The sequence below is a fragment of the Paenibacillus sp. BIHB 4019 genome (assembly GCF_002741035.1).
Taxonomy (GTDB): Bacteria; Bacillota; Bacilli; order Paenibacillales; family Paenibacillaceae; genus Pristimantibacillus.
Genome location: NZ_CP016808.1, coordinates 6059397 through 6520769 on the forward strand (window position 1 = coordinate 6059397; position 461373 = coordinate 6520769).

Sequence of the window (461373 nt, forward strand, 5' to 3'; positions counted from 1 at the left end):
CCTTCCTGCTTCGTTCCCATACATGTGTCGTCACATTGCTCATCGATCACTTTGTCCATTCGGCTACACCACCCTCTAATCGTAATCCTTATGATCTTATTATAGCAGACAAAAGCGCAGTTCCTCTATCATTTGCAGGAACCGCGCTTTTCAAGCGTTTATAAGACCTTAAATGATCGTTTATAAAAAAATACCAATGCTACGCCATACGGGCGCACCACTGCACACAAGCATTTACCAGCTCGCCCAGCACCGGATGCAGCAGGCTTTCGCGATTATGCGCAGGCGTCAAACAACATACGCGGCCTTCCCCATAGGCATGGGACCACCCGCCAATCGACTGCCCATCCTCGGAATACGTCCGCATAAATACCGTTGTTGACGCTTCATCACAGTGGACAAAATAATGCTCATCTACCGTTTCGAATGCTTGGTCTGCCGCTATATTGACATGCTCCTCGCCTGAACGCCCAGCAGGCTCAACCGTTATGGAGCGCACAAGCTTCTGCTCCGGATGGTGCTGAAAATAACCCCGCGTCATCTGTGCATAGCCACCTTCTGCCGGATATGAAGCAAGCCCGGAATGCCAGGCGAACCAGCCTCCGCCCGCCCTTACATACCGCAAAATCGCCTGCTCCGTCTCGTCGCCAAGCCATTGCTGCACTTGTTCATCAGCGGGATTGATATTGTTATCTTTGTACAAAATGACGGCATCCGGCTTCGCCGCCAGTTCCTCGGCCAAATATTTGACCGTCGTATAGCTGAGCTCGATGTCCCCTGACTCCATAAATGGCGCCAAGCTTTGCTGCAAGCCTTCGGCAATCGCCTCCGCAGGATGATAATAATCCCCAATTACGGCTAAAATGGTTCGCATACGTCACTTCCTCCATTGTTTCCGAATCAGGGACTCTCCTTATACGGCAGGCTTCACTCCCGCGGCTGCGAGCCCCTGTTCAATGTCGGCAATCAGCTGCCGTTTTTCTTCCTGCTCCAAAAAGGCGGCATGGGCGCTGTTCAAAATCAGCCTGCCGATTTCCTCCAGCGTCACGCCGCATTTTTCCATCAACAGCTCATATTCCAAACCAATCGTCGTACCTGAAACCGTCAGGTTATCCGTGTTAATGGTCGCCCGAATGCCTGCTGCCAGAAAAGCTTTAATCGGATAAGCCTCCCAGCCGCTAACGGCCTTCGTCTGGATGTTGCTCAGCGGACATAGCTCCAAAGGCGTGCCTGTACGGCGTACCATTTCCATAATAGCAGGATTTTCCGTAATGCGCACGCCATGGCCGATACGTGTGGCGCCCAGGCTTTCAATCGCCTCCTGCACATTTTCCGCACCGCCTGCTTCTCCAGCATGAATCGTAATCGGCAGCCCTTTGCTAGCAGCGAGTTTAAATAAGGAACGATGCAGCTCTGGCGGGAAGGAAGCTTCATCACCAGCCAAATCTACCGCGGCGATTCCATCGCCATGCAGCTTGGCAGCGGCCAGTATGACCTGTTCATTGCGCTCATAGGCGTCATGGCGCAGGCAGATGGCGATGCCCCGCGCTTTCACGCCGAAATCCCGTTCTCCACGCCGCAAGCCATGAAGGGTATGGCGCATCGCCTCCTCCAGCGACAAACCTCCTTTAATATGCAGCAGCGGCGCAAAACGCACCTCGATATAACGGCAGCCTTGTGCCGCCGATTGCTCAACCACTTCATAAGCTACGCGCTCCAGCGCCTCTGGCGTTTGCAAATAGGGCTCCACAAACGCAAATTTGCTCAAATATTCTTTTAAGCTCGTGCAGCTCTCATCTGCAAGCATCCACGGGGTAAGCTCGCTGCCTTCCTCAACGGGCAGCTCCTTGCCTTGCTCCTTTGCCAGCTCGCGAAGCGTATTTGGCAAGACGCTGCCATCCAAATGCAAGTGCAAATCGATTTTGGGAAGCTTTTTCAATTGCTCCCGCACCACTATATCTTTCATCGTAAGCACTCCTTTAAATTTAAAATAAAAGCAAAAGCTATAGCAAACCGCCGAACCAGGTTAAACGGCCGAAAGCCGTCCTATGGCGGCGTGGCGCGTTTCAGTCCGAGAAGTATAGAGAAAGTATGGCGAAATCGTATACTTTCCTATATTTCCAGGAAACCTGGGCGGCGGTATAAAATAGCATAAGTTAAACGGCCTTAGTTCTCATACACAGCCAGTGCCGCCTGCAGGCCTTCTCCAGCTGGCACAATTGCGCCATGCCGAATCAGTACGGCTTCAAGCGCACCGAGCACATGCAGCACATTTTTCTGGCTGCAGCTGTAGCCCATCGTGCCGATGCGCCAAATTTTCCCTTTTAGCTCACCGAACGAACTGGCGATTTCGATGCCAAAGCTGTTTAGCAGCATGCTGCGAACAGCTTCTCCATCCACGCCTTCAGGAATTGTCACGCAGGTGACAACCGGAAGCTTGCAAGCCGGATTGCCATACAAGGTTAATCCCATCGCTGCAAGCCCTGCCATTAGCGCCGCTTCATGTCTGCGATGTCTCGCGAACCGCTCCTCAAGTCCTTCAGCGAGCAAAATACGCAGCCCTTCGCGCAAGCCATACAGCATTGAGGTCATCTCCGTATGATGATTGAGTCTTGCTGGCCCCCAATAATCCTGAAGCTGGCTCAAATCCAAATAGTTGCTCTGGATTGCTGGACGCCGGTTGCTGCTTGCGGCATCGCCGGGAACGAGCAAGCCCCGCTCGACCTTTTTACGGGCGGCAATTTTCCGCTCTGCCCTGTCGTTGTACGTAATGGGGGCCATGCCCGATGGAACGGATAAACATTTTTGCGTGCCGCCAATGACCGCATCGATACACCAGGCATCTGTCTCAAGCGGAACGCCGCCGATGGTCGCAACCGCATCAACGACAAACAGAATGTCTTGCTCCCTGCACGCTTTGCCTATCACGTCCAGCGGCTGAATCCGGCCTGTGGACGTTTCCCCGTGGACCATTAGCACAAGCGCCGGACGCTCATGCGAAATAGCAGCGATGACTTCATCCGGCTCAAAAACTTCGCCCCATTCCTTCTCCAGCGCCACAACCTCTGCGCCGCAGCGCTCGGCAATTTCATAAAGCAGATTGCCGAAACGGCCATAAATCGGAACCAGCACTTTGTCTCCCGGCTCAATTAAGCTGTTAAGTACCGCTTCAATGCCTGAACGCGACGTTCCATCTATCGGATAAGCCCAGCGATTGTCCGTTTGGAACAAGCTGCGCAGCATTTCCATCGTATCATTCATCAGTGCCGTAAACTCGGGGTCAAATTGGCCCAGTATAGGATAAGATAACGCACGAAGCACACGCGGGTCAACCTCAACGGGGCCAGGTGTCATAATCGTGCGGGGGGAAGGCGACAGTTCTCGGTAGCTCTTCATCATCATTTCTCCTCGTAAGCAAGTTCATATAACAAAGCGGACAGCATCTCCGCCCCTGCTGCCAATTGATCCGGCGACGTATATTCCTCTGGGGAATGGCTAATGCCGCCGCGGCTCGGAACGAATAACATCGCTGTAGGACAAATGCCTGACAGCAGCTGGGCGTCATGCCCCGCCCCGCTCGGCATGACCGTATAAGGCAATGTTAATTGCTTCGCAATACGTTCCAGACGGACACGCAATTGTCCGTCCATCGGGGCAGGCGCGGCCTCCATCCATTGCTCAATCGTCACCCGCAGCTCCCGCTCGCCAGCGATTTCTTGAAACTGCTGAAATACCGTTTGGCAAAATTCACGAATCGCGGTCCCATCTATATGGCGTACATCGACCGTAAAGCTAACGGAACCAGCAATAACATTCGGCGTATTTGGCGTTGCCGCCAGTTTACCAACCGTAGCAACGAGCGGCGAGCCCGTTAAAATCGCTTCCGTCTCCAGCTGCACAATCATTGCAGCCGCTCCAGCCAGTGCATCGCGGCGCAGCGGCATCGGCGTCGTCCCGGCATGATTAGCTGTTCCGCCCACCGTTACCGTATAACGATGCTGCCCGACGATGGCCTCGACAATGCCAACGCTGAGCTGCTGCCGTTCCAGAACAGGCCCTTGCTCAATATGCAGCTCCACAAACGCTGCAATATCTGATCGGCGGGCGGCACGCTGCTCCGCTTTGCCGAAGCCGCAATGAAGCATCGCCTCTTGCAGGCTAGTTCCGGCTGCATCATAGCGCTCCGCACATTGCTCTAAATCATATAGCCCGGTCATATTGCCCGAGCCCCAATACGTAAGCGGAAAACGGCTGCCTTCCTCTTCGCAGAGCGAAACTACCTCAAGCGTTTTTACAGGCTGCCCATACGTTTCCTTCAAATGCGCCAAAGCGGCAATTCCGGCAGCGACACCATAAGCCCCGTCATAAATGCCGCCCGATTGCACCGTATCGATATGGGAGCCCGTCATAATAACCGGCCCTTCTTCTGAACTGCCTTGCAGCCTGCCGAATAAATTGCCTACTCGGTCAAAATAAACGTCCATGCCCAGTTCTTGCATTTGCTCGGCTAAATATTGCTGTGCCTCCAGCCACTCTGCCGTATAAAGCAGCCTAGTCACACCACCGCGCGGATCAGCGCCGAACTGGGATAATTCCTCCAGCAGCTTAGGGACGAAGGAGGCGAGCTGCCATTTGCTTGCCATTGTCATATCAAACACACCCCTTCATCATACCCTTTTCCGAACCCGCCTCAAACGGTAGCAGCAACTTGCCCGAAGCTGGCTGTGCAAGGCCTCCGTCAGCTGTATATACAACGGTTCCTCGAACGAGTGTCACCACGACTCGGCAGGCCATTTCTTTCCCCACATAAGGGCTATGCTTGTGCCGATAAAACAAATGTTCCTCCCGCAGCTCATAGGCCGCATTAGCGTCTATAATAGCCAGGTCCGCGTCAGAGCCGATTGCGATAACTCCCTTGCGCGGATACAGCCCGAAGCGCTGCGCAGGTCCTGCCGACAGCAAAGCGGATAACAATGGCAGCGGCAGCCCACGCTTGATCCACCCTTCGCCTAGCACCACCTCCATGCTGCTCTGTGCCCCGGATATGCCTCCCCATGCCTCGAAAAACGTTTTGGAAGCATCCTTCTTCATCGGAGTCGGGCATGGCGAATGATCGGAAGCGATGACGTCCAGCTTGCCTTCGCCAATCATTCGCCACAATCCCTCGCGCTGCTCCTCGCTGCGCAGAGGAGGCGCGCATTTGGCAACTGCTCCAAGCACCGCCATATCCTTCTGTGTCAGCAGCAAATAATGCGGACAGGTTTCCACCGTCACCGGCAAGCCGCGCCGCTTCGCCCGATCAATCAGCTCCACCGCGTCATAGCTGCTTATATGGACAAAATGAACTTTGCAGCCCGTCTGCTCCGCAAACAACAGCGCCTTGTTCACCGCCTCCAGCTCGGCAATAATCGGACGCGAGGCTGCGAATGCCTCAGCATCATGGCGGCCGGCTGTTAGGGCCGCATCTGCCAGTTGGGACGTAATGGCGTCACTCTCGGCATGAAGGGCAACAAATCCGCCAAGCGTGGCGATTTTTTTCATCCCCTCATACAGCGTCCAGTCATCAACCTCGCGAAATCGCCCTTCCCCTTCGCCGCCGGGATTGGACATAAATGCTTTAAAGCCGACGACGCCCGCTTCGAACATAGGGGCAAGCTCATCCAGCTTCCCTGGGACAAGCCCGCCCCAGAACGTATAATCAACTGCTGAATGGCCTTCGGCCTGGCCTGCTTTCAACGCAAGCGCCTCGGTCGTAACAGTCGGCGGATTGCCATTGAGCGGCATATCAGCGTAGCAGGTTGTCCCTCCGGCAGCTAGTGCGGCAGAGCCGCTCGCAAATCCTTCCCAATGCCCCAAATTCGGTTCATTGAAATGCACGTGAATATCGACCATGCCGGGCAGCACATACTGCCCCTCCGCATCGATTCGAGAGCCCGACTCGGCACCTGCGAGAGACGGCTCCAAGGCGGCAATGCGGCCATCGCGAATGCCAATATCCAGCTTTTTCACTTGGTCAGGCAGCACAACAAAACCATTCATCACGATACAATCATAGTAGGAAGCCATGCGCATCCACCCCTTTTTTCCATAACATAAGCCCGCCTGTTCACTCTGCTCTTCTAAGTACCGCGATAAGTGCTGTAGCCCCCTGGCGCAACCAGCAGCGGAATATGATAATGCGCCTGCGCATCCTTAACGCGAAATCGAATCGGTATTTGTTGAAAAATAAATTCAATAGACGACTCCCGCGCAGCGCCATTATCGCGTGACAAAAAGCTACCGGCATTAAACACAAGCTCATAGACGCCTGGTTGCATCCTCTCGCCAGCAAGCATGGGCGCATCGAGCCGTCCATCCGCATTGGTGGAAGCGGCCTGAAGCAGCAGCCGTTCTCCAGTCTCCTCGCTCAACTGCCACAGCTCCAGCCCCATCCCTGCCGCAGCCTTCCCCGTAGAAATATCGAGCACATGCGTCGTTATTTTGCCGCTCATGACGAGGCTTCCTCGTTTTCCAAATCCTCGCGGGTAAGCGTGAAGCCTTGGAAGCCGAATGGCGGACGCGGCTCGGTGTAGACAGCGGCTGCATCCTCCTCCGTATGGTCAACCACCGTTTCCCATGTCCGGTTATTCGATTCAAACCGCACCTCCGCCAATTGCGGGAAACGGGTCAAAATACGCAAGCCGACTTGATAAATTAAATATTGAATCGATGGCGTTTTATATTCGTGGAACACATTATGGGTAATATCCCGGATATGCTCAGCCGCAACGTATTGTCCAAAGACCGTATCTACCGCATGTTCAACGTCTGCATAGCTCCAATAAATGTTTAGAAAAATAAAGAGCGGCCGATCATAGCTTTCCGGCAGTGTCGTATATTCATCACGGACAAATCCATAGAAGGAGCTGCCGCTTACTTTAATCAGCTGCAAATCAGTAATCGCGCACTCATGCTCGACGATAACCGGAGCTCCCTCTTCGCCGTCGCGGACAAGCTTCATCGAAGCGCTCGCATGATCATTATGGGAACGGCGGTACACAAGCGGGCTATCGACCAGCCCCTCACTGCCGTCTGCCACTTCAAGCGTATGGAACGGGATGCGGTCCGCACTCAGCTCGATAGCTTCAATATGCGGATAGCGGCTAAGAAATTGCTTGCTGATGAACGCAAGCAGCCCTTCTGTCGTGCTCCCCTCAAAGTCGGCCGTTTGCCGCAAAATAAAATTTTTCATCGAATCTGTCGCCACAACCTGCGTATTGTCTCCTTTAGTAAAGGAGGTGAGCAATGTCTCGCCGCTTACGGCAAATGTAATATTATGGGCAAAAATAACGTTCGTATCGCCGGTAAAAGCCGATTCTGGGATGCGCTTTACCGCCAGTGGCGCTGCATAGGTCCGATAAGTCAATACATCCCCTTTGCCATAATAAAGTGTACGTCCGCTGCCAAGTTTCAACATATTTACCCTCTCCCTTTGCTCTATATCAATTTTGGTATGATTTTTTAAGTCTCACTCTTCTATTAAATCGTTCAGGCGCAAAAAGGTGATGCGGGCGATTTGCCATTTTGCCTCCTCCAGCTCCTCCTGAAGGCTGTTGCCGATTCGCGCTGCCATCGCTTCCTTGATATCTGCTTTGCTTTTGCCACGAACTGCTAAAATAAATGGAAAACCAAACTTCTCCGTATACTGGCGGTTCATCGCTGCAAACTGCTCAAATTCCTCAGGCGTCAATTGGCTTAGTCCCGCCCCCTGCTGCTCTTTTGTGGAATATTCGCCAATGCTGATTCGAGTTGCCAGATCGGGGTGTTCGCGAATAAGCACAAGCACCCGCTCCTCTCCCGCCGTATAAGCTGCGTTCACCATGCTCTCATGCAGCTGCTCTATTGAGCGGAAGGGTTTATTCTCCCATGCCAGCTCCGCCACCCAGGGCGAATGTTCAAAAATAGCGCCAAGCGCTTCCATAAATGCCTCACGGCTCATCGTATTTAATAAGTCCAATTTCATGGCGCGTTCCTCCTCCACTCTATCGCCCGCTCTACAGCCCGTTTAATGCCTCCGTAGCCGGTGCAGCGGCAAATATTTCCGGATAGTGCTTCTTCAATTTCATCCTCGCTCGGGTCAGCATTTCGATCCAGCAGCGCCTTGACCGATATAATCATGCCAGGCGTGCAATAACCGCACTGAAAGCCTCCCTCTTCTAGAAAAGCGCGCTGCACAGGGTCAATTCCACCATCAGCCGCCCCTATACCTTCAATTGTCGTAATCTGTTTGCCCGCGCATTGGTAGGCCATCGTCAAGCAAGCATTAATTGGCTTGCCATCCACCAGCACCATGCAGGCACCGCAGCGGCCAATTTCACAAGACCGCTTCGTCCCTGTAAGAGCCAAGTCGTCGCGCAGCATACTCAGCAGCCGTTTGGAGCCTGCAACTTCAAGCTTCATTTCTTCGCCATTAATGGTACAGGCCAGCTCCGACTGCCCAGTGCCCCGCGTCACTCCCAGCATTTCATGCTTGCTCATCTTTCGCTCACCGCCTCTCCTGCAAAAGCGAAAGCCATTTGCAGCAGCTCTGGCTCAATTGGCAGCTTCGTCACGCGGATGCCCGCCGCCTGATGAATGGCAGCTGCAATAGCCGGAGCAAGCGTAACCGAGCCTACTTCGCCAATGCCGCGCGGACCATAGCTATCTTCTTGCGGCAAATGCTCAATCGGCTCAACGGTGACCATACCGCGATGCTCCGCAATCGTTGGCACCAGATACGTATCTAAATTTTTCGTCATATATTGTCCCTGCTGCATGACCGCATCTTCCGTTACCGAAAAACCAAGCGCCATGCTGCTGCCGCCTTCGATCTGCCCGAGAAAGCCCTGGGGATTCATGACAGGCCCTGCCGCTACCGCATGGTACTGGTCAAGCACCTTCACTCGTCCTGTCAGTTGATTGATCTCAACCTTCACAACAACGGCCGCATACGTATATAAAAAATGGGCTCCTGTTCGCGGGGTATCTGATGCAGGGAACTGAAAGGCAGTCGAACAGCTGATCGGCTCCCCTTCGGCCTCCGCCAGCTCCTTATACGTCAGCAGCATGGAATCGCCTTCTGCCTCATAAATGCCTCCTGCTCCCATAACGAGCACGCCGGCTGTTTTTCCCAGCAGCTTCGCTGCCCGTTCCAGCATTTGCGATGTAAACGGCGCTTTCAGATTTTGCAGCGTCTTCCACATCATGCTGGTTGCTCTTGAAGCTGTTGTAGAGCCGCTGTCGGGGACAAGATCGGTATCCCCGATAATCATTCGGATATCGGATTCAGCCAAGCCGAACTGCTCAATTAGCATCAGCTCCAGCGTAGCAAGCAAGCCTTGCCCAAATTCCTCATAACCGAATACGGCTTCAATTCGGCCATCGGCCGCCAGCGAGAGCCGGCCGCCTGCCGGATCAGGAATACCTACACCAAGCCCGCCGCCGTGCATGGTAAAGGCTGAACCAATACCCACCTTTATCCACGGCTCGCGCTCCTCAGCCCCATCCGGCATCCCTCTTTCCTGCCACAAGCCGCTCGCTTCAGCTGCATTCCACACCTGCATGGCGCCTTCGGTTACGACGATCGGCTGGCCGAACGGGCCTGGATCTTCCGGCATCCGCATATTGATCCGCCGCAGCTCCCAAGGGTCCATCCCAAGCTTTTCTGCCAGCCGGTCAAGATGCCCTTCCAGTGCAAAAATCGCCTGATTTCCGCCAAAGCCGCGGAACTCACCGGACATTCCGTTGTTCGTATAGACGGAATAACCGTCTACTTCCACATGATCGTAGCGGTATGGCCCAAGTACATGCTCAACGGCAAAGTTAAGCACCTCTGCTCCCAGCGTGGCATATGCGCCAGTGTCGGCGATGATCCGCACTTGATGGGCAAGCAGGCGGCCACTGGCGTCTGTACCGGTTTTCATCGAAATTTTCATCGGATGACGTTTCAGACCGGCGCGGACTGATTCCCATCTGGAATGATGCAGCTTAACGGGGCGGTTTGTTTTTAGCGCCAGCAGCGCGCCATAAGGCTGCACATTCAATTCGTCCTTGCCGCCAAAGGAGCCGCCAATCGGGCTTGAGACGATGCGGATTCGCTCCTGCTTCATCGCGGCAATCCGCGACAATTGCAGACGATCCATAAATCCATGCTGAGTAGGCGAATATACCGTTAACCGCCCATCCTCCTCGGGTACAAACAGGCCGCCTTCGGTTTCCATATAGGTGTGCATCTGTCTCGGCGTGAAATAAGTCTCCTCTACAATATGGGCACAGGCGGCGAACCCGCGTTCCAGCTGCCCTCTATTAAACTGGCTGCGGTGCAGCACATTGCCCTGCGGATGAAGCAGCGGCGCATCCTGCAAAAGCGCCTGCTCGGCATCGTCAACAATCGGCAGCAGCTCATACTCGACCTCAATAAGAGAAAGAGCATATTCGGCTAGTTCAGCCGTCTCTGCAGCTACAGCTGCCACCGCGTCGCCGACATAACGAACTTTATTTTCACAAAAGACAGGCTGATCCTGATGGGCAATGCCATAGCGATTCAAACCGGGCACATCGAGATGCGTCAGCACGGCATGGACACCTTCCAACTGCAACGCCTTCTCGGTACAAATACTGAGGATAAGGGCATGTGGATGGGGGCTGCGCAGAACCCGGCCATAGAGCATGCCCGCTGCCGACATATCCGTCAAATACGCAAGGCGGCCTGTTACTTTCCCCAGCCCATCCGGCCTGATTCGCCACCGCTTTCCACTTGTCTCGCGGTTCAACAGCATCGCTATCACCTCTCCCCTATGAACGCTAAGCTTGCTTGCTTATTTAATTATTATTTGAGCTGCATTACTTTCCACAGCTCTGACACTATTAGATTGGCAGCGGTTTTCTGGCGATAGCTTTCCGAAGCGAACACATCGCCTACCGGATGAAAATGTTCCAAGACTGACGTATAACAAGTCTGGAGCAGCGAATGGTCAAGCTTGCTGCCCTTTAGCAATCGCTCTGCATGCTCAAGCCGCTTTGGCATCGTCTGCCCGCCCCCAACCGCAAGTCGCATATCAACGATATGCCGCTCGGCACTTACAACGGCGCTTATCGCAACAGTTGCTATCGATGGCGTGAATACTTCGCGGCGGCCAACCTTGTGATAGACATCCAGCCTGTATTTCCCCTCCTGTTTCGATAGATCGACTGGCGACAATATAATGGCGAGCAGCAAACGATTTTTCCATGCGTGATTGGCCTGCGCTTCCAACAGCCATTCTGCAAGCGGCTGCTCAAACGCTCCTTGCCCATCGTGCCAGAGGAGCATGGCCTCATAAACGATTAACGCTGGAAGTGCGTCGCCTACGCGGGACAGCACATTGCCGCCAAGCGTAGCCAGGTTCCGAATCGATGGGGCAGCGATATTTTTCATCGCAGTGGTCAGCAGTGAATAATGAGTGCTTATATAAGAGTCATTTCTGACCTCTGACAGCAGCGCCGCCGCTCCGATCTGACAAATTTGCCGATCGTGACTGCTGGAAGCAAGCGTAATCGGCGTTTGCATGCTGGAAATACCGCTAATATCGATCAAATGGCCAGGCATGCGGGCAGTTCCCGCTTCCCACCACGTACGAAGCAGCGTACCTCCAGCAACGAAAACGCCGTCCTCGCCAAGCTGCTGTTTAAGCGTGCAAGCTTCCGCTGCATTACTTGGCTGCCATACGATGGGAGATTCCGGCTTCGTTTGTTTATTCATGGCCATCGCTCTCCCTCCTGTTCCAAAAACCAATAGCAGCCTGCAAGCTGTCCTCTTCATCTATATCATGAAGCGCAAAATCTTGTTCCCCGTTTAAATCCAGTACTGCCCCTTTATACTTGCCTGTGGCAAACAGCTGTCTTGCGCCTTGGTCACCCTCAAGCTCCTCCAGAGCAGAAAACATCGTTGCTCGCAGCAGCGCCGGAGGCATCGTTGCCGATCCATTGCTGTATGCCGCATAATCAAGCGTGGAATTGTGTTCCAGCGCCTCAACCAAGCGCTCTGCCATCCTTGCCGTCACAAAAGGCTGGTCAGCTAACGCAATCAGGACGGCCTCCGTATGTGGATATAGAGCAAGCAGAGCTTCAAGACCAGTGCGCAGCGAGTGGGACATTCCCTGCGCCGAAAGCGGGCATTCCTGCTTGTGCAGCTGTGCTGCGCGGCAAGCCCGCTCCAGTTGAGGAGTGTATAGCCATTCCAGTTCATCGTCGATTCGGTGAACGACGACCCAGCTATTAATAGCACTATTTAATAGAGCATGAAGCGCCTGGCTGCCAAGCATAGCTCCCGGCGATAAAGGGAGCCGCAGCTTCGGCTGCTTCATCCGGCTGCTGAGGCCAGCCGCCAAATAAATGCCTGACACCTTCATCGCGAATCGCCTCCCTACTTTTCGCACGAAACGCTGCCCGTACCTTTATTAGCTCGGAAGCGATGCTTAAGGCAATTTCGTACGGTCCCTCTGCCTCTATCGAAAGCCCGATCGGTGCATAAACATTTTCAGGAAGCGTCCCTTCGCCAAATAACTGCTTAATCCGCTTACGCGAGCCCATAACGCCGATGTATATCGCGCGCGCCTCCAATGCCAGCTGAATCAGTTGATAATCGTAGTGGAGTTGATGGCTGCATACGATGAAAAAGTCATTTTTATTAAATTGCAGCTTGGAGGCAAGCTCCTCAGGCTTTCCAGTTACTCTCGCCACATTAAACCAGCTATTATCCTCATTTTCCGTACTGATATGTGTACGCCAATCCGCCACAGCCACATGAAATCCGCAGCCTGGAAGCATCGTGCAAAGCGCCTCTGCATCCGGTCCTGCCCCAAACACAATCGCCCGTGGTCGCGGCTCCAGCTTCGTCGAAAATGTCCCCGCCTCTTCTACAAGCTCAGCTCCAGCTTTCCAGCTATTGCGGGATTCGCTTGCCGCTGAGGCAGGCCCTAATCTATAAACGATGCCGGTGCAATTGCCATTTCCAGCCTTCGGCCAGCTTCGATCCAATACAACCGCTTCTCCTGCCCGAAGCCTCTCTCTGGCTTGAAGCAGCTGATTTCTGAGTGCTGTCGTTACAGGCTCAAGCAGCACATGGATAATGCCGCCACAGCCGATCGTATCGCCCCACATGATGTCCTCTTCCGGCTGCATATTATAGATGATGATTTCAAAAGCTTCGGCAGAGCACACGCGGCTAACCCGCTCCTGTAGATCTGCCTCCAGGCAGCCTGGGCTAATACTGCCCGTCTTCGTTCTATCCAGCCTCAGCAGCATGGCTGCCCCTTCCTTGCGGTAAGCATGGCCCTCTACTCGTATAATCGTTGCAAGCGCGGCCGGCTGCTCAAGCTTCACAATTGAATCCAGCACTTCGTGCATATCCACAAGCAGCCACCGCCTCTTTTTTTAAAACGTTATGATGAAATCAAGTTCTGGCCTACAGCCAAAATGCTACAGCCTTGCCAGCAGTCCCCGAAGCGAACGGTCGGCTTCCCGCAGCACAAGCGGCTTGTCAATCGTCTTCATTATGCGTTTCTCCATTACGATTTGTCCGTCAATGATGACGGTATCCACATCGCCGCGGGTTGCCGCATATACAACACGCGAGAACCAATCTGCATCATAGGATGGATACACATGAAAGTCTTCCAAATCAAGCATTTGCAAATCCGCTAGCTTGCCTTCCTCTAAGCTGCCAATATCCTCTTCCATGCCAAGCACCTTCGCGCCGCCCATCGTAGCCATCCGCAGCACAGTGCGCGCATCCATGACCGTTGGGCCATGCTTCACCTTCTGAATAAAAGCGGTCAACCGCATTTCCTGGTACATATCCAAATTGTTGTTGCACGCCGCGCCATCTGCTCCGATGCCAATATCGATGCCTTCGCGCAGCAGCTCGGGAATTTCCGCAATGCCCGATGCCAGCTTCATGTTGGAGCTGGGGCAATGGGTAACCTTAACGCCTCGCTCCTTAATAATCCGCTTCTCTTCCTCATCGAGCCAAATGCTGTGGGCCAAAATCAAATTCGGCCTTGCCAGCCCGATGTGATCCAAATAAACGACGTTGCGCTTGCCGCGTTCCGCTTCTACAATCGCGATTTCTCCCGTATTTTCGGAAGCATGGGTATGCACCTTGACCTTATATTGCTCGGATAAATCGCGTACCCCAATGAGCAGCTCCTCTGTACAAGACACAACGAACCTTGGGCAAAAAGCATATTGGATGCGGCCGTCGCCAGCGCCATTCCATTTCTCAAGCAAGTCGACGCTTTGCTGCAACGATTGCTGTGTATTTTCCTGAAGCGCCAGCGGCACTTCCGTGCCATGGTCCATCATCACCTTGCCAGAAATGGCGCGAATGCCGCTCTCTAATATCGCCTGGAACGCCGACTCGGTATGATGCACCGTCTCCATATCCAAAATCGTCGTCGTCCCGCTGCGGATCAGCTCGCCTATGCCCAGCATCGCGGAATAATAAACCGAATCGGGGCTGTGAGCTGCCTCTAGCGGCCAAATCCGCTCACGGAGCCATTCAATTAAAGCCAGATCATCTGCACGCCCACGAAATAACGTCTGGCATAGATGGATATGTGTTTGTACGAAGCCCGGCAGCACAACTTTGCCATCAGCCTCAATGATCCGATCTACTCCATCCGCCGCGATCTCCCCGCCAATCTGAGCAATACGCTTGCCGCGAATGAGCAAATCACCCGTTAAAATATCGCCACGTTCATTCATCGTCATTATCGTTGCGTTGCGAATAAGTATAGTTGTCATTGAATTGCCCTCTTTCAATCTTGAGTCATGTTTTATAACATAATAAAGCACTAAACCCGATTTATCAATAGTATATGTAATTAAACTTAACATGTTGTCTTGGGCGAATGCCTAAAACGCACGAAATACACCGCTTTCAAAGTAAAATGTGACATAGAACAGCTTCTATTGTTCGAAATTCCCCTTACAATTAATCGAAAAGCTTGCGCTATCGTTCGCCTTTTCAAGAATAATCATCAAGCGCCACTCCAGCGCCTTCCATGCGAGCCTATTGAAATAAACAGATTAATCCCCTATTATGTAACGTTCTGCCGCATAGTTCTCCTGATTCTTTAAGTCTGCTCTATTAACTGACATACAACGCTTATGTTAAAATAGGCTGAAAAAGGGGGCGTCACTGCTGGAAAAACAAAAAGTAGTAATTATAGGAGCAGGAATAGTCGGAGCCTGTATGGCTTATCAACTAGCAAAACGAAATCAGGATGTAACCGTTATTGAACGACTCCCTACCGCAGCCCGTGAAGTTACAGAAAAATCATTTGCCTGGATACATACAACACATAGGGTGGCTCCTCAGTACAGACATTTGTATGACAGTGCTTCAGAAGAATATCATGCACTGCAGCAAGAGCTATCCGAATTACAAATTCAATGGCACGGAGCATTAACGTGGGGCGATTCGAACCTAAATGAGTAAATCCGCCTTCCAAAATTAAACCGAGAGCAGATTGAGACATTGGAACCGAATTTGAAGGAGTATCCGAACGATGCGATGTTTGCCATTGATGAAGGAGCAGTTGATCCGATCGGATTAACGGAACTATTGTTAAGGAAAGCACAGGAGTACGGAGCAAAGGTACAGTTTGATACCAACGTTACACAACTGCAGCAAGAAAATTCACGCTTATTAGGCGTTCACACATCCAAGGGATTTATGGAGTCGGATGTTGTGGTATTAGCTGCGGGTACAGGCGTATCCGAGCTTTGCAATGCGTTAGGTTGCCCCATACCAGTAACGCCGTCACCTTCCATTCTGATTCGCATGAAGACCTCGAGTAAACTAATTCACACATTGATCTCAAATGCGCAGTTTGAAGCGCGTCAGCTAACCGATCATTCATTGCTAGCTGCGGAAGATTATATCGATGATTCGGAGGAAAATGGGCCCGAGGCTGTGGGCAAACGTGCCTTCGAGACGCTGCGTCGCAGCCTGAAGGGCGGGGAGCAATTGGAGCTGGAAAGCATCAAAGTAGGTTTGAGACCAATGCCAGAGGATGGCTATCCGATTGTAGGCTTTCATAATCAGATAAAGGGACTTTATGTGACGGTGATGCATTCTGCCAATACTCTGGCTCCTCTAATTTCGCGTCTGGCTGCAACTGAAATAATCAATCGAGAATCAAGATGCGAACTAGAGTTTTGTCGTATTTCCCGATTTAAGCAGTAGGGTTGTAAAAATTCCAATTTAAACTCATTTATGAATTCAACATCCAGACACATTACCCCAAATCGACGAGCTATCATAAATGTTCAGATGCTGCCTAATGTTCGGAAATTCCTTATGGCAATAAAAAAAGCATCTTTGTGTTCACATTTGTGAACACAAAGATGCTTTTGCTTGAATTTGCTTGCTGTATTCGCTAGCTTTTCTTCTCTGGCAATGGCATAAACAGCAAATTGATTGGCAAATTGCTACCGGATGCCGGCGAGAATACAATCGTTACCGCTTCTGTTGAACTTCCCGTCCGGTATAGAACACCCGCTTCACCGTTATTCGCTAGGAAGGAGTTGTTTGTCGTCAGAACAACATTGTTGTTAACGAGGAAGGCACCGCCGTAATGTCCGCCACGCGGGTTCAAGGCAATGAGCGTATTAGGCTGAACATTGAACAGCTTCACGACGTATACGACGCCATAATTTCCTTCATTGTAAATCGTTGCACCTGTAAGCTTATCGATCGTTGTAAGGCGTGTATCCACTACTTTATCGCCAAATACCATACGGCCTGGCTGTGCGCCTACTGGCTGGGTCAGGTTGATCGTACGATCAGCCTTTTCGAATGTGCCGCGAATGTGAATGCCATCCGGATCCAAGTAAGGCAGTAGTGGAAGCTCGGACAGAACATCTTTGCCGTCATCAATGATGACGTAGCTGAACTTGATTGGACCAGAGGTCGAAACATCCGCCATCATCGTCAATACGCGGTCCGGCGAAATTTTCAAATCGCTGAGCTGCTTCAAAATAAGACGGCTCTCGCCTGCTGGAATCGTTGTAATATCATTCATGACCGGATTCATGCGCGAGGTCAAATATTTGCTAATGGAAGATTTGCCTGTTGCCGATACATACAGCGCAGGACCGCCAATACCGACGCGCTGTGTCTGAACGGTCGCTTCCTGATTGGTCTCGTTCGTAGCAACGATGTACATGCGCACATTGTTTAAACGGTTGTTTACGTTATGCGACATCAAGCGAACGTTGCCTGAAGCCGAATCCGTATAATACACGCCTTCATTGACAATTCGCTCTGGACTGTTGCTGCGAAGCAGCGTCTGCTGTCCATACTCTGTCAAGGAATAAGGAATGACATCATAGTTCAGAACGGAAGATCCATTAATCGAGAAGCGCTCTCCCGGCGGCGTAAATAACATGCCAAAATCCTGCTTGGAATACAGCTCCTGATCTTCAATCATAATGGAGAGCGAATATTCATTGCTTGCCCCATGCTTGTCCGTTACTTTCAAGGTAATAGTCTGCGGGCCCGGCTCGAAAAAGCCTTGTTCCTTATTCGTCCAGCTCGTGCTCGTAATCCCATTTTCTTCGTCGCTGCTGAGGTCGGTATATTCAATCGGCTCGCCCATCAAATAGCTCGTTTTGTTAGTGACGAACTTCGCTACTGGAGGCAAATTCGGTTGAAGCACTTCAAGCGTTACCGAATATGGTTCACTCCAGACGCCATCCGAATCTTGCACCCAATGGGTTACCGTATACATGCCCGGCTGGTCAAACATCGACAAATTGCCTTCCCAACGCTCGTCCACAATGGGAGTGCTGCTGCTCGACTGGTTCGTATAAGTTACCTGTGTTTCATTTGCATAAATGACTTTAGGACTTACTGTAAAAGTTGCGACTGGCGCAATTTTAAACGTCCAAGCCAGCGTAATTTTTTTCTCCGCCTTGTTCACTTTCATCGTAATGCCCTGCGGCTGCAGCAGCGTACGAAGCGGAATCATCAGCGTTCCCTTCAAGTTGTATGGCGCTCCAGTAAACGACTGTACCGCTCCATTCACATTGTAGGAGGATTTGCCAATGGCATAACGAAGCACGTTTTTTTCTGTCGTCAGCACATACTCCTTGGCTACCTTGTCGTATACGATTTTGCCGCCGAGCCGCTCTGCGAGCGAGCGAGCCGAAACGTACGTCGTGCCTTTCAGCTCGGTTACCGGCTGCGTAGCTGTATACAGCGTGCCATTGTGATACATTTTATTCGACTTTTGAAGCAGAACGAGCTGCTCTTGACCTAGGACATTTTGCGCTGCTTCCGCCTGTTTCGGCACAGCCAAGGTAAAGACAAAAAGGAATACGAGTGCAAATAAGCTGACTTTTTTAAGCATGTGAATCTCCTTTTCCAAAATAAATTGCGATTTCTCTACATATCCGCCAAAAGTTTGGACGCAATATAATCTGAAAAGTTGCACTCCGCCTATTATTTATGACAAATATTTTAAGAAGCGTGCTTCGTTTCCTGTCGTTCTGCAGAAGAAATACGTGGCAATGCTAGCGATACCGCGCCGATGACGAAGGACAAAACGACCACAATCGTAAAGATCTGGTGCAAGCTTTCCTCCAGCAATAGCGGATCAATAATATTCGTGCTGCCAGTGTGCAGCAGCAGGCCGAATAAAGCGATTCCGATTGTCTGGCCAAGCGTGCGTATAAAGTTATTCGTTGCAACCGAGGCACCGCGCATTTGCCGCTCTACAGCGGATGACACAGATATCGTACAGCTGGTTAGCGCAAGCCCAAAGCTTAAGCCCGTTAAAAACATATACAGCATAAACAAGGCAATCGGCGTCGTGGCATTCAGGAACATAAAACCCAAACTTCCCAATAAGAGGGAAAACGCACTAATTAGCGTTATGTTTCTAAGCCCCATTCGCGAAATCCATGTGCCTGCGAGAATCGAGCCGAGCGGCCAGCTGACCGAAAGCGGAATCATCGCCAAACCGGAATAGGTAGCGCTTTTTCCATATACGCCTTGCAGCCAGAGCGGCAAATAAAAAATAATAACAACATTGACGACACATAGCAAAAAGCTGAGCAAATTCACCATGCTGATGGTGCGGTTTTTGAACAAAACAAGCGGTATCAGCGGCTCCTGCACACGCTTCTCAATGTAGAAGAATAGCGTCATCAGCACTGCAGCCCCTGCAAAAAGCAGCCCGATCTCCGTATAGCTGGCACCCTGCTCGCCCGTCTCTGAACGCAGCAGAGTCAAGGCATAGAGAAAACAGAACATGCCTACCGCAAACGTTCCAATTCCGCCATAATCAATCGAGCGCTTACGCTTCTCGTAGGCTTCCTTCAAAGTAGAGCCCAGCAGATACATCGCGACAATGCCAAATGGCAAATTCATATAAAATATCGCCCGCCACGAGACAAAATCGACTAGCAGCCCGCCGAGCAAAGGACCCGATATACCAGCTATTCCCCAAATGCTCGACATCCAGCCCTGTACCTTCGCTCGCTGCTCATATGCATATAAATCACCGATGATCGTATATGGAATCGTCGTGAGCGCACCAGCCCCCAGACCTTGAATCGCGCGAAAAATAATAAGCTGCGTCATCGTCTGCGCAAGGCCGGACAGCATTGAGCCGCATAGAAAAATCGCAGCCCCAATCATAAACATATTTTTGCGGCCGAATAAGTCTGACAGCTTGCCGTAAATCGGCGTCGTGACGACCGTAGCAAGCAAATAAATCGAAATAACCCAGCTATACTGCTGGGTTCCTTGCAGTTCTCGCGTTATGCTCGGCATAGCCGTACTGACGATCGTCCCTTCGATCGCTGCCAGAAAGGTCGCCACGAACAGTGCGATAGTAATGCTGCGCGTATTGCCTGTTTTGATCATAGTCGCTCTGCTTCCTTCCCTTAACAACAAACACGCCCCTTATGAAGTTTTCATAAAGGAGCGCATCTGTGATTGATTTAAATAAGCATTGCTTGCGATACGAAATATATACCGATCCCTTGCTGAATCGGACGTTTTCCAAAACTGCTCGTCTGTAAACAGGCGCTTGAGCAGCCATTCCGCCGCTTTCGCCGCCTGCTGTTCGTCCTGCAATAGCTTTAGGCATATCGTGTAGCATATAGACTCGCATTGTCTTAAACGATTTATTTTATATTGAAAATCCATCATAGTAATTGGACATCCCCCGGTTATATGTTTAGGTCACTCATTATTACTATGATAGCGGAAACAATACGTTTAAAAGTTACGAAATGTTTAAAATGGCCAAGTGTAAACGGCTGTCGCCTTCCTTTGGCGGCAAAGCTTCCGTTTCGCGTAGAAATATAGAGAATGGATCGGGAAATCATATGCTTTCCTATATTTCAAGTGTAAACGGCTGTCGCCTTCCTTTGGCGGCAAAGCTTCCGTTTCGCGTAGAAATATAGAGAATGGATCGGGAAATCATATGCTTTCCTATATTTCAAGCGTAAACGGCTGTCGCCTTCCTCTGGCGGCTTGGCGCGTTTCATTCAGAGAATTATAGAGAAAGGATGGAACATTCATATCCTTTCCTATATTTTCAAAAAGCGTAAGCGCATCAGCGCAAATTATGCTTTACGGGCAGCATAGGCCATACATGCAGCAATCCAACGCTCTGCCATCACCGGATTTGAGGCAAAATGAAAGTGCGTATAGCCTGCTACCAGCTGCGCGAGCTGAGCCCCTTCCTGCTTTACGCCGCGTCTGCCCTTTGTCTCGTAGGCCGGCTCCAGTTCTTCCCTATCGGCACTGGGCACATAAACCGAATAATGAAATTCATGTCCGCGCGCCTCGTCGCCTTCCGGCAGCAAAAAATTAGCGCCCAGTCCCTTTGCCTCCCGATAGCCTAACGCGGCAAGCTTGCCTTGCATGACTACGCTTCCTGGCAGCACGCCAGCCATCGCATAGCTATTGCCGCTCGTATTAGTAAGCTGCTCCGTTAAATACATATAACCGCCGCATTCGGCAAGCGTTGGCATGCCGCCAGCAATAGCATCCCGCACCGACTGATGAACGTGCTGCTGCTGCGCCAGCTGCTCGGCAAATTCCTCTGGAAAGCCGCCGCCAATATACAAGCCCGATACTTCTTCCGGCACAGCTTCCCCTGCAAGCGGCGAGAAGTATACAAGCTCGGCGCCATACGCCTCCAGCAGCTCAAGATTATCCGGATAATAAAAATGAAACGCCGCGTCCTTGGCAACCGCTATTCGCACGCTGCCCTCGGGATTTCTCCTCTCGAATAAGGAAGTACCCGCTGCTGCTCCACGAATAACCGGCGCTTCCGCTAACGCAAGCACGTGTTCAAGATCAACCGACGCTTCGCACATCGCCGCCAGCTGGTCAAATAATGGCGACAGCTCGCCCCGCTCAATCGAAGGGACTAAGCCCAGATGACGCTCAGGGATATGAAGCTCGCTGCTGCGCTTGAAATAACCGACGACTGGAATGCCGCACTCCTGCTCAATGGCCGCCTTCACAATCTCATAATGGCTGTCGCTGCCGACCTTGTTCACAATGACGCCAACGATGCGCACATGGTCATCCAGCGCCTGAAAGCCCTTCACAATGGCTGCCGCACTGCGAGCCATGCTTTGGCAGTTGACGACCAGCAGCACAGGACAGTCCAGCAGCACGGCAAGCTCAGCGGTGCTGCCTTCGTTCGAAAGCGGATTTTTGCCATCATATAAGCCCATCACACCTTCAATGATTGAAATATCCGCCGTGCTCGCAGCACGCGAATATATTTCCTTCACCGTAGCGGGCGGACACATCCAGCTGTCCAGATTGCGTGACTGCCGTCCTGTCGCCGCCGTATGATAGGTCGGATCAATGTAATCGGGCCCGCTCTTGAAGCCTTGTACCGCTAGTCCTCTGCGCGCTAAAGCAGCCATCAGCCCGACGGTTGTCGTCGTTTTGCCAACTCCGCTGCCCGTTCCGGCAATCACGATTCTTTTTTGCGTTGCTATCGTCATAATGTGTGAATTCCTTTCGTTAAGGGCTTACGGCAAGGTGAAACGGCTCTCGCCGTCCTCAGGCGGCACAGCCCGTTTCATTCGAGAAATATAGAGAAAGGATCGAACAATCATAAACTTTCCTATATTTTCAAAAAAGCAGTGCTGCACGGCTTATACAAATGGAATAAGTCCAATTGAAATCGTGACATTGCCAGATTTTTGCTTGCCCAGCAGCAGCTCATTGTTTTTCGTATAACGCTTTACCGCAGGCTCGCTTACTCCGTAAGCTCCCGTAAATTTAAATACCGTTTCGGAAGGCTCGCTGATTTCCTCTTCGTTCAGCTCCGCAGGCGTATACGTCACGAGCGGCCAGCCATATTTAGCGCATACCGCAAGCAGCCCTTCTTCATCCTTCTTGAGATCAATAGTGCAGATCGCTTTAACGCTGCGAATCGAAGCCCGAATGCCTTCCAAAGCGGAAACGATAACCGCCTCGATTTCCTCTGCCGACGTTCCCCGATTGCAGCCAACGCCAAGCGCCAGCACCTTCGGACGATAAAGCACGCCGTTATCCAGCAGCTTCTGCTCATCTGCCTCCAGCAGGCGGTGTGTGACTATAAGCGCCGCATTAGGCGCTGCCGCCTCTGCTGCGGCAATAGAGTCGTATATGACCAGATTAGGAGGCATTGGGGTATCATGCATCCACCAGTTCCGTTCGCCCGACTCCTGCACAATAGCAACGGGCTCCTCATTAACGACAGCGGCGCTGACAGGCGTCAGCTTTGCATCGCTTTCCCACTCCCAGCCAAAGCGCCGCCCGAACAAATCGACAGGCAGCGTACGCTGTACATCCGATGCCGTCGTCAGCACCGGACGCGCTCCAATAGCCGCTGCCGTCTCCCTCGTCAGCTCATTCGCTCCGCCGAGATGGCCGGACAGCACGCTGATGACATGCTCCCCCTTATCATCAATAACGACGATGCCTGGGTCCTTCTTCTTGTCCTGCAGCAATGGAGCAATCATTCGCACAACTGCGCCAAGCGATATGATACAAATAATTCCTTTATATTTCGGAAACAAGGCAGGAAACAGCATACGCACCGAGCCATTAAACAGCTGAATGCCGCGGCTTTGTTCATCCCCTGCTTCGAATTTGCCCATATAATACAAATCGACTGCGCCCATATTTTCCAGCAGCCGTCTGCCTGTCTGCACGCCATGCTTCGTAATCGCAACTACCGCATATTCGTGCTTCTGGCGAATTTCCGGAATGACGCCTTCTTCCAGCTGAATGATTGCGCTCATTCCGGCTTCACTCCTCTGCGGAAGCGGTGCGTGAACGTTTTGTCATACAGCTTCGAACGGTGCGCGTCCTTGTTGTGCAGCTCTGGATCAAGCGCCCAGCCGGCCAAAATCATCGCATGCGCACGAATGCCATGCTCGCGCATCGCATTGTCAAGCTCCGCAAGCGTTGTGCGGATAATTAATTGATCCGGCCAGCTCGCCCGGCGAACGACGGCGATCGGCGTCTCGTCTTCCCAGCCGGCATCTTTAAATTCCTGCACCACTTTGCGCGTTAGCGTAGCGCTGAGGAAGAGCGCAATCGTACAGCGATGCGCCGCCAAATCCTTCAGCTTCTCCAGCTCAGGCACAGGCGTCCGTCCTTCGGCCCGTGTCAAAATGACCGTTTGCGTCAGGTCAGGTATCGTCAGCTCAGCCCCAACCGCAGCAGCGGCTGCGAATACCGAGCTAACGCCCGGCACGATTTCACAATGGATGCCTTCGCGTTTAAGCAGCACCATTTGCTCCAAAATAGCCCCATACATTGCTGGGTCGCCAGTATGAATGCGGGCTACGCTTTTTCCCTGCTTTACCCGGTCTACGATAATGCCAACCATTTCATCCAAATCCATGCCGGCGCTTTTCAGCACCTCGGCTTCGGGCTTGGCTTTCGCAATCAATTCTTCGTTGACGAGCGAATCGGTATACATGACGACATCTGCCGCTTGCAGCAGCTTGAGCCCTTTTACCGTAATGAGATCCGGATCGCCTGGGCCTGCGCCAATAATATGTACGATCATTTTCTCACCACCATTAATGTCAAGTATTCAAGCTCGCGCCCTTGCAGCTCTTCAACATCCATCCACACCTGCTCCTCGGACGATGTAACCTTCGTCAACACATAAGCGTTCTTAACCAGCTTCAGGTCGCGCAATACAGTCAGCATCAAATCCAGCACCTTGGCAACTTTAATGAATACGACGCAGTCATGGCGCTCAATCGCTGTACGCATCGCTTCATAGCTTGGCGTTGCCGGAACAATCGCCACATGCTCGTCGCCGTCGGCAAGCGGAATGCCCAGGCGGGAAGCCGACGCATTAAACGAAGAAATACCGGGAATCGCCTGCATTTCCACTTCAGGGTGGCGCTCGCGCATAAGCCGCATCAGGTGGATATAGGTGCTGTAGATCATCGGATCGCCTTCCGTAACGAACGCCACATCGCGGCCTTCGCTAATCGGCTGCCATACCTGCTGCACCGTCTTCTCCCACTGGCGCTCCAACGATTCGCGATCCTTCGTCATTGGAAAGGTCAGTCCGAGCATTTCCTTCTCCGCTGCATTTACATACAGTTCAGCTATCGTCAGCGCGTAGCTTTTGGCGCCCATCTTTTTGCGCGGGTACGCGATAACCGGGCATTCCTTCATAAGCCGAAAAGCTTTAACCGTAATCAGCTCCGGGTCCCCTGGCCCAATTCCAATTCCATATAATTTGCCGAGCTTAGTCATTGCTGCTTTCCTCCTCGGTGAGTATCTCTGGCTGCTTCCAAGCCGTAATTAGAAAAATCGGATTAAGCGCATCAAAACGTGTCAAATCGAGTATCGGTTTGCTGCGCGACAGCTGCGCCAGCGTTATATCGGTTTTAAAGCCTTCATCCTCAAAAGCGCTCATCGCTTTGCCCATCGTCTCAATCGTTGCCGCATTAACGACGATGCGTCCGCCTTCCTTGAGCCGCGTGCAGCAAATATGCAGCAGCTCGCGCAGCTCGCCGCCGCTGCCGCCGATAAATACAGCATCGGGATCAGCGAATGCGTCCAGACCATCAGGCGCGCGTCCCAGCCGTGTCGTCAGATCGGTTCTGAATTTTCGGGCATTCTCCACACAGTTGGCAAGATCGCCTTCGTTCTTCTCAATGGCGTATACGTCGCCTTGGCGGGCAATCCGTGCAGCCTCAATCGCCATGGAGCCTGTGCATGTGCCAATATCCCAAACCGTGCTCGTTTCCCTAAGCTGCATAGCTGCTAGGCTAAGGACGCGGATTTCACGTTTGGTAATTAGCCCCTTGTCTGGCTTGCGCTGGGCAAATTCGCTATCAGCAATGCCGAGCGGCCACGACGGGCTCGCCTTCACACGCTTCAAAATCAATACATTCAGCGGGGAAAATTCCGCCTCCGCAAGCTCGCCCAGCTCATACCACCCCGTGCGCTCATCCGCTCCGCCTAAATTTTCAGCCAAAAAAGCTTTATATTCAGTCATGCCGAAGTCGAGCAAGTAACGGGCAATAACGCTGGGATTATTCTTATCGTCGGTCAGCAGCGCAATCTTCGCTTTGCCGTCGATACGCTGCGCCAGCCCCTTGATGCTCTTGCCGTGAACGCTTGTGAGCAGCGCATCATGCCAGCTTTCGCCCATTCGCGCAAATGCAAGCTGCACCGAGCTGTGCGCCGGATAAATGTCCAGCTCCACCTTGCCGGCCAAATAACCGCCTATGCCATAAAACAACGGATCGCCGGAAGCGAGAATGACCGTCCGTCTGCTCTCCGCCTGCAGCTGCTTGGCCAGGTCAGCCAAGCCGCCTTTAATGACTATTTTCTCGCCCGCATATTGCGGAAAAAAAGCTAAATGGCGCTCGCCGCCAACTAGTACTTCACTCTCTTGAATCCAGCCTTCATAAAGCGACGGCAAGCCTGCTGCTCCGTCATCGCCAATGCCGATCATTTTGATTTTGTTCCCCAAGCTCTATCTCCCCCGATCCTTTGCTGCCGCGCAGCTTAAATGCAGCTTTAAAACGCTATTGTTCAGCTCTGCCTAACAGCTGGGCTTTCATTGATATAATGACCGTCTCGACGATAAGCTGCCCGCCAGCTTCCTTCTTGCTGTGATAGCAGCACAGCTCGCTCATTCGTTCGAAAAAAGCATCAATGCCGCGCTCCTGCATCATATCTCCAACCTGCGAGGCCGTGTTCGCGCCGCGAATTTCTTCCACAAGTCCTTCGGGAACAGCAGCATATTCTGCTATTTCGGCGAGAAAGCCAAAGTCGACAGGCGCGCTTTTGGAATGCACCATCATGACGCCCTGCGCCACCTTCGAAAACTTGCCCATCATGCCGACTAGCGTTACTTTGCGAATATGCTTGTTTCGAGCCATTTTCAGCGAAAAGCCGATAAAATCGCCCATCTCGATAAAAGCCTCCTCCGGCAAATCGGGATATAGCTCCATCCCAAACTTTTCCGTTCGGCCACCTGTCGATAAAACAAGATGGTCGCAGCCGCTGACGGCTGCGACATTAATCGCTTGCGCGACGCTCGCTTTATATGCTGCGGTCGAGAACGGCACAACGGTGCCTCTCGTCCCAAGTATCGAAATGCCACCTATAATACCAAGGCGGCCATTTAACGTTTTGAGCGCGATCCGCTCGCCTTCCGGCACGGAAATGACGACGCTTACGCCCCGCCCCTCCAGCTCGAAGGAGCGCAGCACCTCTTCCACCGCTTCATGAATCATGCGGCGCGGCACCGGATTAATGGCAGCTTCGCCAACCGGCACGGGCAGGCCGGGCTTCGTTACCCGTCCAACCCCAATGCCGCCATCCAGCAAAACACCTTCGCCGTCATGCCATTTGACCTCTGAAAAAATGCTTGCGCCATGCGTAGCATCCGGATCATCGCCGCCATCCTTTATAACTTCTGCTATTGCGGAATCTCCGGTCAGCTCACAGCTTACAATGGTGAAAGTGACCCGCTCGCCAATCGGCAGCACAATTTCCGACTCGGTCTGCTGCTCGCGCAAAATCAGCGCAGTCAGCGCCGCCTTCGTCGCGGCAGTCGCACACGAGCCTGTCGTATAGCCATGGCGAAGCGGCTTATCCTCTTTCTTGTCCACGCTTTTTACACTTGGCGCTCTGCCAGCAGGGAAATCGCGTTAACCGCAGCCACGGCAACCGGGCTCCCGCCCTTTCGTCCGAGATTCGTAATGAACGGAATGTCCAGCTTGGCAAGCTCCTCCTTCGATTCTGCTGCCGATACGAAGCCGACAGGCACGCCAACGATAAGGCCGGGCCTCGCTTCGCCATTTTTCACCAGTCTAATTAGCTCCAGCAGCGCCGTAGGTGCGTTTCCAATCGCATAAATACCGCCGTCCGCTTCACGAATCGCCTTGCGAATGGAAATAATCGCCCGGGTCGTATTGAGGCGCTTCGCCTCCTCCATTACATCTGCATCCGATATGTATACGCGCACGTCGCCGCCAAACTTCTCAATGCGCGGCTTGCTGATGCCAACCTGAACCATCTGCACATCAGCAACTACAGGCTTGCCCGCAAGGATCGCCTTAATGCCCGCCTGAACCGCATCCTTATGGAACATCATGCTGCGCCCCAGCTCAAAGTCTGCCGAAGCATGAATAACGCGCTGAACAACGGCATATTGCTCATCCGTGAACGGGTGCTCCCCAAGCTCCTCGGTAATCATTTCAAAGCTGCGTGCTTCAATTTCCTGCGGCTGTACAGTAAGCGGTTTAAAATCCGTCATAAAATCCATGTTTTTCGCTCAGCTCCTTCAATCTTGATCTAACGTTTATTTATTTCAACATTTCCTTTAATGTATCACTTATTTCGTCAAAGCGCGAAAAAACATGCCCATAGGCAAGCTTAGGGCGCCCAATAATAATCGTCTCAATACCCATTTCAAGCGCGGCTTCCAGCTTCTCATCCACAGAACCGACCTTGCCGCTCTCCTTCGTAATCATCAGCGTCACGCCAAATTGCTCATAAAGAGCGCGGTTGAGCGCTTTGGAAAATGGCCCCTGCATCGCAACGATATGCTTTTGCGGCAGTCCCAGCGCTTCGCATTTCTCCATATTATCGAGGCGCGGCAGCATACGGGCGATCAGCGTCACGTTAGGCAAGCCTAGCAGACGCTCGGTAAAAACCTGCAGCGTTTTGCTGCCTGTCGTCAGCATCACGACGCCGCCCTTCGCAGCCGCCATTTCGGCTGCTTCGGCGTAATCATCCGCATATTTAATCAGCGGTTGTCCGTCAAAGGTCAAGCTCTCGCGCTCATAGCGAATATATGGCACCGATGCTTGCTCGGCCGCCGCCATCGCATTGCGATGCGCCTCCTCGGCAAAAGGATGGCTGGCATCCACGACAGCCTGTACCTGATTTTCTTTCAGGTAAGCTGCCATTTCGTCTGCGGTCAGACGTCCCACTCGCACGTCAAGTCCGGCTTCCTTCAAGCTGCTTGCCGCACTGTCGGTCACAACCGAAGTCAGCACGCTATAGCCCTGCGCCTTAATTTGTACGGCGAGCTCCCTCGCATCGCTTGTTCCACATAACATAAAAATCATAACTTAACCCTCCCCGACAAGCGTAGCCGCCTTGGACGGATCTTTTTTCTTCTGTGCATCTTCCTTACCATCATCAGCAGCAAGCTCGCCGATTTCAAGATGCTCGTGCTCGTGGTGATCATGGTCATGGTGGTCATGATTATGCTCGTGCGTATGGCCCTCATGATGCTCGTGATCATGCGCATGGTGTTCATGATCGTGATGATGGTCATGGCCATGGTCGTGTGCATGGTGTTCATGACCGTGGTCGTGATCATGATGATCATGGTGGTGGTCGTGATGGTCGTGGTCGTGATCATGGTGGTGGTGATGGTCATGGTCTTTCATCGCTTGCAGGCGGAACTGGCACATATCGCAGTTCATCTTCACTTCGTCCTGCAGCGCTTCTGCTGCGCGGTCTTTCAAAATCTCTTTAAGCAGCGGGTGGAAGCCGAAATATTCTGCAAGCACAAATTCCGTATCCGGATATGCAGCCGTATATTGCTCCATCGCCGCTTCCATCCGTTTAATTAAGACACCGGTAAACAGGAAATAAGGCAGTATAATGACTTTGCGGGCGCCCAGCTTGAGGCAGCGCTCTACCCCTTCATCCATCAAAGGTGCCGTAACGCCAATAAAGGCGGTTTCGACCCATTTCACTTTTAGACGCTCCCAGAACAAGCGGGAAATTTTGAATAGCTCACTGTTCGCATCCGCATCGCTGCTGCCCCGGCCGACGATCAAAATAGCCGTATCCGCAAGCTCGCTTTCCTCTGCGACAACCGCTTCGCCAAGGCGGGAGGTCAAAATTTCCAGTACCTGATCGTGAACGCCAATCGGCCGTCCATAAATAATATTTACAGCTGGGTAACGCAGCTTTGCTTCATCAATTGCCGCAGGCATATGCAGCTTTGCATGCCCTGCCGAAAATAACGTAATCGGAATGACGGCGATCCTGGTCGCCCCTTTTGCTACGCAAATATCAAAGCCCTGCTTCATCGTCGGCGTGACAAACTCCAGAAAGCACAGCTCTACCATATCTGCTTTCAGTGTTGACGCTACAGAGGCGACAAACTCGCGCACCTCTTCATTGCCTCTCTCATCCCGGCTTCCGTGCCCTACAAACAAAACCGCATCCATCTTCCTTCATCTCCCTTGCTGTCGCTAGTCTCCGCACAATGCGTCTTCGATATGAAAAACAGGCAGCTCCTGATAGCGATAGCCTTCTATTTGACCCATTCGTTTGAAAAATTTATGAAAGCGCTCATTCGGATGTCCTTCCGATTTATAAAGCGCAATAATGCGTTCAATCAGTGGCACGATTTCGTCGACGGCAATGCCTTCGGCAACTGGCTGCGCGGCATGCGCGTTGCGGCCGACGGTTTTTCCGCCGAGGAACAAATCGAATTTGCCACGGCGATACACGATGCCGATATCCTCGTTTACTGCGCCATAACATGCCATGCCGCAGCCATTGAACCCGATGCGCAGCTCCTTCGGCATTGCCATGCCGCCGATCTTGTCTTGCAGCTCATCGGCATAAGGCACCGATTCCGCCTTCTCCAGATTGCAAAAATCGCAAGCCTTCAATTGCAGTACATCACCGATTGGAGCTAGGCTGAGCCCATCCGCACGCAGCTGCGCCGTCACACTGTCCGGGTCCGATGTCGGAATTCGCACCAGCAAATGATGATGCGGCGTATATTCAATCGAACCCTTCTCGCCAACAGCCTGCGCCAATGCTACGAGCTGCTGGGGCGTAAAATTTTTCGTCGCGACACCTGGGCTTACTGCAAACTCAAGCACCGATTGCTGCGCAAACACAGGCATAGGGCTCGATACTGCGCCAAACGCCGCACTAGGCTCGATACCTTTGCTGCGATCATTCAGGAGCACCGCTTCCATCGCCAAATGCAGAGGCGATACTGCCGGTACCGGGGCAGCCTCTGCCCTCATCGAAACGGCTGTATTTATTGGGGCTGGTGCCGGATTCACGGGCACAACCGGGGGTGCTACAGCAACCGCTACTCCGCTGCCCTGTCCATTACCATTTCTCGGTTCGTCTGTCGCAACCGCCTGCGGCTCCTCCCGCTCGAGCAGCTGGTCCGTCGCGTCATATTCATCCGCGCGATAGCCCCCGTCCGCTGGAAGCTCAGGCATTCCTGCCGTATGAAGCGCCCATGGCTCATTCTTCTCTTGCAGACGCTGGTGGGGCTTCAAAGGCTGAGCCCCTTCGCCTAGCGTATATTTGCGCTGATAGCCGCGCGGCGTAATCATTAGCCCGTCATAATTGACAGTAGTAGAGTTGCCGATAACGACTGTTGTCAGCATGCCGATATCATGGTCAAGCATCCGAGAAAGAGTCGTCACGACAATGTCTTCACGGTCGCGGTACGCGCTTTTCACAATGCCTACCGGCGTATCTGGCGAGCGGTATTTGAGCAAAATCCGCTGAGTCTCCACGATTTGCCGCGTTCTTCTGCCACTGCGCGGGTTATAAAGCGCAATGACGAAATCCGCTTGTCCGGCCGCTTCTACCCTGCGCGCAATAAGCTCCCAAGGCGTCAAATGATCGCTCAGGCTGATCGTGCAAGCATCATGCATTATCGGCGCGCCAAGCAGGGATGCTGTCGAGTTAATGGCAGAAATGCCGGGAATCACTTCAACCTCTACCCCGCCATTACGCTTCCAGCCTTTCTCAATCAGCACCTCATACACGAGTCCTGCCATGCCGTATACGCCCGCATCGCCGCTTGATATAACGGCTACCTTCTTGCCGTTCTCCGCTTGGCGCACCGCTTCCTGCGCCCGGCTGACCTCCTCTGTCATCCCCGTACGCACAATCGCCTGATCGCTGATTAGCTCCCGAATCAAGTCGACATACGTATTATAGCCGATGACAATATCGCTCTCCTGAATCGCTTCACGGGCGCGTTTCGTAATATGCTCGAAGCTCCCTGGGCCGAATCCGATAATTAACAGCTTGCCGACGCCTGCTTCACTCATTGATGCCCAACTCCTTCTATGTAGCAATTTACAATTTCTATCCAACAAAAAAAGCACCTCTAACAATATGTGTTAGAAATGCTTGAAAAGACCAATGTCCTTGTTAAACGCAGACAGCGAAGGGCCATCCAATCTCTAACACCTTCCTAATATCCACGTAGGTTTACAGTGTCGTTGAAATAAGCAGGTCTCCTGGCTTTGAAGCGTTAGGGCTTCACACAGTGGCGGGTCCGCGCCGGTCTCTCACCGACTTCCCTATTAAGTCAACTTGGGCGCTTTGGCGCCTGCTGACACTTATTCCCTTCCTATTAAATTGTAATCTTAATGATAACATTAGATTGTATGATCGACAAGTGCGTTTATGCCATCAGCCTTGGCGCAAATAGAGCCGGCGCAAGCACGGACAGCATGTCCAGGCTGACGCCAGCTCTATTTTTTTCCGGGCTATTTATTTCTTCTCCAGCGTGTCCCAAGCCGCTTTCACGAGGGAATCAAACAGCTCATCGTCCTCTTCCAGCTCATCCTCAACCGCCAAAAGATCTTCTTCCTTGCCCGATTCATTCAGAAAAAACAAACCGTAGCCCCACTCTGTCGCCTTGCGGCTGTGAAGGGTAATTTCGTATTGGTTCGTCTGGCCCTCTACTTCAAAATGAACCTTGCCTACGAAACCAGATTCCTTGGAGTTCGTCATGCTAGCATGCAAAATGTTAACTTTCATCTTCCATTCTTCCTCTCTTTACGTTACGACACCAGCTGCTGTAGTTGGTTCACTTGATTTAACAGCTCGTTGATTTTGTTAATCGTATTTGGAATTTCCGTTGCGTCAACCAATGCTTTGCCGTCTTCGATCTGCTTCAGCACCGCATCAATGCTGTCCTGCAGCTTCAAATTATAATCGACCACGGTCTGATGGACGTCCTTGGCAAAATCTGGCGCTTGCAGCTCGCCAAACTGCTTGATCGACTCCTGCACCGCTACCAGCTGTTCCTTATAATCAGCGCGTGCACTCGCATCGTTTACGGCTTGCTCCGCAAGCTGCGTCGCCTGCTCGCTAAAGCTCGTGAGCGTCTGCATGTATGTTGCTGCCCCCGTCACATAATCGGCCGAGCTCGATACGGAATTAACCGCCTGTTTGGCATCCTCAAATAACGAGCATCCTCCTAATAATAACATTCCAATGATTAAAAGTATGCTTTTTCCTGAACGAATGGCCATGTTTAATCTCTTCCTTTCCGCCTGTCTTGCACAGAGCACTACTTATACGGCAGATGCGTCCAAACGGTTGCATTTCGTCTTATTAATAAGCTTGTCCATCATTTATGTGGGCTATAAGATCAAATGAGACTAAAACAGCCCGAAAATTTCGTGGATTTCATTTAGACCATTTTCTTGTCAACCGACATTTCACATATACCTGCCAGTTACTTGTACGACGAAAAGGAGCTGCCACGAGGCAAGCTCCTTCCCTATCGTTATACAGACGATTCTATGAATGAGTATCTCGATTAATTTGGGATGGATTACTTTGCTTGATTTAATCGATAAAATGTACATATTGCAGGAACCTTTTCAGTATAACCGCTGCCTGCGCCCTCGTTACATTCTCCCTCGGGGCAAAGCGTCCGTCTTCCATTCCTTTCATAATGCCGTCTTTCGATGCTCGGGCTACCGCAGCTTGCGCCCATGAAGAAACGGAGTCTCCATCCGTGAAAGCATCCAGATGGCCTCCCTCTTGCCCATCGCTACCCGTTCCATGGCTGGTGAAGGTTAAGGCGCCAGCAATCACAACGGCCATTTGCTCGCGGGTAATTGGATCGTTAGGCGCAAAACGGCCGCCACCGATGCCGCTAACCAGCCCGCTAGCCACTGCCGCATTTACTGCAGATGCATACCATGCGGATGCAGGGACATCCGCAAAACGATCACCGCCCTTGCTCTCCTTCACGGATAGCCCTAGCGCACGAACGAGCAAGGCTGAGAATTCCGCTCGTGTAATGGTTCCCTCTGAGTCAAATCGGCCGGCCGCCACGCCGTTCACCAGCAGCTTGGACGCCAGATGCTCCACATCCGCTTTCGCCCAGTGTCCGGTTAAATCGGCGAACGTTCGGGCTTGAACATTTACGACTGTGTACAAGCTGTTATGTGGCACGTTCAGAATCGCTTCGATAGTGCCGTCTGGACCGGTTTCCATCTTTGCCGGAACAAAAACGACGGTTCCGTTTTCCGGGATATACTGAATGGCAACCAGGTTACGGTTTGTGTTCTCTCGGTCCAACTTAATGGTCCGGATCGAGTACGATCCGCCATAGTCGTGCACCTCCAACATTTGCCCGTTTGCTTCGACCAACACTTTATAGTCGATGACGTTGGCGAAAACAGAAAAACCTTGGGAAACGCCGATCTGATCAATTTCTTGTCGAATATGCTCGCCGGCCAGTACCTGTATGATGTTCACGGTCAAATTCGATATTTCCGCGTCGAGACGCTCCGCCAAGCCGATCAGATCGATCGCACTTAACCGCAATTGGTAGCTAGAATCGTTCAGCCTCACCTCGATAATTGTATTAGGATTAGCTTTGACCATATCCGCGATCCAGTCAGCTTGAAACTGTGCCTGTACCGCTTGCTCCCGATTGCCGATTATAATGCTGACAAACGGTTCCATCGCATTTTTCAGGAGTTCCAGCACTTGCTTTCTTGTCCGTTCGGGGAGGATGACTTGCTCGATCACCGTGCCGTCCGAACGCTTGACTTGTTTGCTGTCGGATGGATCGACAAAAATTGTAATCCCGCCATTCGCATCTAACTTCACAGTCGTCCCCGATGTGACCGGTCGATTGCCGTTTTCCGACGAAGATGGGGTTGAGATTCCAGTAACAGTGATGGTTTTCACTGCTTCATTGCCTGCTTCGTCTAGGGCATAAACGGTATAGTCGCCGTTTGCAGTAATGGTGAATTGAGGTGTGGCCAAAATATCGGTTCCTTTCGTTCCGCCGGCAAAATCAACCCCACTAAGACTTCCAGGCAGCCATCGGAGCTGCGTCAGCGCATTTCCCGCAGCTCCGCCGTACACGCTTGCCATCACACTAATCGCTTTACGTTCCGATCCGTTCGGTGCAACCGTCAGAGCAACTTCGGGCGGTATCGCCACGATACGTATTCCGTTCGTGTCCGGTGCTACGTAAGTTAGCGAAGCCGGGAGTCCGCTGGAGGTACGAACGATGCTTGCACCGTTCGGGAGCTCCAATGATGCAGCAACTTTTATTCCGTCAACATCCGCGAGCCCAGCGGGAACTTCGAATTCGAAAGTAAGTTTTGTCACTGCCTCGCCGCGCGCTCCCATATATGGGGCATATACCGTCTGACTGGAGGAATTGTCTCCAACCATGATAGGAACGACCGGTGTCCCTATCACGGTTACTTCATATCCGTAAAATACCGTAAAGCGAAGCGTGTCGCTCGGTCCGTACAAATCATTGGCCGATGCGGTTAGCACCATCCCCACCCAAGCGGCTTCAAATACCGCCATAGCGTCGTTCAAACTGACAGCAGCTTCATCCAAACGAGTCTGAGATTGATTTTCCGCATCGTCGGAAACAGCCTGCGCTGCATCTATCGCGGTCTGGAAGGCAGCGCGGTCTCCTGCTGATGTCTCCCCTACATCCGTACCTTCTGGATGATCCGTCAACGCCTGCTGCGCCGCTGCGATCGCCGTGTCCAGCGCCGTTGGAATGCCCGCTTGTATAACAGCGGTATTAAAGACTTGAACCGCTGCATTTAACTGGCTAACGGCAGTATCCAGTTGATCCTGCGTGTAATTGCCCGCGTTATCGAGAATCTGCTGCGCCGCATCTATCGCAGTTTCGAGCGCGGTGCGCGTTCCTGCCAAAGTTTGCCCTACATCCGTACCTTGCGGATGATCCGTCAATGCCTGCTGCGCCGCCGTGATCGCCGCCCCCAGCGCCGTTGGAATGCCCGCTTGAATAACAGCAGAATTATAGACTTGAACCGCTGCATTTAACTCGTTAACTGCCGTATCCAGTTGAGCTTGCGTGTAATTGCCCGCGTTATCGAGAATCTGCTGCGCCGCATCGATCGCAGTTTCCAGCGCGGTGCGCGTTCCTGCCGAAGTCTGCCCTACATCCGTACCTTGCGGGTGATCCATCAACGCCTGCTGCGCCGCCGTAATCGCCACGTCCAGCGCCGTTGGAACACCCGCTTGTATAATAGCAGCATTAAAGACTTGAACCGCTGAATCTAACTGGCTAACGGCAGTATCCAGTTGATCCTGCGTGTAATTACCCGCGTTATCAAGAATCTGCTGCGCCGCATCCATCACGGTTTCCAGCACGGTGCGGTCTCCTGCCGAAGTCTGCCCTACATCTGTACCTTGCGGATGATCCGTCAATGCCTGCTGCGCCGCCGTGATCGCCGCGTCCAGCGCCGTTGGAACACCCGCTTGTATAACAGCAGCATTAAAGACTTGAACCGCTGCATTTAACTGGCTAACGGCAGTATCCAGTTGATCCTGTGTATAATTACCCGCGTTATCTAGAATCTGCTGTGCCGCATTGGTTGCGGACTGCAGTGCGGTGCGCGTTCCCGCTGACACCTGCCCCACGTTCACCCCTTGCGGATGATCCGTCAACGCCTGCTGCGCCGCCATGATCGCCGCGTCCAGCGCCGTTGGAACACCCGCTTGTATAACAGCGGCATTGAAGATTTGAACCGCTGCATTTAACTGATTAACAGCAGTATCCAGTTGATCCTGCGTGTAATTGCCCGCGTTATCGAAAATCTGCTGCGCCGCATCCTTCGCAGTTTCCAGCACGGTGCGATTTCCTGCTGAAGTCTGCCCTACATCCGTACCTTGCGGATGATTCGTTAACGCCTGCTGCGCAACCGTGATTGCCACGCCAAGCGCCGTAGGAACACCCGCTTGTATAACAGCGGCATTGAAGACTTGAACCGCTGCATTCAACTGGTTAACTGCCGTATCCAGTTGATCCTGCGTGTAATTGCCTGCATTATCGAGAATCTGCTGTGCCGCATTGGATGCGGACTGCAGTGCGGTGCGCGCCCCCGCTGACGCCTGCCCCACGTTCACCCCTTGTGGATGATCCGTCAACGCCTGCTGCGCCGCCGTGATCGCCGCCCCCAGCGCCGTTGGAATGCCCGTTTGAAGAACAGCGGCATTGAAGACTTGAACCGCTGCATTTAACTGGTTAACTGCCGTATCCAGTTGATCCTGCGTGTAATTGCCCGCGTTATCTAGAATCTGCTGCGCCGCATTGGTTGCGGACTGCAGTGCGGTGCGCGTTCCCGCTGACACCTGCCCCACGTTCTCCCCTTGCGGGTGATCCGTCAACGCCTGCTGCGCAACCTTGATCGCCGCGTCCAGCGCAGTCGGAACACCCGCTTGTATAACAGCGGCATTAAAGACTTGAACCGCTGCATTCAACTGGTTAACGGCAGTATCCAGTTGATCCTGCGTGTAATTGCCCGCGTTATCGAGAATCTGCTGCGCCGCATTGGTTGCGGACTGCAGTGCGGTGCGCGTTCCCGCTGACACCTGCCCCACGTTCACCCCTTGCGGATGATCCGTCAATGCCTGCTGTGTCGCCGCGATCATCGCTGCCAATGCCGCGGGATTGCCAGCCTGGACGATTTGCGCATTGAATGCCGCGATTGAAGAAGTCAGAGGAGTTGCGGCGTTAGCCAAGTCGGAGGCGATGGTGGCATTCCCGATTCTGTCGATAAAAAGCATGGCTGCGTCATAGTCTGCCGATAAGTCGTTGTAGGCATTGGCCGAAACTTGTCCTACGCTGGTGCCTACCAGGTAACTTTTCAACAACGACTTGGCGCTAGAGACCGCTTGAAAAAACGCCGTTCCGTCCACAAACGTATGTCCGTTGCTCGACGCATAAACGGCTACGGGAGAATTCGCAATTCCGAATATTTTCAGATTGCCCGGGTTACCCGCAAATACCCCTGTCCCAAAAGTTGTTGCATTGCCTAACACAGTTATGCTTGTTAAGTTGTTATTATAGAATGAACTACTGGCGACATTCGTTACGCTGGCCGGGATAACAAGTTTCGTAATGTGATTGGTGTCGAAAGCCCCGCCATTAATCGTCTTCAAATTTTCCGATAATTTAATTGATGTCAAATTATTCATATAAAAAGAATAGTTGCCGATCGTCGTCACACTATCTGGAAAAACGACTGTTGTAAGCGGATTGTTCTCGAATGCGCTGGCGCCGATCGTTGTCAAACTGTCTGGAAGGTCTATGGAAGTGAGGCCAGTATAACGGAATCCATACGTTTGAATTACCTTTACGTTGTTTGGAATCACGACGCTCGTAATTTTAGGTTTTCCTGTACCGTACGTATCAAATGCTGATCTCCCAATTTCGGTTACCGTCGTACCCGCGTACTCAGCGGGAATAACCACATTCAGATCGGTACCCCTGTAGTCCGTGACCGTTGCGCCATTGGAACCGATTGTAAAAGTAAAATCGTTCTCATCTGCATAAACAGGTATAATCTGCGAAAATGAAGTCCCGAACGTAAATAATGCAATTAATAGACATATGACTGATTTTTTCATGATTTTTCTCCTTTACTTTAACGCTTGAAATGAGATGACGAAGAGCAGAAAATTGTCGGAAGAGCGGGATAGAGATAGGTTTCTGCAACTGGATGGCAACTACATTTGATTATAACGAAGGCTAATAAAAGAATAATGAAAGAATAATGAAAAAATGAGCCAATTTCGCGCAGTATCAATACTTACGGATTTTTCACGTTTTTGTAAAGCCGCTTTTGAAAAATGCCGTAATATCTAAAAGTGATATATTGGAGGGTCTCTTTGAATATTTTTGGCGAACGAACGAGAGGACATCGGAGTCGGGATAGTCAGGCAAATTAGTGTCTCAACGAGGCGATGTGAAGCATTCGGCAATCGGTTGCATGCTGTCGTCGATGCAGCCAACGCCAAATGACAAGAACTTGAGCATATACTAAAAAAGATCGTGATTTAGTTGGTTATAAAAATATCCCGATGTACCAAGGCTTTAAGCCACATCGGGACTGGCTAAGCTGTGACCAATCTATATTTCTAATCAATGACCAACTAAATCTCAAATCACAACTGTTACAACTGGTTGTTTTCCATGGTTTTGCCCTTTCGAATGATATAATACCCTACTAATTCAAAACGACATTATAATATGTATCAAAAAAAAATCTATTTCATTTTATATTACAATTAGCAATTTAGCAGAAAAATAAAGCATAAGCCGCAGATGGCTGAATCGCACGCTGGCTATTACATTCGTCTGCGGCATGACGATGCAGCCCTGTCAGGTAAGCTGCGCCACTTCTTTTGGCAGCTAGCGCTTTGACTTGAATACTTGCCGGCGCCATATGACAACGATGATTAGAAATAAAGCAATGGCACCTGTAAGCAGCCACCCCACCTGCTCATCATTGAGCTGATCTCCCGCAGCGGTTGCAGCCGGATCAGAAGCACCGTGGCCAGCATGCTCGTTACAGTTGGAGTCGGATGCTGGTGTAGTAGTCGCATTCGTCTGCTGCTCGGTATGTGCAGGTGTACAGACATCAGCGGCGGATACCGATAGCAGTGCAGAACTCCAGAGGCTTATTCCAATAAACAATACCATCAAGAAAGTTAGACTAAGGAACTTCTTTTGCATTTGGCGAACCCCCTTTGCGCTTTCGTTTCCCTATATTTTATTCCTGTGCGCCCAGAACGGAAGCTTGGCCAGTAGAATTTTCACAACTGTTAATGCTTATGCAAAAAAGAGCTAGCGTAAACGGCTGATGCCGTCCTTTGGCGGCAAAGCTATCGTTTCGCGCAACGCTATACTTCCCTATATTTAGAAAAAAGCGCCTCACTGCCTGATCTTTTCGACCAGACGGTAAGGCGCTTTGCTGCTGCAACAGATGCAGCGACTTAAACGATTTGTTTTTGCTTGCCAGGCTTGCTTTTTTCAGCTTCCACTAGCTCAGTCCTAGCCGGCCAGAAAGCTTTTTTGCCAAGCAGCGTTGTAATGGCTGGCACGAGGAATGGTCTTACAATGAACGTATCCATCAGCACGCCAATCGCTGTAATTACGCCGAACTGCACCAATACCTGAATAGGGAGCGTCGCTAGAACCGCGAACGTAGCAGCAAGGATCAACCCTGCGGACGTAATGACGCCGCCAGTCTCTGCTACACCTTCGCGAATGGCTTGCTTGAGCGGCATTTTCGCTTTTTTCTTCCAAATGCTCGAAATCATAAAAATGTTATAGTCCTCGCCAAGAGCAATGAGGAACACGAAGGCATACAGCGGAATCGCTCCTTGAATCGCTTCTGCGCCCATACCATAATGCAAAATAATCCAGCCGAGGCCTAAAGCAGAGCCAAATGACAATAATACGGTGGCAATTAAATAAAGGGCTGCAACGATGGAGCGCAAATATACGATGAGCAGCACTAAAATCATCCCAATGACGAGCGGGATAATGACTTTATTGTCCCGGTCGGTCAACAGCTGCGAATCATGCTGCGTTGCCGTCTGTCCGCCTACCCATACTTTGGCCGCCGCGCTCTCCACGCCTGCTTTATCCAGCGCTTCCTCTGCTGCTCCGCGAAGAAGCGGAACCAGATCCATGGCCTCCTGCGAGTAAGGATTAATGTTTAGCGTTACCTGAACGGATTGCAAATTGGGGTCCTCTTCACTTTGAACCGGCTCCGATACGGAATCAACGAGATCCATATCCGAAAGGCTGGCGACTAGCTCTACCGGCTTGCCCTCGGTTTGAGCCGCCACGGTTATTGGAGCCAATTGGCCTGGTGTGAAAGCTGTTGAAATCGTATCAAAGCCTTCACGCGAAGGCATATCTTTCGGGAAGGACGACAATAAATCATACGTAAACTTAACCTGTGGAGCAAAACCAGCCAGCGCACCGAGAAAAATAACGCTCGCGATAACAACGGTCCAAGGCTTCGCCACGACCAGGCTTCCTACTGCTGTGCCCAGCTTGCTGCCTTGGCGGCGCGGGCGAAACGGCTTGCTGCGCTTCTCTGCCCGCTGCTGCTGCATACCTTCGGTGCGGGGAATGAACGGGAAAAATGAAGCCCTTCCCATAATGGACAATAGCGCAGGCACAAGTGTCAGGCTGGCAATGCCCATAATGAAAATAGACAAGCTGAATGGAATAGCAAAGCGCTGGTAAGCACCATATTTGGCGGCAAGCAGCGCCAGCAAGGACAGAACGACCGTGAAGCCGCTCATTGCAATCGCTCCTGATGCATCACGGAAGGCGATTTTGAGCGCCGTCATCTTATTGTCTTCCCGCTCCAGCTCTTGGCGGAAATGTGAAATAAAGAACAGGCAGTAGTCTGTGCCTGCACCAAACAACAGCACCGTCATGATCGAAATGGCTTGGGCATCTACTGTAATCCAGCCCTCTGATGCAAGCCAGCCGAGAATAGGACTCGTAACCAAATATGCGAACCCTACGCCTACAATCGGAACGACCGCCAAAATCGGCGAACGATAAATAAGCAATAGTAGAATAAGTACAATCAGCACCGTAGCAATAAGCAGCGATACATCCGCTCCTTTAAACAAGGCTGATGCGTCGACCTGAATGCCCACGGGCCCGCTGATTCTCGCACTCAGCGCATCAACACCCGTTGTTGCCGCGTCAAACGGGCTCGTGCCGCCTGCCGCTTCTTTAACAAGCTCTTGCATTTTCTCCAAATTGCTGCGCAAAATTTCCGTATCCGTATTTTCTGCAAAGGTAATCGGTTGAACAAGCGTGCCTCCGTCTTCCGATGCCAGCTTTGAGAGCGCAGGAGCCGGCATTTGATGCAGGGGCAGCAATTCTCCTTGTTCTGGCAGCGGCTGCTCGCTGAGGAGCTGCGACGTTTTCTGAATGAGCGCATAATCCTCTTCCGTAAGCCCGGCATCCCTATGCCATACAAGCAGGGCCGGCACACCAGCCCCATTCGGGAATTTATCCTTTATTAATTGATCTGCAAGCACGGACGGGCTGTCTGTTTCCAGATTGGGCGCATTATTTTTCTCTTGCCCACCAACAGCAGGAAGCCACATGGTTAAAGCCCCTGCAAGCACGATCCATACGATAACGGTAATCCAGCGTGTACGGCGGCCCGCAACCGCACTGCCTAATTTCTCTAGCATTACTCCCATCCTCCGTTTCACATCTTCAGTCATTTGGTTTAAAATAGATTTTGTAGACTAAATTAATTATATATACTCGAAGGTTAATTAATCAACTGCTTTTATTACAATTACATGAACATGGAGGGTCACGACATGGTAGATGAACAAGAAAAGCGCAAACCTGGCCGTCCAAAAGGCAGCAGCACCGCTCAAACGATGGAGAAAATTTTATTTACGGCATCGTATCAATTTATGGAGCTTGGCTTCGAGAAAGTATCGCTCGACGGCGTTGCCAAAGCATCCGGCGTTACCAAGGCGAGCGTCTACTACTATTTCAATAATAAAGCGGTGCTTTTTACCGAGGCGATTTTATTCGTCTTAAATATTGCTTACCAGCAAACGCGTAAAATCATTACCGGTTCCGGAGAGCTTAAGGACCGACTGCTTATTGTGGCTGAACGGCATATGGCGAACGCCCATGTCGACTTTGAAACGATGATGCGCGAAGCGGCTCCAGGCCTCACAGAGGAGCAAACGTTAACCATCCGTGCCGGAGAAGCCCGGCTCCATGAGCTGCTCGCTGGTATTTTTCAAGAGGCTATGGATAAAAAAGAGCTGGTTTCAGGCAACCCGCTGCTGCTTGCCCACGCCTATACCGCTATGCTGAGCATCCGCAACCGTAAAAAAGTTGTCAATGATGAAGCTTCACTCAAGCAAACGGCGCGCGAGCTGGTAGAACTGTTCTGGCATGGCGCCGCCCCCCATTAGTACGTGCGCCAGCTTGGAGGAGCTAGGCGGGCGTTCTAGCGGGCGTTCTAGCGATCCTTCTGCTTTACGCTGACGCTTGCCGCGAAACCATAAAAAAAGACTCCCTTCAGCCTCCAAGGGCGAAGAAAGTCTCCTAATGATTTAAGCTGCTGCTTTGTCCCGGCACCGGCTACAAAATAATAAAAGCAAACACGATGGCAAGCGCAAAGCGGTAGTAGGCGAACCAAGATAAACGCAGCTTTTTGATTAAATTAATAAAAGTAACGACAGCAATAAGTGCTACGATAAACGCGGTAATAAAACCAATCAAAAACAACGGCATATCCGCCATCGTCAGAAATTCACGGCTTTTAATCAGGTCTATTCCGCTTGCTCCCGCCATCATCGGCACCGATACGATAAATGTAAATTCTGCAGCAGCCTTCTGGCTCGCCCCGAAAAACATACCCCCCGATATCGTCGAACCGGAACGCGAGAAGCCCGGCCATAGCGCCAATACCTGGAAGCAGCCAATCGCAAGAGCCTGCTTGTACGACAGGTCATCCAGCTCTTCAGCCGTTACTTTCCGCTTAATCCGGTCAGCGAAGATCATCAGAATACCGCCTGCGACGAGACCAACCAATACCGTAGTTGTACTAAACAAATATTCTTTAATAAATCCATGAAATACGACACCGATTAGACCTGCCGGAAGCATAGCAAGCGCAATATGCAGCGCGTTCATCCCGGATGATTTGGAGAAGTTGAAGTTCAATAGCTTCAAGAACCTTTTGCGATAAAGCACCAGCACGGCCAGCACCGCTCCAAATTGAATGACGACCTCAAAGGTTTTCGCACGGTCTCCTGTAAAGTTAAGCAAATCCGCGAGTAAAATGAGATGCCCTGTCGATGATACAGGTAGAAACTCCGTCAAACCTTCCACGATTCCCATCAGAATCGCATTTAATAAATCCACCATTCTCCTGCCTCCTGCATCCTAATCTCTAATTTCTAATCTCAAATAAACTCTATTATTGTAACACATGACTTCCGCCAAGTCTTGCTCAGCAAGTCCCAGATTTTCGACAACGGAAGCTTGGTTTTTGCAACTAGTTATAAGGGCCTTCCGTATTAGTCGTGTGATATTTTCAACGTATGCCAAGAAGGGAGCCTGCACTATTGAATCAACAAGAAAACATGCCAAATAGCCCACTCCATAAAAGAGAAGGCGACCCGCTCGCGCTCACCAAGAGCGAAGTGATTATGCAGCCGGATATTACCGCTCAATTAAGCGGCACATGGAAAAAGCTCGCGTTTTGGATAAAAATGACGGCCGCTCTCACGATGCTGTTCGGCTTGTTTCAAACGATCGCCAGCCTGCTGCAATTTGGCCTCGGCACGATTGCCGGGCTGCTGGAAATCAGCATCGCCGTCGTCTTGTTCCTGCTAGGGAAACAGGTAGGCAAGCTTGCTGGCCATTCGGATGAAAATGCGATGCTCAAGCTGGCGCAGCGGCTGCTGCTTTATTTTCGGCTGCAAGCCGCCTTTATCGTTACGTTCGCTATCGTCTTCATGATCATTGCCGTGACCGTCATTCATTTTCTCGTGGATTGGGACTGGGCCATTAACCTTATGCAGCACGGGCGAAAAATGAACAAGCTGCTCTCGCGTCTGGAAAGCTTGTATAACATCGTTACGGGCTGGTTCTCATAGCGAACTGGAGACGATAATTTCGATTTTGCGAATGCGATGCGTCTCTTTCTCGCGAATGATGAATGTCAGCTCCGCATACGTCCACGCCTCCCCTACAGGGAGGTCGGGCATTCGGTTAAACAGCCAGCCGCCAATGGAATCCACCTCTTCACTTTCTAAATGGCTTCCCGTCGCTGTATTCACCTCGCTAATGAGCGCATTGCCATTTACCATAAACCTCCCCTCCCCTAGCTGGTCGATTTCCTTCACTTCATCCGCATCAAATTCATCGCGAATTTCGCCTACGATCTCTTCGATAATATCTTCAATCGTTATCAGCCCTGATGTCCCGCCATATTCATCGAGCAAAATCGACATATGCACCCGTTCCGTTTGCATCGTTCGCAGCAGCTTTTTAATCGGCATAACCTCCGGCATAAACATGACGGGCTGCATGAGCGAGCTTACCTCGGTCGTCTTCTGATCTACATAATGCATAAAAAACTGCTTCGTATTAATGACGCCGATAATATTATCCTTGCTCCCTTGCGCCACTGGAAAACGCGTATATTGCTCGCGTTTGATCGTCGCAACATTTTCCTCATGCGGCTTATCGCTATACAAGCACACCATGTCGGTACGCGGCACCATAATTTCTCTCGCCAGCCGCTCGTCGAATTCAAAAATCCGGTTCACATAGCTGAGCTCGCTTTTATTGATTTTGCCGCTTTCGTAGCTTTCGGACATAATATGCCGGATTTCCTCTTCGGAATGCGCTTCATGCTCATTAGCCGGCTTAAAGCCGACTAATCGCACCAGCCCATTTGCCGAACCATTCAACAGCCAGATGAACGGAAAAAACAGCCGGTAAAACCAAATGATGAGCGGCGCTGTGAACTGGCTAATTTGCTCAGACTTAATAATGGCCAGCGTCTTCGGCGCAAGCTCTCCAAGCACGACGTGCAGGTAGGTCACAAGACTAAAGGAAACGACAAAAGACAGCACATCGGCAAAATCGCCCACGACGCCCCAATGATGCAGCAGCGGATGCAGCACCTCATGAATCGTCGGCTCGCCGAGCCAGCCAAGTCCGAGCGCTGTTATCGTAATCCCTAGCTGGCAGGCCGACAAATAGCCATCCAAATTGTTAATGACCTTGTCTACCGCAGCCGCATTTTTCGCGCCTTCCGCGACCATTTGATGCACGCGGCTTGCCCGCAAACGGATGACAGCGAATTCAGTCGCCACAAAAAAAGCGGTAAAAATAAGCAAAATTACGAATACCGTCAGCTTCCAAATCATGCCGAATCTCCTCTGCCATTTTGGACTATGCCCTATTGTTTCCATGAACGGCGAAAATCATTACAAATGGCCCGGCTGAAATGAAAAAAGCCCGCAAGGCGGGCTGTAAAGCTACAGCTGCCTGCGGGCATTTTATAAGAAGCATGGACTAATTTCGGACTAATAGCCTACCTCAACGGATGCATTGACAATGTAAATCAAATCGTTGCGGTCCGCCTTGTCCGGCAGCACAATGCCGCTTGTCGTCAGCATGCCGCCGTCCACAAGCTCCACAGTTACCGTTCCATAAGGAAGCACCGCTTTCACTTGCTCGATATCCAGCAGCTCCTTGTCGCAAGGAACAGCAAGGCGCACTCTGACCTTCATCGCATCCAGCGTTCCGCCAGGCAAAATTTCAAGCAGGCCCGGCATCGAATTGTGATGAATCGCATTTTGCACAGCCCGTACCGCCGCTTTCGTAACGTCTTGACCATGCAGGTCGCAGCCCATGCCGATTTCAATAAACAGCAGCTTTTCCATCGTTGCTCCTCCTTCTTATTCCTTATTGCTAATTCCATATAGCTTGCCAATACAGCTGCAATTGTTATTCGCCTTCATAATTCGGATCATTCGCTAGATCATCCGCATAACGCTGCAAATCCTCAATGGCGCTGCTCTCTTGCTTATGCGTCCCGATCTCCGGCAGCAGCTCGGTCAGATCCGGCGGCTGAAGCAGCTCGATTGGCGACATCCCTTTATCAAACTGGAACGAATCCCCTTCAATGACGACAACATACCGGCCATTATGCTTGGCAAAATGCAGCGCTGTACCGAATTCGGCCAGCAAGCCTTTAACCGTTACGCTGTCCAGCTTGAACGTAAACGGCAAATCCGGCTTTTGCTCCACAAGCGCTGCCGATGCCAATGTCACCTGCTCCTGTGACCAGTATTCATGAATATCGCGTTTCTCGCTGTGGGCCCATACCTCAATCGCATTTTCTTCCTCGTGGCGTTCAGTGCTCTCCGTCACGCCCTCCCACTTGTCATCCATATACTGCTGTACCATGTCCAGAAGCTGGTCGCTCATCACTTCCGGAAGCGGCTTCTCATAGGATACGTACTTGAGAAAATCCTCAAAATAGCGGGCATGCGACGCCTGATGAATTTTCAGCTCCCAATGCTCCAATATTCCCTCCTCGGGCATATGCGGATATTGAATCGACTTGATGCTGCGGGCGCTAATCGCCATTTCCACTTGCGAAATCAAATTGCGCTCATCGGAGATGCGGGCGATTTTCGGCTCAAAGTCACATTTTAGAAGGAATAAAAAGGGCTCATCAAAAAAAGTATTCAGCTTCGCTCTTGCAATTATAAAAGCACCGCCGCGCACCGCGCTCGTATCCATATAAATATGCACCAGCTCGTCAGCAATGCCAATATAACGCTCCTTGTTGTCCGCATCACGCAGCCGCTGGAACAAATTATAGTTCTGATTGCTGCCCAACTCATAGCCAGGCTCGACCATGAAGCGGCCGATTTTTGTCGGCGCATTTTCCGAATTCGGGTTGCGTTCTACTTTGCGCTTAACGATGCGGGCAAACTCCCCATCCAAAAATCGCTTAATCTCGCTATCTTCATAATCCTCTTCCTCCAGCGTCTGATAATGCTTGTACCGTTTGGAGGAGCTGCTGTCCTCTCCCTCAGTAACAATGACGAAAAAGGATAAATACTCCATTATAAAATCCACGTTTATGACCCTCCGCTTGTATAAGCCTTTTCCTGATATAAATAAGCCGGCTTTAATTCCGTATCGTCATAGCTCCGATGCCATACTGCTGTCGTTGCCGGGGACATTGGCGGTATAAGCCATGACCAGCGGCCTGTAACCGCACGTCCCTGTTCCTTCTCCTGCTTCTCAAAGCGCGTAAACTGTTCGGCCGCCGTATGATGGTCCACGATGCTCGCGCCATGCTTCTTGAACGAATGAATGACGGCCGCATTCAGCTCTACCAGTGCACGATCTTTCCAAAGGGACGTATTCGTCGTCATATCTAATCCCATTAATCTCGCGACGGCAGGCAACTGATTGTAACGGTCCGTATCTGCCAAATTGCGCGCCCCGATTTCCGTTCCCATATACCAGCCATTAAATGGCGCTGCTGTGTAAGAGATGCCGCCGATTTCCAGCTGCATATCTGCAATGAAAGGTACCGCATACCAACGCAGGCCCAGCTCCGCAAACGACTCCAGCTCCGGATGCGACAGTGGAATTTCCAGCGCCAGCCCTTCCGGAAGCTCGTACAGCTTCGGTTGTTTTCCCTGCTTCTGAATAACAAGCGGCAGCACATCGAATCTGGTTCCCGCACCTTTCCAGCCCAATGCCTCGCAAGCCTTCGTAAATGACAGAGAGGCAGGATCGCCAATGACACCGCCAGTTCCGTCCTCATAGCCCGCATAACGAACAAGCTGATGGTTCCACAGCCGGATTTGGTTCTTCTCCTGCTTCGCTGCAAAAATCGTAATCGCCGGCCGGACTTTGCCGCCATTCGTCGCATAGCGAATATGCGAAAATATCGCGTCTGCAATATCGTCTTCCTGCTGCAGCGAACGGGCGTCAAACACCTCCATTGTATGCCAAAAAAGACGGCCAATACAGCGATTGCTGTTGCGCCACGCCATTTTCGCCCCATGCTGGAGCTCTTCATATGTATGCTCATAAATACCTGTACGCTCTACTTCGGACCGGATTTCAGCAAGCCGAAGCACAACCTCCGCTTCACTTTTGCCAAGCTCTGCATAACAGGTAAAGATGAACTGCTCTGCTTCTCTATATAGCTGCTGCTCCACTTCGATCATGGTGTTCCCTACTCTCTTTATGCTTTGACATCGCTTCTTTTAAGATACCCCATTTTGCCTTCATTCGCTAGCTGATTGCTAGGAGATTAGACAATCGGTCCGACGTTTGTTCACGGCGTTGTCACTTATGCTGCATCCCGAATATGCAAAAAGCAAAGCTCCGTATGGCGTTGTCCGCCTCGGAGCTTTGCTTGGGAATACAGTTAGTTTTCGTTGGCTTCTTGATCATGGCTTTGGCGAGCCAACAGCAGAAACACGATAATAAGCACAAATGCGATCATGGACATCATCGGAATCGTCAGAAAGCCAAACCAGTTCAAATAATCAAAATTGCACGGGATGCCAGAGCGGCAAGGCACCAGCTCGCCCACCTTCGGAAACCAAATCTCGAAGTTATGGAAAATGGAAATCGCAAGCCCGATTATATTAATCGGCAGTAAGTATTTAATGATACTCCGGTCCCCGCGATATGTCGCAATACCTAAAATAATGACCTGCGGATACATGAATATACGCTGATACCAGCATAAATCGCAAGGCAGAAACCCTTTAATTTCACTAAAATACAAGCTTCCGCCCGTTGCGACTAACGTAATAATCCAGGCGAAATATAAAGCGTAACGTTTCAACCACGATTCATAGGGTGGCGTTGTCATTTTTGACCGGGCTCCTTTTTAATCAAGGCCCCTTATTTTAGAGCTGCCTCGATAGTTGATTTGAGGGTTGCGTAATCGAGACTTGAAACCGCCTTGCCGTTAATAAAGACGGTAGGCGTTCCTCCGATATTCAGCGGACGAACGAGCGAATTATCGCGGTCTACCTGCTTTTGATAGGTTTTGTTCTCGATGTCGCTCTTCAGCAAATCAAAATCGATAGGAAGCTTGGCATCCTTTGCAAGCTGCACCAAATGTTCCGGCGTTGCCCATTCGATAGTTTCATTCTGTTGATTATCATAAATCGCTTGGTTATAAGTCCAGAAGGCGTCATTATTTTGCTGATAGACCGCTTCCGCCGCGAGTGCAGCTGTCACGGAATCTTTGCCGATGAACGAATAGTTTGCAAAATAGAAGGAGGCTTTGCCTGTTTCAATGTAATCCTTCTCCAGCTGAGGTTTGATTTGTTGCGAAAAATCACGGCAAACCGGGCACTTGTAATCGCCAAACTCAACGATTTTGACCGGTGCATCTACACTGCCCTGCACAGGCATTGCCGCATAGTCAAATTCAAACGGCTTGTTCTGGTTGTTAATGCCGAGTACGATGACGACGATAACCGCCAAAATACCGATCGTCAGAAAAATAAGCGAGCTGCTCGAATTTTTCTTCGGCTGCTGCCTTTGCTGCTGATTGCTGCTTGAACCTTTTTTCTTTGTTTTCGTCACTACCGCTCAAATCCTCCTCAAAAAATACAGGTATATACATCTTGTAGCAATTTTAGTTACAAGGCCTGCTAAAGTCAAGAATTTGCGGCAAAATGCCTTAATACTGTCATAATTCTTGCACGCCCTCCGCAGCATCCGCTACTAACGAGGTAAACGAGCCTTGATAAACTAATTTTAGCTTATGAAGCGCTCTCGTACAACCAACATATAGCAGCTTGGCGTCCTGATCGGTATAAGCGAGCGCCCCGGCATCGGCAATGAGAACCGCATCGAATTCCAGCCCTTTGGACAAATAAGCCGGCACGACGGACAAGCCGCCGCTGTATTCGGGCTGTCCTCGTTCTACGAGCGAAGCTTTCACCCCCGCAGCATTCAAAGCCGCATGGATAACGGCACATTCCTCCGTCGTTCTTCCAATTACTGCGATCGTCTGATAGCTGCCGTCTGCTTGCCATTCTCGAACCGTTTGCTCCAGCATGTCCATCCATTCGCTTGGCTGTGCAGGCGCAAGCTCCACGGCATCTCCGCTCCGGAATACAGGTACTGCTGCCTTGACGCCAGCCCCCATTGCACCAAGAATCCGATTGGCGAATGCGATAATTTCCATCGTGGAACGATAGCTGCGGTTCAGTTCAAAAAATCCGGTCTGTTCTTCGTCATACAGCGCCGTAAGCTCCTGCCAGCTATGAATGCCTGCATAGGCGTGGATGCCCTGCTGCAAGTCGCCCAGCACGGTCAAGGACGGCGTTTGCTGGCAAAGACGCAGCGCTTCCAGCTGGAACGGCGAATAATCCTGCGCCTCGTCAATGACGATATGGTCATAAGGCGCTGTTTGCAGCCCAAACAGGCGCAAATGAATATAGGCGAGCGGCGCCAAATCCTCCGGCGCAATCGTTCCCGCTTTCAGGCGGGCAGCCGTTGCTGCCGCTATTGCTTTTGGCACCAGGCTGATCGCCTGCTTGCCTTGGAAGAAAGACGCATATAGCTTCGGCGCGGTGTAGGCCGGAATTTTTTTCGCTAATGCATTTAAGCGGGTTAACGCCTTGGCGCGTACTTTTTTATCATGAATGCCGCGCATTTTCAGCTCGGATTCCAGCCATCTGCGAATACGGCTGACGAATCGCTCGCGCTTGCGCATCAGCGGCTCCTCGCCATAATCGGTGCGATACCATTCAAGCATTTGCTCCGGCATAAGCACCAGCTTGTCTACAGGCTCAAATGGCTGCAAAGGCACGATGCTTTGTTCAAGCTGCTCCAGCCGCTCGTCAATTGCCTGCTTAAAATCAAGCGAGCCTTTCAAGCGCCCCGGCGCCTCCGCAATTTCCTCTGCGCTGCGATAATGCTCAAACCAATATTCTAGTGTATCGGTTTTATCATCCATTCGCACTTCAAGCTCCAATAGATCCAGCGCCCAGTCGGCAAACGTCGTTTGCTGAATATCGCCCACGCCCAGCTCCGGCAGCACGCCGGAAATATATTCGAGAAACATGCGGTTAGGCGCAAAAATAACCATACGCTCCGCCCGCATCCGATCGGCATATTGATAGAGCAAAAAAGCGAGCCGGTGCAGCGCTACCGTCGTCTTGCCGCTTCCCGCCACGCCCTGGATAAACAGCGCCTTGCTCCGTCCTGAACGAATGATCGCATCCTGCTCCTGCTGGATCGTCGAGACGATATCCCTGAGCCGATTGTCTTTATTTTCACCTAGTCGATAGAGCAAAAACTCGTCGGTGACCGATTCTTCTTCCTGCCCACGGGTGAAGCTGTCTACCATTCTTACAAGCTTGCCCTGGCGAACCATTAAATTGCGCTTTAAATAGACGATCCCTTCGATTTCGCCATCAGGAGAATCATAGGTAACCGCCGCGTCACCGCCTGTAAAAGAATAAAACAAGCTGGCAATTGGCGCACGCCAGTCAATAACGATTAGCTCCTTGCCGCCCTCTCTAGCTACGCCTGCCTTGCCAATATAAAGCTCCTGCTTAGCGTCACCCGGCAGCTCCTGAAAATCAATTCGTCCAAAATACGGCTCGCGGAAAGCAATTTCCAGTCCCCGCTTCCGTTCCTCTCGTTGCAAATCGAGCATTTGCTCCGTAAAATCATCGCCTGTGTAGCGCGGGCCTATCGCGCTTAGCTGTGATTGTATTTCTTCAAGCGAGCGCGCTAAACGCTCTTGCTCTTCTTGATAGGCACTTTGAACCGTCATATCAGCCAGTTACCTCCTAAGAATATAGTGGGAAAACGAACTGTCAATATACCATAGGAGAATAGCGGGAATCAACTTCTTATTTCCAATCAAGGTGAAACGGCGCTATTTGAAAATCGAGATGTCGAACACATAGTGGAATACCGCTGCAAATAGAAGCAAATTCAACATGACAAGCAGCGGTATGCCAATAACGAAGGAGCGATGCTTCGTCTTGTGGCGCCATGCCCGCATTCCGGCATAGGCGCCAATAGCGCCTCCAACAGCGCTCAAAGTAAACAGCCGTTTCTCTGGGATGCGCCTTTGCTGGCGGCGTGCGCTCTGCTTGTCGAGATACATGAGCGTAAACGTCCAGCAGTTAATCGCGAGTATAAATAAAATAAAAAGCTGCATCGACATTTCCTAGCCCTCATTTCCTTGTTGCTATCTTTATGTATTCTGCAAGCTACTTGCGCGGCTTGACCCGATTCGTCGGCTGCGCCGCGTAAGGGTCATCCGGCCAATAATGCTTCGGATAGCGTCCTTTTAAATCCTTCTTCACTTCAAAATAAGCGTGGCTCCAAAAGCTGCCCAAATCGCGCGTCACCTGAACCGGACGCTGCGAAGGGGAAAGCAGATGGAGAGTTAGCGGCAGTTTGCCGCCTGCGAGCAGAGGCGTGTCCTTCATGCCGAACAGCTCCTGAAGCCGGACGGCAATGAACGGCGCTTCCGGGTCATTGTAATCGACCGGAATGCGCGAGCCGCTTGGCACCGCTATATGCGTCGGAACCTGCTTGTCCAGCTCCTGCCGCTGCGTCCAGGTGAGCATGCCTTCGAGAAGCTGCTGCATACTCAGGCGCTGCAGGTCAGATTTGCTCTTCATCCCTTGAATATGCGGCAGCAGCCATTCGGCGAGCGATGACGTGGACAGCAGCCCCTCATCGGATACATCCGGCCAGCTGCTGTCATAGTGCCGCATCAGCCGCATACGGGCGAGCAACTGGGCTGCCTGCTTGGACATCGGCAGCAAGGCCAAGCCCTCCTGCTGCACACCCTGTGCCAGCGCCGCAGCGACGAGCTCCGCATCCGGCTTCGGCAGCGGTTTTTCCTGCAAGAGGAGTGCGCCAAGCCGGACGCGCTCACGCGCCCTTACCGCTTGGGCGGACGCATCCCATTCCACGATGCGCTCCTGCCGGATTTGGTCGCGGGCTGCCGATGCCAGCTCGCCCTCCGTCAGTTCAGCCGCTAGCCGAATACGGCTTTCCGTTCCGGCATCGTCAAGCTCCGCCGCCACGAGATAGGCTGCGCGCGACAAGGGCTGGGCTTCCGGCAACGCCGCGCCGCGGCCGTTCGCCAGCAAATATCTCCCGTCGCTGCGCCGCTGCGCAATGCGATCGGGATAAGCAAGCGCCAGCAGCGCGCCGCAGGACATCGCGGCGTCCTGCTGGCCCGCTCCGGCAGCCGCTGCTCCGCGCGCGGAGGCTCCTGCTTCGCGCGCGGAGGCTCCTGCTTCGCCGGCTGCTGCGCTAGCCAGCAGCCGGCTCCATTGCTGCGCCTGCGAGCGAATTCGCTGCACGGCGCCGCGATCCACCTCAGCACCATCGCCGCGGTGCAGAGCATCCAGCCGCAGCTGCACATCCGCGCTGCGCTGCTGTGGCAGCAGGTCGCGCTCGCTTAGCAGCGCGGCCAGCTCGCAAGCCTGCTCCGCCGCGCCATACCGCTGCGCGCGAAGCAGCATATATCCGAGTCTCGGATGAAGCCCGAGCCTCGCCATTCGCCGGCCCGACTCCGTAGGCCAGCCTAACGAATCAACAGCCTGCAGCAGCTCAAGCAGCTGCCGCGCCTGCTGATACGCGCCGATCGGCGGCGGATCCAGCCAGCCGAGCTCCTCCGGCTGCTGGATGCCCCATACCGCAATCTCCAGCGCGAGCGGCGCAAGATCGGCCTCCAGCATTTCCGGCTGGCTGAAGGGCTGCAAATGCATTTGCTCCTGCTCCGTCCACAGCCGGTAGCAGACGCCCGGAGCAAGCCTTCCGGCGCGCCCCCGGCGCTGGTCGGCTGACGCTTGCGACACCAGAGTCGTCTCCAGCCGCGTCATGCCGGTACGCGGCGAAAAACGCGACACCCGCATCAGCCCGGCATCGACGACGATACGCACGCCTTCGACCGTCAAGCTGGATTCGGCAATTGCCGTCGCCAGCACCACTTTGCGCTCGCCAGCAGCGGACGGCTGAATCGCCTGATCCTGCGCTTCGAGCGGCATCGTGCCATAAAGCTCCGCCACCTTAACGCCCTTCATTCGCTCTTCTCTTGCCAGCAAGGAGGCAACGCGCCGAATTTCCCCAACGCCTGGCAGAAAGACGAGCATATTCCCTTCATCAGCAGCAAGCGCCTGAAGGATCGTACTGACAACACTCGGCTCAATGCGCCCTTCCACTTTCGAGGAACGATAGATCGTCCGCACCGGAAATACTTTGCCGGCGCTCTCAATGATAGGCGCTCCGCCGAGCAGCTCCGCAACGGGGCCCGCTGCAAGCGTCGCCGACATGACGAGCAGCCTCAAATCGCTGCGCAGCAGCGCCTGCGACTGAAGGCTCAGCGCCAGCCCCAGATCGCCATGCAAATGGCGCTCATGAAATTCGTCAAATACAATAACGCCAACGTCCAGCACGGCGGGGTCCTCCTGAAGCATGCGGGTCAGCACGCCTTCCGTCACCACTTCAATGCGCGTCCGCGCACTCACCTTCGTGTCCAGACGAACGCGGTAGCCGACCGTGTCGCCTACCTGTTCTCCGAGCATCGCCGCCATATATTTGGCGGCAGAGCGGGCTGCAAGCCTGCGCGGCTCCAGCATCATAATTTTACGGCCGTCCAGCCAGGGCGCATCCAGCAGCGCAAGCGGCACGCGCGTCGTCTTTCCGGCTCCTGGCTCGGCGACCAGCACGGCGCCGCTTCCAGCAGCCAGCGCCTCAAGCAGCTCCGGCAAAACCGCATCAATCGGAAGTTGATTCATCTTTTTCTCCTCAATAAACCGTCTTATTTCATAATGCGCAGCATTTGCACAACGGGACGGCTATCGCCTTGAAGCGTCGCCTCCGCGCTGCGCAGCTGCGAGGAGCCGTCACCATCGAGAAAGATGCCGCCGGCAAGCTTGTTGTCGCCAATCTTTTCGATAACCGCTTCGCGAAAAGCAGCCAAGCTCCCCTTCGTGCTGCTGACTACCAAATAAATGTTGCCCAGCTGATCGTATACCGCAGCCGACCTTAACCGCGCGTCATCGGGAAAAGGAGCATTTTCCTGTTCCGCCTGCGCCAGCCAGCCCGTATCATTGCCGATGCTCATGCTAATGCCGCCCTGCGCCCAGAAGCGTGTATGGTCCTGAACTTTAAGCTCGGATGCCTTGCTCGCAATTTGGACGCTTAGCTGATCTTTCACGCCATCCCATACGAGCGTACCGCGGGCATATTTGGCATTTTCGCTGCCGGAGCCATATTCGCCCTGCTCTTCATTGACTGCAAGGCTGTTGACCACGGCAATGCTGAGCAGCGATTTTTCATAAAAAAATCCGCCATTGATGCCATAATACGGCGTTAACGCCACATTATTTTGCACCAATTGAGGCTTTACGTTGGCTGGCCGGGTTTTCAGAACATGCAGCATAAAGCCATTTGCCGCTTTCACAGCCGCATAGCTGTAATTAACAGGCTGCTGGGTGCCGTCGCTTGCCGCTCCGCCCTTTTGCTGCATCGACTGAATCATTCCGTAAAGCAGCAGCGCGCAAAAGGCAAGAAACGCCAGCATAATGCCTGCGATGATCCAGCTTTTTTTCTTTCCCAAACGCTGCGCAGCTTGCTCCTCCATGACCTCGCCCACTCCCTTTTCCGTTCTTTGTCTAAAGATTCCATCCTACTAGATTTGAAACTTAAGCTAACTACCCAGCTTCCCGCCCGCAGCAAGCACCTTATAAACGAGCGGCATATTCAAATGCTGGCGTGTATGCTCTGCAAGACGATCAAACGCCTCTTCGCGGTTTTCACGAAAACGAAGCGCTGCCGCAAGCGGCTCCCAGCCGCGCGCTATACGAATGTCATTCAGCCACGCCCGGCGCAAATCATCATTATGTAAAATGCCATGTATAAACGTGCCCCAAAGCCTGCCATCCACCGAGCATGCTCCTTCGCCTGCATAATCAAGCCCGCCATCTTGCAGCGGTTCTACACCAGCCAATTGGCTTCGAATGGCAAAGGGCTGGCGCAGCACGCCATGCTGGAAAATTTCTCCCATATGAATTTCATAGCCTTCAACAGGCAGCTGTTCGGTCAGCCAAGCTGCGGCCGCGCGGGCATGCCCCTCTACACGAACCGTTTTCTTCTCCCCAGCAAACTTTACGTCAAAAGGAAAAAAACCAAAGCCCGGTGTTTCCTTATGCTCAGACTCCACACCTGCCGGATCAAGCAGCATCGCGCCAAGCATTTCATAGCCCCCGCAAATGCCAACGAGATATCCACCCTTCTCAGCGAACGCAGTTATTTGCTGGGCAAGGCCCATTTCGCGAAGCCACAGCAAATCCTCAACCGTATTTTTGCTGCCTGGCAAAATAACCGCATCAGGAGTGCCCCATTGCTCTGGCCTGTCCACAAAACGCAGCATGACATCCGCTTCAAAGTAAAGCGGGTCAGCATCGGTAAAATTCGATATGCGCGGCAGGCGTAGCACGATAATATCAAGTGTATCAGGCCGCTGTTTTACTTGTTCTTCCAGCTTGCGATCCAGCGACAGCGAATCTTCATCCTCCAGCGCAAGTCCCGGTAAAAAAGGCAATACGCCCAGCACCGGCTTGCCCGTCCGCTCCTCCAGCCAATCGACTCCGGGCTGCAGCAGTCCTACATCGCCGCGAAATTTATTAATAACGAAGCCGCATACGCGCTCGCGCTCATGCGGCTCAAGCAGCTCAAGCGTACCGACAATCGAAGCAAAAACACCGCCCCGGTCGATATCTGCCACCAGAATGACGGGCGCATCTGCCCAAGCAGCCATGCGCATATTGACAATGTCGCGATCTTTCAAATTAATTTCCGCAGGGCTGCCCGCGCCTTCCAGCACGACAATATCATGGCTGCTGCGCAGACGGGCGAGCGCCTCGCGCACGATGACGCCAGCCTGCGGCAAGTAGCTCTCCCGATATTCACGCGCGCTGAAATCGCGCAGCGGCTTCCCATGAACAACGACCTGTGAAGACATCTCCTTCGTCGGCTTCAGCAAAATCGGGTTCATATCCGTCGTTGCCAGCACGCCGCAAGCATCGGCCTGCATCCCCTGTGCACGTCCAATTTCCTTGCCATCCCAAGTGACGTAGGAATTAAGCGACATATTTTGAGATTTGAAGGGAGCGACGGTATAACCATCCTGTCTGAAAATCCGGCACAAAGCGGCTGTCACCAAGCTTTTTCCCACATCGGAAGCGGTGCCCTGCACCATAATTGTCAGCCCGGCATTGTTTTCTGATTGCTTACTCATGCGTATCCCTACTATCCTCTTTAAAATCATCCAGGCATTGGGCCAGCGCCTCCAGCAGCTTTTCATTATCGCTGCGGAGCTTGATCGCAAAGCGGCAGTACCGGTCATCAAGTCCGACAAAATGGGAAGCATCGCGAATAAGCACGCCGCGGCTGCCCATTTCCTGCTGCAAAGCAGCAGCTGTTAGTTGAGGCAGAGACGGCAGCCTTACGAGCACATAGTTGGTTTCGCTTGGCGTTACGGAAAAGCCAAGCCCCTCCAGCTGCGAAGTGAGCCAAGGCCGCTCCTCATTTAGCCATTTCAGCGTCTCCGCTGCATATTCCGCATCCTCCAATACGCCCTCTCCAATGAGCTGCGCGAGCGAGTTGACGCTCCAAGGAACCTGCAGCAGCCGCAGCTCTGCAATCCGCTCTGGCGTACTGACCACATACCCGAGCCGAATGCCAGGAATGGCATAAAATTTTGTCATAGAACGGATGACATACAGCCTGTCATTGCCGGCCGCTTCCTTCACCAGCGAATAATCCGCTTCTTCAGGCACAAAATCCATGAAGGCTTCATCCACGACCACCGTAGCGCCGCCAGCCAGCAGCTTCTTGATGATTGCCGGTTGAACAAGACGGCCCGTCGGATTATTGGGTGAGCCCAGCATATAAAAGGGCTCTTCCATCTCGGTCGTCATGCTTTGGATCGCCTCTTCCGTCAGCTCAAAGCCATTTTCCGTATTCAGCATGATCGGGGCAATGCCGCTGCTAATTTTATGAACGGCGTCGCCATATTCGCTGAAACATGGGAACGCAAGGCTCGTAATAATAGGATTTACAGCACGAACGGTCAGATCGATCAGCTCTGCCGCACCATTTCCAATTAATATGCACTGCTCGTCAATGCCGTGCAGCTTCGCAAGCTTCGCCCGTAATCCGCGTACCGCAGGGTCAGGATACTTGCCAATTTGCTGGGCATAAGATAGCAGCACCCTATGTACCAAGGGGGGCGGGCCTAACGGATTCATATTGGAGCTGAAATCGACAAACTGATCAGCTGGCCGTCCGAAATTTTCCTCTGCCGTACGCAGGTCACCGCCATGTCCGTATCTTTCAAGCATGGTGCGTATTCCCCTCTTCTAATGAGTTGTCAATAATAGCAGTGCAAGCAACAATATAGCTTCAATCGCTTCATTCATGGCGCCGTAGGTGTCGCCAGTCAAGCCTCCCAGCTTGCGGACGAGCCAGAAAGACATGAATGTCCCTGTCGCCATCGTCACAGCAGCAGCACCTGCCGCTGTGAAAGCTGACGTGCTGAGCGGCAATCCAAAGGCGAGGCCGATCCCGCACGCTAGCAGGAAGGTCAGCACAAAACCCGACCATACATGCCGCAGCGAGGCCGCTTGGAATAAAGCGCCGATCCCTTCTCCCTCACGGGCACTCGGCCAAATGACAATCGCCGCCGCCATCCACCAGCGGCTCCACGCCGGTATTGTGACCAGCAGTGGAAGCGCATAAATAGAGTTTGTATTATAAAGAAGCTCATATAACACGGTGAATTTGAACAGCACCAGCAAAACCGCGGCAAGGACACCCATCGCGCCTACGCGGCTATCCTTCATAATTTCCAGCATCCGCTCCCGCGAGCGATGGCTCAGCACGCCGTCTGCCGTGTCCATCCAGCCGTCCATATGCAGCGCGCCACTAAGTGAGAGCCACAATGCGAGCAGCAATACAGCTCCCGGCCCAGCAGGCAGCCAGCTCTGCACAGCAGCAAAGCCTAGCGTAATCATGCCTCCAATGATGCTTCCCGCAATCGAAAAGTAAGCTGTGCTGCGGGACAGCACCTGCGGCTCAAACGGGACGGTTAACGGTACTGGAATTCTCGTCAAAAATTGAATTGCGGCGACCAGCGCCTGAGCATGCAGCTTTAATGAACGAACAGCCATAATGCCAGCACCCCGACTACAAGTAATAGGCTTACCAAATACAATAATCTAGTTGTGAAAATGATATCCCGAGCAGACAATGGACGCAAGGGCTCTCCCATACGTGCACGTTCGCTAGGCTCTCCAAAATAATAATTGAGTCCGCCCAGTTCAATACCGAGCGCACCAGCAACAGCCGATTCGGGAATGCCGCTGTTTGGGCTCGGATGGCGATGGGCAAATTTGCGAATCGCAGCGACCGAACGGCCGGCAGACATGCCCGGCAGCAGCCACGCCGAGAACGCGAGCAGAGCTCCCGTCAACCGCGCTGGTATATAGTTGAGCACATCATCGGTCCGTGCCGAGCACCAGCCAAAATCAATATACTTATCATTGCGGTAACCGACCATAGAGTCAAGCGTGTTTGTCGCCCGATACAGCATAGCAAGCGGCGCTCCGCCTATTAATGCGAAAAAAATAGGCGATACGAGCGCATCGACTGTATTTTCCGCCACCGTTTCCACAGCAGCACGGGCAGCCTCTGATTCACCCAGCTTGTCCGTGTCCCGTCCGACAATGTAGCCGACGTATTTGCGTGCTTCCTCAAGGTTTCCAGCCGCAAGCGGGGCATAAACGAGCATCGCTGCCTGTTTTAACCCTTTGACCGCGATAGTCGTTGATATAAACCATATGGTCACCGCATAGCCGAGCCAAGAATGAATAAGCGAAGCGGCCGCGACAATTCCCCACATGACGCCATATGAAACAGCCAACGTTATGAGCATCAACAAGACGCCCTTTAGCTTGAGGCGCTTGGAGGATTCTTGCTTATCGCTGCTTCGCAGCCTCTGCTCCAGCCAAGCAATGAGCCTGCCGATCCAAATGACAGGATGCGTAGGCCATTTTGGATCGCCAATGATCCAATCGACGACAATCGCTACGGCGATCAGCCACAGCATGTCCGGCAAGGAATAGAAGATCATAGCTGCTCCCAGCGGAAAGCCGCTGCCTTGAGCTCAATGGGAATGCCCGCCGTTACGAGAAACACTTTATCGCAAACCGCAGCCACCCGCTGATTCAGCCGTCCTGCCTCATCGCGAAATTTCCTGCCCATTGGATAAGCAGGCACAATACCCGCCCCTACCTCATTTGTTACTAATACGAGCGGATATGGATAGGCGGCAATCGCTTCAATGAGCGTTTCCGTCTGGCGATGCAGCTGCTCGTCTGCTTCTTTGCCGGGTTGTCCCGCCTGCTCCTCCGCTGCCATTAAAGCGTTCGTCAACCAAAGGGTTAGACAATCTACGAGCACGACTGGCGGCTGTTCTCCGGCTGACGCCATAGCTGCCGCTGCCTGGGCCTGCTGCGCCAGCAATTCGGCAAGGTCAAGCGGCTCCTCGACCGTATTCCATTCAAAAACGCCTGCGCCGCGACTCTGCTGATGCTTATTTACGCGCTCAGCCATTTCTTCATCCCAAATGCGGCTTGTTGCTATATAAATGCCTTTATTTCCAAGTCTCATCGCGAGCTGCTCGGCGAATAAGCTTTTGCCGCTGCGCGTCCCGCCTGTTACTAACATTGCCATTTCAGCTTCACCTACGCTTTCGATACCCCTGCACTTTCAAAAGTGGCCATTTCCTGCATGAGCTTTATTGCGGCATCAATAAAATGGAAGCATAATACCGCGCCTGTGCCTTCGCCAAGCCGCATATCCATATGAATCATTGGGCTTAAGCCCACGGCCTTCAATAGCTTCGCATGACCCTGCTCATAGGAAAGATGGGACGCGATCATGCTTGGTTTTGTTTTATCAGAAATACGCGAAGCTACTAGTGCTGCAACAGAGGAAATGTAGCCGTCTATAACGACCGGACAGCTGTTTGCTGCTGCTCCAATAATAACGCCTACTAATCCAGCGATTTCAACTCCGCCCAGCTTCATCAGTACGTCGAAGGGATCCAGTTCATCAGGTGCATTAACCGCAATAGCCCGTTTAACAACCTCGACTTTATTTTTCCAAGCCTCATCATTAATGCCTGTTCCTCTGCCAACCGTTTCTTCGGGCGGAAGCCCTGTCAACACCGTCGTGATGGCAGCGCTAGCCGTCGTGTTGCCGATGCCCATTTCTCCTATCGCAAAGACGCGGTAGCCTTTTTCGTAAAGCTCATCCACGACTTCTACCCCCGTCAAAATCGCTCTAATGGACTGCTCTTTCGTCATCGCAGCCCCTTTCGCCATATTGGCAGTTCCGTACATGATCTTTCGGCTTAAAAGCTTTGGATGCGCAAGCTCTGCGTTCACTCCTATATCAACGCAATACACGTCAGCTCCCGCTTGGCGGGCAAGTACGTTGACCGCTGCGCCGCCATTCAAGAAATTCAGCACCATCTGAGGCGTTACCGCTTGTGGAAATGCGCTGACCCCCTCCTCGCACACCCCGTGGTCGCCAGCCATAATAATGACCGCTTTGCGCTCCATATCTGGCCAGCGCTCGCCTGAAATTCCCGCAAGCTGGCAAGCAACATCTTCAAGCTTGCCCAAACTGCCCGGCGGCTTCGTCAATTGGTCGGAATGGCGTCTTGCCGCCTCCGCTTCCTGTTCATTAAATGCCGGGATTCTCCCAATTGCGTTCGCCAGCAGCTTGCAAAATTCTTCTTTCATCTCTTCATTCCAGCTCCCCATTGTTTATTCGTACATTGGGCGCAAGCAAAATTTGCGGCACCCCCGTTAACGGATGATTCATAATGGAAGCTTCAGCGCCGTATACGTCGCGAATAAGCTCCGTCGTATAAATATGCTGCGGCTTGCCCAGAGCTGCAATACTCCCCTTATGCAGTACCAGCACTTCATCGCAATATAAAGCGGCTAGATTTAAATCATGCAGCACGGTTACAACGGTAATACCCTGCTCACGCTGCCAGCTTTTTACCGTATCCAGCAATTGAATTTGGTATCCGATATCCAAATAGGTCGTTGGTTCGTCAAGCAAAATGACTTCCGCTTGCTGCACGATCACTTTTGCCAGCGCCACGCGCTGCCGTTCACCGCCGCTTAGCTCAGCCATTGTTCGCTGCTCCAGCTTCTCAAGCCCCATTGCAGCAATCGCTTCGTTAATAATCGGCGAGCTGTCGCCAGGCTCATTGCCGAACCAATTTTGATACGGAAAGCGCCCCATTTCAATCACTTCACGCACCGTAAAACCTACCGGCGGGAGCACGCCCTGCTGGAGCACCGCAAGCTTGCGCGCTGCCTCCTTGCGTGAATAGGCGGCAATGCTGCGCCCTGCCAGAAAAATATCACCTTGCGAAGGAGGCAATACGCCGGAAAGCAGCCGCAGTAAAGTGGATTTTCCGACGCCATTGGGGCCGATAATGCCGTATGTATACCCTTTTTCAAAGGAAAAGGTTAAGTCATTCAGCACATTTCTGCCGCGAATCGTCGTCCCAAGTTGACGTGCTTCAAGCATGATAGCCATCATCCCCCTCCTTCCAGCCGCTTGCGCCGATGCAGCAAATAAGCGAAAAATGGGGCACCGATCAGCGCCGTTACTACGCCTAGCGGAATTTCCTTCGGACTAAGCGCCATACGAGCAAGCGTATCGGCCCATAGCACAAATATGCCGCCGCCAAATGCAGATAAGGGAATGAGCAAGCGGTAATCCGGCCCAACGATCAAGCGAATCACATGCGGTACGACGAGGCCAACGAAACCAATGACGCCCGCTACCGATACAGCAGCCGCTGTGAGCAGTGTCGAGCAAGCCAGCACGACCAGCTTCGTACGCTCTACCCGAATGCCCAGATGCGCCGCCTGCCCCTCGCCAAGCAGAAAAACATTCAAATGCTGCGCATAAGCGATCAGCACAATGACGCCAATAATAAGGAAGGGAATCAGCATATAGACGTTCGCCCAGCTTTTCATCGCCAGCGAGCCCATAAGCCAAAATAAAATCTGGTTCACTACGCTGTTGGACAGCGAAACCATAAACGATACGAAAGCTCCGAGGAACGCCTGGATAATAACGCCGGATAATATAAGCGTTTCCAACTGCAGCCCCGCCGAGCTGCGCGCCAGCCAGAAAACGACTAATAACGTCGTAATTCCGGTTATGAAAGCGACAATTGGAATGGTCCAAATGCCAACTGCCGCCTGATAGCCGAATAAAATCAATGCCGCAGCGCCAACCGAGCTGCCGGAAGCAACTCCGAGCGTATAAGGATCGGCCAGCGGATTGCGCAGCACGCCTTGAAAACCGCTGCCTGCCAGTGCCAGACATGCGCCTACAAGCACCGCCAGCAGCACACGGGACAGCCTGACCTGGGTTACAATTGCAATTTCTCCTTCGCTCCAGCTAACGGGCTGATCTCTAAGCCATGGCAGCTGGTGCAGCAAAATGCCCCACACATCGGTAAAGGAAATGCCTGCGGAGCCAATCGACAAGCTTGCGATAATAGAAACAGCAAGAAGGAGCACTGCTGCTCCTCCATAGCCTAACCATTGATGTCTCATCCGCTATTTAACGAGGTCTGGATGAACAGCCTTCGCCAGATCAAGCAAACCGTCGGCAAGCCGCGGTCCTACACGTACGAGCGGATCTTCCGCAACCGCGATAACCTGCTTGTTTTTCACCGCGTCAATGACGTTCCAGCCTGCCCGGCTGTCCATCGCTGCAACGATAGGGTTCGGTTTTACCTTCATATCCGGATAAATGATAATTTCCGGATTTTGCTTAACGATCTCTTCGGCGCTGACTTCATACCAGCCTTCTTTCGAGCCTGCCACATTGGTACCGCCCGCCATCGTCAGCAGCTCATCCAAAAACGTGCCCGATCCTGCTGTGTAACCAGGGCTGAACTCCAAATACACCTTTTTCGCAGGCGCATCCTTCACCGCATTCATGACCTGATTCATGACGTCGCGCATATGTCCTGCAACGGTCTCGGCATCCTTCACCCGGTTCAAAATTTGGCCGACCGACTCAATATGGGCAATCGTTTCGCCATACGTTTTCGGATCGGAGGCAAATACCGGAATATTCAATTCACGCAGCTTGGCAATCGCATCGCCATTCATGCTGGAGGATGCCAGCACAAGGTCCGGGTTCAGCTTCACGACAGCTTCTATATTAGTCGTCATATCGCCAATTTTCTCAATATCATTCGCTTCTTCCGGATAGTTGCTGTACTGATCCACGCCAACTACTTGCTTGCCTGCTCCTACAGCAAACACAACTTCCGTTTCGCTTGGCACAAGCGTTACAATTTTTTCAGGTGCCTGCTCGAAGGTCAGCTTGGTATCCATTCCATCGGTTACGGTGAGCGGATATGCGGCGCCTGTCTCGGCGGATGGAGATGCAGAAGGTGCGACAGTTGGTGCAGCAGATTCCTTATTATTGTTTACCGCACCGCCGCAAGCGGCAAGCAGTGTTAGCGTTGCAATCAGCCAAATGGCAAGGCTTGTTTTCAGCATATGGTTCATTTTAACTTTCATTAATCGTATACACTCCTCTAAAATGGTATGTTCTCTCCATGCGGAGGGATGCTTCAGGCTAATCAGGCATAAAAAAAGCATTCGCGGCAGCTGTGCCGAAAATGCGGTATCCCTGCTTGGCGCTGGCCCTCATCATTATGTAGGTTAGACGTAGTAACTATACCATCGTTTTTCCGTATTTGTCCACCTCACGCTAAGCAGCGAGCTGCTTGTGCCGCCGCAAAATATAGCTCAGCCGCATCGCATTTCCAACTACAGACACGGAGCTCAGCGCCATCGCTGCCCCTGCCATCCATGGTTCTAGCAAACCGAAGGCGGCAAACGGCACAATACTGCTGTTATATAGGAAGGCAAGCAGCAAGTTCTGCTTAATATTGCGCACCGTCAGCCGGCTGATGCCCAGCGCATCAACAATCGCGGTCATACGCGGCTGAAGCAGCGTTAAATGTCCGGCGGCGAGCGCCGCTTCCGTGCCATTGCCCATCGCAATGCCCACGTCGGCAGCAGCAAGCGCAGGTGCATCATTCCAGCCGTCGCCAGCCATGCCGACCCGTTTGCCCGAACGTTTAAGCTGCTCTACGAGCTCCAGCTTCTGCTCAGGCAGCAATCCGGCGAACACTTGCGTAATGCCTGCTTGGCGGGCGGCAGTATGAGCAGGAATTTGGTGGTCGCCTGTTGCGAGCATCACTTGCAATCCATAACGTTGAAGCTGCTGAACAGCAGCAAAGGAATGAGGTTTTACCCGATCCGCAAGCGAAATAGCCCCGATGAGCAGGCCATTTGACGCTACATATAACAGTGTTTCTCCTCTTTTTTCCCGTTCTGTGCAAAAAGCAGCTAAAGCTGCGGCGACCTCCGCATTCGCTTTCCACTGTTCGGCTTTGGCAAAGGTTGCATTTCCGACGGTTATTCGCCTGCGCTCCACTACCGCTTGAACGCCTTTGCCGGGAAAATAAACCGTTTCCGACGCGCCTGGCGGTGTCAACCCGACACGCCCCGCTTCACGCCCTATCGCTTGCCCTAGCGGATGCGTGGAACCTGCTTCAGCGGCAGCGGCCAAACGCAGCACGGCTGAACGCGTCTGATTTGGCGCAGCCCATACGGCGCTAACTTGCGGGCTACCCTCGGTGAGCGTTCCGGTTTTGTCCAGCAGCAGCGTATTCAGCCGGGCGAGCCGCTCCAGCGCCCCGGCTTGTTTCAACACAATGCCCTGCTTCGCCAGGCGGCCAGAAGCAATGACCAGTGAAATAGGCGCAGCAAGACCTAGTGCACATGGACAGGCGGCGAGCATAACGGCGACCCCGCAGCGGAAAGCTTGATGCCAATTGCCGGGGTCCAGCAGCACCAGCCAAAGCACAAAGGTAAAGACCGAAAGGGCGAGCATCGCCGGAACGAACCAAGCGGCCACCCGGTCCACCTGCTGCTGAATCGCAGATTTGGAGCGCTGCGCCTGACGAAGCAGCTCGCTAATGCGGCTGAGCAACGTCGCATGTCCCGCAGCGGTTGTACGGATGCGCTGCACCGCTCCCACATTCGTTGTTCCTGCCCAAATTCGGTCCCCCGCCCGTTTAACGACCGGCAAGCTTTCTCCTGTCAGCAGCGATTCATTCATATCGGTTTCCCCGCTCGTTAAAACGCCGTCAACCGGGACCGTCTCACCCGGGGCAATGCGCACGATTTCGCCTTCCCGTACGAAAGCGGTCTGTACATTGACCCACTGGCCTGCCCGTTCTACAGTTGCGGTTTGCACCTCCAATTGGCTGTATCCGCCCGCCTCATCCTGCGCCCGCGATGCAGCTGTCATCTCCAAATATTTGCCGAGCAGCACCGCGCTGATAACGACAGCAGAGGTTTCAAAATAAAGCGGCAGCGTATGTCCAGCGCCAAGCGCTTTTCCAGTCGGTAGACTAGAAAAAACAATATAATGGCTGTATAAATAAGCGGCAGACGTTCCTGCCGCGACCAACACGTCCATATTCGCTGCACGCGAACGCAGCGCATGGTAAGCTCCAATATAAAAAGGCAGCCCAATGACGAATTGAACGATGGTAGCTAACGCGAGCTGGAGCCATGGATGCAGCAGCCAAGCCGGAATGGGGAGACCGCTTAGCAAGGGCAGATGCTGGGTCATTCCAGCAAGCAGCGGCAGCGTAAGCAGCAGCGAGATCATAAGCCGGAGGCCAAGAACTCTGCGTTCCTGCTTCCACTGTTTTTTGCTGTGCTCGGCTGCCGAAGCTTGAAAGCCGATGTGCCCGATTTTCGCCATAATCTCCTCAGACCGCAAGCTTTCAGGCACAAATTGTACCCAAGCCGATCTTGCGGGATAGCTGACCGCGACCGATTGAACTCCCTCCATTTTGCCCACTGCTTTCTCGATTCGCGCAGCGCAAGCTGTACAGCTCATGCCGCCCACTGCATATTGCATCGTCACGCTATTTTCACTCTCATTATGCCGCTGCTCCAATTGCCCACCCGCCCTTTCGCCTTTCCACTACAGCTAATTGCAAAAATTGTATATGTCCTCATAGCGCTCCAAGGTATTTATATCATCATATGTTCGGTGCGGGGCGGACATGTGTACAGGCTGAGAATGATAATATAGATGGTACAAGCAGTTAGAAGGGGAGGCTTTCTTTTGAAAGCAGGAGCGATAAAAACGTATTTATAAGAGTAATACATGTATATTTTCATTATAAAAAAGCTCTATCCTCCTTGGACTTATTTTGGTGCGAATGTGAAGCTCACATGAAAACCTCGGGGGATTCGCACCTCACAATTTGTCGAATAATGACGAAATCAAACTCTTTTCAAAAATGTCAAGTTTTTTCTTATCTTGTTTTGATATTGTTTCGTTGAAAAAAGAGTTAATTAATGCCATGATGGGATTAATAAGCGATATTTTCGCTGTCGCACTCCGTGTGGAGTGCGTGGATTGAAACCTTTGACATTTAGTGACAGTCAGATTAAGCGCGGTTGTCGCACTCCGTGTGGAGTGCGTGGATTGAAACCTTCGAAGCATGGTATGAAAAGTTGTTCTCAATTGTCGCACTCCGTGTGGAGTGCGTGGATTGAAACATCTCTCCCCTTAGGTTTATATCCGCGGCTGCCGGTCGCACTCCGTGTGGAGTGCGTGGATTGAAACATGCTCGGACCAGATTAAACTTGTGATGTGCATGGTCGCACTCCGTATGGAGTGCGTGGATTGAAACCGAATATTTTTTCTGCCATCATAACCATCTCCTTGTCGCACTCCGTATGGAGTGCGTGGATTGAAACTTCCAAGTCAGCAAGCGTGCCGTCGAGCCCCAATGTCGCACTCCGTATGGAGTGCGTGGATTGAAACAATCCTAGGCTGAAGAACTTACGGTCAACCGTTGGTCGCACTCCGTGTGGAGTGCGTGGATTGAAACTCGTTTGCACGTACTTATCCTTTACCAAAGTCGCATTCTATGCGACTAAAGAAAATAAAAAAATTCCCAATAAAATACAACCACCTATTACTGATTTAATATAAGATGAACAGTACCTGCCCAAAACCGTAACAATCATGTAAATAGACCAAACGATGGGAGTGTCCATTATATGGGGATGATAGGAATCTATTTAGCCGTTTACAATGAGCAAATTGAACAAATTGCTCAAGGTGAGCTTTTGATGGAGGAAATGGCACCAGATGCTTTTGGAAAATTGGATATTGATAAAGCATGGCAGGCTATTCACTATGTGTTATGCGAAGAAATCGATAATGGCTCGCCGCCCATAGGCTATGTAGTGCCTATGCTGGACGATCAAGCGCTAGATTTTAGTGAGTTTGGCGCCTTCTATTTGAACCATAAGCAAGTCACGGAAGCTTCTATCGCCATCAGTGCCATTTCGGAGGCTGGTTTCAGAGAACGCTATTCGCTCGCCGCTCTGGTGGAAAATGCGATTTATCCTGTGGGAAGTGATGAGGATGAGCAGGAATTTTTTGATTATATATACGCCAATTTTGTTGAAATTGGACTTTTCTACAGCAAAGCAGCCACGGAGGGCAAGGGTATTATTTTCTATATCTCTTAATCTGACCTTGCTTTCAACAACTGTGAACCTAGCTATCAAAAAAAGCAGCCTTGCAATCCGCCAACTAGCGGTTGCAAGGCTGCTTTTCATTTTAACGCTCTGTGCTACGCTCCAGTCACAATGGCTCCCGGCCAAGCGAGCATGCCGCCCGTCATATTAGTGACAGAGTAGCCCTGTGGCGCGAGGAAGCCGCATACTTTGCCACTGCGTCCGCCGCTGCGGCAGACGAAAATAATATTTTCATCCTTAGGCAGCTCATCCAAACGCTCCTGAATTTCAGACAATGGCAAGTGCGCTGCTTCGGCAATGTGCCCCTCTTCCCACTCGTCAAGCTCACGAACGTCAATTAAATGAAACTTTTCCTTATTATTCAGACGCGCCTCTACTTGCTCCGGCGTGATTTCGTTATACATCGTTACGTCAGCTCCTCCGAAAAAATCGTTTATGTGCATTGTAACTTTCGACGCCGCCATTGTCCATTCCTCTAAACAAAACCAACATTCTAGCCTAGCAGCTTGTCAAAAATGCTATGCTACCGCTTGCCGCGCTTCTTCGCGGCAAGCAAACGATTGACCGTCGCCTGATTGCCAGCTGGCTTCCCCTCTGGATTCGCAGGCGGAGCTGACGATTGACTGCTTGTGCCTACAGATTTAAACTGCTGGACGTCTCGCTGTTGCTTGCCAGCCTGACCTTGTCCCTCCGGCCGCACAGCCTGGACTCGTTCTGTGCCACTGGCAGTGTGCGACGAATGGATCGCAGCTCGCTGCACGCCAGCAAGGTCTGCACCAGTACCCTTCGCCTGACCAGCTGCTGGCGAGGCAGAAGCCGCATCACTTGTGCCCGCATGCTCGCCATAAAAACCTGCGGTGCGGCTTTTCCGCTGCTGCAGCCTACTCATCGCACCTGAAGGTGCAGCGGCGACTGGCTCTTTCCTCTGCAAACGTCCGCCCGCTAATCCGAGCCTCGCCAAAAGCATTCGCCCGATTCGATGCCAAGGCAGCGACAGCCGGCGCAGCAAAATGTCGAGCAGCCACAGCGCCAAAATCAATAGGAGCAGCTCACGGGTCCAATTATAAGGCTGCCTGGATTCTACGGGATTGAAGCGGTAAACCTCCTGCGGCGCATCCAGCGACAGCAGGCGTCCGCCAGTAGCGTTGGCAAGCTGCTGCAGCGCTTCTGTTCCATTTTCACCCGTCAATCGATACTCAGGCGAATAAGGAATGACAAACCCCGTCGTCGTGCCGCCGCCCGTATTTGGCGTTTCCGCTCCGCCCGCAGCAGCGGTCTCTTCATTGACTTGCATTAAATATACGCCCGGCTCAGACACCGGGAGGCTTGCCGCATATTCGCCCGGAGCCGCGGGAAGCGGAGAAAGCGTCGTGCTTTTGCCCGCTTCGTCCGTGACCACAGCAGACAGCTTCGCTGCTGTATCACTGCCCTCGGTACGCAAGCGCAGCATCGCCTCTCGACCATCCAGTTCCGCTGAAGCTGAATAAGGCGTGCTCTCAAATTGGGGAAACGTCCATTTAATCCATTCGGCAAGCACATTTGGCAAGGCGGACCACTGCACCCAGTCTCGAGACCATTTTCCAGTCAAGTCGCTCGTCCAGGCTACCGTTCGTCCTGAGCCATAAGCCCAGCGTGCCAAAATCGGATCGCCTTGTGGGGATAGCAGCGCGACCTCTGCCGTTTCCTTCGATGTCGTTGCGATGTATGCCTGCAAATCCGGCAAGCCATTTTGCCACATCGTCGCCCAGCTTCCAGCTTGCCCGATGAGCGGCGGCGCATTTTGCTCCACAATATACGTTCGTGACATTAACACCGTCTCACGACTGAAAATAGCCGGAAGCGTGCTTTCATCGTTTGTAAAATAAAACCGTCCCTTTGCCTGCTTCGCAAGCTGCTCCAGCATCGCCTGATCCGCACCGTCTCCGACTGCAACTGTAGACATCGTCATTTTATTGTCGACCATGCCTTGTGTCAGCGCAGCATATCCCGGATTAGAAGCCGATTGGCCATCGGTGAGCAAAATAATATGCTTGCGCTGTGCATCCATTTCCAGCAGCTTGTTGTATGCGGTATCCAGAGCCGGGAAAATTTCCGTGCCTCCTTCAGCCTGAATACCTTGGATTTTACCCAAAACATCGTCGCGATCCGTCAGCTTGGTCGGCTCCACGATCCACCACGGCGTCGAGTCGAAGGCGACTACGCCTACCGAATCCTCGGGACGCATCAGCTCAATCGTTCGCATCGCCGCTTCCTTAGCTAGCTCCAGCTTGCCGCCAGACATACTGCCGGAACGGTCAATTACTAATATCAAGCCGAGCGACGGAAGCTGACGCTTGCCCTTCAAATCCATGTAAACCGGCAGCGCCTTCTCGATAGGCGTTTGAAAATAGCCCCCCAAACCAAAGCTGTTGTCGCCGCCTAGCATGACTAGGCCGATGCCATAATCGCTGACCGCTTTGCCGAGCCACTCCATCGGTTTTGCCGCAATGCGGGTTGCCGGAACATTATTTAAAATAATGCTGTCATAAGCAGCATATGAAGCCAGCTGTACAGACAGCCGCTCAGGCGGAATCGTCTCGTAACGAATAAGCGAGGCTTTCAAAGCTGCCTCCACATTGCCCGATGAGCCCGGCACGCCTTCGACAATAAGCACAGCAGGCGGACCGCTAACTCTGCTGAACGCATAAGCAGTATTGTTCTGCTCTCGTTCATCGCCCTCGGCATATAGCTCGGCCCGGAAACGATGAAAGCCCGGTTCAAGCGCAGCGCTTTGCAGGGCAAAACGATTTTCGCCCGGCTCCAGCACGATATCACTTGTCGAAAGCTCACGGTTATCTTCATAGAGCCTCAGCTTGGCCGTACCAGATGATGTGCTGTTAATCGTAAACTCAAACGTAAACTTCTCGCCCTGACGCAGCGTTTGCGGTACGTCCATCGCTTCGAGCGAAGCGTCCACCCGCTGCGGGGCAGCTATCGGAACGACATCCACCTCAATGCCAGCATGCTTTAGCAGTTCCGCTTGGCGCAGCATGCTTCCGGCGTTTTCTGCGCCATCGGAGAGCAGCACGATTTTGCCGCCGCCGGCTTCATGCAGCATGCCAGACGCAAGGCGCAGCGCTTGAGACAGATCCGTGAAGTTTTCATTTACACCTGAACGGAACGTATATCGTTCCGCACTTGGAAGCTCATCAGGCGAGAGTACCTTATCGATGGCCGCATCCAGTCCGATGGACACAATTCCGCTTCGGTCCTCTTCGTCTTTCGCTGCCGAGGCTTTGGCAATCCACTCGCCTAAAGAGGCATCGGCATTGACGGATGCGGAGCGATCCGCTACAAAAATAACGTTTCGCTGCTCGACACGCCAGTATGGCTGCACGCCAGCAGCGACCGCAATGACCAGCAGCAGGATGAGTGCGCGCAGCGCAATGGCTATCTTTTTACGAGTGCCCTGCAGCCGCAGCGTACCTCGATTCATCCACCACACCGCCGCTGCCCACGGAATGAGAAGAAGAAGCGCCCAAGGTGAATCAGCCTGCATTCCCACGTCGGTATACCTCCCATTCCACCAGCATCAGCGCAAGCAGTGCCAGCGCGAGCCATGCGGCAAAAACATTTGCAGCATTTGCCGTCTCCATGCTGCCCGCAGCGCTTCCCGCATCAGCCTGATTTTGACTTGTCTCAGAGGAAGCAGCTGCAATCGGCTTAATATCGGCAGTTGCAGACATCGATGCACTTTCGGCGGAAGCCGCATTTACAGCAAGCATCCTCTGGCCGATCGTTTCTCCTTCTGCGTTTTGTTCCATTAAACGGTACAAGCCCGGAACCGCTGGGGCGATTGCCGGTTCTTGCGCAGCAAGCGCCGCAGACAGATTGCTGTCAGGCAGCGATTTTTCGCTGTAACCGCCTATAGTTTCAATCATTTCCCACTTGGCACTTACTGTCTCATTTAAAAAAGCAAGCTGTAGCGCACTTCCGGCATCCGCCGTTCCTAGCTGAGCCTGACTGCCACCGCTCATCCAGTCCGCAGCCTGTACAATTAGCACGGGAAACTCCGGCCGCAGCGGCAAATCGCTGCTTTGCATATCAAAGGTAAAGCGCAATTGCGGCCTGCCTTGCACCGAGCCTGCATAAATAGCAGGCAAGCCGCCATAGGTGACGATGGCTTCTCCCCAAGTCCCCGCATCGTTCGCCTTCACCATCCGTCCAATATGGGTATCTTCAAATGAGAGGTAGGCGGTAACGGGATGGCCGGCTATCGCCACCCTGCTATTCGCAGGCGAAGCCGTCTCTTCCCCGGTTGCTTCCGGATGATCAATATACCAGACGGGCTTGGAGGCAAACAGCTCCTGCCAGCTTTTGTCCGTACGAAGCTTCGCTATGTCTCCATCCATAATAACCCAGTCGATGTCCTTAACATGCTCCTTGGAAGGAACGTATTGTGCTGGATCGACCTTTATCGTTTTTACCCCGGCGAGCTGGAGCGCTTTTTCCAAAAACAAATTGCCGGATGTAGCCAAAAGCACCTGCTGCGCTTTAGATACAATCGGAAACTGATAGGCGATATTGTCCGCCGCATAATCATCGGTCGCTCCGCTGATTTTGGCTGTATAATAGCTTGCCTCTTCCGGCAGGCCATTCATATCTACGCTCGTCCAGCCTCCAGCCTCAAGCTTGACCGACTTCGTCGCCGCAGGCTCCGATTCCTTGTCCGCATAAACAGCAAGCTGAATCTGTTTGGAAGCAGCACTGTCATTGCGAAGCGTCACTACGCCTGCACGCTTGCCATCCTCTCCAACTGCCGCATGAATGCCAAAATATAAAATAGCACTATTATTACTGCCAGCTTGAGGGGCAGTAGGCTTGAATTGCTCAAGCTTTGCATGAAGCGTGAGCAGGTTAACGGAGTCCGCATCCTGCCACCTGCCATCGGTCAAAAGCAAAATCTTCCCGCCTTGCTCATTCGCAAGCAGCGAGTCCGCTAGTGATAAAGCCGCTACATTGTCCTGAGCACCGAAATCTGGCGTTATAGCTTTCAACTGCTGCAGCACGAGCTCATGATCCGTTTCCTTGGACAAAATAATGCGAGGCTGCTCGCCCGTTACAAGCAAAGTAATGAGCTCCCCTTTCTGCTGCTCGCTCAGCCACAGCTCCGCCTGCTGTACAGCGGCGTGCAGCAAGCTGCCTTGCGAGCTTCCTCCGGGCATAGCCGCTGTCATGCTTGCGGAGCGGTCTAGTACGATGACGGTATGACTGCCGCTGCGGCTATCGGCGGTAAGATACGGCTGCATGAGCGCCAGCACTAATACAGCAGCTGCGAGCAGCTGCAACAGCATTAGCGGGCGGGTGCGAAGCTTTTGCCATGGACGATTCGCTTCCTGCTCGCGCAGCATGCGATTCCACAGCATATGGCTCGCGATTTCAGTATCCATATACGTGCGCTTGAATAAATACATTAAAACGATGGCTGGAAGCGCCAAGCCGAATAAAGCAGATAACGGCGATAGCAGCTGCATTTCTCCTCCTCCTTTCACCCAAGTTGCAAGTTTCTACTCACATCAGTCCCCGTTCAAAATTAACTATGACTGTGCAGCACACCAGCGCGCAGCAGCGTTTGCTGAACCGTTTGCTCCATCGGCTTGCTCGTATCAATAAAAATATAAAGCGCTCCGCGCTCTGCGCAAAGCTTCTTAAGATGGCTGCAATAATCGTTAACCGTAACGCGATATTGTTCGAGCAAACGGCTGCCTAAAGCAACCTCCTTGCCTGTGCCGAGTTCACTGTCAAGCAAATTCAGTTCACCTGTCAAAGCTGGGTTTAGCTCCTCTGGGCTCAATAAATGGAGAAAAACAACCTGCTGCCGGGCAGCAAGCAGGCTGAGCAGCGTCTGTTCAATGCCCGATTCATACATTGCATCGGATACGACCCAAGTGACGCCCGTACGATGCGGGAGCTGACCAGCCTGCTGAATAGCTTCCCTCATAGACAGGGCTGCCGCCTGCTGTTCCATTGCTCTTCCTACGCCCGTCATAGATGGCTGAAGCGCGTCGCCCTGTTGAAAAGACGGCTGCTCCATTTCCCGTTCCAGTGCCGCCGCCAAAAAATGGAATAAACGCGCAGTGGAGCCCCTGCCGCGAAGCGAGGGAAGCTCTGCCTGAGCTGTGCCGCCAAATAGCTTGACCGCAACGCGGTCCTCGCCTGACAGCGCAGCGTATCCCCCGCTGGCCGCCAGCTGCAAGGCGCAGCGCAGCTTGTTAGCCTGTTCGCCGCCAAAGTTCATCGATGGAGATACATCCACGTACACATGCAGCGTAAGCTCCTGCTCATCCCAATATTGCCGCATATACGCTCTGCCTGTTCGGCCATATACGTTCCAATCCAGGCGGCGAATGTCGTCGCCTGGCGCATAAGGACGATAGTCTGCAAATTCCTGCGAGCCGCCAAGCGTGCTGGAGCGGCGCTTGCCAGCCATCGTCCCCTTCACTCGGCTGCCCGCCGCCACTTTCATCCGCTCCAAACGATGCAGCAGCGAGGAATCGGGAAAAAGCTTGGCTAAGGCGCCGCTGAACGCTGAATGCTGGGCTCCGCTTCCAGAACCGCTGCCTTGCCCATTCATCTTGTCAGCTCCAATGCGCTTAAGATGGATTCAGCCATTTGATCCGTCGTTATGCCTGCCGCCTGTGCCTCGTAACCGAGCACGATCCGATGCCGAAGCGCTGGCACAGCTACCTCGCGAATATCGCTCCACGATACATGCAGCTTGCCGCTGCAAAGCGCCCTTACTTTGCTGACTGCCACAATCGCTTGCAGCGCCCGCGGTCCGGCGCCAAATCTGACATATCGCTTCACATCATCAGGAGCATCCGCTTCAGCGGGATGCGTCATCATCACTAGCCTGACCGCCAAGTCCAGCACATCATCAGCGACCAAAATATGCTTGGCATACAGCTGCAGCTCGGTCAGCTCTTCCCCGTTCATCTTCACTTGGGCGCGGGGCTGAACAGCCGCCGTTGTCCGCAGCACAATTTCTTTGAGCTCCTCGCGCGTCGGATAGCTGACGCCGATTTTGAGCAGGAAGCGGTCAAGCTGTGCTTCTGGCAGCGGGTATGTCCCTTCCTGCTCGATAGGATTTTGCGTTGCCAATACAAAAAAAGGACGCGGCAGCTGGCGGGTTTCTCCGCCAGCTGTCACCGTGCCTTCCTGCATCGCTTCGAGCAATGCGCTTTGTGTTTTTGGCGTAGCACGGTTAATTTCATCGGCCAGCACCAAATTGCCGAAGATCGGCCCGGGCTGGAAGCTGCGTCCCGCTGCCCCCTGCTCGGTAAAATCGATCAGCGTCGTTCCCGTAATATCCGCGGGCATTAAATCGGGCGTAAATTGAATCCTTGAATATTGCAAGGAAATGGTATCCGCCACCGTGCGGACAAGCATTGTTTTCCCAAGACCGGGAATGCCTTCCAGCAGCGCATGACCGCCTGCCAGCAAGCACCACAGTAGCTGCTCGACTACCGTTTTTTGCCCTACAATGACGCTCCCAATTTCCGCTTGCAGCGCAGCTATACGCTCAGCCGCTTGTGTAATCTGTTCCTTGGATTCTATCATTTGTCCACCTCGCTCCTTATCGGTTCGGCTGTATGTTGTCGAAATACTGCTTTACTTTATCCTGCATGGCCTGTGGCAGCTGGGAGCGCCCAAGCGCTTTTTTGGCTTCGGTCGCATATTCGCTGTACACTTCCTCGTAAGGGCGTGTCGTGCCGTCAATCATCGGCGACTTGCCGCCCGTTTGCTCTTGGCCGCCAGTGGATGGTCCGCCGTCCTCCTCCACATTGCCCTCACCCGCCATCGTGCGCGGCGTTGTTACAAGCGTTCGTCCGCCCGCTCCCGTACCGCCTTGCAAGCCTCCTTGCCCACTGCCCGAGCCACTTCCAGCACCTTGGCCAGCTCCAGCCCCGGCGCCTGTCCCTGAGCCAGCACCGGCTCCTGCTCCAGCTCCTGCTCCAGCACCGCTGGACGAAGGATCGCCGCCGCTGCCAGAAGCGCCGGAGCTTCCCGGCGCGGCGCCTGATCCGGGCTCGCTCGGCGAGCCCGATGCTCCGCCAGCGCTGCTGCCGCCAGGCGAGCTATTGCCGGAGGCCGCCGCTGCCCAGCTCGGCGGCACGGTACCGCCGCTGGCAGCCAATTGGCCCGCCAGCGGCTGTCCGCTTTGTCCAAGCTGGCTCGCCATAGCGCTAGCCAGCTGCTCCAGCTGTACCTGCAACAATTCGCCGGCCAGTGCTTCTTCCAGGGCAGCGAGGCCATCGCCGCCCTCTGTTTCGCCCGAAGCGTCATCACCCGCTTCGGAATTGCGCGCTTGCTCCGCGGCTTCTGCCAATGCGGATGCGAGCGCCTCCTTGTCTTGCGGCAGCTGCTCGGCAAGCTGCTCCAGCGCCTGCGCCAGCTGCTCCTTCTGCTCAGGCGTCAGCTTCTGCAGCTCCGAGCGCATATCGCTAATCGCTTCGCGCATGCCCGATTCCAGCCGGTCCTGCAGAGCAGCTCCCAGCTGCTTCAGCGCAGGCTCGCGCTGCATCGCTTCCGCAGCCTCATCAAGCTGCGATGCCGTTTGCTTCGCCAGCTCCGCCGTCTGTTCAAGCTCGCGCATCGCCTCGGCAAGCTCCGCAAGCGCCGCTTCCATGTCGCTGTCGTTTTCCTCCAGCTTGCTGCGCAGCTTCTCAAGCGGCTCGGCAAGCTGCCGCTTCGCCTCCTCGGGCACATCTGCCTGCTCCGCTTCCTCCGCGAGCGCAGCCGCTTCTTCCCGCAGCGCTTCGAGCTGCTGCCGCTCAGCAGCCCGCTCCTCCGCCAAATGATCCAGCGGATTAGCCCATACGAGCAAAAGCGCGGAAATGGCCCATACCGCGCCAACCCCCAGCACGGCCCTCTTCCACGCCGGCCATGCGGGCCAAGGCAGCCGCTTGCTCAGCATAGCGGCATAAGCTTTCGCTGCCGCGATGGCTTCCTGCCGCTGCAGCAGCACAATAGCGGATGGCTGCCCAGCCGGGCGCAGCCATCCATCAAGCGCGGTCGACACGGCATCATCCGTGTCATGCCGATCCATCGCTCTCGCCGCATCACGCAGCGAGGCGCGCCGCCAAAGCCCATACAGCAGCCCCGCCAGCAGGCCCGCTGCCGCCAAAATCACAGCCGCTGGCCGCGCATGGAGCAGCGGCCACAGCCTGCTTGCGACGAGAAGTAGCAAGCCTGCCGAGCTGCCTATAAGCAAGCCTTTCAGCCCATACTTGCACATCGTGAACATCGTCAATCTCAGGCGCACCGGCAATAACAGCTCAGGAAGCTGCTGCTGTTCTTCTTTAGCCCGACTGCTTCCGCTTGGCTCCATTCGTGTTCCCTCCTGATTTAATACCGACTTCTCATCCTTTATTTCCGGTTTTGCTTCATGCGAGGGCGCAAGTAGCGGATGCTTAACCAAATGGCTAGAGCAGCCAATACGAGATAAATGAGCATAAACTCCTGCCATAGCTGCAGAATCGGTTCAGTTGCTGTTGCACCAGATCCTGAATAAACGATTTCTCTGGTTATATTAGGGTCCAAAATGCTGTACATCGCCACCGCTGGATTCCATGCAAAAATATGCGCGATCCATTCGTTAGAAGAGCTGTTTCCTGAAACCTGCATCGATACCATTATCGCTACATAACCGATAAGCGCCGTGCCCGCGTACAAAAACAAGGTCACGCCATACGTCAAAATGACAGCAATCATCGTCCGCTTGACGAGGGTGGAAAACAAAACGCCGAATGCACCGATTACGATCATCAAAAATAAATAAAAGCAAAAGACGAGCAGCAGTTGCACCGGCGATATGCCGCCGAACAGAAACATCATGCTGTATATGGGAAGTGTACTTATGACGATTAAAATCATAAAGCTCAAGGAAGACAGCAGCTTGCTTAAAATAATCGTTGTCGAGCTTTGCTGCGTCGTAAGCAGCAGATTAAGCGTCTGCCGCTCGCGCTCGCCACTTATAACGCCAGCCGTCAAGCCCGGAGCCATAAAGGAAATAAGGCCAAGCTGTACGAAGCTGAGAAAATAAAACAATATCCGGCTTTCAGTCGGATTAAAGGAAGCAGTATTGCCCGAGCTCATATTGAGCAAATAGATGGAGCTAAGGGCAAACAGCCCAATGGCGAATAAATAGGCAAGCAGCGTCCACATCGTGCGCGGCGTCCGCATCCGCAAGCGGAATTCCTTATCCAGCACCGGATTGATCAACTTGCTGCGCCAGTCTTTGCTTACTGTATCGTTTCTCATTCGAAGCCGTCCCCTCCTCTCGTAATTTCCAAAAAGACATCTTCCAAATTCGTCTGCCCCTCACTGAACGAAATAATGCGATAGCCCGCCGCAATCAGCTCGCCGACCAGCTCAGCCTGTTCGATATCCTGTCCGCTAAAATGGACATGAATGCCCCGTTCATCGCGCATCAGACGCGTCACATGCGGCTGCTCCTGCAAAAACTGCTCAGCCTCGTCCAGCCGCTCCAGCAGCCGAATATATAAAATCCGCTTCACCCGCAGCCGGTTCTGGATATCCGACACATTGCCCTGCGCAATCATCTGTCCATGCTCGATAACGCCAATTTCGTCAACCATCTCCGCAAGCTCCGGTAAAATATGCGAAGATATAATAATCGTTTTGCCCATCGCCTTCAGCTCGAGCAATATTTCCCGCATTTCGATTCTCGCCCGCGGATCAAGCCCGGAAGCGGGCTCATCGAGTATGAGCAAATCGGGATCATGCACCAGGCACCGTGCCAAGCACAGCCGCTGCTTCATGCCACGCGACAGCGTATCGACATAAGCGTCCCGCTTGTCACTGAGATTGACCAGCTCAAGCAGCTGTGGAATGAGCTCTTCCCGTTCTTTTTTGGGAATCCCATAGCTCGCACCATAAAAATGCAAATATTCGACCGCTTTAAACTGATCGTACACACCGAAGAAATCCGGCATATATCCAATGCGCTTTCTCACTTCTGCCGGATGCTTCGTCACATCAAAACCATCTACTTTGGCATAGCCTGACGTAGGAGACAGCAGTGTAGCCAAAATGGACATCGTCGTTGATTTCCCTGCTCCATTCGGCCCTACAAAACCGAACACCTTGCCTTTGGCAATCGTCAAATCGAGCGATTTTAACGCATGGAACGAGCCGAAAGACTTGCTAAGCCCTTTAATTTCAATCATAGGAACGGCTGCTTGCTCCTGCTCGGGCACAAGCCCTGCTTCCTGCTCCATTTGTATTTCCGCCTGCTCCGCCTTATTCATGCTTTGCCACCTCGCCTTCCACTGCCACTTGCGGCATTCTCGTCTCGAGATCCGTGTTTACGATGAGCTTCATCCGCAATTTGAAGCCGTCAATGAGATAGCTCGAAGGATCGTCCATTTCCGCTGCTACTTTAATCCATTTGCCTTGCGCTTCATCCCAAATGAGCCACTTCAAATTTTGCCCGGATTGGGAAGGGTCAAGATGAATATCCAGTTGATCATAGGTCAAGTGTTCACGTTGAGGGAAGCTGTATTCCATCACTAGCTCGCCTTGCCCAATTGAAAAAGTTGAGTTCCCATAATTTTCTAATCGATTGACACTATTGTCGATAATAACGGGATTTACGAAGCCTGCCGGCACGACAAGGCGGCCGTTTTCATCCGGCTCCATCTCGCCCAAGCTCTGCACCCACATCGTCAAATTAGCAGCTTTTACTTTATTATTATTAACAGTAAACAGTGCGTCTTCATTTTCACTGAATCCGATAATGACCGGACCATAAATCATCGGTATTTTCGAAGAACTGTAGTTCATATTAAAATACGTTTCGACCAGCGTGCGCTGCCTGCTGAACGTATCCTGATTGCCGCTCTGATACGGGAACATCATGCTGCCGTAATTAAAATATCCCATATTCGTGTTGGGATTGTTGGAAATGAGCGCAGAACCTTTTTCCCCTTGCTTTAAATCACCGATTGAATAGCTGCTGCCGTTCATTACCACAACTACATCCTTTAAATCGTTCAAGGTGTCGTTTTTAACGATATACTCTATTTGCCCGTTGCTGTTCTGGTAGGACACCTTGAATTGTCCGACCTGCTCCTGCATGGGAACATTTTCAAACACGGCTTTGCGTGTCGACCAATATTCTACATTTTTCCATTCGGCTGTCGTTTGTCCTTCTATACTCACCACTCTGCTGTCGCTGCGCAAATTCAAGTCGCCCGTGCTGCTGCCTGATGCATAAGGTGTGAGGGGGAGCGTTTCATCGAAGCGGGCAACAACTTCGCCGCCGTTCGGAACGAAGATCGAAAATGCACCGGTTTTCACGCCGCCGCCTTGGCCAGATAATTGCACGGTTTGAACGGTGTGGGTAGACATAAAACGTTTATTTTCAGCACCAAAGAAGAAAATAGCAACAGCGCAAATAATGGAGATAAGCGGAATGAGCCACCACGACCACTCTCGCTTGTCTGCCTTGCGCAGCACCAAATACAGCACTGGAGCTACAATAATCATATAAATGATAAACATGACGAGCAGCAGGCCAAAATTAGGCGGTGTAATCGAAGGAAATTGATCTACAATTTGTTGAAAGCCCCAATACGCATTATTGCCGCTCATATAGCCCTGCTGCATCGGAAATAACGAGCTTTGCAGCCAATTCGCATATAACGTGGCACTTCCCGACCAAGACGCAATGGGCTCCAATGCGGGATCAAAAGCAATGTACAGCACCTTGCCAAGTCCCAGCTTGCGCTCCACCGCAATCGGCGTTTCCCCGCCTAACAGCTTTGTTGCCCCAGCGGCAAGCTTGCCTGTCGACAGTGTCATATCGCCTGCACTTGCGCTTTTTGCTTCGCCCGCGTTCGCCATTTCAGGCGAAATCGGCTGTGACACCGTCCCGCCATCCGGCTCAACCGGCGCAATAGCTGCAAAAGCTTTCGCTGTTTTGCTGTAGCCTGCGCCTCCAGAGAGCAGAAGCGTGCCTCCCTTGCTGATCCAGCCAGTAATAGCCGCCACCTGCTGCTCGCTCCAATCCGAAGTCGCAACATCATTAATGGCAAGGACATCAAAGTAATCAAGCAGCGATGCTTCGTTCGGCAGTTGTTCCCGCGTCAGCGGCATTACGGAAATTTGATAGCCTCGCACATTCAGCGAAGGCATGAAATTTAATGTATCGGGATCGCTTGCAAGAACCCCGAAAGTGTAATCGGAAGTGCCATTGCTATCCAAAAAGGCTTTGCCAATGAAAGCTACTTCCTTCCCTTTGGCTGATGCGCCTTCAAAAAAGCGGATTTTGTTATTGTCTTTGCTCAGCTGCGTGCCTGGCAATGAAACCGTCAGCTCGACGGGCGTTTCTTTCGGCAATTCGACCGGCACGACATAATCGGTCGTCATCCCGCCATAAGGCGAAATAATCGAAATGACTACCTCGCCCTTTAAGTCGGCATTCGTCCGATTCGTCAATGTGAGATGGGCAGGCATTCTTTTATCCACTTTCACACTGCCCTGATAACCTGCTTCCGCTTTCAGCTCAATGCCTGCCGTTTCGGCAAACGCTTTCGAGCCTGTTGTACCAAGGTCCGCACATAAACTGGCGATCATAATCATCATGACAAAAAATTTTAATTTGAACCCTAATCGACTCACAGACAGACCCCTCCCTATTTTTTTATGTACTCATCCTAGTTTCTAACGCAAAAAACGACGAAAATGTTTCATAATTTTACATAATTCATCCAATGCAGGAAAAAGAAAAACCTTGTTCGCATAAAGCGGCCCAAGGCCTAATCACAATCTTATTTATTTACACATGCTGGATAAATCCATAATCGGCAGAAGTTCGCCCCTTCGGGACCACATTACGGCTTCACGATACTAGCGTTATTTATCTTTTGCCAAAAATATAAATCTCGCCATTCCCATTTTTTTGAAGAAACTAACCATATTTATGGGTGACAAAGAGCCGGATCGTAGGCTAAAGTAGTGATGAAAGGGGTTTTATAAAGATGTCTACTGCTTTGTCAGCTTCTGAACCAGCTCATTCTACTGCTTCACAGCGCTTGTTGTTTACGATTGTTACGCTATTATACTGGACTTCAATGTACGTTTATGTACCGACTTTATCGCCTTTTTTGAGCGGCCGCGGCTTGTCGATGCAGCTGATTGGCATTGTGCTTGGCAGCTATGGCTTTGTTCAAATGCTCGTACGTTTCCCAGTTGGTGTCGCTTCTGACCGCTTCGGCAAGCGCAAGCCTTTTATTATACTGGGCATGGTGACTGCCCTGTTGAGCTGCCTGATGTTTCTGGTGCCTGGACACTGGCTATGGCCGCTCGGAGGCCGGGCAATGGCTGGCATATGCGCCTCGACATGGGTTGCTTTTACAGTCATGTATGCCAATTATTTTGCCGCAGAAGATGCTGCGAAGGCGATGGGAAGCATCAGCGTGATGATCGTTAGCGGCCAAATGCTCGGCATGCTGATGAGCGGAACAGTGACCGATATGTGGGGTGATGCAGCACCATTCATTACTGGGGCTGTTATCGCCGGGGTAGGGCTGCTGCTAGCCCTAATTTTAAAAGAACCGCAGAAACAGCTGCATGAGCGCGTCGGCATGACACTCGCGATGGCGCGCAGCATTATCGGCACGAAGCTCTTGCTACAAGTATCGCTGCTCTCCATTCTCGCACATGGCGTGCTGTTCATAACGATGTTTGGCTTCACGCCGCTCAAGGCAGAGACGCTGGGCATTACCGGGTATGGGCTGACTTTCATTGTTTTTGCCTTTATGCTGCCGCATGCGCTCGCTTCAATGTTCACCGCCAAATGGTTCGCGCCGCGTTTTGGCAACTGGGTCACGATTGGAATTGGCTTCGTGTTAAGCGCAATATGTACGGTGGCCATTGCCTATACGGATTCGTTCGCTATGCTGGTTCTGACGCAAGCGATAAACGGCTTCGCTCAAGGCTTGCATTTGCCGCTGCTGCTCGGGCTCTCGATTCGTGACGTCCAGCCTGCTGGGAGAGCTACTGCAATGGGCCTTTATCAGGCCGTGTATTCGATTGGGATGTTTTCCGGCCCTTTTCTAGCCGGTTGGCTCAACGACAGCTGGGGCATGAATAGCGGCTTCTGGTTCGGCGGCCTGCTCGGCGCTGCCGCAGCGCTGCTTAGTGCGTGGTGGTATAGGAAGGAACTCAGAGAAAAAGGGCATTGAGCTGTAAGCGTGCTGACACAACCGTTCGTTCGTGATGAAGTTAGCCTTTGACCAAAACGAAAAATAGCGCCACAGGTGCAAGTGCCTGCGGCGCTATTTTTGTAATTCAGCAGAGGGTCTATTCATCAGCATCACAACAAATTCTGCTTGAGAAACCATTTTACCCGGTTTAAAGGTGCTGTCTGCATACCCATTCACAATGCTGCTGACTGCTTGCTTCATCTTTGTCTCCGCTCAATGCCCAGAGATGTCACTAAAATTAACTTTAATTGGATGACTATCTACAGCCAATACCGCATAATTCGTAAAGTGATTGACATCCACTGTGATTTTTTTGCCGATTATTTTGCTGCCTAGAGTATCTACTGTCGATACTGAAATTCCCCCCAAAGACAGGCACCCAGGCACTGTTATTTCCGGTATCGCTGTTTCAGCATTTACCGCTGCTGTTGCTGCGAACACGAAACTCTGGACCCTCACTCCTTTTTTGGAGGACTGAGGTTCCGCTATTCTTGCTTTTCTCCGATTTCAGGCCGCATGCGGACAGGAGATCCGCTATTGCCCTCCTCATCCTGCCAAAAAGGCAATGGACAGCATATTAGCGGCTTCTGAGTCCGCAGCCTGTCCCAATACCCATGATTCGGTTGAAATAGCGGCTGCTGTGTCCTCCAAAGATACCTTTGTGTAAGGAATAATATAAACACTTGAAAATAAGAGCATAGCGATGCCTTTCAAGATATATGCTCACCTTCATTAGATGGCAGCATTTCGGTAGCAGAGGGATTAAGTACAGGGTTCGAATGTCAGTAAAGCCTGCCTGCTTGCTTCCTCGAAAAATACGAATTAGACAGCTAAACCTTTATCATCCTGAACGTTTAAAATAATGCTGCCACATACAGCAGAGCAGCTCCGAATACCGCCCCGGCAAGCAGCAGCACATCCTGACGGCCAAAGCGCAAGCGGAAGCCTTGTGTCGAACGAATCTCACTGTTGCCAAACCCTCTCGCCTCCAGCGCTTCTGCCATTTGCTCCGCTATTCGCAAAATCGCACGAATGTAAGGGATAATCGCCGATGCCAGCATCGAGAGCGGCAATGAGCCTACTGGCGTAATTGCTTTCCCTCGCGCATGCGCGATTTTCGCAAACCGCTCCCATTCTTTAAGCAGCAGCGGAATAAAGCGAAATATTAAGGTCACAGTCAACGTAATCGCTGAGATCGGCACTTTAAATCGGCTCAGCCAGCCGAATGTTTGCTCCAGCGCCCGCTGAATTCGCAGCGGCGTCATTAGCAGCAGCATCGGCAAGCCCAGCAGCATGGCGCAAAAAAGCGTCGCCAAGCGGAGCATCGTTCGTGCCGATTGCTCCCAATCAAACGATAAGGGCTGGATCTGCGCTCCGGCTACTGCCCCGAAGAGCAGAATGATTAAGGCGTAGGCTCGAATAAAACCGAGCCAAGGCCGCATTTGGGCGCGCAGCGGCAGCCATATGGCGCCTGCAAGCGCTCCTGCAAGCAGCAAGCCGCTCCAGCTATGCTGCATGATGATGGACGCCGCCAGCAGCATGTAGGCGGCGATAAGCGCTCTTGGGTCGAAGCGCGTCGCCAGGCGCTGCGCTTCGGGCTGCGCCGGCGGGAGCTGCCGGCGCTTGGGTTTAGGCAGCGGCGGCGAAGCGTTCGCCGCTGTGGGGTCTGCGCCCGGCGATGGGCGCAGCTCCATCGCCGGAGGCGCCTGCGGCGCGGCGAGCGGCAAAGCCGCCGCGCCAGGCAGCGCCGCTGCGGCGGCATGGATCGCCGCCGCAAGCGCCTGTGGCGCCGGCCATACGGCGGCGCCAGCGCCCGGCGGCGGCGCCGCGAAGCAGCGCAGCTTCGCCAGCGCGCGCAGCGCCTGCGGCGCAGCTGCATCTGCAGCGTGTGCGTTCGCCCACGCCGATGCAGCGACCGCTTCGCGGACTGAGCCGTCCACGACCACGACGACTTCGTCCGCAAGCGGCAGCAGCGCTCCCGGATCGTGCGTTGCCACGACCGCTCCGCGCCCAGCCGCCTTGTGCGCCGCTAATACGGCGCACAAGCGGCTGATGCCCTCGGCGTCCAGCCCCGCCGTCGGCTCATCCAGCAGCAGCCATTGCGGCTCGCAGGCCAGCAGGCAAGCGAGTGCTAGCCGCCGCTGCTGTCCGCCGCTGAGCGACCAAGGATCGCGGGCAAGCAGCTCGGCAGGCAAGCCTGCTGCTTGCAGCGCTTCTTGCAGCCGCCGCTCCTTATCAGGCGGCTCCAGCTTATACGGCTTCAGTGAATAAAGGAGCTCCTCCTTCACGGTCGCCGCAAACCATTGCGACTCCGAATGCTGGAGCGCGATGCCCGTATTCAGCGCAACGCTGCGGCTGAGAAGTCTGCGCCTGCCCTTTTTCACCCAAAGGTTATCAGCGCCAAGCGCAATTTCGCCTTCGTTCAGCTTGCGAAGCCCTGCCATAGTTTCCAGCAGCGTGGATTTGCCCGCACCATTGCTGCCAATGAGCAGTGTAATCGTGCCTTCTTTAAAAACGAGCTTTTCTTTAATAGTCAGAAGCGTCTTGTCTCGTTCTCCCGCCGCACAGACGCGTATCTCTTCCAGTCTCCAGCTAAGGTCGGTCATCTTTGCAGCGCCTCCGCAAGCCTGTCTATGGTCAAAGGCAAAGGTTTTATTACGATGCCCAGCTTCTCCAGCTCCCAAGCTGTCTGCACCGCATAGGGGGCTTCAAAACCGAGCCGCTCGCACCAGCTCCGCCCCTCATCCTCACTCCCCGTACTCGCCGCATCTTTTAAAATAGCATGACGCTCATAAAACGACGCTGTAGTCCCGTCAAAAACGATTTGGCCCTGTTCCATCACAACGACTCGATCACCATGTCGAAGCTCAGCCAGCTTTTGCGTAATCCATATGATCGTTCCTCCTGCGGCATGAAGCTCCCGCACTTGCTCCCCAATAGCCAGGCTTGCTTCAGGATCAAGCATTGCCGTGGCTTCATCGAGCACCAGCACAGGCGAGTTGACCGCCAAACAGCCAGCAATAGCTGTCAGCTGCTTCTGCCCGCCAGACAAGGTGCCGACAGCTTGGTCCTTCCGTTCCAGCAAGCCGGTTAGTCTAAGCGACTGTTCTGCCAATGCAGCTATTTCATCGCTAGCAATTCCATGCTGCTCCAGCATCAGCACAACGTCCTCCCAAGGTGTTGCGCCTAGCATGGAAGCCTCAGGCTGCTGCATCACAATTGGAATCGGCCTTTTGTAGGCAGCAAGCTTGCTCCCCATCAAATAAGTCCCGCTTTTTTCGCCCACAGGAAATCCGGCAATGGCCTTTGCAAGCGTACTTTTCCCACTGCCATTGCTCCCTAGCAGCGTCAGCCAGTCCCCTTCCTTCAGGGCAAGACTGACAGCTCTTATAATTGGAGGCTGCTCACTCGCCGCATCAAAAACGCGTGGCTTTACCGTCAGCCCCTCAACCCGTATCAAATAATCGTTCAAAAAAATTTCACCTGCCCTCTTCCCCAAAGCGCCGCTCTGTGCTACAATCCATTTTGTTAACCATAAGCAAATAATAATTGGTTAACATTATAAAAGCAATCCTCATTTTAAAGGAGACGATTTCATTGATCAAAAGCAGTACGAATATTCGCAGCATGGTGTACATAGCCTTGTTCGCTGCCTTATTTATCGTCATGAGCAGCCTTCAATTCAAGTTTGCCGCTTCACCCGTCCCGATAACCCTGCAAACACTCGCCGTTGCACTCGCAGGAATATTCCTCGGTGCACGAAATGGATTTTTCTCTATTTTGATTGTCGTTGTACTAGCTACGATCGGGCTTCCGCTTATTAACGGAAATGGCGGCTTCGGCATGATAGCTGGACCTACCGGCGGTTTTTTGGTTGCCTTCCCCTTTTGCGCTCTGCTTGTGGGCTTCTTCACCTCCAAGCTGCTTCATAGCTCTTTTGCAGCCAAAAACCGGATCGCAACTGCTATTTTGCTATTTGTCATTTTCGAGCTGTTTAGTTCTTTTTTCGCTTATGTCATCGGTATCCCATGGCTCATGCAAGCAACAGGCCTCTCGTTTCAAAAAGCAATGATTAATGGCTGCTACCCATTTCTCCCCGGCGATGCTGCCAAGTCCGTACTGGCCGTCATTATAACTCTGGCGTTAAAGCCGTATATTTTGCGCATACAAGCTTCAACTGGCAATAAAAACGCCGCTTCTGCTGTTCCATTCACAACAACACCGTAAATTCCTTCCGTTTTATCACACACGTTACCCTCAAGGTTTATAAAAAAAAGGGGCTGAAAGCAATGGTATTCCACCATTGCACAGCCCCTTTCCTGTTTCATTGCGCTTGCCCGAATTCCGCTAGTTCAACCTCAGACAAGTTGTTAGTCGCACTCAGCAGGCGCTTCCTCAGCTCCTGCCTCCACATTGATTTTCTCAGAAACCGTATCCCGTACAATGGAAATAACGAGCTGCAGCAAATAGTTGATGTCGGACTGGCTTTGCTGGAACTCCGTTACAATCGGAATGCCGTCCAGCTCATCTTGCAATACTTCCATTTCCTGCTCGATTTTTTTGACCATCGTTTCGTTTTTGAAAGTTGTCTCAAATGCGACTAATTCCTTCTGCTTTTTCTTTACAGTCGCAATTAATTCCTGAATTTTCGTATTGCCTTGAATTTGGCTTTCCGCACGGCGGTAATGCTGCACTTCCTCAGAAGTATAAATCAGGTCAGCAAGCTCCTTCGCCTTCTTCATAATGTCTTCGCGAATTAGCAAATCACGCGTATCAAACTTTGGAATGCCGCATCCTTCACCATGCTCATGATGGTGATGGCCATGCTCCGTATTGCCTTGGACCGTTTGTTGCTCAGACATATATCATCTCTCCTGTTAATTAGTTTCAAGTGTAAACGGCTGAAGCCGGCCTTTAGCGGCAAAGCTGCCGTTTCACGTAGAAATATAGATTAAGGATGGCGCTAGGTTATCCTTTTCTATATTTCAAGTGTAAACGGCTGAAGCCGGCCTTTGGCGGCAAAGCTGCCGTTTCACGTAGAAATATAGATTAAGGATAGCGTTAGGTTATCATTCCCTATATTTCAAGTGTAAACCTCTATCGCCTTGCTGTTACCTATTTCGTTTAGAGTACAACCGCTTCGCGCAGCTCAGTACCTGTAGGCTCTGCTTTAATATACCAGGTTTTCGCCTCTGTTACTTTCGCTTGAATGAGCTGGCCAATCCATTCCTGCGGGCCTTCCAAATGAACGAGCTTGTTCGTACGTGTACGTCCAGCTAGCACATTTGCGTTATTTTTGCTCTCACCTTCAATCAGCACCTCGATTGTCGTGCCAATCATCCGTTCATGACTCTCCAGGCTCATCTGCTTCAGCAAATCATTAAGACGCTGCAGCCGACGTTTCTTGACATCAAGTGGAACATTATCCTCCATACCGGCAGCTGGCGTGCCCTCACGCGGCGAGTAGATGAAGGTGTAGGCTGAATCAAAGCCCACCTCGCGAACGAGCGAGAGCGTATCCTCGAACTGCTCATCCGTCTCGCCAGGGAACCCGACGATAATATCAGAGGTCAGCATAGCATCCGGGATAGCCGCCTTAATTTTACCCACAAGCTCTAAATACATTTCACGCGAATATTTCCGGCTCATCCGTTTAAGCACTTCCGTGCTGCCCGATTGAACAGGCAGATGAATATGCTCGACCAGATTGCCCCGCTGCGCCAGCACCTCAATGAGATGATCATCAAAATCTCTAGGATGGCTCGTTGTAAAACGAACACGCGGAATGTCGATTTTAGACATATCGTTCATGAGGTCGCCAAAGCGATACGCTATATCTTCAAAATCTTTGCCGTAAGCGTTCACGTTTTGCCCAAGCAGCGTCACTTCCTTGAAGCCCTGTCTTGCCAGCTCCCTTACTTCGGCAATGACGTCCTCCGGACGGCGGCTGCGTTCCTTGCCTCTTGTATAAGGCACAATGCAGTAAGTGCAAAATTTATCACACCCATACATAATGTTAACCCAAGCCCGCATGCCTTCACGTTTCTTCGGCATGTTCTCGATAATGTCGCCTTCTTTGGACCACACCTCGACAACCATCTCTTTGCTGAAATAGGCATTTTGCAGCAGGAACGGCAAACGGTGAATGTTATGGGTACCGAAAATCATATCGACGAAGGAATGTTTTTGCAAAATACGTCCGACAACCGATTCCTCCTGCGACATGCAGCCGCATACACCGAGCAGCAAGCCCGGCTTCTGCTGCTTCAGCACCTTAAGATGCCCGAGCTCCCCGAACACTTTATCCTCGGCATTTTCCCGGATTGCACATGTATTCAGCAGCACCACATCCGCTTCAGTCCGATCCTCCGTCGCCGTATAGCCCATTTCCTCGAACATGCCCTTCATAACTTCCGTGTCATGCTCATTCATTTGGCAGCCGTACGTTTGAATCAAATAAAACTTGCCTTTGCCCAGCGTCCGGAATTCCTCCGGTATGGAAAAATCGTAATGAACCTCTATATCCTCTTTGCCCCGTTTTTTCTCTTCCATGTGGTTCGGAGCAGCATTGATTTGAATATTGCGTCCTTTAATTCGATAGGTGATTTTGCCGTCTTCCTCGCTAAGCACCTTCGCATCAGAGAAATCAAAATATTTCGAGTAATCCCTATCTTTATTAGCGGCTTTCAAATCCGCTGAATTCCCCTTTGTCATGCTTTAGTCACATCCTTATATCCTTGTGCTCACCCGTGTTTAAACATCAATAAGAAATTATAACACATATAAGTCCATCGAATCCATTACTGTTGCTGCTAATGCTCTATTTTTTCCAACAAATCTTGAAAACGCCTTCTTATTTGCTTGAAAAAATCAAAAAAACGGATAGCAGCGAAGGAGCTGCTATCCGTTTCAAAAAAATGAGAAGATCCCAGTACAGCTGCTTCACAAGCTGTATCTTGGAAAAAGGATGATTAGCCGACAATTTCAGCTGTATCACCGTTTTTAATGCCAGCAGCATTCGCTTCATCCGTATCAATATGCATGTCCAATGCGAAATCTGGGGATACACGGGCGATCACTTCCTCAAATACGACGCCACGATCTCCGCCAAAACGCACTTTCAGCTTTTGCTTGTCGGCAATGCCCCATTTTTCAGCATCGCTCGTGTGGAAATGTATGTGGCGCGCTGCAACGATAACGCCTTCCTCAATCGTCACTTCGCCAGCAGGCCCTTTCAGCGTAATGCCAGCCGAACCGCTAATATCACCGGATTCGCGAACAGGCGGGTTTACGCCAATCGAGAAAGCATCCGTGCGGGAAACTTCAAGCTGCGTCGCCTTGCGGACAGGTCCAAGAATTCTTACTTTAGGAAAAGAAGATTTCGGTCCGATTACGGCAACCGTTTCATTTGCTGCATATTGTCCTGGCTGAGAGAGAGCTTTCGCCTCCGTCAGCTCGTAGCCTTCTCCAAATAAAATCGCGACATGCTCTTGAGATAAATGAATATGGCGTGCCGATACCCCTACAGGTACTAGTTTTTGTGTCATTGCTTTTACTTCCCTTCGCTTATTGATCTGCTTTCCTTGCAACAAGGATCATGTGCCTTAACCTGCAACATGCTAGGGCAATCATAACATTTATTTGTTTTATCCCACAACAACATATGTCACTATAAAGCAAAAAACCTGCTTACGCGATTGTAGGCAGGCGTTACATATGAACATTTTTCTACATTTCTCTAACGACTTAAGGCTTCGTTTAAGCGCTTATCTAGGCTCAACAATGAGCTTAATCGCTGTCCGATCCTCGCCATCAATCACGATGTCTGTAAATGCTGGTATACAAATTAAATCCACCCCGCTGGGAGCAACAAATCCTCGCGCAATCGCAACTGCCTTAATTGCTTGATTTAGTGCACCCGCCCCGATAGCTTGTAATTCAGCGGCGCCGCGTTCACGTAAAACTCCGGCCAGCGCACCTGCAACGGAATTTGGATTGGACTTTGCTGAAACTTTTAATACATCCATAAAAATGTACCTCCTCGGGAATGATGGATGGATTCCACTACTAGCAATAGTATTCGAGAGAGGTAGAAAAATTCCTGCTTTTATTGCCGAAATTAACGAACTGTTCTGAATTATCAAAACTTTCAACAAAAAAAAGCTGCTACATGAGCAGCCAATCTTCTTCTACAAGTCTAATTTTTTGGAATTTGGTCGTTTCGCCTGTCGCATCGTCGATTTGGATCGACACGCCATGCAAATGCCATTTGCCTTCATCCACGACAAAACGTGTAGGCATTTGGGTCATAAACCGATGCAGCACCGCATTGCGCTCCATCCCCAGCACACCGTCCTTCGGACCCGTCATGCCAACATCCGTCAAGTAGGCTGTGCCGCCTGGCAAAATCGTATCGTCATTCGTCTGAACATGTGTATGTGTCCCTACAACGACAGAAGCATGACCAGCCAAATGCCAGCCCATTGCAATTTTTTCCGAAGTCGCTTCCGCATGAAAATCGACCAAAATATTTTTCGTCGTTTCATGCGCCTCCTCGATTAGCTCATCCGCTTTGCGAAACGGACAATCAATCGGCGGCAAAAACGTTCTTCCCTGCAAATTTATAATGGCAAGCTGCTTGCCGTTCGCTTTAATAATCGCCATGCCTTGTCCTGGCGTTCCTTCCGCAAAGTTCGCAGGCCTTACGATACGGGGCTCATCATCTATCCAGTCAAAAATATCTTTGTTATCCCAAGTATGATTGCCCATCGTAATCCCATGAACACCACATTCAAACAGCTCATTGACAATGTTCTTTGTAATGCCCCGGCCGGCCGCTGCATTTTCGCCGTTTACGATAATAATATGCGGGTTGTATTTCGATTTAAGCGCTGGAAGCACCTGCTTAACGGCTGCACGCCCTACACTTCCAACAATATCTCCAATAAATAATACGTTCATTGCTGCTCACTTCCTTTTACCTATTCAGACAGGAAAAGTGGCTGCAGGGCAGCCACTTTTCCGCGTTGCTATGCTGTTTACTTCGCGTATTCCACAGCCCGTGTCTCACGAATAACGGTGACTTTGATGTGGCCTGGATAATCAAGCTCACTTTCAATCTTCTTCGTAATGTCGCGAGCGAGTCGGAATGCTTCTGTATCGTCAATCTTCTCAGGCTGTACCATAACGCGTACTTCACGGCCGGCCTGGATGGCATACGATTTCTCAACACCATCGAATGACTCCGAAATATTCTCCAGCTTCTCCAGACGCTTGATGTACGTTTCGAGCGTCTCACGGCGTGCGCCTGGACGTGCTGCCGACAAGGCGTCAGCTGCACCAACCAGCATTGCGATAACCGACGTGGCTTCACAATCGCCATGGTGGGAAGCGATACTGTTAATAACAACAGGATGTTCTTTGTACTTCTTGGCTAATTCAACGCCAATCTCAACGTGCGAGCCTTCAACCTCATGGTCAAGTGCTTTACCGATGTCATGCAGCAAGCCTGCACGCTTCGCGAGAGTAATATCCTCGCCCAGCTCGGCAGCCATAAGTCCAGTCAAGTAAGCAACCTCCATGGAGTGCTTGAGCACGTTCTGACCGTAGCTTGTCCGATACTTGAGTCTTCCCAAAATCTTAATCAAGTCAGGATGCAAGCCATGCACACCCACCTCAAAAGTAGCTTGCTCACCGTATTCACGGATACGCTCGTCCACTTCCTTGCGTGATTTCTCAACCATCTCTTCAATACGAGCAGGATGGATACGTCCGTCAGCGACAAGCTTCTCAAGTGAAGTTCGGGCAATTTCACGCCGGATAGGATCGAAGCCGGACAGGATGACCGCTTCCGGTGTATCGTCGATAATAAGATCGATACCGGTCAATGTTTCCAGAGCGCGGATATTACGACCTTCGCGTCCGATAATGCGGCCTTTCATTTCCTCATTCGGTAAGGAGACGACTGATACAGTCGTTTCTGCTACGTGATCAGCCGCACAACGTTGGATAGCGAGCGATATAATATCACGTGCTTTTTTATCTGCTTCTTCTTTAGCCTGCTGCTCGATTTCCTTGATCATCTGCGCTGTCTCATGTCGTACTTCCTGTTCAACATTAGACAAAATAATCGATTTCGCACCTTCCATCGTCAAGCCGGAAATTCGCTCCAGCTCGCTAAGCTGCTGCTTATAGATGGTATCAATCTGTTCTTGGGTTTCATCGATCCGTTTCTCTTTGTTGGCAACTAATTCTTCTTTGCGTTCCAGCGCTTCTAATTTTTTATCCAACGACTCCTCTTTCTGGAGTAAACGTCTGTCCTGTCGCTGAACCTCATTACGACGTTCACGAATGTCTTTTTCAGCTTCGGTACGAAGTTTGTGGACTTCATCTTTCGCTTCCAGCACCGTTTCCTTTTTCTGCGCTTCTGCTTCTTTTTTCGCATTTTCTACGATTTGGATAGCAGCCTGCTCAGCACTGGAAATTTTGGCTTCGGCAATCGACTTTCGAATAAAATAACCAACTCCAAAGAAAATAACGCCAACAACGAGACTGATCAAGATCGTCCAAATAGGATTCATCCTCTTGTTCACCTCCTCGTTGCATTCACAAAAGCAAACGCTTGGAATGATATTTGATTTTAGTCGGTTTCCATACCGTTTTCATCTTCTAACAACTTGCCGAAAATAATCTTCTCAAATCAATTTTTGGAAGGAAAATAGATTTGATGTGGAAGGAATACAAATTCATTTTATCTTTTGGTAAAATCAATTGTCAAGCAAAAGCCCAACGTGATCTTTTTGCTTTATTGATTATGCATTCTCTTCCGCTGATTTTACTGCGGCTTTAATAATGTCTACAGGAAAGCCCCTTCGTATTAAAAAAGCTGCCAGCTTGCGTCTGCGCTCAAACGGCTCGCCTTTTATCGTTCGCCATTTTTTGGAAGCGGTAGCAATAGCTGTTTCAAGCTCCATTTCACTGTCAATTGCCGAAGTAGCGGCAAGCGCAGCTGTTTTCGACACACCCCGCTGCAGCAATTCCTGCTGAATGTAACGCCTGCCCTTCTGGCTGCTTTTCATTCGCTGAGCGGCAAATTGCATCGCATACTGTTCATCATCCACAATATGTTCCTTTTCTAAACGCTCAATGGTGTAATTTATATGATCCTCAGCAATTAGTTTCCGTTTCAGATACTGCTCTATTTGCTTGCTTGTCCGCGGCTTAAAACCCAAATAATAAACAGCCATCGCATAAGCGCGATAGCGCTCGTCCTCGCTGCCAATTTCCTCTATTTGCGCCTCTGTAAGAAGTTGTCCTTTAAACAGTGTATGGCGGATCAACAGATCCTCATGAACCGATAAAATCGGCTCTTCGCCTTCCGCGAATATAAGATAGCGGCTTCGATGCTTGCTGTCTTTCTCAACCGCTCTGATTTCAATCATAGGCCCTCCATGTTACGTTTTGCAACTAGTTATAAATGCTAAATAAAACAAGTTCGCCGTCCCTAGAAAGGAACGGCGTCATCATCACTCTTTATCCATTTCGCTACTAATTGAGCGTATTAGTCCAATTCAGACTCATCAAAATCGTCTTCGTCCTCTTCTTCTTGACCAAGCCCTGTCGCTTGAGTAGCAGTCGCTACCAAGTTGCTGGCATCACGAATTTGCTTATCAATGACGTCGGCAATATCTTCATGGTCTTTCAAAAACTGCTTAGCATTTTCCCGGCCTTGACCGAGGCGCTCGCCATTGTAAGAGAACCATGCACCGCTTTTTTGTACAATATCGAGTTCCACGCCCAAATCCACGAGCGTACCCTCTTTGGAAATGCCCTCACCGTACATAATGTCAACCTCGGCTTGCTTGAACGGCGGAGCCACTTTGTTTTTGACAACTTTAATACGTGTACGGTTACCAATCATATCATTGCCTTGCTTCAATGTCTCAATCCGGCGGACATCAAGACGTACGCTGGAATAAAATTTCAAAGCGCGTCCACCTGGTGTCGTCTCAGGGTTACCGAACATGACGCCGACTTTCTCACGCAGTTGGTTAATAAAGATCGTAATCGTCTTCGATTTGCTGATGGCTCCGGAAAGCTTGCGAAGTGCCTGTGACATTAGGCGTGCCTGCAAACCAACGTGCGAGTCACCCATATCGCCTTCGATCTCAGCCTTAGGTACAAGTGCTGCAACGGAGTCGATAACAACAATGTCAACCGCGCCACTACGAACGAGCGCTTCTGCGATTTCCAGCCCTTGCTCCCCTGTATCTGGCTGGGAAAGCAGCAATTCATCGATATTAACGCCCAGCTTGCTTGCATATAACGGATCAAGTGCATGCTCCGCATCGATAAAGGCAGCTTGTCCACCTGCACGTTGAACTTCTGCAATCGCATGAAGCGCAACGGTCGTTTTACCAGATGATTCCGGTCCATATACTTCAATAATACGTCCTCTCGGGAAACCCCCGATTCCAAGTGCGATATCTAAAGCAAGCGAGCCGCTCGGCACGACCTCCACTTGCATATGTGTTGATTCCCCTAGTTTCATGATAGAGCCCTTGCCGAATTGTTTCTCAATTTGACGCATAGCCATATCTAACGCAGCACGACGATCAGCCAATCAACTCACATCCTTCGTTATTTATAATATAATGATAACCTTTTTCCGACCCTTTGCCAAGCACTTTTTCGAACATACATTCGTTTTTTTTGTGAAGCCGACGGAAGGCATGCAACTTTTAAATAACTGTAACTAAACAAAAAAAACCGCAGCAAAGTTATCTTCGCCACGGTTCTTCCGTAAGTTGAGTTCAGTATACGCCCGTTTACAGCAAAAAGCAACAGCTTTCGCCAAATTTTGGTCGAAGAACTCTTATATAGTTAGTTTTGAATAGCAAGCCACAAACGGTACAGCAATGTTTTTACAGCGCGAACGCGAATAATCGTCCGGCTGCCGCTTAATTGCAATGGATAAACCATCGTCTCCTTGCCACGCTCGGCAATAGCTATATAAACAAGCCCTACCGGCTTGCCTTCACTCTCCGCAGGGCCAGCAACACCTGTAATAGACACGCCGAAATCGCTGTCTGCAAGCTGCTGCACCCGCTCAGCCATTAGCGCAGCTGTCGATTCGCTTATGGCGCCAGGAGCCCCTTCGCCCTCTAGCTGCGCAAGAGGTATGCCAAGCAGCGCATGCTTCATTTCATTCGTATACGTTACAACACCGCCCGTGTATTCACCACTGCTCCCAGGCACGCTCGTAATCAACTCAGCTAACAGACCGCCGCTGCAGCTCTCAGCACTAGCTAGCTTGCGTCTGCTAGCGCGAAGCAGTCTTATGACCGCCTCCTCCAGCGGAATGTCCTCTTGGGCGTATAGATGCTCTCCAATGCGTTCAATAATCTGCTCCACTGTCGCATCAATCTTGCCGTCGGCCTCTGCCTGCGTGGCCGCCTTCGTCGAAACGCGAATAGCTACCTCGCCTTCCTTCGCATAAGGAGCAATGGTCGGGTCAACCTGAGCCTCGATTAGATCGAGCAGTTTAGCCTCCAAGTTGGATTCCCCAATGCCTGCAAACTTCAGCAACCGCGAATAAAGAGGCTGCTCATGCCCGAGCAGCGTCCGCAGCCATTCCTTGCCTGGCCCGTCGATCATCGGCTTCATTTCCCGCGGAGGTCCCGGCAGCAGCATATAATGCGTGCCATCCTCCGTCAGAGCGTTGCCTACCGCAAGTCCCGCCGCATTGTGCAGCGGCACGCTGCCATCGATAGACAATGCCTGCCTGCGGTTGCTTTCAACCATATGTACGCCTCTTGAGCTGAACAGCTCTTCGATTTTATCCATGGAAGGCTTGTGCAAGGATAAACCGCGGCTCAAATAAGCAGCCAGCACATCCTTCGTCAAATCATCAAGCGTGGGTCCCAAACCGCCCGTAAACACGAGCAGGTCAGCGCGTTCTCTCGCTGTCACGATCGCTTTGCGAATACGCTCAGGGTTATCCCCGACTACGGTTTGAAAATAAACATCAATGCCTAGCGCGGCCAGCTCTTGGGACAAATACTGTGCATTTGTATTTACAATCTGTCCGAGCAGCAATTCTGTACCTACTGCAATAATTTCTGCTTTCATGCTATTCATCCTCCTTTAGGTAATGGCAGCGCCATTTCGCGATAAAATATAAGCCCATTATAAATGCTTATATTTTAAGCAAAAGCATCCTTCCCGAAACAGGAAAGATGCTCTTCAAAAAACGGCAAAGCGCGTTTCATCGTTATTCAACCGGTATTAGATGTTTATTTTTCACAAAATAATCAATTCCGGAATAAAGCGTAATCGCAACTGCGACCCAGCTTGCAATCAAATCAAATGGAAATGAGATGAAGGCAAATGGGAAATTGTTAAGCAAAAGCGAGATAATCATCGTAATTTGTATAGCTGTTTTCCATTTGCCCCAGTTGCTGGCCGCCATAACACTGCCCTCAAGCAGCGCAATTTGACGAAGTCCCGTAACGGCGAATTCACGGCTAATAATCAGGATGGCAATCCAGCCAGCCAGCTTATCCATCTCCACGAGGGAGATCAGAACCGCCGCAACAAGCAACTTGTCAGCGAGAGGATCGAGAAGCTTGCCTAAGTTAGTTACGATTTTGTTCTTACGGGCGATATACCCGTCCAAACCATCCGTACTCGCTGCCACAATAAAAATAATCGCCGCAATAATCTGGTTATATGTAATGGAATAGTCATCAAATACAACTGAGCCCACATTCATATTAACGAGTAGGAAAACCATAATAATCGGCACTAAAATAATTCTAACCAGCGTGATTTTATTGGCGAGATTCATACCTCATCCTCCCCGAATAAAACAAAATCCGTCCTGCCATTGCCCATCATTGCAATCACCTGTTCTGTCATCTGCGTCTCCCCAGATCCCTTCCGCGAAACTATCTTATCAAGTATAATACATTGTTTAATCTGGTGTCAAAATGAAGAAAAACAGGTTTAACAAAGCCCCCTTCTCTCGCCAAAAGCGAAAAAAGAGGACTTCAATACCGCCACATGCGGTTAACGATAATTTGTAAATTGCAGCTCGATCGGCAAGTTAGCACCGCGCAGCAAGTTCATAACAGCTTGCAAGTCGTCACGGCTTTTGCCGCTTACGCGAATTTGATCGCCTTGAATCAAGCTTTTCACCTTAAGCTTCGAATCGCGAATCAAAATATTAATTTTTTTGGAATGCTCCTGATCAATGCCCTGCTTAAGCTTAACATGCTGACGAACGGTATTGGCTGAAGCTGACTGAATTTTCCCGTAATCCATATTTTTGATCGGCACGCCGCGTTTAATCATTTTCGATTGCAAAATATCAATTACACTATTCAATCTGTACTCATCGTCAGAGACGAGAACCAGCTCTTCATTTTCCAGCTTAATGCTGCTTTTGCTGCCTTTAAAATCAAAGCGTGTCTCAATTTCACGCTCCGCCTGCTGAATCGCATTGTTTAACTCCTGCATGTCCACCTTGGACACAATATCAAATGAACTTTCTGAAGACATGTAACTCCACTCCCCTATAAAATAGCTTTTATCCGTATTATGGCGTAGCCGAACCAGTCGCTTCCGGGCTGCCTGCATTCGCCGATGCCGCAGGATTCAACTGGATTTTTTTCGAGCCTGCACGATCCCCATCGGGAACAAGCACGCCATCAACTGAAATCGTGACTAAATCGGCGCGGCCCACATTGATATATAACGGCTGCGTCAATTCAAAGCTCAGCGTCGAGCCGTCATTTGCATTTTCCGATAGCAGCGCACTGCCTTTTGAGCCGCCTTCACGGACTTCCATCCAGCTCTTTCCGCCGGCAACCTTGATTTCCAGCTTGTGCACGGCCGTTCCTGGACCTACATCATAATGGTCGACCTTGCCGATTTTCGATGAAAAAGTAACCGTCACATCCTCCTGAATTGTCGGTGTAGGAGATGGTGTAATCGTAGGTGCAACAGCGCCCGTTGACGCTCCAGCTTCCGGCGTTGGCGTAGGCGGTGCAGATTCATCGGTAATTTTCGTACCTTGATCGACCATATCAGACGGTTTGTCTTTTTGATTAATGACGAAAATCCATACGACTGCCACAATCAAAATCAAAAATGACCACATCATCACATTAAAGCCGAGCTTGCCAATACGGTCAGAACCGACAGACTGTACCCGTCTGGGAGGCCTTGTGGTAACAGGCTCCGTTAATGTTTCTGTAATGGTATTCGGTACTTCCTTCTCGTGCAGGCGCAGCACCTCTTCGGTATCAAGCCCTACAGCTTCGCAATAATTTTTCACAAAGGCCCGCAAGTAGAAGCTTCCCGGCAGCACGCTGTGATCGCCGCTCTCGATAGCTTCGAGGTAGCGTTTGCGAATTTTCGTCGTTTCCTGAATATCGTCAAGCGTCAGCCCGCGTTCTTCACGCGCCTTGCGGAGCAGCGCTCCAAGATTAGACATGCCTGCTTCCTCCTTTCAACTTAAAAATCATCCGAGTAATTTGCAGTAAACGATTCGTACGTAATTTCCTCATCCGGCGTATTGCGCAGCTCTATAATAATATCAAAATGGCTGTGATCATATTGGGACTCTTTAATAAAAATATCGGGATGCTCAATGACCTTCGTCGAAGGCATAGCCATAATTTCCTGCAGCAAGGCATGATGGCGCTCATTGGAACGAATCGTGCTCACAATGCCGTCAATGATAAAAATATTATTTTCGTTCATTTCTTCTTCCGATAGCTGGCTTCTTACCGTTTGGCGGAGAAGCGTTGAAGAAACGAACGCCCACCGTTTATTTGAGCATACGCTGCCAGCGATGATGGATTCCGTTTTTCCTACGCGCGGCATGCCACGTAAACCTATTACCTGATTGCCTTCGCGTTTAAACACTTCGCCAAGAAAGTCAACGAGGATACCCAGTTCATCACGGGTAAAACGGAATGTTTTGCGATCGTCAGAATCCCGTTCGATATATCTTCCATGGCGCACAGCTAAAATATCTACAATAGTTGGCGTCCGCAGCTTGTTCACTGTAATATTATCAACTTTTTTCAGCATTTTGCCGAGCAGCACGATTTTTTCTTCATCATCGGTTTGCAGCAGCATCCCGCGCGTCCGGTCTTCTACACCGTTTATCGTCATTATATTAACTTCCAGCATACCAAGCAAAGAAGCTATGTCGCCGAGCAAGCCTGGCCTGTTCTTATGTATCTTATATTCCATATACCATTGTTTTGATTCCAGCCTAATCACCATCCCAGCACATTGTTGACCGTACATTTCCTGTTGTCCGTCAAAATCTTATTCTACAATTTTCGCCACAATCCTGCAACCTCACATCAAAACTATTGAAAAGATAACGGCCAGTGCTTGCGGTTATGATTCATATTCGCAGAAAAGCCTCCGTGCGGGAGGCTTTTCTGCGAATAACATGTAGCGGATTACGCCTTTTGTACCAGCTTTATCATGAGGCAGGCTAGAACTTTACGCTCGGAATCGTCGCCTGCATCCCACAGTTCCTTCAATACGCGCTGCTCCTCATTTTTCGGATCGACCTTTTCATCGAGAAAAGAACCGATTTCGAAGGCCAGGCTGGTGATGGCCTCATCATTCATTCCGATTTGCTTCGCATGCTGCACCTTGTCAGCCAAAAACTGCTTCCACGTATCGAAGTTTGTAAGAACGGTTGACATTTTTCTTCGCCTCCTTGTTTTGTGAAGAATCATCAACAGTCATTATTTTGCTTCGATACGAGGCAGATTATGCGGATCATTTGCCATCAAAAAACAGCATTTTTCCTTACGTATGCCAGCCGCCATTCGGACTTATGACTTGACCTGTAATGTAGGAAGATTCCGGCAGCGAGAGAAAATAAACGAGCGAAGCAACTTCATCCGGCTGGCCAAGGCGGCCCAGCGGAATTTCCTGCTCCAATGCCGATTTCTCATCCTCATTGAATCCATCCATCATTTCGGTATTTACCGCTCCAGGAGCAACCGCATTGACTGTAACGCCCGACGGCGCCAATTCCTTAGCCAAAGCTTTCGTGAAAGCGTTCATCCCTCCCTTGGAAGTGGAATACAGCACTTCACAGGAGGCGCCAGATATTCCCCAAACGGAGGAAACATTAATAATTCGGCCGAAACGATTTTCAATCATGCGCGGCATAAAAATTTGGCTACACAAAAACATTCCCTTCAAATTGACAGCCATCAGGTCGTCCCATTCTTCCTCCGATACGTCCATGAGCATGCCATAATGCGCAACACCGCCATTGTTGACGAGTATATCCGGCATTCGGTTATGTGCCTCAAGCTTGTCTCGCATGCGCAGCAGCTGCTCCTTGGAGCGCAAATCAGCGGTAATAGTCATGGCATCACCGCCAAGCTGCAAGCATTCTCTTGCTGTTTCATTTGCCGCCTCGTGGGCGTTTAAATAATGGATGACGACATTCATGCCTTCCGCCGCGAAGCGCCGCGCAATTGCGGCGCCGATGCCACGGCTTCCCCCTGTTATAAGCACAGTCATCTCCCCCAGCGTCTTCACGCCTCAGGCTTCTCCACTATCGATACCGCCAGCTGATTAAAATCAAAATGCTCGCGCAGGCGCTCATTTGCCTGCTCAAGCGTACAGCTTTCATATAGCGGCAGTACATCAAACATATCGCTGTCGCGGAAGCGGTAGCGTGTAAATTCGCCAGCGATGGATTCAGGGGAGTTCAGCATCCGCAAGTAACCGCCGATTTTTTTTCGTTTTGAGCGTTCAAAGGCGATTTCATCGAGTCCACTCTCAAGCGCTTGCTCAATAGCAGACTTAACACGAGCCAGAAGCTGCTTTGGATTTGGCGTATCTCCGCCAAGCACCGAAAATGCATAACCGGGATTTGCATTATATTCGGTTCCAAAGGAATCGGAAATAAGCTGGCTTTCATATAGCTCTTCATACAAAGCGGAGCTTGGCCCGAACAATACGTCCAGCATCAGCTTGGAAGTAACTTCCTGACGAAGCAGCTCTTCGCTGGATAGCCCTGTGTTTTTCTCCTTAAAACCAAACATGCATTTAGGCAGCGATACCGGTAGCTTCGTTACTTTGTGCGGCGTTTTGACCGAGGTCGGCTCATCCTCAAATAAACGGCGAATTTCGCCCTGCGGCTTGAAGTTTTTGGCCGCTTGATTGCGCCTTACAAGCTCAAATACTTCCTTCGCATCTACGCCGCCAACGACGAACAGCAGCATATTGGATGGATGGTAGAAGGTTTCATAGCACTGATACAGCGTTTCCTTGTCAATTTGATAAATCGACTCTACAGTGCCGGCAATATCAATATGAACCGGATGGGTGTGGTACAGCGCATCAATAAGCCCAAAATAAACGCGCCAATCCGCATTATCCTTGTACATATTGATTTCCTGTTCAATAATGCCTTTTTCCTTGTCCACATTCGCATCGGTGAAATAAGGATTTTGCACGAAATTAATGAGCGTCTCTAAGTTGGCAGGAATTTGCTCCGTCGCCGAAAACAAATAGACGGTACGGTCGAAGCTCGTAAAAGCGTTCGCTGAAGCGCCTTGGGAAGCAAACGTAGCGAAAATATCGCCAGTTGGCTCCTCGAACATTTTATGCTCCAAAAAATGGGCAATACCGTCGGGAACTTTGACTGCTTCCTCATCGCCGACTGCAAACCAATTATCTACGGAGCCATATTTCGTCGAAAATGTTGCGTAGGTTTTATGAAAGCCCTCTTTAGGCAGCACTATGACTTCAAGCCCATTATCCAGCACTTCACGATAAAGCGTCTCCTGTACGCCCTTATACTCCAATGGTTGCACGGTGGTTACGCCTCCTTCCGATCACGCAAATAATAAATCGTATCGAGCTGCACATTTTGTGCGACTCTGACAATATCAGCAGCAGTAACGGCCTGCACCTGCTCAAGCAGCTTCTCGGCACTTCTTTCCTTGCCGGACAGCACCGCGTTAAAATCGTAAGCAATCATTTCATAAGCGGAATCCTGCAGCTCGCGCAAATGATTCGCTATCATCGCTTTCGTCTGGCTCATTTCAAGCTCGGACAGCTCGCCTTGACGCATGCTCTCAAGCTGCTCGCGAATAATATTGACCGCTTTCTCATAGTTCTCGATTTCAATACCTGACTGCACCGTGCATATGCCTTTATGTCCATCAAGACGGGAAGCGGCATAATAAGCCAAGCTTTCCTTCTCGCGCACATTTAAAAACAGCTTGGAGTGCGGATATCCGCCCAGCACACCATTATACATAAGTGCTGCTGCATAATCGTCATCGCCATAAGCGACGCCCGTACGCAGGCCCAAATTAAGCTTCCCTTGGGTCACATCCATCCGTTCAACAACCGTATGAACGTCGCGCACCTGATGGGTAACGTCTGCCTTTGGATAATTTGCCGCTGCTCCGTCTGTCAGCTTGAATGCATCACGTACGTAAGCTGTCACTTCCTCAAGCGTAGTATCGCCTACTACGTACAAATCGAGCGCGGCTTCATCAAGCCACTTCTTGTATTGCTTGTAGAGAGATTCCGGGGTTATCTCGTCAATTACAGCCAGCTTGCCAAGCGGATGCAGCCTATAAGGCTCATTCGCACACATTTCTTCAACGCAGCGCTCAGCGGCATAGCGAATTTTATCATTGACGATGGACTCCAGCCGCTTCGTGAGCGTCACTTTTTCCGCATCGACGTATTTACGGCTGAATGCGCCATTTTCCAGCAGCGGCTCAGTCAGCACCTCGCCAAGCAGTCCTAATGACGCGGCAAGCAGCGGCGTGTCCGAAGATACGAATTGATCATTAATAACATCCATGCGGAATTGAACGATTTGAGAATCTCCACGCTTATATACATCAAAGCCGAAGCCGGCACCGTACAAATCATCGAGCCGCTCGCGAAATGCTTTCGTCTCAGGCGTCGCCGCCGTCCCTCTGCGCAGCACAAAAGGAATAAGAGCTGTCTCTGTAACTGTGTCTTCTGCAAGCACTCGCCCGGCAAACAAGGAAATCGCGAACGTCTTGAAACGCTTAGTTGGCAGCACATGCAGCCGTATTCGACCAAATTGTCCTCTTTCGAAAAGTGTCACCTTCGCTAGCTCCTTCCAAACTAAATTCTTATGCCTACAAAAAGCATAACGTTCTATGCTTCAAGTAAATGTATTCCAATTTCGAGCTTCCTATACCATTCTAACCGATGCGAAAAGGAAGAAGCAACCAGAGCTGCGTTAAGGCAGAACGGTTGCTTCTTTACAGGCTCTACATGCAAAAAATATGCTTGCCTATCGTTTTCACTTGAGGCCGGGTCCATATCCACTTCGAGGTTGCCGTTTCCGGATTAAAATAATACAAGCAGCCATTTGATGGATCCTGGCCATTGATGGCATCCATCACCGCACGGCTGGCAGTTTCATTTGGCGTCAGCCAAATTTGGCCATCTGCAACCGCGGTAAAGGCACCCGGCTGAAAAATAACGCCCGAAATCGAATTCGGAAAGCTCGTCGATTGCAGCCGATTTAAAATGACGGCTGCAACGGCTATTTGCCCCTCATAAGGCTCGCCTCGGGATTCGCCGTAAACGGCGTTGGCCATCAGCTTCAAATCATTGGCGCTGAGGCCCAGCTTGTTGCCCTTGGAAAGCGAGCTTCCACCTCCGCCGCCTTTGCTAGGCGCAGCTGTATTGCCCGAGCCAGCTTGTCCAGATGAAGATTCTGCTGCTGCCGGCTTCCAGGCTTTAGTCGCTTCCCAAAGCTTCAGCTTTGTCGAAGCTCCAACTACACCGTCGGCCTTCATTCCAAATTTCCATTGGAACCAGGTAACGGCATTTTTCGTGCTTGCTCCAAACTGTCCATCCACTTTGCCGCTGAAATATCCAAGATGCTTCAGCCTGCCTTGCAGCTCGTACACATCATTGCCCGAGGAACCAACCTTGAGCGTAGCATTACTGAACGTCTCCGAAGTCTTGACTTGATGCATATGCCGGAGAGAGTAGGAGCCAAACAAGACGAAAACGAGTACTGCTGTTATGACCATTAGTCGCTTTTTCATAGAAGGATCTGCCTTTCTCTTACAAGATAGTACGCTAATTAGCAGCGTTGCCTAAGTCTAGTATGAGAAATCAGTGCAGCTTCTATGCAAAATTTTTCGCTGCTGACATTTTAAGAACTGATTCGTCCCGCTTCGAGCTGATCTATTGTGAGCAGCACCTCACGCGGCTTGCTGCCTTCGTATGGCCCCACGATATGACGGGCTTCCATCTCGTCAATGAGCCTTGCAGCCCTTGTGTAGCCAATACGCATGCGGCGTTGAAGCAAGGATACCGACGCTTGCTTTGCTTCGACGACGATTTGAACGGCCTGATCATACAGTTCGTCCATGACCTCGTCGGAGCTAGCCGTCTCCTCCTCAATTTCCGGTACAAGATCTTCTTTGTATTCCGCTTCTGCCTGCCCTCGGGCATAACCGACAAGCGCCTCTACTTCCTGATCGGAAAGGAATGCGCCCTGTACCCGCGTCGGCTTGGAGGTACCCATCGGCAAGTAAAGCATATCGCCGCGGCCGAGCAGCTTTTCCGCTCCGACCATGTCGAGTATCGTTCGCGAATCGACCTGTGAGGAAACGCCAAAAGCAATCCGCGATGGAATATTCGCTTTAATAACACCGGTAATGACGTCAACAGACGGACGCTGCGTTGCAATAATAAGGTGAATGCCTGCCGCACGGGCCATTTGCGCGAGTCTGGCAATGGCATCCTCGACATCGTTAGCCGCTACGATCATCAAATCGGCAAGCTCATCGACGATGACGACGATGTAAGGCAGAACCGCTTTCGGATTGTCTGCCATTAAAGTGTTATAGCCTTCAATATTTCGCGTTCCCGATTTGGAAAACAGCTCATAGCGTTTTTCCATCTCGACTACGATTTTCTTAAGCGCAAGCGATGCGCGACGCGGATCAGTTACAACTGGCGCCAGCAAATGCGGGATACCGTTGTATACGTTTAGCTCCACCATTTTCGGATCGACCATGAGAAACTTCACTTCATCCGGCGTTGCTTTGTACAAAATACTAGTAATAATACCGTTTATACAGACTGATTTACCGGACCCTGTCGCTCCCGCTACAAGCAAATGGGGCATTTTCGCCAAATTGCCCACGATTGGCTTGCCCGCGATATCACGGCCGAAGGCAATCGACAGCTTGGAAGGGGAATCATAAAATTCCTTTGTTTCCATTACTTCGCGCATCGTAACAATCGATATTTCCATATTCGGCACTTCAATGCCGATGGCCGATCTGCCTGGAATAGGCGCTTCCATCCGAATATCCTTAGCTGCAAGCGCAAGTGCAATATCATCAGTCAAGCTGACAATTTTGCTAACTTTCACGCCCGATGCCGGCTCAACCTCAAAACGGGTAACGGCCGGACCGATAACGGGATCAAGCACCTTCGCCTTCACGCCAAAGCTTTCAAGTGTGCGCTCCAGCTTAAGCTTCGCCTCCATGGAACTGGAGCCAACGCCGCCTCTAACCATATGGCTAGGCTTGGACAGCAAAGTAAACGGCGGTAAAACGTACGGCTTGACTACCGGGACGTTTGATGCGGCTAGCGCCGGCTTGCTTTCGGCTGCTTGTTGGTTCGCTTCATTGCTTGCAGCGTTTGAGCCAGGGACTGCAGCAGCGTCCAAATGGCCATCTGCCGCTCTCTCGCTATCCAATAAAGGCTCATCATATTCATCATCACCTTGTTGAACAGCTTGCTCCCCAAATGCCTCATTCGCCTGCTCGGCTGCGTCATACTCCGAATCTTCTGCTTCATTTCCTTCTATATGTACCAGCTCTTGCTGCTCCTGCGTTTCTTGCGGCCTCCATGGCTCTGACCATTCCTGCTCATCCGTTATGTCGGAATGAGCGTACGGCTGGGCAGCTTTAGCAGCCAAATCCTCCTGCTCGCTAGGCCATAAGCTAGCGCTTGTCTCTGGCAGTGGAACTGCAGCAGCTGTTGAGGAAGCTGCTGTGCTAGGCGCGGTTTGGGCAGCAAATTCATCCTGCTCACTGTCCCAATCCTGATCCCAATCTTCCGCCCAATGCGGTACTGCCGCGCCCTCTTCGCCACGGCCAGACTCACCGTGAAGCGGATCATCCTCCAGCTCCCATTCGTCATGGCTGGCGGCAGCCTTCGCCTTATCGGATTGTCGCCAGGAGAAAAACAATGACTTTTTGTTTTTGACTGGACGGGGCGCAAAATCCTCTTCATCATCGTCAATTGTATTGTCCGAAGTAAGCACGGTGCTTGCTGACGATACTACGCTTGCATTTCTAGATGATTGTGCTGCAGCCCGCTCGGCGGAATAATCCGACCATTTGGCTGCGAGCAGCTTGAGCATACGGACAAAGCGGGTACGCAGCGTCTTGAACAGCTCCACATACGATTTCCCCGTTATGAGCATAATGGAAATTGCAATCATGACGAGCATGAGCAACTGAGCTCCGATTTTCCCAAACAAGGTGAAAAGTACGGAATATTGCAGCGCTCCAACGTAACCACCACTAATGGCCTTGTCCTTAAGCGGGCGCAAATCCTGCGGGTTGGAAGTAAGCAGCTCTCCCCTTAAGTCGCTGTCCAACTGATTCAAAATCACTTTGCCAGACAGCAGTGTCGTATCCCCAAGCTTGCGGTCGATTTCCGCAATGGAGCTCCACAGCGTAAAGGCAAGCACGAGCACAAGCATGCCTGTTTTCCGATTGGACCAGCCTTTCGGCCACATCCGTTTGACCATCACGACCAGCCCCACATATATGCCAATCAGTGCAATCACAAAGTAAAATTTACCCAGAAAGAGGCCGAACAGTTTGGACAATGAACGTCCTACCGTCGCCTCTCCCGATAAAGCAATAATCGATACCGTAATGAGTAAAATACCGTAAACCTCATATTTCAAATTTGCTGCGAGCGATTTCTTGCCCCTTCTTTTCTTAGCCAACGTTCGTCACCCCCGGTAAAACATTATACCATAGGTGGACAAATGTTCCTATTCGTTCGATAGTCCCTTAAACAGCAAAATCCTTTATCAATATTTGACAACAGCTCCTGGCGAAAGCTGCGGATTTAAATAATCGTCCAGCCCGCAATGAATGAGTCGAATGACTTTGCCCATCCCTGGCGCAATCGGCTCTACCTGCATATATACGCCATCCACCCAAACTTCGCGGCCCTGATTGATTTCCTCCTCCGCCTGCCAGCCCGCCAGCACTTCTTCCAGCGGAACAATCGTATATAGAACAGACATTAGTTAAACACCCCCGGCATTCCCGCCTGCCTGCGCTCCTCTACTAGCCGCTTAAGCTCCCGAAGCGCATCTGCAAGACCGCCTACCGCATCAATCAAGCCATGGCGAACTGCGTCGCCGCCAATGACTGTTGTTCCGATATCGCGTGTCAGCTCTCCTGTTTTGAACATCAATTCCTTGAAAGTCGCTTCCGACACTTTGGAGTGCATCGTAACGAAACGAACGACGCGCTCCTGCATTTTATCCAAATATTCGAACGTTTGGGGAACGCCAATCACGGTGCCATTTAAGCGAATCGGATGTATGGTCATCGTTGCTGTCGCAGCAATGAAGGATAGGTTGCCCGCTACAGCTATCGGAACGCCAATCGAATGTCCGCCACCGAGTACGAGCGTAACTGTCGGCTTTGACAAAGAAGAAATCATTTCTGCAATAGCAAGCCCCGCCTCCACATCACCGCCAACTGTGTTGAGCACGATCAGCACACCTTCAATTTTTTGATTTTGCTCGGCTGCGACCAGCTGTGGAATCAAATGCTCATATTTTGTCGTTTTATTTTGCGGCGGCAGCACCATATGCCCTTCAATCTGTCCAATAATCGTCATGCAAAAAATATTGGACTCGGCCTGAGGAATGTTTACCTGGCCCAACTGCTGCAAAGCGTCAAGGGCTCCAGCCGCCTTTTTCTTCTCTTCGTCATACGGCTCAGGCTGTTCTCCTGTTAAACTCATTGAATACGGCCACATCGGCGAATTCCCCCTCTTGAACAAGGCTAATACCGTTTTGGCTGAACCTACGGCTCGTCATAGTATGGGAATGTCGCGTTTATTTATGCCCCTGCTCCTGCAAAACGTCACTTTACGGCCGAATTATTGTAAAATCGCCAAAATGGCAACCCCTCATTAAGTCAAACTAAGAAATGCGGCCTGCCTTCCTGCCTGAAGGCCTTCACTAGGAATGGCTGCCAATGCATTTGCCCCGGCAAAAGCAGCAATATTTCCCGATTTATCGTTCGGCAGCGGCCTAACCCGCCATTCCCCCTGCTCCATCCACACAAATGCGCGAATATAACGGGGATACGGCGAAGGCTTATCCACATCGTCCATTAATATAGCTTGCTTCCACTCCGCCTCACTTCCATCAAGCCCCATCCCATGTTTTACGATTGGCTTCACCAACAGCACAAGCCCTGTGTAACATGCTCCAGGATTGCCAGACAAGCTGATCAGCAGCTTGCCTTGATTTATAAATGCCGATGAATGCGGCCCAGGGCGCATCATCACTTTCGTGAACAAAGGCTCAAAACCAAGGCAGTCTGCCGCATGAGCAACGCAATCGTAATCACCTACCGAAATGCCGCCAGTTGTAATAACCAAATCCGCCTGCTCAGCAGCTAGCTTAATCGCCATAGCAATTACTTTGGCATCATCCTTAATGGGCAAGGAACGAATAACCGATGCTCCCTGCTCCTGTAGAAACGCTTCCACGGCGAAGCCATTGGCATCATAGATCCGATTAGGCTGCAAGGGCTGGCCTGGAAGCAGCAGCTCGTCTCCAACAGGAATGACTGCAACTACCGGCTGAGCGACTACAGAAGCGTGTTCCTGTCCAAAAGAGGCGAGAATGGCCATTTCCTTCGAACCAAGCATGGTGCCTTTTTTAATGACGAGGCTGTTTTCAGCTATATCCTCGCCTGCTTCGGCAATATTTTTCCCCAGCTGCACGGGCTGATTGATTTGAATTTGCGACATCCCCCACGTAGCGGCATCCGATTGCTGTCCATGCAGGCTCGGCGGCGACTGAATCTCCTCCTGCCTAATTACAGCATCAAAACCATTGGGCACAGGAGCTCCTGTAAAAATACGTACGGCCGTCAGCTGTTCATTAATGAGAGGACGGCTGCCAGAGCCCGTATGCCAAGCTATTTCTCCCGCCCCTGCCTGCACCTCGCCAGTTACAATAAGCCGAATCGGGTTGCCAGGTGAAGCCGTCTGCGTAAAAGCAGCATGGAGCGCATATCCATCCATTGCTGCTCGGCGAAAAGGCGGCATTTGAAATGGGGAGTAAAAATCCTCGGCAAGCACTCGCTGAGCAGCTTTCTGTAAAAGCACTTGCTCCACCTTTCCTGGAAGCGTATGTTCGAGTAAACAGCGAACCGCTTCGTCAACGCTAAAACCTTTTTTTATATGAACACGATCTACACGGGCAACTGCCATGCTCGACTCCTCCTTCTTATAGCTGAAAATAAGCATAAAAGCCCGTTCCCTGTCTGCAGGGAGCGGGCTTCATTGCCGGCGGGCGGCGGCACATCATTGTGCAGCCTTATATTTGGATTATGATGAGCATAAAAGAATTCGACATTCATGTCAATATATATGACGCAAATTAAGCAACTAAAGAAAAATAAAGTTTTATGTAATATTTGTTGACATGACTTGAGTGGTATTCTATAATTCAGCTTGAGTTCACAATGAGGTGAGCAACTATCGTCCGCACAGAGTCGTGCTGGCGTTCGGCAATGAGGCCGCAATCCGTCCGAGCTTTAGCTTGGGGCAGACTGCGGCCTTTTCTTCATATGTACAGCTGGAATTGCGGTGCGCCATGCACCCCGGGAATGCGAGAACCGCCATCATCCATGCTGACTGAGCACGTGAAAATCAATCATAGAGGAGAGAGAGACATGTTAGATAAAAAAGCGTTTTGGAAAAGTGGACATAAACCATCCTTGTTCAGTTCTTTCTTGTATTTCGATATCAGCTTTATGATTTGGATTTTGATGGGGCCGCTCATTGTCGTCATCGCCAGCGATTATCCGATGGATGCTGCACAAAAAGCGAAGCTTGTAGCGCTCCCGATTTTGGGCGGCTCGGTGCTCCGGCTTGTGCTTGGCTTCATGACAGACCATATCGGTCCAAAAAGAACAGGCCAAATCGGCATGCTCGTCACTATGATTCCGCTTATTTGGGGCTGGAAGTTCGTTGACTCGTTAACTGAGCTCCATTTTGTCGCTTTATTGCTCGGTGTAGCTGGAGCATCTTTTGCAGCAGCGCTTCCGCTTGCCAGCAGATGGTATCCGCCACAATATCAAGGACTTGCGATGGGTATTGCTGGAGCCGGAAACAGCGGTACGGTTTTGACAACGCTTTTTGCGAACAGGCTGGCACAGCATTTTGGCGGCTGGGAAGCCGTATTTGGACTCGCCCTCATCCCTATTGCAGTCGTATTTGTAATATTCACGATTTTTGCAAAAGAAAGTCCGAATCAGCCTGCTCCTAAAAAACTTTCCGAATATGCGCAGGTTCTAAAGCAAAAGGACGCTTGGCTATTTTGTCTTTTATACAGTGTAACGTTTGGCGGCTTCGTCGGCATGTCGAACTATTTGACGATTTTCTTCAATACGCAGTATGGACTTTCCGCCATACAGGCGGCAGATTTTACAACGATTTGTGTCATTGCCGGAAGCTTCTTTCGACCAGTAGGCGGCTGGCTCTCTGATAAGCTGGGGGGGATTCGCGTCCTGATGTCGCTGTATGTTGGAGCTGGTGTTATGCTAGCTTCCATCTCCCTGCTGCCTCCACTCTATGCAGTAAGTACCTTGTTGTTCCTTGGCATGATGTGTCTCGGCGCAGGCAATGGCGCTGTATTCCAGCTCGTACCGCAGCGCTTTGGCAAAGAGATTGGCATAATGACCGGTATCGTTGGCGCAGCAGGCGGTGTTGGCGGTTATTTCCTCCCCCTTATTCTCGGCAGCCTATATCAATCAACCGGCTCCTACACGCCAGGCTTCCTCATTCTCAGCAGTATCGCCCTGCTCAGCATGCTCATGCTCGCGTTCATTCAAAAGGAATGGAAGCGTACCTGGATTGGCAGCGGCGGCAAGGCTAAAATCGACAGCAGCGCTACTATAGCAGCAAAATCCTAATCGGCTGCTCTGTTTCAACGAAAAAAAGGAGTGGCGAACGTTCCGGCTATCCGGGCGTCCGTCACTCCTTTTTATTTTTAAACTACACTTCCATAATAATCGGCAAAATCATTGGCCGGCGACGCGTTTTCTCATAGAGAAAACGTCCCAGTGCATCCTTGACATTCGTTTTTAGCGAAGCCCATTCGTTCACTTTATCGTTCATCAGCTTCAGCAGCGTAGCAGACACAATTTTGTTCGCTTCATCGAGCAGACCTTCCGATTCACGTACATAAACGAAGCCGCGCGAAATAATATCCGGTCCGGACACAATGGTGCCCTCCTGCTTCCGCAGCGTCACTACAACGACGAGAATGCCATCCTGAGACAGCAGCTTGCGATCCCGCAGCACAATATTGCCGACATCGCCAACGCCAAGACCATCAATCAGCACATTGCCTGCTGGAACCTTCGAGCCTCTGCGCGCCTTGCCCCCCTGCACCTCTACAGTGTCGCCATTTTCCATAACGAAAATATTGGATTTCTCAATGCCAACCGCCTCGGCCAGCAAAGCATGCTGACGCAGCATCCGGTATTCACCATGAATAGGTATAAAATATTTGGGCTTAATCAGATTAAGCATCAGCTTCAGCTCTTCCTGGCTGCCGTGACCAGAAACGTGGACTCCAGATACCGAGCCTGGACCATAGATGACGTTCGCTCCAAGACGGAACAACTCGTCCACTGTCCGCCCTACATACCGCTCATTGCCCGGAATGGGCGTCGCTGCAATAATGACCGTATCTCCCGGCAAAATATCGACTTTACGATGCGTCGAGCGCGCCATGCGTGTCAAAGCTGACATGGGCTCTCCTTGGCTGCCCGTACATAAAATAACGACGCGATCCGCGGCCAGTTTATTTACTGCTTCCGGTTCAACAATCATGCCGTCTGGAATGTTCAAATAACCTAACTCTCCAGCGATTCCGACCACATTGACCATACTGCGTCCTACTACAGCAATATAGCGATCCGTAGCAATAGCTGCGTTGATGACCTGCTGGATACGGTGAACGTTGGAAGCAAACGTTGCAACTACGACACGCTGCGGCGATTTGCGGAATATATCTTTAAGCTCTTCCCCTACATTTTTCTCTGAAGGCGTATAGCCTGGACGCTCCGCATTCGTACTGTCAGACAGCAGCGCAAGTACGCCCTTCTGCCCGATTTCCGCCATCCGCTTAATGTCAGCATATTGCTCATTGACTGGCGTATGGTCAAACTTGAAGTCTCCTGTGTGTACGACGACACCTTCTGGCGTCTCCAAGCATACGCCTACGGAGTCAGGAATGCTGTGGTTCGTTTTGAAAAAGGATACCTGGATGCTGCCCAGCTCTATCTCCGAATCCGCATTAATCAATATTCGCTTCGTTTCGCCCAGCAGTCCTGCTTCCTTCAGCTTGCCTTCAATCAGTCCCAGCGTCAGCTTCGTGGCATATACCGGAACGTTGAGGCTGCGCAGCATATAGGAAAGCCCGCCGATATGATCTTCATGTCCATGTGTAATGACAATGCCGCGCACCTTCTCGCGATTTTCCTTCAAATACGAAATGTCCGGAATAACTATATCTATGCCGAGCATATCCTCTTCCGGAAACTTAAGCCCCGCATCTACAATTACAATATCATTGTCATATTGAATGACGTACATGTTTTTACCAATTTCACCAATACCGCCTAATGCAAAAATCAACAGTTTATCCTGCACATTCTTTTTGGACAATGACTATCCCTCCTTTTTCCAACCTGATGAGGTCATGTTTTTTTCCTGTTAAACAAGAAGGAAGCTGCTCCATTCTTAGCTTAATTTGCAAATCATTTCCGCACCCGATCACTTGAACTTATTATACATGATGAAAAAGATCGAATACAAGGCTGAGAGGCTTTGTCCAGTGTAAAAGAATGGGATCGGGTTAGGGCGCTGCGTGAAAGGTTTGGGGGTCGATCGCCATTCCCCTGTGATTTCTCCGAACCGTAAAAGCTTCAGCGGTAGAAATCACAAGGCAAAAGCGAACGCTCGCGCTTCTCACTCCCAAACCTTTCCCCTCCGCTTCTTCCTCTTCACCCATTGCTTTTAAAACCGCATATTGCCCCCATCACCGGCTGCATATAAAAAATAGGGAGTGCAGCTGTAATTGGAATAATATGAAAGTGCATGCTAGGAAAAATAAATAAAGTGAATAAAAAAAAGCTGGCGCCTAGGCACCAGCTTAATGATTTATGAAGAGCTTGAATTAAAATGCAGTTGATGAATCGACGAGGTTTTGCAAAAATTCAGCTTCCGATTCGGTAACGCCTACCAAAGGAAGTCTAACTCCGCCAACCGGGAAGCCGCTCAGTCCCATTACATGCTTCAGAGCAACCGGGTTCGGTACCGGGTTCGGACATTCGAACAAACCCTTGAATACTGGGAAGCATTCAGCATTTAGCTTAGCCGCCAAAGCAACGTCTCCGCTCACATAAGCATCGATAAGCTGCTTCATTTTTTTGCCGATAACATGGCTAGCTACACTAATAATGCCATAACCGCCTACTGCTAAAGTCGGGAGCGTTGCCGCATCGTCGCCACTGTAAACTTTAAAGCCCTCTGGAGCGCCTGCTACAAGCTGAATAATCTGTTCCGATGATGCACAATCTTTTGTAGCTACAATGTTGCTAATCGCCGCTAGGCGCAGCGTCGTTTCAACCGAAATATTCACGACTGTACGGCCCGGAACGTTGTACAATACAACCGGAAGCTTCGTCGAATCCGCAATCGCTTTAAAATGCTGATAAAGGCCTTCCTGGCTCGGCTTGTTGTAATAAGGAGCAACAAGCAGCACGCCGTCAACTCCACACGCCTCTGCCACCTTTGTCAAATGGATGGAATGAGCCGTATCATTGCTTCCTGTGCCTGCGATAATTTTAGCCCGTCCAGCAACGCGCTCTACCGAAAAACGAAATAGCGCTTCTTTCTCCCCATCCGTAAGTGTAGGAGATTCCCCCGTCGTACCGGATACAACAAGACTCTCGCTAAGCTGCTCTTCAATTAAGTAATCGATTAATCGCCCAGTCGCATCCCAATCAATTCCGCCAGCGGCATCGAATGGGGTGACCATCGCCGTAACTAACCTTCCATATTCCATTTTGACTCCTCCTAAAAGTTTTGCGGAGCAAAACTTACTTCGTAAGCATAGTCTTAAAGTTTTGCGGAGCAAAACTTACTTCGTAAGCTATCTACATTCAAGTTTCGCAAAGCAAAAGCTTCTTCGCAAGCTCAGGCCCAAAGCTTTGCTTCGCAAAACAAGTCTATTGCCTTTGTTTCCTGCTACAAATGAAGCTCGAACTTGGCATGCAGCGCACGCAGCGCAGATGCCATATCCGCATCTTTAACCAGTACCCAAATGGTCGTATTGGAGTCCGCCGCCTGCATTATAGCAATTCCCTGCAGCGTAAGGGCCTCTACAATACGGGCCATAATGCCTGGAACACCGTTCATGCCGCCGCCAATGACAGATACCTTTGCACAGCCGCTAATCGCGGTTGGCGCATAACCGCAGTCCGTCAGTACGGCTACAGCCTTCGCTGCATCGTAATCAAATACGGTATAGACGACTCCGCTTGGCGTCACATTTATAAAATCTACGCTAATATGATGACGGGCCATCGTTTGAAAAACCTGCAGCTGGACGTCCGCCTTGCCTTCGACCGTCTGCACCGAAATTTGTGTAATGCCCGCTACATGCGCAATGCCTGTTACATGACGGTCACTTACCATTCCGGTAGCATGGAGCGGGCTATCCGTTACTAACGTTCCTTCATCGAGCGAAAAGGTCGAGCGCACACGAATCGGTATTCTGGCTTGCTGGGCAATTTCAACAGCGCGTGGGTGAATGACCTTAGCCCCTTGACGAGCCATATTGCAAATTTCTGCATAGCTGACGACAAGAAGCGGTTTTGCATCATTCACAATTCGCGGATCAGCTGTCAAAATTCCGTTAACATCGGTATAAATATCTACTCGCTCTGCACGCAGCGAAGCGCCAAGTGCAGTCGCCGACGTATCGCTCCCGCCACGGCCGAGCGTAGTCAGCTCTCCGCTTTCGTTACCGCCTTGAAAACCGGTAACGATAACGACTTTATTTTCACCAAGCTTCGTTAGAAGCTGCTCCGGACGCAAGTCGGTAATTCTCGCTTGGCCGAAATGCCCGTCCGTTATAATGCCTGCCTGATATCCGCTTAAGATGGTAGCGGGAATGCCCTTTGAACAAAGCAAGCTGCATAAGACCGCGGCAGAAATCATCTCACCACAGCCCAGCAGCATATCCCGCTCACGCAGCGGAAGCGAGTCACCATTGCTTCGTACTAAATCAAGCAGCGTATCCGTAGCATAAGGGTCGCCTAGGCGACCCATAGCCGAAACGACAACGACGAGCTGAAAACCATTTTCGCGTTCACGCTTAATATGCTCCAAACAATGATTTCTGGCAAAATCGGATGATACCGAGGTTCCTCCAAACTTCATAACGAGAGTTCGCATAAGCCTCTTCCCCCATCACCGAAAGGCAAGATGCCGCCAGCTATCAAGTCCTTGCACCGTTTATTCGTTAAGCCTGTGCGATGTGCTCGGCGATTTGAACCGCATTCCATGCGGCCCCTTTAAGCAGGTTATCCGATACGATCCATAGGTTAAGCCCATTTTCATGGCCAAGATCGCGTCTCAAACGTCCGACAAATACTTCCGGCTTGCCGGCTGCTTCCGTTGCGAGCGGGTAAAGCTGATTCGCCGGATCATCAACCAGCACGACACCCGGGGCGTCAGACAACAGCTGCTTGACATCTTCCAGATCGTAGTTATTTTTCAGCTCAACAAAAACCGATTCCGAATGGCCGTAAACGACTGGAATACGTACGCAAGTAGCAGTAACCTCAATGGTTTGGTCATCCAAAATTTTCTTCGTTTCATTGACCATCTTCATTTCTTCAAGCGTGTAGCCGTTTTCTTGGAACTTGTCGATTTGCGGAATCGCATTAAAGGCGATTTGATGCTTCACAGGCAGCGAGCCTACTGGCAAAATAGCCGGATTGACCGCTTCGCCGTCAAGGGATGCACGCGTCTGGCGCAGCATTTCCTCAATCGCTTTCGCACCTGCTCCAGATACCGCTTGATAAGTCGAAACGATAATGCGATTAATGCCGTATTTGTCTTGAAGCGGCTTAAGCGCAGCTACCATCTGAATTGTCGAACAGTTCGGATTCGCAATAATACCTTTATGCTCGCTTACCTTGTCAATATTCACTTCAGGCACAACAAGCGGCGTATTTGGGTCCATACGGTAAGCGTTCGTATTGTCAATACATACCGTTCCATATTCAACTGCATGCGGCGCGAGCGCCTTCGTAACGTCTCCACCAGCGCTGAATAATGCTATATCAATGCCCTTAAAGCTTTCCGGCTTCGCTTCCTCCACCGTCACTTCCTGGCCTTTGAATGTGATTTTCGTACCAGCAGACCTCGCTGAAGACAGAAGCTTCAGTTCCTTAATAGGGAAGTTTCTCTTATCGAGCAAGTTTAGTATTTGTTCCCCTACTGCGCCTGTTGCGCCAACTACTGCAACGTTAAACAATTTTTGATTTGACATTTGCCGTAATGCTCCCCTCGGTCTTATAAAAACTCAGAATAAAAAACTTAATAATTAAAACGCTCAATAATGAGCGGTTGTAACTGTTTGCCTTGCAGCGCCGCCTCGCATGTTTCCAGTGCCAAATCCATTCTCGCTACGAGCGAATTGGGCTTCTGAACCGGATTATCTTGGCCAAACGGCACAAAATAAATATTTTTCGTTACGATCAGCTTCGCAATATTCGCCAAATTAAGGCCTAAGCCATCATTCGTTGAAATTGCAATGACGATTGGCCTTCCATTTCGCATTTGCGATTTGGCTGCCATAAGCACCGCACTGTCAGTCTGCGCATTAGCCAGCCTGCTTGTTGTATTGCCCGTGCATGGAGCAATGAGCAGCACATCAATAAGCTTGGATGGGCCAAGCGGCTCCGCTTGAACGATCGTCGAAATAATTTCATTGCCAGTTATCGCTTTGAGCTGTGTCTGCCACTGCTCCGACGTTCCGAATCTCGTATCCGTCGTCATAATCGTCTGCGATACTATAGGTACTACGTTCGCGCCTGCGTCTACAAACCGCTGGATTTGCGGCATAACCTCGGCAAACGTGCAGTGAGACCCTGACAATGCATACCCTACCGTAAGTCCGGACCAATTCATTCCCCATTCCCCCGATTTATCAAGTCGTCCATAATCAATTGTGTTAAACAATCGGCTATGATTCGTCCAGCAGTTCTGGGTGCGACGATACCGGGGAGTCCGGGCGCGAGCATTGCCTTAATAGCCCGTTTCTCAGCAAAGCGGAAATCCGTTCCGCCAGGCTTCGAAGCCAGATCAATAATGACGCTTCGCGAAGGAAGATTTGCTATAATTTGCGCTGTGACTATCATAGTCGGAATTGTGTTAAAAAGCAAGTCAATATTGCCCGTATATTGCCGCAAATTGCTGGTGTAGAAAGGCTCGAAGCCCATTTCGAGCGCTCTTGCAAAATGCTCTCCCTTGCGTACTCCGACAAGCACATTCGCCCCTAGGCCCTTTAACGTCCGCGCCAATGTGAACCCCGTTCTTCCGAACCCGAGCACCATGCAGGTAGAGCCATGAATCGTAATATCGGTATGTTGAATCGCCATCATTACCGCACCTTCAGCTGTCGGAATGGAGTTATAAATGGCGACATCGTCGCGCTCAAATAACTCTACCAATTCCAGCTGATGCTGCTTGCAAAGGTCGCTCAAATATGGTTTTGCCATACCGGCGTATACTTTGCAATGCTTAGGCAAGCGTGCCATATGGCGCTCTTCCAGCCTGATCTCGCTATCGCTGAATACAGCGCTGATGACGCCCTGGTCATCGGTTCCGACGGCAGGCAGCACTAATGCGTCTACCCCGTCAAACAGCCGTTCATCAAATTCAGCCTGAACCGCTCCCTCTGGCGTCGACTGCAGGCCGTCAAAGCCCGTTATGACTACGGTCGCATCCAGCTCCGCCAGTTTGCGGATCACCTCAAGCTGCCTGGCGTCGCCGCCGATAAGCAGCACTTGAACGCCTGTTAGCATCGGCTTCACTCCTCTCTTGCGCATGTAGATATAGACTATCTTATGCCTGGGCCTAGAATGGGTGAAAAAAAAGACCGGAGCATCTGCCCCGGTCTTCTAAACCTTAAACGCCAGTATGTCCGAACCCGCCGCTGCCACGCACGGTATCCGGTAATTCGGCTGTCTCTTCAATGGTGACAACCGGTACTTGCTGGAACACCATTTGGGCGATGCGCTCGCCGCGTGCAATCGTGAACGGCTCCTGCCCCAAATTGACGAGCAGCACCTTCACTTCGCCGCGGTAATCAGCGTCGATCGTTCCTGGGGAGTTCAAGCATGTAATGCCATGCTTGTAAGCCAGGCCGCTGCGCGGGCGAATTTGCGCCTCCAGCTCGGCTGGCATAGCCATGGCAAAGCCTGTAGGAATGAGCTTGCGCTCACCCGGTGCCAGCTCAACAGGCTCTGATACAGCGGCCTGCAGGTCGAAACCTGCAGCCCATTCGGACATTTTGCAAGGAAGTTTGATGTCTTCGTTGCCCTCTACTCTTTTAAACAGTACGCGATACAAAACGATCCCTCCCAAGTTTAGATGCCACCTTTTCACTCGAACCTACCATCGCCACCGCAAAAGGTGCTGCAAGCAAACGCTCTGTTACGCTTCTCACATCTTCCATCTTCACGGAATCAATGCGCTCAAGCAGCTCATCAAGCGTGTAATGCCGGCCCAGCATCAGCTCATTTTTCCCAAGTCGGGTCATTCGGCTGCTCGTGCTCTCCAGACTGAGAATCAGGCTGCCCTTCAACTGCTCTTTGCCGCGATGAAGCTCAGCATCCTCAAGCCCCTTGGAAGCAAGCTCCTCGAGCTGCTCCATCGTCAAATCAAGCACTTCCTTCGTTTGCTTAGGCGCCGTACCCGCATACAAGGTGAACAGGCCGCTGTCCGCATAAGAGGAGTGATAGGAATAAACCGAATAAGCAAGGCCGCGTTTTTCGCGAATTTCTTGGAACAGGCGCGAGCTCATGCCCCCGCCAAGCGCATTATTGAGCAGCACCATCGCATAAAGCTTCTCATCTGAAATCGAACAGCCCTGAAAGGACAGGCAAAGATGATTTTGCTCGGTTTTCTTTTTATAGAAAATATAATCGCCGCGGAAATCCGGTGCTTCCACCAGCTGCGATGTCCCTTTGCGGTCAAACTTGCCAAAATATTTCTCCAGCAGCTCCAGCAGCTTGCCCTCTTCCACATTGCCGGCGACACTGACGACGGTGTTGTCAATCGTATAATAATCGTTCATATACGCGCTCAGTGTATCAGGCGTCATTTCGGCAAGACGCTCCTCTAGGCCCAGAATCGAATAAGCGAGAGGGTGATCGCCATAAGCGGCACGCGAAGCTTCATCATGCACCTTGTCATCTGGCGTATCCTCATACATCGAGATTTCTTCTAAAATAACATTCCGCTCTTTCGCCAAATCCGTCTCATCCAGCTTGGAATTGAAAAACATGTCCGAAAGCGCATCAACAGCGAGCGGCAAATGCTCATCCAGCACCTTGGCGTAATAGCAGGTATACTCTTTGGAGGTAAATGCATTTACATTGCCCCCAATACCATCGAACAGATCGGCAATATCTTTAGCCGTGCGCTGATCTGTCCCCTTGAAAAGCATATGTTCGATAAAATGGGAGATCCCGTTATTTTCAGGCGTCTCATTCCGAGAGCCTGTTTTGACCCATATGCCAAATGAAACCGAACGGCAGGTTGGGATATATTCAACTACGACTCTTAAACCGTTGCTAAGCGTATATTTTTTCACGAAGGGTCCTCCTGTAAGCATGAATGTTAACACTATATCAAAATTATGGTTGCGGCTCAACAGCAGCAGGTATCCGCGCCTCCGAAAGCGTCTCGCTAACGGGGCCAAGCGTATAGCCCTGGCGTTTAATTTCACGAATCATTCCGGTTAAAGCATCGCGCGAGGACGCTGTCGGATGCATCAGAATAAGTGCGCCTGGCTCCAGCCGCGACGAAATGCGCCGAATGATCCAGTCGGCTCCCGGCTTGGTCCAATCGACCGTATCAATTGTCCATAACACTGTGCGAAGCCTCTGCTCCGCCGCCACCTGCACCGTCATTTGGTTAAAATCGCCCGAAGGCGGGGCAAACCATTTATTCGTCACGCCAAGCGTCGATTTGAGCAAATCCTCCGTACGGGAAATTTGCAAATAAGCATCATTTCGGCTAAGCTCGCTCATCTTGGGATGCGTATACGCATGATTGGACATTTCATGCCCTTCCGCTTGAATTTGCTTGGCGATTTCCGGATATTTCTTCAGCCACGAGCCATCTAGAAAAAAAGTTGCCTTTACCTCTTCCTTGTTCAAGGTTTTAAGGATTGGCGTTATGTATTCATTGCCCCACGCAACATTAATCATTAGCGATACCATTTTTTTGTTTGGATTGCCTTTGTATACCGGAAGCGGCCCTAAATCAGCAAGCTTAATACGTGGAGACGTCTCCTTGTATACATATAAAATCGGCGAAAGGGCGCCCGATGCAATCGTCTTCTCCACCGTGGCGTCGACATCCACCTCCAGCCCATTGTAGCCGGGAATAGCCTTCCATACGCGGTCAATCCGGGCATCGATAGGCTTAATGGAGCGGCTCTCGGCTTCTGCTACGACAGCAGCGCGCAGCTTTGCTTTATTTTCATCCAAAACCGACTCTTGCAGCTGCGTCATCATGCCTTTTTCCTGTTTAATTGCGCTGATATAGTCCGCCGTACCTCCTCCATTCGCGCGAATGAACACCACCATAATCAGCATACAGCCCATGGCTGCCCCTATTTTTCTCAGCACCTTCATTCACCCCGTCCCTCATTGCTCCATATGTATGAATATTGGGACGAGATTATGTTAGGGAGAAAATGGTTGCCTTTTATAAGCAGGCGATTTTTGACGGCAAAATAAAAAGAGACAGATGGAATCTGGCTCTTTGCTTCGAGTATAAAAAAACAAGTATAAACGGCGTTGCCGTTTTTTTTTGCGGCAACAATCCGTTTGGCGTAGAAATAGACGCGTAAATATAAGAGAAAATCTCTGCATTCTTATATTTTGAGAAAGCACCTTGCGGTGCCCCTACCATGTAACGCTGCAGCCGTTATTGTGCTGGTACAGTTGGCGTCAATACAGCTTTACGGGACAAGTTAATACGGCCCTGCTGATCAATTTCCGTTACTTTAACTGTAATTTGGTCGCCGATTGCAATGACATCTTCCACTTTAGCGACACGCTCGTTCGCCAGCTGGGAAATATGCACAAGACCATCTTTGTTCGGTAAAATTTCAACGAATGCGCCGAACTTCTCGATCCGTTTTACCGTACCTAAATAAATTTCGCCAATTACAACTTCCTTCACGATACCTTCGATAATCGCTTTGGCTTTTTGGTTCATCTCTTCGTTCGAAGAAGCAATGTAAACCATGCCATCCTGCTCGATATCGATTTTCACGCCAGTTTCCTCAATAATCTTGTTGATGATTTTACCGCCAGAGCCGATAACATCACGGATTTTGTCCGGATTAATGCGAAGCGTGAGAATTTTAGGCGCATACTGGGAAAGGTTAGGACGAGCTTCCGAAATAATCGCTGTCATTTTACCTAGAATATGCATGCGTCCTTCGCGTGCTTGCTCAAGCGCCTGCTCCAAAATCGAACGATCGATACCGTCAATTTTGATATCCATTTGAATGGCAGTTACACCTTCTGCTGTACCCGCTACTTTAAAGTCCATATCGCCGAGATGATCTTCCATCCCTTGAATGTCGGACAAAATGGAGAAATGTTCACCATCTTTAATCAGACCCATTGCAATACCTGCAACCGGAGCTTTAATCGGAACGCCTGCATCCAGCATTGCAAGTGTGCTTGCACAAATACTAGCCTGGGAAGTCGATCCATTGGATTCGAGCACCTCGGATACAAGACGAATCGTATACGGGAAGTCAGCCTCAGATGGAATAACTTTCGACAAAGCGCGCTCGCCGAGTGCACCATGTCCAATTTCACGACGGCCTGGAGGACGAAGTGGTCTTGCTTCGCCTACGCTGAATGGCGGGAAATTATAGTGATGCATAAAACGTTTCGTTTCTTCCGGGCTAATGCCGTCAAGAATTTGCACATCGCCAAGCGGTCCAAGCGTACAAATGCTGAGTGCTTGGGTTTGTCCACGTGTGAATAGTCCAGATCCGTGTGTACGCGGCAATATCGCCACATCACATTCGATTGGACGAATTTCTTCAGGCGCACGGCCATCAGGACGGATTTTTTCATGTGTGATCAGGCGGCGAACTTCTTCTTTAACGATATCATAAAGTACTTCTTTGACATCGCCAAGCAGTTCAGGCGTCTCTGCATATACTTCTTCAAAATGCGCAACCGTGTCCGCATTAACCGCATCAATGGCATCCTGACGCTCATGCTTCTCGGGAATGCGAATCGCCTCTACCAGACGAGCAGATGCAAATGCGCGAACAGCTGCATTTACTTCTTCATTGACTGCATGCAGCGTTACTTCCATTTTTTCTTTGCCGGCAATGGCCTGCAGTTGCTCGATTGTAGCAACGATTTTCTTGATTTCATCATGCCCGAACATAATCGCTTCCAGCATCACGTCTTCAGGAACTTCATTTGCTTCTGCTTCCACCATCATAATGGCATCTTTCGTACCAGCAACTACAACGAAAATATCGCTTTTCTGCTCTTGCTCAACCGTTGGAATGATCACGAATTGACCATCAACACGACCTACGCTCACGCCGCCGATCGGCCCGTTGAATGGCACATCAGAAATGGCCAGCGCTGCGGAAGTACCAATCATTGCAGCCATTTCAGGCGAGCAATCTTGATCCACGCTCATGACGATATTCGCGATTTGAATATCATTACGGAACCCTTCAGGGAACAACGGACGAATCGGACGGTCCGTCAGACGGCTGGACAAAATCGCTTTCTCACTTGGGCGTCCTTCACGTTTAATAAATCCACCAGGGATTTTACCAACCGCATAAAGACGTTCTTCATAGTTCACCGTAAGCGGGAAAAAATCTAAATCCTTTGGACCTTTGGAAGCGGTCACTGTACAGAGTACAACGGTGTCGCCATAACGAACAGTTACAGCAGCATTCGCTTGCTTCGCAAGTCTGCCTGTTTCCAATACAAGCTTCCGTCCACCCAAAATCATTTCAACTTGTTGCAAACGTATCCCTCCTGTATTTAAAAATTAATTTAAACGATTGACAAACATAACCTTCGCCAGCAGGACCTCTATATCCTGCTTAACCCTCGCATATTACAAAAAGCAACCCGATTTTGCCAAGTCCGTAATGCCGGACAGCAAAACAACCAGGTTGCTTCTCTTGAAACATGTTTTAGCGGCGAAGGCCGAGTTTTTCGATCAATGCGCTATAACGGCTAACATCTTTGTTTTTAAGGTATCTCAACAGCTTACGACGTTGACCTACCATCTTGAGCAAACCACGACGGGAGTGGTGGTCTTTCTTGTGCTCCCGGAAATGTTGCGTCAAGTTAACGATGTTTTCCGTTAGGATAGCTACTTGAACCTCCGGTGAACCCGTATCGCTCGCATGCGTTTTGTGCGTATCAATCAATTCTTGTTTACGCTCTTGTGTAATTGCCATCCTAAAGTCACCTCCTTGAACTTATATTCAATAATCGCCATTAGCCCAGGCGCCGTCGGTGAGAGCGGACATCCAAGCTAAGGTTCCAATTGCAGCTGCGTATTCTGACAAAAAGTAGAATCGCAACGTGTTTCAGTATATCACAAGCCTATAGCAAAAGTAAATGCCAACCGGCATTTATTCGACGCCAAACTGCCGCTTCGCCTGCTCGGCATCCGCATGGATTTGCCGAATAAGCTCATCTACACCGCTAAAACGCTGCTCAGGACGAATAAAAGAATGAAATTGCAGTTTAATGGGCTCGTCGTAAATAACTTGATGAAAGTCGAATAAATGGGCTTCCAGCACAGGACGAATATCTTCCTTATTAAAAGTAGGTTTCATCCCGTGATTTAATACGCCAAAATACGACTTGCTGAGTACGACCGCTGAAATGCCGAAAACGCCTAGGCGCGGCATAACATATGGCAAGGAAACATCCACATTAGCTGTCGGGAAGCCAATGCTGCTGCCTCTGCCATCGCCATGTACCACTGTCCCTGCTAGCTCATAGGGCCGGCCAAGCAGCTTGGTCGCAAGCTCAATATCACCGTCGTTAAGCGCCAGCCTAATGTAAGTACTGCTCACCTTCAAGCCATTATCATATAATGGTTCAACGATTTCGACCTGAATGTCCGGCTCGCATAACGCCTTCATTGTGGCAGCATTTCCTTGGCCCTTGTAGCCAAAATTGAAATCAAAACCAACTACAATTTGGGCTGCACCTAAAGGGCGAAGCACTTCATCAACAAACTGCTCCGGCATAATCGCTGCAAAATCATGGTCAAATTTGACGACTAGCACCAAATCGACACCTAATTCAGAGAATAGCGATTGTTTGACGGCAAGTGGCGTCAAACAATTGTAATATTGATCGCCACGGCCCAGAACTTCCTTTGGATGCGGGTTAAACGTCATAACCGCAGACAATCCACCGGTTCTCTTGGCAGCGGCAACGACCTGCTCAATGACATTGCGGTGTCCGCGATGTACACCGTCAAAATGTCCAATTGCAATAGAAAGCGATTTGTTTCGCAGCTGTTCCGGCAGCTCAATTGCCGGATATTCCAATGAAATCATTTCCAACGCTGATGCACCTGCAATTCCTATATGACTTTCCGATAACCGAGTATAGGCTCAGTTACGAGAACACCTTGATAGGCTTCAACACTGATAAAGCATGATCGGCCTCGAAAATACCAATAAACAAATCATTTTCATCAAAAAGACGTACCGGCTGCTCCGTTTCAAGCTCTTCGGCAAGCAAGCGAAGCGGAAGCTTTTGTCCTTTCAGGGCAAGCGAGGCCGAATGAGCATCGACCGAAACGCGAGGCAAATGCTGGATACCCAGCTCAGCAGGCAAAATAAATGGTCCGATTCCCTCCGTGCCAAGAGCTTCAATCTGCTCTAGGCTTACGCATTGCTCCTTCGTAAAACCACCGGACATCGTCCGCGTGAGCTCCGCCATCGCTGCTGGAACACCCAGCGCCTGGCCGATATCTACACATAAAGTGCGGATATACGTTCCTTTTGAACAGACAACCGAAAACGAAAAACGCGGAAACTCCAAATCAAGCTCCAGATCGAGCAATTCAATTTGATGAATCGTTACTTCCCGTGATTTGCGCTCTACCGTCTTGCCTTCACGTGCCAGTTCATACAAACGTTTTCCATCTACCTTTACAGCAGAATACATCGGCGGAACTTGTTCGATAACGCCAACGAAGCTGCGCAGCACGCGAATAATATCTTCACGCGTTACCTGCACACCTGTTTGCTCCTGCGTAACCGAGCCAGTCAAATCCTCTGTATCCGTTGCAAGGCCAAGCTGGATAACAGCTTCATATGCCTTGGGACGCTCCTGCACGTATTCAACTACACGAGTAGCTCTGCCCAGACATAGCGGCAGAACACCTGTCACCATCGGGTCCAGCGTCCCCGTGTGGCCGATACGCTTCATCTTCAGCAGTCTCCGCACCTTGGCTACGACATCATGCGAGGTCCAGCCAGCGGGCTTCCATACTGCGATAATACCGTCCATCTGTTAGCTCAACGCCTTTCTGACCGCATCGACCAATTGGGCGATTGCTTCTTGAAGCGGCGCATCAATTCGGCAGCCAGCAGCGCGTACATGTCCACCGCCGCCAAAGGATTGGGCAATCGCGGCAACATCGGCCGTTCCTGCTGATCTTAAGCTGGCTTTCACTCCGCCATCTTCTGTCTCTTTAAACATAATGCCGACTTCAACGCCGTCAATGTTCAGAGCATAATTGACGATGCCTTCCATATCTTCCGAAACAGCGCCTGTCTCAGCAAAATCATCCTTATTGACATAAAGCCAGCCAATTTGCTGATTATCGCTAAAAGTAAGCCTGCTAAGACAACGCTGCAGAAGCTTCAGCTTTGACATCGTCATCTTTTCGAGCAGCAGATCGGCTAATTTGTGACCGGGTACACCAATCGACAGCATGCGGGAAGCAATATTCATCACATGAGGTGTCGTATTTGAGTAGCGGAAACCGCCAGTATCTGTAATCAAACCTGTATATATAGCCGTCGCGCATTCCAAATCAATGGAAATGCCCGCGCGTTCAATTAAATCATATAAAATTTCAACCGTAGCTGCTGCATTCGGACGAATCAATTGAACCGTACCAAAGCCGTCATTAGTCGGATGATGATCGATGTTAAGCAGTTCCACGCCTGCAGCAAACAAGCTTTCCACTTTGCCCATCCGGCGATAATCAGCACAATCGACTGCAATAACGCGAGCAAACGATTCTGATGGCTGTACTTCAGCATAATTAATAATCGTATCGAATGAGCGCAAATGAGCAAGCCTTGAAGGCAGCTCGCTTTCGTTAATCAGCTTGGATTTTTTCCCAAGCTTCTCCAGCAGCCAGCCGACGACGACCGTCGAGCTAATGGCATCGCCATCTGGTTGAACGTGGGAGACGACCAAAAAGTCGTCCCCCTCACGCATAAAAGCAAGTGCATCATCCAACTGCTGCAAATAGGCCGCAGCAGCCGTCATGATCCTTTGTTCTCCCCGTTAATTTCCTCGAGGATTCCTTCAATTCGGCTTCCATACTCAATGCTGCTGTCGAATTTAAAGATCAGTACTGGCGTATGACGCAAACGCATCCGCTTGCCAAGCTCAGAACGGATAAAACCTGTTGCGCGGCCGATTGCTTTGAGCGTTTCTTCCTTTTGCTCTTCGCTGCCCAGCACGCTCAAATATACTTTCGCTTGGGACAAATCATTACTCGTTTCAACGCCGGTCACTGTAATAAAACCGACGCGTGGATCTTTAATTTCCGTCTGGATAATTTGGCTGAGCTCTTTTTTAATCTGCTCGCCTACCCGACCTACACGAATTTTAGCCATGCTTTATTCACCTCTCTACTGACTCCATTACGAAGGCTTCAATAATATCCCCTTCTTTGAAGTCGCTAAACCGCTCAAGCGTAATTCCGCACTCGTAGCCTTGAGCAACTTCCTTGACATCATCCTTGAAGCGTTTGAGCGTATCGATTTTCCCTTCGAAAACAACGATGCCGCCGCGTACGATCCGCGCTTCAGAAGAACGAGTGATTTTACCGGAAGTAATCATGGAACCAGCGATAGCTCCAACTTTGCTTACTTTAAATACGTTACGGACTTCGGCATGGCCGATAATTACTTCTTTGAAGATTGGATCAAGCATCCCTTTCATCGCTTGTTCAATCTCTTCAATTACGTTATAAATAACGCGGTGCATGCGAACATCAACTTTCTCCTGCTGTGCAGCAAGATCAGCCTGCGGCTCAGGACGAACGTTAAAGCCGACAACGATTGCATTCGAAGCAGAAGCCAGGTTGATATCCGTTTCGGTAATCGCGCCTACACCGCTATGAATGATTTTGACACGTACGCCTTCGATGTCAATTTTCGCGAGCGAGCCTTTAAGCGCCTCTGCCGAACCTTGAACGTCGGATTTAATAATAACGTTGAGATCCTTGATCTCTCCATCTTTAATATGGTTATACAAATCGTCAAGCGTTACGCGGGAGTTCGCGCCAAGCTCGGATTGACGGTGCTTAATCGCACGGCGATCAGCAATAGCTCTTGCTTTACGCTCGTCTTCAAATACCATGAACGGATCGCCAGCAAGTGGAACCTCTGTCAAACCAGTAATTTCGACTGGTGTGGAAGGTCCAGCTTCTTTTAAGCGGCGGCCCTTGTCATTAACCATTGCCCGAATACGACCGAAGCAGTTACCTGCAACGAAAGCATCTCCGATTTTGAGCGTACCATGCTGTACAAGTACACGAGCAACCGGACCTTTACCTTTATCCAGCTCAGCCTCGATGACCGTACCGCGTGCACGCTTGTCAGGGTTAGCTTTGTAATCATTTACTTCCGCTACAAGCAAAATCATATCGAGCAACTCTTCCAGACCGATACGCTGTTTCGCTGAAACGTTAACGAAGATTGTATCTCCGCCCCACTCTTCCGGAACCAGCTCATACTCGGTCAAAGCTTGCTTGATTTTATCGGCATCAGCATCTGGCTTATCGATTTTGTTAACCGCAACGATAATAGGAACGCCTGCTGCTTTCGCATGGTTGACTGCCTCTACCGTTTGCGGCATAACGCCGTCATCGGCTGCAACAACGATAATTGTAATATCCGTTACTTGCGCACCACGGGCACGCATCAGCGTAAACGCTTCGTGACCAGGTGTATCGAGGAACGTAATTTTTTTGTGATTTGCTTCGATTTGGTAAGCACCGATATGCTGGGTAATACCGCCAGCTTCTCCGCCTGTTACATTCGTTTTGCGAATTGCATCAAGCAATGTTGTTTTACCGTGGTCAACGTGACCCATGATCGTAACAACAGGAGGGCGAGGCAATAGATCAGCTTCCTCATCCGTCTCTTCTACCGTCTCGAACGTATCCTCTTCAACCGGAATTTTCACTTCTACTTCTACGCCATATTCACCGGCAAGCAGAAGGATCGCATCCATGTCGATTTCTTGGTTAATGGTAGCCATCACGCCAAGAACAATCAGCTTCTTAATGACTTCGGAAGCATCTTTATGAAGCAGTTTTGCCAATTCGCCAACGGTCAACGTACCACGTACGATGATTTTTTTCGGCGTATTGTCGATTTTCTCACGGAATACTTGCGGCTGATTGCGCTGGTTGCGTCCTCTGCCACCGCGATTATTGTTATTGTTGCGGCCAAAACCGCCTGGTCTGCCATCTTCAAACCGTTTTTGCCCTTGGTTTGCGCCTGGTTTTCTTGCACCTGGCTTATTATTCGCATTGCCGTTGGTGCTTCTTGAAGCATCGCCTGCGGGACGGGAAGGACCTGTTCCGGATGGACGATTAGCGCCTTGCGAAGCTGGTGGACGCGATGGACCGCCACTGCTTGGACGGTTGCCTTGGCCTGATCCTTGGTTAGGACGGCTGTTTTGCGATTGGCCACCTTGACTTGGACGGCTATTTTGCGTTTGGCCTCCTTGGCTAGGACGGCTGCTGCTTTGCGATTGGCCAGAACCTTGCGCTGGACGGCTGCCGCTAGGCGCTGCAGATCTGTTGCTGCTTGGGGACGATTGGGACGGACGTTGCTGTTGGTTGTTTTGCGTTGTCGTTTTAATAGAATTCATAGGCTCCTGTCTATCTTGCGTAATTTTTTTATTGTTTAATCCGGAAGCTTCGAGCTCCGGTTTAATGGCTTCTTGCTGTGATACTGGTTGTGGCTTCGGCTGAGCAGGCTTAGATGGCGCTTGCGAAGTAGAAGATACAGTTGCTCCGCTTGACTCTTTCGCCCGCTTTGCTGCTGCGTTAGCTTTAATATCGCGGAAAAAGCCTTCCACTTTATTAACCATTTCGTTCTCCATCACACTCATATGGTTGTTAACGGGCATATCCAGCCGTTTAAGAATCGTTATAATTTCTTTACTGCTCATGCTGAGGGATTTCGCATATTCATATACACGCAGCTTATCTTTATTGTCCTTGCTGTCCTGTGGTTTGTTCAATATGATCCACCTCCGAATTTTGATTCAGATGACCCGCAATCATTTTTCCGAACTTTGCGTCAGTTACCGCCAGTACGACTCGGTCCAGCTTTCCTATAGCTTTTCCAAGTTGATCGCGGTCGAACGCTTCGGCGAGCTCTACCCCATAGGTGCTGCATTTATCTTGAAACTTTTTTTTCGTATTTGGAGATGCGTCACCCGCAATAATGACGAGATGCACCTCTCCCTTACGTACCGCCTTGAGCACGATTTCATCGCCAGTAACCAATTTTCCGGCCCGCATGGCCATGCCGAGCGAGGACAAGCCCTTATTCATCTTCATCGCTTACCCGCTCCTTTTCTGCCAGAAACTCTTCCTCTACCGCAATGAAATCCTGTTCAAGCTGGTCGTAAATAGCTACGCCAACAGGTTGCTTTAAAGCTCGATCCAGTGCTTTTGTTTTTTTGGCCAGCTTAAAGCAGCTGACTTTCCCGCACAAATAGGCGCCCCGACCGGCTTTTTTGCCAGTTAGATCAATTAGAATCTCCTCATCAGGCGTTCTAACGACCCGAATAAGCTCTTTCTTCGGTTTCATTTCCTGGCAGGCTACACATTTGCGCAGCGGCACTTTTCTCGGTCTCATCGCACATCCCCCCTTTACCCGTTGATGAACGCAGCCGATATATTAGTTAAGCCAGATCAATGGAAACCGAATCTTGCGGCATAACTGCCGTCATCGTTTTCGGACGACCGTACTCCTGCTCAGCTTGCGATTCACTCTTAATGTCGATTTTCCAGCCAGTCAGCTTCGCCGCTAGACGAGCGTTTTGCCCTTTAATCCCGATTGCAAGCGACAGCTGATAATCCGGTACAATAACACGGGCCATTTTTTCCTGCTCAAAAACGATAACTTCAAGCACTTTGGATGGGCTCAGCGCGTTCGCAACGTATTCTTCGACATTTTCAGACCAGCACACGATGTCAATTTTCTCGCCTTTCAGCTCGCCAACAATCGTCTGCACACGCATTCCCTTCGGACCTACGCATGATCCTACAGCGTCAACTTCATCATTGCGCGAAAAAACGGCAATTTTCGAACGGAAGCCTGCTTCGCGCGCAACCGAGCGAATTTCAACGACTCCATCGTAAATTTCCGGAACTTCTAGCTCAAATAAACGCTTAAGCAGACCTGGATGCGTACGGGACAAAATAATTTGCGGACCCTTAGTCGTATTTTCCACTTTCGTAATATACGATTTCACGCGGTCTCCGTGCTTGAACTTATCCGTTGGCATAAGCTCTGTTAGCGGCATTACTGCTTCTACTTTACCCAAATCGATAAAAAGGTTGCGAACGTCCTGGCGCTGCACGATACCATTCACAATATCCTCTTCTTTGTCGATAAAAGCATTATAGATCAAGCCGCGTTCAGCCTCGCGAATACGCTGCGTCACGACCTGCTTCGCAGTTTGCGCTGCAATACGGCCAAAATCACGAGGCGTCACTTCAATATCCGCTACATCGTCAAGCTGGTAATGCGGGTTCACTTCACGAGCCGCTTCTACTGTAATTTCCAAACGGGGATCAAGCACTTCGTCCGTCACCGTCTTGCGGGCATATACTTTAATAACACCCGTATAGCGGTTAATATCGACACGCACATTTTGCGCAGCGTTAAAGTTCCGCTTGTAGCTTGAGATCAGCGCTGCTTCGATCGCATCAATCAGCACTTCTTTGGCTATCCCTTTATCCCTCTCTATTTCCGATAATGCTTCAATAAAATCCATGCTCATTGGAACTCTGGTCCCCCCTTCAATAATAACAAACGTTGTTCAAGATGAAACGGCTGTCGCCGTCCCTTGGAGGTGCGGCGCGTTTCATTCCGAGAAATATAGAGAAAGGATAACGAAATGATATACTTTCCTATATTTTAAAAAACGATAGCGAGGCGTGCTCCCGCCACTTTAGCATAAGGAATGGCATGCTCTTTCTTGCCGACTTTGACTACAAGCTCTTCTCCGTCGAACGAAAGGAGGTCGCCTTCAAACTCCTTGGATGCGTTAATCGGCTCATAGGTCGTGATGTATACGTGCTTGCCGACGGCTTTGCGCACATCTTCGGCTTTCTTAAGCGGCCTTTCGGCGCCAGGCGACGACACTTCAAGAAAATAAGCATCCGTTACCGGATCGTTCTTGTCCAGCTGTTCACTTAAAAATTCGCTAATACGGCCGCATTCGTCAATATCAATGCCGCCTTCCTTGTCTACTGAAACCCGGAGGAAGAAGTTGCTTCCTTCCTTGACGTACTCAATATCAACAAGTTCAAATCCATTTTCGCTTAGAAACGGTGTTACCATTTCTTCCACGACGGTTTTGATTTTGGAAATGCTCAAATTGCTGCTACCTCCCGTTCGGTCCAAACGATTGATTTGGCCTTTCAGACCCTTAAAGACCCGAAAACAAAACGTAAAGAGTGGGTTTCCCCACTCTTCTGCATCAAACGCTTATCAACATCATTGCCACGAAAATTATAACATAACCGCATAAGTAGTGACAAGAAAACTTTTCAAGTTGAAATGCTGTACAAATGCCGATATACCACGTTTTAAAACAACGAGAGCTGGTTCGATTCGGGCAATCCTCGGAAACAGCCCATCCCGTTGAGCACCTCGACAATCGTTTTACTTGCCTTCGATCTTTGCTGGAAATCCTCAATCGACAAGTACTCGCCATCATTACGGGAAGCGGCAATATTGCGTGCGGCATTTTCACCAATACCCGGAATCGCCGCAAACGGAGGCACGAGCGAATCGCCATCGACTTGGAATTTTGTCGCATCCGAACGGTACAGATCAATCGGTTTAAAAGAGAAGCCGCGCGCTGTCATTTCAAGCGCCATCTCGAGCAGCGAGATGCTCGCTTTCTCCTTGGGCAGCGCCGCAAAGCCTTTTTCTTCAATTTCGATCAGCTTGCGCTTGATTGCATCGTAGCCTTGGCACAATATTTCCAGGTCGAAATCTTCCGCCCGCACGGTAAAGTAAGTCGCATAATAAGCAATTGGATAATACAGCTTGAAGTAGGCAGTCCGCACCGCCGATATAACATAGGCCGCGGCATGCGCCTTTGGAAACATATACTCAATGCGCAAGCAGGAGTCAATGTACCACTGCGGCACTTTACAGCGCTTCATCTCTTCGATCCATTCGTCGGAAAGCCCCTTGCCCTTACGCACGCTCTCGGTAATTTTGAAGGCGAGGCCAGCATCCATGCCCGCCTTGTAAATTAAATAAAGCATAATATCATCCCGGCAGCCAATAACGGTTTTGATATTACAGGTTCCCTTCTTAATGAGCTCCTGCGCATTGCCGAGCCAAACGCCGGTTCCGTGGGACAAGCCGGAAATTTGCAGCAAATCGGCAAAGGAAGACGGCTGCGTCTCCTGAAGCATTTGCCGAACGAACTTCGTACCCATCTCCGGAACGCCATATGTGGCTACTGGCGTACGAATTTTCTCTGGTGAAACATCAAGCGCTTTGGTCGAATTGAACATGCTCATGACTTTAGGATCGTTCATTGGGATCGTTGTTGGATCAACATCAGTCAAATCCTGAAGCATCCGCATCATTGTCGGATCATCGTGTCCCAGTATATCGAGCTTGAGCAAATTCGTCTCAAAGGCATGATAGTCAAAATGGGTCGTCTTCCATTCAGCATTTACGTCATCGGCCGGATATTGAACAGGTGTTACATCCTCTACTTCGATGTAATCCGGCACAACGACGATACCGCCCGGATGCTGACCCGTGCTGCGCTTAACGCCCGTTACACCGGCAGCCAGCCTGGACAGCTCGGCACCGCGCCATTTTTTACCATTCGCTTCTTCATATTTCTTGGCAAAGCCGAAGCCTGTTTTCTCCGCTACCGTACCAATCGTCCCGGCCCGGAATACCGCTTTTTCCCCGAACAGCACCTTCGTGTAGTTATGGGCGATCGGCTGGTATTCGCCAGAGAAGTTAAGATCGATATCGGGAACTTTATCGCCTTTGAAGCCCAGGAACGTCTCGAATGGAATGTCTTGGCCTTCGCCCTTAAGCGGCTCTCCGCATTTTGGGCAAGTTTTGTTCGGCAGGTCAAAGCCGCTCGGTATGCTGCCGTCGAGAAACCATTCGCTATGCTTGCACGCTGGATTTATGCACATATAATGCGCTGGCAGCGGGTTAACCTCGGATATGCCGAGAAACGTAGCAACAACGGAGGACCCAACCGAACCCCTGGAGCCGACCAAATAGCCGTCCTCATTCGATTTTTTCACTAGACGCTCGGAAATTAAATAGTTCGCGGAAAATCCGAATTTAATGATCGGAACGAGTTCTTTCTCCAACCGGTCAATGACGACTTGCGGCAGATCCTCGCCATAAAATCCTTTAGCTGTATTGTAGCAGGTGGTGCGGATTTCCTCTTCCGCTCCCTCCATAATCGGCGTGAACAGCTCCGGTGGGAACAGGTCAAACGGCTCAAAGCGCTCGGCAAGCTGCACCGTATTGGTCACAACGACTTCATACGCCCGCGCTTCTCCAAGGAATGCAAATTCCTTGAGCATTTCATCGGTCGTACGGAAGTGGGCATCCGGCTTGCGCATGTCTTTCAGCGGACTAAAGCCCGTAATGCCATGGATCGCAATATCGCGGAACAGCTTATCCCGTGGATTCAAATAATGGACATTGCCTGTCGCAATAACCGGCTTGCCCAGCTCATCCGCAATTTGGCACACGCGGCGGTGTGCTTGCTCGATTTCGGCCCGGCTGCCAACGAGCCCTTTGTCCACCAAATGCATGTAAAAATCAATCGGCTGAATTTCCAGTACATCATAGAAACGCGCGACTTCCACAGCTTCCTCATAGGACTTGTTCAGCACCGTTTCGTAAAACTCGCCTTTTTCGCATCCTGATATGACGAGCAGCCCTTCGCGCAGCTCCACAAGCTTCGTCCGCGGAATGCTTGCTACCCGTTTAAAATGCTGGGTATGGGAAAGCGATACGAGCTTATATAAATTTTTCTTGCCGACCGCGTTCAATGCATAAATACAGCAGTGAAACGGGCGGCTGTTCGATAAATCGATGCCGACATAGTCATTTAATTGATGCAGGCCTGTCACATTGCGTTCAGCCGCATCGCCGATCAAGCCGAACAATACACCGCCCAAGGCGATGGAGTCGTCAATCGCACGGTGATGGTTTTCCAGGCTGATTTTGTATTTAGCTGACAGCGTATTAAGACGATGGTTTTTCAAGCTTGGATGCAAAAATCTCGCCAGCTCCAACGTGTCAAGCACCGGGTTTTTAATTTCCGGCAGGCCAAGCGATTTACAGTTTGCTTGCAAAAACCCGATATCAAAACGGGCATTGTGGGCAACGAGTACGGTATCGCCAATAAATTCAATGAATTCACGCAGCTTTGGCTCAAGCTCCGGCGCATCCTGTACCATTTCATCATTAATATTCGTCAATTGCTGAATATGATAAGGAATTTTCTCATGCGGATTAATGAAGGTGGCGAATGTCGCCACTTCTTTGCCATCTTTCATTTTCACGCCGGCAAGCTCGATAATTTTGTTGTTAATGACCGAAAGTCCCGTCGTCTCGATATCGAAAACGATGTATTCGGAGCCGGCAAGCGGCTGCTCCCGCGGATTAAGCACCATCGGAACCGCATCATTTACCACGTTAGCCTCTAGGCCGAATAATAGCTGAATGCCGTTCTTTTTCGCTGCTTTCGCTGCTTCCGGGTAACATTGCACATTGCTATGGTCAGTGACCGCCATTGCTTTATGTCCCCATTTGGCTGCCATCTTTACATAAGCATCAATGGGAGCCACCGCATCCATCGCGCTCATCGTCGTATGCAGATGAAACTCTACCCGTTTCTCCTCCGCATTGTCTTTGCGGTCTGCTGGTGCATGAACCTCATGCAAATCATTCGGCATCATAACAAGCTCCGGCTCCTGCATAAAGCGGTCATATTCGACTCTGCCTCGCGCCTTCACCCATTTGCCGTTGGACAATAGATCCAGCACTTTGACATCATCTTTTGTTTTGGCAAACATTTTTAGGGACAAGGAATCGGAGAAATCGGTCAAGTTGAAGGTAAAGAGCGTGCTTCCGTTGCGCAGCTCCTTCTTATCCAGACCGAATACGGCGCCTTGCACCGTTATTTTCTTCTCTTCCTCGCGAATGTTCATCAATGGAACCGGCTCTTCGCGAATGTCGTATCCGACCGCCAGTCTTGCCGGAGGCTCGCCATCATCGCCCAATTCCTCAGCTGCGGCGCTAGCCATAATTTGCTGAATGACCTCGCGTTCCTCCGCTACCCGCCGCTGCTCAAACTCTTCGTAAACTTCTGCTTTAGCTTCGCCAACAGCAAGCTTTACTTTGTAGCTTCGGCTGAATTGCCGCTCATAAAAGCGGGTAATTTCTTCATCCATCCGCTTTTTGCGTGCCAGTTCCAGCCCCATTTCGTCCAGCATCAGCAGCGTAATTACATCGCCTTCCGTCGTGATTGTCGCTTTGAGAAGCCAACCGTTAACCGAAGCAATTTCCTGCTGCGCCCACTCTTTGAACAGCGGCCAATATTCGCGAGCAAGCTCTTCTGAAGAAAGCTGCTCATCGTATATAAATTGGAAAGAGGTATCGGCAATATGGGCAAACTTTTGCTTGACCGCTTGGCATAATCCACTATAGGCCTTATAAGGAACCAAAGACGTTTTGCGTATGCAAAACGTCCATTTGCGGTTGTTTTTGGCGACTACAACCTGATCTATATAACCATCCTGAAAAAAGGATTGTATCATTTCCTGCGGTAATTCCGACTGCTGCAGCAGCAGCTCAAAGCGCTGCCTTTTGTTGTCGGTTTGGCTCATGATTTTATCCACTCCTAACGCTCGCTGGCTTATTTTGGTATTGTAATAGGGTAGGCTCCATTAAAGGGAATCAGCGCTGCGTGAAAGGTTTGGCTTACGATCGCCATTGCTTTCGGATTTCTTCAACATCAAGCCGCATCAACGGTTGAAATCCGAAAGCAAAAGCTTATGCTTACGAAGCTGCTTTCCTACGGAAAGCTTTAAGCGAACGCTCCGCTTCTCCAGCTCAGACCTTTCACTCCGCTTGCCCCCTTAACCTCGCTCTCCCCACCACAAAAACCGTTGTATAAGCGCTCGCTAAACCAGCACTTCTCATAGAAGCAGGGAAATGGCTGATTCCATTTCCCTGCCTTGAAATTGCTTTGAAATTAGCATAACACATTAAAACACAATACAGAACCATTAAATAAAAATCAAAATGAAAGAAAAAGCAATCGATTCTGTTACGTAAAACGCACTTCAAGCATTTGAACGAAGACGCTCTTGACTACAATAAAGCTTCTTCTAGTAAGCGCGAGCGAAAACGACTGTATGCTCGGCAGCGTCGCCGCAGACGAGGCATGTGCTCTTTTTCTCGGCAGGCTCGAAAGGAATGTTGCGGCTTGTTGCTCCCGTCTCTTCCTTGACCTGCTTCTCGCATGCGTCCGAGCCGCACCAGCCTGCAAGCACAAAGCCGCGCTGCTCCTCTTGCGATGCCTTCATTTCATCCAGCGTATCTACCGAATAGAAATGATCCTCGCGGAACTGCTTTGCTTTCTCAAACATTTCATTATGGATTTGCACAAGCATCGCTTCTACTTCAGCGACAAGATTATCCTGCTCGACTACCTTCTTCTCGCCGCTAATGCGGGATACGAGTACAACTTGTCCATTTTCCATATCACGTGGCCCAAGCTCCAGGCGAAGCGGAATGCCGCGCATTTCATATTCATTGAACTTCCAGCCAGGGCTTACGTCCGAACGGTCATCCACCTTGACGCGAACACCCGCTTTTTTAAGCTCGGCGTACAGCTCATCGACCCGGCCGACAACTTGATCGCGCGTTTTCGCTGGACCAATAGGGATCATAATCACTTGTGTTGGCGCGACTTTAGGCGGCAATGCAAGACCACGATCGTCACCATGCACCATAATCATCGCACCTATGAGACGGGTACTTACCCCCCATGAGGTCGTGTGGGCAAATTGCAGCTGATTTTCACGGTCCAAATATTTAATATCAAATGCTACGGCAAATTTCGTTCCCAAGTAATGAGAAGTTCCCGCCTGTACAGCACGTCCATCCTTCATCATCGCTTCAATCGAATACGTATCTACAGCGCCCGCAAAACGCTCCGAGGGCGTCTTTTGTCCAACAACGACCGGAATCGCCAGAAATTCCTCAACAAAGTCACGGTAAATGCCGAGCATTTGCATCGTTTCTTGACGAGCTTCCTCTTCATTCTCATGCGCCGTATGGCCTTCCTGCCATAGAAACTCGCTTGTGCGCAGGAAAGGCAATGTGCGCTTCTCCCAGCGGACTACATTCGCCCATTGGTTAATGAGCAGCGGCAGGTCGCGGTACGATTGAATCCATTTGGCATACATATGCCCAAACATCGTCTCCGAGGTTGGACGAATAGCCAGGCGCTCCTCAAGCTTCTCGCCTGCTGCTTCTGTTACCCAAGGAAGCTCAGGATTAAAGCCCTCGACATGCTCCTTTTCCTTCTGGAAAAAGCTTTCTGGAATAAAGAGCGGGAAATACGCATTGCGATGTCCGGTTTCTTTAAAGCGGCGGTCCAGGTCACGTTGAATATTTTCCCATAGCTCATAACCTTCCGGGCGAAAAATAATGCATCCGCGCACCGGCGAATAATCCATAAGCTCGGCTTTTTTAATGACATCAATATACCATTTCGAGAAATCCTCGCTTTGCGGCGTAATTTCCGAAACAAATTTTTTATCTTTAGACATAAAAGGTTAAGACTCCCCTCGCACCAATCGCAAAATATCGTTATAGGTTACTACCAGCATCAGCAGCATAATGAGCGCAAAGCCGACGAAATGAACCATGCTTTCCCGGTTCGGGTCAATCGGCCTGCCGCGCAGCGCCTCCAGCCCGAGAAAAATAAGTCTGCTTCCATCCAGTGCTGGAATGGGCAGCAGGTTGAAAATCCCCAAATACAAGCTCAGCATGGCGGTCCATCGCGTCAATTCGGCGATGCCCTGCTTGGCAATTTGGCTGGTTACCTCTGCTGTACGCACAGGCCCGCCCAAATCATCCAGCTTAAAATCACCGGTTACGAGCTTCTTGAAGCCTTCAAAAATGATTACGGTCATCTGCTTCATCAGCTTGCCTGCACCGGTTACCGTTTCTGTAATCGTTGCAGAGCGCGTCTTGTAAGCAGCCGTGATCCCGACTTTACCGACTCCTTGGTCATCCGGAGCTGGCGTCAGCTCGATCTTCTGCGCTACGCCGCCGCGCACAATATCCATTTGAATCGGCACGCCAGGCGAACCGCCAATAATCTCAATCATTTTATCATAATCCGTACCAATTGGCGTGCCATTAATCGCTTGAATCATGTCGCCGCTTTGCAATTGGGCCTTTTCTGCCGGCATCCCCTTGCTAATCGAATCCACGAGCAAATTTTCCGGTGTACCCGCGAGTTGAATATAAGCGCCACACAATACAAACGCCAGCACAAAATTCATAAACGGACCGGCAAAAATAGCCCGTGCCCGCGCAGCTACCGATTTGCTGCCAAACTGTCTGTCCAGCGGGGCAATTTGCGTTTCTTTGCCTTTGCTAATCATCAATGCTTGTGGATGCAGCGCAAAACGTTCCTTCTCGCCTTCAATGTCGAGCGTAACGAACAAATCCCTTTCCAAGTCGATCTGAGTCACTTCGCCACGGATGACGCCGCTGCGCTCATCTAGACGGTCCAGGTACAATCTCGTTACCTTATCCTCTTTAAGCTTGATGGCAATTGTCTGCCCAGAGGCAACGTCCACAATTTCCGGGTCCTCGCCTGCCATACGGACGAAGCCACCTGCCGGAACGAGGCGAATGGTAAATCGCGTCTCGCCGCGCTTAATGGAAATGAGCTTAGGTCCAAAACCAATGGCAAATTCCCTAACCAATATCCCTGCTCGTTTGGCAAAATAATAGTGGCCCCATTCGTGGATAGTCACGATTACAAAAAACACGAGCACGGTTAATAAAACAATCTGAATCGTCTCCATATAGAGCCTCCTGTTCGTAACGGCCTGTACATAGATTATCATTATTCTCCTATCCGTTACAAGAGAACCGCGAGGCAGCGGACAAGTTACACAATAGCAGCCATTCGACGTGCCCAGCTGTCGACTTCAGCGATAGCTTCAAGAGTATCAACTACCGTTACAGAATGGCGAGTGAGCACTTCCTCAATCGTGCGTTCAATATCCAGAAATTCAATTTCGCCAGCAAGAAACCGGGCCACCGCTACCTCATTCGCCGCATTATATACCGTTGGCGCCGATTGTCCCGCTTTGCCGCATTCGAAAGCCAGACGCAGGCACGGATACCGTTCAAAGTCCATCTCTCGAAAATGAAGCTTGCCAATCGCAGCCAAATCAAGCCGGCCGGTAGGCGTTGGATAGCGATGCGGATATGTTAGCGCATATTGAATCGGTACGCGCATATCAGGCAGTCCCAGCTGCGCAATTACGCTATGGTCAGTAAACTCCACATAAGAATGAATGATACTCTCTGGATGAACAAGAACATGGATTTGATCGTATGTAACATCAAACAGCCAATGGGCTTCAATAACTTCCAGCCCTTTATTAGCCATTGTGGCAGAATCGATTGTGATTTTAGCACCCATGGACCAATTAGGATGGTTCAGCGCTTCCGCCACCGTAACACCTTTCAATTGCTCGCGCGTGCGATCGCGGAATGAGCCGCCTGAGGCAGTCAGCGTAAGCTGGTTAAGCGATCTGCGATCTTCTCCATTCAGGCACTGAAAAATAGCCGAATGCTCGCTGTCAATCGGTATAATCGAAACACCCTTCTGCCTTGCCCGTTCCATTACAATATGACCTGCCGTTACGAGCGTCTCTTTATTCGCAAGGCCAATCATTTTGCCCGCTTCAATGGCAGCAAGCGTTGCAGGGAGCCCTCTGCTGCCCATAATCGCCGTAACGACAATATCGGCTTCCGTCTCCCCAGCAAGCTCAATTAAGCCCTGCTCGCCAAAAATGACCCGTGTTCCCGCAGGCAGCGAAGAGGCAACCGCTTCAGCCGCTTCCTTCGTTGACAAGCAAACGATGGATGGCTTGAAGCGGATCGCCTGCTCAATCAGCAGGTCCGTATTGCTGCCCGCCGATAAGCCGACAACCTGAAAACGCTCCGGGTCGTTTGCAATAACATCCAGCGTTTGCGTGCCAATGGAGCCTGTTGAGCCAAGAATCGTTATTTTTTTCATCTCAATCTCCTCTGACACTCGGATTAGACATGTGCTTTTTGCATCTCTTACAAATTACATGGGAAGCAGACCGGAGAGCACGATCAACGGAAATACGATAATCCAGCTGTCGCAACGGTCCAAAACGCCGCCATGCCCAGGCAATATGCGGCCTGTATCTTTAATATCACGCACTCGTTTGTAAGCGGATTGAATTAAATCGCCAAACTGTCCGGCTACAGCAGCAAGAAGCCCAATAAGAAGCGCTTTGCCAAATACGATGACGTCGGGAAAGAAAAAAGCTCCGATAGCTGCTACAACAAGCGACAGCACAACGCCTCCGAGCGCCCCCTCAATCGTTTTGTTCGGACTAATGGATGGCCAGAGCTTGTTTTTGCCAAAAGCCTTCCCGGCAAAATAGGCGCCAATGTCGGAGGACCATATGCAGCCAAGAAGCAAAAATGTCCAAAACAAACCATGATCATCCATCTGTCTTACCGCATTCATCGCTCCAAAGCCCATCCCAACGTACAGCGCACCGAGCAGCATAAGTGCCGCATGATCAATCGTTGTTTTGTTTTTGGTCAAGACCGTTAAAGCAAGCAGCAAAAAGGCCAGCACCCACGTTACAAACATGAAGGATGGCGTTTCTACCCCAATTAGGTTCCATGGTAGCACAAAAAACAGCACACCCGCGTATCCGAGCAATGAAGCCGGATGAGCCCAAGCTTGGCCGTTCATCTTGACATATTCAGTAAAGCCTACCATCGCGAGCAATACGAGCAGACCAGCATATAGCCAGCTTCCCGCTACTGCAAGCGCAATAAAAAATGCGCCTGCTACTACTCCCGTCACTATTCGCTGTTTCAATGTATAGGTCACACTCCGTTATCGAAGCTTATAGTCCGCCATATCGCCGTGCGCGCCGCCCATACTCCTCAATCGCTTCTTCGAAATGGGCCTCTGAAAATTCAGGCCAATAGACGTCCGTAAACCACATTTCGCTATAGGCAAGCTGCCAAAGCATAAAATTGCTTAAACGCAATTCTCCGCTCGTGCGAATCAGCAGATCAGGATCTGGAAGGTCGCGGGTCAATAAATGCGAACTCATCACATGATCATCTATTTGGTCACAGGTGAGCCGTCCTTCTTGCACATCCGCTGCGATCTCCTTGATCGCTTCAAGCATTTCCTTGCGGCTGCCATAGTTTAGCGCAAAAGTAAGTACGAGTCCCGTATTATTTGCCGTCTTGCTCATTGCTTCGTCCAACGCTTTAATCGTAAAGGACGGGAGATCCTCCCTGTGCCCCATGACGCGAACCTGAACATTTTTTTGCATCAAATCGTCTATTTCAATTTCTAGAAATTGCTGAGGGAGCTTCATTAAAAAATCAACTTCGTCTTTAGGCCTTTTCCAGTTTTCCGTCGAAAAAGCATAAAGCGTTAAATATTTAACGCCGAGCCGGTCTGCTGCCATCGTAATACGTCTGACCGCTTTCATCCCGGAATGATGACCCGCTATTCGCGGTAATCCACGGTCTTTGGCCCAACGCCCGTTTCCATCCATAATAACAGCAACATGTTTAGGCACGTCGCCCCATTGTGGCGGCGCTGCCGGACGTGGGGACGATTTGCTAAATTTAGCCCAAAGTCGACTGATCATCTTCGTTCCTCCAACCCGGATTTAACAAGCGTAAACGGCTGCCACCGTACCCAATAGAAGGCAGCTTGCGTTTCGCGATGATATATAAGGCATTTCAATAAAAATAAAAGCCTTATATTTAAACCAAACCCCACCTAACGGAGGGGCTTTAGCGAAATTATACTTCCATAATTTCTTTTTCTTTAGCTACCAATACTTTATCCACTTCTACGATAAAACGGTCTGTCAGCTTTTGAATGTCATCTTGATGACGACGGGACTCATCTTCTGAAATGTCCGTTTTCTCCAGCTTCTTCACATCATCATTCGCATCGCGACGGATGTTGCGGACAGCTACCTTCGCTTCTTCACCGAATCTTTTCGTCATTTTGACAAGATCGGTACGGCGCTCCTCGGTCAGCGGCGGAATCGAAATGCGAATTGTTGAGCCGTCATTAGCTGGCGTCAAACCAAGATCCGATTTCATAATCGCTTTTTCAATAGCTGCTAGGGAGGTTTTATCCCACGGCTGAATCATCAGCGTCCGGGAATCCGGCGTATTAATGTTGGCCAGTTGTGCAACTGGTGTCAATGCGCCGTAATATTCAACTTGCACACGATCAAGCAAAGCTGCTGATGCGCGGCCTGCACGCAGGCTGGCCAAATCGCGGCGCAGTGCACCGATCGCTTTCTCCATGCGTTCTTCGGCATTTTTCTTAATAGCTTGAGGCATTATTTCGCACTTCCTCTCACAATGGTGCCAATTTTCTCGCCCAGCACGACCCGCTTAATATTATCCTGCTCTGTAATTGCAAATACAACGAGCGGAATATTGTTGTCCATGCATAGCGAAGATGCTGTCGCATCCATAACACCAAGATTTTTATTTAATACTTCCATATAAGTAAGCTCTTCGAACTTAACTGCAGTTGGATCTTTGAATGGATCAGCAGAGTATACGCCATCCACTTTGTTTTTAGCCATCAAAATGACTTCTGCTTCAATCTCAGCAGCACGCAAAGCAGCTGTCGTATCTGTTGAGAAGAACGGATTGCCTGTGCCAGCAGCAAAAATAACGACGCGGCCTTTCTCCAGGTGGCGAATAGCACGACGTCTAATGTACGGCTCAGCGATTTGCTGCATAGCAATCGAGGATTGTACGCGGGTTGGCACTTCAATTTGTTCCAATGCATCCTGTAGAGCAAGAGAATTCATAACTGTAGCCAGCATACCCATGTAATCCGCCGTTGCGCGATCAATCCCTTTAGCAGTTCCTGCAATTCCGCGCCAAATATTACCGCCGCCTACAACAATGGCAACTTCAACACCGAATGCTACAACTTCCTTTACTTGCTCAGCAATAGAAGCAATTGTCGAAGCCTCAATACCGTAGCCGTTATTTCCTGCCAACGATTCGCCGCTAACTTTTAATACTATACGTTTAAACACGGGTTTTTCCAACGTTGCTTACCTCCATGAATGAATCTAAAGCTCTTAGATTGCATCCGGTTATCAAAATATAAAGTTTCTCCGCTTACGAAAGCAGGCGAGGCGGACGCCCCGCCCCGCCTTTGCGATCGGTTTACAGTTTAGCTTGCGACATAACTTCTTCTACGAAGTTATCAACTTTTTTCTCAAGACCTTCGCCCAGCTCATAACGAACGAAACGACGGATTGAAATGTTTTCACCAATTTTGTTGATTTTCTCGTTAAGAAGCTCGGAAATCGTTTGGTCTGGGTTTTTGATGAACGTTTGCTCAAGCAAGCAATATTCTTCATAGTATTTGGAAATACGGCCTTCAACCATTTTATCAACGATTTTTTCAGGCTTGCCTTCGTTAAGTGCTTGTGCACGCAAAATTTCGCGTTCTTTTTCAAGCTCATCGCCAGGAACTTCTTCGCGGCGAACGAATTTAGGGTTTGCAGCAGCGATTTGCATCGCGATATCTCTTGCAAACTCACGGAATTGGTCTGTTTTAGCAACGAAGTCTGTTTCACAGTTAACTTCAACTAGAACGCCAATACGGCCGCCAGCGTGAATGTAGGATTCAACAACGCCTTCTGTTGCGATACGACCAGCTTTGTTAGCTGCAGCAGCAAGGCCTTTCTCACGAAGGAATTCAATCGCTTTCGTGATATCGTTGTCTGTATGATCCAAAGCTTTTTTACAATCGAGCATTCCTGCTCCTGTTCTTTCGCGAAGTTCTTTTACTGCGCTCGCACTAACTGCCATTTTGAGCCCTCCTGAAGGTTTCGATTTATTTAATTAGGTATTCGTGAAAAAAGGGCGGTGAGAGGCTTTCACCTTCTGACCGCCCTTCGCCTAATAGCTTACGTTTATTGAATTAAGCAGTTGTTTGCTCACCTTGGTTAGCTTCAACAATTGCATCAGCCATCTTGGACGTAAGCAATTTAACCGCACGAATTGCATCATCATTACCAGGAATGACATAGTCAATTTCGTCTGGATCGCAGTTTGTATCAACGATACCTACGATAGGAATTCCAAGTTTGCGTGCTTCAGCAACAGCGATACGCTCTTTGCGAGGATCGATGATGAACAAAGCGCTAGGCAACGATTTCATGCCTTTGATGCCGCCAAGGAATTTTTCCAAACGGTCTTTTTCTTTGCGAAGAATAATAACTTCTTTCTTAGGAAGAACTTCGAAAGTGCCGTCCTCTTCCCATTTCTCCAAAGTTTTCAAACGGTCGATACGTTTTTGAATCGTTTGGAAGTTAGTCAGCGTACCGCCGAGCCAACGTTGGTTGATGTAGAAGTTGCCGCAACGCTCAGCTTCTTCCTTAACGGAATCTTGAGCTTGCTTCTTCGTGCCGACGAACAGCATAGTGCCGCCCTCTGCAGCGATCGAGCGAACGAAGTTATAAGCCTCGTCAACTTTTTTAACTGTTTTTTGCAAATCGATAATGTAAATTCCGTTTCTTTCAGTGAAGATATAACGATCCATCTTCGGGTTCCAACGACGAGTCTGATGACCGAAGTGTACCCCAGCTTCAAGTAGCTGTTTCATGGAAATAACCGCCATTTCTCCAACACCTCCTGATAATGGTTTTTTTGTAGTGCCCTCCGCCGACGTCATCTTTCGTTAAAACTTCCGCCTAAGCAGAAGCACCGTTAACGAAATTAATCAGCGTGTGTTTTTAACACCGTCAATTAATATACCATAACTGCATGACGTACGCAACAATCTCTGGGCGAAAATTACCGCATTCCGCCATTTTATTACGAATTAAAAGCTTTTACTTCCTCTGGTGTCATCGGCTGTGTCGTTATGGTTGTAATAACTTCCTCAAGCGAAGGGTTACCGGTAAACAAAAAATAACCGGCGCGAACCAGTTTCTTTTCTTGCTTCATTTTGCGGATAAATGCCGCTTTATCACTAATCAGCTTCTCCTTGGCCAGCAGCTCGGACGCCGCAGTCAAATTCGTTCCTGCCTGAATGCGAACCATTTTGCGAATGGTATTCTCATCTGTGTCCGCAGCGGCTGAAGAATTATCCGTTGGCACTGCTGAAGCCTTTGGGGAAGCTGGGGCGGAGGCTTGTGGAGCAGCGCTTTCAGAAGGCGCTTGTTCAGGTGAAGCAGTTGGTGAAGGCACTGCCGTTGCTTCGCTTTCTTCCTTAATGCTGCTCGTTGCCTTCTGCGCTTCAACAATCGCATCGACTTCACTTTGCGAATATAGCTTTTCCTCTTGCCCGGCATCTGCATTGTCGCGGTTACTGAGCTTTTGCTGGCTGGATTCGCCAATCATCATCATTTGGAGCAACAATGCGCCGATAATAATGCCAAGGCCAAGCCCGGTTAAAAAAACGCGGTTTTTAAACACGGGCACCCTCCTCCTGTTTCGCAAGCTGAAGGATAAGCTGAACCTCGCCCTTGTTCATGTTCATTTTTTTAGCAATTGCCTCAATAGACTTGCCTTGCTGATGAAGCGCAAACAAATCGGCATAACGCTCTTGAATCGATTGCTTCACTGGCGGAGCAGGCTCCTCCAGCTCTTCTGGCTCTTCCTGTAGCGCAGCTGGAACGGGTGTAAGGGGAACGTCCACCTTGACCGGCATCACCTGGGCAGCCTGCACCGGCACTGCGGAAGCCTTCTGCTGCTCAAAAAGCTGCTCCATAGCGCTATATTTACGCTCCAGCTCGGCTAAACGCTCCTCGCTGCGCTGTGCCTTGGCACGTGCTTCCTCTTGTGATTGCACGATAAGTGCGGTAAGCTCCCGATTGTCCTGCTCCATGTTTTCCATAAACTGTTCCAGTGAAACTTCCATATTATTGACGGCTTGCGCGGCTGCGGGCTGTTTCCTTCTAGGCAAAAGCAACCCAAAAACAACGACCACTGCGCCAAGCAAAACTATGTATTGCCAGTTAGACATGCTTGCTCCCACCTGCCTTTAAAGCGAAATATCTACATGATGTCCCTTATAGGGATGTACAGGGGGATGGCTTTCTTCATGCTTGTCCTGCCCATCCTGTTTTTTGTGTTTGCCCTTGCGTTCATCAGATTGCTTGCTTGTTTCTTGATCCTGACGAACGTTCAGGCCTACGGAATGCTCAACTTCTGTATTTTTGTGGCGAACAAGCTCGGTCTGCGCAGCTTGCTGCTCGGCAAGCTTCGTCTGGTCCGACATCGGCTTATGATTCATATGGCTTTGAAGTCCGCTGGACTCCGGTGTGCGAGGAACCGATATTTGCAAATCAATAGGTTTGAAAGCCATCTTGATTACCTCCCTATTGGGTCAGCTTGCTCAAGTTTTTACGAACGGTAACTCACCTGTGAAATATCTCCATCTAAATACTGAAAGGAAACACGCTGCAGCGGGTCTTTAATATATTTCGTATATCGGCCAATTACAATTTTGATTCCGCCATAAATAATGTTATTGACGTCAACCCCGGCTTGCTCGCTATCTTCAAGCGTGCGTTCAATATCCAAAATCCGTTCACGGAACTGCTCAACCTCTGTCAGCGACTGCCGTTTGGTCGCGCTTAGCTTAATGCGCATCGCCATTTTATCATCTGTTAGCTGCCCAATTGCAGCCAATTGATCCAAAATCACAAGCGCTTTATCCGCCTTATCCATGCTCTCGTTGTGCTGCTTGAGTTTTGTGCGCAATTCCAGCAGCTCCGAGCGATGCTCCGGTTTTACACCTACTTCAACTACTGTTGCCGTAGACATCGTATTGCCGATTGTACGAGCTTTAACCCGCTCGCCCGCTTGAATAGTCCCGCCAACGATCAGCCCCTTGGCCCCTGAGCAAATGACGTTTTTACCAGCGCGAACATTCGAATGCATAATGCTTTGCGATACGAGCACATCATCGCCGGCAATAACGTTGCCATCCTGGATAAAGGAGCATTTCACATTTTTTCCGGCTTTGACAAAACCTTTATTGCCAGCCATAATGCCGCCTGATATTTCAATAGAGCCTTCTGCGTCCAAATCGGCGCCCTCAACTCCGCCAATGATGCGAATATCCCCGGCAGATTTGACGCGAAAGCCGCTAAGCACATTCCCTCTGATGACTACGGTACCGACAAAATCAATATTTCCTATTTTATAATCTACGTCGCCATTCACTTCGTAAATAGGAAATACATTGATTTTATCCTTATCCGTCATCGTAATGAGTCCATCCAATGCCGCATACATGGCGGTTTGCTCATTGTTCAGCACGACATTTTTTCCTATTTTAAAACGCGCCGCCTTGCCTTCTTTCGAAGCAACCTCATTCCCGGTTACCGTCATGCCCGGTTCGCCAGCAACGGGTTCGACCAGTTCAGCAATCAGCTGGCCGCGCGTCACATTTTTCAACTGCGTCATTTCTTTGAAATCTACAGTGCCATCTTCATTTTCGGCCGGGCGCCGCTCTTTGCTTTTCATATCGTAAATAAATTGAACAAAGCCGTCCTTGCCAACTTCAGCAGGCTTTCCTTCAGCAATTAAAGTTTGCTCTTTATAAAAAGCGAGCGGATTGTTACAAATGCTTTGAAGGACGCCGGGCACAACACCAACGCTCACTCCGCTACTTTGCACAAACTGCTCTAATTGTTCGACAGAGCATTCAAAATCATCCGTCAAACGTTTGAATGTCAAAAAGGCTGACATCTTATCTGCGGATATTTGAACGCTCATAATGGTATCTAATGATTGACCTTCCATTACATGCCTCCACTCTAGTACTGCATTAGTTGATCTTTATGCTTGGATAAAGCTCCTCTAAGACGTAAAATAGCTTTGGAATGGAGCTGGGAAATTCGTGACGGCGAGAGCGACATGACGTCTGCAATCTCACTTAAAGACAGCTCTTCATAATAAAAAAGGGAAACGACGATACGTTCCTTCTCCGTCAGCTTCTCTATTCCATTAACCAATGAATCTTTCAAATATACTTCATGGACTTTATGGTCAGGATTTTTTGCCCGTTCATCCACGAGCAGCGAAAGTCTTGTTTCCGATTCTTCCTCGCGAAGAGGATCCTCAAGCGAACATACAGTCGTTACCGCAATCTCTTGAAGCATCGTTGTAAACTCCTTTTCCGTTATGTTCAGGTAATTGCTAATTTCAGCATCGGAAACCGAGCGTAAATACTGTTGTTCCAGCTTTTGATAAGCCTCTTCCACTTTTTTCGCTTTCTCTCTCACGGACCGCGGAACCCAGTCTCCTTGACGGAGACCATCAATAATTGCGCCGCGAATGCGCCAGGATGCATAGGTCTCAAACTGCAGTCCCCGGCAATAGTCAAACTTCTCTATTGCATCAATTAACCCCATTACGCCATTGCTGGCAAGGTCATCCTTGGATACGTTTTTAGGCAGGCCAATAGCCATACGATTGGTCACATAATCAACAAGCGGCAAATATTGCTCAATAAGCCGCTTCTTCGCTTCAATATCCCCTTCTTCTTTCCAAGCTTGCCACATCGGAATGTTTAAAGAAGCAATCATATTTTTCACCCTCCTGTCAGGTGACGTACTACTTTAGCCAGTTCTTCCGGTTCTTTGTTTTGTGCAGACACGAGCTGTGGCGGCGCTAATGGCCGAAACGGCTCTTGCTCTTGTTCCATTGGCAGCTTGCTATCTGCCTCATCTTGCGCTGGGCGAATATCCAGTCCGTCTTTCAACAGCTGATTTAAATCTTCGCTTTCATCCGGCGTAGTCAAATTAAACTGTGTTCCGATTCCATCTTCTTCTGCAGCGCCGTTATCCAGCAATGCCGGCGGCTTCAAAATAAACGTAAGCACTGCACGCAGTATAAACGCAATGACAACAAAGGCGATGAATGCATATACACTGCGCAGCAGTATGACTGTGACCGCATTTTTACCGAGTGAGAAAAGAATCGTTAATATAACACCCGTTAGTCCTAATCCGACATTCCATCGCCAATTTCCGATCATAATAATTCAAATCTCCTTTATTCCAAGCTGTACGCTGCGAATGAGTAACAGACCGCTTCCGCTGTCGAACTCAATGGTGCGGCCATAGTTGCCGCCCGTATCCTGTGCAAACACAGGAATTTTGAACTTGTTGACGATCTCAAGGCAAGATTCGACATTTCGCGGACCAATGCGCATAGAGTCCGACTGCCCTGAAAAGGCGAACATTTGAGCGCCGCCAGCCATTTTCGCTACAAGGCGATTTTGCTGTGCGCCCACATGCTTCATCCGTTCAACAAGCTCAGGAATGGCCGTATCCGCATATTTCGCCAAGTTAATCGTTGCCTCTCTTGCAATTTCAGAGGAAGGCAGCATAACATGGGCCATTCCGGCTACTTTATTAACCGGATCATAAAGCGTAAGTCCTACACAAGAACCAAGCCCTGTTGTTTTGAGGACGGAACCCTCAGTTGCAATATTTAAATCAGCCATTCCAACCTTAATCAAATTTTGCTGTATCATTCGACATTTACTCCCAGAGCGCGGAAAATTTTTGTGAATGATTCAGGGTCGGGTATTAGGAAAAAATGGCCTTCCAGGTCTTGGCAGTCTTCAAGAAATGTCGTCTCAATCAACAGCGCGGAATCGCCCATCTCGCCATATTGCAGCAAACCATAGCTTAAAATAGCTCCCGCCATGTCCAGTGCAACGGATGGAACCGATGGAGCCATCGCCAAATGGGTAAAATCAGCCAACGAAGACAAATATGAGCCGGTCAAAATATTTCCGATTTCGCATAAAGCCGACAGCTCCATTTCGGAATAGCCGTTCTCATCATCATGAGGCAATGACAGCAGCTGAGTCAGCAAGCGCTTCGCTGCGTCCTCCTGAATGATAAAAAACATATTGCCCGGCGCTTCGCCTTCCACTCTTAAAAACACCGCGATGACGACCTGCTCCATGCCGCCTACGCGATCGGCAATTTCTTCGAAGGGCAGCAGGCTGACCTTCGGAACACCCATATCGACTGGCTTGTTAAGAAGACGAGACAATGCAGTAGCTGCATTGCCCGCGCCTATATTGCCGACTTCCTTTAGTACGTCAAGCTCAAAAGCTTCAAACTTGCTGAACTGTGCCACTTCTATCCCTCCAGTTGCATGAGCTGTTCGATCTCGTTTTTATTCAGCACCTCAACTAGATTTAGCATAATAAGCAGCCTGCTGTCCCCGAGCTTGGCAATACCGTGCAAGTACTTGGCTTTAACGCCGCCTACGATTTCAGGTGGAGAATCGATGTTGTCCGTATCGATATCTATGACATCATTCGCGGAATCGACAATAAATCCTACTTCAAGATCATCTACCGCTACTACTATAATTCGCGAATTATCTGTCGGTTCCTGCTCAGGTAGGCCAAAACGCCCACGAAGATCGACAACCGGCACGACAACACCGCGCAAATTCATAACGCCTTTAATAAAAGCGGCTGTTTTAGGCACGCGGGTAATCGGTGACATCCGCTCTATTGTTCTAACTTTATCTACTTCAATACCGTATTCCTCATCAGCTAGCGCAAAAACAATGACCTTCAATTCTTCTCCCATTGTGAAAACCTCCTATTTGATTAATGCGTTAGGATCAATAATTAATGCGACCTGGCCGTCACCTAAAATCGTAGCTCCAGAAATCGCCTCGATATTGGTCAAATATTTGCCAAGCGTTTTGAGCACGATCTCGTTTTGGCCGATAAACTCATCGACGGTGACTGCCGCCCATTTTTCTCCCTTGCGCACCACTACAATTTCGGTTTCTTCCTCGGCGCTATCATTGAAGTCAGGCGTCTCAAGCACACGGCTCAGCGATACAAGAGGAATAACGGTATTGCGGAATTCAATCATTAAATTGCCATGAACGTTCAAAATTTGCGATCTGCGGATAATGCTGGTCTCGACAATGGAGGACAGTGGAATCGCATATTTTTCCGAGCCCAGCTTGATCAGCATCGCCGAAATAATCGACAGCGTCAGCGGAAGCTGTACCGAGAATTTTGTTCCTCTGCCAAACGCCGAGTCAATGGTCACATTTCCGCCAAGCGACGTAATTTTGGAACGTACAACGTCCAGTCCTACACCGCGTCCAGAAATATCCGAAATTTTCTCAGCTGTACTAAAGCCTGCTGCAAAAATCAGCATATTGATTTCGTCGCTCGACAGCTTTTTCGCCTCATCTTCAGTAACGACGCCGTTTTTGATCGCCGTCTTCAGCACCCGCTCCTGGTTAATGCCGCGTCCATCCTCTTCCACCTCGATGAACACATGGTTGCCGCTGTGATATGCACGCAGGAAAATGGTACCTACTTCTGACTTGCCTGCGGCAATACGTTCTTCCACCGTCTCGATGCCATGATCGACTGAGTTGCGCAGCAAATGAACGAGCGGGTCGCCAATTTCATCAATGACGGTACGGTCAAGCTCTGTATCCGCCCCAGTAATGACCAAATCGATTTTTTTATCAAGCGACTTCGCCAAATCGCGAATCATGCGAGGAAAACGGTTGAATACCGAATCGACGGGAACCATGCGCAGCTTGAGTACGATATTTTGCAAATCTGTGCTGACACGCGTCATATGCTCGACAGTCTCAGTCAAGTCATTGCGTTTAATTTCGCTTGATAGCTGTTCTAGTCGCACGCGATCAATGAGCAGCTCACTGAACAGATTCATCAGCGTATCCAGACGGTCGATATCAACGCGAATCGTCCGATTAACCGCTGCTGGAGCAGCTTGAGCTGGCGAGTCTTTACGAGGCGCAACCGCAGCGGGAGCCTTGGCTGCCTCTTCTTTTTTCTCGACGACTGCTATAGCTGCTGCAACCTCTTCCTTCGCTTTCTTCACTTCAGCCTCAGCTTGCTGATTCGCTGTTGGCGTGCTTAGCAGATGCAGCGATTCCTCATCCAGCAAAGTTATAACTGCCGTCTCCACTTCGGATACATTCATAATTTGCGTATGCAGTTCTTCCAGCTTCGTCTGTGTAATGGTAAATACCGTAAAGGAACGATCGAATTTTTCCTGTTCCAAATCCTGCACAGAAGGCTCCGATTTCACAATCTCTCCGTGTGCTTCCAGCAGATTGAATACCATATAGGCACGAACTGCTTTCAGCAAACAGTCCTCGCGAATCGTAACATGAATATGATAAGCCTGATGTCCGCTATCAATGGATTGCTTAATCACCGAAGTCTGGTACTCATCCAGCAGCAAAATAGGCTTGTCCACATTGGAAGAATCGCCCTCCGCTGCAGCCTTTTGATCCGGCACCGATAGTTTATGCTCTCCGCTAAAAATCGACTGCAAGGCGGCCACAATTGATGTCACATCCGCTTTACCAGTACCACCGTTAACGATATCCTGCACCATCGCCTCCAGCGCATCAAGACCCTTGAAAAGCGTATCAAATATAAAGCTGTCCATCTTGAGCTTGCTATTGCGAACAAGATCAAGCACATTTTCCATTTCATGTGTCAAGGCAGCCAGATCCTCATATCCCATCGTAGCCGACATGCCCTTCAAAGTATGAGCGGAGCGGAATATATTTTGAACAATTGATAGATCTTCCGGCTCGCCTTCCAGTCGCAATAAGTTTTCATTCAAGGTTTGAAGATGGTCGTTAGATTCGTCGATGAACATCGACAGATAGGCATTCATATCCATTGTATCGCACCTCCTGCTAGACTTGTGATTGCTTCAATCGTTATTTAAGTACACAGCTTTCAATACGTGCAGCGATTTGCTGCAGCGGGAGCACGGTCTTGACTGCCCCGCTTTCGTAGGCGCTGCGCGGCATGCCGTAAACGATGCAAGTTTCCTCCGCCTCGCCTATAGAAGTTACTGCACCGCTCTCAACAAGCTGTTTAAGACCTTTCGTACCATCGCTGCCCATTCCGGTCAGGATGACCGCGTGACGCTTCAGCTCCTTGAAAGGAACTAATGATTCATACATCACATCTACCGATGGACGATGCCCATTGCGCTGCGGCTGCTCTGTTAAATGAATATAATAACCGGAACTATCTTTGCCAAGCTCTAGATGATAGCCTCCGGGAGCAACATAGACAACGCCGGGATGAACCCGGTCGCCTTGAGCCGCTTCAACGACATGCAGCGCACTGAAGCTGTCAAGGCGCTGAGCGAGCGATTTCGTAAATTTCGGCGGCATATGCTGGACAACCAGGACAGGTGCGCCAAGATCGCCAGGCAAAGCGCTAATGACCGTATGCAAGGCACGCGGCCCTCCCGTTGAAGCTCCAATTGCAACAATATGCTGAAACGACGTAGACTTCGGCAGCTCTTTTTTTGGCGGAGCGGGAGCTTCCGTTTTTTTGCTCGCTATAATCGGCGGAGCAGTTGGCTTATATGTAGAGGAAGGCGCCACCGCTTTGACTGCCGCTGGTTGTTCCGGCTTTTTGTTCATGCTAGGCGGCTTTATTGGTGGCGTAATTTCCGGTTTCTTCTTCGCCATAGAAGGTGCAGCAAGCCGTGACGCTGCATTTGTTGTTGCTTCGGTTATTAGAGGCTTTTTAATATCTAGCGCCTTCACTTTTACCGGCGGGTCCATCTTCTCCTCAATGAATGAAGGCTTCCTCGCCAGTACAGCTGTTTTTAGCTTCTCTATCAATTGCTCGCCAACTTGGATAATATCATTCGTTGCAATGCCTGACGGCTTGCGTATAAAGTCAAATGCTCCAAACTGCAATGCTTTGATCGTATCCCTCGTGTTATCCTCACTAATGCCAGACAGCATAATGACAGGCGTCGGATTTTGTTTCATAATCTTTTGCAAAGCCTCAAGTCCATTCATTTCAGGCATTTCCAGATCGAGCGTTACAACATCGGGCTTCCATTTCTCCACCGCTTTTACAGCTTCGGCCCCATTGGTTGCAGTCGCTATTATTGAAAACATTGAATCCTTTAAAATTAAGTCACTAAAAATTTTTCTCATAAATGCAGAATCATCTACAATGAGTACACGATAAGGAGCCATCTTTTCCCCTCCCCTGATTAAAAGGACTATCTCGTTAGCTTGAATAATTTATGCAAAAATCCCTTTACACCGTTTTTAGCATCAGATTCCGGCCTCTTTATTTCTAGAAAACGAACTGCAATTTCATGCATAGCTTTCGATGCTTCACTGCTCGGATAAGCAATGGTGAAGGGAATTTGGCGTTTTACCGCCTTGCCTACATGAGCATCATCGGGTACGAGCCCGAGAAATGGCAAGGAGGCTTCTAGGAAGCGCTCGGCAGCCAAATTGATTTTATCTGCTGTCAATCGGCCTTCCCGCTTGCTGTCTGCCCGATTAACGATAAGTCTGAAATTCGGATGAATGCCCATTGCTTTTACCATTTTAATTAAGGCATATGCATCGGTTATAGAGGTCGGCTCAGGCGTCGTTACAACGATCGTTTCCTGCGCTGCGGCGATAAATCTCGCCGTCTCCTTGGAAAGTCCTGCTCCAGTATCAAATACGATGACATCGTACAGCCCTTGAAGCTTTGAAACCTGCTCTGTGAACAAGGTCAGCTCTTTCTCTGACAGCTCCAGCAAATCTTTAATTCCTGATCCGCCTGCAATAAAATGCAATCCTTCAGGCCCTTCCTGAACGACATCCCAGATCGTTTTGTCCTGCTTGAACAAATGGTATAAATGGTAGGAGGAGCGCACGCCCATCAATATATCGATGTTCGCCATGCCAATATCAACATCAAAAACGAGAACCTTCTGACCAAGCTTCTGAAGCATCAGCGCAAAATTGAGACTAAAGTTGGACTTCCCAACGCCGCCCTTGCCGCTGGTGACAGCGATAATGCGCGTTTCGCGCTTGCCGCCTTCGCTGCTGCTTGCCTTTACCATATGTCGCAGCGCTTCGGCTTGATCATTCATCGTCCGCTTCCCCCAGCAAATCATTCATATAAGCAGCAGCGTTAAAGCGATCAATGTCATCCGGCACCGTCTGCCCTCTTGCCACATAAGTCGGCGTTAAACCGAACTTCATCACAAGGTTAAAAATAGAGCCGTACACCGCCGTTTCATCCTGCTTCGTAAACAATACCTTCTCGATGCCGTATTTCACAAAGTTTCCGGCGACTGACGTCATATCTTTCGTTTTGCCGGTAAGGCTCAGCACAAGCACCGTTTCATTGCGGTCATGCGATTGAAGCAGGCTGTTTACTTCTGATACATTTAGCTCATTGCGGAAGTTGCGGCCAGCCGTATCCATGTAGATGAGCTCTCTATCTTCGAGCTGCTTGAATGCTTTCGGCAAATCCATAGGAGAAAAAACAACCTCCAGCGGAATGTTTAAAATATTAGCGTACGTTCTAAGCTGGTCAACCGCCGCAATTCGGTACGTATCTGATGTAATGAAGCCTACTTTTTTGTTATGCTTAATCGTTTGATTAGCCGCAAGCTTAGCGATTGTTGTCGTTTTGCCTACGCCAGTCGGACCAACAAAATGAACGATTCTGGCCTGCTCATCGATCATGCCGGCTGCATAAGGGGCCATCCATTCGAGCAGTTGCCGTTTGGCTAGCTCCCATACTTGCGTACGTGTCAATGGCTCCCTTTGCTGCCCTTCCTGCTCAGAGATGATCGCCATAAGCTGGTCGATCCACTCCGCTTCGAGCTCCTGCTCTTGAAGGCGGTCATGAAGGGCTTGTGCAGCTTCTGATAGTGAATTTCCTGCTTTTTGCGAAGACAGCTGCAGGAGGGATTGCTTAATCCCTTTAATTTCGTCCATCAGCTGATCGTTGACTGGAGAAGCCGCCGCAACTGGCGCAGGCCTTGCCGGCGGCTCAACCGTAGCTGTAGCAGCTGCAGAAGCTGCTGCGGCACGCTGCTGCTTCTGCATCGTCTCCGTAATAGCTGCCATTACGGCGCTGACATCATCCGGCGCCTTGCGCTTCTGCGGCAGATTTTCCGGAGCAGCTGCATTCGACTCAATAGCGGCAATAACTTCCATCTTCTTTTTACGGAACATGCCCATGAAGCCACCGACTTTGACTTCTTTCGTATTCAATATAACGGCATCTTTGCCAAGATCGCTTCGAATCATCGGCAGCGCTTCGGGAAGGGCATTGACTACATAACGTTTCACTCTCATAAATTCACCACCCCTACGCTCTGAACTTCAACGTTAGGTTCAAGCTCACTATAAGAAATGACCGGAACCTCCTGCATCGTCCGTTCCACAATCTGGCGCAAATACATGCGGATTGTAGGGGAAGTGAGTACAACAGGCTGCTGTCCGGACTGAATTTGCCGGGTTACCTGCTCATTCAGCTTGGAATAAATTTGTTGAGTGACGATCGGGTCAAGCGCAATGTAACTTCCCTGATCGGTCTGCTGTACGGACTCAGCGATTTTCTTCTCCATCGCCGGACCGACTGTAATCACTTTAAGCTTGTCTCCCGTTGCCGCAAACTGCTGGGTAATTTGCCTTGACAGCGCTTGTCTGACATATTCCGTCAGCACATCGGGATCTTTCGTGTAATGCCCGTGATCGGCCAACGTTTCAAAAATGGTTACCAGATCGCGGATCGAAACTTTTTCACGAAGCAGCTTGGCAAGCACTTTTTGCAAATCGCCAATGGATAGCACCGAAGGAATGAGATCATCGATAAGCGCTGGATACGATTCCTTGACATTTTCAATGAGTGCCTTCGTCTCTTGACGTCCGAGCAATTCATGCGCATGACGCTTAATAATTTCTGTCAAATGCGTAGCGACAACCGAAGGCGGATCTACGACGGTATATCCCGACATTTCCGCTCTTTCCTTCATCTGCTCGTCAATCCAAATGGCTGGCAGCCCGAATGCCGGCTCTGTCGTTTCAATACCAAGTACCGATTCATCATCGAAGCCCGGGCTCATTGCCAAATAATGATTGAGCAGAAGCTCGCCTTTCGCAACGGTATTCCCTTTAATTTTAACGACATATTCATTCGGTCTCAGTTGAATATTATCGCGGATTCGAATAACGGGAACGACAAGCCCCAGCTCAAGCGCGCATTGCCTTCTGATCATAATGATACGGTCCAGCAAATCGCCGCCCTGCTGCGTGTCTGCCAGTGGAATCAGGCCGTAGCCAAATTCGAACTCGATGGGATCCACCTGCAATAGGCCAATGACACTTTCCGGATTACGAACCTCTTCAATTTGCTGCTCTTCCACAAGCATCTCCTCTTGCTCCACTTGCTTCTCCTGCAGCTTTTTCATTCTCCATGCGCCAAATGCGAGCAGTGCCGCAAAAGGGAGCGTGCGCATAACGCCGATTGGCGAAACGAGACCAAGCAAAGCTATTGTTCCTGCAACTATGTATAAAAGATTAGGGTATTTAAACAGCTGTGCTGTCAAATCCTGTGCCAGGTTGCCGTCTGATGCAGCTCTTGTAACGATTAAGCCTGCTGCTACCGAAATAAGCAATGCTGGAATTTGACTGACTAGACCATCCCCGATGGTTAAGATCGAATACGTTTCGAGTGCCTCGGCAAATGGAAAGCCATGTACCGCCATCCCGATTATAAATCCGCCAACCAGGTTAATAATGAGAATGATAATGGATGCAATTGCATCCCCTTTTACAAACTTACTGGCACCATCCATAGCTCCGTAGAAATCCGCTTCTCTTTCAATCTTGGAACGCCGGTCCCGTGCCTGCTGCTCATTAATGAGTCCCGCATTTAAGTCGGCATCAATACTCATTTGCTTGCCGGGCATCGCATCGAGGGTAAACCTTGCTGCTACCTCGGCGACCCGCTCAGAACCTTTCGTAATAACGATGAACTGAACGACGACGAGAATAAGGAAGACGATAAACCCGATTGCGATTTGCCCGCCGCCCACCCATCTACCGAATGTTGCGACAACTTCCCCCGCTTCTGCATGCTGCAAAATGTTCCGGGTGGTAGAAACGTTGAGTGCTAATCGGAATAAGGTCGTAACAAGCAAAACTGCGGGAAAGATGGAAAACTCCAGCGCTTCCTTCGTATTCATCGCAATAAGCAATATCATTAAAGCGATGGAAATATTCAGAATAAGCAAAATATCCAGCAAAAGAATAGGGATGGGAATAACCATCATGAGCACGATGCCTATGATCCCGATTAACACGATAAGATCTTTTGGTTTCATGACGCTTCCTCCTCCCTTAAATTACGATGATTTGACACGGCCTTTCAGCTTGTAAACGTATGCGAGCACCTCCGCCACAGCCTGGAACAAATCTGCCGGTATGGCATCTCCGATTTCGGCGCGTTCGTATAATGCTCTGGCAAGCGGCTTATTTTCCATCGTAATAACGCCGTGCTCTTTGGCGATTTCCCTAATGCGCAGCGCCACATGATCCATGCCTTTGGCAATAATTACGGGCGCCTCCATATTAGAGGAATCATATTTCAAGGCGATTGCAAAGTGCGTCGGGTTGGTAATGACGACATCTGCATTCGGAATTTGCTGCATCATCCGCTGGATGGCCATTCTCCGCTGCTTTTCTCGGATACGGCCTTTAACGAGCGGATCACCCTCTGATTTCTTATGCTCGTCCTTAATGTCCTGCTTGGACATCTTCATGCTTTTCTCCTGCTCGTACTTCTGATACAAATAATCCGCAAAGGCGAGCACAACGAGCGCAGCACCAATTTTGATTCCCATGCTGACCGTCAGGCCAGCTGCAAAGGCGAAAATTTGCTCAACAGACAGGTCCGAAAGAGAAAGCAGCCGACTCCAATCGCTTGCAATCGTCTGGTATACGAGCACTCCAATAATCAGCAGCTTCAGCAAGCTTTTAAGCATTTCAACAATAGAACGCATGGAGAAGATCTGTTTCAATCCTTGGAGCGGATTAAGCTTGCTGATCTTCATCTTAAGCGGCTCTCCTGTAAGCAAGAAGCCAAATTGCGCAACGTTACCGATAATGCCTACTAAAATAGCTACCGAAAATATAGGCAGTAAAAAAATGAGCATTTCGGTTACGAGCGTACCGAACAAGTTAAAAACATTTTCAGACGTAAGCTCCATAAGCAGCCAATTTTCGAAAATATCATCAAACATATTCATAATTCGCTGCTTGTAAAAGCCGCCAAACATCGCAAAGCCAGCAAACGTAAACAGCAAAATCAAGGAGCTGGGAAAGTCAGCCGATTTGGCTACCTGACCCTTCTTACGCGATTCCGAGCGTTTTTTGGGCGTCGCTTTCTCCGTCTTCTCTTGGCTGAACAGCTGCAGGTCGAGCTTTAAGCGGTACATTTGCACGATTACAGCCTCCTCTACCCGTCCGGCCCTTTGAAAATGGCGAATAGCTGCTCCAAGTTGTCAAACATGATGGCAATGAGCCGCTCATACAGACCACTTAGCCCCGGCATAAGCAGCACGAGCAAAATCGTCCCGATAATAAGCTTAAGCGGTATCCCAATGACGAAAACATTGTATTGAGGCGCTGTTTTGGCTAAAAATGCCAGTCCGACATCCGTCAGAAACATGGCAATTACTAGCGGAGCTGCGACCTGTAAAGCTAGCAAAAACGTATTTCCAACGGCTTTCGTTAAAAACTCGCTAATGCTGCCACTGCTGATTCTCGCAAAAAAATCTCCAGCAAGCGGCATCCATTTGTAACTGTCCATTAGCCCTCGAAGCAAGTAATGATGCCCGTTCAAGGAGAAAAAAATGACAATAAGCATCATGTATTTAAAATTACCTAGCAATGGCACGGAAGTGCCCGTCAATGGGTTGACGACATTCGCCATCGCAAAACCAATTTGCAAATCCATTAATGCCCCTGCCGTCTGCACGACTACGAAAAACAAATACACCACGAAGCCGAATAACAGGCCGATCAATATTTCCTGTACGACATAAAGCACGTAGCTGGCATCTGTCGCTACTGTCTGATTAATGCCATACGTGAGATACACGATAAAAGAAATAAAAAAACTTAAACCGATTTTTGCAATATTCGGCATCATTTTCCCAGAAAACATCGGAGCTACGACGAAAAATGATGTAATTCGACAAAAAATCAACAAAAAAATAGGAAAACCTTGCTCGATAAGCTCCATCGCTGCGATTCACGCCTATCCGATATATTTATGCAGGTTGTTCAGCAGATTATAAGTGAAATCGACGATCGTATTTAGAATCCACGGCCCGAACAAAACAACGGATGCAAAAACCGCTACAATTTTCGGAACAAATGCTAAGGTTTGCTCTTGTATCTGGGTAGTCGCCTGAAAAATACTGACCAAGAGCCCAACAACGAGAGCAATAAGAAGCATTGGAGCACTGCTTTTTAGTACGGTAAATACAGCCTCGCTGGCCAGACCGATAATAAAATCGGCACTCATTGAACATCCCCCCTATACAGTCGTCAGGTATTGAAGCTTAATAACAAGGATTTGACTATCAAATACCAGCCATCTACCATGACGAACAGCAAGAGCTTGAACGGCAATGAAATCATTACTGGCGGAAGCATCATCATCCCCATCGCCATTAACGTACTGGATACAATCATATCAATAACGAGGAACGGTATGAATATAAGGAAGCCCATTTGAAAAGCTGTCTTGATTTCGCTAATTGCATACGCCGGAACCAAAACGGTCAGTGGGATATCCTCATAAGTTTTCGGCTTTTCAGTCTTCGTGTAATCCATAAACAGCTTTAAATCTTTCTCTCTCGTCTGCTTGAACATAAAAGCCTTCATCGGTACAGACGCTTTCTCGAAAGCTGCTGTTTGGGAAATTTCCCCTTTCAAATATGGCTGCAAAGCTACCTCATTTACTTGAGAGAAGGTAGGGGCCATAATAAAAAAGGTTAAAAACATAGCAAGTCCGATTAGTACCTGGTTCGGAGGCATCATCTGCGTACCGAGCGATGTCCGAACGAAGCTAAGCACGATAATAATGCGTGTAAAGCTGGTCATCAATACTAGAATAGCAGGCGCTATGCTTAGCACGGTAATCAGCAGCAAAATTGATAACGCGCTAGGGTCCGGCTGATCGCTGCCCGTGTTGCCAAAGTTAATTTCTACGTTCGGCAGCGGTTCAGCAAAAGCATGCGATTGAAATATTAAACCGGCTAACTGCACCGCAACAAGAGCTATCCACCATTTATTTTTCATGATCATCATTCAACCGTTCATTAGGGTTAGGGTCTTTGAGGAGTGCTTCGAGCTGCTGCTTGCGATCCGCCTGACGATTCATCTTGTCCTTAAGCACATTCTGAAACGAAGAAGCGTCGTTCCACTGTTCATCCTTCGGTTCCTGTTCGCCAGAGCCTTGACGAAAGCGTGATACTAAGCCCGTCAAAGCACTCGGCGACCAGCCACCTTGCACTTGCCTCTCCATTGCCTCAATAATCGCCTCAGCTTGTTTTTCATCATCAATCTTGTCCAGCAGGGTAATGTTTTCTCCAACCCCTACAACATATAGACGGCCTGACAGCTCAACAACTTGAAGCGAATGATTTTGACCTAAGGAAATGCCCCCGAGCGAACGAAGCGAACGATTTGTTCCTCCGAACGCCCGGTTGCGCCGCGAGAGCCATTTAATAACTACAATGATTAGTCCAATAATAAGGAGTAGAGAAAAAATAACCCATACTACACTGCCTGCCATGTTAGACGAACTAGTATATGGCAAATCAGGCTGGCTCGTCTGGACTGCTTCCGCTAAGGCGGCGGCAGGCAGAACGGCCATTCCTGAAAACAATAAAAGCGTTACACGAGCTTTAAGTTTGACCATCGCATACAACCGTTAGCCCAGCGTTTTCTTGATCGCTTCAATAACACGGTCCGCTTGGAAAGGTTTAACGATGAAATCTTTCGCTCCAGCTTGAATGGCATCAATAACCATTGCTTGCTGTCCCATTGCAGAGCACATAATAACTTTTGCATTCGGGTCGATTTTTTTAACTTCTTTCAATGCTGCAATGCCGTCCATCTCAGGCATCGTGATATCCATCGTAATCAGGTCTGGCTTAAGCTCCTTGAATTTCTCCACCGCTTGTGCGCCATCAGGTGCTTCACCAACTACTTCGTAGCCGTTTTTGGATAAAATATCGCGGATCATCATGCGCATAAATGCTGCGTCGTCTACGATTAGAATACGGTTTGCCATCTTTTTTCTTCCTCCTAGGATGCTATTGTAATTTTTGAATTCGGTCCCATTGGCTGACGATATCGGTTACACGTACGCCGAAGTTCTCATCGATAACGACAACCTCGCCTTTTGCGATCAGCTTGTTGTTAACCAGAATGTCTACAGGTTCTCCAGCAAGCTTGTCCAGCTCGATAATAGACCCTTGCGACAATTCCAAAATATCTTTAATCTGCTTCTGGGTCCTTCCTAATTCTACGGTAACCTTAAGTGGTATGTCGAGCAGTAAATTGAGGTTTGTCTCTTCGCCTTGAATATATGGCGCATTATTGAAATTAGCAAACTGCACAGGCTGAACATTCACATTGCGATTGGCTGCATGGCCATATGTATTCGGGCCAGGCGGCTGCATCATCGGCGCTTCATAATATCCCGCTGGCGGTTGTTGTTCTTGCTTCTGCAACGATGGAGCCGTAGGCTGCGCAGGAGCACTTTGTGGCGCTTGCGGAGCAACTGGCGGCGCTTCTACTACTGGTGGCGCTTCTACTGCAGCAGCAGTCTCTTCAACCGTCTCTTCGCCCATAAGAATAGCAACCATTTGTTTTGCAAAAGAAACAGGCAGTAGCTGCATAATTGTCGAATCTATCAAATCTCCAATTTTAAGCCGGAATGAAATTTTGATGAACACATCTACCGGAGGCAAATGTCCCATTCCTCCGCCGTTGTCTACATCGAGAATGTCGATGCCTGGCGGCGAAATATTAACGAAACGATTGAAAATGGTCGACATCGACGTTGCAGATGACCCCATCATTTGATTCATCGCTTCTTGAACGGCGCTAATATGAATTTCATTGAGCTCTTCGTCTGTAGGATTACCTGAACCGCCGAGCATCAAATCGGCAATAATTTGTGCATCTCTCGTCTTAATGACAAGCGAATTTATTCCTTGGAAGCCATCAACATATTGAACACTTACAGCAACATGAGGCTTTGGAAATTCATCTGCCAGCTGGTCTCTGCGAATAAAGGTAACTTCCGGTGTCGTAATATCCACCTTCACACCTAGCAATGTGGACAAGGCAGTTGCTGCGCTTCCAAACGTAATGTTCCCAATTTCACCAAGCGCATCCTGTTCCATAGCTGAGAGGAAATCTGATAACTGAACATCATCGGCAGATGGCTGTTCAGCATCCGTACCGCCAGAAGATTGATTTAGTAACGCATCAATTTCCTCCTGCGACAAATAATCTTTACTCGTCATATTCTTCTCCCGCTCCTTCGTTCACAACTTCATCAAGCTGAATAGCCAACCGATCTTTCACGGAGCCTGGACTGCCGATGAACTTCAATTTATCGCCTACCTTAATATGCAGGCCTTCCCCTACTGGCTTGCTGAGAGAAATGACATCTCCTACATTAAGACCCAGAAACTCCTGAATCGTAATGGAAGATTCACCAAGCTCGGCAACAATCGGCAGCTTCGCTTTGCTTACGCGCTGCTCCAGCATTTCAACTTCCTCTGGAATACGCTCCTTTTTCTGCGAAACGAACCAATGATGCGCCGACAATCGCGGCATAACCGGCTCAATGACAACATGGGGAATACAAAGATTGATCATCCCTGTCGTTTCACCGATTTTCGTGCTTAAGGAAATCAGCGCGATCGTTTCATTCGGTGATACAATTTGCATAAATTGTGGATTCGTCTCGAGCGCTTCCAGTCGTGGCGATATATCAATAATTGTTTTCCACGCCTCTTGCAAACTCTCAAACGTCCGGCTAAAAATCTTTTCCATAATAATCGTTTCGATTTCAGTCAGGTTATTGATTTTGGAAGGCGCAACGCCTTGCCCGCCAAGCATGCGATCCAGCATCGCGTAAGCGATATTCGGATGCACCTCAAGCACCATGCGTCCCTCAAGCGGCTCTGCTTCAAAAATATTCAATATCGTCATCTTCGGAATTGAACGAATAAACTCGTCATAAGGAAGCTGCTCGACTTGAACGACACTGATTTGAACGAAAGTACGAAGCTGCGCTGAGAAATAGGTTGTCAAATATCGCGCGAAGTTCTCGTGTATGCGAGTCAAACTGCGAATATGATCCTTCGAAAATCGAACAGCGCGTTTGAAATCATAAACTCTGACTTTTTTCGTTACTTCTTCCTTTTTTAAATCCTCGGCATCCATCTCGCCAGAATTAAGGGCCGCCAGCAGCGCATCTATCTCATTTTGCGATAAAACATCAACCAAATTTTCTCACCCCCTTCAAGGAATGTCGCCAACCAGCATTAAATGTTGGTCATGATAAAAGCTGTTATTTCTACCTTGACCAGCTTCTGCTTTTTATCCAAAATTGGATTAATTTCATTAAGCAGCTTCGATTCCAGCAGATCCTCGCCTTTAGAGCCATTCAGCTCTTCAGCCGTCATATCTGCAAGCGCCCGGTTAATAATAGGCTTAACTTCAATTTCGATGATTTTATCAAAATCTTCCTTCGTCTTCTTGCTGTCCAGTTGGAAAGCGAAGCTAACGACAACGACTTTGTTCGAATCTTTCAAGTTGCGCTTAAATTCTTTAAGCTCAGACGTTACTTCTACACGCTCATCAGCGGTAAGATGCTTGACTTCAACCTCTTTGTTGGTTGAAGCATCTGTAGCTGTATCTCCTAAAAGTTTGCCTCCAATGAAATAAGCGACAACACCAATCAATACAATCGACAACAGTATAGTTACTAACCATGGCATCATTTTTTTCATCTCTATGGACCCTCCGTCTGTTCACTCTTCTGGGCCGCCGCATATACGCCGATCGTACGAAGATAGTTCTGGATCAGCAGCAAAAGCTCCTCCGAGCTTTCTACCACTATGAATTTTTTACCAGTGGTCAAGGTAATAATGGTATCGGGCACTTCCTCCACCACTTCAATCAACAGAGCATTGATCATGAGCTTAGTACCATTAATACGAGTCACTGTAATCATAAACTGCCCCCTCACATCGCGGGGGAGGCGCTATGGCCCCCCACCTGCGTTATGCCTAACGATTATCGTTTCAGGTTGACAACCTCTTGCAAAATTTCATCAGATGTCGTGATAATACGCGAATTCGCTTGGAAACCGCGCTGAGCCACGATCATTTCTGTAAACTCGCCTGTCAGGTCAACGTTTGACATTTCAAGCTGTCCGGCCACGATTGCGCCCGTTCCAACCTCTTCATCATTCGCTGGTGACGTTGCAAGCTCTCCGTCTGGATTGGCATTAGCTGTCATGCGATACAAGTTTCCACCCATTTTCAGCAAACCGCTTGGATTCACTACTTTAACAACTCCAATTTGTCCTGCTTCAACGATGCCGTCAGCTGTTACACCTAGAATCATACCGTCTTGACCAATGGTGAATGAAGTGATGGCAGGATCAAGCGGAGGAATAATACCGCCATCATCCGCAGCCATTACAAACATCCCGTTTGCATTGACAAGCTGTCTGTTCGCATCAAGCGTAAAGTTTCCGGCTCTAGTCAAAAATGTTTCTCCGCCATCTGCTGCGGTTACCGCAAAAAATCCATCGCCATCAATGCGAAGATCTGTCGGTTGGTTTGTCGTCATCGCGCTGCCTGGCGTGTGAATAGTATCAATAGAAGCAATGCTGACACCAAGCCCGATTTGCTTCGCATTCACACCACCTTGTTCGCCTTCAGCCGAAGCGGTAATGCCCGCTGTTGTTTGGCTCAAAATATCGCTGAACATGACGCGGCCGCCTTTGAAGCCCACCGTATTAACGTTCGCAATATTGTTACCGATGACATCCAGCTTCGTTTGGAAGCCGCGCATACCTGACACACCCGAGTACATTGATCTTAGCATAGTATTTAAGCCCTCCTAATTTAGGTTTATCCTTGTGGTTAGTTGGCTGCCTCTGTCGGTCAGCAGCCTGAAGAGCCTCCATGTTGGTCCGGCTCTAGCTTAAAATAACGGCGCTGTCTATTTGCGTGAATACATTGCTTTGCATTTGCTTGCCATCCATTGCAGTAACTACTGTACGGCTAGGCACATTTACGATCATCGCAATATCTTTAAAAACGATTAAAGAGTCAATGGCGCCTTTCGATGCCGCTTCGTCCACAGCATTCACAATTTTCGTTAATGAATCTGCTTGAAGCTGAATGCCTCGCTGCTTCATCCGAACTTCAGCATGATGGCTGAATTTCAATACTTTCGAATCCAGCAAATCCTGAAATTCGCTAGGCTGCTGGGATTTTGCCCCTACCGTCTTCGCATTGTTTAAGGGCGAAGATTTAAGCGGAAAATAATGCCCAATCTTTACGCTGTCGCTCATGAGGTTTGTTCCTCCCCGCTTTCAGCAGCGGTGTCGCCTTCAGCAGTTCCAGCATCTTCGGCAACATTCGTCTCATTCGAAGCTTCACCATCTGCTTCTGGTTCCTCCGCTACTGCTGGAGCTTCATCCGAGACTGTAAGGATGTCGCTTACTTTAATCATCGTGTTATCTTCAAACTTGGCATACAATACACCATCCGTTGAGACAATCGACTTCACAACATCGGTATACATGACGGTGCTTCCTTTTTTATCAAGCTCCTGCCATGTTACACTTTTACCGATCATCATAGATGCGCTGCTGATGCTTGAGTTCAACTGTGTCAGCTGCGTATTCATATTCATCAGCTGCTCGACTGAGGTGAACTGCGCCATTTGGGCTATAAACTCTGTGTTGCTCTGCGGGCTTAATGGATCCTGATTTTTAAGCTGTGTGACGAGCAATTCGAGAAATGCGTCCTTACTTAGCGATGTTTTATCATCCTCGGTTTTCCCTGCTATTTTAACGTTGGTCTGATCATAATTCGGCCAGATCACTTTATTCGTAACGACTGCCAATTCCATCACCTCCATCCCGCAAATGGTTGTTCATGTCCGTAACATCGCTTTAGACTGTAGCGTTAACCGCCCGTCCGTAGCCCATATCCTGAATGGCAATTTGCTCGATTACATCCGCTTCAAAAGCAGCTTCATCGGCTCTGCTTCCGCCCTTGCCGTTGTTGTTTCGATTCGTAAATTGTTGATTGGAGCCTTGCCCCTGCCCGCCATTAGACAGCTCTGATGCAGCTTGTCCTTGCGTCACTTCAAGCTTGTCAATCGTTAGACCTTGGGATTGCAATGCCAGTCGCAACTGCGACATTTGGTTATCCAGCATATCTTTCGCCATAACCGTATCCGTATGGAACAGTGCCGTCAACTGGCCGTTTTGCATGGTGATCCGAACATCGACTTGGCCCAGCTGTTCAGGGAACAGCATGATTTTAGCTTCGTGCTTGCCATTTAATGAAGAAATATCAAACTTCTGCACGATAAGCCCAGTCATGGATTCTGCAAATTCGTCTGCCAATACGTAAGGCTGGGCGACTGCTCTCGCTGCCACGCTACTCGTTGCCTGCTTGAGCGAATGAGCAAAGTTTGCATTTAAATTGCCTGCCAGAACGGACTCATCATCGGCTGTATCGGCCGTTTCTTCAACCAATGTATCGGCTGACAAAGCTTCCGCTACTGCGCTTTTCAGGGCAATTGTATGCTGGGATTGCTGATTCAAACGCTGAAGCCATGCAGCTGTTTGCTGTGGAGCAGCCTCGTCTGCTGCAGCTGGTTCAAATACCGCTTGAACATTGCTGTTATTGCGCTCGGCTGTGCCTGCTTCCTTCTGCTTTTGCAGCAATTTCTGCAAAGCTTCCAGCTGCTGTCCAATCAGCTGTGATGGCTCCTGCTGCTGAACGCGTTTCGCAGTTCCCTGCTCAAGCACATTAGCCAGCTGAATCAGCGCATTTTCCAAATCATGCTTCACAAGCGCAATTTGCGCTTTCACTGCCTCATGTCCATTGCCTGCATCTGCTGCTTGGACAACTTCCTCTGAGGTTAACTGCTCATCTGGCTGCTTCAAAGTGAGAAGCGGGGAACCTAGCAGGGCTAGTAAAGCCTGCATTTGCTCCAGCATTGCTTGCAAATCTGCCAATTGGGCTTGTGCAGCCTCATCCGTGTCCGCAGTATCCAATTCATCCATTTGCTCTAGCAGTCCATCAATAGCCGCAAGCAAATCCTGATTGTTCGTTTCTCCAAGCAAGCCAGCTGAATTGAGAGTAGTCATCCGAATCGTTCCAAGTGCTGCTGCATCCGTTGTGTTTGCAGTTGCTGCTGTACCTGCCCCCGCTTGGCCATTATTCAATTGACCATTCAGCGTTTGAGCAAAAGCCGCATCTCCCGTTCCCTTCGCTTGGGCATTCCCGCCAGTGGAAGGAGCCGCCAGCTGCGAAGCTGCTGGTGATGATAAAACCTCCATTTATTTTCACCTCCCCTCTATTTACCCGCCATCAGCTTCGAAACGATTTGAGCTGTTACTTTATCATTCAGTGTCGACATCTCGCCTACAATATTGGATCTTGTTGTATCATCTACCGCATTCAAAATACGCAGCACCTTGCTGGCACTTACGTCAGACATTGTCATCAGCAGTTTGGCCGCACTTTTCGCATCCATAGCTGCAAACGTTGCTCCTAGCTGCGTCGAATCCAGTGTCGAAGATGTAGTAGTCGTTGTCGCTGTAGTCGAAGTGGCATTTTTAAGCTGCGATTGCAGTGCCGCAATTTGCAAGTCTTTCGCCGAAACGGTGTCCTTCAGCTTCAGCGTCGCATCAGCCGCTGTTTTCGGCGTCATTTTCTCCAAAATTTTCACACGATCATTTGGAGCCATCGCATCGAGCACGAGCACCATTTCATCAAGCGACATGCTTTCTAAAATAGGGGCAGCCTTATTTGGCGCAATTCGTGCATACATGCTGGCGAGCTCTTTAATTTTGGCTGTGTATGCCTCATCTTCAAGCGCCTGTGTTGCATTTGACTGCTTCAACTGCTCAATTTGGCTTTTCAAGCTTGCAATTTCTTTTTCCTGATCCGTTTTAAGAGTGGACGTTTCCGTCAGTTGGCCCTCTTTCTCCGTCAGTTGAGCTTGCAGCTCGGCAATTTTACGAGTCATATTTTCTGCCTTGAGCGTTTCATCTGTGCTTTCACCGCCAGTTGACTGCGGATTCGGCAGCACATCTTTGAGCAATGGAATCGAATTTCCGACCGTGAGCGCCTGATTTCGCATATCGCTATTCAGAAGGATCAGCAATATGCCAAGCACAACAATCGTAAACAACACCGGGGTCATAAAAAACATGGCCCGCTCAAATCCACTATATCCTTGTTTCTCCACATCTGTATCTGCCACTGATTTCACTCCCTCTAGCCTTGCGCTGCAGCCGGATATTTACGGCACGCTTACCATGAAACGGACAGTTGCCATTTCATCCAACTCGTTTTGCTCCTTAAGCTGCATCGCATACCGGAAACGTTCCTTCTCGTTATCCTTTGCCTTCAACCATACTTTCTCGTCCTGCATTTTATCCGAAAGCTTGATCCGATTTTGCTCGACGACCTTTTGCGCCCGTTTCACTTCAAGCCGTTTTGCTTCAATACATGAGTCCAAATAATCCACATATTGTTGAATGGTCTGAAGCTCAGCCAAAGAAACGCCGGATTGCGAAGACTGATGCTGCTTCTGTTCCCATTCTGCACGGCTTTCACGCAATTGCTCGACGGTCAGCTCGGCAGCCTGCAGCTCTCCAATGGAAGAGGACAGGATCCATTCTGCCTGCGTTTTTTCACTTGTCTTCAGATCAACGATTTTTTGGTAGGAATAACGAAATGCTCCCATTCAACGCTTCATCTCCTGTAAAAATCAATTATTAGCCGCTCCTGAGCTTCTTCCAAGGTGACTTTTTCATTTGTTTTTTGTCTCGTGAACTGATGAATCGAATCAATAAATTGCATCGCCAAATCAATTTCTTCATTAGAACCGCGTTGGTACGCCCCAATATTTATAAGGTCTTCCGAATCTTTATAAATAGATAATAGGCGCTTCAACTGATTAGCCGCATCCTGCTGCTCTTCCGTTATAATTTCTTTCATAACCCTGCTCACGGATTGCAGGACATCAATGGCGGGAAAATGTCCTTTATGCGCAAGATGCCGGCTCAGAACGATATGGCCATCCAAAATCCCCCGGACTGCATCCGCAATCGGTTCGTTCATATCATCCCCGTCTACTAAAACGGTGTAGAAAGCAGTGATTGAGCCTTTTGGACCAGTTCCCGCTCGTTCTAGCAGTTTAGGCAAATTCGCAAATACGGAAGGCGTATATCCTCTCGTTGCAGGCGGCTCGCCGATCGCAAGACCTACTTCGCGAAGTGCCATAGCGTAACGCGTAACGGAGTCCATCATAAGCATGACGTTTAGACCACGATCACGAAAATATTCAGCAATGGAGGTGGCGATTAGTGCCCCCTTCATCCGAATGAGTGCTGGCTGGTCCGAAGTAGCAACAATGACGACCGAACGAGCTAAACCTTCGGGTCCCAAGTCCTTTTCAATAAACTCTAGCACTTCACGGCCGCGCTCGCCGATTAATGCAATGACGTTGACGTCGGCCGAGGTGTTTCGGGCAATCATGCCGAGCAGGGTACTTTTTCCTACCCCAGATCCGGCGAATATGCCTACACGCTGGCCTCTGCCAACCGTCAGCAAACCGTCGATAGCTCTAACGCCTATGCCCAGCGGCTCCAGAACCCGAGGACGCATGAGCGGATTGCTTGGTTCATTATGAGTAGAATAATGCTGCATTCGGCTTGGTAAAAAAGACCCGTCAAGCGGCTGGCCGAGGCCATCGAGCACTTTTCCAAGCAGCTCGGAGCCTACCTGCACACTAAGCGGCTTGCCTGTTCCTACAACATCACAGCCTGAGCTGATGGAATGCAAATCGCCCAGCGGCATTAAAATTACTTTATTGTTCCGAAAGCCTACAACCTCAGCCTTTATCGGCTTTGCCGCTTTATTCGGATAGATGTAGCACACATCACCGATACTTGCATCAGGCCCTTCCGATTCTACGGTAAGCCCGATGACCTGGGTGACCTTTCCATTCACACGTATGGGATCAATCGCCTGCAAATGCTCGACATATTTGCCCGCCTGCAATGAACTATTGCTCATCAGCCTGTCCTCGCTCGTCCCTAGATTGATGAGCGAACTGGACCAACTCGCGTTTTAATTCTGACAGCTGTGTATCGATACGGGCATCAATGCTTCCGTATGCGGAACGAATAACGCAGCCAAAATCTTTAACCGTCGCATCCGGCAAAATTTGCAGCTCGGCTTGCGAGTCGACTGCCAAATTCAGTTCTTCTTGCGCAGCCTGGACGAAAGCCAACTGACCAGGTGCGACACACAGCGTAATAACACCCTGCTCGCGTCTTCTTGCAAGCGACTTTTTAATTAGCTCAATGACCATTTCAGGAGCTTGCTCCAGCTGTTGGCCGATTACCTTTTCTGCTACCGCGCAGCTCAGCTCGACCAGAAACGGCTCCGCTTCCTGAATAATCTGCTCACGCATCGTGTAAGCGGAAGATAAAATCGCATTCGCTTCAAACAGCTTTTGCTCCCATTCCTGCTTGGCCAGCATATTCGCTTGCTCGATGCCTTCCGCAAAACCTCGTTCATAGCCTTCGCTACGAGCGGCTTCTGTCGTCGCTTCATCCTCGAGCCTTTTTTCCAGCCACCAGGCTTCTACATTCGCTTCCGCCTCGGTCAGCATTTGCTCGCATTGGGCTCCGGTTTCCCGCAATCGTTCTTCTGCAAACTGCCTGGCATCAGCAATAATTTGATCCCGCAGCGTAATCGTTTCTTCATCAGGCTGTTCTTCCTCTGGAGCTTCAGCTTCGCCATTCGCATCTGCTGCGAGTGCTGCATGCTTATTCTTCCAGTAAAGCTCTCTTAGTTGATCGATAGAAACAACGCTTGTGGATTTAATCAAATTAGACAATGATATCATCTCCTCCGCCACGGGCGATAATGATTTCACCTGATTCCTCTAATCTGCGAATCGTTGCGACAATACGGGTCTGCGCCTCCTCTACATCACGCAATCGGACTGGACCCATAAACTCCATTTCTTCCTTGAATGTTTCCGCCATGCGCTTCGACATGTTTTGGAAAATGGCATCCCGTACTTCTTCGCTAGCGACTTTAAGTGCAAGCTGCAAATCGGAATTTTCGATATCGCGGATAATCCGCTGAATCGAACGATTGTCGATGTTGACGATATCTTCGAAGACGAACATCCGCTTCTTGATTTCTTCTGCAAGTTCAGGATCTTGAATTTCCAGAGAATCGAGAATAGTACGTTCCGTACCGCGGTCAACACCGTTCAAAATTTGAACGATAGAGTCGATGCCGCCAGCATTTGTGTAATCTTGAGTGACGGTAGCTGAAAGCTTCTGCTCCAGCACACGCTCCACTTGAGAAATAACTTCCGGCGAAGTGCTGTCCATGAGCGCAATTCTTCTAGCAACTTCGGCCTGCTTCTCTTGTGGAAGAGAGGACAAAATGTGCGAAGATTGCTCCGATTGAAGATAGGACAACACGAGCGCAATCGTCTGAGAGTTCTCGTTTTGAATAAAGTTGAGTATTTGCATCGGCTCTGCTTTGCGGGCAAAGTCGAATGGCCGCACTTGCAAAGTAGCAGTCAATCGATTTATGACTTCCGCCGCTTTGCTCTCGCCTAACGCCTTCTCCAAAATATCTCTGGCGTATGTAATGCCGCCTTGCGAAATATATTCCTGAGCTACACAGATTTGATTGAACTCTCCTAAAATCGTTTCTCGCTCTGAGCTGTCCACTTTGCGCACATTGGCAATTTCAAGAGTTAGCTGTTCAATTTCATCTTCTCTTAAATGTTTAAAAATTTGAGCTGACACTTCGGGGCCCAGTGTAATTAGCAGTATTGCCGCTTTCTGCCTTCCGGTTAGCCCATTCATCGATTTACTCATGCAAACGACCTCTATTCATCGACAAGCCAAGTCCGAAGTAAATTAACAAATTCATCCGGCTTGCGTTTGGCGAGTGTCTCAAGATTTTTACGTGCTTGGCTGTCATTGCTTAAGCTATCAAAATCAAGGGTAGGATATTCTACAGCCGTTGATGCTACAACCGCTTCTTGCGCTTCAGCTGCTGCTGCTTCTGCCGCTTGCTGTCTGCGTCTGCGAACGAGCAAAATGATCAAACCGGCAATAATCGCAAGTGCTGCTGCTCCAATTCCGATTGCCCATCCCATTGATAAGCCGCCAATCGTGTTTGTAGCGGTGCTTTCAGCAAATGTTTGCCCAATAAGTGAAACCTTTTTGTTAATTAAATCGTCATTATTAACATCTTGACCTGAATCGGCAAGCTGTGCACGTACCAAACCTGTCAAGAAGGTCGTAATCTCTGTACGAGATTCTGGAGTAAGTCGACTTGCTTCAACACCGATGCTAATGGATAGATCTTTAATTACGAAAGGTCCTGAAATCGTGGTACGATTAATTCTTCCAAAATCGTAATTAATAGTAGAAGAGCTTTCTTCCGAGGTGGAGTTTCCAGCAGCATCCGTTGCAGTATAGCCTGGAACATCCGTTCCTCCCGTTCCTGCTACACCGCCTGCACTGGAGCTGCCACCTGTAGAAGAACTCGTCTGATCGGACTGGCTAACAATAATTCCGTTATTATTATTGTCAGGCAGCGGCACAACCTGCTGTTCTTCCGTCTTCTTGTTATCGAAGTTCAAGCTGCTACCGATGCTGATGACCAGATTTTCGGAACCGACAATCGGTCCGAGAAACTGTTGAATGTTCTTTTTCAACTCCGCTTCATATTTGCGTTGAATTTGGAATTGGCTGTCAACTGCTTCTGTTGTACCTGCAATCGTGCCTCCCGCTTCGGAGGATATCAGTTCGCCCTGCGGACCAGTGATGGTGATGCTGTCCACTGTCGTTCCTGGAACTGCTGTTTTTACTAGATTGTAATAACCGTCAATTTCCTTTTGAGTTGGACGATAGCCAGCCATAAATTCCATGGAGATGGAAGCCGATGCTTTTTCCTTTTCTTCAGGGGTTAGAAACACGCTTTCTTCTGGCAAATTCACAAGCACTTTAGAACTTTTCACGCCTTGCATGCGATTCAGCAATTGTTGGATCTCGCCGTTCAAGGCGCTTAAATATTTGACATTAAATTCATTTTCTGTTGTGCCGAAGGTCGAAGAGCTTTGTGTAAAAGCCTCAAAGCCGATGGATCCGTTCTGTACAAGACCAAGTGAGCCGATCGTTACCTTAGTGCGTTCTGCTACAGCGCTTGGTACAGAAATGCTAGTTCCGCCGCTCCCTAGTTCATAAGGGATACCATTGCTATCCAGGTAGTTCATAATGGCTGCTGAGTCTGTTGTATCCAAATTTTGAAAAGCCAATTCATAATCCGTTCTTGTAAAGATTACAGTAAGAAGAATTATAGATAACAACAGTACGCCTACAGAAGCCCCCAAGCCTATTTTCTGTTTTTTTCCCATTTGACTCCAGAATTGCGAAATTCTCAGTCTAAATTGGGCGATTTTCTCGTTCACCTTGTCACCTCACCCAAATTCTATGCCAGGTTTTTTTATCGTTCATTATACCTGCATCCGCATGATTTCTTGATATGCCTCTACAACCTTGTTGCGGATTTGTGAGGTTAGTTGAAGACTAAGCTGCGCTCTTTCGCCAGCAATCATGACCTGAGAAACATCAACTTCACCAATTAAAAACTTATCGTTAAGCTTATGTACATTTTGTTCCTGGGCGCTAACACCCTCAATTGCGTTATTTAAAAACTGGCTAAATGTTTTTGTAAGTTCTGCCGGAGTAGCTTGCTCTACAGGTGCAGCTGTCATCGTCTTTAAAGGCTGCAACTGGTTCATCGAAATGGCTTGAATCACTATATTCCTCCTCGGCTATTGTTTAATGGTTGTTGCTACTTCCCAATTTCCAATGCTTTTACAAACATCGCTTTAGAAGAATTAATGGCAGTGACATTCGCTTCATAAGAACGCGAAGCTGAAATCATGTCAACCATCTCTTTCGCGACGTCTACATTCGGCATATTTACATAGCCGTTTGAATCGGCATCAGGATGGGTAGGATTATATACAAGCTTTGTTGGGGCTGTGTCATCAATGATTTTGGCAACCTTTACCCCGCCAGTTGTTGTACTTTTTCCCATTTTGGCATTCAGCGCATTGGAAAAGCTTGGTTTCAACGGCTCCAAAACGACCATTTTCCGTTTATAAGGCACGAATTGTCCATTCTCATAACCGGCACGCGTCGTTTCCGCATTCGCAATATTTGAAGAAATAACATCCATTCGCAGGCGCTGTGCGGTTAGAGCAGAGGCGCTCGCATCAAATCCGCTGGAAATTTTCACTCTTTAACCTCTCCCTTCTATTGCTGTTCGCATCATTTTGATTTCATGATTGACTTGCTGCAGATAAGCGTTATAACTCAGCTGATTTTTCGCAAGCAGCGACATTTCTCGATCAATATCCACATTATTCTCATTATTGTTCATGGCGGTTTCTTTATCGCTTATGACTTGAGGCGTAGGATTGACCGGCCCACCTATAGGAATATGCCTTGCATTCGTAAGCTTTCCTTTCAGCTTAGGTGAGCTATTACCCATTTGTTGTTCCAAAAGCTGTTCAAATTCAACCTCTGACCGTTTAAAATGCGGGGTATCCACATTGGCTATATTATTCGAAATGACATTTTGCCGCATTTCTGCTGCATGAACTGCCCCCTCTAGCCTTTGGAATGAAGATCCGCTTAATAAGTTCACTTTATTATCACCACTTTCGATAATTAAAAGATCCTAATATAAGGTATTCAACACACTTCGTAGCATTCCTGCTTTGTTCGACATTAAATTATTAAAAAAATGAGATCATGCTGTCGATATTTGCCGACATGTTTATATTCAACAATTCTCCAAATTATTACAATAAGAAAAAAGCCCTATCTTTAAAATAAGATAGGACTTTTTTAGTCGTTTAGACTCATATTTTATGATTTAATTTTTTCCAGCTCTTGAAGAAGCTGGTGATTTAATATCTTAATGTAAGTTCCCTTCATTCCGAGGGATCTAGTCTCAATGACCCCCGCACTTTCTAATTTTCTTAGGGCATTTACGATTACAGACCTAGTAATACCGACCCTGTCAGCAATTTTTGAGGCTACAAGCAGCCCCTCTTTTCCTTCCAATTGCTCAAAAATATGCTCGACTGCCTCAAGCTCGCTGAACGATAACGAACCGATAGCAACCGATACGACAGCGCGACTGCGTGCCTCATGCTCAATTTCTACCGAACGCTCGCGTAAAATTTCCATGCCGACAATCGTAGACCCATATTCTGCAAGCACTAAATCATCGTCGTCAAAAGCGCCTTGGTGCCTTGTCAAAATTAGCGTGCCTAAGCGATCTCCGCCACCTGTTATCGGGACAACCGTCATAATTTCCTGCTGGCCTAGCGACGGGAAAGTCTCATAAACACCAGCATACGGCGCCACATTCGTGACCGATTCCGTCATTTCAAGAAATTGCTCGTTGCTTTCCTGCGGGAAACGCAGCTCTTCTGCCGACATGGAACGCAGCGAGTCATGATCATGCGGATTCACAGCTGCACAACCGAGCACCTTTCCCCTGCGGCTTACGACAAATACACTCGTTTGAATGGTGCTGGTCAGCACCTCCGCCATTTCTCTGAAAATTAGCGGCTTGCCAGCCGCCCGCTGCAGCAGGCGATTTAGCGTCCTTGTTTTTGTTAATAACGTCATGCCATTGCCTCCTAAAACTCATACCAACTACAATATATATTGACTCAAATCTTTATTTTGCGCAATGCTTCCCAGCTTTTCACGAACATATTCCGGCGTGATCAGCATATGGTCCAGCGTAATATCAGGCGCTTCGAAGGAAAGATCCTCAAGCAGCTTTTCCAAAATCGTGTGCAGCCTTCTCGCTCCGATATTTTCAGTATTCCGATTCACTTCCGCGGCAATGGATGCCAGCTCATGAATGGCCTCATCTGAAAATTCGATTTCAATGCCTTCGGTTTGGAGCAGTGCTGTGTATTGCTTAGTCAGCGCGTTTTTCGGCTCCTTCAAAATGCTCACAAAATCATCAAGCGTAAGCGAAGTAAGCTCCACCCGAATCGGAAAACGGCCTTGCAGCTCGGGAATTAAATCGGACGGTTTCGCGATATGGAAGGCACCTGCGGCAATAAAGAGCACATAATCCGTTTTTACTGGACCATATTTGGTCATAACCGTCGAGCCTTCAACGATTGGCAAAATATCACGCTGCACGCCTTCACGCGAAACGTCTGGGACATTTCCACGCGAGGAGCTCGCAATTTTGTCAATTTCATCGATAAAAATAATGCCTGACTGTTCCGCACGTGTAACCGATTCCGAAATGACATCATCCATATTGATCAGCTTGTTTGCTTCTTCCTGAATAAGCACTTTACGCGCTTCCTTAACCGGCAGCTTGCGGCGCTTCGTTTTTTTCGGCATCAGCTGTCCGAACAGCTCCTGCATATTCATGCCCATGCCTTCGGGTCCTTGGCCGCCTGCGAGCATGTCCAGCATATTCGGAGCAGCATCTTCAACTTCTACCTCTACCATTTCATTTTCCAGCTTGCCAGCAGCAAGATCTGCCTGCACCTGAGCCCGTTTTTGCATAATCGTCTGATCCTGCTCCGGTTCTTCAGCTTGCAGATTGTCATTTTGCTGGTTGCCAAAAAGCATCTCAAACGGATTTTTTTGCGTCTTTTCCTTTATTTTCGAAGGGACAAGCAGCGTCACCAGCAATTCGTTTGCCAGCTTCTCCGCTTTATCTTTAACCTGCTCGGTTTTTTCCGTTTTCACCATGCGGATCGCTGTTTCAACCAAATCGCGAACCATGGATTCAACGTCGCGGCCTACGTAGCCTACCTCGGTGAATTTCGTTGCTTCAAGCTTTACGAAAGGCGCTTTTACCAGCTTCGCCAATCTGCGGGCAATTTCTGTTTTACCAACGCCTGTAGGACCGATCATTAAAATATTTTTCGGCACGACCTCATCACGCAACGATTCATCAAGCTGACTTCTGCGATAACGATTGCGCAAGGCGATTGCGACCGAACGTTTTGCAGGCTTTTGTCCGACAATATACTTATCCAGCTCCGCTACGATCTCTCTTGGTGTTAACGCTGCATTTGCCATATTAATCTCCTCCGTTTAAGAGCCGATTTCTTCCACAATAATATTGTGATTCGTGTAGACGCAAATATCTGCTGCAATTTCTAGCGCCGAACGGGCCATTTCCTTCGCATCCAGATGAGTGGCATGGCGCTTGAGTGCTCTAGCTGCGGACAAAGCAAAGCTGCCGCCCGAGCCAATGGCCAAAAGACCATCATCCGGCTCAATAATTTCGCCATTTCCTGAAATCAATAAAAGTCCCGTCTCATCCATAACCAGCATCATCGCTTCCAATTTGCGCAGCACACGATCCGAGCGCCATTCCTTCGCCAGCTCTACAGCCGAGCGCTGCAAATTGCCATGATGCTCCTCAAGCTTTGCCTCGAACTTCTCAAAAAGCGTAATCGCATCAGCAACCGAGCCAGCAAAACCAGCAACGACTTGCCCGCGATATAAGCGGCGTACCTTTTTCGCTTTATTTTTCATCACCATGCTGTTGCCGAACGTTACTTGACCATCCCCTGCAATCGCGCCTTTTCCCTCGTGACGGACTGCACAAATCGTCGTTGCATGAAATTCCATTTCCATCTCTTCGCCTCCTCTATGCAAATGCGCCTGTACTAATCCAAACCTTCAAAAATAATTGCATGACCGTAATTAGTTGTTTATCAAATGCGTGAAATGCTCTTGTTTAAATTGCTCAATGCCGGCAAGCGCACGGTTCGCAATCGCTTCATTCTTTTCCTTCTTGCTCTTCAATCGTTTCTCAAGCGGCGGGAATAACCCGAAATTCGCATTCATAGGCTGAAAATGCTTGAAATCCGCCGTCGTAATATATTGCGCCATGCTGCCCAGCGTCGTGTCTCCAGGAAGCACAAGCGGCTCAAGATTGCGTGCGAGACGAGCGGCGTTGAAACCGGCGATTAACCCGGAAGCCGCTGATTCCACATAACCTTCAACACCCGTCATCTGGCCGGCAAAAAATAAGGTAGGGCGATTTTTAAGCTGATAGGTCGGCTCAAGCAAGCGCGGCGAATTGATGAACGTATTGCGGTGCATAACACCGAAACGCACAAACTCGGCATTTTCAAGTCCTGGAATAAGCGAGAATACCCGCTTCTGCTCGCCCCATTTCAAATGCGTTTGAAACCCAACCAAGTTATACAGCGTGCCAGCCGCATTGTCCTGGCGCAATTGGATAACAGCATGAGGCAGCTTGCCTGTATGCGGGTTCACAAGTCCAACTGGCTTCATCGGTCCAAAAAGCACCGTTTGCTTGCCGCGGCTTGCAATAACTTCAATTGGCATACAGCCCTCAAAATATACTTCCTTTTCAAAATCTTTTATTTCCGCTTTCTCGGCATTAACGAGCGCATCATGGAAAATTTCGAATTCCTCTTCCGTCATCGGGCAGTTCAAATAAGCGGCTTCGCCTTTATCGTAGCGGGAAGCGAGATAAACTTTGCTCATATCGATAGAATCTTTCTCCACAATCGGTGCAGCAGCATCGTAAAAGTAGAAATATTCCTCGCCCAGCAGCTCGCGTACTTGCGCGGACAAGGCCGGAGCTGTGAGTGGGCCTGTCGCAATAATGACGATTCCGTCTGTTGGAATTTCCGTTACTTCCTCATTGCGGACTTCAACGAGCGGATGCTCGTGCAGAAGGCGCGTTACTTCGCCGGAAAACCCGTCCCGGTCAACAGCAAGCGCACCGCCCGCTGGAACTGCATGACGATCCGCGCAGCCAAGAATGAGCGAATCCAGCTGGCGCATTTCCTCTTTAAGCACGCCTACGGCATTTGCCAGTCCATTTGCACGCAAGCTGTTGCTGCATACGAGCTCGGCAAACTGGTTCGTGTGGTGGGCTGGCGTTTTCGTCTCGGGCCGCATTTCATAGAGTACGACGGGTACGCCTTGGGATGCGATTTGCCAAGCGGCTTCGCTGCCGGCCAGGCCAGCTCCGATAACGGTTACTTTTGGATAGGATGATGATGACAATGAACTTACCTCCAAATCATAATACGCGCTTCGCGCAAATAAATATCATTTTTTTAATGGAATTGCGAAGTAAACCAACAGGACGGATAAAACACAGCTGTCCTCCCTATTCAGGGAGGACTGGGTCCACTCACATGTGGAGCTGTGCACAGCATCGTAGATGCCGCTTTATGCTTCTTCTTGTTCTTCATCCTGCAGCTCTTCGGAATAATCGCATGTAGGACATTGCAGCTTTGCTCCGCTGCGATTGCGTTTTTCTACGAGCATGCTTTCGCATTTCGGACACGGCTTGCCTGAAGGCTTATCCCATGAAACATAATCGCAAGCCGGATACGTATCACAGCCGTAGAAAATCCGGCCTTTTTTACTTCTCCGTTCAATAATTTTGCCTTCCTCACATTTCGGACAAGGCACGCCGATATCCTTAACGATCGGCTTCGTATTGCGGCAATCCGGAAAGCCGGAGCAAGCGAGGAATTTGCCGAAGCGTCCCATTTTATAAACCAAATGACGGCCGCATTTTTCGCAAATTTCATCGGAAACCTCATCTTGAATTTCGATTTCCTTCATTTCCTCTTCCGCTACTTCCAGACGCTTCTCGAACGAGTCATAGAAGGTCGCGAGCACTTTGACCCAGTCCTGCGAGCCTTCCTCCACATGGTCGAGATCCCCTTCCATGTTGGCTGTAAATTCAGCATTCAGAATTTCCGGGAAAAACTCTTCCATTAGCTGGATAACAAGGTCGCCAAGCTCAGTCGGCATAAATTTCTTCTCTTCTATCGCTACGTATCCGCGCTTCTGAATCGTTTCCAGCGTAGGCGCATACGTACTTGGACGTCCTATGCCGAGCTCCTCAAGCGTTTTCACGAGTCTGGCCTCCGTAAAACGCGGCGGCGGCTGTGTGAAATGCTGTTTAGGCTCAATGGCTTCTGCAGGAATCATATCCCCTACTTCAATTGGCGGCAGGAACTTATGCTCCTCTTCTGCCCCATCATCATTGCCTTCCACATATACTTTCATAAATCCGGCAAACTTGACCTTCGATCCATTCGCACGGAACTTGACATCGCCAGATATCATATCGACGGTCATCGTATCGAGAACGGCTGAAGACATTTGGCTGGATACGAAACGTTCCCATACCAGTTTGTACAACCGGAATTGATCACGGCTTAGGAACGGCTTCATCGTATCCGGATCACGCATAATAGCCGTTGGCCTGATCGCCTCATGCGCATCCTGGGCATTGCTGTTCTTTTTCGCATAAATGCGAAGCTGCTCTGGCATATAAGGAGCGCCGTAGCGTTCCGTAATGTATTCCTTTGCTTCTTCCTGCGCAATCGGGGATATACGAGTGGAGTCCGTTCTCATATATGTAATTAGACCGACCGTGCCTTCCTTGCCTAGCTCTACACCTTCATAAAGCTGCTGGGCAACGGACATCGTCTTAGACGCCCTGAAACCAAGCTTACGGGCGGCTTCCTGCTGCAGGGAGCTCGTAATGAATGGAGGTGCAGGATTGCGCAAGCGCTCCTTCTCCTTCACTTCCGCCACTTTAAAATCAGAGCCGCTTTCCATCGCATCCAGCACGGCTTGCATTTCCTGCTCGTTGCCGAGCTCGCGCTTCTCGCCGCCAATGGAGTGGTATTTCGCCTCAAATGGTACGCCGTTTTGCGATACCTTTGCCGTAATCGACCAATATTCTTCCGGCACAAATTCATCGATCTCATTTTCGCGGTCAATAATCAGCTTGACGCATACCGATTGAACGCGGCCAGCAGAAAGGCCCTTCTTAACCTTTTTCCACAGAAGCGGACTGATCTTGTAGCCGACAAGACGATCTAGAATACGTCTCGCCTGCTGCGCATTAACCAAATCCATATTGATTTTGCGCGGCGTCTTAAAAGCATCCTTAACCGCTTGCTTCGTTATTTCATTAAATACAACGCGGCAAGTATCCGAGGCATCCAGCTCCAAATAATGAGCCAAATGCCATGCAATAGCTTCCCCTTCGCGATCCGGGTCAGCCGCCAGATAAACATGCTTCACTTTTTTGCTGGCGCTTTTGAGTTCTTTCAGTACGCTGCCTTTGCCGCGAATCGTAATATATTTTGGATTGAAATCATTTTCAACTTCGACGCCAATCTGACTTTTCGGCAAATCGCGAATATGGCCCATGGAAGCCTTAACAATATATTTGCTGCCTAAATACTTCCCTATTGTTTTCGCTTTGGCTGGTGATTCGACGATAACTAATGAGTCTGCCACGTTAGGCGCCCCCCTCTCTACTGCTTACTACAATGCTATATATAGCGATCCAGACTGCTGCTCGATCCTACGTTTTATACATAAATTTATCAGAAGAGCGCTTAAATGTCCAAAAGGAACAGCTATCAGCTGGTGTAATTCATTAATGGATAATGGACGCTCTCGCAGCAGTGCGATAATTTTCCGTTCATCAGCGGACAATTCCTTGTCCGATTGGAGCTGTGAAAAGGCAGAAGAATTCGACTGTTTCAGCCTTTCATCGCCAAGCCATGTGTATTCTTCAAAAATATGCTCGGCCGCGCTAACCAGCTTTGCTCCTTGGCGAATAAGCGAATTAGGCCCTTCGCTTTTAGGAGAAGAAATCGGGCCCGGCACAGCGAATAAATCACGGTTCATATCCAGCGCTTGCGCTGCTGTAATTAAAGAACCGCTGCCAATGGCTCCCTCTATGACGAGTGTCCCAAGGGAAAGCCCTGCAATAATTCGGTTGCGCAGCGGAAACATGCCGGGATGCAGCGGCGTGCCGATTGGCGTTTCCGAGAGCAATAGCCCTTCTTCCGCTATCTGGCGGTACAAAGTTCTATTCTCTGAAGGATAACAACAATCTACGGCGCATGCAAGCACGGCTATCGTGCTACCAACTCCTCGCAGAGCGGCCTCATGCGCCTTGCTATCGATTCCACGGGCTAAACCGCTCGCAATAGTCATCCTGCCTGCCGAAAGCTGCTCAGAGAGCATAGAAGCAGTATGACGGCCATATGCGGTAGGATTGCGCGTTCCGACGATTGCTATAATTGGACGCTTCAACAACTCCAGACGGCCAATCGCATACAACACCCAAGGCGGCTGCGGAATTTGCAGCAAATAGTTTGGATAGGCTTCATCAAACGGTGTAATGACACTAGCTCCAAGCTGAACTGCCTTTTCATAGGAAGAGCCTGAAGCAATGAGTCCTTGCCCTATTCGCTTAACAGCCGACCGTGCCTGCTGGGTGCTAAAACCGGCCTTAATATAGGCTGCTTCATCCTGACCGCTGCCCTCTCGCCACGCGCCGCTCGCTACTGCCTTCTGAATCGTGCGCCAGCCAATGCCAGGCACTTCGCTAAGCATCATTATGATTTGTCTGCATTCATCATGATCACGTTCCATATCGTTCGGCCTCCATTATAATGAGGCACACCCTTACATTCTTTCCTATTGTGCGTTACATGGCTGAAGAATGCAAGTCGCCCTCTCATCTTCATACAAAAAAAAGCAACCTTTCAGCTCCCGCTAACGGGAATCGAAAGGTTGCTTACCTTTTTCAAAGCTTTATTATTTTGCAACAGTTGTGCATTTTTCCAACAGGCCTTGCTCTTCAAGCACCGATACGAGCGTGGAGCCCATATCCGAAGGAGTAGGCGCTACTTTAATTCCGCATGCTTCAAGCGTAGCGATTTTTTCAGCTGCTGTTCCTTTGCCTCCGGAAATGATCGCGCCAGCATGGCCCATACGTTTGCCTGGAGGCGCTGTTGCGCCGCCGATAAAGCCTACAACCGGCTTTTTCATATTGGCTTTAACCCATTCTGCCGCTTCTTCTTCTGCTGTACCGCCAATTTCACCGATCATAATAACCGCGTAAGTATCAGGGTCATCATTGAAACGGCTCAAAATGTCGATAAACTCGGAGCCTTTCACTGGATCGCCGCCAATACCGACTGCAGAGGATTGCCCAATGCCGCGAGTCGTCAGCTGGTGAACCGCCTCGTAAGTCAATGTTCCCGAGCGGGACACAACGCCTACATGGCCTTTCGTGTGAATGTAGCCTGGCATAATGCCGATTTTACATTCGTCTGGTGTAATAACACCTGGGCAGTTAGGCCCGATCAAAATCGATTTGCTGCCTTCCATATAACGCTTAACTTTGACCATGTCCAGTACCGGAATACCTTCCGTAATACAGATAACAAGTTCAAGTCCAGCGTCAACGGCTTCTAGAATAGAATCAGCTGCAAATGCTGGCGGCACATAAATAACCGAAGCTGTAGCGCCAGTCGCTTTTACTGCCTGCTCAACAGTGTTAAACACTGGAAGCGATACCGTTGAACCGTTTTCAAGAGTGATATCGACGTTAGTTCCGCCTTTACCCGGCGTTACTCCGCCTACCATTTGCGTACCGTAATCGAGTGCGCCTTTCGCGTGAAACAAGCCAGTTGCGCCCGTAATCCCTTGCGTAATCACTTTTGTATCTTTGTTTACCAAAATGCTCATCGAATCTCACATCCCCGTCCATGAATTCATACGCGTATTTATTTCACGAGAGCGACAATTTTTTGTGCGCCGTCTGACATAGAGTCCGCTGCTACGATGTTCAGTCCCGACTCGTTCAGCATTTTTTTACCCAATTCAACGTTTGTGCCTTCCAGTCTTACGACAAGCGGACGATCGAGGCCAATTTCCTTCGCGGCCGCAATAACGCCATCCGCAATAACGTCACAACGCATAATGCCGCCAAAAATATTAACGAAAATCCCTTTAACATTTTCATCGGACAAAATGATTTTGAACGCTTCTGTTACTTTCTCTTTCGTTGCACCGCCGCCTACGTCCAGGAAGTTCGCAGGGTCGCCGCCATAATATTTGATAATGTCCATTGTCGCCATAGCAAGGCCTGCGCCATTAACCATGCAGCCGATGTTGCCATCAAGGGCAATGTAGCTGAGATCGTATTTGGAAGCTTCGATTTCTTTCGCATCTTCCTCTTCCAAATCGCGCAATGCGACAATATCCTTATGACGGTATAGTGCATTGGAGTCAAAATTCAGCTTCGCATCCAGTGCCATCACTTCGCCATCGCCAGTTACGACAAGCGGATTGATCTCGGCAATAGAACAATCCTTCTCAACGAAAGCGTTGTACAACGAAATCATGAATTTAACAGCTTTGTTAACGAGCGGAGTTGGAATGTTGATAGCATAAGCAAGCTTACGCGCTTGGAAAACTTGCAAGCCTACAGCTGGATCAACGATTTCCTTGAAAATTTTCTCAGGGGAATGCTCGGCCACTTCTTCAATTTCCGTGCCGCCTTCCTCTGAAGCCATAATGACGACGCGGCCTGTGCCACGGTCCAGAACAGCACCGATATAATATTCTTTCTTGATGTCGCAGCCCTGCTCAATAAGAAGGCGCTTAACTTCTTTGCCTTCTGGGCCAGTTTGATGCGTAACGAGCACTTTTCCAAGGATTTCTCCTGCATATGCGCGAACTTCATCCAAGCTTTTTGCGACTTTAACACCGCCAGCTTTACCACGGCCGCCCGCATGGATTTGTGCTTTTACAACAACAACTTTCGTACCAAGCTCTTCTGCTGCTGCAACCGCTTCATCAACGGTGAACGCAACTTTGCCCTCAGGCACAACTACACCATACTGTTTCAATAACGCTTTGCCTTGATACTCATGGATATTCATTGTTGAAATCCTCCATTTCATAGACCGAAATCAGTCGTATGTACACAAACATCTATTATCATAGCATTTTTCCTCTGGTGTTACCTTATATTCGTGCAAGAAGACTTCGGCTTTTTTGATATGGATTCAATCTCAATTTGAGATTAAACGCCATAATCCGCTAATTTACTGCCTTTTACTCGCATCCACCACCCTTTCGTTCAATATTTGACAAAAATGGACAGCGCCCATTATGATTAGTTTGTACCAAACATTCGTTTGCTACTCCATAAGAGCAATCCATTATGGCAATTCACTTAAAATCATAACCGCGATATACAGGACGTAAGGAAGCACCTTCATCCCACTAATTGGAGGTGCTTTTTGTTATGTTCAGCTTAATGCAGAGCGCGACCGTTTATGGCGTCGAAGGCAAAGAAATTGCTGTGGAGGTCGATATTGCAAGCGGCCTGCCGCAAATTGCGGTAGTCGGGCTGCCAGACCCCGCTGTACGGGAATCCGTCGAACGAGTACGGGCTGCGATTAAAAATAGCGGCTTCGCCTTTCCGATGGAGCGTATTACCGTCAACCTTGCCCCTGCCGATTTGCGCAAGGAAGGCACGGCGTTTGACCTTGCCATAGCTGCTGGCATTTTGGCGGCTAGCGGACAATTAAATGCGGCCCTCTTTCATAACACGATGATGCTGGGCGAGCTTTCGCTTAACGGATCTATTAGGCCGGTTACTGGCGTGCTTGCGATGATCGAACAGGCCAAAAAATCAGGCATCCGCCGCGTGCTGCTGCCGCTCGCCAATGCTCCAGAGGCTGCCTGGATAGCCGGTATGGAGCTTTTTGCGATCAAGCATTTAATGGATTTGCGTCCACAGGATCGCGAGGGGTTAGAGGCGATTCGCTACACTCCGTCCCAACAGAATGGCGACAAGAGCTATTCTGGGCTATTGGCTGAAAAAAAACCTATGCTTGCGCCCCACTGCGGCGACTACAGCGATGTTATCGGTCAGCAGTTGGCCAAGCGTGCGCTCGTTATTGCTGCGGCAGGTCGGCATAATGTGCTGTTTTCAGGCCCGCCGGGCACAGGAAAAACGATGATGATTCGCAGGCTGCCAACCATTCTCCCGCCTCTGACCGAACAGGAAGCGATTGAAGTGACCAAAATATACAGCGCTGCCGGCAAGCTGTCTACTGGCAATCAAGGACTGATTGCTGCTGCCCCTTTCCGCGCTCCTCATCATACGATTTCTGCAGGCGGGCTCGTAGGTGGCGGCTCTGTGCCAAAACCTGGCGAAGTGACACTCGCCCACCATGGCGTGCTGTATTTGGACGAGCTGCCTGAGTTTTCGCGGCAAACACTTGAAGTGCTGAGGCAGCCGTTGGAAGATGGAATTGTGACGATTGCGCGCACAAGCGCCGTCTTTCATTTTCCCGCGCGAATGATTTTGGCTATGTCATTTAATCCTTGTCCGTGCGGATTTTCGGGGCATGAGACATTAGATAAGCGCTGTACCTGCACAGACGCTGTAATCGCGCGCTATAAATCCAAGCTGTCCGGTCCGCTTCTCGATCGGATCGACATCCAGCTTGAGGTTCCGCAGCCCATTGACCTCGGCAGCCCAATATCGGATATTAGCCGCAACAGCCTGTCCTCTGAAGCGATGCGCCGCCTGGTCGAAGCAGCTCGGGAACGGCAGAAAGCACGTTTTGCAAAGCTGAAAATCGAGGGCGATGCAAGCTTATCCGGCTCATCCCTGCACCGGGTGATGCTGATTCGCCAGGATGCTGCGGAGCTGCTCGGTCACGCGCTGCAGATGCTTCCTATCAGCATGCGTGCCCATGACCGCATTATGCGCCTTTCGCGAACGGTAGCTGATGTTGAAGGCAGCCACTATATCGAGGCCGAGCATGTAGCAGAAGCTATCCAATATCGAAAGCTAAACTTTTAAGCAATTCAAAATAGGGTTAGGCATATAAGGTAGAGCCGATTTAAATAAGTAATTTTAAACAAGTAATCAGTCAAACGATAAAAGGAGCATCACCGCCTATTGCGCAGTGATGCTCCTTTCATTTTTAGCAGGATGGCTTTCGGCTTCTAATCTGCGGGACTCTCACGCCCCTTTAAATGTTCGCAAATCAACCATTTACCGCTAAAATGCCGCTATGATATGCTTCAGCTCACCTATTGCATCATCGTGCTCCAGCGTAATAGCAATGACATCAAAGCGTATGCTCCGTTCCAGCTGTCGAGTCAGCTTCAAGTAAACTTGCGCTGTTTCCGTCACTTGTTTTTGCTTGCGCCAGTCAACCGACTCCGCGGCTGTGCCGAAACGCCCGCCTGACCGGCGTGTGCGCACCTCGACAAATACGAGCTTGTCTTCCCCGCACACAATGAGATCCAGCTCGCCCGATCGGCAGCGCCAGTTGCGCTCCTCAATCGTATAGCCGGCTTCCAGCAAGTAGGCTTCTGCAGCAGCTTCCCCAAGCTTTCCAGTCCATTTGCGCTTGTCAGCACGTTTGCCGCTAGTTAGATCAGGCTGCTCTGGACTTCTATTACTCATTCAAATCCCTCGCCTTACGATCCGAGCGATATACAAAGCTGAGTATTTCTGCTACCAGCGTATAGAGCTCCGGTGGAATCGTCTGATCGATATCAAGCTTGGACAGCACTTCTACAAGCGAAGCATCCTCCTGCATCGGTATGCCGTTTTCCTTCGCCTTTTCTATTAGCTGCTCCGCTAAATAACCTTTGCCTTTCGCAACGACGACAGGCGCCGTTCCGACGCCCGGCTCGTATTTGAGCGCAACTGCCCGCCGTATCGGTTCAGGTTTGTTGTTCTTGTTTTCTTCTGCGCTCATGCCTTCAGGTCCACCCCTTTATAACGGCCGGAAAGAAACGTCCTTGGGGCAGTAATATGTCCTTCTGCAGCTCCATCAGCAGCATGCTCTTCATTTTCTGCGATCGGAGAGGTTCGCAGCGACAGCAGCTGGTAGCCCGCCTGATTCAAGCTGTCTGCAACTTCCGCTCGGGAAGATTTCGCCAGACCATCCATTGCCGGATGATTGTTCCACAGTGTCAAGCTTACAATTTTGTCCACGACATGGACGTCTACTACCGTATCTCCTAGCGTTTTCATCGATAAATCAAAGAGCAGCCGGCAATTATCCGCATCCAGCTCGCCCTTTCGGCCACGCCGCGTTTGAATATGGACCGATGCCGTCTGATTGCCGTCATCACTCTTAAAAGGAACGAACACGGTAAGATGGCTGAAAAGGGCGCCATTGCGCTCAGGCGACATTAGCAGCTGCTGGCCTGTTATATGCTGCACTAGCTGCTGTGCCGCCTCTTTGAGTGCGGGGGGCGCGTCATCGGAGGTTGACAGCGCGAGAAGTACGCTTTTCAGCGATTCCTGCACATTCTGCTTATTATCTTGAGCAAGAGCAGGCAATGGCTCCGCTTTGTGCCCTTGCAGCGTATTCGTTCCAGAATCGGCTTTCAGCAAATCAGCATTAAGCTTGCCTCCATCTGGCAGCTTGTCGCTCGCCGCTGCTGCCTGCTGCTGCGATGAAGCAGCTGTTTGAAGCCTCTCAGCCGCCCCAGAACGCTCTTGCAGCTGCCCAGAGCTTGCTCTTTGCCCAGCAGCATGATCACCGCGCAGCGCCTGTTCTGTGCCGTTACGCGCCTGATTGGCGGTACCCTGCTCTGCTTCTGCTTTTCCTTGCTCCGGCGTCCCTGCCGCTGGCTGTGTCTGAATGCCAAGCAACTGCTTGCCGAGCTGCTGCTCGTGATCGACACCGAGCCACTTCATCATCTGCCCGAGCCAGTTGGTCGGACTGCCTTCCGCCTTGCCCGCCGCTCCTGCTGCCACAGCGGCGGCTCCCGTTCCTGCAGCTGCATCGCCTTTGCTCGCTGCCACAGCCGCTTCAGCCCCGCTCGTCTTTGCGGGCTGTCCACTGCCTGCCGTCTCCGCCGCTCTCGCCGCGGCGGCTCCCGGCTTCTCGCCGCCGCCAAGCCCCCGAAGCAGCTCTGCGCCTTCGCCGAGCAGCGCTTGCAGCTTGCCCAGCTGCTGCGCCAGCTGGGCCTCCTTCCCGCCCGCCTGCGCCTGCCCGCTGGCGGCTTCCTTGCCGCCGGCTGCAGCCGACGCCAGCTGGCTCAACTGGTCCAGCAGCTCATGCGCCGCTGGACCAAACATCACCTGCTGCAGCGCACTAATCGTCGCTGCCGTCACAGGCAAACCGCGCTTGAATGCCGAGGCTGCCGCCTGCATCCATTGCTCCGTATTTGCGCCTGACGGCATAGCTGCCGCCGCTTGCTGAAACACCTGCGCGGCATCCTTGTTCAACGGGATGCCTTCTTGATTTAAGTTCTTTATGATTTGCGCCGCCCATTTCTGGTCGGGCAAAGCGAACTGCTTAAGCAGGTCCTTTATTGACTGTTCCGGCAGCTCGGCGAGCGCAGCGTCTATTTGCTTCAGCATAATAAGGCCGCCTTCCGCCTGCGCCCCAACCTGAAGCATCGCTGCTTGGCCTGCGGCCAACGGCACCTCAAGCGTCGCCCTTACCTGCACGCCGTTGATTTGCACAATTGCCTCATTGTTGTCCGATACCTGCAGCACCAGGGCGCGTACCGTCTGTCCCGGCTTCAGCTCAGCTGAACGTATATCCGTTCCCGACGCCTCGCCCAGCATGCTTCTCATCATTTGTCCAATATTCATTGCCATCGCTCCCGTTTTACGATGAAATTCAGCTTACGCCCGTCAGGCTTCATCCTGCTTCGCTATCAAAACATGCTTTATTACCTTTATCGGCTAGTCGCCTGCGTATGATGAATCAGCTTTTTCGCCGCTGGCTCAATCAACTCTATTTAAACCCCATTATACAAAAAAAAGACGGCGCGCTGCACCAACAGCGCGCCGTCTTTCTTTATTTAAGCAAATCTAGCGATAGCCAAACCGCCCAATGCAATAATCAAAATAAGCTTAAAAACCTACAATCCCGCCGCTCGTTTAAAATAATTGCTGCTGCTCTGCAAATATTTTCCCAAGAAAGGTTTTGCGATGCAGCGGGCTCGCCCCATACTCTAGCAAACGCTCGCGATGCAGCTTCGTCGGGTAGCCCTTATGTACAGCTATGCCGTATTCTGGGTACAGCTGCTCCCATTCATCCGCACATAAACGATCACGCGTTACTTTGGCCAAAATCGATGCCGCAGCAATCGTCTGGCTGTTGGCATCCCCTTTGATGATCGCAAGCTGCGGCTTTGGCACATCCACTTTCTCCGCATCAATGAGCAAATAATCAGGCTCTATTGCCAATGATTCGATTGAAAGCTTCATCGCAAGCCTAGCAGCCTGCTTAATATTAATGCGGTCAATTTCAGCAGCGTCTACACGGGTAACCGACCACGCGATACACTTTTCGATAATGATATCATAAAGCTGATCCCGCTTTTTCTCCGAGAGCTTCTTGGAATCATTTACCCCTTCAATGACCAGATCAGGCGGCAAAATGACAGCAGCAGCGACGACATCGCCGAACAGGCAGCCCCGGCCAACCTCATCCACACCAGCAATTGCCTGGCAGCCTTCACTCCACAGCTTACGTTCATACTCCAGCATATCCGCCTATCCCCCGCTTCAAATCCTCAGGCCTACGAGGACACTCATACAATCAAAAATCTAGCTATTTTGCTTCCACGGTGCTTCAAGCGAAATATGGCCGAACTTGCCCGCACGCAGCTCCCGCAAAATAATGCCCGAAACCTTCTCCAGGTCAACACGCGCTCCGCTCTGCAAACAACCACGCTTGCGTCCGATTTCCTCCATCACCTTGACGATTTCATCAGACTCATTCGTATCCGGCTGCTCGATCGTTAATTCGAAGCGCTCTTTCACACTGCCCCAGTAACGGTCAACCAATTCCTTCAAAGCAAAAAACGCAATATCCTCAATGTTCAAAACCTGCTCGCGAATCGCACCTGTCATCGCAAGGCGATAGCCGACAAGCTCATCCTCAAACTTTGGCCACAAAATGCCCGGCGTATCAAGCAGCTCCATATCCTTGCCAGCTTTTATCCACTGCTGGCCTTTTGTTACGCCTGGACGATCGCCAGTAAGCGCAATATTGCGACCCGCCAGACGGTTGATTAGCGTTGATTTCCCCACATTCGGAATGCCGACTATAAGACCGCGCACCGCTCTTGGATTAATCCCTTTTGCGATCTGACGGTCAATTTTTTCCTGCAGCAGTTCTTTTGCTTTCACCGGAACCTCGTTTACCCGCGTTCCTGTAGAAGAATCGACCGCAATACATTCATGGCCTTCTCCTTTAAAATAAGTAATCCATTGCTCCGTCACCTTAGCATCTGCTAGGTCAGACTTGTTGAGCACGATCAGCCGCGGCTTGCCGCCCAAAATTTCATCGACAATCGGGTTGCGGCTGGACATTGGAATACGCGCATCAAGCAGCTCGATCGTTACATCAATCAGCTTGAGCTTGTCCTGTATTTGTCGTTTCGCCCGCGTCATATGACCGGGGAACCATTGAATCGTCAATTTCTCACCTCATTCAAATGCCAATTAATGCTTAATAAAGCTCAGCTTGTTCAGCGGCCAGAAAATAACTTCCGCCCGTCCTACAAGCTCTTTATCCGAAATATAACCAAGGGCACGGCTGTCCTGGCTGTTGCTGCGATTGTCGCCCATTGCGAAAATCGTATCCTCCGGCACAGTCGCTTCCGTTATTCGCTCATTAGGAAAATCTGATTCTGTATTATAAAGCTGACCATTTGCCTGAGCCAGTTTAATGGCATCCGCAATGTATGGCTCTTCCAATTTCACATCATTAATGAAGACGTCATCGCCTTGAACCCTGATCGTATCTCCTGGCAGTCCAATGACGCGTTTAATAAAATCTCTGCCTTGTTCCGGCACATGGAACACGACAACCTCGCCTCTGTCAGGCTCACGGAATTTGTACAAAATTTTATTCACAATGAGACGCTCGCCTGTTTCAAAGTTTGGATGCATGGATTCACCTTCAACCATAAACGGCGCAAACAGAAAACTGCGGATAATGACGACCAATACGACTGCTATAGCAAGCGCTTTGATCCACTCTACCGTTTCTTTCATCGCTTTTGCTTTTTGGCTAGGCGCTGCTTTGTCAGACTCAGCAGATGGAGTAGCCGTTTCGGCGCTATCTGATGTGATTTCAGTTACATTTTCATCATTACGTGATTGCTGGTCCATAAAAACGCCTTCTTTCCATCCTCGAATTCATACTTTCTGACAAGCTGTAAGAATAACGAAAGGGAGCTTGTTTAACCAAGCCCCCTCTTGTCTATTCGACTTAACGAATTTCTTTAATTCTAGCTGCTTTACCACGAAGGTTACGTAGGTAGTACAGTTTAGCGCGACGTACTTTACCACGACGTGCCACATCGATACGATCGATTTTAGGCGAGTTCAACGGGTAAGTTCTTTCGACGCCAACACCGTAGGAAATTTTACGTACTGTAAAAGTTTCGCTAATACCGCCGCCACGACGTTTGATTACAACGCCTTCAAATAGCTGGATCCGCTCGCGGGATCCCTCGATAACTTTAACGTATACTTTCAACGTGTCACCGGGACGAAAGTTAGGAAGGTCTTTGCGAAGCTGCTCTTGCGTAATCGCTTGTACGAGATTCATCTTGGATTCACTCCTTCCACCATAGACGTTCTTAATAGCTCTCCAACTTCCCATTTGAAATTGGGTCATTACCATTAGCGGACCGCCCGATTAATACGAACAACATTTGAAATCATACCATATTCAAACCCAAATTTCAACATCTTTTTCCGGGCTTGCCAACATTATCGCTTAAGACTGCTGTTTGTCCAAAGAAGCAAGCCATTTACGCTCCTTGGCGGTCAATTCAGCCTTCTCCAGCAGGTCAGGGCGCCTGCTCCGTGTGCGAAGCAGCGATTGCTCGCGGCGCCATGTCTCGATGCGGCTATGGTGGCCGGAAATAAGCACCTCCGGCACCTCCATATCACGAAATACAGCGGGCCTTGTATAGTGCGGATGCTCCAGCAAGCCTGTGCTGTATGAATCGGTTACTGCCGAAGTTTCATTGCCTAGGACGCCAGGAAGCAGGCGTGCTACGCTGTCGATAACAACCATCGCAGGAAGCTCCCCGCCTGTCAGCACATAGTCCCCAATCGAAAGCTCATCCGTTACTAAATGCTCGCGTATACGCTCGTCATAACCCTCGTAATGACCGCAAATCATGATCAGATGCTCTTCCTTCGCCAGCTCCTCTGCCTTCTGCTGGGTGAAGGTTTCCCCTTGTGGACACATTAAAATAACACGCGGACGGGACCCTGTTCCGACCTGCTCCATCAAGTGCTCAACAGCCGAAAATACAGGCTCTGCTTTAAGCACCATGCCTCCTCCTCCGCCATACGGATAGTCGTCTACCGTATTATGCTTATTGCCGGAGTAAGCGCGAAAATTAATGGCATTCAGTGCTACGATGCCTTTTTCCTGTGCCTTGCCAAGAATACTGGCCCCGAACACGCCATCAAACATTTCAGGGAAGAGCGTAAGCACATCTACTCTCACGCTAAATCAACCCTTCCATTAGATGAACGGTTACCGTCTTCGTCGCAATGTCTACGTTCAGCAGTACTTCATCGATAACGGGAATAAGCACTTGGCTTCCTTTTCCTTTAGGACGGTCCACAACCCACACATCATTAGCACCTGGCCGCAAAATTTCAGAAATAGTGCCCAGTTCCTCGCCCTCGTCTGTTACGACGCGACAGCCGATAATTTCATGGAAATAATATTCCCCTTCATCCAGCTTCCCAAGCTGCTCCTCTGCTACCTTCAGCAGCCAGCCCTTGTACTTCTCCACTTCATTAATATCATTATATCCCTTAAGCTTAATAATATAATTGCCCTTATGCTCACGGGAGCCCGCAATCTCTACTTCCTGCTTCGTGCCATGCTCCTCATGAATCATAACGAGCTTATTACCTACTGCAAAACGCAGATCTCCAAAATCGGTCTGGGACAGCACCTTCAACTCGCCGCGCAAACCATGTGTATTAACGATTTTACCAACTGTAAACCATTTGCCGCTCATTATTCATGTATCCTTTCTTTCGTGTTTTCTATTTATTATGATCAGGATTTTGCATAAATCAATGAAGCGCAGAACGCCAATAAGCGGTTGCTCCGCCATTCAAGGCCATTTATGCAAAATCCTCATGATACACGCATAAACGGCTGACGCCGGCCCGAAAAAAGGCGGCAGCAGCCGTTTTGCGTAAAAACAGAACATATCCGCTGTGAATATGACTGTTTTTATATTTTGAAAAAGGGTTAGGATAAACTACCCTAACCCTCTCCGAATACGTTTTACGATATGATGTCCACGATAACCCGCTTCTCTGATTTGACAGCCGCGGAGGTTACAACCGTACGCATCGCTTTCGCGATGCGGCCTTGCTTGCCGATAATTTTACCGACATCCTCCGCATGAACCGACAGCTCATATACGATGCCGCGGTCATCGTCTCTTTCCTTCACGTTTACGTCTTCCGGATGATCCACTAACGCCTTTGCTATGACAAGAATCAATTCTTTCATTATAAAGGCCCTCCGCTGTTCAACAGTTATTTCTGTTGCTTAAGCTCATGGAACTTTTTCATTACGCCTGCTTTGGAAAGCAAGTCGCGAGCTGTATCCGAAGCTTGCGCTCCGTTTTGCAGCCATTTCAAAGCTTTTTCTTCGTTGATGGATACTTGAGCCGGTTGTGCAACCGGGTTATAAGTACCGATCTCCTCGATAAAGCGACCGTCGCGCGGCGAACGGGAGTTAGAAACAACTACGCGATAAAAAGGGGCTTTGTGAGCACCCATACGTTTCAAACGAATACGTACTGCCATGTGAAATTCACCTCCTTCAACTAATAAACCGATTTGCTATTTAAAACGGAAACTTCATGCCTTTGCCCAGCATGCCTTTAAGGCCCTTCTTGCCGCCCTTAAGGCCTTTAGGCCCCATCATGGACGAAAACTGCTTCATCATTTTGCGCATGTCATCGAACTGTTTGATCAGTCGATTGACTTCGGCAACCGACGTTCCGCTGCCAGCAGCAACCCGTTTCCGGCGGCTGTGGTTGAGAATTTCCGGCTTCGTCTTTTCTTCCTTCGTCATCGAGCGCACAATCGCCTCAATACGGCCGATTTGCTTTTCATCGATTTTCATATCTTTAAGGCCTTTGACCTTGCCCATTCCTGGAAGCATATCCATTAGCTGATCAATCGGCCCCAAATTGCGAACCTGCGCCATTTGCTCCAGAAAATCATCAAATGTAAACTCGGCCGTGCGCATCTTGCGCTCCATCTCGGCAGCTTTGTCTGCATCAATGTTCATTTGGGCTTTCTCGATAAGCGAAAGCATGTCGCCCATGCCGAGAATTCGCGACGCCATCCGGTCTGGATAGAACGGTTCAAGCGAATCGATCTTCTCGCCCATAGCAGCAAACTTGATTGGCTGGCCTGTTACAGCTTTAACGGATAATGCCGCACCACCACGGGTGTCGCCGTCAAGCTTCGTCAATACAACACCGGTCAGCTCAAGCTGCTCATGGAAGCTTTGTGCTACGTTGACTGCATCTTGACCTGTCATGGAGTCAACAACGAGAAGCACTTCATCGGGCTTAACCAGCTGATGAATTTGCTTCAGCTCGTCCATCAGCGTTTCGTCGATATGAAGCCGTCCCGCTGTATCAATAATGACGTAGTCATTATGATTTTCTTTCGCATGCTGCAAGCCTTGCTTCGCAATTTCTACCGGAGAAGCTTGATCGCCAAGCGAAAACACCGGAGCATTGATCTGCTCGCCGAGCACTTGCAGCTGTTTGATCGCAGCTGGACGATAAATATCGCAGGCTACAAGCAAAGGCTTATGATTGCTCTTCTGCAGAAGCTTGGCAAGCTTGCCGGATGTCGTTGTTTTACCTGCGCCCTGCAAGCCGACCATCATAATAACTGTTGGCGGTTTATTGGCTTTCGCCAGCTTGCTTTGCGTACCGCCCATCAGCTCGGTCAGTTCTTTATTAACGATGTTAATAATGACCATGCCTGGAGTAAAGCTTTTCTCCACTTCCTGGCCAATAGCCTGTTCCTTTACTTTGGCGATAAAATCTTTGACGACTTTAAAGTTAACGTCTGCCTCCAGCAGCGCAAGACGCACTTCACGCATCGCCTCGTTTACATCAGCATCGGATACTTTGCCTTTGCCCTTCAGCTTGCTAAAAACGTTTTGCAATCGGCTTGACAAGCTTTCAAATGCCGCCATGATCCATCACCTCCGTTATTTCCTTACCTGTTGTTCGTCGTTATTAATTGCTCAATTATATCTAGAATTCCCTGCTTGGCATCCGTACCAAGGGAAAGCTCTGTTACGCTATTTCCCAGATGTTCGGCAAGCTGCTGCAGCGCTTCATGCTTCTCCAGCAAGCGAAGCTTGCCTTCGTAGCTTTCAAGCACCTGCACCGCGCGCTTCACATGCTCATAAACCGCCTGCCTGCTAATGCCGGATTCCGCTGCAATTTCTCCAAGCGAGAAATCATCGTGAAAATAATATTTAAGTGAAGTCCTCTGCTTCTCAGTGAGCAGGGGCTCATAAAAGTCAAACAATAAATTAATTCGGGTCGTCTTCGCAAGGGCGTCTGGTTCACTAGCATTCATGACCTTTGCTCCTTCCCGTCAAGGGTAAATCCTTTACACCTAAGCAACGTCTCTTATCTTACACGATTGAAGCAGGCACTGTCAAGCTTTAAACCTTGTCATCCCTTAATGGATGCATTTTAGGCCAAGCGCAAACGGCCGATAGCCTTCCTCTGACGGTAAAGCTAACGTTTCGCGGTGAAATATAAGCGGAGTATAAGTGGGAAACTTATACTCCGCTTATATTTTCAAAAAGCTTATTTACTGCTGCGTTTCCGCCTCTTCCGATCCCTCTTGATCTTTAATAAGGCCCGCAAACAAGGCATGTACAAACTGCTCCGAATCAAATTGTTGCAAATCCGTCATCTTCTCGCCTAAACCTACCAGCTTCACTGGCAAATTCAGCTCATTGCGGATAGCGATGACGATGCCGCCTTTAGCGGTACCATCAAGCTTCGTCAATACGAGGCCGGTTACGCCGCTTTTCTCGCCGAACAGCTTCGCTTGGCTGAGTGCATTTTGCCCAGTAGTCGCATCGAGCACCAGCAGCACCTCATGAGGCGCATCCGGAATTTCACGCTGAATGACGCGGAAAATTTTATTGAGCTCTTCCATCAGATTGGACTTGTTTTGCAGCCTTCCCGCTGTGTCGCAAAGCAAAATATCTACGCCCCGCTGCTTCGCTGCCTGCACCGCATCAAACATGACGGCTGCCGGATCGGAGCCGGACTGCTGCTTAATAACGTCAACGCCTACGCGCTGGCCCCACACCTCCAGCTGCTCAATGGCACCGGCGCGGAACGTATCCCCCGCTGCCAGCAGGACGCTTTTGCCCTCATTTTTATACTTGTGGGCCAGCTTGCCGATCGTCGTCGTTTTGCCAACGCCATTGACGCCGACGAACAAAATAACAGTGATGCCGCTATCCGACATGCGAAGCGCTGTTTTCTCGTTGTCATCTCCCTTGAGCAGCTCAACAAGCTTCTCCGACAATACCGGCTGCAAATCCGCCGCATCTTCGATTTTGCGTTTTTTCACTTCCGCGCGCAGCTCGTCAATCAGCTTCATCACGGTATTGACGCCTACATCGGCGCCAATCAATATTTCCTCAAGCTCCTCGTAAAACTCCTCGTCAATCTTTTTCCGGCGCGTAATGAGCTCTTCTACCTTTTCAACAAACGCTGTACGGGTTTTGGTTAATCCTTCTTTAAATATCGTCGTGACCGCTTCCGTCTTGGAAGCGATGCTTTCCTTCAATCTTTTGAAAAAACTCATCGCGATTGCTCCCCCGTCTTTGTAACTATCATGTATTCTTTCCTCATGCTTAGAGCCGCATGCTACGCGGTAGCCTGCTCCTCTTCTTCCTCCAGACGCACCGATACGAGCTTCGATACGCCGCCTTCCTCCATCGTTACGCCATACAGCACATCGGCTTCCTCCATCGTGCCTTTGCGGTGGGTAACGACGATAAACTGGGTGAGCTCGGAAAATTCACGCAAATATTGGGCAAACCTGGATACATTCGCCTCATCAAGCGCTGCCTCTACCTCATCTAATACACAGAAAGGCACTGGCTTCACCTGCAAAATGGCAAACAGCAGCGCAATTGCCGTAAGCGCCCGCTCACCGCCGGAGAGAAGCTGCAAGTTTTGCAGCTTCTTGCCTGGCGGCTGCGCTACAATGTCGATACCCGTATCAAGCACGCGATCCGGCTCGACCAGAACAAGATCTGCACGGCCGCCGCCAAACAGCTTCGCAAACACGATGCTGAAGTGGCCTCTAATCGCTTCAAAGGTCGTTTTGAACCGTTTCGACATTTCATCGTCCATCTCGCGAATAACTTGATAAAGCGTCGTCTTGGCTTCCACCAGATCATCCTTCTGCTCTGATAAAAACTCATATCGCTCCTTGACGCGTTCATACTCGTCAATAGCGCCCAGATTCACGTCGCCTAGCATCGTAATTTGGCGCTTCAAATCACGAACCAGATTTTGTGTGCCAATGACATCTTCAGGCACCGGGTATTGCTCCCTCGCCAGCTCAATGCTCAGCTCATATTCCTCGCTGAGCTTGCGCAGCAAATTGTCCAGCTCCACATCAAGGCGATTCGCGGCAATTTCGTTTTGGCGCAGCTGCTCCTCGATTTGCCGGAGCTGCGTACGCTGCTCCTTCGTCTCGCTCTCGCCCTGTTCCAGCTCACGGATTCGATCGGCTCTTGCCGAACGCTGCAAATCCGTCTGCTCCGCACATTCCTGCTTCTTAAGCTTCAGGTGATTAAGCTGCTCCATCTGCTGCACGCTCTCGTCTGCATGGCGAGCAATCTCCTCTTCCTGCTGTGCAAGCAGGGAACGGACATTGCCAAGCTCCTGCTTCGCTCGTACAATATCAGCCCGAACACGGGCGGCTTGGTCTTCAAACGACTGCTTTTCTTGGTCCGTCTTGGCTGAGCTGATTTTCAAATCTGTCAGCTGGCCTTGCAGCGCTTCCTTCGCCGTCTCGCTCGCTTTGCGGCGCTCCTCGGCAAGCTTGATCGCCTCCTGCAGCCTAGCTTCATCTGCTACCAGCTTCTCAAGCTTCGCCTGCGCTTCTTCGGTAGTAGCCTGCATCGTTTGCTGCTCCGCCAAATGGCTGCTGCGATCAGCAGAATACAGCTGTTCCTGCTCGTTAAGCTGCTTTTCCTCAGACAGCATCTGCTGAAGCTCTGCCCGCACCTGCTGCTCGTCAATACGCGATTGCTCCGAACGCGAGCGCAGCTCCTCCATATTTTGCGATCGGATCGACTGCTCCTTGCGTAGGTCGCTGAGCTTGTCGCGGAGCTGCTTCATCGTTGCCTCAGCTGCCGTAATTTCCTCATCCAGCCCTTCAATTTGCCGCTGCCGTCCAAGCAAGCTTGCCCCTTTTTTCTGCAAGCTTCCGCCCGTCATCGAACCCCCGGCATTTACAACATCGCCCTCAAGCGTTACAACCCGGTAGCGATATTGACATTTTGAAGCGATACGGTTCGCCTGCTCCAAATTTTCAGCAAGCAATACATTGCCGAGCAAGTTTTGAATAATAGACTTATATTGCGGGTCGCAAGAGACCAGATCAGCAGCAACGCCTACAAAACCTTCTGCGTTTTCAGCAAGCCGTCTGTCATGCTCAGGCACTTGCCTTCCGCGAATGACATCGAGAGGCAGAAAAGTAGCCCGGCCCAGCTGACGCTGCTTCAAAAATGCAATCGCTGCGCGAGCGGTCTTCTCATCCTCCATGACCACATGCTGAAGCGCACCGCCAAGCGCTGTTTCAACCGCTACCTCGATTCGCTCTGGCACGCGAACCAGTTCAGCAACCGCGCCATGAACGCCGCTAATGCCGCCCGAAGTGCGGCGCGACGCCTTGAGCACCTCCCGAACGCCATGCATAAAACCGTCTAGTGCATCCTGCATTTCTTTCATCGTATCGCGACGGGAAATGCTGGCGTCGATTTTTTGCTCCCATTTGCGAATAGCAACAGCCGCCTCATCTACATACTGCCCGGTCTGCTTCGCTTTTTCAGCCTCATCTATGTATTTGTTGCGAGCGCCATTAATATCTTTCAAAATCGCTTCCAGCTGTGCTTCCAGCTGCGCACGTCTAGCTCCACTTTTCCGCTTCTGCTCTTTCCACTTCAGCTCATCCTCGCCAAGACGCTCCATCCGCCGTCCAACTGCTTCCTTCTGCTGCTGGGCATAACGAATTTCGTTGCGCAGCTCCGCCATCGCACTAAGCACATCAAGCAGCTCGCCCTTCAGCGTCTCCTCGGCATCCGGCGCAGCTCCGCCTACAACACCAATAAGACGGTCTTCCTCTTCAGCCAGCTTGGCTTTCAAATCGGCAAGCTGCAGCTCCAGAGCAGCTGCACGGCTGCGGAATTCCGCCTCTTCCTGCATCAGAGTGCCAATGCGGGCATCCTGAGAAGCAGCGGATTCCTCAAGTTGCAGCTTGTTATGCTCCAAGTTGCGTTTGCGTTCCTTCAAAACCTCGCCGTAGCCCTCGCATTTTTCATAATCCTCGCTGTATTGCAGCATCGCTTCATGAAGGCGGTCGAGCTTCTCCTCAATTTCGCGCAGCGCAAGGCGATCCTTCTCCAAATGCGCATCATGCTTGCTCACAACCGTTGACAGCTCCAGCTCGCTTTGCTTGAGCAGCTCCAGCTTGGCATTTGCCTCCGACCAAGATTTATGGACCGAATCAATGTTATGAACGTACATGGAAATTTCTTTCGTCCGCAGCTGCTCCCGCAGCGCTTTATAATGAATCGCTTTCTCCGATTGTTCCTTAAGCGGCCCAACCTGGTCTTCGAGCTCAGTAACCAAATCGTGAATGCGCAGCAGGTTCTGCTCCGTCTCATCAAGCTTCTTCTGAGCTTCACGCTTGCGCGATTTATATTTAACGATACCGGAAGCTTCTTCAAAAATACCACGGCGATCCTCAGACCTTGTGCTTAGTATTTCCTCAATTCGGCCTTGCCCGATAATCGAATAAGCTTCCTTGCCGATTCCCGTATCCATAAACAGCTCCGTAATATCCTTGAGCCGACATGATTGCTTGTTAATCATATATTCACTGTCACCGCTGCGATGGACACGGCGGGTTACTGTCACCTCATTGTACTCCAGTGGCAGTGCTCCATCCGTATTGTCGAGCGTCAGCGACACTTCGCCATAATTGACTGCTTTGCGCGCGTCGCTTCCGGCGAAAATAATATCTTCCATTTTGCCGCCGCGAAGGCTTTTGGCGCTTTGCTCGCCGAGCACCCAGCGGATGCCGTCGGAAATATTGCTTTTGCCGCTGCCGTTAGGGCCGACCACTGCCGTAATCCCCGTAACGAACTCCATCTCCGTCTTATCGGCAAACGATTTAAAACCTGCTAGTTCAATACGCTTAAGGAACATAAATTGTCTTTCACCTCACCCGCTATTGTACCACAAAATCCAGACGCCGGATAACCTCACTTTATGCCTTCTGGCAACTACTCTTATAATTAAAAAAAGAGGCCACAAGGATTTATACCAATCCCAGTAGCCTCTTCCTATAGCTTCCTCTTTACGGCTGAGCGGAAAGGGAGTGCCACGCTTCTTCCGCTGCGCGCTGCTCCGCTTCCTTCTTCGTCCGACCGCTGCCGCTGCCGCATCTGGCATCACCCAAAATCACTTCCACGACAAACTCCCGATCATGCGCCGGTCCGCGCTCCTCGGTAATCCGGTATTCTACCGTACCGAGCCCATGATGCTGGGCGCGCTCCTGCAGCTTGGATTTGAAATCCTTCACGAGCAGGCCGTAATCGTTCGATTCGATGAATGGAAACACATGCTCTTCAAGAAAAGCACGAGCCCGGTCCATACCCGCATCGAGAAAAATCGCACCGACAAACGCTTCAAACAAATCCGCCAGCAGTGCCGGCCTTTGTCTGCCGCCCAGCTGCTCTTCGCCCCGTCCCAGCAGGACATAAGCGCCAAGAGCGAGCCGTTCCGCAAAAAGGGCAAGTGACGGTTCACATACGACCGAGGCGCGCATACGCGTAAGCTCGCCCTCCGGCCGGCGTGGATATGAGCGAAACAGAAATTCCGAGACGAGCAGCTGCAATACCGCATCGCCCAAAAACTCCAAACGCTCATTATGCTCGATTGTGCCATGTTTATGCTCATTTACATACGACGTATGCGTGAAAGCTTGCTTCAGCAGCCTATGTTGTTTGAAGCGTAGCCCCAGACGCGACTGCAGCTCGCTTAGAGAATCATGCTTCATAAACTTTCATCACGATCGTCGCATTATGACCGCCGAAACCGAAGGAGTTGGACATTGCGATTCGAACATCCGCTTTGCGCGGCTCATTCGGCACATAATCCAAATCACATTCTGGATCCTGGTTGTCTAAGTTAATCGTTGGTGCAATGATACCGTTTTGCAGCGTCAAGCCTAAAATAACCGCTTCCACTCCGCCGGCTGCGCCAAGCAAATGTCCCGTCATCGACTTCGTCGAGCTGACTGCCAGCTTATAGGCATGGTCGCCAAATGCTTTCTTAATCGCTTTCGTCTCCGAACGGTCGCCTACTGGCGTTGAAGTGCCGTGAGCATTAATATAATCGATTTCTTCTGGAGCAAGTCCAGCATCTTTGAGCGCTTTCACCATACAGCGTGCTGCGCCGTCTGGATCCGGCTCTGTCATATGATGCGCATCGCCGCTCATGCCATAGCCAATAATTTCAGCGTAGATCCGAGCTCCACGTTTTTGGGCATGCTCGAGAGATTCCAATACAAGCACGCCTGCACCCTCGCCCATAACGAAACCATCGCGGTCAATATCGAAAGGACGGCTCGCTTTGCTTGGCTCATCATTGCGAACGGACATGGCGCGCATGGAGCAGAAGCCGGCCATTCCCGTTGGACGGATAGTCGCCTCAGCACCGCCGCACAGCATGACATCAGCGTCGCCGCGCATAATCATTTTATAAGAATCACCAATGGAATGCGTGCCTGTCGCACAAGCGGTAACCGCCGTGCTGTTCGGTCCTTTCGCGCCAGTCAGCATGGATACTTGACCAGATGCCATATTGGCGATCATCATTGGAATAAAAAACGGGCTGACGCGCTTCGGGCCTTTTTCCAGCAAAATATTATGCTGATCTTCCCAAGTGCCCAGGCCGCCAATTCCGGAACCAATCATAACGCCTACGCGTTCTTCATCAGCGTTTTCACCGATTTTTAAATCTGCATCCTTAACCGCCAATTGGCTGGCTACCGCAGCGAACTGCACGAAGCGGTCCATACGGCGCGCTTCCTTCTTGTCCAATCCGAAATCCTCCGGATTGAAGTTTTTGATTTCTGCGGCAATGTACGTTGGGTATTCTGAAAAATCGAACGCTTCCACAACGGACACACCAGACTTGCCTGCGAGCAAATTGCCCCAAAACTCCTCAAGCTCATATCCGAGGGAAGTCATAACTCCCATACCTGTAACGACAACTCTTTGCTTCATTTCGATTCACCTCTATGAACTGCAATATAGATAACACGCTGCTGCGCTGTATCTTTTATATATAAATAGCTCTTACGCTCATTTATTCGTCTTTATAATCACATGCCCTAGATGGAGAGAAGTCCCGTTTGTGACAACGGGACCCAGGCTTCCTTAGTTAAGAGATTGTATGTATTTAACAACTTCTCCTACTGTTGTGATTTTCTCTGCATCTTCATCAGAGATCTCCATATCGAACTCGTCTTCAAGCTCCATGACCAATTCCACGACATCGAGCGAGTCAGCGCCGAGGTCATCTTTAAATGAAGCTTCAAGCGTTACTTCCGCTTCGTCTACACCTAGGCGGTCTACAACGATACGTTTTACGCGATCTATTACTTCGGACATCCGGTTCACCTCCTCTTTGGTATTATACGAGAATTAAAACTAAAATGCCATACGTAACCGTTTTAATTCCCGGCAAGGTCTTTGCGGCACTTTTTTTACATGTACATGCCGCCATCTACATGAACGGTTTGACCCGTCATATAGCCTGCTACATCAGACGCCAGGAAACGTACAGCTGCTGCAATATCCTCAGGGCTGCCAAGGCGCGCAAGCGGAATTTGACCGGCAAGCGATTCCTTCATTTCTTCCGGAAGCTTGTCCGTCATTTCCGTCTGAATGAAGCCTGGCGCGACGCAGTTGACCGTAATGCCGCGCGAAGCCAGTTCCTTCGCGCTAGCTTTCGTAAGGCCAATAACGCCAGCCTTAGCGGCAACATAGTTAGCTTGTCCAGGATTGCCAAGCACCCCAACAACGGATGAAATATTAATAATGCGGCCTGAACGCTGCTTCATCATTGGACGAGTAACCGCCTTGATGCCATTGAATACTCCCTTCAAGTTCGTCTCAATAACTTGGTCAAATTCCTCTTCCTTCATACGCATGATCAGGTTGTCCCTTGTAATCCCGGCATTATTTACCAAAATATCAATAGCACCGAACTGCTCAAGCACATCCTTGACCATAGCCTCGAATTCAGCTGCCTTGCCTACATTAGCCTGCAGTACAATTGCACGGCGTCCAAGCGCCTCTACAGCTTGAGCTGTCTCAGCGGCGGCTGCCTCGCTGCCCGAATAGTTAATGGCCACATCGGCCCCGGCTTCTGCCAGCGCGATCGCAATCGCTCTACCTATTCCACGGGAAGCGCCCGTTACAAGCGCCTTCTTGCCTTCCAAATTCGCGAACATGATAAAACCTCCCCTATTCGGCTGCTTGCAGAGCATCCAGAGCTGCGATGCTGTTAAGCGAGATCACCTTGACGGATTTATCGATTTTTTTGATCAAGCCGGCAAGCACCGTGCCTGAACCGATTTCCACGAAAGTATCTACACCTTCCGCGATTAAATAACGAACGCTGTCTTCCCACAATACGGGCGAGTAGACTTGCTCGACCAGCAGTCCGCGAAGTTCCGCCGCATCCATCACTGCGCTAGCAGTAACGTTAGCTACAACAGGCACAGCTGCATCGCTCATGCTTACGTCTGCCAATACGCCAGCAAGCTGCTGGGCAGCAGGCTTCATAAGCGATGAATGGAAGGGGCCGCTAACCTCAAGCGGAATGACCCGCTTGAAACCTGCTTCCTTGCCGCGTTCGACAATCGCCTGAACACCCGCCGCAGATCCAGAAACGACGATCTGCCCTGGGCAGTTCACGTTCGCAAGCTCGACAACATGGCCTTCTGCCGTCACTGTACGGCATAGCTCGGCAAGCGCCTCGCGCTCTGCGCCAAGGACAGCTGCCATTGCGCCATGTCCACCCGGAACCGCCTGCTCCATAAAGAGACCGCGGGAACGCACTGTACGAACGGCGTCCTCAAAGGACAAAACGCCCGAAGCTACTAGCGCGCTGTACTCCCCAAGGCTGTGGCCCGCCACATAGTCCGCTTTCAAACCGCGGCCTTCTAGCGCTTGCAGCAGCGCGACGCTTACCGTAAGCAGCGCAGGCTGCGTATTCGCCGTCTGCTTCAGCGTATCTTCCGGCCCGTCAAAAATAATCTCGCTCAGCTTGAAGCCAAGCGCTTCGTCTGCCTGTTCAAAAACCTCGCGCGAGCGCGCGAACGCTTCATAAACATCTTTGCCCATCCCTACAGCCTGAGCGCCTTGTCCTGGAAATACAAAAGCGGTTTTACCCATCCTGCAATCCCTCCGTTACCAAATCAATACAGAAGCTCCCCAAGTCAGTCCGCCGCCAAAGCCGACGAATACGAGAGCATCTCCTTCTTTCACACGATTTTGCTCAACCGCTTCCGCCAGCGCAACCGGAATCGATGCTGCCGACATATTGCCGTAGTTGTTCAAATTGATCATGCATTTCTCCTCAGACAAATTCAGACGGTTAAGCGCCGATTGAATGATTCGAATATTCGCCTGATGCGGGATAAGCAGATCGATTTGATCCTTCGTCATATCCGCTTTGCGAAGCGCTTCCTCTGCTGCGCTGCCCATAATGCGCACCGCAAATTTAAACACATCATTGCCAGCCATATGGATAAAATGCTGCCGTGATGCGACACTTTCCTCCGAAGCTGGCATGCGGGAGCCGCCGCCGCTTACTTTCAGCAGCTCGCCGCCGCCTCCATCCGCTCCGAGCTGGAAAGACTTGAAACCTCTGCCTTCCGGAACCTCGCCAAGCACAACCGCACCCGCACCGTCGCCAAACAAAATGCATGTATTGCGGTCTGTGTAGTCCGTAATGCGCGAAAGCGTCTCTGCGCCAACAACAAGCACATGCTTATACAAGCCGGAAGAAATCATGCTCGTTGCTGTCGCAAGGCCATAAATAAAGCCCGAGCAAGCTGCGGAAAGATCGAATGCTGCCGCCTGCTTGGCTCCAAGCTTCTCTTGAAGCAGACAGGAGGTCGATGGAAACGCCATATCAGGCGTTATCGTCGCCACGATAATGAGGTCGATATCCTCTACCGTAAGCCCCGCAGCTGCAATCGCCGCTTTGGAGGCTTGATAAGCGAGGTCTGAAGTCGCTTCTTCGGGGGCAGCCATCCGGCGCTCGCTAATCCCGGTGCGAGTAACGATCCACTCATCATTCGTTTCAACCATTTGTTCAAGCTGCTGATTCGTAATAATACGTTCAGGCACATATTTGCCTGTACCAATAATGCCTACAGGATGCAAATTCACCACAACACACTCACTTCCCGCTTATTTCCGCTGCGATCGATTCGGTCAGCTTGCCCTGAATGGCAATTCGCGCCTGGCGAATCGCGCTTTTGACAGCTACCTCGTCAGAGGAGCCGTGGCATTTCATGACGAGCCCGTTCAAGCCGAGCAGCGGTGCGCTACCATGTTCTTTATAATCCATTTTGTTTTTGAGCTTGCGCAGCTTCGGCAGCATAATCGCTCCGGCCAGCTTGGTAAGCAGCGTTTCGCCAAAAGCGTCTTTGATGAAGCCAAACAGGCTGCCTGCCGTGCCTTCCATCGCTTTCAACATAATATTTCCAGCAAATCCGTCGCAAATGAGAACATCACAGCTGCGGCTAAGCACGTCTCTTGCCTCAACATTTCCAATAAAATGAATCGGCGACTGCTCAAGCAAATCGTATGCCGCCTTAGTCAGCTCATTGCCTTTGCGAGCTTCCGTTCCAACGTTGAGCAGCCCGATACGCGGCTTTTCCATTCCATGCACTTTGGAGCGATATATGCTCCCCATAATAGCGTATTGCAATAAATGCTCTGGCTTCGCGTCCATATTGGCGCCCAAATCAAGCGCCAGCATGCCGACATCGTCCATCGTCGGAAGCATAGGCGCAAGCGCCGGGCGCTCGATGCCATCCAGACGGCCGACAACGAGCAGCCCTGTCGTCATCAATGCTCCGGTATTTCCGGCGGACAACATCGCATCTGCCCGTTTTTCACGGACGAGCTGGCCCGCCACGACCATGGAAGCCCCTTTTTTACGCCTAACAGCCTTTACCGGCTCATCATCAGGTCCGATAACCTCATCGGCATGACAGAGGCTAATATTGGCTGGCTTATTGCCACCCATCAGCTGCTCGATGATGGCAGTATCGCCAACCAATACAAGCTCCGTATCCGGCCACTCGTGCGCGGCTTCAAGCACGCCCTTCACAATGAGCCCTGGCGCATTATCTCCGCCCATAGCGTCAATGGCGATCCGCATGTTCGTCCCCTCCTTCATTCTCCGCCTCCCCCGCGGAGCGGAAAATCACAAAATTCCCTTGAAAAACCATTTCTTCACCGACATACGTGAAAATTTCGACCTTTGCTTTGGTGCGTTCGCCGGAAATAGACCTCACATAGGCTTTCGCTATGCATTTTTCATCTAATTTTACCGGGCGAATGAACCGAATGTCCGCCGTTACCGTTAAAGCGATGGGATTGTCGATAATCGCGACGGCCAGCGAATTGGCTTGGGCAAAAACATGATGGCCCCGGGCAATGCCGGTTCGCGAGAACACATGCTCCTCACGTATTTCAAAGATCGAAATTCCGCTCTTGTCCAGCTGAAGATCAACAATATCACCTATCACTTCATGAAGCGGCAATGACCGTACCGTATCGTACGAACGCTCCGCCATCAGCTTCAGCCGCTCGCGCAGTTCGGGAATACCAAGTTCCATCCGATCCAGGCGGATCGTTTGGATGCTTACCTTTAAATGCCTGGTAAGCTCCCGGTCTGTCATGAACGGATTTTCCTCCATAAGTTTGGCAAGCAGCTGATGCCGCTGCCGTTTGGGCATTCGTTCGATCGTCGGCACCACCTTGGACTGGCGTGAGCAGGCACAAAAACGGCCTTTTTCACCAATCATATATTTTATAAAAACGTCAGCCCAACAGACCAACATCTGCTATTATCACCTGGTACTAAACTTCTCTATAAAAAAAGCCTCTGTAAGCAGCGAAGCAAGCCTAGACGGTTACTTCCACCTAATTAAAGGCGGCTTCGTCCCGAGAAGAAACGAAAAACGCTGCTATAAGGAGCTAAACGTGTGCAAAAAAACAGCACCTCACCAAGCGATGAAGTGCCATTGTGAGATCCCGGAAATTATTGAGCAATAATTTCTTTCGTTTTGTAGTATCCGCACACTTTGCATACGTGATGAGCCAATTTCAGCTCTCCGCATTGCTCGCATTTTACCATACCTGGCACAGCCAGCTTAAAGTGAGTGCGACGTTTGTCGCGGCGAGTTTTGGACGTTCTTCTTTGAGGTACTGCCATGTTTAACACCTCCTTCACAATATTCGCGAAGCGATACACTATTGATCCTTGAACAAATCCTTCAATGCTGCAAAACGATGGTCAAGCTTCTCGTTGTTGCAACCACATGTCTGTTCATTTAAGTTCTGTCCGCATGTGTGACAAAGTCCTTTACAGTCGCTCTTGCAAAGCGGGGCAAACGGCATAAACAGTTGAAGCGCCTCTTCCACATAAGGCTGCAAATTCAATCTTTCACCGGATACCGCAATGAAGTCGCTGTCGTCATCCTCTTCCTGCTCATCCTCGTCTTGGCCACGTTTCGGCGCAGGCTCAAACTGCTCGGAGAAAGGAATGACTGTATGCTCCTGAACGGCTTCCAAGCATCTGGAGCAAGCAAGCTCCCAATCGATCGTCATTTGACCATCAACCAAGATCGACCCTGCATTTCCTTCTACCTCAAGCGCTACATGGAGCGGACCTGTGTGAATCACATCAGCCCGTCCTTCAAATAGAGGGGCAACATCAATGGATTCATTGATTGTATGCTTCAACCTCTTGGACATCGTTTCTTCTACATGAAACTGCATATTATCACCTCAAACAAACAAAATTTATTATAGCTATTTTATAAGGGTTTTGTCAACATTTTCACAGAGGATTAGCTATTTTCCACTTTCAACGGTTGAAAATGAGGGCCACGATTCATATGATAATCACAGCTGTGCTATTCTTAAAATATAAGCAATTATAAGCTGTATACTTATTATAGGCTTATATTTCATCGCAAAACGGCTGCTTTGCCGCCAGAAGACGTCTTCAGCCGTTTACGCTTGAAATATAAGCAATGATTAAGTTGCACACTCACTAAAGGCTTATATTTCTCGGACTGAAACGCGCCGCGCCCACTAGAGAACGGCGACAGCCGTTTCACCTTGTACTGCACCCATTTTACAATTAAGGAGCACGGTTATATGCGTACGGTAGGATTAATTGTTGAATATAATCCGTTTCATAACGGCCATCGCTATCATTTGGAGCAGTCGCTGCTGGCAAGCAGATCTGATGCCGTTGTCGCTGTGATGAGCGGGCATTTCCTCCAGCGCGGCGAGCCTGCCGTGATGGACAAATGGAGCCGTACGGAAGCCGCGCTGCGCGGAGGCTGCGATCTCGTCATTGAGCTGCCTGTAGCCTACGCTACACAGGCAGCGGAATGGTTCTCCTACGGCGCCGTTGCGCTGCTGGAGGCAACGGGCGTCGTCGATGGCTTCTGCTTCGGCACGGAAAGCGGCGATTTGGCTCCGCTTATGGATGCCGCCTCCGTCATCGCCCAGGAGCCGCCCGCTTTCGCCTCGCAGCTAAAAGAGCTGCTGGCTACGGGAATGAGCTACCCAAGCGCTTACAGCAGCGCGGTAGCCGCTTATTTGGGCAGCATAGGCAAGGCGGAGGCTGCCGCTTTTCCTTTTGCCATGCCCAACCATACGTTGGGGCTGCATTATTTGATCGCCCTTGCGCGTCTTCGCGGGCGTATGGAGCCTTTTACGATTCGCCGCGAGAAAGCCGCTTACAACCAGGAAGACGTAACGGACAGCGCCATTGCCAGCGCTACAGCCATACGCAAACAGCTTCTGCTGGAACGGCAGCTTGCAGGCATTCAACCATTCGTGCCAGATGCTACCTATGAAATATTGGCACGCGAATGGGATGCAGGGCGAAGTCCCGTAAGCTGGGACAGCTTCGCCTCCCCGCTGCTGCATGCCATCGTCACCCGTTCAGCAGCACAGCTGGCCGAGCTGCATGAAATAACGGAGGGGCTTGAACACCGCATTCGCAAAACGCTGCCTCGCCTAAAGGAGCTTCAGGTGGAGCATTTGCTTGCTGAGCTCAAAACGAAACGTTATACCCGAACGAAGCTGCAGCGGTCTCTGCTTTCGATCTTGCTTGGACATGCCAAGTCGGATTTCACACCGGACAAGCTGCGCAGCGGGCTGCAATATATTCGCGTGCTTGGTTTTAGCGAAAAAGGCAAAGGGCTGCTGCGAAAAATGCGCACGACCGCGACGTTGCCTGTGCTGTTAAGCACGTCGGCTGCCGAGCAGCCCTACCGTTATTTAGAGCTTGATACGCAAGCGACTGCTGCCTATATGCTCGCTAGTACAGGAAGCCAGCAGCCCGGCGCCTTATTTCGCGACTATTATGCCAAGCCGATCATGCTCTAATTCACACGGCCTATTTTTCGCTGACATACTGCTCAATGACCTGCTTAGCCTCGCTAAGGCTATTCACGCTGACGACCTTCATGCTCGTTCCCATGTCCTTCGCCTTGTCCGCAGCCTCCTTGTAGTTCGCGGACGGGGCGAGAAACAGCTCAGCTCCCTCGCGGCTCGCCGCAATGACCTTAAATGCGATTCCGCCAATTTCACCGACCGTCCCATCCGCTGCGATTGTACCTGTTCCGGCAATAATCGCGCCACCCGTCAAATCCTGCTTGCCGAGCAGCAAATCAAGCGACTGCAGAGCAAACATCAACCCCGCCGAGGGGCCGCCAATGGCTCCTGCATCGATTTGCAGCTTAAAGCGGCTGTCATCCGGCTGCAGGCTGCGAAGTTCAGCAAGCTGTACACCGCCAAGCACGCTAGGAAGCTTGTCCAACGTTAAAGGAGCCTCATAGGCGCCCAGCGTAATCGTAACCTCTTGCTCCGCTCCTCTCCGCTTTACGGCAAATACAGCCTCATCGCCAGCCTTATAGGCACCAAGCTCGTTGACCATTTGCTTGGCATCCGCAAATGGCTTGCCGCCTTTTAACGAAACAAGAACATCTCCAGGCTCCCATCCACTTCCCTCACTGCCGTCACTTTCCTGCAACACATCCGACACCGCAATGCTGTCGACCACTGATTGATAGGAAAGATGGGCGAAGCGGTAGGCCGCTTCAATAGCTTGATTTTGCGAGCCTTGCATGACGACCGTCATTCTTTCGGCATATTCCTGCTCCGTATAGCCGCGTAAAATCGATGAGCGGCTGTATGTCGCGATATCCTTATCCCATGCCGAAGAGAGGGTTTCCCACCAATTCGCATCCGAGAGCCTGACAGCCGTCATAAGAAAAGCGCCCTCTTCTGGCGTTGAATTGGACGATGGGCTTGATGAAGGCTTCACCGCTGCATCGCCATTCCGCTCATTTACCAAACGCACCATCGGCTTCGTCGGAGCAGCAAGCCCAGGCTCGTACATGACATAGGGCGTTGGTGCGTACAACAGCAAATACATGAATAAAGCGGTCGCCATCATAGTAAAACCTAGCTGCCTTACTCCAGACGATTTCAAGGACAACTTGCGCCCCTCCGTTCCTCATAAAGCTTCTTTATCACATATAACAACGGTCTAACGGGCCAAGCGAGTGCATACATATCGTACAAGCCGCTATACTAGCTGCCATTTGCAATCTCCCAGCGCTCTCAAGCAACCGCAGTATTGCAAAAGTTCTCTTTGGCGGCCTTGCAGGCGCTGCAAAAAGCCCGCATTTTCCATAAGCGCAGCTGTAAAATGGATATTTTCGCCCTTATCGAATGCATTCCATTCCCTAAGATACGATGACCTGAAATGGAGTTGATCGTCCAGTGGCTAAAACCTTGCTCGCAGCGCTAGCATCCATTCTGCTGGTCGGAGCTGTTATTTACCAGTCCGAGGCAGCCTTTCAAGCTTCCCTTCAAGGGCTGACCTTATGGTGGAATATTGTTTTTCCCGGACTGCTGCCGTTTCTCGTCCTATTTGAGCTCATTACCGCCTTTGGCCTCGTTCACGGAATTGGCGTGCTGCTCCAGCCTCTTATGCGTCGGTTGTTCCGCCTTCCCGGAGAGGCTGCACTCCCCTTGCTGTTCGGCTGGCTATCCGGCTTTCCCGCCGGTGCTGAAACGACGGCCGTGCTTCGCAGGCATGGGCATGTTACGCTCCAAGAAGGCCAGCGGCTGCTCGCCTTTTCACATATGCCAAATCCTATTTTCATGCTTGTTGTTCTCGGCGCAGGCTTTATGCATCAGCCGGAGCTGGGGCTCTTGATCGCAGCAGCCGTCTGGCTGTCTGCGCTGTGGACAGCCTGGCTGCTGCTGCTCACCAGCAGGTCCGAGGCTTTCCCGGCCCGCGCCGCCCAGGTGCAGGAAGGCCGATTGGTCGAGCGGGCGGCCAAGGCGATCACCGCCGCGAGGGAAAGCGACGGCCGCGGCTTCGGGCGAGCGCTCGGCGAAGCCGTTTCCGGCGGCGTGCAGAAGCTGATGCTGATTGGCGGCCTGATCATTTTCACCGCTGTCATCGCCCGGCTTATGCAGCCGCTTTGGCTGTTCATCAGCTCAGGAAGCTGGTGGGAAGCGCTCTTCCTGCCCGCGCTGCTCGAAAGCCATATCGGCACCTACACAGCTGCCGTATTGGAAGCACCGAACCTGGCACCTGTGCTGAGCACAGCAATCACCGCCGCGATACTCGCATGGAGCGGCATCAGCGGACTGCTGCAGGCAGGCTACTCAACGAGCGGCACAGACCTGAAGCTGCTTCCGCTCGCTGGCGCCAAGCTGCTTCATGCCGGGCATGCCGCTTGGTTCGTGGTGCTCTTGTGGAAGCCGGCGCAGCTGCTGCTCGCCAGCGCCCCTTTTGATTTTTTGCGGCAAGCCGCTAGCGCGCTGCCAGCTGTTTCATCAAACGGGGCGTGGATGAACAGCCCTTTTCCGGGCTATTTTCACGCGCAGCATTTCCCTAATATATGGCCCTATACGTTGGCTGCATCAGCGCTGCTCGTACTGCTGCTCGCAGCTCTGTATTTGCTGGCACGAAGAGAGGCTGAAACACCTAAATAAAGCCTGGTTTCAACTATGGATACAGCTTAATTAAGCCAAGCACCTCTACTGTTTCGACTTGTACTTCTCAGTCAGGCGCTTCTCCACCGCAGGCGGAACGAGCTCAGACACCGCACCTTGAAACTGCGCGATCTCTTTCACGATGCTGGAGCTGAGATAGGAGTATTTCGGATCGGTCATCATAAAAATGGTATCAATATCCTCATCAAGCAATCGGTTCGTCGATGCCAGTGTAAGCTCGTATTCAAAATCCGTCACGGAACGAATGCCCCGCACAATCACGTTGGCGTTGCGGGACTTCATAAAACGCACAAGCAGATCGCGGAAGCTTTCCACCGAAACATTCGTCAAGTCCGATGTCAGCTCAGTGATCATTTCCTTGCGCTCTTCCAGGCTGAACAGCGGATTTTTGCTCGTGTTATTAAGTACAGCTACTATTAAATGGTCGAACTGCTTCGCCGAACGGCGGATAATATCCAAATGCCCAAAAGTGACAGGGTCAAAGCTTCCAGGGTATACGGCTACGCGAATCTGGTCATTCGTCTGCATCGTTAAGTCCTCCATTTTGAGCTTCATTCGGCTCGTAGCGATAAATCGTTACCGTCGTGTCGCCGTATTTGTTTTTTTTCAGTTGAAAAAAGCCGTTCCACTGCTCTTCATAGCTATGGGCTGCGTCATGTTCAACGACAATCGTTGCCCCGTCTTCAAGCATGCCATGGTTAGCCATATACGTCATGAGCTTGTCCGCCGTTATGATTCGGTAAGGCGGGTCCAGAAAAACAAGCGAGAAAGCGATTCCACGCTTTTCCAGCAATTTTAGCGCCCGCTCTGCATCATTGCGGTAAATTTCCGCTTCCTGCCCCATGCCGGCCGCCTGCGTATTGTGGCGAATGATGTCGATGCTATTTTTCTCCTGATCGATAAAAATCGTCCGCTCGGCCCCCCTGCTCCAAGCCTCTATGCCAAGCCCTCCGGTTCCAGCAAACAAATCCAGCGCAACGCCCCCATCAAAAAAAGGCCCTATCATGCTGAAAATCGCTTCCTTCACCTTATCGGTCGTAGGTCTTGTATTGTTGCCAGGCACCGCCTTCAGCGGTCGTCCCTTGGCTGCGCCCGCAATGACTCTCACTGCCAAATGCCCCCTTTATTCGCTATCCTCGCCTATCGTACCATAATTGCTGCGGGATGTTAAAGAGGATGAAGCTTTTGTCAAAAAAGCTCGACTATCGCCAATTTACAGTTTCTAAGGAAAAAAAGCACAGCCCGCAATTGTTGCAGACACCACGCGGCTCGGGGTACAGCCTCCTTTTTTTGGAGGACTGAGGTTCCGCTATTCTGGCTTTTGATCCGTTTTTTTGCCGTATGTGGACAGGAAATCCGTTATCTCCCTCACTATACTGTCAAAATGGCTATTTGCAGCGTATTAACGTCCCCTGAGTCCGCGGGCTTGCCTTTACCCATGATTCTGTCGAAATAGCTGCTGCTGTGTCCGCCAACTATCTTTGTGCAGGGAATAAAACCCGGAAGCGAAGTGTGTAGAGCGACCTTTCGGTATATAGGTTCACGTTTATCAGGGCGACTTTCCCGGCAGGAGACGCAAAACGTTTGGTACTCAAATCGATCCAGATCAGCCTTGCATACACAGACTAGCTAGTTGTATTGATAGAAACTACCATACTCTCTACTCCCCCTTCCACATATCGCCAAAACATAACTTTTGTAGTATATTGGTGTCGAAACAATGATAAGGGAGCGGACATATTGCAAACGAGAAAAACATTTTACAAAAAGATTAGTTATGGCCTATTAACAGCGGTCGCTATTAGCGTTCTGAGCGGATGCTCCTCGGATGAAGCGGCTACTGCAGCACCAAGCCCTACAGCGAAGATTGAGACTTCGGCATCTCCTTCACCGGAAACCGAGGCAACTGCCGCACCAACCGCCGAGCCTGGAAAGGACTTGAACGTAAGTGAACAGCTTACGCTTGGTTATCTTAACTCCTACTACAACGAAACCGATGTAGAGGCCAGAAAGAAATTTGCTCAGGAATATATGCATCCTGATGTTCAAAGCATATTTGCATTTGCCGCATCTGCGGTTATTGATGAGAAGGATCATTTTTTAAATCCGAAAGTTGTGAAAACGGTCGACTATGAAAAAGACGGAACGAAAGGCTCCTTGACCTTAGTCAAAGGAGACGGGGATAAGGAGTTTATCGGCCTTATAATAGAAGATAAATTCAGCTTTGGGTTCATTTCAACCGCAACTAGCGATGATATGAAGGCCGCTTTTAATGGGGTTCGCGAGCAATTCAAGTAGATTTAAGAATAGGAGTCGGTATTGTTGAAAAGAAGAAAACTGTTGTTCAATCAGACCCGGTTTATCATTGTCGCTCTCGTGGCAGGCAGTCTGGTTGGGATCATTTATACGGGGAATAAAGATTCGCAAATAGCGGATGAAGTGCCATCTCCCCCTTCAATAACATCGAGTGCGGAGCGGCTGACATCCTTTTCCCCTTCACCAGAAGCGCAGATGCCTGAATACGAAATAACGGAAGAACGTATGGATGACTCTGGTATTTGGCATGTTACGCTCGGTACGCTAACCGTCAATCAACAAGAGCTGAAAAAGCTTGTGCAGCATGCCTGCTCAATCGCACTCACTAAATCGCAGATCGTCAATTCTGTGTTTGTTGATGTCGTCCAGAACGATAATTCTTCCTCTAAGCTCGCTACCGGTAAAATGGCATTAACGAGTACAGGCGAAGCCCAAACCGGATCGAAAAAGCTGGAAGTCTCCTTCCAGCTAAACCGTTAATTTATATGATTTCATAACGAATACACGATAGGAGCAAGCATGAACAATGAAAAGCCAGCCGTTTTATAAAAAATGGTTGTTCTGGGTAATCACCGTCATTTTGATTGCTGGCCTTGTTAATGGCAGGCTGCGTGATGATGATTCCGCAGGCACATCTTCGGCGAAAAGTAATGAAAGCGAGCTCGATAAGGCATCGTCCAAGTCGGAATAGCTGAAAAGAGTATAATGAGATCCTAGGGGGCAATTAAAATGCAGCAAAGAAAACCGATTTATACAAAATGGTGGTTCTGGTTAATCATCGTCCTAATCGTAGGAAGTGTAAGCAATTTGAATAAAGATAGAAGCACTACTCCAACTGCTACAAACGTAGAAAGTTCAAAAAATGAAACCAAAGCGGCATCTGAAACAGCGAGCAATGCAACAGACTCTAAGAAGGATGCAGCTTCGAAGACCGAAAAGGCAAAAGCTGAAGGTGTCGTGGCTCAAGACGTAGAGAGTTTCCGTAAAGCTTTCAATAAAGCATCCGAGGCACTCGGGGCAAAGTTTACCGTTAAGTCTTTGAAAGTAGAAGGTTCAGGCTTTCAGCATCAGCTTACTGACTCCATCTACCTCAATGGGTTTGTAAATAAAGAAACAGGAGCTATTAAAGAGCTTCTTATTATGGGCGCTGGAGACGGTACTCCGCAATCGGGGGCTAATTTGATTTTGTCATTCGGAGCCTTAATTGGAGCAACTAATCCTGATTTGGAAACCAGTGAAAGCGGAGAGATTTTTGAGGAGCTAGGTTTGATGGAAAGCAATGTTGATTTATACAAACTTAATAAATCTGCCGAGCGCAATGGTATTGTATACACCATTAAATCCTCAAAGGAAACAGGTATATGGTTTATGGCTCAGAATGCTTCTGTAAAATAAAATAAACAAAAAAATCGAGCGCCCCTTTCGGGACGCTCTATTCATGGGAGATGTGTTTTTGCATTCCTAAGCTTGGATGACTTTGCCTGAAAATGCTTGCTATATATGGAGTCCTACCGCCCGTTACTTTATGGTTTCGGGCTTTTTTTGATGCTTGATGAAGCGTTTTGTCATCAATTCGTCATCAAGTGGCCGGGACTATTTCTTCCTTTTTCGTACCCACCGCTCGCCTTCTCTCAATGTTCCTGATCTACTACAATCTCTAATTACTATGCATAATATCAATAGAATCAGATTATATATTAATAGAGATCAAGGTTTAGATTTTAAGGAGCTGATTACATTGAATAAATCAAGGGAAGATTATCCCCTTACATTGGAACAACCAGACGTCCAAGAAATATTGAGAATTGGCAGAAGGGCGTCGTACGAACTTCTTAATGATCCTCCGTTCCATGTAATAAGGATGGGAAAGAGCAGAACAATTAAAGTGTCCAGGGATGCACTCTTCGACTGGCTGGAAGGAAAGCAATCTTGAAAATCACCTACTAAATTTATCACCCTATGAAAACTACTAAATTAAAAAGGAGCATACACTTTGAAAAAAGAAGAGGGGTTGCCTGAGTGTATTCACGTCGATGACTCAAGCGTTCCAGAAGGATATCACATGGTTGAAGTACAAGGGAAATGCGGGATAATCGAAATGTATTTCCCTAAAGCTCCAATCACAGAAGAGGAACGCGAATACCTGTACCGAAGATGGGCTGAGAGTGCTCTCCGCTCCTATAAAAAAATGACCACGATTTAGGTGGTCATTTGCTATTTACCCGCCCATCTTAGAAAGCTTTCTCCGTATTTCTTCTCTCAAATAATCAGCCAGCGAAAACTCATTAAGGAACGTCCGTCCTATCAAGTGCGGAACTGGCTTCTCTTTTTTTGCCGGTTTTCCTTGAATTTCTTTGGTCTTATTCATCAGAAACGCCTCCATTGTCAAAGGCTGCAAAACAAATTTCCACAGAACATCGTCCAAATTAAGCTATACTAAACCATCTTCAGCAAGGAATTTTTCAAATTTGCTTTTCATAAGACATGCAACTATTTCGCGCGAAATATCGCCAAAATAAAAAGCCACTCATTTGGGTGGCTCTTTAATTGACTTTAGAATTTCTGCAATTGCATCTAAATTCCCATTATTATTTTTTTCTTCATGGGATATTTTATTAGGAAAAATCCACTTTGCTCCAATCAAGTCATGATCGAATATAACAGTAGCATCAGTTACTGAGATAAATGATTCACGCAATTTAATTAAATCTTGTGTGTACATAAGTCTCTCGTTTTTAAGTGTACTGTATTTTATTGTCACCTTATCTAAATATATTTCTTCTTCCTCTAATACCCCTTCGGGAACGAGCGGAATAAATACCTCTATTCCTTTTTCAACAGCTCCAATATTAATGTCTATTAAGTGATTTTTTTTGTGGTGATCTCTTAATTCTACTCGTATCTCACAATCAAATATTACTTCTGGATTGCCGTGGTGAGACATTTTCAAATAAGAGACATTCACGGTCTTTTGTTTACTCTTTGGGACCAACTTCAAGAGATATTGATACCCCTCTGTATCAATTAATCTACTATTCTCATGCGTAATAATTCCAGTTAGTTTTAATGGTGCATTAAAATCATTCATTACAATATAGGATCTATTATTGACCTGATCTCGCTTTATCTCGTTATTTTTTTGCACCTTCATCTGATGCATTGCAATTAATACTGCTCCTACTAAACCTAGAAAGCTGCCAAAAAAGCTCAGCCATGCTTTCTCTCCACCCACAACTCCTGGCATATGCCAAGATAATAAACCATAGTTAATAATAACTGGTGAAATTAACAACCAAAGATATACGTTTTTAATATACTTTTTCACAAATTTCATTTTCCCCTCCTACTTACGTTAGATCTACTTTTCGACAAAAGGAAGGGATTCCCTCTTTTCGTGTCGAAATTATTTTCTAGGTATATAAGGAGGGATTTTCATTAGTAATGTTGCTTATCGAAAAATATTCGGGACTTATGAAATTGCTGTAATTATCTTGGAAACAGGAAAATTCGATGTGAAATTCATGTTCAGGGATTCTCATTCAGGCATTACAATTGAAGAATGCGACGACAGAGAGCGTGCTGTTGCTGGGGCTGAAAAATTCCCTGCCTTCTATGATTTAGCCTTGAAACACGGATATCGCATTAGACCTCTAGAATTTTATCATCCTGACGGAAGAGAAGTTGATCTTACTTGCGCGATGGACACAGATAGAACATTAAATTCTTTCGAAGCATTGTTAATCACTGGCGGAGTCGCAAACCACGAAGAAATAACATAACCAGCAGTTATGTGCTATAATAAGCGCGAGCCGTATGGGAAAGCATCCCTGCGGCTTTTTCTATTTACTTAAGAAAATAAGAAGCACTACCGAAAGGGAACCCGGCACATGTTCAAACCATATGATTACTACATAACGCCTGATGAGTACGAAGCAGCTGCGACAAACAACATTAAGCGAATAACGTTAATGATCGCATTCGATGTCTTGGTTGGTCAAAAGATAAAGCTATTACAAAACCTTTGCGAATATACACAAACAGATCAGCGTTTAGGGAAATTGCTCGATCAAACGGAATACCCTATGAATTAATGTTAGCTCGAATTTATAAAGGCTGGAGCGAAATTAAAGCAGCTACTCAACCAATTAGAAATAAGGAACAACTAATGGAACACGGAAGGCGTATGGGGGATTCAGGAAAGTATTCTAAAGAACTGATTCTAAGAGCTGAGCAGAACGGAATTCCATACGCTACGTTCATTTATCGAATACGGAAAGGCTGGGAACCTGAACGAGCTTCCACCTTGCCTCCATCGCGCTCGAACGTAACCATGCAGTTAAAAGAAATACACGGAGATAACTACTTTAGAGAACTCAGCAGTCGCTTTTTCAACAAAATGAAAAGTTAGCTCCAATATATAATTTTGAAGTATGAGTATTGAAACATTGGGAAATATCTCACTCCAAAACAGCTACATGATTATTCATAAAAGAATTTAAAGTATCCAAGCAAGCCGGCCATTACCGATATACCAATCACTGGAAGCATTAAGAAGCGTGGTAAAAACCACGAAATAATTCCCCCAACAATACCACAGCAGAACATAACAATCAGCACGATAATCAACTTGTCAAATAAGGCGTCCGCGCCCGGCTGTACTCCTGAAAAATCTATCATTCCATTCACCTCTTGCTGTTTATCGACAGCTGATCAATATTTTTCAATAGCAAGGTCATTCCAGTGCCATTTCTCTATTCCTAATGATATGCAGATAAAACGCCTTGTTTTGTTGCAGAAATTCAGCGCAGAATCGAGGACAGAGCGAGAGACATGATTGCACGCCTGCAGCTTATTCTTTTGTAATGAAAATTAAAAAGCCCTAGATCACCCACGCCATCCCCAGTTTCTCAGCTTATCATTGGAACGGTTGATTATGCCAATTCTTATTCCAAGGCATAATTTTATTCTATGATTCATTTTTATCTGATGCTTGCATTAGCTCAATGCGATTATCTAAAGCGCGTTCTATTTTTCCATACAACTTTTCAAATAAAGCTTTTTCGTTCTCTCTCGTATTGAGCCACAATCCGTGATACTGTTTTACAAATGCTTGAAACAATATATTTTCATCTTCCGTCGAATCAATTTCTAGTGCTTCTGACAATATTTTTTTATCATGTATAGCCGTTCTTATTTCTGAGTAGATTTCGTTTAATCTTTTAGAAGCGAACTTCCCAGTTACATCTTGAATGTAAGGCAAACTAGGCATAATTGACCTAATTTTCATGGGTGATTTTGATTTTCTTTTTGTATCATGTGAATTATGAGTAGTCTCCTGTTTTTCCAGCTGCACTCTAATAATATTTTGCGCTTCCAAAAATTCTCCCCTTATGGACATATAGCTAATGTTAAATCCATGCTGAGAAAGGGAGTTGTCTATGCTGGTTAATTGAAAGCGAAGTAAGTTATTTATCCTGTCTTTCTTTGTTTCATTTTTCTCCCTTTCGCTAATTTTTACATCAATATCGTCCATTCTTGCATCATCAAGAAGCCCCACATGGAAGCTAACTGTCAACTGATATTCAGGCTCTTTTTCTAGTTGATCACCCACTAGTATCATATTCTCTTCAATTTTCCTGCTAATATCTAAGTCAAAAATATCAGTAGCTTCTAATAAAATTTCCAAGATTCCTACCTCCAAAATTGATATTTTAGATTGAATGTGTGAAAACCTTGCAACACACTTCGACAACAGGAAACAAATTCCTCCTTAACCAATTCCGATCCATTATCAATTCCGAATGACTTCCGCGCCCGCACAGCCCCGCGCTTCCGTTTCACGCCGTTTCGATTATCGGACGATAATTTATACCTACATTAGACCGAAAACGCAGCACAAGCCTTTACGGGCTTCAAAAGCGGAAGCGGAAGTAAGTTTTCTGAAATAAATCTAGCCAGAAAATGGGCTCATCAGCACCCACCTTGAAATTAAACTCCAGAAGGACCCGCGATTGCTGCCGGGCAACGCTGTTCGTTTAATGGACAGCAACAGGCTGCATCCAGCCTCGCGAATTGAACCATCCTCAATTTGATGAAGGTCCCGCAGCCGAACAGGACAGCGCAAAATTGCGCCCAGCTCGCTGAAACGGCAATCGGTTGCCGCTATAAGGTGGTACTTTCAAAGCGCCCCCTAACCTTTTGAATCGAGAGGTTAGAATGCTCGCGCCTGGTCCCGCATGCTGAATTTAGAAAACGCAAATCTGCGTTCTCAGGCCTGCCGGGAGTCTCCCGATGGTTGAAGCTTCTCGCCAAATCGGGCGAAAAGTCATTTTACTCAAAAATGAGTAAAACCCACTCCCAACATCAAACCTCAAATCTGAGTTCTGACAGCTCAAAATTGAGCCGTGAGCAGCCACATGAGCAGCAGGCATTCCCTTTCCAGTACGGTAGATTGGTCGTTTCATCTGAATTATGAGCAGCAGAATGAGCAGCCGGTAGCCGTATGCACTCAGTCCAAGTTTGGACCCACCCCATGCATGCTATCCGTTATATGAATAGAAACCTCCCTCCTGCGACTGGAAGCTAACCGACCCACTTTAAGCAGGTCGGTTCATTTAGCGTGCCGAGTCACAACGCAATTCTGCGTTTTGATAGCTGCGAGTGGCGACATCGCCACTGAAACCTTGCGACATCGCAACCTCTCCCCTAGCACTTTCTGAAAATTTAGTATGCGAATGCGACGATGTCGTCGCTTTTGACCTCCAAGCATTGGGACGATGTCGTCCCGTTTCACCGATCTATTCATTTCAGCCCAAATCGTACGACATCGTACGATTTAACTCACTCCGCAATTTTTCGGGACGAACTCCGAATATCACAAGTCGTCATTTTGACGCTCGCCCGTTTTGGCGAGCGTTGAACTTGGAGACGTCGCCAAGTACGCCATGAGTGCCGCATGTGGAACTGATACGGAAGTTCCGTATTGCTTAGAGCTTCACATCAATTTGAGGCCCAGCTCACGCAATAAATCATTTTGAGTTACCACTAGCATACCCGCAGACGTCTGCGCATTCTCGATCTACTCCTCAAATCACGCGACGTCGCGCGTTTCTCACTTACACCCATCTCCTTGAAGGAGAATAGTTCATCATATCGTGGCACGTACCACAATTTGCGATCCATTCATCAAATTGATGAATCGTTGAAGGACTCTGCACAATTGCTGAGTGGCTTCGAAACGCCGCAGCTCATAATCCAATTTTGGATTGTGATAAACAAAGCCGCCGACAATTCAAATTTGAGTTTTCTGAACCGCTACGCCGTCCGTTAATTTAGCGACGTCGCTAAATATGAACCGTCCGCAAATTGAGTATAGCTGAACGGAATTTTCCGTTTAGTAGATGCGAGCAGCCGACCGGCGCAAAATTACGCTGGTTAAATCACTCACCCGAAAAATCGGGGCAACTCCAGCAAATTCCCCGATGTCGGAGAATATTCGGACGACATCGTCCGTTTTAAATTCAACGATGTCGTTGAAAATGCAATCGCCCGAATGTTCAAGTCAGCGCATATAATTGCCGACATCGGCAAATTTGAACACCGAATGAACGGCTGCACACCGCAGCAGGCTTGCGCTCCAGCCTCCCCAGCTCCACGGGCTGAACATCCAGTGAACAACAGACCTTGAAATTCACGACTCGTAAATGGGCAAGCCTGATCGATTTTAATACCTGTCAATTTGACAGATGTAGGATTCTGATTCACAAGCGTCAATCTGACGTTTGTAAGATATTTTCATTTTGGATCCCCGACCATTAGGAATTTCATGACGGTGCAGCAGCCGGCAGAATCGCCGAGTCATTGTTTGATTTTCGGATCACCCGATTCGGGTTGACCGAATTTCGGTTTTGGGATTTTGCCAAATCCGAATCACTGGCGTTGCTCTCGCCGTTGCCTTCGCCCGGTACATCGAGCAGGGAAGCAGCTTGCAGCGTGAGCCCGCAGCATTCCCGTTCGTTGCCCTCGTCGGTGCTTCCAGCAAATAAAAAAGAACGCCGCACAACGTTGATGCTCATTCGTTGTACAGCGTTCCTACTATGTTACCACCCCAATACCTTACGAATTTCAATAGATGTGCTATAGCCGCCGCTGCCGACGGAGTGAGTTGCGCTCTCGATGATGTATTTGCCGTCGTATCGGCCCCAGCCAACGATGTTGATGGTCAGGCCTGCCGCCATGCGAATATCGCCTGGAAGCTGCAGGCTGGCTTTGCCGTAGTTCTTGTTTTCTTCCCGCAGCCGGTTCTTCGCAACCCGCAGCGCCTCCGCTTCGGAGCTGACGCTTTCGTTCAGTTTGAGCACAGGACCGCTTGCCGGAGCTCCCGGAGGAGTGAACACAGCCTTAACCTCAGTCTTTTTCTTGCCCTCGCCCGTTGTGTAAACGAGCTGAGCAGCCCTGTATGCCGCCTCTGTGACGCTCCAGCCGAATGAATAGCCGATGACATTATCCGTCCCCCGCGTCAGTGTGGCGACCGTTGATTTCTGCTCATAAACCGATTCATCGAACAATACGAGTTTCCCCGCAGCGACCTTGACGGCGATGCCCTCTTTGGTGCAAAGGTCCAGCAGAAAAGGCATGTCCGCCTGCTCTGTTTGCTCCAAGCGATCATAGATCGGATTGTCAGGAGCCTCATACAGCAGCGTCAGCTCCGCGCGCTTCGCAATATCTCCCGCGATTGTTTTTAGCCGTACCTTTTCCCATGCCTTGGAGCGTATTTCATGCCGCGCTGTTGTCCCGGCAGGCAAAGACAGGGCTTTAATTTGCACCGTGTCAGGTGGGCCGTTAAGCGTCGCTGAATCGACCCCAAATGTCCCCAACGGGAACGTCTTGACCTCATTTTGCTTGTCCCAGCTGATTGTGCGCAAAGATGCTGTTATGCTGTCGCCTATTGTCGGACTCCAGTCCCCCTGCCATTTGCGATCCTTGTCCTCTAGCGTTATCTGCAAATCATCAAGCTGCCCGCTAGGGTTGTCGGTGTAGGAAAGGTCCATAAGTGATTCCGCAAGGTCGGCGCTGATGTCCTTGCCGTTGTAAATAATTAAAACCTCAGCTCTACGCGCTTGCATGTGTCACCTCTTGTCTTTTGATTATTGCATTCTTAAACGTCTTCGCTGTGCCATCATCGCATCATATTGCCGTTCAAAACTCGCTGTCGCCTTCGCAACGGCTCTTTGAACCTTCTGCTCAATATCTTCCCCGCCATCGCCCTGAATCGTGAAATGAAAGACAGGAGAATAATTGAAATTGTCTCCGCCACCGCCTTGAGGCAGCAGCCCCATGGACGTACCAGCAGACTGCCATAAATCCCGGCTGCGCTGGCTGTTGTTTTCAGGGATAATCCATTCGTTGGACTTACCCTCACCAACCCAAGCGACTTGGGGCTCTGTTACGTAACCACCTGTCGCGTAGCCTGGAAGCTTAGGTATTTCCGGAATAGACATTCCGCCGATCGTTTCCCCGCCTATGCCCGGCACCCATTCAGGAACGGTGAAGCTCATGCCGTTAATGCCTCTGATCGCCGCATTAATAGCGTCAATAGCTACGTTAATCGGGAATGTCAAAATAGCCCCAAGACCCTCGAAAAGCCCCGTGAATATGTCCTTGACGCCCTGCCACGCCTTTTCCCAGTTTCCTGTGAACACGCCAGTGACAAAGTCAATAACGCCGCCGAACACGGTCATAAGGCCGCTAATAATTCCGCCGATTGCATCTATTGCATTTGTGACCACGGCTTTAATGATGGGAAAGGCAATGTTGAACAGATTAACGATGTTGTCTATAGCCGGCTTAATTATCATCATTATGACGCCGAATACATCGCCTATCTTGTCAGCAATCGCCTGTATCTTGGGCAGTATTTTTGCAATCGCCCCAGAAAGTGCAGGCATGACCTCCGTTGCCAGATAGTCAAATATTTGCGATAGGATCGGCCAGAGCCTCGACATGATGTAGGTAACCACTGGCGTTAAGGCCGCGATAACCTTCATGCTCACTTGCTGGAACGTCCTGCTTATCGAAAACACGATCGGCATTAGCTGCTGAACAATCTTACCAATTGAGCCGACCACCTTCATTACGTGGGGGCTGATTGTATCCCACGCTTGCAACAGTCCGTCTTTAAGGTTCATGATTGACCTAAAGGTCGAGCCCACCGAGTCAATGATTTCGTATTGAGCATCTGCCCCGAGTCCCAAGCTGCTCATTAAATTGGTAGCCTTCACTTTGAAATCGAAATTAAAACCATTCTTGAACAGCGAGCCCACAACCCCCGCAACGTCCGTAACCACCTTGCCCAGCCCTTTAAATGAGCTCTGCGCCGCTGGTAAGACGTCCTGCAGCCATCCGCTGAACTGATCCAGTAAAGGCAGCGCCATTTTAGCAAGGGGCAGGAGCAGCCCTGTTTGGAGCTGGCGCCCTATTCCCTCGAAGGCCTTCCCGATGGTCCCATACTTGATCTTGGCGACTTCACCCATAGTATCTTTCGTCATATCGAATTGGCTTCTCGCTGATGTCATAGCCGTTACTACACGGGCCTCCAAGTCTTCCGCCTGCGTCCCGAACAGCTGGACAGAAACGGCGTTTGCGACAACCGGGTCCTTTATTGCAGCAATAGCCTGGCTTGTCTTTAAAAACGCCTCCTGCGCCGTCTTGCCGCCTGCTGCGAACTGAGCTGTCATTTCAGCGCCGTTCAATCCAAGTGACTTGTATGCGTCCAGAGAAGCTTTGCTGCCGTCCTTGGTTCGAATGCCGAACTCTTTGATGCCATCGCCCACTTTATCAAGCGAGAAGGCCCCAGCTTCCAAGCCCGCTGCAAATGTATCGAACATCTGATTAGCTGAGAAGCCCAGCTGCGCGAAGTAGGCGCTGTATTCGTTCGCTGTGTCGAGCAAGTCCATTGTTTTAGAGAGTGGACCTTGCGCACCTTGGGCCAGCAGGCTATAAGCTTCATCGCTCGTAATTCCGAAATTCTTCATCATTGTGTCGGCTGTTCGGATACTTTCCGCGATGTCATCCCCGAATGCGTCCCGGTATGCAATGGCGTTTTTCGTGGTCGCTTCTAATTCAGATCCGCTCAACTTGGTTACCCGCTCGACAGCAGCAATTGAATTTGCAATGTCCATGAAGTTTTCGCCCATGCCCTTGTTGTAAATGTTGACCATGGTATCACCCAAGCCAGCCATTTGCGCTTGCGCTGCGCCCGTGCCGACCTGTATTTGAGCCATGGCGCTTTGATAAGCGTCCGCTGTGTTGAAGATGCCCACACCCGCAGCAGCTCCAGCAGCGCCCGCAGCGAGAGCCACACCGCCGACCATGGCAGCGCCGCCCATAAGCATGCCTGCCCTTCCTCCCATTCCAGCTCCAGCAGCAGCACCGCCACCACCGCCAGAAGGTCCGCCAGCGTTCTGCAAGTCCTGCATGCTTCGCTCAAGCCGCTCAACGTCCCGCAGATAGTTCCGCATGTCGTTACCGAACATGTTGCCGGGCATGCGAATACGGCTGATCTGCATTAGATTATCAAGCAGGCTTTTGGATTCCTTGGAAGCCTCTTTCAACTCCGCATTCATATTGCCGAGCATATTGTTTGGCATCGGATTGCCGCGAATCTCCCGAAAATTCCGCTCTAAATCATGAAGTCCTTCGTTCAAAGGCCTGAGCATGTCGCCAGAAATTCGCATCGCGCCAATGGCATGCATTTGCTTGTCAATATCCCCTAGATTGTTTAACACCTTGCTCATGATTGTATTGTAGGAGCCTTCTAGCTTCGCCGAGAGCTCAAAGGCTATGTCGTAAACCTTACCTGCCATTAAATCGCCTCGCTCTCGCCCGCTTCATCGAGCATGTGAATGATTAGCTCCAGCTTGAACGGCTTATATCCCGCAGCAGCCGCGACCATGTAGCCCATTTCCTTAATCGCTTCTGCCGGAACCAACCTCTCCAAAGGCTTTGCATACAGCGCCGCTACGATGGAATCACCGCTAATTTCAAGCTGCAATTGCTCAAGCATCTGTTCGTACTCCGCAAATACGACAAACCGCTCCTGAATGAGCTTTTTCAAAGCAACATGCCCGCCGTCAAGCCCGATCCCCTCTTGATCGGAAGCAGAAAGCGCCGCCGATGTGTTCGAAAAGAAGCGTTTAAGCTCCCGCATTGAGTGAAGCAGCATTAATTGAGTCGCCAGAACGTCCGCCATTTTGCCTTGCAGCACCTTCCCCTGCTTTTCCGTCCCTTTGAACCTCATAGAGCTTGATATTTTGTTATTTTGCTTCGTTGAGTAGGCCGTCAGTTTCTTGATTCGGTCCGTTAATGTTGTATTCATAGTGCTCCTTTCTGGAAAAGGGACGGCATGCAGCCGCCCCATCAATTTGCTTTCTAGTTTCGTTTATTCCACTTTCCTTACTTTCGCTTTTGAGAGCCTAGAAAGCCGCTTCCTGACGCCCTAGCCGATGGACGCTTTAATGAAGCGATTTTTCAACACAACGGCCTAGAATCGGCTGCTAGAATCTCAAAAAGTGAAAGTGAAAGTGAATTTTTGAAATAAAAACTAGCCAGAAATCGGGCTCATCCGCACCCACCTTTTTTTCCAAAGCCAGAAGGACCCGTAAAACATTTGGAGGGCGTGACGGTCCTCTCAGGCTCCGAGCGGAGGCTGCTGAACACTCAGCACCCTGTCGAGTGGGTATGCTCAAAGTTGAGCACCCCTTCCCCTGTTGCGTTAACCGCTAATTCTGGTTGCATGCATCGCTTGGCCCTTGAGCCTCTGACGGTATTCCTCATTCTCCCGTTCCGCTGTTTCAACCTCATGCTGCTTGGTGTACTTGATTACCAGAACGCCGTTACGATTCACGGTTTTCAATACCGTGCAGCCGGGATGGTCCAGCTTGAAACCTTCGACAACCTCCGTCTTAGTTCTATCCGTGAGTATCTTATACTCGTGTACTGGCGCTTGCTTAAACATGCTTCATCTTCCTTTCACGGGCATTAATGGGGCTGCACCCCAGAGTGAAATGCAGCCCTTGGATAATGGCGAATTATGCTTTGTCAGTGACTTTATAAAGAATGAACAATATTGGCGTTGAGCCATAGATTGAAGATGTTGCAAATACAATCTCCATTTGCTTGTTCTCCGCTTCCAATGCCGCCTGCATTGATGCAAGTTGAGCATCGGCTTCGAAAGCGCCCGGACTCATGACTTTATACATTCCGTTCCACCTCCTTTCGGTGGGGTATACAGGGCAATTCCCTTATCTACCAAGAAGCTTGCCAAGCGTCCAAGATCGTCTATCTTCCGTCTTAACTCCGCGCTCTCTTGCTTCTTCGTCCGTTACAAGCTCACCCGTTTTTTCATAGTGCTGAATCCATTCCGGAAGCTGCCCTAATACATAAGCATTGTTTAGTTCAGTTTCCGTTGGGTTAACGCACCGATCACCATTCATGTACACGGAACCAGAGGCCTGCTTCAATGTAGGGCCACTCGGTACGCCCGGATTTCGCAAGTCCTTTTGCGGCAAGTCCAACTTGTGATAAACGTTGTTTAAATCCATCAGCGATTCATAAGCTTTTTTATAATGCGCGTTCGCCTCTTTAATTTTGATTGTGAGCTGGGCGCGCAGCGCTCGGGCTTCCTCCTCGATTTTTTGAATTGCAGCGTTCTCCTTGGCTACTTCTTGGCTGTACGCTTTCTCGATGTCTGGAAGGAATTTCAGCAGCGTTTCACGTTCACCCGACTCAAGCACTTTCAGACGGTCGGACTCTACTTGAATCTCCAGCTCCAGCGCTTCTGAACGCTGCTTGACCTTGCTCAGCTCCGTTGTCGAATGCGGCTTTGTACCCGATGAGTCTTCAAGCAGCATCTTCCGATACAGAACATCAGATTTCGCTTTTTCATCCCTTTTTTGCTCGATAGAGGCGCGAAGGTCCGAAACCTTTGCTGCAAAATTGGCTTTCCCTTGTTCCAATGCATCAATCTGTTTTTTCAAAATAATTCACTCTCCGTTTTCTGATTATCGTTCGCGCTTTGCCTGAATCTTGTAAGCTTCCAAGATCATAAAATCCGCTGTCTCGTCACCTGTGCTGACAAACGGCTCGTCATTGCGGTAACGCCACATACCTGATCTGATACTGTTGATTTCCGCTACAACATCTGCTGAACTATTTCCGCTTGCGGTCTGATTCGGACGGCCTTGAAGTCGGTTAATCTCCGCCGAAATTCCTTCCGCATGCTCGTCATGCACTGACCTTCTTTGAGGGCCGTGCTTCTTTTCGATCAACTCGTTTGCATATGCAGCCATCCGTGCCACGGAAGCATCTTCTTCCGCCTGGTCATTTTTTTGTGCCCATCCTCTAACAATCTCCATGGAAACATCCCCTGCTGTTCTTCCGTCCATTATCGCTGCGTCAATGATATGACCATTATCCGCGCTGCGAATCCCTTCCAGTGCAGCAATGCGGAACGCTTCCGTCTTGGCGGCTGAATATTCGGGCGAAGGGGCTGGCGAATGCGGCAGGGCTACTGCTGCCGCTGCGGGCGCCTGCTTGTACATTGACAAATCAAAAACTTTGCCGTTAAACGAAGCAGAGCCCTTATCCATGGAAGCGGCAATGCGCTCGCTGGTGACTGCTGTTGCATACCCCTGCTTGAGTGCGTCGTCAGCACCCAACCATGTTTCATCATCCATTTGCTTTCCGATTACCGAACGGGATTTCCCTGTTTTCTCGACATAAATATTAATCAGGGATTCACGTATGTTATCCAGCAGGTTTGCAGTCTGCCTTAAATCTTTTGACTCACCTACCACCGTTGTCCAAGGGTTATGAATCATCATCATGGAGCCGGTTGGCATGAGTATTTCATCCCCGGCCATTGCTATAATGGATGCTGCCGAAGCTGCTAGGCCATCTACTCTGGTTATGACTTTCGCCTTAAATGTCTTTAAAACGGTATAAATGGCTATGCCTGCAAATACATCGCCGCCGCTGCTATTAATCCGAACTGTTAATTTACTGACGTTCCCCAGTGCCTTCAAGTCCGCTACAAGCTTCTTGGGCGTCACCTCATCGCCGTACCAGCTTGTAGTGCTGATCGGGCCGTAAAGCACTAGTTCCGCGCTCTTATTCGCCGCTGCTTGCACCGTCCAAAATTTATTTCCCAATGGCTTTCATCTTCCCTTCGTTTAGATCGTGCTGAACCTGATTTCCCCGCTGCAGCCTGAATGGTAATATCGCCCATACTCACTTTATGAGTACATCGCCCAGCTGCTGGTAGCGGGTGTCGCCAAAGTTGGCGGCTCCCTTATAACAAAATTCAGCGTTCCTGCACCTCCTTTATAGGATTTACCTATCAAATGCGCGCTGCTCATTGCCTGAAAGCGAAAGTGCGCTTTTGGCGGTTAAATTATTCGGAATACCCCCAAAGGGCTGCGAGCTTCTTAAAAGCCCTGTTTCTGATCTTCATAAACGTTGCGCTGCTGATTTCCATTTGATCGAATATGTCCTTGTCACTAATGTAATCCGAATCCTCGCCCATGTAGCGCCCTTGTATGGCCCGCCTTTCCATTTCGGGTAATCTTCCCACCGCTTTATTCACGGACTCCACATAAGCCCTGTACGCTTCCTGCTCGGCTTCCTCGCTGCCATCCATCAAGTGCAGGCAGAAGCGGTAACGGTTGAAATGCTCAAGTAATTTGCGCTTGACTCCAATTTGGGTATTTCCCCATGGCTTCACCGCTCGCGCACTCGCTGCATCATTGCTTCGAAAAAGTCAAAGCCCTGTTCTTCCAGCTCCGGCGAAGGATCATCAGGCTTTAGCTTCGCCTTGGCAAAGCCGTGATGCTTGTTGAGGCGCTCCATAAAGTCATCCAAGGAATCAGGGTTTGACTGGTGCCAATGTTTATACAGAAGCCCTAGCAATGCCTCTAGCGAGTCTTTGCGCATCTGATCTGTTGTTATTGTCAATTTGCTGCCCATATGCGTCATGACATAATTTTTTGTTGCTCCTTTTGCTGGCCTTGTCATTTCTCATTCTCCTTTCTGATTTTGGAGGCGACTTTTTTTATGAACCTCTGAATTCACCCTTTCACAATTCAAATCCCTCTTTATAGGCTCTACTTAATCAGTCCCAAACTATGGCTGTGAGGGGATAATAAATAAAGGGATGACGCCCCCCAAAACGCTGCGCAGGGATGGCTATATATAAAGGTGGGTTAAATTCGCCCGTTGTGAGCCTGTTTTCGAAAAAAGTCGAAAATTAGCCTCAAAGCCTTGATATATAAGGAAAAGCTTGAAATGCTTTCGTGGGTTAAATTCGCCCCACGACAGGAGTGGAAAATGAACCAAAACAGCCTTTACGTGGGTTAAAATCGCCCGTTGTGTTGGGTTAAATTCGCCCTAGCCAAATTATTGTTTAGGTTGACGTTTTATTCGCGGTTTGACCTCGAAATGCTTCGTGCCAAACAGCTGCCACATGGTATGAAAACCGTAAATGTTTGGCTCACGTATACTCCAGCCCTGACGTATAATCTGAATAAATCCGTTTTCGATAAGCTGATCCATAGACTTTGTGAATGTCGCCTTGTTCATCAGCTTTTCACCTTCCGCATAGGTGAAACTTATGTCATTCTCGTTGCTGCCGGTGTATTTCGTCTTCATGGCCAGATACAGTACAACAGCATGAACCGAAAGCTCCTTCCATGCCACTGACTCCATCATGTTCCTAGTAATGCGAATGTGATGGTTATCAATTGAAGACGTTGCTTTTTCAAATGGCCTGAAACTATAATCCTTCTTTTTCTTGCGAGACATACCACCTCACCTACTCTTTTGCAGTCAATCCGACTTGTTCCGTTAAAACATCTATACATGTGATTATCTCAAGTGAGCCGTCAGCGCATTCACAAATGACCATGCACAAGCTACCTGCATCGGTTGAATCAATACCCAGCACATCGAACACGGCCATAACAACCCTATCCCACGCGCTAGTCAAACCATTGATCGTAATTCCTGCAGCTTCGAGCGCTGCGTTTTGCTGGAATAAATCCCGCGCCAGCTCCAGCAGCCTTGTTGCTGCCAAGCGCTGCACATCGGTTACTACACCCATAACCAAACCCTCCTAACTTGCAATGACGTGCTGAGGCGTTTAAAGGCACAGCAGAGGCGTTAAAAATCAATTTTGCTACGAATGTACTCCCCGATGCTTTCAACCTCTGTCAGAAGCTCTCTGAGCGTTGCAGCGGTTGACTCACTGATTTTCAATTGAACAAGACGTTTGATAGCAAACTCCAGCTTTGTATAATAACCAATGGCTGCATAAGCTTCGCTGCCTTTTGAGTCGAGCTTGCCAGTATATTGCTTAATGATGAACTGGCGTCCGTCATGCTCAATGTATAAATTGCCTTCGATCTGAACTTTCACGTTCGTTCACTCCTCTGTATGTGTGTCTCAGGCAAATCTAGGCTTGTACAGGCGTTTGAATGGCTAATGGGCATTATCTATCGTTCAAAAATCAAAACGCCTGTACAGACTTTGCAGAACGCTGAATCAGCATTCACTAGCTTTTCATTGCCAGAAGTCGAAGCGCTATGAGATTGCCGCCATGAGTCCGTATATAAAGCCGACCATTGCGGGCTACACCGTAGCAGCGCATGACGCCTTTTGGAGAGCGGGACCGATGTAGACATGATCGCGGGACGCTCCGTAAAAATGCAGCAGTTTGAAGATGCTGAACGCCTCAGCTCGTCCGCTATGCACGTTCTCCCAATATTTCAGGCAACGAACGGGAATGTCCGTCTTTGCCGATACCTCTTCCATGGTCAAGCTCATATTTTCGCGCAGCTGCTTAAGCGTCAATTTTTGTGTCATGCTCACACCTCCGGCGATTCTTGCGAGAATTTCCAGCCTGCCATAAAGCCCGCGGCATAGGCGTCTTCACCGATCATGAAAGCAGCTTCCCCGAAACTGTCCGACATTTTATCTAAATGGCCTTTCAAAGCTGCCGATCTCGAAATGCTCTTAATTTTCAAGAGCGCGAATATCGCGTCTTCAAAAGCGCCGTGATGGTCGTCAATCAAGCCCTGTTGTGGTCCGCAGCCTACTTCACGGAATTTCATATACGCCTGGTACGCCAATTGTTGCAAAACCAACTCAACGCCCATTTCGTATGCGAGTGAAACCATTTGATCGGTCCGGCTGCGCGCGGAAACTGGAACGATACGGTTAACTTGATGCGTGATTGACGGATTAATGTCGATTTCCTTTTTCATATATGAAGCACTCCCTTTTCGCTTTTTCCAGAAGGCCGCTATTGCTTTATGTTTCGAAAGGTTATAAGATAATGGACAATAAAAGCCATTAAGCTTGATCGTGAGTCGCTACTGCATCCCGGCGAAGGAATGCGCAGTAGCGGTTTTTCTATTTCTAACCTCTTGCAATACCTCGTATGGACCATCCACAGCATAACCTCGTTTTTGATACCATCTGATTAGCTCAGCAAGGTCAATGACAATTTTCTCTCCTGTTCCTGCTGTAATGCCCTTCTCAGCCGCGAACATTTCAAAATCTCCCTGCAATCCCAACAATTCAGCCCTGCGGTGTAGCTTGTCCGCTAATGCCGCGGTTCCAAGATTGCGGTATTCGTTCACTTCGCTAGTAAGCTGCCCGACCTCCGCGTCAATCTCTTCCAGCCTCACACTTTGATTAGGCATTGTACATTTCACCTCTTTCTTTGGACTATGCTCACATCAAATTAGTACCTAGCTTATTTCTCACCACTAAGAAATTTTGTTCAACTCGTAAAGCTCCGAAACAAGCTCCTTGACGTCGTTCTCGTATATCTTGCATGCAATTTCATAAAGCTCAGGAATCTTGCCGAGAACTTTGTCGATGTAATCCAACTTGTTTTTCAGCTTCGGTTTATGCGACTCATTGTAGCTATCAAGCTTCCGCTGCAGGTTAACGTGATATTTCATTTCAAACTGCTTGTACAGCTCATTCCACCTTTGCTGCACCTTATTTAATCCGCCTTTGCGAACGACCCGGTTCAATACCTGGCGCTTTGTAGCAAGGTCGATTTCATCAACCAAACCAATAATGACGTGCTCTTTATGGTCAATCTCTCCAAGCTGCTCTACAATGGTTTCCCTTTGTGCCTTGATAACCTCGTTCTGCTGCCGGACTGTTGCCAGCGTGGTTTTGAACAATATTTGCGTCTGCTCATCTACAAACGGCAGGTATGTTGCAAGGAATAGATCCTCGTTATTAACATGACCGCCTGTTTTACGAATAGACTCGATTGCTTCATATACCCAGTCATAGAAAGCATCCGCTTTTGGCTGCGAGCTGTGCCGGCAGATTTCATAGATGCCTTTGGCGGAATAAATATATGTCTCATATTGCTTCCCATCAGTACCGGACAACTTGTCCGTCACTGAAAACTTATCAAGCCTCTTCTTGTTACGATCATGTATTTTCCTGATTGCATCAGACGGATCGCTGTACTCCAATGCCGCACCAATCTGCTCCCGAGTCATGAATATTTCGCCGTTCTCTCCCTGCCATACATCGACGAACAACTCGCCGAATGGCTTCTTTGCTACAAGTTTCAAATGCTTCGCCTCCTCTTGTTTCCTTATGTTTTAAAATCAACCGTGCCAATAGTTCTTAGACAATGCGGTACAGCTACTCCCAGCCGGAGCAGTTAACTTTCTCTTGCTGGCTCATCCAACGATCCAAGCTTTCAACCCGGAACATGATTTTCGGTTTTCTTGATTTAGATGATCCTGCACGGTAGAAAGGAATGCTTTTTTCACGGCAGAGCATGTAAAGCGTGTCCTCCGAAATGCCTGTATACTGTGACGCTTCTGGTATAGTGAGCCTCCTTTGGTTCAACTCTGTAGCAATTTCTGACAGAATCTGTGCCTTTACTTCTTCAAATAGCTGCTTACGAATCGAAGCGAAAAAATCAACGGTGATTTGTTCTGTTTTCATAATAAGTGCTCCTTTCATTTTCTTATTAGCGGCTGGGGCAGCCTGGAGCTTGTTTTTGCGCATGATGCGGGGAAGGATTATAACGTATGATTACTTCGTGGTAGGATCATGTTTAATGATCTCGAACAGTTCTGTCCATTCGCGCTCGAGTACTTCACAAATACGTTTTGCTGTTTTTGGTGAGGGACTGCGGTCACCATTAGTGATCTGTACAGTCATTGGCTGAGATAAATGAATCTCTTTACTGAAATCCATTTTGCTGAAACCACGCATGATTATTAGTTCGTTAAGATAGTTTGTGTCTTTTACTTTAATTTTCATTTGCTACCCTCCACCTAGAAATTTTGCTATCTGTGCAATTAATATATCTCAAAATTGCACACATTGCAACAATTCGTTCTGAATAATTGCGCAATGTGTTAAATTAGTTCATAATTAAAAAAACAAATCATTGGGGTGTGTTTGAGATTAACAAAGAATTCGGCCAATATTTACGGGCATTGCGAAAGAAACAAAATCTAACCTTAAAGGAGTTAGGAAAACACACAGGTTATTCCTATTCTTACTTATCTCAACTTGAACGCGGAGAACGTGGAGGTGCAAACGGAATTCCTTCACCCGAAACACTGGAGATTCTTTGTGGCCCATTGGGTGTTTCGTATGGCGAATTAATGCATGAAGCTGGTTATCTTAAATCAGATGAATATCATCATGATCACGAAGTGACCTTTTCACGTATTATCGTAAATGGAGAACCTCAGACAAGACACGATCTAATAAAACATTCTCTAGGGATTAAAAAAATTCCATTTGGAAACCCAGACATTGAAGTATTGATAGAAACAAACAGGGTTGATGCTGATCATCCTGATTTGGTAGAACATATTTATAAAGATGCAGAGAAGGATGAGTTGACAATTTTACTGTATGAAAACCGATACCTAACTTATCGTGGAGTAGATTTATCCGTTGAGGACCGCAAGCGTATTTTGGATATGCTCAAAGTTTTGTTTCCTGATCGCCAATAACCAATCTCCCAACAAACACTCCAATGCAAAATGATACTTTCCCCGCAATGCCCGTAATTCAGTATTGATATTTCAAAAATAATTAAAATTAGAGGGATCGATATGAAAATGAAAAAAATCAACTTAGAGCGAAGGAAAGAATATATTGAACTTCTCAGGACGGAAATTGAGGAACAGGAAAAAATCATAAAGCTTATAGAGACATACAAACCCATGTCTTTTGAACAAGAGGTTCTCCTTAATTATGCAATACTAGGAACGGTACAATCTGTGGCTAATAAATTAAATGCAGATGGACATCGATTGGGAGAGCGTAAATACATTCACACAGACATCTCAGCAATTATTATGCAGAAGCCCGCCAATGAATTTCACTCAATGGTGAAAAAGGCATTTGAACATAATAAAAAAGGGATTAGTTATCGAATTTAAAAACCGCTCCCAAGTTTAAATTCATCCTTATCATCTTCATTATGAACATTACTAACTAACAACAAAATGAGTATTGAGCAATACTAGCGGCCAGCACCATTGCCCTTCCATCTCATCACACTGATGATTTGACATATAAGCTCCGAAACGTAAACAACATCAACAGTTCCAGCACCTCCTCCGACTCGCTGGGCAATTACCTATCCAGCCGATAGAAGCGCTAAAAATGCTTTTGTACAAGCTCAAACTCTCATATATCCCAAAGGAGGACTTATACCAATGACCGATAAACCCGTTGATGGAAATGTATCCCCGTTTGAACAGGCTCGTCAGGAAGACGAACACGGCAATGAATTTTGGAGCGCTCGTGACATGGCGAGGTTGCTTGATTATGTAGAGTACCGCAATTTCAAACCTGTTATTGATCGAGCAAAACAAGCATGCGAGAATAGCGGGCAATCCGTTGAAGATCATTTCGTGGATATGCACGATATGATCGCTACTGGTAAAGGAGCTCGCCGAAAAGTAAAATCAGTAGCCCTTAGCCGTTACGCCTGCTACCTTATTATCCAAAACGCTGATCCCGCGAAAGAAATTGTTGCATTAGGACAAACCTACTTTGCCGTTCAAACTAGAAAGCAAGAACTATTTGAGCAAGCAACCGAGGACGAGCGCCGCGTCATGCTGCGTGAGGAACTCCGAAAGCATAACTCTCAATTGGCGGATGCTGCCTATCAAGCTGGAGTAGAAAGTGATATAGATTTCGCTGTATTTCAGAATCATGGCTATAAAGGTTTGTACGGTGGATTAGACGCAAAAGGCATCCATCAATATAAAGGATTAAAGAAGTCGCAAAAGATTCTCGATCATATGGGGAGTACTGAACTGGCCGCTAATCTATTTCGCGCAACACAGACGGAGGAAAAGATTCGTCGAGAAAGTATTCAAGGTAAACGTGAAGCGAATAAGGCACACTTTGACGTAGGTGCAAAGGTTCGGCAAACGATTGAAGAGCTTGGAGGCACAATGCCTGAAGAACTGCCGACACATGAGGATGTGAAGAAAGTCGAGCGCCGTCTGCAAAAACAGCAAGCGGAACAATTGCCGGACGAGCAATAATATTATTTGAACTAAGAGGAGGTATTATTCATGGCAAGCTACCAGAAACGCGGAGAAAGCTCTTGGTACATGTATGTGGAAGCTGGAACCGATGCTGCAGGAAACCGGATACGCAAGACGCAGACTATTCGCATTGACGATCCGGCAATACTGAAATCTGCTAAGAAAACAAAGGCTTATCTGGATGAGGAATTATTGAAATTCAAAATGCTTGTGGAATCAGGCGAATATATCAATCCGGATAAAATGAAATTCTCTGCCTTTGTCGAGCTTTGGAAAACTAGATTCGTAGAGAAGAACCTGGAAGAAACGACGGCCTTTAATTACAAGTACCATAGCAACAAATGGATCATCCCCCATTTTGGCGAAAAATCCATTGATAAAATTAAGACCATGCATATTGTTGATTTCTTGGACGGATTGACTGATGTTACAGGCTCAGCAACGAGGGTTTATATTTTCAGGGTGTTGCGCAGCATATTTACTAAAGCCACGGAATGGAAGGTCATTAAGCAAAATCCTATGCAGGGCGTGACGAAGCCGAAGGACGAGCCGAAAAGCATGGAGGTATACAGCGAGGAAGAGGTCGGCGTTTTGCTGACAGCGCTCCAGAAAGAGCCTATACGGCTTAGAGTAATGATAACTCTAGCTCTTACAACCGGCATGAGGAGAGCAGAACTGTTGGGACTGGAATGGAAGCATATTGATCTGGAAAACAGCATTATTGATGTGAAGCAAACGATTCCCATATTCAAGGATGGTGAGCCCGTCATTAAGGGGCCGAAGAAGAAAAGCTCTATCAGGAAAATTGTTTTCCCCTCTTCCGTCTCTGCAGAGTTGAAACTCTACCAGACTCACATGATGAGAGAACGTTCTAATACAGAGGCTCCATGGGAAGGCGGAGAATATTACTTTTTATTTGCACACGAGAATGGCCGACCCTTCTATCCCAAAACGCTTTACGATCAATGGAGGGATTTTCTCAAGAGAGTTCCGAACTTAAAACAAATCAGGCTTCATGATCTCCGACATACATCTGCAACGCTACTCATTAACCAGGGCGTCCATGCTAAAATTATTTCAAATAGGCTCGGCCATGCTAAAATCTCGACAACCATGAACGTATACGGCCACGTCATTGAATCAGCGGATCGTGCTGCAGCAGAAACATTCAACAATTTATTCGAACCAAAGAAACCACTAAAGAAAAAGAAATCATAATGCGTTTATTGATGACATCATCGTCATCAGCCACTCAACTGCTGCACTGAAAATATTAGTCAGCACACTCGCTTTTGGGATCCACTCTGTTTAATTCCGTCATCAATTCGTCATCAAACGCAATTTCTAGCGCTCAATTAGAAAAATAAAAACCTTGAATTCCCTTGATACATAAGGGAAAACACAAAAAAATCGAGCGCCCCTTTCGGGACGCTCTATTCATGGGAGAGGAGAAACCGGACGAAGAGCTTATGGGGAACGTAAGTCTTCTCCGCGGTTGTCTACGACATCTTGCGACGCCGATAATTTTATTTTGTCCGTTTTGCGGACATTTATACCTTCACGACAAGAAAAAGGTGGAAAGTCGGCCAAAAAGCTGCGGACATCCTGTATAATTCACAGTAAGAATTAAAAAACTTACACCAAATTAAAGGGGATGCACCATGGACTTTGTGGCAATTGACTTTGAAACCGCCAACTCCAATCGCTCCAGCGCCTGCGCGGTCGGCATCGTCGAGGTACAGGGCGGCAAAATCGTTTTCGAGCAGGTTTGGCTCATTAATCCGCAGCAGCATTTTGACCGGATGAACATCGAAATTCACGGCATCACTCCGGCTATGGTGGCGGACAGCCCTACTTTTTCCGAATTATGGCCTGTACTAGAGCCATTATTGAATAATAAGCAGGTAGTCGCGCATAATGCTTCCTTCGATATGAGCGTCCTGCGTTATTGCCTAGATGATGCGGCATTGCCTTATCCGGCATTTCATTATTACTGCACCTATCAGCTTAGCAAAAAACTGCTGCCGGACATGCCTTCCTATCGTTTGAACGTATTAGCTGGCCATTATCAAATTCCGTTAAATCACCATGATGCGCTAGATGATGCAAGAGCGGCAGCGTTAATTTTAGCAAGATTGCTTGAGCAGGAGCAGCAGCTAAGCCCTACCGAGCTTGTGCTCGCCAAAGGCTATAAAATCGGTAAAATGCATGCTCGCGGTTACACGCCATTCTCAACAACAGCTGCTAAAAGCAAGAAGCAAGCAAAGCCAGCTGCCTCTGCCAGCGCTAAGCGTGCTGCAGCTAGCGCAACAGAAACAGCAGCCGAAAAATCTGGGCTGCAGCTCATCAGAGGGCAAAAAGCTGACATTACCCGCCATTTGGGGTTGGATCAGCTGATTGCTCGCGTTTCATGGAAATTGTTAAATCCGGCGCTTGAAATTGACGCCACGGCCTTCCTGCTATCTGCGGCAAGACGGTGTGAGCGGGATGAGGATTGTATTTTTTACGGAAATCCCGTTTCATCTCATCACTCCGTCTCCTACTCCAAGCTAGGTCCCAATGAAGCACAGTTTAAAATCGATTTCAGCAAGCTGCCGCTGCAGATCCAGCGAATGGCCTTCACTCTTTCGATCTACGAAGGCGAGGCACAGCAGCATGATTTCAGCCAAGTGGCCGAAATCAGCATCTATCTGCTGCATCCGCAAACGGAACAAGTGGTAGCTCAGTTCGGATTTGGCGAAGATCTGCTTAAAGAAACAGCTATCGTCATCGGGGATTTATATTTACACAACGGCAATTGGAAATTTGACGCCATCGGCAAAGGTTTTTTTAGCGGCTTGCAAGCTTTATGTGAAAATTTCGGCCTGGAAGTAAGCCATCCTTCAAATGAAGCACATTCCTTATAACAACCTTGATAACGCTCTGGTCTTACTCCCAGCTGTCGTATCTCAAGCCTTCAATGATCTGCGGTCGTTTCGTAATGCCCGCAGCGGCTTGCAGGGCTATTTTGCCTTTGCCGCTCTTCACCAGCTCAAATAGCTGCTCCGTATGGAATACACCGCCTGGCAGGCCGCCTTCATAAACAGCGGCGGCAACAGCGGTCGCCACTTTAGCGGTCGCTGCCGCCTCATGGGAACCATCGACCAAATATTGAACATGCTTCTTCTTGCCCGCCTTCATTCCCCAGCCATCTACTTTAACCGCATAGCCGTCTGAGCCAAAACGCATCATTCCAAAGCTGCTCACAGCGGCAGAGCGAATCCATTTGACTTTCAGCAGCCGGAATAATCCCGTTGCGCGTATCCATGCAACCAAGCGGGTGACCGCACCTGAATCGAAACAAAGCCTTGTTGATACGGTCGGCACTTTCAGCGTTCTTGGCAGCGACTGCTGATCGGAGAACGGGAAGCGGTAAGCCATGCGGCTGCCCAGCTCCTTGCCAAAGTCGGTGCGCTTGCCGCCGCTAAAACTGACCGTCTGCGTGCTGCCGCCATTTTCAACAATGGAAAATGCACTGCCAATGCTGTCGACCGTCCACTCTATCGCCGCCTTGCCATGCTGATCGCCAAGCCCCAGCATAATTGCGATATCTACGCTATCGAGCTGATCCAGCTCCTGCTGCGCCTTGCGTGCGAGCAAATTCGTTACACCTGGCGCTAGCCCAACGCTCAGCACCGCTGTCGCCTGCGCCTGTGCAGCTTCCTCTGTATGCTTTTCTACACTAGTCAGGAAAGGGCCATACGCCGAAATATCCACGTAATGCGTGCCACTCCGCAGGCTAGCCTGTACAAAGGCATCATCCGTCTGATCCATACACATGACAATTAGCTTGACACGTTCGAAATCCATTTCCTGCTTCCAGTTGGTTAAATTAAATGCCATTGGTTTCACTTGGCCGCCCGTCTGGTCCGCGAATTGTTTCGCACGCTCTAAGCTTCTGCCCGCCGCATACACTTTACCTGGAAACTTTGCTCCGAGCTGCTTGCTTATATCTCCGCCCACATGGCCGTAGCCGCCTATAACAACGATGTCTTGTTTCATTTGTCCTGCCTCTTTTCTTCTATGTTGAGCTCCCCGTCTGCTTTGACAGCAAACCATCCTGTAATAAGGTAGGAACCGAAAAATTTTGAAATATGGTTAAAGCCAACTTCCCGAAGCAGCTCTTCCACCTGCTCTGGCGGTACGGGATCTGATTCGGCGCCAATTGAGGCGGCAAACCGCTCCCAATCCTCAAGCGGAATGCCATTATCCAGCATGTGGCTTTGCCAAGCGCTCATCTGGACGGCGAATGCTTCCTCCTGGCGATCACAGCTTATTGCAGCAATAAATAACGGCGCTCCCGGCTTCAAACGCTCGGCTATACTGCGCAGCAGCTCCCTTTTCTGATCCAGCCCCTTTATAAAATGCAGTACCAGCAGGGAAGTCGCTGCATCGTGCAGCTTGTCCTTCGGCAGCTCGTCTGCCGTTCCCTCGTGCAGCGTGACTTCCGCTTCTAATCGCTCCATTCGGATGCGCTGCTCGGCTATCGCCAGCATACGTGCAGACGGGTCAACCCCGGTAAAACGCCACGCTGGATGCGCACCGCCGAGCGTAACAATCTCCTGCCCGCCGCCTGCTCCAACAACTAATATGTCCTGTTCCCTCTCAGGGCCAAGCATCGCGTTCATTAATCGGTCTGTCATATCATACAGCATGAAATAGCCGGGTATTTTTAAAGAAATCGTTCGTCCATAGCCCTCCACTTGGGGATCATTCCAACTCATTGTTTTCTGTTGCTGCGGCTGCTTCTCATTCATCGGTACAGCTCTCCCTTCACCTCTATATATGGTCCGCCCTTTTCAATTTGGCGGGTATTCTGTAAAATGTAATCTGTAATTAATGTTAATTATATCGGGCCGCCACAAAATCACTATCCCATAAATGTGGGTAATCAGGAGAGCTGGAATGAACAAGCAAAGAGAAAGTGTACGGAAACAGCTCGCCAAATTAGAGGAGGCTAACCTCCGCTCCAGCGAATATAGGGAGAGGCTTCTTGCAGAGCTGCGAACGACGATGCCTTTTGCAGCTGCGTGCTGTACGCTGGTCGATCCGCATACGATGCTGTCTACTGGCGCAGTTACAGAGGAAGGCGTAGAGGCCATTCATCATTTATTGTTTGAATATGAATATTTGAGGGAGGATTTTAACTCGTATGAGGAGCTTGCCAAGCTTGCGGAGCCCGTTGCTACATTAAGTGGTGCAACCGAAGGCGACTTAAGCCGCAGCCTCAAGTTTATGAAGGTGCTTCAGCCTGCCGGCTTTGGAGATGAGCTGCGTGCAGCATTGATAGTGGATGGGGCTTGCTGGGGGTATTTGACGTTATTTCGGCTGCTCCATGAGCCGTTTTTTCAAGAAGAGGAACGCTTGTATATCGCTTCCTTAGTGCCAAGCATGGCCCGCACCTTGAAAAAAGCGAGCTTGCTGCTGCCTGACAGCGAGGGCGCCGCCTTTCTAGACGATCCTGGCATTCTGATTCTGTCGGAGCAGCTGCTGCTTCTATCGAGCAATGATGCTGCAAACAGCTGGCTGTCGCTGCTCCGCGATTGGGAGTTCATCGACGAGCAGACACTGCCGAGGCCAATCCGTGCCGTATGCTCGCGTGCTTTGGCTGCAAGCACCAAGGATAGGGAGCCACAGACCGACGCAAAAGTATGCATCCGCATTCCTGATGGTCCCTACTTATCACTGCGAGCAAGCATGCTCCAAGCCGCGGATCACTCGGTTCAGCTTGCGGTATGGTTCGAGCTTGCGAAGCCTGGCGATATTTTGCCAATCATCGCGGAAGCTTATGCGCTGACTTCGCGCGAGAAGCAGCTGGTCGAACGGTTATGGCGCGGCCTTTCTACGAAGGAACTGGCCAGCTCCCTGCATATTTCCTCGTATACGGTGCAGGATCATCTCAAATCTATTTTTGCGAAAACGGAAGTGTCCAGCCGCAGAGAACTGATCTGGAAGCTTTTCTCCCGTTACAATCTCCCTGCGAACGAATAACGAATCGATAATCCATTCATAAAGCAGCTATTTGCCTATGTTTCAGTTGTCTGCCTCTGAATGCCAAGAGGAGTAGGCAGCCGATCGAGGCTGTAGCTGTTTTTTTCATTTTGATAGACTGTTAGTTTTTGATCACCTGCCTTCTCAGCCCAGTTTTTCAGCTGTTCCCGCTCGCCCTGATAATCATAAAAAGGGATGCTGAATCCGCACGCCGTCGTCACCTTATGAATATCTAGCACAATAATTTGCCTAGCACCTGGCAGCAGCTCAAACCTCCCAATCAGCTCATTCCAGCGCTCGGTTCCTGGCAATACAACTTTCCCTGTGCCGAAAAGCCGCATAATAACGGGCTTCCCCTCCATTGCTACAAACATAATCGTCATCCTGCCATTTTCCAGCACATGCGCACTCGTTTCATTGCCGCTCCCCGTTAAATCGAGATAAGCGACCTCCTGGTTCGACAATATGCGAAACGTATCGTAGCCTTTCGGAGATATATTAACATGCCCTTCCGCCGCCAGCGGAGCCGATCCTACAAAAAACATATGCTGCCGCCCGATAAACTCCTCGTGCTCTGTCCATAATTTCTCAAACGCTTTACCCATTAATTTCAGCTCCCCCTTGTGCAGCTTTCTGACCAAATCATAAATGCCGACTGGATATGTAAGCTTATTATCTTATTATATATCGTTTTTTCTTCTTCTATATTCTACTTCTGTATCCCTTTCCTCATCGCCTGTTCCACTGTATAGTATACAGGGAGAGCTTGTCCATTTTGTTGCACCCATACGCTGCAGCACACTATAGAAGGAGAGAAAACAATGACTACCACCACCCTTACCTTGCTTGATGCTTTGAAACAAAGACGCGCAGTACGCAATTATTTGCCGCAGGAAGTTGAGGAAGAAAAAATCGCCGCTTTGCTGGAAGCTGCAACGCTCGCCCCTAACGACCGCCTGCGGGAGCCTTGGCATTTTTATGTCGTTCGCGGCGAAGCGAAGCAACGTTATGAGCAATTGGCGCGGACCTATCTGGAGGAGCGTTTTCCAACCAAGCCGCATTTAGTAAAAGAATCGATTAAAGTGCTGGAAACGACGCCCCTTGCCATTGTTGTAACGGCCGATATTATTGAAGGGGACGAAGCTTCCTCCAAGGACAACGAATATGCCGCAGCCTGCGCCATTCACTCGATGTGGCTGGCTGCCGAAACGCTGGGACTTGGACTTGTATGGCGTACACGCGGCATCGGCCTCGTCCATGACGAGCGGATGTTTGCCTTTATTGGATCGCCGGAGGGCAAAAAAATAATCGGCACCCTATTCATCGGATACCCGCAAGGGGAAGTGCCTGCTACTGCTCGCAAGCCTTATACAGAGAAAACAACCTGGCTGTAACGCTTAATTTTGCGCAGCTTCTATTTTCATGCAACCTGCTAAAGATTGCTTCGTATGATAAGGGATGAGTTCCTTATGGTAGGAGGTGCGCAGATTTTATGAATACTTTCGGAAGAGGCTGTCTGTATATTATTTTCGGCTTCGTACTGTTGTTTATTTTCGCTTTTGTTGCTGGCAGAACCATTCACATTCCGTGGTTTATAACGATTCCGCTGATTGTGCTTGCTTTCTGGGCAGCCTCCCAGCGTAAAAAATAGCTGCCTTGCCCTTATATAATCGTCACGGTGCGTGTGCTCGGCTCCCATTCTATTTTTTTATTCAGGGAAGCAGCCAGCGCACGCATCGTTACATACCCCGTTCCTCCATCCAGCAGCGACTCCAGCTCCTTGCCATTCACCGTTACTTTTGAACCCGTCCAGCCAATTTTTCCGCCGAGGCGGCTGCCGAGCGCTCTCGCTGGCACCCATACGGTGCCATCACGCTCATAACCGATCACCTCCACCATCCCTCCTTGCAAAATCGGAACTGTCTTCGCGCCCTTAAATACCGTTGTTTTTACAGCCGCTGCAGCCTCGTTATCATACTGCCGAAGCCCATTGCTGTTTATGATGGCGATCAGCTTCGCTGCATACGCCGGATCGGTTGCATAGCCGCAGGCCAACAGCATTTGCGCCTGTTCCTCTGGCGTCTTCGCAAGCCTCACCCGATCATACCGCGCTTTCATAAACAGCAGGTCCTGATCCTTCATAAAATGATAGACACTGCTGTATGCGCGAAAAGCCGCACTCGTATTTATATTTCGGCCATCGACATGCTCCCATGTTCCTTTGATGACCGCTTGGCCCTGCCAATAGGCATTGGGCGAAGCTCCCAAGGCTTTAATGCCTCCTAAATTGTACCAGGAATGAATGACACCTCCGGTTTCCAAAATATACTGCGCCAGTCGTACAGATGGCAGCATCGGTGAGCCCTCGCGCCGTACTTGTATGACAGCAGGCACCAATGCCGCAATAAATTGCTGTCTTGTCATAGCCGCCATTGCTCTCTCCCCCTTCTTTTTCGCAAGTTGTTTAATCGTCAAGTTGTCCATCTATTATGGCTTATGCAGCAAACCTGTTTTGCGGCACGGCCACCGCACACCCTCCCACGCTCATTGTATAAAGCGAAGCCTCCTCGATGAGTATCGCTCGGTTATTGCCGCACATTTTGCATGCTTCTAGTCATACGCCGTTTTTACTGTCCATTAGGTCATTGTCCATGAATCTGAGGTCCATCGTGAATACAATATAGTCAAGCGCGTATCCGCTAACGATTTCTCCATATGCAAATGACGAGAAAGGAAGGAAACAAGTGGCCAAATCACTTAAGCGCAAGCGACATCAAACGTCCGCCAAACGCAAGCAGCATAGTTCTTCCACAAAATCGCTGCTGGCCAAACGCCGTAAACGCAAAGCTATCAAACCGCGGGCCAAGCGGCGGGCCGAACGCAGAAAGAAAAACAACGGCGGCCTTCGAAAAACAAAAAATCGCGCCTCCTCCAGCCTATCGCAGCACGTCAAACAGACCCGCCAAGCAGAAGATCACTCACCTGCTGAAGAGGTAATTGATCCGCAGCCTTGGACCGCACAGGGCATAAATCTTGTCGGCTTTATTCATGCGGAAATGGGCATTGGCGAATCGGCCAGACTTGCGGCAAGAGCGATTGAGCGAGCCGAAATTCCTTTTGGCATTTTAAACTTCCCGCTTCAAGTCGCTACCCGGATGTCGGATATGAGCTGGGAGCATAAAAAAACAGAAGACCGCTCCTATAACACGAACCTGTTTCATATGAATGCGGATTATATGGCGCCGGCTATGGACCATTTTGGACGCAGCCTGTTCCACAACCGCTACAATATTGGCTACTGGCACTGGGAGCTCCCTGATTTTCCGGAAGAGTTCGTTCCAGCGTTCGAACTGGTGCAGGAGGTGTGGGTATCCAGCCGCTTCGTGCTTGATTCGGTCGTGCAGAAATCACCTGTTCCTGTCGTCATCATCCCTCATGGCGTGGAGGTTGAGACTTCTCCTGAGGTTACAAGGGAATCACTTGGACTGCCAACCGATCGCTTCCTATTCACGATGATGTACGATGTACAAAGCTATACGCATCGCAAAAATCCGCAAGCTGTCATAGAAGCGTTCCGGCTCGCTTTTCCGAAAAATGATCCAACGGTCGGACTCGTACTCAAGGTCAACAATACGAATTTCCGCCCGGAGGATATAGAACCGCTGCATCAGCTCGCTGCCGAGCACGGCAATATTTTTATTATTGATCGTATTTTCTCCCGCCTGGAAGTCAACTCGCTGCTGAGTGTCACGGATTGTTTCGTCTCGCTGCATCGCGCTGAAGGCTTTGGACTGGGCCTCGCAGAAGCGATGTATTTGGGGAAACCGGTCATTGGCACGAACTGGTCCGGCAATACCGACTTTATGAACGAAACCAATTCCTGTCCCGTCAATTACGAGCTGGTGCAAGTCGGCACCGATTGGGGACCGTATCAGGGATATCAGACTTGGGCTGAACCCGATGTGCATCATGCCGCCTTTTATATGCAAAAACTCATTCAAGAGCCAGAGTGGCGCGAAGCCATTGCAGCACAAGGGCAGCATACGATTCATACGTCCTTTTCGCCGCAGGTGGTTGGCGGCATGATCCGCGCACGCCTGACCGAGCTTACGCTTCTCTAACTTTAAAATCAGACGAAACACGGACTGCCTCTGGCGTAAATGCCGGGGCAGTTTGCTTTTTCCAGCTTCTGCTCAGCTCTCCACCACGCATGCTTAGCCATTACATAATAGAAACGTAAAAACACCCTCTAGTCGGAAAATCAGACAACGATAAAGCCGCCGTCCGATTTTCCGTCTAGAGGATATTAGCCAAAAAGTACTCTAAGCTTATGCTGTTCCCCGCAGACGTGGTCATCCTACATGCAGCCTAACCTAATTCCGTCCGCCAATAGCTTAGCAAATCCTGCATCGTCTGCTCAAAAGGAATTTCCGGACGCCAGCCCGTACGATGATGAAATTTAGAATAATCGCCGACTAGCTCGGGCACATCCGCAGGCCGCAGCCGCGCCGGGTCTTCCTGAATCGAAATGGTGCTGCTGCTAAGGCTGACCAGCGTCTGCAGCATCTCGCCAATCGCCCGCGAGCTTCCCGATGCAATATTGTACACTTCTCCTGGCTCGCATTTTTCAATAGCCAAGTGGTACGCTCTCACAACATCTCGCACATCGGTAAAGTCGCGTTTTGCCTCCAAATTGCCGACATATAGGACGGGCGGCTTTAGTCCCCGCTCGATTTCGACGATTTGCTTCGCAAAGTTGGAGGTTACGAATTGCTCGCCGCGCCGTGGTCCCGTATGGTTGAAAGTACGCATGCATACAATATGCATCCCATAGCTGCGATAATATTGGTAGCCTAAATAATTTTGCGTAATTTTGCTCACAGCATAGGGACTGAGAGGACGCAGCGGCGTTGTTTCCTTAATCGGAATATCCTGCGTGTCTACCTGGCCATATTCCTCACTAGAGCAGGCGAGCAGCAGCTTGCAATTGATTCCTGCCTTTCGTACTGCTTCCAGCAAATGAATTTGCCCGGCAATATTGTTATAGATCGTCGCAAGCGGCGACTCCCAAGACTTTGGCACGAAGCTTTGCGCTGCCAGATGAAAAATCATGTCCGGCCTAACGTCCGCTATCATTTTTTCCACATCGGCTTCATTAGTCAGCTCGCATTCATAAAGCCTCACAGCGGGCAGCAAATGAGCGATGTGCTTAATGCTGCTAGTCTTTCTTACGGTGCCGGACACTTCCATTTGATGCGCCAGCAAATACTCTGCCAAATGGCTTCCGGCAAAGCCGGTTATGCCTGTAATCAATGCTTTCACGGCATGCCTCCCTCTCGCTCAGCATCCATCGCGGCTATCGCTTGTTTAACCGCCTGCTCCTGTGTTTTATGACAAATCAGCAGTCCTTCGTCCGTCGATACAATGATCAGATTATCAACGCCAATGACTAGTACCCGCTGCCCCTCCGCGTAAACGATGCTATTGCTCGTGCTGGTCGGGTAAATTTCTCCAAGCAAAATATTCCCATTGGCGTCCGACCCAAAAATGCGCTCAAGCGATGTCCACACGCCAACATCATCCCATGTAAAAGCAATCGGCAGCGTATACAGTCGTTCCAGCTTTTCTATCAGTGCATAATCAATAGAAAGCTTCGGCAGCTGCACATAAGCTTTTGCGAGCTGCTCCCCTTCAAGTTCAAAAACACGCCACATATCTGGCTGGTAAAGCTGCATGTAACCTGCAATAGTCGACGGCTTCCATATAAAAATGCCGCTGTTCCAGTACATATTCGGTATCGTGATCAGTTCCTCCGCCCGCAAGAGCGTCGGCTTCTCGATAAAAGCTTTCACCGTCTTAATGCCTGGCCCATATTTGCCATCTTCATGCTCACCCGCTTCAATATAGCCGTATCCCGTCTCTGCCCTTGTTGGCACAATCCCCATCGTTACGACAACGCCTTCATCCCGAGCTGCCTGTTCCGCTGCCCGCAGCGCCTCCATCAGTTCGGCAGCATCTGGAATGTATTGATCCGAAGGAGCCGTTACAATGACTTCATTTAATCCCTGTTTCTGAAAAAAACTCGCCGTCAGCGCAATGCAAGGCGCTGTATCCCGCTGCTCCGGCTCAATAATGAGCTGATCCTCGCTAAGCTGCGGCAGCTGCTCCCGAACAAACGGCAAATAATTGCGGCTTACTGCTACATAAACATCCTCCTCCGGCAAGCAGCTGCGAAAACGGCTGTACGTTTCCTGCAGCATGGTTGCCTCGCCGGATGTTAAGGAAAGGAACTGCTTCGGCTTTGCCGTCGTGCTTCTCGGCCAAAAGCGCGTCCCTTTCCCCCCTGCCATAATGACCGCCTTCATGCCGGTTCACCCCAAAATAAATGGCTTTCTATTATACATGTGCGTGTAGCCAATGTGCAGCTCCTTCCTACCATAGCCGGTGCCGAAAGTATAGTATCGTCTCTTCAACATCGTATGCTTTGCTAGAGCTTTCATAGTGGACGAATTGCCTGCCCTTGCCGCAAATCGGGCATTTATCGCCGCCTTTATTGCATTTGCCAGAAGAAGACTGAGGAAATCGCTTGAGTCAAACTTTAGATTCTATCATTTTGTAAAATATACGATTATCCTTGGACAAATACCGTTGCTATTACGCTCTATCAACATATGATGTGGTATATGATTGAAAGGAGATGAATCAATTATGGGTGAAACTGGATTAACTGGCTTAACTGGCCTTACAGGACTTACTGGTGCGACTGGACCTACTGGACCAACAGGACCTACCGGCCCTACTGGTGCAACTGGTCTAACAGGCGCAACTGGACCTGCTGGACCTGGTTCTGCTGCTGTAGGTATTCAAGGTGCTGTTCCAACTGCTATCACTGCTGCCGACACAGCTGTCACTGCTGCTACTCTAATTGTTCCGGTAACGGCCACTTCCAACCAGGTGATTATTGAAGGTACCGTTAATGTATCTATTAACTTTACTGCTCTTCTAGTTGTAGCGCTTAACCCGACAATTACAGTAGACCTGCTGCAAGATGGCGTCACTGTAGCTACAGTATCAAGCTCCGACTTGCTTGCAATCACTCTGCTTGGATTGTTCGCTATGGATAGAGTAATTCCGATCACTTACTTCAACGGCGGTCTGGCTGCTGGCAGTCACACGTACGAACTGCAAGTTACCGTATCGGGCATTGTTATCGCACTAGGTACTACAGCTGACATCACTTACTCGTCGCTTACTGCTACAATTGGCACTATCCCTTCCTAAGCTGCTGCGTCCATTACAGAAAAACAACCGTCCCTCACGGGACGGTTTACATAAAATCGCTTTAAGAAAAAGCTTACGGTTGAGATTCGTTTCACCGGCTTAATTATGAGGAGAAAAAGTTTGATTAGCGCTGCTGCCACCGATTTAAGCCTGCAACGGCGCCTCCCCTTTGATGATTGCATTAGCCATATGGCCGAAATCAAGCGCCGCCCTTCCCATTTCTGCTGCTATCGCATCCGCAAGAATTACAGCCGCAATGCCTGCTGACACTAACGCCAGATCAAAGTTTTGCCCTCTGATCTCCCCCATCACCCGGTCCACATCATGGATTCCTTGAACCTGCGCAACAGCTCCTGCAACCGCCACGCCGCTCTTAGCGAGCACTTCGGCGAGCGGCTGCGCCAAATTTCCAACAACAAGCACTCTTCGTCCTTTCATCAGACGGGACAAATGACCGTCCTGATACAAACGATAATTGACGAGCGAATCTGTCAGCACTTTACTGCGAAAGTCAATGCCATACGATTGAAAAACGTCCGTGGCCAGCCGTTGGTAGTTCGGCTGCCGCAGCTTTGGAATACCTACAATGTCAGCCCGCTTTACCGCTGCCAGCAAGCGGTCGCGTGCAGCAATGTCCGGCACCTTCACTCCGGCATACTCTAAAAACCCGCCCTCCTGGCGAATCTGTTCAGTCGGCAGCACACTTTCCTGTGCCAGCGTCAACAGCTCGCCATCACCAAGACGCACGACAGATAGCGGCTTGCGCTGCTCCAGCGCTTCCAGCAATCGCCCTGCCACCTGCTCAGCAGTCAAAAGATGGACGACGCGTTCTCCTAGCGCAGCGATGCCCGAGGCGATTATCTGTGCTACGGATGTATCTGGAAGCACATGAGTTTCCGGCAGCTGCTCGTCGATGATGGCATCGCCGCCCTCGTAGCGTCCGATTTTCAGCCCTTTCTCGTAGCCGGCCTTCTCAGCGAGCTCCCAGCCATGCAGGTGGTCTGTCTTTTCTTCCTCTGCCTGCTTGCTTCCATCTTCATAGCCTTTGCTGTAGCCTTCCTGATGACCGGTTTGATAACCATCCTGATAGGGTGACTTAGCCGCCTGCGGCTTGTCGGGCTTTGCCGAGCGATTTTTCCTCTTTGAAACGGCACGCCTCTTCCGCCGCTTAATCGGAATGCTGGAGGCTTTGCGCCTTCTCGCTGTTTTCATGCTGAACACCTCCTGCTTTGGTGCAAAATTTGGATCTGGTCAAGGTGAAACGGTTGTCGTCGTCCTCTGGCGGCGCAGCGCGTTTCATTCCGAGAAATATAGAGAAAGGATTGCGTACGGGTATCCTTTCTCTATATTTTAAATAAACTGCTGCGGATCCACGCCCCATTTGTCTGAAAACAGCTTCCGATTGCGGGCAAGCAGACGCTCTACCGCATCCTGGCCCTCCTGTTTAAAGCTTGCACTGCCATGATGATAAACGAATGTATCCTTAACCATCAGCAGTCGATAACCTGCTTGCCGCGCACGATAGCAATAGTCATCATCCTCATAATGACCTGGGGAGAAACGCTCATCCAGCAGACCAATTCGGTCCATCAGCTCCCGTGAAAACAACAGGCAAAAGCCAACCAATCGGTTGACCTCCTCATAATTGCCTGCCGCCTCTGCGCCAAGCCGCTCTGCCATCTCCGTATAATTGCCGCGCATTTCGATTTGCTGCCTGCCGCTTACAAAGTTGGACATCGGCCCCGTGATGCCAATCTGCTTACTGCTTAATAGAGCTTGCCTCAGCTTCCCAAGCCAGCCAGGCGCCACTAGCACGTCATTGTTCAGCAGCAGCAGTTGCTCCCCGCGGGCCAGACGCAGCCCCCAATTGCAGGCGGCAGGAAAGCCCTGATTGCCCGGCAAGCCGACAAATGTAATGTGCTGCTCACGTAAAAATTCGATTGTGCCATCCGTTGAGCCATTATCCACAACGATCAGCTCATAAGCTTCCGGTGTACTGCTGCGAATGGAATAAATCGCTTCCTGCAGCAGCGGCAAGCGGTTATAGGTTGGAATAATAATACTGGTCAGCATCTATTCCCCTCCTCCGCGGGCACTTTTGCGATCCCTTACTCCGTCCGTATATTGCAGGCGGGCATTTCCCGCTTTCATCATCCACGCCAGTGCTTCCAGATGGTCGCCTACAATAAGCCTCGCTACCTGGTTGCCCATGCCTACATTTCCCGGACGCAGCCGATTATGTCGAATGACATCCACCATTCTCGCTGTACCTACCTTGAGGCCATATCGGAGCGCAATCGCCTGCGCCTTCGGCGGAACGGCCAGATGCGCTGCTCCAATCGCCTCAATCGCTTTGCGGGAGAGCGCATGCGGAACGGCAGTCAAGGAATTAACCGTAAGATCGGACCGATTCACCGAGCGGTTAATGAATTCCTTCAGCATCATAACTTCATCTCTTCCTGAAAAATTCCCCATATAAGAAGATAAATTATTGAGCACCATATCCGTCCCTCCAGCGACTGCTTCAATAAAAGGAAGCAATTGCTCCGCAGCAACCGGAATATCCGCATCGACGAACATTACGATATCCGAAACCGTTGTTCTTGCGCCCACCGCCCGTCCCACATCATGACCGAGCGCTCCGGCGTAATGAATGAGTACAGCTTTGCCGCTCTCCCGGACTTTGCTCGCCGTCATGTCGGTCGAGCCGTTCACGACGACGACGATTTCATGTAGAGGAAGCCTCTCCAATTGCCGAATCATGGAAGTCATAGATTCCTCTTCATTCATCGCCATCACGACCGCCGCCACCGTCCGATTAGTCGGCAGCAGCACCCAATTTGGCGCCGGGCTTCCCGTAGCGGCAAAATATCCCTCTATGAAGGCCTTCATACAGGCCAAATATGCTGATTTAGAAGCTGCCCCGTTCGCCGCAAGGCGGTAGCTATGCCATAACCGCTGCAGATGCTGCAGCTCATCGGCTGGCTCAGGCTCCTGTCTCGTCGTTAAGCCCGCTGCGAGCCCGCCGTTTCGCGCTTTTGCACACAGCCCTCGAATGATCGCAGGCTGCAGCGCCCCCCCGCGCTGCGCCTGACCCCTGCGCTGTCTGCGCCAGCGTACCGCCGGACGTCTGGCCGTGCGGCGGCGAATGCCGCCTTGTGAGCTGCGCGGGGTTCTTCTTCCCGCACGGCCGCTTTTTCTACTGCGGCTTCTCAACCTATTCCACCTCGCATCCATTCGGATATATTCGTTTATGTTGTCATTGTATGTGAGGGAAAAGCGCGCGCAACGGCGGCTGTACGTCTATAAAGAGGAGAAATGTGCGCTTTGACTTGGCGCAACTGCCCTATCCTATCTGGCAAGCTGCACATAGGATAGTGTAGTTATGCTTCTATTTTGCAAGGCAGGAGGATGTTATGGACTGGACGTTTCACAACCCGAAATTTATTGCAGATGCAGCACCTGAGCTTCCCGCAAGCTTTATTGCAGGCGGAGCTTGGTCCGGGCATCGAAAATTTGCTTATGATCTTGTCCGTTTTGCTCGCCCAAGCCTAATTGTGGAGCTAGGTACGCTGTACGGCACATCCTATTTCAGCTTTTGCCAAGCAATTAAGGATGCTCAGTTGAAAAGCGCATGTTATGCGGTGGATACATGGATGGGCGATGCCCATACCGGGGCTTACGGTACGCTTGATGATTCGATGTATGCTGCGGTCAATGCTGTAAGCGCTCGTGAATTTCCCGGCATCGGGACACCGCTGCGCGGTACCTTTGACCAGGCGCTGGCTGCCTTTCCCGACGGTTCCATTCAGCTATTGCATATTGACGGCTATCATGTGTACGAAGCCGTTCTTCACGATTACACGACTTGGCTTCCGAAGCTTGCGGAGGGCGGCATCATTTTATTTCATGACACCGTTGTTCGGCTCGCGGATTTTGGAGTTTACCAGCTTTGGGCAGAGCTTTCGGCAATGCCTCATTTGCATTTCGAGCATTCCAACGGTTTAGGCGTTCTGTTCCCTAAAGGCTGCCCAGCCAGCTTCCAGCCGATCATTGGGCGGCAGCAGGAGCTTGCCGATCATTACGGTTAGAGATGGAAGCATATTTTGCAATTCTAGCATTATGCAGCGAGCAGAACGATACGATACGCCAATCGCGCTGCATAATCAGGATTGAAGGAGGCGATCCCTATCTATACTATCCCTCAGCAGTTTTATGAAAAAACGAGAGATTGGGCGCAGCAAGCGGCTGTCCCTCCCGATCTGCTTTCCTATTATTATCAGGTCATTTACCCGGCTGAAATGCTCACGCTTCCTTCGGGCAAAGGCATCGACCAGCCCCGCTGGGTGACGGCTTCTGCCTTTGACGAAGCTTTTGTAGCGGCCATCCCTGGCGGACGGCTGGTGACGAGCAATGCTTATGTTGTTACGCCGGACAATAAGCGGCTGCGTGATGTCGAGCTTGACTGTCCGCTCATTGATTTCTCGGAACTGCCAGAGCCTCAGCATTTCAAGGGAACGGTCGCCACGCTCATTTGGGGCTGGAACATGCCGCATATTAAGGCGTGTACGCAAAACATTTTTGGACACTGGTTTTTCGACCTGCTGCCTAGGCTCCATTTGCTGGAGAAAAGCGGCATTCCAATTGACAAATATGTCATTGGCAAGCTGTTTCACCCCTTTCATTATGAATCGCTCGCCATGCTCGGCATTCCGCTCCATAAGTGCATTCAGGTCGAGGATGCAGACTTCCATCTGCTTGCCGACCGCCTAATCGTGCCGGCGGTGCCGCTGATGGTCGGCAAATGTCCGCCGTGGGCATCGCATTTCATGACCAAGCGGCTTAAAGCTGACCGGCATGTGAAAACCAAAAAAGGCTTTGAGCGTCTTTATATTACCCGCAAGGATGCCGCGGCCCGCTTCGTCGCCAACGAGGACGAGGTTCTCCGTTTTCTCAAAGGCAAGGGCTTCAGGGAAATCGTCCTCACTCCCCTCTCTACCGCAGAGAAAATCGCAATTTTCTCGTCAGCGCAGCATATTGTGGCCCCCTTCGGGAGCGGCAGCATCAACATCGCTTTTTGCGAGCCGGGCGCAGCTCTTTTTGAGCTTGCTCCTTCCACCTTCGTTGACCCTTATTTCTGGAAGCTGTGCGCGCATGCTGGCGTAGACTATTATGAAATCGTATGCGAGGTGGAGCAGCCGCCCAAGCCCTTCGTTGGAACAGACAATATTGTCGTTAATATCAATAAGCTTGAACATGTGCTGAAGCTCGCAGGCATTTAGACCCGCTGCGGGCCTGGACATTGCTCCTGCTGCGAATAACTGCCCTCATGACAACATATATTGAATTCGCAAGCGCAACATTTTTCATATTTCATGGAGCAACGGCTGGCATCCTCCCTGTTAGGCAGGAGACAGCATCGTCGCCAGCAGGAGGTTTGTAACAATGCGGATTCTTGTATGGTCTGTCCATTTTTCCATCGGCGGTGGCATGAGGCTGCTCCATAATTTGATTTCGGCTATGGCCAGGCAGCCGGACGTCGAGCAGATCAGGCTCGTCCTCTCACCCGATTCCCTCATACGCAACGTTGCGGAACTGCGTGCATTAGGCAAGGTTGAGATGGTATCCACCCAGTACAGCATCGATTCCGACCAAAATTCCTATTTGCTCGCCGGTATCGACGTCGTCTATTACTACTGGCCGCACACCCACCCCTATCACGCTCTTGACCGTCCGACCGTCTGCACCTTTCACGATACGACGATGTTCGATTATGTGCCGCCATTTATGGATGGGGAGCAGCTTAAGGGCCACTGGATTTTATCGAAAAAATGGCTGGACCACGTCACGTCCGTCGTCGTTTCTTCGGAGCATGTGAAAAATCGCCTCATTGCCCATTTCGGCCCCCGCAATCAATCGGCAACTGTTGTGCCCCATGCCATTACACCGATTGCTGCACAATATGCTAGCCAGGTCTCTCCAGCCACCGCTGCACGCATTCCGTCCAAATACATCATTTACCCATCCAATACGTCACCGCATAAAAACCATAACAATCTGCTCGAAGCCTTGTCCCACTGGAAGGGGCACACGAAATGTCCGCTAGTGCTCACCGGCTATTTAACTGAAACGCTGCGGCAGCCGTTTCCGGATTGCACACCGCAGCACAGCTGGATTCCAACGCTCATTTCCACCATTCGCCGAACAGGCCTTGTCGTCAATCGTGATCTTTACCCGCTCGGCTTTATAGGGGATGAGGATATTCCCGCGCTCATTAAAAATGCCTGGGCGCTCATTATGCCCAGCCTATCAGAAGGTGGGGGGAGCTATCCTGTCGAAGAAGCGCTTCGCCTCGGTACTCCGGTGCTCTGCTCGGACATTCCGGTCATGCGCGAGCATCTGGCTCGGCATAGTGCCAAAATCGCCTGGTTCAACCCCCATAGCCCCGATTCCATCGTTCAAGCGCTTGAAGATTTGACTGCGAATTATGATGAATACAAAAATGCCGCTGTAGCGGGCATTCATGATCCAGCTGAAAGCTGGGATGATGTGGCAAAGCGTTATTTGAACGTTTTTCGCGATACGTATTGGCGGTATTATGGCAAGCAGCTGCGCTAATCGGCAGCTGCTTGCACCTCATCAATGACGTTTGCATAATCTCCTGCGACATCCAGCCATCTCCTGTTCAACGCGCCGCTAAGTGCGGCCTGTTGATCTGGGACAACCTCTTCTCCCTCCCGTGACAGACGTGCAATAGCGTCCGCCATCTCCTGGATATTATGCGGATGGAAGGTTGCGAAGCAGCTCATGTCGCCAATCACCTCCTGCACCACTTCCAGTCTTCCGAAGGCGACTGGCGTATTCATCAGCAGCGACTCGAGTATAGGAAAAGGGCAGCTTCCCTCGAAGAGCGTCGGGACGATTGTGCCTGCGGCATAGCGGTATAGGGAAGGCAAATCTGCCGAAGCTATGCGCCCCATAAACACGATTGAGCCCCGAATAACGGGATCGGCAATTTCGTTGAGCGCTGCCAAAATTTCCTGCTGCCGCGGACGGTTTCCAAGATCATCTGTAAAAACAAGCTTCATGCCTGTTGCTCTTCCTGCTTCCGTCTGCTTGAACAGCGAAAAGGCTTTGATGAGGCCTTCATGATTTTTATGCAGCCTTACTACCGACGGGAAGGTCAAATATGGACCATCCAGCTTGTAGGCATGGCGGAACTTCTCCTCGCTATGCGTTTGAAAAATCGCATATTCCTCATGCGGCGCTGCAAAGCGCACGACAGCCGTCTTATGGACAGCCAGCTTAAGAAACTCCAACCCCTCATGATTGCGCGTAAACTCCGAAGCGAAGACTACCTTCGCCGCTTTTTCCGTCACCTTTTGCGCTACAGAATGGATATATTGGTAATGCTGGGTATACGCGCTGTACAGCTCAGGCAAATGCAAGTATACGAGATCATGCAGACAAACCATATAAGGTTTTTCCAAATACTGCGCGAGCGCCATCCCTACGTACGGCACAATCCATATATCCGCAGGCACGCTGCGATTCACCGTATCCATGCTGTCTGTACGGTGCAGCCTCAAGCGATTGCCATAAACCGCGAGCAGCGGGGCATAAACAGCCGCAGCCTCGGCGTAATTTGCTTCTGTTGTCGCCACATGAAGTGTGAAATCATGCTCCAGCGCCAGTAAACCTTCCGACAAACGAACGATGAAACGGCCAATGCCTTCGCCATCCATCGCAATTTGCACCCCAAAGCAAAGGAACATGCCGATTTGACGGCTGTTTACACGGGCTGCACTTGCTGCAAGCGGAGGCAAATAAGCCGTTTTAATGAGCAGGCCGAACTCCTCCGACATGACAAGGCTCGCTATCCATGCGCGCCGCAGCAATCCTTGCTTCAAGGCCGTCGTGTATCGTCCTACTTTATTGCTATCCGGCGCCCGATTGAGCATTTGCACGTGAATGCCATGAATAAAATCCAAATCCGCAGCGGGGAACAAATGCTGAATCAGATGGGCCGTCGTATTCGCTTCTCCAGATGGCACTCGGGAAAAAATAGCTTCCGCCTCTGCACTCTGAAGAAGTGCCGCAGCAATAACCGCCCGTGGCGTACCATGGACCAAATGGCTGAGATGGCCGTTGAAGCCTTCGATATCCGGTTCGCGCTGGAGTACCTGACGATACAGCTCCCATATAAAATCTTCGTTCCCCAGCCGGAATACCCGGCGCAGCAGCTCTACAATTGGTGCCCCTGCGGGCAATCCGTGCCGGAAGGCCGCATTATTCGCTTTTAGTTGCTCCGTATCTATTGGTGCTGGAGGCGGCTCGACCGGTGCCGGCGGCTCGACCGCAAGCTGGATCTGTTCGATTGCCTTCTGCCTATTCCTGCTTTTTTTCGAGCCGCGCAGTTTCCTGCCGCCACGCTTGCCTTTGCGTCTTCCTGTCCTTGCTACTTTTCCAACTCGCGCCTGCTTGCCGCGTTTTCTTCGCGATATGCGGCTATGCGAGCCGCGCTTCGCTGATCCTTGTTTACGAGCTCTTTTGCGTTTCATACCACGCCTCCAATCGCTCTGCCTTCTCCATAGCGTATTGTCCCGCTGATAAATAGCAACGGCACATGCCCCCGCCTGCTAGGGATTTCAACTATATTTGAAAAAATGGACGACTGCCCGGCTGCAAGTGAAGCAATTTTCTGGCCTTTGAATATGATGGGAGTAGCTGCATCACCCCCTCATTTTATAGTTGAAGGAGCCTATCCGGCATGAATGCTGTTTCAGCGAATCCTTATCGTACCGTTGTTGTTGGAGCCGGCGGACATGCCAAAGTCGTCGTTGATATTTTTCGGACCAGCGAGACCTATGAGGTTATTGGCTGCATCGGCCGCGAGCAAGGCGGGCAGGTCTTGAATGTCCCTGTGCTTGGCGATGATGCCCTGCTCCCTCTGCTGCTGGAGCAGGGCGTACGCCATGCTTTTATCGCGATCGGCGATAATGCGGCGCGGCTGCGGCTCGCCCTCCACGTGCAAAGCCTCGGCTTTGAGCTGATTAATGCCATAAGCCCGTTAGCTTATATCGCTCCCAGCGCCACGCTTGGCTATGGCATTGCGGTTATGCCGGGAGGCATCATTCAGCCGGATGCCCGAATTGGCTCCCTCACTATTATTAACACGGCTGCAACAGTTGACCATGATTGCATCATTGGCGAGGCTTGCCACCTGGCACCTGGCACCACGCTGTCTGGCGGCGTAACCGTCGGCGACGGTTCTTTTCTTGGAACAGGCACCGTTGTCATCGATGGCATTCGCATTGGGGCAGGCTGTATGATTGGTGCCGGTGCCGCCGTCATTCGGAATATTCCGGACCACACGCTTGCCGTCGGCGTTCCCGCCACAGTGAAGCGTCTTTTGAACCAAGAGCGAACGTAACACGGAGGAGGCATAATGTTGGGCGACAAATTTTATCCGGTTGCCGTTCCGATTTTTAATGGAAATGAGAAAAAATACGTGATGGATTGCCTGGATTCCACCTGGATTTCCTCAACAGGCAAATATATTCATACGTTCGAGGAAGCTTTCGCCAACTATTGCGGGACAAAATTCGCTGTCTCCTGCAGCAATGGCACAACCGCTCTGCATTTGGCGCTGCTGGCTCACGGGGTAGGCCCGGGAGATGAGATCATCGTCCCGACGCTGACGTTTATCGCTACAGCCAATGCCGTCACGTATTGCGGAGCCACTCCCGTCTTCATTGACAGCGAGTCGGATACGTGGAATATGGACCCGGAGCTGTTGGAGGGACTTATTACTCCGAAGACGAAGGGCATTATTCCCGTCCATCTATACGGGCATCCTGCCAATATGGATGCTATTTCGGCAGTTGCGGAGCGGCATGGATTGTTTGTGCTGGAGGACGCTGCGGAAGCGCCCGGCGCAGAATACAAGGGCAAGCGGACCGGCTCGCTTGGCCATACGGGAACGTTCAGCCTTTTCGGCAATAAAATCATTACAACTGGCGAAGGCGGCATGGTTACGACCAATGACGAGCAGCTTGCCCGCAAAATGCAGCTTTTGCGCGGACAGGGCATCGATCCCGCCCGCAAATATTGGTTTCCCGTCATCGGCTACAACTACCGCCTGACGAACTTGCAAGCGGCGGTCGGCTGCGCGCAAATGGAAAACATCGACTGGCATGTCGGCGAGCGCATACGCGTCGCCTCGCTTTATCGCAAGCAGCTCGAAGGAAACAGCGCCTTCACGCTGCCTACCGAGCAGCCATGGGCGAAAAACGTTTATTGGATGTTCAGCATCCTGCTAAATGGCTATAACGAAGAGCAGCGTGGCGCTTTCATGGAACGCCTGAAAGAACGCGGCATTGAAACGCGGCCGTTCTTTTATCCGATGCATGTACTCCCGCCGTATCAAGGCATGCAGCGCAACGAGGAATTCCCCGTCGCAAACCGCATTGCCGCGCAAGGACTGAATGTGCCGACCTACGGCGGCTTGAATGAACAGGACATCGCCTACATTTGCGATTGCCTGCGGGAAAGCCTGTTATAAAGCGGCTAATTGGATCCAAAACAATAAGCTTCCAGCTCCACGCTATTGGTGGGGACGGAAGCTTATTCGGGCTGATAGGTGTGGGGCTGCCTTTCTATACTACAGCGGCTTGTTTACTTGAGTTGAGGCTCTAAACAAATAAACATGATGCTACTGCTTTAAACCCAGCCTCCCATAACTTTATTAGCAGATTAGATATTACCAATACATAGTTGCTGTCATTCACTTCTTCAACTGGTTCGATCTCAAGATAGTCTACTCGGAAGAGTATTCCCCGTCTCCTTTTAAAGCACGCTCCCAACCGTACTCAACATCCCAAACAGGATGGAAATAGTCAGAATAATACGTTCCCTCGGCCTCATTCTTCAAACGATCCGCCAGTTCCTTCTTACCCGCTTCGGATTTGCTAAAGAAATCCTTATGATGCTGTGACGGACTTGAAGGTATAGAATCAGGACTTTCATGAAGTTTAACATTTCCTCCATGACCTGCGGGAACAAGATTGTCACCCATTTTCTTATTCACCAAAGCATTCTGAAGCTTCTTCCAGCCTGTAGCTGCTGCACACAAAACAAGCGGACAGGCGATCTTTCCGCCCATCCGCTTGCTTTTTGCATTATGCTTTTTGCTTTTATTCCATATCCAAACTCACATCATAACCCAGCTTGCGCAAATCCGCTACGCGCTGCGTCTCCTCCAAGTCGGCGGCGACCATATCCTTGACGAGATCAGCAAGGCTGCTGGCTGGCGTCCAGCCGAGCTTCGCCTGCGCTTTTCCCGGATCGCCAAGCAATAGCTCCACCTCGGTCGGGCGGTAATATCGCGGGTTAACCTGGACGACCAGTTGGCCAACTGGAAGCTGGTATTCAGGACGCTTGCAGCTGACCACATGGCCCAGCTCATCCGCTCCCTCGCCCGTAAAAGCAACCTCGATGCCTGCCTCGGCAAAAGCAAGCCGCACAAACTCACGCACTTCGGTTGTCTGCCCCGTGGCAATAACATAATCCTCCGGCCCGTCTTGCTGCAGAATGCGCCACATCGCTTCTACATAATCTCTCGCATGGCCCCAGTCACGCTGGGCCGACAAGTTGCCCAGCTCCAGCGTCTGCTGGAGGCCAGAGGCGATGCGGGCAACCGCGCGCGTTATTTTTCGCGTGACGAACGTTTCTCCGCGCACCGGGCTTTCATGGTTGAACAAGATGCCGTTACAGGCATACATGCCGTATGCTTCCCGGTAATTGACCGTAATCCAATAGCCATACAGCTTGGCGACCGCGTAAGGGCTGCGGGGGTAAAACGGTGTCGTCTCGCTTTGTGGAACCGCCTGCACAAGTCCGTACAGCTCTGACGTGGACGCCTGATAAATTTTCGTTTTATGGGTCAGACCAAGAAGCCTTATGGCTTCGAGCAGGCGCAAAGTACCGATGCCATCGGCATTTGCCGTATATTCCGGCATGTCGAAGCTGACATGCACATGGCTCATCGCCGCCAAATTATAAATTTCATCCGGCTGAATGTCCTGTACCAGCCGTACCAAGTTTGTCGAATCCGTCAAATCGCCATAATGCAAATGCAACCGCTGCTGTGCGCGGTTCGCTTGCTCCACAATACGGTCGATCCGCCCTGTATTCGCCAGCGAGCTGCGCCGTCTCAAACCGTGAACAATGTAACCTTTAGCTAGCAGCAGTTCGGTTAAATACATGCCGTCTTGTCCTGTCACACCTGTAATGAAGGCGACCTTATTCATGGCTCCCTCCGCATTCTCTCATATTTGGATAATGGCTATCCTATTCCACTATCTTATGAATAAAGGAGGAAGGTCGGCATCAGGCAAAACACCATTTTTCACAGAAAAGTATATTAACCATACAAAGGCGCGACGCCTTCGCAAAATGCGAAGGCGTCGCGCCTTGTTTACTTCTCTGTATTTTGAGTTATCCTGCTTTAATGATTTGCACGCCCCACGGTGCAAGCGTAAGCTGCTCGCCGCTGCCGACCGGACGGCCCTCAAGCAATTCATGTCCCGCTGCATGCGGATATACGAAGGATACCGGCTCAGCAGAGTAGTTGAAATAGTAGCGCAGCTGCGCTCCCTGCCCATTAACTCCATGCTTTACAATGATCGGGAAGCTGACCTGCTGATCTTCCCCCCATAGTCCCGCCTCTTGAACGGTGCCCTTCAGCACCTCATGGGCAGAAGCTCCATCCGTCAGGCAGCCCATGTACGTTGCCGTACCTTTGCCATAACGGTTGCGGGTAATGGCCGCATATTCGCCCCACTGCGGATGGTCATAATGCGCCAGCACCTCAACTTCGCCGGTAAGCGGCGTCAGCAGCTCCATCCAGCTCGTAACCGTTCCTGGCGCTGCATCCAGCCCCGCGCCTTTCAGCCCGACATTTTTCGGATCGATAAACAGGCTGTAGCCGACGCCGCACGCTTTTCCAATAATGCCCGGCTGCTGCGAGGTACGAACTTTAATCCGCTCGTCGGCAAAGCCGCTTTTGAACGAATATACCGCATGCCCGCCCTGCTCGACAAAAGCATTTAGCCGCTCAAGCGTCGCATCCGGCACGGCGTACAAAGCCGGAACAATGACAACCTTGTAATCACCCAGCTTCTCGCATGCTGGCGTAATAAAATCGCAGCCGATGTTCATTTTGTACAGCTCGTCATACAGCCAGCGCACAATATCATTGTACAATTTGCCATCCGGCAGCTTGAACCACTCCATCGCTGTTAGCGCTTCATTGCTCACCATAACGGCAACGTTGTTTTGCTTGCGCAAATGCACCAGTTCATCGCTCAGGCGGGCAAAATCCCGGCCGATCGTCCCTGCTTCGTTATAAACCGGATTAGGCAGAAAATCGTGGCTGAGCAGCCCTTTCCAATACGTCTCAAACGAATTATGGATCGAGTGCCAGTGCCAATAAGCAACCATATCAGCGCCAGATGCCACATGGCTGAACGCCTGCAGCCGCAGCTGCCCCGGATATGGCGTCCAGTTCGGGAATGCCTGCGCCTGAGTTTCCAGCACCAAATAGTTGCTGCCCTTCAGCGAACGCGTCATGTCGCCGCCGAATGAAATTTCAATGCCCGTCAGTTCATCCTGTGACGGATGATAGATGTCTACGCCAGCAATATCGAATGGCACCGCCGCTTCGAAATGGTTGACCGAAGGCTGTACGCCAAAGGAATAACCGCGCCATTCAAAATCGAAGTTTTGCGTCACGAACTGCCCTGGCTGCTTGTATTCATTAACAAGACCTACCTGCCATGCCAGAAACTCATTAACCAGCCCGCGTTGGAATTTGGCAAATTCTGCGCCTAAGCTGCCATTGATTGTTCCGACAACGGACGGAAAGTCCTCCCAGCTGTTAATGCGGTTGCTCCAATAATCGAGGCCGAATAGCTCATTGACGCGCTCCAGCGTCTCGTAAGTATCACGCATATATTTAACGAAGCGCAGCTGGACATTCGGCCCAGCCGTGCCGTAGTGTTTTGTCTCATTGTCCGTCTGATAGCCGATAACCGCCGGATGCTTGCTGACGCGCTCGATCAGCTTGCGAATGATCCGCTCAGCGTGGAACAAATACACCGGATGCGTAATGTCCATAATTTGGCGTGCGCCGTATTTGCCAGGTCCGGCTGCGGTTACAGCAAGCACATCCGGGTGCTCCTTGACCATCCAGGTCGGTATCGCATAGGTTGGCGTTCCTACGATAACATGGATACCTGCTTCATGCATCGCATCCAGCACGCGGTCTACCGAGCTGAAATCAAATACGCCATTTTGCGGCTCATGCGTGCTCCAAGTAGATTCGGCAATACGGACTACGTTAATGCCCGCTTCCTTCATCATGCGGATATCTTCATTCAGCCTCTCGTAAGGCATATATTCATCATAATAAGCAACGCCGTATAATAATTTATCCATTAGCCCTTCACTGCTCCCTCTGTAATGCCCTCCATAATAAAGCGTTGGAAGAAGGCGTAAATAATAATAACCGGAATCGCCGTCAATACAAGCGAAGCAAGGATGAGTGTCCATTCCTTGTTATATTCGCCAAACAATGTGTTCGTGGACAAAATAAGCGTATAATGATCCGAATCCGTCAGCATCAGCATCGGCAGCAGGAAGTCATTCCAGATCCATAGGAAATCGAGAATGGCAATCGTCACCGTAATCGGCAGCAGCAGCGGAAAAATAATCCGGAAAAACGTCTGGAACTCGCCGCAGCCGTCCATATGAGCCGCTTCCTCCAGCTCGCGCGGAATCGATTTTACGAAACCATGATACAGAAATACGGCCATATTGACGCCTAGTCCAATGTAGATGAGTGCCAAGCCATAAGTACTGCCCTGTACGGACAAGCCGTTCGCCATCCGGGTAAGCGGAATCATAATCGAGTGAAAGGGCACGAGCATTGAAGCAACGAATAGGAAAAAGATGGCCGCGCTTGCCTTGCCTGGTGTCCTAGACAGCTTATAGCCCGCTAGCGCGGCGCAGAACACGATGCCGCCAATGCCCAGCACCGATACGATTACCGAATTCAGCGTGCTGTTAAGCATATTGATTTTGTGAAAAGCCTGCACGTAGTTGTCAAAGGTCGGCGCAGACGGCAAGGCCACGAACGATTGAAACATTTCTCCTTGCGTTTTAAACGAGTTGGCAATGGCCATATAAATCGGGAAGAAGGAAATGGCGGCGCCGATCGTAAGAAACAGCGTAATAAATAACGAGCTTGCGCTTCTGTTTCTCATGCCTCCACCTCTTTTCTTTTCATGACTGCAATCTGAATGAGTGTGAAAATCAAGACGATAATGAATAAAATAACCGATTTCGCGCTGGCATAGCCGTAGCGGAAGTTGTTCGAAAAGGCCTCTTCATAAATATTCATCGTTATAACCTGTGTCGACCGGCCCGGACCTCCGCCCGTAAAGCCATACACGACCTCGAACACTTTAAAAGCGCCGTTCAGCGTCAAGAAGAAGCAAATCGTAATCGCATGTGTAATCATCGGCAGCGTAACCTTCATAAAGCGCTGCAGCGGATTCGCTCCATCGATAATAGCCGCTTCCATCAAGCTTTGCGGTACCCCTTGCAAGCCGGCCAAATAAATAATCATCATGTAGCCGACGCCATTCCAGAGCGAGATAACCAAAATCGCATAGAAGGAAAATTTCGGATCGCCCACCCAGGATTGATCCAGGAAGGTGAACATTGTTTTTTCCGCTAGCTGCGGCAGCACTTGTGTAAACACGAATGTCCACATAAAAGCGCTAATAATAATACTGATCATGTTAGGCATGAAAAATATCGTGCGGAAAAATCCTTTGCTTTTGCTCCGCGATTCAATGAGAACGGCAAGCAGCAGTGCGATTACATTTTGCAGCACAAGCATATACAGCACATATTTTAATGTGAACAGCAGCGAGTGGACAAAATCCGGGTCGTCCTTCAGCGCCTCCACAAAATTGTCGAGACCAATAAATTGATAGTTAGTGTTCAGTCCATTCCAGTCTGTAAAGCTGTAATACATACCGCCGATAGTCGGAATCAGCAGAAAAATGGCGTACAAAATAAATGCAGGCGCGACGAAGGCCAGCAGCGATACATATCTTTTTAAAACACCCTTCATTGGCACGGTTGCTCACCCCTCCTAAGATGATGATGGGAAGGCTCTGCAGGGTGGGACGCCTCTCGCTTTATCCCGCCCTGCTCGCCATTCCTTCTTTATTTATTTATTGACTTTGTTAAACGATTTCCATGCCTTGTCGAGTGCCGCTATAACACCATCCTGCGACAGTTGTCCAGCGTAATACGATTGCAGCGCTTTGCCTGACTCGTCCTTAACCGCTTGCGGGATGGAAGGATCCAAATAAGATTTGCCTTCTTTAACGTAAGTCATGGCATCTTCTACCCAAGGATAAGTGGTGAACGAATGATTTTTGGCAACCGGATTAAATTTGAGCTCTTCATAAAAAGCATTAGAGTCTTTGTCATCCAGCACGTAGTTGACGAAGTCCAGTGCCACTTCCTTGTTCGCACTGTTTTTTGATACAACGAGTGAAGTAGATGTACTCAGGTTGATCATCGTTGCATTAGGATCATCATTAATCGGCAGTGGAGCTACGCCAAAATCCATATCGGCATTTGCTTTTAGAATCGACTCTGCAAACCATGGCCCTTGAATCCACATAGCCGCTTTGCCTGTAGCAAATGCTGCTGATCCATCGTCGCCGCCTACCTCCATCGCTTTATCCGTACCATTCTGGTTCACCAGATCGATAACTTCGAACATCGCTTTCATTTCGTTGAAGGAGCCTTCGTCCTTGTTCATTCTTTCCACAAAATCTTTATCTGTCGTATTCGAGATGGCGCCTACTGCCAGCGGCAGGAACAGCTGCGGAATCCATGATTCCTTGTAGGACAGCAGGAATGGCGTTATTTTATTTTCCTTCAGCTTCGCGATAACCGCTTTCATTTCTGTCAAAGTAGTTGGCGGCGTCAAGCCGAGGTCTTTGAAAATCTTTTTGTTATATACGTATCCCCATGACAGCGTTTCCATAGGTACGGCAACGATTTTACCGTCTGTTGTCGTAACGGAAGGCTTCACGCTGTCGAGTAGCTTGTCGACAAATGGCTGTCCCGACAAATCCTCCAAATAGCCTGCTTTGTAAAACGAAGGAATTTCATTGATCGCATGAACAGCGAATACGTCCGGGGCATCATTGGAAGCCAGTCTTGTTTTCAAAATTTGCGGAGCCGTGTCCGCTGTCGGCATTTCAAGTTGAACCTGAACATCAATGTTTTTCTCTGCTTTTTCCTTCGCTACAAATTGTGCAATGTATTTATCGTAGCTTTCTTTGAGCCTTGGCTGAGCGATAAACATTTTGAGCTTGACCGTTTTCGCGCCGCCTTCGCCTGTTTCTTTGCCATTATTGGTTGCTGTACCGCTGTTCGAGCCGCAGCCTGCCAGCAGTGTTGTAATTAGTGCTGCGCTTAGCGCTGATTTCCAAAGCTTCTTTTTCATCTGTAATGACCTCCCGTAAGCTTGTTTGTTTACGCTTTCATTGTATCTGATTTATGAAAGCGTTTAATTGGACAGAATTAGACTGTTCACTTGGACATTTTTAAACCAAGTTAAAGATTGTCCAATCTGTCCAACCTGTCCACTTCATCGCATTAATTCTCGCTGCCACGCCGCATTTCCCCTGGGGCAATGCCGAAATGCTTTTTAAACACGCGATAAAAATACGTTACATCTTCATAGCCTGCCATTTCCGCAACTGTTTTAATCGGCAATTTTTCATCAAGCAGCCACTCCCGCGCCTTATCCATGCGAAGCTGCAAAATATAATCGGTCATATTGCAGCCATATTCCTGCTTAAACGTTTTACTCAAGTACTCCTTGCTAACGAAAAAAGCGCGAGCTACCTGCTCCAGGGAAATCGGCTCGGCAAATCGCGCCTCCATATACTGCCTAACCTCGTCCAAATTCAGCCGTTTCTTGAATTTCCGCTGCTGAATCAGCTGCTCCAGCGCTTCCTCATAACGGGCAGTCAGAAAAGCGGCTGCATTCGCGCTTGAGGCGAGCTCCGCCCCGTCTCTGGCGCCATCCATCGCATTTGCCTCCAATGAATTAGCCAGCAGCAGCTCCTTCAGCATGAGCAGCAGCTCTTGGATAATGCGCTCCAGCAGCTGCGGCTTGCCAGCACCACTGCTATCCAGCTCTCTTTCCAGCTCCCCGAACAGCTCCTGCATGCCTTCGCGATCCAGCTCATTGAACCGGGCACGCAGCCGCTGCTTCATCGATGTCAGCGACAGCAGCCATTCGAGATCCAGCGTCAGCATGCGCCGGCTCTCCGCAGCCGCCGCGATACCCGCTGCGCATCTTGAGAGCACGGCGTTCAGCTCTTTCGGATCAATCGGCTTCAGCAAATAATCTACAGCCTGGCAGCGAATCGCATGCTGCATGTATTTGAAGTCATCATAGCCGCTAATGACGACAATTTGGATATGAGGCAGGCGTTCATGCAGTTCATTCAGCAGCTTCACCCCATCCATGCCCGGCATCCGCATATCGGTAATAATGAGATGCGGCATATGCTTCTCAGCGAGCCGCAGCGCCTCTTCCCCATCCTCTGCCTCGGCGACAATTTCCATCTCATATTCCGGCCAGCGGCCGAATGTGCGAACGATGTCTCGTCCCCAGCTCTCATCATCGACCAGCATTACTTTAATCATGCAGTTCTCCCCCTTGCATTTCACCAGGAATATGAATGGTTATGCGAGTGCCAACTCCGACTTCACTGTCGATCGCCAGGCCATACGCTTTGCCAAAATGCATTTGCAGCCTTGAGGCCACATTGCCCAGTCCAATCCGCTCTCCGCGAGTCCAAACCTGTCCATCCGCATAGCTGAGCCTTTGGCGAACTTCCCTCAGCCGCTCAGCGCCTATCCCTACTCCATTGTCACTGATTGTAATGGTTACTCCTGCGCCTGCTAATGCCCCAACTCCGCCTTCCGCTTCTGCGATGCTGGCTTGAGCTACCTTTACGCTCAGCTCCCAGCCTCCAGCCTGCGAATCGAGTCCGTGCATAAATGCATTTTCCACGATGGGCTGCAGCGTCAGCTTCGGAATGCGGCTTTGCAGCAGCCGCTCGTCCACCTCCAAGCTATATTGCAGCCGCGACTGAAAACGCTGCTGCTGGATGACCATGTAATTGTTCATATGCTCCAGCTCCTGCTTCAGCGTAGCAAGATCATCTGGCTCACGAATGACATAACGGAACATTTCGCTTAGCGAGCGAATCGTTTCATAGCTTTCAGCAGGCTTTTTGGAAAAGAGCATGCTGCCGATCATTTGCAGCGTATTTTGCAAAAAATGCGGATTGATCTGCGCCTGCAGCGCCTTGAGCTCCGCTGTCTTTTTTTCCAAATTCATGCTGTATTCGCTCTTAATATGCTCCCTAATTCGATGAGACATATTGTAAAGCTTCGTCTCCAGCAAACCAATTTCATCCATGCGTCCACTCAGCGGCTTATCTCCCTGTCTAATAAGGTTCAGCCCTTGCATGGATCGCGCAAGCAGCACAATCGGCGTTGCTGTGCGCCAGGCAAGCAGCACGGCAATTAAAATAGCAGCGGCAACCGTTATCGTGCCAATCCATATTCCATAATGCATCGTCGCTTGCGCGCTTTGGTTAATCGCGCTCAGTGGAATAATTTTAATGAGCTTTAGCTTCATCGGATCAATCGTATTGTAAAATACATATTCGTCCCCCTGCCGCTCATAGCCAGGCTCTGTACCGCCCTTCACGATTTTCGCAACCTGCTCGGCCGAAAGGTCGTCGCTGCCCATTTGGTACAAAACTTCCCCATCCGGTCCTGCAATAATCACGGTTTGGTCATTGGCTGGATTAAGCAGCGACAGCGTCTGGTCGAGAATGGCCCAGCGCACCTCCAGCGTAATGCCGCCAAGAATTTCACGGTTTTCAAACCGGTTAATGCTCCGTATCAGTTGAAAACGGTCGCCTTCCGGACTGTTTTGAATCATAAAATCCTTGCGCTGATTAAACAGTTCATTATAAGGCGCAGGTACGCGGTCCAGCGTTCTAATTTGATTCTGAGACGCATTCATCGTGAACAGCTTGCCGCTTCTTTTCAAATAAAGCTCAATGCCCGAAATATAATGATTGCCCGAATAAAAAAGCGAGGCCATCGCATCCTCAATGTTGCGCTGTGCCGAAAACTGGCTGGACAGGCCCGATTCCTCCTCGCTGGCAATGTATTCATTCAGGTTCGGGTTAATGAGGACGGAATATAAAACGCTGTTCATTTGTGAAAACTGCTCCCCGAGATAAATGCTCGTCCACTTCATATTGGACACATTCGTCCCAATAAGCTCGGTCTCCATCGACTGGCGGTTATTGTCCACAGCAAGCGCAGTTACCGCTATAATCGGCAGCACCGACACAACAACCATAATGAAAATCAGCTTATTGCGAATGCTGCGCCGGAACGGGTGCAAAATCGCCCGATATATTTTAGACAACAGCCTCATTGCTCTTCCCTCCCTGCTTTTTACTTTTAATAACGACAAAACAAACGCCATGCTTAAGCGCAAAGGCGTTTGTTCATTGATTTTATATTATATACTAAGACAGCACAATCGTATGGAAAGATTCCGGCTCCAGCTCGAATACATGCTCCGCCTCGCCGTCGAACAGCCTTAGCTCTCTTGTATCCGTATATGGATTCGTAATTACAACGACCCGCGAGCCGTCTTCGCGCTTGAAAGCAATGGAATGGCCGCTCCATGGGCCTTCCAGCCCGATGCGCTTCGAGCCCGGCGCCACATAATGGCTGAAATGCTTCATTACGTAATATTCCGGATTGTTCATAGCTCGCTTCGTATCCGGCTCTATTGTAATCATGGCATTTTGCTCCCAGCCCCATGTGCTGCGCCCTTTCGGCTCCAGCGCCATATTCCAGTAAATGTAGCTGTTCACGCCGTTGCTGAAATAATGCTGGTACAGATGAAATACATATTTGGCATACGCCCACGTGTTTTTGCCATCCCCGCATTCATTCTCCGTCTGCATATAACGCAGCTCCGGGTAGCTCTGCGACGTCCGGGCTATCGCATATTTGCCTGCCCACTGATAGCCGACGCCTTTAATGTATTTATAAGCTTCGGGGTCGCTCAGCACAAGACCCGCATAAGCGTCATAATCGTTCGTTGTCCCCTTCATCAGCTCCAGCCATGGATCGGGCGCATTAATCGTTCCAAGCCAAATTTCCGTATCCAGTCCATGCTGTTCAAAAGCAGGTCCTAAATAATCGCGGATAAACTCCTTAAGCTGCTCGCCCGTCCATACGCAGGAAGGAAACTTCTGATCGGCTACGACTTCATTTTGCACATGGACCTGATGAATCGTAATGCCTTCCTCTTGGTAAGCCTGAACGAATTTGACGAAATACAGCGCATAGGCTTCGAGAATTTCCTTCTCCCATCGCAGCGTTCCGTAGTTATAAGCCTTCGGCGTCTTCATCCACGTCGGAGGGCTCCATGGCGAAGCGAACAGCTTCAGCTCCGGATTAAGCGCCAGTGCTTCTTTTATATAAGGAATCAAATACTTGCGGTCGCGTTCAATGGAAAAATGCGCCATCGCCACGTCGCCGTCCGTTTCGTTCAAGCTGTACCATTCCAGCGCATAGTCGCTTGCGCCGATAGGCAGGCGGCAAATGCTGAAGCGCTGCTCGCCTTCCGGGTGGAACAGCTCGTGCATGACTGCCGCGCGTTCTTCCTCCGATAAGTGGCTCAGTGCAGTAAAGCCCAGCTCATTGAAGCAGCCGCCAAAGCCCTCTACTGTTTGGTATGCGCTTTCAGTTATTGCCAAGTTAGATAGAGCAGGTGAAAAGGTGCGTGATTGTGTGCTTTTCTCCGTCCAGCTCGCTGTTTGTGTGCTTGAAAACCATTTTGCCGTTTGTCCCATATCGACAACCCCTATCGTTTCATCACTTTTGCTTATTGCTTTAGCTTGCCCTCTTAGTATAAATTAAATAGAATAAATCGCCGATTGTCCAAACAACGTGAAATTTACCCAAATCAAAGGTGGTTCTGCCTAATGGATGATGAAGTGACACTTTCGCCGTGGATTCAAAATGTGCGCTTTCTGCCCGCTATCGACTGGAACATTAAATTTTTTGGCGCGCATGAACAGCGTGTAGACAAGCATTGGCAGATGCCGCTGGAATCCCATATCGGCTTTGAAATGATTTTTATTCAGGAGGGCGCGCAGGAAACGGTCATTGGCGAAAGCAAATATCAGCTGGGCGCCGGCGACTTTCTGCTTATCCCGCCCGGCTTTAAGCATAAGAGCCGCTGCATTTCGGAGGAAGGCATGGCTTATTTTTGCGCCCACTTTAATGTGGACGATCCGGCTTTTCGCCAAGAAATGATTCGAAATGGCCGCCTGCTGTTCCCCGCTGGAAGCGCCGATCATGAGCGGCTGCTGCCTATTTTGAAGCAATGGATTGCGATGCTTAGGCGGGGAGGCGGCTATACGACGGCGGATCGCTTTCGGCTGCAGGCGGACTTGTTTGAGCTGTTCGGGCTATTAGTGGGCACGATCTGTTTGCCGGAGGAGGAGATGGCAGCTATGCCGCCAGCGTCAGTGCAATATGCCAAAGCGATTGCCGAGGCGATCAAGGGGAATTTTGACCCGCATCAGCTTCCAGGCGAGCCGGCGGCGGAGAGCGCTTTTTCTATTGAAGAGATTATGCGCTCACTCGGCATCAGCCCAGGCTATGGGCTTGAGGTATTTCGCAAAGTGTATGGCCTGTCGCCACGTCAGTTTTTATCTGAGCTCAAGCTGCAGGAGGCCAAGGTGCTCATTCGCCAGCCGGAGCTGTCGTTGAAGGAAATCGCGGTCCGTCTAGGCTATTCCCAGCTGTCGCATTTCAGCAGGCAATTCAAACGCTGGACCGGGATGAGCCCGCTCCATTACCGCCAGCAGCATTTTCAGCTGTAAAGGCTCGTCGCGATAACGGGATTAGCCTCCGTGTTTTGCCAGCCGGAATAGTCTCTCTTATGGGACTTCTCCTTTTTGGAGGACTGAGGTTCCGCTATTTTAGCTTTTTGTGTGATTTAAGTAGGTAGGTAGGCAGGAGATCCTTTATTGGTCTCATGATCTCGGCAAAACAGCGATTTGGCGATCATTAGGGGCTTCTGTGTCCGCGAGACATCTCCATGACCGTTGGCTAGAGTGAATAGCGGATTTGGTGTCCGCCAAAATAGGGGCCACCGAATTAAAGCTCGAAGAGCTTAGAATATGAAATAAGGCGCAGGGTTTTCGCTGCTGCGAAATCCCTGCGCCTTATTTGTTTTTTCTTATCTAATTACAATTGCAGCAAAGCTCCTTAGATGTATCCTGCTTTTGCAGTTCTTGCAGCTTTTGCACTTGCAAGCTCTACCCGTTCTACCCTAACAGTCCTTCCTGAAAGGCAACAACCTGATTATTCTTTGCCGACTCGTACGCGCCATCCAGCAATGAAACCGTATGCAAATTGTCAAACGCGCTATTTTCGGCTTCTACTCCTGTTTCCAGCCAGACGAGCAGCTGATTGAGGCCGTCAAATATCGCCTCCTCAATCGGCAGCGCATGCTCCCATGTATGCACAGGCTGCGGGTTCCAGTTCGGCTTCCCGCTCGGTTCGCGGCGATACAACCCGATCGTATTGGATGTCGTGCTGAGCACGCCTTCACTGCCAAGCACGACGAGGTCATTTTTATGAAACGGACTGGAGAAGCTTTGGGTAAAATGGGCGCGCACGCCGTTCTCAAACGTCATCAGCACGGTCGCATCCGTCTCCCCTAAACAATCGACCGCCTCCGAGGAGTAGGCGCTGCAATAAATGGAAGCCGCCTTGGCATCCGCGATTCGGCGCATACCGTCAAACCAATGAATCGCCATGACGGACAAGGCATGACGCTCCGTGTGTACTCGCCAGCCTGCATCCTGCCGATAAAACAAGGAATCAAATTGAATCGACTCCAGCCTGCCAATTGCGCCTGACTTGACCAGATCGCGAATAAAATCAAATTGATGATGCTTGCGAAAATTTTGATTAATGCATACCGGAACGTTCAGCTGCTTTGCAAGCTCCGCTATTTGCTGGGCTTCGGCAAAGGTGTCGGCGAAAGGCTTTTCCAGAAATACCGGAATGCCTGCTTCCAGCAGCGGCCGCATAATGCTTCCGCGTATCGTCGAAGGTGTACAAACTACTGCGGCATCTAGCCCGCTATGCGCCAGCATTTCCGCAAGGTCCGTGTATCTCCCCGCAATGCCGAACTCATCCGCCCGCTCCTGAACGGCTGCTTCGCTTGGGTCGCAAATCGCAACGACTTCCACGCGGTCCTGATGATTGGCATAACCTCTCAAATGCAGCCGCGTGACAGCTCCCGCGCCGACAAATCCAATTTTATATTTTTTCATCCCGCCACTCTCCCAATACCTGATTTCATGAACGGCAAGCATTGCTGCATGCCCGTCACTATGTCACCGCCGCTTTCCTCATCCGCCGACATCCAGCCCGCATAGCCTATGCGCTTCACTTCCGCCATAATCGGCTGAAAGTCAATCGAGCCCTCTCCTAATATCCGATATTCGCCAGCCGCAAAATCCTTCATATGAAAATTATTAATAAATGGCGCAAAGCTGCGAATGACCTCCGCCACATCGGAAATGCCTGACTTCACCAGATGCGCCGTATCAACCGTCAGTCCAACCCCGTCCTCCGGCCGCAGCCCGCTGAAAAATATATCAAAATCCGCCCGGTGCATCACCGGCTGATCATAATGATGATGCAGCGACAGCTTGAGTCCGCTGTCTTGCGCCTCCTTGCCCAGCTCCGCGAACAGACGCGCAAAGCCAGCGATAGCTTCCTTTTCCAGCCCCGTCCTTGGGACGCTGTGGCAGTAGACAATTAGCTCCGTGCCCACCTGCTTCCCAAAGCGGAAAATACGGCGCAGCTCATCCTTGCTGTCGTCGCTAAGCAGCGTACCTCCCGTAATAAGCGCGGATGCGAGGCCCGGCGGCTGTCCCCAGCGTTCCATAAACCGCCCAGGCTCCTGCACGTCCGGCATATATTGATTCCATTTGAGCTGCAAACCCTCGTAGCCCGCCGCTTGATAGCCATGAATTAATGCCGTCTCTTCCTCTGCCCCTGCCGTCGGCCGGGAAAAAGCATACCGGATTCCCACTTATCGTCCTCCCTGCTTTCTGCTTTCTGCTTTCTACGTTCTTCATTCTGCGTTGTGCCTCCTGCTTGAGCGAGCCTGTGTGTGTCCATCCTTGATCGCCCAACGCTCGAAAGGCCGCCTTACTCGCCCACCGTTTGCCGATCGACTGCGGAATACGCAATGATCATCCGGCACGGCTCCCAGCCAGTTACCTTGGCATGATGCAGCACATTTTGCGGAATGCGCAGTGCCATGCCTGGCTTCAGATGATACGTTTCATCCCCCAGCGAATGCTCGCATTCGCCCGACAGCACAAAAATAATTTCCTCGCAGTTCGGATGCCGATGGCGTCCGTTTTCCTCGCCTGCGTTAATGTAAACCTGCCCAAATGTCATTTGGCCCTCAGGATCGATTTCTTGGCCGTACAACCACGATATTTTGCCCCAGCCCATATCCAGCACGTGCTGCTCCTCATTCAAATCCGCCGCTTTAACCATTTTGTCCCTCCTTGTTTCGCTCAGCCTTCAATACGTAAATTTTTCAACTTCTCAATTCTGCAAACTTAAAATTTTAATGCTTCATTGTTCCAAGCACTTAGCCTTAGGTGATTGCAGGTTTATTTTAATTCAACTAAGTTGAATTATCAACAACTTTATTGAACCGTTTTCAACTCAGTCCTTTTATGATACGATAGAAAGCAAGTATGACAAATAAAGGTGTGTGACTGATGAGCCTCGGCAAAAGAATCCGGCTGATCCGCATGGAACAGAAGCGGACGCAGGAAGAAATCGCAAAACAGTGCGGCTTTACGAAGAGTCTCCTGTCCAAAATTGAAAACGATCTATCCGCTCCTCCGGTTGCGACACTGATGAAAATTGCCGGAGCTTTAGGCGTCCGCGTGTCCGACCTGATTGAAGAGCAGAGCGCCAATGCGACCGTGTTCAATTCCAGTCGGCAGTACAGCGATAAAGACAGCTGGCTCCGGACAGACAGAGGGTATTCCTTCTACGCGTTTGCCAGCGAGCGCAGAGACAAGCTGGTCCAGCCTTATTTGATTACGGCCCGCAAAGGCGAGGTCAAGCCGCACGGCTTCTCCCATGAGGGCGAGGAATTTATTTATATGATCAGCGGCGAGATGACGTATAAGGTTGGTGCGACTGAATATTCGCTGCATCCGGGGGATACGCTTTATTTCAATTCGCTGGAGGAGCATCTCCTCTGCCCCGTATCGGACGAAGTGACGTACATGGCTATCTTTACGCAAAAATCACTGGAGCAATAACGGCTGCGGCCAGCGATGAGCATTTATTTTTTCAACGAAAGCGGAGGAATCAGGGTATGAAATACAGACGCATCGGTTCAAGCGGCATTAAAGTAAGCGAAATCGGTCTTGGAAGCTGGCTCACTTATGGAACAGCTACCGAGCAGCAAGCGGCTGACGCTTGCATTCAGCAAGCCTTTGAAAGCGGCATTAATTTCTTCGACACTTCCAATGCCTATAATCGCGGCGAAGGCGAGCGGGCGCTCGGCGCTGCCCTGCGGCCTTTCGAGCGCGCAAGCTACGTGCTTTCCACGAAGGTCTTTTTCAATATGGGTGACGGCCCCAATGATGGCGGCTTATCGCGCAAGCATATTATGGAGCAGTGCGATGCCAGCTTGAAACGTCTGGGCACAGACTATATTGATATTTATTTTTGCCATCGCTATGATCAGAATGCTCCGCTGGAAGAAACGCTGCGGGCGCTGGACGATTTGACCGCGCAGGGCAAAATTTTGTATTCCGCTGTCTCCGAATGGAGCGCCGCTCAAATCGCTGATGCGACTGGCATTGCGAAGCGGCTGAATTTGCGCCCGCTTATTTCCAACCAGCCGATCTACAATATGTTTGAGCGATATATTGAGCAGGAGGTCATCCCTGTCAGCGAGCGGGAAGGCATCGGCCAGATCGTCTTTTCGCCGCTGGCGCAAGGCATCCTGACCGGAAAGTACAGAAAAGGCCAGCAACTGCCTACAGATAGCCGCGCTGCCAATGATTCGATCAACCATGTGCTGAAAAGCTATTTGCGCGACGATGTGCTTGACTGCGTAGAACAGCTTGACGGGCTGGCTAGCCAGCTTGGCGTCTCCATTTCCCAGCTGGCGCTGGCTTGGGTGCTTCGCTTGCCGGGCATCAGCTCCGCGCTGATTGGCGCGAGCCGTCCACAGCAAATCGTCGAAAACGTCAAAGCTGTCGAGCTGGAGCTTTCGGCAGATGTAATTCAGGAAATCGAAGGCATTTTGGAGCAAGTGAAGCATTTCGCGCCGCTTAGGTAATAGCTGCGAGCGCTAAATTATGCATCTGGCTGTCTATTTTCAATGAAAAAACCCCTCTCCTTGATCGAGCAGCGTTCGGCTTGCCGGAACTGCTTTTGTTCAGGAGAGGGGCTTTTTTTTCGCCTAAAAGTTAGGAAATATCGTGCTTGATTCTCATTCTAGCCCCGCCGCAAGCTTCGGCGCTTAACGGTCAGGATCGATTCCTTTTGTTTCTTTACCCAGAAAAGCAACCGCCAGTGCACCGCATACGATCGCCACAAAGAAAATGATGAATACCGTTTGAATCGATGTGCCGCCTGCCACGAGCATCCCTACCATGTAGGGGCCGATGATGCCGCCGATCCGGCCAAACGAAGCGGCAAAGCCTGCTCCCGTTGCCCGAACCGCCGTCGGATATTGCTCTGGCGTGTAAGCGTACATCGCTCCCCAAGCGCCAAGGTTGAAGAAGGACAGGCAAGCTCCGGCAGCAAGCAGCATGCCTTCTGTCGTCGCGCTGCCGAACCAGATGGCGCTTACCGCCGTCAGCAGCAAATAGGTGACCAGCACAAATTTGCGTCCCAGCTTCTCGATGAAATAAGCCGCCGTAAAATAGCCCGGAAGCTGCGCAAGTGTAATGAGCAGCACATATTGAAAGCTTTTGACCAGTCCGAAGCCTTTCAGCACCATGACGGTCGGCAGCCACAGAAACATGCCGTAATACGAGAAGACGACCGTCAGCCATAGCAGCCACAGCATAATGGTCGAGCGGCGATGCTTCGGTGACCAAATCGCCGCAAGCCGCTGGCGCAGCGGCAAAACATTCCCCTTTTGCGCCACATAACGCGGTGAATCCTCTATGGCTCTGCGCAAATACAGCGCATACAGCGCCGGAACCGCTCCAATAATAAACGCCGCTCGCCAGCCATAGGCCGGTATAACAAAATACGAGACGAGCGCAGCGACAATCCAGCCGCCTGCCCAGAAGCTTTCCAGCAGCACGATTGCTCTGCCTCTATCCTTCACGGGAACCGACTCGGATACGAGCGTCGAAGCGACGGGCAACTCGCCGCCCAGTCCAAAGCCGCCGGCGAAACGCAAGAGGCACAGCACGGTAAAGGTGCCCGCCAGCGCCGACAAGCCGCTTGCTGCCGAGAAAATCAGCAGCGTCCACAGCAAAATCGTCCGGCGTCCGTACCGATCCGCCAGCGCACCCGCCGCTGCCGCGCCCACCGCCATGCCAATGGAATTAATTGCAGTCAGCTGTCCGATCTGCTCGGTGCCAAGCCCCCATTCTACGCTTAGCGCAGCCACGATAAAGGACAGCATGCCGACGTCCATCGCGTCGAACATCCAACTGAGCCCAGCGCTGAACAGCAATTTGCGTTGTTTTTTGTCTTGCAGCAATGATGCCTGTTTCATTTTGTTCTAACTCCTTATGTAAGCATGTGATTTATTTATCATCGCATCTTCTCACCTTTTGGACAAGCTTCATTATTATAACCGCCCCCGCAAAACGCTAGCCCCTGTCCCTTCCCGAAGCAAAGCCCAAGCTGGTCGAAATTACCTGCCCAAGAAACCTTGCATAGAGAACATACATTCGGTATATAATACAGAATACGAATAAACGTTCGCGTCATGGTGGTGTAGCTATGAGTGTCCATTCAATCATCGAAACGGAAGAGGATCTGCAAATTATTAAAAAATATACTTTGCTGCCGATTCTTCTCGATATGTTAGCTAGAGACATCAACGAATTAAAAATGCATCGAAATAAAATCATTTATAATCATATCCTTTTTTATCTCAATGAAATGGAGCAAAGCATCTATCTTGAACTGCAAAGCATTAAGAAAAAGATGAAAGCGCGGAATATTAAAGCGTTAAACACCGAGATGAATGCGCGGGGGGTCCATGTTGAATATAAAGTTCGCGGTTATATCCACCATTTCACCATGCTGAGAAGCTTAGTGAAAGCCGAGCTAATGACCATGCTGATGAATATGCGGAGGCGGTTGGAATGAGGGAAACAGCTGAAAGAGTTATATTGCTCGCAGATTGTCAAAGTTTTTACGCAAGTATTGAAAAAGCCAGTCATCCGGAGTGTAAAAATAAACCCGTTGTTGTAGCCGGCTCTGTTGAGCGCCGCTCAGGCATTATTTTAGCGGCTTGCCCCATTGCCAAGCAATACGGCATCACGACAGCCGAGCGGCTCGGAATCGCGTTAAATAAATGCCCGGAGCTCGTCGTCCTGCGTCCCCGCATGCAGCATTATATCGATGCCTCCCTGATGATTACGGGCATTTATGAGGAATTTACGAATCTGGTTGAAATCTTTAGCATTGATGAGCAGTTTCTGGACATTACGGCAAGCATTCCTCTTTTCGGAGACCCTGTTACGATAGCTAAAGCCCTTCAACAGAAGGTTCTCCTGCAAACAGGCGTATGGATTAGGGTAGGCATAAGCTCCAATAAAATGCTCGCTAAAATGGCGACCGACATCTGGGCAAAAAAGAACGAGGACGGCATCTTTACGCTGCCTAAGACAGATCTCGAAGCTTTGCTGTGGCCGCAGCCGGTCCATAAAATGTTTGGAGTCGGCTCACGCATGACCACCCATTTCACCCGTCTTGGCATGCATACGATAGGCGATATTGCCAAAACGCCTCTGCCGCGCCTTAAGGACCAGTTTCGCTTTCGCTTTGGCAAGCAATCCGATATTCATGCCGAGGTGCTGTGGCGAACGGCCAACGGCATCGATGATAGCCCGGTAACGCCTGGAACATTCAACACCCCGCCAAAATCGGTTGGCCATATGATGACTTTGCCAAGAGATTATATGGAGCCATGGGAGGTGGATACCGTTTTATTAGAGCTGACCGAGGAAGTTTGCCGTGATTGCCGCCGCAAAAAATATATGGGCCATGTCGTTACGGTCAACTGCATGTGCAGCCCCTACGAAGCGCCCACTGGATTTTCGCGCCAAATGAAGCTGCTGGACCCCACTAACCACACCAAAACGGTTTTTGAAGCGGTGAAGCAGCTGTTTTATAAATTTTGGGATGGCATGCCTGTGCGCCGGGTCGGTGTGACCATCAGCCAGCTCATGGACGATCAAAACTATCAGCTCACCCTCTTTGAGGATCAGATTAAGCTTAGAGCGCTGGAGAAAGTGACAGACGGCATCAAAAATCGATACGGAAGCACCGCAATTGTAAGAGCTTCATCCCTTACTGCCGCAGGGCAAGCAGCGGATAGGTCCATAAAAATCGGGGGGCACTACAAATGAGCAAAAAACTTGAAAAAAACGGGCTCTGGGAATCTAGCCGAATGATGCTTCCACAGCATAAGGAGGCTTTTCAGAACAGGTTCCAAAAGCAAGCTCTTCAGCCTGTTCATCCAACAGCAGAAGAGATTCATATGATGAAGGATTATGTGCTGCTGCCGATCATGCATGCGATCATCGTCAAAAAAGCCCGCGAGGCAGAGCAATCCTCAGAAATGCTAAGACTGCTCTATTCTAAAGCGGCCCAATTGCTGGCTAAAAATGTTCATGACGACTTAACCCAATTAAAGAAAGGATTGACGGAGAAAAGCATCCGCGTTTTTGAAGAGGAGAAAAATCATCAAGAGGCCCGTTACCGCTATATTTGCCGGGAATATGAAGATCATTTCACCATCACCAGAGACTACATGCGTGCCGAGATAAGCATTCGAATAGGACGTTATGTGGACGGCCTTGTGGCAATCATTACAAGTGCTGGAAGGACGAAAGGATGATTGGATAGATAGATGCCGGCTCGATTTGATTCAGCAGCACGCCTCTACAATCGTTCATCAGAAAGGACCACCGGGCAGCAGCCTGCCGCAGTGGTCCCCGCTTTTACCCTTTAATCGAACCGATCATAACGCCCTTCTCAAAATATTTCTGCAAAAACGGATACAGCACTAAAATCGGCAGCGTAGACACGATAATGACGCCATATTTAATCTGATCTGCATATTTCTGCGCGTAGCCGCCAGAGTCGCCGCCTGTCCCCGCCCCGCTTGCAAACACTTGGTTCGATAATAAAATGTCGCGAAGAATAATTTGCAGCGGCTTCAGCTCGTTGTCGCGAATGTAAATAAGCGCAGTGAAAAAATCATTCCAGTGCCCGACCAAATAATACAGGCCGATGACGGAGATCAAAGCTTTGGACAGCGGCAGCGCCACCTTGACGAAATAGACAAAATGCGAGCAGCCATCCATTGCAGCCGCCTCGTAAAGCTCCGAAGGAAGCGTCGATTCAAAAAAAGTACGGGCGATAATTAAATAAAATACGTTAACGCTAAACGGTACGATAAATACCCAAGGCGTATTCGTTAGATGCAGATCCTTCATCAGCAAATAAGTCGGAATGAGCCCGCCATTGAAAAACATCGTAAACACAAACGCAAACATAATGTATTTTCTCGCCTTAAACTCCTTGCGTGACAGCACGTAGGCAGCAGGCAGCGTGAACAGCAAATTGACTAATGTGCCCACGGATGTGTAAAACAGCGTATTGCGGTAGCCGGTCCATATGCGTTCATCCTTGAAAATCTCCCCGTAGCCGAAGAAGCTCGTTCCCTTGGGGAACAGCAGCACTTTACCGGTTGAGACGAGTGTCGAGTCGCTTACCGACGCAATAATAATAAAATAAAGCGGGTAAGCAACCGTCAGGAATATAACGGCACAGACGATGACTAGCACGATTCTAAACAAAATTTCACCGCCGCCAAGACACGGGCGTATTCTTTCCATTGCAGTGCCTCCTTCCGCCGTAGGCTAGAACAGACTTGTGTCGGACACACGTCTGGAGATGGCGTTCATCGTATACAGGAATATAAAATTAATGAGCGTATTAAACAAGCCGATAGCTGATGCATAGCTGAATTGATTGGACACGATCCCCATTTTGTAGACATAGGTCGCAATCACTTCGGATACGGGCAAGTTCAATGCATTTTGCATCAAAAATATTTTTTCGAAGCCCGTGCTCAAAATGCCTCCCATGCTTAAAATGAACAAAATGACGATCGTCGGCATCAGCGCCGGGAAATCGATATAACGTATCGTCTGCCAGCGGTTTGCTCCGTCTATTTTGGACGAATCATAGAGCTGGGGATCGACACTTGAGAGCGCTGCCAAATAAATAATGCTGTTCCAGCCGCAATGCTGCCAAATATCCGAAATGACATAGGTAGGTATAAAGGTATTGCTTGAGGCCAGCAAATTGATATGCCCCAGCCCAATCGCTTTCATCAAATGGCCGACGATGCCGGTCTCAGGGGAAAGCAGCACGTTCAACATGCCTACCAGCACGATGACCGAAATAAAATGCGGCAAATAGACGGTCGTCTGCATCATATTTTTGAACGCTTTCCGGCGGATCTGGTTGAGCACCAGCGCGAGAATAATTGGAGCGGGAAACCCGATAATAATGGTCGCCAGGCTGATCAAAAACGTATTTCGCATCAGATCGCTGAACAGATAGCTTTCGATAAACTGCTGAAAGTAGAATAATCCCTTCCACTCTCCGCCAGTCAGCCCTTTGCTGAAATCGTAATCGCGAAAGGCTAACTGTACGCCATACATCGGAATATAGTTGAAGATAAAAATAGTGGCAAGCGCCGGCAAAATCATCAGCCATAGCTGATAGTCACGCTTGACGGTGCCGAGCTTCGCTGCTGTACGCATCGCCGCGCCTCCTTTCATGAATAAACCTGCACTACAGCCTCCGCTACAGCTTGCTTACAAATTCATCGTAGTACTTCTGCATAATTTCAACATTTTTATCCAGGCCGGCTTTCTGGCTTTCCTTCACATAAGCATCCCATTCCGCCTCGATTCCGCCTTTCGTAACCCATTTGGCGAACGTGGTATTGGCCAGATTCATAATGTTCGTATTGTTTAAGCTCATCGCATTGTTGTCTTCATTCGTATATTTAACAAAGGTGCCCGGATAAATATCGATCTGGGAATCTACTTGCGCAAGTGCCTCTTTAAGCGGCTCCGACTGGGTCAGCACCTCCTGCATATCCTTGCCGAGCGTCAAGTCGATCGAATCCGAAATATAGAAAGCGCCATTATCTGCCCAAGTGGACGTCCATTTCCAAGTGCCAGGGTCCATCTTCGCATCCTTTGGTGGAAGCACCGCATAGGAGCCATTGCCCTTGTCCTCAATGTTAGGGCCAATCGAGCCGAACAGCACTTGAATGCCAATTTCCGGCTTATACAGCTCATTAATGAAGCGCATAGCTGCTTCCTTGTTTTTCGTTTTGGCGGACATCACAATATTATTGGCGCCATAATTCAGCGTATAGCTGTCATAGCTCCAGGATACTGGGCCCGAATAGCTGGAAGAGGATTTAAGCGGCGACATCGACGCATACTGCGGAGCAAGCTGCTCTCCGAACCGGTCCGATGCTACCCAGCCCCACGTAAAGCCAACTTTGGCTATATCCCCTTCCCCGCGGGCAACAGCCTGCAGCTTCGTATAATCGTGAGTGAACACCTCAGGGTTAATGAGCCCTGCCTTGTATAGCTTGTTCAGGAACATAACGAGCTCCTTGTAGCGAGCATCAGTCAGGAAATTTTTCACCTTGCCGTCCTCAACAAAGTAGCCTTGCCCGCTTACATCGGAGGACAGCTTAATGCCCATGCCGCCTAGAAGCACAGCTGGATTAAAGAAGCCGCCGATTCCGCCCGACCAGTCCATCGGAATTTCATCATTAGGATCTCCGTTGCCGTTCGCATCCTTCTCCTTGAAAGCTACCAGCACATCATACAGCTCATCCCATGTTGTAGGCATCTCTAGGCCAAGATTGTCCAGCCAAGTCTGATTAATATATTGTCTGTTAACCGTATCCGGCCAAAATCGCTGATACTTCGCAAGTCCATAAATTTGACCATCGCGCTGTGTGGAAATTTGTTTGGTTTCCGGTTTCTCTTCGAACATTTTCTGAACATTGGGAGCGCCTTCAATTAACTCGCTCATGTCCTGAAACAATCCTTTGAATTGGGCAAAATCAGCATCTGTAATCACATTCGGGCCAACGAATAAATCTGGAACATCACCGCTGGCGAGCATCGTTCCTTTCTTTTGCCCCCAATCCGCAGTTATTTCTTGCCACTGGATGTCTACGCCAGCCGCTTCCTCAATCTGCTGAAGCCATTCCATCTCGGCAAGCGGCTTCGTTAATGGATGCTTGACGATAACGCCAGTCAGCTTAACCTTCGAGCCGCTTTGCCCGGCACTTCCGCCCGGGTCGCTTGCGCTGCCTTCATTAGAGCCGGAACATGCCGCCAAGAGCGTCGTCCCGGCCACCAACAATGACAACATCGTAATGATCTGCTTCTTCATGTGCATTCTCCCCCGATATACATTTAGTCTGCCGATCTGTTGTTTCTGCTTGCTCGCTGTTAAAGGGAGCAAGCCTGCTGCCTGTATCTGCTCGGCTCCCTTACTCTAACCGTTCTGACACAAAGCTGTATACAAACAGTTTTTGACCGATCAGCACTTTTTGAAAACGCTTTATATTCGGTTTTGCAAGCGATTTCATTCAAGGAATAACCTCTCTTTGAAAAATTGCATATGCTCAAAAAGTGTACGTTCTGCATAAAACAAGCGACTGCGCCAGGCTGCTTAACCTGAACGTGCAATTTAAAAAAAGCTGCCACCATGCCCGAACGGCATAGCAGCAGCTTGATTACGCTTACTTGCAAGAGTCCCGGTATTGGCCGGGAGTTGTTCCAACCATTTTTTTGAACGATCGAATAAAGCTCGATGTGTTGGAATAGCCTGTCTGCTGTGCGATAGAGTCCAGCGTCCCTCCTGTGCTCCGCAGCAATTGGATCGACTTCTGAATGCGCAGCCTGTCGATATATTCTTTAAAGTTATGTCCGATTGTTTTTTTAAAATGATAGCTGAAGCCTGACTGCGACATGCTGAAATGGTCGGCGAACATTTGCAATGAAAAATTAGAGTCAAAGCCCTTTTGCTCAATGACCGCCAAAATTTCCTCTTGGGTTGCAGTACGGGCGGCAGGCAGCGTCTCGCGAATAATATCGCATAGCTTGCCGCAGCTTTCTCGCATAATGCCCACCATCTGCTCAATCGTATAACGGTGCGAAAAGGCGGCATCCGTAAGCCTGAGCAAATTGCCATCATCCTGATGGAACCTTTGCAGCCCGCTCAAAATAACGCTGATCGTATTCGAATAGACCGTTCTGATCATATGTGGCGGCATGCCGCTGCTTGCCAGATAGTCAATGATTTTCTCAAGCACGGATTGTACGATGTTAGGCTCGTTTTTGAGAATCGCCATTTCCAGAGATTGCAGCAGCTCGGCAAAATAAGATACCATCCCATTTGGCGAAATTTCGATTTCGCCAAACTCCAGCAGCTCATCCTGCTGGCGAATACGCAAATATTCAGCAGCACGCACCGCCTGCAAATAGGACAAATGCACGCCTTCCGGCGACAACCCGCTCTTAGCCAAGCCGATGCCGACCAGCATCTCCCGCCCCAGCTGCTCCTTCAGCTTGCTCTGCACGCTGGACAAATACGTCTTGACGTCGACGCCCTCATGATGCGAGCAAACAAATATCCATTCCTGGTTGTAAATGCTTGCGAAGAAATGACCCTCTAACGTTTCAGGCAGCTGCTGCTCCTCCTGCCGCAAAAAATCGGATACTTCCTCCCGATCCTCCTTGCTCGCATCGAAAGAGAGAACAGCAGCCGTTACCGCATCGCGGTTTTTAAATACGCCGTAATCCGCCCCTTGCGAATGAAAAGCCTCCCAAGTCGCATAATGGCCGCTGACGAGCTCAAACAACATATTGTCGCGCAAAATCGGCAGCGATCTCTGAACCCGTTCATCCAGCTTCGTATTCGTTAAGGAAAGCCCATCCAAGGCGTAACGAATCGTATCGATTTCATTCATCCGGCCTGGGCCGCTATCCTTATGCTTGAACACCTCTGTGGCAAAGCCCACAAGCCGCTTGATCGGATGATAGTTTTTGCGAATGGAAATATAAATAACGATGCCCTCTACCAGCAGAATCAGCAGAAGAATAAGTATCGTATTCCACTGGATGGTGCGTATATCCTGCAAGGATTCGGTAACGGGCAGCATGCTGACATATTGCCAGCCGTTTTTGTCCGATACATTATGCGAGACAATATAGGCTTTGCCGTCAATCGTCTGAACGGTTGAGCCTGCTTCGCTTGCGCCGAGCTGATTAACCATCTGGCGGAAATCGTCCGTCCTGCTGTATGCCGCTTCTTTGGAGGCAACAAGCTTGTTGCCCTTCTGGTCAAAAATATAAAACTCGCCATTATACGATTCGGATACCGAATTCATCATGCGAATAATCGTTTCTTCTTTCACAAGAATGAGCACCGATGCCGGAGAATGCTCCCCTCCTAGCGGCATTGGCAGAATAAAGGTCAGCATCCTGATGCCATTATTGCCCGGAACAATGACATTTTCGGCCGGCCTTACGGCAGGCAGGGTGAGCTTGTCCAGCTCCTGAAACATTTCATCATGAGGCCAAGCTTCATAATAATAGCCCACGCCACGATTCGCAAAATCCTGCACGCTGTAGACACTGCCCGTCTTGGCGAACAAGTAGCCGATGTTTTTGACATACAGCAGCGTATTGTAGATAAAAGCATCGGTTGCATTATATTTGCGCATTTCATTGGCAATGATGATACGCCGATAATCGTCCTCCATCGCCATGTACATTCTCATGTCCCCATTGAGCATTAATTCCGAGGGCAAGTCATAAACATATCGGGTAAAAATATCGAGCGAGGTCATAAACTGCTCCGTCACATGTGCATTCCATTCCATTTCCTTCTCCTTGGCCGCTTTGGTCGAGTGAGGATAATAGTAGAGCAAAATGCTGACAATCGGCAGCAGCAGCACCAGCACATATGAAATTAGAAATTTGGCCAATAAGTTCACTTTTATTTTTTTCAAGCATACCCGCCCTTCCTTACCTTTCCTATGAACTGTGCCTCGTCGGCTTTTTGAGCGTACACACAACCTTAGAAAACGCTTACATTTTAATGCAGCAAACTAGTCGCTTCTTGCTACGGGCTTGCCTTTGCCCTTTCCTGTATGTTCCCGTTATCCCATTGTCCCGTTATAGCATTCGCGGCCTCTCTTTCCCATTTTATAGGATCAGCCTAGCCCTTTCAACCATTTGCTCGCACATCCAAGACGCAAATCTATTTATTTAGCCAAATCATGGCTTCCACTGCTGTGAAGCCAGCACAGCCAGTTCAATTTTATTCAGCAGCAGGCTGTATTCATTGGTCATTTCAAAGGAATGCGGCAGCGGCAGTTTTTGAAAATAAGGAAGCACCTGCGCAGCCTGCTGGAACCAATCGCCAGACTCAGGCGCCTCAACTGCTCGATCCGGCCAGACGCTGCTCAGCTTCGGACTGAATAGAGGAGCCGCACCCGGCGCCAGCCGTCTCCCCGATAGCCGCTCCCTGTAAGGCTTCTTTGGCGGATCACGCCTAACTGCTGCAAACAAATGAGGGGCATAATCCGCACGTGAACCCGTGTGACGAATGGCCCGCGCGAAAGCAATGGCGCCGCCATGCACCTCCGGCACACTGAACAGCAGCGCATACAGCCGTTTGCCGAACTCAATTCGTTCTTTCAGATTGTCGAAGTTTTCCAAAATGAGCCCCGCCAGCTTCATCTCTTCACCCCCGGAGCGATAACAAAACACAACCGCATTAAGCTGCAATAACGACTGCAAGCCAAAAAACACCGTATCCAGCACCTCCTTGCGGAAAAAGGGATGCTGTACAATTCGCTTTTCAATGTAATTTTGCTCATTCACGATCAGCGCAACCGTCAAAATAGCGGAATCGCCGCTCTCCCAAAATGTTTGCCAGACCGGTACCATAAAGCGTGAAACACCAAGCTGTGGCAGTAAATAAAACAACGGACGCCCAGCTCTGCAGCTCGCCTCATACAGCAGCAGCTGCGGAAAAGCATCCTGAAAAATCAACGCATTCGCGCGCTCTAAAAAGCGGAATACAGCCTCGCGGGCGGAACGGCCGAGCAAATACGGCAGCCACTCTCCTTGTAAATCGGTCATATTCCAGCCGCCATTGCGCGATACCAAATGCGCCAGCAGCGCCCAGTGCAGCTCGGGCCTGCGTTCATAGATCGCCAAATAAGCTTCCGTTCTCGTCACATTGTTGCGATTCAAATGAACGGCGTCTGCTCGAATCGCTGCAAGCAGCTCATACTCGGCTTGGCCGGCAGCGACAGTACTGTTCATAGGAGAGTTAACATGGGAGTTGGCATTGGGACTCGCATTTGGGCTGGCATTGGAGCCGCCTGCTTCCTGCTCCCGCTCAAGCAGCGTCCATGAGGCCGCAAGCTTGGCAACGATTGCAGGCTGCATCACAAGAGGGCGCGCCGCAGCAGCCATTTTTTGCGACTCGCCAAAGCTATGCCATTTGCCAACCGCATACAGCCATGCGTCTGCCGGCAGCTGGATGCAACGCCGCAGCCACGCCCTAAAACCGCTCCCAAGCTTTCCAACTGCGCCTCCCATAAGCTCTCCTCCATCCTTTTTCACAAACGCCATATTCCAAAAGCTACAATGCTGCTAAAAAGATAGTATAGCCGGAAAAGAAGCGCACTAGCAGCGCAGCTGCAAGAAAAACAATATATCCGCTTATATTAAAAAAAGCTGACCAGAGACGGTCAGCGAAACATGCCCCAAAGCTTGAGCAAGTGAAACGTATTGTTGGGGTCGATCTTCTGGGCGAGAACGAACGCGACGATCTGCTCCTCCTGCGTATCCGTAAGCGGCTCCTGCAAGATGCTAGCAGTTGATTTCACCAGCTTTCTAACTTTGACGCGATCCTGCAGGTCGAATTTAGTGACATTAGCGAGCAGCAGGCGCACGCGATCCTTCAAAAGCGGATTTTTCAGCTTTCCTTTAATACGTTCGACCAATTGCGGGCGAATACCGTACTTTTGGTAGCTCAATGCTCCAGACACCTCCATCTCGGCATACCGTTTTCACGTTTAACTATATGCCGGAGCTTCCCGGAAATTGCCTAATCGAGCTGTTCTCCTTGAAAAAGTTGATCTCGATTCAGCTTAGCCTGTATTCTTGCATAAGCTGGATTATCCCAAAAATCATCGCGGGCGCACAGCTCAGCCGCATCATCCCGCGCCATTTCCAGCACCTCAAAGTCCGCCGCCATGTCCGCAACACGAAATTCCGGCAAGCCGCTCTGCTTCGTTCCGAAAAAATCGCCCGGCCCCCGGATTTCCAAATCCCGGCGCGCTACCTCGAAGCCGTCATCCGTTTCCGTCATGACCTTCATGCGCTCGCGCCCTGTCTCCGACTTTGGATCGGCGACCAGCACGCAATAAGATTGATGGGCTCCACGGCCAACCCGGCCCCGCAGCTGATGCAGCTGCGACAAGCCGAACCGCTCGGCATCCATGACGATCATCAGCGTCGCATTCGGAACATCGACGCCAACCTCCACTACGGTCGTAGCCACGAGTACATGCAGCTCGTTCGCACCGAAAGAGCTCATGACCTGCTCTTTCTCAGCCGCGCTTAAGCGCCCATGCAGCAGGCCGATTTTCAGATCGGGAAAAGCTTGCTGAACCTGCATATACTGGTCGATGGCATTTTGCACATCCAGCTTCTCCGACTCCTCGATAAGCGGGCATATCATATAGGCTTGTCTGCCCTCTCCTACCTCGCGGCGGATAAAGCCAAGCACGCGGTCCATCATGCTATGCTTGACCCAATACGACTTAATCGGCTTGCGCCCATGCGGACGCTCGCGAATCGTCGATACATCCATATCCCCGAAAGCAGTAATCGCCAATGTTCGGGGAATCGGCGTCGCCGTCATCGTCAGCACATCGGGATTCATTCCTTTGCGCCGCAAGACGCTGCGCTGATTTACGCCAAAGCGATGCTGCTCGTCCACTACAACCAGACCGAGACTGCGGAAAAAGACCGTCTCCTGAATAAGCGCATGCGTGCCGACGACAATATCGATCAGGCCCATCTGAAGGCCAGCGAATACATCGCGGCGGCGGCGCTCCGTCATGCTGCCCGTCAGCAGTCCTACCTCTATATCCATGCCCTCGAACAGCTTCGTCAAGGAACGCATATGCTGCTCCGCCAATATTTCCGTCGGAACCATCAGCGCGCCTTGATGGCCGGACTTCACTGCCCCATACAGCGCAATGGCGGCAACGACCGTTTTACCCGAGCCGACGTCGCCTTGGAGCAGCCGATTCATGCTCGCAGGCTGGCGCATGTCGACCAAAAGCTCATTTACGACCTTCTTCTGCCCATCCGTCAACTCAAATGGCAGCGTAGCCGCGAATTGCCTAATCGTCTCCGCTTCAATCAAATGAGCGATGCCATCGCCCCGCTTGCGGCTGAGCATACGGTACGCCTGCAATTTCAGCTGAAATAGAAACAGCTCCTCATAAACCATCCGCCGCCGCGCTTCGAGACCTTCGCGTATATCGCCCGGCTCGTGAATGTGCAGCACCGCATCACGGCGGGGAATGAGCTGGTGCCGCTCCATAAGCTCAAACGGCAGCACCTCTTCAATCATCGCGCCATATTGCTGCAAAGCCTGCTTAATCGTCTTGCGCATCCATGGCTGCGTAATCGCCCCGCCGACGGAATACACCGGCTGCAGCGTCCCTGATTTGGCAGAGCCAGCCCCTTCCGGAAACTCGGACTCCGAGACGGTCATCTGCTGGCGATGCTGCTCCCACTTGCCCGTCAAAATAATCGTACGGCCAGGCGTCAGCTGGTCCCTTAGAAAATGGCGGTTAAACCATACCGCCGTAACGAGCAAAAAATCGATCTCTATTTTACAAGTGAGCCGCGATTTATTTTTCCCGTAACGCTGCAGCACAGGCATGCCCCGCACAACTCCTTGCACGGTAGCTTTGTCTCCATCCTTGACATCCGCTAGCGCGCGAACGCGATAATCCTCATAACGAAACGGAAAATAGTCCAGCAAATCGGCAACGGTATGAACGCCAAAGGCGTGAAGCTCTTGCTCCTTGGGAGCGCTCACGCCTTTAATTTGCCGGACGGAATATTGCTCCAGCGTCATCATAATCATTCCTCACACTTTATACATAAATACGGCCGATGTATCAGGACCCACATGAGTGCCAACCGTCGCACCAATCGTTATAAAATCAATGAATGCCACATTAGGCTTGTCTCTCAGCAGCGCTGCAAGCTCTTTCGCCGTCTGCTCCCCGTGCGTCCAGCCAATCGTTGCCCCGACGCGATCAGTGCCAAAATCCTTGTCGAGCATTTCCATGATGCGCTGCATCGCTTTTTTCGTACCGCGCACTTTATCGACAGACTGAACCGTACCTTCCTGGTCCAGCGAAAGAATCGGCTTAATATTTAAAATCGAGCCAAACAACGCCGCAGCCTTGCCGATTCGGCCGCCCTTCTGCAGAAATTCCAGCGATCCAACCAGAAAATAAAGGCTGAGCTCTTGTTGAAGACGAGTCACCTCTGCCAAAATCGCCTCTTTAGAGGCGCCTTCGTGAGCCATCCGTGCTGCCGTCACCACCTGAATGCCATAGCCATACGAAGCCGACTTGGAGTCAATGACCGTTACGTCCGCCTGCTCATCCAGCATCGACTTAGCTATGACACCGGACTGATAAGTGCCGCTGAGTACAGAAGCCAAATGAATAGAAATAATAATCGCTTGCGGATCATCGTGCAAAATCCGTTCATATACTTCAAGAAACTCCGCCGGAGACGGCTGTGAGGTTGTCGGAAGAACAGGAGAAGCTATCAGCTTTTCATAAAACTGCTCTTTCCCAATTGTCACGCCATCCAAATAGGTTTCTTCACCGAACAGCACCTTCAGTGGAATAACCTGAATGCCAAGCTCTGCACATCGTTCAGCCGGAATATCGGAAGTGCTGTCGGTAATAATATGAATGTTCCCCATCTTCGCCACCCCTTTCATACCCTATAAACGATTGCTAACTCACTAGTTCCCCATTCTTATTCCACTGCGAACAAATAGGGATAAAGCGGCTGTCCGCCCTCTTGAACTTCAAGCTCTGCATCCGGATAGGCCTCTGCCACCCATGCTTCCAGCGCTTCCGTATGTTCAGCCTTCGCCTCTGCTCCGGTCAGCACCGTAATGAGCTCGCCGCCGTCAGCCATAAGCTCGGCTATGAGCAGACGGCAAGTCTCGGCCAAATCTGCATGTGCCGCAACAATGGACTTCTCCTTAATGCCGATAAAATCGCCTTCGCGAATGCTCACGCCATCGATCGTCGTGTCGCGAACCGCGTGCGTCACTTGGCCGGAAACGACTTGACCAGCAGCATTTTTCATCCAATCCGTATTGCGCGAGACGGTCTCATCCTCTTTGAAAGCCAGTACCGCTGCAAGCCCCTGCGGAATCGTTTTTGTCGGGATAACCGTCACCTTGCGCTCACTAAGCTCCGCCGCCTGTTCAGCAGCAAGAATGATATTGCCGTTATTCGGCAGCAAATAAATATGATCCGCGACGAGCGATTCAATCGCCTTGACGAAATCTTCCGTGCTTGGGTTCATCGTCTGCCCGCCGGACAGCACAATATCCACTTCATTATCCAGAAAAATGTTCGAAATGCCTTCGCCCAGCGCTACAGCAATGATGCCGAATGGCGCCAGCTCATGAACTTGTCCAGGCGGCACAACCGCCCCCGACGTTCCCGCCAGCAGCTCTGGCGAGGAAATGCTTCCCGTCAGCGCATAATCAGGCAGTACCGCGTAGGATGGAATCGCTGCTTCCTCCTCTAGAAGCTCGCGGTGCTGATCACGCATATTCAAAATATGCAGATTCGTCAGCTCGCCATACGGCAGCGCCAAATTCAGCACATCACCCGGCCTGCGGGAATGCACATGAACTTTAATGATATCTTCCTCGGCGATGACGAGAATGGAATCTCCATCTTTGCCAAGCGCTTTCTTGAAAGCGTATTCATCAAAAAACGGCGCAGCTTTGCCCCCAGGCTTGCGATTTATAAAAAACTCCATGTCATAGAAAAATTCAATATCCGCCGTCTCCAGACGGGATTGTGCAGCAAAATTCGTCGTCTTAAGCGGAGCGGAAGCTGGTTGTGCCCTTGGAATGCTTACTTCTTCAGGCGGCGCCGCTTCAGATAACAGCGAATAGCTTTCATACGACCCTTCGCCTTCAACTAAATAGCGCACGAACCCTTCATAAATAAGCACTAGTCCTTGACCGCCAGAATCAACAACGCCAACCTGCTTAAGCACAGGGAGCATATCTGGCGTACGTTGAAGCGTTTCATTGGCTTTATCGTAAACCTCTTTCATCAGTTCAGTGACATCATTCGTACGGCGTGCATAAGCAACGGCATGCTTCGCAGCTTCCTTCGCTACCGTCAATATCGTTCCTTCCACAGGCTTTACAACAGCTTTATAAGCAAGATCAACACCGTGCTGCAAAGCCGCTGCAATCTGCTGGGGGCCTGCTTGCTCAGCATTTACAAGCCCCTTGGAAAAACCACGGAACAGCTGTGACAAAATAACGCCGGAATTGCCTCTAGCTCCCATCAGAAGCCCTTTAGACAATACTTCCGTCGCTTTGCCCAAGTGGTCGGACGGCTTGCTGCGCAGCTCACGAATGCCCGAGGCAATCGTCAAATTCATATTCGTTCCCGTATCGCCATCAGGCACAGGGAAAACATTCAACGCATTTACCTTGTCGACATTTTGATTTAACAACTCAGCGCCCAGCACGGCCATGGCGGTAAAATCGGAACCGTTAATGAAGCCCTTACTCAATGAAAATTCCCCTTCCTGCTATGTAGATACCCTAACATCCTGCACAAATATATGGACCTGGTCCACGTTAAGACCAATAACATCGCTCATCACATATTTTACTTTCGTCTGAATATTATGCGCTACTTCTGAAATTTTCGTGCCGTAGCTCACAATAATATACAAGTCAATATAAAGTTTATCCTGTTCTCTGCGAACTTCAACGCCGCGGGCCAGATTGTCTCTGCCCAGAAGCTCAGCAATGCCGTCCTTTAATTGTTTGCGAGAAGCCATCCCGACAAGCCCATAACAATCCAGCGCGGCGGAACCTGCCATGACGGCAATGCATTCCTCTGTTATGAAAATTTGGCCAAGTTCAGTGCTGAGCGCAAGTGGCATGGAATTTCACTCCTTTATCGTGTAGATCTCACAGCTATTTCCCGTCTAGCATGAATTACCCCGTTTAAAGTCAAATGCTACTGAAGAAGCAAGCTAAATCTTTGACTATTTATTATTGTACTATAAACTGTTACGTTATAGAAGGGCAGACGGTGCCAACCTTGGGCAAATCGCCAGAAAAAACAACAGTTTTAGTTGCTCAGACATCACAACTATGATACGATATCAAAGTATGTTTTTGTGCAGGCTTCTTCAACGCTTTTTCAAGCCTATGAAGCGGTTTTGCTCACGCAGAACCGGGAGCTTATGCTACGATGCGGTTTTGCTTATGCAATAACTGACAGCTTATGCTAACAATGCGCTTTTAGCTCAGCACTACTTGAAGGAGGTGTACTCATGTCCCGCAAATGTTTTCTAACAGGCAAAAGCCCTGGTACAGGCAATAACGTTTCCCACGCTAACAACAAAAACCGTCGTTCTTGGGGAGTAAACGTTCAGAAAGTTCGCATTCTAGTTGACGGTAAACCGAAACGTGTTTATGTCAGCGCGCGCGCTCTGAAATCCGGCAAAGTAACTCGCGTATAATTCATCTCCTGCAGCTTTATGCTGTATGGTAGACAAAAAGCACCTGGGCTCAGGTGCTTTTTATTGTTCACATAAACCACGATCATTCGAAGGCGGCTGCAAAGGAACTAACTTTTTTGGAAGGTATTCAAAATCGCCTTTACGAACCCGCCCAAAAATTTCGGCAGCTTGATCGTGTAAAATTTCATGCCCATCCCTCCTCAGACACGCTCATCGAAATGGTGACTTACATGCTTTTTCTTCCCGCATACACATGCTATGTTTCACGCAAAAAAATGGCTACACGAACCTGCGTTCATGTAACCATCCTATGCGCTTAACCTTTGTCCTATTCCATATCAAAGAGTGTGGAAAGCCTCTCCATGCAATGCTCACGCCATTGGTGGCGGATTCTCATTGATGAACTGAATTGCCGTATAAACCAAAACCACCAAGAAATAAAACAGCAGCCCCAGCACAATAACCGTTATACGTGCCCATAGCTTCTCAACCCTTTTGAAAAACTGAAAAATCAAATACAAAGCAAGCAAAGAAAAAACGTATTTGATCATCCCAGTCAAAATGGAGAAGGCTGCCAGCAGCAAGCCTATCCCGAGCGCAAATAGCAGCACCCACAGCCATGTCTTCCCTCGAGATGTCTCGTATTCTTCCATTACATCCTCCCAAGTGCAGCCAGCTGTGCCACTAGAGCCAGAGACAACAGCGTTCCACATCGAAATACAAGCCTATTCACTGCGCAACCCTAGCAGCTATTATGTAACATCATAATAAGATATGCGGCCTAGCGTAAAACGGATATAGCAGCCGCACGATCGGCTTGGGCAAATACCGCATTGCCGGCAACGAGTACATTCGCGCCCGCCTCCGTCACAAGCTTAGCCGTTTCTTCATTGATGCCGCCATCCACCTGCACATGCACATGCTGCAGCTCGCGCTCCATAAGCATGCTGCGAATTTGACGCAGCTTGTTAAGAGAATAAGGGATAAACTTTTGTCCGCCAAAGCCCGGATTTACCGTCATGACCAATATGAGATCCAAATCGCCCAGCACAGATTCCAGCACAGATACGGGAGTCCCTGGATTAATAGCTACCCCTGCCGGAAGGCCAAGCTCCTTAATTTGATAAATCGTACGGTGCAAATGCACACATGATTCTGCATGTACGGTAATTCGATCAGCACCAGCAGCTGCATAATTCGCGATTGACAGCTCCGGACGCTCAATCATTAGATGCACATCAAAAGGCAGCTTCGTTGCCGGCCTTACAGCCGCAATGACAGGAGGACCGAAGGTTAAGTTCGGGACGAACTGTCCATCCATGACATCTACATGAATCCAGTCCGCTCCTGCCTGCTCAATACCTGAAATTTCTGCTCCGAGCCGGCTGAAATCAGCCGATAAAATAGAGGGTGCTATTATAGTCATGGGTTTGTCAGTACCTCCGTTTTTTATCTTTCATTTCATTTAAGAACTGCAAGTAATTTTCATGCCGGCTTGGTTCGATTTTCCCTTCTGCCAAAGCAGCAAGAACGGCGCAGCCTGGCTCCTGCACATGCGTGCAGCCACGAAATTTGCAATCCGGAGACAACGCGCGAATTTCCCGAAAACAGTAGCCTAAATCTTCTATGCCAAGCTCGGTGAAATCTAGCTGGCTAAAGCCAGGCGTATCGGCTACGTAACCTCCGCCAATTTCAATCAGCTCCACATGCCTCGTCGTATGCTTCCCCCGTCCAAGACGGTTGCTGATCGCATTCGTCTCAAGCTGCAGCCCCGGAACAATCGCATTAAGCAGCGAAGATTTCCCTACGCCCGATTGACCGGCAAAAACCGCCAAATGCCCTTGCAGCCGCTTCTGAAGCTCCTCAATGCCCTTGCCTTGTCTAGAACTTGTCCCATATATCTCGTAGCCAATGGCCGAATAAATGCGGTTGACAGAAGCAGCGGCTTCAGCAGCCGCTTCTGTCTCCTCGCCATCATGCTCCAAATCCTGCTTGCTGAGGCAAAGCACCGCTTCTATTTCCGCATGCTCGATATGTACAAGAAACTTATCGAGCAGCGTCAAATTGAGCGCTGGCTCCGTTACGGAAAACACCAGCATCGCCACATCAATATTGGCTACCGGAGGGCGTATAAGCTCGGATGAGCGGGGCAAAACCCGCTCTACCGTTCCCTCGCCGTTCTCCGTCAAGCTATACACAACTTCGTCGCCGACTAATGGCGTAATTCCTTTGTTTTTCAAAACGCCGCGCCCGCGGCATTGTACCGTTGCATCCTGAGATTCAGCATCATCAGGCAGTACATAATAATATCCGCTAAGCGCCTTTACAATGCGTCCGCGAAGCTCAAGAGATGCGTGATTATGGCTGCTGCTCATCTTTTCCCTTGTCTTTTCCTTTCGCTTTTCCCTTGTCGCTTCCTTGGTCATTGCCGTTGTTAACCTCCGATTGGTCCGGCTCCACTGTCGGTTCAGGAGCTGGCGATTCCGATACGGCTGGCTCTTCAGTAACAGGCGTAGTCACCTGTTCGTCTTCGCCCGGCACCGTGACCGTAGATGAACTGCTGCTTTGCGCCAGTTGATCGTAAGTGACGGATTTCGTATCTACAAACTGGCTGTCCCGATAAATCGTAATCATGGCCTCGGTATTCGGTGCTAGGACAACAGTTACGGGAAACGTCTGTGTATCTTGAATTTGGTTTCTGCCCCATTCAATGTTTTGCCCTCTGGAGTCGGTATAGACGATGCGAATTTCGCTCGTTTTTCCAGCCTTCGCAGGCGAAATGACAACATTGAACTGATGCTCCTTCGCTTCCGCAGAAGGACCTGAGCTGACACGAATGGTGATTTTTGTGCCTTTCGGAACAAGGTCATTTGGCTTGTATTGATCTTGATTCAGCACTAGGCCCTTGGCCTGTACATAGCTCGGCTCATACAAAATATCATCGTCTGATAGCGTAAGCCCATTCGCCTTCACCATATCTTTAGCCTCAGCTACTGTCTTGCCAATTAAATTCGGCATCTTTATCGTTTCCATGCCTTTGCTGACCATAAACTGGAGTTTTATCTTATTTGGATCAAAATCCGTTCCTGGCTCCGGCTGTTGTGTCACAACCGTATCCATTTCCTGCTCGCTGAATACTTCTTCAGCCTCAATTTGCGTATCGGGATTAATACCAAGCGCAGTCAGCTCATCTCTAACCGCCTGCAGCGTCTTGCCCCGGTAATCGCCAAGCTTCTTCAGCATCGGCCCATCACTCACAGATAACTGGATGAACGAGCCCTGCTTGACGCGCATATTTCTTTTCGTCTGCTCAAATACCTGATTGAGCGGTATATCATCGCGGTACTCCCGTATCGTCGGCTCCTGCACCTTCAGCCCGAGCTCGTCAAGCTTTGCCGTCGCCTGCTCCAAATCGAGGCCGACAACGTACGGCACATCCACTTCCTCAACGTCCAGCCGGTCAAGCAATGTTACGAATCCCCATATAATGAATGCCAGGACAACCAGCGTGCTAGCCACGATTATCGTCGGTCGCTTCCAGCCTGTTGCTTTCTTGTTCAGAACTTCTTTATCTCCCTGCCGGCCCGTCTTTCCTGAAGAAACCTCCGCCTTGTCATAGCTTGACTCGCTCTGGCGAATTGGACGGATATCACTGCCGCGAATGGCTGGCATGACACGAGTCTCATCCAAATCATTCACATGGGCAAATGAAACCTTCTCCTCATTCCTGCGATTAGGCGCAAGGCAAGTTTCCAGATCGTTCAGCATTTCCTGGGCCGAATGGTAGCGTTCCCCCGGATTTTTGCGCATCGCCCGTAAAATGACGTTTTCCACACTTTGCGGAATATGAGGATTCACAACACGCGGCTCCTCAAATGTGTCCTGCAAATGCTTCAAAGCTACGCTGATCGGGCTTTCTCCCAGAAAAGGCAAATTGCCGGTCAGCATTTGATAGAGCACTATGCCAAGGGAATACAAGTCGGATTTCTCGCCAGTGCTTACCCCTTTCGCATGCTCAGGAGAAAAATAGTGAACCGACCCCAGCACGGAGCCTGTCTGGGTAATTGTAGAAGAAGTAACGGCACGGGCTATACCGAAATCAGTTACTTTGACCCTGCCATTTTTACCAATCAAAATATTATGCGGTTTAATATCGCGATGAATAATATGATTCTGATGGGCATGACCGAGCGCATCGCAGATTTGAATGGCAATACGAACCGATTCATCCGCCTGCAGCGGGGCACGCTCCACAATAATCTCATTGAGATTGCTTCCTTCGATATATTCCATAACAATATAATGCGTATCTTCCTCTTGTCCTACATCATAGATGCTAACGACATTCGGATGGGATAACGCAGCTGCCGACTGCGCCTCACGGCGAAATCTGCGAATAAATTCTTCATCATGCACAAACTGCTGGCGCAGCACTTTAACCGCTACATTGCGGTTCAACAGGACGTCATGGGCTTTATAGACAAGCGCCATGCCGCCTCCGCCGATGCGAGTCAGAATTTCATAGCGACCGCCTAAATTATGCCCTATCATCAGCTGTACACTCCTCTCGATCTGCGCTGGAATTTACTTGCAGCAGCACGACGGTCACATTATCGTCCCCGCCGGCGCGCAGCGCCAAATGGATGAGATGCTCCGCTTTATCTTTCAGGCTCGCTCCACCCTTCGTTACAGTATGCATAATTTGATCATCGCTGACCATGTTCGTCAGCCCATCGCTGCAAAGCAAAATGAAATCATCGGCCGAGTAGGAAATCGTCTGTATATCAACCTCAACAGATGCATCGGTGCCTACCGCACGGGTAAGCACATTGCGCCGTGGATGAACAGCCGCCTCCTTCTCGCTGATCTGACCTGATTTCAGCAGTTCATTGACAAGCGTATGATCCTCCGTCAGCTGCACAATGCAGCTTTTGGATATGACATAAGCGCGGCTGTCCCCGATATGCCCGATGACGGCTTCCCGCCCTTGAAACATGGCAGCAACTATTGTAGTGCCCATATTATAATATTGCTCATTGCGCGATGCCATGTCATAAACGACATCATTCGCACTTACAATGGCTTTGCGCAAAAATGCTTTGCCTTCCTCAATAGAAAAGTCAGGTCTCGCCGCAATAGGCTCCAGCATTTCACGGAATGTATTCACTGCCAGCTGGCTCGCTACATCGCCCGCCTGATGGCCGCCCATCCCGTCAGCGACTATAGCAAACGTGATGCCATTATCCAGCTGTCCTACCCATGAATGATCTTCATTGACTTGACGAACTTTTCCGATGTCGCTCAGGTTTGCCGTAATCAACCGTTATCACCTCGTCGTAGACTCCATGTGCTTCGCACGAAGCTGCCCGCAAGCGGCGGCAATGTCATGCCCTTGCTCCCTGCGAATCGTTGCATTTATTTTGTTTTTCTCCAGTATACGCTGGAACTCAAAAATATCCTCCCGCGGCGTACGCACATAATTTCGCTCCGGCACATGGTTGACCGGAATCAAATTGACGTGGCACAGCAGCCCTTTAAGGACATCCGCCAGCTCCTGCGCATGCTCGGGACGGTCATTGACCCCGCCGATCAATGCGTATTCAAACGAAATCCGGCGGCCTGTCTTAGCCAAATAATAGCGGCAAGCCTCCATCACATCGTCAAAAGGAAAACGGCGGTTAACCGGCATCAGCTTGGAGCGCAGCGTATCATTTGGCGCATGAATGGAGAGCGCCAGATTGATTTGCGTATTTTCGTCGGCAAATTTGTACATGCTTGGCACGATTCCGCTCGTCGAAACGGTAATGTGGCGCTGGCCGATGTTCAGACCTTTCTCGTGAATCATTGTGCGCAAAAACATCATCGTCGCATCATAGTTCTCAAACGGCTCTCCGGAACCCATAATAACGATGCTTGAAACGCGCTCATTCGTAACGTCCAGCATTTGCTGTGCTACAACGACTTGGGCAATAATTTCTCCAGCCGTTAAGTTCCGCTTCAAACCGCCAAGCGTCGACGCACAAAAAGTACAGCCAATCCGGCAGCCGACCTGCGTGGTCACGCAAATGCTGTTGCCATAGTTATGGCGCATAATAACGGTCTCGATCGCATGGTTGTCATGCAGCCCGAACAGAAACTTGACGGTTCCGTCCTTGGATTCGAATTTCGTTATTTCGGAGAGCGTTACGAATTGAAATTGGTCAAACAGCTTCGTTCTGAGCGATTTGGACAAATTGCTCATTTCTTCAAAGCTGGTTACACGCTTAACGTACAGCCAATCGTACAGCTGGCCGGCGCGAAACGCTGGCTCGCCATTCTCTTTCATCCAATCTTGCAGCTGCTCTAGCGTATAGTCGTAAATAAAAGGTTTCATTAAATTATCACACCTGACTGTATAATAGCGCGGCAAAAACTCTCTACCTGCGCCGCTGATGATTTATTTTACCACAAACGTCCATCATGAACCACAAGCAACGATTAGGCGCGTCTCAGTATGCGGGCAATGAAGAAACCATCGCTGCCGTAATGCTGCGGAAGCAGCTGCGCATAGCCTTTAAACGCCTCATCAATCGCACCTGCCTCCTGCAAAGCATGGAGAACAGATTCCGGCCAGTTGCGGTCCAGCTCAAATTCAGGATGCGCCTGCAGAAAACGCTCTACCTGCTCCTCATTTTCGGACCGTTCAATGGTACATGTGCTGTAGACGAGCACACCGCCAGGCTTAACCAGACCGCTCACCGCTTCAAGCAGCTCGCGCTGAATGTCCGCAATAGCTGCTACATCAGCAGCCGTCTTCGTCCACTTGATTTCCGGCTTTCTCCGGATGACGCCAAAGCCTGAGCAAGGCGCATCCAGCAGCACAGCATCCATTGAGCCGCTGGCAAAACGCTCAGACAGCTGCGCTGCATCGCTTGTTATAGCCTCCACGTTCGTCAAACCGAGCCGCGAAGACTGGTCAATAATAAGCTGCCGTTTATGCGGGTGCAAATCGTTCGCCCACACTTTGCCTTTATTGCCCATGAGCTCAGCCAAATGCGTCGTTTTGCCTCCCGGAGCGGCGCAGCAATCCAGCACCTGCATGCCGGCTGCTGGTGCGACGACCTCAGCTACGAGCATGGAACTTTCATCTTGCATCGTCCACAGCCCTTCACGGAAACCGGCCGTCTCCACCAAATTGCCGCCGCGGCGAATCGTAATGCCTGCGGAAGCAAGCGGCGATGCTTCGGCGTCAAGTCCAAGCTCAGCAAGCTGCTCAATCGCTTCAGCCCTTGTTCCTCGTACGGAATTGACCCGTACGCTTCCATGCGGAGAATCATTGCCCGCTGCGCAAATGGCTTCAGCCGTTTGCTCGCCGTAAGCGAGCACCCAGCGCTTAACGAGCCAGTCGGGATAGGAATGAAGGATCGCGAGTTTTTCCGCCGGTGATCCAGCTTTAATTGCAGACGGTACAAGCTCTGCACGGCTGCGATCCATACTGCGCAGCACCCCATTGACCATGCCGGAAATACCTTGATGTCCCCGCTTCTTGGCAATGGCAACCGCTTCGTTAACTGCGGCATGCACCGGAATCCGGTCCAAATACAGCAGCTGGTAAGCACTCATCCGCAGCAGCTGATGAACCCATGGCTGCAGCTTATTAAAGCCCTTTGCCACGAATCGCGCCAGCCAATAATCGAGTGTGCGCTGATGCTGAATCGTCCCGTATACGAGCTCTGTAGCAAGGCCCGCATCCGCACGAGATAGATTAGCATCCTGCAGCGACTGGTTGAGCTTGAGATTGCTGTAGGCACCAGCCCCAGCAACACTTACCAAAATATCCAGCGCCAGCTCCCTTGGCGTACGAGGTACACGCGTCGAGCTGCTTTTGCGCGCTCCCGCCTGACCTGCCGCTTGATTGCTCCGGCTGGACGCTTGTCCTTTAGCAGCCCCGGCAGTGCGGGACTTGCTGCCTGATTTGCCCCCAGCCTGCGGGCGGCGTCCTTGCGCAGGATTCACCTGCTTCTGCTCACTCATTGCTCTGCACCGTTTGCTATGCTTGCTTCGCCGAAGACAGTCCCTTCAGCCAGCCGTGAGCCTTTCAGCCAGTCAGCAGCTGACATTGCTTTTTTGCCTGCTGGCTGAATTTGCGCAAGCACGAGCACGCCATCACCCGTCTGTACGGTGATGCCCGCTCCACTTGCTTCGCGCACCGTTCCCGGCAGCGCTGCAGCAGCACTACCCGCGCCAGATGTCTCCGCTGGCTTGGCGCAAGCCCATACTTTGAACAGCTCGCCGTTCAAATAAGTGAATGCACCGGCCATCGGCGACAGGCCGCGCACTTGATTATAGATTTGGCGGGCGGACTTCGCCCAATCGATCCGTTCGTCCTCACGCGTCAAGTTAGGCGCGTAAGTAGCAAGCTCGTGCTGCTGCTCCGTAGCCGTCGCTTCGCCTGAAATAATGCCCGGCAGCGTCTGCTCCAGCAGCTCTGCGCCAGCCGCGCTAAGCTTTTCAAACAGCGATCCCGATGTATCCTCATCCGTAATCGCAACTTCCACCTTGCTGATCATATCTCCAGTGTCCAGCCCTTCAGCCATATACATAATTGTAACGCCAGTTACCTTCTCGCCGTTAATAATCGCGCGTTGAATCGGCGCCCCTCCGCGATAGCGTGGCAGCAGCGAGCCATGAACGTTAATGCAGCCAAGACGCGGCAGCTCCAGCACACCTTTAGGCAAAATCTGACCATAGGCTGCGGTCACGATTAAATCAGGGCGATACTGCGCCAGCGCCTCTACCGCTTCGCTGCTGCGCATACGCTCAGGCTGCAATACCGGCAAGCCTAAGGCTAGTGCCGCTTCTTTCACAGGCGGAGGCGTAAGCGTCCGCTTACGCCCCTTTGGACGGTCCGGCTGCGTGACAACTGCCACGACCTCATAGCCGTTATTGATTAACAACTGCAAAGAAGGGACGGCGAACTCCGGCGTCCCCATAAATACAATACGCATGGCCTTATTCGCCGCCTTTTTTCTGTCTTTCGGAAATGTCGTACACGCTCTCTGCGAGATCCGTGAACAAAATGCCGTTCAAATGGTCAACCTCATGCTGGAACGCACGCGAGAGGAAGCCTTGTGCTTCAACCATAAACGTCTCTCCATCGGAGTTTTGACCTTTTACGACGATGCGGTCTGAACGCATCACATCTCCGTTTAAGTTCGGAATACTTAGGCAGCCCTCAGGTCCGAGCTGCTCGCCTTCTTCTTCTACGATGACCGGATTGACCATTTCGATCAGTCCGTTCTCATCGCCGATATCTACCACGATGACACGCTTGGAAATGCCGACCTGCGGAGCAGCTAGACCGACGCCATCAGCGTCATACATCGTTTCCGCCATATCTTTAAGCAGCTTTTTCAAGTTGGAATTAAATTTAGTAACTTCCATAGCTGGCTCCCTCAAAACGGGATCAGGATCTTTTACAATAATACGAATGGCCATTGCCGTTCCCTTCCTTTACGACGAAATCTATAATATGACTTGCGGATCTACATCAATGCTGAACTGCACGAGCTTCTGAGGCGAGCCTGCAACGAATGGCGCAAGCGCGCCGCGCAGCAGCGCAGGCACATCAATGTTCCCCCGATATTTTATCACACATTGAAAACGGTAGCGATCTTTCATTCTCGATATAGGCGATGCAACTGGCCCAAGCACCTCAAGCGCACGCGGCAAACCCGCTCCAAGCGGTCCTAATACGCCTTCGTCGGCTGCCAGCTCGCGCAGCCGCTCCGCAAACTGCTCTGACACCGAGGACAGCAGCGCAAGCTGCTCATGCGACATCGTGACCAGCACAAGCCGGCAATAAGGCGGGTAGCCCATGACGCCGCGATGCTTGAGCTCCTCTTCGACAAACCGAATGTAATCATGCTTTTGCGCGGTTGTAACCGCGTAATGCTCGGGTGAATAAGTCTGGACAACGACCTCCCCTGGCAGCTGATGGCGGCCAGCACGGCCTGCCACCTGTGTAAGCAGCTGAAACGTCCGTTCCGCTGAGCGAAAATCCGGCAAATTCAGCGACGTATCCGCTGCAATAACACCCACTAGCGTTACGTATGGAAAATCAAGCCCCTTCGCTACCATCTGCGTGCCAAGCAGCACATCCGCTTCACGGTCGCCGAAGCGCTTCAGCAGCTTCTCATGCGCGTTTTTCTCCGTCGTCGTGTCCACATCCATCCGAATAACCCGAATGCCGGGAAACAGCTTGGCAAGCTCCTCTTCTACGCGCTGCGTCCCCGTACCAAAAAAACGGATATGCTCGCTTTCGCAGGACGGGCAGGTTTGCGGCGCCTGCTCCGCATGACCGCAATAATGGCAGCGCAGCAGCCGCGACTTCTGATGATACGTCAGCGAAATATCGCAGTGCGGACAAAGCGCCGTGTAGCCGCAGGAACGGCACATGACGAAGGTGGAATAACCGCGCCGATTGAGCAGCAGCACAGTCTGCTCGCCGCGTTCCAGCCGCTGTACAAGCCCTTCATGCAGCTTGCGGCTGAACATCGAGCGGTTGCCTGCCGCAAGCTCCGCACGCATGTCAATGACCGTTACGGGCGGCAGCGGCCTGCCCCCAACCCGATCCGGCATAGGCAGCAGCGATGATTCGCGCCCTTCTGCAGGACGCCGGCTCGCAGCCGCATACGATTCAAGCGATGGCGTCGCCGAGCCTAATACGACAGCTGCGCCATGCTGCCTTGCGCGCTGCACAGATACATCTCTTGCATGATATTTCGGGCTCTCCTCCTGCTTGTAGGAAGACTCATGCTCCTCATCAATAATGACGAGGCCAATGCGCTCAAAGGGGGCAAAAATCGCCGAGCGGGCGCCAATGGCTACCTGTACTTTGCGGCTTCTAATTTTGCGCCATTCATCATAGCGCTCCCCATTTGACAAGCGGCTGTGCAGCACTGCTACCGCATCGCCAAAGCGCCCTTTAAACCGCTCGACCATCTGCGGGGTAAGCGCAATTTCCGGGACAAGCACAATCGCCTGCTTGCCTTGCTTTAGACAATGCTGGATCGCTTGCAAATAGACCTCGGTTTTGCCGCTGCCCGTCACGCCATGCAGCAGCAATACTTGCGGCTCGCCGCGCGTGACCGCCTCTGCTATGCGGGTGTAAACGCTCTGCTGCCCTTCGGTGAGCGGCAGCGGAACCGTCCGCTCAAACTCGCGGCTCGCATAAGGATCGCGCTGCTGCTCTATTTCCCGCAGCTCCAGCAAGCCTTTGCCAGCAATCGCACGCACGCTCGCTGGCGATCCGCCTGCTTCTGCAAGCAGCGCTTGCAGCGCAATGGGCTCGCCACGCTCCAGCATAAAGGCAAGCAGATCGCGCTGCTTGCCCGCCTTTGCTGGCCATGCTGCCAATGCTTCCGCAGCCGCTTCCTTATCTGTTGGCGGAAACACCGTCAGCACCTTGCGAATGGCCAGACGGTCGCGAATCGCTATCTGCTCAAGCAGCACGCCTTCCTCCAGCGCCGCTTTAATATCCGGCGCATATTGCGGAAACCGCTCCTTCAGCGCTTCCAGCTTCGTCTGCCGCTGCCGCGAGAGCATATCCAGCAGCTCCTGCGGCAAACGGCTTGCAAGCTGCTCCTGTTCCTCGTCTGTCGCTTCGTTCAATGACACATAACGCTCAGCTTTGCCTTTAAGCGCAGCGGGAATCATCGCTTGCAGCGCGGTTGTCCAGGAGCAGCAATATTTGTCGCTCATCCATTTGGCTAGCCCGATCAGGTCAGGAAGCAGCGGCGGCAGCGGATCAAGCAGCTCGGCAACCGCCTTGAGGCGGCGACTGTCAACTTCAGCCTCCTCCGCCAGCTCCACTACGAAGCCTTGCAGCACGCGGCCGCCGAAGGGCACGCCGACCCGGCTTCCCACCTCAATCCAGCTGGACATTTCCGCAGGAACCTCATAATCGAATGGCCGATCCGTTTGGCGGCTCGGCACGTCTACTATCACTCTGGCAATCATTCGCCAAAGCTCCTTTGCTTAGCAAGCTGTGAATGCCGCTGCACCGCAACTTCCAAAATGCGCCTTGCCGTCTCGCGTTTAGACAATAAAGGCAGCGCCTCTATCAAGCCTTCCTTTCCAAACAGCTGCACAACGTTCGTATCGCCGTTGAAGCCTGCGCCTTCCGCGCTCACATCATTGGCTACGATGAGATCGCAGTTTTTGCGCGCCAGCTTATCCATCGCATAATGCGCGATCTGCTGGGTTTCGGCGGCGAAGCCAACGAGCAGCTGATGCGTCTTGCGCTCGCCAAGCAGCTGCAAAATATCCGTCGTGCGCTCCAGCTCAAGGGTGAGCGTCTCGCCCGTCTTTTTTAACTTCTGCTCCTGCTGCTGGGTTGGGCGGTAATCGGCAACAGCCGCCGCTTTAACGACGATGTCAGCCGTTTCAAAATGCACGGTGACCGCATCCAGCATTTGCTGCGCAGATTCAACCCGCACCAGCTTTACGCCTGCAGGCGGTTCTACAGTCGTCCGCCCCGCGACAACGGTAACCTCTGCGCCCATCAGCTTCGCTGCCTCCGCGATGGCAAAGCCCATTTTGCCTGATGAATCATTAGTCAAATATCGCACCGGATCAAGCCGTTCCACCGTGCCGCCAGCGGTAACGAGCACATGCTTGCCTGCAAGCTTGCGGCTGCGGCTAAACCACTCTTCGATCGCATGTACAATTTCCTCTGGCTCGGCCAGCCTTCCTTTGGCCACATAACCACAGGCAAGCTGTCCCTCGCCTGGGTCCACGAACATAACGCCGCGATCCGCTAGCGTCTGTAAATTTCGCGCCACGGCCGGATGCTCATACATATGCACATTCATAGCTGGGGCCACAAGCACCGGGCTCGTTGCCGCAAGCAGCGTCGTGCTGAGCATATCATCGGCTAGCCCATTTGCCATTTTGCCAATGACATTTGCAGTGGCGGGAGCAATAACGATGAGGTCCGCATGATCGGCCAAATGAATATGCGACACAACCGCTGGGTCCCTCTCGTCAAAGGTGTCGATATGCACCGGATTGCGCGAAAGCGTCTGGAGCGTCAGCGGCGTAATGAAACGGGCGGCGGATTCAGTCATAATGACATGCACCTTAGCCCCTGCCTGCACCAGCCGGCTGCAAAGCGTAGCCGCTTTATAGGCGGCGATTCCGCCAGTAATTCCTAATATAATTGTTTTATTGGTAAGCAAGGTCCATCCCCCATTACAACAATGCTCTTAATCTATGGTATTGACTGAATTATGCCAGCCCATCCCTGTCTATTAGCTTAAAGCGCAAGGCAGCAGCACGTTTTCTTCTCGTTTGAGAGCGCTTTGCCGCACACAAGGCGCTAGTTTTGAAGCTAGCTTTTTCCTATCATACCATATGATCACTGAATCCGCAGTCTGTTCGATGCCCGGTCCATCTCGCCCAGCTCACAAGCACGAATTTGCGGACAACCGCGAAAATTGGCATTTGCCTGCTTAAATCCGTATACTAGAGGGTAGGATTTATACTGATATTTTTAAATAATAGCCGAGGTGACCCCATGGAAGATGTAAAACAAGCCTACGCGAAGCTGGGCCTTCCCGAAAACGCTTCAAAAGAAGAGGTCGAGAAGCGCTATACCCTGTTGCTCCGCCAATCCCGCTCCCGCGCGCAAACCGCAGACAATGAGGAGACAACGGCAGATGAATTCAGCCAAGTGACCGCCGCTTATAAACGGATACTTGAAGCGGAGGACCAGAAGTTCAAGCAAGCGTTCAATGAGAAGGAATATGGAAAGTTTAAAAATATGGCGTCTGCCGCAGAGAAAACCGACCATTTCTGGCGCTACTATAAATACCATGTTTTCGGTGGCATTGTGGCGATTGCTCTCATTATTTATGGCGTTATAGCTTATATGGACCATCGCGAGGAGCAGCGGTATTTGGCAAGCCTGCCGCCTGTGGATTTATCGGTCATGTATTTTGGCGAGTATTTTACAGAGGACAATAAGCAGGATATGGCTGTTCTTGAGCAATCGCTGCTGGACAAGTTTCCCGAATGGAAACGATTTAAAGTTAACCTGACCTATGTGCCGCTTGATGCTAAAGATGCAGTCGATATGGCTTCCCAGCAAAAAGCGATGGTCGTCCTGGCGACGGAAAAGCCCGATATCTACATTCTCGATACAGCCAGCTTCGACTGGATTAGCCCGCAGGGCGTTCTGCAAAACCTCGATGATGCAGTGAGCGGCGAGCTGAAGTCCTCGGTTACTGAGAGCGAGTTGGTCAAAAAAACGACGAAGGATGAACCAGACGAGCATGTCTACGGCATCGATATCAGCAACAGCCCGCTGGTGAAAAATCTCTCCGTGCTGACGCCGAAAAATTATATTGTCGGCGTTCGAGTGAACAGCGAGAATACAGATAAAGCGATTCAATTTATCGACAAGTTTTTGCAAGCGAAGTAACTGACCGTCCTTAACTAAACTTTAAACAAACTTTTGAAAAATAATGCTAAAAAAAACGAGTCCATAGAATCTCATCTATGGCTCGTTTTTTTGTATAGGATCGGAATGATTTGCTCATTCCATTTCTTTTAGTAATATGATTTTGGTTTTGGCGCTACAGTTGGCGCAGGTGTTGCTGGAGCCGGAACTGTAGTTGGCGCTGGCGTTACCATTGGAGCAGGCTTAGTAGTAGGAGCTTGGCCTCCACCGTTGCCTTGGCCTCCGCCTTGACCAGCTCCGCCACCGATTCCTTGGCCTCCGCCTTGACCCGTTCCGCCACCGATTCCTTGGCCTCCGCCTTGACCGGCTCCGCCGCCGATACCTTTGCCTCCGCCTTGACCGGCTCCGCCACCGATGCCTTGGCCTCCGCCTTGACCGGCTCCGCCACCAATACCTTGGCCTCCGCCTTGACCAGCTCCGCCGCCGATTCCTTGGCCTCTGCCTTGACCGGCTCCGCCACCAATGCCTTGGCCGCCGCCTTGACCGGCTCCGCCGCCGATGCCTTTGCCTCCGCCTTGACCGGCTCCGCCGCCAATACCTTGGCCTCCGCCTTGACCGGCTCCGCCGCCGATACCTTGGCCTCCGCCTTGGCCTGCTCCGCCACCAATGCCTTTGCCTCCGCCTTGACCGGCTCCGCCGCCGATTCCTTGGCCTCCGCCTTGGCCTGCTCCGCCGCCGATACCTTGGCCTCCGCCTTGACCGGCTCCGCCGCCAATACCTTGGCCTCCGCCTTGACCGGCTCCGCCGCCGATGCCTTGGCCTCCGCCTTCTCCTTTAATGCGGAGGTTGCCCTTCGCTCCGCTTTTAGCCTTTGCTCCCGAAGGGAACTTTACTTGGCTGTAAGCATAAGTAATGGATTGGAACGTCCGGCTGTCGACCGCACCAGTTACTGGAAGACCGTGCATTTTCTGAAAATATTTGACTCCCTTTACGGTCAAGCTGTCGAATTTTCCGTTGATTGGGCCAGCATAGCTTCCCATTGATTTCAGCATCCCTTGAACGACATACACATCCGGCCCATGATCACCTTTTCCAAAAGCCATGCTCGTGCTCGGCATGCTCATCATCAAGGCAACAGCCAGAAGTAAGGCCCCAATCGTTTTTCCCAATTTCCTGCGAGAGGAAATGCTCCAGTCCCATTTCATGCAGTATACACCATCCTTATTTATTTTTTAATATTGTTTTGCCACACGCCTTACTATTCCCAACTTTTAAAATTCATTCCGCGATTTGCGAAAATCGGTTATGCAAGGAGGCAAGGAGAATCTATCTTCAATCATTAATTGAAGGTAAAACACAAAAAAACCGCTTACTAAAATAAGCGGCTAATCCAAACTATCGTTTATCGTTACATTTTCATTTCAAACAAACTCTGCCTATAAAATGGGATGATATTGGATCATTCCCTATCTCCATTGTCCATATGGACTGTTGACCCCTTCATCTAGCCCTTTAAAAGGGAATATATAATAATTAAGACATATGTAAAAATATTTTTTGAAATGGGTAAATTTATCAATGTATACGTATCGCTCTTTGCAAACGGGCGATCTTTCGACCATCTCTTCTTTTCCACAAAACAAAGATGAATTATTTTAAAATAACCGTTTTGACGTAAAGCTGCATCTCCTATGCCATAACACAAATACGAAAGGCATGCTTTTTTACTTGGCTATAAGCCTTTCAATCTCTCATTAAAATTCCGTTCATCCGGTGAGCATGTGGCGTGTGTGCATATGGAAAAGCTGCTTTAAATGTCAAAGCGGCAGCCCTGAACGATTGTACTCGCCAGAACTGCCTCTGCTGCTCAAACATATTTCATCAAAATGCTTTCGACGTGATGCAGATGCTGCCGCATCGCCAGCGACGCCGCCTCGGCGTCCTGCGCTTCAACCGCCTTATAAATGGCCAAATGCTCCTCGTAAAGCTGCTCCGCAACCGAGCGGTTCGCATACAGCTCCACCCTGCGAATTTCGCGAATGGCGGTTTCCACCTGGTTCATGACCGTCTCGAAAAGCTGTACCAAAATCGTATTATGCGTCGCCTTAACAAGCGTCAAATGGAATAGCAGGTCGGTGCGTTCCCCTTCCAGATCATTGCCCGCAGCTGCCTTCATTTGGACGACAAGCTCCTTCAGCACGGCCAGATCGTCCGCCGTCCTTTTCGAAGAAGCGATAGCAGCATTCGATACCTCAAACGTTTGGCGCGCCTCCAGCAGCTCCAATAAGGTTTGGCGATTCATACGCAGCGATTGCAGCTCGGGCAGCTCAAACTCCGCAGGCAGCGTGCTTATGACCGTACAGCCGCCACCTTGGCGAATGTCAATAAGGCCCATCGCTTTAAGCGCACTAAGCGCCTCCCTAGTCGTAGACCGCCCTACCCCAAAGCGCTCGGACATCTCCTTAGTGGAAGGCAGCTTGTCTCCGGCCTTAAGCTCCCCATCAACGATCAAAGCCTTAATTTGCGCCGTTATTTCCTCGTAATGGTTCCGCTTTGTCAGCTTCGTTACTTGCAAGCCACCCGCCTCCTTTTTCTAAATTCGCTAAAAAAATAAATCGAAAGCCTATCCGACCAGCAGCGCATAAACGACGCCGGGACCATGAACACCAATAGTCAAATCATTTTCAATATCGGACGAGCGGCTTGGCCCCGAAATAAAATGAATGCCTGCCGGCAAGCTTTCACGCCCTGCTTCATCCAGAGGAATTAAAATCTCTCCAAGCTTCGTCTTAAGCCGCTCAAGCGGAATAATGACGATTAGGACGGTTGGGAGCAGGCTGACTGAACGCCCCTTGTCTTTTCCAGATAAAACCGCAATAGATGATGTATAAGCAGCCGCATAATCAGCTACAACAATCCCAAAATCCGCTTCTGCCGCGCGCGCTTTCCAGTTTTCATTTTCATCGCTATTCCATACGCTTAAGCTTACGTTAGGAAGTGCTTCCTCCAGCTTCATTTCGGCAAGCTCCGGCTGGTTTTGCCTAATCATATAGCGCGCACCAAGCTCCGTCGCCTTATCCTTAATGAATTGCTTGGCCTCGTCCATTGTAGACAAATGGCTGACATGACCGCCATTGCTATGAAAATTCGCTGTAAACCGTTCAATTCGCTCTTCCAGCGTCCATTCATACTCCTGCCAGAAGTCTGGGGCCCCGCGGAACGGATGCACCGGCTTCTCTATTGCGCGCGGACGTCCCAGCTTATTTGCAATATCATTCATAAAAGCATCCTGCTTGCGGCGGGAATCTGCTGCAAGCTCTTCCAGCCATTGCTCATGCGTCTGTTCAGCCATGCCCATGCCCTCCTCCATTTTGCTCTCTATTGCGAACGAGCTGCTCCATCCGGCTGCGCGCATCTGGGCTCAGCTCATTCAGACCATGGCGAAGCTCCTCTTCGAGCGTGCCCCATTTATCGCGGAACGACTGCTTCGGCAGGCTTGGCGTAACGCGGTAGCTGTTCCAGCCCTTCAGCGGCCCCAGCTTAAGCCGGATTTCGCCATTGCGTGAAACGAGCCGCTGTCCCAGCTTGCCTAGTTTAATTACGCCCTTGAAGCGGCCCGAATTGCCCATAATGGCCGAAAATCCTTTCATGCCGCCCGCTTCTGCCAAATCGCGATGCCCGCCCTCTTGCTTGCGTCTGCGCAAATAGATGAGCATTTCATGCAGCGGGATTTTGACCGGACATGCTTCGTAACAGGCGCCGCAAAGGCTGGAGGCGTTGGCGATATCGTCCCAGTCGCCGACGTTTTTTTGGAGCGCGGGCGTGAGCACCGCGCCAATAGGTCCGCTGTACGTCCCGCCATAAGCATGACCGCCAATGTGACGGTATACCGGGCAAGCATTGAGGCAGGCACCGCAGCGAATACAATTGAGCAGCTCCTGAAACTCAGGGTCGCCAAGCTGGTTGGAACGCCCATTATCTACGATAATAATGTGCATTTCATCAGGCCCATCAGCGTCCACATCGCGGCGGGGTCCCGTAATGCCGGACATATACATCGTCAGCTTCTGCCCGGTCGCTGACCTTGGCAGAAGCGTCGCCATCACTTCAAGATCCGACCAGGAAGGTATAATCCGTTCCATGCCCATAAGCGTAATTTGCGTTTTCGGCACCGTCGTCACCATACGCGCATTGCCTTCATTTTCAAACAATACCATCGATCCGGTTTCCGCAATCGCAAAATTACAGCCCGTCATGCCAATGTCGGCTTCAAGAAACTTCTCCCGCAGCTTTTTGCGGACGAAGCCCGCCAATATCGTCGTATCCGCTTCAAGCGTCTCGCCCGCTTCCTTGGACAGCAGCTCCGCGATCTGAAAACGGTTTTTGTGAATAGCCGGAATAATAATATGCGAGGGCGTCTCGCCAGCAAGCTGAATAATATACTCGCCCAAATCGGTTTCGATCGCTTCGATTCCGAGCTCTTCCAGCGCATGATTGAGATGCAGCTCTTCCGTTACCATCGACTTGGACTTTACGACTGATTTGGCCTTTACTTGCTTGGCGATCGCCAGAGATACTTTCACCGCCTCGGCCGCTGTCGAAGCAAAATGCACATGAACCCCATTCGCCCGCGCATTGTCAGCGAACAAGTTTAAATAATAGTCCAGATGGGCAATCGTATGCAGCCGAATTTGCCGTCCGCGTTCGCGCCAATCTTCCCAGTTGCCATGCTCGGCTGTAGCCGCATGCTTGCCGTTGCGCAGACGCTCTGTCGTAAATTTAACGGCCTTGCGCAAAAACTCGTCATTTAACGCCAGATCTGCCCGGCCTTTGACCGTCGGCGGCACTTTCGTTCCTGCTGGTGCACTCATGCCTGCTTCACCCCTTCATACAATAGCTCAGCCAAATGCATCACTTTCACGGGTTCATTGCGGTAGCGCAAATTTCCCGCGATATTCATCAGACAGGCGAGATCAAGACCGACGAGCACCTCTGCTTCCGTCTCCAGCACATGGTCCGCCTTCTCCGTCACCAATGCGCCCGATATGTCCGCCATCTTGACGGCGAACGTCCCCCCGAACCCGCAGCAGTCCTCTGCGAACGGCAGCGGTACAAGCTCCATCCCTTTGACATGCCGCATCAGTTCCATCGGCTCTTCCTTAATGCCAAGCAGGCGGCTGCCGTGGCACGATGGATGATAGGTCACCTTGTGCGGGTACACCGCGCCTACATCCTTCACCCCTAGCACCTGAACGAGAAACTGGGTGAATTCATAAGACTTCTGCTGAAGCTTATTCGCCCGCGCAAGCATAATGGGGTCATTTTCAAACAGCTTCGGATAATGATGAATCATCCCTGTGCAGGAGCCGGAAGGCGAAATGACAAAATCGCTGTCCTCAAAAGCATCCAAAATCGTCTTCGCTGATTCCCGCGCTTCCTTCCAATAGCCGCTGTTGAAGGCTGGCTGGCCGCAGCAGGTTTGCACCGTCGGAAAATCAAGCCGTACGCCGTATTTCGCCAGCAGCCGAACCATCGCTTCGCCGACTCTAGGATACATCGCGTCACTTAAACATGTTATAAATAAGGATACTTTCACCTTTAGCACCTCTTTTGCTCTGATGAATAACAAATGTATAATATCAGGTTGTCAGACAAGTTGGACGAAGCAGGCGGGACTGCAAAACGTCTGGAAAGAACCTGCACGCTGCAAAACTTCCCATTACCTTTTGACAAATCCCGCTTGCTAGAACGCCGCCTTACACAATCGTCAAATCCATTGACCTTGCTTTCAGCTCGGCAACGGTATCCTCACCAATCCGTTTGTCTGTAATAATAGAATGGACATCACTCAGCTCTGCTACCTGCGTAAAAGCTTGTACGCCGAACTTGCTGGAATCAGCCAGCAGTACGACCTGATCGGCAATGCCGATCATTTTCAGCTTAATACGCGCCTGCAGCTCGCTCGACTCGCTGATCCCCCGCTCTAAATGTACGCCCTTGCATGATAAAAATAGCTTATCGACGTAATAGGCATCAAGCGAGCGTTCCGCCAACGGCCCAACGTAGGACAGCGAGCGTGAAGCGAGCAGCCCGCCTGTGGAGATAACCTCAATCTTCTCCTTCGTGCTCAGCTCCAGCGCGACCTTAATGGAATTGGTTAATACCGTCAACGGGATATCCGGCAAATGCGAAGCCATATACCAAGCCGTCGTGCTGGCATCGAGTACGATCCGGTCCTTCGGCTTAATAAGCTTAATCGCTTCCTGTGCAATTTGCCGTTTTTCCTCCGCATGGGTAATTTCCCGCTCGGTAAAGGGCGTCTCCGGCTGCTGATCCTTCACGTTCACCGCGCCGCCGTGCGAACGCCGCAGCTTGCCTGCCTGCTCCAAGCGATCCAAATCGCGCCGTATCGTTTCCTCCGTTACGCCGCATAGCTCGCTGAGCTCGGACACTCTTATACTGCCTCTGTCATTCACCAGCTGTACGATTTTTTCATAACGCTCCGCAACCAGCATAAGCCGCCCTCCTTTCTTTCAAAAAACTACAGCCCCGTCACCTGTGTAAACCGGCCGTAAGCGTCCTGCCATGCTTGCTGCTCCGTAGGCTCGTAATGCTCCACCTCGAAGGAATCCCGAATCACTTTGCGCGCTTCCCATATATCGGCCAGCTCGCCGCGGGCAATCCATTGCACAATCATATTGCCGATTGCGCTGCCTTCAACCGGACCTGCCCATACCGGCTTGCCGATGGCATTAGCCGTCCACTGGCATAGCAGCTTATTCTGGATGCCGCCGCCTACCATATGCAGACCGTTAAACTGCTGCTCGGAAAGCTGCTCGGTTAATTCCAGCACATAACGATATTTTAACGCGAGGCTCTCCAATACACAACGCACAATTGCGCCCGGACTGCGATCAAGCTGCTGCCCCGTCAACTCGCAATAGGCGCGAATGCGCGCTTCCATGCCGCCTGGCGGCAAAAATACCGCAGCGTCGGGATCGATGAAAGCGGTGAAAGGCTTCGCTTCTCCCGCCAGTTTGACAAGCTCTGCAAAGGATTGGCCGTGCCCCGCTTGATCCCATTCGCGCTTCAGTTCCTGGACGATCCAGAGGCCCATAATGTTTTTGAGCAGGCGGAACGTACCGTCTACGCCACCTTCATTCGTAAAGTTCAGCCGGTAAGCTGTCTCGTTAATGACTGGACGCTCTACTTCTGTCCCCATCAGCGACCAAGTGCCGCAGCTCAAATACGCGAATGGACGCTGAAGCGCTGGCACCGCTGCAACCGCAGAACCTGTATCATGCTCGGCAACGGCGATAACCGGAATATTCCCAACGCCAAGCTCGGCGCTTACGGAAGGACGAATACGGCCAGCGTCCGCTCCTGGTTGAACGACCTGGCCAAACATGCCGCGATTTAATCCAAGACGTTCAATCAGTTCGCCATCCCAATCACCGGTTAGCGGATTGAACAGCTGGGTCGTTGTCGCATTGGAAAACTCATTAAGCATATCGCCCGTCAAATAATACCGCAGCAAATCTGGAATCATGAGAAAATGCTGGGCTTCACGCAGCAGCGGCGATCCATTTTGCTGCATTGCAGCGAGCTGATATATCGTATTAAAGCTTAAAAACTGAATGCCCGTCCTCTCGAAAATATCCGTCTGCGGAATCGCTGTAAACACCTTCTCCATCATCCCATCCGTATGACGGTCGCGGTAATGATAAGGGTTTCCGAGCAGCTCGCCGCTGCTTCCAATAAGGCCAAAATCTACAGCCCACGTATCAATGCCGATGCTTTGCGGCTCTACCTTCAACTGCTTGGCTTTAACCAAGCCTTGTTTGATCTCATAATACAAGCGAAGAACGTCCCAATGCAGACGCTCTCCCACTTGTACCGGATCATTCGAGAACCGATGTATTTCTTCCACTTCGATTTTGTTGTTAACGAGGCGGCCAAGCAGCGCTCTTCCGCTGCTCGCCCCTAAATCGTAAGCAAGAATGGTCACCAGCTGGCACCGCCCTTGCCTCTCGCTAGAATATCCTTGCCATAGCTGCTGTCCAAATACGCGCGCATTGGATCAAGCGGCAAGCCTTGCTCCTGGCGAACGGCATGCAGCAGCGGCGTTACGTCGAATTCAAACGCTTTGCGAACGGCGTCTTCAGCGCCAAGCACATCATCTCTGTTTTGCGCATCTGCTACTTCATCGTGGTTGATCAGCAGCGCTTTCGCGAATTGCGTCTGTACGTTGAGTACCGAGCGCAGCATCGCCGGAATTTTCTGTTCAATGCTGTGCGATTGGTCAATCATATACGCAATATTGCTGACGTTGTTGCGAATCGCTTCATCATTATCTTTGCTAGCTAGCAAAATTTGATAGAAAATCAGGAACAGCTCATAAGGGTTCGTCGTTCCGACGATGAGATCATCATCGGCATATTTACGGCTGTTAAAGTGGAAGCCGCCCAGACGCTTCTCGTCAATCAGGTAAGCGACGATATGTTCAATGTTCGCGCCTTGCAGATGATGCCCCGTATCAACAAGCACTTCTGCCTGTGGCCCCAGCTTCATTGCCAAATTATACGACATGCCCCAATCTGCCAGATCGGTATGATAGAAAGCAGGCTCAAAGCATTTATATTCAATCAACATCCGCATATGGGGATCAAGTGCACGGTACATTTCGGAAAGCGATTCCTGCATCCATGCTTTACGCTTGCGGATATCGCCTTGGCCCGGATAGTTGGTGCCGTCTGCGAACCATAAGCTAATATCGCGCGAGCCTGTTTCTTTCGCAATCTGCACGCATTCCAGCAAATGATCCGTCGCTTTGCGGCGAATTTTTTCATTCGCATTCGTCACGCTTCCGAGCATGTATTCATCTTCTTGGAATAAATTCGGATTAACCGCACCAATCTTGAGGCCGAGATTTTCTGCATGGCTTCTCAGCTTGCCGTAATCGTCCACTTTGTCCCAAGGAATATGAATCGCAACCGATGGCGCTAGGCCTGTATAACGGTGAACCTGCGCTGCATCTTCGATTTTCTCAAATGGCGTGCGTGGAACGCCTTCCTTCTGATAAACCTTGAAGCGCGTACCTGAATCGCCATAGCCCCATGAAGGCGTTTCAATTTTAAGCGTTTTCAATTGCTCTTTGACGGCATCCAAATTAATACCTCTGGCCTTCTGCTGTTCTTCCAATAGCTGATACGCGCGATCGGACATGTTCAAACACCCTTTCCATTATAAAATATGATTTTATTTAATCGGATAGCCCATCGTTGACATTAATGCATTTTCCGCTTGCGTTGAATCCAGCCTGCTGTACTGTACAATGACCGGAATGTCGCTTTGCAGCTCGATGGCATATGGAACGCCGATTGGAATCGGCGCCCCGTTTTTGCCTAAGGAGCTGGTGCGGACATGCTTCGTACGTCTGGCAGGAATCACCACAAGAATATCGGTCATAGGGTCGCGGTCTTCGAAAAAGATCGTAATCCGCAGCAGCGCTTCTTCCGACGATGTATTCAGCACACAAATGGACTCATGGCTGGGCAGCGAGCCGGAGCTCGTCTCCGGAATGTAGCCGTCCGGTATAAACCAATGCTTTTCTCCCTGAGCTTTATACATATCCGCATCTCTCCTAATAAAATTAGCGGGTAAACGCTGCTGGTACGCCGCCGTCAATCGTCAGCATGCAGCCCGTCGTCTTCTCCGATTTCGATGAAGCAAAGAAAGCAATGCCTTCGGCAATATCACGCGGATAAATATTAACCAGCAGCGTCGTACGCTTGCGGTAATACTCTTCCAGCTGATCCGGCTCAATACCGTAAGCTGCTGCGCGCTCATTGCGCCAGCTGCCGTTCCAAATCGCCGAGCCTTGCAAAATAGCATCCGGCAGCACTGTGTTGACGCGAATGCCGAATTCGCCGCCCTCAGCTGCAATACAGCGGGCCAAATGAGCTTCCAGCGCTTTAGCGGAGCTGTAAGCCGATGCATTTTTACCTGCATATACCGAGTTTTTCGAGCCGATAAATACCATGTTGCCGCCGATGCCCTGTGTTTTCATTTGCTTAAACGCTTCACGAGCGACAAGGAAATAGCCTGTTCCCAGCACGTTCATGTTCAGGTTCCATTCCTTGAGCGAAGTTTCATCAAATGGGCTCGATGTAGCGAGGCCCGCATTGTTGACGATAATATCAACGCCGCCATAAGCAAGCGCCGTATCGGCATAAGCAGCAGCCACCTGCTCTTCGCTCGTTACATCCATTTTAACGGCAATCGCCCGGTTTTCGCCATACTTCTCATTAATTTCCGCCGCTACCTTCTCAGCGCCTTCAAGATTCAAATCTGCTAGCACCACATGCGCGCCTTCAGAAACGAGGCGGCGAGCTGTTTCGCTGCCGATTCCGCCAGCACCGCCGGTAATGAACGCCACTTTGCGGGAAAATTCGGTTTCAGCTGGAGCAAGCGACAATTTGTAAAGCTCAAGCGGCCAATATTCAACGTTGTAGGACTCATTTTCGCTAAGCGACACAAACTCGCCAAGAGCTGTTGCTCCTCTAATAACCGCAATCGCACGGTGGTAAAGCGCGCCGCTGACTTTGGAATTGGCCCAGCTTTTGCCCGTATTGATCATGCCTACGCCTGGAATTAAAATAACGCGCGGAGCCGCTTCAAACATAACATCGCCTTCATGCTTGTTGCGTTCAAAATATGCTTTGTATTGCTCTTTATAAGCAGCAATGCTTTCTTTCAGCTTCGCTTTAAGGCCTTCTACATCGTCTGCGTTAGGCGTCCAATCTACAAACAGTGGAACGACCTTCGTATGAACGAGGTGATCCGGGCAAGCAGCGCCTACTTGGGAAACGACTCCGGAGCTTTGTCCGCCTACAAATTGCAGCACATCGGCTTCGTCATCGAATGTCAAAATCATTTTCTTCTCGTCGCTTACTGCACCGCGAATCGTCGGCATTACTTGTGCCGCAATGCTTCTGCGGACATCAGCCGCAAGCGCCTCATGCTTTACGCCGCCAAACAGCTTCGCTTCATCAACGCGAGCTTCAATGTAAGCCTCTGCCTCGCTGATGATTTGAATTGTTTTTGCGTAGCATTCCTCTGACGTCTCGCCCCAAGTAACCAGACCGTGCTTCTCCATAAGCACCAGCTCAGCTTTCGGATTGGCAAGCACGCCCTCCGCGATCATTTTGGAAAGGGTAAAGCCAGGACGCACATAAGGAACCCAGACGAAACGGTAGCCGAAAATTTCTTTCGCTACCGCTTTGCCGTTGTCTGCGCAGCACAGGCTAATAATCGCATCCGGATGCGTGTGATCGACATGCTTGAACGGCAGGAACGCATGCAGCAGCGTTTCAATAGAAGCGCGCGGATGCTTGGAATCGATCATACAGTTAACAAGATACGCTACCATATCTTCATCAGACATTTCCGAGCGTTCGAACAATGGACGAATGTCTTCCATGCGAAGGCCAGTGAAATTGCCCGCTTTCATGGACGCAAGGTCGGAGCCGCTGCCTTTAACGAACATCACTTCCACATCACGGCCGCGGAAGTCCTTTACGATTGTTTTGGAGGAAGTGTTGCCGCCTCCCCAGTTACATACACGGCGATCAGCGCCAATAATATTAGAACGGTATACAAGTTCACCCAAACCTGCTTCAACTTCTGCTGCAAGAGAGGCATTCCATAAAGATTGTACCATTTTGCAAACCTCCGAAATCATATTTGTTTTTGCTTGTTTTTATACTATCATATTTGTTTGTCTTTGAATATACATATTTCAAACAAAAACAAAGATTTCGGACTTGAAAATACGCAAAGTAAAAATACTATGTTTAATCCCGCCTTGTAGCCCCACCAATACCCTCACATAGAAAAAAGACCACCCTGCACGAAGGATGGTCCATTACTAACTTTAGAGCGTGTATGCAAATGCAAATAAACCAAATGCAGATTCTGATTGAATTTCGCTTCAAACATGATTAGGAGCTGCGTCTGGTGAGGCAGCCTTGTGCATGGATTTTTGGCGGACACAGCGACTGCTAATTCAACTGAATCACACGTTATGACAGTAGCCGCGGACTCAGGAGACGCTAATGCGCTGCCAAACGGTATTTGATAGGATGACGAAGGCTATAACCGCATTCCTGTCCGCTTGCGGCCTCAAATCGGCTAAAAAGCCTAAATAGCGGAACCTCAGTCCTAAACAAATAGAGGCCGCCTATCCCGAGCTGCATGGTCCCTTTAACACTCGCTTGCTGAGCTACCTTAAGAGCCTTGTACCATCAGATGAGATTGGATTCAAATAAGCGCTGAGTAAGGAGCAGTAGCCCAAATTCGGTTTGCATGCATACCCCAGTTTCCAAAACAAAAAAACAACCGCCATAAATGACGGTTGCTCTCCTGAATGCCATATAAGCTGGCTAAAGGGCCAGCAGCCTAGTCTTCAATCGGTTCTTTCGATTCTACGACAACGATATCGCCGTAAATCTCTTCAAGCGCTACACCGACAAATTTCGCCGATCTTGGCGATTTAAGCTCGGATTTTTCCCCATTGCGCAGCATGCGCGCGCGTCTGGATGCTGCAACGACTAGCGAGTATTTGCTGTCGACTTTCTTAACCATTTCATCAATAGAAGGGTATAACATGTTCCATCTCCTCGCTTAGGCTTTCTCGATTGCAGCTGGCAGCTCGCCCAGCTCCGCTAAATATTTGCTTGCCTTGCAATGCTCGGCGGTAAGGATGCTCTCAATCCGGTAACAAGCCGCCTCAATCTCATCGTTCACGACCGCATAATCATAGTGGCTGAGCAGATTCATCTCTTCTTCCGCCACCGTCATCCGGTGGTTAATCGTGTCCTGCGTCTCCGTGCCACGCCCTGTAATGCGCTGCTTCAGCTCATCCAAAGATGGCGGCACGAGGAAAATAAACACGCCTTCCGGAAACTTTTCCTTAACCTTCAATGCGCCTTGAACTTCAATTTCCAAAATGACGTCCTGACCGCCTGCCAGTGTCCGTTCAACGAAATCGCGCGGCGTGCCGTAGCAATTGCCGACATACTCCGCATGCTCCAGCAAGGCATCACGAGCCATCATTTCCTGAAACTGCTCTCGGGTCTTAAAAAAATAGTTTACGCCATCAACTTCCCCTTGCCGCGGCAAACGAGTTGTCGCCGAAACAGAGTATACGAGATTAGGCATCTTTTTCCGCAGAACGGAGCAAACCGTCCCTTTACCTACGCCGGATGGACCGGACAATACAATTAACAATCCCTTATTCATAAGACTCCCCGTACTATTCGTCGTTATCGTCATCCTTAGTGGAAAGACGGTGTGCTACCGTCTCCGGCTGTACTGCTGATAGAATAACGTGGTCGCTGTCCGTAATAATTACCGCTCGCGTACGTCTTCCATATGTGGCGTCAATAAGCATATGACGGTCGCGCGCTTCCTGGATAATCCGCTTAATCGGCGCCGATTCGGGGCTCACGATTGAAATAATGCGGTTGGCTGACACAATGTTGCCAAAGCCAATATTAATTAGTTTAATAGCCAAGTAAGCTCCCCCTCCGGTCTCCCTCGTGCAACTGCCCGAATAAACAAGATATTAAGTATAAGTATTTGGACGATGAATGCACTCCACCTGCCAAATAACGGCAGAACTATTGCATTATTGTTGACGAAAAAAGTCCGGGGCATACGTTTTCCGCTAGGCGGACGTATAGACAACATCCGAACTGTACGACAGCCTGTCCTCGCCTTGCTATTCCAACCAGTCAGGGAGGCAGTATTCATTAGTATACATCTTAAATGATTTTGGCGCAACGAACAAGGGCAAAGCGCAAATTCTACCAAGGTGAAACGGCTGTCGCCTTCCTCTGGCGGCAAAGCTAACGTTTCGCGGTGAAATATAAGCCCATTTATAAATGTGAAACTTATAAATGCTTATATTTATGAAAATGGCACTTTCCCCTTATTCATTTCGATGCGATTAGCGATGAACGCCTGTTTTCTCCCAAACATATTCCGTAAGCTGGACCGCCATATCATAAAACATAAACGGTGTAATTAGATAAATGCCTTTGAAATGGAGCACCGCCTCATCGAGCAGCTCCTTGGCGATACGAACGCCTTCAGCGCGCCCCGCTTCCCCTTCAAGGCCTGCCATCCGCTGGCGAACTTCATCCGACAGCTGGATGCCCGGCACCTCATTGTGCAGGTACTCGGCATTTCGCCCGCTCGCAAGCGGCATAATACCGATAAAAACAGGAATCGGAAGATGTTTTGTCGCCTCTGCCACCTGTTTGATCAAAGCCGGATCGTAGACCGGCTGTGTCATAATGTAATCGGCGCCGGATTTGATTTTGCGCTCCAAACGCTGCACTGCTTTGTCCAAATGCTTCACATTCGGGTTGAAGGCGGCACCGACGATGAAATTCGCTTTTTGCTTCAGCGGCTTGCCGGAGAAGGCAATGCCTTCATTAAGCTGCTTCGTCATGCGGATCATCTCAAAGGAGGTGAAGTCATAGACGGAGCTGGAATCCGGCAAATCGCCAAAACGGGCCGGGTCGCCTGTTACCGCAAGCACATGGTCAATGCCCAGCGCGTCAAGGCCCATCAAGTGGGATTGCGTACCGATCAAATTGCGGTCCCGGCAGGCAATGTGCACGAGCGGCCGCAAGCCGACCTTCTCTTGCACGAGCGCTGCGAGCGCCAAATTGCTCATGCGCGTAACGGCTAGCGAATTATCCGCCATCGTAACAGCGTCCGTTCCACATGCCTTAAGCGCTGCTGCTCCCGCCATAAATTTGCTAATATCCAAATCGCGCGGCGGGTCCAGCTCGACAATTACGGTATGACGCTCGCGGACCGTATCCACGATGTTCGGCTCGCTTGGGATGCGTACATCCGGAATTTCCAGCTTCAGCGGAGGTTGTTCATTAATAACAATCGTCTCTGCTTCCAGAACGGCTGTGCCTGCTACTGCCTGCGAACCGCTTTGCGGTGAATAGTGGTTCAGCGCCGCTGCCATTGCAGCGACATGCTCAGGAGTCGTACCGCAGCAGCCACCGACAATGCGCGCTCCGTAATCCGCAAATTCGCGTGCAGATGCCGCAAAATATTCCGGCGTAGCCGCATACGTATATTTGCCATCCACATAATCGGGAATACCAGCGTTAGGAAAAATCGACAGCGGCCATGTGGCTTCCCCTTCAATCGCTTTCATCGCCCGCATAATCCCGTTCGGGCCGCTTCGGCAATTGAAGCCAACGACATCTGCGCCTTCCTCGGTAAGCTGGTCGAACGCCTGCTTCAAGCTTACGCCATCCTGTGTACGGCCAACGTCTTCAACCGCAAACTGGCAGATGACCGGAATATCCGTAAGCTTGCGGGCAATTCGCAGGGCAAGCAGCATTTCGTCTAGATCGTAAAACGTTTCAAGCATAAAACCGTCAACGCCCTCTGTCAGCAGCGCCGCCATTTGGCGTTCATATGCATCGCTCACGCGGACGGTTCTTGTATTTTTAAGCTTTCCGGCGCGAATCGAGCCGACCGCCCCAACTACGTAAGCATCCGGGCCGGATGCAGCGCGGGCAATGCGGACACCCGCACGATTAATCGCTTCCATTTCCGCTTCCAAACCGTAAATCGACAACTTTTCCAAGTTTGCCGAGAAGGTGTTCGTTTCAATAACCTGTGCTCCCGCTTCATAATAGCGGCGGTGAACATTTTCAATAACATCAGGACGCAAAATATTAAATTCCTCATACGAAACGCCGACAGGGAACCCCATCTGATACAGAAAGGTTCCCATTGCGCCATCCCCAGTTAAGATGCGCTCAGCGATTGCTGAGCGCAAATCCGGTTTGCTGTTCATCTCTCCCATAGCCGTGTCCGCCTTATAATGAGCCGCGGAAAACTTCTGCCGCTGGCCCTGTCATATATACGTGATTGTCCGCTTCATTCCATTCAATGAGCAGATCGCCGCCCTTCAGCGACACCGTTGCCGTCCGGTCTGTGTAGCCGTTGAGCACCGAAGCAACGACCGTCGCGCAGGCGCCTGTACCGCAAGCAAGCGTCGGGCCTGCACCGCGTTCCCAAACGCGCATTTCCGTATGCTCGCGGGAATTGACCGTTACAAACTCTACGTTGATTTTGCGCGGGAACATCGGATGGGTCTCCAGCTTGGGCCCCCATGCAGCCAAGTCGAAATTAGCCGCATCATCTACGTAAATAACGCAATGCGGATTGCCCATCGATACAGCAGTAAAGCGGAACTCATGGCCGTCTACCTCAATCGGATGCTCCACAACCTGCTCCTGGTCTACCGTTGTCGGCACCGCCAGGCCATTCAAAATCGGCTCGCCCATATCAACGCGAACGCTTTGAACTTTGCCGCCTTCTACTCTCAATTGCACTGCCTGTGCACCTGCGCCAAGCGTTTCAATCGTAATGAGCTCCTTATTGGTTAAGCCGTTGTCATACACGTATTTTGCAACGCAGCGAATCGCATTGCCGCATTGTTCTGCTTCAGAGCCGTCAGAATTGATGATGCGCATGCGGAAATCCGCATTTTCCGAAGGCAAAATGTATACAAGACCGTCTGCGCCAATACCGAAAAATCGGTTGCACAATTCGATCGCAAGCTGAGCTGCGTTATCAGGCAGCTGCTGCTCGCCCGCAATAACGATAAAATCATTTCCTAATCCATGCATTTTCGTGAAATTCATATGTGTACGCTCCTTTGCCGCGGCTATCATTGATAAATAAAAGATTCTGATTAATGATAGCATACCGCAAAGCTTGGATAAACACTATTCATTAAATACATCAACATTTGTACTTTTATGTTATCTGGTCGACATTTTGGAGCCAAACGTCAGCTTGCCCGATTGTTTTTTAGGCTTGGATGTGCCCAGCACGCTGCCAATTCCCATAAGGAACGTCGGAATTCCCGCTGCAACAAAGACGAGACACCATTCGCGCAGGCCAAGCGGCACCGTTTTGAAAATAGGCTGCAGCGGCTCAATGTAAAGCACGCCAAGCATCATAATGAGCGACGATAGCACAGCGAGCACCAAATAACGGTTTTGCAGCGGATTGCGGTGAAAAATCGAGCGCGAGCTGCGGCAGTCAAACACATGAATGAGCTGTGCCATTACGAGTGTTGCAAACGCGACGGTTTGCGCTTTAACCAAATGCTCCGTGCTTCCCGGCGCCTCAATCAGCGTAATCCAGAATGCCCCAAGCGTACATAAACCGATTAGCAAGCCGCGGCTGATGATTTTCCAACCAAGGCGGCGGGCAAAAATATTTTCCTTCGCCGAGCGCGGCTTCTGGTTCATTAAATCCTTCTCTGCCTGATCGACGCCAAGCGCCATCGCCGGCAGCCCGTCGGTCACCAAATTGACCCATAAAATTTGGATTGGCACGAGCGGCAGCGGCAAGCCAACCATCATAGCGAGCAGCATCGTCATAATTTCCCCGACATTAGAGGCCAGCAGGTAGCGGATAAATTTGCGGATATTTTCATAAATATTCCGCCCCTCTTCAATGGCTGAAACAATGGAAGCGAAATTGTCATCGCTCAAAATAAGGGCAGACGCTTCCTTGGATACATCCGTTCCGGTGATGCCCATAGATATGCCAATATCAGCCGCCTTGATTGCTGGCGCATCGTTTACCCCATCACCCGTCATTGCAACGACATGCCCTTGGCGCTGGAGCGATTTGACGATGCGCAGCTTATGCTCTGGAGACACGCGGGCATAAACGTATACATTGTCAACGAGTCGATCGAGCTGCTCATCGCTCATGCTTTCCAGCTGCTTGCCGCTCATCGCAATGCCTCCGCGCGGCATAATGCCCAGCTGTCCAGCGATGGCTTCCGCAGTCAACTGGTGGTCGCCTGTAATCATCACCGTCTTGATGCCTGCTCGGCGGCATACGGCGATCGCTTCTCTCGCTTCGCGGCGCGGCGGGTCAATCATGCCCGTTAGCCCTACAAATACAAGCTGGCTTTCCGCCTCCGCCTCGCTATTGCATTTATCCGTTGCCCGCAGGTCGCGATAGGCGAGACCGAGCACACGCAGCGCTGATTGGGCCATTTCTTCGCTGGCCTCGGCATATTTTTGCTTAAGCGTCCCTGTAAACGGCACAACCTTGCCATCCCACAGCACATAGCTGCACTGGTGCATGAGCACATCTGGTGCGCCCTTCGCATAAATGACGCGACCTCCTTGATGGGCAGCCAATACGGACATCAGCTTGCGCTCCGAATCGAACGGGAACTCCCGCTCCCGCTTGTAGAGCCCTTCCAGCGATTTGGCGGTCAAGCCGAGCTTCGCTGCCAGCACGACGAGCGCTCCTTCGGTCGGATCGCCATTGAGCACCCACTCCTGCTTGGCCTCCCCTGCGTTTTTGCTGCTGCGCTTGCGGCCATCCTCTGGCTCCACCTGATAAATCGATGCATTATTGCACAGCGCGGCAATTTGCAGCAGCCGTTTAAGCGAGGCGTCATGCTTCATATCGACGGGCTCCCCGCCCTCCAAAATCGCTCCGACAGGCTCATAGCCCTGCCCGGTCACATCCAGGCGGCGACCGCCCATCCAAATGGTCGTGACGGTCATTTTATTTTGCGTCAGCGTGCCTGTTTTGTCTGAGCAAATAACCGAGGCACAGCCAAGCGTCTCTACCGACGGCAGCTTACGGACGATAGCCTTGCGCTTAATCATCCGCTGCACGCCAAGCGCGAGCGCAATCGTCACAATAGCGGGCAGCCCTTCGGGAATAGCGGCTACAGCAAGGCTGACGCCAGCCAGAAACATGCCATAAGCAGGCTGTCCATGCAAAATTCCTGCTACAACAACGATAATCGTCAGGCCAATGGCGACGGCGATCAAAATTTTGCCCAACTGCTCCAGCCTATGCTGCAGCGGCGTTTCCATCGACTCCGTCTGCTGGATAAGCTCGGCAATCGTGCCCATCTCCGTCTTCATTCCGGTACGAATGACCATGCCCTTCGCAGTGCCTCGTGTGACCATCGTGCCCATAAACCCAATATTGCGCTGATCGCCGAGCGGCAGCTCCGCTTCGGAAATCGCCATCGCATGCTTGCCGACTGGCACCGACTCGCCCGTTAAGGCAGACTCCTCCGTATAGCAGCTGTTCGCCTCAAGCAGCCGCACATCAGCAGGAATCCGGTCCCCGCTCTCCAGCACAATGACATCGCCAACGACCAGGTCCTTGGCTGGAATGTCCATCATTTGCCCGCCGCGCAGCACCTTGGCCGACGGGGCCGACATTTCTTTTAGCGCATGCAGCGACTTTTCCGCCCGAAACTCCTGCACGAAGCCGAGCACGGAATTAATGACGATAATGGCGATAATCGTTACCGCATCCAAATATTCGCCCAAAAGCCCTGATATAAGAGTAGCGCCCATGAGCACCAATACCATAAAATCCTTGAACTGATTGAGAAACAGCATGATCGGCGATACCCGCTTGCCCTCGGTCAGCTCATTGTGCCCATCCCGCTGCAACCTCTCCGCCGCTTCAGCGGCAGCCAGCCCCTGCTCCGGGATGCTGTTCAGCGCTTGCGTCAGCTCCCCTTTACCCAATTGATGCCATTTCAATTGTTCCATCGCTTCTTTTCCCTCCCGTATATGCCTCAGCGCCCCTCGGACAGCCTCTCAAGCCTAAATGTATTCGGACAACCCGCAAAATATCCCAACAAGGGGTTAAGTTTTTGCTTCAACTATGGCATGATAGAGAGATACGTACCGATTTCAGGAGCCCTTCAGTGACCTGAAACATAAAGGAGCTAGCGAATTATGGCCTTAGACGGCATTGTCATACATGCAATTACCGATGATTTGCAGCGCTGCATTGGCGCCCGCATTCATAAAATCCATCAGCCGACAGCAAACGACCTCATCTTCAGCATTCGCGGAGCCGGAATGAGCGGCAAGCTGCTGCTGTCCGCCAATCCCACCTATCCGCGGCTTCATTGGACGACGGGCACATACGTCAATCCAATGGAAGCCCCGATGTTCTGCATGCTGCTGCGCAAATACTGCGAGGGCGGCGTCATTGAAGCAATCAGCCAAATCGGACGCGAACGAATTATACATATCGATATCCGGCACCGCGACGAGCTCGGCGACTTATCGTTGAAACGCATTGTTATAGAAATTATGGGGCGGCACAGCAACATTATTTTGCTGGACCCGGCTACGGGCATCATCCATGACGGCATCCATCATGTCACGCCTTCCATCAGCAGCTTCCGCATCGTCATGCCGGGCAGCAGCTACGTCTCTCCCCCTGACCAAGGTAAGCTTGATCCATTTGCTATTGCCCAAGAGGACCAGTTCCGCGAAGCGCTTCGCAAGCCGGAGCCAGATCATACGCAAGCAGCTGGCGCTGAAGCTGACAGCACGCAAGCAGTAGAGAAGCAAGCTAGTGCAGATGCTCCCGTTTTTCAGCAGCTTGTAGAAGCTTTCAGCGGTTTGAGCCCGCTGCTTGCCAAGGAGATTGCGTACCGCGCTAATGATTCCGAAGCTGCCTTATGGCAAAGCTTTTCAGAGTTAATGGACAAAGCAAAGCGGGGAGAATTTGAGCCCGCCATCGTAACGAACGCGAAAGGCAAAGCTTATTTTTCCCTCACGGCGCTCACTCATTTGGAAGGGGAAACCGCAAGCTTCCCTAACGTCAGCGAAATGCTCGAAGCGTTCTATGGCGATAAAGCCGAACGGGATACGGTGAAGCAGCGCGCCTCCGATCTGATTCGTTTTGTGCAAAACGAAAAAGCCAAAAACATTAAAAAAATCGACAAGCTGGAAGAAACGTTGGTGGATGCGCATGATGCCGATAAATACCGCGTCCTTGGCGAACTGCTTACCGCCTACATGCATCAAATCCAGCGCGGGGATAAAGCAGCGACATTGGTTAACTTTTATGATGAAAATCAAGCGACGGTCACGATAGAGCTGGATCCGCAGCTCACACCGTCTGACAATGCGCAGCGTTATTTCCGCCGCTATACGAAGCATAAGAACAGCATTGCTGTCGTTGGCGAACAGATGGAGCTGGCGAAGGCAGAAATCGATTATTTGTCCTCCCTGCTTCAGCAGCTGGATAATGCGTCGCTTGCCGACACGGAAGAAATTCGCGAGGAGCTCGTTGCGCAGGGCTACCTGAGGGATCGCGGCAGCAAGCGTGGAGCGAAACGCAAAAAGGCGGCCCAGCCTTCTCTGCTCTGTTACACCTCTTCGGAAAATATTGCGATTTACGTAGGCAAAAACAATACGCAAAACGAATATTTGACGAACCGTCTCGCCTCTTCCTCCGACACTTGGCTGCATACAAAGGACATCCCGGGCTCGCATGTCGTCATCCGCGGGGGCAGCTTTGGCGATGCTACACTTGAAGAGGCAGCTATGCTGGCAGCGCATTACAGTCAAGCAAGATCGTCCAGCATGATTCCCGTGGACTACACGATGATTCGCCATGTGCATAAGCCAAGCGGCGCCAAGCCGGGCTTCGTCATCTATGATCATCAGAAGACGCTTTTCATTACGCCAGACGAACAGCGCATTAAAGCATTGCCTTCAAAAATCACCTAATTAAAGCAGTAGGCTGCAAAAGGCCAGCCTCCTCTGTACAACTTGGCCTTGCCTGCATGGCCTAAATTGCCTGCACGCCATAAAAAAGGACGTGAACCCGCTGCTAAGCACAGCTGGTCACGTCCTTTTCATTTAAAAAGACCTATCTTTACGAACTCATATCGTTCAAGTTCAATCCAGATTTCAATTGCTCCAAGACGCCCGCATCCACCGTCCGGCTGCCAATTGCCCCGTGAAATACTTTGCCTTCCCGTTCGCCGTGGTAATCAGAGCCTCCAGTTACAATCAAGCCGTATTGCTCCGCAAGCTGCAAATATCTCGCTTCCTCCTGCGGGCCATGATCGGAATGATAAACCTCAATGCCTTGAACGCCGCCACTGCGAATCAATTCCTCCACCAGCTCGTCGTTGCTGTATAAGCCAGGATGAGCCAGCACGCTCACGCCACCCGCTTCCTTGATCCAGGTAATCGCTTCATAAGGATTCACGCGAGGCGGATTGACATAGGCTGCGCTTCCCGAAGCCAGATAACGGTCAAACGCCTCCCGCATGGTGGAGACAGCCCCTTTGCGAATGAGCAGCTCCGCTATATGCGGACGGCCTACCGTCTTCCCGCCCGCCGCGTCGCCAGAGTGCTCCAGCGCGACCGCTGTAACCTCCTCCAGCGTGATGTCGATGCCCAGCTCTACCAGCTTGGCAACGATTAGCTCATTGCGTTTGTCGCGAACTGAACGCAGCCCCGTAAGGCGCTGCTGCCATAATGGATCCCGCCAATTCGCATAATAGCCGAGCACATGAATGTCCTGGCCATCTGCCACCGTGCTTAGCTCTACTCCTGGCACCACCGTGATGCCTAATCGTTCGCCTTCCGCCAGCGCCTCTTCCACCCCAGCCATCGTATCATGGTCGGTTATTGCAATAGCCGCCAGCCCTGCTGCTTTTGCTAGCTGCACATTGTAGCTTGGTGAGCCTGTACCGTCGGAAGCCGTCGTATGTGTATGCAAATCAGCTTGTCTCATCTCACTGCTCCTCATAGCCATTTTCTCAAATCATTTTCTCTCAGAAACGTTAAAAAAGTGACCGCCGAAATCGGCAGCAGCGCGGATTTCAAATATATCGAATAAAACTGCCGTTTAAATTTCGTATCTACAATCGGCACGCTGTGCAACAAGCCTAGCGCAATTTCATGCTTCGTCGATGAGGAGGACAGAAAAGATATGCCTAAGCCCGCTTCTACCGCACATTTTACCGCGCCGGTGCTTCCAAGATCCATGACGACCTTAAGATCGGAAGGATCAATATTTTTGCGCTTCAGCTGCTCTTCCATCACAAGCCTCGTTCCAGAGCCTTGCTCACGCAGCACAAAAGGATAGCTGGCCGCCTCTGTCAGCGTCACATCCGTCCGCCCCGCTAGCGGGTGGCCCTGGGGCACTACGAGGTGCAGCTCATCGCTCATGACGGCCTCCATCTGCATATCCGGATGATTGACAGGCGCTTCAATAAGCCCAAAATTCAACTGATGATTAATGATATCCTCCATAATTTGCGCCGTGTTCATCACCTTCATGCTGATGGCAATGTCCGGATAAGCTTGACCGAAAGGACCGAGCAGCCGCGGAAGTATGTATTCTCCAATCGTCAGACTGCCTCCAAGCAGCAGCCGTCCCTTTAATTGCTTTGTAAACAAGCTCATCGCTTGATCTGTATCTCTAATTAGCTCAATGCTGCGTCTCGCGTACGGCATCAGCTCCTGCCCCGCTTCCGTCAGCTCAATTCGCTTTGTTGAACGCAGCAGCAGCTTCGTGCCAAAATAATCCTCCAGCGACTGAACCTGCATGGTCACGGCCGGCTGGGTCATATGGAGCGCTTGCGCCGCAGCCGAAAAGCTGCCCCGTTCCGCGACGGTATAAAAAATATGCAGTTGATGAAAATTAAGCGCCATCTGGCCGACCACCCTTTCCTTTGCCCTATATTATACTATATGGCTAGGCTAAAACGCACGAAAAAGCGCAACTCTCGTTCATCGCACGGCTGGCTGCTGCTTCACCATGCTTGCGAATCGAAGATGCGCTTTTATTTTTAATTCCGTATAAGGGCCCGTTTATTTCTTCTTGCGGCTATTTTTAACGAGCGTCATTCGCCGGGAATGGCGCAGCCAGGAATAGTAGGATTTCAAATCTCGAAGCTCCATCGTCTCCGACATGCGGCCGAGAAAGGTCACGATAATCATTTTGTGCAGCGGGTTCCCCAAGATGTCCGTATCTGTCAGGGAAGGCGAAAATTCAGCTACGAAAACCAAATCATTGTCAATTAAATAGACATCCTGCTCATTGCGGTAATACGACTCGATTCTGCCCTGCTTCAAGCATTCCCACAAAAATTCTGCGATGTCCTCATAGCCAGTTTTCTCATGTTCAACTCGATCAATCCAGCGGCTACGGGCATGATTCGTAATGACAATATCAGAAACTTTCATATCGCCCAGATCGACATAGAACGTTTCATAGGTGCTCCATCGTTTCGTCAACTTGTCCTTCATCACGAACCCTCCTCCTAAAGAACCAGGCCTTTATGACTAATATATCAAGTATTTTACCATGATTGACCGATTTTACAACAGAAAAAATGCTGAATCTCAAAAATAACAGTTGACGTGACGCCGCCGCGACCGCGGTTCTGATTATGATCCCGCCACAGGCTTGCTAACTCAGCGTTTCGCTTTCCTTTTCCGAAATCATTTTTTAGCTTCTCTCTTACGGAGACTACTTTCATTATATTGCTAGGCATAAAAAAATAGCCCGGGTGGTTGTACCCCACCCGGGCTATTGCGCACAGCTTGTTCGCTGCCAGCAGCTACATGCTGTAAAATCTTGTTTTGTCTTCACTGTCTTTCGTATATTCCGTTCGCAGCTCATTCCGGAAGGAACGTTCAATTCTGCGAACGAAAGGCAAACGTCCAATATTGCGCAGCACTTCTTCGGCACGTTCGGCATTTACGTAGATGACGACATAGTGCATTTTGCGCGACATGTAATGAACGGTGCCGTGTTTTTCTAGCGATCTGGCCGCCTTTAGGTCACTGACCCATATAATATAACCCGTCCGTTCAGGTAACAATACGATTCCCTCCACAAGTGTAAAATTCACACCGAGCAGAGCCGCCTAGCCGCAACCGCCGCTTCCACAGCCACATGATCCGCCGCTTCCGCAACCGCCGCCGCTTGCTTCATTGCTCGGCACTTTAATCGTGTCCGATACTGATTCAGCAATGGTCCGTGATACCTCAAACAGCATCGTATCAACAGCCTGCTCCGCTGATTTGAATCGAACGACCGCCTCGATTTGGGCGAGCTCGGCTTCAACCAGCTTAATTTTATCTTTGGCTGCATGAAAATCCGGATGAAAACGCCCAAAACGCTGGCATTCCTCAAACAGCTCTTTCGCCTTTTCAAACTTCCTGGTCAGCGCCTTAACATCAGCATCCTCGCTGACCGCGTCTTTCCAATATAAATATTCGGCAACTTCAGCCGACTGATTAATCCAATCACCCAGCTCGTAAGCACAAAGCAGCAGCGACGCCATATCGAGCGAAGAAACACCGCTTGCACCTTCAGGGTGTATGGGTAGAACAGCCGAGAGCTCCTTAGTAGCAGGCATTTTTCCACCTCATCTCATTCGCTTACTTCCTTATCTATCATAGCATACTAGCTTAAATAGTACATACCATTTTATGTATGAAAATTAATTCCTGGAACAAGCAGCCGCATAGCCTGCCAGCTTTCAGGCGACAACCTCACGCTGGCTCCATATTGCGCGCCTGAGAAGCTGCCCGTAACAGACCAACTATTGGATTCGGCATGCAGCTCCCAAGGTACAAAAACAGCCATTCCATCCTCCAAATGCAGCTCGACAGGTGTTTGCCACTGAAGCGCACGCTCCATCATCTCCCGGCTTGTGGAATGATGGTAGGCGCGGCGCTGGTTCAGCCAGCTTGCGGGAATTTGCTTTAGCCCCGCATAGCTTCCCTGCTTGTCCTCCTCATCATGCTGAATAAGCTCATAATGGCCCAGCCAGTCCTCATGCTCTGCTCTGGGTGCAGCCACTCCATTATCGGGATACAGCCGGAAACCAGCGACTAGCTGCTGCTGGGAGCTATCCTGAAAGGAAGGATATTGCCTGCCGTCTCCGAAGCTCCCTGCACCCGCCACTGGCTTGTCCAGCTGGCCCAACTTGCTTCCCCAGTCTCGCAGCAGCGGAGCTGCTTCTGCTGCTGCGTCCTTGCTCCCGGAAGCCCATTCGAGAAAAGCGAGCAGCGCTGCTTCCGTTCGGCCAAAAGCCATTGCCCGTTCGATCGACTTGCGGCTAAGCCGGTACAGCCCTTGCTGTTCCTCGTTCACTCGTTCGGCCATAAGCTCCAGCTCCCAGCGAATACGCCCGTCACATTCCGGAAGGACGATAATTTCCCCATTTGGCTGCACGATGACAGCTTCGCTTTCACTAGTAAGCGGTGTTGATGATCGGTCTGTTCCGGGCTGGGGATCTATCATCCAGCGAAACCAGCTGCGCTCTCCGGGCCCTTCGATTCGCTCAAGCCAGCCGAAAGCATGCAGCGTGTCCAACCACCCCAGCAGCTGCTGCTTATCGCCCAAAGGCAATTGTCCAGCCGCAGCTGCAACAGCCTCGCCCTGCACCTGATACAGCCACGCTTCGGCCTCATACCAAGGCCCCATAGTTAGTGCAGACAATGCCGATGCGCCATGCGCCAAAAGCGGCTTTCTATATAAATAATGCTCCACAATCAGGCTGTGAAGACAAGCCTCTCGGGCAAAGCTGTTTAAAATCAGCCATTGCTCCAGCTTATCCTTTACCCATATGAGCCGCCCCTCTTCCTCCTCCAGCACGCCTAAACTTATAGCCGTTTCCAAAATAAAGGCAGATATGCGTCCGTATTGGCGTACCCGATCGTCCGATACATTCAAGCAAGCGATATTTTCCTCCGTAAGCGTAACGGAGATTCCCAGGCGGGCAATTATTTTTTTAGGCAAAATCCCTTTATTCGTCAGTGCAAGCCCGCTTCGCGCAAGCTCCGTCCACGCATCAAGCAATTGAAGTCCCAGCAGTCTGCCAGAGGCTCGAAACTGCACCTCGCCTTCTGCCAAAGCATCCATCGCCTTCGCCTCCAGCTGGCAGGGAAACACCAGCTGCTGCCATAGCGCAAAGCTGTCGCGAGGCACAAAATAAATGCGCTCGCCCCAATTGCGGCTTACCGAAAATACGAGCCCGCCGCGCTGCAGCTCCGCTAAAGCCCAGCGAAACTCCGCGCCTGACATGCACGCCTGCTTCGGGCCAAGGCGAAAAAGCCTCTCCTCAGGAGCTGGATCAGCGCCAGCAAGCTTTATGACCGCTTTCAGCGCCGCAAGCGTCGTAGAAGAGAGCGATTGAATCGCCTCAAGCATGGAGCGGCGATCTTTAACCGCATCGCTCCACTGCTTATTTTCTTTAGCTGCATACCACCACATCGGCGCTTCCATAAATGTTTGCTGCCGATAATCCGTCAGCTTGTCGGCGAGCTCGTGGACGTACATTTTTTTCTCCCCCTACATCGTTTGCCTCGGCTTGCTCCCTTTATTCAAGCAAAGCTGCTTCCCGCGATTCCAGCGCATAGCGATACCCCTGCTCCACCATGAACAGCTGGCGCCGCAGGGCAAAATCCAGCTCCTTGGTGCCATCGCTGACAACGGTATAAAACCACGCTTCGTTTCTTCCTTGCTTTGGCCTGAGAATGCGCCCAATGCGCTGAGCCTCCTCTTGCCTTGAGCCGTAGCTGCCCGATATTTGAATAGCTACTGCCGCATCCGGCAAATCAACAGCGAAATTGGCAACCTTTGAAACCGCCAGCACCGGAACCTCGCCTGAGCGGAAACGGTCATAAAGCAGCTGGCGCTTATCCTGCTCCAGCTCTCCGGTTATAACGGGAATCGCGAGCGCTTCGGCAACCGCATGCAGCTGATCTAAATATTGCCCGATAATGAGCGTAGGCACGCCTTCATGACGCTTCAGCAGTTCCCTAATTATAGATGCCTTTGATGGATTTTCTGCCGCAAGCCGCAATTGGGAACGGGGAGCGGCAGCCGCATACCGCTTACGGACAGCCTCACTAAGCGGTATCCGAATTTCGGTGCAATGAACAGCCGCAATATGCCCCTCTGCTTCAACCGCCTTCCACAGCCATTCATACTGCTTTGGACCAATGAGCGAAAAGACGTCCTCCGCGCAGCCATCCTCGCGGACGAGCGTTGCCGTTAGCCCAAGCCGCCTCGTCGCTTGAATATCTGCTGTCATTCGAAAAACAGGTGCAGGCAGCAAATGCACCTCATCATAAATAATGAGCCCCCAGTCGCGCTCGGAAAATAAATTCATATGCTGATAGGCTGCCGACTTCGCCTTGCGGCTCGTCAATATTTGATAGGTGGCAATGGTTACCGGGCGTACCTGCTTGAGCCCGCCAGCATATTCTCCGATGTGCTCTTCCTGCAGCGTTGTTTTGTCCAGCAGCTCGCGCTTCCACTGCTGGACCGAGGTGGTGCTGGAGGTCAAAATCAGGGTCGCGCTGCTTAGCTTTGCAAGAGCAGCCAGTCCCACAACCGTCTTGCCTGCTCCGCATGGCAGCACGACAATCCCGCTGCCGCCATGCACGGAGCCTTCAGCGCAGAAAACATCTACCGCCTGCTGCTGATAGGCTCGCAGCTCAAACGGCTTGCCTTGGCGCGTTACCTCGCACAGCTGCACCTTCAGCGCCTCGCCGGCGTGATAGCCCGCCTGATCGATGACGGGATAACCGAGCCGGGCCAGCTCCTGCTTGAGCAGCCCCCGCTCCTCCCCGCGGACTTCTATACCTGGCCCGCTGAGGCATGCTGCCAAATTCGGGCTAGCTAATTTCGGCCTTATTTCCGGATGGCGAGCCAGCTCCATGAGCAGCTCCGCGCTGCCGCTGAGCACGAGCTTGTCTCCCGCTAGCTCAAGATGCAGCTTTCCATAGCGGCCCATCCATTTGCGTATGCTCATTTCCGCATAGCCCGGGATGCTCGATGATGCATACTTCATCAGCAGCGCTATGACGTCCTCCGCCGCCATCCCCGACGCGCAGGCTTGCCATAGCGTCATGGCTGTCATCCGGTACGTATGCCAACCGCCTGGGCGCTTGACGAGCTCTGCGAAAGCAAGCAGCCTGCCAGCGGCCTCCTCTGCCCCGGCCTGCTTCATATTGAGCAGCAGCGTCATATCGCTTTGAACAATAAGCGGCTTGCTGCTTGGTCCCAGCATGTTATCCCCTCCTTATGTATAAGTGTGCAGCCATTAGCACAACGGCAAAGCCAGACCATCGGCCATAATGGCCTCCTATAGGAGCAGTATGCGGAAATAGGCCCTATTTTATGCAATCATAATAGTGGTTGTTATCGTAAGCTGGTCATAAAAAAAGAGAGCATGCCACCGTATTCCGTGACATACTCTCCAATTAACGTACTGCTGCTGCCATGCTCGTCCAGCACGCCGTTTAATGCTCTAACCATCTAATGCTCTGACACATAATCCTCAGCCAGACGAATGAGCAGTTCTGCGGATTTAAGCATGGCGCCTTCTTCGAAATCGAACTTAGGATGATGATGGGAATAGCTGGTGGACATATCGCCATTGCCCGCGCCTACCATCATAAAGCAGCCGGGAACCTCGTCCAAATAGTAGGAAAAATCTTCAGCTACCATCATTTCATCGCCCCGCACCGCATTGCCTTCTCCGAGCATCGGCTCTGCTACGCGAAAAAAACGCTCCGCTTCATGCTCATTATTAATGACGGCAGGATAGCCGACGCGAAGCTGAAAATCGTATTTGGCGCCATACATTTGGCATGTATGCTCTATAACCTGCTTCAAACGCTCATGAATAAAATAACGGCTTTCCTCATCGAAGGAACGAACCGTGCCTTTCATCAAACACCGTTCGGCAATGACGTTATTCGTCGTTCCCGCTTGAAAGGAACCTATAGAAATAACCGACGGATGCAGCGGATTGATGCTCCGGCTAACAATCGATTGTATCGACTGCACGAGCGACGCCCCAACCACAATCGTATCAATTCCTTTATGCGGCATGCCGCCATGTCCGCCCAGCCCGATAATTTCAATTGTGAATTCATCGGCTGCGGCCATGAAAGCGCCTGCTCTTGTCGATACTTGCCCAAATCGGAGCGGTGCCCACAGATGAATGCCATAGATGACATCCACGCCTGCAAGCGCTCCGTCCTTAATCATATGAATGGCACCGCCCGGCGTCACTTCCTCAGCAGGCTGGAACAGCAGTCTCCGCTCGCCCTTAATGTCACTGCGATGCTCCTGATAGAACTTCGCTATGGCCAGCATCGACGACGTGTGGCCATCGTGCCCGCAGGCATGCATAATTCCGGGTACCGTTGACGCATAATCACACTGCTTCTCATCTTGAATCGGCAACGCATCGATATCGGCGCGCAGAGCCACGACTGGCCCAGGCCGTTCGCCCTTTATCGTGACGACGATGCCATATCCGCCTACACCTTCCTCAAACTCGCAGCCGAATTCCGCCAGCTTCCCTGCGATCCATCTTGAGGTTTTCTCCTCTTGGAAGGATAGTTCAGGATGCTGATGGAGGTATCTCCGCCACTGCACCATCTCTGGATAAAGATGTTGCAGCTTTTCTAACGCATAGACACTGGTCAACATAACAGCAAACCTCCTTCACCTTTTACACAAATGACAGACCTATCGTCTTAATCGTATTAACTTACTCTATTTTAACAGAACGAAGCTCACATAAGGAAGCTTAATTGCAGGAATGTTTATTTCGGTTTGCTTTGTCGGCGCGGGTAAGGCTTGCACTGGCTGGGGAAACATACTATCATGAGAAATGAATGTTCAACAATTGGTTATGAATAATGAGGAGGAAACATCATGATTATTGAGAATACCGGTTTGAACGGTGTTCAGAGCGAGCTGTTCCATCTGGATGAATCGGCAGAAAAGCTTGGCTTCGTTCGCTGGCAGTGGGAATACTACCGCGCTACATATGATTTGAAACTGGAAGATAAGGCTACAAACTCTGAATACTTTTTGCGCATCAACACGCGTGCCGTTGAAGGAAAGCTTGAATCTCCGCATGCTGTACTTGCAATTGAAGCCGTATACATTGGCAGAGCAACGTTCCCGCATGGCATGGAGTATGAATCACCGGTGCCGCAACCTATTTTGAACACAGCTACGCAGCGATTGCAGCAACTCAAGCAATTGCTTGACTAGTATGAGCAAAACGCAAAACGGCAGCCGTGGCAGGCCAGATTTTCTGCTTCTCATTTTCACGCTTCTGCTCGTCGGTTTTGGGCTCGTGATGGTATTCAGCGCGAGCTCAAGCATTGCTTTATATTCACCAAAATATTTGAATGATCCGCTCTATTTTGTTAAGAAACAGGCTGTTTTTGCAGCAGCAGGCGTATTTTTTATGCTTATACTGATGAATATTCGATATGAATTTTATAAAAAATCGTTTCTGCTTTTCTTTTTTCCTGTTGTCGTTTTACTAGCTATCGTTCCCTTTGTCAGTGATAATATCAACGGAGCGCACAGCTGGCTGCAAATAGGACCGCTTACGATACAGCCTACGGAGCCCGCAAAGCTCGCGCTAATTTTGTACTTGGGAGCCCTTATCTCCAAAAAAGGCGAAAAATTCCGCGACTTCAAAAAAGGACTCGTGCCCGTCATTCTTGTTACTGGCTTTATCTGCTTCCTCATTATGCTGCAGCCGGATTTGGGCTCTTGCATGGTACTGGCAGGATGCGCAACCGTTATGATTATGGCTGGCGGGGCAAATCTGAAGCAAGTATTCGTAACCGGCGGACTCATGGGGCTCGTGCTTACCGTTGTAGTGAGCATTTCTATGGCAATCAGCCCGACAAAGTGGTCTTACCGGATTGCCCGTTTTACTGCCTTCTTGGACCCTGTGGCAGACAAGCAGGATACGGGGCTTCAACTCGTTTCCTCGTTGCAAGCTTTGGGACATGGCGGCTTGACTGGTGCCGGCTTTGGCGAAAGTGTACAAAAGCTGCATTATTTAACCTATGCGTATAATGATTTTATTTTTGCTATTATCGCGGAGGAATTCGGCTTTATTGGCGCCTCGGTTTTTATTTTATTTTTTCTGGCTTTTTTATGGCGCTGCTTGATCGTCGCTCTGCGCTGCTCGGATCAATACGGCACCATTATTGGCGTCGGCATAGTTGGACTGTTCAGCATTCAAGCATTTATTAACATTGGCGGCGTAACAGGCGCTATACCGCTGACTGGGGTAACGCTCCCTTTCATCAGCTACGGCGGTTCATCGCTTATGGCTTGCCTTATGTGCATTGGCGTATTGCTCAGCATTTCCCGAGAAGCGAATCGCAATGCAAAGCCAAAAAACAAACGTCAAAACTAAAACAAGCTTCCCACCTATGAGGCGCGGAAGCTTGTTTATTGTTGTGTTGTTATATCAGAATGAATAGCTTTATCCGCCGGAGCGCAACAAGCCATCACCGATTATTTTATACGCGGGGTAGCTGTTTCCTCAAACACTTCTTCTTCCTTGAATACAACGCCTTCTACTTTCACATTCACTTCAACGACTTGAAGACCGGTCATATTCGATACCGATTCCCTTACATTGAGCTGCAGTTGGCGGCATACTTCCTGAATAGGAATGCCATAATGGACGATAATACGCAAATCAATTGCGGCTTCGAGCTGTCCGACTTCCACGGAAACACCCTTCTGCACGTTTTTTCCGCTTAGGCGTTTAGCTAGCCCTTCAGAAATCCCGCCAGACATGGCTGCTATACCTGGAGTCTCAAGTGCGGCGAGTCCCGCGATTGTTGCTACTACGTCATCAGAAATACGAATAATGCCTGTTTTAAGGTCCTCGGTCATCTTCTTCACTCCTCCATTTGCTATATATGTATATTGTACTGGATGAATTAACCGGAAGCAACTTTTGTCGATTAAAATAACGGTTATCTGTCGAATAGAATTGGATATATTATATAACAGGTTTGCAGATTTTCACAAAGGGGTGCCCATGTGAGACAGAAGCTGTTTTTCACCGGATTAATCGTCATGTTCGTCTTTAGTGCAATCGCACATTTCGCCCATCTGGACATGACGCTGCAATTTGCTGTTTCCGCTGTGGCGATTGTTTTCGCAGCAGGCTTTCTCGGGCAAGCGACAGAGAGCGTCGCCCATTATGCCGGACAGCGGCTTGGCGGCTTCCTCAATGCGACCTTCGGCAATGCCGCGGAGCTGATTATCGCGTTTTTCCTCGTCAAGGAAGGCTTTTTCGATATGGTTAAGGCGAGCATTACCGGGTCCATCATCGGCAATTTGCTGCTCGTGCTTGGGCTCAGCCTGCTGGCGGGCGGCTTTAAATTCAAGCAGCAGCATTTCAATCAGCAGCTGGCCCAGCATAACTCGACTCTCATGCTGCTTGCCGTCATCGGCTTGTTCGTGCCGGCCATCTTCGTTGGAGCCGAACACTTCACGGTGGAGAAAGACCATTTTCTCAGCCTGTCCGTTGCGGTCATTTTGATTTTGGCTTACGTGCTGTGGCTGCTGTTTTCCATGGTGACACATAAACAAATGCTGGCAGACAGCGAAATGAGCGCTGATCACGGCGAGGCGCCTGCATGGTCTAAGGGCCGCTCCGTCCTTATGCTCGTTGCAGCTACCGTTATGGTCGCTTTTATTAGCGAATGGCTTGTGCACACGCTGGATACGTTTACAACGCGTTTTGGGCTGTCTGAGCTGTTTGTAGGGGCCTTCATCATTGCCATTGTCGGCAATGCCGCCGAGCACAGTGCTGCGGTTATGCTTGCACTGCGCAACAAAATCGGGGCAGCTGTGGAAATTGCGGTCGGCAGCAGCCTGCAAATCGCTCTATTCGTCGCTCCCGTGCTCATTATTGCCAGCGCATTAATGGGCAAAACGATGGACATTATTTTTACACCAATTGAGCTGACCGCTATTGCAGTATCCGTCTTTATCGCAAAATCGGTATCGGGCGATGGACAGACCAATTGGTACGAAGGGGCGCTGCTGCTCATGGTTTATTGTATTTTGGGCATTGCTTTTTATTTGGTATAAAGGACGGGAGTGTGCTGAAACAGGATTTGGACTGCGCAAAAGGCTTGGAGTTGGATCAACGCACTCCCACCATAATAAAGACAAAAGCCGTAAAATTGTTCCTCTTATAAGATACAAGCAAATATAGAACAATCAAAACAAGCAGATAGCTAAACAGATAGACACAAAGAGAGACAGACAAAAAAAAGGAGCAGGCCGCATGGTACGCCTACTCCTTTCTATTCAACGCTTCGTAAAGCTGAGCCAGATTGCGCTCCAACCGACTTAGCAGCTCCTTGCCGCTATGCTCAGCGATCAATCCTGCGCGTACTGCAAAATCAATTTCCCGCGAGAATCCATACATCTGCGTGTCCAATACTTCCTCGTACAGCGGACATTGACGGGTCGTCAAGTTCTCCATCTGAACCTCAATCAATTTCTCTATTTTAGCCGCATCCTCCATAAGGAGACGAAGAGCTTTCTCATGCAATTGAACCGTGACTTCCGGTGAAGACATCGTTTTCCCCCCTAATGCGTGTACCCGCCGTCGTCTATACCCTTTATATTAGACGAAAAAGAGCCAATACACAAGGACAAAACAGAAAAGCGCCCCTTCGGCTAGCGAAGAGGCGCATGTACTGGTGTAACCTGTTTATTCAGAAACAACTGCAATATTCAGGTTATGCTTAGCGAAAACAGCTGCCATTGCGGCTTTTGCTTCTTCAGCATCTGGTCCGTGGACGTGAAGCTCGTAGGAGTGACCGCCTACCAGCGTAGTAAACAATCCCAAAATACTTTTAACATCAATATATTTGTTATCTGCTTGCAGAACGATTGATGAGCGGAATTGACCTGCTGCTTGGGATATTTCTACAATAGCTGCGTTGTTAGACATGGGGAACCCCTCCAATTAAATTAGTAAAGCTTACCTTCGAAATCATGATAACCTGAAATTAAAGATCGGGCAAGAGGCAAATTGTAAAACGCTTCTTTTTCATTTATTTCAAATTTTCGGAATTTAATGCCTCTAGCTCCGGAATAACGAAGTGTCCATCCTTGCGGATTAGCACATCATCGAAATAAATTTCCCCTCCGCCATACTCTGGACGCTGAATGAGCACAAGGTCCCAGTGAACGGACGATCGATTTCCATTGTCTGTTTCATCATAAGCGCGGCCAGGTGTAAAGTGCAGGCTTCCGGCAATTTTCTCATCAAATAAAGTGTCATTCATCGGGTGCAAAATATGCGGATTAAAGCCAATTGCAAATTCGCCAATATAGCGAGCGCCCTCATCCATGTCCAAAATCTCATTCAAGCGCGCCGTATCGCTGCTGGTCGCTTTGACGATTTTGCCATTTTCAAACGTGAAGCAAATGTCCGAGAAGGTTACGCCTGAATATACGCTGGGTGCATTGTAGGAAATGGTGCCTTGCACCGAGTCGCGAACAGGGGCCGAAAATACTTCTCCATCCGGGATGTTGCGGTGGCCGGAGCATTTTTTGGAACCGATATTTTTAATGGAAAAAGTAAGATCGGTGCCTGGCGATACGATTCTGACGCGATCGGTTTTGTTCATTAAAGCCTGAAGCGGGTCCATCGCTTTGTCCATTTTGGCATAATCCAAATTACATACATTAAAATAAAAATCTTCAAACGATTCCGTGCTCATCTTTGCCAGCTGCGCCATGGATTCGTTCGGATAACGCATCACAACCCAGCGCGTGCGTTTTACCCGCTGATCCATATGTACAGCATCGCGATAAATTTGCTCGTAGAGCCGCATTTTATCTTCTGGAACGTCGCTCATTTCATTGACATTGCCGCCAGCGCGAATGCCGATGTAGGCATCCATTTGCTTCATGCGCTGCAAATCATATTTCGTCCATTCCTCGATTTGCTCTTTGCTTCCATTTTGCAGCAGCGTGCGCGTCACGGCAGGGTCTGTAATTTCCACAAAAGGTCTGCCGCCTAGCTTCGCTACCTCTTCAATTAAAGCTTTCGTCAGTTCGCGCTCCGAACCGATCACCTCAATAAGTACATTTTCACCTGGCTGAACGCCGATGGAATAGCCTGCCAAATTGGCAGCTAGCTGCTGAATTCTTGGGTCACGCATGTTAAACTCTCCTCCAAATCATTGCTTCTCTATCGTTGATAAATACTACCAACTCCATCGTAACATGTTTAACAGGTGCGTGCATCCTTCATGGCGAAGTGGTGCCGTCAAAAGCGCTGAGCGAGATGTTCGTCGTCCGCTTCTCCGTAATCCGCTTTCCCTGCTTTTGATAAGCAAATGTTGTTTGCTCCTGCAACTGGAGCGGCACCAGCTTGCTGCGGTCGATCGTCAGCTCGTATTGCCCATCCACCTCTAAGGTAGACAGCATTTGCTTCAGCTCCTGATGGGACTTCTCATATGTGCGCAGCCATTCCTGCCGGAGCGCTCCTTCCTTAGCGGGAGCCTGGCTCGCGAGCGCCGCCATTTCTGCCGTCAAGCGCTTCTCCCACCGTTTCTTCGCTTCCCCCTTGTCTACGGCTGCATGAAGCACGATATGCCCTTCTGCTGTTGCCGCCGTTTGAATACTTACCTTATTTGTCGCTTGCTGAATCTCCTTAAGCAGCTCAGCTGGCGCGGCGGATTCGCTCTGGTCCGCAGCTGTTGCTGCATACGATTTGACCTGTTCATGATCCACTACCTCTCCTGAGAAGCGCAGCGGCGAATAGCTCCAGCCATCTGCTCCAATAATGGAAGTAGTGCCGCTGAAGCTGTATTTATCCGTTGCCGCAAGCCCTGCTGCTGATAAAGAAAGCCACTGCTCCGGCGTTCGTTTGTCTGCCACATCCATGCAGCCGCTCAGACATGCCGTGCTTGCGAATAAAGCTAATAGAACAGCTAGCTTAATGGTTTTCATTTTTCTTCCCTCCAAAAGGTTGCTTTTGCTTTCTCTAGCTTCCCCGAAGCAGCAGGCTCCTTATTCCTGTCCAGGCTTCTATTGTCTAATGAAGCAGGACTTCAATAAAAAAAGAAAAAACGCCTGAGCAAAATGCCCAGACGTTTCTCCTATTTTTTTCAAACAATAATCTTATGTCTAATGCCTGCTCTTATCCTACGCCGAGACGAATACAGTTTCTTCCATTGTTTTTCGCATCATATAAGGCCATGTCTGCACGATAAAATAGCGACTCCACGCTGATTTTATCATTTTCAAACGTCCATTCCGACACGCCGCAGGACACCGTCACCTTAGGGTCCGTCTCCGCTTCCACAAGCAGACGAATACGTTCAGCGATTCGAAAAGCTTGTTCAGAACGAATGCCTGGCAAATATACGGCCAGCTCCTCGCCCCCCCATCGTGCAGCGATGTCTCCCTGCCTAATCGTAGTCCGTATAATTTCGCTCACTTGGATTAAAATACGATCCCCAACCTGATGGCCGAATGTGTCATTAATGCGTTTGAAATGGTCGACGTCGACGAGCACGAGTGAGCCTAACGGATCTTTGCGCTGACGGCTCTGGATTTGCTCGTTCAAGTAGTGGCGGGCATGCAGCCCCGTTAAATTGTCCGTAATAACCATACGGCGAACCTCTGCATGCAGCGAAGCATTCGTCACCGCCAAGGCAATATGTGTGGACATAATTTGGAGCAGCTTATAATTGTCGTAGGAGAAATAATGAGGGTTTTTATGCGTAACCATGATCACGCCCACTACTTCATCCTCAACCATAATAGGGGCAGCGATCAGCGAGCGGGAGCCAGTGTAATCCATCATTTTAGACGTTACGACACGGGTCTGCCAATAATCTGACAAAATAAGCGGTTCTTTCGTGCGGTTAATAATGCCGCTAAAGCCGTAATCCGGCACGAATTGCTCGCGTGCAAGCGTAGGAATGTTGCTGGACATGACATTAAATTGGTTGCGGTCTTTATCCAATTGGAGAATTGAGCAATAATCCGCTTCAAAAATATTAAGCAGCTCATTCGTCGCAAACTTGAATATATCCTTAAGCTTCAGCGATTGATTCAGCCGTTTCGCCAGCTCATTAATGACGCGAAGCTCGTTAATGAGCAAATTGGACTGCTCGTACAGCTTGGCATTCTCAAATGCAGATCCCGCTGTATCCGCCAGCAGCACGAAGGCCGGCATATTCGCAATATCCCAGCGCTCAGCGTCAATCGAGATGCAGAGTACGCCGTAAGCCGCCTGCTTGCCGCTCATTGGAACTGCAAGGCGTATCGTGCCATCCCGTTCCTTCTGCGTCATCGGCTTGCCTTCCATGAAAGCTTTCGCAACAATGTCATGCGCTGCATTTTTAAAAATAAGCGGCTTGACGCGCGCATCGCCATTCAAATGGTCTTGGGACAAATACAGATTGACTTCGGAGCTCGGGTAAAGCTGACCTAAACTGCTTAGCATTTCGGATAGTACAGCTGTAACGTCGAATTGATCATACAATCGCTTAGCTGCCAGAAACAGGGCATCGCGCCTATTGGCATCCTTCTCCGTTCGTTTTTGCTGGAGCAGCAAATCCCGGACATATATATGTTCGAAAGAGCGGTAGAAGCAGCTGCGGAAATGAAGGGCACTAAGCCTTGCCTGCTGCTCGGCTTCGGCAGTACTGCTTGGGGCAATATGTATAAATATGCTGAATGGCTCGCCACTCGAACGTTTGCGGACAGGAACAGCAGCAGCATGAGCAGGCGGCTCTCCAAACGTCACTGAAGCTGCGCAGCCAGACTCAGCTACTTGTGCAGCAAGCATTCGCAGCTCATCGCGCCACAACTCCGCCTGCCCTTTAACAGCACCCGTGCTATCAATTAAACGCAGCTCCCAGTCAAATAATAGTGAGGCGCCCTGCACCGCTCCCGCTTCCTCGCTTGCCTCTCTGAGCCATAGCTCGAAGCTGTCCTGAAGCAGCGGCATCATGTATGGCCTGTCCGCATCGTTAATATCTTCGTGCATAAACCATATTTCAGGATGCAATTGCTCTACAGGAGCTGCAGCCTGAGCAAAGTGATCGTTATTATTCCCATCTCGGTTTCGATTGTTCATCTGCAACACCCAACCCTTCTGTCGGTCTAAACAAGGAGATGAGCAGTCATCTATGTATGAAGAAGATACCATCATCATACTTTATTTTTAAGAATATTGCACTAATTAACAGTTGGTTTATAGGCCTTAAGACTCTATATCATTCCCGGTTAGCATTACAGGCTATTTTTCTTGACTTTCTGCCTGAATTTCATATAATATTAATTGTTGAATACATGGGCGTACGGTTTTGTGTCACCCTCGAGAATAAGTTCACTGACAGGCCTGCGGCTGAGGTGCTTGTTAGGCTCTAAGTTTTGACTTGAGCATTTGAGCTTGTTCCGCGAAACACAACCCCATCTTCAAAAATCCCATTTGTTGAAGGAGTTAACACGACGCATGTCACGTTATACAGGACCTAAATTTAAATTAAGCCGCCGCCTTGGAATTTCCCTGAGCGGAACTGGCAAAGATCTCAAACGTCCATTTCCACCAGGCCAACACGGCCCGAACCAACGCAAGAAATTGAGCGGCTATGGCGTTCAATTGCAAGAAAAACAAAAGCTGCGCCATATGTATGGTTTGAACGAGAAGCAATTCCGCAACTTGTTCGACAAAGCAGCTAAAATGAAAGGTATTTCCGGCGACAACTTCCTCGTGCTTTTGGAAAGCCGTCTGGATAACCTCGTTTACCGTCTTGGCCTGTCCAACTCGCGTGCTGGTGCGCGCCAATTGGTTTCTCACGGTCATGTAACAGTTAACGGCAAAAAAGTCGACATCGCTTCTTACACTGTATCGCTTAACGACGTAATCGGCCTGCGCGAGCGCAGCCGTGGTCTGAAAACGATCAAAGAAGCTATGGAAGGCCGTCATCACCTGCCTAACTACCTTGAGTTTAACGACCAAGCGCTTGAAGGCAAGTACGTTCGTTTCCCAGAGCGTGCTGAGTTGACGCAAGAAATCGACGTTAAACAAATCGTCGAGTTCTACAGCCGTTAATAAAAGGAAATCCCTGGTCATCTTATGATGGCCGGGGATTTTTTTGTTCGCTTATTTACGATGGGTTATTCTCGTCTTGGCCCGATTCCTTCGAGGACAGCAATTGCAGCAACGCATCGCTCGTTGAGGAAGCTTTCGCCGGAACCGCGACAGCGGGCACTGGAGCAGGAGCTGGTGTATTTTTCGTCGTTAATCCCTTCATTAAAGCATTTACATCAATGCCCGCCACACTTTTCAGCATCTCTGGCGCTGTAGCCATCAAGGAAGTGACGTAGTTGCTCAGTCGCATCGCCCCTTCGCCATTGCCCGTATCCACAACAGTCAGCTTATCTATGCCTTTAATTGGCTCAGCGACCTTGCCTGCCAGCTCAGGCAGCATTTTCACAATAATGTCGAGGATCGCTGCCTCTCCAAACTTCTCGAACGCTTCTGCCAGCTTTTCCTTTGCCTCGGCTTCCGCTAGACCGCGCAGCCTGATCACTTCGGCTTCCGCTGTACCTTTGGCCCGCTCAGCATCCGCTACGGCCAAGCCATCCAGCCGCTTCTGCTCGGCCATCGCCTTCGCTTCCGCTTCGATGCTGTACTGCAGCGCATCCGCCTCACGCAGCCGTTTGGATTTCTCCCCTTCTGCCGCCTGCTCGACTGCATAACGATCGGCATCCGCTTTCTTCTTCACCTCAGCGTCGTATTGCTTCTCTCTACGCAAAATTTCTTTTGCTTCAAGGTCAATCTCCCGTTCTTTACGCACCAGCTCAACTTTCATTTGCTCTTCGACCACGCTCTGCTTCGCCCGAGCTTCTTGAATGGCGTAGGCTTGATCCGCTTCTGCTTTCGCGGTATCCTGGTCTTTTTTGAAGGAAGCGACTTTGAGCTCTTTCATTTTCTCTGCCTCCGCGATATTCGTATCCCGCAGCAGCTCGGCCTTCTGTCCTTCCTCTTCGGCACTCGCCTTCTTAATTCTTGCATCCCGCACCGCCTCAGCTTGTGCAATGTCTGCATCCCGCTTCACAGCCGCTATACGAGGCTTGCCAAGCGCATCCAGATAACCGTGCTTGTCGCGCAAATCTTTAATCGTAAAGGAGACAATTTGCAGCCCCATCTTTTTAAGATCTTTGGCCGCCACACTTTGTACCTCTTGGGCAAACCGATCGCGGTTGCGATATACTTCCTCTACCGTCATGGAACCTAGAATCGCCCGCAAATGCCCTTCCAGCACTTCCTGCGCCTCGCTCTTCAGCTCTTCTGTCGGCTTGCCCATGAACTGCTCGGCAGCTGTTGCGACATCCTCTACGATACCGCCGATTTTAATGATCGCGACGCCATCGGCCATAACCGGAACACCTTGCTCCGTATACACCTCTGGAGTAGACACATCAAGTTTATGGGAAAGCAAAGAAAGAAATTCAGCCTTCTGGAAGATTGGCAGTATAAAAGCGCCTCCGCCTCTGACGATTTTAATGCGGCGGCCGCTGTCATCTGTCATAACATTGCGGGTTCCAAGAAATGAGCCGGTTACAATCATCGCCTCATCTGGGCTAACGGTTTTGTAGCGAGCCCAGAACGCGAGTCCAAGTACGACGAATACAGCAACAACAATAACGGGAATAAGCAAAAATTCAGGCATAGCATCAAGCTCCTCTCTGTTTGTCAAATAACCAGTTATAACAGTGGATCAAGGTGAAACGGCCGAAAGCCGTTCTTTGGCGGCGCGGCGCGTTTCAGTCCGAGAAATATAAGCCTAGTATAAGGGGGAAACTTATACATTCTTGTATTTCAAGCAAAAACGACTTCGTGTCCTTCTGGGACGAGCGAAGAGCTTTGCCCTAGAATTCTAAGCGGATATAAGGATGAAACTTATAAACTCTTAGAATTCAAGGTGAAACGGCCGAAAGCCGTCCTTTGGCGGCGCGGCGCGTTTCAGTCCGAGAAATATAGAGATAGGATAGCGAAATCATATCCTTTCCTATATTTCAAGCTGAGACACATACAGCGTATGCTCCTTCACTTCAATTACGACAATGCGGACGCCGCTTGGAATTGGTTCGCCGTCAAAGCTTGCGGCAATTTGATTGGAAAATCCCGCTCCTGCCGGCATTAGCACCTCGCCGCATCCAATCGCCGGAATCGGTACCAATACTTCCCCAAGCCGCCCGGTAAAATCATGAATGGAGACGGCTGTTGAATTTTCACTTTCGCTCATCGGCTTCACATATAGGAAATATACGCCTCCGCCTGCGACGATCGCGACTAATCCAGCAATAACAAGGACTATTCCAGCTGTCAGCGGTGAATATTGTTGCAGCAGCAGCCCTGCGCCGCCAAAGGCGGTAATGCCGCCTACGAGCGAGGTAGGCTGAAGCCAGCCATACCCCTCGCTGGCGAGAAAATCGAGCGCTCCGTCAAAAGCAGAGCTTAGAAAATCGCCAAATATAACGCTTACAATTGCATAAAGCACGCCGCCAAACAGACAGCCCCAGAACAACGCCTCCACTTTGTCCTCCCCCTTTCTGCAACCAAATTCTGTTATAACTGTTTTTATTTATTACGATAATTCCTTGGGATTTGTTTCAAAAAAATAAATAAGTCTGCACAATTTGTCCCATATGCTTTGCTATATTTCTTTTTTTCATACTAATTATTCCTTCGTTTTATGGGAATGTCCTATTTCGCATATCCATAACATAGCAAATGAGTGAAGTCAATCATCTTCCCTCTTTTCGAAATGGTGTTTTATGCTATAATAGTTGGGTGTATTGGAGGAGGAGTTAATTCATATGCAGGAAGATCAACAACCATCATCATCCCGCAGAAGCGGCTGGCGCACATTTGGACTCGTAACATGGCTAACAGTAAAGTGGCTCTGTTACCTCGTCATATTCGTCGGTTTGCTAACGGGAGGAGCCGTAACGGGCTATGTGGCCTCTTTGGTTAAAGGAGAAGAAGTACGACCGCGAACTTTAATTGAAGAGAAAATAAACGAAAACTCAGTTACCGGCTTTGTCTTCTTTAATGATGATACCCTTATTGGACAGCTTCGCACGGAAGAGGATCGTATTCTAGTCGATTACGATGAGCTTCCCCCGCAAGTCATTAACGCCGTGCTTGCGATTGAAGACAATAATTTTGAAACCCATTATGGCGTCGATTTAAACGGTTTGGGACGGGCAGTCAAGCAGAAGCTGCTTAATGAAGATACGCAGACGGGCGGCAGTACGCTTACTCAGCAATTGGCACGACGCGTATTTCTAAGCCTTGACGTAACCGACAGCCGTAAAGTGAAGGAAATTTTTCTCGCTCTGCGGATGGAGCGCTACTTGACGAAGGAAGAAATTCTTGCAGCATATTTGAATAAAGTACCATTCGGAAATGGCTCAAGCGGCTACAATTTATATGGAATCAAGGCGGCCGCCAAAGGTGTTTTCGGCATTACCGATTTGAGCAAGCTGAACATTGCGCAATCGGCTTATTTGGCCGGACTGCCGCAGCGTCCTTCCGCTTATACCGCATTTAACGGCAAAGGCCAGTTCAATGAAGGCGGCTTTGACCTCGCCATTGAGCGTCAGGCGACCGTGCTGATGCGGATGCTCCAAACCGGACGCATTACCCAGCAGGAATATGATGAGGCGAAAAAATTCGATATTCGCGGATCGCTCGCAAAGCCAGTAGCGAAAGCCTATACGACGTATCCTTATCTCATGCTGGAGGCAGAGCGCCAAGCGGCGGAAGTTATGCTCATGCAGCAGGACCCGACGCTGACCGTAGCCGATCTTCGCAAGAAGGAAAACGCCGATCTCATAGAAGAAGCGCGCGAGCATTTGCTCCGTGGCGGCTATCAGGTGCATACGACGATTGACAAAGACATTTATAAAATGATGCGTGATATCGGCAATGATCCGAGCAACTTTACTCCGGACAGCAAGGAGAAAGGCATTGAGCAAATTGCTGCCGTTCTCGTCGATCACAAAACCGGAGCGATACTTAGCATGCTGGAGGGCCGTGATTTTTACGAGGAGCAAATGAACTTTGCTACTCAGATGACGCGTCAGCCGGGCTCAACGATGAAACCTATCGCCGCCTATTTGCCAGCCATTGATAAAGGGCTGATTCAACCAGCAAGCATATTGGATGATGCACCGATTATTTTGAAAAACAGTGGTTCCAGCTATCATATTCCAAAAAATGCAAATAATCGTTACAGCGGCCTTGTTACCGCTCGCGAAGCGCTCAACCGCTCGCTTAATTTGCCAGCGCTAAAGATTTTCCTTGATGAGGTTACGATAAAGGAAGCCTGGAAGTTTACTAGAAAGCTCGGCATTACAACGCTGCAGCCAGAAGATGATGCCGCACAGACCGGCGTTCTTGGCGGACTCAGCATTGGGGTATCTGTTGAAGAATTGACCAGCGCCTATGGCTCGATTCCGAATCAAGGCCTGTATAATGATTCTTACATGATCGCCAAAATTACGGATGCTAATGGAAAAATCGTCTATGAGCACCAGCATGAGCCGACTCGCGTCTTTTCCGAGCAGACCGCTTTCCTGATGACGGATATGCTTCGCACCGTTATTTCCAGCCCAAGCGGCACAGCGAATTCCCTGACTTCGCGGCTTAAAAATTACGGCAAAATTCCGTACGCGGGTAAAACGGGCTCGACGCAAAACTACGGCGACGTCTGGTTCATGGGCTTCACCCCGGATGTCACGCTTGGGGTATGGGCCGGCTATGAGAAGCCGATCTACACGCTCGAAGGCGACAGCCGCAAGCGCGCCCGCGAAATTTGGGCGAAGATGATGAATCAGCTGGCCGATGAGAAGCCGGAGATGTTTGCGACCAAAGCGTTCAATCAGCCGGATGGCGTTGTTAAAGCAACTGTATCCAGCGCCAGCGGCAAGCTGCCGACTTCATTAACGAGATCAGCAGGCATGCTGGTAACCGACTGGTTCAACAAAAAATATATTCCTAAGCAAGCGGATGATGCCCTTGTGAATATGTCATTCATACGCTATAACGGCGTCAATTATGTCGCTCAAGATGCAACACCATCTGATTTCATTTCACAGCAGACGGTTATTAAGCGCAAGAAGCCGCTTGACGAGCTTATGGATGAAATCAGCAAAGTGCTTTCCCGCGTTCCGGCAAGCAGCCGCAGAGCGCTCAGCTATTACTTGCCTACGGATGCAGGCAAAAACGCGCCTTCCAAGGTCGATCCACGCAAGGATGACGGAAGTGCGCCAAGTGCACCGGGCAATGTGTCACTCACATCGATTGGCCAGGGCGTAGTCAGCCTTTCCTTCTCCGCTCCAGGCCAGAATGATGTCGTTGGCTTCCGGTTATATCAGGCTGTTAACGAAGGCTCCTTTAACAAAGTGGGAAATTCCATCCTGCTGGGAGATACTTACAGCGCGAGCTTTACCGTCAGTGCCAGCAATGGCTACAGCTTCTATGTAACAGCCGTGGATGTTGCCGGCAAGGAATCGGCACCAAGCCAAATTGTCCGCTTCGGTAAAGCGCCTGTCGCACCTGTTATCCCTGATCCGCTTAATCCGGGCCAGCCTCCTGAGGAAGGCGGCGATCCAGGACAGGGTCAAGGTCAAGGACCTGATGTTCGGCCAACGCCGGAAATCGGCTTGACTGCTCCAGCAGCTCCTGCTGGCCTTTCCGCACAGGGCAATGAGACAGGGATTACCTTGTCTTGGCAGGCAAGCGCAGCTGGCGAGCAGGTTACGGTGTATCATGTGTATTTCGCCGCAGGCAACGATGGCAAATACGTGGAAGTAGGCTCCACCGCAGAGACGAGCTTCGTCTACGCCTCGCCGCTTTCGTCAGGAACGTTCTACGTGACAGCGGAGAACGCGGTCGGGCAGTCTGCTCCTTCCTCAAAAGCAAGCATTGGCGGTTAAACGTTATTTTTCACAGCTGACTCGTTCTAAAGCAAAAGCTCCGGTTCCGCAACTAACGTTGCATGGAACCGGAGCTTTTTTTAAGCTTATCACACAGCCTAATCCTCAATCGTAGATAAATCGCCTGTTGGCAAATTCAGCTCCCATGCCTTCAGAACACGACGCATAATTTTGCCGCTGCGCGTCTTCGGCAGCTTATCCTTGAATTCAATTTCCCGGGGAGCCGCATGTGCAGACAGGCCCACTTTCACAAACTGGGAAATTTCCGCCTTCAGCTCATCGGATGCCGTGTAGCCTTCACGCAAGGCGATAAAAGCTTTAATGATCTCGCCGCGCATCGGATCAGGCTTGCCAATGACGCCTGCTTCGGCAACCGCTGGATGCTCAACAAGCTTGCTCTCCACCTCAAACGGCCCTACTCGCTCGCCCGCTGTATTAATTACATCATCAATGCGGCCCTGGAACCAGAAGTAGCCATCCTCATCGATATAGGCAGAGTCGCCCGATACATACCAGCCCTCCAGATGAAAATATTCCGCGTATTTGGCTGGGTTGTTATAAATTTTGCGCATCATCGAAGGCCATGGCGTGCGAATCGCCAAATTGCCCATTCGGAATGGCGGCAGCACATTGCCTTGATTATCAATGATTGCCGCTTCTACGCCCGGCAGCGGCTTGCCCATTGAGCCTGGCTTTATCGTCATTGACGGGTAATTGCAGATCAGCTGTCCACCCGTTTCCGTCATCCACCACGTATCGTGAATGCGCTGCTGATAAACCTTCATCCCCCAGCGAACGACTTCTGGATTGAGCGGCTCGCCCACGCTGAGCACATGACGCAAGCTCGACAAATCGTAGTTCAATACGACGTCATCGCCTGCCCCCATCAGCATGCGGAACGCTGTTGGCGCACTGTACCAGACGGTGACGCCGTATTTTTGAATGGTCCCATACCAATCTGCCGGGCTGAACCTGCCCCCTCTTACGACAATCGTAGCCGCATTCAGCCATGGGGCAAAAATGCCATAGGACGTTCCCGTTACCCAGCCCGGGTCGGCGGTGCACCAGTAAATATCATCCTCTTTCAGATCGAGGACAATTTGGCCTGTATATTTATGCTGAATCATTGCATTTTGTACATGATAGACGCCCTTAGGCTTGCCGGTCGAACCGGACGTATAATGCAAAATAAGGCCATCCTCGCGTCCGAGCCATTCAATGTCGCTATCGGTCGATGCTTGCTGCATCTCGGCGGCATAATCGACGATTACGTCATCCGTCTGCACCTCATCGCCGTAAACGATAATATGCCGCAGCGATGGAATTTCATCGCGCTTAATCCGGCTGAGCAGCGCTGGCGTTGTGATAATCGCGGACGCTTCACTGTCCTGCAGGCGGTCCTTGACTGCTGTTTCCATGAACGCTTCAAATAATGGGCCGATGACGGCGCCGAGCTTGAGCGCTCCGAGCACGCTGATATACAGCTCAGGCGTTCGCGGCATAAACACGAATACACGCTCGCCCTTCGTTATGCCGAGCCCCCGCAGCACATTCGCAAATTGATTCGATTGCGCTTGCAGCTGTCCAAACGTATAAGACTCGTCACGCGAGCTGTCGCTGTAATAAAGGGCTACCTTATCCCCCTTGCCAACAGATACGTGGCGATCTATCGCTTCATAAGCCATATTCACCTTTCCGGTCTGGTGCCAGCTGAACTGCTGCTCGATCGTTTCCCATCGGAAGGTTTTTACAGCTTCATCATAATCAACCAGGTTAGAATTATTGGCTATTGCTGGAATTCGCTCTTGATGTAGATCAGACATTCTATCACTCTCCCATCAAATCTATTACACCTTTACCGAGTGGAATACGCTTACATGGACGATTATAACATATCTGCTTTATTTTCGACCATGCTTTTCATTTGGCGAAATGTTTGCTATAACCATTAGTAGAACAAGCTTTACCATTTAGGCAGCACCACAGAGAGGGGAGTATGCCTTGCAGCATCGCAAACATTATCAGCAGGACAAAATCATACTCGCAGACGGCCGGGAGCTTGTGCTGGAAGGGCCTGTTCCCGCTGAGCAGCTATCACAGCTTATCATGCATCCAGACCTGGATGCGTTTCGCAGGCCTGCCGAGCAGCATGAGGCGCTTGTGGAAATCGCCGCCTTGGAAGAAGGCCGCATCATTTTGGCCCGGGAAGCTGATCGCATCGTCGGTTATGTCACCTTCCATTATCCCGATGAGCTGGAGCGGTGGTCCGAAGGGAATATGGCCGATTTGGTCGAGCTTGGCGCTGTCGAAGTAGCCAATGACTACCGCTCCTATGGGCTCGGCAAAAAAATGATCCAGCTCGCCTTCGCGGAGCAGCAAATGGAAAACCTGATTATTTTTACAACGGAATATTATTGGCACTGGGATTTGAAAAGCACGGGACTCAGCGTCTGGGACTATCGCACGATGATGGAAAAGCTGATGAAGTCTGTCGATATGATTTGGTACGCAACGGATGATCCGGAAATATGCTCCCATCCCGCCAACTGCCTGATGGTGCGGATTGGCAGCGAGGTTCCGCTGGAATCGATCGAACAGTTTGACCGCGTTCGGTTTCGGCAGCGGTTCATGTATTAAGGATAGATCGGCGTTATAGGCCGGAGGAGGACGTGATTCGTTTATGCCGTCAAATGCTATTTTTGTGCATCAGCCAGGCTGCTCGCTTTATAAATTTGGCGAGGAGCATCCTTTTAATCCGATCAGGCTGACGCTTACGGTTGACCTGCTTCAAGCGCTGGGTGCGCTCCCCCAGGAGCATTGGCATGAGACTGACCGCCAAGCAAGCAGCCAAATGCTCGCGCTGGCGCATCGCCAGGACTACATAGAAGCGGTTAGGCAGCTCAGCACGCAGGCCCCTGCACCGGAACAACAAGACAGCTCCGGGCAATTTGGGCTTAATACGGAGGATACGCCTTTTTTCCCGGGCATGCATGACGCAGCAGCGGCTATCGTTGCTGGTTCCGTAGAAGCGGCGGAGCAGGTGATGAGCGGCAAGACGCTGCATGCTTATCATATGGCAGGCGGGCTGCATCACGCTTTTCCAGAGCGCGGTTCCGGCTTCTGCGTCTACAATGACGCGGCCGTAGCGATTAAGCATTTGCGGGAAACGTATAACGCGAGGGTGCTTTATATTGATACCGATGTCCATCATGGCGATGGGGTGCAGTGGATTTTTTACAATGATCCCGATGTGTGCACCTACTCTATCCATGAGACGGGCAAGTTTCTATTTCCCGGCACCGGCTATGTGTATGAAAAAGGAACCGATGCGGGCATTGGCACGTGCTTTAATCTGCCAATGGAGCCTTATACAGAGGACGATTCATGGCTGGAATGCTTCCGCTCCTCTATTACGAAGGTTGCGGCCGCTTTTAAGCCCGACATTATTATTAGCCAGCATGGCTGCGATGCCCACGCCTATGATCCGCTGTCGCATATTCATTGCAGCATGCGCATTTATAGCGAAATGCCTGCCATTATCCATGAGCTGACCCATACGTTTGCGGGAGGCAAGTGGGTCGCGCTCGGCGGCGGCGGCTATGACCTGTGGCGCGTCGTTCCGCGTGCTTGGGCACTCGTATGGCTAACGATGATCGATCACCCAATCGCCTTGGCGCTTGCCGGCAAAACGGGTGCGGGGCTCAAGGAAGCCGGGTTCACCCCTGAGAGCAATCTGCGACTGCCGCAGCAATGGCTCGATAAATGGCAAGAAAGCAGCCCTAGCGGGCTGCCGGAATGGTGGCTGGATGATTTGGCACAAATTCCGCCTATTCCCCGCCGTAGTGAAATTGAAGCCAAAAATCGTGCTATTTGTGAAATCGCAATACAGGATTTATAAGCTGGCGTGGCCGAACAGAGCGGGCTATCTATGAAAAACTGCGGTGTGAGAAGCTTTGAAGGAAAACTTAAGCGAAGCTTTCCGAGAAACGTTTAAGAGGCTTTCAAGGAAGCCTTCAAAAAAAACTCAAAGCTTCCCCCGTTCGCTCCGCCTCAAAGCCCGAATGTCTTTTTCAAATGAGCCTCAAGCTTCGCTAAGCCATCTTCCACATCAGGCTCACGCATCGAAGAATAAAGCGAGAATGTAGGCAGCGGCTTCAGCCCGCAATACTCTTGGGTTTTATGTACGCTGAACAGCACCTCATCCTCGCTTTTCCCTTCCAGAAAGCCCGCTGGATCGGAGAAAGCGGCAGCGGACGATCCCCAGGTGAGCGACAGCATATATTTTTTATCGGTAAGCAGTCCTCCCCGGCCAAACTCCGTCGCTTTGCCGAAAAAGATATTCGGCAGATAAATGTCGTCGATATATTTTTTAAGCAGGCCCGTAATGCTAAACCAATAAATAGGTGTCTGCAAAATAATGACGTCGGCCCATTGGAATTTTTGAATCTCCTGCTCCACCTCATAGCCCTCTGCAACCGTTGTTGTCTGAACCGCATGCTGGGCAGAAAGCTGTGAAACCGCCGCGGCAACGAGTGTCTGGGTCAGCTTACCTTGCGCTCTGTCATAATAATCATGTCCGTTCACAATCAAAATGTTCGTCATCTGCTTGCAGTCCCCCTGTAGATGTTTAAAATGGCAAGCTTGCTTAGGCTACTGATAGACCAGTTCTACCTTGCTTATTAAATCAAGGGCGGCCTGCTTCGCCTCCTGCGGCGTATCGGCCACGGTAATAACATAACCGAGCCTGTCATCCGAGCTTTTGGCTACGGAAATCTGGTCCCCTTGCTGCACCGATATATGCGAACGAACGATAGCGTCTCCCGTCTGCAAATGCTCAAGCCCTCCTACAGAGGCAACGGTGCCGTCCTTCTCGGCCAGCAAATAAGCGATCGCCGCCGCCCGGCTGCGGCTGGCATGAACATTGACAGGTTCCGCTAAATAATAATGCACGGTCGCTTCAAAAAAATCTACACCGAGCGCTTGAACGAGCAAATCGGAGGAAATATTGTCTCCACCAGGCCGGCCGTTCACCTCAATGATGCGCGGGCCTCGCTCCGAAAGCTTCACCTCGACATGGCTAGGGCCATCCGTAATGCCTATTGCCCGCAGCGCGCTTACCGCCGTTTCGATAATTTCCGCTTGCTTATCCGTATGCACGGAGGTAGGCAGCGTATGCGCCACCTCGACGAAATAAGGCAGTGGCGACGTTATTTTTTCAGTAACGACCGCGAATGCAGGCTCGCTATTTTCAAGGAAAATTTCCACGCTGAACTCCTGGCCATCCAAATATTCCTCAACCAAATATTCCTCTCTCACTTTGAAATCCATATACGTTACTTTAAAATCCGAGATGATCGCCATCGCGTCCTTCAGCTCATCCTGCCCGGAAATAAAATAAACGTTTTGGCTGCTTGCACAATTGGTCGGCTTAAGTACAATAGGATAGCCAATTTCACGAGCCGCAGCCTCCGCTTCCTCATAGGTTCTCACCTTCCTGTATTTTGCGCTGGGCACCCCAAACGCCTCATAGGCTTCGCGGGCCAAATCTTTATTTCTTGATTTTAACGCCGCTTCATACGGCACGCTTCTAAGCCCTAGCCGCTCTGCCACCTTTGCCGTCAAATGCGAGGCATAGTCCGTCGCCGGAATTAAAGCATCCAGCTTGCCGAAATACGCAGAGCTGCGAATCGCCTCGTAAACGGACTCCTCATCTCTTATATCCGCGACAATTAAATCATGGTAAATGCCCTCATAGCCATACGTGCGCGGGTTATCCACAGAGGATACTATCGAGATTACGGTGCAGCCCTGCTGAAAGGCCGCTCTTGCAAAGCTCACCCCATAAAAGCTCGGCTCAACAAAAGCGACGATTTTGGGTTTGGTCATAGCGATTCTCCTTTAGTTATTGAATTTATACTTCCAGCGATTTTTTCGCCTTCACGCCGCTGCTTGCTACTAGCATCCTGTGCAAAATCAGCCCAACGAGCATCAGACCGCCCATGCAGAGAAAGCCGACAGCTGCGGAATAACGGTCGATGAGCAAGCCCAGCGCCGAAGCGGATACCGTCTGCAGCAGCAGCGAAATGGCCATCCATACCGACATTGCCCGGCCCATGTAGGACTTCGATACCGTCTCCATCAGCGTCGTCGTCATGACGATGCGCAGCGAGGAGTTGCTGAGGCCGATGAGGACGCTGCCCAAGTAAAGGACAAACGCAAATGTGTTGAATGCGACGGCGATTAATACACCGAACGCGACGGCGAAAAATATAGCAATCGTCGTATTTTTCGATAATTTCGCAGCCAGCGGAGCAGCAATGAAACCAGATAGCAGACCGCCAATGCCATAAAACATATCAGCCAGGCCAAACACGACGGAGTCGCCTTTTACGGCATCGCTCACATAACCCGGCAGCACGACATTATAGATCATCGTGGATACTAACGGAATAATAGCGATGACGCCGAGGAAAAAAATAAACGGGCGCTCAGCCAAATAGCTGAGTCCATTTTTAAAGCTGGAAACAAACGATTCTCCTTTATTTTCAACCGCAATCGCTTCATAGCTGACCCGGAACAGCAGCAGGCTGCTGACGATAAACACAAGGGCATTAATGAGCAGAATCACTTCGAAGCCCGAATATTTATACAGCACCCCCGATGCTGCGCCAGCCATAAACATGCCGACCTGCAGGCTGATTTCGATTAAGGAATTGCCCTTAATCAAGTCCTTCTCAGGGAGCAGCTCCTGCACCAGGCTGCGGGAGGCCGACATATAGATGGTCCAGCCCATCCCATTTACGATCGTAAATAAATACAAATATTCAATGCGAAATCCCGTCCATAAAAACAAGCCCATAATAGCCAGCACAGCTGCCGCCCGGATAAAATACGTCCACTGAATAATCGCCTTGCGATTAAACTTGTCGGTCAAGCTGCCCACAAACGGCGAAATCAGAAAACCGGCGATCACATTCAGAGACAGCATAAACCCGATCGCGCTGATGGAGCCCGTCTTGTCCATTAGAAACCAGTTGGCGCCAATGGTGCTCATTCCTACTCCAAAGCCGGAAATAATGTCCGAGAGAAAAAAATAACGGAATTTCGCTGGCCGCAGCACGCTAAAAATCATTGTCATCTCCTCCGAGCTCTGCGATCTGCCTTGTCAGCGCTTCATAGCCAAAGCCTAAATAATGCAGCACATCAGCATGGCTGCCGCCATATATCGGCCATTGCTCGCCGCAATCATGCGAATAGACCTGGCTCTCCGGCAGCAGCAGGGCGAGACTTGATGCTGTACCGCCAGCGGCCCGGTGCTCCTCTACGACGAGGAAGGTTCCCGCTGCCGCTTGCAGCTCCGCTTTATAGCCTTTCAAGCTGTCCCGGTCGACATAGCAAAGATGCGCATGATTGACCCGCTCATTTTCCTGGTAAATCCGGCTGCATATTTCAGTAGCCTGCTCGCCAATCGACACCAGGCACAGCGGGGCATCGCTGCGGACAGCGCCTTCGAACAACAGCTCGCGGCAGCTGCTTGACTCATCACGGGCGAGGCTGTCGAACTTGTCATTGCGCGACAGGCGGATGTAATAGGGCTCCTTCGATGCTGCGGCCTCCTGTACAACCCGCCGCGTCTCTGCTTCCCCATGAGGACAGGCGATACGGATGTTCTGGAACGTCTGGATAACCGCAATGTCCTCCAGACAATGATGCGTTGTCCCGAACCAGCCGCCCGATACACCGCCGTAAGCGGCGACGATTTTAATATTTTCACCCATATACCCTAGCGCCAGCTTCACGCCCTCTGCTGCCCGCAGAGCAGCAAATGACGCAAAGGTCGAGAAAAACGGCACGAAGCCTGCCTTCGACAGCCCCGCAGCAATATCTACACTGGCGAGCTCTGCTATGCCTAAATTGAAGAAACGATCTGGATAGCTTTGCTGAAAAGGATGCTCCTTCCCTCCCAAGTCCGCCTCCAAGCAAATAATGTTCCCATTATCCGCTGCCAGCTTCGTTAATTCATCTTTGTAGGCCTCTCTTGCTGCCAAGCTGCTCATTGCAAGCCCCTCTTCCATTTCAGCGCTATTTTCTCGGAAATTTTAGCATAATGGGCATGCGGATTGCCTTCAATGGCAGCTACGCCCTTGCCCTTCACCGTGTGGGCCAAAATCGCCAGCGGCTTCTCCCCGTCCGGCTCCAGCGCTGCAATAATTTGCCCGAGATCATGGCCGTCGATCTCCTTCACCTGAAAGCCAAACGCTTCAAAGCGCTCCCGCAAATTCGGCAGCGGCGATATGTCGGCTAGCAGCCCATCGTTCTGACCTCCGTTGCAATCGACGGCATAAATAAAATTCGTAATGCCCTTCGCCTGTACGAGCTGTGCCGTTTCCCAGCACAGCCCTTCCTGAAGCTCGCCATCGCCGCCAATGGCAATGCCGAGCCCACTCGTACGCAGCAGCTTTTGTCCGAGCGCCCAGCCAGCTGCATAGGCTACCCCATGTCCGAGACTGCCCGTCGCAAATGGGATGCCAGGCAGCTTTGGGTTGGGATGCCCAGTGAATAGCGAATCTGCCCCGCCGTAGGAGGCTGCTGGATCATCCGATAAAATTCCGTACTGGTAGAGCGCCGCATATAACGCCGCTGCGGAATGACCTTTGCTCAGCACGATGGACGTATTCGCGTCCTGATGATATTTTGCATAGGCGCCAATGAGCAAATCGATGACCGACAAGCTGCCGCCGATATGGCAGCCTGTCTCGCGAGCCGCCATATCGATAATAGAGCTGCGCGCAGCCTGCGCCTTCGCTAGCAATTGTTCAAACTCAGCTGAATGACTTGCCGACTGTACCAGCGTACCCATAAGAACCCTCCTCCGATCGCAGGCGATACCATTCCTCAATGGCTCCCTGCAAAATCGCTCGCGCGCCATGCACCTCGCTGAGCTGCAAATACTCCTCATTCGTATGATCGAGGCTCGCATCACCTGGGCCGTAAGCGACCATTGGCACACCCTCCCAAGTCGTAGCCAGCGTATTCATATCGCTTGTTCCGCGCTTTTTAATATAATGAATCGCTTTCCCCTTGCTCGCAAAGCTGCGTACAAAGGCTTTCACCAATGGGCTGTTTCGCGGATTTGCGAAGCCCGGCGTAGCCCGCAGCACCGTTACAGAAACCCCATCGCCATATTCAAGCTGGATCTGCTTCGCATACTCCTTGCCCGCATCCGGGGAAATCCGAAAATTTAAAATGCCTACAGAACTAAGTATTCCATTATGATTACTATGTTTTATGTCAATAAGAGATGACAGATGGTTCGGGTCAACACCCCCTACCTGCTGCCGGATATCCGCCACAATCGTATAAAGCTGATCCAGCACGCTAATGCTGTCCTTGCCGGCAGAATGCTCCTGCGGCTTGCTTATGGCGATACTCAGCTTATATAGTCCATAGTAGCCTAAGGTCAAGCTGTCCTCCCCGCTCGGCTCGCCGATAATGACCGCATCCGCCCGGTAATGATCCCTGACATAGAAGGCCCCTTTGGACGAGGATACTTCCTCCTCCACCGCTCCTATGACGAGCAGCGAGCCATCCTCAGGCACCTTGGCGTCATACAGCATTTGAATGAAGCTGAGCAGGCTGCCCTTGGCATCCACCGTTCCCCGGCCAGCAATTCGCTCCTCATCGCATGCAACAGGCCAATTATAGGGCACAGTATCCAGATGGCCGAGCAGCAGCAGTTGATTAGGCCCGTTGCCTTTGCGGAACACCACATTGCCCGCCTCATCGACAAAGCCGGCTACACCTGGCAGTTGAACCGCATTCAGCAAATAGCCCGCAAGCTCGGACTCGTCGCCGGACTCCGACGGAATTCGAATTGCTTTTCTAAGCAAATCCGTTCCGCTGGCATCCCGCTGCATATTCCAAAACCATGTTTTGCCTGTGTCCGGCCGATTCAGCGAATGAGGCCCCGTTATGCTTACGTCGCAAATGCCTTTGCTGATGGCATGATTCGCCGCCCGTACCTTTTGCTTCATCCGTCCTTTGATGGAATGAATTTCATCACCCAAGTAAACGTCGGATATCGTAGAAGCTGGTTCATCCACATTTTCCAAAAGCCCCGCCGTGCTTGTCACAAAGCGCAAATGCTCGGCTGCGAGCTCGGTTGCAAGATGAGCGGCCAGCATGTCCGCATCGATATTAATATATTCGCTTAGCTCACGGTCATATATAGGCGGTGTCAAGCATACGACGTCAAATACCTGCAGGGCGCCCTGTAGAAATTCGACGTTGCAGCCTGTAAAAGAGCCGAACAGGGAATCGCGAACGATAACGGTTTTGCCATCCTTGACCGCTTTAACCGGCTTCGATTTTTGTCCAAATACAACCTCGTTGTCGCCGCCAATTTGGGCGAATGCTTTGAGCTGGTAGTTTTTTAATTGCTCATGGACCTTCGCTAAAATAAACTCCTGATACGCCGCCCGAATGAGCGGCATCTCCGATGGAGAGCAGTACCGCGCCTCGTCTCCATTCGCTAAAGCGAGAACCGGAATGCTCCGGTTCAGCTGCTCGTATTTTTGCCGGATGCCCTCAGCTCCACCCGCTACGAGCAGCACCTTTTTCCCTTTTTGCACCAGATCATTGAGCTCGGCAAACACTTCGGGATGGTGCATAATGGTGCTGCTCCCGAGCTTAATGACGTACAAGCTCTGGCTTGACATTAAGGCCACGCCCCCTCTAGCTCAAATTGTAAGCCTGCTTCCTCCCCAATGCCGCTGTACAGGTTCGCAGCCTGAATCGCCTGTCCTGCCGCTCCTTTAATCAAGTTGTCGATCGAGGCGATCGAGACGCAATTGCGACCTTCTACATAAGCGCCGACTTCGGCGTAATTCGTCCCGGCTGTCGTCTTGATCATCGGATACGAATAGGAGCCGTTTTTGGAATTGAAATAATGGACAAACGGCTTTGCCGCGTAGGCGCCATAAAATGCTTTTTTCACATCGATTTCGCTCGCATGCTCTTTCAGCAAGGAGTAGGAGGTGACGAGAATGCCTCGCGGCAAATCCAGGCTGTGTACGGAAAATTGCAGCTCCACGGAACGTTCCAGATGCTCCTGAAGCGCAAATTCAATTTCTGGCCTGTGGCGATGCCCATGCACTTTATAAGGACGGAAATTATGGGCGCGCTCCGCGTGATGCTCCGTGCTCGCCTTGCCGCCGCCGCTGGAGCCCGTCTTGGCGTCCGAGATGACGCGCGGCTCAATCAGATTAGCTGCCAGCAGCGGAAACAGCGTATAAATCGTTGCGACCGCCATGCAGCCAGGCAAATTTATGACCTTCGCCTCCAAATTAATATCGCTAAACTCCGGAATAAAATAATGGCTGCCCCCTCGCGCCGGATGGCTGAGGCTCTCTGGATAGTGCTGCCGCAGCAGCTCCTGATCGTTTAGGCGATAATCGCCGCTGACATTAATCACATAATCGGCATGCTCGGCAATATGGTCGATATGACGGGGCAATACCCCGGTCGGCAGGCAGGAAAATATGAAATCATAATGTCCGGCAAGCGAAGCCAGCTTCTGAAACTTCCCGCCATCCGCCCGTTTCTGGCGCGCCGACGAAACAAAAAATTTATCCAGCGGCAGCCCCGCCTTCGATTCCGACGATACAAAATCAACTTTGAAATAAGGATGCCGCTTTAGCAGCCGGTAAAGCTCCCCGCCTGTAAAACCATTGCCGCCCAAAATGGCGACGCGCTTCACGCTGCTCCCAGTTACACTCATCCGAGTCTCGCATCCCTCTCATATGATTTTTTGGCCGCCGTATTCTGAAGCACGAGTTCGCGAATAATCGCCGGGTTCGCATCAATTTTCTGAAACGCCAGCGCATATGCGGCTATGCGCTCATATTCAATGGGCGAGCGCAGCTCCCGGCAAATGGTCAGCGTTGAGCGCAGCATGCTCAGCGTCGCGGGGAAACGGTCGATATGGTAACCAAAGTCTTTGCGCTCTGACAGCGTAAAGGGATACCCTCTGCCGAACCCTTTGCGATTTTGAAATGGCAGATGGCCTGGAATCGGCACGTTTTGCCATTCCCGTGCAAACACCCCTTCGCTCGATGCCAGCTCTTGAATGGCCTCTTTCACCTGATAATCCGGCAAATCTCCCAGTCCCGCCGCTTCCAGGTCCAACTTTATTCGATACATATTGTAGCTATGCTTATGCCCCTCAGGCACATGAGGCCCTTTAAACAGCTTCGTTTGCGCTAAAATATTCGTTAAATAGCTCGCATTTCTCGCCCGGATCGCATCATAATACGGCAATCGGTCCAGCTGGCTAATGCCAAACGCCGCAGCGATCCAAGACATGCGGTAATCAATGCCCGTCTCCTGCAAAAAGCTCAACGCCCTCTCATAATTCTCCCGCTCCTTGAAGAAGGCAATGCCCCCCTCTCCGCCTACAGGGAAGTTTTTGTCCGCCATTAAGCTCTGCCCCGCTCCATCGCCGATAGATCCGCACAGCTGGCCGCCAATGGAGGCCGAATGTGCATGGGAGGCATCCTCCACCAGCCGCAGCTTATGCTTGTCAGCGAGTGCCCTGAGCTGCGCCAAATCAGCTGGCAATCCATGGACATGGACAGGCATAATGACCTTCGTCCTCGCCGTGATCGCCTGTTCCACCAGCGCAGGATTCAAGTTATAGGTCAGTGGATCAATATCCACAAATACAGGGATCGCTTTTGCCGCTACAACGGCCTGGGCAGTCGCAATAAACGTAAACGCCGGAACGATGACCTCATCCCCGGGCTGTACGCCAACACCAACGAGCGCCAGATGCAGGCTTGACGTCCCGCTTGCCGTAGCAATCGCATAATTCGCCCCAACATAGCTGCGGTATTTTTCCGTAAACTCATGGATCACTTCTTCCGGGCTTTGCTGAATGGACACTAGCATTTGAACGATATCTTCTTTCGTAATGGAAGGAAAGGTCGTCTTCCGGCTATCCTCTGGAATGACGGCTGGGCCACCATAATAAGCAAGCTGCTCGTTAATCCACGCTTCCGATGGCAAGCTCAGCGGCTTGCGGATAAAATCAGTTTTCATAGCCGCTATTCCTCCTTAGAAGCGATAATTTGACGCATGCCGCGACAAGCGGACTGAGCCTGTAGTTAAACTGTGCGCCTGGCTGAATGTCCGGCTCCGCCTCCTCCTGCGTCCACATCGTCTTCAAATCGAAGGCGCCGAATATTTTTAGACGCTCCGCCTTGGTCCATATGCTTTCGTCATTTACCGAGATTGAGGCGCAGGGGCCGAAGCCAAGCTCCGTGAAATCCAGCACCAGCACGGGTGATTTGTGCAGCTTAGGCTGTAGCTCTTGCTCAATGCGGGGCAAGCTGTCCCACGTCACCGTCACCTTATCGAAGCCTTGCTGCACATCAGAATCCGTGACCAGCCCTATCCCGAGCCAGCTCGCAAAACGCTGATCCTGCTCGCTTGCTTCCTCCAGGCGCGTCAGCGAGCCATGGACGATATCCTGCCCCCAAAGCGCGGCATGCACCGCGCCCGTATAGCTGTTGAACAAGGAAACATATTTGCTTTGTGTCAGCTTGCCGATGCTTTTTTCTAGCCCCTTGAGCTCACTCTCATTTTTTTCAATACTCATGATGACGCCCGAATTCAGCACACGGGATAAAACAAAGGAAAGAGAAAAATATTGCTCCTTTTTGATTACTGGTGTCACCTTCTCTGGAGCTGTAATAATTGTCGTATGGGCCATCGCCGATTCTCCTTTATCCGCAGCTTGTTTTCGTGGTTCATTGTTCTTGTTTCATGGATTTTGTTTCATGGTCCTTGTTTCATGGTGCATGGTTCGCCGTTTAACTGGAACTCAATCATCTAAATTGCGTTAGGCGTTAACCTCCTGCCTCGTCCTGGAGGCCAATTTCCCCTGCAAATAAAGCGCGATATGAGCGGCTACATCGACGCCATGTATTTTCCAAGACTTCGAAAACTCCGGGTTTTGATTAACCTCGCATACGAGATAGCGTTTATTTTGATAGTCATAAAATAAATCCAGACCGTAGATGCCTTCGCCGAGCACCTCAGTCAGCTTGCTGCAAATCGATTCTATTTCCTTATTGACAGCAATTGGTTCAACCTCAGCTCCCAAATGCGTATTCGTCTTCCAATTGTCGACCGACACCCGGCGAAACGCTACGATTGGCTTGCGGCCGACAATGACAACGCGAATATCATAATCCCCCTTGTCCACGTATTCCTGTACGAGTACTGGAAAGGACTGCTGGGTCGGATCAAGCGATTCCCGTGCCGCAATCCAGCCATCTAGGCATTCCTTGCCGACAATGCGGGCAATGCCCCTTCCCCAGGAGGAGCTGGGCGGCTTGATGACAAATATGTTGCCAAAATCCTCGAACGATTCGAGGATCTTGTCTGCTGTAAAGGCGACTTTGAAGCGGGGCTGTGGAATGTTATGCTTTTGGAACACGATTGCTTGATGAATTTTATTTGTGCAAATGTTAATCGCTTTAACGGAATTAATCGTTTCAATGCCGGATAACTCCAGCATCGTTGAGCGGCTTAACGCTTTCTTCTGGGAGAGGCAGCGAATGAGCGCGACACCATACTGATCCGCCCAGCCCTGCTCAAGCGGCAGCTCCATCGAATCCAGATTTACTTGGACGTGATGTCCAGCCTGCTGGAGCAGCTCATAGATTCGCTTCTCTTCCTCACGCAGCTTCGTTACACAAAGCAAAATATCCGTGTTTGTCTGCTTCATCCCCTGGCTCCTTTACTCGCCCCAAGTTTCTTCAATCTCGGGAGCTAATGCAACTGAAATGCTATTATTTACAGCATGTACCTCATGCTCTTGTCCGCATGAAGAGCACTCTACGATTTCACCGCTTATTGCATCAGACTCGACACTAATTTCCGATTTGCATACGACACAGCTAACGTCTGCCATTACCTATCTCCACCTATCCTAAAGTTTAATTTGCACCAACAGCATTATTTTCAGAATATTCGGTCTTTTAAATCGTTTCCGCGCTGCTCTACGCTCTCTTTTTTCTTCTCTCCTCCTCATTTAACCAAAAATAGTAAAATGCTGGTGGCAAGATGAATCGTACAATGGTTTTCCTATCGCTGTCAATTAAAATAGATAATTCCTATCGGAATATAATTATTTCTATCTATTCCCTATTTTGAATATTGATTTCCAACGACAAAAACCGCCATCCCGTATGCCCGGATGGCGGTTTGATACCTTCTTATGAACTAAATATGTCGAAGCATGTCGTCAATAATGGCGTAGGAATTGTTAGCTGCTTTCACCGTGAACTCTGGGAAATTGACATGCGCAGATCCGTCAGCCTTGTCCGACATGGAGCGGATGACCACGAATGGCACCTCATTCATGTCGCATACATGGGCCACTGAAGCGCCTTCCATTTCCGCACAAGCGCCATTCATCGTCTCACGCAACAACGCAACCGTCTCGCGGCTCGCAATAAATTGGTCACCGGATAACACAATGCCTTTCAAGCTGCGCCCTTCGAACAAGCGATTGCTCGAATCAACGGCCAGTTGGACTAGCCGCTCATCCGCCACAAACTCCGAACGCGCATGGAATGGAATTTCACCGCGAGCGAAGCCTAGCGGCGTGCAATCCATATCATGCTGGACACAGCTCGTGGATACGACAATATCGCCAATATTCAGGCTTGGATCAACAGCTCCGGCTACGCCCGTAAACAGCACGCAGTCTGCACCCAAATCAATTAAAATTTGCGTGCATACAGCAGCGTTCACTTTGCCAACACCGGATTTGCAATAAATAACGGTCTTGCCATGAAACTGGCCTTCGAAATAAGTAATGCCAGCCTTAACGGTTTCTTTCGTTACTTGGACGTGCTGGCCGAGAAGTTCTATCTCTTCCACCATCGCCCCAATGATGCCGATTTTGTTAAAAGTCATGCTTCCTATACCCCTCCAACAGACTGGCGCACAATCATCTCATGCGGCAAAATGACTTTGGAGTGATCCACATTTTCTTTATTCATCAGCTTTGTGAGCAGACGCATCGATACAGCTCCGATATCATACATAGGCTGGGCAACGGCTGTCAATTGCGGACGAACCATTGAAGCCATGCGGCTGTTATCTACGCTAATAACCGAAATATCGCCTGGCACACTCAGACCAGAGTCTTGAATCATATGAATGGCACCAATCGCCATCTCATCTGTCGCTGAGAATACCGCAGTTGGACGCTCGTCCAGCTCAATAAAATATTTCATGGCATCAATACCAGATTCATAACGGTAGTTGCCGATACGGACAAGCGTGTCATCATAAGCAATGCCAGCTGTCTCCAGCGCGCGCTTATACCCTTGGAAACGGGCATAACCATTCGCAGGATCCTGCAACGTGCCACTGATCATCGCAATGCGGCGGTGGCCCTGCTCCAGCAATTTGTTGACCGCATCAAAAGCCGCTTCCTCATGATTAATATCAACGGAAGGAATTTCGCCGTTCTCATCAGTCGTTGCGCATAATACGATCGGGACATTCGTTGTTTTGAACGCCTGCATATGCTCTTCCGTTACTGCGCCGCCCATAAAGAGCAATCCGTCAACCTGCTTCTCCAGCAGCGTGTTAATAACGCGAATTTCTTTATCCTTCTTCTTATCCGCATTACACAAAATAATATTATAGTGGTACATATTCGCAATGTCTTCAATGCCCCGTGCCACTTCCGCAAAAATAGCGTTGGAAATATCGGGAATTACGACACCAACAGTCGTTGTTTTCTTGCTGGCAAGGCCCCTAGCTACCGCATTAGGACGGTATCCCAGACGCTCAATGGCCTCGTAAACCTTCTTGCGGGTTGCGGGTTTCACATTCGGATTGTTATTGACAACCCGGGAAACCGTAGCCATAGATACTCCTGCTTCTCTTGCTACATCATAAATGGTTACCGTCAAGGTCCTTCTCTCCATTATCTCAGATTTTTTACTTTCGCCCACTGCACAATAGAATAATCATACGACAAAATATTACTTTTCGCAATGTCAGCGCCGGGGCGCTTTCATTTCCGCACAAGCAACTGCTCGCATTCCCATCGTTTTATTGCGTTATGTATGCCTTGTCGGCCGGCTGATTTGGCCTAGCCGCTTCGTAATATCCGCTATCCATACTTGATCCTCAAGCGCTTGAGCAAGCAGCAGCAGGTCCAGCAGCGCATCGATGCGCTCCTGAATAAGCCGTTCCACCGCAGCAGGATCGGATTGCTTCTTCGTGTTTCTGGCAATGACGAGCAGGCTCGCCCATTCATTGCACTCATCGAAAAAAAAGGTCTGCTTCGATGGCTCTGCACCGAGCTGGGCAATCAGACCAGTCAAATCGGGCTTCACTTCCGGAAACACTTCGCTTCGACTGCAGGCCACGCAGGAATAAATAGGCACATTGTCTATTTCCACTTTCCCAGAATAAATGACGGTACGCAGCTTCATCTTCATGATGTCACCACAATGACACCGCTTTTCCAAGTTGGTCCACTCCTTCACGCGGACGGCTGTACCGCCCTTCATCTCCGTTTATGCTCATAATTTGAGATGCGTAAAATATTCGACCTTTTTCGCAAAAACTCCTGCTTGCAGTCTTATGTAATTTTTACTATTAAAAATGAACGATAAATGCAGGCTCCGGGCGTTGGCCGCCATGGGGTGAAAGCTTGGAATTCTGGCAGCCGCTGTTTTCTGATTGATGTCCTTTGAATAAACTGGACTACCGGGCAATTCGCCGCCATAATCGGCGTACTGCCGGCAGTGCCACCAGAATAGCCCACATTGCAGCTCCAATCATGTCATTGCGGACATCGGCCGCATCTGGCATTCTGCCCCCTACGAAGGACTGATGAAATTCGTCAGTGATCCCATAGAGGCCGCACAGCAGCACAATCAACACTTTGATTACGATGCGGTCGGCTCTCGCTCCGATAGCGAAATCGATGGCGGCGGCGAGCATAAAATATGCGACAAAATGTCCCCAATCAAAGCTCGCCATTTGCGGGAACAGCTTTTGAAAAAACGGCAGCAGCGTATTCATCTCTTCGCCCGTCGTCGCTGATGCAGCAAAAATCGCTGCCATGACGAGCACGGCTGGAATACAGCGAAGCACCCGCACCGAACGCTTTGCTATTGTTTGCTTCATAGGTTCTCCTTCGATACAATAGGTAAGACAATATGAATTGGAGGGGAAATCCTTGTCATTACACAATAAAACCGTTATTTGCCTGCTTGATGATGAATTCGAAGATTTGGAGCTGTGGTATCCGGTATATCGCGCCCGCGAAGCGGGAGCTACCGTGCTATATGCAGGTCCTGAGAAGGGCAAGAAGCATATTGGAAAATATGGCGTGCCCGCCGTTGCCGACCTCAGCTTTGATGAAGTGAACAGCAGCGACATTATTGGCCTGCTCGTTCCCGGAGGCTGGGCGCCGGACAAGCTCCGCCGCTACCCTAAAGTGCTTGAGCTTGTGCAGGAGCTTGATGCCGCTGGCAAGCCGATTGGCCAAATTTGCCACGCTGGCTGGGTGCTCATTTCTGCAAAAATATTGCAAGGACGCAAAGTCACTTCTACGCCAGGCATTCGCGACGATATGGAAAACGCCGGTGCCGAATGGTTTGACGAGGCGGTTGTCGTAGACGGAAATCTCATCTCTGCGAGACGCCCGCCCGATCTTCCGCCATACGCCAAAGCTTTCGTTGACGCTTTAGAGCAATACAAAGGCTAAGAAAAATTCTAAGAAATAGAAGCGCTTTGCCTTCTGGCATCATTTTCATCCATAAACTGTCCCAGCAGCTCATGAATGTCCGCACTCGTGCGGCATTCCAGCAGCTTAGGCAGCAGCAAGCGGCTGTCTTCCTGCCTTGTGCGGAGCAGCCGCTCTTTCACCTGCAGCAGCGAATGCGAAGAAATACTAAGCTCATCAACATCAAGGCTTAGCCATATCGGCAGCGCCTTGGCATCCCCTGCCAGCTCTCCGCAAACGCCTACTTTAATGCCGCTGCGGCGCGCCGCATCAATCGTCAGCTTAAGCATCCGCAGCACTGCGGGATGGAAGGGCTCGTACAAATGCGATATTTCCTCATTCATCCGGTCTACAGCAAGGGTGAACTGCACTAAATCATTCGTCCCAATACTGAAAAAATCAACCTCTCCTGCAAGCAGATCAGCAATGATTACCGCAGCCGGAACCTCGATCATGACACCTACCTGCAAATTCCGGTTATACGGCTGGCCTTCCTGCTCTAGCTCCTGCTTCGCCTCCGCTAATACCGCATTGGCTGCACGAACCTCCTCAACCGACGAAATAAGCGGGTACATTAGCTTGACCTGTCCAAAATGGCTTGCCCGCAAAATGGCTCTAAGCTGCACTTTAAACAAATCTTTGCGATCCAGTGATATGCGGATAGCCCGATAGCCTAGAAACGGATTGTCTTCCTCGGCGATATTGAAATAATCGAGCTGCTTGTCACCGCCAATATCAAGCGTCCTAATGATCAGCGGCTTGCCTTCCAGCTTCTCCGCTACGTTGCGGTATACTTCAAACTGCTCCTCCTCCAGCGGGAAGCGATTGCGGTCCATATATAAAAACTCGGTGCGGAACAAGCCGACGCCATGCGCCCCGCTGGACAAAGCAATTTCCAGCTCCTTGAAGGAGCTAATATTAGCGGCCAGCTCCAGCCGCTTGCCATCCGGCGTCATCGACTTATGATCGACGATATCGCGCAGACGGGTTTTCGCCTCCTGCTGCTGCCGCTGCTTCGCCGAATACAGCGCGATAACTTCCTGCTCCGGCTGCACGTACATGACACCGTCCCCGCCATCGAGCACGATCATCTGGCCCGTCTGAATCGGTTCCTCCAGCTTCGCTTCCACGCCAACAACAAGAGGTACGCCGAGCGCCCTCGCCATAATAGCGGAATGGGAAGTCGTGCTTCCTGCCAGCGTTACGATGCCAAGCACATTTTGCGGATTAATATGGGCAAGCTGCGAAGGTGAAAGCTCCTTGGCGACGAGAATAAACGGCTTCGTGTTGGATGGAAGCTTAATTTCCGGCACGCCTAGCAAATGCTTAAGCAGCCGATTGCCGACATCCTTTATATCCAGCGCGCGCTCCTTCATATATTCATCATCCAGCAAATCAAACATCGTCACAAAATGATCGATTGCTTCCTTGACCGCTACCTCTGCTGCCTTGTATTGCCGGCTAATAATGCCTTGAATTTCATTCATAAACACCGGGTCGTCCAAAATCGCAAGATGCGCGTCAAAAATATGGGTTTCCGAAGGGCCAACCACTTCCCGAAGCTCGTCCTTCATTTGCTCGATTTCGAATTTTGACGTTCGGATGCCTTCATATACTCGCTCGAACTCACGGGCAAAATCAGCAACATCGATGCGCTGCTCCGGCAGCTCCCACTCCCAGCTGGGCAATACGAATGATTTTCCGATCGCTATGCCTGCTGACGCTCCAATACCTTGTATCATGGCCTTTCCCCTCCAACTTGTATCTCTTTAAGCACGACCGACATCACGGAAGATTGTCCTTTTTTAACGGTTTTATATGGCGCAAATCGCCATGAACGCACCATATCCGAATTGGTAATCACCATCGGAGTAGCGAGCGATTTGCTCTCCTTGCGAACCTGCTGCAAATTGAAGCGGATGAGCAGGTCGCCGGGAAGCACCTTGTCCCCTTCTTTGACAGCAGCCTTGAAATAGCCTTTGCCGCCAAGCAGGGACGTGTCAATGCCAATATGAAGCAGCACCTCAAGCCCTTCTGGCGTTCGAATGCCAATCGCATGCATCGTCGGATAAATATGAATAACTTCACCTTTGACAGGCGAGACTAACTCCCCTTTATCCGGTATGAACGCAACCCCATCGCCAACAAGCTTGCCGGAAAAAATCGGATCGGGCACATCGCTGAGCGCGATCATTTTTCCCTGCATCGGCGAGCTGAACAGCACCTGCTCCTGATCCCGCTGAATAGTATTCAAAATTTCCCCGCGAATCAGCTCCGAATATGTGCCGAAGACGACCTGCACATTGCCGCCGCCGAGGCGAATGACACCGGCTGCCCCCAAATTGCGCAGCGCTGCGATATCAAGCTGCTTCTCATTGGCTACCTTCAATCGCAGCCGCGTAATGCAGGACTCCATTTTCACAATATTGTCCTTGCCGCCAATCGCCTGTAAAATAAGCGGCGCACGCTGCGGGATATCGCCAGCCCACTCATCGAGATGCGAGCCTTCCTCGCGCCCAGGGGTCGGAATTTGAAAACGGTCGATCGCCCAGCGGAACAAAAAATAATAAATAAGCCCCACCACGATACCGATTGGAATGAGCAGCCAGCCGCGCGTGGCCAAATGCTCGTTGACGATAAAATCAATCGCTCCGCCCGAGAAAGAAAAGCCATGGCGAATGCCAAGTTCATACGTCACCCACATAATGACGCCCGATAGCAGCGCATGCACGACGAACAAATAAGGCGCAACGAATAGAAAGGCAAATTCTACAGGCTCGGTCACACCAGTCAAAAAGGAAGCCAGAGCCGCGTACATAAACGTTTTGCGGATTTTAGGCTTAAGATCCTCCCTCGCCTCATGGATAATGGCAAGCGCGATTGCAGGCAGGGCAAACATCATCGTCGGGTACATTCCCGCCATGAACACGCCTGCTGTTGGATCGCCAGCGAAAAACCGCGGCAAATCGCCATATACGGTTGTCCCATCCGCCATCGTATAACTGCCAATCTGGAACCAGAACACATGGCTGACGAGATGATGCAGGCCAAACACGACCAAAATTCGATGGACAAAGCCATAAAGAAAAACACCGAACCCGCCTCCTGAAGCTACGATGTTGCCAAGCTCTTCAAGCATGCGTTCAATATAAGGCGTTAGTCCAATCATAAATATGGAAAATAAGACCGATATAAAGCTGACAAACAGCGGTACAAACCGCGGCCCTCCGAAAAATTGTATGTATTCAGGCAAACGCAAGTTCTTAAATCGTTCATAGCTAAAGCCTGAGATGATGCCCATCAACGTTCCGATAAACACCGTCGGCTCAATTTCCGGCACAGCCGTCTGGGTAATGCCCACATAAATGAACATCCCGCCAAGTGCCGCTAAAGCAGCTGCAAGCGCATTTCCCGTCATACCAAGCGCAATGCCTACCGCAAACAAATAAGGAAGGTAAGTAAAAATGGCGTGACTTGCGGCCTGCAAATAAAGCGTAAGCTGCGGCAGTCCAATATAATCCCACGGCAATTGACTGAGGCTCGAAAATAAGGCTGCTGCTGGAAGCACAATCATTGGCAGCATAAATGCTCTTCCGAGCTGCTGCAGGCTTCCTAATATATTCACTTTCGTACCCCCTTTGCTGATTAAAATGTCTTTTTCTCGATGGTAAGGCTTTCCGCACGTTTTGTCAAAGTGAAGAGCGGGCCTTTCGGCCCGCTCCTGTTGATGATTCTTCCTAATATAACGTTACAGCGCAGGGCTTAGCTTAAGCCCTGCGTATATAGCTTAGCGGTTTTGTCCAGCCTGCCATCCCAATTGCGAAATGACCGGACCGGATTGTGCATAAGCGTTCGTTGCGTGGTACACCGGATTATGTCCTGTTGCCGATTGTACAGGCATGCCGCCATGCGTTTGGTTTTGGTTATTGGACATGTTATTGGACATGCCCGAATAGCCGCCGCTTGAGAAGTTTTGGTTAGCATAGCCTGTGTGGGACTGAACATAATGCTGCTGCGGGCTCGATTGATAGCCTAAATGCGAGATCACCGGATTCGCTCCATAATTAGCCGAGCTTTGGTGCGAAGTATAGCTTGGAACTTGGTGATGCATCGTGTTCGATTGGTAGCCGCTATTCGGCTGATATTGATGCTGCATCATTCCCGCATTTTGTTGATGGCTTGGCAAATATGCAGCAGAGCTGTAGCTGTGCTGATTCGTCGCCTGATAACCGCCAGTTGGAGATTGCACAATGCTGCTTGGGTTCTGGTTAAAGGTTGGCTCGCTCAGTTGGCCTTGATAATGCGACTGTACGAAGCCCGATGGCTGATAGTTGTTCGAAAATTGACCTTGTTGACCCAGTTGACCTTGCTGCCCTTGGAAATATCCTGGCTGTTGCGACATTTGATTCACGTGTTGTCCTCCTCGACATTAAAAAAGAAAGTCTTCATGAACGACATGCTGCATCGCCCCTTGAAGCCTTTCTTATTGTGTTAAATCGATCGGTTTTTTATTACAGTCAGGTTTTGGATTTTCCTTGTGGGAGCAAAATCGAATCCTCGACCTTAATGCAGCGGTCCATAATCACTTGCAATCCACCAGCTTCAGCGATGCTCGCCGCTTCATCATTAGCGATGCCAAGCTGGAGCCACAAAATTTTCGCACCAATTGCAACGGCTTCCTCCGCGACTTGCGGGGTATGCTCGCTGCGTCTGAACACATTAACGATGTCCACTTTAAATGGAATATCACTTAACGTCTCGTATCGGGTTTCACCTAAAATTTCTGCCGCCTTCACAGCCGGATTAACCGGAATGATGCGATAGCCTTTAGCCTGCATCGCCTGCGATACCATATAAGAGACGCGGTCAGGCTTGTCCGACAAGCCGACCACCGCTACAGTAGCACTTTGCTCAAGCAGCTGCTTAATTTCCTCGCGTGATGGATTTTCAAATGCCATATGAACCGCTCCTCCCTTATTCCACCTGTTATTTCTCCTACTGCAAGCTTATTCTACCCACTCTACGTTCGCACCAAGCGCCTTCAAATGGTCAAAATAAATCGGATAGGACTTCGCTACATGATGCGCGTCGCGAATACGAATCGGCTGCTTGGAGCGCAAACCGACAATCGTCAAAGCCATAATAACGCGGTGGTCATAATGCGCATTAATTTCGACGCCGCCTTCAACGCCTTCTGGACGTCCATGCACAATAATTTCGCTTTGACGCTCTTCTACATTCGCTCCTGCTTTGCGAAGCTCGTTCAAATAGTCGGTAATCCGGTCGCATTCCTTGTAACGCAAATTTTCAACATCATAAAACCGCGAGGTACCTTCAGCAAATACAGCGGCCGCTACCATCGCCAGCACCGCATCCGTCGCTTGGTCGCCGTCGAATTCAACAGCTTTCAGCTTGCCATTTCCCTTAACATGAACGATATCATTGTCATGAGTAAGCGGCACTTCCATCATGCGAAGCACATCTACGATCGCACGCTCGCCCTGCTTGCTTTTCTCAGCGAGACGGTGCACGATGACATCCGATTGCGTCACTGCCGCAGCCGCAAGAATCGCTGCCGAGCCTGGATAATCTCCCTGTACGATATAGGTTTTCGCTTCGTAGCTTTGGCCGCCTGGAATGCGGTAGTTCATCAAATCCTCGCTTGCATGAATAACGATGCCCGCTTGCTCCAGCACCTCCAGCGTTTGTCCAACGACAACCTTGGACTTCAAATCATTCAGTACTTCGATTTCGCTATCTTCTGCAAGCAACGGAGTCAGGAACAGCAAGGCGCTCAAAAACTGCGAGCTGACAGCGCCGGACACTTGAATTTTGCCGCCCTTCGCTTGTCCGCCCTTAATCGTAATCGGCAGCTTGCCTTCATTATGGGTGACTTGTACGCCAATTTGCCCAAGCGCATCAATTAAATCACTGTGCGGGCGTTTGCCAAGCGAATCCGGATACCGGTTTACAAACGTCACATCCGGGCAAAGCGATGCGATGGCCATCAGGAAACGAAGAACAGCTCCTGCATTGCCTACGTCCAGCTCCTTGACATCCTTCGGATTACGGCCAAAGCCGGTAATGACGATTTTCTCTTCATCTTCTTCTACGGTAGCGCCCAAATCGCGAATACAGCGGCGCATCGCATCGCTGTCCTCACTGTGAGCTGGATAATAAATCGTGCTCGTGCCTTCAGCAAGCGCAGCGACCAGCAAGTAGCGCGTCGTATAATTTTTAGAGGAAAGCGCTTGAATTTCCCCGTTTAGCGTCGGTGTGGGCGTAACTAAAACATCTGTCATTTATTTTGTCTCCCTTGTTTGTATAATAGTTGCGCATACGGCATGCACATTGAGCGATGTCGTATCCAGCACCAGATGTGCAAAATCGTAAGCGTGCTTGCGCTGCTCCATAATCCGGTTCACATTCGCGGTAACGTCGCCTTGCAGCAGCGGCCTAGACGAATCGGACTGTACCCTCGCAATAATCTGCTCGGCGCTTGCCTTGAGTGCGACTACGAGACTTCCGCCCAGCATCGCCTCCCGGTTGGCTTCACGCAAAACAGCGCCTCCACCCGTCGCAATAATGGCCGGCTCCTTGCGGCTTAGCAGCTCTTGAATGATGCCGCTCTCCAAATCGCGAAAGCCGGCTTCCCCAATTTCCGCAAACAGCTCTGCGACCCGCTTGCCCTGCGAGCGTTCGATTTCCTCATCGGTATCGAATCTTGCATAGCCGAGCTGCTCGGCGAGCAGGCGGCTGACGGTCGATTTCCCTGTTCCCATAAAGCCTACCAGCACAATTTTGCTGTGGCGGCCTGCTTCCTGATTCATTCTCTAGTGCCCCCATCAAATTAGTGTATCCTATTAATTTCTTCAACTATCATATCATTTTTTACAGCAAATCGGGTATAAAAAAGTTCATTTTGCCGTATCGTTGATAATGATGCTTATATCAAACGGTAGGAGGGTTGCCGTAATGACCAATGATCGTGAATGCCCAGCCACACAGAAGGCGGAATTACGCATTAGCCGTATTTTAAATCCCACTCATCCGCTTTCCCGCGAAGATGTTATCTGGATGCTCGAATATATTAAAAAAAAGGTGGCTGACGATGATCCTGCTTTAACAGGTTTGTCGCAGCCACGATTGTTGCGTAATTTTCATTGCTTTGCAGAAGCGGCCATGAGCCTCATACACCGCGGACGCGCTTCCGAACAGGAAGCCGATCGTTTGCGGAGCTGGCTCAAAGAAGCGTCTTACGGTTTAACCGCAGCAAAAAGGAGCGAGCCGCACGAATAATGCCGCTCGCTCCTCTTAAGGTCCCGATTAAGATTGAATCCAGTTGTAGTGGAATGTGCCTTCTTTGTCCAGACGTTTGAACGTATGAGCACCGAAGTAATCGCGTTGTGCTTGAAGCAGGTTCGCAGGAAGACGCTCTGTACGGTAGCTGTCGAAGTAAGCAAGCGCGCTTGCGAATGCAGGAACCGGCGTACCGTTCGATACTGCCACGGAAACCACTTCACGCCATGCGCCTTGGTACGATTCAACGATTTCCTTGAAGTAAGGATCAAGCAGCAGGTTGCGCAAATCCGCATCGCGGTTGTAAGCATCCGTAATGTTTTGCAGGAAGCGGGCACGGATAATGCAGCCGCCGCGGAAAATTTTCGCGATTTCGCCGTATTGCAGGTTCCAGTTGTACTCATCGGAAGCTGCGCGCATTTGAGCAAAACCTTGTGCGTACGAGCAAATTTTACTTGCAAACAAAGCTTTGCGTACGGATTCGATGAATGCCGCTCTGTCGCCTTGGAAAGGTTGTTTTGCAGGACCGCTCAGCACTTTGCTAGCTGCTACGCGCTCTTCCTTCATAGCTGACAAGAAGCGAGTAAATACGGATTCTGTAATGATGGAAAGTGGAACGCCCAAATCAAGCGAGCTTTGGCTTGTCCATTTGCCAGTACCTTTTTGACCAGCGGAGTCCAAAATCACATCTACCATCGGCTTGCCTGTTTCTTCATCGTATTTCGAGAAGATATCGGTCGTAATTTCGATCAGGTAGCTATCCAGCTCGCCTTTGTTCCACTCGCTGAAAATGCTGTGAAGCTCTTCAACGCTAACGTCAAGCACGTTTTTGAGCAGGTCGTAAGCTTCGCAGATCAGCTGCATGTCGCCATACTCGATGCCGTTGTGCACCATTTTTACATAGTGGCCTGCGCCGTCTGGTCCGATGTATGTGCAGCAAGCGTCGTCGCCGACTTTTGCCGAAATAGCTGTAAGGATTGGCTCAACCAGCTTGTAAGCTGACTCTTGTCCGCCTGGCATGATGGAAGGGCCTTTCAGTGCGCCCTCTTCGCCGCCGGATACGCCCGTGCCGATGAAGCGGATGCCTTTATCTTCAAGCGCTTTGGAGCGGCGCTGTGTATCAGGGAAATAAGCGTTGCCGCCGTCGATAATGATATCGCCTTTGTCCAGATGCGGCAACAGGGAGTCAATTGTAGCATCAGTACCCGCGCCTGCTTGTACCATGATCAGGATTTTGCGCGGAACTTCAAGCGATTGTACGAACTCTTCAACTGTATAAGTAGCAACGAGGTTTTTGCCTGCTGCTTCTTTAATCAGGTCATCCGTTTTCTCGCGGGAGCGGTTAAATACCGACACCGTAAAGCCTCTGCTTTCAATATTAAGGGCCAAGTTTTTGCCCATGACTGCCAAGCCAATTACACCGATTTGCTGTTTAGACATCTGGTTCTTCCATCCTTTGTTATTGTATTTGGGTCAACAATAGCTCTATTTTACTCCTTTTGTGCAGAGAAGAAAACTAGTAGGGTTTAAAAATATAATCAAAACACCATCAGTTTTATTGACCGCTTTAGAAAGTTTACCTTATATTGCGCCAGAATGCGACCTTCCACTTGCAAACGTTGCCGCCATCCGGGCTATATTTTTAAAAAAAACAAAAAAAACGGGAATAACCGCAATGGCTACACCCGCTTTATCTATTTTGTACAACCTTTGTTCCCAAATAGACGGCGTTTACAATTCGAGTTGCAGCATTTCCAGCCGCAGCTCTCCAAGCTTTGCTTTTGACGAAAGGACAGCAGCCTCATCTTCAGCTTCCAGCGCTTCATACAGAACGGACAGCTCGTAGTCAAGCTCGTAGCGCAGCACCTGGGCGCGCTCCTCTGCTCGTTTGGATTGAAAAGCTTTGATCATTTCTTCCATGGTCACAAGCGGCTTCTTCTGATAAATAATCCGATGTTCCATACCGGACACCTCCACAAGTCGTATAATCTCACCGAACATAATGCTCTCAATGACGATTTGACGATCCTTCATTCGCTTGACCACCGCATGACCTCTGGAATCATTAATGAGCTTTTCCAGTAGCTCCGACAACCTCTCGTCCCGGATTAAATAGTCTCCCACCATCTTGTAGCTATCCTTCATCCGCTGAAACTTAAGCTTCACCAGCTTGCGGCCTGTTCGAATCGAGATGAGAAACTGGACCTCCGTTTCGCTCCAATACAAGGAGTACCCTTCCTGAATGAGATCGCGGATGAGATTTTGGATTTGCCGCCGTTCAAATCGCAGCTCCAAATTGCAATACTCGACTTCGTGGCTCTTATTCACGGCAATCCCTCCTTCAAAACAGTGTCGTAACACCTTTCACAAATTTGACTAAATGTTCTGACAATTTGTTCTTATTTCTATCTTATACTCCATCTTATGTTCTGGCAACTTGGTTTATTGACTAATTTTAAAGGGAAATTGGATTTTGGGTAAAAAATAATACAAGCCGCCCAAATTGGGCAGCTTGTAGCAAGCACTGAACGCGCTCGGATGTATACAATTGGAGCAGCTTTTCGCTTTCTAAGGAAGCAACGGCGTGCGCAGTTCCTTATCCGGTGCGTCCGTCGTGTAGTAATAGATAGACAAATCGAGGCTGTCTCCCTCGTAGTTCCGATAAACCTCCGTCGAGCTGTTAATGCCGTCTCCAGAGAAATTAGAACTCAATACCTCGCTCGGCATGCTGTCTCTTCCTTTTCCACGGAACGTCTGGTTTACGCCTCCAAAAATCTTCTCGTCGCTTTCACTTTGGACAAACACATCTGCACCTTTACGGTAATACGTCCATTTAACTGGAAAGCCGCCAACCTCTGTCGTCATATATTGTTTCTCTTCCCTAATGTTGGTCAAGTGAATGACGACATTTTCGTCGATATGTTCGGTCACTTCGTAGCTTTGAATGAGCGCAATCGGTGTTTGCTCTGTAATAATAAGTCCCTGTGGACGTTCAAATCGAATAGAATCGCTATACGGGTCACTGCCACCCCAAAAATGACCTTCCAGTATGGTTCCTCCCACATCAAGATCAAAATTTTTGAAGGAGTACTGCATATGTCTTTTCTCATGGCTGGTAGTAAGTCTGATTTGTGTTGGCGTAATAACCAATTGATCGATATTGAAACTATTTTGTGTCAATTCAATCGGCACATGAACATCACGTTTAATCGTACCGGCAAGCATCGCTTGTTTATCGAGCTGAAGAGGGATGCTCCATTCCCCATTAATATGTTTCTCTTCACGAGAATAGCTTAGACTATTTGTTACACTGCCATCCTTTAGATCGCTAAGGTTAAAATGCTGCTGCATCGTATATTCACCATTAGGCCCCGGTTTCCCAAATGTACCGCTGCGGCTTGTTTTTATCGGCGTGTCCCCGCTCTTGAACGTAAGCTCTGGGTATGCAAAGCCCGCTAAGGATTTATCCGTAAAGCTAAGCGCGGAGGACAGCATGACCTCATCCCCATTTTGCTTGAAAAGCTGGACTTCCAGCTTGCCCATTCCATCCTTATCCAAATTAAAAACTTGTATGCCTTCGTTAGTTAGATCCAAATCAATTGGAATCGATGCGTTTGAGATGAAGCTTGCCTCGGACGCCGAAAAATCCACCTTATCGACTAACTGCTCTGGCGTCCATTCCGTCTCGAAATAACCGCGGTACGAATGACTGGCCTCATCCCAGCCTCTCATTGAGTAGTTGCCATCAATCGTTTTACCGTTTGAGTCCGTCAAATGCATATTTGAGAAGGATAAATAACCGTCCTCCCCATCTGGTGGAACGAGGCTGTACAGCAGCACGGTACGATTGTCATCAACAACCGCTGTATGAATCGTAAACGTTGCGCCATCCTGTACTGCCGACTTTTCAATATTTTGTCCCATCCCTTGAGCTAATGCCGATTGAATGCCGCTTCTGCCATTCAGCAGTTGAATCCAGTCCATTTGATAGGCAAAAACCGGAGTCGCCGCAACTAAAGCAACGGCTGCTGCTATAAATAGACCGCGCTTCAGGCTGTGCGGCTTCCGCAAAACGCGCACGGATTCGTGCCCGGATGCTGCTGCACTAGATTTTCCTTGCTCCAAGCCTGCCCCGTTCTGCTGAGCGCCCTCTGTTAGGGCAGCTCCTTTGCTGCTAGTGGCTCCTTCAACGCCTGCTTGCTCAATCCGCTGCCACATCGCCTCAAAATCCGGATAGGCTGGCGGTTTAACTTCTTTTAAACGCTGAATCATTTCGTTCTCTGATGGCTTCATAGGACAGGCCTCCTTGTTTATTATGCCTCGAGCTGGTTTCCAGCGACTGCTTCATCAGCTTCAGTCCTTTGTGCAGCCGCGATTTCACCGTGCCTACTGGAATACCTAGAATGTCTGCTATTTCTGGCAGCGTCTGCTCCTGCATATAGCGCAGCGCTATTACTGAGCGAATTTTCAGCGGCAGCTGCTGCACGAGCCTGCTGTATTCTTGATCCGTTTCCCGCTTCTCGACTACCTGCTCCACCGTTTCCGGCTGTCTGCGTGACAGCCATTCGCTCAAGCTTTCTTTAAGCCTGCCATTTTTAGAGCGGCGGATTGCATTCAGGCAGCAATTGACTGTCAAACGCAGCAGCCAAGCTTTAAGCTGCTCCACCTGCCGCCACTCCTTGCGGAATGCTGTCACGAATACTTCCTGGCAAATATCTTCCGCATCCGCTGCATTTCTGAGCATGTAGTAGCATGTTTTATAGACATCCTTGTTATATTGCTCAAACAGCTCTCTTTCCGTCATAACCCGCTTTCCCTCCTCTCGCTCTCGCCGTGTACACCCTATTAACAATTAACGGAGTCAAAAGGTTCACTTTTCGCTCTCTAAATCATTCCACGCAAAAATAGTGCAAGCCCTCCCCACCGGCAAGCTGCGCCAGTGGGCAAGTACATGCACCATTGTAAATGATTCAATTGAGAAGCTGAATCCCCGTTATTGCTGGCTTGGGCGAAGTACAGCCGCGCCGAAAATAAGCAGAACGACAGCGAACAGCATTAAAATCAAAATCGGCTGCGCAACATCTAGGAGCCCAGCACCTGTGCTCAGCCGGTCAATGGCCTGCAGCGCCCATTTTTGCGGCATGAAATTGGCCAGCTTCTGCAAAAACTCCGGCATCATCGACAGCGGAAAAAAACAGCCGCTGATCATCGAGGTAGGCGTGACAATGAGCAAATTGATTTGACTCAGCTGATGAGCATTTCGCACGAGTCCCCCAACTGCCGTCATAACGCCTATCGCCGCCAGCATAAAGCATTCCAATACTAAAAGCATAGCCCCGAAGGAAACGCCTGGCGAATATCCAAACACAAAATAAGTCAGCGAAAGCACCAGAACAAGCTGAATGGTACCAACTAATATGCTGCCTAAATAGTTCCCTAAAGCAATATCAAGGGCGCGAAGCGGCGCCGTATACATGCGCTGCATCGTCCGCATTTCACGATCCTCCATAATGAAGCCGACAGACTGGCTGACCAGCAGCATGAGAAAAAGCAAAATCGACCCAATCATAATCGGATTGGCAGCCACTACGCCTAGCTTCATCGCAGTATGCTGCGCGCTGACCGCAGGCCTCGCCTGCTGCTCCAGCAGCTCGCTGAGCTTCCCGGCATCGGGCGCAGCCCCGCCAGAGGCCGATTGCAGCAATTCGACGGAAGCTGCCATACTGCGCGCCTGAGTCTCAAGCGAGGATAGCAGCGAGGCATTCCACAGCTGCTCCGTCCAGCGATATAGAACCGGCTGCGGCTGCTCGCCGGCAAGCAAACGCTCCGTGAAATCGGCTGGAATAAAAATCGCCGCATCTGCGTCACCAGTTGCAACAGCTTCCCTAACCAGCTTGCCCGTCGAATCTGTCTGCATTTTCACCTCATAAAGCGAGTCCTGATTGACAAGGTCCAGCATATAAGCGCCGAAAGCTCCTCGATCTGCATTGCTGACCGCAATAATTTCTTTATCCGCTTGCAGGCTGCTGAACAAACCAGCAATAACCGACAAGGCGATTGCAGGAAGCAGCACATTTAGAAAAAAGCCTCGGCGCGTGCCCATCGTTCTGCGAATGAGCTGCATCGCAATTGGCAAGCTACGCATGCTGCTTCACCACCTTAGGCAAGCGAATAATTGCAAAAATAGCAAGAACGGCGGCTATAGCAGCCAAAATACCGATATTTTGCCAAACGAGAACGCGGCTCGAACCATCCATTAAGCCGCGCAGAGCAGCATTCGCCCAAAAATTAATATTCAGCTTGCTAATAAGGCCCAGCTTGTTCTGAATCATCGCAACCATGCCCCCGCTTAAAAAAGTCATGCTGAAAATAAGCGTGTTAAACAGCGTCTGCATCGTTTTGACGGTTTTGGCAAAAGAAGCTATCGTCAGTGCTAATCCAGAGCCCGCGATAATGGTCAGCAGTGAGATAAGGGCGATTCCCCAGTAAGCCCCTCCCCAATCGACGCCGTAAACATACTTGGTAAATACAATCATAATAATCGTCTGCATCACGCCGAGCAGCGCCGCACCGCTAATGACGCCGGCTACAACCGCACTGAAAGAGGCAGGGATGCCATATAAGCGCTGCAAGGTTCCTTCTCTTTTTTGCCGCAGCAGGGAAACCGCTCCCGTCATGCCGCCATACTGCAAAAACATGATCAAATAAGCGACAGAATAATATTGAATAGCCGATACAGAGCCGAAGGATTGATCCGATCCGCCCCCCAGCGTCTGTACTTTAACGAGCGCGGCGGCATCCTTCTGTCGGCTCTCCAGCCCGGATAAGCTTTCAGGCCCAAGCACCTTGAAGGCCGCCGCCTGCATGTTCACCTGAGACAGGTACGCACGAATGATAGAATGGGCCGCAATGTTTTTACTCCCGTCATGGCCTTCGAGAGTGTGCCAGCTAACACTTTCTCCTGCAGCAAGCTTGTCGGAATAATCCGCAGGAATGATAACGCCGTAATCGGCCGTTCCATCCTGCACCTCCTCCCGTACCTGAGCCTCCGAGGAGAGGGCTATGGGACGGGCATATGGAAGGATGTCAGCCCCTTGCCAAAAAGCATCTATACCTTCTCGCATCGCCCCTTGATCGGCATTGTATACCGCCACCTTCGCCGGCTTGATTTCGCTGTCAAAAGCGCTGCCGAGCAAATAGATGAGCAGCAGCGGAAGACCAGCGAGCACAATCAGCAGCGTGTGCATTCGGCTCATTTTTATCCATTCATAGGTTAACGTAATCCACCATGTCCGCATGCTTTCGCACCTCCTATTCATCGCGCAGCGAGCGGCCGGTTAACTGGAGGAACAAAGACTCCAAATTCGGTTCGACTCGGGTCAGCTGGCGCAGCGAAATGCCGTGCTTTTGCAAAATAAACAGCAAATCCTGAAGGACAGATGGCGAATCCTTCACGGTAACCTCAAGCCTTCTCTGGCCATCCTGCCCGTCTATCTGCTTGACGGCTGGATGCTCGCTCATCTCCTTCGCCGCAGCGGGATGGGCCTGGTCGACTTCAAAAATAATGCGTTCCTCCTGCCCGACCTGCTGCCTTAGCTGCTCCTTGCTGCCGCAGGCAATAAGCTTGCCTTTATCGACAATGCCGATTCGCGAGCAAATCGCATCCACTTCCTCCATGTAATGGCTCGTGTATATAATGGCCGAACCCAGACGGTTAAGCTCGCGCACCGACTCCAAAATATGATTGCGGGACTGCGGGTCGATGCCAACCGTCGGCTCATCCATAATAATAAGCTTCGGGCGATGGGTAATCGCGCAAGCAATGTTCAGTCTCCGCTTCATGCCGCCGGAAAACGTTGACGGCTTGTCTTTTGCCCGCTCCAGCAGCCCGACAAACTGCAGCGACTCCTCCACCCGCTGCTTCAGCAGCTTGCCTCTGAGTCCATACAATTTTGCGAAAAAAGCTACATTTTCCCAAGCGGTCAGCATGTCGTAAATTGCCAGCTCCTGCGGCACCAAGCCAATAAGGCGCTTAACGTCCAGCGGCTGCTTGCGGATGGAATATCCGCCAACGGTAATTTCCCCGCTACTCAATGGCAGCAGCCCCGACAGCATATGGATGGAGGTGCTTTTTCCCGCTCCATTGGGACCAAGCAGTCCGAATACTTCGCCTTCGCCAATATCAAAAGTCAAATGGTTGACGGTAATGGTGCTGTCATATTTTTTAACGACATCTTTAAATGTTACTAGGCTCTTCAAGCGCTCACCCTCCATGTTTATCATCTTGTGTCCATTATAAAACGCCGCCTCACGAGCATACAGCTCTACAAAGTCACAAAATGAAGGTGACGAAAGTCATATCATTGGCTCCGGCTGTATACAGCCGGTTTTTGGCGGATTATGCTATAATGAAACGATATAAATGAATATGAAAAAACGCCTTAGGACAATAAAAGCCTGATGCGATGCGGGAGCTAATCCGATATGAACGTACCGATTCACTGGTTTCGAGGCCTATTAATTGCCGGACCCGCAGTCATCAGCGTATTCTCGATTTCAGCCGCAAGCTATGCCTCTTATACGATCGGCGCACTGATCGCTTTGTCCCTCATTAAACTAGGTTCGCTGTTTCCGAAATACGCGGTGTTGATTTTGTTAATAGAGCTGCTTGGCTTCGGAGGGTTCGCCTATCATTTTGGCGGCGTCTTGTTTCTACTCCCCTTCTCTACTTTAATAGCAGCCTTGAGCACGAAGCCCTCAGCTGGCATGGCCGCAATGTGGATCATGGCTGGAGGGGCATGCCTCTGGATCGCCATGCACGAACAAGCGCCGGGCATGATGGCTGCTATGCTGCTGCTGTGGCTGACGATTGCGGCGGTGCTGCAGGCTGCCCAGCAGGTAGAGGGCAAGCGCAGCCAAGTGGAGACGCTGTATGCAGCCCTTGCGCAAAGCCATGAGGAGCTGGAAGCCGCAAGGCGCCGCATGCAGAGCTATGCCTCGCAAATCGAGCAATACGCGCAGACTGAAGAGCGCAATCGCATTGCGCGGGACATTCATGACGATCTCGGGCATCGCTTGATTCGGGTGAAAATGATGTCCGAGGCCGCACTGCACTTGTTCCAGGCAGACCCTGCCCGCGCGCAGGCGACGGTCGGGCAAATTCGCGACCAGCTGCAGGACAGCATGGAGCGGATGCGCCAAACGGTACGCAGGCTCGCAGTGCCTAGCGAAGGAGACTCCAGGCAATATGCGCTGGACCGACTCGTTACAGATTCCGGTGAAGCGCTCGGCATCGCAGTCGCCTTTGAGGTGCAGGGAAATCCGCGCCCCCTCTATCCAAGCATGGAATTTATTTTGTTCAAAAATGCGCAGGAAGCCATTACGAATGCGGTTCGCCACGGCGGCGCGACAAGGGTAAAGGTAACGCTGCTTTTTCAGCCGCACACCGTAGCCCTAACGATAGCCAACAATGGGGCTGTGCCCGAAGGAGCCATAACAGCAGGGCTCGGCATGCGCGGCATGCGGGAGCGCATTTCATTAATCGGCGGAAAGCTGTCCTGGCAGTCGGAGGATGGCTTCAGCGTGACGACTGAGCTCCCGCTGCTAGGCGGCGGTGCTGCTAATGATGCAGGCGAGCGACAAGCATTTGTGAAAGGATAGGAGGAAGCCGCTGCCATGATTACGATATTGATTGTAGATGATGACCCGTTCATTCGGGAAAGCATGCAGGTTATTTTGCAGCTTGATCCGGAGCTCCACGTTGCGGGGGTATGCGCCGACGGCAAGGCGGCCGCTGAATTCGTGGAATCAACGAAGGTTGACGTCGTGCTGATGGATATTCGCATGCCTGGCTGCGATGGCGTCGAAGGCACACGGCTCATTCGGGCACAGGAGCAGCCTCCTGCCGTCCTCATCCTGACCACCTTCGATGATGACGATTATATTGTGCAGGCGATCCGCTGCGGCGCTGGCGGCTATTTGCTGAAGAACGTACCGCCAAGCCGCATTATTAACGGCATTAAAACCGTACATGAAGGCTCGCTGCTCATTCATCCCGATATCGCCCGCAAGCTGGCGGGCATGATTACGATGCCAGACACAGAAGAAGCTGCAATAACTGAGCTTTCTCCAGAAGAACGGACCAGCAGCGAGCTTGCGGCACGTTACAGCTTGACGCAGGCCGAGCAGCAAATTATTCGCCTCGTGGCCGAGGGGCAATCCAATAAGGAAATTGCCGCCTCGCTTTTTTTAAGCGAAGGCACGATCAAAAACTATATTTCCGATATGCTTCACAAGCTGGGGCTGCGGGATCGCACGCAAATGGCGATTTTTTATTTGAAATTATCATTCATTCCAAGCAAGGAGAGATAACCGCATGACCATAAAAACAATAGCAAACAGCACGACCGAATTTACAGGATTTACACAAGAGGACTTCGATGTGTTTCAGCTTCCAGGACTCGCGGAGCGCATGGCGGGAATCCAGGAAAAAATCCAGCCTAAGTTCCACGCCATTGGCGAACGCTTGCGCACCGAGCTTTCCATGCAGGCAGGCGACGAAATGTTTCTGCATGTAGCGAAGCATGCCCGCCGTTCCGTAAATCCGCCAAAGGATACGTGGCTTGCGATTTGCAATAATAAGCGCGGCTATAAGGCGCATCCGCATTTTCAGCTGGGCCTTTTTGACGATCATCTATTTATATGGTTTGCGCTCATTTACGAGACGCCGAATAAATCCCGCATCGCTTCCACTTACTTGAATCAGCTTGATGAGGTAATCGCGCAGGTTCCTTCCTCTTATGTCATTTCGCTTGATCATACGAAAAAGGAATCCGCTGCCGTCGGCGAAATGTCGGATGAGCAATGGAAGCATGCCCTCGTCCGCTTCCGCGACGTGAAGAAGTCAGAGCTGCTCATCGGCCAGCATATTGCGGCTGACGACCCGATTTTGCGTGATGGCGAAGCGCTTGTGAAGCTTGCTTCCTCAACCTATGAATCGCTGCTGCCGCTGTATCGCCGCTCGCTCGTGCAGGAATAAGACGCATAAAAGTATCGCACATGCTAAAAGCCGCTGCCTTTGTCTATTGCAAGGGGCAGCGACTTTTTCCTATGCCCAAAACGACCGAGGCAAGCCTTTCCACTCCATCGAGTTTATAGTAATATCACTATATAAGGGAGGAGAGTTAATTTATGGTGAAACAACTGATCATCGGAGACGTCAAGCATGAGCTGGCCAATACACGCCGAATTCTGGAGCGCTTGCCCGAGGAGCATATGACGTGGAAACCGCACGAGAAATCGATGACACTCGGAGGGCTCGTCACGCACCTGGTCAACCTGCTGAACTGGCAATTGGCTATTTTTCATTCTCCGGAATTCGATCTATCGACCGTGCCGTTTCGGCGGGAAGCTTTGGAAAGACGCGAAGACGTACTGGAGGAATTCGACGCAAACGTTGGCAAGCTTGAAAAGCTGTTAGCCGAATGCGATGAGAAAACACTCGGCGAGGAATGGACCTTGCGCAGCGGCGACCATATCATCCTGCGCCAATCGCGGGCGCTCGCGCTCCGCACCTTCGGATTAAGCCACATGGTCCACCACCGGGCTCAGCTTGGGGTCTATTACCGCCTTCTCGATATTCCGGTGCCTGGTCTCTACGGCACTTCAGCCGACGAAGAAGGAAAGTGAATGAAGACGAACCGAACAGTCGCAGGGCACTGGCATGACCGCCGGTACTCTGCGACTTTTTTTTCGGGACGATTTTCGGGCTAATCATTTTTTTGATCACATAGGAGTGCCCCTTTTTCTCCTGCCAGTCCGCCCAGCTATAGGAATTCCCCATTTATTCTGCCCCTTAGAAAAGAAAATAGAGCTGCCCGAAGGCAGCCCCAAAGAAAGTCATGATATTTGAATCACACGAGAACTATTAAGCTTGCGCTACTGCTTTCTTTTTATCCAATTGACGGAATTGCGCGAGCAGCAGCAGCGCTGCCAGACACAAAATGCCTCCGGACACATAAGGAAGCCTCAAATCCAGTGTAAACAGGAACGTTCCCGCCAGCGGCCCAGCAATACGCCCCAAGCTGTCCATCGACGAGCTTAGGCCAGAGGCAACGCCCTGCCCAACTGTCGTCTTCTGGGTAATTAATGACGTTACACAAGGGCGAATGAGCGCATTGCCGATGCCGAACACGGCCAAGGAAAGAGTTGCCCACCAAAGCGAATGCGCAGCGAGCAGCATGAAAAAACCGATGCTGGATATGACTAGCCCGATGGCAATATATTTGCCCTCTTCGCCAGCTTTGATCCTTCTGCGCACGACACCACCTTGAATTAAGGCACCAACAAAGCCGCAGACGAAAAATAATATCCCAACCTGCAGCGGCGTTACATCAAAGCGCCTCATGCCAAAAAACTGCAAGGTCGCTTCTAATCCCGCCAGTGTAAAGGTAACGAAAAACGCCAGTATGTACAAATATTTAAGCGGCCCGGTAAATGCTTTCCAGCGCGACTCGCGGCGATTCGCCCCGCTGCGGCGCTGCTCCGGTGTCAGCGATTCCTTGAGCTTGGCCCATGCAAGAACGAATGTAATCAGCGCAAGGATGGAAGCTGCATAAAACGGCGTCTCCAGCGACACAAGGCTGAGCAGCCCGCCAAATCCCGGCCCAATCGTAAAGCCGAGGCCTATTGACATGCCTACCAGTCCCATGCCCTTGGTGCGCTCCTCGGGCGTTGTAATATCCGCTACGTAAGCAACAATGACCGAAGTTACCGCCCCGGAAAACAAGCCTCCCAGCACACGGGATAAATACATCAGCGTCAAATTGCCCGACGACAAGCCGAATAATACAAAGCTTAAAGCGAAGCCAAGTACGCCAATGAGAATGATTGGCCGTCTGCCGATTCGGTCAGACAAGCTTCCCCATACCGGCGACAGCACAAACGATACAGCCGAATACACCGCGAGCATCAAACCCGTATGCGCCTCCGCGCCGAGCGGATCTGCTGCTTTAATAATTTCGGGCATGACCGGGATAATAATCCCGAAGCCAATAAATGTTGTCATTAAGGTAGCCATTACAATTAACAAGCGTCTGTCCATTAAGCTCATCCCCTCCACACGTTATGTTATCATAACTGGCTGTTTTCTGGTAATGAACAAATGGAGAACAAATAGGACGAGCAGCATTGCACCGCTTACTAAAAATGGCGCCTGATGCCCGAATGTATCCCACAGCTTGCCGGACAAAATCGTCCCCAGCACCATGCCGGAGCCTTCGATTGTCAGGAAAAAGCCCCAAACTGCACCTCGCTCTTCTTTCGGAATCGCTTGGGCAATTAACGCATTCCAAGCCGGGATGATGCAGGCATAGCCAAGTCCTACAATCGCCACAATAACCAGCACCAGCGGCAGTGAACGAGTCATGCCTAGCAGCGGCAGCGAAATCGCAGCGAGGAGAAAGCCGACATGCAAAAACCATTTTGTCCCGAGCCGGTCGACAAACTTCCCGACTGGAATCAGCCCCAGCACCGTAATGGCACCGCCCGCGATAAGAAACCAGCTGTACTGGGCAGGCGTCAGATGGAGCACCGAACGCGCGAACAGCGTTAAGATCGGAGTCAACAGCCCAAGCGAAAAGTTCTGCACAAACATGGCCGGATAAAGCAGCTTGCTGGCATGAAGCGACTTGCCCACCTTGGCAAAATAACGGCTGGCCCGAACTTTGAACGGCTCTCTTGCCGCATCACTTGTGTTCGCTGCATGCGAATCCGTCTGTGACGCAGCCTCTTCCGCTGCGCCTGAACGCTGCTTCATGCGCCCGCGACCGGGCAGAAACATCGTCGTCAGGACAACGACGATCATGCCGCCAATAATGAGGCGGAACGCTGCCGTATACGAACTGGACAGCAGAAAATTAATCGCAATCGGCCCCGCGCCCACGCCGACCAGCCAAGCGACATAGACGACACTCATCGCCCGGCCGCTCGCTTCCTCTCCAGCCTCCTCTGTCGCTCCTGTAATGACGCAAGGCCACAGCGGGGACGACCCGATGCCAAGCAACAGGCAAGCGACTACAATCCAGCTCGTATGATGCACGAAAGCGACAAGCAAAACAGAGGTGAACGTCAGCACAATACCCGCCAGCATTACGGAGCGGTAGCCCAAACGGTCAATGAGCCAGCCGATCGGGCTGCGGAACAAATTATCGCCAATATATTGCAGCGCCAGCGCCCAACCGATCGCATAGGCAGATAAACCCAGCACCGTACCCATATACACTGGCAATATGGAAATAAGCAGCGCGCCCTTTACAAATTCAATAATAAACATAATAATCAGCAGCTGAATAATAAAAGGAGAGCGCCAAATAACGACGCCGGATGGCTTTGTGCCCCTTTGTTCTTTCATTAAATATCGAGCCTCCGTTTCTGCAGCAAGCAAGCGGTTAAGGTGAAACGGCTCGTGCCATCCTTTGGCGGCAAAGCACCGTTTCGCGTAGAAAGATAGAGAAAGGGCCGCGGAATGCTATACTTTCCTATAATTAAAAAAAAGCTTCTTGCATTCCGACTTGTTTTTGCTATACTCAACCTTGTTTGTATTTTAACTAGAGAGGCAGGGATGAAAGCGATGGATCATAACAAAACCCCGCTCTTCAGCGCATTACGCCGCCATGCGGAACAGAATCCAACCCAATTTCATATTCCAGGACATAAGAAAGGGTTAGGCAGCGATGCCGAATTTCGTGCATTTATCGGCGATAACGCGTTATCGATCGATTTAATAAATATAGCTCCGCTGGATGACCTGCATCAGCCAACCGGCGTTATTGAGGAAGCCCAGAAGCTTGCAGCCGATGCTTTCGGCGCAGATTATACTTATTTTTCCGTGCAAGGAACGAGCGGTGCCATTATTACGATGATTATGAGCGTCTGTCTTCCTGGCGATAAAATCATCGTTCCGCGCAATGTGCATAAGTCCATTATGGCGGCGATTATTTTTGCAGGTGCCCGTCCGATCTTTATCTCGCCCGTACGTGACGAAAATCTCGGCATTGATCACGGCATTACGACACGCGCTGTCAAACGCGCGCTGGACAAGCACCCCGATGCGAAAGCAGTGCTTGTTATCAACCCGACGTATTATGGCGTATGCGCCGACCTGAAGGAGATCGTCGACCTCGTGCATACGTTCGATATTCCTGTTCTCGTAGATGAGGCGCACGGCGTACTCATTCATTTCAATGAAAAGCTTCCGATGTCCGCGATGCAGGCTGGCGCAGATATGGCAGCGACGAGCGTTCATAAGCTGGGCGGCTCCATGACGCAAAGCTCCGTGCTGAACGTGCGCGGCGGGCGAGTTAATCCCCATCGCATTCAGACGATTATCAGCATGCTGACGACAACGTCGACATCCTATATTTTGCTGTCATCGCTCGATACGTCGCGCCGCAATTTGGCTTTGAACGGTCATAAGCTGGCTGAACAAGCGATTGAGCTTGCCCAATATGCGCGCAAGACCATTAATGAAATTCCCGGCTTGTACTGCTTTGGACGGGAAATTTTAGGTGGCGAAGCTACCTTTGATCTTGATCCAACCAAGGTCGCTATTCATGTCCGCCATCTCGGCATTACCGGCTATGAGACGGAAAACTGGCTTCGTGACCATTTCAACCTCGAAATTGAAATGAGCGATATGTATAACATTCTTTGCCTTGTTACGCCTGGTGATACATCCGATTCGATAGAAAAATTGCTGGAGGCGCTGCGTGCGCTGTCGGACAGCTTCCATGAAGGCGCCGAGGCTCGTGAACTCGTTGTTAAAATCCCGGATATTCCCCAGCTGTCGCTCTCGCCGCGCGATGCTTTCTACGGACAGACCGAGGTCGTTCCGTTCAAAGAGTCAGCTGGCCGAATTATCGCCGAGTTTATTTATGTTTACCCACCTGGCATCCCTATTCTACTTCCAGGCGAGGTTATTTCCCAGAAAAATATCGACTACATCGTCGAGCATGTTGAAGTTGGCCTCCCCGTTAAAGGTCCAGAGGACCGCAACGTTGAATTCGTTAAAGTGATTTTCGAGGAAACGGCTATTTCCTAGGCATCGTTATATTTCAAGGTGAAGCAGCTGACGCCGTCCTTTGGCGGCGCGGCGCGTTACATTCCGAGAAATATCCTTTCCTATATTTGAACAAAAGACACCTGCTGTCCCAGGAGCATTCGCCCTTGGTGACACAGGTGTCTTTTGCATGCAAAGCTTAGTTGCATGATGGCTTGTTAGAGCAGCGTAAAAGAGCAAGAAATCTACTCTTCTTTTGCTGCGTTTTCAGTAACGGCGATTTCTTCATAAATCTTCGTTACGCGATCCCATTCTTCATCGTCTTCGATACCAACGAGGAATGCCTCGTCGTTCTCTTCCTCGATGCGGAAAATAACGCCGTCTGCTTCAGGATCATTGCGATCCAGCAATACCGCATAAGCGTTGTTTTCGGATTCAAACGTATAAACCATGACCATTTCGCGTTCTTGGCCCTCATCGTCCGTTACAATAAATACACTTTCTTCATGTTCATGGTCTTCTCCGCAACCGCAATCTGCGCCATGATTATGCTCAGTCATTGTTTTACCCCATTTCAGTCAATTATCCATACCTGAGTATCGTACCATGAGTCCTAGCAGCGGTCAAACAAGCGTAAACGGCTGTCGCCGTAATTCGGAGGCAAAGCTACCGTTTCGAGGGTGGAATATAAGAAATTATTAGCTTGAAACTAATAATTTCTTATATTTCGAAAAAGCCCGCGCTTCCTCCACATATGGAAGAAACGCGGGCCATTGCCGTTATTGCGAAGAAATCAGCTTCTCCGAGACGAGCGTCCAATCGTCGGACGAGCTTGTTTTCAGGAAAAATCTCACCGCATATTTTCCCGAATACTCGAAGTTATACTTCATGTCTTCCGTCCGATACCAGAAGTTATCCTTCGTAATCTTATCGGTCTGTGTCTGAATAACCTTCTCGCTGCCATACGGATCAAATATAGATACTTTAACCGCGGCAATATCCGTCTTCAAATTGTCGACCTGCGACAATACGCTGAACGTATATGAGTTGCCCTTCGTCACATTGCCAAACAGCTTGCTATCCTGCATGAGTACAATATGTACATTCGGTCTCGTTAAGGTTGCCTTCTTATTCTGCCCATCCCAATTGACGATGGTTTGCAGGCTATTGGCTATTTCCCGAATCGGCAGGTAAGTCTTGCCATCCACCATAATGCCGCCATCTTCAAGCTCGCTTCCATTCAGGAGAACCTTAACAGTCTGCGATGCCGCATTGGCAATCATTAAGGTACTGCTGCATAAAAAAAGCGCCAGCAGCAAAACCGCTACTTTTCTGAATTTCATAGATGAGTACCCTCCATCCGCTTTGTCTGGATATATGGTTATACTCTTCAAAATGAATAGAGTTGCGCTGTTACAGAAACTTTTTCAGCCCTGTACCAGCGCTATATTTTGTCTCCAGCATAGGCGGGTGCTCTCCCTTTTTTCAGACGATCATTTACAGGGATTTAAGCCGCATGCCCGTGCGAAAAAAATTGTAGAAATGTGCGGTTGCCTGGGAAATATTCCGGTTAATGATACGTACGGGTGAGCACGCAAGGAACCCCTTTTCCAACTGCGCCCGGCTCGGACATTCGGTCCAAATACGCGAGTCCCCTTGCACAAGGTGTCGGACACACTTCGCAGACTGGAGATAGCACCAATTTGTAGTGGTACTGTTTCCGTTCACCTGACGGTTGTTTCTTCTTAACGTTTTTGCCTTTTCCTTTGCTCATTGATGCTCTGTCCTCCCTGCCGGATCTTGCTCATGCATTATATGTAGGTACCCGGCAAAGGGTATCTCGATTTGTCAGTTTGCCATTCATTTGATACATTGGATGTAGCGAGATGATTTCTATAACGGGAGTGTTCCAATGAATATACAAATGATCGGAACTGGGAGTGCTTTTGCCAAGAAATATGATAATAACAATGCATTAATTGAGGTGCCTGGGTTCAAGCTGCTGGTCGATTGCGGCATTACGCTGCCTAAAGCGCTGCACGAGACGAATCGTTCGTTCGATGAGCTGGATGCTGTGCTAATCAGCCATATTCATGGCGACCATGTGGGCGGGCTGGAGGAATATGCTTTTCAGATGATGTTTCTCTATGGAAAAAAGCCGGTGCTGTACATCGCCTCCTCGCTAGTGGAGCCGCTGTGGGAGCAGACGCTGCGCGGCGGGCTGACGCAGGGACCGCTTCAATCCATTGATGACTTCTTTGAAGTGAGACGGCTAGAGGAAGGCATAGAGCATGAACTGCATCCGGGCTTGAAGGTGAAGCTGCTTCAAACCGAGCATATTGTGGGGAAAGACAGTTATTCGTTTATTTTCAATCAGCACTTCTTTTATTCGGCAGATATGAAATTCAGTCAAGCGTTGCTGGAGCAGCTTGTGGAGGATGGCGTGAATACGATTTTTCACGACTGCCAGTTGATTGCGCCCGGTGTTGTACATGCCTGTCTCGACGAGTTGCTGACACTGCCAGAGCCGCTGCAGGAGAAGGTGTGGCTTATGCATTACGGGGATACGATGGAAAATTACATCGGCCATACGGGGAAAATGCGCTTCGTACAGCAGCGTGAGATTTATACAGTGTAGGTACGAGTCGCAGGAATGATCAGCAACCATAACAAGAAGAGCCTGACGTTTTTTCGCGTCAGGCTCTTCTTGCTGCTGGCTATGCTTAGCCCAGGCTTGCCGTTTAAAACAGCGGAAGCTGGTCCAAATTGTTCGTAGGATCGCCGTCCGCGTCGCCACGGATATATGTTTCGCCATCTCTGCCTTTGAAAGCATTCACGCCAGCGATCTGCCCTGCCTGAACCTCTTGCAGCGCCGTCTGGTAATCCAGTACACGGCCCGATGATGTTTTAAAACTCGTCAGGTCACCGTCGCCATTTTTCTGTACCGCTACAATATGTTCTCTTTCCCCGCCAGCCATTTCATTCGTGCTCATTCAAAGCTCGCCTCCTTCGGATTGTGAGCGGCAATTACCACCCGCCACTCGGCATTCAATCGATAGGATGCGTAGCCTTTGAGAATTTTATACAGCATAAACGACACGTAGAAAAACTATACAATCATTTAACAGCAATGCAAAAAATCAAAACACCGCTTTTGCTTTAGCTGAGTAAAGGACACCAATCGGGCACCAACTCGCTAAAAAACAGGCATGATGCAAAATTAATCGGAAACAAAAAAAGACCGAAAACCCTTGTCATGCAAGGATTATCGGACCTTCTTTATTGTATGATCTGTAGTGGGCTCGAACCACTGACCCCTACCCTGTCAAGATAGTGCTCTCCCAGCTGAGCTAACAGATCGTATATTAGCGACGTTTATTAATATACCAAGCTCGAGCGGAAAAGTCAACCATTTTGCTATTATTATTTTTTGACCTTCAAAAAAAAAGCTTCGTCCTCCAATCAACCGGAGAATGAAGCTTTTTTGTGTTCAGCCTATGTTCCATTTCAGCTCGGGAATTGAACATTTCCCGGAACTATATAAGCGCCTGATGTACCGTTTGCTGGAAGTGCAGGAATCGTGTCCAGAACCGCTTTCCCGCGAATATCGGTTATCCGAACCTGCAGCGGGCTTGTCCCCATGTTCGTCCCCAAGAAATGGTTATAGTCCATTTTCTCCAGATTGATCCACGCGCCAGCCTTCTTATATTCCATTTTCATGACCGGATAAAAATGATTGCGCACCTGAATCGCCGCCCACCACTGGCTGCTGCCTTCCTTCACCCGGTACGAAAAATTGCCGGTTATCGGCGCTTTTACGACTTTCCATGAAATATTGATTTTGCCTGCCGACATTTCTCCAATTTTAGCAAAAGCGTTTGGCGACAAGTCAAGCGCTCCCGGAGCGCCTTCCGGGTACAAATCGGTGACATAAACGACCGTTTTGCCTTTAGGCCCCGTAACCTCCAAGTAAGCGCCCGCAAGCGCCGCTTTGACCCCATTGTAATTCATATCAGTCGGATTTAAGGCCGTTATTTCCAAATTCGGATGAATCGGATCAAGCAGTACCGCACCGCCCGAATATCCTGAGCCTGTATACGTCGCATAGCTGGTACGCCCATCATTCCAAGCTGCGAACGCCTGCACCGCCGGGTACAAAACGAACATCGCAAGACAAACGATTCCAAATTTGACGGCACCGTGCTTCTTTGTCATAACTGAAACCTCCTCCACATTTTTGAAACCCTAAATCTACCAGTAGAGTCCATTCTAAGTGGTGAGGAGGAATATTTGCTAGCACTTTAGATACTTCTTTTCTAGCATTTTAATGACATTTCCCAACAATACTAGACTTTATTCGTCAAAAACAAGGAGCATCCGCCGCTTCGTCTAGCTTGCGTTATTGTTCACCTTCATAATATCCATGAACGGAATTTTAGTAATTTCTTCACCTTTCGCTACGTGCACCAGCCTCGTACGCGAATCCATTTTTACAATTAGCCCTGCAACGGGTTCTTCCCAATTCCACACCTCAAAAAGCAGTTCAATCCCTTCTTGATACGCTTCAACCAGGCGCTCCCCGAGCTCCTCCAATTCAAACTCATCCCTTGTCGGGCGCTTTGGTTTCTTTGCCATTGCCTCCGTCTCCATTCTATGTTTTAGTACATGACCTTCATTTAACTCATGCCTTTTTCAACCCATCTTTAAATCATACCCTTTCTTCAAAGCATTTGTCATGGAGATTATGAAATTAGGCAAAAAAACATCCCCCTGCCATAACATGGCAAGGGGACGCTTCTTCTCTATTTTTCACTTAGAACGCATGGTTAAGGAAATACTGATTAGGTCAGGATCGAGCTAAGCCGCTTATATTACCACATACAGGAGCAAATGATGATAACCAATAGAATGAACAGTACAAGAATAGCGCCTGGGCTTGTGAAAGCACCGCCTACTTTATTACCGCAGCCACCGTATCCTGGACCTACTCCTACATTGCCTACTTCATATCCCATTTCGTTGCTCATCTCCTTTTTTTAAGGTACACAGCATCATATGGTCAAAAGCCAAAAAGGGTTGGGCTTTCAGGCAAAATGGGTATTTGCCTCGACGGACGGGTGCCGCTGCTTCTTTTTTTTAATTTTCCGTTTACATTACGTTCATTCCCAGATAATCAAACAGGTGCATACTGACTTTAAGCAGGAGGTGATTCACCCATGTATTATGAAGAAGATCGCGTACCGTTCGATGCGCCAGATGAAGTCGTTGTTAAAGAGGAGAAAAAAGAATAAGGAAACGCCAAGGCTTCCCGGACACAATGGGAGCTTTTTTTATTTTATTTTCAGCTTCGTTTCAGTGCAGCTTCAGCTGGTTAATCCATACTAGCAACATACTCCCTTTTAATATATTTTCGGGCCCGCTTGAATAGCGGGCTACTTTTTTGCTTTTTTGCCTATTTTCGAAAAAACGGTCAGATGGCCTTGAAATATAAATTTAATGTTGTTATCAGTTGGCATTCATTTTATTTTAAGGTTGGCTGCCTATACTAATCACATGACCCCCCACTATTTATATAGTTAATCCTTGACGACTCGCCTTCCGGCGGGTTCTTTTTTTTGATTAAAGATGCGTGTATGGCCATTTATAATTATAGAAAAACAGCGTTAAGCTAAAAATCAGCTTCGTTTCATTTCTATTTAAGGTGCGAGGCGCATACTGAGTTTACTCTCTTTTCGACATATATTGTTGTGACCCGCAGCGATGCGGGTTATTTTTTTTGCCTACTTGTATTCATCCCTCTGCCAGGCTTGCCGATAATAAAGGTGGAGGTGGGGAATAATGGATATAGCAGCATTATCAACGTCACTTAGTCAATCATCACTCGGCACGGCTGTATCGGTTCGCATGCTCGATATTGGCCAAGACCAAATGCAAGTGCAGGCACAAGGGCTTATCAAAATGATGGAGCTCAGTGTAAATCCAAACGTCGGCAGCCTATTAGATATTAAAGTATAGGGATAGGCAAATGTGGAGCGGGAAGGTCAATCCTTCCCGTTTTTTCATGCTGGATAGAAAATAATACGCTTGCTAATTAGCCTATAAGCGAACAATTGAATCGATTTTACTTCGTTCTGCAACAATAAAAGAAATAGCAACGTCTGGAATGATATAAGAAAGCGAAAAAAATAAAGAGGTGACTGGAAATGAAGAAAAAACCACTACTGTTAACCCTAATCTTGACCATGATGATGCTGACAATCGGACAAAGCGCTTGGGCCTTTAACGATGTCAAAAATGACCCGAATGCCAAAAAAATTGAAGCGCTCCAGCAGCAAGGCATTATTTCCGGTGACAAAGCCGGCAATTTCCGCCCGCAGGGCAAACTGACTTATGCAGAGGGCATCTCCATGATTGTCAAAGGACTTGAGCTTAACTTCAATCATATTCGTTTCATTAAGCAGCCGCTGGCAGCCGACTATTATACGAATATTAAAGATGACAAATGGTACTCCCAAGCTTTCATCATCGCCCATTTCTACGATCTTGGTGTAGCTAAAGATGTGAAAGCAAATGACGTGATGACTCGCGAGCAATTCGCGCAGCATTTGTTCAAAGCAATTGACAATAAAGTGACTTATGCCATGATTGAAATGTATGTGATGCTTAATGATGAGGCCGATGTAAATCCAGATTTCATGGGCAATATCCAAAAGCTGCTCCTTAGCAAAATCGCAACGCTTGACGCAAAGCAAAATTTTTACCCGACAGCTTCCATTAAACGCAGTGATGCTGCGGCATGGCTGCATGATGGAATTGCATTTATGAAGGAAATGAAGGAAAATGAAGCACCTGCTACGGGAACTGAGCCAACGGATAACCCTTTCACGGATGCAAGATTGATCGTTACGCCAGTCAATGCTGAAGTCAACAAAGTGACGGTAACTGCAACGGTGCCTCATCCAGGCTATGGCATTCAAATTTCCGGCATCACGTTTGATGGCGACCAAGCTACTATTAAGTTAGAGCGCACGGAGCCTAAACCCGATCAAATGTATCCCCAAGTGATTACAGAAGTACAGGTTATAACTTATGTAGATGCTAAATTCAAGCCTGTTCTTCCAGCAGCCGCTAATGCGGTTTCAGGCAGCTCTGCTGCTGCTCCTGCTGCGGGCAGCAATACGTCTGTCGCTTCTTAATAATTAAGCTGAAGAGCTCCAGCTAAAGCCATTATAAAAAAGCCGCTGAACTACGCGTAAGCCATTACGCAAGTTCAGCGGCTTTTTGGTTTATGCATGAATACGGCTATACAGCCTGAAAAATTATAATGCCGGTATACTCCAATCGATTTCGCGCTCGCCCAGCTCGTTTAAATAACCATTTGCTTGCGAGAACGGCTTGCTGCCGAAAAACCCGCCACGGGCAGACAATGGACTCGGATGTACGGACGTAATGATTTTATGCTTGTCCGTGTCAATGAGCTCCAGCTTCTTCTGGGCGGGATTTCCCCATAAAATGAATACGACCGGACGCTCGCGTTCATTAAGCGCAGTAATGATGCGGTCAGTGAAGGTTTCCCAGCCCTTCTTCTTATGCGAGTTGGCTGCGGCCGCTTCCACTGTCAGCACCGTATTTAGCAGCAGCACCCCCTGCTCTGCCCAAGCTCGCAGCGAGCCATGGTTTGGAATCGGGCAGCCCAAATCTGCATGAAGCTCCTTGTATATGTTGCCCAGCGACCTTGGCACCGCAACTCCCGGCTGCACGGAGAAGCTCAGGCCATGCGCCTGGCCTTCTCCATGGTAAGGATCCTGGCCTAAAATAACGACCCGCGTTCCATCATAAGAGGTGTAATTAAGCGCATTAAACACATCCTCCTGCTTTGGATAAACGGTTTTGGTGCTGTATTGCTCCGTCAAGAAAACCTCCAGCTTCTTGAAGTAGGGCTGTTCAAATTCAGATTGCAGCTTAGCTGCCCAATCATTGTTTAACTGCTGAAACACCGCGTAATCCCCTCTCTATGTATAACGTTATTTTCTCCCAAAATCCGCTTTATTTTCTCCCCATTCCTCAGTGTTCCACTTGAGCACTTTATTCGGATAGGTGTTCGTCTTGAGCCATTTCTCCGCTTCGTCTGTCAGCGCCCAAATTTTCGCTGTAGAGGCGTCTCTTACGAGGGTCGATGCGACCTTCTTATTACGCAGCCAGCTGAGCGCTGTTCTGGAGTCGCTGTATACGGTTCTCTCGCTGCCCTTCTGCTTCAAATAGGCGAGAGCATGCACAACGGCGATAAATTCACCGAGATTGTTCGTCCCATTCGGAATCGGCCCTACATAAAATAAAATTTCGCCTGTCTGCGTATCGACGCCCTTGTATTCCACTGGACCGGGATTGCCCCGCGTACCGACATCTACAGAGATGCTGTCGTAGTCGATTTCTCCGGACTCTTGCGGCTTGGAAGCCGTTTTCTTAAAACCGCCCGAGCTGCTGCTTGCGCCGCCTGCCGTGCTTTTCCCCTTGCCCCAGTGGCTGCGCCAGCCCTCCTTGAAAGCGGCCTCCGCCAGCGCCTTGGATTCAAAGGACTTATATTTCGCATCCTGAACGCCATTCACCTGCTCCTGGCATTCCTTCCATGTTGCGAATACGCCTGCTTGCTTGCCTACCCAAACGACATAATATTTTGATTTCGCCATTAGCTTGTGCTTACCACCTTTACCAAACGTCCATCCTTCTATTAAATCGAAAAATGCGGCTCCTGTCCAGACGGATGACAGAATCAAACAAACGTGAAACTTATAATGGCTTATAATTTGAAAAAGAGCGACCAGCAGCGCTGATCGCTCTTCCTTGAAAACCAGCTCCTTAGTCTCGGCTAGCACCAAGGAAACGCAAAATGAACAGGAACAGATTAACGAAATCAAGATAAATGCTCACGACGATCATCGGAATGTCCTCATCGCTAAAGCCTTGACGGGTAAGACGCGAGAAGTCAAACAGCGTCCAACCGATGAAGATTAAAATACCGAAGCCGGATACCATCAGCTCTGTTGTACCCGAGTAGGGGAGGAACAAGCCGACGAGTGTCATCAGTACAAGAACAATAGTGGAAGCGAACAAGAAGCCCCCGAGGAATGAAAAATCCTGCTTTGACTTAATCGCGTAAAGCGCCGTACCGCCAAATGCAAGAATCGCAACGCCAAGACCTTGCAATACCAGTGATGCGCCCAGCATGCTAATATAGCTTACAATGACAAAATACATCGTCAAGCCGGACACGAACATAAAGCTGTACATCAGCGTGTAGCCGATCGATTTCTTTTTCCGTAAAAAGAGCAGTGCAATCAGGAGTCCAATTTCCACTATATACAGCGGCATAGCCAGTACAGGCGGAACGGCCTGACCGATTAAGAAGCCGACCAGCGATACGAGCAGTGAAAGAAATAAGACCCGAAAAACTTTCGGCAATAACAGTTGCGACGAACGAATCGTATCCATAAAATAAGCTCCTTTACTATTAATTTAGTTTATTCTATTAGCTATTTTACACCAATTCCTTGAATAATAACACTATATGTAAGCATAGCTTTTCAAAAAACTACAATGTTTATCACCTGAATATTTACAGATAAAAGAAATAAGCCGCCGGATCACAGCGATCGGCGGCTTATTGTTATTTTCAAGTAAAGATTAGGAATGCTGCCCGGGATACATCATCGGCTGAGTTTGCTGGCCGCCAACCGCCGTCTCCGAATATGTCTTTTGACACATCATATTAGAAATTCGCGGAATGTATACCATTTCCCCTGCTTTTAGTTGAGCCGGGTTAACATGGGGATTGGCTTCCTCCATGATCGCATGAGGAACATTGTATTTATGGCAAACTGCCGCTAGCGTCTCTCCATGCTGGGCTTGGTGCTGAGCGTATATCATGTCTTCCGAGTTGCCTTCTCTGAAGAAAGGGAACAAAAATGGTGAAAAGAAGAAAAACGGGAACAAGAAACGGTTAGGGAAAAAAGGATGAGGGAACGGACGAAAGAAAGGACGGCCGAATCCACCACCAAAGCCACCACCAGGAACAAATGCACGATCTGTACGATCCATAACAAAACCTCCGTTTTTTTATATAGTCATTCGTCTATATAGAGTATTGTTTTGGGCGCCATTGGTGACAACTTTTTTAAAAATTTTTCCAAATCCGCACTAGCTCGACAGCTCCAGCCACTGCTCCAAATGCTGATCCAGCCTCGTTTGCAGCTCTTCCCGTACCCTCCATTGCTTCTCAAGATTTTCCGTGTCGCCTATGCGATCCAATCGTTCCAGCTCGGCATCAGCTGCTGCAATTTCGGCTTCTAGCTTAGCGATCTCCTGCTCCATATGCTCCAGTTTGCTTTCAGCAGGAGCCTGACTTCCATTTGAGCGCGGCTTTTCTAAACCCGCACCTTTAGCTGCTCCCGCCTCTCCTTTGGCGGATGAGTTTGCTTGAGCAAGCCGTTCCTCCCGCTTCGCCTTAAAATCATCATAGTTGCCCAAATAAGTGGCGACCTTTCCTTGTTCCAGCTCCCATACCCGCTTAGCCAATCGATTGATGAAATAGCGGTCATGCGAGATGGCAAGCACGGTGCCGGGAAAATCCTCCAGCGCCTCCTCCAATGCTTCGCGCGATGCGACATCCAGGTGGTTAGTTGGCTCATCAAGCAGCAGTAAATTTGGCTTGCGTCTTACAAGCAGCGCAAGCCGCAGCCGTGACCATTCTCCACCAGAAAGCGCTGCGAGCGGCTTAAATACGTCCGCCCCATAAAATAAATATTTAGCCAGCACATTCCGTGCTTCGCCTTCCTCCAAGCCGCCCTCGAGCCGGAAATGCTCCAGCACCGTTTGCTTATTGCCCTTTAACGGCTCTTGCTGCGCCAAATATCCGATTTCCAATCGCGTTCCCTGCGCCACCTGCCCGCTATCCGCTTCCATCACCCCGAGCAGCAGCTTAAACAGCGTCGTTTTCCCGGAGCCATTATCGCCAAGCAGCACCACTTTCTCGCCATACAGCAGGCTGCCCTCTGCCTCCCGTAAAATTATTCGTTCCCCAAACTGCTTCGTCAAACCTTCAAACGAAATAACGTTGCGTCCAGAACGGTCAAGTGGCGACAGCCCGAACTCCGCTGTATTCGGCTCCAAAACGGGGCGCTTCACCATTTCCATCCGCTCTAGCGCCTTGCGCATCGACGCCGCACGCTTGAAAAACTTCTCATTGCCGCCAATGCGGCCCCATTCTTCCAGCTGGCGAATCGTTTCTTTCATTTTGCGAATGACTTTCTGCTGCTCTTGGAACTGGGCGAATTGCTGGAGCAGCCGCTCCTCCTTCTCTTTCAAATAACCGCTATAGTTGCAGTGATAGGTGTGGGCTTCGCCATCCTCCAGCTCAATCATCTTCGTGCCAACGGCATCGAGAAAATAGCGGTCATGCGACACAATGACACAAGCGCCTTCATAATGCTGAATAAATTGCTCCAGCCATTCAATCCCTGTCAGATCAAGATGGTTCGTCGGCTCATCCAGCAGCAGCAGGGCGGGGCGGACGACGAGCTGTGAAGCTAGAACGATGCGGGTTTTCTCGCCGCCCGACAAGCTGCTGAAGCTCCGCTGATCGTAGCTGCGATCAATGCGCAGGCCGCTGGCGACCTGATCAATCGCCGTATCCATGTCGTAGCCGCCGCCCTGCTCGAATTTTTCCTGCGCAAGGGCGTATATTTTCAATAGCCTCTCCATTTTTACAGCATCATTTGCCGCTTCTTCCCCCGCCATCTCGTGCTCCAGCTTCGACATTTCCTGCCTGCAGGCCATCAGCTCTCGAAATCCGTAGGCCATTACCCCATAGACAGTAAGTGATTCGAACGCAGCAGGAATTTGCGGCAAGTAGCCGATTTGCAAATCCCTCTTTACAGTCAGCATCCCATCATCAACCTGCTCATGTCCGGCAATCAGCCGGAGAAGCGTCGATTTGCCACTGCCATTGCGGCCTATGAGCCCTACTTTCTCCCCCTCCTGAAGCTGAAGCGTTACGCCATCCAGCACCAGATTTGCCGCGTGGTATTTTTTTATTTGTTGTACATTTACAATAATCATTTGAAGAGCCTCCTATTGGATGAGGAAGACCCTAGCTTGAAAACACAAGCAAAAACGACTTCGTCGTCCTTCTAGGACGAGCGAAGAGCTTTGTCGGAGAATTCTAAGCGAATATAAGGATAAAACTTATAAATGCTTAGAATTCAAGGTGAAACGGCTGTCGCCGTCCTCTCTGGCGCAGCGCGTTTCATTCCGAGAATTACAGAGAAAGGATACAAACATCACATCCTTTCCTATAATTCAAAAAGAGCCGCGGCAAAAAGCCCGCGACCCTTCGAATGGCAAAGCAATCCGTTGTGGTTAAGGTAGGCGTCTTCTCGCGAATGGTATATCCGTATCGTTAAAAATGGACAGACTGATCCCGTTCGCGAAAAATGCATGAACGATGCCAGCCATAGCAATCGGCAGCTGGCTAATACGGTTATTGACCAATTCGTGATTCACCTACCTCACCTCCCTTAATGTTAGTGTGTTTAATTTACCATAAAAAACAGTGCCTTAGCAACGAAATTCGCATTGAAACTTCCTTTTTCGCATGATACAATTTGTATCAAATAAAGAGGAGTGGGTGAGTCCGATTAAAAAGGAATTAGTTAGTGAAATTTATTGGCTGCGAGCAATTGCCTGTTTATTTGTCATTTTAAACCATGCTTTGGGCAATAATTTGGCGCTGTATTTCAGCGGGCAGGAAGGGATCGCCTTCTATTTGCTCAAAATTTTTCAAATGGCTATTTTATTTGGTACTGGTACATTTGTATTTATATCTGAATTTTTGAATGCCAAAACGTATCATGGCAAACCGCCACAAGGCTTTTTTCAAAAAAGGGCGCTCTTTTTGCTTATTCCGTTTCTGTTCATGAGCTTCATATTTGCTATTTTTGATACGGCTCAAAATGGTGCCTTTACGTTTGCCTCCTATTCCATCGAAGCGGTCAAAAATATTTTTCTAGGCGACTTCGTGCTTTGGTTCATCCTATTGCTATTCCAAATTCATATTCTCCACTTTCTCTTTAATCGTTATGCCAGCAAGCTTAAACCGCTAACGGTTATAGTCGCTTCATTTGTGCTGAACTTCGGTTATTTGGCATATTTCAGTGCGACAGCCCCAGGCTCATCCGTTGTCACTACATACATTTGGGAAAGAGGCTACTGGCTGCTCGCCGTCGGCTGGATTTTTTATTTTACCTTGGCTTATTATGCTGGAAGGCATTTTGAACAGGTAAAGCTATTTATTAGTAAACAAGGCGTTTGGCTGTTTGCGATTATCCCCGTCTGCTTTATTGCCGTGATGGGCTTTCAGCAGCAAGGCATTTTCACCATTATATCCTCGAAACGCCCCGATATGATGCTCTATACGATCGCCATGATTGGGCTGATCCTCTATCTATCAGGTAAAACCCGCTCCGTGCCGAGATTCATTATGCTCATTAGTAAATATTCGTTCAGCCTCTACCTATTGCACATGATTGTCATGAAGCTGCTGCTCCAGTTTTTGCCGAAAACAAATTTCGCCGTTTCGTTTGTTGTTTGTTATGTGGGGAGCATTGCCGTCAGCCTTGTTGTCGCCAACCTGCTCAATCGTTTCTCATTCGGAAAATATTTGGTCGGCAACTTGTTGAAGACGCCAAAGCAGGATGCTTCGGCGAAGCCCGCGCTGCAAGTAGGAGAACGTGCCGTTTAAAAATATAAAGCGCGGTTTGCCGCCATGTAGAAGGCCCTGAACGCAAGCAGACATTGTCTCTTGCCGATCAGGGCTTTTTTTGTGTGAGCTAAGCTAATCTCTGCCGGTTCCCAAGCAAACACAAAAATTGAATTTGCATCATAATCCTGCATCGCAAAAACAAAGAACGCATGATAAAATAACACTGTTATTTTATTTTGGAGGGAATAGCGATGTCGGAAAGCAAAGCTGCGAAAACCGAAAAAAAACTGCTCGCCTGCGCCAAGGCCGAGTTTTTGGAAAATGGCTTCGCCGGGGCTAATATGCGTGCAATCGCGCAAACAGCAGGAATGACAACCGGGGCGATATACCGCTATTTTGCTGATAAAAATGCGCTGTTTGAAGCAATAGTCGGCCCTACGGCTAATGAAATTAAACACTATTTTATAGAGCTGACGAATGACCAGATGACCATGCTTGAGTTAAAAAAACAGGCGGCGGAGTTTACAGATATGGAGGAAGGCATGCGGGGCGTATTTGATTTTATCTACGAGCGATTTGACGTATTTGATCTATTAATCAATCGTTCGGCAGGTTCATCCTGGGAAAATTATATCGATTCGCTTGTTGCTTTCGATCTCGCCTCCACCCAAGCTTATATTGCAACAATGATGCAGGTGGGCTTGCTGGAGCAAAGTCCTCCCGCCAATCACCTTGCTATTCTTGTCAAGCAAAGCTATAAGCAGATTTTTGAAATCGTAGCCTCAAGAATGAACCGCGAGGAAGCTTTAGGCTACTTGCAGCTGTTGATTCCCTTTTTGTATGGGGGATGGAGCGCGATTTTAGGAAAACGACCTTAAATGTTTCAATCATATTATAAGGAGGAACACCACATGAACCGCTTCGCGATTGGGCATGTCTTAATCAAAACTAGGCAGCTAAAGCTGGCTGTGGAAAATTTTCAAAAGCTCGGTTTCACCGTGACCTATCGGACAAACCCGGCAAAAGCGCATAATGCGCTCATCTATTTTCAGGATGGCTCCTTCCTTGAGCTGTTTAATCCTAAGCCGATCAATCTTCCAGAGCAGCTGATTCGAGCTATTTTCCAGTTGCTCCGCCCCCTCCATCCAGCTATGGTTAATCGTTTCCTCTATTATTTGAATAGTCAGGAGGGCTTAAATGATTATGCGCTGGATAGCGTTCAGCCGGAGCAGGCCGAGGCGAATGTGCGGGAAATCACTCAGGCTGGTGCCAAGCTCGGCAAAACGGTCAAAAAGAGTAAAACGTTGCCTGATGGACGCAAGCAAACCTGGTGGCTGGCCGTTCCGGAGGAACCTCGTTTGCCTTTTCTAATGAGTGCGTATGATCCGGAAATAGCGTGTACAGAGCAAGAAATTACCCATAATAATGGCGCGATTGGTATCGACAAGCTGGTCATTGATGTGCCCGACCTCGAACACTGGCTTGGGAGTAATAAGCTTATTTTTGCGGGAGCCGAGATTTCAAGGAAGGACCAGCAATGCGAGTTTGTTTTGGGCAAAAAGCATACCGTTGTGCTTCGGCAGGCTGAACGCTACCAATTAGCCGAAATCCATTTATTAACGACGCAGCTTGTAGAAGAAGCAGCTCCGCTCCAGCGGGATTTAGCCCATGGTGCCGCTATTTTCATGAAATCGGTTTAATCGCCAACTCCTAATTCAGATTAGAAAATACAAAACCCCGCTTCCTTTCTGGCTAAGAAAGAACGCGGGGCATTTATCGCCACTATGAAATGCTACAAAATCCGGCTGAACGATTTGAAATCGGAAGGATTGCGTCCGGCCATCCGGTTCAGCTTCAAGTAACTATATGCGTATTTATAAGAATGGCCGTGTCTGCTGTCCTTGAGAGCCTGTTCCCAAAATGGCTGTTCCAACGGACTGCTCACGGTTGTTGTAAAAGCTGGAGCCAATTCCGGCTGATTACTTTCCAAGCCATTTGCGTAAGCCAGGATGTCCAGTCGTCTAAATAAGGAGTTCTCCAACTGAACAAGCCTGGGCTCTTGAAATTGCTGCTGCAGCCCTATAATGGAGTGGCCATGGGTAAGGAGATGTCCAAGCTGCATATCGCCTTTTTCCATTGGGTACGGCCTGTGGAAGCTATGAAACAGATCCAGCACAGCTGCGGGAGCCAGCGGAACCCTCGTTGCCGTTGCGGGAGTTTCTTCAGGGGCAATAATGATATTGCTTTCGTTGATCGTTACGTAGCCTGGACCGGACCGTGCAAATCCCTCAAGCAATACAGTCATGGCATTGAATAATTCGGCCGTCACCGGAATTTTGGAGCGGGAGAGCGCCTCAAAAATATAATACGCATAGATGACATCATGCCCCAATGCATGGCAAGATTGACCTCTCTGGATGAGTACGCTCAAAATGCCATCGCGAAAGCCCGCGTATGCCTTGTCCATCCGATACAACTTCTCGTTTGGATGCTCCTCCACCGTTTTTTCGAGATTTTGGAGAATGGCAGCTTCCAGCGTTGCCGGTACCAGCTTCTCCTCTAAAACGCCAATCAAGGCTAAAACCGCACACGCCCAGTGGCCTTCCCAAATGTGCGCCTGCGAGGATTCAATCATCTTTTGGCATGCCCATTGCTTGTAATAATCGCTATCCAGAGCGGATCCCCTCCTTTTTACTGCCAGCCAGTCCATAAGCCAGACAATAAGCCAATCATCGTTTTAATACTTAATATGATAGCTCTGGAAAACACACTTTGTAAATAAGGATAACGCTTGCCTATATTCTGAGCTTAGCCCTTCAATGCGCCAACCATAACCCCTTTGACAAAATATTTTTGCAAAAACGGATACAATAATAAAATCGGAGCCGTTGTCACAATGATCGCGGCGTATTTCAGCGTTTCAGCCACATCTCGGCTTTGGACGAGCGTCGTCGTGCCAATCATATTCGCACTGTCATTTTCCAATATAATGTTTCGGACGACGAGCTGAATCGGGAATAGGTCCTGATCCCGCAGGAAGATCATCGCATTAAACCAGCTGTTCCAGTGGCCGACGCCATAATACAAGATTAGCACGGCGACAACCGGCATCGACAACGGGAGGAAGATCCGAAACAAAATCGTAAAATGCCCTGCGCCGTCCAGAAACGCCGACTCCTCGATCTCTTTGGGGATCGCCATAAAGTAGGTGCGCATAATGATCAAGTTGAAGGTGCTCATCGCCGTAGGCAAAATCAGCGCCCATAGCGAATTGAGCAAGCCATACGATTTTACAATGAGGAAGAACGGCACAAGGCCTCCTTGGAAAAACATCGTAAATACGATAAAAAACATAATCGGCTTTTGCAGCAGGACGCCTTCGCGCGAGAGGAAATAGGCACCTAATGAAGTCAACGTCATATTAATCGCCAAGCCTGCGATCAGGACAAACAATGTATTTCTAAAGCCATTCATAATTGTTGGATTGCTTAATACCGCTTTGTAGCCCTCCAATGAAAAGCCTTGCGGCCACAACAAGAGGCCAGTGTGTGAAAGAAGACGATTTCCTTCGCTGAGCGAAGAAAATATAATATAAAGCATCGGATACAAGGTAATGACAATTAAAATAAGCATAACGAGCACATTTATTCCATCAAAAACACGCTCGCCCCATGAAATTTTAGTCATATGATCAACTCCTTACCAAAGACTGTTTTTGCTGACCCGTTTGCTGAAATAATTGGCCAGGAGCAATATTCCAAAGTTAATGACCGAGTTAAACAAGCCTACGGCAGCGCTGTACCCATAGTTGAATTCGAGTATCCCTTTTCGGTATACGTAGGTCGAAATGACATCAGCTGTCTCGTAAATGCTTGCGCTATAGAGAAGGATGATTTTCTCGAATCCGACATTCATAATATTTCCAAGGGCCAGTATAAGCATAATCATGATCGTCGGGAGCATGCCGGGCAAAGTAATATGCCTAATTTGCTGCAGCTTGGATGCTCCGTCTATTTTAGCTGCTTCATATTGCTGCTGGTCTATGCCAGAAATAGCCGCCAAATAAATAATTGTCCCCCAGCCAATCTGCTGCCATATTTCACTGATAATATAAATAGGACGGAAAGCTCCAGGCTGCTGCAGAAAAGAAAGACGTTCTCCGCCAAAAAAAGCAATCACATCATTAATAAGTCCATCTGAAAGCGTAAAATAACGGATAATGCCTGCTACCACGACGAGTGTAATAAAATGGGGCATGTACGTAATCGTCTGGGTAATGCGCCGAAAAATCGAGCTTTTGAGCTCATTTAATAGCAAAGCGAGCAAAATAGGGGCAGGAAAACCGAATAACAAATTATAAAAGCTTAGCAAAATCGTGTTTTTTATGACGCGAAAGAAATAGATGCTGGAGAAAAAGCTTTCAAAATGCTTAAGTCCAACCCAGTCGCTGCCGAGTATGCCTTTGGCTGGAATGAACTGCTTGAAGGCAATAATCGCCCCATACATTGGAACATAATGAAACAGCACATAGTAGAGCAGCACAGGAAGAATGAGCACATATAACCATTTATTGCGGATCAGGTCTTTCCCCAGTCTAGTTGCGAGCATGGATAACTCTCCTTTATTGCAGGCTAAAATGTCAGGAGCCGCCCTATTTCGCTTCTCTAAAGGGGCTCCTGATCGTTTATCGTATCGCTTTAACGTTGCAGATAACGTTCATAGGCAGCTTGCTGAATTTCCAGCGCTCTTTCAATGCCCAAATCCTTCATTTGCTGAACATATTTAACGTAGCTGTCGGCAGTCTCATTGCCTAAAATAATTTTCAGCTCCGCTTCTTTAACTAGAGCGTTAATATCGTTCATAATGCTGCTCATTTCATCCGCTTCCTCAGCCGTTGGTGTCACTGGTGGCAGCAGATGGCTCTCATGGTTCGTTTTTTTCCAAATGCCGAGTGCCTCTGTCGTCTGCTCATATTTCGCTGGCAGATTATTATCCTGCTGAATCATCGGGAAGTTGGTGCCATGCGAATATTGCAGCATCACTTGGTCGCTGCCGAGTCCATTCGGGTTGTTGACAACCAAATCCGTGTAGACAGGCTTGCCGTTTTCCAGCTTGTACGTGACCCCCTCCAGGCCATAGGTGTTCAGCATGCTTCCTTCAGCGGAATAAGCGTAATCCAGCCAGCGGATGGCCGCTTCTACATTTGCCGTCGTAGCGGAAATAGCCGCCGAGCTCGTGCCTGCATATGCATTGTCCAGCTGTCCGAACTCCGGAAGCTCGCCTTTTGCCGCTGCTGGATAAGGGACAGCCACGAAGTTCGCCTTCGGATCGGTTTCCTGAGCCGCAGCATTGTATTTTTCAATGTAGAACTGCCAGCCGATCGTTGCGCCGCTGCTGCCGGAGGACATTTTTTTATCAACGGTTGCCGCATCGATGGAAGCAAAGTCCTTGTCAATGAGCCCTTCCTTGTACCACTGGCTCATCGTCCTTAAATATTCTTTATATTGCGGCTCCAAATAGCCGTACGTCACTTTTCCGTCATTCAGATAGAAGTTGCCCATTACGCCAAATGCGCCGGCAAAACCGCCCGTGCGTTCGCCCAGAAACATCGACCGGAACGTCACCGGCGAGCTGGCCTTTTTCTTCTCTTTGAACGCCGTCAATACGGTATGCCAATCCTCAATCGTTTCGGGAATGTCCAAGCTCAGCTCGTCGAGCCAATCTTTGCGGATAATAGGTCCTCCATATACACGGCCAGCATCGGAACGAATGAAAGGGAATGCATAATACGTGCCGTCATCCGTCTTGATCATTTTGTCGATGTCGGGATTTTCCTGAAGCACTTTCTGTAAATTCGGCGCATATTGGTCAATTAAATCATTCAGCTTTAATATATACCCCTGCTCCACAGCTCGGTCAGGACCGCCGGGATATTGAAGCCAAGTATTTAGAAAAATATCAGGAAGCTCTCCCGAGGCGAGCAGCAGGCTGAACTTTTGATCCGTCATCGGCGTTCCGCCCAAATGCTTGATTTTAACCCCCGTCCGTTTCTCGTATTCTTCATCAATCGGCATCGCTTCTGGTGTACTGCCAAGCTGCTCATTCATAAAAGAGAGCTCTGCATTTCCTGGCATCGGATAAGAAAAGGCTCCGCCTGATTGATTATTCGGATTCGACTTAACAGCGCTTTCATCATTGCTGCTAGAGCTGGAATCGCTGCAACCGGCCATTAGCATGGAGAGACTGAGTAGAAAAATGACAGGCTTGCTTGCCGTTTTTTTATTAAACCATTTTGCCAAAATAAAGACCTCCGTTTGTATGTTTTAGCTCTGCTTGACTTGCCTCTTAACTATAAACAGCAGCAGTCCGCCGAAACAATGCTCAATAAACTCAATCCATCGCCAAAACAAGAAAAAGGCGCGTCTTTTCTGGAATGTACGCAGCCTTTTTACAAATTGCCTATTCGGTTTGTTATTGTAGATTTTTATATTTGCCTGGCGTAATCCCTTCATATTTCTTGAATACGCGAATGAAGGCGCTGCTGCTGGAGAAGCCTGCTTTAGACGAGGTCTCCTCTATGCTTGCTCCTTGCTGAAGCAGCAATTTCGCCTTTGAAGTGCGCGTTTGACTAATGAAGTCATGCAAGCCGAGCTCCATCTGCTCTTTAAATAATCGCGATACGTATTGCGGGGTAATGCCAAATTCGGCCCCAATCATCGATACGCTAAGATTGATATCGTCATAGTTTTGCTCCACATACTCCGCCACCTGTTCTCCTATTCCCGTATTGGATAGCAAGGACAGCTTTTCATTGATTTTGTGGCACACCATTTGTAAAATTTGCAGCAGCTCCTGCCGGAATTCCCCCCTCGTTGTACAGGCGAGCAGACGTTTCATCGGCCGCGATTCCTCCCATATTTGAGCCTGCTGCGCTTCAAGCGGAACGGATTTCATCATCGAGCTTGCCAAATCGATCATCGCACATTTGAGCATTTCAATAGAGGATTGGCTGCTGAACACTTGGTTCAAAATTTCGTCTACCTTCTCTGTCGCTTTTTCCAGATCCCCTGTCTTAATAATATTGATGAAAGCAAGCTCATCGTTGATCGACAAATAATATTCCGCTTCCAGCGGCTCAATATCGCCATACCAAATCGACACATTTTCTTCTGAAAATAATCGGTACTCTTGGGCTTCCAGCGCCTGCAAATAGGCATGGTGGATGCCAGCTACCCCAACCTCGTGCTCGCTCCCGGCCATCACAATTTGCAAGCGGTAGCGCTGATCGGTAAATTCCAGCGTTTTCACCAAAGCCTGCTCCATATCCTCTTTCCAGACGGAAATTCGCTCGGGATGAATGTTAATAACGGCAGCAAGCATGCCGTCCATATCGGTAAAGCTTAAGCTGTGAAACTCTTGTGCAACATCAAGCATAATATTCGTTACGATAAAATGGGATAAATTCATTGACGTCGCGCTTGCTTCGCCTGGCTGAATATCGAACAGCAGCACGGCAAAATGCTCGGTGCTCCAATTCAAATGATAACGCCCCGCCGCCTCTTGGGCCGACAAGCCCTCCTCTGCCTGCCCTTTGAGCAGCCTCGTTAAGTAGTAGGCCTGAAGCACCCGAAGCTGCTTGTATTCGCGGCTGCTCATATCATCACGCTCGCGAATCGTCGCCAGCGCATTTTCCCTAATAAATGAAAACTCGTCCGCCCGCCACATGCTCCGCTCCTGCTTGGCGTAGGAGAATACATTGACCAGCTCGCGAACAGGATTATAATTTCGGCGCGCAACATAATAAATGACAACCCCGCCAATTAAAAAACAGACCAGCAAGCCCAGCAAATTCAAATTGCGAATTTCCCTCGCTTTTTCCCAAAAGGTATCCGAAGGGAAAACGCTTACATACTTCCAGTCAGACGTATCCGAAGCGATAAAGGAAACCATATTTTCCGTTCCGGCAATGGTCAAAAAGGAGGAATCCGCTTCTTTATTGTCCGTCTCCACAAAAGAGAAAATCGGCGGTCTTTCGATTTTATTATTTTGAAACATAATTTGGTTCGCTTGATCGACGATGTAAACATCGCCATTGTTGACCCAATCGACGTTGGCCAGCATTTTTTGAACGGTATTGCTATTTAAAGCGATGAATAAAACGGCTCGCGTAGTGTCCTTTTCCTTTATATTCGACAATGGCTTAATTAATAAAACCGTATTTCCGACCCGTTTAAATTGGATAAAAGGCTTCAGCTTTCCCGACTGGATCATCGGCGTATCCAAAAGTTGCTGCCATTCCTGCTGGCTGATGTTAAACGATTGACGATTCATCTCGTAAAATAACGCCGAATCCGTGTAGGTTTCATCTGTTAGAATGGTATCGAGCTTGCCGGAATACAAATAGATCCCTTTGATAAAATTGTTGGCAGATTTGTATTTGCTCAGCTCCTGCTGTATTTTGAAAATTTGAAAGGACTCCTGCTGCGCGGAGTCTGGGTTCATATTCAGAAAAGAATTCACGTCATTATGAATAGACAATAGCATAGCCAGCTTTTCCGCTTGGTTAATTTCACTGTCGACCATATATTTAACCTGTTTGAGCATCGCACCACTCGCTCGCTGGATTTCATACTCTACTACTTTTTTCGTTTGGGTATAAACGACAGCGCTAACCGTCAAAGGAATGAGCATAATGATCGCATAGGAAATGATCCACCTAAACGCAATGCTTTTGCTAAAAACAAACTTCTGCTGTTTCATATTTTGCCTCCGCAGGTTGAACTCTCTTATTGCAAGCGTAAACGGCTTTCGCCATCCTCTGGCGGCAAAGCTAACGTTTCGCGAAGAAATAGAGAGAAAGGATAAAATAATCATATCCTTTCCTATATTTCAAGCGTAAACGGCTTTCGCCACCCTCTGGCGGCTAAGCTACCGTTTCGCGTTGAAATATAGAGAAAGGATGAGAAAATCACATCCTTTCTCTATATTTTAAAAAACCTGCTCTGCCCTAATAGGAACTTCATGAAGTCCCCTTAGCAGCAAAGCAGTATTTGAGATCGCTACCTAATGATTGTGTTAGAACACTTGGAATACAGGGGCATCTGCCAAAAAATAAACCGGAAGCTTCGGATACTTCTCCGCTAGCATTTCAGCTAAATATTCCATCCCCGGCTCTTCGCTCTCGGCATGGCCAAGCATAATGAGCGCTTTGCTGTGCCCTTGGTGCAGCGCATCCCTTATATATTCTGGCGTTTCCCATTCCGGTCCTTCGCCAGCTATAATCAAATCCACATTTTGTTGCTGGAGCAATGGAATCGCTGAGCTTCCGCCGCCTCTATATCCTACCAGAACACCTACGCGTTTGCACAGCATCGTGGGTTCACCTGCTGCCCGCACATAGGGAATGTTCAGCTTGCTTTTCAAATAATCAGCCACTTCGGCGAGCTGCATAGCGGGTATATCTACAATTGCCTCAGCTCGCTGCGTTTCGGCTGCCATCCAACCGAGCTTGCGCAGCAAACCGGTCAAGACAATGTCCGGCTGGTAGCTATGCATATAATCATGGAAGCGAAAAATGCCGACACCTGTTTTTTCAATGAAAGCCGCTTTGGCCTCAACAACAGCGTCGTTGCGCAGCCAATCTCCAGCCTCATGGTGGCTATAAAAAAAGCCCTCGTGCGATACAATTAAATTGGCGCCCAAAGCATATGCCTGCTCAATAATAGAATGGGTAGCCGAAAAGGCTGTAACGATGCCTGTCACTACGGTACGCTCGTGCCCAAAGCTCAATTGATCCACGGTTGGAGCAGCCACATCTATGCCTGCTTTCAAATCCTTTATCACTTGGCCAATGGTGATGTTCATCGCAGCCACCTTTCAAGCTGACCATCCGACAGCAGCACCAGCAGCTTACTCATTCGGATAAACGACGACCTTCAAGCTGCCGCTCTTATTATGAATAGCCCGTTCTAGTGCCTCCTGCGTCTTGGCCAGCGGATAACGGTCGGTAATGAGAAAGCCCGCATCTATGGAATCGGATGATAAAAAGGATATGCCGCTAGGATAGGTATTAGCATAGCGGAAAATACCGTACAAATCAATTTCATTGTCCGCGATAAAGGTAATGCTCAGCGGCGTTTCATCCTGCGGAGGCAGTCCGACGATCGCAAGCCTCCCTCCCCGGCGCAGCGAATATAATGCTGAACGAAGCGCATGGGGATTGCCGGCTGTTTCCCAAGCCACATCCACTCCTTTGCCTCCGGTCAGACTCTTCACGACGCTGGCCGGGTCCTCGTTCTTGGCATGAATGGCATGGGTAGCTCCCATCTTCAAAGCGGCTTCCAAGCGGATTTCTTCCATATCGCTCACAAATATTTGTGCGGCTCCGAAAGCTTTTGCCGCGGCAACCGCCATGAGCCCTACCGGACCCATGCCCATAATCGCTACCGTATCTCCGGGCTGCAGCTTGCTTCTTCTCGCCGCGTGAATGCCCACCGAAAACGGCTCGTTAAGCGCAGCCTCCTCATAAGACAATTGGTCGGGAATCGGAAACACCATATCCTCCCGAACTGCCAAATATTGCACGAAAGCGCCGTCTATCGGCGGAGTTGCCAGAAAGCTCACGTCAAGGCAAAGGTTATAGCGCCCTTCCTTGCAAGCGCTGCAATGGCCGCACGTCGTCCCTGGCTCTATAGCGACCCGTGTACCTACCGTGACGGAGCTCACCTTTTTCCCGACAGCTGCTATCATTCCTGCACATTCATGTCCGAGAATAAGCGGCTTTTCTACGATAAAGCGGCCAATTCGTCCATGCTCATAATAATGCAGATCCGAGCCGCAAATGCCGACAGCCATCACCTTGACTAACACTTCTCTGTCCCCAATTGAAGGGATTGGCAGCTCTTGCAAAACAATTGCACCCGGCTCCGTCATAACGGCCGCTTTCATCGTTTGAGGCAGCTGCTCTCGTTCTAATCCTGCTACACTCTGCTCATTCATTTGAAAGTCTCCTTCACAGTCGAACATGTAAGTTAATAGATTTTGCGGTGGTGCTTATCTTCTATCCCGCTTTTGCGCAAGAAGTACGTATTGATTTGATCACGCCACTCTTCTGCATGCCGAGCCTGCTCCCTCAAACGCTCTTCAACCTGCGTATACAGCCCTTCCTTCATTCGTCCCTGCAGGGAGCTCCAAGCTGTCAGCATTTGCGCCGCCTGCTCCACCCCTTCAAAGTGAGTATCATATATATGCTGAATGACGGTTTTACCAGAATGAAGCACATGGGTATACGGGACATGATGGAAGAACAGCAGCAGCTCATCCGGGCAATGCTCCAGTGAATTATAGATTTCGGCATTCGCGCCCATATATTGCGCGCTGTAGCCGGTTCCGGTCTGCACCGTGCGGTCAACGCCTAATCCTTTGTTGTCTGCAAAATGATACGTTCCCCATGGCGAATATTCATATCCATCGACATTAGGACCATAATGATGGTTTGGATTGACCATCCAGCCTATGCCGAGCGGTGCCGTATATGACTCATAAATGCTCCACGAATCCATTAGCAGTCCGCTAACGATATCATGAACGGCGGTATCCAAACTTAGGGCCAGCTGTATCCACTCACTCGCTATTTGCTCCGCCGTTAAATCCGGGTTCCATGCCAGCCTGCCATAGCCGTATAAATTAGCTTGAGCCAGCAAATGCCCGCTCCAGTTTGAGTCTGCTCCTACATTAGTGACAGCTGCCATCCCGTTTATCCGGTTGCCCCATGTGGAGCCGTCGACAATACGCTTGACTGGAGCCTGTTCGCCGCCCGCATACGTATTGAACTCCAATATTTCCTTCCATTGCGGGACGAGGTAGCACAGATGCCGCTGCTGCCCTGTATACTCCTGCGTAATTTGAAATTCAATCAGCTGGTTGGTGTGCTCAAGCGCGCCAAAGAGCGGAGATACAGGCTCTCTAGCTTGAAAATCAAGCGGTCCATTTTTAATTTGCAGCACAACATTATCGTTGAATCTGCCATCCAGCGGTTTAAAGTGGTCATACGCCGCCCGCGCACGATCGGTCGTACGGTCACGCCAATCCTGCTTGCAATTGTAAACGAAGCAGCGCCATATCACGATGCCGCCATGCGGCTCCAGCGCCTGCGCCAGCATATTGGCTCCCTCTGCATGGTCGCGCTCATACGTAAAGGGACCCGGACGATTTTCAGAGTCGGCTTTGACCAGAAAACCGCCAAAATCCGGAATGGCTGCGTAAATTTCCGAAGCTTTGCTGTTCCACCAAGCTTGCACACTCTGATCAAGCGGATCAGCCGTCGCAAGCCCGCCGATCTGAATCGGACTCGCGAAATTGATGCTGAGGTACAAGCGAATGCCATAAATCCGGAAAATATCGGCTAGCTTCGCTACTTGCGGCAAATAGGTTGGCGTAATAAACAGCGTCTCCTCCTGATGAACATTAACGTTGTTAATCGCTATCGCATTAATGCCGACCGAAGCCATCATTCTGGCGTAATCGCGCAGCCGCTCCTGATCCTCGGTAAAACGGTTATTTTCATACAAAAAAGAGTTCCCGGCATAGCCGCGCTCAATGCTGCCATCGAAATTATCCCAGTGATTAATCATTCTCAATCCATTTGTCGGAGTGCTGGCAATATCAAGCTCATTAATTGAAGCGCCCGTGCCTATGAGCCTCAGCAAATGAAACACGCCATAAAGCACGCCTGCCGGCGAGGCGGCGCCGATTGCTAGACAGGAATCAGCATGGCTCGTGCGGATGACATACCCTTCCGCGCCTGCGGCCTGAATATCTTTTTCGCTAATTAAGCTTTGATAGCGCACCTGTAAGGATTCGAACGTTCCCAGCGCGATATGACGCTGCTCCTGATTGGGAGCCGTCGACACAGAATGGCCCAGCATCGCTTCCAGACCAAGCTTTAGCTCAGCCGCCGCAGCATGAATCGTCTCCTGTGCTTCCAAGGAAACGATTGCGCCGCCCCATTGCTTATATTGCTCCAATTGGGTACCAGGCAGCGCTCTATTATAGCTCAGCCAAGCATGATAGCCGCTTTCCGCTGGTTTAGGTTTCCTCGCAGTTTCATTCATCCTTTGTTGCACCTCATCCTATGGTTTGAATTTGTATTAGCTGCTTTTGACAAGCGAATGGTCAGCCGAATTCTCATATAGCCACAAAATAGCGGTTACGCCGCGAGGGTAATATTTGCTGCCAACGATTTGGCCTGACAACACCTGATCGCTCCAGCACCAATACGAAAGCTCGGGATGCAGCAGCCAAGCGACATGAGCCGAATCGGCAAGCTTTCCGCTCTCCTCCCACGGCATTTTCATAATTTCTCTGGCAATAAATTGGCATAAATAAATTTTGCTAAGCCATGAATTGTTGCTGGTCGAAGATAATTTCCACGCGCCATCCTCAAACAAGCATACGCCAGGCACAAGCACGGTTGTCAGGTGACGGTGAAGACTGCTCAAATAATCGGCAAATCTGCCGTTCGGATCAAGGGCCTCCTTGCAGCCGGTAAATAGCGGGAATACAAGCCCTTCAATCGCAGGAATGATGCGCGAGTCATTGTTTTCACCAATAATAGCAGGAATATAACCATCCTCTGTCAACGCAGCTGTAATGGACGCCGCACATTTATCTGCTTGCCCGCCAGCCTCTTCCGACAATTCTGGCAAGCCTTCGGCTTGGAACAGGCGCTCCAGCGCCACGTAAGCGGCCCAGCATTTTCCAGCCATATAAATATTGTTGCGGGACTGGCCCAAAGAGGCATCCAAGCTGTCATAGGTGGAAATTTCAGCGCCTCCCTGCGTACGCGTGCTGTCCAGTGCCATAAGGCCGCTGCGCAGCTCCTTTACAGGATGATCCCGGTTCAGCATGCTCTCAAAGCAGGAGCGAATGACGGGCAGCATATTGGCTGTAAATTCCGCATCCTTCGTTTGCTCAATATATACAAGCGCCGTACAGAGCCAATTGACCAGCTCTTCATGGGACATATAAGAGAAGCAGTCGTCCAGCCCCGCCAGCTCATAGGCCGAATATTGCGGACGGGAAAAAACATTCGCCACCCCGACATCATGGGTAAATGTTATACCGCCGGGATATAGCTCCTGCCCGCCAGGAAACGTAACCTGATCGTTATAGCTGTACCTGTCTACGAACAACTCCAATTCGTTTCTTACCGTCCACGGATTCATAATCAATTCAAAGAACAGCTGATCCACCGTCAAATCCAGCGTGTTCATCATCCGATATTCGCCTTCATTGACGATCCATAGCGCTTTGCCATCATAGTCCAGCATTTGGGTGCTTCCGTAATAGCTGTGAATAGCGTGCGAGAGCATAAATTTTTGATCGTTCGAAAGCTTGGAATCATTAATCCATTGATCCGCCTGCTGGCAAGACTCAGCAAGCTCCTGAAAATGCTGCAAAGCGTACGCAGCGACGCTGTCGATATTTTTAAAATAACGGGTATACGCATAGGAGGCTTCAATGCCAGTTGTGACAATCCCATCGCGATAGAAGCAAATCGCAAACTTGTACGTGCGCATCTCGCCCGGCGGTACCTCCATTAAGATGGCTCCTGTTCCGCCCAAGCCAAAAGCATAGTTATGCTCGTATTGCTCATCCAAAATTTTCTCCATTGTAAATCCCAGCGCACTTTGAACATCATCCGTATCGCAAGCGATAGCCGTCAAGCGGCCTTGCCCGATGCCTGCAAACTGCCCTCCGCTCGTATCGCCCAGCCTGCGCATCGCACTGTAGGGATCGCTGCCCTCATAGCCAAAAAAACCTCTTCTAGCCGTGGACCCGTTGCTATTGTCCAGCGTCAATTCGGCAAAAACAGCCGGAACGATCGCCTGCTTCATCTCCTCTGGGCTCGCTGCTGCCGGATCTGGCACGGAGCGGACGGGCGAATAAATACGCAGCGTTACGTCACCCGCCTGCCACGTATCTGTGCCTGCGCCCAGCGTTCGCGATATTTGTTCGTCGTTAAACGCTTTCAATTTTGCCGTCGCCTGCTGATCCTTATCGCTTGAATCGGCTTTTTCCACATCATATCTGGAGCTGTCGTCAGCAGCCGTTTCAAAAAACGGGAACGCCTCATAAATGCTGCCATTTAAAGCTTGCATGCCGATATAAATGTTTTGATCGGCTGGCTTCCCTAATTCGGAAGCAAGTCCGCCCTTCTTTCCTTTGAAGCCCAAGGTAAAGCTCGAAAAAGCTCCGATTGGCGAGTGCTGCACATTATAAAATTGATTTGGATTAGCCAATGTTAAACCCCTTCCTGACCGTTAATAAAATAGCAATTAAGCGTTTGCATGAATTATTTTTATCCTAGCACGTCAGGTTAAGCGGAAGCCATTGTCAAATCGAGCAATTATTTACCCAAATCGGGCTGAGTACGTTATACTCGTAGTTAAGCACGGTGTGAAAATTCGCGAGGAATGGAACGGAGGTGCTGCATGATGGCAGCCACTTTTATACCGCCTATACTTGGACAATGCATTAGCGAAGCTATTGTTCCTGACGTCAAAACAACAATCAACCTGTTTGGCATGCATTTGCGCAAAGTGAATGGACAATGGGATTATCCGGTGCATACCCATCCCCAATATGAGATCAATTATGTGCTTGAGGGCGAGCAATTGTTTATCGTTAATGACCGTCATTATATTCAAAAGGCCGGGGCCCTCATGTTCCTTCAGCCAGGAGCCGCTCATGCCAGTAAAAGTGGTAACGGCGAGCCGTTTACTTATTTTTGCCTGCATTTTGATATCGATGACCACATGTTTTTATCCTTATTAAGTCGCCTCGACTCTGTTCTATTTGACACGGACAGCAATGTCGTCCAGCAATTAAGGCCAGCGCTCAATAAAGTCATCGAAATGTCGAGCCAGCTTGCTGAACATTCCGCTGCCAAGCTTACGGAACGGATGCGCCTCCAATCCGCTGTTTTTGAGCTGTTCGGACAGCTCTGGGAAGCCCTTTCTGCGGAGGCAGACCTCCATTCAGCCATCTCCTATGAGAAAGTCCAGCTGGCGCATCAAATACGCGAAAAGCTGCAGGGACTCATTTACCAGCAATTCAAGCAGAATGCCGCTCTACTAGACCAGCATTACGGCATTGACGACATTGCAGCCGAGCTTGGCATCAGTGTCTCCCACTGCAATCGGGTGTTTCGGCAGGTTTTTGAACTATCGCCGCGCGTGTTTCTCTCCAAGGAGATGCTGCATGAGGCGAAGGTGCTGCTTCACGATCCCCAGATGTCAATCAGCCAAATTTCCGCGATTCTCGGCTATCGCGACATTTCGCATTTTAGCCGGCAGTTCAAGCGCTGGCATGGCGCTTCGCCGAGTGAATACCGTCGGGGGAATAAAGAGAGATGAGTGCTGCGAGAATAAGCTTCGTATGACGATTTATATCTAGGGCATCTAGGATGTGCATGCAAACCAGAGTCAGCCTGCTTCTGCTTGCTTAGCGCTTAATCGAGGGCATTCCCTATGACGAGTTATGGCTAGGGGATAGCCGCATGGGAGTGTTACGGAGGCCGCCAATGTGGCTGAAATCGCTGTGGCTGAGGCCGCTATAGCTGGGACTCCGCAGCTGAAACCGCTGTAGCTGAGATCGCTGTAGCTAAGACCTCGCAGCTCGGGAACGCTCCCTGCTTTTTTGGCGGACTAAGGTTCCGCTATTCTGGCTTTTGATTCGATTTCAGGCCGTAAGCGGACAGGAAATCCGTTATTTCCATCATTATCCCATCAAAGGGGCTTTTGGCAGTGCATTAGCTGCTCCTGAGTCCGCGAACTGCCCCATAAACCGTGATACTGTTGAAATAGCGGCTGCTGTGTCCGCCGAGTCTATCTTTTTGCCTGGAGTAAATCCCTTTACTAATTGATTCGAAGAAAGGATGCACTTCCCACTGGGACTGCCCCCTCTAACATAAAATAAATCAAAACACCTTCAAGATAATGTAATCATGTCGTAAGATATGAATATATCCTTGGAGGTGTTTTTATCTTGGCAACAAGAGCTACTCCACTCTCTTGCGAATTTATCTTCAACTACTCGTGCAACCGGACACCTTGCAGAAACTTAATAAATAACGGTGGTCATGAAACACTTTAGTTTTTTGTAAAGGATTGGGCATGAATGACTATAGCTTGATTCCTAAATTTTGTATAAGGTTACAGTGAGAGCTTCAAATCAAGAAAGGGGAGGCTAGAATATGTATACGCACCATAAACAATCGCTGGACCATTTCGTAGAAACGCTGCAATCTGATCCAAACCTATTAGCCGTCATAACAGCTGGCTCCATCGCGAAAGGTACGGCCAAGGAAACATCAGATATCGACGTTTATTTGCTTGTAACGGATCAAGAATTTGAAGAACGGAAGAAAACCAACGCGCTCTCTTACACCACTCATGAATTTTGCAATTATGAAGATGGCTATATCGATGTCAAAATCATCAATATGCGGTTTCTGGAGCTGGCGGCCGAGAGAGGCAGCGAGCCGACCCGCGCTTCGTTTACAGGTTCGCAGGCTTACTACTCCATCGTTCCAGGACTGAATGAAATGCTAACCAAAATATCGATATATCCTGAGCAAAATAGAAACCAAAACATTAAAGATTTTCAAGCACAGGTGCTGCTTTACGGTTATTATTTTGCAGGGGAAGCCGTCAAAAAGAATAACCCTTACCTGCTGTCGCAAGTCGTCAGCAATCTGGTGTTATTCGGAAGCCGAATTATATTGGCGCACAACCGCATTTTGTTTCCGTGCCACAAGTCCATGATGGCTGAAGTCGAAAAAGCACCAGAAAAACCGGATACCTTTCTCGAGCTTTGCCATGAGCTGCTGTTAAATCCGACCCATGAAAAATGCATGGAATTAACGGAGCTCATACTGAATTTTCAAGACCTGGAATTATCGTCGGAGCAGGCGGTCAGTCTATTTATTCAGAACAATGAATGGAACTGGATCGATCAGTCCCCTCCCCTGCAAGATAGATAGCTGGGTAAATCAAAAAACAGCCTCTGCCGCTGAAGCTTCGACGGTGTGAGTAAATAAATCCATATTTTTGACGCATATACTACTAGAGGTGAAATAGATGCTCAAAGTTAACCGTGACGACGAACGTCCCATATGGCAGCAGTTGCTTGACCAAGCGATCCATAATATTACAACCGGAAAATGGCCTCCAGGCGAATTGCTGCTGCCTTCTCGCGAACTCGCCCTACTCATTGGTGTCTCTCGGTCAACTATACAGATTGTTTATGAGGAATTATTCAGTCGTGGGTATACGGTTACTTCCCGGCGCGGCGGAACAAGAGTTAGTGACTGGACCCACAAGACCCGTTTTATGGAGGAGGTTGCAACTCAAGGACCCGTTACCCCTGAGTTGCCTTTATTAAACGATGCAGTCGGCCAGTTGCAAAACTGGTTCAGAGGAAAAGAAAATAGAAATGTGGAGATTGATTTCAGCCCGCATGAGCCTTATTTGGATCAACATTTTCAAACAAACTGGAGACACTCGTTTTTACAAGCCTCCAAAGAAACAGACCTGGCCAGCTGGGCTTACGGCAACCCCTATGGTTTCGTGCCGCTGCGCGAGCAGATACAACGTTATTTGTCACTGGAGCGAGGCGTCCACGTTCATATCGATCAAATGATATTAACTTCGGGCGCACAGCATAGTCTGGATTTAATCGCCCAAGCCTTATTAAATGAAGGAGAAACCGTTTGCGTTGAAGATCCCGGCTTCCCCGCTTCATGGATGGCGATGAAATACAGGAGGATGAATGTTGTTCCCATCCCGGTCGACGATTACGGGCTACTAATTGACCGCATTCCTCCTCAATCAAAGCTTGTTTACGTTACGCCTTCCCATCAGTGTGCGGCTGGGGTAATCATGTCGGCGCCCCGCAGACAGCAATTGCTGCATATGGCGGCTCAACATCAATTTTGGATGGTTGAGGACGACTACGATAGCGAGTTCCGATATCGTGGCGACCCGCTCCCAACCTTGTTTAGCCAGCAGCCTCAAAACACGCTGTATATGATGAGTTTTTCCAAAATGGTCGCTCCTGGCATTCGTATATCAGCGATCGTTGGTCCAACAGAGGCCATTCGCCAGCTTGCCCATGTCCATGAATTAACCTATCGCCATCTTCCCATTATGGAGCAATTGACGCTTGCTCATTTTATCGAACATGGGCATTTCATGCGCCATATGAGAAGAGTCAGAAATGTATATCGGCGCAGACACGAAGCCATGACGAAGGCCATCATCGCGACTGGCCTAAACAAACGGTTTAAACTTAGCGGCGTAGAAACAGGATTGCATATGCTTCTTGAAGCTGAAAATTCGTTTAATGAACAATCTGCAACGAACCAAGCGCTCGAAAAAGGCATCCGTGTTTATCCACTTAGCAAGTATTGTTTGGAAAGCGATCGAAAAGGATGGGTGCTAGGCTTTGCTAAAGTAGATGAGTCCGCAATAGCAGCAGGCATTCATCGTCTTGCGGAGATGCTTTTGTAATTTAAGCATCTCCTGCTAAGCTTAATTAGGTTCAGCTTTTTTTAGCCCATTTGTACCTGTATTCATTTTTATGCCGCTTATTATTTTTGTTCAGCTTGTTGTATTCCACTCGTCCTATATGGTTTGTGGCGAATTTGTCCGTGTATCAATATATGCGCAGCCAAACCTGCAACCAGACCCCAGAATGCACCGCCAACACCAAGTAAAGTAACATTTGCAGCCGTTGCTAAAAAAGTAATCAGTGCTGTCTCACGACCCTTGGGCTCAGTTAAAGCGCCCGCAAGGCTGCTGCCAATTGTCCCAAGCAATGCCAACCCCGCTAACGTCGCGATGAAGGTAGCTGGAAGAATCAGAAACAGAGCTGCCAGCGTCACACCAAATATGCCAACAACCATGTAAAAAATACCGCAGGCAATACCCGCAATGTAACGTTTTGTTGAATCCTCATGCGCATCTTTACCTGTACAAATCGCCGCTGTAATGGCTGCTACATTGAAAGCATGCGAGCCAAATGGCGCTGCAAAGAGTGAGCCCAAGCCCGTTACGATCAAAATTGGATTCGCACTCGTCTTAAACCCATCATTTCGCAAGACTAGCATCCCAGGCATATATTGTCCTGTCAATGTAATAATGAACAATGGCAAGGCAACACCCAATAAAGCATGAAACGAAAACTCAGGAACAATGAATACCGGCGACGCAATAGCTAATTTGATCGTGCTGAAATCTACTTTTTCCAAGCTGATTAAATAAATAAGCCCAATTACTAAAATGCCGACAATAGCATAACGGGACGTATACCTTTTTAATAGTACATAAGCAGCAAACAAGACAATGACCAGCAAAGGATCAGCTTTCGCTCCACCAAAAGCCGAAATACCAAACTGCAGTAAAATGCCTGCCAGCAGACCAGAAGCAATACCTGAAGGAATCAGCCGGACGAACCTTTCGAACATTCCCGATATACCTAAAACAATAAATCCTAAGGCAGAGATGATATAAGCGCCAATTGCTTCCTCATAGGGGGTTATCGCTAATACAGAAACCAGAAAAGCTACACCTGGTGTTGACCAAGCTGTAATAATCGGTTCACGGTATCGATAGCTCAGCCATATACCTGTTATCCCAACACCAACGGAAATCGACAATATCCATGAAGCGGTCATTTCGGGACTCAGACCCGCCACTTTTGCTGCCTGAAACACGAGAATAAATGTCCCACCGTAGTTGACAATGACAGATATTAACGCAGCTATAGTGGGCGATATCCAATCACGGCCGTGCAGCGAAGATGATGTTGGGTTCATTTGTACTTTCTTCAACATTTTTAATTACCTCATTTTTCTTGTTTGTACATCTTCTCTTCCTCGATCGGATTTTCTTTCGCCGTTATGTGATAAGGATCGACCCGGTATACTTGAACAGGGGAATTGAATATAGCAGACCTATATTTGTCTACATGCTGCTTGGACAACGGACGGTTATAGTAACCAGGCACATATTTATGAAGCATTTCCTGCAGCATATATGTCGCTTCGTCCAGATCATCTATAAGCTCGGCCTTTCCGAAAATCATAACACTCATATATGCCGTGTCCGTCTTAGCTGGTACGGGATCGGTAATAGTTCCATATTCTTCGCAAACCGTAAAACAAACCTCTGGATTCGCACTCATGACCTGATTGCGCCTCCCGCCAGTGGCTCCATGGAAATAAAGCTTCCCCTTTGCCCAAACAAAATTAAGCGGAACAACATATGGCAGTTGACCATCAACCATACCAAGATGGCCAATTCGCGCTTTATGCAGAAAGGCTTCTATCTTGTCACTGTCCAACACTTCTCTTATCTTGTAGCGAACTCCATCCATTCTCAACCACTCCTTAAATACTGAATTTCGTAAGTATATCAGCCATTGGAATGAATGAGTACATCCAAAAATGCAGTAATTGAGCAATCCATATTTTTAACTAAGCAGATCAGATCTTGCTGATAAACCTTCTAAAAAATATCATCATTTGCAATCTGTCTCGAACATAAAGAGAAAACAACAAACGGATGCCGGTTGAATACCTGCATCCGTTTGTTGTTTTGTTATCATGGAGAATTTTCAATACCACTAATTGTAGTCTTGACCACTTGTAAAGAGCGTCTTTTATATAATCTAAGCTGCACTTGCTTATTTTTTCTTAGGCATCGATTTTATAAATACAATTAAACCTCCAATACAAATTCCTATAATAGCCCAGCCTGCAATAAACAATATTGAATACACAATATATGCCTCCTTTTGTGGTTACACAAATAAAATCGTTTCATTAACAAAAACCAACTTTTACATCTAAAATTATTTATACTAATTGTAGCATGTACCTCAATCTTTAAGCTAATCCATATGATCTAGTAAAGCCGATTTCATCTACGATTGTAAATATTTCTTGATTCCTTCCTCATAATTGGTGCGGCTTTTCGGAGAAAAAAAGCACGCCTTGCGTATCACTCGTTTTTCCACGAGTTAAACGTAAGGCGTGCTTTTCCCACTTGCCGTTACTTACAATCAGGTCAATCAATACTTCATATAACTCAAAGTCTCGGTTGCCTTATGCAAAGCAGTTTCTACAACTTTATCCATATCATAATACTTATATTCTCCCAGTCGACCACCAAAAATAATGTTGGTTTTAGTTTCGGTTAGCGCTTTATACTTTTCATACAGCACACTGTTTTTACTATCATTGATCGGATAATAAGGCTCATCTCCCCGTTTCCATTCTTCGCTATATTCACGGCTGATTACTGTCTTTGGTTGAGTACCGAATTCAAAATGCTTATGCTCAATAATACGAGTATAGGGAGTTTGGCTATCTGTATAATTTACTACAGCATTCCCTTGAAAGTTAGGCATATCCAAAACTTCTGTTTCAAACCTTAAGCTTCTATACTCCAAAACGCCATACTTATAGTCAAAATAAGCATCGACCGGGCCTGTATAAACGACCTTATCGGCAATCTCGTCCCAATTCACTTTATCAATGAGGTAGTCTGTACCCAATTTCACTTCAATGCCTTTAATTAATCGTTCAATCATTGATGTATAACCGCCAATAGGTATACCTTGATAGGGATCATCGAAGTAATTATTGTCGTAAGTAAACCTTACAGGCAATCTGCGAATAATGAATGCAGGTATCTCTTTGCAAGAGCGACCCCATTGCTTCTCCGTATAGCCGCGAATCAATTTGTTATAAACATCGAGGCCGACCAGGTTGATAGCCTGTTCCTCCAAATTTTGTGGATACTCAACATAATTATCTCTACGCTGCTGTTCTATCTTCTTCCTGGCATCATCCGGTGTAATCACACCCCACATTTTATTAAATGTATTCATATTAAAGGGCAAATTATAAATTTCGCCATTATAATTTGCGATTGGACTATTAATGTATCTATTAAATACAGCAAACTGGTTTACATAGGCCCATATCTCCTTGTTGCTGGTATGAAAAATATGCGCACCATATTTATGCACCTGAATATCGTCAACCTGTTCGGTATAAATATTTCCGGCGATGTGGTTTCGTTTATCGATTATCAAACATGTTTTCCCTGCTTTTTTCACTTCGTGGGCAAAAACGGCACCGTATAAGCCAGCGCCTACGATTAGAAAATCATATTTTTTATTCACTAATGCCACTCTCCAATTTTTTATGGCTAGCACACAAAGAAAAACGAGTGTTGAGAAGAACTACAGCGAAATGATCCGCAGTCTCCTCCACACCCGCTTCTAGCGATTTTCATAATGTTTAGTTGAAGCCAACTAATCTTTGTGATATTTTGTAAGCTCCAACGGAAATACTGCGTCCTGGACGACCGGGCAAGTTCAATAATCCTCCCATAATTCCATACCTAAGATTACGATACAACTCTATATCTCTGTGCTTAATAAACCTCCACAGCTCTTTCTTCTTCTCCAGATTCACTGCCGTTCCTGAACGTATTAAGAAGAAACAAGATATAACCGTCACTATTTCCAGATGGTGAAGCATGTACTGGTGAAGTTTTAGACTTTCAACATTTCTAATTTGCACCTGCTCAATCATAAGCTTGTTCACTTTAATTTGTTGATCGATTCTTTTTATCATGACCTTTTCCTGAATCGATTGATCTTCCCTGCCTATAAAATATCTGTAAAAATCCACGTTGATATAATAGATTTTCTTTACATGTTGAAGCGGAACATATACGAATAAATTATCTACATAAAAGGTGTGCTTCGGAAGCTCCAGTCCGCAATCTTTTAGCAATTGTAATCTGTAAATTACAGAATGCATCAAAATATATTGTCCTTTGCGAAAACGCTTAATGTCATCCCAAGAGAAAACGATCCCTTGGGGAAGCACATTATCGTATTTCATAATTTTTTTGTATTTTGCGCCTTCTTTTTCATATACAAAATTACTAATCATCATATCAACGGAGTTCTCTGTTGTTCCAAACTCCCGCAAAGCCTTTAAAATTTTGAGATAGGCTCTTGTATCTACCCAATCATCACTGTCTACTACCTTCAAATATAGTCCCTCTGCATGTCGAATACCTTCATTCACAGCTTCTCCATGTCCGCCGTTTTCCTGATGAATGACTTTTACTATAGATGGATATTTTCGTGCATACTCATCGGCAATTTCGCCTGTTTGATCAATCGATCCATCATTTACTATCAGTAATTCTACATTTTCTCCCCCAGGCAAAAGGGATTCAATGCAATATCTCATATAATCTTGTGAGTTATAACAAGGAATTACTACTGATAATAATTTCATACCAACACTACCTTTACCCTATTTTTCTGGCTCTTGCTTGAAAATCACTTTAAATATCGGATAGAATACCCAGAAGGAAATTGCAGCATTAATCATCATTGTAATAATATCTGCTGCTGTTTCACCAAAAGAGCCCATTCCCCAAGTGTTAATCAACAAGTTATAGACAGGTGCTTTGTAAAATCCTTGAGCTGCAGCAGCACCTATTGTAATTATAATGTAAGCCAGCACGTACCAAAAAGCAGCCATCCAAATGTTGCTATTAGACTTAAATGTAATATTTCTCTGAGCGAAAAAGTTAATAATCTGAGCAATTCCAATCGTAATTTGAACGGCTAGGAAATAGCCAAGCCCGCCGCCACCGCCGGAAGCAAGGGAGCCTGCTCCATAATCAAATAAATAATAAGCACTTCCATCAAAGTTATGGCCAAACTGCATAATTCGAAAGCTTGTATCTACTAATGATGTTTGTGCGAATATCCATTTAAACACAGGCATTAATATAAGTTGTAACACGGTCATTCCAGTACTAAGTAAAAAGAATACGATGAATTGTGCAATATTAGGATGCTTTTCCTTGTAATTATGCCAATAACCACCGATTCCTGAAACATTGTTATTCATGTCTATCTTTGCCTTACTCATGCTATTTTATGCCTCCTTGGTCGTCTGTGCTAGTTTTTGTTTTGCCTTGGCGGTTTTTGCCCTTTTCCTTCCTTCACTTAGCACATGGCGCAGTCCTTTAAAAAACTGGCCATTAACGATCAACAAAACACCATCCAACATTGGCATATTAATGACTTCACCTGTCATTCTAGCAATCCCCCGAAACGGCATGTGATAGATTGACATCATAATAAGATTAGCCGTACTTCTCTTTCCTATTTTTCTTAAAAACCAATGTGAGAAATTAATTAATTTAAACGCAAATCTTGCCACTCCACCCTTCGCATACTCGCACTGGGCAATCGTATCATTGTAGCCTAACGGTTTTGATCGATCCCATTTAGCCGCTGGCACTTTACAGCCCAACAGCCTTTCAAATTCTTCTAAGCTAACTATGTTTGCTTTTCCAGAATAATAGGATGGGAGCTGCTCGTTATCGTAAGGAAGTGGAGCTCCTGTACCTTCGATTGTAATGACGCCTTGCAAACGGATATCAGCACATGATGCGCCAATCATAATTTCATAATCTGCCGTTTCAATTTCCCAACAGTTGGTCTTAACATTAAAATAACGGAATGTTTTATCGTCAAAAGGGATAGATACTGCCTTTGTTTCCCCTGGATTAAGAAAGATTTTTACAAAGCCTTTTAATTCTTTATTAGCCCTGAATATTTTTGTTGAATTACACCCAACATAGAGCTGGGCGATTTCCATTCCCTCTCGCTGTCCTGTATTCGTGATGTTAAATGTTACCCCTTCCGTATCCAATTCAATTTTGGAATACTCGAAGGTTGTATAACTAAGTCCAAATCCGAATGGAAAAAGCACATCCTTATTTACGGTGTCAAAGTAACGATAACCAATATAAAGACCTTCTCGATACTCTACGCTGACCTCTTTACCAGGGAAATGATTATAGGAGGGGGTATCCTCATACTTGATCGGATAAGTTTCGGCCAATTTACCTGAAGGATTAACAGCACCTGTCAAAACCCTGAGAATGGCTTTTGCTCCTGCCTGACCTGACAGATAGCCATGAACCAACCCTTTGACCTTATTGATCCATGGCATTTCTACTGCTGCGCCACAAGAAAGAACCGCCACAATATTGTTGTTCACTTGATACAAGGCGTTCAAAAGCTCAATCTGATTTTCCGGAATCATCATACTATGTCTATCTAATCCTTCAGCCTCGGTCGCTTCATCCAAACCAATGTATAAAAGAACGACATCAGAATTTTTTGCTAGTGCGCATGCTTTATCTATTTTTTTCTGGTTTTTCGTACCGTAACGATCAAAACCAGACTCAAATCCCATACTAATAATTCCCGATTCTTCTAAACAATCTAGGGTATTGTCCAAAATGCTAGGATTTACAATGGATGACCCTGCACCTTGGTATCGTGCTTCTTTCGCAAATTCTCCGATAATAGCAACCTTTTTATTCTTGTGAAGCGGCAAAATATTTCCTTCGTTTTTAAGCAGGACGATGGATTCTTCCGCAGCCTCCTGCGCTACTTGGTGATGTTCTTGCCTATCAAACTCTTTTTGCGGATTGTTGTATACTTCTTCTGTTGCAAAAATAAGTTCAAGGAGTCTGTCTACACTCTCATCTAAAACTTCTTCTTTTATTTTCCCGCTTTTAACGGCTTGAATAATTTCCTCATCTGTCTCACCGGCAGTCGTCGGCATTTCAAGTTCATTTCCAGCAATTAGTCCATCTACACGATCGTTGCTGCCTCCCCAATCGGTCACAACTACACCTTCGAAACCCCATTCATTACGCAAAATCTCTCTCATCAAATGAATATTTTCATTCGTATAAACCCCATTGAGCATATTATAAGAAGACATAACCGATTTTGTTTTACCTTCTTTAATCGCGATTTCAAATGCCGTCAAGTAAATTTCCCTTAGTGTTCTTTCATCGACAATGGTATCAATGGACATTCGTCTTTCTTCCTGATTATTAACAGCAAAATGCTTTACACAGGCGGAAATACCATAGGTTTGTATGCCACTGATATAGCTTGCAGCCATCTTGCCAGCCAAATATGGATCTTCACTAAAGTATTCGAAGTTTCTCCCCGCCAAAGGATTTCTTTTCATATTAATACCTGGCCCTAGCAAAACATTTACTTTTTGCGAAACAGCCTCTGCGCCGAGATACCTTCCGATTTTTCCACCCAATTCAATGTTCCAGCTATTTGCCACTGTTGCGGCTGTTGGAAAACAAGTCGCTGGAATACTTTCATTTAGTCCAAGATGATCTGCTGCTGCTGCCTGTTTTCTTATTCCATGAGGTCCATCCGCAAGAAAAATGCTTGGGATTCCCAGCCGCTCTATATTTTGCGTTTGCCAAAAATTTTTCCCGGACATTAAAGAAGCTTTTTCTTCCAAGGTCATTTGTCTAATTAATTCAGTATGTTTCATCTAATCTCCTCATCTTTATGTAATCGGCGGCACCTCCAAAGAAATGCCGCCGAATTTAGATTTTATTTATTGCGAGAGTTCATAGCTAAGCTCAGCAATTCAATCAAAAATGATCAATCAAATTAGTCAGTCATCATTTTTCTTTTTCTCTTATAACTTCTAATTAATGCAACCTCTAATAGAGCTAAAATAACGAACAATACGGCATCTGCGATATAAATAATCTTTATCCAAGCCGGCGTACTGTAGCCGGTATAATTTTCATACACACTGCTATTGACAATAGTATAAAGAGAATTTTTAACAGCATGGCGCATAGCAATAACAGAAGTAGCACTGAGATCGGTCATAATCGCTTCATTTCCTGCTGTTCCCAACATGAGGTCACTACCGCCACGAACTGCACGGTCTGCGTCCATATAGCCATAGTTACCGAAATAATCGGTCAGTACCATGCCTCGGAAACCCCATTCATCACGCAAAATATGATTCAGCAGTGCCGAAGTCGAGCCTCCCCATTCCGTTCCGATATAGTTGAAAACAGACATTATCGCAAGTGGCGAACCATCATTTGCCCCTACAGTCTTCTCAAATGGCTTTAAATACAGTTCACGAGCAGCCTGCTCCGACAACCAGGTACATAAAAGGGCATTTCTGTTCGTTTCCTGTTCGTTAAATGCGAAGTGCTTCAGGAACGGGATGATTTTGTTATCATGAGCGGCTTGGGTTTCAGACATAGCCATCTTCGCACTTAGAATTGGATCTTCTGAATAGTATTCAAAATTACGGCCGTTGAACGCGCTTCTATGCAGGTTCATCGAAGGGCCATACCATCCGTGTATTTTAAAATCTTGCAGCTCTTTGATAATACCTTCAGCTACCTCATAGGCCATATCTACATTCCAAGTTTGAGCTAGCAGATTTTCTGATGGATAACCGGTGCCAAAGGATTGGGTCACGAAGGAGTTGACACCAGCCGGACCATCGGCAATTACCGTTGCAGGCAGATGAATGGAATCAATTTTAGTTGTTCCAAAGCCACCATAAGCAATAAAGTTTACCATTTCATCTACAGTGATTTGGGACAATAAATCCTCCCACTTCGGATCATCATAATCCTTGCCGCGTAAATCAAATGCCTCCAGACCATTGTTAACCCCTTGAACTGGCATTACATCAGCAGCGTTGTTGTATTTGGTAGGATCATACGTTCCATTGGCAAGCAACTCGCCCTTTACTTCAAAGTCAGTTGGTGCGGCAACTACCTCCGTATAGTTTGCAAATTTATTGGCGCGAGAAAGAAAGCTTACATCGCCTTCAGCAAACTGCAGCTGATTTGTTGCTGCTGCTTTGTCTCCTGAACGCAGATTAGTTTCATCATAAATAACGTTCTGATGAAGCGTATACACTTGCTCATCGACGATATGATGACTGTCTGTACGCAAGCTGATCGCATAATCGCCTGCTTCCAATACATATCGGCCATCGCCTGTTGTGTCATAGGAGGCCATATCATCCAAAGAAAGATTAAATGTGAATTTTTGAGATTCCCCTGGAGCTAAAATTTTCGTCTTTTCAAATCCAATCAAATTTGCACTTGATTTTTCAATGCCACCATTTGTATATGGAGGATTGTAATAAACTTCTACTACATCCTTACCTGCTACACTTCCAGTATTTGAAACCGTAACTTCAAAGGTAAGGGATCCGTTTTTTTCGGAGATCACACCCATTTGCTGATTGAAGGTCGTATAGCTTAATCCATAGCCAAATGGATATTGAACGGCTTTATCATAATCAATCAGTCCTTCGGTAGAGGCCGTCTCATAGAAGCGATAACCGGTATATATCCCTTCGACATAATTGACAAAGCTGGCTACGCCATCAGATTTTGCCCACGCTTGACGAGCTTTTGACACTACCTCATCTACATTCGTATAGGCAAAGTGACCAATATTCTCGAAATACGGAGTGACGGTTAAATCATTCACCCAAGTATCCGATGTTTTACCGGATGGATTTACCTTGCCAGTGAGAATATTGCCGAGTGCATTAAACCCGGTTACTCCAGTTCCGCCAGCCAGTATTACACCTTTAATCTGTTCATATTCATTTGTCCAACCCATCTCGAAGGTATTCGAGCCATTATAAACAACAACTACTTTTTTGAAATTTTTAGTGACCATATCGACCAAGTTTTTTTCCGTTTGGCTAAGTTCAAGGAAGGTCTGGCCATCTTTAAAATCACTGTAGTCCGGCGAGTTATTATGATAAGTCGCTTTGCGATACTTCGTTCCAGGCTCGTTCCAAGAACCATCCATAACTCCGCCCATATCATGCGGCAGGTCTGCTCCTTCTCCACCAACCCGACCTATCACAATAAGTGCCGTATCGGAGAATTGTTTAGCTTTAGTGAGCATCTCATTACTATACTGAGTGACAGGAGGCTCCGGCAAAGTCCAATCCTGCCCGTCATTAATGGACACTACCGGACGATCTGTACGATAAGCTTTGTACATATCAGATAGCTCTGTATTCAGTTTAAAACCTGCATTTTCAAGCCCTGATAAAATACCTACAGCTGTACTTATATCCACTGATCCAGAACCTGTTCCTCCATAAATCGGATTTGTAGAGGCCCATCCAAACACATTTATATTTTTGTCTATAAGAGGAAGGATGTTGTCGACGTTTTTCGTCATAACAATCCCCTCCTCTGCAACTTTCTCAATCGTTTCACGTGAGCTTGCAGCACTTTCTGCCGACAGACTTCCCTTTTCAGCCAAAGAAATCGAAATTAAATTTTCCAAAGGCCCTAAAGAAATAGCATTTACCATTATAAGCAGAATCATAAAGAAAGCGATTACAGATTGGATCCTGATGAACTTTGATTTTGGTTTTCCGGCTCTACGTGCCAGAATTAATACGGCAATCATCGCTAACAGTGCTACTCCAATAACAATTAGATATCCAGCAATCTGTTGAATGACACTTATGACATCTTCCCAAGCAACTGTAATATTCATAATTTCCCCCTCGATATTTAGCGCCTTCATTTCCACTAAACTAAATTGGATTCACCAGCTATATGCCACTGGTTTATCTACCAATTCATAATGCTCACGTCCCTTGTTATTTAATAATTGAATTTTAGCATGTTTTTTTTTCTACAAAAGAAAGTCGCATGAACTGTAAGTTTTTTTGCATGAACTGTAAATATCAAAAAAAACATGGATCAGGTATGAAATTCTACATAACCTAATCCATGTAAATGTTACAATTTTATACTATTATCACATTGGGATAAGAATCTGTAATTCAAACCAATTATTCTTTTGGTTCACATTCACCACACCCCCATACTTCTGTGCCGTATATCGGATGCTTTTCAACCCGTATCCATGATTATATAGATCTGTTTTTGTTGTTATTGGCAAATCTCCTTCGAGCTTAAGCTCCCCTTCAAAATAATTTTCAAATCGGATGATTAGAAAACCTTTTTGAGAAAAAAGGGAAACATGTATTAATCTTTTTTCTTCATCTTCGATCAGTTGACCAGATTCAATTGCATTATCCAGCGCATTACCGAAAATAGTACAGATATCAACTACATCAAAACCTTTAAGCAAGGTGCCGTCCGCTACACAAGTTAAAGTAATACCATTTTTAATACAATACATGTTTTTGCTTGCAAGTACTGTATCCAACACGTGATGTCCCGTCTTATTTTGCGCTTCGTATAACTTTATTTCATTTTCCATTTTCGTCAAATATGCATTTTTCTTTTCCGGGTCTTCTTCAGCTCTTAGAGCAGTAATTTGATGCTTTAAATCATGATACTTATAGTTGATTATTTCTATACTATCTTTGGATTGCTGATATTGCACATATTGATTTTGAAGTATATCTTGCACAGCCTTTAGTTCATGTCTCGTCCTCAGTTCGTTTAATTGGATATGGTATGCATATAATATGGTGAATCCACCTAAATCCACTAGAGTTCGTATGTTGATTATTTCTTGCGCGTATTGTCCGCTAAAAGGCGTTCTGGAGGTCACAAAACTTAGGTTACTAATTCCAAATACCGCCGCCCCTATGAGAACCGTTGACCACAATTCACGCTGCCTTATATTCAGCTTGGCATCATCAGGAATTTGCCGTTTTTCTAATAACCAGATTATAAAAAATGAACTACCAAAAATGATACACAGCAGAAGCAATTCTAATAATGGATGGCCATTTTTACCATGCCAAATGAAGTAATGCACCTGCCATTCCAATGATGCTACAAACTCTGCTGCAACAAATGCTCTTATGCTGAAATAACCGGCTTCTAGGAACGATATGCTGCAGCTCAAATAAATTAAAAAGAACATTATCCCAAACGCCACACCCATACATAGAATCCAAAAGGCAATCGGTATATCTTTAGTCAATACAAAAAAAACAGACTGTACGATCAGAATTGCACCGGAGAACATCCCAAACTTCCAGCCATTTAATTGTTTTTTTAATATCAAAATATAAATAATACTTGCCATCCACTCAGCCAATGCTGTATATAACCTAGGGATTTCAGGAAGCGTATCATTCATTTTATAACTTCACCCCAATATTTCGATAAAGCTTCCATGAATGCTTTCCTTTTAGAACGGCTCACAAGAAGTTTCTTCCCCTTTACTACAGCGAAGATATCAGTCATTCCTTCTACATGCTCTAAATTTATAAAATAGCCTTTATTCCCCCGAAAAAAATGAAAACCGGATAATTGTTGTTCCAATTCCTTCATCGTACCTGATGTGATAAATTCTCCAGCTTTCGTGAAGAAAATTAAATGATGGCTCTGACTCTCTACATAATAAATATCAGCAATATCAAAGCGTTTTACCCCATTTTTTGTTTTTAAGGTAAAATAACAAACTTCTCTTTTCTTCATACGGTCTATAGCCCGGTTCAAGCGTTCTGAGAATTGAAAATATGAGATCGGTTTCAAAACATAATCCAATGCATCCACAGCATATCCTTTGATCGCATATTGCGCCATATTCGTAATGAAAATAATAACTACCTCAGAATCCATTTTTCGAATTTCTTCTGCTGCAGACATTCCATCCATTAAGCCCATACACACATCCATTAATATGATGTCAAATTGCGCCTCATAGTTTTCAACAATTTCATCTCCATCCGAAAATGTCATGACTTCAATACTTTCTTCCCGATCTTGCTCAAACCTTCGTAAAAATTCTATTAACTGCTCTTTATAATTTATCTCGTCTTCGACAATAGCGATCCGTATCATATGTCATCCCCTCAGTAGTCATACTACGCAAATATTGCAAAAAGAATTTTGTTATCCAGGGCCAATTTATCAAGATAGAGTGTATACCCATAATAATGTTTTAGTCAAACCCCAATATTTGATTTTTTCTCACTTGCGTTGCATAAATATTATTTAAATTTTCAATACGAAAACACCTCCTTCGACCGCATCTGATTTCGTCAGATACTGCAATGGAGGAATTATTAGCTTTTAATTAATCCAGTATACTTAGTTAAAATACGCTGGACTCTTAATTTTGTACAAGTAGACAAAAAGAAAAACACCTTTATTTCTCAAGGTGTTTTCTGTATGCCGAGGGCCGGAATCGAACCGGTACGGTAGTCACCTGCGGCAGGATTTTAAGACGTGTGCCTGAGCACTATCAAATAAGAGAGCATGTGCGAGAACCCTTGATATATAGGGGTTTTTACTCTTGCGAGTCACAGTTCATGGTTAGCAGCGCTTTCGCTTATTTACGGGCAAGTATGATCGTATTGAGCCAGGTCAATTCCCATAGTGTAAGCGTGCCTTTTTGCGCCTTTTCAATCCATATTTTGTCTGTAATTACCTTTTTATCAAATAGGGCTTGCAGCGCCGCTACAAGCATTTTCTTTTGAGCCTCAGATAGCTTCATTTCTTGTTCATCTTCTTTTGCTTTTGTCTCTGTCTCTGCCTCTGTTACTGCGTTTGTCTTTGCCTCTGTCTGCGCCTCAATAGCATCATATTTTTTAAGGTCATTAGCTTTGATGATCGCCAGCAGCTTACTCGCATAAGCCGAGTCAGTCGCATATCCGCAAGCATACAGCGCTGCCGCTTGCTCCTCTGGTGTTTTAGCAGTCCTCACACGGGCGTAACGGCTGATGCCAAACAATAAATCTTGATCCTTGTAAAAATCATACAAGCTATCGTATGCTCTAAATGCAGCTGTGATATTGACCGTCTTACCGTTGTACTCTTCCCACGTTCCTTTATTGACAGCCTTACCACGCCAGTAGGCGTTAGGCTTACCGATACCGACTTTAATGCCGCCAAGATTATTCCAATCGTGAATTTTGCAGCCAGTCTCCAAAATATTTTGAGCGAGTCTCACCGATGGCAGCATTGGCGATCCCTCCCGCCACGCTCGCAGGACATGAGGCGCTAATGTCTCAATGAACACCGCTCGACTATACTGAGTCATTGTCTTTTCCTCCTCCAGCTCCCTGTTGGGGAGCTCTATCAATTATAGTTTGTAGTTCTGAGTCTATCATTTCAGCAACATTTTTAGTAATAAATTCCACGCAAAAGAAAAACACCTTGATTTCTCAAGGTGTTTTCTGAATGCCGAGGACCGGGATCGAACCGGTACGGTAGTCACCTACCGCAGGATTTTAAGTCCTGTGCGTCTGCCAATTCCGCCACCCCGGCATAATAGATTGAGGTGTACAATGGTGGGCCCTGAGGGACTCGAACCCCCGACCAATCGGTTATGAGCCGACCGCTCTAACCAACTGAGCTAAGGGCCCTCATAAAACGTCTAGCACGACGATTTAATAGAAAGCGGCTATATATATTCCATTCGTACAACGCATCAATTTGAAATGGCGACATGAATTAATATACAATATATGAGATAGTGAAGTCAAGCATTTTTCTTCATTTTTTTAATCTTTTGATTTAAATCAAAAATCTAACACCGTAACGCCCCCGTTTGGAGCGAAAAACCTCGACCTCCTGCGGACACTCGTAGCCATAGATCCACCAGTCATTTTCCATTCTTCGCACAAGGCAGCCTGCCTGAAATTTTGTCTCATATAATCGAACCCAATAGATCCACCTCATTGGTATCCCTCCTCACTCATTAGAATACCCAAAAAAGGCTAAATACAGTAATCCATCGACTTTTTATACCTTCAAAAACAAACGTCCCGTACAAAGCCATTTCAGGCTTTATACGGGACGTTCTTTTTTTATCCTGCTGGTACTTCTGTTGTTTCTACCTCTACAGGCATAGTGCTGGCATTATCCGTGCCGCTCTCAGCTGCCTTCGATGGATCTGTCTTGGCCGGCTCTTTTTTCAGCTTCTCCAGTACAGCATTACCTTTCGTTTCCCACTCGGCTAATGCTTCCTTAGCTGTTATATCGCCCTTAATAACCTTCTGGAACAGATCGTAAGAAGCATTTTGCGCTTCCCAAATGCCCGGCTTGTCGCGGTACAGCTGCTCGGTATCCACGCTTTGCGGCGGAATCGGTTTAAGGGAAGTAAACGCATCAATGTTGTAATTCATGCCGTTTTTAGGCTTCAGGTACTCCTTGCGCGCTACAAGCTCATACGTGCTGCGGGATTTCATTTCCGCCCATTCCTTGCTGTTGGTAAATTGAATGAATTTCCAAGCATCCTCGGAGTTTTGAGCGTTGTTATTAATCCCCATCAGCTGGCTAAAGGAAATAGCGCCGCCAATGCCTGGTGCTTCCTCATGGGTCGGGTAAGTGACGACATCCCAATCAAATGCTTCAAAGTCTTTAATTTTGGATGCATTGTTCATCGTATTGTTCAGCTCATTGACATAATAGAAGTCCGAAATTGTCATCGCAACTTTGCCGCTTGCAAACAAATCGCCTTGCGTCGGGTTGTATACGTAATTGCCGTCGGCAGCTTCCTTATTGGATGCTTCATTGATTTTATTAATGTCCTCTTGGTCCGGCACAACATCATCTCTGTACAAGCTGGAGACCGTCGTCCATACCGTCTCCCATTGCGGCGTGTTGACCAGCATTTTCTCGCCTTTATCATCCCACATTTTCAGTTGAAGAGCGGAGCTGTAGGTTTGGATATCGGAGTTGAAATCGCCGCCGTTCCAACGGCTGAAGGTCATGCCATATTTACGGTCAGCGCCCTCTCCCTTGCTCACAAGACGAGCTTTGTCCATAACATCCTTCCAAGTCATATTGTCGGTAGGAGGCTCTACGCCAGCTTCTTCAAACAGCTTTTTATTGTAAAAAAGAGCTGATGAGCTGAACGTTGGCGTCAGCGCATAAATGTTGTTGTCGCCAGCAGATTTAATGCCATCAATAACAGTCGGCACATAATCAGTCAGATCAAATTTGCTTTGGCTGATCAAAGGATCAAGCTGCTTCAGCAGATTATCCTGCACGAGGCGGCGCAGCATGCTGTAATCCAATACCACGACATCGACAGGATTATTGCCAGTCAGCATATCTTTCATTTTCGCATACGGATCAGGCTGTTCGATATTGCCATTCTCATCCGGAGTCTGGTAACGCATATCCGAGTAGTCAATTGCGCTTACGATTTCAAAATCGACCTCTGGATGCATCATTTCATACGTATCCGTATATTGCGAGCGGAAATACGGCTCATTATCTGCCCCGCCATACAACACGCCTATACGCAGAACATGCTTCTCTGCTGTACTTTGCGCACCGCCGCTGCAAGCGCCCAAAATTGATGTCGCCACAATTAGTGTCGCAGGGACAACAACCCACTTTTTAATCATTTTTCTATTAGACAACCGTTTCTCCATCCTATATTACCCCCCTAATGATTTAGGCGGCGAAATGACGATTCGCTCACCATCAAACTCCATTGTCGCTTTATCTGTTATGCCTAATGCAGTTAAATATTCCTTCGGCACTTGGAGTCTTCCCACCCGGTCTACGACGACATAAGCTTCATGCACAGCCTGAAGCCCTTTGCCTGTTTGCTCTTCCTCACCCCCAACCGTATTCATATTGGGATTGCGTTTAATGAACTCGGTACTCGTTAAGCCGTCGCGAATCGCAACGACACGGTCCACTTTGCCCGCGAGGGAAAGATCATGAGTAACAATAACAATCGTAATGCCAATTTCACGGTTCAGCTTGCGAAAAATATTCATAATCAGATCCGACGTTGCCGTATCGACCGATCCCGTCGGCTCATCCGCCAGCAGCAGCTGCGGACGATTGCATAAGGAAATGGCAATCGCGACCCGCTGCTGCTCCCCGCCGGATAATTGATGGAGCTTGTTGTTCATGCGCTCCTTGAGCCCTACCCATTCCAGCAGCTGCTTGGCATAGGCGCGGTCGACCTTGCCCGAAAGCATCATCGGCATTTCAACATTTTCCAGCGCCGTTAAATACGGCAGCAGGTTGCGGGCATTATTTTGCCATATAAAACCGACCGTTTCCCGCTTGTATTTCACGAGATCGTCCGGGGTGATTTTGAGCAAATCCCACGGCCCGACTCTAACTTGGCCAGCAGAAGGGTGGTCGAGGCCACCCAAAATATTGAGCAGCGTCGACTTCCCGCTTCCGCTGTTCCCGATAATCGCCATCAGCTCGCCGGGGTTTACTTTAAGGTTAAGACCTTGCAGCGCAACAACCTCGAGATCATCCGTTTTGTAAATTTTGACTAAGCCTTCGCAATCGATCATAGCTGTTAGCGCTCCTCTCCCATTTTAACTGCCTGATGCACCCGCAGCCTGCGAATATGCAGGAAGAGCAGCAGCGCTCCAGTAATCATCATGAAAGCGACGACGATAAACAGCTGGTTCGTATCCTTCGCTTCGAAGACGACGCGGAACGGCGGCACCGTTTCTGTCGCATTTTCGGCCGTCTGCAGAAATGGCAGGAACAATAGACTCGTCAGCTTGCCAATCATGACGCCTAGCCCGATGGAAAGTCCCGCTGTAAACAGCTGCTCCAGCATGAGCATGCCCGTAAGCTGCCTGCGTGAAAGACCCATCGCCCGCAAAACCCCGAATTGTACGACCCGCCCTGAAAGATTAAAGAACCAATACAGCACGTATCCGGTTAAAGTAACGATGACCGATACTAGGAAGCCGAGACTGAGAATCCCGAATACGCCGCCTCGGGTCGGAAGCTTGGACTGGATAATCAGTTCATTGCGCACATCCTTGACGGTAGCGACTTCAATGCCCTGTTTTTGCAGCTCTTCCAAGATCGGCGCAACCTTCGCACCATCTTTCATTTTGAGCCAAACCTCGTAAGGCATAATCGGAAGCTGGTCATAAATATAATCCAGATTCGTAATGACGAACGGCGATTGATCCGGATATTGCGTCGGCCAATACGGCAAAATGCCAACGACTACAAAATCCAGCTTGCCTTCGGTAAAGCCAACCGACATTGTATCTCCCGGCTTGAGCTGGTACTTCTCCGCTACTCCGGTTGGAATAAGCGCCGCATGCTCATACATGCCCAAATAGTTCAAATACGTAAACGGATGTGTTGGAAACAGGTCATTGCGGAACCAAGCTACTTTGGAGAAATCGACATTGTCGATACCCATTACCGTACCCTGACCAATGGAGCGTCCTGAAACGACGATGTTCCCTTTCGTTTGCAGCACGCGTGCTGCCGCTTCAACGCCTTCCATTTTGCGGAACAGCTCAAAAGGCGGTTCACTGTACAAAATGCGCGTAGGCACAGGCTGTTGCGCTCCGCCTCCACCGCCGCCGGAGCCTCCGCCCGTTCCACCACCAGAGCCGCCTGACGAACCGCCTCCGTTGCCGCCGGAGCCATTTCCACCGCTGCCGCCATTGCCGCCGCCGTTTCCATTGCTGCCTCCGGTATATTTGACCTCTGGCGTTCCGTCCCAATTCGTTTTAATGACGACATCCGTGCCGAATTTATACAGCGTACGCTCTGTCGAGTTCAAATCAATTGTACGGGCAGCAGATGCATTATATACACCGAGTCCGAGTGTCAAGACAAGCAAAATCATCAAAGGGTAATAACCTTTGGAAGAGCGCGACAGCTGAGTAAGTGTCAAATAAAGCGGAACGGGCAAAAACTTCCGGCCCAGCCAGTTAAACACCTTCAGCAGCCACGGGAACAACCGCAGGAAAAACAATCCCATTGCAAAAATCGATAAAGCCGGTACGAAAAATAGAAACGGCTGCACATTAAGCTGATCCGTCGTAAGTCCCGTCTGGAAGGTCAGCATTTGGCGCTGATTAAACATATACCAGCCATATCCGGCTGCGCCAAGCAGCAAAACATCAATGAACCAGCGCTGCCAAAACGGACTGCGGTCCGAACGCGCCAAATCCCTTTTGTAGCTTACAATCGATGATCTGGCATAAATAATCGCCGGAATAATCGTCGAGAGCAGGGCCAGCACGACGGCTGCTACGCCTGCAATTATCGCCTCAGTCGAGAAGCCGACCGGAATCGACGTCCGATTGACGAAGGACAGAAAGCCATTGGCCGAGCCGATGCTTTTCGCCATAAACCAGCCGAGGAACGGGCCGATTACTAGAGCGATTGCCCCAAGCAGCAAGCCCTCGAGCAAATAAATCCATATAATTTGCCTTGTGCCTGCTCCGCGGCTGCGAAGGACCGCGATGTCGCTGCGCTGCTTATCGAGAGACTGCCGGGCATTCATCGCGATAAAATAGAACACCATCGCAAGCATCGGAGCTGCCAGCGTGAACAGCAGCGTCTGAAGCTGCAAGCTCTGCCGCTTGAACTCAATAAGCGTATCAGCAAATGAAATTTCCACCTTCGTGTCGGTCAGGCGCTGATAAAGCTCAATATTTAAGCGATCCAGCGTTCTTCCCAGCGGCGAAAGCTGACTCGTCTGCACTTGCGACAAATCGAAAGCATAATACCAGCTTGCATTGTTAAGCGGAATTTTTTGCTGCTCCAGCAGCGTCTTCAAAAATACGTTCTCGTGAATCTGGAGCGTATTCATCAGTCCTTCAAGCCCTTGATACCAATAAGGATCGGTGTCATTCAGCGGCTTGACAGCTCCGACGATTTTGACGCGCAGCGTCAAATTCAGCCCGCTGTAGATCGGGTATTCGAATACATCCCCAATATGAACATCATTGCGGTACATCGCTTCTTCAAGCATAACCGCTTCCATCACGCCATCTTTATCGACCTTGTCGGTAAACCAGCGTCCTTGCATAATTTCGGTTTTGCCTTCCAGCCCCGTCATGGACATCAGTGTCATCTGACGGGTACGGCTCGCATCCACCTTGGTCGGGTCTTCTGGCACGACATCGGCGCCGCGGAGCGACAAGCTGCGAACAAAGTTCTGATAAGCAAACCCGATTTCATTCGGTACATCCTCTTTAATATATCGGTCAACTTCAGTCAAAGCTGAAAGATCGGTTGTCTGGCCGCCTGGCGACTGATACCGCATCAGCAGCGAGCCTGCCGGCAAGCCGGTGCTCTTCTCTTTGAGCGAAGCCGCGACTACGCGCTTGAGTGCCCCATCCGCATACATCGGGATGCTGGTTGCAAAAGCAACCGCAATCGTCAGACCCGCCAAGGCGCTAAACGTCAGCCAACGGGTGTTCCACATTTTGCGGAACAAAAATCGCAGTAGAGGTATTCCCATCGGCTATCGACCTACAACTTTCTGTCCCGGCTCCAAGCCTTTCAAAATCTCGATTTGTGTCGCCGTTTGCTGTCCAACCTCAACGTCCACTTCACGTTTGCCATCTGCATCAATGACTTGCACGTAGGTACGCGATCCAATAGAACGCAGGGTAGATGGCGGGATTACGATGACATTTTCCTTGCGCTTCGTAATAATGCTGATCGAAAGCGGGGTACCGCGAGTCAAGTTTTTAGGCAAATTTTTAATTTCCACCTGCATAAAATCTTCCGGCCGCTCTTTATCCGTATTATTGCCTGTGCCGCCGTTGCCTCCGTTATTGCCGCCATTAGAGGAATCCGTATTGGTCATCGGCATCATTTTCACCGTGCCCTTGAATTTGCCGCTATTGCTGATTTCCGCTACTATTGGCATGCCGACGACGATTTTGGCTATTTCATCCTTGGTCAGCTTCGCTGCCGGAATAAGCGTCGTCGTATCGGCTATGACCGCAATTGTGCTATACGCTTTAATTGCTGCACCTTTCTCCACATTGAGCGAAACAATCGTTCCGCTAATCGGTGCTGTCAGCGTAGCCTTCGCAATCTCTGCCTCCTGATCGACCAGCGCCTGCTTCTTCTCTTCAAACAAAATCGATCTTTCTTCAAATTCTACCGGGTCCATCTCATCGCGCGTTCTCAGCGCTTCCTTCATCGCGGTCTCTTCCTTGCGGAAAGCCAGCTTATCCATGCGCAGCGCCTTCGTAAGGGCATCGACATCAAGCTGGCCAATGACCTCGCCTGCGGACACTTTATCGCCAACCTTGATGTTCAGCTCTTTCAGGTTTTTGCCGTCCAGCGTGAAAAAGACAGGCTCCTCGCGGGATGAAATCAATTTGCCGATTACGTTAACCTTCGTCTCCAGCGTATCTGTCGTTACCTCATACTCTGGCTTCTTGGAAATTTGGGGCGGTGCAATGGAAGGCAATACTTCCTCTTCTTCTTCAGCAGGCAGCAAGGAGCAGCCGCTAGTTATTAACATGATTGCAGCAAGACTTATTATTGCGGGACGTTTAAATAAATTTCCCGTCAACCATTTCATAGACATGGTCGGCAACCTCCATAATAGTAGGATCATGTGTCGTCATACAAATCGTAACTTGTTCCGTGCGAATAATCGTTTTAAAAACACTCATAATTTGAGCTGCCATGTTGGAATCCAGCTCTGCGGTCGGCTCATCCGCCAGCAGCAATATCGGCTTGTGCGCAATCGCCTTCGCAATAGCAACGCGCTGCTGCTCGCCCCCGGACAGCTCGAAGGGACGATGGTTCATCCTTTTCTCCAGGCCAACCAGCTCCAGGCAGTGGTCCACCCGTTCCTTCCACGTTCCACGCGGAACGCCAGCCATCCTTAGCGACAGCTCGACATTCTCCTTCGCAGACAGCAGCGGCATCAAAGCGAACGCCTGAAAAATAAAGCCCATTTCCTTGCGCCTGACAAGTGTACGCTTATCGTCGCTCAGCTTATGAAAGGGCCTGCCGTTAAACCAAATTTCGCCTTCAGTCGGTGTATCCAGTCCGCCCAGGCAGTTCAGCAGCGTCGTCTTCCCCGAGCCGGAACGGCCGCGAAGCATAACGAGCTGATTTTGCCGGAGCTCCATATTAATGCCTTTGAGCACGCGCAGCGGCGCACCGCCAGCCTGAAATACCCGTTCAACATTCACAACGGAAAGCAGTTTTTCATTATGTACTTCTTTCTCTAGCTTCGGATCCTGCTTTTCTTCCTTCGCTAGATCGGGCTCTTGCACCGGTTGCTCATCCTTTTTTTTCTTGCTAAATATCATAGCTGATTTCTATACCTCCTCTTAAGCAGAGCGCCCTAGGATGACAATCAGGCTGCTCAATTAAAAAACCTTCATAATTCTCATCTTAACGTGTTAGACGAACGATTACAGCAAAAAGTTACAACAAAATCCGACGAATTCAAAATTTTTACTGAAGCTTAATTAAATATAAAAAAACTCCAGCCTTCCGGATTGGAAAGACTGGAGCGCTGCTTATGCTAATTGCCGAACGCTTGCGGATTTTCGCGCCATGCTTGCAGTTTCAGCATATCGTCGCTTTGCACCTTGCCAAGCTCTACGGCTGATTCAATAAGCTCGGAATAGTTCGACAGCGTTTCAAGCGGCATGTTCGCCTCGGCGAATGCCGAAGCCGCCTGTGCGAATTGGTAGGTGAAAATCGCCAGTACCGCCAGTACCTCGGCCCCCGCCTCGCGAACGGCAAGTCCCGCTTTCAGCGAGCTGCCTCCAGTTGAAATCAAATCTTCAATGACAACAACCTTTTGCCCTGGCTCAATGCGGCCTTCAATTTGGTTCTGCTTGCCATGGCCCTTCGCTTTATCGCGAATATAAGCCATCGGCAGTCCAAGCTTATGCGCGACCCAAGCCGCATGGGGAATACCCGCAGTCGAGGTGCCCGCAATGACTTCCACATCTGGATAACGCTCGCGAATGACAGCAGCGAAGCCATCAGCAACAAGCTCGCGAATAGCCGGGTAAGACATCGTTAGACGATTGTCGCAATAAATCGGCGACTTAAGACCTGAAGTCCACGTAAAAGGCTCATTTGGGCTAAGGGCTACTGCTCCGATTTCGAGCAGGCTGGCAGCAATCGTTTTAGGCAATTCCGAAAGTTTAACTTGGCTCATCTTAAATCA

At 49.7% G+C, this 461373-nt stretch carries 424 protein-coding genes, 3 tRNA genes, 1 pseudogene, 1 CRISPR repeat array and 1 riboswitch (2 of these 430 running past the window's edge); of the genes and pseudogenes, 63 read left to right on the top strand and 365 right to left on the bottom strand.

Features of this window, described 5'->3' with window-relative positions:
- The 15 genes from BBD42_RS26210 to BBD42_RS26280 form a co-directional block, all read right to left on the bottom strand.
- Positions 1 to 59 carry the start of an ArsR/SmtB family transcription factor gene (locus tag BBD42_RS26210; RefSeq protein ID WP_056037911.1) on the bottom strand. It extends 307 nt beyond the left edge of the window, so the window shows 59 of its 366 coding nt (coding positions 1–59); it begins with the start codon at positions 57 to 59; the stop codon falls past the left edge of the window.
- 140 nt (positions 60 to 199) lie between these two features.
- Complete coding sequence (locus tag BBD42_RS26215) at positions 200 to 874, bottom strand: ThuA domain-containing protein (RefSeq protein WP_099520571.1); 675 nt, start codon at positions 872 to 874, stop codon at positions 200 to 202.
- Positions 875 to 913: 39 nt separating this feature from the next.
- A complete protein-coding gene (add, locus tag BBD42_RS26220; protein WP_099520572.1) occupies positions 914 to 1966 on the bottom strand; it encodes an adenosine deaminase in 1053 nt (350 codons plus the stop codon).
- 200 nt (positions 1967 to 2166) lie between these two features.
- Positions 2167 to 3396 (bottom strand): pyridoxal-phosphate-dependent aminotransferase family protein, encoded by a 1230-nt coding sequence (locus BBD42_RS26225; protein ID WP_099520573.1) that lies wholly within the window; start codon positions 3394 to 3396, stop codon positions 2167 to 2169.
- A gap of 2 nt (positions 3397 to 3398) precedes the next feature.
- Complete coding sequence (allC, locus tag BBD42_RS26230) at positions 3399 to 4649, bottom strand: allantoate deiminase (RefSeq protein WP_099520574.1); 1251 nt, start codon at positions 4647 to 4649, stop codon at positions 3399 to 3401.
- Position 4650: 1 nt separating this feature from the next.
- A complete protein-coding gene (locus BBD42_RS26235; protein WP_099520575.1) occupies positions 4651 to 6066 on the bottom strand; it encodes an allantoinase in 1416 nt (471 codons plus the stop codon).
- Between the two features lie 53 nt (positions 6067 to 6119).
- Positions 6120 to 6491 carry a hydroxyisourate hydrolase gene (gene uraH / locus BBD42_RS26240; protein WP_099520576.1) on the bottom strand — a complete coding sequence of 124 codons (372 nt, stop codon included), beginning with the start codon at positions 6489 to 6491 and terminating at the stop codon, positions 6120 to 6122.
- Entirely contained in the window at positions 6488 to 7456 is a 969-nt protein-coding gene (gene pucL / locus BBD42_RS26245) for a factor-independent urate hydroxylase (RefSeq protein ID WP_099520577.1), read from the bottom strand. Before pucL ends, uraH begins: the two co-directional genes overlap by 4 nt.
- A 51-nt stretch (positions 7457 to 7507) precedes the next feature.
- The gene (gene uraD / locus BBD42_RS26250) at positions 7508 to 8002 is read right to left on the bottom strand and encodes a 2-oxo-4-hydroxy-4-carboxy-5-ureidoimidazoline decarboxylase (protein ID WP_099520578.1); all 495 of its coding nucleotides are present in this window, start codon (positions 8000 to 8002) and stop codon (positions 7508 to 7510) included.
- Positions 7999 to 8517: a (2Fe-2S)-binding protein gene (locus BBD42_RS26255; RefSeq protein ID WP_237163240.1), complete on the bottom strand. Its 519-nt coding sequence runs from the start codon at positions 8515 to 8517 to the stop codon at positions 7999 to 8001. The genes uraD and BBD42_RS26255 overlap by 4 nt, the downstream gene beginning before the upstream one ends.
- On the bottom strand, positions 8514 to 10796 hold the full coding sequence (gene pucD / locus BBD42_RS26260; protein WP_099520579.1) for a xanthine dehydrogenase subunit D: 2283 nt from the start codon (positions 10794 to 10796) through the stop codon (positions 8514 to 8516). Before pucD ends, BBD42_RS26255 begins: the two co-directional genes overlap by 4 nt.
- A 50-nt stretch (positions 10797 to 10846) precedes the next feature.
- Positions 10847 to 11764, bottom strand: a complete 918-nt coding sequence (locus tag BBD42_RS26265) for an FAD binding domain-containing protein (protein ID WP_172455641.1) — start codon at positions 11762 to 11764, stop codon at positions 10847 to 10849.
- Positions 11751 to 12401: a nucleotidyltransferase family protein gene (locus tag BBD42_RS32420; RefSeq protein WP_237163562.1), complete on the bottom strand. Its 651-nt coding sequence runs from the start codon at positions 12399 to 12401 to the stop codon at positions 11751 to 11753. The genes BBD42_RS26265 and BBD42_RS32420 overlap by 14 nt, the downstream gene beginning before the upstream one ends.
- The gene (locus BBD42_RS26275) at positions 12283 to 13404 is read right to left on the bottom strand and encodes an XdhC family protein (protein WP_237163563.1); all 1122 of its coding nucleotides are present in this window, start codon (positions 13402 to 13404) and stop codon (positions 12283 to 12285) included. Before BBD42_RS26275 ends, BBD42_RS32420 begins: the two co-directional genes overlap by 119 nt.
- Before the next feature lie 72 nt (positions 13405 to 13476).
- A complete protein-coding gene (locus BBD42_RS26280; RefSeq protein WP_099520583.1) occupies positions 13477 to 14802 on the bottom strand; it encodes a 5'-deoxyadenosine deaminase in 1326 nt (441 codons plus the stop codon).
- Between the two features lie 451 nt (positions 14803 to 15253).
- Between BBD42_RS26280 and BBD42_RS26285 the strand changes: the two are divergent.
- Positions 15254 to 16249 (top strand): annotated as a pseudogene (locus BBD42_RS26285) (NAD(P)/FAD-dependent oxidoreductase).
- A 193-nt stretch (positions 16250 to 16442) separates the two neighbouring features.
- Here the strand turns inward: BBD42_RS26285 and BBD42_RS26290 are convergent.
- The 18 genes from BBD42_RS26290 to BBD42_RS26375 form a co-directional block, all read right to left on the bottom strand.
- Complete coding sequence (locus BBD42_RS26290; protein ID WP_099520584.1) at positions 16443 to 18416, bottom strand: copper amine oxidase N-terminal domain-containing protein; 1974 nt, start codon at positions 18414 to 18416, stop codon at positions 16443 to 16445.
- A gap of 110 nt (positions 18417 to 18526) precedes the next feature.
- Complete coding sequence (locus tag BBD42_RS26295) at positions 18527 to 19936, bottom strand: MDR family MFS transporter (RefSeq protein WP_099520585.1); 1410 nt, start codon at positions 19934 to 19936, stop codon at positions 18527 to 18529.
- A 39-nt stretch (positions 19937 to 19975) separates the two neighbouring features.
- Positions 19976 to 20224, bottom strand: a complete 249-nt coding sequence (locus tag BBD42_RS26300; protein WP_099520586.1) for a hypothetical protein — start codon at positions 20222 to 20224, stop codon at positions 19976 to 19978.
- Positions 20225 to 20643: 419 nt separating this feature from the next.
- Positions 20644 to 22041 carry a cobyrinic acid a,c-diamide synthase CobB gene (locus tag BBD42_RS26305; RefSeq protein ID WP_237163564.1) on the bottom strand — a complete coding sequence of 466 codons (1398 nt, stop codon included), beginning with the start codon at positions 22039 to 22041 and terminating at the stop codon, positions 20644 to 20646.
- Positions 22042 to 22200: 159 nt separating this feature from the next.
- Entirely contained in the window at positions 22201 to 23334 is a 1134-nt protein-coding gene (locus tag BBD42_RS26310) for a cobalt-precorrin 5A hydrolase (protein ID WP_099520588.1), read from the bottom strand.
- Complete coding sequence (cobM, locus tag BBD42_RS26315; protein WP_046233158.1) at positions 23331 to 24110, bottom strand: precorrin-4 C(11)-methyltransferase; 780 nt, start codon at positions 24108 to 24110, stop codon at positions 23331 to 23333. The genes BBD42_RS26310 and cobM overlap by 4 nt, the downstream gene beginning before the upstream one ends.
- On the bottom strand, positions 24107 to 24817 hold the full coding sequence (gene cobI / locus BBD42_RS26320; protein ID WP_046233157.1) for a precorrin-2 C(20)-methyltransferase: 711 nt from the start codon (positions 24815 to 24817) through the stop codon (positions 24107 to 24109). The genes cobM and cobI overlap by 4 nt, the downstream gene beginning before the upstream one ends.
- A complete protein-coding gene (gene cbiE / locus BBD42_RS26325) occupies positions 24810 to 26027 on the bottom strand; it encodes a precorrin-6y C5,15-methyltransferase (decarboxylating) subunit CbiE (RefSeq protein WP_481855989.1) in 1218 nt (405 codons plus the stop codon). Before cbiE ends, cobI begins: the two co-directional genes overlap by 8 nt.
- 73 nt (positions 26028 to 26100) lie before the next feature.
- The gene (locus tag BBD42_RS26330) at positions 26101 to 27192 is read right to left on the bottom strand and encodes a cobalt-precorrin-5B (C(1))-methyltransferase (protein WP_099520590.1); all 1092 of its coding nucleotides are present in this window, start codon (positions 27190 to 27192) and stop codon (positions 26101 to 26103) included.
- A gap of 5 nt (positions 27193 to 27197) precedes the next feature.
- Positions 27198 to 27848: a precorrin-8X methylmutase gene (locus BBD42_RS26335; RefSeq protein WP_099520591.1), complete on the bottom strand. Its 651-nt coding sequence runs from the start codon at positions 27846 to 27848 to the stop codon at positions 27198 to 27200.
- Positions 27849 to 27888: 40 nt separating this feature from the next.
- Positions 27889 to 28656 carry a precorrin-6A reductase gene (gene cobK, locus BBD42_RS26340; protein ID WP_099520592.1) on the bottom strand — a complete coding sequence of 256 codons (768 nt, stop codon included), beginning with the start codon at positions 28654 to 28656 and terminating at the stop codon, positions 27889 to 27891.
- A gap of 3 nt (positions 28657 to 28659) precedes the next feature.
- The gene (locus tag BBD42_RS26345) at positions 28660 to 29775 is read right to left on the bottom strand and encodes a sirohydrochlorin chelatase (RefSeq protein WP_099520593.1); all 1116 of its coding nucleotides are present in this window, start codon (positions 29773 to 29775) and stop codon (positions 28660 to 28662) included.
- 24 nt (positions 29776 to 29799) lie between these two features.
- A complete protein-coding gene (gene cobJ / locus BBD42_RS26350; protein ID WP_099520594.1) occupies positions 29800 to 31641 on the bottom strand; it encodes a precorrin-3B C(17)-methyltransferase in 1842 nt (613 codons plus the stop codon).
- Positions 31642 to 31806: 165 nt separating this feature from the next.
- Positions 31807 to 31954: riboswitch (cobalamin riboswitch) on the bottom strand.
- A 135-nt stretch (positions 31955 to 32089) separates the two neighbouring features.
- Complete coding sequence (locus BBD42_RS26355; protein ID WP_099520595.1) at positions 32090 to 32359, bottom strand: hypothetical protein; 270 nt, start codon at positions 32357 to 32359, stop codon at positions 32090 to 32092.
- A 23-nt stretch (positions 32360 to 32382) separates the two neighbouring features.
- Entirely contained in the window at positions 32383 to 32856 is a 474-nt protein-coding gene (locus BBD42_RS26360) for a DUF6376 family protein (protein WP_099520596.1), read from the bottom strand.
- Between the two features lie 319 nt (positions 32857 to 33175).
- Positions 33176 to 38251 (bottom strand): leucine-rich repeat protein, encoded by a 5076-nt coding sequence (locus BBD42_RS26365; RefSeq protein WP_099520597.1) that lies wholly within the window; start codon positions 38249 to 38251, stop codon positions 33176 to 33178.
- Between the two features lie 784 nt (positions 38252 to 39035).
- Complete coding sequence (locus BBD42_RS26370; protein WP_099520598.1) at positions 39036 to 39359, bottom strand: hypothetical protein; 324 nt, start codon at positions 39357 to 39359, stop codon at positions 39036 to 39038.
- A gap of 260 nt (positions 39360 to 39619) precedes the next feature.
- Positions 39620 to 41860 (bottom strand): MMPL family transporter, encoded by a 2241-nt coding sequence (locus BBD42_RS26375; RefSeq protein WP_481855902.1) that lies wholly within the window; start codon positions 41858 to 41860, stop codon positions 39620 to 39622.
- A 135-nt stretch (positions 41861 to 41995) separates the two neighbouring features.
- Here BBD42_RS26375 and BBD42_RS26380 point away from each other — a divergent pair, with 135 nt between their 5' ends.
- Entirely contained in the window at positions 41996 to 42610 is a 615-nt protein-coding gene (locus BBD42_RS26380) for a TetR/AcrR family transcriptional regulator (RefSeq protein ID WP_172455642.1), read from the top strand.
- A 169-nt stretch (positions 42611 to 42779) separates the two neighbouring features.
- Here the strand turns inward: BBD42_RS26380 and BBD42_RS26385 are convergent, their stop codons facing one another.
- Complete coding sequence (locus tag BBD42_RS26385) at positions 42780 to 43568, bottom strand: undecaprenyl-diphosphate phosphatase (protein WP_099520601.1); 789 nt, start codon at positions 43566 to 43568, stop codon at positions 42780 to 42782.
- Between the two features lie 200 nt (positions 43569 to 43768).
- Between BBD42_RS26385 and BBD42_RS26390 the strand changes: the two genes are divergently transcribed.
- On the top strand, positions 43769 to 44302 hold the full coding sequence (locus BBD42_RS26390; RefSeq protein ID WP_099520602.1) for a hypothetical protein: 534 nt from the start codon (positions 43769 to 43771) through the stop codon (positions 44300 to 44302).
- Here BBD42_RS26390 and BBD42_RS26395 read toward each other — a convergent pair.
- The 20 genes from BBD42_RS26395 to BBD42_RS26490 form a co-directional block, all read right to left on the bottom strand.
- Positions 44297 to 45583: a hemolysin family protein gene (locus BBD42_RS26395; RefSeq protein WP_099520603.1), complete on the bottom strand. Its 1287-nt coding sequence runs from the start codon at positions 45581 to 45583 to the stop codon at positions 44297 to 44299. The genes BBD42_RS26390 and BBD42_RS26395 overlap by 6 nt on opposite strands.
- Before the next feature lie 159 nt (positions 45584 to 45742).
- Positions 45743 to 46102: a Lin0512 family protein gene (locus BBD42_RS26400; RefSeq protein ID WP_056039034.1), complete on the bottom strand. Its 360-nt coding sequence runs from the start codon at positions 46100 to 46102 to the stop codon at positions 45743 to 45745.
- Between the two features lie 64 nt (positions 46103 to 46166).
- The gene (locus tag BBD42_RS26405) at positions 46167 to 47309 is read right to left on the bottom strand and encodes a DUF3900 domain-containing protein (RefSeq protein WP_237163241.1); all 1143 of its coding nucleotides are present in this window, start codon (positions 47307 to 47309) and stop codon (positions 46167 to 46169) included.
- Between the two features lie 2 nt (positions 47310 to 47311).
- Complete coding sequence (locus BBD42_RS26410; RefSeq protein ID WP_099521822.1) at positions 47312 to 48415, bottom strand: nitric oxide synthase oxygenase; 1104 nt, start codon at positions 48413 to 48415, stop codon at positions 47312 to 47314.
- A gap of 206 nt (positions 48416 to 48621) precedes the next feature.
- Positions 48622 to 49074 (bottom strand): disulfide oxidoreductase, encoded by a 453-nt coding sequence (locus BBD42_RS26415; protein ID WP_099520604.1) that lies wholly within the window; start codon positions 49072 to 49074, stop codon positions 48622 to 48624.
- Positions 49075 to 49106: 32 nt separating this feature from the next.
- Complete coding sequence (locus BBD42_RS26420; RefSeq protein WP_099520605.1) at positions 49107 to 49799, bottom strand: DsbA family protein; 693 nt, start codon at positions 49797 to 49799, stop codon at positions 49107 to 49109.
- Positions 49800 to 49905: 106 nt separating this feature from the next.
- Complete coding sequence (locus BBD42_RS26425) at positions 49906 to 52005, bottom strand: HelD family protein (RefSeq protein ID WP_099520606.1); 2100 nt, start codon at positions 52003 to 52005, stop codon at positions 49906 to 49908.
- Between the two features lie 105 nt (positions 52006 to 52110).
- A complete protein-coding gene (locus BBD42_RS26430) occupies positions 52111 to 52404 on the bottom strand; it encodes a DUF1294 domain-containing protein (protein ID WP_237163242.1) in 294 nt (97 codons plus the stop codon).
- Positions 52405 to 52450: 46 nt separating this feature from the next.
- Positions 52451 to 54997 carry an ATP-dependent helicase HrpB gene (gene hrpB / locus BBD42_RS26435; RefSeq protein WP_099520607.1) on the bottom strand — a complete coding sequence of 849 codons (2547 nt, stop codon included), beginning with the start codon at positions 54995 to 54997 and terminating at the stop codon, positions 52451 to 52453.
- Positions 54998 to 55020: 23 nt separating this feature from the next.
- Positions 55021 to 55845: a hypothetical protein gene (locus BBD42_RS26440; RefSeq protein WP_099520608.1), complete on the bottom strand. Its 825-nt coding sequence runs from the start codon at positions 55843 to 55845 to the stop codon at positions 55021 to 55023.
- A gap of 66 nt (positions 55846 to 55911) precedes the next feature.
- The gene (locus tag BBD42_RS26445) at positions 55912 to 57501 is read right to left on the bottom strand and encodes a cobyric acid synthase (protein WP_150131610.1); all 1590 of its coding nucleotides are present in this window, start codon (positions 57499 to 57501) and stop codon (positions 55912 to 55914) included.
- Positions 57494 to 58606, bottom strand: coding sequence for a pyridoxal phosphate-dependent aminotransferase (locus BBD42_RS26450; protein WP_099520610.1), 1113 nt, complete (start codon positions 58604 to 58606; stop codon positions 57494 to 57496). The genes BBD42_RS26445 and BBD42_RS26450 overlap by 8 nt, the downstream gene beginning before the upstream one ends.
- Positions 58607 to 58624: 18 nt before the next feature.
- A complete protein-coding gene (gene cobS / locus BBD42_RS26455) occupies positions 58625 to 59434 on the bottom strand; it encodes an adenosylcobinamide-GDP ribazoletransferase (protein WP_099520611.1) in 810 nt (269 codons plus the stop codon).
- Positions 59416 to 60396, bottom strand: a complete 981-nt coding sequence (gene cbiB / locus BBD42_RS26460) for an adenosylcobinamide-phosphate synthase CbiB (protein ID WP_099520612.1) — start codon at positions 60394 to 60396, stop codon at positions 59416 to 59418. Before cbiB ends, cobS begins: the two co-directional genes overlap by 19 nt.
- Positions 60393 to 60998, bottom strand: coding sequence for a bifunctional adenosylcobinamide kinase/adenosylcobinamide-phosphate guanylyltransferase (gene cobU / locus BBD42_RS26465; protein WP_099520613.1), 606 nt, complete (start codon positions 60996 to 60998; stop codon positions 60393 to 60395). Before cobU ends, cbiB begins: the two co-directional genes overlap by 4 nt.
- Positions 60999 to 61009: 11 nt before the next feature.
- A complete protein-coding gene (cobT, locus tag BBD42_RS26470; protein ID WP_099520614.1) occupies positions 61010 to 62074 on the bottom strand; it encodes a nicotinate-nucleotide--dimethylbenzimidazole phosphoribosyltransferase in 1065 nt (354 codons plus the stop codon).
- Positions 62075 to 62078: 4 nt separating this feature from the next.
- Positions 62079 to 62879 carry a heme ABC transporter ATP-binding protein gene (locus BBD42_RS26475; RefSeq protein WP_172455740.1) on the bottom strand — a complete coding sequence of 267 codons (801 nt, stop codon included), beginning with the start codon at positions 62877 to 62879 and terminating at the stop codon, positions 62079 to 62081.
- A gap of 8 nt (positions 62880 to 62887) precedes the next feature.
- Positions 62888 to 63922 carry a FecCD family ABC transporter permease gene (locus BBD42_RS26480; RefSeq protein ID WP_099520616.1) on the bottom strand — a complete coding sequence of 345 codons (1035 nt, stop codon included), beginning with the start codon at positions 63920 to 63922 and terminating at the stop codon, positions 62888 to 62890.
- Between the two features lie 3 nt (positions 63923 to 63925).
- Entirely contained in the window at positions 63926 to 64903 is a 978-nt protein-coding gene (locus BBD42_RS26485; protein ID WP_237163243.1) for an ABC transporter substrate-binding protein, read from the bottom strand.
- A 193-nt stretch (positions 64904 to 65096) separates the two neighbouring features.
- Positions 65097 to 67367: a heavy metal translocating P-type ATPase gene (locus BBD42_RS26490; RefSeq protein ID WP_099520617.1), complete on the bottom strand. Its 2271-nt coding sequence runs from the start codon at positions 67365 to 67367 to the stop codon at positions 65097 to 65099.
- Between the two features lie 442 nt (positions 67368 to 67809).
- A CRISPR array of direct repeats spans positions 67810 to 68313; the repeat unit is 33 nt; unit sequence GTCGCACTCCGTATGGAGTGCGTGGATTGAAAC.
- A gap of 172 nt (positions 68314 to 68485) precedes the next feature.
- On the opposite strand from BBD42_RS26490, the gene BBD42_RS26495 reads away from it, so the two are divergent.
- Positions 68486 to 68962 carry a YfbM family protein gene (locus BBD42_RS26495; protein WP_099520618.1) on the top strand — a complete coding sequence of 159 codons (477 nt, stop codon included), beginning with the start codon at positions 68486 to 68488 and terminating at the stop codon, positions 68960 to 68962.
- 104 nt (positions 68963 to 69066) lie between these two features.
- Here the strand turns inward: BBD42_RS26495 and BBD42_RS26500 are convergent, their stop codons facing one another.
- The 9 genes from BBD42_RS26500 to BBD42_RS26540 form a co-directional block, all read right to left on the bottom strand.
- Complete coding sequence (locus BBD42_RS26500; RefSeq protein WP_046233130.1) at positions 69067 to 69375, bottom strand: rhodanese-like domain-containing protein; 309 nt, start codon at positions 69373 to 69375, stop codon at positions 69067 to 69069.
- A gap of 119 nt (positions 69376 to 69494) precedes the next feature.
- Positions 69495 to 72509 carry a VWA domain-containing protein gene (locus tag BBD42_RS26505; protein WP_237163565.1) on the bottom strand — a complete coding sequence of 1005 codons (3015 nt, stop codon included), beginning with the start codon at positions 72507 to 72509 and terminating at the stop codon, positions 69495 to 69497.
- Positions 72499 to 74484, bottom strand: coding sequence for a vWA domain-containing protein (locus BBD42_RS26510; protein WP_099520620.1), 1986 nt, complete (start codon positions 74482 to 74484; stop codon positions 72499 to 72501). Before BBD42_RS26510 ends, BBD42_RS26505 begins: the two co-directional genes overlap by 11 nt.
- A gap of 59 nt (positions 74485 to 74543) precedes the next feature.
- Positions 74544 to 75584, bottom strand: a complete 1041-nt coding sequence (locus BBD42_RS26515; protein WP_099520621.1) for a DUF58 domain-containing protein — start codon at positions 75582 to 75584, stop codon at positions 74544 to 74546.
- Positions 75581 to 76570: an AAA family ATPase gene (locus tag BBD42_RS26520; protein WP_099520622.1), complete on the bottom strand. Its 990-nt coding sequence runs from the start codon at positions 76568 to 76570 to the stop codon at positions 75581 to 75583. The genes BBD42_RS26515 and BBD42_RS26520 overlap by 4 nt, the downstream gene beginning before the upstream one ends.
- A 16-nt stretch (positions 76571 to 76586) precedes the next feature.
- Positions 76587 to 78341, bottom strand: coding sequence for a DUF8809 domain-containing protein (locus BBD42_RS31890; RefSeq protein ID WP_172455644.1), 1755 nt, complete (start codon positions 78339 to 78341; stop codon positions 76587 to 76589).
- A gap of 38 nt (positions 78342 to 78379) precedes the next feature.
- Positions 78380 to 79273 carry an ABC transporter permease gene (locus BBD42_RS26530; RefSeq protein ID WP_099520623.1) on the bottom strand — a complete coding sequence of 298 codons (894 nt, stop codon included), beginning with the start codon at positions 79271 to 79273 and terminating at the stop codon, positions 78380 to 78382.
- Complete coding sequence (locus BBD42_RS26535; protein WP_099521825.1) at positions 79270 to 80202, bottom strand: ABC transporter ATP-binding protein; 933 nt, start codon at positions 80200 to 80202, stop codon at positions 79270 to 79272. The genes BBD42_RS26530 and BBD42_RS26535 overlap by 4 nt, the downstream gene beginning before the upstream one ends.
- A gap of 73 nt (positions 80203 to 80275) precedes the next feature.
- Positions 80276 to 82657: a DUF8725 domain-containing protein gene (locus BBD42_RS26540; protein WP_099520624.1), complete on the bottom strand. Its 2382-nt coding sequence runs from the start codon at positions 82655 to 82657 to the stop codon at positions 80276 to 80278.
- A gap of 359 nt (positions 82658 to 83016) precedes the next feature.
- Here BBD42_RS26540 and BBD42_RS26545 point away from each other — a divergent pair, with 359 nt between their 5' ends.
- Positions 83017 to 84222 (top strand): MFS transporter, encoded by a 1206-nt coding sequence (locus tag BBD42_RS26545; protein WP_099520625.1) that lies wholly within the window; start codon positions 83017 to 83019, stop codon positions 84220 to 84222.
- A gap of 93 nt (positions 84223 to 84315) precedes the next feature.
- Here the strand turns inward: BBD42_RS26545 and BBD42_RS31630 are convergent, their stop codons facing one another.
- The 4 genes from BBD42_RS31630 to BBD42_RS26555 all read right to left on the bottom strand — a co-directional run bounded on the left by BBD42_RS31630 (position 84316) and on the right by BBD42_RS26555 (position 87715).
- Entirely contained in the window at positions 84316 to 84444 is a 129-nt protein-coding gene (locus BBD42_RS31630) for an S-layer homology domain-containing protein (protein WP_150131611.1), read from the bottom strand.
- 12 nt (positions 84445 to 84456) lie between these two features.
- Complete coding sequence (locus BBD42_RS31635; protein ID WP_150131612.1) at positions 84457 to 84684, bottom strand: hypothetical protein; 228 nt, start codon at positions 84682 to 84684, stop codon at positions 84457 to 84459.
- A gap of 413 nt (positions 84685 to 85097) precedes the next feature.
- Positions 85098 to 86849: an ATP-binding cassette domain-containing protein gene (locus BBD42_RS26550; protein WP_099520626.1), complete on the bottom strand. Its 1752-nt coding sequence runs from the start codon at positions 86847 to 86849 to the stop codon at positions 85098 to 85100.
- On the bottom strand, positions 86846 to 87715 hold the full coding sequence (locus tag BBD42_RS26555; protein ID WP_172455645.1) for an ATP-binding cassette domain-containing protein: 870 nt from the start codon (positions 87713 to 87715) through the stop codon (positions 86846 to 86848). The genes BBD42_RS26550 and BBD42_RS26555 overlap by 4 nt, the downstream gene beginning before the upstream one ends.
- A gap of 125 nt (positions 87716 to 87840) precedes the next feature.
- Here BBD42_RS26555 and BBD42_RS26560 point away from each other — a divergent pair, with 125 nt between their 5' ends.
- On the top strand, positions 87841 to 88470 hold the full coding sequence (locus BBD42_RS26560) for a biotin transporter BioY (RefSeq protein ID WP_237163244.1): 630 nt from the start codon (positions 87841 to 87843) through the stop codon (positions 88468 to 88470).
- A 143-nt stretch (positions 88471 to 88613) separates the two neighbouring features.
- On the opposite strand, the gene BBD42_RS26565 is transcribed toward BBD42_RS26560, so the two are convergent.
- From BBD42_RS26565 to BBD42_RS26670, 22 genes are all read right to left on the bottom strand, one after another.
- Positions 88614 to 89105: a YlbF/YmcA family competence regulator gene (locus BBD42_RS26565; RefSeq protein WP_056038065.1), complete on the bottom strand. Its 492-nt coding sequence runs from the start codon at positions 89103 to 89105 to the stop codon at positions 88614 to 88616.
- 262 nt (positions 89106 to 89367) lie between these two features.
- Positions 89368 to 90957, bottom strand: a complete 1590-nt coding sequence (miaB, locus tag BBD42_RS26570; protein WP_099520628.1) for a tRNA (N6-isopentenyl adenosine(37)-C2)-methylthiotransferase MiaB — start codon at positions 90955 to 90957, stop codon at positions 89368 to 89370.
- A 257-nt stretch (positions 90958 to 91214) separates the two neighbouring features.
- Positions 91215 to 91790, bottom strand: a complete 576-nt coding sequence (locus tag BBD42_RS26575; RefSeq protein WP_056038071.1) for a phosphate propanoyltransferase — start codon at positions 91788 to 91790, stop codon at positions 91215 to 91217.
- Between the two features lie 219 nt (positions 91791 to 92009).
- The gene (locus tag BBD42_RS26580) at positions 92010 to 92270 is read right to left on the bottom strand and encodes a stage V sporulation protein S (RefSeq protein ID WP_025335291.1); all 261 of its coding nucleotides are present in this window, start codon (positions 92268 to 92270) and stop codon (positions 92010 to 92012) included.
- Between the two features lie 139 nt (positions 92271 to 92409).
- The gene (locus BBD42_RS26585) at positions 92410 to 93204 is read right to left on the bottom strand and encodes a TIGR00282 family metallophosphoesterase (protein WP_046230789.1); all 795 of its coding nucleotides are present in this window, start codon (positions 93202 to 93204) and stop codon (positions 92410 to 92412) included.
- A 77-nt stretch (positions 93205 to 93281) separates the two neighbouring features.
- Positions 93282 to 94823 (bottom strand): ribonuclease Y, encoded by a 1542-nt coding sequence (gene rny / locus BBD42_RS26590; protein ID WP_046230788.1) that lies wholly within the window; start codon positions 94821 to 94823, stop codon positions 93282 to 93284.
- A 231-nt stretch (positions 94824 to 95054) separates the two neighbouring features.
- Positions 95055 to 95684 carry a RecX family transcriptional regulator gene (locus BBD42_RS26595; protein WP_099520629.1) on the bottom strand — a complete coding sequence of 210 codons (630 nt, stop codon included), beginning with the start codon at positions 95682 to 95684 and terminating at the stop codon, positions 95055 to 95057.
- Between the two features lie 119 nt (positions 95685 to 95803).
- Entirely contained in the window at positions 95804 to 96865 is a 1062-nt protein-coding gene (recA, locus tag BBD42_RS26600; protein WP_056038078.1) for a recombinase RecA, read from the bottom strand.
- Between the two features lie 260 nt (positions 96866 to 97125).
- Complete coding sequence (locus BBD42_RS26605) at positions 97126 to 98373, bottom strand: competence/damage-inducible protein A (protein WP_056038082.1); 1248 nt, start codon at positions 98371 to 98373, stop codon at positions 97126 to 97128.
- Between the two features lie 142 nt (positions 98374 to 98515).
- Complete coding sequence (gene pgsA / locus BBD42_RS26610; RefSeq protein WP_056038085.1) at positions 98516 to 99091, bottom strand: CDP-diacylglycerol--glycerol-3-phosphate 3-phosphatidyltransferase; 576 nt, start codon at positions 99089 to 99091, stop codon at positions 98516 to 98518.
- A 221-nt stretch (positions 99092 to 99312) separates the two neighbouring features.
- Complete coding sequence (locus BBD42_RS26615; protein WP_046230783.1) at positions 99313 to 99804, bottom strand: YajQ family cyclic di-GMP-binding protein; 492 nt, start codon at positions 99802 to 99804, stop codon at positions 99313 to 99315.
- A gap of 37 nt (positions 99805 to 99841) precedes the next feature.
- On the bottom strand, positions 99842 to 100741 hold the full coding sequence (locus BBD42_RS26620; protein ID WP_099520630.1) for a helix-turn-helix domain-containing protein: 900 nt from the start codon (positions 100739 to 100741) through the stop codon (positions 99842 to 99844).
- Between the two features lie 20 nt (positions 100742 to 100761).
- Positions 100762 to 101529, bottom strand: coding sequence for a DUF3388 domain-containing protein (locus BBD42_RS26625; protein WP_046230848.1), 768 nt, complete (start codon positions 101527 to 101529; stop codon positions 100762 to 100764).
- Positions 101530 to 101726: 197 nt separating this feature from the next.
- Complete coding sequence (locus BBD42_RS26630) at positions 101727 to 101978, bottom strand: DUF3243 domain-containing protein (protein ID WP_056038091.1); 252 nt, start codon at positions 101976 to 101978, stop codon at positions 101727 to 101729.
- A gap of 106 nt (positions 101979 to 102084) precedes the next feature.
- Positions 102085 to 102813, bottom strand: coding sequence for an elongation factor P 5-aminopentanone reductase (gene ymfI, locus BBD42_RS26635; protein WP_099521827.1), 729 nt, complete (start codon positions 102811 to 102813; stop codon positions 102085 to 102087).
- A 14-nt stretch (positions 102814 to 102827) separates the two neighbouring features.
- Complete coding sequence (gene yfmH, locus BBD42_RS26640) at positions 102828 to 104114, bottom strand: EF-P 5-aminopentanol modification-associated protein YfmH (RefSeq protein ID WP_099520631.1); 1287 nt, start codon at positions 104112 to 104114, stop codon at positions 102828 to 102830.
- A 5-nt stretch (positions 104115 to 104119) separates the two neighbouring features.
- Positions 104120 to 105394 (bottom strand): EF-P 5-aminopentanol modification-associated protein YfmF, encoded by a 1275-nt coding sequence (gene yfmF / locus BBD42_RS26645; RefSeq protein ID WP_099520632.1) that lies wholly within the window; start codon positions 105392 to 105394, stop codon positions 104120 to 104122.
- Between the two features lie 169 nt (positions 105395 to 105563).
- The gene (gene sleB, locus BBD42_RS26650) at positions 105564 to 106352 is read right to left on the bottom strand and encodes a spore cortex-lytic enzyme (protein ID WP_099520633.1); all 789 of its coding nucleotides are present in this window, start codon (positions 106350 to 106352) and stop codon (positions 105564 to 105566) included.
- A gap of 110 nt (positions 106353 to 106462) precedes the next feature.
- Positions 106463 to 109288 carry a DNA translocase FtsK gene (locus tag BBD42_RS26655; protein WP_099520634.1) on the bottom strand — a complete coding sequence of 942 codons (2826 nt, stop codon included), beginning with the start codon at positions 109286 to 109288 and terminating at the stop codon, positions 106463 to 106465.
- Positions 109289 to 109375: 87 nt separating this feature from the next.
- Positions 109376 to 109594, bottom strand: coding sequence for a YlzJ-like family protein (locus BBD42_RS26660; protein WP_099520635.1), 219 nt, complete (start codon positions 109592 to 109594; stop codon positions 109376 to 109378).
- The gene (locus tag BBD42_RS26665; RefSeq protein ID WP_099520636.1) at positions 109594 to 110340 is read right to left on the bottom strand and encodes a ClpP family protease; all 747 of its coding nucleotides are present in this window, start codon (positions 110338 to 110340) and stop codon (positions 109594 to 109596) included. Before BBD42_RS26665 ends, BBD42_RS26660 begins: the two co-directional genes overlap by 1 nt.
- A gap of 156 nt (positions 110341 to 110496) precedes the next feature.
- Positions 110497 to 111810: a molybdopterin molybdotransferase MoeA gene (locus BBD42_RS26670; protein WP_172455646.1), complete on the bottom strand. Its 1314-nt coding sequence runs from the start codon at positions 111808 to 111810 to the stop codon at positions 110497 to 110499.
- A gap of 464 nt (positions 111811 to 112274) precedes the next feature.
- On the opposite strand from BBD42_RS26670, the gene BBD42_RS26675 reads away from it, so the two are divergent.
- On the top strand, positions 112275 to 113516 hold the full coding sequence (locus tag BBD42_RS26675; protein ID WP_099520638.1) for a nitrate/nitrite transporter: 1242 nt from the start codon (positions 112275 to 112277) through the stop codon (positions 113514 to 113516).
- An 82-nt stretch (positions 113517 to 113598) separates the two neighbouring features.
- On the opposite strand, the gene BBD42_RS26680 is transcribed toward BBD42_RS26675, so the two are convergent.
- From BBD42_RS26680 to sucC, 75 genes are all read right to left on the bottom strand, one after another.
- A complete protein-coding gene (locus tag BBD42_RS26680) occupies positions 113599 to 115278 on the bottom strand; it encodes a ribonuclease J (protein ID WP_099520639.1) in 1680 nt (559 codons plus the stop codon).
- Positions 115279 to 115789: 511 nt separating this feature from the next.
- Positions 115790 to 116680 (bottom strand): 4-hydroxy-tetrahydrodipicolinate synthase, encoded by an 891-nt coding sequence (dapA, locus tag BBD42_RS26685; protein WP_099520640.1) that lies wholly within the window; start codon positions 116678 to 116680, stop codon positions 115790 to 115792.
- A 182-nt stretch (positions 116681 to 116862) separates the two neighbouring features.
- Positions 116863 to 118074 (bottom strand): aspartate kinase, encoded by a 1212-nt coding sequence (dapG, locus tag BBD42_RS26690; RefSeq protein WP_099520641.1) that lies wholly within the window; start codon positions 118072 to 118074, stop codon positions 116863 to 116865.
- Positions 118075 to 118141: 67 nt separating this feature from the next.
- On the bottom strand, positions 118142 to 119176 hold the full coding sequence (locus BBD42_RS26695; RefSeq protein ID WP_046230766.1) for an aspartate-semialdehyde dehydrogenase: 1035 nt from the start codon (positions 119174 to 119176) through the stop codon (positions 118142 to 118144).
- A gap of 47 nt (positions 119177 to 119223) precedes the next feature.
- Positions 119224 to 119817 (bottom strand): dipicolinate synthase subunit B, encoded by a 594-nt coding sequence (locus BBD42_RS26700; protein WP_099520642.1) that lies wholly within the window; start codon positions 119815 to 119817, stop codon positions 119224 to 119226.
- Positions 119814 to 120713, bottom strand: coding sequence for a dipicolinate synthase subunit DpsA (gene dpsA / locus BBD42_RS26705; protein WP_099520643.1), 900 nt, complete (start codon positions 120711 to 120713; stop codon positions 119814 to 119816). Before dpsA ends, BBD42_RS26700 begins: the two co-directional genes overlap by 4 nt.
- 103 nt (positions 120714 to 120816) lie before the next feature.
- Positions 120817 to 121200, bottom strand: a complete 384-nt coding sequence (gene dut / locus BBD42_RS26710; protein ID WP_481855990.1) for a dUTP diphosphatase — start codon at positions 121198 to 121200, stop codon at positions 120817 to 120819.
- Between the two features lie 40 nt (positions 121201 to 121240).
- The gene (locus tag BBD42_RS26715) at positions 121241 to 122506 is read right to left on the bottom strand and encodes a M16 family metallopeptidase (protein WP_099520645.1); all 1266 of its coding nucleotides are present in this window, start codon (positions 122504 to 122506) and stop codon (positions 121241 to 121243) included.
- Between the two features lie 43 nt (positions 122507 to 122549).
- Complete coding sequence (locus BBD42_RS26720) at positions 122550 to 123554, bottom strand: polysaccharide deacetylase family protein (protein WP_099520646.1); 1005 nt, start codon at positions 123552 to 123554, stop codon at positions 122550 to 122552.
- A 295-nt stretch (positions 123555 to 123849) separates the two neighbouring features.
- Positions 123850 to 125931 (bottom strand): polyribonucleotide nucleotidyltransferase, encoded by a 2082-nt coding sequence (pnp, locus tag BBD42_RS26725; protein ID WP_099521828.1) that lies wholly within the window; start codon positions 125929 to 125931, stop codon positions 123850 to 123852.
- 187 nt (positions 125932 to 126118) lie between these two features.
- A complete protein-coding gene (gene rpsO, locus BBD42_RS26730) occupies positions 126119 to 126388 on the bottom strand; it encodes a 30S ribosomal protein S15 (RefSeq protein ID WP_046230760.1) in 270 nt (89 codons plus the stop codon).
- Between the two features lie 177 nt (positions 126389 to 126565).
- Positions 126566 to 127507: a bifunctional riboflavin kinase/FAD synthetase gene (locus BBD42_RS26735; RefSeq protein ID WP_237163566.1), complete on the bottom strand. Its 942-nt coding sequence runs from the start codon at positions 127505 to 127507 to the stop codon at positions 126566 to 126568.
- Between the two features lie 61 nt (positions 127508 to 127568).
- Complete coding sequence (gene truB / locus BBD42_RS26740) at positions 127569 to 128468, bottom strand: tRNA pseudouridine(55) synthase TruB (RefSeq protein ID WP_099520648.1); 900 nt, start codon at positions 128466 to 128468, stop codon at positions 127569 to 127571.
- Between the two features lie 3 nt (positions 128469 to 128471).
- Entirely contained in the window at positions 128472 to 129461 is a 990-nt protein-coding gene (locus BBD42_RS26745; protein ID WP_099520649.1) for a DHH family phosphoesterase, read from the bottom strand.
- Positions 129458 to 129814 (bottom strand): 30S ribosome-binding factor RbfA, encoded by a 357-nt coding sequence (rbfA, locus tag BBD42_RS26750; protein ID WP_046230756.1) that lies wholly within the window; start codon positions 129812 to 129814, stop codon positions 129458 to 129460. The genes BBD42_RS26745 and rbfA overlap by 4 nt, the downstream gene beginning before the upstream one ends.
- Before the next feature lie 7 nt (positions 129815 to 129821).
- Complete coding sequence (gene infB / locus BBD42_RS26755) at positions 129822 to 132386, bottom strand: translation initiation factor IF-2 (RefSeq protein ID WP_237163567.1); 2565 nt, start codon at positions 132384 to 132386, stop codon at positions 129822 to 129824.
- A gap of 40 nt (positions 132387 to 132426) precedes the next feature.
- Entirely contained in the window at positions 132427 to 132774 is a 348-nt protein-coding gene (locus BBD42_RS26760) for a L7Ae/L30e/S12e/Gadd45 family ribosomal protein (protein WP_056039066.1), read from the bottom strand.
- A complete protein-coding gene (rnpM, locus tag BBD42_RS26765) occupies positions 132767 to 133081 on the bottom strand; it encodes an RNase P modulator RnpM (protein ID WP_046230754.1) in 315 nt (104 codons plus the stop codon). The genes BBD42_RS26760 and rnpM overlap by 8 nt, the downstream gene beginning before the upstream one ends.
- A 46-nt stretch (positions 133082 to 133127) precedes the next feature.
- Positions 133128 to 134231 carry a transcription termination factor NusA gene (gene nusA / locus BBD42_RS26770; protein ID WP_056038147.1) on the bottom strand — a complete coding sequence of 368 codons (1104 nt, stop codon included), beginning with the start codon at positions 134229 to 134231 and terminating at the stop codon, positions 133128 to 133130.
- Between the two features lie 137 nt (positions 134232 to 134368).
- Entirely contained in the window at positions 134369 to 134830 is a 462-nt protein-coding gene (gene rimP, locus BBD42_RS26775) for a ribosome maturation factor RimP (protein WP_099520651.1), read from the bottom strand.
- Between the two features lie 212 nt (positions 134831 to 135042).
- Entirely contained in the window at positions 135043 to 139353 is a 4311-nt protein-coding gene (locus BBD42_RS26780) for a PolC-type DNA polymerase III (RefSeq protein WP_099520652.1), read from the bottom strand.
- A 504-nt stretch (positions 139354 to 139857) separates the two neighbouring features.
- Entirely contained in the window at positions 139858 to 141306 is a 1449-nt protein-coding gene (gene proS, locus BBD42_RS26785; RefSeq protein WP_099520653.1) for a proline--tRNA ligase, read from the bottom strand.
- A 6-nt stretch (positions 141307 to 141312) separates the two neighbouring features.
- The gene (gene rseP, locus BBD42_RS26790) at positions 141313 to 142578 is read right to left on the bottom strand and encodes an RIP metalloprotease RseP (protein WP_099520654.1); all 1266 of its coding nucleotides are present in this window, start codon (positions 142576 to 142578) and stop codon (positions 141313 to 141315) included.
- Positions 142579 to 142664: 86 nt separating this feature from the next.
- Positions 142665 to 143804 (bottom strand): 1-deoxy-D-xylulose-5-phosphate reductoisomerase, encoded by a 1140-nt coding sequence (locus BBD42_RS26795; protein ID WP_099520655.1) that lies wholly within the window; start codon positions 143802 to 143804, stop codon positions 142665 to 142667.
- Positions 143805 to 143858: 54 nt separating this feature from the next.
- Positions 143859 to 144653, bottom strand: coding sequence for a phosphatidate cytidylyltransferase (locus BBD42_RS26800; RefSeq protein ID WP_056038164.1), 795 nt, complete (start codon positions 144651 to 144653; stop codon positions 143859 to 143861).
- A gap of 28 nt (positions 144654 to 144681) precedes the next feature.
- Positions 144682 to 145446 (bottom strand): undecaprenyl pyrophosphate synthase, encoded by a 765-nt coding sequence (locus BBD42_RS26805; protein WP_099520656.1) that lies wholly within the window; start codon positions 145444 to 145446, stop codon positions 144682 to 144684.
- Positions 145447 to 145603: 157 nt separating this feature from the next.
- Positions 145604 to 146158, bottom strand: coding sequence for a ribosome recycling factor (gene frr, locus BBD42_RS26810; RefSeq protein WP_056038169.1), 555 nt, complete (start codon positions 146156 to 146158; stop codon positions 145604 to 145606).
- Positions 146158 to 146886: a UMP kinase gene (gene pyrH, locus BBD42_RS26815; RefSeq protein ID WP_046230744.1), complete on the bottom strand. Its 729-nt coding sequence runs from the start codon at positions 146884 to 146886 to the stop codon at positions 146158 to 146160. The genes frr and pyrH overlap by 1 nt, the downstream gene beginning before the upstream one ends.
- Before the next feature lie 121 nt (positions 146887 to 147007).
- Positions 147008 to 147658, bottom strand: coding sequence for a translation elongation factor Ts (gene tsf, locus BBD42_RS26820; protein WP_099520657.1), 651 nt, complete (start codon positions 147656 to 147658; stop codon positions 147008 to 147010).
- Between the two features lie 112 nt (positions 147659 to 147770).
- Positions 147771 to 148469, bottom strand: coding sequence for a 30S ribosomal protein S2 (gene rpsB, locus BBD42_RS26825; protein WP_046230742.1), 699 nt, complete (start codon positions 148467 to 148469; stop codon positions 147771 to 147773).
- A 197-nt stretch (positions 148470 to 148666) separates the two neighbouring features.
- A complete protein-coding gene (locus BBD42_RS26830; protein ID WP_099520658.1) occupies positions 148667 to 149269 on the bottom strand; it encodes a hypothetical protein in 603 nt (200 codons plus the stop codon).
- Positions 149262 to 149819: a hypothetical protein gene (locus tag BBD42_RS26835; protein WP_099520659.1), complete on the bottom strand. Its 558-nt coding sequence runs from the start codon at positions 149817 to 149819 to the stop codon at positions 149262 to 149264. Before BBD42_RS26835 ends, BBD42_RS26830 begins: the two co-directional genes overlap by 8 nt.
- Before the next feature lie 18 nt (positions 149820 to 149837).
- Positions 149838 to 150161: a hypothetical protein gene (locus BBD42_RS26840; protein ID WP_056038180.1), complete on the bottom strand. Its 324-nt coding sequence runs from the start codon at positions 150159 to 150161 to the stop codon at positions 149838 to 149840.
- A 38-nt stretch (positions 150162 to 150199) separates the two neighbouring features.
- On the bottom strand, positions 150200 to 151606 hold the full coding sequence (locus BBD42_RS26845) for a flagellar assembly protein A (RefSeq protein WP_099520660.1): 1407 nt from the start codon (positions 151604 to 151606) through the stop codon (positions 150200 to 150202).
- 14 nt (positions 151607 to 151620) lie between these two features.
- Complete coding sequence (locus tag BBD42_RS26850) at positions 151621 to 152391, bottom strand: FliA/WhiG family RNA polymerase sigma factor (protein WP_046230737.1); 771 nt, start codon at positions 152389 to 152391, stop codon at positions 151621 to 151623.
- A gap of 5 nt (positions 152392 to 152396) precedes the next feature.
- Positions 152397 to 152843 (bottom strand): hypothetical protein, encoded by a 447-nt coding sequence (locus tag BBD42_RS26855; RefSeq protein ID WP_099520661.1) that lies wholly within the window; start codon positions 152841 to 152843, stop codon positions 152397 to 152399.
- Positions 152844 to 152849: 6 nt separating this feature from the next.
- On the bottom strand, positions 152850 to 153344 hold the full coding sequence (locus BBD42_RS26860; protein WP_099520662.1) for a chemotaxis protein CheD: 495 nt from the start codon (positions 153342 to 153344) through the stop codon (positions 152850 to 152852).
- The gene (locus BBD42_RS26865) at positions 153341 to 153961 is read right to left on the bottom strand and encodes a chemotaxis protein CheC (RefSeq protein WP_046230734.1); all 621 of its coding nucleotides are present in this window, start codon (positions 153959 to 153961) and stop codon (positions 153341 to 153343) included. Before BBD42_RS26865 ends, BBD42_RS26860 begins: the two co-directional genes overlap by 4 nt.
- A 2-nt stretch (positions 153962 to 153963) precedes the next feature.
- On the bottom strand, positions 153964 to 154425 hold the full coding sequence (locus BBD42_RS26870; RefSeq protein ID WP_056038192.1) for a chemotaxis protein CheW: 462 nt from the start codon (positions 154423 to 154425) through the stop codon (positions 153964 to 153966).
- A gap of 12 nt (positions 154426 to 154437) precedes the next feature.
- Positions 154438 to 156531 carry a chemotaxis protein CheA gene (locus tag BBD42_RS26875; protein ID WP_099520663.1) on the bottom strand — a complete coding sequence of 698 codons (2094 nt, stop codon included), beginning with the start codon at positions 156529 to 156531 and terminating at the stop codon, positions 154438 to 154440.
- Positions 156532 to 156571: 40 nt separating this feature from the next.
- Positions 156572 to 157861 carry a chemotaxis-specific protein-glutamate methyltransferase CheB gene (locus BBD42_RS26880; protein ID WP_099520664.1) on the bottom strand — a complete coding sequence of 430 codons (1290 nt, stop codon included), beginning with the start codon at positions 157859 to 157861 and terminating at the stop codon, positions 156572 to 156574.
- Between the two features lie 26 nt (positions 157862 to 157887).
- Positions 157888 to 158760 carry a MinD/ParA family protein gene (locus tag BBD42_RS26885; protein ID WP_099520665.1) on the bottom strand — a complete coding sequence of 291 codons (873 nt, stop codon included), beginning with the start codon at positions 158758 to 158760 and terminating at the stop codon, positions 157888 to 157890.
- Positions 158753 to 159979 carry a flagellar biosynthesis GTPase FlhF gene (flhF, locus tag BBD42_RS26890; protein ID WP_099520666.1) on the bottom strand — a complete coding sequence of 409 codons (1227 nt, stop codon included), beginning with the start codon at positions 159977 to 159979 and terminating at the stop codon, positions 158753 to 158755. Before flhF ends, BBD42_RS26885 begins: the two co-directional genes overlap by 8 nt.
- Positions 159976 to 162009: a flagellar biosynthesis protein FlhA gene (flhA, locus tag BBD42_RS26895; protein ID WP_099520667.1), complete on the bottom strand. Its 2034-nt coding sequence runs from the start codon at positions 162007 to 162009 to the stop codon at positions 159976 to 159978. Before flhA ends, flhF begins: the two co-directional genes overlap by 4 nt.
- Before the next feature lie 21 nt (positions 162010 to 162030).
- The gene (flhB, locus tag BBD42_RS26900; RefSeq protein WP_099521829.1) at positions 162031 to 163122 is read right to left on the bottom strand and encodes a flagellar biosynthesis protein FlhB; all 1092 of its coding nucleotides are present in this window, start codon (positions 163120 to 163122) and stop codon (positions 162031 to 162033) included.
- A 20-nt stretch (positions 163123 to 163142) separates the two neighbouring features.
- Positions 163143 to 163931 (bottom strand): flagellar biosynthetic protein FliR, encoded by a 789-nt coding sequence (gene fliR, locus BBD42_RS26905; protein WP_056038210.1) that lies wholly within the window; start codon positions 163929 to 163931, stop codon positions 163143 to 163145.
- 15 nt (positions 163932 to 163946) lie between these two features.
- Positions 163947 to 164216, bottom strand: coding sequence for a flagellar biosynthesis protein FliQ (gene fliQ / locus BBD42_RS26910; RefSeq protein ID WP_056038213.1), 270 nt, complete (start codon positions 164214 to 164216; stop codon positions 163947 to 163949).
- A gap of 23 nt (positions 164217 to 164239) precedes the next feature.
- Positions 164240 to 164995, bottom strand: a complete 756-nt coding sequence (fliP, locus tag BBD42_RS26915) for a flagellar type III secretion system pore protein FliP (RefSeq protein WP_099520668.1) — start codon at positions 164993 to 164995, stop codon at positions 164240 to 164242.
- Complete coding sequence (locus BBD42_RS26920; RefSeq protein ID WP_099520669.1) at positions 164985 to 165617, bottom strand: flagellar biosynthetic protein FliO; 633 nt, start codon at positions 165615 to 165617, stop codon at positions 164985 to 164987. Before BBD42_RS26920 ends, fliP begins: the two co-directional genes overlap by 11 nt.
- 12 nt (positions 165618 to 165629) lie before the next feature.
- A complete protein-coding gene (locus BBD42_RS26925) occupies positions 165630 to 165992 on the bottom strand; it encodes a response regulator (RefSeq protein WP_046230724.1) in 363 nt (120 codons plus the stop codon).
- Between the two features lie 22 nt (positions 165993 to 166014).
- Positions 166015 to 167235, bottom strand: coding sequence for a flagellar motor switch phosphatase FliY (gene fliY / locus BBD42_RS26930; protein ID WP_099520670.1), 1221 nt, complete (start codon positions 167233 to 167235; stop codon positions 166015 to 166017).
- A complete protein-coding gene (gene fliM / locus BBD42_RS26935; RefSeq protein WP_099520671.1) occupies positions 167225 to 168226 on the bottom strand; it encodes a flagellar motor switch protein FliM in 1002 nt (333 codons plus the stop codon). Before fliM ends, fliY begins: the two co-directional genes overlap by 11 nt.
- A 38-nt stretch (positions 168227 to 168264) precedes the next feature.
- Entirely contained in the window at positions 168265 to 168732 is a 468-nt protein-coding gene (locus BBD42_RS26940; RefSeq protein ID WP_099520672.1) for a flagellar basal body-associated FliL family protein, read from the bottom strand.
- Between the two features lie 2 nt (positions 168733 to 168734).
- Positions 168735 to 168956 (bottom strand): flagellar FlbD family protein, encoded by a 222-nt coding sequence (locus tag BBD42_RS26945; RefSeq protein WP_056038226.1) that lies wholly within the window; start codon positions 168954 to 168956, stop codon positions 168735 to 168737.
- A 62-nt stretch (positions 168957 to 169018) separates the two neighbouring features.
- A complete protein-coding gene (flgG, locus tag BBD42_RS26950; protein ID WP_099520673.1) occupies positions 169019 to 169837 on the bottom strand; it encodes a flagellar basal body rod protein FlgG in 819 nt (272 codons plus the stop codon).
- A gap of 94 nt (positions 169838 to 169931) precedes the next feature.
- Entirely contained in the window at positions 169932 to 170309 is a 378-nt protein-coding gene (locus BBD42_RS26955; protein ID WP_099520674.1) for a TIGR02530 family flagellar biosynthesis protein, read from the bottom strand.
- Positions 170306 to 170866 (bottom strand): flagellar hook capping FlgD N-terminal domain-containing protein, encoded by a 561-nt coding sequence (locus tag BBD42_RS26960; protein ID WP_172455647.1) that lies wholly within the window; start codon positions 170864 to 170866, stop codon positions 170306 to 170308. The genes BBD42_RS26955 and BBD42_RS26960 overlap by 4 nt, the downstream gene beginning before the upstream one ends.
- Before the next feature lie 49 nt (positions 170867 to 170915).
- Positions 170916 to 172316, bottom strand: a complete 1401-nt coding sequence (locus BBD42_RS26965) for a flagellar hook-length control protein FliK (RefSeq protein WP_099520676.1) — start codon at positions 172314 to 172316, stop codon at positions 170916 to 170918.
- Between the two features lie 17 nt (positions 172317 to 172333).
- Positions 172334 to 173245, bottom strand: coding sequence for a MotE family protein (locus BBD42_RS26970; RefSeq protein WP_099520677.1), 912 nt, complete (start codon positions 173243 to 173245; stop codon positions 172334 to 172336).
- 39 nt (positions 173246 to 173284) lie between these two features.
- Complete coding sequence (fliJ, locus tag BBD42_RS26975; protein WP_056038243.1) at positions 173285 to 173731, bottom strand: flagellar export protein FliJ; 447 nt, start codon at positions 173729 to 173731, stop codon at positions 173285 to 173287.
- A gap of 8 nt (positions 173732 to 173739) precedes the next feature.
- Positions 173740 to 175065, bottom strand: coding sequence for a flagellar protein export ATPase FliI (gene fliI / locus BBD42_RS26980; protein ID WP_056038246.1), 1326 nt, complete (start codon positions 175063 to 175065; stop codon positions 173740 to 173742).
- The gene (locus BBD42_RS26985; protein ID WP_348272610.1) at positions 175055 to 175903 is read right to left on the bottom strand and encodes a FliH/SctL family protein; all 849 of its coding nucleotides are present in this window, start codon (positions 175901 to 175903) and stop codon (positions 175055 to 175057) included. The genes fliI and BBD42_RS26985 overlap by 11 nt, the downstream gene beginning before the upstream one ends.
- On the bottom strand, positions 175887 to 176900 hold the full coding sequence (gene fliG / locus BBD42_RS26990; protein WP_099520679.1) for a flagellar motor switch protein FliG: 1014 nt from the start codon (positions 176898 to 176900) through the stop codon (positions 175887 to 175889). The genes BBD42_RS26985 and fliG overlap by 17 nt, the downstream gene beginning before the upstream one ends.
- Positions 176901 to 176911: 11 nt before the next feature.
- The gene (gene fliF / locus BBD42_RS26995) at positions 176912 to 178501 is read right to left on the bottom strand and encodes a flagellar basal-body MS-ring/collar protein FliF (RefSeq protein WP_099520680.1); all 1590 of its coding nucleotides are present in this window, start codon (positions 178499 to 178501) and stop codon (positions 176912 to 176914) included.
- Between the two features lie 45 nt (positions 178502 to 178546).
- On the bottom strand, positions 178547 to 178834 hold the full coding sequence (gene fliE / locus BBD42_RS27000) for a flagellar hook-basal body complex protein FliE (protein ID WP_081418951.1): 288 nt from the start codon (positions 178832 to 178834) through the stop codon (positions 178547 to 178549).
- Between the two features lie 53 nt (positions 178835 to 178887).
- Positions 178888 to 179337 carry a flagellar basal body rod protein FlgC gene (gene flgC, locus BBD42_RS27005; RefSeq protein ID WP_046230709.1) on the bottom strand — a complete coding sequence of 150 codons (450 nt, stop codon included), beginning with the start codon at positions 179335 to 179337 and terminating at the stop codon, positions 178888 to 178890.
- 3 nt (positions 179338 to 179340) lie between these two features.
- Complete coding sequence (gene flgB / locus BBD42_RS27010; RefSeq protein ID WP_056038261.1) at positions 179341 to 179748, bottom strand: flagellar basal body rod protein FlgB; 408 nt, start codon at positions 179746 to 179748, stop codon at positions 179341 to 179343.
- A gap of 224 nt (positions 179749 to 179972) precedes the next feature.
- Positions 179973 to 180743, bottom strand: a complete 771-nt coding sequence (gene codY / locus BBD42_RS27015) for a GTP-sensing pleiotropic transcriptional regulator CodY (RefSeq protein ID WP_056038264.1) — start codon at positions 180741 to 180743, stop codon at positions 179973 to 179975.
- A 27-nt stretch (positions 180744 to 180770) separates the two neighbouring features.
- A complete protein-coding gene (gene hslU, locus BBD42_RS27020) occupies positions 180771 to 182174 on the bottom strand; it encodes an ATP-dependent protease ATPase subunit HslU (protein ID WP_099520681.1) in 1404 nt (467 codons plus the stop codon).
- Positions 182175 to 182189: 15 nt separating this feature from the next.
- Positions 182190 to 182738: an ATP-dependent protease subunit HslV gene (gene hslV / locus BBD42_RS27025; RefSeq protein WP_099520682.1), complete on the bottom strand. Its 549-nt coding sequence runs from the start codon at positions 182736 to 182738 to the stop codon at positions 182190 to 182192.
- Positions 182739 to 182807: 69 nt separating this feature from the next.
- Positions 182808 to 184148, bottom strand: a complete 1341-nt coding sequence (trmFO, locus tag BBD42_RS27030) for an FADH(2)-oxidizing methylenetetrahydrofolate--tRNA-(uracil(54)-C(5))-methyltransferase TrmFO (RefSeq protein ID WP_099520683.1) — start codon at positions 184146 to 184148, stop codon at positions 182808 to 182810.
- A 168-nt stretch (positions 184149 to 184316) separates the two neighbouring features.
- Positions 184317 to 186416, bottom strand: a complete 2100-nt coding sequence (gene topA, locus BBD42_RS27035; RefSeq protein WP_056038277.1) for a type I DNA topoisomerase — start codon at positions 186414 to 186416, stop codon at positions 184317 to 184319.
- Positions 186417 to 186443: 27 nt separating this feature from the next.
- Positions 186444 to 187565, bottom strand: a complete 1122-nt coding sequence (dprA, locus tag BBD42_RS27040) for a DNA-processing protein DprA (protein WP_099520684.1) — start codon at positions 187563 to 187565, stop codon at positions 186444 to 186446.
- 165 nt (positions 187566 to 187730) lie between these two features.
- Positions 187731 to 188666, bottom strand: a complete 936-nt coding sequence (sucD, locus tag BBD42_RS27045; protein WP_056038283.1) for a succinate--CoA ligase subunit alpha — start codon at positions 188664 to 188666, stop codon at positions 187731 to 187733.
- A 38-nt stretch (positions 188667 to 188704) separates the two neighbouring features.
- Positions 188705 to 189865 carry an ADP-forming succinate--CoA ligase subunit beta gene (gene sucC, locus BBD42_RS27050; RefSeq protein WP_099520685.1) on the bottom strand — a complete coding sequence of 387 codons (1161 nt, stop codon included), beginning with the start codon at positions 189863 to 189865 and terminating at the stop codon, positions 188705 to 188707.
- 368 nt (positions 189866 to 190233) lie between these two features.
- Between sucC and BBD42_RS27055 the strand changes: the two genes are divergently transcribed.
- The gene (locus tag BBD42_RS27055) at positions 190234 to 191805 is read left to right on the top strand and encodes a YifB family Mg chelatase-like AAA ATPase (protein ID WP_099520686.1); all 1572 of its coding nucleotides are present in this window, start codon (positions 190234 to 190236) and stop codon (positions 191803 to 191805) included.
- A 201-nt stretch (positions 191806 to 192006) separates the two neighbouring features.
- Here BBD42_RS27055 and BBD42_RS27060 read toward each other — a convergent pair whose 3' ends face one another.
- The 25 genes from BBD42_RS27060 to BBD42_RS27180 form a co-directional block, all read right to left on the bottom strand.
- Positions 192007 to 192417: a YraN family protein gene (locus BBD42_RS27060; protein WP_099520687.1), complete on the bottom strand. Its 411-nt coding sequence runs from the start codon at positions 192415 to 192417 to the stop codon at positions 192007 to 192009.
- Positions 192410 to 192715 carry an EscU/YscU/HrcU family type III secretion system export apparatus switch protein gene (locus tag BBD42_RS27065; RefSeq protein ID WP_099520688.1) on the bottom strand — a complete coding sequence of 102 codons (306 nt, stop codon included), beginning with the start codon at positions 192713 to 192715 and terminating at the stop codon, positions 192410 to 192412. Before BBD42_RS27065 ends, BBD42_RS27060 begins: the two co-directional genes overlap by 8 nt.
- Positions 192712 to 194571, bottom strand: coding sequence for a hypothetical protein (locus BBD42_RS27070; protein ID WP_099520689.1), 1860 nt, complete (start codon positions 194569 to 194571; stop codon positions 192712 to 192714). Before BBD42_RS27070 ends, BBD42_RS27065 begins: the two co-directional genes overlap by 4 nt.
- Before the next feature lie 291 nt (positions 194572 to 194862).
- Entirely contained in the window at positions 194863 to 195474 is a 612-nt protein-coding gene (locus tag BBD42_RS27075; RefSeq protein ID WP_099520690.1) for a ribonuclease HII, read from the bottom strand.
- Positions 195475 to 195534: 60 nt separating this feature from the next.
- Positions 195535 to 196410: a ribosome biogenesis GTPase YlqF gene (ylqF, locus tag BBD42_RS27080; protein WP_099520691.1), complete on the bottom strand. Its 876-nt coding sequence runs from the start codon at positions 196408 to 196410 to the stop codon at positions 195535 to 195537.
- A 24-nt stretch (positions 196411 to 196434) separates the two neighbouring features.
- Entirely contained in the window at positions 196435 to 197106 is a 672-nt protein-coding gene (lepB, locus tag BBD42_RS27085) for a signal peptidase I (protein ID WP_099520692.1), read from the bottom strand.
- A gap of 100 nt (positions 197107 to 197206) precedes the next feature.
- On the bottom strand, positions 197207 to 197548 hold the full coding sequence (rplS, locus tag BBD42_RS27090; protein WP_056039073.1) for a 50S ribosomal protein L19: 342 nt from the start codon (positions 197546 to 197548) through the stop codon (positions 197207 to 197209).
- Between the two features lie 171 nt (positions 197549 to 197719).
- A complete protein-coding gene (gene trmD / locus BBD42_RS27095) occupies positions 197720 to 198463 on the bottom strand; it encodes a tRNA (guanosine(37)-N1)-methyltransferase TrmD (protein ID WP_099520693.1) in 744 nt (247 codons plus the stop codon).
- Position 198464: 1 nt separating this feature from the next.
- Positions 198465 to 198989: a ribosome maturation factor RimM gene (gene rimM / locus BBD42_RS27100; protein ID WP_099520694.1), complete on the bottom strand. Its 525-nt coding sequence runs from the start codon at positions 198987 to 198989 to the stop codon at positions 198465 to 198467.
- 275 nt (positions 198990 to 199264) lie between these two features.
- Positions 199265 to 199495, bottom strand: coding sequence for a KH domain-containing protein (locus BBD42_RS27105; RefSeq protein WP_056038316.1), 231 nt, complete (start codon positions 199493 to 199495; stop codon positions 199265 to 199267).
- 26 nt (positions 199496 to 199521) lie between these two features.
- Complete coding sequence (gene rpsP / locus BBD42_RS27110) at positions 199522 to 199794, bottom strand: 30S ribosomal protein S16 (RefSeq protein ID WP_046230688.1); 273 nt, start codon at positions 199792 to 199794, stop codon at positions 199522 to 199524.
- 40 nt (positions 199795 to 199834) lie between these two features.
- Positions 199835 to 201211, bottom strand: coding sequence for a signal recognition particle protein (gene ffh, locus BBD42_RS27115; protein WP_099520695.1), 1377 nt, complete (start codon positions 201209 to 201211; stop codon positions 199835 to 199837).
- Between the two features lie 23 nt (positions 201212 to 201234).
- On the bottom strand, positions 201235 to 201603 hold the full coding sequence (gene ylxM, locus BBD42_RS27120; RefSeq protein WP_056038321.1) for a YlxM family DNA-binding protein: 369 nt from the start codon (positions 201601 to 201603) through the stop codon (positions 201235 to 201237).
- A gap of 240 nt (positions 201604 to 201843) precedes the next feature.
- Positions 201844 to 202857 (bottom strand): signal recognition particle-docking protein FtsY, encoded by a 1014-nt coding sequence (ftsY, locus tag BBD42_RS27125; RefSeq protein WP_099520696.1) that lies wholly within the window; start codon positions 202855 to 202857, stop codon positions 201844 to 201846.
- Positions 202858 to 202919: 62 nt separating this feature from the next.
- On the bottom strand, positions 202920 to 206498 hold the full coding sequence (gene smc, locus BBD42_RS27130; protein WP_099520697.1) for a chromosome segregation protein SMC: 3579 nt from the start codon (positions 206496 to 206498) through the stop codon (positions 202920 to 202922).
- Positions 206499 to 206649: 151 nt separating this feature from the next.
- Entirely contained in the window at positions 206650 to 207351 is a 702-nt protein-coding gene (gene rnc, locus BBD42_RS27135; RefSeq protein ID WP_056038330.1) for a ribonuclease III, read from the bottom strand.
- Positions 207341 to 208582, bottom strand: a complete 1242-nt coding sequence (gene fabF, locus BBD42_RS27140) for a beta-ketoacyl-ACP synthase II (RefSeq protein WP_056038332.1) — start codon at positions 208580 to 208582, stop codon at positions 207341 to 207343. The genes rnc and fabF overlap by 11 nt, the downstream gene beginning before the upstream one ends.
- Positions 208583 to 208735: 153 nt before the next feature.
- The gene (gene acpP, locus BBD42_RS27145) at positions 208736 to 208969 is read right to left on the bottom strand and encodes an acyl carrier protein (RefSeq protein ID WP_046230681.1); all 234 of its coding nucleotides are present in this window, start codon (positions 208967 to 208969) and stop codon (positions 208736 to 208738) included.
- 95 nt (positions 208970 to 209064) lie between these two features.
- Complete coding sequence (gene fabG / locus BBD42_RS27150; protein WP_099520698.1) at positions 209065 to 209814, bottom strand: 3-oxoacyl-[acyl-carrier-protein] reductase; 750 nt, start codon at positions 209812 to 209814, stop codon at positions 209065 to 209067.
- Between the two features lie 13 nt (positions 209815 to 209827).
- Positions 209828 to 210760: an ACP S-malonyltransferase gene (gene fabD / locus BBD42_RS27155; RefSeq protein WP_099520699.1), complete on the bottom strand. Its 933-nt coding sequence runs from the start codon at positions 210758 to 210760 to the stop codon at positions 209828 to 209830.
- 15 nt (positions 210761 to 210775) lie between these two features.
- The gene (locus BBD42_RS27160; protein ID WP_056039075.1) at positions 210776 to 211762 is read right to left on the bottom strand and encodes a beta-ketoacyl-ACP synthase III; all 987 of its coding nucleotides are present in this window, start codon (positions 211760 to 211762) and stop codon (positions 210776 to 210778) included.
- 10 nt (positions 211763 to 211772) lie between these two features.
- Positions 211773 to 212762: a phosphate acyltransferase PlsX gene (gene plsX, locus BBD42_RS27165; RefSeq protein ID WP_056038340.1), complete on the bottom strand. Its 990-nt coding sequence runs from the start codon at positions 212760 to 212762 to the stop codon at positions 211773 to 211775.
- Positions 212746 to 213342: a transcription factor FapR gene (gene fapR, locus BBD42_RS27170; RefSeq protein ID WP_172455741.1), complete on the bottom strand. Its 597-nt coding sequence runs from the start codon at positions 213340 to 213342 to the stop codon at positions 212746 to 212748. Before fapR ends, plsX begins: the two co-directional genes overlap by 17 nt.
- A 305-nt stretch (positions 213343 to 213647) precedes the next feature.
- Positions 213648 to 213821: a 50S ribosomal protein L32 gene (gene rpmF / locus BBD42_RS27175; RefSeq protein WP_042160385.1), complete on the bottom strand. Its 174-nt coding sequence runs from the start codon at positions 213819 to 213821 to the stop codon at positions 213648 to 213650.
- A gap of 38 nt (positions 213822 to 213859) precedes the next feature.
- The gene (locus tag BBD42_RS27180; protein WP_099520700.1) at positions 213860 to 214387 is read right to left on the bottom strand and encodes a YceD family protein; all 528 of its coding nucleotides are present in this window, start codon (positions 214385 to 214387) and stop codon (positions 213860 to 213862) included.
- Between the two features lie 384 nt (positions 214388 to 214771).
- Here BBD42_RS27180 and BBD42_RS27185 point away from each other — a divergent pair, with 384 nt between their 5' ends.
- Positions 214772 to 216016 carry a nucleotidyltransferase gene (locus BBD42_RS27185; protein ID WP_099520701.1) on the top strand — a complete coding sequence of 415 codons (1245 nt, stop codon included), beginning with the start codon at positions 214772 to 214774 and terminating at the stop codon, positions 216014 to 216016.
- 10 nt (positions 216017 to 216026) lie between these two features.
- Here BBD42_RS27185 and BBD42_RS27190 read toward each other — a convergent pair whose 3' ends face one another.
- The gene (locus tag BBD42_RS27190; protein ID WP_099520702.1) at positions 216027 to 217130 is read right to left on the bottom strand and encodes a YlbL family protein; all 1104 of its coding nucleotides are present in this window, start codon (positions 217128 to 217130) and stop codon (positions 216027 to 216029) included.
- Between the two features lie 287 nt (positions 217131 to 217417).
- Here BBD42_RS27190 and BBD42_RS27195 point away from each other — a divergent pair, with 287 nt between their 5' ends.
- Positions 217418 to 218644 carry a nucleoside recognition domain-containing protein gene (locus BBD42_RS27195; protein WP_099520703.1) on the top strand — a complete coding sequence of 409 codons (1227 nt, stop codon included), beginning with the start codon at positions 217418 to 217420 and terminating at the stop codon, positions 218642 to 218644.
- 45 nt (positions 218645 to 218689) lie between these two features.
- On the opposite strand, the gene coaD is transcribed toward BBD42_RS27195, so the two are convergent.
- Complete coding sequence (gene coaD, locus BBD42_RS27200; RefSeq protein ID WP_056038356.1) at positions 218690 to 219193, bottom strand: pantetheine-phosphate adenylyltransferase; 504 nt, start codon at positions 219191 to 219193, stop codon at positions 218690 to 218692.
- Complete coding sequence (gene rsmD / locus BBD42_RS27205; protein WP_099520704.1) at positions 219180 to 219773, bottom strand: 16S rRNA (guanine(966)-N(2))-methyltransferase RsmD; 594 nt, start codon at positions 219771 to 219773, stop codon at positions 219180 to 219182. The genes coaD and rsmD overlap by 14 nt, the downstream gene beginning before the upstream one ends.
- 632 nt (positions 219774 to 220405) lie before the next feature.
- Here rsmD and BBD42_RS27210 point away from each other — a divergent pair.
- The 5 genes from BBD42_RS27210 to BBD42_RS27230 all read left to right on the top strand — a co-directional run bounded on the left by BBD42_RS27210 (position 220406) and on the right by BBD42_RS27230 (position 223184).
- Positions 220406 to 220963: a hypothetical protein gene (locus BBD42_RS27210; protein ID WP_099520705.1), complete on the top strand. Its 558-nt coding sequence runs from the start codon at positions 220406 to 220408 to the stop codon at positions 220961 to 220963.
- 24 nt (positions 220964 to 220987) lie between these two features.
- On the top strand, positions 220988 to 221461 hold the full coding sequence (locus BBD42_RS27215) for a hypothetical protein (RefSeq protein ID WP_099520706.1): 474 nt from the start codon (positions 220988 to 220990) through the stop codon (positions 221459 to 221461).
- 46 nt (positions 221462 to 221507) lie between these two features.
- Positions 221508 to 221672, top strand: a complete 165-nt coding sequence (locus BBD42_RS31895; protein ID WP_172455648.1) for a hypothetical protein — start codon at positions 221508 to 221510, stop codon at positions 221670 to 221672.
- 38 nt (positions 221673 to 221710) lie between these two features.
- Positions 221711 to 222376 carry a hypothetical protein gene (locus BBD42_RS27220; RefSeq protein WP_099520707.1) on the top strand — a complete coding sequence of 222 codons (666 nt, stop codon included), beginning with the start codon at positions 221711 to 221713 and terminating at the stop codon, positions 222374 to 222376.
- A 598-nt stretch (positions 222377 to 222974) separates the two neighbouring features.
- A complete protein-coding gene (locus tag BBD42_RS27230) occupies positions 222975 to 223184 on the top strand; it encodes a hypothetical protein (RefSeq protein WP_099520709.1) in 210 nt (69 codons plus the stop codon).
- Positions 223185 to 223199: 15 nt separating this feature from the next.
- Here BBD42_RS27230 and BBD42_RS31900 read toward each other — a convergent pair whose 3' ends face one another.
- Positions 223200 to 223349 (bottom strand): hypothetical protein, encoded by a 150-nt coding sequence (locus BBD42_RS31900; protein ID WP_172455649.1) that lies wholly within the window; start codon positions 223347 to 223349, stop codon positions 223200 to 223202.
- A 159-nt stretch (positions 223350 to 223508) separates the two neighbouring features.
- Positions 223509 to 224315, bottom strand: a complete 807-nt coding sequence (locus BBD42_RS27235) for a hypothetical protein (protein WP_099520710.1) — start codon at positions 224313 to 224315, stop codon at positions 223509 to 223511.
- Positions 224316 to 224472: 157 nt separating this feature from the next.
- On the opposite strand from BBD42_RS27235, the gene BBD42_RS27240 reads away from it, so the two are divergent.
- Entirely contained in the window at positions 224473 to 224760 is a 288-nt protein-coding gene (locus BBD42_RS27240; RefSeq protein ID WP_150131613.1) for a hypothetical protein, read from the top strand.
- 700 nt (positions 224761 to 225460) lie between these two features.
- Here BBD42_RS27240 and BBD42_RS27255 read toward each other — a convergent pair.
- The 21 genes from BBD42_RS27255 to BBD42_RS27350 form a co-directional block, all read right to left on the bottom strand.
- Positions 225461 to 225658 (bottom strand): hypothetical protein, encoded by a 198-nt coding sequence (locus BBD42_RS27255; RefSeq protein ID WP_099520714.1) that lies wholly within the window; start codon positions 225656 to 225658, stop codon positions 225461 to 225463.
- Between the two features lie 289 nt (positions 225659 to 225947).
- The gene (locus BBD42_RS27260; protein WP_099520715.1) at positions 225948 to 226667 is read right to left on the bottom strand and encodes a hypothetical protein; all 720 of its coding nucleotides are present in this window, start codon (positions 226665 to 226667) and stop codon (positions 225948 to 225950) included.
- A 2137-nt stretch (positions 226668 to 228804) separates the two neighbouring features.
- Positions 228805 to 229056, bottom strand: a complete 252-nt coding sequence (locus BBD42_RS27265) for a hypothetical protein (RefSeq protein ID WP_099520716.1) — start codon at positions 229054 to 229056, stop codon at positions 228805 to 228807.
- Positions 229057 to 229080: 24 nt separating this feature from the next.
- The gene (locus BBD42_RS27270) at positions 229081 to 230106 is read right to left on the bottom strand and encodes a phage late control D family protein (protein ID WP_099520717.1); all 1026 of its coding nucleotides are present in this window, start codon (positions 230104 to 230106) and stop codon (positions 229081 to 229083) included.
- Between the two features lie 21 nt (positions 230107 to 230127).
- Positions 230128 to 232845, bottom strand: a complete 2718-nt coding sequence (locus BBD42_RS27275; RefSeq protein WP_099520718.1) for a phage tail tape measure protein — start codon at positions 232843 to 232845, stop codon at positions 230128 to 230130.
- Complete coding sequence (locus BBD42_RS27280) at positions 232845 to 233357, bottom strand: hypothetical protein (protein ID WP_150131614.1); 513 nt, start codon at positions 233355 to 233357, stop codon at positions 232845 to 232847. The genes BBD42_RS27275 and BBD42_RS27280 overlap by 1 nt, the downstream gene beginning before the upstream one ends.
- A 396-nt stretch (positions 233358 to 233753) precedes the next feature.
- The gene (locus BBD42_RS27285; protein ID WP_099520720.1) at positions 233754 to 233996 is read right to left on the bottom strand and encodes a hypothetical protein; all 243 of its coding nucleotides are present in this window, start codon (positions 233994 to 233996) and stop codon (positions 233754 to 233756) included.
- Between the two features lie 73 nt (positions 233997 to 234069).
- Positions 234070 to 234240: a hypothetical protein gene (locus BBD42_RS31905; RefSeq protein WP_172455650.1), complete on the bottom strand. Its 171-nt coding sequence runs from the start codon at positions 234238 to 234240 to the stop codon at positions 234070 to 234072.
- A gap of 42 nt (positions 234241 to 234282) precedes the next feature.
- Positions 234283 to 235017: a hypothetical protein gene (locus BBD42_RS27290; protein WP_099520721.1), complete on the bottom strand. Its 735-nt coding sequence runs from the start codon at positions 235015 to 235017 to the stop codon at positions 234283 to 234285.
- Positions 235018 to 235041: 24 nt separating this feature from the next.
- The gene (locus BBD42_RS27295) at positions 235042 to 236190 is read right to left on the bottom strand and encodes a head maturation protease, ClpP-related (RefSeq protein ID WP_099520722.1); all 1149 of its coding nucleotides are present in this window, start codon (positions 236188 to 236190) and stop codon (positions 235042 to 235044) included.
- Positions 236191 to 236432: 242 nt separating this feature from the next.
- Positions 236433 to 236762, bottom strand: a complete 330-nt coding sequence (locus BBD42_RS27300; RefSeq protein WP_099520723.1) for an ArpU family phage packaging/lysis transcriptional regulator — start codon at positions 236760 to 236762, stop codon at positions 236433 to 236435.
- Entirely contained in the window at positions 236759 to 237052 is a 294-nt protein-coding gene (locus BBD42_RS27305) for a hypothetical protein (RefSeq protein ID WP_099520724.1), read from the bottom strand. The genes BBD42_RS27300 and BBD42_RS27305 overlap by 4 nt, the downstream gene beginning before the upstream one ends.
- A 381-nt stretch (positions 237053 to 237433) precedes the next feature.
- Positions 237434 to 237838, bottom strand: coding sequence for a hypothetical protein (locus BBD42_RS27310; RefSeq protein WP_099520725.1), 405 nt, complete (start codon positions 237836 to 237838; stop codon positions 237434 to 237436).
- Between the two features lie 10 nt (positions 237839 to 237848).
- The gene (locus BBD42_RS27315; protein WP_099520726.1) at positions 237849 to 238136 is read right to left on the bottom strand and encodes a hypothetical protein; all 288 of its coding nucleotides are present in this window, start codon (positions 238134 to 238136) and stop codon (positions 237849 to 237851) included.
- A 59-nt stretch (positions 238137 to 238195) separates the two neighbouring features.
- The gene (locus tag BBD42_RS27320) at positions 238196 to 238450 is read right to left on the bottom strand and encodes a hypothetical protein (RefSeq protein ID WP_099520727.1); all 255 of its coding nucleotides are present in this window, start codon (positions 238448 to 238450) and stop codon (positions 238196 to 238198) included.
- A gap of 213 nt (positions 238451 to 238663) precedes the next feature.
- Positions 238664 to 238897, bottom strand: coding sequence for a helix-turn-helix domain-containing protein (locus BBD42_RS27325; protein WP_099520728.1), 234 nt, complete (start codon positions 238895 to 238897; stop codon positions 238664 to 238666).
- A gap of 2 nt (positions 238898 to 238899) precedes the next feature.
- Entirely contained in the window at positions 238900 to 239298 is a 399-nt protein-coding gene (locus BBD42_RS27330; RefSeq protein WP_099520729.1) for a hypothetical protein, read from the bottom strand.
- A 108-nt stretch (positions 239299 to 239406) separates the two neighbouring features.
- On the bottom strand, positions 239407 to 239739 hold the full coding sequence (locus tag BBD42_RS27335) for a hypothetical protein (RefSeq protein ID WP_099520730.1): 333 nt from the start codon (positions 239737 to 239739) through the stop codon (positions 239407 to 239409).
- Between the two features lie 66 nt (positions 239740 to 239805).
- Entirely contained in the window at positions 239806 to 240639 is an 834-nt protein-coding gene (locus BBD42_RS27340; RefSeq protein WP_216364885.1) for a BRO-N domain-containing protein, read from the bottom strand.
- Positions 240640 to 240712: 73 nt separating this feature from the next.
- Positions 240713 to 241021, bottom strand: a complete 309-nt coding sequence (locus BBD42_RS27345) for a helix-turn-helix domain-containing protein (RefSeq protein ID WP_172455651.1) — start codon at positions 241019 to 241021, stop codon at positions 240713 to 240715.
- Positions 241022 to 241111: 90 nt separating this feature from the next.
- Entirely contained in the window at positions 241112 to 241342 is a 231-nt protein-coding gene (locus BBD42_RS27350) for a helix-turn-helix transcriptional regulator (protein WP_099520732.1), read from the bottom strand.
- A gap of 137 nt (positions 241343 to 241479) precedes the next feature.
- Here BBD42_RS27350 and BBD42_RS27355 point away from each other — a divergent pair, with 137 nt between their 5' ends.
- The 5 genes from BBD42_RS27355 (at position 241480) to BBD42_RS31910 (ending at position 246509) form a co-directional block, all read left to right on the top strand.
- Positions 241480 to 242049 carry a helix-turn-helix domain-containing protein gene (locus BBD42_RS27355; RefSeq protein WP_172455652.1) on the top strand — a complete coding sequence of 190 codons (570 nt, stop codon included), beginning with the start codon at positions 241480 to 241482 and terminating at the stop codon, positions 242047 to 242049.
- Between the two features lie 102 nt (positions 242050 to 242151).
- Positions 242152 to 242481: a hypothetical protein gene (locus tag BBD42_RS27360; RefSeq protein ID WP_099520734.1), complete on the top strand. Its 330-nt coding sequence runs from the start codon at positions 242152 to 242154 to the stop codon at positions 242479 to 242481.
- 279 nt (positions 242482 to 242760) lie between these two features.
- On the top strand, positions 242761 to 243600 hold the full coding sequence (gene dinD, locus BBD42_RS27365; RefSeq protein ID WP_099520735.1) for a DNA damage-inducible protein D: 840 nt from the start codon (positions 242761 to 242763) through the stop codon (positions 243598 to 243600).
- Between the two features lie 30 nt (positions 243601 to 243630).
- Complete coding sequence (locus BBD42_RS27370; RefSeq protein ID WP_099520736.1) at positions 243631 to 244821, top strand: tyrosine-type recombinase/integrase; 1191 nt, start codon at positions 243631 to 243633, stop codon at positions 244819 to 244821.
- 443 nt (positions 244822 to 245264) lie between these two features.
- Positions 245265 to 246509 carry a TerD family protein gene (locus BBD42_RS31910; protein WP_172455653.1) on the top strand — a complete coding sequence of 415 codons (1245 nt, stop codon included), beginning with the start codon at positions 245265 to 245267 and terminating at the stop codon, positions 246507 to 246509.
- Between the two features lie 22 nt (positions 246510 to 246531).
- On the opposite strand, the gene BBD42_RS27380 is transcribed toward BBD42_RS31910, so the two are convergent.
- Positions 246532 to 247644 (bottom strand): saccharopine dehydrogenase family protein, encoded by a 1113-nt coding sequence (locus BBD42_RS27380; RefSeq protein ID WP_099520737.1) that lies wholly within the window; start codon positions 247642 to 247644, stop codon positions 246532 to 246534.
- A complete protein-coding gene (locus BBD42_RS27385; protein WP_237163246.1) occupies positions 247641 to 248399 on the bottom strand; it encodes a class I SAM-dependent methyltransferase in 759 nt (252 codons plus the stop codon). Before BBD42_RS27385 ends, BBD42_RS27380 begins: the two co-directional genes overlap by 4 nt.
- A 148-nt stretch (positions 248400 to 248547) precedes the next feature.
- On the opposite strand from BBD42_RS27385, the gene BBD42_RS27390 reads away from it, so the two are divergent.
- Positions 248548 to 249633: a helix-turn-helix transcriptional regulator gene (locus tag BBD42_RS27390; protein ID WP_099520738.1), complete on the top strand. Its 1086-nt coding sequence runs from the start codon at positions 248548 to 248550 to the stop codon at positions 249631 to 249633.
- A gap of 35 nt (positions 249634 to 249668) precedes the next feature.
- Here BBD42_RS27390 and BBD42_RS27395 read toward each other — a convergent pair whose 3' ends face one another.
- Positions 249669 to 250238, bottom strand: a complete 570-nt coding sequence (locus BBD42_RS27395; RefSeq protein ID WP_099520739.1) for a pyridoxamine 5'-phosphate oxidase family protein — start codon at positions 250236 to 250238, stop codon at positions 249669 to 249671.
- Positions 250239 to 250454: 216 nt separating this feature from the next.
- On the opposite strand from BBD42_RS27395, the gene BBD42_RS27400 reads away from it, so the two are divergent.
- Positions 250455 to 251027 carry a nitroreductase family protein gene (locus BBD42_RS27400; protein WP_099520740.1) on the top strand — a complete coding sequence of 191 codons (573 nt, stop codon included), beginning with the start codon at positions 250455 to 250457 and terminating at the stop codon, positions 251025 to 251027.
- A 98-nt stretch (positions 251028 to 251125) separates the two neighbouring features.
- A complete protein-coding gene (locus BBD42_RS31915) occupies positions 251126 to 251284 on the top strand; it encodes a hypothetical protein (RefSeq protein ID WP_172455654.1) in 159 nt (52 codons plus the stop codon).
- Between the two features lie 11 nt (positions 251285 to 251295).
- Here BBD42_RS31915 and BBD42_RS27405 read toward each other — a convergent pair whose 3' ends face one another.
- Positions 251296 to 252066, bottom strand: coding sequence for a glucosaminidase domain-containing protein (locus BBD42_RS27405; protein WP_099520741.1), 771 nt, complete (start codon positions 252064 to 252066; stop codon positions 251296 to 251298).
- Between the two features lie 311 nt (positions 252067 to 252377).
- Between BBD42_RS27405 and BBD42_RS27410 the strand changes: the two genes are divergently transcribed.
- Positions 252378 to 253754: a glycosyltransferase family 4 protein gene (locus BBD42_RS27410; protein ID WP_237163247.1), complete on the top strand. Its 1377-nt coding sequence runs from the start codon at positions 252378 to 252380 to the stop codon at positions 253752 to 253754.
- A 247-nt stretch (positions 253755 to 254001) separates the two neighbouring features.
- Here the strand turns inward: BBD42_RS27410 and BBD42_RS27415 are convergent, their stop codons facing one another.
- The gene (locus tag BBD42_RS27415) at positions 254002 to 254955 is read right to left on the bottom strand and encodes a GDP-mannose 4,6-dehydratase (protein ID WP_099520742.1); all 954 of its coding nucleotides are present in this window, start codon (positions 254953 to 254955) and stop codon (positions 254002 to 254004) included.
- Positions 254952 to 255998: a mannose-1-phosphate guanylyltransferase gene (locus BBD42_RS27420; protein ID WP_099520743.1), complete on the bottom strand. Its 1047-nt coding sequence runs from the start codon at positions 255996 to 255998 to the stop codon at positions 254952 to 254954. Before BBD42_RS27420 ends, BBD42_RS27415 begins: the two co-directional genes overlap by 4 nt.
- 343 nt (positions 255999 to 256341) lie before the next feature.
- Between BBD42_RS27420 and BBD42_RS32015 the strand changes: the two genes are divergently transcribed.
- On the top strand, positions 256342 to 256914 hold the full coding sequence (locus BBD42_RS32015; protein ID WP_099520744.1) for a hypothetical protein: 573 nt from the start codon (positions 256342 to 256344) through the stop codon (positions 256912 to 256914).
- Positions 256915 to 257058: 144 nt separating this feature from the next.
- Here the strand turns inward: BBD42_RS32015 and BBD42_RS27430 are convergent, their stop codons facing one another.
- The 3 genes from BBD42_RS27430 to BBD42_RS27440 form a co-directional block, all read right to left on the bottom strand.
- Positions 257059 to 258126, bottom strand: coding sequence for a GT-D fold domain-containing protein (locus BBD42_RS27430; protein ID WP_099520745.1), 1068 nt, complete (start codon positions 258124 to 258126; stop codon positions 257059 to 257061).
- A 138-nt stretch (positions 258127 to 258264) separates the two neighbouring features.
- Positions 258265 to 258987, bottom strand: coding sequence for a glycosyltransferase family 2 protein (locus BBD42_RS27435; protein ID WP_099520746.1), 723 nt, complete (start codon positions 258985 to 258987; stop codon positions 258265 to 258267).
- Complete coding sequence (locus BBD42_RS27440) at positions 258988 to 260130, bottom strand: glycosyltransferase (protein ID WP_172455655.1); 1143 nt, start codon at positions 260128 to 260130, stop codon at positions 258988 to 258990.
- A 200-nt stretch (positions 260131 to 260330) separates the two neighbouring features.
- Between BBD42_RS27440 and BBD42_RS27445 the strand changes: the two genes are divergently transcribed.
- From BBD42_RS27445 to BBD42_RS27455, 3 genes are all read left to right on the top strand, one after another.
- Complete coding sequence (locus BBD42_RS27445; RefSeq protein WP_099520748.1) at positions 260331 to 261005, top strand: class I SAM-dependent methyltransferase; 675 nt, start codon at positions 260331 to 260333, stop codon at positions 261003 to 261005.
- Positions 261006 to 261086: 81 nt separating this feature from the next.
- Positions 261087 to 262196 (top strand): glycosyltransferase family 61 protein, encoded by a 1110-nt coding sequence (locus tag BBD42_RS27450; RefSeq protein WP_348272576.1) that lies wholly within the window; start codon positions 261087 to 261089, stop codon positions 262194 to 262196.
- A gap of 163 nt (positions 262197 to 262359) precedes the next feature.
- Positions 262360 to 263532, top strand: coding sequence for a glycosyltransferase family 4 protein (locus BBD42_RS27455; protein WP_099520749.1), 1173 nt, complete (start codon positions 262360 to 262362; stop codon positions 263530 to 263532).
- Here the strand turns inward: BBD42_RS27455 and BBD42_RS27460 are convergent.
- Positions 263529 to 265475 carry a DUF4214 domain-containing protein gene (locus BBD42_RS27460; RefSeq protein ID WP_099520750.1) on the bottom strand — a complete coding sequence of 649 codons (1947 nt, stop codon included), beginning with the start codon at positions 265473 to 265475 and terminating at the stop codon, positions 263529 to 263531. The two genes, BBD42_RS27455 and BBD42_RS27460, sit on opposite strands and share 4 nt — an antisense overlap.
- Positions 265476 to 265684: 209 nt before the next feature.
- Here BBD42_RS27460 and BBD42_RS27465 point away from each other — a divergent pair, with 209 nt between their 5' ends.
- A complete protein-coding gene (locus BBD42_RS27465) occupies positions 265685 to 266347 on the top strand; it encodes an acetyltransferase (RefSeq protein WP_099520751.1) in 663 nt (220 codons plus the stop codon).
- Positions 266348 to 266362: 15 nt separating this feature from the next.
- Entirely contained in the window at positions 266363 to 267478 is a 1116-nt protein-coding gene (locus BBD42_RS27470; protein ID WP_099520752.1) for a DegT/DnrJ/EryC1/StrS family aminotransferase, read from the top strand.
- Positions 267479 to 267733: 255 nt separating this feature from the next.
- On the opposite strand, the gene BBD42_RS27475 is transcribed toward BBD42_RS27470, so the two are convergent.
- The 9 genes from BBD42_RS27475 to BBD42_RS27515 all read right to left on the bottom strand — a co-directional run bounded on the left by BBD42_RS27475 (position 267734) and on the right by BBD42_RS27515 (position 278981).
- Entirely contained in the window at positions 267734 to 268078 is a 345-nt protein-coding gene (locus BBD42_RS27475; protein WP_099520753.1) for a hypothetical protein, read from the bottom strand.
- Positions 268079 to 268109: 31 nt separating this feature from the next.
- On the bottom strand, positions 268110 to 269225 hold the full coding sequence (gmd, locus tag BBD42_RS27480; protein WP_099520754.1) for a GDP-mannose 4,6-dehydratase: 1116 nt from the start codon (positions 269223 to 269225) through the stop codon (positions 268110 to 268112).
- 187 nt (positions 269226 to 269412) lie between these two features.
- Positions 269413 to 271413, bottom strand: coding sequence for a beta-galactosidase (locus BBD42_RS27485; RefSeq protein WP_099520755.1), 2001 nt, complete (start codon positions 271411 to 271413; stop codon positions 269413 to 269415).
- Entirely contained in the window at positions 271413 to 272240 is an 828-nt protein-coding gene (locus BBD42_RS27490; RefSeq protein WP_099520756.1) for a carbohydrate ABC transporter permease, read from the bottom strand. Before BBD42_RS27490 ends, BBD42_RS27485 begins: the two co-directional genes overlap by 1 nt.
- Positions 272237 to 273118, bottom strand: a complete 882-nt coding sequence (locus BBD42_RS27495) for a carbohydrate ABC transporter permease (protein WP_430154609.1) — start codon at positions 273116 to 273118, stop codon at positions 272237 to 272239. The genes BBD42_RS27490 and BBD42_RS27495 overlap by 4 nt, the downstream gene beginning before the upstream one ends.
- Positions 273119 to 273217: 99 nt before the next feature.
- Complete coding sequence (locus BBD42_RS27500) at positions 273218 to 274513, bottom strand: ABC transporter substrate-binding protein (protein ID WP_099520758.1); 1296 nt, start codon at positions 274511 to 274513, stop codon at positions 273218 to 273220.
- 152 nt (positions 274514 to 274665) lie between these two features.
- A complete protein-coding gene (locus BBD42_RS27505) occupies positions 274666 to 275727 on the bottom strand; it encodes a response regulator transcription factor (protein WP_099520759.1) in 1062 nt (353 codons plus the stop codon).
- The gene (locus BBD42_RS27510) at positions 275720 to 277546 is read right to left on the bottom strand and encodes a sensor histidine kinase (protein WP_099520760.1); all 1827 of its coding nucleotides are present in this window, start codon (positions 277544 to 277546) and stop codon (positions 275720 to 275722) included. Before BBD42_RS27510 ends, BBD42_RS27505 begins: the two co-directional genes overlap by 8 nt.
- Before the next feature lie 94 nt (positions 277547 to 277640).
- On the bottom strand, positions 277641 to 278981 hold the full coding sequence (locus tag BBD42_RS27515) for a glycoside hydrolase family 30 protein (protein ID WP_099520761.1): 1341 nt from the start codon (positions 278979 to 278981) through the stop codon (positions 277641 to 277643).
- Positions 278982 to 279113: 132 nt separating this feature from the next.
- On the opposite strand from BBD42_RS27515, the gene BBD42_RS27520 reads away from it, so the two are divergent.
- Complete coding sequence (locus BBD42_RS27520; RefSeq protein ID WP_099520762.1) at positions 279114 to 280019, top strand: helix-turn-helix domain-containing protein; 906 nt, start codon at positions 279114 to 279116, stop codon at positions 280017 to 280019.
- Between the two features lie 447 nt (positions 280020 to 280466).
- Here the strand turns inward: BBD42_RS27520 and BBD42_RS27525 are convergent, their stop codons facing one another.
- The 3 genes from BBD42_RS27525 to BBD42_RS27535 form a co-directional block, all read right to left on the bottom strand.
- Entirely contained in the window at positions 280467 to 281483 is a 1017-nt protein-coding gene (locus BBD42_RS27525; RefSeq protein WP_099520763.1) for a Gfo/Idh/MocA family protein, read from the bottom strand.
- Positions 281480 to 282250 carry a sugar phosphate isomerase/epimerase family protein gene (locus BBD42_RS27530; RefSeq protein WP_099520764.1) on the bottom strand — a complete coding sequence of 257 codons (771 nt, stop codon included), beginning with the start codon at positions 282248 to 282250 and terminating at the stop codon, positions 281480 to 281482. The genes BBD42_RS27525 and BBD42_RS27530 overlap by 4 nt, the downstream gene beginning before the upstream one ends.
- Before the next feature lie 119 nt (positions 282251 to 282369).
- On the bottom strand, positions 282370 to 282726 hold the full coding sequence (locus BBD42_RS27535) for a cupin domain-containing protein (RefSeq protein WP_099520765.1): 357 nt from the start codon (positions 282724 to 282726) through the stop codon (positions 282370 to 282372).
- Between the two features lie 230 nt (positions 282727 to 282956).
- Here BBD42_RS27535 and BBD42_RS27540 point away from each other — a divergent pair, with 230 nt between their 5' ends.
- Together BBD42_RS27540 and BBD42_RS27545 are read left to right on the top strand one after the other, a co-directional pair.
- A complete protein-coding gene (locus tag BBD42_RS27540; protein WP_099520766.1) occupies positions 282957 to 283511 on the top strand; it encodes a helix-turn-helix domain-containing protein in 555 nt (184 codons plus the stop codon).
- A 56-nt stretch (positions 283512 to 283567) separates the two neighbouring features.
- Positions 283568 to 284542 (top strand): aldo/keto reductase family protein, encoded by a 975-nt coding sequence (locus BBD42_RS27545; protein WP_099520767.1) that lies wholly within the window; start codon positions 283568 to 283570, stop codon positions 284540 to 284542.
- A 183-nt stretch (positions 284543 to 284725) separates the two neighbouring features.
- Here the strand turns inward: BBD42_RS27545 and BBD42_RS27550 are convergent, their stop codons facing one another.
- Positions 284726 to 285940 carry an MFS transporter gene (locus tag BBD42_RS27550; RefSeq protein WP_056038469.1) on the bottom strand — a complete coding sequence of 405 codons (1215 nt, stop codon included), beginning with the start codon at positions 285938 to 285940 and terminating at the stop codon, positions 284726 to 284728.
- Positions 285941 to 286170: 230 nt separating this feature from the next.
- Here BBD42_RS27550 and BBD42_RS27555 point away from each other — a divergent pair, with 230 nt between their 5' ends.
- Genes BBD42_RS27555 through BBD42_RS27565 form a run of 3 tightly spaced genes read left to right on the top strand, consistent with a single transcriptional unit; the run spans position 286171 to position 288298 of the window.
- On the top strand, positions 286171 to 286542 hold the full coding sequence (locus BBD42_RS27555) for a YhjD family protein (protein ID WP_099520768.1): 372 nt from the start codon (positions 286171 to 286173) through the stop codon (positions 286540 to 286542).
- The gene (locus BBD42_RS27560; protein ID WP_099520769.1) at positions 286539 to 287807 is read left to right on the top strand and encodes a DNA polymerase IV; all 1269 of its coding nucleotides are present in this window, start codon (positions 286539 to 286541) and stop codon (positions 287805 to 287807) included. Before BBD42_RS27555 ends, BBD42_RS27560 begins: the two co-directional genes overlap by 4 nt.
- On the top strand, positions 287804 to 288298 hold the full coding sequence (locus BBD42_RS27565; RefSeq protein ID WP_099520770.1) for a YhjD family protein: 495 nt from the start codon (positions 287804 to 287806) through the stop codon (positions 288296 to 288298). The genes BBD42_RS27560 and BBD42_RS27565 overlap by 4 nt, the downstream gene beginning before the upstream one ends.
- A 103-nt stretch (positions 288299 to 288401) precedes the next feature.
- On the opposite strand, the gene BBD42_RS27570 is transcribed toward BBD42_RS27565, so the two are convergent.
- The 10 genes from BBD42_RS27570 to BBD42_RS27615 form a co-directional block, all read right to left on the bottom strand.
- Positions 288402 to 289301 (bottom strand): carbohydrate ABC transporter permease, encoded by a 900-nt coding sequence (locus BBD42_RS27570; protein WP_099520771.1) that lies wholly within the window; start codon positions 289299 to 289301, stop codon positions 288402 to 288404.
- A gap of 24 nt (positions 289302 to 289325) precedes the next feature.
- Positions 289326 to 290237 (bottom strand): ABC transporter permease, encoded by a 912-nt coding sequence (locus BBD42_RS27575; protein ID WP_099520772.1) that lies wholly within the window; start codon positions 290235 to 290237, stop codon positions 289326 to 289328.
- A gap of 43 nt (positions 290238 to 290280) precedes the next feature.
- Positions 290281 to 291903 carry an extracellular solute-binding protein gene (locus BBD42_RS27580; RefSeq protein WP_099520773.1) on the bottom strand — a complete coding sequence of 541 codons (1623 nt, stop codon included), beginning with the start codon at positions 291901 to 291903 and terminating at the stop codon, positions 290281 to 290283.
- A gap of 352 nt (positions 291904 to 292255) precedes the next feature.
- Positions 292256 to 294529 (bottom strand): helix-turn-helix domain-containing protein, encoded by a 2274-nt coding sequence (locus tag BBD42_RS27585; RefSeq protein WP_099520774.1) that lies wholly within the window; start codon positions 294527 to 294529, stop codon positions 292256 to 292258.
- Positions 294530 to 294797: 268 nt separating this feature from the next.
- Positions 294798 to 296132, bottom strand: coding sequence for a DUF2515 domain-containing protein (locus tag BBD42_RS27590; RefSeq protein ID WP_237163248.1), 1335 nt, complete (start codon positions 296130 to 296132; stop codon positions 294798 to 294800).
- Between the two features lie 152 nt (positions 296133 to 296284).
- Positions 296285 to 296572, bottom strand: a complete 288-nt coding sequence (locus tag BBD42_RS27595) for a stage VI sporulation protein F (protein ID WP_046230621.1) — start codon at positions 296570 to 296572, stop codon at positions 296285 to 296287.
- Between the two features lie 71 nt (positions 296573 to 296643).
- A complete protein-coding gene (recG, locus tag BBD42_RS27600; RefSeq protein WP_099521836.1) occupies positions 296644 to 298695 on the bottom strand; it encodes an ATP-dependent DNA helicase RecG in 2052 nt (683 codons plus the stop codon).
- A 12-nt stretch (positions 298696 to 298707) separates the two neighbouring features.
- Entirely contained in the window at positions 298708 to 299562 is an 855-nt protein-coding gene (locus BBD42_RS27605) for a DegV family protein (RefSeq protein ID WP_099520775.1), read from the bottom strand.
- Between the two features lie 56 nt (positions 299563 to 299618).
- Positions 299619 to 301418 (bottom strand): DAK2 domain-containing protein, encoded by a 1800-nt coding sequence (locus BBD42_RS27610; protein ID WP_099520776.1) that lies wholly within the window; start codon positions 301416 to 301418, stop codon positions 299619 to 299621.
- An 18-nt stretch (positions 301419 to 301436) separates the two neighbouring features.
- The gene (locus BBD42_RS27615) at positions 301437 to 301796 is read right to left on the bottom strand and encodes an Asp23/Gls24 family envelope stress response protein (protein WP_046230618.1); all 360 of its coding nucleotides are present in this window, start codon (positions 301794 to 301796) and stop codon (positions 301437 to 301439) included.
- 396 nt (positions 301797 to 302192) lie between these two features.
- On the opposite strand from BBD42_RS27615, the gene rpmB reads away from it, so the two are divergent.
- The gene (gene rpmB / locus BBD42_RS27620) at positions 302193 to 302381 is read left to right on the top strand and encodes a 50S ribosomal protein L28 (RefSeq protein WP_046230617.1); all 189 of its coding nucleotides are present in this window, start codon (positions 302193 to 302195) and stop codon (positions 302379 to 302381) included.
- A 107-nt stretch (positions 302382 to 302488) separates the two neighbouring features.
- On the opposite strand, the gene spoVM is transcribed toward rpmB, so the two are convergent.
- The 12 genes from spoVM to coaBC all read right to left on the bottom strand — a co-directional run bounded on the left by spoVM (position 302489) and on the right by coaBC (position 315601).
- The gene (gene spoVM / locus BBD42_RS27625; protein ID WP_040711006.1) at positions 302489 to 302569 is read right to left on the bottom strand and encodes a stage V sporulation protein SpoVM; all 81 of its coding nucleotides are present in this window, start codon (positions 302567 to 302569) and stop codon (positions 302489 to 302491) included.
- A 183-nt stretch (positions 302570 to 302752) separates the two neighbouring features.
- Positions 302753 to 303034 (bottom strand): hypothetical protein, encoded by a 282-nt coding sequence (locus tag BBD42_RS27630; protein ID WP_237163249.1) that lies wholly within the window; start codon positions 303032 to 303034, stop codon positions 302753 to 302755.
- A gap of 128 nt (positions 303035 to 303162) precedes the next feature.
- Entirely contained in the window at positions 303163 to 303807 is a 645-nt protein-coding gene (gene rpe, locus BBD42_RS27635; RefSeq protein WP_099520777.1) for a ribulose-phosphate 3-epimerase, read from the bottom strand.
- Between the two features lie 7 nt (positions 303808 to 303814).
- Positions 303815 to 304756 carry a ribosome small subunit-dependent GTPase A gene (gene rsgA / locus BBD42_RS27640; protein ID WP_099520778.1) on the bottom strand — a complete coding sequence of 314 codons (942 nt, stop codon included), beginning with the start codon at positions 304754 to 304756 and terminating at the stop codon, positions 303815 to 303817.
- Complete coding sequence (gene pknB / locus BBD42_RS27645; protein WP_099520779.1) at positions 304740 to 306932, bottom strand: Stk1 family PASTA domain-containing Ser/Thr kinase; 2193 nt, start codon at positions 306930 to 306932, stop codon at positions 304740 to 304742. Before pknB ends, rsgA begins: the two co-directional genes overlap by 17 nt.
- Positions 306919 to 307701: a Stp1/IreP family PP2C-type Ser/Thr phosphatase gene (locus BBD42_RS27650; protein WP_099520780.1), complete on the bottom strand. Its 783-nt coding sequence runs from the start codon at positions 307699 to 307701 to the stop codon at positions 306919 to 306921. Before BBD42_RS27650 ends, pknB begins: the two co-directional genes overlap by 14 nt.
- A gap of 6 nt (positions 307702 to 307707) precedes the next feature.
- Positions 307708 to 308754, bottom strand: coding sequence for a dual-specificity RNA methyltransferase RlmN (rlmN, locus tag BBD42_RS27655; protein WP_099520781.1), 1047 nt, complete (start codon positions 308752 to 308754; stop codon positions 307708 to 307710).
- 104 nt (positions 308755 to 308858) lie between these two features.
- On the bottom strand, positions 308859 to 310394 hold the full coding sequence (gene rsmB, locus BBD42_RS27660; RefSeq protein WP_099520782.1) for a 16S rRNA (cytosine(967)-C(5))-methyltransferase RsmB: 1536 nt from the start codon (positions 310392 to 310394) through the stop codon (positions 308859 to 308861).
- Positions 310391 to 311368, bottom strand: coding sequence for a methionyl-tRNA formyltransferase (fmt, locus tag BBD42_RS27665; RefSeq protein ID WP_099520783.1), 978 nt, complete (start codon positions 311366 to 311368; stop codon positions 310391 to 310393). The genes rsmB and fmt overlap by 4 nt, the downstream gene beginning before the upstream one ends.
- A gap of 4 nt (positions 311369 to 311372) precedes the next feature.
- Positions 311373 to 311858: a peptide deformylase gene (def, locus tag BBD42_RS27670; protein ID WP_099520784.1), complete on the bottom strand. Its 486-nt coding sequence runs from the start codon at positions 311856 to 311858 to the stop codon at positions 311373 to 311375.
- A gap of 27 nt (positions 311859 to 311885) precedes the next feature.
- Positions 311886 to 314381, bottom strand: coding sequence for a primosomal protein N' (priA, locus tag BBD42_RS27675; protein ID WP_099520785.1), 2496 nt, complete (start codon positions 314379 to 314381; stop codon positions 311886 to 311888).
- Positions 314378 to 315601, bottom strand: a complete 1224-nt coding sequence (coaBC, locus tag BBD42_RS27680) for a bifunctional phosphopantothenoylcysteine decarboxylase/phosphopantothenate--cysteine ligase CoaBC (protein ID WP_099520786.1) — start codon at positions 315599 to 315601, stop codon at positions 314378 to 314380. Before coaBC ends, priA begins: the two co-directional genes overlap by 4 nt.
- 338 nt (positions 315602 to 315939) lie before the next feature.
- Between coaBC and BBD42_RS27685 the strand changes: the two genes are divergently transcribed.
- Entirely contained in the window at positions 315940 to 316845 is a 906-nt protein-coding gene (locus BBD42_RS27685; protein WP_099520787.1) for a molecular chaperone DnaJ, read from the top strand.
- A gap of 128 nt (positions 316846 to 316973) precedes the next feature.
- Here BBD42_RS27685 and BBD42_RS32590 read toward each other — a convergent pair whose 3' ends face one another.
- From BBD42_RS32590 to BBD42_RS27765, 16 genes are all read right to left on the bottom strand, one after another.
- Complete coding sequence (locus BBD42_RS32590) at positions 316974 to 318029, bottom strand: peptidoglycan-binding domain-containing protein (RefSeq protein WP_099520788.1); 1056 nt, start codon at positions 318027 to 318029, stop codon at positions 316974 to 316976.
- A 662-nt stretch (positions 318030 to 318691) separates the two neighbouring features.
- The gene (locus BBD42_RS27695) at positions 318692 to 319399 is read right to left on the bottom strand and encodes a FadR/GntR family transcriptional regulator (RefSeq protein WP_099520789.1); all 708 of its coding nucleotides are present in this window, start codon (positions 319397 to 319399) and stop codon (positions 318692 to 318694) included.
- A 48-nt stretch (positions 319400 to 319447) separates the two neighbouring features.
- Positions 319448 to 320176 carry a LutC/YkgG family protein gene (locus BBD42_RS27700; protein WP_099520790.1) on the bottom strand — a complete coding sequence of 243 codons (729 nt, stop codon included), beginning with the start codon at positions 320174 to 320176 and terminating at the stop codon, positions 319448 to 319450.
- Positions 320169 to 321695 carry a LutB/LldF family L-lactate oxidation iron-sulfur protein gene (locus BBD42_RS27705; protein WP_099520791.1) on the bottom strand — a complete coding sequence of 509 codons (1527 nt, stop codon included), beginning with the start codon at positions 321693 to 321695 and terminating at the stop codon, positions 320169 to 320171. Before BBD42_RS27705 ends, BBD42_RS27700 begins: the two co-directional genes overlap by 8 nt.
- Positions 321692 to 322420, bottom strand: coding sequence for a (Fe-S)-binding protein (locus tag BBD42_RS27710; protein WP_099520792.1), 729 nt, complete (start codon positions 322418 to 322420; stop codon positions 321692 to 321694). Before BBD42_RS27710 ends, BBD42_RS27705 begins: the two co-directional genes overlap by 4 nt.
- Before the next feature lie 160 nt (positions 322421 to 322580).
- Positions 322581 to 323339, bottom strand: a complete 759-nt coding sequence (locus BBD42_RS27715) for a DeoR/GlpR family DNA-binding transcription regulator (protein WP_099520793.1) — start codon at positions 323337 to 323339, stop codon at positions 322581 to 322583.
- Between the two features lie 26 nt (positions 323340 to 323365).
- The gene (locus tag BBD42_RS27720; RefSeq protein ID WP_099520794.1) at positions 323366 to 324832 is read right to left on the bottom strand and encodes a rhamnulokinase; all 1467 of its coding nucleotides are present in this window, start codon (positions 324830 to 324832) and stop codon (positions 323366 to 323368) included.
- On the bottom strand, positions 324829 to 326049 hold the full coding sequence (gene rhaI, locus BBD42_RS27725; RefSeq protein ID WP_099520795.1) for an L-rhamnose isomerase: 1221 nt from the start codon (positions 326047 to 326049) through the stop codon (positions 324829 to 324831). The genes BBD42_RS27720 and rhaI overlap by 4 nt, the downstream gene beginning before the upstream one ends.
- A 33-nt stretch (positions 326050 to 326082) precedes the next feature.
- Positions 326083 to 326454, bottom strand: coding sequence for a sensory rhodopsin transducer (locus BBD42_RS27730; protein ID WP_099520796.1), 372 nt, complete (start codon positions 326452 to 326454; stop codon positions 326083 to 326085).
- A gap of 22 nt (positions 326455 to 326476) precedes the next feature.
- Positions 326477 to 328546, bottom strand: a complete 2070-nt coding sequence (locus tag BBD42_RS27735; protein WP_099520797.1) for a bifunctional aldolase/short-chain dehydrogenase — start codon at positions 328544 to 328546, stop codon at positions 326477 to 326479.
- Positions 328547 to 329283: 737 nt separating this feature from the next.
- Positions 329284 to 329493: a DNA-directed RNA polymerase subunit omega gene (gene rpoZ, locus BBD42_RS27740; protein ID WP_056038602.1), complete on the bottom strand. Its 210-nt coding sequence runs from the start codon at positions 329491 to 329493 to the stop codon at positions 329284 to 329286.
- A gap of 15 nt (positions 329494 to 329508) precedes the next feature.
- A complete protein-coding gene (gmk, locus tag BBD42_RS27745; protein ID WP_099520798.1) occupies positions 329509 to 330126 on the bottom strand; it encodes a guanylate kinase in 618 nt (205 codons plus the stop codon).
- Between the two features lie 13 nt (positions 330127 to 330139).
- Entirely contained in the window at positions 330140 to 330400 is a 261-nt protein-coding gene (gene remA / locus BBD42_RS27750; protein WP_005548256.1) for an extracellular matrix/biofilm regulator RemA, read from the bottom strand.
- A 435-nt stretch (positions 330401 to 330835) separates the two neighbouring features.
- Positions 330836 to 332731, bottom strand: coding sequence for a bifunctional homocysteine S-methyltransferase/methylenetetrahydrofolate reductase (locus BBD42_RS27755; protein WP_237163250.1), 1896 nt, complete (start codon positions 332729 to 332731; stop codon positions 330836 to 330838).
- Positions 332732 to 332744: 13 nt separating this feature from the next.
- The gene (gene dapF / locus BBD42_RS27760; protein ID WP_056038606.1) at positions 332745 to 333575 is read right to left on the bottom strand and encodes a diaminopimelate epimerase; all 831 of its coding nucleotides are present in this window, start codon (positions 333573 to 333575) and stop codon (positions 332745 to 332747) included.
- A 120-nt stretch (positions 333576 to 333695) separates the two neighbouring features.
- The gene (locus tag BBD42_RS27765) at positions 333696 to 336488 is read right to left on the bottom strand and encodes a calcium-translocating P-type ATPase, SERCA-type (protein ID WP_099520799.1); all 2793 of its coding nucleotides are present in this window, start codon (positions 336486 to 336488) and stop codon (positions 333696 to 333698) included.
- 189 nt (positions 336489 to 336677) lie between these two features.
- On the opposite strand from BBD42_RS27765, the gene BBD42_RS27770 reads away from it, so the two are divergent.
- Positions 336678 to 338471 carry an Rqc2 family fibronectin-binding protein gene (locus tag BBD42_RS27770; protein ID WP_099520800.1) on the top strand — a complete coding sequence of 598 codons (1794 nt, stop codon included), beginning with the start codon at positions 336678 to 336680 and terminating at the stop codon, positions 338469 to 338471.
- A 148-nt stretch (positions 338472 to 338619) separates the two neighbouring features.
- Here the strand turns inward: BBD42_RS27770 and BBD42_RS27775 are convergent, their stop codons facing one another.
- The 8 genes from BBD42_RS27775 to BBD42_RS27810 form a co-directional block, all read right to left on the bottom strand.
- Positions 338620 to 339489 (bottom strand): PHP domain-containing protein, encoded by an 870-nt coding sequence (locus BBD42_RS27775; protein WP_237163251.1) that lies wholly within the window; start codon positions 339487 to 339489, stop codon positions 338620 to 338622.
- A gap of 11 nt (positions 339490 to 339500) precedes the next feature.
- On the bottom strand, positions 339501 to 340412 hold the full coding sequence (locus BBD42_RS27780) for a selenium metabolism-associated LysR family transcriptional regulator (protein WP_046230589.1): 912 nt from the start codon (positions 340410 to 340412) through the stop codon (positions 339501 to 339503).
- Positions 340413 to 340571: 159 nt separating this feature from the next.
- The gene (locus BBD42_RS27785; RefSeq protein ID WP_046230588.1) at positions 340572 to 341009 is read right to left on the bottom strand and encodes a hypothetical protein; all 438 of its coding nucleotides are present in this window, start codon (positions 341007 to 341009) and stop codon (positions 340572 to 340574) included.
- A gap of 314 nt (positions 341010 to 341323) precedes the next feature.
- Positions 341324 to 341587, bottom strand: coding sequence for a YlbG family protein (locus tag BBD42_RS27790; RefSeq protein WP_046230587.1), 264 nt, complete (start codon positions 341585 to 341587; stop codon positions 341324 to 341326).
- Between the two features lie 45 nt (positions 341588 to 341632).
- Positions 341633 to 342127 carry a YlbF/YmcA family competence regulator gene (locus BBD42_RS27795; RefSeq protein WP_081418931.1) on the bottom strand — a complete coding sequence of 165 codons (495 nt, stop codon included), beginning with the start codon at positions 342125 to 342127 and terminating at the stop codon, positions 341633 to 341635.
- Between the two features lie 71 nt (positions 342128 to 342198).
- Entirely contained in the window at positions 342199 to 344055 is a 1857-nt protein-coding gene (locus BBD42_RS27800) for a helicase-associated domain-containing protein (protein ID WP_099520802.1), read from the bottom strand.
- Between the two features lie 40 nt (positions 344056 to 344095).
- The gene (locus tag BBD42_RS27805; RefSeq protein WP_099520803.1) at positions 344096 to 345793 is read right to left on the bottom strand and encodes a DNA repair helicase XPB; all 1698 of its coding nucleotides are present in this window, start codon (positions 345791 to 345793) and stop codon (positions 344096 to 344098) included.
- Between the two features lie 248 nt (positions 345794 to 346041).
- Positions 346042 to 347226: a M20 metallopeptidase family protein gene (locus tag BBD42_RS27810; RefSeq protein ID WP_099520804.1), complete on the bottom strand. Its 1185-nt coding sequence runs from the start codon at positions 347224 to 347226 to the stop codon at positions 346042 to 346044.
- A 228-nt stretch (positions 347227 to 347454) separates the two neighbouring features.
- Between BBD42_RS27810 and BBD42_RS27815 the strand changes: the two genes are divergently transcribed.
- Both BBD42_RS27815 and ftsW read left to right on the top strand, forming a co-directional pair.
- Positions 347455 to 347799: a YugN family protein gene (locus tag BBD42_RS27815; RefSeq protein ID WP_046230584.1), complete on the top strand. Its 345-nt coding sequence runs from the start codon at positions 347455 to 347457 to the stop codon at positions 347797 to 347799.
- Between the two features lies 1 nt (position 347800).
- Complete coding sequence (gene ftsW / locus BBD42_RS27820; protein WP_099520805.1) at positions 347801 to 348970, top strand: putative lipid II flippase FtsW; 1170 nt, start codon at positions 347801 to 347803, stop codon at positions 348968 to 348970.
- A gap of 101 nt (positions 348971 to 349071) precedes the next feature.
- On the opposite strand, the gene BBD42_RS27825 is transcribed toward ftsW, so the two are convergent.
- On the bottom strand, positions 349072 to 349458 hold the full coding sequence (locus BBD42_RS27825) for an Asp23/Gls24 family envelope stress response protein (protein WP_056038629.1): 387 nt from the start codon (positions 349456 to 349458) through the stop codon (positions 349072 to 349074).
- A gap of 150 nt (positions 349459 to 349608) precedes the next feature.
- On the opposite strand from BBD42_RS27825, the gene cax reads away from it, so the two are divergent.
- Positions 349609 to 350667 carry a calcium/proton exchanger gene (gene cax, locus BBD42_RS27830; protein WP_099520806.1) on the top strand — a complete coding sequence of 353 codons (1059 nt, stop codon included), beginning with the start codon at positions 349609 to 349611 and terminating at the stop codon, positions 350665 to 350667.
- A gap of 208 nt (positions 350668 to 350875) precedes the next feature.
- Here the strand turns inward: cax and BBD42_RS27835 are convergent, their stop codons facing one another.
- The 5 genes from BBD42_RS27835 to BBD42_RS27855 all read right to left on the bottom strand — a co-directional run bounded on the left by BBD42_RS27835 (position 350876) and on the right by BBD42_RS27855 (position 355693).
- Positions 350876 to 351163, bottom strand: coding sequence for an Fpa/YlaN family protein (locus BBD42_RS27835; RefSeq protein ID WP_056038636.1), 288 nt, complete (start codon positions 351161 to 351163; stop codon positions 350876 to 350878).
- Between the two features lie 135 nt (positions 351164 to 351298).
- On the bottom strand, positions 351299 to 351541 hold the full coding sequence (locus tag BBD42_RS27840) for an HPr family phosphocarrier protein (RefSeq protein WP_046230579.1): 243 nt from the start codon (positions 351539 to 351541) through the stop codon (positions 351299 to 351301).
- Positions 351542 to 351644: 103 nt separating this feature from the next.
- Positions 351645 to 352760: an aminopeptidase gene (locus BBD42_RS27845; protein WP_099520807.1), complete on the bottom strand. Its 1116-nt coding sequence runs from the start codon at positions 352758 to 352760 to the stop codon at positions 351645 to 351647.
- A gap of 88 nt (positions 352761 to 352848) precedes the next feature.
- A complete protein-coding gene (locus BBD42_RS27850) occupies positions 352849 to 353553 on the bottom strand; it encodes a hypothetical protein (RefSeq protein ID WP_099520808.1) in 705 nt (234 codons plus the stop codon).
- A 190-nt stretch (positions 353554 to 353743) separates the two neighbouring features.
- Positions 353744 to 355693 (bottom strand): sensor domain-containing diguanylate cyclase, encoded by a 1950-nt coding sequence (locus tag BBD42_RS27855; RefSeq protein WP_099521839.1) that lies wholly within the window; start codon positions 355691 to 355693, stop codon positions 353744 to 353746.
- Between the two features lie 378 nt (positions 355694 to 356071).
- Here BBD42_RS27855 and rpsD point away from each other — a divergent pair, with 378 nt between their 5' ends.
- A complete protein-coding gene (gene rpsD, locus BBD42_RS27865; protein ID WP_046230576.1) occupies positions 356072 to 356671 on the top strand; it encodes a 30S ribosomal protein S4 in 600 nt (199 codons plus the stop codon).
- 55 nt (positions 356672 to 356726) lie between these two features.
- On the opposite strand, the gene BBD42_RS27870 is transcribed toward rpsD, so the two are convergent.
- Positions 356727 to 358295: a flotillin lipid rafts scaffold protein FloT gene (locus BBD42_RS27870; RefSeq protein WP_237163252.1), complete on the bottom strand. Its 1569-nt coding sequence runs from the start codon at positions 358293 to 358295 to the stop codon at positions 356727 to 356729.
- Positions 358296 to 358634: 339 nt separating this feature from the next.
- Positions 358635 to 359162, bottom strand: coding sequence for an NfeD family membrane protein (locus tag BBD42_RS27875; RefSeq protein WP_099520810.1), 528 nt, complete (start codon positions 359160 to 359162; stop codon positions 358635 to 358637).
- A 283-nt stretch (positions 359163 to 359445) separates the two neighbouring features.
- Between BBD42_RS27875 and BBD42_RS27880 the strand changes: the two genes are divergently transcribed.
- A complete protein-coding gene (locus BBD42_RS27880) occupies positions 359446 to 362571 on the top strand; it encodes a penicillin-binding protein 1A (protein ID WP_099520811.1) in 3126 nt (1041 codons plus the stop codon).
- Positions 362572 to 362669: 98 nt separating this feature from the next.
- Here the strand turns inward: BBD42_RS27880 and acsA are convergent, their stop codons facing one another.
- Positions 362670 to 364394 carry an acetate--CoA ligase gene (gene acsA, locus BBD42_RS27885; protein WP_099520812.1) on the bottom strand — a complete coding sequence of 575 codons (1725 nt, stop codon included), beginning with the start codon at positions 364392 to 364394 and terminating at the stop codon, positions 362670 to 362672.
- Between the two features lie 178 nt (positions 364395 to 364572).
- On the opposite strand from acsA, the gene BBD42_RS27890 reads away from it, so the two are divergent.
- Together BBD42_RS27890 and BBD42_RS27895 are read left to right on the top strand one after the other, a co-directional pair.
- On the top strand, positions 364573 to 365208 hold the full coding sequence (locus BBD42_RS27890) for a GNAT family N-acetyltransferase (RefSeq protein WP_099520813.1): 636 nt from the start codon (positions 364573 to 364575) through the stop codon (positions 365206 to 365208).
- 43 nt (positions 365209 to 365251) lie between these two features.
- Positions 365252 to 366469 carry an acetoin utilization protein AcuC gene (locus BBD42_RS27895; RefSeq protein WP_099520814.1) on the top strand — a complete coding sequence of 406 codons (1218 nt, stop codon included), beginning with the start codon at positions 365252 to 365254 and terminating at the stop codon, positions 366467 to 366469.
- 152 nt (positions 366470 to 366621) lie between these two features.
- On the opposite strand, the gene BBD42_RS27900 is transcribed toward BBD42_RS27895, so the two are convergent.
- From BBD42_RS27900 to BBD42_RS27970, 15 genes are all read right to left on the bottom strand, one after another.
- Positions 366622 to 367173: an NAD(P)H-dependent oxidoreductase gene (locus BBD42_RS27900; protein ID WP_099520815.1), complete on the bottom strand. Its 552-nt coding sequence runs from the start codon at positions 367171 to 367173 to the stop codon at positions 366622 to 366624.
- A 48-nt stretch (positions 367174 to 367221) separates the two neighbouring features.
- A complete protein-coding gene (locus BBD42_RS27905; RefSeq protein WP_099520816.1) occupies positions 367222 to 368457 on the bottom strand; it encodes an ATP-grasp domain-containing protein in 1236 nt (411 codons plus the stop codon).
- A gap of 25 nt (positions 368458 to 368482) precedes the next feature.
- Positions 368483 to 369703, bottom strand: a complete 1221-nt coding sequence (locus BBD42_RS27910; RefSeq protein WP_099520817.1) for an MFS transporter — start codon at positions 369701 to 369703, stop codon at positions 368483 to 368485.
- A complete protein-coding gene (locus tag BBD42_RS27915) occupies positions 369693 to 370628 on the bottom strand; it encodes a transketolase family protein (RefSeq protein WP_237163253.1) in 936 nt (311 codons plus the stop codon). Before BBD42_RS27915 ends, BBD42_RS27910 begins: the two co-directional genes overlap by 11 nt.
- Positions 370625 to 371431, bottom strand: coding sequence for a 1-deoxy-D-xylulose-5-phosphate synthase N-terminal domain-containing protein (locus BBD42_RS27920; protein WP_099520819.1), 807 nt, complete (start codon positions 371429 to 371431; stop codon positions 370625 to 370627). The genes BBD42_RS27915 and BBD42_RS27920 overlap by 4 nt, the downstream gene beginning before the upstream one ends.
- Positions 371394 to 373289 carry a M20/M25/M40 family metallo-hydrolase gene (locus tag BBD42_RS27925; protein WP_099520820.1) on the bottom strand — a complete coding sequence of 632 codons (1896 nt, stop codon included), beginning with the start codon at positions 373287 to 373289 and terminating at the stop codon, positions 371394 to 371396. The genes BBD42_RS27920 and BBD42_RS27925 overlap by 38 nt, the downstream gene beginning before the upstream one ends.
- Positions 373289 to 374350, bottom strand: coding sequence for an N-acetyl-gamma-glutamyl-phosphate reductase (argC, locus tag BBD42_RS27930; RefSeq protein ID WP_099520821.1), 1062 nt, complete (start codon positions 374348 to 374350; stop codon positions 373289 to 373291). The genes BBD42_RS27925 and argC overlap by 1 nt, the downstream gene beginning before the upstream one ends.
- On the bottom strand, positions 374347 to 375669 hold the full coding sequence (locus BBD42_RS27935; protein WP_099520822.1) for a DegT/DnrJ/EryC1/StrS aminotransferase family protein: 1323 nt from the start codon (positions 375667 to 375669) through the stop codon (positions 374347 to 374349). Before BBD42_RS27935 ends, argC begins: the two co-directional genes overlap by 4 nt.
- Positions 375659 to 376342 carry a degT/DnrJ/EryC1/StrS aminotransferase gene (locus BBD42_RS27940; RefSeq protein WP_237163254.1) on the bottom strand — a complete coding sequence of 228 codons (684 nt, stop codon included), beginning with the start codon at positions 376340 to 376342 and terminating at the stop codon, positions 375659 to 375661. Before BBD42_RS27940 ends, BBD42_RS27935 begins: the two co-directional genes overlap by 11 nt.
- 129 nt (positions 376343 to 376471) lie before the next feature.
- Positions 376472 to 377362 carry a RimK family alpha-L-glutamate ligase gene (locus BBD42_RS27945; RefSeq protein WP_056038688.1) on the bottom strand — a complete coding sequence of 297 codons (891 nt, stop codon included), beginning with the start codon at positions 377360 to 377362 and terminating at the stop codon, positions 376472 to 376474.
- 12 nt (positions 377363 to 377374) lie between these two features.
- Positions 377375 to 377548 (bottom strand): lysine biosynthesis protein LysW, encoded by a 174-nt coding sequence (locus tag BBD42_RS27950; RefSeq protein ID WP_046230559.1) that lies wholly within the window; start codon positions 377546 to 377548, stop codon positions 377375 to 377377.
- Positions 377549 to 377859: 311 nt separating this feature from the next.
- Complete coding sequence (locus tag BBD42_RS27955) at positions 377860 to 378558, bottom strand: 5'-methylthioadenosine/adenosylhomocysteine nucleosidase (RefSeq protein WP_099520823.1); 699 nt, start codon at positions 378556 to 378558, stop codon at positions 377860 to 377862.
- A gap of 5 nt (positions 378559 to 378563) precedes the next feature.
- Entirely contained in the window at positions 378564 to 379568 is a 1005-nt protein-coding gene (ccpA, locus tag BBD42_RS27960) for a catabolite control protein A (protein ID WP_056038693.1), read from the bottom strand.
- Positions 379569 to 379718: 150 nt separating this feature from the next.
- Positions 379719 to 380132 (bottom strand): hypothetical protein, encoded by a 414-nt coding sequence (locus tag BBD42_RS27965; RefSeq protein ID WP_056039103.1) that lies wholly within the window; start codon positions 380130 to 380132, stop codon positions 379719 to 379721.
- A gap of 238 nt (positions 380133 to 380370) precedes the next feature.
- Positions 380371 to 380796, bottom strand: a complete 426-nt coding sequence (locus BBD42_RS27970) for a VanZ family protein (RefSeq protein ID WP_099520824.1) — start codon at positions 380794 to 380796, stop codon at positions 380371 to 380373.
- A 52-nt stretch (positions 380797 to 380848) separates the two neighbouring features.
- Here BBD42_RS27970 and BBD42_RS27975 point away from each other — a divergent pair, with 52 nt between their 5' ends.
- Positions 380849 to 381379, top strand: coding sequence for a type 1 glutamine amidotransferase domain-containing protein (locus BBD42_RS27975; RefSeq protein WP_099520825.1), 531 nt, complete (start codon positions 380849 to 380851; stop codon positions 381377 to 381379).
- Positions 381380 to 381387: 8 nt separating this feature from the next.
- Here BBD42_RS27975 and ptsP read toward each other — a convergent pair whose 3' ends face one another.
- From ptsP to BBD42_RS28005, 6 genes are all read right to left on the bottom strand, one after another.
- Positions 381388 to 383139, bottom strand: a complete 1752-nt coding sequence (gene ptsP / locus BBD42_RS27980) for a phosphoenolpyruvate--protein phosphotransferase (protein WP_099520826.1) — start codon at positions 383137 to 383139, stop codon at positions 381388 to 381390.
- Positions 383136 to 385022 (bottom strand): glucose PTS transporter subunit IIA, encoded by a 1887-nt coding sequence (locus tag BBD42_RS27985; RefSeq protein ID WP_099520827.1) that lies wholly within the window; start codon positions 385020 to 385022, stop codon positions 383136 to 383138. Before BBD42_RS27985 ends, ptsP begins: the two co-directional genes overlap by 4 nt.
- 162 nt (positions 385023 to 385184) lie before the next feature.
- Entirely contained in the window at positions 385185 to 385808 is a 624-nt protein-coding gene (locus BBD42_RS27990) for a hypothetical protein (RefSeq protein WP_099520828.1), read from the bottom strand.
- Between the two features lie 106 nt (positions 385809 to 385914).
- Positions 385915 to 386355: a CoA-binding protein gene (locus BBD42_RS27995; RefSeq protein ID WP_099520829.1), complete on the bottom strand. Its 441-nt coding sequence runs from the start codon at positions 386353 to 386355 to the stop codon at positions 385915 to 385917.
- Between the two features lie 48 nt (positions 386356 to 386403).
- Positions 386404 to 387699: a 3-phosphoshikimate 1-carboxyvinyltransferase gene (gene aroA / locus BBD42_RS28000; protein WP_099520830.1), complete on the bottom strand. Its 1296-nt coding sequence runs from the start codon at positions 387697 to 387699 to the stop codon at positions 386404 to 386406.
- Positions 387700 to 388227: a shikimate kinase gene (locus tag BBD42_RS28005; protein ID WP_099520831.1), complete on the bottom strand. Its 528-nt coding sequence runs from the start codon at positions 388225 to 388227 to the stop codon at positions 387700 to 387702.
- 145 nt (positions 388228 to 388372) lie between these two features.
- Between BBD42_RS28005 and BBD42_RS28010 the strand changes: the two genes are divergently transcribed.
- A complete protein-coding gene (locus BBD42_RS28010) occupies positions 388373 to 388696 on the top strand; it encodes a hypothetical protein (protein WP_099520832.1) in 324 nt (107 codons plus the stop codon).
- 27 nt (positions 388697 to 388723) lie between these two features.
- Here BBD42_RS28010 and gndA read toward each other — a convergent pair whose 3' ends face one another.
- The 7 genes from gndA to BBD42_RS28045 all read right to left on the bottom strand — a co-directional run bounded on the left by gndA (position 388724) and on the right by BBD42_RS28045 (position 396970).
- On the bottom strand, positions 388724 to 390136 hold the full coding sequence (gndA, locus tag BBD42_RS28015; RefSeq protein WP_099520833.1) for an NADP-dependent phosphogluconate dehydrogenase: 1413 nt from the start codon (positions 390134 to 390136) through the stop codon (positions 388724 to 388726).
- A 291-nt stretch (positions 390137 to 390427) separates the two neighbouring features.
- On the bottom strand, positions 390428 to 391024 hold the full coding sequence (locus BBD42_RS28020) for a hypothetical protein (RefSeq protein ID WP_099520834.1): 597 nt from the start codon (positions 391022 to 391024) through the stop codon (positions 390428 to 390430).
- A gap of 240 nt (positions 391025 to 391264) precedes the next feature.
- Complete coding sequence (locus tag BBD42_RS28025) at positions 391265 to 392989, bottom strand: DUF4179 domain-containing protein (protein ID WP_099520835.1); 1725 nt, start codon at positions 392987 to 392989, stop codon at positions 391265 to 391267.
- Positions 392943 to 393500: an RNA polymerase sigma factor gene (locus BBD42_RS28030; protein ID WP_099520836.1), complete on the bottom strand. Its 558-nt coding sequence runs from the start codon at positions 393498 to 393500 to the stop codon at positions 392943 to 392945. The genes BBD42_RS28025 and BBD42_RS28030 overlap by 47 nt, the downstream gene beginning before the upstream one ends.
- A gap of 189 nt (positions 393501 to 393689) precedes the next feature.
- Entirely contained in the window at positions 393690 to 394841 is a 1152-nt protein-coding gene (locus BBD42_RS28035; protein WP_099520837.1) for an ABC transporter permease, read from the bottom strand.
- Positions 394834 to 395994 carry an ABC transporter permease gene (locus tag BBD42_RS28040; RefSeq protein WP_172455656.1) on the bottom strand — a complete coding sequence of 387 codons (1161 nt, stop codon included), beginning with the start codon at positions 395992 to 395994 and terminating at the stop codon, positions 394834 to 394836. The genes BBD42_RS28035 and BBD42_RS28040 overlap by 8 nt, the downstream gene beginning before the upstream one ends.
- Positions 395995 to 396007: 13 nt before the next feature.
- A complete protein-coding gene (locus BBD42_RS28045) occupies positions 396008 to 396970 on the bottom strand; it encodes an ABC transporter ATP-binding protein (RefSeq protein WP_099520839.1) in 963 nt (320 codons plus the stop codon).
- Between the two features lie 210 nt (positions 396971 to 397180).
- Between BBD42_RS28045 and BBD42_RS28050 the strand changes: the two genes are divergently transcribed.
- From BBD42_RS28050 to BBD42_RS28065, 4 genes are all read left to right on the top strand, one after another.
- The gene (locus BBD42_RS28050; RefSeq protein WP_099520840.1) at positions 397181 to 398356 is read left to right on the top strand and encodes a sensor histidine kinase; all 1176 of its coding nucleotides are present in this window, start codon (positions 397181 to 397183) and stop codon (positions 398354 to 398356) included.
- 15 nt (positions 398357 to 398371) lie between these two features.
- Complete coding sequence (locus BBD42_RS28055) at positions 398372 to 399067, top strand: response regulator transcription factor (RefSeq protein ID WP_099520841.1); 696 nt, start codon at positions 398372 to 398374, stop codon at positions 399065 to 399067.
- Positions 399068 to 399071: 4 nt separating this feature from the next.
- Positions 399072 to 399734 carry a DUF1054 domain-containing protein gene (locus tag BBD42_RS28060; protein WP_172455657.1) on the top strand — a complete coding sequence of 221 codons (663 nt, stop codon included), beginning with the start codon at positions 399072 to 399074 and terminating at the stop codon, positions 399732 to 399734.
- 152 nt (positions 399735 to 399886) lie between these two features.
- Positions 399887 to 400384: a DinB family protein gene (locus tag BBD42_RS28065; RefSeq protein WP_099520842.1), complete on the top strand. Its 498-nt coding sequence runs from the start codon at positions 399887 to 399889 to the stop codon at positions 400382 to 400384.
- A 238-nt stretch (positions 400385 to 400622) separates the two neighbouring features.
- On the opposite strand, the gene BBD42_RS28070 is transcribed toward BBD42_RS28065, so the two are convergent.
- Both BBD42_RS28070 and BBD42_RS28075 read right to left on the bottom strand, forming a co-directional pair.
- Entirely contained in the window at positions 400623 to 401798 is a 1176-nt protein-coding gene (locus BBD42_RS28070) for an MFS transporter (RefSeq protein WP_099520843.1), read from the bottom strand.
- Between the two features lie 21 nt (positions 401799 to 401819).
- Entirely contained in the window at positions 401820 to 403106 is a 1287-nt protein-coding gene (locus tag BBD42_RS28075) for an MFS transporter (protein WP_099520844.1), read from the bottom strand.
- 219 nt (positions 403107 to 403325) lie between these two features.
- Here BBD42_RS28075 and BBD42_RS28080 point away from each other — a divergent pair, with 219 nt between their 5' ends.
- Complete coding sequence (locus tag BBD42_RS28080; RefSeq protein WP_099521842.1) at positions 403326 to 404795, top strand: aminotransferase class I/II-fold pyridoxal phosphate-dependent enzyme; 1470 nt, start codon at positions 403326 to 403328, stop codon at positions 404793 to 404795.
- A 203-nt stretch (positions 404796 to 404998) separates the two neighbouring features.
- Here the strand turns inward: BBD42_RS28080 and BBD42_RS28085 are convergent, their stop codons facing one another.
- The 3 genes from BBD42_RS28085 to BBD42_RS28095 all read right to left on the bottom strand — a co-directional run bounded on the left by BBD42_RS28085 (position 404999) and on the right by BBD42_RS28095 (position 406527).
- Positions 404999 to 405313, bottom strand: coding sequence for a DUF1292 domain-containing protein (locus BBD42_RS28085; RefSeq protein ID WP_056038772.1), 315 nt, complete (start codon positions 405311 to 405313; stop codon positions 404999 to 405001).
- Positions 405314 to 405532: 219 nt separating this feature from the next.
- A complete protein-coding gene (locus tag BBD42_RS28090; RefSeq protein WP_099520845.1) occupies positions 405533 to 406096 on the bottom strand; it encodes a stalk domain-containing protein in 564 nt (187 codons plus the stop codon).
- 227 nt (positions 406097 to 406323) lie between these two features.
- On the bottom strand, positions 406324 to 406527 hold the full coding sequence (locus BBD42_RS28095) for a hypothetical protein (protein WP_081418934.1): 204 nt from the start codon (positions 406525 to 406527) through the stop codon (positions 406324 to 406326).
- A 138-nt stretch (positions 406528 to 406665) separates the two neighbouring features.
- Between BBD42_RS28095 and BBD42_RS28100 the strand changes: the two genes are divergently transcribed.
- Positions 406666 to 407391: an MBL fold metallo-hydrolase gene (locus BBD42_RS28100; RefSeq protein ID WP_099520846.1), complete on the top strand. Its 726-nt coding sequence runs from the start codon at positions 406666 to 406668 to the stop codon at positions 407389 to 407391.
- A gap of 103 nt (positions 407392 to 407494) precedes the next feature.
- On the opposite strand, the gene BBD42_RS28105 is transcribed toward BBD42_RS28100, so the two are convergent.
- The 4 genes from BBD42_RS28105 to BBD42_RS28120 all read right to left on the bottom strand — a co-directional run bounded on the left by BBD42_RS28105 (position 407495) and on the right by BBD42_RS28120 (position 409388).
- On the bottom strand, positions 407495 to 407731 hold the full coding sequence (locus BBD42_RS28105; protein WP_099521843.1) for a DUF3892 domain-containing protein: 237 nt from the start codon (positions 407729 to 407731) through the stop codon (positions 407495 to 407497).
- A 309-nt stretch (positions 407732 to 408040) separates the two neighbouring features.
- Positions 408041 to 408113: transfer RNA gene (locus BBD42_RS28110), tRNA-Val, on the bottom strand.
- A 147-nt stretch (positions 408114 to 408260) separates the two neighbouring features.
- On the bottom strand, positions 408261 to 408920 hold the full coding sequence (gene exlX / locus BBD42_RS28115; RefSeq protein WP_269467266.1) for an expansin ExlX: 660 nt from the start codon (positions 408918 to 408920) through the stop codon (positions 408261 to 408263).
- A gap of 222 nt (positions 408921 to 409142) precedes the next feature.
- Entirely contained in the window at positions 409143 to 409388 is a 246-nt protein-coding gene (locus tag BBD42_RS28120; protein ID WP_046230532.1) for a YolD-like family protein, read from the bottom strand.
- A 1203-nt stretch (positions 409389 to 410591) separates the two neighbouring features.
- On the opposite strand from BBD42_RS28120, the gene BBD42_RS28130 reads away from it, so the two are divergent.
- Together BBD42_RS28130 and BBD42_RS28135 are read left to right on the top strand one after the other, a co-directional pair.
- Positions 410592 to 410768, top strand: a complete 177-nt coding sequence (locus BBD42_RS28130) for a YjfB family protein (protein WP_099520849.1) — start codon at positions 410592 to 410594, stop codon at positions 410766 to 410768.
- Positions 410769 to 410956: 188 nt separating this feature from the next.
- Entirely contained in the window at positions 410957 to 411949 is a 993-nt protein-coding gene (locus tag BBD42_RS28135) for an S-layer homology domain-containing protein (protein ID WP_099520850.1), read from the top strand.
- A gap of 123 nt (positions 411950 to 412072) precedes the next feature.
- On the opposite strand, the gene BBD42_RS28140 is transcribed toward BBD42_RS28135, so the two are convergent.
- From BBD42_RS28140 to BBD42_RS31920, 6 genes are all read right to left on the bottom strand, one after another.
- Positions 412073 to 412750 (bottom strand): uracil-DNA glycosylase, encoded by a 678-nt coding sequence (locus tag BBD42_RS28140; RefSeq protein ID WP_099520851.1) that lies wholly within the window; start codon positions 412748 to 412750, stop codon positions 412073 to 412075.
- A 27-nt stretch (positions 412751 to 412777) separates the two neighbouring features.
- On the bottom strand, positions 412778 to 413440 hold the full coding sequence (rnhA, locus tag BBD42_RS28145) for a ribonuclease H (RefSeq protein ID WP_099520852.1): 663 nt from the start codon (positions 413438 to 413440) through the stop codon (positions 412778 to 412780).
- 169 nt (positions 413441 to 413609) lie between these two features.
- Positions 413610 to 414242 (bottom strand): Bax inhibitor-1/YccA family protein, encoded by a 633-nt coding sequence (locus BBD42_RS28150; protein ID WP_099520853.1) that lies wholly within the window; start codon positions 414240 to 414242, stop codon positions 413610 to 413612.
- A 192-nt stretch (positions 414243 to 414434) separates the two neighbouring features.
- Entirely contained in the window at positions 414435 to 414848 is a 414-nt protein-coding gene (locus BBD42_RS28155) for a LysM peptidoglycan-binding domain-containing protein (protein WP_099520854.1), read from the bottom strand.
- 99 nt (positions 414849 to 414947) lie between these two features.
- Positions 414948 to 416867: an ABC-F family ATP-binding cassette domain-containing protein gene (locus BBD42_RS28160; RefSeq protein ID WP_099520855.1), complete on the bottom strand. Its 1920-nt coding sequence runs from the start codon at positions 416865 to 416867 to the stop codon at positions 414948 to 414950.
- A 300-nt stretch (positions 416868 to 417167) separates the two neighbouring features.
- Positions 417168 to 417311, bottom strand: a complete 144-nt coding sequence (locus BBD42_RS31920; protein WP_172455658.1) for an RAxF-45 family protein — start codon at positions 417309 to 417311, stop codon at positions 417168 to 417170.
- 124 nt (positions 417312 to 417435) lie between these two features.
- Here BBD42_RS31920 and BBD42_RS28165 point away from each other — a divergent pair, with 124 nt between their 5' ends.
- From BBD42_RS28165 to BBD42_RS28180, 3 genes are all read left to right on the top strand, one after another.
- On the top strand, positions 417436 to 418548 hold the full coding sequence (locus tag BBD42_RS28165; protein ID WP_172455659.1) for an acyltransferase family protein: 1113 nt from the start codon (positions 417436 to 417438) through the stop codon (positions 418546 to 418548).
- A gap of 212 nt (positions 418549 to 418760) precedes the next feature.
- Positions 418761 to 419387 carry a TetR/AcrR family transcriptional regulator gene (locus BBD42_RS28175; RefSeq protein WP_099520858.1) on the top strand — a complete coding sequence of 209 codons (627 nt, stop codon included), beginning with the start codon at positions 418761 to 418763 and terminating at the stop codon, positions 419385 to 419387.
- A 33-nt stretch (positions 419388 to 419420) separates the two neighbouring features.
- Positions 419421 to 420209, top strand: a complete 789-nt coding sequence (locus tag BBD42_RS28180) for a VOC family protein (protein ID WP_172455660.1) — start codon at positions 419421 to 419423, stop codon at positions 420207 to 420209.
- 92 nt (positions 420210 to 420301) lie between these two features.
- Here the strand turns inward: BBD42_RS28180 and BBD42_RS28185 are convergent, their stop codons facing one another.
- From BBD42_RS28185 to BBD42_RS28225, 9 genes are all read right to left on the bottom strand, one after another.
- On the bottom strand, positions 420302 to 421144 hold the full coding sequence (locus tag BBD42_RS28185) for a hypothetical protein (RefSeq protein ID WP_237163255.1): 843 nt from the start codon (positions 421142 to 421144) through the stop codon (positions 420302 to 420304).
- A gap of 173 nt (positions 421145 to 421317) precedes the next feature.
- Positions 421318 to 422196 (bottom strand): carbohydrate ABC transporter permease, encoded by an 879-nt coding sequence (locus BBD42_RS28190; protein ID WP_099520860.1) that lies wholly within the window; start codon positions 422194 to 422196, stop codon positions 421318 to 421320.
- A 12-nt stretch (positions 422197 to 422208) separates the two neighbouring features.
- Entirely contained in the window at positions 422209 to 423117 is a 909-nt protein-coding gene (locus BBD42_RS28195) for an ABC transporter permease (protein WP_099520861.1), read from the bottom strand.
- 89 nt (positions 423118 to 423206) lie between these two features.
- Entirely contained in the window at positions 423207 to 424745 is a 1539-nt protein-coding gene (locus BBD42_RS28200) for an extracellular solute-binding protein (protein ID WP_099521845.1), read from the bottom strand.
- A 235-nt stretch (positions 424746 to 424980) separates the two neighbouring features.
- Positions 424981 to 427269, bottom strand: a complete 2289-nt coding sequence (locus BBD42_RS28205; protein ID WP_099520862.1) for an AraC family transcriptional regulator — start codon at positions 427267 to 427269, stop codon at positions 424981 to 424983.
- A 315-nt stretch (positions 427270 to 427584) separates the two neighbouring features.
- The gene (locus BBD42_RS28210; protein ID WP_099520863.1) at positions 427585 to 428373 is read right to left on the bottom strand and encodes a Nif3-like dinuclear metal center hexameric protein; all 789 of its coding nucleotides are present in this window, start codon (positions 428371 to 428373) and stop codon (positions 427585 to 427587) included.
- A 45-nt stretch (positions 428374 to 428418) separates the two neighbouring features.
- The gene (locus BBD42_RS28215; RefSeq protein ID WP_099520864.1) at positions 428419 to 429507 is read right to left on the bottom strand and encodes an NAD(P)-dependent alcohol dehydrogenase; all 1089 of its coding nucleotides are present in this window, start codon (positions 429505 to 429507) and stop codon (positions 428419 to 428421) included.
- A gap of 32 nt (positions 429508 to 429539) precedes the next feature.
- Complete coding sequence (locus tag BBD42_RS28220) at positions 429540 to 431621, bottom strand: alpha-glucuronidase family glycosyl hydrolase (RefSeq protein ID WP_099520865.1); 2082 nt, start codon at positions 431619 to 431621, stop codon at positions 429540 to 429542.
- 36 nt (positions 431622 to 431657) lie between these two features.
- A complete protein-coding gene (locus BBD42_RS28225; RefSeq protein WP_099520866.1) occupies positions 431658 to 433811 on the bottom strand; it encodes a glycoside hydrolase family 52 protein in 2154 nt (717 codons plus the stop codon).
- A gap of 195 nt (positions 433812 to 434006) precedes the next feature.
- On the opposite strand from BBD42_RS28225, the gene BBD42_RS28230 reads away from it, so the two are divergent.
- The 3 genes from BBD42_RS28230 (at position 434007) to pdxR (ending at position 438083) form a co-directional block, all read left to right on the top strand.
- Positions 434007 to 434927: a helix-turn-helix domain-containing protein gene (locus BBD42_RS28230; RefSeq protein WP_099520867.1), complete on the top strand. Its 921-nt coding sequence runs from the start codon at positions 434007 to 434009 to the stop codon at positions 434925 to 434927.
- An 839-nt stretch (positions 434928 to 435766) separates the two neighbouring features.
- A complete protein-coding gene (locus tag BBD42_RS28235; RefSeq protein ID WP_099520868.1) occupies positions 435767 to 436555 on the top strand; it encodes a nucleotidyltransferase domain-containing protein in 789 nt (262 codons plus the stop codon).
- A gap of 97 nt (positions 436556 to 436652) precedes the next feature.
- Positions 436653 to 438083, top strand: coding sequence for a MocR-like pyridoxine biosynthesis transcription factor PdxR (gene pdxR / locus BBD42_RS28240; protein ID WP_099520869.1), 1431 nt, complete (start codon positions 436653 to 436655; stop codon positions 438081 to 438083).
- 80 nt (positions 438084 to 438163) lie between these two features.
- Here the strand turns inward: pdxR and BBD42_RS28245 are convergent, their stop codons facing one another.
- From BBD42_RS28245 to pyrF, 20 genes are all read right to left on the bottom strand, one after another.
- Entirely contained in the window at positions 438164 to 439390 is a 1227-nt protein-coding gene (locus BBD42_RS28245) for a benzoate/H(+) symporter BenE family transporter (RefSeq protein WP_099521846.1), read from the bottom strand.
- A 29-nt stretch (positions 439391 to 439419) separates the two neighbouring features.
- On the bottom strand, positions 439420 to 439950 hold the full coding sequence (locus BBD42_RS28250) for a pyridoxamine 5'-phosphate oxidase family protein (RefSeq protein WP_099520870.1): 531 nt from the start codon (positions 439948 to 439950) through the stop codon (positions 439420 to 439422).
- Between the two features lie 696 nt (positions 439951 to 440646).
- Entirely contained in the window at positions 440647 to 441765 is a 1119-nt protein-coding gene (gene glf / locus BBD42_RS28255) for a UDP-galactopyranose mutase (protein WP_099520871.1), read from the bottom strand.
- Positions 441766 to 441883: 118 nt separating this feature from the next.
- Positions 441884 to 442900: a glycosyltransferase family 2 protein gene (locus BBD42_RS28260; RefSeq protein ID WP_099520872.1), complete on the bottom strand. Its 1017-nt coding sequence runs from the start codon at positions 442898 to 442900 to the stop codon at positions 441884 to 441886.
- A gap of 18 nt (positions 442901 to 442918) precedes the next feature.
- Positions 442919 to 443545 carry a hypothetical protein gene (locus BBD42_RS28265; protein ID WP_216364886.1) on the bottom strand — a complete coding sequence of 209 codons (627 nt, stop codon included), beginning with the start codon at positions 443543 to 443545 and terminating at the stop codon, positions 442919 to 442921.
- 6 nt (positions 443546 to 443551) lie between these two features.
- Positions 443552 to 445999, bottom strand: a complete 2448-nt coding sequence (locus BBD42_RS28270; protein WP_099520873.1) for a glycoside hydrolase family 3 C-terminal domain-containing protein — start codon at positions 445997 to 445999, stop codon at positions 443552 to 443554.
- 122 nt (positions 446000 to 446121) lie between these two features.
- Positions 446122 to 449025 carry a glycoside hydrolase family 3 protein gene (locus BBD42_RS28275; protein WP_099520874.1) on the bottom strand — a complete coding sequence of 968 codons (2904 nt, stop codon included), beginning with the start codon at positions 449023 to 449025 and terminating at the stop codon, positions 446122 to 446124.
- Between the two features lie 267 nt (positions 449026 to 449292).
- Positions 449293 to 450594, bottom strand: a complete 1302-nt coding sequence (locus BBD42_RS28280; RefSeq protein ID WP_099520875.1) for an ATP-binding protein — start codon at positions 450592 to 450594, stop codon at positions 449293 to 449295.
- On the bottom strand, positions 450591 to 451301 hold the full coding sequence (locus BBD42_RS28285) for a LytR/AlgR family response regulator transcription factor (protein ID WP_099520876.1): 711 nt from the start codon (positions 451299 to 451301) through the stop codon (positions 450591 to 450593). Before BBD42_RS28285 ends, BBD42_RS28280 begins: the two co-directional genes overlap by 4 nt.
- A 490-nt stretch (positions 451302 to 451791) precedes the next feature.
- A complete protein-coding gene (locus BBD42_RS28290) occupies positions 451792 to 452424 on the bottom strand; it encodes a glycoside hydrolase family 73 protein (protein WP_237163258.1) in 633 nt (210 codons plus the stop codon).
- 219 nt (positions 452425 to 452643) lie between these two features.
- Positions 452644 to 452729, bottom strand: a tRNA-Leu gene (locus BBD42_RS28295).
- 21 nt (positions 452730 to 452750) lie between these two features.
- Positions 452751 to 452827 (bottom strand) — tRNA-Ile (locus BBD42_RS28300).
- Positions 452828 to 452978: 151 nt separating this feature from the next.
- Positions 452979 to 453143, bottom strand: coding sequence for a hypothetical protein (locus BBD42_RS31925; protein ID WP_172455662.1), 165 nt, complete (start codon positions 453141 to 453143; stop codon positions 452979 to 452981).
- Positions 453144 to 453271: 128 nt separating this feature from the next.
- Positions 453272 to 454846 (bottom strand): ABC transporter substrate-binding protein, encoded by a 1575-nt coding sequence (locus tag BBD42_RS28305; RefSeq protein WP_237163259.1) that lies wholly within the window; start codon positions 454844 to 454846, stop codon positions 453272 to 453274.
- 6 nt (positions 454847 to 454852) lie between these two features.
- Positions 454853 to 455737: an ABC transporter ATP-binding protein gene (locus BBD42_RS28310; protein ID WP_056041571.1), complete on the bottom strand. Its 885-nt coding sequence runs from the start codon at positions 455735 to 455737 to the stop codon at positions 454853 to 454855.
- 5 nt (positions 455738 to 455742) lie between these two features.
- Positions 455743 to 458676, bottom strand: coding sequence for an ABC transporter permease (locus BBD42_RS28315; RefSeq protein ID WP_099520878.1), 2934 nt, complete (start codon positions 458674 to 458676; stop codon positions 455743 to 455745).
- A gap of 3 nt (positions 458677 to 458679) precedes the next feature.
- The gene (locus BBD42_RS28320; protein WP_099520879.1) at positions 458680 to 459762 is read right to left on the bottom strand and encodes an efflux RND transporter periplasmic adaptor subunit; all 1083 of its coding nucleotides are present in this window, start codon (positions 459760 to 459762) and stop codon (positions 458680 to 458682) included.
- Positions 459728 to 460498, bottom strand: coding sequence for an ABC transporter ATP-binding protein (locus tag BBD42_RS28325; RefSeq protein WP_099520880.1), 771 nt, complete (start codon positions 460496 to 460498; stop codon positions 459728 to 459730). Before BBD42_RS28325 ends, BBD42_RS28320 begins: the two co-directional genes overlap by 35 nt.
- Positions 460499 to 460716: 218 nt before the next feature.
- Positions 460717 to 461364, bottom strand: coding sequence for an orotate phosphoribosyltransferase (pyrE, locus tag BBD42_RS28330; RefSeq protein ID WP_099520881.1), 648 nt, complete (start codon positions 461362 to 461364; stop codon positions 460717 to 460719).
- Between the two features lies 1 nt (position 461365).
- Positions 461366 to 461373, bottom strand: partial view of an orotidine-5'-phosphate decarboxylase gene (gene pyrF / locus BBD42_RS28335; RefSeq protein WP_099520882.1) — the final stretch only. The gene runs 724 nt beyond the window's last position; 8 of the gene's 732 nt are visible here — the last part of the coding sequence; the start codon falls outside the window, past its right edge — the gene reads right to left on this strand; it ends in the stop codon at positions 461366 to 461368.

What these genes read in the sequence shown, in the direction of transcription:
- BBD42_RS26335 (WP_099520591.1), bottom strand. Translation starts at nt 27,848, where the DNA reads ATGGATTTTATGACGGATTTTAAACCGCTTACTGTACAGCCGCAGGAA.
- dapG (WP_099520641.1), bottom strand. Translation starts at nt 118,074, where the DNA reads ATGCGAACTCTCGTTATGAAGTTTGGAGGAACCTCGGTATCATCCGAT.
- BBD42_RS27055 (WP_099520686.1), top strand. Translation starts at nt 190,234, where the DNA reads ATGTTCAGCTTAATGCAGAGCGCGACCGTTTATGGCGTCGAAGGCAAA.
- BBD42_RS26660 (WP_099520635.1), bottom strand. Translation starts at nt 109,594, where the DNA reads ATGTCTGTTCTATATACGATTGTTCCGCTGGAAGAAGTGCTGGCGGGC.
- BBD42_RS27500 (WP_099520758.1), bottom strand. Translation starts at nt 274,513, where the DNA reads ATGAAAAAGAAGCTTTGGAAATCAGCGCTAAGCGCAGCACTAATTACA.
- truB (WP_099520648.1), bottom strand. Translation starts at nt 128,468, where the DNA reads ATGGACGGTATTATCGCAGTATGGAAGCCCGCTGGCTGGACCTCGCAT.
- BBD42_RS28035 (WP_099520837.1), bottom strand. Translation starts at nt 394,841, where the DNA reads ATGCGTAGCTTGCCAATTGCGATGCAGCTCATTCGCAGAACGATGGGC.
- uraH (WP_099520576.1), bottom strand. Translation starts at nt 6,491, where the DNA reads ATGAGCGGCAAAATAACGACGCATGTGCTCGATATTTCTACGGGGAAG.
- BBD42_RS27105 (WP_056038316.1), bottom strand. Translation starts at nt 199,495, where the DNA reads ATGAAAGAATTGATTCTTGTCATAGCAAAGGCGTTAGTGGATCATCCG.
- BBD42_RS27455 (WP_099520749.1), top strand. Translation starts at nt 262,360, where the DNA reads ATGCGGATTCTTGTATGGTCTGTCCATTTTTCCATCGGCGGTGGCATG.
- cbiE (WP_481855989.1), bottom strand. Translation starts at nt 26,027, where the DNA reads ATGATCGGCATTGGCGATGACGGAGCAGCAGGCTTGCCGTCGCTTTAT.
- rlmN (WP_099520781.1), bottom strand. Translation starts at nt 308,754, where the DNA reads ATGAAACCTTTTATTTACGACTATACGCTAGAGCAGCTGCAAGATTGG.
- BBD42_RS26530 (WP_099520623.1), bottom strand. Translation starts at nt 79,273, where the DNA reads ATGAGAAACGATACAGTAAGCAAAGACTGGCGCAGCAAGTTGATCAAT.
- BBD42_RS27685 (WP_099520787.1), top strand. Translation starts at nt 315,940, where the DNA reads ATGGAAGATGTAAAACAAGCCTACGCGAAGCTGGGCCTTCCCGAAAAC.
- BBD42_RS26275 (WP_237163563.1), bottom strand. Translation starts at nt 13,404, where the DNA reads ATGCACGAAGTGCTGGATTCAATTGTGAAGCTTGAGCAGCCGGCCGCG.
- BBD42_RS27560 (WP_099520769.1), top strand. Translation starts at nt 286,539, where the DNA reads ATGAGGGAAACAGCTGAAAGAGTTATATTGCTCGCAGATTGTCAAAGT.
- BBD42_RS27910 (WP_099520817.1), bottom strand. Translation starts at nt 369,703, where the DNA reads ATGATTTTTAGCGTGCTGCGGCCAGCGAAATTCCGTTATTTTTTTCTC.
- BBD42_RS26500 (WP_046233130.1), bottom strand. Translation starts at nt 69,375, where the DNA reads ATGTATAACGAAATCACGCCGGAGCAAGTAGAGGCGCGTCTGAATAAT.
- BBD42_RS26585 (WP_046230789.1), bottom strand. Translation starts at nt 93,204, where the DNA reads ATGAACGTATTATTTATTGGAGATATTGTTGGAAGTGTAGGGCGTGCA.
- BBD42_RS27795 (WP_081418931.1), bottom strand. Translation starts at nt 342,127, where the DNA reads ATGCCTGCTACTAAGGAGCTCTCGGCTGTTCTACCCATACACCCTGAA.
- BBD42_RS26440 (WP_099520608.1), bottom strand. Translation starts at nt 55,845, where the DNA reads ATGGAGGAGCAAGCTGCGCAGCGTTTGGGAAAGAAAAAAAGCTGGATC.
- fliI (WP_056038246.1), bottom strand. Translation starts at nt 175,065, where the DNA reads ATGAGCAATAGTTCATTGCAGGCGGGCAAATATGTCGAGCATTTGCAG.
- BBD42_RS27845 (WP_099520807.1), bottom strand. Translation starts at nt 352,760, where the DNA reads ATGCGTGACCCAAGAATTCAGCAGCTAGCTGCCAATTTGGCAGGCTAT.
- dinD (WP_099520735.1), top strand. Translation starts at nt 242,761, where the DNA reads ATGACCGATAAACCCGTTGATGGAAATGTATCCCCGTTTGAACAGGCT.
- BBD42_RS27065 (WP_099520688.1), bottom strand. Translation starts at nt 192,715, where the DNA reads ATGAGCGCAGAAGAAAACAAGAACAACAAACCTGAACCGATACGGCGG.
- BBD42_RS28205 (WP_099520862.1), bottom strand. Translation starts at nt 427,269, where the DNA reads ATGAAACAGCAGAAGTTTGTTTTTAGCAAAAGCATTGCGTTTAGGTGG.
- aroA (WP_099520830.1), bottom strand. Translation starts at nt 387,699, where the DNA reads ATGACAGATGTTTTAGTTACGCCCACACCGACGCTAAACGGGGAAATT.
- BBD42_RS31910 (WP_172455653.1), top strand. Translation starts at nt 245,265, where the DNA reads ATGGACTTTGTGGCAATTGACTTTGAAACCGCCAACTCCAATCGCTCC.
- BBD42_RS27995 (WP_099520829.1), bottom strand. Translation starts at nt 386,355, where the DNA reads ATGGCATTTGAAAATCCATCACGCGAGGAAATTAAGCAGCTGCTTGAG.
- ftsY (WP_099520696.1), bottom strand. Translation starts at nt 202,857, where the DNA reads ATGAGTTTTTTCAAAAGATTGAAGGAAAGCATCGCTTCCAAGACGGAA.
- BBD42_RS27565 (WP_099520770.1), top strand. Translation starts at nt 287,804, where the DNA reads ATGAGCAAAAAACTTGAAAAAAACGGGCTCTGGGAATCTAGCCGAATG.
- pgsA (WP_056038085.1), bottom strand. Translation starts at nt 99,091, where the DNA reads ATGAATCTCGCCAATAAAATCACGCTGGTTAGAATTATTTTAGTGCCG.
- uraD (WP_099520578.1), bottom strand. Translation starts at nt 8,002, where the DNA reads ATGAAATTGGACTTATTAAATACGATGAGCCGTGAGGCATTTATGGAA.
- BBD42_RS27935 (WP_099520822.1), bottom strand. Translation starts at nt 375,669, where the DNA reads ATGAAAACTGATTTTATCCGCAAGCCGCTGAGCTTGCCATCGGAAGCG.
- cobT (WP_099520614.1), bottom strand. Translation starts at nt 62,074, where the DNA reads ATGAAAGAAGAATTTTGCAAGCTGCTGGCGAACGCAATTGGGAGAATC.
- BBD42_RS27730 (WP_099520796.1), bottom strand. Translation starts at nt 326,454, where the DNA reads ATGTATAAAGCTCAGGGAGAAAAGCATTGGTTTATACCGGACGGCTAC.
- BBD42_RS27545 (WP_099520767.1), top strand. Translation starts at nt 283,568, where the DNA reads ATGAAATACAGACGCATCGGTTCAAGCGGCATTAAAGTAAGCGAAATC.
- plsX (WP_056038340.1), bottom strand. Translation starts at nt 212,762, where the DNA reads ATGCGGATCGCCATTGACGCTATGGGCGGAGATAATGCGCCAGGGCTC.
- BBD42_RS27180 (WP_099520700.1), bottom strand. Translation starts at nt 214,387, where the DNA reads ATGCAGTTTCATGTAGAAGAAACGATGTCCAAGAGGTTGAAGCATACA.
- BBD42_RS27895 (WP_099520814.1), top strand. Translation starts at nt 365,252, where the DNA reads ATGCCGTCAAATGCTATTTTTGTGCATCAGCCAGGCTGCTCGCTTTAT.
- BBD42_RS26300 (WP_099520586.1), bottom strand. Translation starts at nt 20,224, where the DNA reads ATGATGGATTTTCAATATAAAATAAATCGTTTAAGACAATGCGAGTCT.
- BBD42_RS27540 (WP_099520766.1), top strand. Translation starts at nt 282,957, where the DNA reads ATGAGCCTCGGCAAAAGAATCCGGCTGATCCGCATGGAACAGAAGCGG.
- BBD42_RS27420 (WP_099520743.1), bottom strand. Translation starts at nt 255,998, where the DNA reads ATGAAGGCGGTCATTATGGCAGGGGGGAAAGGGACGCGCTTTTGGCCG.
- BBD42_RS27060 (WP_099520687.1), bottom strand. Translation starts at nt 192,417, where the DNA reads ATGAGTAATAGAAGTCCAGAGCAGCCTGATCTAACTAGCGGCAAACGT.
- dprA (WP_099520684.1), bottom strand. Translation starts at nt 187,565, where the DNA reads ATGGAACGTGATCATGATGAATGCAGACAAATCATAATGATGCTTAGC.
- BBD42_RS26595 (WP_099520629.1), bottom strand. Translation starts at nt 95,684, where the DNA reads ATGATTGAAATCAGAGCGGTTGAGAAAGACAGCAAGCATCGAAGCCGC.
- ymfI (WP_099521827.1), bottom strand. Translation starts at nt 102,813, where the DNA reads ATGACTGTGCTTATAACAGGGGGAAGCCGTGGCATCGGCGCCGCAATT.
- BBD42_RS26450 (WP_099520610.1), bottom strand. Translation starts at nt 58,606, where the DNA reads ATGCTTGAAAGATACGGACATGGCGGTGACCTGCGTACGGCAGAGGAA.
- BBD42_RS27520 (WP_099520762.1), top strand. Translation starts at nt 279,114, where the DNA reads ATGGATGATGAAGTGACACTTTCGCCGTGGATTCAAAATGTGCGCTTT.
- BBD42_RS26985 (WP_348272610.1), bottom strand. Translation starts at nt 175,903, where the DNA reads ATGATATCATTGTCTAATTTGATTAAATCCACAAGCGTTGTTTCTATC.
- rpoZ (WP_056038602.1), bottom strand. Translation starts at nt 329,493, where the DNA reads ATGTTATACCCTTCTATTGATGAAATGGTTAAGAAAGTCGACAGCAAA.
- tsf (WP_099520657.1), bottom strand. Translation starts at nt 147,658, where the DNA reads ATGGCAGTTAGTGCGAGCGCAGTAAAAGAACTTCGCGAAAGAACAGGA.
- BBD42_RS27310 (WP_099520725.1), bottom strand. Translation starts at nt 237,838, where the DNA reads ATGTCTCGCAAGAAAAAGAAGGATTATAGTTTCAGGCCATTTGAAAAA.
- fliJ (WP_056038243.1), bottom strand. Translation starts at nt 173,731, where the DNA reads ATGGGAGCATTTCGTTATTCCTACCAAAAAATCGTTGATCTGAAGACA.
- flhA (WP_099520667.1), bottom strand. Translation starts at nt 162,009, where the DNA reads ATGAAACCAAAAGATCTTATCGTGTTAATCGGGATCATAGGCATCGTG.
- BBD42_RS27575 (WP_099520772.1), bottom strand. Translation starts at nt 290,237, where the DNA reads ATGCGTACAGCAGCGAAGCTCGGCACCGTCAAGCGTGACTATCAGCTA.
- BBD42_RS28200 (WP_099521845.1), bottom strand. Translation starts at nt 424,745, where the DNA reads ATGCTAATGGCCGGTTGCAGCGATTCCAGCTCTAGCAGCAATGATGAA.
- fliG (WP_099520679.1), bottom strand. Translation starts at nt 176,900, where the DNA reads ATGAGTAAATCGATGAATGGGCTAACCGGAAGGCAGAAAGCGGCAATA.
- BBD42_RS27265 (WP_099520716.1), bottom strand. Translation starts at nt 229,056, where the DNA reads ATGAGCATCAACGTTGTGCGGCGTTCTTTTTTATTTGCTGGAAGCACC.
- BBD42_RS27370 (WP_099520736.1), top strand. Translation starts at nt 243,631, where the DNA reads ATGGCAAGCTACCAGAAACGCGGAGAAAGCTCTTGGTACATGTATGTG.
- BBD42_RS28055 (WP_099520841.1), top strand. Translation starts at nt 398,372, where the DNA reads ATGATTACGATATTGATTGTAGATGATGACCCGTTCATTCGGGAAAGC.
- BBD42_RS27325 (WP_099520728.1), bottom strand. Translation starts at nt 238,897, where the DNA reads ATGACACAAAAATTGACGCTTAAGCAGCTGCGCGAAAATATGAGCTTG.
- nusA (WP_056038147.1), bottom strand. Translation starts at nt 134,231, where the DNA reads ATGAGCATGGATTTTATTGAAGCATTATCGGAAATAGAGAGGGATAAA.
- pucL (WP_099520577.1), bottom strand. Translation starts at nt 7,456, where the DNA reads ATGTTGAAACTTGGCAGCGGACGTACACTTTATTATGGCAAAGGGGAT.
- BBD42_RS27330 (WP_099520729.1), bottom strand. Translation starts at nt 239,298, where the DNA reads ATGAAAAAGGAAATCGACATTAATCCGTCAATCACGCATCAAGTTAAC.
- sucC (WP_099520685.1), bottom strand. Translation starts at nt 189,865, where the DNA reads ATGAATATCCATGAGTATCAAGGCAAAGCGTTATTGAAACAGTATGGT.
- BBD42_RS26445 (WP_150131610.1), bottom strand. Translation starts at nt 57,501, where the DNA reads ATGAGTAAGCAATCAGAAAACAATGCCGGGCTGACAATTATGGTGCAG.
- hrpB (WP_099520607.1), bottom strand. Translation starts at nt 54,997, where the DNA reads ATGAATCAACTTCCGATTGATGCGGTTTTGCCGGAGCTGCTTGAGGCG.
- cobS (WP_099520611.1), bottom strand. Translation starts at nt 59,434, where the DNA reads ATGGCTGTTCGTTCATTAAAGCTGCATGCTCAGGCGCTGGTCGCCGCA.
- BBD42_RS31905 (WP_172455650.1), bottom strand. Translation starts at nt 234,240, where the DNA reads ATGTATAAAGTCATGAGTCCGGGCGCTTTCGAAGCCGATGCTCAACTT.
- dapF (WP_056038606.1), bottom strand. Translation starts at nt 333,575, where the DNA reads ATGAATTTCACGAAAATGCATGGATTAGGAAATGATTTTATCGTTATT.
- BBD42_RS27495 (WP_430154609.1), bottom strand. Translation starts at nt 273,118, where the DNA reads ATGAAGGGTGTTTTAAAAAGATATGTATCGCTGCTGGCCTTCGTCGCG.
- BBD42_RS27185 (WP_099520701.1), top strand. Translation starts at nt 214,772, where the DNA reads ATGCGTACGGTAGGATTAATTGTTGAATATAATCCGTTTCATAACGGC.
- BBD42_RS28220 (WP_099520865.1), bottom strand. Translation starts at nt 431,621, where the DNA reads ATGAATGAAACTGCGAGGAAACCTAAACCAGCGGAAAGCGGCTATCAT.
- rnpM (WP_046230754.1), bottom strand. Translation starts at nt 133,081, where the DNA reads ATGAGACCGAGAAAAGTGCCGCTGCGCAAATGTGTAGCCTGCCAGGAA.
- frr (WP_056038169.1), bottom strand. Translation starts at nt 146,158, where the DNA reads ATGCCTCAAGCTATTAAGAAAAATGCCGAAGAACGCATGGAGAAAGCG.
- rsgA (WP_099520778.1), bottom strand. Translation starts at nt 304,756, where the DNA reads ATGAGCAGCAGCCATAATCACGCATCTCTTGAGCTTCGCGGACGCATT.
- BBD42_RS26505 (WP_237163565.1), bottom strand. Translation starts at nt 72,509, where the DNA reads ATGCAGGCTGATTCACCTTGGGCGCTTCTTCTTCTCATTCCGTGGGCA.
- BBD42_RS28180 (WP_172455660.1), top strand. Translation starts at nt 419,421, where the DNA reads ATGAACCGCTTCGCGATTGGGCATGTCTTAATCAAAACTAGGCAGCTA.
- BBD42_RS26665 (WP_099520636.1), bottom strand. Translation starts at nt 110,340, where the DNA reads ATGTGGCCGTATTCAATGAGTTTAACAGGAGAACAGCCTGAGCCGTAT.
- BBD42_RS31630 (WP_150131611.1), bottom strand. Translation starts at nt 84,444, where the DNA reads ATGAAGCAAGCAGTCAGCAGCATTGTGAATGGGTATGCAGACAGCACC.
- BBD42_RS26580 (WP_025335291.1), bottom strand. Translation starts at nt 92,270, where the DNA reads ATGGATGTATTAAAAGTTTCAGCAAAGTCCAATCCAAATTCCGTTGCA.
- hslU (WP_099520681.1), bottom strand. Translation starts at nt 182,174, where the DNA reads ATGGCAAATGCAGCGTTAACACCAAGAGAGATCGTAGCGGAGCTGGAT.
- BBD42_RS26670 (WP_172455646.1), bottom strand. Translation starts at nt 111,810, where the DNA reads ATGGCAGTTGCCCGTGTAGATCGTGTTCATATAAAAAAAGGTTTTAGC.
- fliR (WP_056038210.1), bottom strand. Translation starts at nt 163,931, where the DNA reads ATGGAGCTTATCGAGCAAGGTTTTCCTATTTTTTTGTTGATTTTTTGT.
- BBD42_RS27430 (WP_099520745.1), bottom strand. Translation starts at nt 258,126, where the DNA reads ATGAAAACAGCGAGAAGGCGCAAAGCCTCCAGCATTCCGATTAAGCGG.
- BBD42_RS27870 (WP_237163252.1), bottom strand. Translation starts at nt 358,295, where the DNA reads ATGCCTGAATTTTTGCTTATTCCCGTTATTGTTGTTGCTGTATTCGTC.
- BBD42_RS28290 (WP_237163258.1), bottom strand. Translation starts at nt 452,424, where the DNA reads ATGCTGCCATCGGTGAGACTCGCTCAAAATATTTTGGAGACTGGCTGC.
- flhF (WP_099520666.1), bottom strand. Translation starts at nt 159,979, where the DNA reads ATGAGAGTGAAACGTTATGTAGTCAATGCCCTTCCCGAAGCGCTGCCG.
- BBD42_RS27765 (WP_099520799.1), bottom strand. Translation starts at nt 336,488, where the DNA reads ATGGAACAATTGAAATGGCATCAATTGGGTAAAGGGGAGCTGACGCAA.
- BBD42_RS26475 (WP_172455740.1), bottom strand. Translation starts at nt 62,879, where the DNA reads ATGCTTGAAGCACGTCAACTTGGGACGACGATTCGCGGCAGAAATGTG.
- BBD42_RS26480 (WP_099520616.1), bottom strand. Translation starts at nt 63,922, where the DNA reads ATGAGACATCAATGGTTAGGCTATGGAGGAGCAGCAGTGCTCCTTCTT.
- BBD42_RS26380 (WP_172455642.1), top strand. Translation starts at nt 41,996, where the DNA reads ATGGTAGATGAACAAGAAAAGCGCAAACCTGGCCGTCCAAAAGGCAGC.
- BBD42_RS27700 (WP_099520790.1), bottom strand. Translation starts at nt 320,176, where the DNA reads ATGGCTGAACAGACGCATGAGCAATGGCTGGAAGAGCTTGCAGCAGAT.
- rsmB (WP_099520782.1), bottom strand. Translation starts at nt 310,394, where the DNA reads ATGAGTGAGCAGAAGCAGGTGAATCCTGCGCAAGGACGCCGCCCGCAG.
- BBD42_RS27630 (WP_237163249.1), bottom strand. Translation starts at nt 303,034, where the DNA reads ATGGAAGAATACGAGACATCTCGAGGGAAGACATGGCTGTGGGTGCTG.
- BBD42_RS26485 (WP_237163243.1), bottom strand. Translation starts at nt 64,903, where the DNA reads ATGAAAGTTAAAATGAACCATATGCTGAAAACAAGCCTTGCCATTTGG.
- BBD42_RS28085 (WP_056038772.1), bottom strand. Translation starts at nt 405,313, where the DNA reads ATGACTGAGCATAATCATGGCGCAGATTGCGGTTGCGGAGAAGACCAT.
- pknB (WP_099520779.1), bottom strand. Translation starts at nt 306,932, where the DNA reads ATGATAGGGCATAATTTAGGCGGTCGCTATGAAATTCTGACTCGCATC.
- BBD42_RS27850 (WP_099520808.1), bottom strand. Translation starts at nt 353,553, where the DNA reads ATGAAAACCATTAAGCTAGCTGTTCTATTAGCTTTATTCGCAAGCACG.
- lepB (WP_099520692.1), bottom strand. Translation starts at nt 197,106, where the DNA reads ATGGACCAGCAATCACGTAATGATGAAAATGTAACTGAAATCACATCA.
- BBD42_RS28160 (WP_099520855.1), bottom strand. Translation starts at nt 416,867, where the DNA reads ATGATTATTGTAAATGTACAACAAATAAAAAAATACCACGCGGCAAAT.
- BBD42_RS28210 (WP_099520863.1), bottom strand. Translation starts at nt 428,373, where the DNA reads ATGAACATCACCATTGGCCAAGTGATAAAGGATTTGAAAGCAGGCATA.
- BBD42_RS28235 (WP_099520868.1), top strand. Translation starts at nt 435,767, where the DNA reads ATGTATACGCACCATAAACAATCGCTGGACCATTTCGTAGAAACGCTG.
- BBD42_RS28025 (WP_099520835.1), bottom strand. Translation starts at nt 392,989, where the DNA reads ATGAAGCCATCAGAGAACGAAATGATTCAGCGTTTAAAAGAAGTTAAA.
- BBD42_RS26545 (WP_099520625.1), top strand. Translation starts at nt 83,017, where the DNA reads ATGTCTACTGCTTTGTCAGCTTCTGAACCAGCTCATTCTACTGCTTCA.
- BBD42_RS27350 (WP_099520732.1), bottom strand. Translation starts at nt 241,342, where the DNA reads ATGAAAATTAAAGTAAAAGACACAAACTATCTTAACGAACTAATAATC.
- flhB (WP_099521829.1), bottom strand. Translation starts at nt 163,122, where the DNA reads ATGTACCGCTTAAAGCTCGACCTGCAGCTGTTCAGCCAAGAGAAGACG.
- BBD42_RS28190 (WP_099520860.1), bottom strand. Translation starts at nt 422,196, where the DNA reads ATGACTAAAATTTCATGGGGCGAGCGTGTTTTTGATGGAATAAATGTG.
- BBD42_RS26365 (WP_099520597.1), bottom strand. Translation starts at nt 38,251, where the DNA reads ATGAAAAAATCAGTCATATGTCTATTAATTGCATTATTTACGTTCGGG.
- BBD42_RS26920 (WP_099520669.1), bottom strand. Translation starts at nt 165,617, where the DNA reads ATGGTCAAACTTAAAGCTCGTGTAACGCTTTTATTGTTTTCAGGAATG.
- BBD42_RS26835 (WP_099520659.1), bottom strand. Translation starts at nt 149,819, where the DNA reads ATGTCTAACTGGCAATACATAGTTTTGCTTGGCGCAGTGGTCGTTGTT.
- BBD42_RS26695 (WP_046230766.1), bottom strand. Translation starts at nt 119,176, where the DNA reads ATGTCAAATCAAAAATTGTTTAACGTTGCAGTAGTTGGCGCAACAGGC.
- BBD42_RS28135 (WP_099520850.1), top strand. Translation starts at nt 410,957, where the DNA reads ATGAAGAAAAAACCACTACTGTTAACCCTAATCTTGACCATGATGATG.
- BBD42_RS27515 (WP_099520761.1), bottom strand. Translation starts at nt 278,981, where the DNA reads ATGGGACAAACGGCAAAATGGTTTTCAAGCACACAAACAGCGAGCTGG.
- BBD42_RS26430 (WP_237163242.1), bottom strand. Translation starts at nt 52,404, where the DNA reads ATGTCGATGCAGCTTTTTATTTTATTTATACTCGCGATTAACTGCTGG.
- cobJ (WP_099520594.1), bottom strand. Translation starts at nt 31,641, where the DNA reads ATGAGTGAAGCAGGCGTCGGCAAGCTGTTAATTATCGGATTCGGCCCA.
- BBD42_RS27955 (WP_099520823.1), bottom strand. Translation starts at nt 378,558, where the DNA reads ATGACTTTTAACAAAATCGGCATCATTGGGGCGATGGTGGAAGAGATA.
- BBD42_RS26265 (WP_172455641.1), bottom strand. Translation starts at nt 11,764, where the DNA reads ATGGCCATGAATAAACAAACGAAGCCGGAATCTCCCATCGTATGGCAG.
- rpsP (WP_046230688.1), bottom strand. Translation starts at nt 199,794, where the DNA reads ATGGCAGTACGTATTCGTTTGAAACGTATGGGTGCTCACAAAGCCCCT.
- BBD42_RS27550 (WP_056038469.1), bottom strand. Translation starts at nt 285,940, where the DNA reads ATGAAACAGGCATCATTGCTGCAAGACAAAAAACAACGCAAATTGCTG.
- BBD42_RS26760 (WP_056039066.1), bottom strand. Translation starts at nt 132,774, where the DNA reads ATGAATAAGGGCTTGTCCTCGCTCGGCATGGCCATGCGGGCCGGAAAA.
- BBD42_RS26425 (WP_099520606.1), bottom strand. Translation starts at nt 52,005, where the DNA reads ATGACGGTTCAAAGTGCCTATCAAGAAGAGCAAGAGCGTTTAGCGCGC.
- BBD42_RS26495 (WP_099520618.1), top strand. Translation starts at nt 68,486, where the DNA reads ATGGGGATGATAGGAATCTATTTAGCCGTTTACAATGAGCAAATTGAA.
- BBD42_RS28100 (WP_099520846.1), top strand. Translation starts at nt 406,666, where the DNA reads ATGAATATACAAATGATCGGAACTGGGAGTGCTTTTGCCAAGAAATAT.
- BBD42_RS27810 (WP_099520804.1), bottom strand. Translation starts at nt 347,226, where the DNA reads ATGTTGACCAGTGTCTATGCGTTAGAAAAGCTGCAACATCTTTATCCA.
- BBD42_RS27405 (WP_099520741.1), bottom strand. Translation starts at nt 252,066, where the DNA reads ATGGCGGCTATGACAAGACAGCAATTTATTGCGGCATTGGTGCCTGCT.
- dut (WP_481855990.1), bottom strand. Translation starts at nt 121,200, where the DNA reads ATGTCCGAATGGGCTGCAGGTTTCGACCTGCAGGCCGCTGTATCAGAG.
- BBD42_RS27510 (WP_099520760.1), bottom strand. Translation starts at nt 277,546, where the DNA reads ATGAGGCTGTTGTCTAAAATATATCGGGCGATTTTGCACCCGTTCCGG.
- BBD42_RS27335 (WP_099520730.1), bottom strand. Translation starts at nt 239,739, where the DNA reads ATGCCTAATCAAAGTGTGAGGCTGGAAGAGATTGACGCGGAGGTCGGG.
- BBD42_RS28060 (WP_172455657.1), top strand. Translation starts at nt 399,072, where the DNA reads ATGACCATAAAAACAATAGCAAACAGCACGACCGAATTTACAGGATTT.
- rnhA (WP_099520852.1), bottom strand. Translation starts at nt 413,440, where the DNA reads ATGGCGAAATCAAAATATTATGTCGTTTGGGTAGGCAAGCAAGCAGGC.
- add (WP_099520572.1), bottom strand. Translation starts at nt 1,966, where the DNA reads ATGAAAGATATAGTGGTGCGGGAGCAATTGAAAAAGCTTCCCAAAATC.
- dpsA (WP_099520643.1), bottom strand. Translation starts at nt 120,713, where the DNA reads ATGCTAACAGGCGTTCAAGTGCTGCTTATCGGCGGCGACGCCAGGCAG.
- BBD42_RS28050 (WP_099520840.1), top strand. Translation starts at nt 397,181, where the DNA reads ATGAACGTACCGATTCACTGGTTTCGAGGCCTATTAATTGCCGGACCC.
- BBD42_RS27390 (WP_099520738.1), top strand. Translation starts at nt 248,548, where the DNA reads ATGAACAAGCAAAGAGAAAGTGTACGGAAACAGCTCGCCAAATTAGAG.
- BBD42_RS28245 (WP_099521846.1), bottom strand. Translation starts at nt 439,390, where the DNA reads ATGAACCCAACATCATCTTCGCTGCACGGCCGTGATTGGATATCGCCC.
- BBD42_RS27535 (WP_099520765.1), bottom strand. Translation starts at nt 282,726, where the DNA reads ATGGTTAAAGCGGCGGATTTGAATGAGGAGCAGCACGTGCTGGATATG.
- BBD42_RS27590 (WP_237163248.1), bottom strand. Translation starts at nt 296,132, where the DNA reads ATGGGAGGCGCAGTTGGAAAGCTTGGGAGCGGTTTTAGGGCGTGGCTG.
- ylxM (WP_056038321.1), bottom strand. Translation starts at nt 201,603, where the DNA reads ATGAATGCTAGTGAACCAGACGCCCTTGCGAAGACGACCCGAATTAAT.
- rhaI (WP_099520795.1), bottom strand. Translation starts at nt 326,049, where the DNA reads ATGTCCGATCGCGCGTATCAGCTATTGGAAGAACAGCAGAAGGCCAGA.
- BBD42_RS28130 (WP_099520849.1), top strand. Translation starts at nt 410,592, where the DNA reads ATGGATATAGCAGCATTATCAACGTCACTTAGTCAATCATCACTCGGC.
- BBD42_RS28120 (WP_046230532.1), bottom strand. Translation starts at nt 409,388, where the DNA reads ATGGCAAAGAAACCAAAGCGCCCGACAAGGGATGAGTTTGAATTGGAG.
- BBD42_RS26940 (WP_099520672.1), bottom strand. Translation starts at nt 168,732, where the DNA reads ATGAAAAAAATGATGCCATGGTTAGTAACTATACTGTTGTCGATTGTA.
- BBD42_RS27385 (WP_237163246.1), bottom strand. Translation starts at nt 248,399, where the DNA reads ATGAATGAGAAGCAGCCGCAGCAACAGAAAACAATGAGTTGGAATGAT.
- BBD42_RS32590 (WP_099520788.1), bottom strand. Translation starts at nt 318,029, where the DNA reads ATGAAATGGGACTGGAGCATTTCCTCTCGCAGGAAATTGGGAAAAACG.
- BBD42_RS28105 (WP_099521843.1), bottom strand. Translation starts at nt 407,731, where the DNA reads ATGGCTGGCGGGGAAAGAGAACATATTGTAGCGGTACAGAAAAATGGC.
- BBD42_RS26395 (WP_099520603.1), bottom strand. Translation starts at nt 45,583, where the DNA reads ATGATTTGGAAGCTGACGGTATTCGTAATTTTGCTTATTTTTACCGCT.
- BBD42_RS28310 (WP_056041571.1), bottom strand. Translation starts at nt 455,737, where the DNA reads ATGATCGATTGCGAAGGCTTAGTCAAAATTTACAAAACGGATGATCTC.
- recG (WP_099521836.1), bottom strand. Translation starts at nt 298,695, where the DNA reads ATGACGCTGGAGCAATATTCCGTCCGGCAAATTAAAGGCGTGAGCGCT.
- BBD42_RS27880 (WP_099520811.1), top strand. Translation starts at nt 359,446, where the DNA reads ATGCAGGAAGATCAACAACCATCATCATCCCGCAGAAGCGGCTGGCGC.
- cobU (WP_099520613.1), bottom strand. Translation starts at nt 60,998, where the DNA reads ATGGCAATGTTAGTAACAGGCGGGACGCGCAGCGGCAAAAGCTTATTC.
- BBD42_RS26805 (WP_099520656.1), bottom strand. Translation starts at nt 145,446, where the DNA reads ATGATCAGTCGACTTTGGGCTAAATTTAGCAAATCGTCCCCACGTCCG.
- BBD42_RS26215 (WP_099520571.1), bottom strand. Translation starts at nt 874, where the DNA reads ATGCGAACCATTTTAGCCGTAATTGGGGATTATTATCATCCTGCGGAG.
- BBD42_RS26840 (WP_056038180.1), bottom strand. Translation starts at nt 150,161, where the DNA reads ATGGCTTTCAAACCTATTGATTTGCAAATATCGGTTCCTCGCACACCG.
- BBD42_RS28075 (WP_099520844.1), bottom strand. Translation starts at nt 403,106, where the DNA reads ATGAAAGAACAAAGGGGCACAAAGCCATCCGGCGTCGTTATTTGGCGC.
- fliY (WP_099520670.1), bottom strand. Translation starts at nt 167,235, where the DNA reads ATGACGAGTAAAGATTATTTGTCGCAGGAGGAAATTGATGCGTTACTA.
- BBD42_RS26855 (WP_099520661.1), bottom strand. Translation starts at nt 152,843, where the DNA reads ATGATCGGAAATTGGCGATGGAATGTCGGATTAGGACTAACGGGTGTT.
- BBD42_RS26875 (WP_099520663.1), bottom strand. Translation starts at nt 156,531, where the DNA reads ATGGATATGAATGCCTATCTGTCGATGTTCATCGACGAATCTAACGAC.
- BBD42_RS28040 (WP_172455656.1), bottom strand. Translation starts at nt 395,994, where the DNA reads ATGCGGACATGGTGGATTACGTTAACCTATGAATGGATAAAAATGAGC.
- priA (WP_099520785.1), bottom strand. Translation starts at nt 314,381, where the DNA reads ATGATTGCCAGAGTGATAGTAGACGTGCCGAGCCGCCAAACGGATCGG.
- BBD42_RS27940 (WP_237163254.1), bottom strand. Translation starts at nt 376,342, where the DNA reads ATGGCCCATACGACAATTATTACAGCTCCAGAGAAGGTGACACCAGTA.
- infB (WP_237163567.1), bottom strand. Translation starts at nt 132,386, where the DNA reads ATGAGCAGTAAAGAAATTATAACGATTCTTAAACGGCTGGATATGCCC.
- BBD42_RS26255 (WP_237163240.1), bottom strand. Translation starts at nt 8,517, where the DNA reads ATGAGCAAGCATGAAATGCTGGGAGTGACGCGGGGCACTGGGCAGTCG.
- BBD42_RS27945 (WP_056038688.1), bottom strand. Translation starts at nt 377,362, where the DNA reads ATGAAGCAGACAAACACGGATATTTTGCTTTGTGTAACGAAGCTGCGT.
- BBD42_RS27490 (WP_099520756.1), bottom strand. Translation starts at nt 272,240, where the DNA reads ATGAGAAACAGAAGCGCAAGCTCGTTATTTATTACGCTGTTTCTTACG.
- BBD42_RS26630 (WP_056038091.1), bottom strand. Translation starts at nt 101,978, where the DNA reads ATGTCAACCGTTCTTACAAACTTCGATACGTGGAAGCAGTTTTTGGCT.
- exlX (WP_269467266.1), bottom strand. Translation starts at nt 408,920, where the DNA reads ATGTTCGTTTTGTACCCGGCGGTGCAGGCGTTCGCAGCTTGGAATGAT.
- BBD42_RS28045 (WP_099520839.1), bottom strand. Translation starts at nt 396,970, where the DNA reads ATGGAGGGTGAGCGCTTGAAGAGCCTAGTAACATTTAAAGATGTCGTT.
- BBD42_RS26345 (WP_099520593.1), bottom strand. Translation starts at nt 29,775, where the DNA reads ATGGATGCGGTTTTGTTTGTAGGGCACGGAAGCCGGGATGAGAGAGGC.
- hslV (WP_099520682.1), bottom strand. Translation starts at nt 182,738, where the DNA reads ATGGAAATGGAATTTCATGCAACGACGATTTGTGCAGTCCGTCACGAG.
- BBD42_RS26225 (WP_099520573.1), bottom strand. Translation starts at nt 3,396, where the DNA reads ATGAAGAGCTACCGAGAACTGTCGCCTTCCCCCCGCACGATTATGACA.
- BBD42_RS27465 (WP_099520751.1), top strand. Translation starts at nt 265,685, where the DNA reads ATGAATGCTGTTTCAGCGAATCCTTATCGTACCGTTGTTGTTGGAGCC.
- BBD42_RS26965 (WP_099520676.1), bottom strand. Translation starts at nt 172,316, where the DNA reads ATGGAGGTTTTATCATCACCAGCAGCTTCGCAGCTGGCGGCTCCTTCC.
- BBD42_RS26925 (WP_046230724.1), bottom strand. Translation starts at nt 165,992, where the DNA reads ATGGCAAACCGTATTCTAATCGTAGACGACGCAGCATTTATGCGCATG.
- BBD42_RS26720 (WP_099520646.1), bottom strand. Translation starts at nt 123,554, where the DNA reads ATGAAGGTGCTGAGAAAAATAGGGGCAGCCATGGGCTGTATGCTGATT.
- BBD42_RS28315 (WP_099520878.1), bottom strand. Translation starts at nt 458,676, where the DNA reads ATGGGAATACCTCTACTGCGATTTTTGTTCCGCAAAATGTGGAACACC.
- cobK (WP_099520592.1), bottom strand. Translation starts at nt 28,656, where the DNA reads ATGATTTTTATGTTATGTGGAACAAGCGATGCGAGGGAGCTCGCCGTA.
- BBD42_RS28150 (WP_099520853.1), bottom strand. Translation starts at nt 414,242, where the DNA reads ATGGATACGATTCGTTCGTCGCAACTGTTATTGCCGAAAGTTTTTCGG.
- BBD42_RS28185 (WP_237163255.1), bottom strand. Translation starts at nt 421,144, where the DNA reads ATGATTGAATCCTCGCAGGCGCACATTTGGGAAGGCCACTGGGCGTGT.
- BBD42_RS28080 (WP_099521842.1), top strand. Translation starts at nt 403,326, where the DNA reads ATGGATCATAACAAAACCCCGCTCTTCAGCGCATTACGCCGCCATGCG.
- BBD42_RS31895 (WP_172455648.1), top strand. Translation starts at nt 221,508, where the DNA reads ATGAAAAGCCAGCCGTTTTATAAAAAATGGTTGTTCTGGGTAATCACC.
- coaD (WP_056038356.1), bottom strand. Translation starts at nt 219,193, where the DNA reads ATGCAGACGAATGACCAGATTCGCGTAGCCGTATACCCTGGAAGCTTT.
- BBD42_RS27555 (WP_099520768.1), top strand. Translation starts at nt 286,171, where the DNA reads ATGAGTGTCCATTCAATCATCGAAACGGAAGAGGATCTGCAAATTATT.
- miaB (WP_099520628.1), bottom strand. Translation starts at nt 90,957, where the DNA reads ATGACAAAGGGGAATTCAGCGGATTTGAAAGCCGCTAATAAAGATAGG.
- BBD42_RS26310 (WP_099520588.1), bottom strand. Translation starts at nt 23,334, where the DNA reads ATGAGCGCAATCATTCAGCTGGAAGAAGGCGTCATTCCGGAAATTCGC.
- pyrE (WP_099520881.1), bottom strand. Translation starts at nt 461,364, where the DNA reads ATGAGCCAAGTTAAACTTTCGGAATTGCCTAAAACGATTGCTGCCAGC.
- gmd (WP_099520754.1), bottom strand. Translation starts at nt 269,225, where the DNA reads ATGAATAAGGTCGCCTTCATTACAGGTGTGACAGGACAAGACGGCATG.
- BBD42_RS26550 (WP_099520626.1), bottom strand. Translation starts at nt 86,849, where the DNA reads ATGACCGACCTTAGCTGGAGACTGGAAGAGATACGCGTCTGTGCGGCG.
- rbfA (WP_046230756.1), bottom strand. Translation starts at nt 129,814, where the DNA reads ATGGCTAAAATTCGTGTAGGTCGGGTAGGCGAGCAGATTAAAAAAGAG.
- BBD42_RS27805 (WP_099520803.1), bottom strand. Translation starts at nt 345,793, where the DNA reads ATGCTGGGACCAAGCAGCAAGCCGCTTATTGTTCAAAGCGATATGACG.
- BBD42_RS31915 (WP_172455654.1), top strand. Translation starts at nt 251,126, where the DNA reads ATGAATACTTTCGGAAGAGGCTGTCTGTATATTATTTTCGGCTTCGTA.
- rpe (WP_099520777.1), bottom strand. Translation starts at nt 303,807, where the DNA reads ATGACTATAATAGCACCCTCTATTTTATCGGCTGATTTCAGCCGGCTC.
- BBD42_RS26370 (WP_099520598.1), bottom strand. Translation starts at nt 39,359, where the DNA reads ATGCAAAAGAAGTTCCTTAGTCTAACTTTCTTGATGGTATTGTTTATT.
- ffh (WP_099520695.1), bottom strand. Translation starts at nt 201,211, where the DNA reads ATGGCGGCATTTGAAAGCTTGTCAAGCCGATTGCAAAACGTTTTTAGC.
- acpP (WP_046230681.1), bottom strand. Translation starts at nt 208,969, where the DNA reads ATGTCCGAAGTAATAGATCGCGTAAAACGTATCGTTGTAGACCGCCTA.
- ftsW (WP_099520805.1), top strand. Translation starts at nt 347,801, where the DNA reads ATGAGCAAAACGCAAAACGGCAGCCGTGGCAGGCCAGATTTTCTGCTT.
- fliQ (WP_056038213.1), bottom strand. Translation starts at nt 164,216, where the DNA reads ATGAGTGCCGATTTTATTATCGGTCTGGCCAGCGAGGCTGTATTTACC.
- BBD42_RS27395 (WP_099520739.1), bottom strand. Translation starts at nt 250,238, where the DNA reads ATGGGTAAAGCGTTTGAGAAATTATGGACAGAGCACGAGGAGTTTATC.
- cobI (WP_046233157.1), bottom strand. Translation starts at nt 24,817, where the DNA reads ATGACTAAGCTCGGCAAATTATATGGAATTGGAATTGGGCCAGGGGAC.
- BBD42_RS28325 (WP_099520880.1), bottom strand. Translation starts at nt 460,498, where the DNA reads ATGATATTTAGCAAGAAAAAAAAGGATGAGCAACCGGTGCAAGAGCCC.
- BBD42_RS27220 (WP_099520707.1), top strand. Translation starts at nt 221,711, where the DNA reads ATGCAGCAAAGAAAACCGATTTATACAAAATGGTGGTTCTGGTTAATC.
- BBD42_RS28175 (WP_099520858.1), top strand. Translation starts at nt 418,761, where the DNA reads ATGTCGGAAAGCAAAGCTGCGAAAACCGAAAAAAAACTGCTCGCCTGC.
- BBD42_RS27705 (WP_099520791.1), bottom strand. Translation starts at nt 321,695, where the DNA reads ATGAGTGCACCAGCAGGAACGAAAGTGCCGCCGACGGTCAAAGGCCGG.
- BBD42_RS28070 (WP_099520843.1), bottom strand. Translation starts at nt 401,798, where the DNA reads ATGGACAGACGCTTGTTAATTGTAATGGCTACCTTAATGACAACATTT.
- BBD42_RS27915 (WP_237163253.1), bottom strand. Translation starts at nt 370,628, where the DNA reads ATGAGCAGCTTGGCAGCAAGAGAGGCCTACAAAGATGAATTAACGAAG.
- BBD42_RS26535 (WP_099521825.1), bottom strand. Translation starts at nt 80,202, where the DNA reads ATGATTGAAATTAAAGGGCTTAGCAAGTCTTTCGGCTCGTTCCATGCG.
- dapA (WP_099520640.1), bottom strand. Translation starts at nt 116,680, where the DNA reads ATGGAATATGGAAGGTTAGTTACGGCGATGGTCACCCCATTCGATGCC.
- fabD (WP_099520699.1), bottom strand. Translation starts at nt 210,760, where the DNA reads ATGGGTAAAACCGCTTTTGTATTTCCAGGACAAGGCGCTCAGGCTGTA.
- BBD42_RS27900 (WP_099520815.1), bottom strand. Translation starts at nt 367,173, where the DNA reads ATGACGAACATTTTGATTGTGAACGGACATGATTATTATGACAGAGCG.
- BBD42_RS26520 (WP_099520622.1), bottom strand. Translation starts at nt 76,570, where the DNA reads ATGATAGAATCCAAGGAACAGATTACACAAGCGGCTGAGCGTATAGCT.
- BBD42_RS26615 (WP_046230783.1), bottom strand. Translation starts at nt 99,804, where the DNA reads ATGTCTTCAGAAAGTTCATTTGATATTGTGTCCAAGGTGGACATGCAG.
- BBD42_RS27305 (WP_099520724.1), bottom strand. Translation starts at nt 237,052, where the DNA reads ATGACAAGGCCAGCAAAAGGAGCAACAAAAAATTATGTCATGACGCAT.
- BBD42_RS31925 (WP_172455662.1), bottom strand. Translation starts at nt 453,143, where the DNA reads ATGAGGTGGATCTATTGGGTTCGATTATATGAGACAAAATTTCAGGCA.
- sleB (WP_099520633.1), bottom strand. Translation starts at nt 106,352, where the DNA reads ATGAAAAAGCGACTAATGGTCATAACAGCAGTACTCGTTTTCGTCTTG.
- BBD42_RS27780 (WP_046230589.1), bottom strand. Translation starts at nt 340,412, where the DNA reads ATGGCGCTTAATTTTCATCAACTGCATATTTTTTATACCGTCGCGGAA.
- BBD42_RS27755 (WP_237163250.1), bottom strand. Translation starts at nt 332,731, where the DNA reads ATGGGAGAGATGAACAGCAAACCGGATTTGCGCTCAGCAATCGCTGAG.
- BBD42_RS28155 (WP_099520854.1), bottom strand. Translation starts at nt 414,848, where the DNA reads ATGGATCGTACAGATCGTGCATTTGTTCCTGGTGGTGGCTTTGGTGGT.
- BBD42_RS26780 (WP_099520652.1), bottom strand. Translation starts at nt 139,353, where the DNA reads ATGAGCCAAACCGACAACAAAAGGCAGCGCTTTGAGCTGCTGCTGCAG.
- BBD42_RS27800 (WP_099520802.1), bottom strand. Translation starts at nt 344,055, where the DNA reads ATGTACGTCCACGAGCTCGCCGACAAGCTGACGGATTATCGGCAGCAA.
- flgG (WP_099520673.1), bottom strand. Translation starts at nt 169,837, where the DNA reads ATGCTAAGATCAATGTACTCGGGTGTGTCAGGTATGCGCGGCTTCCAA.
- BBD42_RS26945 (WP_056038226.1), bottom strand. Translation starts at nt 168,956, where the DNA reads ATGATTACAGTGACTCGTATTAATGGTACTAAGCTCATGATCAATGCT.
- BBD42_RS26575 (WP_056038071.1), bottom strand. Translation starts at nt 91,790, where the DNA reads ATGACACAAAAACTAGTACCTGTAGGGGTATCGGCACGCCATATTCAT.
- BBD42_RS28270 (WP_099520873.1), bottom strand. Translation starts at nt 445,999, where the DNA reads ATGAAACATACTGAATTAATTAGACAAATGACCTTGGAAGAAAAAGCT.
- cbiB (WP_099520612.1), bottom strand. Translation starts at nt 60,396, where the DNA reads ATGATCTTCTATTCCTTGCCGGACATGCTGTGGCTGATCGCCGTAGCG.
- rnc (WP_056038330.1), bottom strand. Translation starts at nt 207,351, where the DNA reads ATGAAGCATGATTCTCTAAGCGAGCTGCAGTCGCGTCTGGGGCTACGC.
- BBD42_RS28095 (WP_081418934.1), bottom strand. Translation starts at nt 406,527, where the DNA reads ATGAGCAAAGGAAAAGGCAAAAACGTTAAGAAGAAACAACCGTCAGGT.
- BBD42_RS26745 (WP_099520649.1), bottom strand. Translation starts at nt 129,461, where the DNA reads ATGACGGCTGCTGCGGCCTATTTGCAGCAGTTGGATGATGCACTTGCT.
- cobM (WP_046233158.1), bottom strand. Translation starts at nt 24,110, where the DNA reads ATGATCGTACATATTATTGGCGCAGGCCCAGGCGATCCGGATCTCATT.
- fabG (WP_099520698.1), bottom strand. Translation starts at nt 209,814, where the DNA reads ATGTTCGCGAATTTGGAAGGCAAGAAGGCGCTTGTAACGGGCGCTTCC.
- BBD42_RS26510 (WP_099520620.1), bottom strand. Translation starts at nt 74,484, where the DNA reads ATGCAGCTGCTATCGCCGTTATCTGCTTTATTCGGCTTGGCGCTTCCA.
- BBD42_RS26870 (WP_056038192.1), bottom strand. Translation starts at nt 154,425, where the DNA reads ATGGGAGAAGAATTGAAGGTCATTGTTTTTGCGCTAGCTGATGAGGAA.
- BBD42_RS28010 (WP_099520832.1), top strand. Translation starts at nt 388,373, where the DNA reads ATGACCAATGATCGTGAATGCCCAGCCACACAGAAGGCGGAATTACGC.
- BBD42_RS26620 (WP_099520630.1), bottom strand. Translation starts at nt 100,741, where the DNA reads ATGTCTAATCTTGGAGCGCTGCTCCGCAAGGCGCGTGAAGAACGCGGG.
- BBD42_RS27905 (WP_099520816.1), bottom strand. Translation starts at nt 368,457, where the DNA reads ATGACCAAACCCAAAATCGTCGCTTTTGTTGAGCCGAGCTTTTATGGG.
- BBD42_RS26280 (WP_099520583.1), bottom strand. Translation starts at nt 14,802, where the DNA reads ATGACAACTATACTTATTCGCAACGCAACGATAATGACGATGAATGAA.
- BBD42_RS27380 (WP_099520737.1), bottom strand. Translation starts at nt 247,644, where the DNA reads ATGAAACAAGACATCGTTGTTATAGGCGGCTACGGCCATGTGGGCGGA.
- allC (WP_099520574.1), bottom strand. Translation starts at nt 4,649, where the DNA reads ATGACAATGGCAAGCAAATGGCAGCTCGCCTCCTTCGTCCCTAAGCTG.
- BBD42_RS28215 (WP_099520864.1), bottom strand. Translation starts at nt 429,507, where the DNA reads ATGAATGAGCAGAGTGTAGCAGGATTAGAACGAGAGCAGCTGCCTCAA.
- BBD42_RS28230 (WP_099520867.1), top strand. Translation starts at nt 434,007, where the DNA reads ATGGCAGCCACTTTTATACCGCCTATACTTGGACAATGCATTAGCGAA.
- BBD42_RS26565 (WP_056038065.1), bottom strand. Translation starts at nt 89,105, where the DNA reads ATGTCTGAGCAACAAACGGTCCAAGGCAATACGGAGCATGGCCATCAC.
- rny (WP_046230788.1), bottom strand. Translation starts at nt 94,823, where the DNA reads ATGAATCCTATTTGGACGATCTTGATCAGTCTCGTTGTTGGCGTTATT.
- BBD42_RS27580 (WP_099520773.1), bottom strand. Translation starts at nt 291,903, where the DNA reads ATGAAGAAGCAGATCATTACGATGTTGTCATTGTTGGTGGCCGGGACG.
- BBD42_RS27360 (WP_099520734.1), top strand. Translation starts at nt 242,152, where the DNA reads ATGAAAATGAAAAAAATCAACTTAGAGCGAAGGAAAGAATATATTGAA.
- BBD42_RS27950 (WP_046230559.1), bottom strand. Translation starts at nt 377,548, where the DNA reads ATGGCAGACGTTAGCTGTGTCGTATGCAAATCGGAAATTAGTGTCGAG.
- BBD42_RS27835 (WP_056038636.1), bottom strand. Translation starts at nt 351,163, where the DNA reads ATGTCTTCACCGGAAGTCACGGTTCAATTGCATGAGAAAGCTCTTCGT.
- rseP (WP_099520654.1), bottom strand. Translation starts at nt 142,578, where the DNA reads ATGGAGACGATTCAGATTGTTTTATTAACCGTGCTCGTGTTTTTTGTA.
- BBD42_RS28265 (WP_216364886.1), bottom strand. Translation starts at nt 443,545, where the DNA reads ATGAGTAAGGCAAAGATAGACATGAATAACAATGTTTCAGGAATCGGT.
- BBD42_RS27770 (WP_099520800.1), top strand. Translation starts at nt 336,678, where the DNA reads ATGGCCTTAGACGGCATTGTCATACATGCAATTACCGATGATTTGCAG.
- BBD42_RS27345 (WP_172455651.1), bottom strand. Translation starts at nt 241,021, where the DNA reads ATGAAAACAGAACAAATCACCGTTGATTTTTTCGCTTCGATTCGTAAG.
- BBD42_RS27285 (WP_099520720.1), bottom strand. Translation starts at nt 233,996, where the DNA reads ATGTTTAAGCAAGCGCCAGTACACGAGTATAAGATACTCACGGATAGA.
- gndA (WP_099520833.1), bottom strand. Translation starts at nt 390,136, where the DNA reads ATGTCTAAACAGCAAATCGGTGTAATTGGCTTGGCAGTCATGGGCAAA.
- BBD42_RS27735 (WP_099520797.1), bottom strand. Translation starts at nt 328,546, where the DNA reads ATGGTACAATCTTTATGGAATGCCTCTCTTGCAGCAGAAGTTGAAGCA.
- BBD42_RS32015 (WP_099520744.1), top strand. Translation starts at nt 256,342, where the DNA reads ATGGGTGAAACTGGATTAACTGGCTTAACTGGCCTTACAGGACTTACT.
- BBD42_RS26385 (WP_099520601.1), bottom strand. Translation starts at nt 43,568, where the DNA reads ATGGTGGATTTATTAAATGCGATTCTGATGGGAATCGTGGAAGGTTTG.
- BBD42_RS27315 (WP_099520726.1), bottom strand. Translation starts at nt 238,136, where the DNA reads ATGGGTGTAGTAACCGATGTGCAGCGCTTGGCAGCAACAAGGCTGCTG.
- BBD42_RS26360 (WP_099520596.1), bottom strand. Translation starts at nt 32,856, where the DNA reads ATGGCCATTCGTTCAGGAAAAAGCATACTTTTAATCATTGGAATGTTA.
- BBD42_RS28260 (WP_099520872.1), bottom strand. Translation starts at nt 442,900, where the DNA reads ATGAAATTATTATCAGTAGTAATTCCTTGTTATAACTCACAAGATTAT.
- rpsD (WP_046230576.1), top strand. Translation starts at nt 356,072, where the DNA reads ATGTCACGTTATACAGGACCTAAATTTAAATTAAGCCGCCGCCTTGGA.
- BBD42_RS27570 (WP_099520771.1), bottom strand. Translation starts at nt 289,301, where the DNA reads ATGGAAAGAATACGCCCGTGTCTTGGCGGCGGTGAAATTTTGTTTAGA.
- def (WP_099520784.1), bottom strand. Translation starts at nt 311,858, where the DNA reads ATGGCCATTCGTATTATTGTAAAAGATCCTGATCCCGTTTTGAGGGAG.
- BBD42_RS26885 (WP_099520665.1), bottom strand. Translation starts at nt 158,760, where the DNA reads ATGAATGATCAAGCCGAAGCGCTGCGACATATGGTAAAGGCAAGCAGC.
- BBD42_RS27785 (WP_046230588.1), bottom strand. Translation starts at nt 341,009, where the DNA reads ATGAAGGACAAGTTGACGAAACGATGGAGCACCTATGAAACGTTCTAT.
- codY (WP_056038264.1), bottom strand. Translation starts at nt 180,743, where the DNA reads ATGACGTTATTAACAAAAACAAGGACGCTAAATCGCCTGCTGCAGCGG.
- proS (WP_099520653.1), bottom strand. Translation starts at nt 141,306, where the DNA reads ATGTCTAAAGATAAAAAATTTGTTTCGGAAATTACGCCGCAAAGCGAG.
- argC (WP_099520821.1), bottom strand. Translation starts at nt 374,350, where the DNA reads ATGAGTGTAACTGGGAGCAGCGTGAAGCGCGTCGCCATTTTGGGCGGC.
- BBD42_RS28280 (WP_099520875.1), bottom strand. Translation starts at nt 450,594, where the DNA reads ATGAATGATACGCTTCCTGAAATCCCTAGGTTATATACAGCATTGGCT.
- BBD42_RS26795 (WP_099520655.1), bottom strand. Translation starts at nt 143,804, where the DNA reads ATGAAAAAAATAACGATTCTTGGCTCAACAGGCTCCATTGGCACGCAA.
- BBD42_RS26735 (WP_237163566.1), bottom strand. Translation starts at nt 127,507, where the DNA reads ATGATTTCATTGGAATATCCGGCAATTGAGCTGCCGGAACAGCTGCGA.
- BBD42_RS27840 (WP_046230579.1), bottom strand. Translation starts at nt 351,541, where the DNA reads ATGTCTAACAACGCAGCTATTGTAGAAATATCCCAAGCAGCAGGTCAA.
- BBD42_RS28090 (WP_099520845.1), bottom strand. Translation starts at nt 406,096, where the DNA reads ATGAAATTCAGAAAAGTAGCGGTTTTGCTGCTGGCGCTTTTTTTATGC.
- BBD42_RS26845 (WP_099520660.1), bottom strand. Translation starts at nt 151,606, where the DNA reads ATGGAAGGTCAATCATTAGATACCATTATGAGCGTTCAAATATCCGCA.
- BBD42_RS26880 (WP_099520664.1), bottom strand. Translation starts at nt 157,861, where the DNA reads ATGGCTCCTTATCGTGTACTCATTGTAGATGATTCTGCATTTATGAGA.
- BBD42_RS27280 (WP_150131614.1), bottom strand. Translation starts at nt 233,357, where the DNA reads ATGAATACAACATTAACGGACCGAATCAAGAAACTGACGGCCTACTCA.
- spoVM (WP_040711006.1), bottom strand. Translation starts at nt 302,569, where the DNA reads ATGAAATTTTACACGATCAAGCTGCCGAAATTTTTGGGCGGGTTCGTA.
- rplS (WP_056039073.1), bottom strand. Translation starts at nt 197,548, where the DNA reads ATGAATCTCGTACAAGCGATTACGCAAGAGCAGCTTCGCAAAGACCTT.
- smc (WP_099520697.1), bottom strand. Translation starts at nt 206,498, where the DNA reads ATGTTCCTTAAGCGTATTGAACTAGCAGGTTTTAAATCGTTTGCCGAT.
- rpsO (WP_046230760.1), bottom strand. Translation starts at nt 126,388, where the DNA reads ATGGCAATTACACAAGAGCGTAAACAAGAATTGATTGATACGCACAAA.
- ptsP (WP_099520826.1), bottom strand. Translation starts at nt 383,139, where the DNA reads ATGATACAAGGTATTGGAGCGTCAGCAGGCATAGCGATCGGAAAATCA.
- fmt (WP_099520783.1), bottom strand. Translation starts at nt 311,368, where the DNA reads ATGCGTATTGTATTTATGGGGACGCCGGAGTTCGCCGTCCCTTCTTTG.
- fabF (WP_056038332.1), bottom strand. Translation starts at nt 208,582, where the DNA reads ATGAAGCAAAGAGTTGTCGTTACAGGTATGGGAGTTATGACTTCCCTC.
- BBD42_RS26400 (WP_056039034.1), bottom strand. Translation starts at nt 46,102, where the DNA reads ATGGAAAAGCTGCTGTTTATTGAAATCGGCATGGGCTGCGACCTGCAT.
- BBD42_RS28250 (WP_099520870.1), bottom strand. Translation starts at nt 439,950, where the DNA reads ATGGATGGAGTTCGCTACAAGATAAGAGAAGTGTTGGACAGTGACAAG.
- BBD42_RS27715 (WP_099520793.1), bottom strand. Translation starts at nt 323,339, where the DNA reads ATGCTGGTTGCGGAGCGTTATGAAAAAATCGTACAGCTGGTGAATGAC.
- BBD42_RS31900 (WP_172455649.1), bottom strand. Translation starts at nt 223,349, where the DNA reads ATGAATAAGACCAAAGAAATTCAAGGAAAACCGGCAAAAAAAGAGAAG.
- BBD42_RS26295 (WP_099520585.1), bottom strand. Translation starts at nt 19,936, where the DNA reads ATGATCAAAACAGGCAATACGCGCAGCATTACTATCGCACTGTTCGTG.
- BBD42_RS26955 (WP_099520674.1), bottom strand. Translation starts at nt 170,309, where the DNA reads ATGAGCGACAGCGTAAAGATTGGGCATTATTTTCCGCTTAAATCTTCG.
- BBD42_RS27445 (WP_099520748.1), top strand. Translation starts at nt 260,331, where the DNA reads ATGGACTGGACGTTTCACAACCCGAAATTTATTGCAGATGCAGCACCT.
- rpmB (WP_046230617.1), top strand. Translation starts at nt 302,193, where the DNA reads ATGTCCCGCAAATGTTTTCTAACAGGCAAAAGCCCTGGTACAGGCAAT.
- BBD42_RS26235 (WP_099520575.1), bottom strand. Translation starts at nt 6,066, where the DNA reads ATGGCTTCCTACTATGATTGTATCGTGATGAATGGTTTTGTTGTGCTG.
- BBD42_RS27235 (WP_099520710.1), bottom strand. Translation starts at nt 224,315, where the DNA reads ATGAAATTTGTGAAAAAGTATATTAAAAACGTATATCTTTGGTTGTTA.
- BBD42_RS26515 (WP_099520621.1), bottom strand. Translation starts at nt 75,584, where the DNA reads ATGAATGGGCAAGGCAGCGGTTCTGGAAGCGGAGCCCAGCATTCAGCG.
- BBD42_RS27970 (WP_099520824.1), bottom strand. Translation starts at nt 380,796, where the DNA reads ATGAAGCAAACAATAGCAAAGCGTTCGGTGCGGGTGCTTCGCTGTATT.
- BBD42_RS27075 (WP_099520690.1), bottom strand. Translation starts at nt 195,474, where the DNA reads ATGCTGGAGTATGAACGTAAGCTGTGGAGTGAAGGCTGCCAGGCAATT.
- BBD42_RS27505 (WP_099520759.1), bottom strand. Translation starts at nt 275,727, where the DNA reads ATGATTAAAGTAATGCTGGTCGATGATGAGAGCTGGGGACGAGACATC.
- rpsB (WP_046230742.1), bottom strand. Translation starts at nt 148,469, where the DNA reads ATGGCGGTTATTTCCATGAAACAGCTACTTGAAGCTGGGGTACACTTC.
- BBD42_RS28005 (WP_099520831.1), bottom strand. Translation starts at nt 388,227, where the DNA reads ATGAATCAGGAAGCAGGCCGCCACAGCAAAATTGTGCTGGTAGGCTTT.
- BBD42_RS26850 (WP_046230737.1), bottom strand. Translation starts at nt 152,391, where the DNA reads ATGATTGCTTCTTTAAACATTCCGATGTGGCAAGCTTGGAAAGAAGAA.
- BBD42_RS28320 (WP_099520879.1), bottom strand. Translation starts at nt 459,762, where the DNA reads ATGTCTATGAAATGGTTGACGGGAAATTTATTTAAACGTCCCGCAATA.
- BBD42_RS27470 (WP_099520752.1), top strand. Translation starts at nt 266,363, where the DNA reads ATGTTGGGCGACAAATTTTATCCGGTTGCCGTTCCGATTTTTAATGGA.
- BBD42_RS27270 (WP_099520717.1), bottom strand. Translation starts at nt 230,106, where the DNA reads ATGCAAGCGCGTAGAGCTGAGGTTTTAATTATTTACAACGGCAAGGAC.
- BBD42_RS28065 (WP_099520842.1), top strand. Translation starts at nt 399,887, where the DNA reads ATGGTGAAACAACTGATCATCGGAGACGTCAAGCATGAGCTGGCCAAT.
- BBD42_RS27825 (WP_056038629.1), bottom strand. Translation starts at nt 349,458, where the DNA reads ATGACCGAGGACCTTAAAACAGGCATTATTCGTATTTCTGATGACGTA.
- acsA (WP_099520812.1), bottom strand. Translation starts at nt 364,394, where the DNA reads ATGTCTGATCTACATCAAGAGCGAATTCCAGCAATAGCCAATAATTCT.
- BBD42_RS28285 (WP_099520876.1), bottom strand. Translation starts at nt 451,301, where the DNA reads ATGATACGGATCGCTATTGTCGAAGACGAGATAAATTATAAAGAGCAG.
- gmk (WP_099520798.1), bottom strand. Translation starts at nt 330,126, where the DNA reads ATGAATAAGGGATTGTTAATTGTATTGTCCGGTCCATCCGGCGTAGGT.
- BBD42_RS27485 (WP_099520755.1), bottom strand. Translation starts at nt 271,413, where the DNA reads ATGGATAAATTATTATACGGCGTTGCTTATTATGATGAATATATGCCT.
- BBD42_RS27615 (WP_046230618.1), bottom strand. Translation starts at nt 301,796, where the DNA reads ATGCCACTTGCGCTCAGCACTGAACTTGGCCAAATTTTCATAACAGAG.
- BBD42_RS28195 (WP_099520861.1), bottom strand. Translation starts at nt 423,117, where the DNA reads ATGCTCGCAACTAGACTGGGGAAAGACCTGATCCGCAATAAATGGTTA.
- BBD42_RS26605 (WP_056038082.1), bottom strand. Translation starts at nt 98,373, where the DNA reads ATGAAAGCAGAAATTATTGCAGTAGGTACAGAATTGCTGCTCGGACAG.
- BBD42_RS28275 (WP_099520874.1), bottom strand. Translation starts at nt 449,025, where the DNA reads ATGAATATTACAGTTGCTTGGGAAGATGTCATAAGTGTCATTCAACAG.
- pucD (WP_099520579.1), bottom strand. Translation starts at nt 10,796, where the DNA reads ATGCTGTTGAACCGCGAGACAAGTGGAAAGCGGTGGCGAATCAGGCCG.
- BBD42_RS27815 (WP_046230584.1), top strand. Translation starts at nt 347,455, where the DNA reads ATGATTATTGAGAATACCGGTTTGAACGGTGTTCAGAGCGAGCTGTTC.
- BBD42_RS27475 (WP_099520753.1), bottom strand. Translation starts at nt 268,078, where the DNA reads ATGGGCGGAAAGATCGCCTGTCCGCTTGTTTTGTGTGCAGCAGCTACA.
- BBD42_RS27275 (WP_099520718.1), bottom strand. Translation starts at nt 232,845, where the DNA reads ATGGCAGGTAAGGTTTACGACATAGCCTTTGAGCTCTCGGCGAAGCTA.
- sucD (WP_056038283.1), bottom strand. Translation starts at nt 188,666, where the DNA reads ATGAGCATTTTGGTAAACAAAGATACAAAAGTGATTACGCAAGGGATT.
- BBD42_RS27605 (WP_099520775.1), bottom strand. Translation starts at nt 299,562, where the DNA reads ATGGGGAACATTCATATTATTACCGACAGCACTTCCGATATTCCGGCT.
- BBD42_RS27400 (WP_099520740.1), top strand. Translation starts at nt 250,455, where the DNA reads ATGACTACCACCACCCTTACCTTGCTTGATGCTTTGAAACAAAGACGC.
- BBD42_RS27255 (WP_099520714.1), bottom strand. Translation starts at nt 225,658, where the DNA reads ATGATAGATTTTTCAGGAGTACAGCCGGGCGCGGACGCCTTATTTGAC.
- BBD42_RS26675 (WP_099520638.1), top strand. Translation starts at nt 112,275, where the DNA reads ATGTTAGATAAAAAAGCGTTTTGGAAAAGTGGACATAAACCATCCTTG.
- BBD42_RS28030 (WP_099520836.1), bottom strand. Translation starts at nt 393,500, where the DNA reads ATGACGGAAAGAGAGCTGTTTGAGCAATATAACAAGGATGTCTATAAA.
- BBD42_RS27925 (WP_099520820.1), bottom strand. Translation starts at nt 373,289, where the DNA reads ATGTCAAGCCAGAGCTTGTACGTCATTAAGCTCGGGAGCAGCACCATT.
- pdxR (WP_099520869.1), top strand. Translation starts at nt 436,653, where the DNA reads ATGCTCAAAGTTAACCGTGACGACGAACGTCCCATATGGCAGCAGTTG.
- BBD42_RS26860 (WP_099520662.1), bottom strand. Translation starts at nt 153,344, where the DNA reads ATGATACAGCAAAATTTGATTAAGGTTGGAATGGCTGATTTAAATATT.
- BBD42_RS27435 (WP_099520746.1), bottom strand. Translation starts at nt 258,987, where the DNA reads ATGCTGACCAGTATTATTATTCCAACCTATAACCGCTTGCCGCTGCTG.
- rimM (WP_099520694.1), bottom strand. Translation starts at nt 198,989, where the DNA reads ATGAGCGGCAAATGGTTTACAGTTGGTAAAATCGTTAATACACATGGT.
- BBD42_RS27525 (WP_099520763.1), bottom strand. Translation starts at nt 281,483, where the DNA reads ATGAAAAAATATAAAATTGGATTTGTCGGCGCGGGAGCTGTCACGCGG.
- BBD42_RS27920 (WP_099520819.1), bottom strand. Translation starts at nt 371,431, where the DNA reads ATGGGTACGCTGGTACAGTCGGCAAGTCATTCAGCTGAGTTTGAACAA.
- BBD42_RS26290 (WP_099520584.1), bottom strand. Translation starts at nt 18,416, where the DNA reads ATGCTTAAAAAAGTCAGCTTATTTGCACTCGTATTCCTTTTTGTCTTT.
- BBD42_RS26355 (WP_099520595.1), bottom strand. Translation starts at nt 32,359, where the DNA reads ATGAAAGTTAACATTTTGCATGCTAGCATGACGAACTCCAAGGAATCT.
- BBD42_RS27460 (WP_099520750.1), bottom strand. Translation starts at nt 265,475, where the DNA reads ATGAAACGCAAAAGAGCTCGTAAACAAGGATCAGCGAAGCGCGGCTCG.
- BBD42_RS28305 (WP_237163259.1), bottom strand. Translation starts at nt 454,846, where the DNA reads ATGGAGAAACGGTTGTCTAATAGAAAAATGATTAAAAAGTGGGTTGTT.
- BBD42_RS31890 (WP_172455644.1), bottom strand. Translation starts at nt 78,341, where the DNA reads ATGGAGCCAAGCGGAAGCAGTCGGGCTAAAGAAGAACAGCAGCAGCTT.
- fapR (WP_172455741.1), bottom strand. Translation starts at nt 213,342, where the DNA reads ATGCCCAAACGGCAGCGGCATCAGCTGCTTGCCAAACTTATGGAGGAA.
- BBD42_RS26415 (WP_099520604.1), bottom strand. Translation starts at nt 49,074, where the DNA reads ATGACAACGCCACCCTATGAATCGTGGTTGAAACGTTACGCTTTATAT.
- rpmF (WP_042160385.1), bottom strand. Translation starts at nt 213,821, where the DNA reads ATGGCAGTACCTCAAAGAAGAACGTCCAAAACTCGCCGCGACAAACGT.
- fliE (WP_081418951.1), bottom strand. Translation starts at nt 178,834, where the DNA reads ATGAACCAGTTGCAGCCTTTAAAGACGATGACAGCTGCACCTGTAGAG.
- BBD42_RS27775 (WP_237163251.1), bottom strand. Translation starts at nt 339,489, where the DNA reads ATGAGACAAGCTGATTTGCATACACATACGACGGCTTCCGACGGTACA.
- pnp (WP_099521828.1), bottom strand. Translation starts at nt 125,931, where the DNA reads ATGATTTTGGGTGGACGGAAGCTTGTATTGGAAACAGGCAGACTTGCG.
- BBD42_RS27855 (WP_099521839.1), bottom strand. Translation starts at nt 355,693, where the DNA reads ATGAACAATCGAAACCGAGATGGGAATAATAACGATCACTTTGCTCAG.
- BBD42_RS26375 (WP_481855902.1), bottom strand. Translation starts at nt 41,860, where the DNA reads ATGCTAGAGAAATTAGGCAGTGCGGTTGCGGGCCGCCGTACACGCTGG.
- fliP (WP_099520668.1), bottom strand. Translation starts at nt 164,995, where the DNA reads ATGAAAAATAAATGGTGGATAGCTCTTGTTGCGGTGCAGTTAGCCGGT.
- BBD42_RS26700 (WP_099520642.1), bottom strand. Translation starts at nt 119,817, where the DNA reads ATGAATTGGTCCGGACTTACGGTAGGGTATGCATTGTCAGGGTCTCAC.
- BBD42_RS27070 (WP_099520689.1), bottom strand. Translation starts at nt 194,571, where the DNA reads ATGAATATTGGACAAATGATGAGAAGCATGCTGGGCGAGGCGTCGGGA.